Annotated in this window: 462 protein-coding genes, 1 tRNA gene, 1 pseudogene, 1 riboswitch and 5 other annotated features (2 of these 470 cut by a window edge); of the genes and pseudogenes, 61 read left to right on the top strand and 403 right to left on the bottom strand. The window is 27.9% G+C overall.

Annotated features, from left to right (window positions below; genetic code table 11):
* The 4 genes from ACFYH6_RS08645 to ACFYH6_RS08630 form a co-directional block, all read right to left on the bottom strand.
* Positions 1-30, bottom strand: the beginning of a protein-coding gene (locus ACFYH6_RS08645) for a hypothetical protein (protein ID WP_316343146.1). It extends 195 nt beyond the left edge of the window; the window shows 30 of its 225 coding nt (coding positions 1-30); its start codon is at positions 28-30; its stop codon lies beyond the left edge, outside the window.
* Positions 31-91: 61 nt separating this feature from the next.
* Positions 92-2,098: an amylo-alpha-1,6-glucosidase gene (locus tag ACFYH6_RS08640; RefSeq protein WP_416179463.1), complete on the bottom strand. Its 2,007-nt coding sequence runs from the start codon at positions 2,096-2,098 to the stop codon at positions 92-94.
* A gap of 207 nt (positions 2,099-2,305) precedes the next feature.
* Positions 2,306-2,722: a hypothetical protein gene (locus tag ACFYH6_RS08635; protein WP_316343144.1), complete on the bottom strand. Its 417-nt coding sequence runs from the start codon at positions 2,720-2,722 to the stop codon at positions 2,306-2,308.
* Positions 2,723-2,739: 17 nt separating this feature from the next.
* The gene (locus ACFYH6_RS08630; RefSeq protein ID WP_316343143.1) at positions 2,740-3,078 is read right to left on the bottom strand and encodes an arsenate reductase family protein; all 339 of its coding nucleotides are present in this window, start codon (positions 3,076-3,078) and stop codon (positions 2,740-2,742) included.
* A 143-nt stretch (positions 3,079-3,221) separates the two neighbouring features.
* On the opposite strand from ACFYH6_RS08630, the gene ACFYH6_RS08625 reads away from it, so the two are divergent.
* Entirely contained in the window at positions 3,222-4,238 is a 1,017-nt protein-coding gene (locus ACFYH6_RS08625) for a hypothetical protein (protein WP_416179464.1), read from the top strand.
* Positions 4,239-4,375: 137 nt separating this feature from the next.
* On the opposite strand, the gene ACFYH6_RS08620 is transcribed toward ACFYH6_RS08625, so the two are convergent.
* Positions 4,376-5,587: a DUF6398 domain-containing protein gene (locus tag ACFYH6_RS08620; RefSeq protein WP_416179465.1), complete on the bottom strand. Its 1,212-nt coding sequence runs from the start codon at positions 5,585-5,587 to the stop codon at positions 4,376-4,378.
* Positions 5,588-5,802: 215 nt separating this feature from the next.
* On the opposite strand from ACFYH6_RS08620, the gene ACFYH6_RS08615 reads away from it, so the two are divergent.
* Together ACFYH6_RS08615 and ACFYH6_RS08610 are read left to right on the top strand one after the other, a co-directional pair.
* Entirely contained in the window at positions 5,803-6,432 is a 630-nt protein-coding gene (locus tag ACFYH6_RS08615) for a GerMN domain-containing protein (protein WP_416179466.1), read from the top strand.
* 20 nt (positions 6,433-6,452) lie between these two features.
* Positions 6,453-6,632 carry a hypothetical protein gene (locus ACFYH6_RS08610; RefSeq protein WP_316345374.1) on the top strand — a complete coding sequence of 60 codons (180 nt, stop codon included), beginning with the start codon at positions 6,453-6,455 and terminating at the stop codon, positions 6,630-6,632.
* Positions 6,633-6,694: 62 nt separating this feature from the next.
* Here ACFYH6_RS08610 and ACFYH6_RS08605 read toward each other — a convergent pair whose 3' ends face one another.
* The 3 genes from ACFYH6_RS08605 to purB form a co-directional block, all read right to left on the bottom strand.
* Complete coding sequence (locus ACFYH6_RS08605; protein ID WP_416179467.1) at positions 6,695-7,942, bottom strand: hypothetical protein; 1,248 nt, start codon at positions 7,940-7,942, stop codon at positions 6,695-6,697.
* A 204-nt stretch (positions 7,943-8,146) separates the two neighbouring features.
* Complete coding sequence (locus ACFYH6_RS08600) at positions 8,147-8,314, bottom strand: hypothetical protein (RefSeq protein ID WP_316342917.1); 168 nt, start codon at positions 8,312-8,314, stop codon at positions 8,147-8,149.
* 137 nt (positions 8,315-8,451) lie between these two features.
* Positions 8,452-9,882 (bottom strand): adenylosuccinate lyase, encoded by a 1,431-nt coding sequence (gene purB / locus ACFYH6_RS08595; RefSeq protein WP_316342916.1) that lies wholly within the window; start codon positions 9,880-9,882, stop codon positions 8,452-8,454.
* 158 nt (positions 9,883-10,040) lie between these two features.
* On the opposite strand from purB, the gene ACFYH6_RS08590 reads away from it, so the two are divergent.
* Positions 10,041-10,259 carry a DUF378 domain-containing protein gene (locus ACFYH6_RS08590; protein ID WP_416179468.1) on the top strand — a complete coding sequence of 73 codons (219 nt, stop codon included), beginning with the start codon at positions 10,041-10,043 and terminating at the stop codon, positions 10,257-10,259.
* A gap of 90 nt (positions 10,260-10,349) precedes the next feature.
* Here ACFYH6_RS08590 and ACFYH6_RS08585 read toward each other — a convergent pair whose 3' ends face one another.
* The 37 genes from ACFYH6_RS08585 to ACFYH6_RS08405 all read right to left on the bottom strand — a co-directional run bounded on the left by ACFYH6_RS08585 (position 10,350) and on the right by ACFYH6_RS08405 (position 52,314).
* A complete protein-coding gene (locus ACFYH6_RS08585) occupies positions 10,350-10,610 on the bottom strand; it encodes an HPr family phosphocarrier protein (RefSeq protein WP_136004919.1) in 261 nt (86 codons plus the stop codon).
* A gap of 188 nt (positions 10,611-10,798) precedes the next feature.
* Positions 10,799-11,059: a stage V sporulation protein S gene (locus ACFYH6_RS08580; RefSeq protein ID WP_016206312.1), complete on the bottom strand. Its 261-nt coding sequence runs from the start codon at positions 11,057-11,059 to the stop codon at positions 10,799-10,801.
* A 159-nt stretch (positions 11,060-11,218) separates the two neighbouring features.
* Positions 11,219-12,763, bottom strand: coding sequence for a ribonuclease Y (rny, locus tag ACFYH6_RS08575; protein ID WP_316342914.1), 1,545 nt, complete (start codon positions 12,761-12,763; stop codon positions 11,219-11,221).
* Positions 12,764-13,068: 305 nt separating this feature from the next.
* On the bottom strand, positions 13,069-14,121 hold the full coding sequence (recA, locus tag ACFYH6_RS08570; RefSeq protein ID WP_316342913.1) for a recombinase RecA: 1,053 nt from the start codon (positions 14,119-14,121) through the stop codon (positions 13,069-13,071).
* Between the two features lie 165 nt (positions 14,122-14,286).
* The gene (pgsA, locus tag ACFYH6_RS08565) at positions 14,287-14,877 is read right to left on the bottom strand and encodes a CDP-diacylglycerol--glycerol-3-phosphate 3-phosphatidyltransferase (protein ID WP_316342918.1); all 591 of its coding nucleotides are present in this window, start codon (positions 14,875-14,877) and stop codon (positions 14,287-14,289) included.
* A complete protein-coding gene (gene rimO / locus ACFYH6_RS08560; RefSeq protein ID WP_316342912.1) occupies positions 14,861-16,198 on the bottom strand; it encodes a 30S ribosomal protein S12 methylthiotransferase RimO in 1,338 nt (445 codons plus the stop codon). The genes pgsA and rimO overlap by 17 nt, the downstream gene beginning before the upstream one ends.
* 83 nt (positions 16,199-16,281) lie before the next feature.
* A complete protein-coding gene (locus tag ACFYH6_RS08555) occupies positions 16,282-18,666 on the bottom strand; it encodes a DNA translocase FtsK 4TM domain-containing protein (protein WP_416179469.1) in 2,385 nt (794 codons plus the stop codon).
* Positions 18,667-18,800: 134 nt separating this feature from the next.
* Positions 18,801-19,529, bottom strand: coding sequence for a ClpP family protease (locus ACFYH6_RS08550; RefSeq protein WP_316342910.1), 729 nt, complete (start codon positions 19,527-19,529; stop codon positions 18,801-18,803).
* Positions 19,530-19,576: 47 nt separating this feature from the next.
* On the bottom strand, positions 19,577-20,776 hold the full coding sequence (gene dapG / locus ACFYH6_RS08545; RefSeq protein ID WP_416179470.1) for an aspartate kinase: 1,200 nt from the start codon (positions 20,774-20,776) through the stop codon (positions 19,577-19,579).
* Between the two features lie 18 nt (positions 20,777-20,794).
* Positions 20,795-21,121, bottom strand: coding sequence for a YlmC/YmxH family sporulation protein (locus ACFYH6_RS08540; RefSeq protein ID WP_316342908.1), 327 nt, complete (start codon positions 21,119-21,121; stop codon positions 20,795-20,797).
* Positions 21,122-21,186: 65 nt separating this feature from the next.
* Positions 21,187-22,494, bottom strand: coding sequence for a M16 family metallopeptidase (locus ACFYH6_RS08535; RefSeq protein WP_416179471.1), 1,308 nt, complete (start codon positions 22,492-22,494; stop codon positions 21,187-21,189).
* A 128-nt stretch (positions 22,495-22,622) separates the two neighbouring features.
* Entirely contained in the window at positions 22,623-24,731 is a 2,109-nt protein-coding gene (locus ACFYH6_RS08530; RefSeq protein WP_416179472.1) for a polyribonucleotide nucleotidyltransferase, read from the bottom strand.
* Between the two features lie 81 nt (positions 24,732-24,812).
* Positions 24,813-25,076, bottom strand: a complete 264-nt coding sequence (gene rpsO, locus ACFYH6_RS08525) for a 30S ribosomal protein S15 (protein ID WP_291708672.1) — start codon at positions 25,074-25,076, stop codon at positions 24,813-24,815.
* A 128-nt stretch (positions 25,077-25,204) separates the two neighbouring features.
* Entirely contained in the window at positions 25,205-26,128 is a 924-nt protein-coding gene (locus ACFYH6_RS08520) for a bifunctional riboflavin kinase/FAD synthetase (RefSeq protein ID WP_316342905.1), read from the bottom strand.
* 11 nt (positions 26,129-26,139) lie between these two features.
* Entirely contained in the window at positions 26,140-27,018 is an 879-nt protein-coding gene (gene truB, locus ACFYH6_RS08515; protein ID WP_316342904.1) for a tRNA pseudouridine(55) synthase TruB, read from the bottom strand.
* A complete protein-coding gene (locus ACFYH6_RS08510) occupies positions 27,018-27,995 on the bottom strand; it encodes a bifunctional oligoribonuclease/PAP phosphatase NrnA (RefSeq protein ID WP_316342903.1) in 978 nt (325 codons plus the stop codon). Before ACFYH6_RS08510 ends, truB begins: the two co-directional genes overlap by 1 nt.
* Positions 27,995-28,345 (bottom strand): 30S ribosome-binding factor RbfA, encoded by a 351-nt coding sequence (rbfA, locus tag ACFYH6_RS08505; RefSeq protein ID WP_316342902.1) that lies wholly within the window; start codon positions 28,343-28,345, stop codon positions 27,995-27,997. Before rbfA ends, ACFYH6_RS08510 begins: the two co-directional genes overlap by 1 nt.
* Before the next feature lie 18 nt (positions 28,346-28,363).
* Positions 28,364-30,409, bottom strand: coding sequence for a translation initiation factor IF-2 (infB, locus tag ACFYH6_RS08500; protein ID WP_416179473.1), 2,046 nt, complete (start codon positions 30,407-30,409; stop codon positions 28,364-28,366).
* A gap of 15 nt (positions 30,410-30,424) precedes the next feature.
* The gene (locus ACFYH6_RS08495) at positions 30,425-30,739 is read right to left on the bottom strand and encodes a ribosomal L7Ae/L30e/S12e/Gadd45 family protein (protein ID WP_316342900.1); all 315 of its coding nucleotides are present in this window, start codon (positions 30,737-30,739) and stop codon (positions 30,425-30,427) included.
* Entirely contained in the window at positions 30,732-30,995 is a 264-nt protein-coding gene (gene rnpM, locus ACFYH6_RS08490) for an RNase P modulator RnpM (protein ID WP_316342899.1), read from the bottom strand. Before rnpM ends, ACFYH6_RS08495 begins: the two co-directional genes overlap by 8 nt.
* Before the next feature lie 13 nt (positions 30,996-31,008).
* On the bottom strand, positions 31,009-32,109 hold the full coding sequence (gene nusA, locus ACFYH6_RS08485; RefSeq protein ID WP_316342898.1) for a transcription termination factor NusA: 1,101 nt from the start codon (positions 32,107-32,109) through the stop codon (positions 31,009-31,011).
* 16 nt (positions 32,110-32,125) lie between these two features.
* A complete protein-coding gene (rimP, locus tag ACFYH6_RS08480) occupies positions 32,126-32,590 on the bottom strand; it encodes a ribosome maturation factor RimP (protein ID WP_316342897.1) in 465 nt (154 codons plus the stop codon).
* A gap of 250 nt (positions 32,591-32,840) precedes the next feature.
* The gene (locus tag ACFYH6_RS08475; RefSeq protein ID WP_416179474.1) at positions 32,841-37,175 is read right to left on the bottom strand and encodes a PolC-type DNA polymerase III; all 4,335 of its coding nucleotides are present in this window, start codon (positions 37,173-37,175) and stop codon (positions 32,841-32,843) included.
* Between the two features lie 106 nt (positions 37,176-37,281).
* A complete protein-coding gene (gene ispG / locus ACFYH6_RS08470; protein ID WP_316342895.1) occupies positions 37,282-38,331 on the bottom strand; it encodes a flavodoxin-dependent (E)-4-hydroxy-3-methylbut-2-enyl-diphosphate synthase in 1,050 nt (349 codons plus the stop codon).
* A gap of 13 nt (positions 38,332-38,344) precedes the next feature.
* On the bottom strand, positions 38,345-39,364 hold the full coding sequence (locus tag ACFYH6_RS08465; RefSeq protein ID WP_316342894.1) for a M50 family metallopeptidase: 1,020 nt from the start codon (positions 39,362-39,364) through the stop codon (positions 38,345-38,347).
* A 12-nt stretch (positions 39,365-39,376) separates the two neighbouring features.
* Positions 39,377-40,537, bottom strand: coding sequence for a 1-deoxy-D-xylulose-5-phosphate reductoisomerase (gene dxr / locus ACFYH6_RS08460; protein WP_416179475.1), 1,161 nt, complete (start codon positions 40,535-40,537; stop codon positions 39,377-39,379).
* Positions 40,538-40,555: 18 nt separating this feature from the next.
* Complete coding sequence (locus tag ACFYH6_RS08455; protein WP_416179476.1) at positions 40,556-41,512, bottom strand: AI-2E family transporter; 957 nt, start codon at positions 41,510-41,512, stop codon at positions 40,556-40,558.
* A gap of 215 nt (positions 41,513-41,727) precedes the next feature.
* On the bottom strand, positions 41,728-42,522 hold the full coding sequence (locus ACFYH6_RS08450) for a phosphatidate cytidylyltransferase (protein ID WP_416179477.1): 795 nt from the start codon (positions 42,520-42,522) through the stop codon (positions 41,728-41,730).
* A 15-nt stretch (positions 42,523-42,537) separates the two neighbouring features.
* On the bottom strand, positions 42,538-43,299 hold the full coding sequence (locus ACFYH6_RS08445) for an isoprenyl transferase (RefSeq protein ID WP_416179478.1): 762 nt from the start codon (positions 43,297-43,299) through the stop codon (positions 42,538-42,540).
* 55 nt (positions 43,300-43,354) lie between these two features.
* Positions 43,355-43,912, bottom strand: a complete 558-nt coding sequence (frr, locus tag ACFYH6_RS08440; RefSeq protein ID WP_316344662.1) for a ribosome recycling factor — start codon at positions 43,910-43,912, stop codon at positions 43,355-43,357.
* Between the two features lie 9 nt (positions 43,913-43,921).
* A complete protein-coding gene (gene pyrH, locus ACFYH6_RS08435) occupies positions 43,922-44,638 on the bottom strand; it encodes a UMP kinase (RefSeq protein WP_316344661.1) in 717 nt (238 codons plus the stop codon).
* Between the two features lie 69 nt (positions 44,639-44,707).
* Positions 44,708-45,619, bottom strand: coding sequence for a translation elongation factor Ts (tsf, locus tag ACFYH6_RS08430; RefSeq protein ID WP_316344660.1), 912 nt, complete (start codon positions 45,617-45,619; stop codon positions 44,708-44,710).
* An 84-nt stretch (positions 45,620-45,703) separates the two neighbouring features.
* A complete protein-coding gene (gene rpsB, locus ACFYH6_RS08425; RefSeq protein WP_316344659.1) occupies positions 45,704-46,405 on the bottom strand; it encodes a 30S ribosomal protein S2 in 702 nt (233 codons plus the stop codon).
* A 221-nt stretch (positions 46,406-46,626) separates the two neighbouring features.
* Positions 46,627-47,403, bottom strand: coding sequence for a GTP-sensing pleiotropic transcriptional regulator CodY (codY, locus tag ACFYH6_RS08420; RefSeq protein WP_316344658.1), 777 nt, complete (start codon positions 47,401-47,403; stop codon positions 46,627-46,629).
* A 199-nt stretch (positions 47,404-47,602) separates the two neighbouring features.
* Positions 47,603-49,693, bottom strand: a complete 2,091-nt coding sequence (gene topA, locus ACFYH6_RS08415; protein WP_316344657.1) for a type I DNA topoisomerase — start codon at positions 49,691-49,693, stop codon at positions 47,603-47,605.
* A 44-nt stretch (positions 49,694-49,737) separates the two neighbouring features.
* A complete protein-coding gene (gene dprA, locus ACFYH6_RS08410; RefSeq protein ID WP_316344655.1) occupies positions 49,738-50,778 on the bottom strand; it encodes a DNA-processing protein DprA in 1,041 nt (346 codons plus the stop codon).
* 12 nt (positions 50,779-50,790) lie between these two features.
* Positions 50,791-52,314, bottom strand: coding sequence for a YifB family Mg chelatase-like AAA ATPase (locus tag ACFYH6_RS08405; protein WP_316344654.1), 1,524 nt, complete (start codon positions 52,312-52,314; stop codon positions 50,791-50,793).
* A 104-nt stretch (positions 52,315-52,418) separates the two neighbouring features.
* Between ACFYH6_RS08405 and ACFYH6_RS08400 the strand changes: the two genes are divergently transcribed.
* On the top strand, positions 52,419-52,790 hold the full coding sequence (locus tag ACFYH6_RS08400; protein WP_416179479.1) for a YraN family protein: 372 nt from the start codon (positions 52,419-52,421) through the stop codon (positions 52,788-52,790).
* A gap of 3 nt (positions 52,791-52,793) precedes the next feature.
* Here the strand turns inward: ACFYH6_RS08400 and ACFYH6_RS08395 are convergent, their stop codons facing one another.
* The 19 genes from ACFYH6_RS08395 to pta all read right to left on the bottom strand — a co-directional run bounded on the left by ACFYH6_RS08395 (position 52,794) and on the right by pta (position 69,904).
* On the bottom strand, positions 52,794-53,609 hold the full coding sequence (locus tag ACFYH6_RS08395) for a ribonuclease HII (protein ID WP_316345201.1): 816 nt from the start codon (positions 53,607-53,609) through the stop codon (positions 52,794-52,796).
* Between the two features lies 1 nt (position 53,610).
* A complete protein-coding gene (gene ylqF / locus ACFYH6_RS08390) occupies positions 53,611-54,474 on the bottom strand; it encodes a ribosome biogenesis GTPase YlqF (protein ID WP_316345200.1) in 864 nt (287 codons plus the stop codon).
* Between the two features lie 114 nt (positions 54,475-54,588).
* Positions 54,589-54,939 carry a 50S ribosomal protein L19 gene (gene rplS, locus ACFYH6_RS08385; protein ID WP_291625179.1) on the bottom strand — a complete coding sequence of 117 codons (351 nt, stop codon included), beginning with the start codon at positions 54,937-54,939 and terminating at the stop codon, positions 54,589-54,591.
* A gap of 113 nt (positions 54,940-55,052) precedes the next feature.
* Complete coding sequence (gene trmD, locus ACFYH6_RS08380; protein WP_316345199.1) at positions 55,053-55,766, bottom strand: tRNA (guanosine(37)-N1)-methyltransferase TrmD; 714 nt, start codon at positions 55,764-55,766, stop codon at positions 55,053-55,055.
* Positions 55,756-56,253, bottom strand: coding sequence for a ribosome maturation factor RimM (gene rimM / locus ACFYH6_RS08375; protein WP_316345198.1), 498 nt, complete (start codon positions 56,251-56,253; stop codon positions 55,756-55,758). Before rimM ends, trmD begins: the two co-directional genes overlap by 11 nt.
* 150 nt (positions 56,254-56,403) lie before the next feature.
* The gene (locus tag ACFYH6_RS08370; protein WP_316345197.1) at positions 56,404-56,643 is read right to left on the bottom strand and encodes a KH domain-containing protein; all 240 of its coding nucleotides are present in this window, start codon (positions 56,641-56,643) and stop codon (positions 56,404-56,406) included.
* Positions 56,644-56,689: 46 nt separating this feature from the next.
* A complete protein-coding gene (gene rpsP, locus ACFYH6_RS08365) occupies positions 56,690-56,935 on the bottom strand; it encodes a 30S ribosomal protein S16 (protein WP_291625183.1) in 246 nt (81 codons plus the stop codon).
* A gap of 34 nt (positions 56,936-56,969) precedes the next feature.
* Positions 56,970-58,322, bottom strand: coding sequence for a signal recognition particle protein (gene ffh, locus ACFYH6_RS08360; protein WP_316345195.1), 1,353 nt, complete (start codon positions 58,320-58,322; stop codon positions 56,970-56,972).
* A gap of 19 nt (positions 58,323-58,341) precedes the next feature.
* Positions 58,342-58,671: a putative DNA-binding protein gene (locus tag ACFYH6_RS08355; protein ID WP_416179480.1), complete on the bottom strand. Its 330-nt coding sequence runs from the start codon at positions 58,669-58,671 to the stop codon at positions 58,342-58,344.
* Positions 58,672-58,885: 214 nt separating this feature from the next.
* The gene (gene ftsY, locus ACFYH6_RS08350) at positions 58,886-59,800 is read right to left on the bottom strand and encodes a signal recognition particle-docking protein FtsY (protein WP_316342693.1); all 915 of its coding nucleotides are present in this window, start codon (positions 59,798-59,800) and stop codon (positions 58,886-58,888) included.
* 16 nt (positions 59,801-59,816) lie between these two features.
* Positions 59,817-63,380, bottom strand: a complete 3,564-nt coding sequence (gene smc, locus ACFYH6_RS08345; protein ID WP_316342691.1) for a chromosome segregation protein SMC — start codon at positions 63,378-63,380, stop codon at positions 59,817-59,819.
* Positions 63,381-63,561: 181 nt separating this feature from the next.
* Positions 63,562-64,599 (bottom strand): elongator complex protein 3, encoded by a 1,038-nt coding sequence (locus ACFYH6_RS08340; protein ID WP_316342690.1) that lies wholly within the window; start codon positions 64,597-64,599, stop codon positions 63,562-63,564.
* Between the two features lies 1 nt (position 64,600).
* Positions 64,601-65,290: a ribonuclease III gene (rnc, locus tag ACFYH6_RS08335; protein ID WP_316342689.1), complete on the bottom strand. Its 690-nt coding sequence runs from the start codon at positions 65,288-65,290 to the stop codon at positions 64,601-64,603.
* Between the two features lie 127 nt (positions 65,291-65,417).
* Positions 65,418-65,648 carry an acyl carrier protein gene (acpP, locus tag ACFYH6_RS08330; RefSeq protein WP_291709402.1) on the bottom strand — a complete coding sequence of 77 codons (231 nt, stop codon included), beginning with the start codon at positions 65,646-65,648 and terminating at the stop codon, positions 65,418-65,420.
* 76 nt (positions 65,649-65,724) lie between these two features.
* Positions 65,725-66,726 (bottom strand): phosphate acyltransferase PlsX, encoded by a 1,002-nt coding sequence (gene plsX, locus ACFYH6_RS08325; protein WP_316342688.1) that lies wholly within the window; start codon positions 66,724-66,726, stop codon positions 65,725-65,727.
* A 54-nt stretch (positions 66,727-66,780) separates the two neighbouring features.
* Complete coding sequence (gene rpmF / locus ACFYH6_RS08320) at positions 66,781-66,966, bottom strand: 50S ribosomal protein L32 (RefSeq protein WP_008678357.1); 186 nt, start codon at positions 66,964-66,966, stop codon at positions 66,781-66,783.
* 2 nt (positions 66,967-66,968) lie between these two features.
* The gene (locus tag ACFYH6_RS08315; protein ID WP_316342687.1) at positions 66,969-67,478 is read right to left on the bottom strand and encodes a DUF177 domain-containing protein; all 510 of its coding nucleotides are present in this window, start codon (positions 67,476-67,478) and stop codon (positions 66,969-66,971) included.
* Positions 67,479-67,678: 200 nt separating this feature from the next.
* Positions 67,679-68,875 carry an acetate kinase gene (locus ACFYH6_RS08310; RefSeq protein WP_316342686.1) on the bottom strand — a complete coding sequence of 399 codons (1,197 nt, stop codon included), beginning with the start codon at positions 68,873-68,875 and terminating at the stop codon, positions 67,679-67,681.
* Between the two features lie 27 nt (positions 68,876-68,902).
* Positions 68,903-69,904 (bottom strand): phosphate acetyltransferase, encoded by a 1,002-nt coding sequence (gene pta / locus ACFYH6_RS08305; protein WP_316342685.1) that lies wholly within the window; start codon positions 69,902-69,904, stop codon positions 68,903-68,905.
* 238 nt (positions 69,905-70,142) lie between these two features.
* Between pta and ACFYH6_RS08300 the strand changes: the two genes are divergently transcribed.
* Complete coding sequence (locus tag ACFYH6_RS08300; protein WP_316342684.1) at positions 70,143-71,345, top strand: nucleotidyltransferase; 1,203 nt, start codon at positions 70,143-70,145, stop codon at positions 71,343-71,345.
* 48 nt (positions 71,346-71,393) lie between these two features.
* Complete coding sequence (gene ylbJ / locus ACFYH6_RS08295; RefSeq protein ID WP_316342683.1) at positions 71,394-72,581, top strand: sporulation integral membrane protein YlbJ; 1,188 nt, start codon at positions 71,394-71,396, stop codon at positions 72,579-72,581.
* On the opposite strand, the gene ACFYH6_RS08290 is transcribed toward ylbJ, so the two are convergent.
* The 6 genes from ACFYH6_RS08290 to ACFYH6_RS08265 all read right to left on the bottom strand — a co-directional run bounded on the left by ACFYH6_RS08290 (position 72,567) and on the right by ACFYH6_RS08265 (position 78,413).
* Entirely contained in the window at positions 72,567-73,103 is a 537-nt protein-coding gene (locus ACFYH6_RS08290; RefSeq protein ID WP_316342682.1) for an ATPase, read from the bottom strand. The two genes, ylbJ and ACFYH6_RS08290, sit on opposite strands and share 15 nt — an antisense overlap.
* A gap of 29 nt (positions 73,104-73,132) precedes the next feature.
* Positions 73,133-73,606: a pantetheine-phosphate adenylyltransferase gene (gene coaD / locus ACFYH6_RS08285; RefSeq protein ID WP_316342692.1), complete on the bottom strand. Its 474-nt coding sequence runs from the start codon at positions 73,604-73,606 to the stop codon at positions 73,133-73,135.
* Positions 73,607-73,623: 17 nt separating this feature from the next.
* The gene (rsmD, locus tag ACFYH6_RS08280; RefSeq protein ID WP_316342681.1) at positions 73,624-74,178 is read right to left on the bottom strand and encodes a 16S rRNA (guanine(966)-N(2))-methyltransferase RsmD; all 555 of its coding nucleotides are present in this window, start codon (positions 74,176-74,178) and stop codon (positions 73,624-73,626) included.
* A gap of 64 nt (positions 74,179-74,242) precedes the next feature.
* Positions 74,243-76,273: an ATP-dependent DNA helicase RecG gene (gene recG / locus ACFYH6_RS08275; RefSeq protein ID WP_416179481.1), complete on the bottom strand. Its 2,031-nt coding sequence runs from the start codon at positions 76,271-76,273 to the stop codon at positions 74,243-74,245.
* 140 nt (positions 76,274-76,413) lie between these two features.
* Positions 76,414-78,054, bottom strand: a complete 1,641-nt coding sequence (locus tag ACFYH6_RS08270) for a DAK2 domain-containing protein (protein WP_416179482.1) — start codon at positions 78,052-78,054, stop codon at positions 76,414-76,416.
* Between the two features lie 11 nt (positions 78,055-78,065).
* Entirely contained in the window at positions 78,066-78,413 is a 348-nt protein-coding gene (locus ACFYH6_RS08265) for an Asp23/Gls24 family envelope stress response protein (protein ID WP_316342678.1), read from the bottom strand.
* Positions 78,414-78,650: 237 nt separating this feature from the next.
* Between ACFYH6_RS08265 and rpmB the strand changes: the two genes are divergently transcribed.
* Positions 78,651-78,842, top strand: coding sequence for a 50S ribosomal protein L28 (rpmB, locus tag ACFYH6_RS08260; protein WP_008678335.1), 192 nt, complete (start codon positions 78,651-78,653; stop codon positions 78,840-78,842).
* 226 nt (positions 78,843-79,068) lie between these two features.
* Here the strand turns inward: rpmB and ACFYH6_RS08255 are convergent, their stop codons facing one another.
* The 57 genes from ACFYH6_RS08255 to ACFYH6_RS07975 form a co-directional block, all read right to left on the bottom strand.
* Positions 79,069-79,704 (bottom strand): thiamine diphosphokinase, encoded by a 636-nt coding sequence (locus tag ACFYH6_RS08255; protein WP_416179483.1) that lies wholly within the window; start codon positions 79,702-79,704, stop codon positions 79,069-79,071.
* 4 nt (positions 79,705-79,708) lie between these two features.
* A complete protein-coding gene (gene rpe, locus ACFYH6_RS08250; protein WP_316342676.1) occupies positions 79,709-80,353 on the bottom strand; it encodes a ribulose-phosphate 3-epimerase in 645 nt (214 codons plus the stop codon).
* Positions 80,347-81,216: a ribosome small subunit-dependent GTPase A gene (rsgA, locus tag ACFYH6_RS08245; protein ID WP_416179484.1), complete on the bottom strand. Its 870-nt coding sequence runs from the start codon at positions 81,214-81,216 to the stop codon at positions 80,347-80,349. The genes rpe and rsgA overlap by 7 nt, the downstream gene beginning before the upstream one ends.
* A 123-nt stretch (positions 81,217-81,339) precedes the next feature.
* Positions 81,340-83,322: a Stk1 family PASTA domain-containing Ser/Thr kinase gene (gene pknB / locus ACFYH6_RS08240; protein WP_416179485.1), complete on the bottom strand. Its 1,983-nt coding sequence runs from the start codon at positions 83,320-83,322 to the stop codon at positions 81,340-81,342.
* 1 nt (position 83,323) lies between these two features.
* Entirely contained in the window at positions 83,324-84,043 is a 720-nt protein-coding gene (locus tag ACFYH6_RS08235) for a Stp1/IreP family PP2C-type Ser/Thr phosphatase (RefSeq protein ID WP_316342673.1), read from the bottom strand.
* 14 nt (positions 84,044-84,057) lie between these two features.
* On the bottom strand, positions 84,058-85,089 hold the full coding sequence (gene rlmN / locus ACFYH6_RS08230; protein ID WP_316342672.1) for a 23S rRNA (adenine(2503)-C(2))-methyltransferase RlmN: 1,032 nt from the start codon (positions 85,087-85,089) through the stop codon (positions 84,058-84,060).
* Positions 85,090-85,098: 9 nt separating this feature from the next.
* Positions 85,099-86,418 (bottom strand): 16S rRNA (cytosine(967)-C(5))-methyltransferase RsmB, encoded by a 1,320-nt coding sequence (gene rsmB, locus ACFYH6_RS08225; protein WP_316342671.1) that lies wholly within the window; start codon positions 86,416-86,418, stop codon positions 85,099-85,101.
* 12 nt (positions 86,419-86,430) lie between these two features.
* Complete coding sequence (locus ACFYH6_RS08220) at positions 86,431-87,129, bottom strand: zinc metallopeptidase (protein ID WP_316342670.1); 699 nt, start codon at positions 87,127-87,129, stop codon at positions 86,431-86,433.
* 25 nt (positions 87,130-87,154) lie between these two features.
* Positions 87,155-88,081, bottom strand: a complete 927-nt coding sequence (gene fmt / locus ACFYH6_RS08215) for a methionyl-tRNA formyltransferase (protein WP_316342669.1) — start codon at positions 88,079-88,081, stop codon at positions 87,155-87,157.
* 15 nt (positions 88,082-88,096) lie between these two features.
* On the bottom strand, positions 88,097-88,540 hold the full coding sequence (gene def / locus ACFYH6_RS08210; protein ID WP_316342668.1) for a peptide deformylase: 444 nt from the start codon (positions 88,538-88,540) through the stop codon (positions 88,097-88,099).
* Between the two features lie 16 nt (positions 88,541-88,556).
* Complete coding sequence (priA, locus tag ACFYH6_RS08205; protein WP_316342667.1) at positions 88,557-90,761, bottom strand: primosomal protein N'; 2,205 nt, start codon at positions 90,759-90,761, stop codon at positions 88,557-88,559.
* 48 nt (positions 90,762-90,809) lie between these two features.
* Positions 90,810-92,009, bottom strand: a complete 1,200-nt coding sequence (gene coaBC, locus ACFYH6_RS08200) for a bifunctional phosphopantothenoylcysteine decarboxylase/phosphopantothenate--cysteine ligase CoaBC (protein WP_316342666.1) — start codon at positions 92,007-92,009, stop codon at positions 90,810-90,812.
* Between the two features lies 1 nt (position 92,010).
* On the bottom strand, positions 92,011-92,235 hold the full coding sequence (gene rpoZ, locus ACFYH6_RS08195; protein WP_316342665.1) for a DNA-directed RNA polymerase subunit omega: 225 nt from the start codon (positions 92,233-92,235) through the stop codon (positions 92,011-92,013).
* Positions 92,216-92,854, bottom strand: coding sequence for a guanylate kinase (gmk, locus tag ACFYH6_RS08190; RefSeq protein WP_416179486.1), 639 nt, complete (start codon positions 92,852-92,854; stop codon positions 92,216-92,218). Before gmk ends, rpoZ begins: the two co-directional genes overlap by 20 nt.
* Entirely contained in the window at positions 92,854-93,123 is a 270-nt protein-coding gene (gene remA, locus ACFYH6_RS08185; protein WP_042396960.1) for an extracellular matrix/biofilm regulator RemA, read from the bottom strand. Before remA ends, gmk begins: the two co-directional genes overlap by 1 nt.
* A gap of 14 nt (positions 93,124-93,137) precedes the next feature.
* On the bottom strand, positions 93,138-94,019 hold the full coding sequence (locus tag ACFYH6_RS08180) for a YicC/YloC family endoribonuclease (RefSeq protein WP_316342663.1): 882 nt from the start codon (positions 94,017-94,019) through the stop codon (positions 93,138-93,140).
* A gap of 198 nt (positions 94,020-94,217) precedes the next feature.
* On the bottom strand, positions 94,218-95,585 hold the full coding sequence (locus ACFYH6_RS08175; protein ID WP_416179487.1) for an NCS2 family permease: 1,368 nt from the start codon (positions 95,583-95,585) through the stop codon (positions 94,218-94,220).
* Between the two features lie 226 nt (positions 95,586-95,811).
* Positions 95,812-96,795 (bottom strand): asparaginase, encoded by a 984-nt coding sequence (locus ACFYH6_RS08170; protein WP_316342661.1) that lies wholly within the window; start codon positions 96,793-96,795, stop codon positions 95,812-95,814.
* Positions 96,796-97,089: 294 nt separating this feature from the next.
* The gene (locus ACFYH6_RS08165; protein ID WP_316345573.1) at positions 97,090-97,485 is read right to left on the bottom strand and encodes a PBECR2 nuclease fold domain-containing protein; all 396 of its coding nucleotides are present in this window, start codon (positions 97,483-97,485) and stop codon (positions 97,090-97,092) included.
* Positions 97,486-97,613: 128 nt separating this feature from the next.
* Entirely contained in the window at positions 97,614-99,092 is a 1,479-nt protein-coding gene (spoIVA, locus tag ACFYH6_RS08160) for a stage IV sporulation protein A (RefSeq protein ID WP_316345572.1), read from the bottom strand.
* 196 nt (positions 99,093-99,288) lie between these two features.
* Positions 99,289-100,284: an NAD(P)H-dependent glycerol-3-phosphate dehydrogenase gene (locus tag ACFYH6_RS08155; protein ID WP_416179488.1), complete on the bottom strand. Its 996-nt coding sequence runs from the start codon at positions 100,282-100,284 to the stop codon at positions 99,289-99,291.
* Positions 100,285-100,287: 3 nt separating this feature from the next.
* Complete coding sequence (gene der / locus ACFYH6_RS08150; protein ID WP_416179489.1) at positions 100,288-101,604, bottom strand: ribosome biogenesis GTPase Der; 1,317 nt, start codon at positions 101,602-101,604, stop codon at positions 100,288-100,290.
* A 2-nt stretch (positions 101,605-101,606) separates the two neighbouring features.
* Positions 101,607-102,938, bottom strand: coding sequence for a DUF512 domain-containing protein (locus ACFYH6_RS08145; protein WP_316345397.1), 1,332 nt, complete (start codon positions 102,936-102,938; stop codon positions 101,607-101,609).
* A 336-nt stretch (positions 102,939-103,274) separates the two neighbouring features.
* The gene (gene phoU, locus ACFYH6_RS08140) at positions 103,275-103,931 is read right to left on the bottom strand and encodes a phosphate signaling complex protein PhoU (RefSeq protein WP_316342788.1); all 657 of its coding nucleotides are present in this window, start codon (positions 103,929-103,931) and stop codon (positions 103,275-103,277) included.
* Between the two features lie 22 nt (positions 103,932-103,953).
* Complete coding sequence (pstB, locus tag ACFYH6_RS08135) at positions 103,954-104,718, bottom strand: phosphate ABC transporter ATP-binding protein PstB (RefSeq protein ID WP_316342786.1); 765 nt, start codon at positions 104,716-104,718, stop codon at positions 103,954-103,956.
* A gap of 24 nt (positions 104,719-104,742) precedes the next feature.
* A complete protein-coding gene (pstA, locus tag ACFYH6_RS08130; RefSeq protein WP_416179490.1) occupies positions 104,743-105,567 on the bottom strand; it encodes a phosphate ABC transporter permease PstA in 825 nt (274 codons plus the stop codon).
* 2 nt (positions 105,568-105,569) lie between these two features.
* Positions 105,570-106,457 (bottom strand): phosphate ABC transporter permease subunit PstC, encoded by an 888-nt coding sequence (gene pstC / locus ACFYH6_RS08125; RefSeq protein ID WP_416179491.1) that lies wholly within the window; start codon positions 106,455-106,457, stop codon positions 105,570-105,572.
* A gap of 56 nt (positions 106,458-106,513) precedes the next feature.
* Entirely contained in the window at positions 106,514-107,371 is an 858-nt protein-coding gene (locus tag ACFYH6_RS08120; RefSeq protein ID WP_416179492.1) for a phosphate ABC transporter substrate-binding protein PstS family protein, read from the bottom strand.
* A 205-nt stretch (positions 107,372-107,576) separates the two neighbouring features.
* Positions 107,577-109,268 (bottom strand): ATP-binding protein, encoded by a 1,692-nt coding sequence (locus tag ACFYH6_RS08115; protein ID WP_416179493.1) that lies wholly within the window; start codon positions 109,266-109,268, stop codon positions 107,577-107,579.
* 2 nt (positions 109,269-109,270) lie between these two features.
* Positions 109,271-109,969 carry a response regulator transcription factor gene (locus ACFYH6_RS08110; RefSeq protein WP_316342780.1) on the bottom strand — a complete coding sequence of 233 codons (699 nt, stop codon included), beginning with the start codon at positions 109,967-109,969 and terminating at the stop codon, positions 109,271-109,273.
* Between the two features lie 12 nt (positions 109,970-109,981).
* Positions 109,982-110,719 carry a peptidoglycan editing factor PgeF gene (pgeF, locus tag ACFYH6_RS08105; RefSeq protein WP_416179494.1) on the bottom strand — a complete coding sequence of 246 codons (738 nt, stop codon included), beginning with the start codon at positions 110,717-110,719 and terminating at the stop codon, positions 109,982-109,984.
* Between the two features lie 146 nt (positions 110,720-110,865).
* Positions 110,866-111,321 carry a transcriptional regulator NrdR gene (gene nrdR / locus ACFYH6_RS08100; protein WP_316342777.1) on the bottom strand — a complete coding sequence of 152 codons (456 nt, stop codon included), beginning with the start codon at positions 111,319-111,321 and terminating at the stop codon, positions 110,866-110,868.
* 76 nt (positions 111,322-111,397) lie between these two features.
* Positions 111,398-111,709, bottom strand: coding sequence for a YlmC/YmxH family sporulation protein (locus tag ACFYH6_RS08095; protein ID WP_316342776.1), 312 nt, complete (start codon positions 111,707-111,709; stop codon positions 111,398-111,400).
* Between the two features lie 66 nt (positions 111,710-111,775).
* Positions 111,776-112,549: an RNA polymerase sporulation sigma factor SigG gene (sigG, locus tag ACFYH6_RS08090; RefSeq protein ID WP_291631424.1), complete on the bottom strand. Its 774-nt coding sequence runs from the start codon at positions 112,547-112,549 to the stop codon at positions 111,776-111,778.
* Between the two features lie 80 nt (positions 112,550-112,629).
* A complete protein-coding gene (sigE, locus tag ACFYH6_RS08085) occupies positions 112,630-113,337 on the bottom strand; it encodes an RNA polymerase sporulation sigma factor SigE (protein WP_316342775.1) in 708 nt (235 codons plus the stop codon).
* Positions 113,334-114,137 (bottom strand): sigma-E processing peptidase SpoIIGA, encoded by an 804-nt coding sequence (locus ACFYH6_RS08080; RefSeq protein WP_416179495.1) that lies wholly within the window; start codon positions 114,135-114,137, stop codon positions 113,334-113,336. The genes sigE and ACFYH6_RS08080 overlap by 4 nt, the downstream gene beginning before the upstream one ends.
* A 224-nt stretch (positions 114,138-114,361) precedes the next feature.
* Entirely contained in the window at positions 114,362-115,483 is a 1,122-nt protein-coding gene (ftsZ, locus tag ACFYH6_RS08075) for a cell division protein FtsZ (RefSeq protein ID WP_316342773.1), read from the bottom strand.
* 498 nt (positions 115,484-115,981) lie between these two features.
* Positions 115,982-117,037 carry a type IV pilus twitching motility protein PilT gene (locus tag ACFYH6_RS08070; RefSeq protein ID WP_416179506.1) on the bottom strand — a complete coding sequence of 352 codons (1,056 nt, stop codon included), beginning with the start codon at positions 117,035-117,037 and terminating at the stop codon, positions 115,982-115,984.
* A gap of 109 nt (positions 117,038-117,146) precedes the next feature.
* Positions 117,147-117,842, bottom strand: coding sequence for an RNA polymerase sporulation sigma factor SigK (sigK, locus tag ACFYH6_RS08065; RefSeq protein WP_291708114.1), 696 nt, complete (start codon positions 117,840-117,842; stop codon positions 117,147-117,149).
* A gap of 165 nt (positions 117,843-118,007) precedes the next feature.
* Positions 118,008-119,624 (bottom strand): penicillin-binding transpeptidase domain-containing protein, encoded by a 1,617-nt coding sequence (locus ACFYH6_RS08060; RefSeq protein ID WP_416179496.1) that lies wholly within the window; start codon positions 119,622-119,624, stop codon positions 118,008-118,010.
* Between the two features lie 61 nt (positions 119,625-119,685).
* Positions 119,686-120,303 (bottom strand): uridine kinase, encoded by a 618-nt coding sequence (gene udk, locus ACFYH6_RS08055; RefSeq protein WP_316342771.1) that lies wholly within the window; start codon positions 120,301-120,303, stop codon positions 119,686-119,688.
* A gap of 21 nt (positions 120,304-120,324) precedes the next feature.
* Complete coding sequence (locus tag ACFYH6_RS08050) at positions 120,325-121,560, bottom strand: peptidase U32 family protein (protein WP_416179497.1); 1,236 nt, start codon at positions 121,558-121,560, stop codon at positions 120,325-120,327.
* Positions 121,561-121,564: 4 nt separating this feature from the next.
* On the bottom strand, positions 121,565-122,209 hold the full coding sequence (locus ACFYH6_RS08045) for an O-methyltransferase (protein WP_316342769.1): 645 nt from the start codon (positions 122,207-122,209) through the stop codon (positions 121,565-121,567).
* 29 nt (positions 122,210-122,238) lie between these two features.
* Positions 122,239-123,246 carry an endolytic transglycosylase MltG gene (gene mltG, locus ACFYH6_RS08040; protein ID WP_416179498.1) on the bottom strand — a complete coding sequence of 336 codons (1,008 nt, stop codon included), beginning with the start codon at positions 123,244-123,246 and terminating at the stop codon, positions 122,239-122,241.
* An 87-nt stretch (positions 123,247-123,333) separates the two neighbouring features.
* Positions 123,334-125,160 carry a translational GTPase TypA gene (gene typA, locus ACFYH6_RS08035; protein ID WP_316342767.1) on the bottom strand — a complete coding sequence of 609 codons (1,827 nt, stop codon included), beginning with the start codon at positions 125,158-125,160 and terminating at the stop codon, positions 123,334-123,336.
* A gap of 150 nt (positions 125,161-125,310) precedes the next feature.
* Positions 125,311-126,978: a ribonuclease J gene (locus ACFYH6_RS08030; RefSeq protein ID WP_316342766.1), complete on the bottom strand. Its 1,668-nt coding sequence runs from the start codon at positions 126,976-126,978 to the stop codon at positions 125,311-125,313.
* A 68-nt stretch (positions 126,979-127,046) separates the two neighbouring features.
* Positions 127,047-127,517, bottom strand: coding sequence for a Fur family transcriptional regulator (locus ACFYH6_RS08025; RefSeq protein ID WP_316342765.1), 471 nt, complete (start codon positions 127,515-127,517; stop codon positions 127,047-127,049).
* 42 nt (positions 127,518-127,559) lie between these two features.
* Entirely contained in the window at positions 127,560-127,835 is a 276-nt protein-coding gene (locus tag ACFYH6_RS08020; RefSeq protein ID WP_316342764.1) for a DUF1292 domain-containing protein, read from the bottom strand.
* 76 nt (positions 127,836-127,911) lie between these two features.
* On the bottom strand, positions 127,912-128,328 hold the full coding sequence (gene ruvX / locus ACFYH6_RS08015; RefSeq protein WP_316342763.1) for a Holliday junction resolvase RuvX: 417 nt from the start codon (positions 128,326-128,328) through the stop codon (positions 127,912-127,914).
* 48 nt (positions 128,329-128,376) lie between these two features.
* On the bottom strand, positions 128,377-128,634 hold the full coding sequence (locus ACFYH6_RS08010) for an IreB family regulatory phosphoprotein (RefSeq protein ID WP_066893994.1): 258 nt from the start codon (positions 128,632-128,634) through the stop codon (positions 128,377-128,379).
* A gap of 140 nt (positions 128,635-128,774) precedes the next feature.
* Entirely contained in the window at positions 128,775-131,414 is a 2,640-nt protein-coding gene (alaS, locus tag ACFYH6_RS08005; RefSeq protein ID WP_416179499.1) for an alanine--tRNA ligase, read from the bottom strand.
* 57 nt (positions 131,415-131,471) lie between these two features.
* Positions 131,472-131,642: a binding site (T-box leader), on the bottom strand.
* A 64-nt stretch (positions 131,643-131,706) separates the two neighbouring features.
* Positions 131,707-132,738, bottom strand: coding sequence for an AI-2E family transporter (locus ACFYH6_RS08000; RefSeq protein ID WP_416179500.1), 1,032 nt, complete (start codon positions 132,736-132,738; stop codon positions 131,707-131,709).
* Positions 132,732-133,214 (bottom strand): PRC-barrel domain-containing protein, encoded by a 483-nt coding sequence (locus tag ACFYH6_RS07995; RefSeq protein WP_416179501.1) that lies wholly within the window; start codon positions 133,212-133,214, stop codon positions 132,732-132,734. The genes ACFYH6_RS08000 and ACFYH6_RS07995 overlap by 7 nt, the downstream gene beginning before the upstream one ends.
* 93 nt (positions 133,215-133,307) lie before the next feature.
* Positions 133,308-134,390: a tRNA 2-thiouridine(34) synthase MnmA gene (mnmA, locus tag ACFYH6_RS07990; protein WP_416179502.1), complete on the bottom strand. Its 1,083-nt coding sequence runs from the start codon at positions 134,388-134,390 to the stop codon at positions 133,308-133,310.
* A gap of 8 nt (positions 134,391-134,398) precedes the next feature.
* Entirely contained in the window at positions 134,399-134,830 is a 432-nt protein-coding gene (nifU, locus tag ACFYH6_RS07985; RefSeq protein WP_416179503.1) for a Fe-S cluster assembly scaffold protein NifU, read from the bottom strand.
* Positions 134,814-136,013, bottom strand: a complete 1,200-nt coding sequence (nifS, locus tag ACFYH6_RS07980; RefSeq protein ID WP_416179504.1) for a cysteine desulfurase NifS — start codon at positions 136,011-136,013, stop codon at positions 134,814-134,816. The genes nifU and nifS overlap by 17 nt, the downstream gene beginning before the upstream one ends.
* Before the next feature lie 2 nt (positions 136,014-136,015).
* Positions 136,016-136,468, bottom strand: a complete 453-nt coding sequence (locus ACFYH6_RS07975) for an Rrf2 family transcriptional regulator (RefSeq protein WP_316342757.1) — start codon at positions 136,466-136,468, stop codon at positions 136,016-136,018.
* 176 nt (positions 136,469-136,644) lie between these two features.
* Here ACFYH6_RS07975 and ACFYH6_RS07970 point away from each other — a divergent pair, with 176 nt between their 5' ends.
* On the top strand, positions 136,645-138,084 hold the full coding sequence (locus ACFYH6_RS07970; protein WP_416180558.1) for a DDE-type integrase/transposase/recombinase: 1,440 nt from the start codon (positions 136,645-136,647) through the stop codon (positions 138,082-138,084).
* 283 nt (positions 138,085-138,367) lie between these two features.
* Here ACFYH6_RS07970 and ACFYH6_RS07965 read toward each other — a convergent pair whose 3' ends face one another.
* The 10 genes from ACFYH6_RS07965 to ACFYH6_RS07920 form a co-directional block, all read right to left on the bottom strand.
* Complete coding sequence (locus tag ACFYH6_RS07965; RefSeq protein ID WP_416180328.1) at positions 138,368-139,612, bottom strand: replication-associated recombination protein A; 1,245 nt, start codon at positions 139,610-139,612, stop codon at positions 138,368-138,370.
* Positions 139,613-139,639: 27 nt separating this feature from the next.
* Entirely contained in the window at positions 139,640-140,149 is a 510-nt protein-coding gene (locus ACFYH6_RS07960) for a hypothetical protein (protein WP_416180329.1), read from the bottom strand.
* A gap of 130 nt (positions 140,150-140,279) precedes the next feature.
* A complete protein-coding gene (gene adhE / locus ACFYH6_RS07955; RefSeq protein WP_416180330.1) occupies positions 140,280-142,907 on the bottom strand; it encodes a bifunctional acetaldehyde-CoA/alcohol dehydrogenase in 2,628 nt (875 codons plus the stop codon).
* Between the two features lie 466 nt (positions 142,908-143,373).
* Complete coding sequence (locus ACFYH6_RS07950) at positions 143,374-144,168, bottom strand: ABC transporter ATP-binding protein (RefSeq protein WP_316345513.1); 795 nt, start codon at positions 144,166-144,168, stop codon at positions 143,374-143,376.
* Positions 144,134-145,054, bottom strand: coding sequence for an ABC transporter permease (locus ACFYH6_RS07945; protein WP_316345512.1), 921 nt, complete (start codon positions 145,052-145,054; stop codon positions 144,134-144,136). Before ACFYH6_RS07945 ends, ACFYH6_RS07950 begins: the two co-directional genes overlap by 35 nt.
* The gene (locus tag ACFYH6_RS07940) at positions 145,054-146,058 is read right to left on the bottom strand and encodes an ABC transporter substrate-binding protein (RefSeq protein WP_416180331.1); all 1,005 of its coding nucleotides are present in this window, start codon (positions 146,056-146,058) and stop codon (positions 145,054-145,056) included. The genes ACFYH6_RS07945 and ACFYH6_RS07940 overlap by 1 nt, the downstream gene beginning before the upstream one ends.
* Before the next feature lie 269 nt (positions 146,059-146,327).
* Positions 146,328-146,741: a HutP family protein gene (locus tag ACFYH6_RS07935; RefSeq protein WP_316344842.1), complete on the bottom strand. Its 414-nt coding sequence runs from the start codon at positions 146,739-146,741 to the stop codon at positions 146,328-146,330.
* 29 nt (positions 146,742-146,770) lie between these two features.
* Positions 146,771-147,223 carry a MarR family winged helix-turn-helix transcriptional regulator gene (locus ACFYH6_RS07930; protein WP_316344844.1) on the bottom strand — a complete coding sequence of 151 codons (453 nt, stop codon included), beginning with the start codon at positions 147,221-147,223 and terminating at the stop codon, positions 146,771-146,773.
* A 121-nt stretch (positions 147,224-147,344) separates the two neighbouring features.
* Complete coding sequence (locus ACFYH6_RS07925) at positions 147,345-148,043, bottom strand: MgtC/SapB family protein (protein ID WP_416180332.1); 699 nt, start codon at positions 148,041-148,043, stop codon at positions 147,345-147,347.
* Between the two features lie 218 nt (positions 148,044-148,261).
* Complete coding sequence (locus ACFYH6_RS07920; RefSeq protein ID WP_316344846.1) at positions 148,262-148,666, bottom strand: DUF3592 domain-containing protein; 405 nt, start codon at positions 148,664-148,666, stop codon at positions 148,262-148,264.
* A 282-nt stretch (positions 148,667-148,948) separates the two neighbouring features.
* Here ACFYH6_RS07920 and ACFYH6_RS07915 point away from each other — a divergent pair, with 282 nt between their 5' ends.
* Positions 148,949-149,269 (top strand): cytochrome C biogenesis protein, encoded by a 321-nt coding sequence (locus tag ACFYH6_RS07915; protein WP_316344847.1) that lies wholly within the window; start codon positions 148,949-148,951, stop codon positions 149,267-149,269.
* Positions 149,270-149,354: 85 nt separating this feature from the next.
* Complete coding sequence (locus tag ACFYH6_RS07910) at positions 149,355-150,623, top strand: FAD-dependent oxidoreductase (protein WP_416180333.1); 1,269 nt, start codon at positions 149,355-149,357, stop codon at positions 150,621-150,623.
* A 57-nt stretch (positions 150,624-150,680) separates the two neighbouring features.
* Here ACFYH6_RS07910 and ACFYH6_RS07905 read toward each other — a convergent pair whose 3' ends face one another.
* The 10 genes from ACFYH6_RS07905 to ACFYH6_RS07860 form a co-directional block, all read right to left on the bottom strand.
* Positions 150,681-151,475: an RnfABCDGE type electron transport complex subunit B gene (locus ACFYH6_RS07905; RefSeq protein WP_316344850.1), complete on the bottom strand. Its 795-nt coding sequence runs from the start codon at positions 151,473-151,475 to the stop codon at positions 150,681-150,683.
* A gap of 12 nt (positions 151,476-151,487) precedes the next feature.
* Complete coding sequence (gene rsxA, locus ACFYH6_RS07900) at positions 151,488-152,066, bottom strand: electron transport complex subunit RsxA (RefSeq protein WP_416180334.1); 579 nt, start codon at positions 152,064-152,066, stop codon at positions 151,488-151,490.
* Between the two features lie 14 nt (positions 152,067-152,080).
* Complete coding sequence (locus ACFYH6_RS07895) at positions 152,081-152,794, bottom strand: electron transport complex subunit E (RefSeq protein WP_316344852.1); 714 nt, start codon at positions 152,792-152,794, stop codon at positions 152,081-152,083.
* 21 nt (positions 152,795-152,815) lie between these two features.
* The gene (locus ACFYH6_RS07890; RefSeq protein ID WP_416180335.1) at positions 152,816-153,430 is read right to left on the bottom strand and encodes an RnfABCDGE type electron transport complex subunit G; all 615 of its coding nucleotides are present in this window, start codon (positions 153,428-153,430) and stop codon (positions 152,816-152,818) included.
* Positions 153,431-153,434: 4 nt separating this feature from the next.
* Positions 153,435-154,325, bottom strand: coding sequence for an RnfABCDGE type electron transport complex subunit D (locus ACFYH6_RS07885; RefSeq protein WP_416180336.1), 891 nt, complete (start codon positions 154,323-154,325; stop codon positions 153,435-153,437).
* Between the two features lie 28 nt (positions 154,326-154,353).
* Entirely contained in the window at positions 154,354-155,286 is a 933-nt protein-coding gene (locus tag ACFYH6_RS07880; protein ID WP_316344856.1) for a 4Fe-4S dicluster domain-containing protein, read from the bottom strand.
* Positions 155,287-155,560: 274 nt separating this feature from the next.
* On the bottom strand, positions 155,561-156,490 hold the full coding sequence (locus ACFYH6_RS07875; RefSeq protein WP_416180337.1) for a tetratricopeptide repeat protein: 930 nt from the start codon (positions 156,488-156,490) through the stop codon (positions 155,561-155,563).
* A 10-nt stretch (positions 156,491-156,500) separates the two neighbouring features.
* Complete coding sequence (locus ACFYH6_RS07870) at positions 156,501-156,839, bottom strand: hypothetical protein (RefSeq protein ID WP_416180338.1); 339 nt, start codon at positions 156,837-156,839, stop codon at positions 156,501-156,503.
* A gap of 128 nt (positions 156,840-156,967) precedes the next feature.
* A complete protein-coding gene (locus ACFYH6_RS07865; protein ID WP_416180339.1) occupies positions 156,968-159,199 on the bottom strand; it encodes an AAA family ATPase in 2,232 nt (743 codons plus the stop codon).
* A 1-nt stretch (position 159,200) separates the two neighbouring features.
* The gene (locus ACFYH6_RS07860) at positions 159,201-159,500 is read right to left on the bottom strand and encodes an ATP-dependent Clp protease adaptor ClpS (RefSeq protein WP_316344144.1); all 300 of its coding nucleotides are present in this window, start codon (positions 159,498-159,500) and stop codon (positions 159,201-159,203) included.
* A 176-nt stretch (positions 159,501-159,676) separates the two neighbouring features.
* On the opposite strand from ACFYH6_RS07860, the gene ACFYH6_RS07855 reads away from it, so the two are divergent.
* Positions 159,677-160,081, top strand: coding sequence for a hypothetical protein (locus ACFYH6_RS07855; RefSeq protein WP_316344143.1), 405 nt, complete (start codon positions 159,677-159,679; stop codon positions 160,079-160,081).
* Positions 160,082-160,172: 91 nt separating this feature from the next.
* On the opposite strand, the gene ACFYH6_RS07850 is transcribed toward ACFYH6_RS07855, so the two are convergent.
* The 13 genes from ACFYH6_RS07850 to ACFYH6_RS07790 form a co-directional block, all read right to left on the bottom strand.
* Entirely contained in the window at positions 160,173-160,751 is a 579-nt protein-coding gene (locus ACFYH6_RS07850; RefSeq protein WP_316344142.1) for a hypothetical protein, read from the bottom strand.
* 65 nt (positions 160,752-160,816) lie between these two features.
* A complete protein-coding gene (locus tag ACFYH6_RS07845) occupies positions 160,817-160,975 on the bottom strand; it encodes a hypothetical protein (protein ID WP_316344141.1) in 159 nt (52 codons plus the stop codon).
* 91 nt (positions 160,976-161,066) lie between these two features.
* Positions 161,067-162,410: a PTS sugar transporter subunit IIC gene (locus tag ACFYH6_RS07840; RefSeq protein ID WP_316344140.1), complete on the bottom strand. Its 1,344-nt coding sequence runs from the start codon at positions 162,408-162,410 to the stop codon at positions 161,067-161,069.
* A gap of 416 nt (positions 162,411-162,826) precedes the next feature.
* A complete protein-coding gene (locus ACFYH6_RS07835; protein ID WP_416180340.1) occupies positions 162,827-163,918 on the bottom strand; it encodes a DUF871 domain-containing protein in 1,092 nt (363 codons plus the stop codon).
* Positions 163,911-164,231 carry a PTS lactose/cellobiose transporter subunit IIA gene (locus tag ACFYH6_RS07830; protein WP_316344138.1) on the bottom strand — a complete coding sequence of 107 codons (321 nt, stop codon included), beginning with the start codon at positions 164,229-164,231 and terminating at the stop codon, positions 163,911-163,913. Before ACFYH6_RS07830 ends, ACFYH6_RS07835 begins: the two co-directional genes overlap by 8 nt.
* Positions 164,232-164,255: 24 nt before the next feature.
* Positions 164,256-164,564: a PTS sugar transporter subunit IIB gene (locus ACFYH6_RS07825; protein ID WP_316344137.1), complete on the bottom strand. Its 309-nt coding sequence runs from the start codon at positions 164,562-164,564 to the stop codon at positions 164,256-164,258.
* Positions 164,565-164,761: 197 nt separating this feature from the next.
* Positions 164,762-167,488 carry a sigma 54-interacting transcriptional regulator gene (locus ACFYH6_RS07820; RefSeq protein ID WP_416180341.1) on the bottom strand — a complete coding sequence of 909 codons (2,727 nt, stop codon included), beginning with the start codon at positions 167,486-167,488 and terminating at the stop codon, positions 164,762-164,764.
* A gap of 151 nt (positions 167,489-167,639) precedes the next feature.
* Positions 167,640-170,075, bottom strand: coding sequence for a heavy metal translocating P-type ATPase (locus tag ACFYH6_RS07815; RefSeq protein WP_416180342.1), 2,436 nt, complete (start codon positions 170,073-170,075; stop codon positions 167,640-167,642).
* Between the two features lie 264 nt (positions 170,076-170,339).
* Positions 170,340-171,212 carry a hypothetical protein gene (locus tag ACFYH6_RS07810; protein WP_316344134.1) on the bottom strand — a complete coding sequence of 291 codons (873 nt, stop codon included), beginning with the start codon at positions 171,210-171,212 and terminating at the stop codon, positions 170,340-170,342.
* A gap of 266 nt (positions 171,213-171,478) precedes the next feature.
* Positions 171,479-172,159, bottom strand: coding sequence for a response regulator transcription factor (locus ACFYH6_RS07805; protein ID WP_316344133.1), 681 nt, complete (start codon positions 172,157-172,159; stop codon positions 171,479-171,481).
* Positions 172,152-173,321, bottom strand: a complete 1,170-nt coding sequence (locus ACFYH6_RS07800; RefSeq protein WP_316344132.1) for a sensor histidine kinase — start codon at positions 173,319-173,321, stop codon at positions 172,152-172,154. The genes ACFYH6_RS07805 and ACFYH6_RS07800 overlap by 8 nt, the downstream gene beginning before the upstream one ends.
* Before the next feature lie 181 nt (positions 173,322-173,502).
* On the bottom strand, positions 173,503-174,309 hold the full coding sequence (locus tag ACFYH6_RS07795; protein ID WP_316345214.1) for a cation diffusion facilitator family transporter: 807 nt from the start codon (positions 174,307-174,309) through the stop codon (positions 173,503-173,505).
* A 271-nt stretch (positions 174,310-174,580) separates the two neighbouring features.
* Positions 174,581-176,293, bottom strand: coding sequence for a methyl-accepting chemotaxis protein (locus tag ACFYH6_RS07790; protein ID WP_416180343.1), 1,713 nt, complete (start codon positions 176,291-176,293; stop codon positions 174,581-174,583).
* A gap of 215 nt (positions 176,294-176,508) precedes the next feature.
* Here ACFYH6_RS07790 and ACFYH6_RS07785 point away from each other — a divergent pair, with 215 nt between their 5' ends.
* Positions 176,509-177,819: a VanW family protein gene (locus ACFYH6_RS07785; RefSeq protein WP_416180344.1), complete on the top strand. Its 1,311-nt coding sequence runs from the start codon at positions 176,509-176,511 to the stop codon at positions 177,817-177,819.
* A gap of 39 nt (positions 177,820-177,858) precedes the next feature.
* Here ACFYH6_RS07785 and ACFYH6_RS07780 read toward each other — a convergent pair whose 3' ends face one another.
* The 5 genes from ACFYH6_RS07780 to ACFYH6_RS07760 form a co-directional block, all read right to left on the bottom strand.
* Positions 177,859-179,064 carry an NAD(P)/FAD-dependent oxidoreductase gene (locus ACFYH6_RS07780; protein ID WP_316345211.1) on the bottom strand — a complete coding sequence of 402 codons (1,206 nt, stop codon included), beginning with the start codon at positions 179,062-179,064 and terminating at the stop codon, positions 177,859-177,861.
* A gap of 126 nt (positions 179,065-179,190) precedes the next feature.
* Entirely contained in the window at positions 179,191-180,840 is a 1,650-nt protein-coding gene (locus ACFYH6_RS07775; protein ID WP_416180345.1) for a hypothetical protein, read from the bottom strand.
* A 2-nt stretch (positions 180,841-180,842) separates the two neighbouring features.
* On the bottom strand, positions 180,843-181,625 hold the full coding sequence (locus ACFYH6_RS07770; RefSeq protein WP_416180346.1) for an ABC transporter ATP-binding protein: 783 nt from the start codon (positions 181,623-181,625) through the stop codon (positions 180,843-180,845).
* A 58-nt stretch (positions 181,626-181,683) separates the two neighbouring features.
* Positions 181,684-182,661, bottom strand: coding sequence for an aromatic acid exporter family protein (locus ACFYH6_RS07765; RefSeq protein ID WP_316342256.1), 978 nt, complete (start codon positions 182,659-182,661; stop codon positions 181,684-181,686).
* 11 nt (positions 182,662-182,672) lie between these two features.
* Positions 182,673-183,548, bottom strand: a complete 876-nt coding sequence (locus ACFYH6_RS07760) for a radical SAM/SPASM domain-containing protein (RefSeq protein ID WP_316342257.1) — start codon at positions 183,546-183,548, stop codon at positions 182,673-182,675.
* Positions 183,549-183,668: 120 nt separating this feature from the next.
* Between ACFYH6_RS07760 and ACFYH6_RS07755 the strand changes: the two genes are divergently transcribed.
* Positions 183,669-184,214 carry a J domain-containing protein gene (locus ACFYH6_RS07755; RefSeq protein WP_416180347.1) on the top strand — a complete coding sequence of 182 codons (546 nt, stop codon included), beginning with the start codon at positions 183,669-183,671 and terminating at the stop codon, positions 184,212-184,214.
* Between the two features lie 36 nt (positions 184,215-184,250).
* Here the strand turns inward: ACFYH6_RS07755 and ACFYH6_RS07750 are convergent, their stop codons facing one another.
* Both ACFYH6_RS07750 and ACFYH6_RS07745 read right to left on the bottom strand, forming a co-directional pair.
* Positions 184,251-184,664, bottom strand: coding sequence for a hypothetical protein (locus tag ACFYH6_RS07750; RefSeq protein WP_316342259.1), 414 nt, complete (start codon positions 184,662-184,664; stop codon positions 184,251-184,253).
* A gap of 12 nt (positions 184,665-184,676) precedes the next feature.
* On the bottom strand, positions 184,677-185,384 hold the full coding sequence (locus ACFYH6_RS07745) for a putative ABC transporter permease (protein WP_316342260.1): 708 nt from the start codon (positions 185,382-185,384) through the stop codon (positions 184,677-184,679).
* Positions 185,385-185,586: 202 nt separating this feature from the next.
* On the opposite strand from ACFYH6_RS07745, the gene ACFYH6_RS07740 reads away from it, so the two are divergent.
* Positions 185,587-186,009 (top strand): hypothetical protein, encoded by a 423-nt coding sequence (locus ACFYH6_RS07740; RefSeq protein ID WP_316342261.1) that lies wholly within the window; start codon positions 185,587-185,589, stop codon positions 186,007-186,009.
* Between the two features lie 424 nt (positions 186,010-186,433).
* Positions 186,434-187,930 carry a glutamate/gamma-aminobutyrate family transporter YjeM gene (gene yjeM, locus ACFYH6_RS07735; protein ID WP_416180348.1) on the top strand — a complete coding sequence of 499 codons (1,497 nt, stop codon included), beginning with the start codon at positions 186,434-186,436 and terminating at the stop codon, positions 187,928-187,930.
* A 62-nt stretch (positions 187,931-187,992) separates the two neighbouring features.
* Here yjeM and ACFYH6_RS07730 read toward each other — a convergent pair whose 3' ends face one another.
* The 7 genes from ACFYH6_RS07730 to ACFYH6_RS07700 all read right to left on the bottom strand — a co-directional run bounded on the left by ACFYH6_RS07730 (position 187,993) and on the right by ACFYH6_RS07700 (position 194,868).
* Positions 187,993-188,877 carry a ComEC/Rec2 family competence protein gene (locus ACFYH6_RS07730; protein ID WP_316342303.1) on the bottom strand — a complete coding sequence of 295 codons (885 nt, stop codon included), beginning with the start codon at positions 188,875-188,877 and terminating at the stop codon, positions 187,993-187,995.
* Between the two features lie 181 nt (positions 188,878-189,058).
* Entirely contained in the window at positions 189,059-189,517 is a 459-nt protein-coding gene (locus ACFYH6_RS07725; RefSeq protein WP_316342263.1) for a threonine/serine exporter family protein, read from the bottom strand.
* The gene (locus ACFYH6_RS07720; protein ID WP_316342265.1) at positions 189,518-190,282 is read right to left on the bottom strand and encodes a threonine/serine exporter family protein; all 765 of its coding nucleotides are present in this window, start codon (positions 190,280-190,282) and stop codon (positions 189,518-189,520) included.
* Positions 190,283-190,470: 188 nt separating this feature from the next.
* Positions 190,471-191,328, bottom strand: a complete 858-nt coding sequence (locus ACFYH6_RS07715) for an IS3 family transposase (RefSeq protein ID WP_416246479.1) — start codon at positions 191,326-191,328, stop codon at positions 190,471-190,473.
* An 11-nt stretch (positions 191,329-191,339) separates the two neighbouring features.
* Entirely contained in the window at positions 191,340-191,666 is a 327-nt protein-coding gene (locus ACFYH6_RS07710; RefSeq protein ID WP_316345662.1) for a transposase, read from the bottom strand.
* Between the two features lie 119 nt (positions 191,667-191,785).
* A complete protein-coding gene (locus ACFYH6_RS07705; protein ID WP_416180446.1) occupies positions 191,786-192,208 on the bottom strand; it encodes a UDP-N-acetylglucosamine pyrophosphorylase in 423 nt (140 codons plus the stop codon).
* 47 nt (positions 192,209-192,255) lie between these two features.
* Positions 192,256-194,868 (bottom strand): 3'-5' exonuclease, encoded by a 2,613-nt coding sequence (locus tag ACFYH6_RS07700; RefSeq protein ID WP_416180445.1) that lies wholly within the window; start codon positions 194,866-194,868, stop codon positions 192,256-192,258.
* Between the two features lie 346 nt (positions 194,869-195,214).
* On the opposite strand from ACFYH6_RS07700, the gene ACFYH6_RS07695 reads away from it, so the two are divergent.
* Positions 195,215-196,345: a metallophosphoesterase gene (locus ACFYH6_RS07695; RefSeq protein ID WP_416180444.1), complete on the top strand. Its 1,131-nt coding sequence runs from the start codon at positions 195,215-195,217 to the stop codon at positions 196,343-196,345.
* Between the two features lie 137 nt (positions 196,346-196,482).
* On the opposite strand, the gene ACFYH6_RS07690 is transcribed toward ACFYH6_RS07695, so the two are convergent.
* From ACFYH6_RS07690 to ACFYH6_RS07640, 11 genes are all read right to left on the bottom strand, one after another.
* Positions 196,483-198,252: a M3 family oligoendopeptidase gene (locus ACFYH6_RS07690; protein ID WP_416180443.1), complete on the bottom strand. Its 1,770-nt coding sequence runs from the start codon at positions 198,250-198,252 to the stop codon at positions 196,483-196,485.
* A 71-nt stretch (positions 198,253-198,323) separates the two neighbouring features.
* Positions 198,324-199,007 (bottom strand): AraC family transcriptional regulator, encoded by a 684-nt coding sequence (locus ACFYH6_RS07685; RefSeq protein ID WP_316342270.1) that lies wholly within the window; start codon positions 199,005-199,007, stop codon positions 198,324-198,326.
* Between the two features lie 224 nt (positions 199,008-199,231).
* Positions 199,232-199,576, bottom strand: coding sequence for an FMN-binding protein (locus ACFYH6_RS07680; protein ID WP_316342271.1), 345 nt, complete (start codon positions 199,574-199,576; stop codon positions 199,232-199,234).
* Positions 199,577-199,603: 27 nt separating this feature from the next.
* Complete coding sequence (locus ACFYH6_RS07675; RefSeq protein ID WP_316342272.1) at positions 199,604-201,025, bottom strand: flavocytochrome c; 1,422 nt, start codon at positions 201,023-201,025, stop codon at positions 199,604-199,606.
* Between the two features lie 110 nt (positions 201,026-201,135).
* A complete protein-coding gene (locus tag ACFYH6_RS07670; protein WP_316342273.1) occupies positions 201,136-201,816 on the bottom strand; it encodes a response regulator in 681 nt (226 codons plus the stop codon).
* On the bottom strand, positions 201,816-203,354 hold the full coding sequence (locus ACFYH6_RS07665; protein ID WP_416180442.1) for an ATP-binding protein: 1,539 nt from the start codon (positions 203,352-203,354) through the stop codon (positions 201,816-201,818). The genes ACFYH6_RS07670 and ACFYH6_RS07665 overlap by 1 nt, the downstream gene beginning before the upstream one ends.
* 99 nt (positions 203,355-203,453) lie before the next feature.
* On the bottom strand, positions 203,454-204,032 hold the full coding sequence (locus ACFYH6_RS07660; RefSeq protein WP_416180441.1) for a hypothetical protein: 579 nt from the start codon (positions 204,030-204,032) through the stop codon (positions 203,454-203,456).
* Positions 204,033-204,121: 89 nt separating this feature from the next.
* Positions 204,122-204,538 (bottom strand): rhodanese-like domain-containing protein, encoded by a 417-nt coding sequence (locus tag ACFYH6_RS07655; protein WP_416180440.1) that lies wholly within the window; start codon positions 204,536-204,538, stop codon positions 204,122-204,124.
* A gap of 63 nt (positions 204,539-204,601) precedes the next feature.
* Positions 204,602-205,756, bottom strand: a complete 1,155-nt coding sequence (locus ACFYH6_RS07650) for a helix-turn-helix domain-containing protein (protein WP_416180439.1) — start codon at positions 205,754-205,756, stop codon at positions 204,602-204,604.
* Positions 205,757-205,849: 93 nt separating this feature from the next.
* Positions 205,850-206,401, bottom strand: coding sequence for a TlpA family protein disulfide reductase (locus tag ACFYH6_RS07645; protein WP_416180438.1), 552 nt, complete (start codon positions 206,399-206,401; stop codon positions 205,850-205,852).
* A 12-nt stretch (positions 206,402-206,413) separates the two neighbouring features.
* Positions 206,414-207,094, bottom strand: coding sequence for a cytochrome c biogenesis CcdA family protein (locus tag ACFYH6_RS07640; RefSeq protein ID WP_416180437.1), 681 nt, complete (start codon positions 207,092-207,094; stop codon positions 206,414-206,416).
* A gap of 176 nt (positions 207,095-207,270) precedes the next feature.
* On the opposite strand from ACFYH6_RS07640, the gene ACFYH6_RS07635 reads away from it, so the two are divergent.
* A complete protein-coding gene (locus ACFYH6_RS07635; RefSeq protein WP_416180436.1) occupies positions 207,271-208,116 on the top strand; it encodes a DegV family protein in 846 nt (281 codons plus the stop codon).
* 153 nt (positions 208,117-208,269) lie between these two features.
* On the opposite strand, the gene ACFYH6_RS07630 is transcribed toward ACFYH6_RS07635, so the two are convergent.
* Together ACFYH6_RS07630 and ACFYH6_RS07625 are read right to left on the bottom strand one after the other, a co-directional pair.
* On the bottom strand, positions 208,270-208,695 hold the full coding sequence (locus tag ACFYH6_RS07630) for a DUF3783 domain-containing protein (RefSeq protein WP_316342282.1): 426 nt from the start codon (positions 208,693-208,695) through the stop codon (positions 208,270-208,272).
* A 49-nt stretch (positions 208,696-208,744) separates the two neighbouring features.
* Positions 208,745-209,308: a putative ABC transporter permease gene (locus ACFYH6_RS07625; protein WP_416180435.1), complete on the bottom strand. Its 564-nt coding sequence runs from the start codon at positions 209,306-209,308 to the stop codon at positions 208,745-208,747.
* A 97-nt stretch (positions 209,309-209,405) separates the two neighbouring features.
* On the opposite strand from ACFYH6_RS07625, the gene ACFYH6_RS07620 reads away from it, so the two are divergent.
* Complete coding sequence (locus tag ACFYH6_RS07620; protein WP_416180447.1) at positions 209,406-210,284, top strand: cation diffusion facilitator family transporter; 879 nt, start codon at positions 209,406-209,408, stop codon at positions 210,282-210,284.
* Between the two features lie 119 nt (positions 210,285-210,403).
* Here the strand turns inward: ACFYH6_RS07620 and ACFYH6_RS07615 are convergent, their stop codons facing one another.
* The 11 genes from ACFYH6_RS07615 to ACFYH6_RS07565 all read right to left on the bottom strand — a co-directional run bounded on the left by ACFYH6_RS07615 (position 210,404) and on the right by ACFYH6_RS07565 (position 220,981).
* On the bottom strand, positions 210,404-211,051 hold the full coding sequence (locus tag ACFYH6_RS07615) for a membrane-spanning protein (RefSeq protein WP_316342284.1): 648 nt from the start codon (positions 211,049-211,051) through the stop codon (positions 210,404-210,406).
* Positions 211,052-211,060: 9 nt separating this feature from the next.
* Positions 211,061-211,954 carry a permease gene (locus tag ACFYH6_RS07610; protein WP_316342285.1) on the bottom strand — a complete coding sequence of 298 codons (894 nt, stop codon included), beginning with the start codon at positions 211,952-211,954 and terminating at the stop codon, positions 211,061-211,063.
* Positions 211,951-212,580, bottom strand: coding sequence for a GTP-binding protein (locus ACFYH6_RS07605; protein WP_316342286.1), 630 nt, complete (start codon positions 212,578-212,580; stop codon positions 211,951-211,953). Before ACFYH6_RS07605 ends, ACFYH6_RS07610 begins: the two co-directional genes overlap by 4 nt.
* Positions 212,581-212,588: 8 nt before the next feature.
* Positions 212,589-213,524 (bottom strand): CobW family GTP-binding protein, encoded by a 936-nt coding sequence (locus tag ACFYH6_RS07600; RefSeq protein ID WP_416180434.1) that lies wholly within the window; start codon positions 213,522-213,524, stop codon positions 212,589-212,591.
* Positions 213,525-213,663: 139 nt separating this feature from the next.
* Positions 213,664-215,280 (bottom strand): cell shape-determining protein, encoded by a 1,617-nt coding sequence (locus tag ACFYH6_RS07595; protein ID WP_416180433.1) that lies wholly within the window; start codon positions 215,278-215,280, stop codon positions 213,664-213,666.
* Between the two features lie 399 nt (positions 215,281-215,679).
* Positions 215,680-216,633, bottom strand: a complete 954-nt coding sequence (locus ACFYH6_RS07590) for a sodium:calcium antiporter (protein WP_316342289.1) — start codon at positions 216,631-216,633, stop codon at positions 215,680-215,682.
* A gap of 183 nt (positions 216,634-216,816) precedes the next feature.
* Entirely contained in the window at positions 216,817-217,491 is a 675-nt protein-coding gene (gene deoC, locus ACFYH6_RS07585) for a deoxyribose-phosphate aldolase (RefSeq protein ID WP_316342290.1), read from the bottom strand.
* A 79-nt stretch (positions 217,492-217,570) separates the two neighbouring features.
* Entirely contained in the window at positions 217,571-218,617 is a 1,047-nt protein-coding gene (locus ACFYH6_RS07580) for a DNA polymerase IV (protein WP_416180432.1), read from the bottom strand.
* A gap of 10 nt (positions 218,618-218,627) precedes the next feature.
* Positions 218,628-219,578, bottom strand: coding sequence for a DUF4003 family protein (locus ACFYH6_RS07575; protein WP_416180431.1), 951 nt, complete (start codon positions 219,576-219,578; stop codon positions 218,628-218,630).
* 167 nt (positions 219,579-219,745) lie between these two features.
* Positions 219,746-220,459 carry a hypothetical protein gene (locus ACFYH6_RS07570; protein ID WP_416180430.1) on the bottom strand — a complete coding sequence of 238 codons (714 nt, stop codon included), beginning with the start codon at positions 220,457-220,459 and terminating at the stop codon, positions 219,746-219,748.
* Between the two features lie 246 nt (positions 220,460-220,705).
* Positions 220,706-220,981: a hypothetical protein gene (locus tag ACFYH6_RS07565; protein ID WP_316342294.1), complete on the bottom strand. Its 276-nt coding sequence runs from the start codon at positions 220,979-220,981 to the stop codon at positions 220,706-220,708.
* 101 nt (positions 220,982-221,082) lie between these two features.
* On the opposite strand from ACFYH6_RS07565, the gene ACFYH6_RS07560 reads away from it, so the two are divergent.
* On the top strand, positions 221,083-221,601 hold the full coding sequence (locus ACFYH6_RS07560; protein ID WP_416180429.1) for a ferritin family protein: 519 nt from the start codon (positions 221,083-221,085) through the stop codon (positions 221,599-221,601).
* A gap of 106 nt (positions 221,602-221,707) precedes the next feature.
* Positions 221,708-222,124 (top strand): hypothetical protein, encoded by a 417-nt coding sequence (locus tag ACFYH6_RS07555; RefSeq protein ID WP_291708925.1) that lies wholly within the window; start codon positions 221,708-221,710, stop codon positions 222,122-222,124.
* A gap of 61 nt (positions 222,125-222,185) precedes the next feature.
* Here the strand turns inward: ACFYH6_RS07555 and thiI are convergent, their stop codons facing one another.
* The 6 genes from thiI to ACFYH6_RS07525 all read right to left on the bottom strand — a co-directional run bounded on the left by thiI (position 222,186) and on the right by ACFYH6_RS07525 (position 230,246).
* Complete coding sequence (gene thiI / locus ACFYH6_RS07550; RefSeq protein WP_416180428.1) at positions 222,186-223,340, bottom strand: tRNA uracil 4-sulfurtransferase ThiI; 1,155 nt, start codon at positions 223,338-223,340, stop codon at positions 222,186-222,188.
* On the bottom strand, positions 223,337-224,482 hold the full coding sequence (locus ACFYH6_RS07545; protein ID WP_416180427.1) for a cysteine desulfurase family protein: 1,146 nt from the start codon (positions 224,480-224,482) through the stop codon (positions 223,337-223,339). Before ACFYH6_RS07545 ends, thiI begins: the two co-directional genes overlap by 4 nt.
* A gap of 280 nt (positions 224,483-224,762) precedes the next feature.
* The gene (locus tag ACFYH6_RS07540) at positions 224,763-225,200 is read right to left on the bottom strand and encodes an ACT domain-containing protein (protein WP_316342298.1); all 438 of its coding nucleotides are present in this window, start codon (positions 225,198-225,200) and stop codon (positions 224,763-224,765) included.
* Entirely contained in the window at positions 225,190-226,095 is a 906-nt protein-coding gene (gene thrB, locus ACFYH6_RS07535; RefSeq protein WP_416180426.1) for a homoserine kinase, read from the bottom strand. The genes ACFYH6_RS07540 and thrB overlap by 11 nt, the downstream gene beginning before the upstream one ends.
* The gene (thrC, locus tag ACFYH6_RS07530) at positions 226,088-227,554 is read right to left on the bottom strand and encodes a threonine synthase (RefSeq protein ID WP_416180425.1); all 1,467 of its coding nucleotides are present in this window, start codon (positions 227,552-227,554) and stop codon (positions 226,088-226,090) included. The genes thrB and thrC overlap by 8 nt, the downstream gene beginning before the upstream one ends.
* Before the next feature lie 145 nt (positions 227,555-227,699).
* A complete protein-coding gene (locus tag ACFYH6_RS07525) occupies positions 227,700-230,246 on the bottom strand; it encodes a calcium-translocating P-type ATPase, SERCA-type (protein WP_416180424.1) in 2,547 nt (848 codons plus the stop codon).
* Between the two features lie 215 nt (positions 230,247-230,461).
* On the opposite strand from ACFYH6_RS07525, the gene ACFYH6_RS07520 reads away from it, so the two are divergent.
* Entirely contained in the window at positions 230,462-232,099 is a 1,638-nt protein-coding gene (locus tag ACFYH6_RS07520; protein ID WP_416180423.1) for a putative manganese-dependent inorganic diphosphatase, read from the top strand.
* A 239-nt stretch (positions 232,100-232,338) separates the two neighbouring features.
* Positions 232,339-233,649: an IS30 family transposase gene (locus ACFYH6_RS07515; RefSeq protein ID WP_416180559.1), complete on the top strand. Its 1,311-nt coding sequence runs from the start codon at positions 232,339-232,341 to the stop codon at positions 233,647-233,649.
* Positions 233,650-234,074: 425 nt separating this feature from the next.
* Here ACFYH6_RS07515 and ACFYH6_RS07510 read toward each other — a convergent pair whose 3' ends face one another.
* The 63 genes from ACFYH6_RS07510 to ACFYH6_RS07200 form a co-directional block, all read right to left on the bottom strand.
* The gene (locus ACFYH6_RS07510; protein WP_416179609.1) at positions 234,075-234,848 is read right to left on the bottom strand and encodes a flagellar hook-basal body complex protein; all 774 of its coding nucleotides are present in this window, start codon (positions 234,846-234,848) and stop codon (positions 234,075-234,077) included.
* Between the two features lie 15 nt (positions 234,849-234,863).
* A complete protein-coding gene (locus ACFYH6_RS07505; RefSeq protein ID WP_416179608.1) occupies positions 234,864-235,646 on the bottom strand; it encodes a flagellar hook-basal body complex protein in 783 nt (260 codons plus the stop codon).
* On the bottom strand, positions 235,639-235,785 hold the full coding sequence (locus ACFYH6_RS07500) for a hypothetical protein (protein ID WP_316343350.1): 147 nt from the start codon (positions 235,783-235,785) through the stop codon (positions 235,639-235,641). The genes ACFYH6_RS07505 and ACFYH6_RS07500 overlap by 8 nt, the downstream gene beginning before the upstream one ends.
* A 56-nt stretch (positions 235,786-235,841) precedes the next feature.
* Entirely contained in the window at positions 235,842-236,327 is a 486-nt protein-coding gene (locus tag ACFYH6_RS07495; protein WP_316343351.1) for a hypothetical protein, read from the bottom strand.
* Positions 236,328-236,344: 17 nt separating this feature from the next.
* On the bottom strand, positions 236,345-237,070 hold the full coding sequence (locus tag ACFYH6_RS07490) for a FliA/WhiG family RNA polymerase sigma factor (RefSeq protein WP_316343352.1): 726 nt from the start codon (positions 237,068-237,070) through the stop codon (positions 236,345-236,347).
* 12 nt (positions 237,071-237,082) lie between these two features.
* On the bottom strand, positions 237,083-237,724 hold the full coding sequence (locus ACFYH6_RS07485; protein WP_416179607.1) for a flagellar brake protein: 642 nt from the start codon (positions 237,722-237,724) through the stop codon (positions 237,083-237,085).
* Between the two features lie 9 nt (positions 237,725-237,733).
* On the bottom strand, positions 237,734-238,597 hold the full coding sequence (locus ACFYH6_RS07480; protein WP_416179606.1) for a MinD/ParA family protein: 864 nt from the start codon (positions 238,595-238,597) through the stop codon (positions 237,734-237,736).
* Positions 238,591-239,709 carry a flagellar biosynthesis protein FlhF gene (flhF, locus tag ACFYH6_RS07475; RefSeq protein WP_316343355.1) on the bottom strand — a complete coding sequence of 373 codons (1,119 nt, stop codon included), beginning with the start codon at positions 239,707-239,709 and terminating at the stop codon, positions 238,591-238,593. Before flhF ends, ACFYH6_RS07480 begins: the two co-directional genes overlap by 7 nt.
* The gene (gene flhA, locus ACFYH6_RS07470; RefSeq protein ID WP_416179605.1) at positions 239,706-241,769 is read right to left on the bottom strand and encodes a flagellar biosynthesis protein FlhA; all 2,064 of its coding nucleotides are present in this window, start codon (positions 241,767-241,769) and stop codon (positions 239,706-239,708) included. The genes flhF and flhA overlap by 4 nt, the downstream gene beginning before the upstream one ends.
* Positions 241,770-241,783: 14 nt before the next feature.
* Positions 241,784-243,631 (bottom strand): fused FliR family export protein/FlhB family type III secretion system protein, encoded by a 1,848-nt coding sequence (locus tag ACFYH6_RS07465; protein ID WP_416179604.1) that lies wholly within the window; start codon positions 243,629-243,631, stop codon positions 241,784-241,786.
* 14 nt (positions 243,632-243,645) lie between these two features.
* Entirely contained in the window at positions 243,646-243,915 is a 270-nt protein-coding gene (gene fliQ / locus ACFYH6_RS07460; RefSeq protein ID WP_316343358.1) for a flagellar biosynthesis protein FliQ, read from the bottom strand.
* Positions 243,916-243,924: 9 nt separating this feature from the next.
* Positions 243,925-244,695 (bottom strand): flagellar type III secretion system pore protein FliP, encoded by a 771-nt coding sequence (gene fliP / locus ACFYH6_RS07455; RefSeq protein WP_316343359.1) that lies wholly within the window; start codon positions 244,693-244,695, stop codon positions 243,925-243,927.
* Between the two features lie 13 nt (positions 244,696-244,708).
* On the bottom strand, positions 244,709-245,077 hold the full coding sequence (gene fliO / locus ACFYH6_RS07450) for a flagellar biosynthetic protein FliO (protein ID WP_416179603.1): 369 nt from the start codon (positions 245,075-245,077) through the stop codon (positions 244,709-244,711).
* 18 nt (positions 245,078-245,095) lie between these two features.
* A complete protein-coding gene (locus tag ACFYH6_RS07445; RefSeq protein ID WP_316343361.1) occupies positions 245,096-245,536 on the bottom strand; it encodes a flagellar basal body-associated FliL family protein in 441 nt (146 codons plus the stop codon).
* A 2-nt stretch (positions 245,537-245,538) separates the two neighbouring features.
* Entirely contained in the window at positions 245,539-246,279 is a 741-nt protein-coding gene (locus ACFYH6_RS07440) for an OmpA family protein (protein ID WP_416179602.1), read from the bottom strand.
* On the bottom strand, positions 246,279-247,085 hold the full coding sequence (locus ACFYH6_RS07435; protein WP_316343363.1) for a motility protein A: 807 nt from the start codon (positions 247,083-247,085) through the stop codon (positions 246,279-246,281). Before ACFYH6_RS07435 ends, ACFYH6_RS07440 begins: the two co-directional genes overlap by 1 nt.
* Before the next feature lie 16 nt (positions 247,086-247,101).
* Positions 247,102-247,293 (bottom strand): flagellar FlbD family protein, encoded by a 192-nt coding sequence (locus ACFYH6_RS07430; RefSeq protein ID WP_291707896.1) that lies wholly within the window; start codon positions 247,291-247,293, stop codon positions 247,102-247,104.
* Between the two features lie 102 nt (positions 247,294-247,395).
* Positions 247,396-250,035, bottom strand: a complete 2,640-nt coding sequence (locus ACFYH6_RS07425) for a flagellar hook-basal body complex protein (RefSeq protein WP_416179601.1) — start codon at positions 250,033-250,035, stop codon at positions 247,396-247,398.
* Positions 250,036-250,111: 76 nt separating this feature from the next.
* On the bottom strand, positions 250,112-250,498 hold the full coding sequence (locus tag ACFYH6_RS07420) for a TIGR02530 family flagellar biosynthesis protein (RefSeq protein ID WP_416179600.1): 387 nt from the start codon (positions 250,496-250,498) through the stop codon (positions 250,112-250,114).
* Positions 250,499-250,518: 20 nt separating this feature from the next.
* The gene (locus tag ACFYH6_RS07415; RefSeq protein ID WP_416179599.1) at positions 250,519-251,217 is read right to left on the bottom strand and encodes a flagellar hook capping FlgD N-terminal domain-containing protein; all 699 of its coding nucleotides are present in this window, start codon (positions 251,215-251,217) and stop codon (positions 250,519-250,521) included.
* Between the two features lie 11 nt (positions 251,218-251,228).
* The gene (locus ACFYH6_RS07410; RefSeq protein WP_416179598.1) at positions 251,229-252,671 is read right to left on the bottom strand and encodes a flagellar hook-length control protein FliK; all 1,443 of its coding nucleotides are present in this window, start codon (positions 252,669-252,671) and stop codon (positions 251,229-251,231) included.
* A gap of 15 nt (positions 252,672-252,686) precedes the next feature.
* Entirely contained in the window at positions 252,687-253,118 is a 432-nt protein-coding gene (gene fliJ / locus ACFYH6_RS07405) for a flagellar export protein FliJ (protein ID WP_416179597.1), read from the bottom strand.
* A 14-nt stretch (positions 253,119-253,132) separates the two neighbouring features.
* The gene (gene fliI, locus ACFYH6_RS07400) at positions 253,133-254,443 is read right to left on the bottom strand and encodes a flagellar protein export ATPase FliI (RefSeq protein ID WP_416179596.1); all 1,311 of its coding nucleotides are present in this window, start codon (positions 254,441-254,443) and stop codon (positions 253,133-253,135) included.
* Between the two features lie 11 nt (positions 254,444-254,454).
* Complete coding sequence (locus ACFYH6_RS07395; RefSeq protein WP_416179595.1) at positions 254,455-255,219, bottom strand: FliH/SctL family protein; 765 nt, start codon at positions 255,217-255,219, stop codon at positions 254,455-254,457.
* On the bottom strand, positions 255,203-256,219 hold the full coding sequence (fliG, locus tag ACFYH6_RS07390; RefSeq protein WP_316343370.1) for a flagellar motor switch protein FliG: 1,017 nt from the start codon (positions 256,217-256,219) through the stop codon (positions 255,203-255,205). The genes ACFYH6_RS07395 and fliG overlap by 17 nt, the downstream gene beginning before the upstream one ends.
* Positions 256,220-256,223: 4 nt before the next feature.
* Positions 256,224-257,780: a flagellar basal-body MS-ring/collar protein FliF gene (gene fliF / locus ACFYH6_RS07385; RefSeq protein WP_416179594.1), complete on the bottom strand. Its 1,557-nt coding sequence runs from the start codon at positions 257,778-257,780 to the stop codon at positions 256,224-256,226.
* A gap of 21 nt (positions 257,781-257,801) precedes the next feature.
* The gene (gene fliE, locus ACFYH6_RS07380) at positions 257,802-258,104 is read right to left on the bottom strand and encodes a flagellar hook-basal body complex protein FliE (protein WP_416179593.1); all 303 of its coding nucleotides are present in this window, start codon (positions 258,102-258,104) and stop codon (positions 257,802-257,804) included.
* Positions 258,105-258,110: 6 nt separating this feature from the next.
* Positions 258,111-258,515 (bottom strand): flagellar basal body rod protein FlgC, encoded by a 405-nt coding sequence (gene flgC / locus ACFYH6_RS07375; protein ID WP_416179592.1) that lies wholly within the window; start codon positions 258,513-258,515, stop codon positions 258,111-258,113.
* 2 nt (positions 258,516-258,517) lie between these two features.
* Positions 258,518-258,913 carry a flagellar basal body rod protein FlgB gene (gene flgB, locus ACFYH6_RS07370; protein WP_416179591.1) on the bottom strand — a complete coding sequence of 132 codons (396 nt, stop codon included), beginning with the start codon at positions 258,911-258,913 and terminating at the stop codon, positions 258,518-258,520.
* A 330-nt stretch (positions 258,914-259,243) separates the two neighbouring features.
* Complete coding sequence (locus tag ACFYH6_RS07365) at positions 259,244-260,101, bottom strand: flagellin (protein WP_416179590.1); 858 nt, start codon at positions 260,099-260,101, stop codon at positions 259,244-259,246.
* A 173-nt stretch (positions 260,102-260,274) separates the two neighbouring features.
* Positions 260,275-260,562: a hypothetical protein gene (locus tag ACFYH6_RS07360; RefSeq protein ID WP_416179589.1), complete on the bottom strand. Its 288-nt coding sequence runs from the start codon at positions 260,560-260,562 to the stop codon at positions 260,275-260,277.
* 10 nt (positions 260,563-260,572) lie between these two features.
* Positions 260,573-262,303 (bottom strand): motility associated factor glycosyltransferase family protein, encoded by a 1,731-nt coding sequence (locus ACFYH6_RS07355; RefSeq protein ID WP_416179588.1) that lies wholly within the window; start codon positions 262,301-262,303, stop codon positions 260,573-260,575.
* Positions 262,304-262,415: 112 nt separating this feature from the next.
* Complete coding sequence (gene hag, locus ACFYH6_RS07350; protein ID WP_416179587.1) at positions 262,416-263,258, bottom strand: flagellin Hag; 843 nt, start codon at positions 263,256-263,258, stop codon at positions 262,416-262,418.
* 160 nt (positions 263,259-263,418) lie between these two features.
* Positions 263,419-263,742, bottom strand: coding sequence for a flagellar protein FliT (locus ACFYH6_RS07345; RefSeq protein ID WP_416179586.1), 324 nt, complete (start codon positions 263,740-263,742; stop codon positions 263,419-263,421).
* A gap of 5 nt (positions 263,743-263,747) precedes the next feature.
* A complete protein-coding gene (gene fliD / locus ACFYH6_RS07340; RefSeq protein ID WP_416179585.1) occupies positions 263,748-265,223 on the bottom strand; it encodes a flagellar filament capping protein FliD in 1,476 nt (491 codons plus the stop codon).
* A 150-nt stretch (positions 265,224-265,373) separates the two neighbouring features.
* The gene (gene fliS / locus ACFYH6_RS07335) at positions 265,374-265,757 is read right to left on the bottom strand and encodes a flagellar export chaperone FliS (RefSeq protein WP_416179584.1); all 384 of its coding nucleotides are present in this window, start codon (positions 265,755-265,757) and stop codon (positions 265,374-265,376) included.
* Between the two features lie 13 nt (positions 265,758-265,770).
* Entirely contained in the window at positions 265,771-266,061 is a 291-nt protein-coding gene (locus tag ACFYH6_RS07330) for a hypothetical protein (protein ID WP_416179583.1), read from the bottom strand.
* A 12-nt stretch (positions 266,062-266,073) separates the two neighbouring features.
* Positions 266,074-266,424: a flagellar protein FlaG gene (locus ACFYH6_RS07325; RefSeq protein WP_416179582.1), complete on the bottom strand. Its 351-nt coding sequence runs from the start codon at positions 266,422-266,424 to the stop codon at positions 266,074-266,076.
* A 96-nt stretch (positions 266,425-266,520) separates the two neighbouring features.
* Positions 266,521-266,751 (bottom strand): carbon storage regulator CsrA, encoded by a 231-nt coding sequence (gene csrA, locus ACFYH6_RS07320; RefSeq protein ID WP_416179581.1) that lies wholly within the window; start codon positions 266,749-266,751, stop codon positions 266,521-266,523.
* Between the two features lie 104 nt (positions 266,752-266,855).
* Complete coding sequence (gene fliW / locus ACFYH6_RS07315; protein ID WP_416179580.1) at positions 266,856-267,278, bottom strand: flagellar assembly protein FliW; 423 nt, start codon at positions 267,276-267,278, stop codon at positions 266,856-266,858.
* A gap of 12 nt (positions 267,279-267,290) precedes the next feature.
* Entirely contained in the window at positions 267,291-268,286 is a 996-nt protein-coding gene (gene flgL, locus ACFYH6_RS07310; RefSeq protein WP_416179579.1) for a flagellar hook-associated protein FlgL, read from the bottom strand.
* An 11-nt stretch (positions 268,287-268,297) separates the two neighbouring features.
* Positions 268,298-270,133: a flagellar hook-associated protein FlgK gene (gene flgK, locus ACFYH6_RS07305; RefSeq protein ID WP_416179578.1), complete on the bottom strand. Its 1,836-nt coding sequence runs from the start codon at positions 270,131-270,133 to the stop codon at positions 268,298-268,300.
* Positions 270,134-270,154: 21 nt separating this feature from the next.
* Complete coding sequence (gene flgN / locus ACFYH6_RS07300) at positions 270,155-270,565, bottom strand: flagellar export chaperone FlgN (protein WP_416179577.1); 411 nt, start codon at positions 270,563-270,565, stop codon at positions 270,155-270,157.
* Positions 270,566-270,567: 2 nt separating this feature from the next.
* On the bottom strand, positions 270,568-270,840 hold the full coding sequence (locus ACFYH6_RS07295) for a flagellar biosynthesis anti-sigma factor FlgM (protein ID WP_316342035.1): 273 nt from the start codon (positions 270,838-270,840) through the stop codon (positions 270,568-270,570).
* Between the two features lie 174 nt (positions 270,841-271,014).
* Complete coding sequence (fliY, locus tag ACFYH6_RS07290) at positions 271,015-272,151, bottom strand: flagellar motor switch phosphatase FliY (protein ID WP_416179576.1); 1,137 nt, start codon at positions 272,149-272,151, stop codon at positions 271,015-271,017.
* Positions 272,144-273,139, bottom strand: a complete 996-nt coding sequence (fliM, locus tag ACFYH6_RS07285; RefSeq protein WP_316342038.1) for a flagellar motor switch protein FliM — start codon at positions 273,137-273,139, stop codon at positions 272,144-272,146. Before fliM ends, fliY begins: the two co-directional genes overlap by 8 nt.
* Positions 273,140-273,155: 16 nt before the next feature.
* Positions 273,156-273,554 (bottom strand): chemotaxis protein CheW, encoded by a 399-nt coding sequence (locus ACFYH6_RS07280; protein ID WP_416179575.1) that lies wholly within the window; start codon positions 273,552-273,554, stop codon positions 273,156-273,158.
* Between the two features lie 22 nt (positions 273,555-273,576).
* Positions 273,577-273,936 (bottom strand): response regulator, encoded by a 360-nt coding sequence (locus ACFYH6_RS07275; protein ID WP_316342040.1) that lies wholly within the window; start codon positions 273,934-273,936, stop codon positions 273,577-273,579.
* A 15-nt stretch (positions 273,937-273,951) separates the two neighbouring features.
* Positions 273,952-274,551 carry a chemotaxis protein CheC gene (locus tag ACFYH6_RS07270; RefSeq protein WP_416179574.1) on the bottom strand — a complete coding sequence of 200 codons (600 nt, stop codon included), beginning with the start codon at positions 274,549-274,551 and terminating at the stop codon, positions 273,952-273,954.
* Positions 274,552-274,565: 14 nt separating this feature from the next.
* Positions 274,566-276,584: a chemotaxis protein CheA gene (locus ACFYH6_RS07265; protein WP_416179573.1), complete on the bottom strand. Its 2,019-nt coding sequence runs from the start codon at positions 276,582-276,584 to the stop codon at positions 274,566-274,568.
* Positions 276,585-276,597: 13 nt separating this feature from the next.
* Entirely contained in the window at positions 276,598-277,362 is a 765-nt protein-coding gene (locus ACFYH6_RS07260) for a protein-glutamate O-methyltransferase CheR (protein WP_316342043.1), read from the bottom strand.
* 8 nt (positions 277,363-277,370) lie between these two features.
* The gene (locus ACFYH6_RS07255; RefSeq protein ID WP_316342044.1) at positions 277,371-277,961 is read right to left on the bottom strand and encodes a CheB methylesterase domain-containing protein; all 591 of its coding nucleotides are present in this window, start codon (positions 277,959-277,961) and stop codon (positions 277,371-277,373) included.
* A 15-nt stretch (positions 277,962-277,976) separates the two neighbouring features.
* Complete coding sequence (locus tag ACFYH6_RS07250; protein WP_316342045.1) at positions 277,977-278,468, bottom strand: chemotaxis protein CheD; 492 nt, start codon at positions 278,466-278,468, stop codon at positions 277,977-277,979.
* Between the two features lie 5 nt (positions 278,469-278,473).
* Entirely contained in the window at positions 278,474-278,920 is a 447-nt protein-coding gene (locus ACFYH6_RS07245) for a chemotaxis protein CheW (RefSeq protein WP_416179572.1), read from the bottom strand.
* A gap of 13 nt (positions 278,921-278,933) precedes the next feature.
* A complete protein-coding gene (locus tag ACFYH6_RS07240; protein WP_416179571.1) occupies positions 278,934-280,694 on the bottom strand; it encodes a DUF342 domain-containing protein in 1,761 nt (586 codons plus the stop codon).
* 95 nt (positions 280,695-280,789) lie between these two features.
* Positions 280,790-281,605: an aminotransferase class IV gene (locus ACFYH6_RS07235; protein WP_416179570.1), complete on the bottom strand. Its 816-nt coding sequence runs from the start codon at positions 281,603-281,605 to the stop codon at positions 280,790-280,792.
* A 14-nt stretch (positions 281,606-281,619) separates the two neighbouring features.
* Entirely contained in the window at positions 281,620-282,258 is a 639-nt protein-coding gene (locus ACFYH6_RS07230) for an HAD-IB family hydrolase (protein WP_416179569.1), read from the bottom strand.
* Positions 282,259-282,377: 119 nt separating this feature from the next.
* A complete protein-coding gene (locus ACFYH6_RS07225; RefSeq protein ID WP_416179568.1) occupies positions 282,378-283,571 on the bottom strand; it encodes a pyridoxal phosphate-dependent aminotransferase in 1,194 nt (397 codons plus the stop codon).
* Positions 283,572-283,585: 14 nt separating this feature from the next.
* Positions 283,586-284,407 (bottom strand): PHP domain-containing protein, encoded by an 822-nt coding sequence (locus ACFYH6_RS07220; protein WP_316342051.1) that lies wholly within the window; start codon positions 284,405-284,407, stop codon positions 283,586-283,588.
* A 108-nt stretch (positions 284,408-284,515) separates the two neighbouring features.
* The gene (locus tag ACFYH6_RS07215; protein ID WP_316342052.1) at positions 284,516-284,824 is read right to left on the bottom strand and encodes a DUF1292 domain-containing protein; all 309 of its coding nucleotides are present in this window, start codon (positions 284,822-284,824) and stop codon (positions 284,516-284,518) included.
* Between the two features lie 201 nt (positions 284,825-285,025).
* Positions 285,026-288,538 (bottom strand): pyruvate:ferredoxin (flavodoxin) oxidoreductase, encoded by a 3,513-nt coding sequence (gene nifJ / locus ACFYH6_RS07210; protein WP_316342054.1) that lies wholly within the window; start codon positions 288,536-288,538, stop codon positions 285,026-285,028.
* 177 nt (positions 288,539-288,715) lie between these two features.
* Positions 288,716-289,141 (bottom strand): flavodoxin, encoded by a 426-nt coding sequence (locus ACFYH6_RS07205; protein ID WP_316342055.1) that lies wholly within the window; start codon positions 289,139-289,141, stop codon positions 288,716-288,718.
* Positions 289,142-289,301: 160 nt separating this feature from the next.
* On the bottom strand, positions 289,302-290,387 hold the full coding sequence (locus ACFYH6_RS07200) for an undecaprenyldiphospho-muramoylpentapeptide beta-N-acetylglucosaminyltransferase (protein WP_416179567.1): 1,086 nt from the start codon (positions 290,385-290,387) through the stop codon (positions 289,302-289,304).
* Positions 290,388-290,589: 202 nt separating this feature from the next.
* On the opposite strand from ACFYH6_RS07200, the gene ACFYH6_RS07195 reads away from it, so the two are divergent.
* Entirely contained in the window at positions 290,590-290,772 is a 183-nt protein-coding gene (locus ACFYH6_RS07195; RefSeq protein WP_316342057.1) for an alpha/beta-type small acid-soluble spore protein, read from the top strand.
* Between the two features lie 147 nt (positions 290,773-290,919).
* Here ACFYH6_RS07195 and recJ read toward each other — a convergent pair whose 3' ends face one another.
* The 10 genes from recJ to ACFYH6_RS07145 form a co-directional block, all read right to left on the bottom strand.
* Entirely contained in the window at positions 290,920-292,701 is a 1,782-nt protein-coding gene (gene recJ / locus ACFYH6_RS07190) for a single-stranded-DNA-specific exonuclease RecJ (protein WP_416179566.1), read from the bottom strand.
* A gap of 10 nt (positions 292,702-292,711) precedes the next feature.
* The gene (locus tag ACFYH6_RS07185; protein ID WP_416179565.1) at positions 292,712-293,251 is read right to left on the bottom strand and encodes a DJ-1 family glyoxalase III; all 540 of its coding nucleotides are present in this window, start codon (positions 293,249-293,251) and stop codon (positions 292,712-292,714) included.
* Between the two features lie 28 nt (positions 293,252-293,279).
* Entirely contained in the window at positions 293,280-296,186 is a 2,907-nt protein-coding gene (locus ACFYH6_RS07180; RefSeq protein WP_416179564.1) for a DNA topoisomerase IV subunit A, read from the bottom strand.
* 19 nt (positions 296,187-296,205) lie between these two features.
* Positions 296,206-298,155 carry a DNA gyrase/topoisomerase IV subunit B gene (locus ACFYH6_RS07175; RefSeq protein ID WP_416179563.1) on the bottom strand — a complete coding sequence of 650 codons (1,950 nt, stop codon included), beginning with the start codon at positions 298,153-298,155 and terminating at the stop codon, positions 296,206-296,208.
* Positions 298,156-298,384: 229 nt separating this feature from the next.
* Positions 298,385-299,773 (bottom strand): glycosyltransferase family 2 protein, encoded by a 1,389-nt coding sequence (locus tag ACFYH6_RS07170; RefSeq protein ID WP_416179562.1) that lies wholly within the window; start codon positions 299,771-299,773, stop codon positions 298,385-298,387.
* Positions 299,774-300,080: 307 nt separating this feature from the next.
* Entirely contained in the window at positions 300,081-301,427 is a 1,347-nt protein-coding gene (gene gdhA / locus ACFYH6_RS07165; RefSeq protein ID WP_416179612.1) for an NADP-specific glutamate dehydrogenase, read from the bottom strand.
* A gap of 196 nt (positions 301,428-301,623) precedes the next feature.
* Complete coding sequence (locus ACFYH6_RS07160; RefSeq protein WP_416179561.1) at positions 301,624-302,244, bottom strand: hypothetical protein; 621 nt, start codon at positions 302,242-302,244, stop codon at positions 301,624-301,626.
* 107 nt (positions 302,245-302,351) lie between these two features.
* On the bottom strand, positions 302,352-303,326 hold the full coding sequence (locus tag ACFYH6_RS07155) for a rhomboid family intramembrane serine protease (protein ID WP_416179560.1): 975 nt from the start codon (positions 303,324-303,326) through the stop codon (positions 302,352-302,354).
* Positions 303,327-303,399: 73 nt separating this feature from the next.
* A complete protein-coding gene (gene pepF, locus ACFYH6_RS07150; protein WP_416179559.1) occupies positions 303,400-305,202 on the bottom strand; it encodes an oligoendopeptidase F in 1,803 nt (600 codons plus the stop codon).
* 28 nt (positions 305,203-305,230) lie between these two features.
* Positions 305,231-305,629 carry a DUF6762 family protein gene (locus tag ACFYH6_RS07145; protein WP_416179558.1) on the bottom strand — a complete coding sequence of 133 codons (399 nt, stop codon included), beginning with the start codon at positions 305,627-305,629 and terminating at the stop codon, positions 305,231-305,233.
* Between the two features lie 208 nt (positions 305,630-305,837).
* Between ACFYH6_RS07145 and ACFYH6_RS07140 the strand changes: the two genes are divergently transcribed.
* Entirely contained in the window at positions 305,838-306,497 is a 660-nt protein-coding gene (locus ACFYH6_RS07140) for a metal ABC transporter ATP-binding protein (RefSeq protein ID WP_416179557.1), read from the top strand.
* A gap of 22 nt (positions 306,498-306,519) precedes the next feature.
* The gene (locus ACFYH6_RS07135) at positions 306,520-307,317 is read left to right on the top strand and encodes a metal ABC transporter permease (protein ID WP_316342069.1); all 798 of its coding nucleotides are present in this window, start codon (positions 306,520-306,522) and stop codon (positions 307,315-307,317) included.
* 52 nt (positions 307,318-307,369) lie between these two features.
* Here the strand turns inward: ACFYH6_RS07135 and ACFYH6_RS07130 are convergent, their stop codons facing one another.
* Together ACFYH6_RS07130 and ACFYH6_RS07125 are read right to left on the bottom strand one after the other, a co-directional pair.
* On the bottom strand, positions 307,370-307,780 hold the full coding sequence (locus ACFYH6_RS07130) for a Fur family transcriptional regulator (protein ID WP_316342070.1): 411 nt from the start codon (positions 307,778-307,780) through the stop codon (positions 307,370-307,372).
* A gap of 217 nt (positions 307,781-307,997) precedes the next feature.
* Positions 307,998-308,552 carry a manganese efflux pump gene (locus ACFYH6_RS07125; protein WP_416179556.1) on the bottom strand — a complete coding sequence of 185 codons (555 nt, stop codon included), beginning with the start codon at positions 308,550-308,552 and terminating at the stop codon, positions 307,998-308,000.
* Positions 308,553-308,731: 179 nt separating this feature from the next.
* Between ACFYH6_RS07125 and ACFYH6_RS07120 the strand changes: the two genes are divergently transcribed.
* The gene (locus ACFYH6_RS07120; RefSeq protein ID WP_416179555.1) at positions 308,732-309,949 is read left to right on the top strand and encodes a 6-phosphofructokinase; all 1,218 of its coding nucleotides are present in this window, start codon (positions 308,732-308,734) and stop codon (positions 309,947-309,949) included.
* Between the two features lie 171 nt (positions 309,950-310,120).
* Positions 310,121-312,037: a ribosomal protection-like ABC-F family protein gene (gene abc-f, locus ACFYH6_RS07115; protein WP_416179554.1), complete on the top strand. Its 1,917-nt coding sequence runs from the start codon at positions 310,121-310,123 to the stop codon at positions 312,035-312,037.
* Between the two features lie 13 nt (positions 312,038-312,050).
* On the opposite strand, the gene ACFYH6_RS07110 is transcribed toward abc-f, so the two are convergent.
* From ACFYH6_RS07110 to ACFYH6_RS07100, 3 genes are all read right to left on the bottom strand, one after another.
* Positions 312,051-312,497 (bottom strand): deoxyuridine 5'-triphosphate nucleotidohydrolase, encoded by a 447-nt coding sequence (locus ACFYH6_RS07110; protein WP_316342074.1) that lies wholly within the window; start codon positions 312,495-312,497, stop codon positions 312,051-312,053.
* Positions 312,498-312,740: 243 nt separating this feature from the next.
* Entirely contained in the window at positions 312,741-313,520 is a 780-nt protein-coding gene (locus ACFYH6_RS07105) for a calcium-binding protein (RefSeq protein ID WP_416179553.1), read from the bottom strand.
* A 92-nt stretch (positions 313,521-313,612) separates the two neighbouring features.
* Positions 313,613-315,856 (bottom strand): EAL and GGDEF domain-containing protein, encoded by a 2,244-nt coding sequence (locus tag ACFYH6_RS07100; protein WP_416179552.1) that lies wholly within the window; start codon positions 315,854-315,856, stop codon positions 313,613-313,615.
* Positions 315,857-316,068: 212 nt separating this feature from the next.
* Here ACFYH6_RS07100 and ACFYH6_RS07095 point away from each other — a divergent pair, with 212 nt between their 5' ends.
* On the top strand, positions 316,069-316,806 hold the full coding sequence (locus ACFYH6_RS07095; protein ID WP_416179611.1) for a polysaccharide deacetylase family protein: 738 nt from the start codon (positions 316,069-316,071) through the stop codon (positions 316,804-316,806).
* A gap of 73 nt (positions 316,807-316,879) precedes the next feature.
* On the opposite strand, the gene ACFYH6_RS07090 is transcribed toward ACFYH6_RS07095, so the two are convergent.
* From ACFYH6_RS07090 to ACFYH6_RS07060, 7 genes are all read right to left on the bottom strand, one after another.
* Positions 316,880-317,410 carry a tryptophan transporter gene (locus tag ACFYH6_RS07090; protein WP_316342078.1) on the bottom strand — a complete coding sequence of 177 codons (531 nt, stop codon included), beginning with the start codon at positions 317,408-317,410 and terminating at the stop codon, positions 316,880-316,882.
* Positions 317,411-317,520: 110 nt separating this feature from the next.
* Positions 317,521-317,752, bottom strand: a binding site (T-box leader).
* A 37-nt stretch (positions 317,753-317,789) separates the two neighbouring features.
* A complete protein-coding gene (locus tag ACFYH6_RS07085; RefSeq protein ID WP_416179551.1) occupies positions 317,790-319,160 on the bottom strand; it encodes an MATE family efflux transporter in 1,371 nt (456 codons plus the stop codon).
* A 134-nt stretch (positions 319,161-319,294) separates the two neighbouring features.
* Entirely contained in the window at positions 319,295-321,031 is a 1,737-nt protein-coding gene (locus ACFYH6_RS07080; RefSeq protein ID WP_416179550.1) for a putative bifunctional diguanylate cyclase/phosphodiesterase, read from the bottom strand.
* An 18-nt stretch (positions 321,032-321,049) separates the two neighbouring features.
* A complete protein-coding gene (locus ACFYH6_RS07075; RefSeq protein ID WP_316342081.1) occupies positions 321,050-321,181 on the bottom strand; it encodes a hypothetical protein in 132 nt (43 codons plus the stop codon).
* Positions 321,182-321,201: 20 nt separating this feature from the next.
* Positions 321,202-321,390, bottom strand: a complete 189-nt coding sequence (locus ACFYH6_RS07070; protein ID WP_316342082.1) for a DUF4250 domain-containing protein — start codon at positions 321,388-321,390, stop codon at positions 321,202-321,204.
* A gap of 371 nt (positions 321,391-321,761) precedes the next feature.
* Positions 321,762-322,628: a tRNA 2-thiocytidine biosynthesis TtcA family protein gene (locus tag ACFYH6_RS07065; RefSeq protein ID WP_316344572.1), complete on the bottom strand. Its 867-nt coding sequence runs from the start codon at positions 322,626-322,628 to the stop codon at positions 321,762-321,764.
* Between the two features lie 69 nt (positions 322,629-322,697).
* Positions 322,698-324,056, bottom strand: coding sequence for an FAD-dependent oxidoreductase (locus ACFYH6_RS07060; RefSeq protein WP_416179549.1), 1,359 nt, complete (start codon positions 324,054-324,056; stop codon positions 322,698-322,700).
* A gap of 195 nt (positions 324,057-324,251) precedes the next feature.
* Between ACFYH6_RS07060 and ACFYH6_RS07055 the strand changes: the two genes are divergently transcribed.
* From ACFYH6_RS07055 to ACFYH6_RS07045, 3 genes are read left to right on the top strand one after another with little or no spacing between them, the layout of a single operon-like run.
* The gene (locus tag ACFYH6_RS07055) at positions 324,252-324,530 is read left to right on the top strand and encodes a spore coat associated protein CotJA (RefSeq protein ID WP_316344574.1); all 279 of its coding nucleotides are present in this window, start codon (positions 324,252-324,254) and stop codon (positions 324,528-324,530) included.
* The gene (locus ACFYH6_RS07050) at positions 324,527-324,790 is read left to right on the top strand and encodes a spore coat protein CotJB (RefSeq protein ID WP_316344575.1); all 264 of its coding nucleotides are present in this window, start codon (positions 324,527-324,529) and stop codon (positions 324,788-324,790) included. The genes ACFYH6_RS07055 and ACFYH6_RS07050 overlap by 4 nt, the downstream gene beginning before the upstream one ends.
* The gene (locus tag ACFYH6_RS07045) at positions 324,790-325,365 is read left to right on the top strand and encodes a manganese catalase family protein (RefSeq protein ID WP_316344576.1); all 576 of its coding nucleotides are present in this window, start codon (positions 324,790-324,792) and stop codon (positions 325,363-325,365) included. Before ACFYH6_RS07050 ends, ACFYH6_RS07045 begins: the two co-directional genes overlap by 1 nt.
* 91 nt (positions 325,366-325,456) lie before the next feature.
* Here the strand turns inward: ACFYH6_RS07045 and ACFYH6_RS07040 are convergent, their stop codons facing one another.
* From ACFYH6_RS07040 to aspS, 3 genes are all read right to left on the bottom strand, one after another.
* Complete coding sequence (locus tag ACFYH6_RS07040; protein ID WP_416179548.1) at positions 325,457-326,755, bottom strand: VanW family protein; 1,299 nt, start codon at positions 326,753-326,755, stop codon at positions 325,457-325,459.
* A 149-nt stretch (positions 326,756-326,904) separates the two neighbouring features.
* On the bottom strand, positions 326,905-327,246 hold the full coding sequence (locus ACFYH6_RS07035; RefSeq protein WP_416179547.1) for a DUF3784 domain-containing protein: 342 nt from the start codon (positions 327,244-327,246) through the stop codon (positions 326,905-326,907).
* 230 nt (positions 327,247-327,476) lie between these two features.
* Positions 327,477-328,763, bottom strand: a complete 1,287-nt coding sequence (gene aspS, locus ACFYH6_RS07030; RefSeq protein WP_416179546.1) for an aspartate--tRNA(Asn) ligase — start codon at positions 328,761-328,763, stop codon at positions 327,477-327,479.
* Positions 328,764-328,927: 164 nt separating this feature from the next.
* Positions 328,928-329,149 (bottom strand) — a binding site (T-box leader).
* A 108-nt stretch (positions 329,150-329,257) separates the two neighbouring features.
* On the opposite strand from aspS, the gene ACFYH6_RS07025 reads away from it, so the two are divergent.
* Positions 329,258-329,431 carry a hypothetical protein gene (locus ACFYH6_RS07025; RefSeq protein ID WP_316344583.1) on the top strand — a complete coding sequence of 58 codons (174 nt, stop codon included), beginning with the start codon at positions 329,258-329,260 and terminating at the stop codon, positions 329,429-329,431.
* 13 nt (positions 329,432-329,444) lie between these two features.
* Entirely contained in the window at positions 329,445-329,690 is a 246-nt protein-coding gene (locus ACFYH6_RS07020) for a spore coat protein (protein ID WP_416179545.1), read from the top strand.
* Positions 329,691-329,779: 89 nt separating this feature from the next.
* On the opposite strand, the gene ACFYH6_RS07015 is transcribed toward ACFYH6_RS07020, so the two are convergent.
* From ACFYH6_RS07015 to ACFYH6_RS06995, 5 genes are read right to left on the bottom strand one after another with little or no spacing between them, the layout of a single operon-like run.
* Positions 329,780-330,154 carry a DUF2500 domain-containing protein gene (locus tag ACFYH6_RS07015; protein WP_316344585.1) on the bottom strand — a complete coding sequence of 125 codons (375 nt, stop codon included), beginning with the start codon at positions 330,152-330,154 and terminating at the stop codon, positions 329,780-329,782.
* An 18-nt stretch (positions 330,155-330,172) separates the two neighbouring features.
* On the bottom strand, positions 330,173-330,313 hold the full coding sequence (locus ACFYH6_RS07010; protein ID WP_316344586.1) for a hypothetical protein: 141 nt from the start codon (positions 330,311-330,313) through the stop codon (positions 330,173-330,175).
* Positions 330,310-331,608 (bottom strand): DUF2812 domain-containing protein, encoded by a 1,299-nt coding sequence (locus ACFYH6_RS07005; RefSeq protein WP_416179544.1) that lies wholly within the window; start codon positions 331,606-331,608, stop codon positions 330,310-330,312. The genes ACFYH6_RS07010 and ACFYH6_RS07005 overlap by 4 nt, the downstream gene beginning before the upstream one ends.
* A gap of 21 nt (positions 331,609-331,629) precedes the next feature.
* Positions 331,630-332,430 (bottom strand): ABC transporter permease subunit, encoded by an 801-nt coding sequence (locus ACFYH6_RS07000; RefSeq protein WP_416179543.1) that lies wholly within the window; start codon positions 332,428-332,430, stop codon positions 331,630-331,632.
* The gene (locus ACFYH6_RS06995; protein WP_416179542.1) at positions 332,423-333,313 is read right to left on the bottom strand and encodes an ABC transporter ATP-binding protein; all 891 of its coding nucleotides are present in this window, start codon (positions 333,311-333,313) and stop codon (positions 332,423-332,425) included. Before ACFYH6_RS06995 ends, ACFYH6_RS07000 begins: the two co-directional genes overlap by 8 nt.
* A 162-nt stretch (positions 333,314-333,475) precedes the next feature.
* Between ACFYH6_RS06995 and ACFYH6_RS06990 the strand changes: the two genes are divergently transcribed.
* Positions 333,476-333,955, top strand: coding sequence for a DUF6241 domain-containing protein (locus tag ACFYH6_RS06990; RefSeq protein WP_416179541.1), 480 nt, complete (start codon positions 333,476-333,478; stop codon positions 333,953-333,955).
* Positions 333,956-334,045: 90 nt separating this feature from the next.
* Here the strand turns inward: ACFYH6_RS06990 and ACFYH6_RS06985 are convergent, their stop codons facing one another.
* The 9 genes from ACFYH6_RS06985 to ACFYH6_RS06945 form a co-directional block, all read right to left on the bottom strand.
* A complete protein-coding gene (locus ACFYH6_RS06985) occupies positions 334,046-334,315 on the bottom strand; it encodes a helix-turn-helix domain-containing protein (protein WP_316345437.1) in 270 nt (89 codons plus the stop codon).
* Between the two features lie 15 nt (positions 334,316-334,330).
* Positions 334,331-335,320 carry a hypothetical protein gene (locus ACFYH6_RS06980; RefSeq protein WP_416179540.1) on the bottom strand — a complete coding sequence of 330 codons (990 nt, stop codon included), beginning with the start codon at positions 335,318-335,320 and terminating at the stop codon, positions 334,331-334,333.
* 178 nt (positions 335,321-335,498) lie between these two features.
* Entirely contained in the window at positions 335,499-336,113 is a 615-nt protein-coding gene (locus tag ACFYH6_RS06975) for a TraR/DksA C4-type zinc finger protein (RefSeq protein ID WP_316345441.1), read from the bottom strand.
* Between the two features lie 137 nt (positions 336,114-336,250).
* The gene (locus tag ACFYH6_RS06970) at positions 336,251-337,003 is read right to left on the bottom strand and encodes a GNAT family N-acetyltransferase (RefSeq protein WP_416179539.1); all 753 of its coding nucleotides are present in this window, start codon (positions 337,001-337,003) and stop codon (positions 336,251-336,253) included.
* Between the two features lie 91 nt (positions 337,004-337,094).
* Positions 337,095-338,360 carry a cytosine deaminase gene (codA, locus tag ACFYH6_RS06965; protein ID WP_416179538.1) on the bottom strand — a complete coding sequence of 422 codons (1,266 nt, stop codon included), beginning with the start codon at positions 338,358-338,360 and terminating at the stop codon, positions 337,095-337,097.
* Positions 338,361-338,372: 12 nt separating this feature from the next.
* Positions 338,373-339,626, bottom strand: a complete 1,254-nt coding sequence (codB, locus tag ACFYH6_RS06960) for a cytosine permease (protein WP_416179537.1) — start codon at positions 339,624-339,626, stop codon at positions 338,373-338,375.
* Positions 339,627-339,915: 289 nt separating this feature from the next.
* Positions 339,916-340,668 (bottom strand): molecular chaperone DnaJ, encoded by a 753-nt coding sequence (locus ACFYH6_RS06955; protein ID WP_416179536.1) that lies wholly within the window; start codon positions 340,666-340,668, stop codon positions 339,916-339,918.
* Positions 340,669-340,885: 217 nt separating this feature from the next.
* Positions 340,886-341,356: a GNAT family N-acetyltransferase gene (locus ACFYH6_RS06950; RefSeq protein ID WP_416179535.1), complete on the bottom strand. Its 471-nt coding sequence runs from the start codon at positions 341,354-341,356 to the stop codon at positions 340,886-340,888.
* A gap of 95 nt (positions 341,357-341,451) precedes the next feature.
* Entirely contained in the window at positions 341,452-342,441 is a 990-nt protein-coding gene (locus tag ACFYH6_RS06945; protein WP_416179534.1) for a questin oxidase family protein, read from the bottom strand.
* A 245-nt stretch (positions 342,442-342,686) separates the two neighbouring features.
* Between ACFYH6_RS06945 and ACFYH6_RS06940 the strand changes: the two genes are divergently transcribed.
* Positions 342,687-342,762: transfer RNA gene (locus ACFYH6_RS06940), tRNA-Met, on the top strand.
* Positions 342,763-342,796: 34 nt separating this feature from the next.
* Here ACFYH6_RS06940 and ACFYH6_RS06935 read toward each other — a convergent pair.
* Together ACFYH6_RS06935 and ACFYH6_RS06930 are read right to left on the bottom strand one after the other, a co-directional pair.
* Positions 342,797-344,044, bottom strand: coding sequence for an HD domain-containing phosphohydrolase (locus tag ACFYH6_RS06935; protein WP_416179533.1), 1,248 nt, complete (start codon positions 344,042-344,044; stop codon positions 342,797-342,799).
* A 288-nt stretch (positions 344,045-344,332) separates the two neighbouring features.
* Entirely contained in the window at positions 344,333-345,067 is a 735-nt protein-coding gene (locus ACFYH6_RS06930; protein WP_416179532.1) for a glucose 1-dehydrogenase, read from the bottom strand.
* 245 nt (positions 345,068-345,312) lie between these two features.
* Between ACFYH6_RS06930 and ACFYH6_RS06925 the strand changes: the two genes are divergently transcribed.
* Positions 345,313-345,552, top strand: a complete 240-nt coding sequence (locus ACFYH6_RS06925; protein WP_316343711.1) for a hypothetical protein — start codon at positions 345,313-345,315, stop codon at positions 345,550-345,552.
* Positions 345,553-345,779: 227 nt separating this feature from the next.
* On the opposite strand, the gene ACFYH6_RS06920 is transcribed toward ACFYH6_RS06925, so the two are convergent.
* From ACFYH6_RS06920 to ACFYH6_RS06910, 3 genes are all read right to left on the bottom strand, one after another.
* Positions 345,780-347,336 carry an ABC-F family ATP-binding cassette domain-containing protein gene (locus ACFYH6_RS06920; RefSeq protein ID WP_316343712.1) on the bottom strand — a complete coding sequence of 519 codons (1,557 nt, stop codon included), beginning with the start codon at positions 347,334-347,336 and terminating at the stop codon, positions 345,780-345,782.
* A 145-nt stretch (positions 347,337-347,481) separates the two neighbouring features.
* Positions 347,482-348,039, bottom strand: coding sequence for a DUF3867 domain-containing protein (locus ACFYH6_RS06915; RefSeq protein ID WP_316343713.1), 558 nt, complete (start codon positions 348,037-348,039; stop codon positions 347,482-347,484).
* 111 nt (positions 348,040-348,150) lie between these two features.
* Entirely contained in the window at positions 348,151-349,203 is a 1,053-nt protein-coding gene (locus ACFYH6_RS06910; RefSeq protein ID WP_416179531.1) for an ABC transporter substrate-binding protein, read from the bottom strand.
* A 318-nt stretch (positions 349,204-349,521) separates the two neighbouring features.
* On the opposite strand from ACFYH6_RS06910, the gene ACFYH6_RS06905 reads away from it, so the two are divergent.
* Entirely contained in the window at positions 349,522-350,871 is a 1,350-nt protein-coding gene (locus tag ACFYH6_RS06905) for a putative DNA modification/repair radical SAM protein (protein WP_416179530.1), read from the top strand.
* Positions 350,872-350,883: 12 nt separating this feature from the next.
* Complete coding sequence (locus ACFYH6_RS06900; RefSeq protein WP_416179529.1) at positions 350,884-351,627, top strand: TIGR03915 family putative DNA repair protein; 744 nt, start codon at positions 350,884-350,886, stop codon at positions 351,625-351,627.
* A 325-nt stretch (positions 351,628-351,952) separates the two neighbouring features.
* Here the strand turns inward: ACFYH6_RS06900 and ACFYH6_RS06895 are convergent, their stop codons facing one another.
* Complete coding sequence (locus tag ACFYH6_RS06895; RefSeq protein ID WP_416179528.1) at positions 351,953-352,330, bottom strand: RidA family protein; 378 nt, start codon at positions 352,328-352,330, stop codon at positions 351,953-351,955.
* 179 nt (positions 352,331-352,509) lie between these two features.
* On the opposite strand from ACFYH6_RS06895, the gene ACFYH6_RS06890 reads away from it, so the two are divergent.
* Entirely contained in the window at positions 352,510-353,532 is a 1,023-nt protein-coding gene (locus ACFYH6_RS06890) for a branched-chain amino acid aminotransferase (protein WP_316343718.1), read from the top strand.
* Positions 353,533-353,543: 11 nt separating this feature from the next.
* Here ACFYH6_RS06890 and ACFYH6_RS06885 read toward each other — a convergent pair whose 3' ends face one another.
* From ACFYH6_RS06885 to ACFYH6_RS06820, 14 genes are all read right to left on the bottom strand, one after another.
* Positions 353,544-354,335, bottom strand: coding sequence for a formate/nitrite transporter family protein (locus ACFYH6_RS06885; protein ID WP_416179527.1), 792 nt, complete (start codon positions 354,333-354,335; stop codon positions 353,544-353,546).
* 103 nt (positions 354,336-354,438) lie between these two features.
* Positions 354,439-355,218, bottom strand: coding sequence for a sirohydrochlorin cobaltochelatase (locus tag ACFYH6_RS06880; RefSeq protein ID WP_416179526.1), 780 nt, complete (start codon positions 355,216-355,218; stop codon positions 354,439-354,441).
* Positions 355,219-355,230: 12 nt separating this feature from the next.
* Positions 355,231-356,508, bottom strand: coding sequence for a glutamate-1-semialdehyde 2,1-aminomutase (hemL, locus tag ACFYH6_RS06875; RefSeq protein ID WP_416179525.1), 1,278 nt, complete (start codon positions 356,506-356,508; stop codon positions 355,231-355,233).
* 1 nt (position 356,509) lies between these two features.
* Entirely contained in the window at positions 356,510-357,478 is a 969-nt protein-coding gene (hemB, locus tag ACFYH6_RS06870; protein WP_416179524.1) for a porphobilinogen synthase, read from the bottom strand.
* A gap of 1 nt (position 357,479) precedes the next feature.
* Complete coding sequence (gene cobA / locus ACFYH6_RS06865) at positions 357,480-358,967, bottom strand: uroporphyrinogen-III C-methyltransferase (RefSeq protein WP_416179523.1); 1,488 nt, start codon at positions 358,965-358,967, stop codon at positions 357,480-357,482.
* Positions 358,968-358,971: 4 nt separating this feature from the next.
* Positions 358,972-359,847 (bottom strand): hydroxymethylbilane synthase, encoded by an 876-nt coding sequence (gene hemC / locus ACFYH6_RS06860; RefSeq protein WP_416179522.1) that lies wholly within the window; start codon positions 359,845-359,847, stop codon positions 358,972-358,974.
* Positions 359,848-359,856: 9 nt separating this feature from the next.
* Positions 359,857-360,525 carry an NAD(P)-dependent oxidoreductase gene (locus tag ACFYH6_RS06855; RefSeq protein WP_416179521.1) on the bottom strand — a complete coding sequence of 223 codons (669 nt, stop codon included), beginning with the start codon at positions 360,523-360,525 and terminating at the stop codon, positions 359,857-359,859.
* On the bottom strand, positions 360,483-361,688 hold the full coding sequence (gene hemA, locus ACFYH6_RS06850) for a glutamyl-tRNA reductase (protein ID WP_416179520.1): 1,206 nt from the start codon (positions 361,686-361,688) through the stop codon (positions 360,483-360,485). Before hemA ends, ACFYH6_RS06855 begins: the two co-directional genes overlap by 43 nt.
* Before the next feature lie 230 nt (positions 361,689-361,918).
* Positions 361,919-362,881: a sulfite reductase subunit C gene (gene asrC, locus ACFYH6_RS06845; protein WP_416179519.1), complete on the bottom strand. Its 963-nt coding sequence runs from the start codon at positions 362,879-362,881 to the stop codon at positions 361,919-361,921.
* 11 nt (positions 362,882-362,892) lie between these two features.
* Positions 362,893-363,687 carry an anaerobic sulfite reductase subunit AsrB gene (gene asrB, locus ACFYH6_RS06840; RefSeq protein ID WP_416179518.1) on the bottom strand — a complete coding sequence of 265 codons (795 nt, stop codon included), beginning with the start codon at positions 363,685-363,687 and terminating at the stop codon, positions 362,893-362,895.
* A gap of 1 nt (position 363,688) precedes the next feature.
* Positions 363,689-364,696, bottom strand: coding sequence for an anaerobic sulfite reductase subunit AsrA (asrA, locus tag ACFYH6_RS06835; protein WP_316343729.1), 1,008 nt, complete (start codon positions 364,694-364,696; stop codon positions 363,689-363,691).
* Between the two features lie 215 nt (positions 364,697-364,911).
* Complete coding sequence (locus tag ACFYH6_RS06830; protein WP_416179610.1) at positions 364,912-365,601, bottom strand: Crp/Fnr family transcriptional regulator; 690 nt, start codon at positions 365,599-365,601, stop codon at positions 364,912-364,914.
* 125 nt (positions 365,602-365,726) lie between these two features.
* The gene (locus tag ACFYH6_RS06825) at positions 365,727-366,125 is read right to left on the bottom strand and encodes a DUF2871 domain-containing protein (RefSeq protein WP_416179517.1); all 399 of its coding nucleotides are present in this window, start codon (positions 366,123-366,125) and stop codon (positions 365,727-365,729) included.
* 181 nt (positions 366,126-366,306) lie between these two features.
* Entirely contained in the window at positions 366,307-366,807 is a 501-nt protein-coding gene (locus ACFYH6_RS06820; RefSeq protein WP_416179516.1) for a hypothetical protein, read from the bottom strand.
* A 251-nt stretch (positions 366,808-367,058) separates the two neighbouring features.
* Positions 367,059-367,160, top strand: a riboswitch (purine riboswitch).
* A gap of 42 nt (positions 367,161-367,202) precedes the next feature.
* Between ACFYH6_RS06820 and ade the strand changes: the two genes are divergently transcribed.
* Positions 367,203-368,939, top strand: coding sequence for an adenine deaminase (gene ade, locus ACFYH6_RS06815; protein ID WP_416179515.1), 1,737 nt, complete (start codon positions 367,203-367,205; stop codon positions 368,937-368,939).
* An 88-nt stretch (positions 368,940-369,027) separates the two neighbouring features.
* Here ade and ACFYH6_RS06810 read toward each other — a convergent pair whose 3' ends face one another.
* From ACFYH6_RS06810 to ACFYH6_RS06740, 15 genes and pseudogenes are all read right to left on the bottom strand, one after another.
* Complete coding sequence (locus ACFYH6_RS06810; RefSeq protein WP_416179514.1) at positions 369,028-369,939, bottom strand: PucR family transcriptional regulator; 912 nt, start codon at positions 369,937-369,939, stop codon at positions 369,028-369,030.
* A gap of 75 nt (positions 369,940-370,014) precedes the next feature.
* On the bottom strand, positions 370,015-370,626 hold the full coding sequence (locus ACFYH6_RS06805) for a DUF4004 family protein (RefSeq protein ID WP_316344613.1): 612 nt from the start codon (positions 370,624-370,626) through the stop codon (positions 370,015-370,017).
* The gene (locus ACFYH6_RS06800; RefSeq protein ID WP_416179513.1) at positions 370,611-371,414 is read right to left on the bottom strand and encodes a polymer-forming cytoskeletal protein; all 804 of its coding nucleotides are present in this window, start codon (positions 371,412-371,414) and stop codon (positions 370,611-370,613) included. Before ACFYH6_RS06800 ends, ACFYH6_RS06805 begins: the two co-directional genes overlap by 16 nt.
* A 9-nt stretch (positions 371,415-371,423) precedes the next feature.
* Positions 371,424-372,140 (bottom strand): hypothetical protein, encoded by a 717-nt coding sequence (locus ACFYH6_RS06795; RefSeq protein ID WP_416179512.1) that lies wholly within the window; start codon positions 372,138-372,140, stop codon positions 371,424-371,426.
* A gap of 224 nt (positions 372,141-372,364) precedes the next feature.
* Positions 372,365-373,600, bottom strand: a complete 1,236-nt coding sequence (locus ACFYH6_RS06790) for an NAD(P)-dependent oxidoreductase (RefSeq protein WP_416179511.1) — start codon at positions 373,598-373,600, stop codon at positions 372,365-372,367.
* A 36-nt stretch (positions 373,601-373,636) separates the two neighbouring features.
* Positions 373,637-374,845 (bottom strand): [FeFe] hydrogenase H-cluster maturation GTPase HydF, encoded by a 1,209-nt coding sequence (gene hydF, locus ACFYH6_RS06785; RefSeq protein WP_416179510.1) that lies wholly within the window; start codon positions 374,843-374,845, stop codon positions 373,637-373,639.
* A 12-nt stretch (positions 374,846-374,857) separates the two neighbouring features.
* Positions 374,858-376,237 carry a [FeFe] hydrogenase H-cluster radical SAM maturase HydG gene (hydG, locus tag ACFYH6_RS06780; protein WP_416179509.1) on the bottom strand — a complete coding sequence of 460 codons (1,380 nt, stop codon included), beginning with the start codon at positions 376,235-376,237 and terminating at the stop codon, positions 374,858-374,860.
* Between the two features lie 23 nt (positions 376,238-376,260).
* Complete coding sequence (gene hydE, locus ACFYH6_RS06775; protein WP_416179508.1) at positions 376,261-377,370, bottom strand: [FeFe] hydrogenase H-cluster radical SAM maturase HydE; 1,110 nt, start codon at positions 377,368-377,370, stop codon at positions 376,261-376,263.
* 87 nt (positions 377,371-377,457) lie between these two features.
* A complete protein-coding gene (locus ACFYH6_RS06770; protein ID WP_416179507.1) occupies positions 377,458-377,724 on the bottom strand; it encodes a TM1266 family iron-only hydrogenase system putative regulator in 267 nt (88 codons plus the stop codon).
* A 488-nt stretch (positions 377,725-378,212) separates the two neighbouring features.
* A pseudogene (gene tnpA / locus ACFYH6_RS06765) lies at positions 378,213-378,668 on the bottom strand (IS200/IS605 family transposase).
* Positions 378,669-378,887: 219 nt separating this feature from the next.
* A complete protein-coding gene (locus ACFYH6_RS06760; protein WP_416180525.1) occupies positions 378,888-379,274 on the bottom strand; it encodes an NUDIX domain-containing protein in 387 nt (128 codons plus the stop codon).
* 112 nt (positions 379,275-379,386) lie between these two features.
* Entirely contained in the window at positions 379,387-380,124 is a 738-nt protein-coding gene (locus ACFYH6_RS06755) for a YdcF family protein (protein ID WP_416180524.1), read from the bottom strand.
* 185 nt (positions 380,125-380,309) lie between these two features.
* Positions 380,310-380,447: a clostri-philic family protein gene (locus ACFYH6_RS06750; protein ID WP_316345530.1), complete on the bottom strand. Its 138-nt coding sequence runs from the start codon at positions 380,445-380,447 to the stop codon at positions 380,310-380,312.
* Between the two features lie 61 nt (positions 380,448-380,508).
* Positions 380,509-380,925, bottom strand: a complete 417-nt coding sequence (locus ACFYH6_RS06745; protein WP_416180523.1) for a DUF3785 family protein — start codon at positions 380,923-380,925, stop codon at positions 380,509-380,511.
* Positions 380,926-380,971: 46 nt separating this feature from the next.
* Positions 380,972-382,729, bottom strand: a complete 1,758-nt coding sequence (locus ACFYH6_RS06740; RefSeq protein WP_416180522.1) for a helicase-related protein — start codon at positions 382,727-382,729, stop codon at positions 380,972-380,974.
* A gap of 246 nt (positions 382,730-382,975) precedes the next feature.
* On the opposite strand from ACFYH6_RS06740, the gene ACFYH6_RS06735 reads away from it, so the two are divergent.
* Positions 382,976-383,512 carry a hypothetical protein gene (locus ACFYH6_RS06735; RefSeq protein WP_416180521.1) on the top strand — a complete coding sequence of 179 codons (537 nt, stop codon included), beginning with the start codon at positions 382,976-382,978 and terminating at the stop codon, positions 383,510-383,512.
* A 43-nt stretch (positions 383,513-383,555) separates the two neighbouring features.
* On the opposite strand, the gene ACFYH6_RS06730 is transcribed toward ACFYH6_RS06735, so the two are convergent.
* From ACFYH6_RS06730 to ACFYH6_RS06680, 11 genes are all read right to left on the bottom strand, one after another.
* On the bottom strand, positions 383,556-384,470 hold the full coding sequence (locus ACFYH6_RS06730) for a patatin-like phospholipase family protein (RefSeq protein WP_316345238.1): 915 nt from the start codon (positions 384,468-384,470) through the stop codon (positions 383,556-383,558).
* 171 nt (positions 384,471-384,641) lie between these two features.
* A complete protein-coding gene (rplT, locus tag ACFYH6_RS06725; protein WP_316345236.1) occupies positions 384,642-384,998 on the bottom strand; it encodes a 50S ribosomal protein L20 in 357 nt (118 codons plus the stop codon).
* Between the two features lie 26 nt (positions 384,999-385,024).
* The gene (gene rpmI / locus ACFYH6_RS06720; protein ID WP_016206790.1) at positions 385,025-385,222 is read right to left on the bottom strand and encodes a 50S ribosomal protein L35; all 198 of its coding nucleotides are present in this window, start codon (positions 385,220-385,222) and stop codon (positions 385,025-385,027) included.
* A gap of 20 nt (positions 385,223-385,242) precedes the next feature.
* Positions 385,243-385,755, bottom strand: coding sequence for a translation initiation factor IF-3 (gene infC / locus ACFYH6_RS06715; protein ID WP_316345241.1), 513 nt, complete (start codon positions 385,753-385,755; stop codon positions 385,243-385,245).
* Between the two features lie 31 nt (positions 385,756-385,786).
* Positions 385,787-385,925: a sequence feature (ribosomal protein L20 leader region), on the bottom strand.
* Positions 385,926-386,026: 101 nt separating this feature from the next.
* Positions 386,027-386,338, bottom strand: a complete 312-nt coding sequence (locus tag ACFYH6_RS06710; protein ID WP_316345234.1) for a rhodanese-like domain-containing protein — start codon at positions 386,336-386,338, stop codon at positions 386,027-386,029.
* A 171-nt stretch (positions 386,339-386,509) separates the two neighbouring features.
* Positions 386,510-387,811, bottom strand: a complete 1,302-nt coding sequence (locus ACFYH6_RS06705) for a homoserine dehydrogenase (protein ID WP_416180520.1) — start codon at positions 387,809-387,811, stop codon at positions 386,510-386,512.
* Positions 387,812-387,978: 167 nt separating this feature from the next.
* On the bottom strand, positions 387,979-388,926 hold the full coding sequence (locus tag ACFYH6_RS06700) for an ABC transporter permease (protein ID WP_416180519.1): 948 nt from the start codon (positions 388,924-388,926) through the stop codon (positions 387,979-387,981).
* Positions 388,926-390,008 (bottom strand): ABC transporter permease, encoded by a 1,083-nt coding sequence (locus ACFYH6_RS06695; RefSeq protein ID WP_416180518.1) that lies wholly within the window; start codon positions 390,006-390,008, stop codon positions 388,926-388,928. The genes ACFYH6_RS06700 and ACFYH6_RS06695 overlap by 1 nt, the downstream gene beginning before the upstream one ends.
* Positions 390,008-391,528, bottom strand: coding sequence for an ABC transporter ATP-binding protein (locus ACFYH6_RS06690; protein ID WP_416180517.1), 1,521 nt, complete (start codon positions 391,526-391,528; stop codon positions 390,008-390,010). Before ACFYH6_RS06690 ends, ACFYH6_RS06695 begins: the two co-directional genes overlap by 1 nt.
* 134 nt (positions 391,529-391,662) lie before the next feature.
* A complete protein-coding gene (locus ACFYH6_RS06685) occupies positions 391,663-392,751 on the bottom strand; it encodes a BMP family lipoprotein (RefSeq protein ID WP_416180516.1) in 1,089 nt (362 codons plus the stop codon).
* A 130-nt stretch (positions 392,752-392,881) separates the two neighbouring features.
* Entirely contained in the window at positions 392,882-393,565 is a 684-nt protein-coding gene (locus ACFYH6_RS06680) for a DUF554 domain-containing protein (RefSeq protein ID WP_416180526.1), read from the bottom strand.
* Between the two features lie 157 nt (positions 393,566-393,722).
* Here ACFYH6_RS06680 and ACFYH6_RS06675 point away from each other — a divergent pair, with 157 nt between their 5' ends.
* Complete coding sequence (locus tag ACFYH6_RS06675) at positions 393,723-395,132, top strand: IS1182 family transposase (RefSeq protein ID WP_416180560.1); 1,410 nt, start codon at positions 393,723-393,725, stop codon at positions 395,130-395,132.
* Between the two features lie 74 nt (positions 395,133-395,206).
* Here the strand turns inward: ACFYH6_RS06675 and ACFYH6_RS06670 are convergent, their stop codons facing one another.
* Positions 395,207-396,295 carry a BMP family lipoprotein gene (locus ACFYH6_RS06670; protein ID WP_416180201.1) on the bottom strand — a complete coding sequence of 363 codons (1,089 nt, stop codon included), beginning with the start codon at positions 396,293-396,295 and terminating at the stop codon, positions 395,207-395,209.
* A gap of 176 nt (positions 396,296-396,471) precedes the next feature.
* Positions 396,472-397,362: a polysaccharide deacetylase family protein gene (locus ACFYH6_RS06665; RefSeq protein ID WP_416180200.1), complete on the bottom strand. Its 891-nt coding sequence runs from the start codon at positions 397,360-397,362 to the stop codon at positions 396,472-396,474.
* A gap of 172 nt (positions 397,363-397,534) precedes the next feature.
* Here ACFYH6_RS06665 and ACFYH6_RS06660 point away from each other — a divergent pair, with 172 nt between their 5' ends.
* The 3 genes from ACFYH6_RS06660 to ACFYH6_RS06650 are packed head-to-tail and all read left to right on the top strand — an operon-like array spanning position 397,535 to position 399,582.
* Entirely contained in the window at positions 397,535-398,431 is an 897-nt protein-coding gene (locus ACFYH6_RS06660) for a DUF5685 family protein (protein WP_416180199.1), read from the top strand.
* On the top strand, positions 398,431-399,063 hold the full coding sequence (locus ACFYH6_RS06655; protein ID WP_316343057.1) for a J domain-containing protein: 633 nt from the start codon (positions 398,431-398,433) through the stop codon (positions 399,061-399,063). The genes ACFYH6_RS06660 and ACFYH6_RS06655 overlap by 1 nt, the downstream gene beginning before the upstream one ends.
* A 24-nt stretch (positions 399,064-399,087) precedes the next feature.
* Positions 399,088-399,582 carry a hypothetical protein gene (locus tag ACFYH6_RS06650; RefSeq protein WP_416180198.1) on the top strand — a complete coding sequence of 165 codons (495 nt, stop codon included), beginning with the start codon at positions 399,088-399,090 and terminating at the stop codon, positions 399,580-399,582.
* A 60-nt stretch (positions 399,583-399,642) separates the two neighbouring features.
* On the opposite strand, the gene ACFYH6_RS06645 is transcribed toward ACFYH6_RS06650, so the two are convergent.
* From ACFYH6_RS06645 to ACFYH6_RS06630, 4 genes are all read right to left on the bottom strand, one after another.
* Positions 399,643-399,855: a hypothetical protein gene (locus ACFYH6_RS06645; protein WP_416180197.1), complete on the bottom strand. Its 213-nt coding sequence runs from the start codon at positions 399,853-399,855 to the stop codon at positions 399,643-399,645.
* Between the two features lie 30 nt (positions 399,856-399,885).
* On the bottom strand, positions 399,886-401,250 hold the full coding sequence (locus ACFYH6_RS06640; RefSeq protein ID WP_416180196.1) for an MATE family efflux transporter: 1,365 nt from the start codon (positions 401,248-401,250) through the stop codon (positions 399,886-399,888).
* A gap of 132 nt (positions 401,251-401,382) precedes the next feature.
* Positions 401,383-401,745, bottom strand: coding sequence for a YccF domain-containing protein (locus tag ACFYH6_RS06635; protein WP_316343053.1), 363 nt, complete (start codon positions 401,743-401,745; stop codon positions 401,383-401,385).
* Between the two features lie 38 nt (positions 401,746-401,783).
* Positions 401,784-402,146: a CoA-binding protein gene (locus ACFYH6_RS06630; RefSeq protein ID WP_316343052.1), complete on the bottom strand. Its 363-nt coding sequence runs from the start codon at positions 402,144-402,146 to the stop codon at positions 401,784-401,786.
* A gap of 116 nt (positions 402,147-402,262) precedes the next feature.
* Positions 402,263-402,467: a binding site (T-box leader), on the top strand.
* 62 nt (positions 402,468-402,529) lie between these two features.
* On the opposite strand from ACFYH6_RS06630, the gene leuS reads away from it, so the two are divergent.
* Positions 402,530-404,980, top strand: a complete 2,451-nt coding sequence (leuS, locus tag ACFYH6_RS06625; RefSeq protein WP_316343051.1) for a leucine--tRNA ligase — start codon at positions 402,530-402,532, stop codon at positions 404,978-404,980.
* Positions 404,981-405,003: 23 nt separating this feature from the next.
* Here leuS and ACFYH6_RS06620 read toward each other — a convergent pair whose 3' ends face one another.
* Both ACFYH6_RS06620 and ACFYH6_RS06615 read right to left on the bottom strand, forming a co-directional pair.
* Entirely contained in the window at positions 405,004-405,564 is a 561-nt protein-coding gene (locus ACFYH6_RS06620; protein WP_316343050.1) for a VTT domain-containing protein, read from the bottom strand.
* A gap of 9 nt (positions 405,565-405,573) precedes the next feature.
* Positions 405,574-406,317: a hypothetical protein gene (locus ACFYH6_RS06615; RefSeq protein ID WP_316343049.1), complete on the bottom strand. Its 744-nt coding sequence runs from the start codon at positions 406,315-406,317 to the stop codon at positions 405,574-405,576.
* Between the two features lie 184 nt (positions 406,318-406,501).
* Between ACFYH6_RS06615 and ACFYH6_RS06610 the strand changes: the two genes are divergently transcribed.
* Complete coding sequence (locus tag ACFYH6_RS06610; protein ID WP_316343048.1) at positions 406,502-406,831, top strand: HesB-like protein; 330 nt, start codon at positions 406,502-406,504, stop codon at positions 406,829-406,831.
* 95 nt (positions 406,832-406,926) lie between these two features.
* Here the strand turns inward: ACFYH6_RS06610 and ACFYH6_RS06605 are convergent, their stop codons facing one another.
* The 7 genes from ACFYH6_RS06605 to ACFYH6_RS06575 form a co-directional block, all read right to left on the bottom strand.
* The gene (locus tag ACFYH6_RS06605) at positions 406,927-407,796 is read right to left on the bottom strand and encodes a methionyl aminopeptidase (protein ID WP_316343047.1); all 870 of its coding nucleotides are present in this window, start codon (positions 407,794-407,796) and stop codon (positions 406,927-406,929) included.
* 137 nt (positions 407,797-407,933) lie between these two features.
* A complete protein-coding gene (locus ACFYH6_RS06600; protein ID WP_316343046.1) occupies positions 407,934-408,590 on the bottom strand; it encodes a hypothetical protein in 657 nt (218 codons plus the stop codon).
* A gap of 174 nt (positions 408,591-408,764) precedes the next feature.
* Positions 408,765-410,108 (bottom strand): VWA-like domain-containing protein, encoded by a 1,344-nt coding sequence (locus ACFYH6_RS06595; protein ID WP_316343045.1) that lies wholly within the window; start codon positions 410,106-410,108, stop codon positions 408,765-408,767.
* A gap of 11 nt (positions 410,109-410,119) precedes the next feature.
* Entirely contained in the window at positions 410,120-411,205 is a 1,086-nt protein-coding gene (locus ACFYH6_RS06590) for an AAA family ATPase (RefSeq protein ID WP_316343044.1), read from the bottom strand.
* Positions 411,206-411,219: 14 nt separating this feature from the next.
* The gene (locus ACFYH6_RS06585; RefSeq protein ID WP_416180195.1) at positions 411,220-411,993 is read right to left on the bottom strand and encodes a hypothetical protein; all 774 of its coding nucleotides are present in this window, start codon (positions 411,991-411,993) and stop codon (positions 411,220-411,222) included.
* 229 nt (positions 411,994-412,222) lie between these two features.
* Complete coding sequence (locus ACFYH6_RS06580; protein ID WP_416180194.1) at positions 412,223-413,014, bottom strand: rhomboid family intramembrane serine protease; 792 nt, start codon at positions 413,012-413,014, stop codon at positions 412,223-412,225.
* Positions 413,015-413,031: 17 nt separating this feature from the next.
* Positions 413,032-413,592, bottom strand: a complete 561-nt coding sequence (locus ACFYH6_RS06575; RefSeq protein WP_416180193.1) for a TetR/AcrR family transcriptional regulator — start codon at positions 413,590-413,592, stop codon at positions 413,032-413,034.
* A 150-nt stretch (positions 413,593-413,742) separates the two neighbouring features.
* On the opposite strand from ACFYH6_RS06575, the gene ACFYH6_RS06570 reads away from it, so the two are divergent.
* Entirely contained in the window at positions 413,743-414,543 is an 801-nt protein-coding gene (locus ACFYH6_RS06570) for an N-acetylmuramoyl-L-alanine amidase family protein (protein WP_416180192.1), read from the top strand.
* Positions 414,544-414,678: 135 nt separating this feature from the next.
* Here ACFYH6_RS06570 and surE read toward each other — a convergent pair whose 3' ends face one another.
* From surE to ACFYH6_RS06545, 5 genes are all read right to left on the bottom strand, one after another.
* Positions 414,679-415,434, bottom strand: coding sequence for a 5'/3'-nucleotidase SurE (surE, locus tag ACFYH6_RS06565; protein WP_416180191.1), 756 nt, complete (start codon positions 415,432-415,434; stop codon positions 414,679-414,681).
* Between the two features lie 90 nt (positions 415,435-415,524).
* On the bottom strand, positions 415,525-416,523 hold the full coding sequence (locus tag ACFYH6_RS06560; protein ID WP_416180190.1) for an LLM class flavin-dependent oxidoreductase: 999 nt from the start codon (positions 416,521-416,523) through the stop codon (positions 415,525-415,527).
* Between the two features lie 218 nt (positions 416,524-416,741).
* Entirely contained in the window at positions 416,742-417,242 is a 501-nt protein-coding gene (locus tag ACFYH6_RS06555; protein ID WP_416180189.1) for a hypothetical protein, read from the bottom strand.
* A gap of 176 nt (positions 417,243-417,418) precedes the next feature.
* Positions 417,419-419,413 (bottom strand): ABC transporter permease, encoded by a 1,995-nt coding sequence (locus ACFYH6_RS06550; protein WP_416180188.1) that lies wholly within the window; start codon positions 419,411-419,413, stop codon positions 417,419-417,421.
* On the bottom strand, positions 419,403-420,173 hold the full coding sequence (locus ACFYH6_RS06545; protein WP_416180187.1) for an ABC transporter ATP-binding protein: 771 nt from the start codon (positions 420,171-420,173) through the stop codon (positions 419,403-419,405). Before ACFYH6_RS06545 ends, ACFYH6_RS06550 begins: the two co-directional genes overlap by 11 nt.
* A gap of 194 nt (positions 420,174-420,367) precedes the next feature.
* Here ACFYH6_RS06545 and ACFYH6_RS06540 point away from each other — a divergent pair, with 194 nt between their 5' ends.
* Positions 420,368-421,108 (top strand): hypothetical protein, encoded by a 741-nt coding sequence (locus ACFYH6_RS06540; protein WP_416180186.1) that lies wholly within the window; start codon positions 420,368-420,370, stop codon positions 421,106-421,108.
* 60 nt (positions 421,109-421,168) lie between these two features.
* Here the strand turns inward: ACFYH6_RS06540 and ACFYH6_RS06535 are convergent, their stop codons facing one another.
* The 12 genes from ACFYH6_RS06535 to agaB form a co-directional block, all read right to left on the bottom strand.
* Positions 421,169-422,467: a VanW family protein gene (locus tag ACFYH6_RS06535; RefSeq protein WP_416180185.1), complete on the bottom strand. Its 1,299-nt coding sequence runs from the start codon at positions 422,465-422,467 to the stop codon at positions 421,169-421,171.
* A 152-nt stretch (positions 422,468-422,619) separates the two neighbouring features.
* Entirely contained in the window at positions 422,620-422,937 is a 318-nt protein-coding gene (locus ACFYH6_RS06530) for a hypothetical protein (protein ID WP_416180184.1), read from the bottom strand.
* An 18-nt stretch (positions 422,938-422,955) separates the two neighbouring features.
* Entirely contained in the window at positions 422,956-423,522 is a 567-nt protein-coding gene (locus tag ACFYH6_RS06525; RefSeq protein WP_416180183.1) for a GNAT family N-acetyltransferase, read from the bottom strand.
* Positions 423,523-423,533: 11 nt separating this feature from the next.
* Positions 423,534-424,553 carry a sensor histidine kinase gene (locus tag ACFYH6_RS06520; RefSeq protein WP_416180182.1) on the bottom strand — a complete coding sequence of 340 codons (1,020 nt, stop codon included), beginning with the start codon at positions 424,551-424,553 and terminating at the stop codon, positions 423,534-423,536.
* Positions 424,550-425,224: a response regulator transcription factor gene (locus tag ACFYH6_RS06515; RefSeq protein WP_416180181.1), complete on the bottom strand. Its 675-nt coding sequence runs from the start codon at positions 425,222-425,224 to the stop codon at positions 424,550-424,552. The genes ACFYH6_RS06520 and ACFYH6_RS06515 overlap by 4 nt, the downstream gene beginning before the upstream one ends.
* Before the next feature lie 231 nt (positions 425,225-425,455).
* Positions 425,456-426,223 (bottom strand): GntR family transcriptional regulator, encoded by a 768-nt coding sequence (locus tag ACFYH6_RS06510; RefSeq protein WP_416180180.1) that lies wholly within the window; start codon positions 426,221-426,223, stop codon positions 425,456-425,458.
* 53 nt (positions 426,224-426,276) lie between these two features.
* Positions 426,277-426,957 carry a deoxyribose-phosphate aldolase gene (gene deoC / locus ACFYH6_RS06505; protein ID WP_416180179.1) on the bottom strand — a complete coding sequence of 227 codons (681 nt, stop codon included), beginning with the start codon at positions 426,955-426,957 and terminating at the stop codon, positions 426,277-426,279.
* A gap of 93 nt (positions 426,958-427,050) precedes the next feature.
* A complete protein-coding gene (gene agaF, locus ACFYH6_RS06500) occupies positions 427,051-427,482 on the bottom strand; it encodes a PTS galactosamine/N-acetylgalactosamine transporter subunit IIA (protein WP_416180178.1) in 432 nt (143 codons plus the stop codon).
* Between the two features lies 1 nt (position 427,483).
* A complete protein-coding gene (locus ACFYH6_RS06495) occupies positions 427,484-428,161 on the bottom strand; it encodes an HAD family hydrolase (RefSeq protein WP_416180177.1) in 678 nt (225 codons plus the stop codon).
* 147 nt (positions 428,162-428,308) lie between these two features.
* Entirely contained in the window at positions 428,309-429,103 is a 795-nt protein-coding gene (locus tag ACFYH6_RS06490; protein WP_416180176.1) for a PTS system mannose/fructose/sorbose family transporter subunit IID, read from the bottom strand.
* Positions 429,093-429,887 (bottom strand): PTS mannose/fructose/sorbose/N-acetylgalactosamine transporter subunit IIC, encoded by a 795-nt coding sequence (locus tag ACFYH6_RS06485; RefSeq protein ID WP_416180175.1) that lies wholly within the window; start codon positions 429,885-429,887, stop codon positions 429,093-429,095. Before ACFYH6_RS06485 ends, ACFYH6_RS06490 begins: the two co-directional genes overlap by 11 nt.
* Positions 429,888-429,916: 29 nt before the next feature.
* On the bottom strand, positions 429,917-430,390 hold the full coding sequence (gene agaB / locus ACFYH6_RS06480; protein WP_416180174.1) for a PTS galactosamine transporter subunit IIB: 474 nt from the start codon (positions 430,388-430,390) through the stop codon (positions 429,917-429,919).
* 320 nt (positions 430,391-430,710) lie between these two features.
* Here agaB and ACFYH6_RS06475 point away from each other — a divergent pair, with 320 nt between their 5' ends.
* Genes ACFYH6_RS06475 through ACFYH6_RS06450 form a run of 6 tightly spaced genes read left to right on the top strand, consistent with a single transcriptional unit; the run spans position 430,711 to position 435,903 of the window.
* The gene (locus tag ACFYH6_RS06475; RefSeq protein ID WP_416180173.1) at positions 430,711-431,826 is read left to right on the top strand and encodes an SIS domain-containing protein; all 1,116 of its coding nucleotides are present in this window, start codon (positions 430,711-430,713) and stop codon (positions 431,824-431,826) included.
* On the top strand, positions 431,823-432,476 hold the full coding sequence (locus ACFYH6_RS06470; RefSeq protein WP_416180172.1) for an HAD family hydrolase: 654 nt from the start codon (positions 431,823-431,825) through the stop codon (positions 432,474-432,476). The genes ACFYH6_RS06475 and ACFYH6_RS06470 overlap by 4 nt, the downstream gene beginning before the upstream one ends.
* A complete protein-coding gene (locus ACFYH6_RS06465) occupies positions 432,473-433,126 on the top strand; it encodes a ribulose-phosphate 3-epimerase (protein WP_416180171.1) in 654 nt (217 codons plus the stop codon). Before ACFYH6_RS06470 ends, ACFYH6_RS06465 begins: the two co-directional genes overlap by 4 nt.
* 7 nt (positions 433,127-433,133) lie before the next feature.
* Positions 433,134-434,186: an SIS domain-containing protein gene (locus ACFYH6_RS06460; RefSeq protein WP_416180170.1), complete on the top strand. Its 1,053-nt coding sequence runs from the start codon at positions 433,134-433,136 to the stop codon at positions 434,184-434,186.
* Between the two features lie 10 nt (positions 434,187-434,196).
* Positions 434,197-435,300, top strand: coding sequence for an SIS domain-containing protein (locus ACFYH6_RS06455; protein ID WP_416180169.1), 1,104 nt, complete (start codon positions 434,197-434,199; stop codon positions 435,298-435,300).
* Between the two features lie 18 nt (positions 435,301-435,318).
* On the top strand, positions 435,319-435,903 hold the full coding sequence (locus ACFYH6_RS06450; RefSeq protein WP_416180168.1) for a hypothetical protein: 585 nt from the start codon (positions 435,319-435,321) through the stop codon (positions 435,901-435,903).
* Positions 435,904-435,951: 48 nt separating this feature from the next.
* On the opposite strand, the gene ACFYH6_RS06445 is transcribed toward ACFYH6_RS06450, so the two are convergent.
* Together ACFYH6_RS06445 and ACFYH6_RS06440 are read right to left on the bottom strand one after the other, a co-directional pair.
* Positions 435,952-436,716: a hypothetical protein gene (locus ACFYH6_RS06445; protein ID WP_416180167.1), complete on the bottom strand. Its 765-nt coding sequence runs from the start codon at positions 436,714-436,716 to the stop codon at positions 435,952-435,954.
* A 177-nt stretch (positions 436,717-436,893) separates the two neighbouring features.
* Positions 436,894-437,346 carry a metallophosphoesterase family protein gene (locus ACFYH6_RS06440; protein ID WP_416180166.1) on the bottom strand — a complete coding sequence of 151 codons (453 nt, stop codon included), beginning with the start codon at positions 437,344-437,346 and terminating at the stop codon, positions 436,894-436,896.
* A gap of 116 nt (positions 437,347-437,462) precedes the next feature.
* Here ACFYH6_RS06440 and ACFYH6_RS06435 point away from each other — a divergent pair, with 116 nt between their 5' ends.
* Positions 437,463-437,876: an EamA family transporter gene (locus ACFYH6_RS06435; RefSeq protein WP_416180202.1), complete on the top strand. Its 414-nt coding sequence runs from the start codon at positions 437,463-437,465 to the stop codon at positions 437,874-437,876.
* A gap of 67 nt (positions 437,877-437,943) precedes the next feature.
* On the opposite strand, the gene ACFYH6_RS06430 is transcribed toward ACFYH6_RS06435, so the two are convergent.
* The 3 genes from ACFYH6_RS06430 to ACFYH6_RS06420 form a co-directional block, all read right to left on the bottom strand.
* Positions 437,944-438,159 (bottom strand): hypothetical protein, encoded by a 216-nt coding sequence (locus tag ACFYH6_RS06430; protein ID WP_416180165.1) that lies wholly within the window; start codon positions 438,157-438,159, stop codon positions 437,944-437,946.
* Between the two features lie 131 nt (positions 438,160-438,290).
* Complete coding sequence (locus ACFYH6_RS06425) at positions 438,291-439,490, bottom strand: sensor histidine kinase (RefSeq protein ID WP_416180164.1); 1,200 nt, start codon at positions 439,488-439,490, stop codon at positions 438,291-438,293.
* A gap of 2 nt (positions 439,491-439,492) precedes the next feature.
* Positions 439,493-440,164 carry a response regulator transcription factor gene (locus ACFYH6_RS06420; RefSeq protein WP_316344442.1) on the bottom strand — a complete coding sequence of 224 codons (672 nt, stop codon included), beginning with the start codon at positions 440,162-440,164 and terminating at the stop codon, positions 439,493-439,495.
* Between the two features lie 154 nt (positions 440,165-440,318).
* Between ACFYH6_RS06420 and ACFYH6_RS06415 the strand changes: the two genes are divergently transcribed.
* The 4 genes from ACFYH6_RS06415 to ACFYH6_RS06400 all read left to right on the top strand — a co-directional run bounded on the left by ACFYH6_RS06415 (position 440,319) and on the right by ACFYH6_RS06400 (position 445,216).
* The gene (locus ACFYH6_RS06415; protein WP_416180163.1) at positions 440,319-441,002 is read left to right on the top strand and encodes a polyphosphate polymerase domain-containing protein; all 684 of its coding nucleotides are present in this window, start codon (positions 440,319-440,321) and stop codon (positions 441,000-441,002) included.
* Positions 441,003-441,025: 23 nt separating this feature from the next.
* Positions 441,026-441,700: a DUF4956 domain-containing protein gene (locus tag ACFYH6_RS06410; RefSeq protein ID WP_316344444.1), complete on the top strand. Its 675-nt coding sequence runs from the start codon at positions 441,026-441,028 to the stop codon at positions 441,698-441,700.
* 20 nt (positions 441,701-441,720) lie between these two features.
* Positions 441,721-443,838, top strand: coding sequence for a CotH kinase family protein (locus tag ACFYH6_RS06405; RefSeq protein WP_416180162.1), 2,118 nt, complete (start codon positions 441,721-441,723; stop codon positions 443,836-443,838).
* Between the two features lie 265 nt (positions 443,839-444,103).
* Positions 444,104-445,216: a DEAD/DEAH box helicase gene (locus tag ACFYH6_RS06400; RefSeq protein WP_416180161.1), complete on the top strand. Its 1,113-nt coding sequence runs from the start codon at positions 444,104-444,106 to the stop codon at positions 445,214-445,216.
* Between the two features lie 259 nt (positions 445,217-445,475).
* Here ACFYH6_RS06400 and ACFYH6_RS06395 read toward each other — a convergent pair whose 3' ends face one another.
* The 14 genes from ACFYH6_RS06395 to mgtA all read right to left on the bottom strand — a co-directional run.
* The gene (locus tag ACFYH6_RS06395; protein ID WP_416180160.1) at positions 445,476-446,147 is read right to left on the bottom strand and encodes a methyltransferase family protein; all 672 of its coding nucleotides are present in this window, start codon (positions 446,145-446,147) and stop codon (positions 445,476-445,478) included.
* A gap of 201 nt (positions 446,148-446,348) precedes the next feature.
* Positions 446,349-448,610 carry a glycogen/starch/alpha-glucan phosphorylase gene (locus ACFYH6_RS06390; RefSeq protein WP_416180159.1) on the bottom strand — a complete coding sequence of 754 codons (2,262 nt, stop codon included), beginning with the start codon at positions 448,608-448,610 and terminating at the stop codon, positions 446,349-446,351.
* Positions 448,611-448,888: 278 nt separating this feature from the next.
* On the bottom strand, positions 448,889-449,698 hold the full coding sequence (locus ACFYH6_RS06385) for a nitroreductase family protein (RefSeq protein ID WP_416180158.1): 810 nt from the start codon (positions 449,696-449,698) through the stop codon (positions 448,889-448,891).
* 122 nt (positions 449,699-449,820) lie between these two features.
* Entirely contained in the window at positions 449,821-450,534 is a 714-nt protein-coding gene (locus tag ACFYH6_RS06380; protein ID WP_416180157.1) for a Crp/Fnr family transcriptional regulator, read from the bottom strand.
* Between the two features lie 115 nt (positions 450,535-450,649).
* Positions 450,650-451,456, bottom strand: a complete 807-nt coding sequence (locus tag ACFYH6_RS06375; RefSeq protein ID WP_316344421.1) for a DUF438 domain-containing protein — start codon at positions 451,454-451,456, stop codon at positions 450,650-450,652.
* Between the two features lie 30 nt (positions 451,457-451,486).
* Positions 451,487-452,188, bottom strand: a complete 702-nt coding sequence (gene ric / locus ACFYH6_RS06370; protein ID WP_416180156.1) for an iron-sulfur cluster repair di-iron protein — start codon at positions 452,186-452,188, stop codon at positions 451,487-451,489.
* A 196-nt stretch (positions 452,189-452,384) separates the two neighbouring features.
* A complete protein-coding gene (gene hcp, locus ACFYH6_RS06365) occupies positions 452,385-454,037 on the bottom strand; it encodes a hydroxylamine reductase (protein WP_316344418.1) in 1,653 nt (550 codons plus the stop codon).
* Between the two features lie 126 nt (positions 454,038-454,163).
* On the bottom strand, positions 454,164-456,062 hold the full coding sequence (locus ACFYH6_RS06360) for an FtsX-like permease family protein (protein ID WP_416180155.1): 1,899 nt from the start codon (positions 456,060-456,062) through the stop codon (positions 454,164-454,166).
* A complete protein-coding gene (locus ACFYH6_RS06355; protein ID WP_416180154.1) occupies positions 456,062-456,814 on the bottom strand; it encodes an ABC transporter ATP-binding protein in 753 nt (250 codons plus the stop codon). Before ACFYH6_RS06355 ends, ACFYH6_RS06360 begins: the two co-directional genes overlap by 1 nt.
* A gap of 96 nt (positions 456,815-456,910) precedes the next feature.
* A complete protein-coding gene (locus tag ACFYH6_RS06350; protein ID WP_416180153.1) occupies positions 456,911-457,936 on the bottom strand; it encodes an ATP-binding protein in 1,026 nt (341 codons plus the stop codon).
* Positions 457,936-458,607, bottom strand: a complete 672-nt coding sequence (locus tag ACFYH6_RS06345) for a response regulator transcription factor (RefSeq protein WP_416180152.1) — start codon at positions 458,605-458,607, stop codon at positions 457,936-457,938. The genes ACFYH6_RS06350 and ACFYH6_RS06345 overlap by 1 nt, the downstream gene beginning before the upstream one ends.
* A 157-nt stretch (positions 458,608-458,764) precedes the next feature.
* Positions 458,765-459,592, bottom strand: coding sequence for an aldo/keto reductase (locus ACFYH6_RS06340; RefSeq protein ID WP_416180151.1), 828 nt, complete (start codon positions 459,590-459,592; stop codon positions 458,765-458,767).
* Positions 459,593-459,699: 107 nt separating this feature from the next.
* Positions 459,700-460,338: an HAD family hydrolase gene (locus ACFYH6_RS06335; RefSeq protein ID WP_416180150.1), complete on the bottom strand. Its 639-nt coding sequence runs from the start codon at positions 460,336-460,338 to the stop codon at positions 459,700-459,702.
* 138 nt (positions 460,339-460,476) lie between these two features.
* On the bottom strand, positions 460,477-461,373 hold the 3' portion of the coding sequence (gene mgtA, locus ACFYH6_RS06330) for a magnesium-translocating P-type ATPase (protein WP_416180149.1). 1,794 nt of this gene lie beyond the right edge of the window; the window shows 897 of its 2,691 coding nt (coding positions 1,795-2,691); the start codon falls outside the window, past its right edge; it ends in the stop codon at positions 460,477-460,479.

The raw sequence follows: 461,373 nt of genomic DNA, 5'->3' as shown, positions 1-461,373 counted from the left end.
AATATTAGAAAAACTAATTAACTTTTTCATTTGGTTATCCTTTCGTTTTATTATTTAGAAACATAATATCATAAAATAATAATTATTAATACTATTTTTCATATAATTCATTATAAACTCTTAAAACCTCACCTACTCCCCAGGCTTGTGAATAACAGCCTCTGCTAGTAGCTGGAAAATCCCCATCAAATATTTCTGCTATTCCGTTAATGCATCCATCCCTCATATGATCTTCAAATACAGAAAGCATTTTCCTTCCTCTAGTTTTTGATGCTTCATTATAGTTATTTACCTTTAAATAAGATGTAATGAAGGGTCCTATTAAAAAGCTCCAAGTTGTTCCCATATGATATGCTAAATCTCTATTTATAAGCTTTCCAATATACTTACCTTTGTATTCTTTATCCATAAATGATAATGATCTTAATCCATAGGTAGAATATAAGTGCTTATAAACTGTATTAACTATAAGCTTTTCTTTTTCTCTTGGCAATATAGAAAAAGGTAAAGATACAGCCCATATTTGATTTGGTCTAATTTTATCATCCTTCTCATCAATAACGTCATATAAACAATTTTTTTCATTATTCCAAAACTTTTTTTCAAAGTTTATTTTAACTTTTTCTTTTAATTTGTTATATCCTAAATCCTCTTTATTAAATTTAATTCTTAATTTATCAATTATACATAGTGCATTATACCAAAGGGCATTTATTTCAACTGGCTTTCCATGCCTTGGTGTTACTACTAAATCTCCAACTCTTACATCCATCCAAGTTACTTGATCAAATCCAGATCCTGCAAATATAAGTCCATCTTCATCCATGCCTATAGAAAATAATGTTTTAGTTGAATAAGCTTTAAATATTTCAACTAATTTATCATATATATTTTCCTCTATAAACCTATAATCTTCCTCTTCTCCTGTATACTTTAAATACTTATAAACAGCTTGAAAATACCAAAGGGATGCATCTACAGTATTATATAATGGTTCTGTATTTTCATCTGGAAATAAATTAGGGACTAGTCCATTTCTTATATACTTTGCAAAGGATGCTAATATTTCTCTAGCTTCCTCATATCTCTTTGTACATAACACTAAGCCTTCAAAGGCTATCATTGTATCCCTTCCCCAATCAGTAAACCAGGGATACCCAGCTAATATTGTTTTAAGGCCAGTACTATTTCTATTTACAATAAAATGATCTGCAGCCTTAACTAAATTACATCCAAAATTATCCTTATATCCTGCTTGTAAAATTAATTTATTTACTCTATCCTTATATTCTTTCTCTATTTGAAAGCCATCCTTATTTATTTCTTTTTCTATTGAACATATAATATACATTCTTTTAGTTTCCATAGCCTTTATACTTATATTTAATTCATATGGAGTATAATGATTATCTAAGCCTAAAAATCCAGTTCTATTTTCAATATTATAATAATTATTTTCTTCATATAAATAATTAGGAGTACTTATGTTCATAGGAATTAATCTTCTGTTATAAAATTCACCTTCTGAAGCTTCAAAAATAATTTGTATATTTTTATTTTCCTCTGGTATTAACATTAACTTATTATCTACTAGCTCTTCAGTAAATTTTAGTCTAGATTTTTCTATTGCTTCTCCTGATAATCTATAATTAAATACAGGTACTATCTTAAAATTAATATCCTCTATACCATTCTCTATTTCATAGCAAACAGCTACTGTATTATGACCATAATCCATAGATATAGTCTTTTTAACATTTACATCTTCAACTCTATAGCAGTATTCTGGAATAGAATCAAAAGTAAATCTTTCTAAATATTTGTGGCCATTCTTTGAAGTATTTATGTAATTTTGAGAAGTTAAATCATAATTTCTATTATTTATACTTATTTCCTCTTGAGTTCTTGTAAGAATTAAATATCTATTAACAGGTGGATTTAAGGCTGCTACTAAATATCCATGATGAAGTATTGCGCTCCCACCAGCAACTGTTGAATTAGAAAACCCTCCTATTCCATTTCCAATAAGAAAACTTAATTCATTACCTTCATCTATTGTTTTAAAGTTACTTCTACCATAATTATAAATTTTATCCATATCACTCTCTCCCTTTTCTCATATATAATAGATTAATTATACAATGGATTATTTATTATTTTAATTGTATAAAATCACAAAAATTAGTATCACCATTTATTTTTTTCTCATATACTATATTAGCTATTAGCTTTTTAGCTAATCCATATAAATTCATCTCCTTCATTAATTATAAAAAAGAATCAAAGTATTTACTTTGATTCTTTTTTATAGTATAGATTCAAATTTGATATTTACTTTTTTAAATGCTACTTCCTTAGTTAATTCTAAGGTTTTAGGGTCAATTTTAATCTTAAATATATTAGGACACTTTTCTTGTCTCCATAATTTCATAAACTTAGGTGTAGCAGTTAAACTAGAATAGTATTTTTCTTCAAACTCATCATAAAACTCTAAAAATTCTAATTTACTATATCTATCTATAGCTAAATTTTCTCTTCCTATATTATTTACTATTGGAACTAAAAACCTTAAAGGAATTTCATAATTGAAATTGCCTTTTATAGCTTTTCCCTCCATTAAGGCCCTTTTTAAAAACTTATATTTATTTAATTCATTATCTTTAATATTAATCTTAAAAGTTATATTATCATTTTTTTCTTTTTGTAGTTTAATTTTAATCATTAGTTCACCCTACTTTATTATTCCCAATTATCCCAAACTTCTTTTTTATATCCTAAAGTTGATAAATTTCCATTTCTAACAATTGGAGAGTTAAATAATTTAGGATTATTTAATAGAATTTCTTCCTTCATTTCAGAACTTCTAATTTTATCTAAGTTTAAACTTTTATATTCTTTAGATTTTGTATTAATAAGGTCATTAATTGAAATATTTTTTTTAACAGAATTAAGTTCTCCCTTACTTAAACCTTTTAAATCTATATCTATATATTGAAATTTTATATTTCTTTCTTTAAAATATCTTTCTGCTTTTTTAGTATCAAAGCACTTTTTTCTTCCAAATATCTGTATATTCATTTTCTTCTCCTTTATATTTAAAGTTGCTTATTTATTATATCATAAAAGCCATTTTATTAAGATAATATCTTTGCAAAAACAATCACTTTTTATAATAAAATAAGTATATTAATTAATAAGATTAATATATAGGAAAGATGCTTATGAGTTATTTAATTATAGGTTTAAAAATTTTTATTATTGAATATTCCCTTTTATTTATCCATGAACTTATTCATTATATAGCTTCTTTAATACTAAAATTTAAAACTACTAGTTTTTATATTATTCCTTTTAATATATATAAAGAAAATTCAAATTACAGATTTAAGATTGCTTTTCTTAATAATGATTTTATTACTAGTAGATTACATTTTAATTCAATTAATTTATCTTCAAAATTTGAATATAGTCTTTTATTAAAGAAGTTAAGAATATACTTTTGGCTAGGTCCAATTTTTGATTTTCTTATATTTGTTATATTATTTTCTATAGGAGTTAGTAATATATCTTATTCTTATTTAGCTTTAGTTTCTTTAATTCATTTTTCACTTTCTACCGTTAATTTCTTTAATAGTGATGGTAAATATGCCATTGGATTAAAAGAGGATAAGAGAATAGCTTTTGATATAATTAGAAATTATTCTATTTGTGGAAATGGAAATATTTCTTATGCAACAAAAGGAATACTAACTGATATGCATATGGAAGTTTCAAAGGATATATCTATATCTCCTTTTGATGTAAATGATTTGTGGAACTTTCTAAATAATATTTCCTTTTATACAAACTTATTAATTAGCTACTTAAATAAAGATATTTTTACTTTACATCCTTCAACCCTTGATTTTTTTAATAGGTTAGAGGAGGATTTTGATGACATAAAAAAATATGATTATAGACAAGTTGAAAAGACCTCTATTTCCTTACTTTACTATCTAATATATAAAAAAATATTAGATAGCTCTTTCATTCCTAATGAAGAACTATCTAATAAAATTATTAAGGGACTTACTCATAATTACTATAAAAATCTTTATCTTTTATTTTTTAAAAACAAAATTAAAAATATAGACTATTTGCTAAATAAAGAAAATATGCCTCCTTCTATTTATACAATAGAAGGACATAGCAAACTTCTCTTAAACTTAGTTAATATATATAATAATAATTTAAAATAACTATATGCCTAAAAGGTGCTTTGTCACAAGAAAATAAATTATAAAAAATGTAAAATTATTAAATAAATTATCTAAGTAATTTACTTTATTAATTTAAATTGTGATACAGCACCTAAGGTTTACTTCAAATACAGCTTTTAAAGTCTATTTTTAATTTCCTTTACCCAATTTCTAGCTCCATTTACTGCATCCCATGCAACTTCTGCATTTTTCACATAATAGATTGCATCTTCTTCTGATCCTAAGCTTTTCAATTCAGGTTGAACCTTAGGAAGTCTTTTTTGCTTAGTTAGATAATTAACTACAAACGGATTTGATGCATTTGCAATTCTTAAGGCTCTTTCCGCCTCTTCTAATTTACCTAATTTAAATAAGTAAAGGGCTTTTGAAAATTTAGTAGCTGAAAGATAATCATCTTTAAACATTGATAATACTTTTTGAGTTTCTTCATCTTTTCCTTCAGCAATTAGCCAAGAAAGTAATACTCCTCTTATTAATAGTCTATCTTCAGGACATAATCTTAATAAGTCAGTGAATTCTTGTATGGCTTCATTTCTTTCATTAATACTCCATAATAAATTACCTAGTCTATATTTTGCACTATAATATGGTTTAGCCATTTCTAAGTCTAAATATTTACCTATTAATTTATCAATATTTTCTTCACCTATAACTTCTTTAGCTATTTCTACGGCTTTATTAGATAAGTTTTTTTGCTCTTCTTTACTTATAGAATTATCATAAGATAAAATTATATAAGCTTCTGCACATTTATTACTTATATTTAATGCTTCCTTTGCTAACTTAACCTTTTTATTAAAGTTTTTTTGATTCCATGCATCATTTGCAATTCTATTAGCTTCAATTAAATTCTTGTCTTCTTTTATAACAACTTCATCTTGTATCTGTTCTTTATTTTCTATACCAACAGATGTAGCTTCTGAATTGGAAACACTCTCACACTTTTTACTTTCCATTTCATTATCTTCTTTTGAAGATATTAACCATTTTTCCTCATCTATATTTATCATACTTCTTACTTCTTTAGATTTAGAAAGGCCTGTACTACTACTTACATCAAATAATTTGTAGAAATCTGAAGCCTTAATATCTATATTAGATTTATTTGTAAATAACCCATTTATTATACCAATTGAGTGAACAATTCCGCAGGCCCAAGAATTGGCCTTACCCTTATTTAATTTAGAGTTGTCTAACTTAAATATTTCTTCACATAAGTTTTCTGCAAGAAACAAGTATTCTTCATTTAAATTGTTTATACATACCTCTTTAATAATACTTATTATTTCTGAACATCTTTCGTTCCCTATTTCTATTGTTTTTTGCATTACTTATTTCTCCTTTTTTATGGTATTTAGACTTTAATAAATCATGTGTAAGCCGATGTTTTATATTATATGATATTTACATGCATTTTTCAAACATTACTGAAAACATATTTAAAATTCCTTACATTAATGTAAATTGTAATAATTTCCTTATTATGTTATAATGCTTTTATTAAGAATACATTAATTTAATTTGCTTAAAAGGAGGAGTTTATATGAAAAAAAGTTTATTAGCAATATCATTATCACTACTTATACCATTTTCTTTAATATCTTGTTCAAAATCAACTGAGGCTGGACAAAATGAAGATAATAAAGTTAATAATTCTACTACAACAAATAATAGTACAAGCTCTCAAAAAGAAACTAATACTAATGATGAAAAAGATAATGAAACAGTTGATAACAAAGATACTGAAAAAAAAGAAGATGTTAAAATATATTACTATGATGCAGTATCTGATAAAATTGTATACATAAATACAACTATAAATATTAATGGTAATAATGCCTCAGAGCTTTTAGTTGATGAATTAAAAAAGTCACCAGGTACCGATATATCACCTTCAATTTCTAGTGAAATAACTTTAAATTCTTCAAATTTAGATAAAGATAAATCTACTATTACTTTAGATTTCTCTTCTAATTTTGTAAGTGCACAAAACTTAGGTGGTGGTGCTGAATCTAGTACTCTTACTGCAATAACTAATACTTTCGGTGACTATTTTGATGTTGAAAATGTAATAATAACTCTAGATGGTAGCCCTTATTCATCAGGTCATATTCTAATGAATGAAGGTGAAGCTTTTAAAGTAGATTTAGAAGATGCTATTGAATTAAAATAATAAACGGAGGATGAAATTACATGATTTACGATGAAAGCAAATGTCCTAATTGTGGTAATACTACAAAAGGCGACGTTGTTTACAAATGTACTCAATGTTATGATGTATATTGTGAAGAGTGTGCAGGTGATGGCCCATTGGATACTACTTGTCCACATTGCGGTGATTTATCTGCTGAAAGATTATTTGCTATTAAATAATCTATTATATTTAATGTAAAGTTAAAAAGGAGCTGAAATCCAATCAGCTCCTTTTCTATTTTCTAATATTCTATTCCTCTTTTATAAAATAAATCATCTGATATAACAGCAACTCCAACTACTTTAACACCACTTTGTAACTTTTCTTCATCTACTGGATTCATAGGATATGAATTACCATTATATTTTAATACTCTAAAATCTAGTTTATCTTTTTTAATCAATCTTACTATTAAATTATGATATCCACTATTTATATCATCAGATACTATTATTGGTGGAATAACATCTTTAATCTTAGAAGTTACTATATAATCATTGTTTTTTTCTTCTAGTATTACAATAGTACCTCCTCTTGAAGTACAAAATTTTGGGCCTTCTAAATATGCTATTATTTGATATTTATCTGAATTGTTAAGTTTTATTCTATTATATAGATAATTTAATTTATCAAAATTAGGATTTAATAGAAATTCTTTTTCTATTGCTCTTTCAATTCTTAAATTAGCATTATATTCTGCTTCAATAAAATCTACATTTGAAAAGTCATATTTTTTATCTATAAACTCTTCTCTTGTAGGATTTGTTATCTTTTTGCTACTTTTTATTGAGACCTCCCTATTTAATTCCATAAAATTATCGTCTTCAAATCTTAATATACTAACTATTACACCTATAATATCATTTATATCTTCCCCTATGATTTTCTGTTTTAACAATAAATCAAATTTTTCTCTATCATTACTTCTAACTTGCAAAATTTCATAAGGAGAAAGAACCTGCCCCTGACATTTATTTATTAACCTTCCATCAGATTTATATTTTTCATTTAAATACATATAATCTTTATTTTCTATATCAATAATATAATTTACATTTTTATTACTATCAATTAAGTTAACTTTATAATTATCATTATATATAACCTTATATCTATTATTTAATAAATATTTATTTGAATCAAAGATTGGTTCTATTTTTCCATTATTAAATCTATATATTATAGATTTAATTCCTTTCAATTCTAGTTCTTCTTCTACTATAAATAAAATATCATCTTTGTCATTTGAGCTGAATTTCCCCAATATAATTCTAGGATTATATCCCTTAATATCTTTTAAATCCATATATGTTAATTTTCCATTTGATCCTTCTGATATAACTATCTCCATTTCATAATATAAAGTATTTTTTCCTTCATTAGCTTTTCTTCCTATTAAGTAAATTATATCTTCATCACAATCACTAATTATATTTCCAACTTTACTTAATACTATTTCTTTTGAAGATTTCTCAATATTTCTAATCATGAAAACTCCTTAATTATTAATATACTATTATATTATTAATTTATATTCTTTTTGCTATAAAAAAGATGATAGATATTTATATTACTTTACTTATCTACAACCTAAATATCTATAAGTATAATTATCTTTCCTACTATAAATAAAATAATAATTATAAAGAGGCTGCAAAAGCAGCCTCTTTATTGCAACTAATCATTAATAGTATTATATCTTTCCTTCACCTTCACAAAAGGGACACTCAAAATCTCCCTTTCCCCCACAAGTTAAGCACTTTTCATTTGGATAATTTTCTTCACCACAATCACATTTTACTCTCCCAGTTCCATGACAACTAATACATTTACTAATATAATTGCTGTTATTAGTATCCATAACTTTCCTCCACATCTCATCTTATCTATTAATTATTTACAAGTTTTTTTATTTTATTCAAAAATAAAAAAATATAATGTTAGTAATTAACTCTAGGATTTAAAGTTAAGCTAACATTATATTTTTTATTTTATATTTTAAACATTTATTTCACTTTTTATATCTAATGCTTCTTTATTCTCTTCTATAACTGGCTTTATATAGTTATCTATAAATTCAACAACTTGACTAGGTGCTCTACCAACAAATTTACTAGGATCTATAATATCTATTATTTCTTCTCTAGTTAATTTAAAGCTATCATCCTTAATTATTCTTTCAATAAGATCGTTATTTAATCCTTCTCCTTTTACTCTTTCAGCAGCCGCCATTGAATGAACTCTTATCTTTTCATGAAGTTCTTGTCTATCTCCACCTCTTTTTACAGTTTCCATCATAATATTTTCTGTAGCCATAAATGGAAGTTCGTTATTTACATGAGCTTTTATAACTTTTTCATAAACAACCATGTTTTCTGCTATATTTATATATAAATTAAGTACTCCATCTAATGCTAAAAAGGCTTCTGCTACTGAAATTCTTTTGTTTGCTGAATCATCTAATGTTCTTTCAAACCATTGAGTGGCTGCAGTAATTGCAGGATTTAAAGAGTTTACTATAACATATCTTGCTAATGAACTCATTCTTTCACTTCTCATAGGATTTCTCTTATATGCCATTGCTGATGATCCTATTTGATTTTTCTCAAAAGGTTCTTCAATTTCCTTCATACTTTGTAGTAATCTTAAATCATTACTAAATTTATATGCACTTTGTGCAACTTCTGATAATCTATTTAAAACTATTGAATCTAATTTTCTTGGATAAGTTTGACCTGTCACACCATAACTACTTTCAAACCCCATTTTCTTAGCTACGATTTTATCTAAAGCCTTTACTTTTTCTTCATCGTTATCGAATAAAGTCATAAAACTAGCTTGAGTTCCTGTAGTTCCTTTAACTCCTCTTAATTTTAATGTTGATAATAAAAAGTCTATGTTTTCTATATCTAGTAATAAATCTTGCATCCAAAGAGTTGCCCTTTTACCTACAGTTGTTAATTGTGCTGGCTGAAAATGAGTAAATCCTAAGGTAGGCATATCTTTATACTTAATAGCAAAATTTGATAAATGATTTAGAACAGTTACTATTTTCTTTTTAATTAATAATAGTCCGTCTCTCATAATTATAATATCAGTATTATCACCTACATAGCAGCTTGTTGCCCCTAAATGTATTATTCCCTTAGCTTTAGGGCATTGAAGTCCATAAGCATATACATGACTCATTACATCATGTCTAACTTCTTTTTCCCTTTTAATAGCATCATCATAATTTATATTATATATGTTTGCTTTTAATTCATTTATTTGCTCCTCACTTATATTTAAACCTAATTCTCTTTCTCCTTCAGCTAAAGCTACCCATAGCTTTCTCCACGTTGAAAATTTCATATCATCAGAAAATATGTAACTCATTTCTTTTGATGCATATCTTGAGTTTAATGGTGAATTATATAAATCTCTCATCCTTTGAAAACCTCCGAATAAATATTTCACTTTTTACTTCATCATTCGTATTATAGCATAATTCTTTTTTATTTTCAGCTTTTTATAATAATTTTAGGTTATATTTTTTTCTTATTACAATATATTATATTGTATATTATATATAGGGGGAATAGTTAATGTGTAAAATACACTTATTAGACAAGATATCTTTTATTTTAGTTTTAATTGGGGCAATTAATTGGGGGCTTATTGGTATTTTTAGTGTAAATCTTGTTGCTATACTAGTTGCAGGTTCTGTAATTTTACAAAGATTAATTTATATTATTGTTTTTGCTGCTGCTATAGATTTAATAATATTATTATTTAAATGTAATCCTTTTGATATTAATAGCTAACTACATAAATACTATAATGCTCTAAAATTAATTTTATCGAATAAATTTTATAACAAAGAAATAAAAAAGTGCCCTAGGGCACTTTTTTTATTAATCTTCTAAATTTGCTATTAAGTTAGCTATTTCTTCAACTGCTAGAGCTTCATCATCACCACTAGCTAAAACTGTTATAGCTGCTCCTTTAGTTACTCCTAAAGAAAGAACTCCGATTAAGCTTTTAACATTTGCTTTCTTTCCATTAAATTCTATGCTTACATCTGATTTGAAAGATGAAGCTTTCTTAACTAATAAAGTTGCTGGTCTCGCATGTAAACCAGTTCCGTTGTTTACTACAACTTCTTTAGATACCATTATACACACCTCTTTACTAATTTTTTAAAATAGTTATCTATTTAACTATTTCATTATATATGTAATTTTAAAAAAATTCAAGGCTTATAATCACTAATTTCTATATATAATGAAAAAGAACTACTTATTTGTAGTCCTTTTCTTTTTCCCCTAAATTAATTTACTTTTTTATAATTCCTTACAAAATACTATCTTGGTTGCACGATTAGTTTTATTGCTGTTCTTTCTTCACCATCAATTTCTATATCAGTGAATGCTGGAACACAAACAATATCTTTTCCGCTAGGGGCAACGAAGCCTCTTGCTATAGCAATTGCTTTTACTGCTTGATTTATAGCACCTGCTCCTACTGCTTGGATTTCTACTATATTTTTTTCTTTAATAATGGCAGCTAAAGCACCTGCCACTGAATTAGGATTTGATTTTGTTGAAACTTTTAATACTTCCACTTATATTTACCTCCTAGATAAAAATCGTTTACAATTTTACAAGAAATTACTCTTGCTATTTATATATTCTATATATTCTTTTAAAATCCTTCTTTATTATGAAAAATTTTTTTAAATAAAAATAAAGTACATTTTGTTTAACACAAAATGTACTTTATATTACTTAGCATAATCTACTGCTCTTGTTTCTCTAATAACGTTAATTTTAATTTGACCTGGATATTCTAATTGTTCTTCTATATTTTTAGCTAAACTTCTAGCTAATTCTACAGATCCAGCATCATCTAAATGTTCTGGTTTAACCATAATTCTAATCTCTCTACCAGCTTGAATTGCATATGATTTTTCTACACCTTCATAAGAATTCGCAATTTCTTCGAGTTTTTCTAACCTCTTAATATATGCCTCTAATGTTTCTCTTCTAGCCCCTGGTCTAGCTGCTGATATTGCATCAGCTGCTTGAACTAAAACAGCTTCTAAAGTTAACATTTCCACATCTCCGTGATGAGCTGCGATGGCATTTGCCACTACTGGTGATTCTCCATATTTCTTAGCTAAGTCACCACCTATAACTGCATGACGACCTTCTTCTTCTTTAGTTGCTACTTTACCGATATCGTGTAATAATCCTGCCCTCTTAGCTAAACTTACATCTAAACCTAATTCTGCTGCCATAACACCTGCTAAATATGAAACTTCAATGGAATGCTTTAACACATTTTGTCCATAACTAGTTCTATACTTTAGCCTACCAAGTAGTTTTATGATTTCAGGATGAACACCATGAACTCCAGTTTCTAGAGTTGCTTGTTCTCCTTCTTCTTTTATATCATTTTCCACATCTTTAGTAGCTCTTTCTACCATTTCCTCGATTCTAGCTGGATGAATTCTACCATCCACAATTAACTTTTCTAATGCTATTTTAGCTATTTCTCTCCTTATAGGATCAAAACTTGATAAAATAACAGCTTCTGGAGTATCATCTATAATTAAATCAACTCCTGTTAATGTTTCAAGAGTTCTGATATTTCTACCTTCTCTACCTATAATTCTACCCTTCATTTCATCATTTGGAAGGGCTACAACATGTACTGTTGATTCTGATACATGATCAGCTGCGCATCTTTGAATTGCAGTTGTTATAATTTCTCTAGCTTTTTTCTCTGCTTCTTCTTTAGCTCTAGATTCTATATCTTTGATCATAATAGCAGTTTCATGAGTTATCTCTCTTCTAACTTCTTCTAATAGGATTTCTCTAGCTTCATCAGTAGATAAAGATGCAACTCTTTCAAGTTCCTCTCTCCTCTTAGAATGTAGTTCCTGTACATTTGCTTCCATTTCATCGATTTCTTGTAACTTTTTATTTAGAGCTTCATCTTTCTTTTCTAAAAGATCTGATTTTTTATCCAAAGCTTCTTCTCTTTGAATTATTCTTCTTTCAAGTCTCTGAATTTCATTTCTTCTTTCTCTTGAATCTCTGTCTAAATCGTTTCTAAGTTTATGAACTTCTTCTTTAGCCTCTAATATTGACTCTTTCTTAGTCGCTTCTGCTTCTCTTTTAGCATTTTCTAAAAGGATTTCAGCTTCTCTTTCCAAGCCTTCTATTTTCTTTTTAGAAGCACTTTGTATAGCTTTATATAGTAATAAACCTGATACAATTAATATTACAATATAAATTATTATACCTATAAGAATCTTCTCCATAAAAACACCTCCTCCATTCATATAAACAATTATGCTTAAATGAAAATGTAGAGGTATCATACTTAATCTAACTGATATATGAAATATGATAAAACCAGTATTTGTTATTATTTTATATTAAAATTAAAATTATGTCAAGTTACTTATATAATACAATATAACAGTTAATGCTTAAATAACAGATATTAATATTAATTTTTTAATTATTACAATAAATAATTAAAAAATCGATAGCATAATAAATTATACTATCGATTATATTATTATCATATTTATATAATTATATTCAAAATTAACTATATTTATTACTCTTTATCTTTTTCTTTATCTTTCTTTGCTTTAACAGTAGTTTCTTGCATTATAGGTAATTCATATTTACTTCTGATTTGATTTTCTATATCAAGTGCAGTCTCTGGATTATCCTTTAAATATTGCTTAGCATTTTCTCTTCCTTGTCCTAACCTTATATCTCCATAAGAGAACCAAGCTCCACTTTTTTGCACTATTCCTTCTTTTACACCAACATCAACTATATTACCTGTTCTTGATATTCCTTCATTATACATAATATCAAATTCAGCTTGTTTAAATGGTGGAGCAACTTTATTCTTCATTACCTTAACTCTTGTTCTGTTACCTACTATGCTTTCTCCTTGCTTAATAGAATCTATTCTTCTTACATCAAGTCTTACAGAAGCATAGAATTTTAATGCTCTACCTCCAGTTGTTGTTTCTGGATTACCAAACATAACTCCAACTTTTTCTCTTAATTGGTTAATAAATATAGCTACACATCCAGTCTTTTGGATAGTACCTGTTAATTTTCTTAAAGCTTGTGACATAAGTCTTGCTTGAAGACCAACGTGAGAATCTCCCATTTCACCATCTATTTCAGCTCTTGGAACTAATGCTGCAACAGAGTCAACTACTATAACGTCTATGGCTCCTGAACGAACTAAAGCTTCTGCAATTTCAAGACCTTGTTCTCCTGTATCTGGTTGTGAAACTATAAGATTTTCTGTATCAACGCCTAAATTTCTAGCATAACTTGGATCTAAAGCATGTTCAGCATCTATAAAGGCAACTGCTCCGCCTCTTTTTTGAGCTTCAGCTGCAATGTGCAATGCAACTGTTGTTTTACCTGAACTTTCAGGTCCGTATATTTCTACAATTCTTCCTTTAGGGACTCCCCCTACTCCTAAAGCTATGTCTAAATCAAGGCATCCAGTTGAAATAGCTTCAATATTTAAAGAACTATCTTCTCCTAGTTTCATAACTGATCCCTTACCAAATTGCTTTTCAATTTGACTCATTGCATTTTCTATAGCTTTTAGCTTATCCATATCTATATTTCCCATATAGCACCTTCCTCTCTATAAGAACACTTGTTCTGTATATAAATTATAAAACATATATTGACTATAGTCAATATAGTTTGTAATTTATTTATTTTTTAGTAGTAAGAGTTCCAACTCTGTGAGCAGGAACTCTTATAAATTATATCCTATTTTTAGCAATTTAAACTATTTATTAGAATTTATTATATTTAAATTCTTTTTGAAATAATCATAACCTGATATTAATGTCATTATTACAGCTAAAAGCAATAATAATTTAGGACCATAATTGAATATATCCTTAATTATTGTACTACTTTCTACTAAAGAGATTAAATGTTTTGATGCTCCTATATTAATTTGTATTAATAAGGCTATTATTGCAGCAATTTGCGTTACTGTCTTAACTTTTCCCCACATACTTGCAGCTATAACTTTTCCTTCTGATGCAGCTATGGTTCTAAGACCTGATACTGCAAATTCTCTAGCTATTATTACTACAGTTGCCCATGCTGGCACAACTTGAAGCTCTACTAATGATATTAGTGCAGCTGTAACTAAAAGCTTATCTGCAAGAGGATCCATAAACTTTCCAAAGTTTGTTACTTGATTTCTGCTTCTAGCAATATATCCATCTAATTGGTCAGTTAATGAAGCAATTATGAATATAAAGGTTGCTATAAAAGTTCCATAGGGAATATTTTTAACTGCAATAAAAATTAAAAATAAAGGAACTAAAAATATTCTTAACATAGTTAGCTTATTTGCTAAATTCATCATATATCTCTCCTACTAAATCATACTCTAAAGCTTCTGTAATTATTACTTTTACCATATCGCCTTTTTTTAATTTATCTTTACTTTTTATTAATATGGTTCCATCAATTTCAGGTGCCATTTCTGAACTTCTTCCAATGAAAAACTTACCTTTTTCTCTTTCTATTATAGTATCATAAACTTTTGATATTTTCAATTTGTTTAAATTCTCTACTACTTTTTTCTGAACTCTCATAAGCTTATCTTGTCTACGTTCTTTTGTATCTTCATCAATTTGATCTAACATATTTGCAGCAGGAGTACCTTCTTCCTTAGAGTATTTAAATACCCCAACATTTTCTAACTTGTGTTCTTCTAAAAATTCACATAGCTCATTAAAATCTTCTTCAGTTTCACCTGGAAAACCAACTATTAAAGAAGTTCTTAATGCTATTCCTGGCACTTCTCTTCTTAACTTTTCTATTTTAGCAATTATAGTTTCTTTATTTGTTCTTCTTGCCATCTTCTTTAGAATATTATTACTAATATGTTGAATTGGTAAATCTAAATATTTAACAACCTTTTTATTATTAGCCATTTCTTTTATTAGCTCATCAGTAATTTCTTCAGGATAGCAGTAAAGAAGTCTAATCCACTCTATTCCATTAACCTGTGAAATACTATTTATTAATTCATGCAGCTTATTTTCTTTATATAAATCTACTCCATAATAAGTTAAGTCTTGAGCTATTAAAATAATTTCCTTAACGCCATTCTTAGCAAGAGTATTTACTTCTTCTAATATAGATTCTTTAGATCTACTTCTAAATTTACCTCTTATTTTAGGAATTATACAATAAGTGCAATAATTGTCACAACCTTCTGCTATTCTAACATATGCTGTATGTTTATCAGTAGTAAGTACTCTTACTCCTTCGTTAATATTGTCATCACTATAATTTGCAGCAAATATTTTTCTTTCACCCTTTATAAAATCTAGGATTAACTTATGGATTTTCATATAATCATTAACTCCCATAAGTATATCTATTTCAGGCATTAGTTCTAATAATTCCTCACCATATCTTTGGGTTAAACATCCTGTTGCAATTAACATCTTACATTTATATTTATGCTTATATTCAGCCATTTCAAGTATAGTATCAATTGACTCTTGTTTTGCGCTTTCTATAAAACCACATGTATTTACAATTATTATTTCAGCCTCTTTAGGGTCATTTGTTATTTCATAAAATTTATTTATGGTTCCTAAAATAAGTTCAGAATCTACTCTATTCTTATCACAGCCTAAGCTTACCATACCTACTTTATATTTTTCCAAAGTCTTTCCTCCTAAGTTCTAAAATATACTCATTTTTTCCTAAATATTATTTTAATGTAGATAAATAATATTTACAAGTTTTTTTACTCTTCAATATTTAATTCTTCTTTAGTTACTAATATTTGCCTTGGTCTACTTCCATCCTTTTCCGATATTATTCCTCTTTCTTCAAGTTCATCCATTATTCTAGAAGCCCTATTAAATCCAATTCTAAGCTTTCTTTGAAGAAATGATGTTGATGCTTGATTATATTCTACAACTATTTTAATTGCTTCATTTATAAGTTCATCGCTATCACTATCTTCTGAAAGCTTTCCTCCATCTTTACTTTCACTTTCAATATGTTCTATAATTGATTCTTCATATTGGATTTCTTCTTCTTCATTCTTAATGAAATTTACTACCTTTTCTACCTCTTCTTCAGATATAAAGGCACCCTGAACTCTTATAGGTTTATTTTCTCCTATTGGATAATAAAGCATATCTCCTTTTCCAAGTAACTTTTCAGCACCTGTTTGATCTAGTATTGTTCTTGAATCTATACCTGAGGAAACAGCAAAAGAAATTCTTGATGGAATATTTGCTTTTATTACTCCTGTAATAACATCTACAGATGGTCTTTGAGTTGCTATTATTAAATGCATACCTGCTGCTCTTGCCATTTGTGCTAACCTACATATATAATCTTCTACATCATTTGGGCATGCCATCATTAAATCTGCAAGCTCATCTACAATAATTACTGTATATGGTAATTTTTCTTCTATTAATCCTTTATCAAATAATGAATTATAGCTTTCTATATTTCTTACAGATGCTTCTGCAAAAAGCTTATATCTCTTATTCATTTCATTAACTGCCCAATTTAATGCAGCTGCTGCCTTCTTAGGATCTGTTACAACTGGTATTAAAAGGTGAGGAATTCCATTATAGACACTAAGTTCTACAACTTTAGGATCCACCATTAATAATTTTACTTCTTTAGGACTATATTTATATAACAAGCTTACTATTAATGTATTTATACATACTGATTTACCAGAACCAGTAGCCCCTGCAATTAATGTATGCGGCATAGTTGCTAAATCTCCCACAACACATTTTCCTGATATATCTTTTCCTAAGGCAAAAGCTAGCTTCTTTTTACTAGTTTTAAATTCCTCTGAATCTAATACTTCTCTTAAAAAAACTGCTGTTTGCTTATTATTTGGAACTTCAATCCCTATTGCAGCTTTACCTGGAATAGGAGCTTCCATTCTTACACCACTTGCCGCTAATCCTAAAGCAATATCATCTTGTAAATTAACGATTTTAGAAACTTTAACCCCAGGACTAGGCTGTATTTCAAATCTTGTAACAGATGGTCCTTTAGTTACTTGAACAACATTAGCCTCTACTCCAAAATCATTTAATATTTCTTTTAATTTACCTGCATTCTCTATTAGCTCTTTTTTATCTTCACTTTTTAATTTTGTTTTACTATTAATATTTAATAATTCTATTGAAGGATGAATATAAATCTTCTCTTCTTTTTTTTCTGTAGTTAAGCTTTCTTCTATTTCTTTACTTACTACATCCTTTACAGAATTATCTAATTTTTCTTTTTTCTTATTTTTCTCTTCATATACAGGTTCTCTGCTATTTTCTTGTTTTTCTTCATTAAATACTTCTATATTAAAGGGATTATCTTCTTTTAAATTATTTTCATCAATAGAAGCTTCTAGCATACTATCTTCTAAAGAAGAATTTTTCATAAAATCTAAGATTTTTATTTTATTGTTTATACCCTTTATAAATTCTTCTCTTTCTTTTTCTTCTTCTTTAGGTACAACTTCAATTAAAGGTACCTTTTCCTTAATATTATTTTCTTTTGATTTTTTAGCTTTAACTTTTTCTTCTTTACTAAATTTACTCTTAAATATTAAAGCTATATCGTATAATGTAATATCAGACATAAGTATAATACCAATTGATATAATTGCTAAATATAAAATATAAGACCCTATAAAACCAATCAACATCCCTAAAGGATAAGTTATTGTGTGCCCTAAAAGCCCCCCATGAATACTTTGGGTTTCCAATATTAATTTCCAAGTATCATAAAAGCCTTTTTTTTCTTCTAATATATTTATACTAGCTGTAGCACAACCTAATGTAATTGAAAATATAATTAATGTAAGTCCAAAAACTCTCCTGGTTATTTTTATATTTCCATTTGAAACTATGGTGCAATAGCCAAAATATATTAAATACATTGGAAGAATAAAAGCACTAACTCCTATCATCTTATAAATTACTTCTCTAGATAATGTAGATAAAGCTCCTGCCCAAGTGGTATATATGGCTATAGATAATAAAATACCTAAAGCTATATATATTACACCTTTAATATCTCCATTTTCTTTTGTATTACTTTTTTTACTTGTGTTCTTTTTACTGCTACTCTTTTTCACCTTACTTCTAGACACAGAATCACCTCGCATTATCCCACTTTTTGTAAGTTAATTCTTTACATAATATTATTATAAACATTAATAAAAAAAAAGCAATTTAAATAAAATTTCTGTCATTTAAATTGCTTAATATATTTATAATAATATTTTTATAATTCCTTACTATTTTCTTTTTCCTTTATTAATTCTTTTAATTTACATAAAGCATCCTTTATTCCACCTTCTTCATCAATGAGTCCACATTCTACAGCTTGCTTCCCTATTAATATAGTTCCCATATCATTAAGTAACTCATCAGATCTTAACATCATCTCTTTTAAATCAGCTTTATTTATTTTTGAAGTTCTAACTATAAAATTATCAATTCTTTCTTGCATCTTTTGAAAATAATTGAAGGTTTGAGCAACTCCTATTACAAACCCATTCATTCTAATAGGATGAACTATCATTGTAGCTGATGGTGTAATAAATGAATAGCTAGAGGAGGTTGCAAGCGGCACTCCTATTGAATGTCCTCCACCAATAACAATAGAAACTGTAGGTTTAGATAAAGAATTTATCATTTCGGAAATTGCAAGTCCTGCTTCAACATCTCCACCTACGGTATTTAAAATTATTAAAACTCCCTTTACCTTATCATTTCTTTCCATTGCTATTAATTGTGGTATTACATGTTCATATTTAGTAGATTTAGTTTGAGCAGGTAAAACTTGATGTCCTTCAATTTGTCCTATGATTGGCAAAATTTGAATGCTTTCATCTTGAGCTGTTCCATTAGAAGTACCAAATTCTATAATTTCCTCTCTTTTTTCCTTTGCCTCTTTAAGCTTTTCCTCTTCTTTTTCTATATTATTATTAAGTTCTTTATATTCATACATAATAAAATCCTCCTATACATTAATATTTTGTACAAGAGGATTTTATTTTATTCACTTAGGTTAAAGGCTTTATGAAGTAAATTTAATGCACTATCAACATAATCTGATTTTATTAAGCACCATATTGTCATGTTAGAATCTGCTGTTTGAAGAATTTCTATGGAATTTTCAGTTAAGGTATTCATTATTTTAGCCATTATTCCAGGAACTCCTCTCATTCCAGTTCCAACCATCGCAATAGTACTACAGTTATCAGTAAAACTACATAGTATATTTACTTTATTTAATACCTGCTGAAGTTTTTCTTTTCTATTGGAATCAATAGTAAATATTTGTTCAGTAGGAAATATATTTATTAAATCTAAACTTATTTTTTCCTTTGCTAATATATCTAATAAATATCTATATTTTTCATTATTTCTATTATCCTTTAGTCTAACGGTAACTTGAGTTCTATTATTTAAATGAGTTATACCAGATATTATTTTATTGTTATTATTTCCATTGCTATTAATTAAAGTCCCATTACAGTTATTCATAGTATTTTTTATTAATATAGGTATATTAGCTTTTCTAGCACAATCAACCGCTTTAGGATGTATAACCTTTGCTCCTTGATCTGCTAGTTGAAAAATTTCATTGTAGCTTATAGAAGATATTAAAGTTGCATCTTTTACTATTCTTGGATCAGCAGTCATAATACCATCTACATCTGTATATATTTCTATTTTTTCTGCTTTTAAAGCCTCTCCTAATATACATGCAGATGTATCACTACCACCTCTGCCTAAAGTGGTAAAATGCCCCTCTTCTGTTATTCCTTGAAATCCAGTTACTACTGGAACCTTACCTAATTCTATTATTTTTAAAATATATTTTACATCTGTACAAATTAATTCTGCTTCTGAAAACTTTTCATTAGTTATGATACCTGCCTGCCCACCAGTAAGTGGAATTGCATCTATGCCAGCATTTATTAATGTATTACACGTTATAACTGAACTTATTAATTCTCCACAACACATAAGCATATCAACAGCCTGTAGGTTATTTCTTTTAAAATTATTATCTACTAAAGATAGTAAAGTATCAGTTGCATAAGGTTCTCCCTTTCTTCCCATAGCTGATACTACAACAACAGGGGAAAAGCCTTTTTCTAATGCATCATTTACTTTTGAAGCTACTTTACTTCTTCTCTCTTCTGTAGAAACCGAAGTTCCTCCAAACTTTTGTATAATTATTCTCAAGCAATAACCTCCCTAAGTTTATGCTCTTGCTCTTTTAATTTTGTTCTTATCAGCTGAAACTACAATTACGTTAGTCCCAATCTTTGTAATATAGTTCCATGGAATTTCAACATATTCCCTGCTACCAAAAAAACCGAATTTACTTCCAGCAACAGCAGCCACTATAAATTGTAAATTCCCATTTTCATCAATAATAAAATCTAATGCTTGTTGAGTATCATATTTTTCTGCTTCTTCTGTATTAAATATTTCATATCTTTCTAAATCACTTAAAAGCCTATATCTTGATTCTCGTTTAACTTCTTCTTCATAAAAACTATCCTTTTTTCTATCATCTTTAAACATAAGATCACCTCCATATCATCTTATGTAAATCTTATGATAGAAATTTATTAATTATTACATATAAATTAAAGTCTTACAGTTGCTTCATTTATAGAATTATCATAGGCTTTTATATTAGGCTCTAATATTTCATTTAATTTTTCATATTCTATATCTTGACCTACATAAGCTGAACTTATTATGCCTGGTTTAAAGCATGTATCTAATACATAATTTATGTCATCATTATTTATATTGTTAATTCTTTTTATAACTTCTTCTTGAGTTTTAATTTTATTCTGTAATAACATATTTTTAGCATTAGAAAACATTCTTGATGAGGTGCTTTCAAGACCTAATATATAATTTGCTTTAATTTTCTCTTTATTTATTTCTATTAAATCATTAGAAATACCTTCTTTAGCAAACTTTTTAAGTTCCTTATTTATAACATCTAAAGCCTTTTCCGCTGATTGTTTACTTACTCCAGTATAAATATTATTTATTCCAATTCCCAAGTATGGATGTCCATATGAATATACACTATAACAAAGACCCAATTCTTCCCTTACTTTTTGAAATAAAATTGATGATGCTCCACCACCAAAAACATTATTAAGTAATACTAAAGAATAAGCTTTTTCATGTGCGTAAGGTAATCCCTTTAAAGATAAGTTAATATGAAGTTGTTCAATTTGTTTATTAGTATATTTACTATCATTTAATAAGATTGGCGTTTCATAAGTTGGAATATAATCCTTATCTCCATCCCACTCTCCAAAGTTATCTTCTAATATTTTTATTAATTCCTTTTCATCAAATTTCCCACATACTGAAATTACTGAGTTATATGGCGTATAATGAGATTTCACAAAATTCTTTATCTTTTTGCTGTTAAATGACTTAATATTTTCTATGGTTCCTAATATAGGATAGGATAATGAGTTATTTCCAAATATAGCTTCAGCTTGATTATTATCTAATACATCTTCTGGAGAATCTTCGCTCATATTGATTTCTTCAATTACAACTCCTTGTTCCTTTGCTATTTCTTCATCATCGAACTTAGAATTTATAAGCATATCAGCTAAAATTTCTACAGACAAATTTAAGTGGGTATTTAAAGCTTTTATATAATAGCAAGTAGCTTCCTTGCTAGTATAAGCATTAATTTGACCACCTACATTTTCTATTTCCTGAACTATTTCCTTTGAACTTCTCTTTTCTGTTCCTTTAAAAAACATATGCTCTATAAAATGGGAAATTCCATTAACTGATAAATCTTCATTTCTAGAACCATTTTGTACCATAACACCAACGCTTATTGAATTAACATGATCTATATATTCGGTCACTACTCTCAGTCCATTTGTTAATTTATAAATATTATACATATGCTCTCCTTCTATTTTTAAAGTTATTATATTAGTATTATTCTAATTTAATAAATAGTTATGTAGTTATATTTAAAATTTTATCATATAAAGAAAAAAAGGCAATAAATTGCCCTTTACTAACATTATTATTCTGTTTTTTCTTCTTCTGAACTATCTACTAAAGCATCTTTTCTTGAAAGGTTAATTCTTCCTTGATTATCTATTTCAGTTACCTTAACTAATATTTCGTCACCAACTGAAACAACATCTTCTACTTTATTAACTCTTGCTTTATCTAGCTTAGATATATGGCATAATCCTTCTTTATTTGGAAGAATTTCTACAAATGCTCCAAAGGCAGCTATTTTAGTAACCTTTCCTAAGTAAACTTCTCCAGCCTTAACTTCTTTAGTTAATCCTTCAATAATTGCTATTGCTTTTTTAACTCCTTCATGTTCTGGTGAAGATACGAATACTGTTCCATCTTCTTTTATGTCTATTTTAACTCCAGTTTCTTCTATTATCTTATTAATAACCTTACCACCAGCACCAATTATGTCTCTTATCTTTTCTGTATCTACATTTATTATTGATGTCTTAGGTGCATACTCAGAAACTTCTTTTCTTGCTTCTGGAATACAAGCATTAATTTTATCTAAGATTTCTAATCTAGCTTTTCTTGCACCAGTTATAGCGTCTTCTATTACTTTAAAGCTTAATCCTTTAATTTTAGTATCTACTTGAATTGATGTAATACCTTCTACAGTTCCAGCTACTTTAAAGTCCATATCAGCAAAGAAATCTTCAATACCTTGAATATCTGTTAATACTTCTTCTCTTGATAAATCTTCTGATGTTATAAGTCCCATTGCTATTCCTGCTGCTGGTCTCTTTAATGGTACACCTGCATCTAATAATGCTAAAGTACTTCCACATACAGATGCTTGAGATGTTGATCCATTAGAGCTTAATACTTCTGAAACTAATCTTATTGTATATGGGAATTCCTCTTCTGAAGGTATTAGTGGTTCTAATGCCCTTTCAGCTAAAGCACCATGACCTATTTCTCTTCTTCCTGGCCCTCTTAAAGGTTTAACTTCACCAACTGAGTATCCTGGGAAATTGTAGTGATGCATATATCTCTTTGACTCTGCTTCTCCAATACCATCTATAATTTGAATATCACCAACAGCACCTAAAGTAGCTACAGTCATAACTTGAGTTAATCCTCTAGTAAATAATCCTGTTCCATGAGTTCTTGGTAAAATTCCAACTTCACATGATATAGGTCTAACTTCATCGAATGCTCTTTCATCTGGTCTTCTATGATGATTCAATAACATATCTCTTACAACTTCTTTTTGCAATCCATATATTATTTCTTTAACATCACCTAGATTATCAGGATACTTTTCCTCGAATTCTGCATAAACTTTTTCATTTACTGCATCCATAGCAGCATTTCTTTCGTCCTTATCAGTAATCCACATTGCCTCTTTTATCATAGCGCTAGCGAATTCTTTAATTTCTTCTTCTAACTCTTTATTAGGCTTATACAATTCTGGTGTTATTTTTTCTTTACCAAACTTAGCCATTGCTTCTTCTTGGAATTTAATTATATCTTGACAGCTATCAAATCCAAACTTAATAGCATTAAGCATTACATCTTCTGGTATTTCATTACCACCAGCTTCAATCATCATAACTCTTTCGCTTGTTGCACAAACAGTTAATTGAAGAATACTTTCTTCTCTTTCTTTAGATGTTGGATTTAAAATGAATTTTCCATCGATTAGTCCTACATGTACTGCTGCAACAGGTGTTGTAAAAGGTATGCTTGATAAACATAAAGATAATGACGCTGCATTAATTGCTAGAATTTCTGGTAAATTATCCTTTTCAACTGATACTACTGTACAAACTACTTGCACATCATTTCTATATCCTTTTGGGAATAAAGGTCTTAAAGGTCTATCTACTGCCCTCCCAAATAATATAGCATTTTCTGAAGGTCTTCCTTCTCTTTTTATAAATCCACCTGGGATTTTACCAACTGAATATAATCTTTCCTCATATTCTACACTTAATGGGAAAAAGTCTATTCCTTCTCTTGGTTTTTCTGAAGCATTCACGTTAGTTAAAATAACTGTGTCTCCATAGCTAATAAAAGCTGCTATATTTGATAACATTCCGATTTTACCAAATTCTAATTTAAGCTCTCTACCAGCTATATTTGTTTTCATTACATTGTTCATTTTGTAACCTCCCTTCAAGGTTCATCACTTATCATTTAAAAATGTTAAAATAATAGAGCGGCTTAAAAACCGCTCTAAAGACTATCTTCTTAAGCCTAATTTTTTGATTATAGCTCTGTATCTTTCGATATCTTGATCAGCTAAGTAGTTAAGAAGACCTCTTCTTCTACCAACCATCATTAAAAGACCTCTTCTTGAGTGGTGGTCTTTCTTGTGAGTCTTTAAGTGTCCAGTTAAAGAATTAATTCTTTCTGTTAATAAAGCTATTTGCACTTCTGGTGATCCAGTATCTCCTTCGTGTCTTCCATGTTCTTTAATAATTTCTTGCTTCTTTATTGCGTCCATAATCGCACCTCCGTATAATTATCCCCTAAATCCATGAAAAGAGATAGCACCCTCAAATCTTAGGTTTAGGTTCTTCCTTGATATTATAACAAATCATATTATTATTGTAAATTATAAATTTATAATAATTAAATTATTATCTCTTTAGCTCTTGCAAAATCTTCATCTCTTTTTATTTGTGCAACAAGTTCATCTAATGAATCGAACTTTATTTCTCCTCTAATCTTTTCAATAAAATATACTTTAAGTTCTTCGCCATAAATCATTTCATCGAAATCTAATATAAAGGTTTCTATAGTCAATTCTTTCCCATTTACAGTTGGATTATTCCCTACAGAAGTAATACCTTTAAAGACTCTACCATTATACTTAACATTAGTATAGTATACACCTTTGCCTGGAATAACCATTTTATCATTAAATTCTAAGTTGGCAGTAGGCACTCCTATTGTTCTTCCAAGCTGCTTTCCATGAATGACCTTACCTTTAATTAAATATGGTTTTGACAGCATATTAGTAGCTTCTTTTACTTCGCCTTCTAATATACATTCCCTTATTCTAGTACTGCTTATTGCATTGCCCTTATATGTATATGGCTCCATAATAAATAGTTCATATCCATATTTATTTTGAAGATTTTTTAATAAGTTTATATCTCCAAGATTTTTATGCCCAAATCTAAAATTAAATCCTACAACTATTCCTTTTACATTATAATCTTCACAAAGGAGTTTAATAAAATCTTCTGCTTCCATAGACATAAACTCTTTTGTAAAACTTCTTAGTATTACTATGTCAACATTTTCTTCTTCTAAATATTCAAGTTTTGTATCTAAATCCATAATTATCTTAGGTACACTGTCAGGCTTAATTATTGTTTTAGGATGATTTTTATAAGTGAAAACCATACTCTTTCCATTCTTCTCCCTAGCTAATTCAACTGTTTTTCTTACAAGGGATAAGTGTCCATAATGAAGGCCATCAAAGCTACCTAATGCAACATAGTTGTCACTTTTCTTATTATCCATAATAATATCATCTATTACTATCATATCCAGCTCCCCTAATTAATTAACAATTTTTCTATCTTAAAGCCTTGATGATTACCACTTCCAAGTCCTATAAACACTCCATCTTCATCATAGACTCTATATAGTTTTTCTAACTTAAAATCTTCTTTTGTAAATCTTCTATCAAAGACTCTAACTCCGTTAATCAAAAGTCTTGAATACTTATTTATAACAACCAATTTATCATAAGCATCTAACGCATCTTCTATACTAATAACATAATCATTAATATTTTCTGAATTAATATCTTTAATATTAATTGCTTCTTCTTCAGTAAATTTAGAAGTTTGAGTTCTTTTAAGTTTAGTCATAGCAGCTCCAACTTCTAAATAATTGCCTATATCATAACAAAGACTTCTAATATACGTTCCTTTTGAACAAGTTACCGTCATAGTTATATATGGATTATTTATTTTAATATTCTCTATATTAATTATTTTTACAGGTCTTCCTTCTCTTTCAACTTCAATTCCTTTTCTTGCAAGTTCGTATAGTCTCACTCCATTTTTCTTTAAAGCTGAATACATAGGAGGAACTTGATTATATTCCCCTATAAAAGAATTAATAGCACTTAGTATATTTTTATTAGTTAAATTAGATGGATCTATTTCTTCAATAATATCGCCTTCTAAATCGTATGTTGTAGTTTTAATTCCAAGTTTAAATTCAACTTCATAAACTTTATCTGAATTCATAATATAGTCTATAATTTTTGTTCCCTTTCCAATACATACTGGAAGAACTCCAGAAGCTTCTGGGTCTAGGGTACCTGTATGTCCAACCTTCTTAGTATTTGAAGCTTTTTTTACTATTCTAACTACATCAAAGGATGTCATACCAGTATTTTTAAATATATTAATTACTCCATCCATTATAGCAACTCTTTCTCGATTTCCTCTAAAATTTTATCCTTGGCTTCATCTAAAGTAACTCCATTTAATCTAATACCAGAAGCTTTAGCATGACCACCGCCGCCAAATTTTTCTGCAATTTTTCTAACATCGAAATTATTTTTAGATCTTAGACTTGCTTTAGCTCCGCCTTCAATTTCCTTAACTAAAACTGCAACTTCTACACCTTTAATTTGTAAACCAAAGGAGATTATATCTGATGTATCACCAATTTCTATACCTAGCTCTTCTCCATAGGACAATGGTATCTTAATTAAAGAAACCTTTCTATCAAATAAAAGTTCCATATTATTTATAGATTTTCCTATTAATCTTATCTTTTCAAAACTGTTATTATCAAAAAGACTTTGATATATATAAGTATTGTTTACATCAGCATCTTTTAATACTGCTGCAATTCTATGAGTTCTAGAAGTTACATTTGAATGTCTAAATCCACCAGTATCTGTCACCAGTGAAGTATAAAGACAAGTTCCTATTTCCTTTATTTCTTGGTTTTTAGATTTAAAGTTTAGTCCTAATATTTCTAATAATTCAAAAATAATTTCAGCAGTAGCTGCTGCATTTGTATCAACATAGTTATAATCACCATATTCATCGTTTGATAAATGGTGATCTATATTTATTATAGTCTTATCAAAATTTTGAAGTTCGGCAGATATACGTTCATAATTACCACAATCTACGACAACTACTGTATCAGTATCTTCAGTTGGTACTGTAATTAAGCCATTGCCTTCCTTAGAAGATTTTAAGAACTGTAAATTATCTGAAATAATGTCCTTTGAAATTAAATAAGCATTTTTATTTAGATATTTTAATCCATTTAATAGTGCAAGTGCACTACCTACTGCATCACCATCTGGTGATACATGATAGGTAATGCCTACTTTATTACTATTTGATATTATTTTACAAATATCAGATAATGTATTCATTATTTGTCCTTAGTTTTATCTATAAGTTCTTCTATTCTCATACTGTAACTTATAGAATCATCTAATTCAAATAGGATTTGAGGAGTATTTCTTAAATTCATTCTTTGACCTACTTCTCTTCTAACATATCCACTTGCACTCTTTAATGCAGCAAAGGTTTCATTTTTTTCTTCTTCATTTTTACCGAATATACTTACAAATACCTTTGCATATCTTAAATCCTTACTAACTTTAACTGATGTAATAGACACCATCGCAGTCATTCTTGGATCCTTTATTTCATCTCTAATAATTATACTTATTTCTCTTTTAACCTCTTCGTTAATTCTTCCGCCTCTGTAATTAGCCATTTAAAATCACCTCTTTAATTAAAGCTGCTTTCTTTCAGTTGCTTGCATAGTAAATGATTCTATTATATCGCCTTCTTTTAAATCATTAAATCTTTCTACACTTAAACCACATTCATATCCTGCATTGACTTCTTTTGCATCATCTTTAAATCTCTTTAATGATGCTAATGTTGATTCAAATATTACTATACCATCTCTAATAACTCTAACTTCAGAATTTCTTATAATTTTACCATCTAAAACATAACATCCTGCAATTGTTCCAACACTAGAAATTTTGTAAACCATTCTAACTTCAGCTTTACCATTAATAACTTCTTTATATTCTGGATCAAGCATTCCAATCATTGCTGATTTAACATCTTCAATTGCATCATATATAATTCTATAAGTTTTAATTGATACGCCTTCCTTATCAGCAATTATAGAAGCATTTGAGTCAGGTCTTACATTAAATCCAATTAATAATGCATTTGATGCTGCAGCAAGCGTAACATCAGTTTCAGTAATTGCACCAACTCCACCATGAATAACTCTAACTTTTACATCATCAGTAGATAATTTTTCTAAAGATTGCTTTATAGCTTGAACAGAACCCTGTACATCTGCTTTTACAATTATTCCAAGTTCCTTAACAGTTCCTTCTTGAATTTGGCTGTATAAATCTTCAAGTGAAACTCTATTTGCTGAGTGGAAGCTTTCATCTTTAAGTTTTTGTTTTCTTATTTCAGCCATATTTCTAGCTGTCTTTTCATCCTTAACCACAGCAAATCTATCTCCAGCTGATGGTACTTCTGAAAGTCCTAAAATTTCTACTGGTATTGAAGGACCAGCACTCTTAATTGTCTTACCTTTGTCATCAAACATAGCTCTTATTCTACCATAAGTAGAACCTACTAATATTGAATCTCCAACATTTAATGTACCATTTTGAATAAGTAAAGTTGCAACTGGGCCTCTTCCTTTATCAAGTTTAGCTTCTATTACTGTTCCCTTTGCTTTTCTCTTAGGATCAGCTTTAAGTTCTGCCATTTCAGCTGTTAATAGAACCATTTCTAATAATTGTTCTATATTTTCTCCTGTTTTAGCTGATACAGGAACACAAATGGTATCTCCACCCCAGTCTTCAGATACTAATCCATATTCAGTTAATTCTTGTTTAACTCTATCAATATTAGCTCCTGGTCTATCAATTTTATTAATTGCAACTATCATAGGAACTTCAGCTGCCTTACAGTGGCTTATAGCTTCTTTAGTTTGTGGCATTATTCCGTCATCTGCTGCAACAACTAATATAACTACATCTGTAACTTGAGCTCCTCTTGCTCTCATTGCTGTGAAAGCTTCATGTCCAGGAGTATCTAAGAATGTTAATTTTTCTCCATTTAAATTAACAGTATAAGCACCTATATGCTGAGTTATTCCACCAGCTTCATGTGCTGTAACATTTGCTTTTCTAATAGAATCTAAAAGTGATGTTTTACCATGGTCAACGTGGCCCATAACTGTTACTATAGGAGGTCTCTTAACAAGATTTTCTTCTACTATTTCTTCATCTTCTACTATTTCTAATTCTTCTTTTTCTTCTTTTTTAACTACTAAGCACTCATATTTTTCACATACTTTTTCAGCTGTTGCAAAATCTATCTCTTGATTTATTCCAGCCATTACTCCTGTAAAAATAAGTGTTTTGATAACATCTGCAGTAGGTCTTCCAATTTTTTCAGCTAACTCTTTTACAGTTATAGTTTCACCAATTTCAACTACTCCTGAGCCGCCTTCTCCTACAGCATCTACAGTGTCATCATTTTTCTTCTTTTTTCTTTTTTTAGCTTGATTATTAACTTCTTCAGCTAATATTTCTTCATATTCATCTACGATAGTCTTTTCAGTAGATTTATCTGTTTCTCCAAGTAATTCTTTAATTAATTCTGCATCTTCATCTTCTATTACGCTCATATGATTTTTTACATCAACGCTAAATTCATTCATTAATAATTCTATAAGCTCTTTTGAGCTTATGTTAAGTTCTTTTGCCAATTCATATACTCTGATTTTTGACAATAAAATCACCCCCGGTTAAATTTTGGTACTTTGATCTTCATAAAGGCTGTAAAGTTTATTAGCCATATTTTTATCTGTTATAGCTAATATTTTCACTTCTTCTCTTCCAATTGAAGATCCTAATTCTTCTTTCGAAAAATCTTCTATAAACACTATATTCTTTGTTAAACAATGATTCTTAAATTTCTTTTTTGTACTATTTGAAGCATCATTAGATATAATAAATAAGAAAATATTTTTTCTGTTTCTCTCTTCATCACATTTACTATAGCCTTCAATTACATTTCCTGATCTTTTTGCTAAACCAAGAAAATTAAAAAATTTATTCATTTATTTCTTTCCTTAATCTATCGTATATTTCGTTATCTATAGCTATGTCTAGGTTTCTTGAAAGTCTTTTAGCTTTAAATGCCTTTTCTAAGCATTCTATATCCTTGCATATATAAGCTCCTCTTCCAGACTTTTTCCCAGTTAAATCAACAGAAACTTCGCCTTCTGGACTTTTAACGATTCTTATAAGTTCTTTTTTAGGCTTCATCTCCATACATCCTGTACACATTCTTAAAGGAACTTTCTTTACTTTCATAAAAAATCCTCCCTTATTCTAAGATTTCAATTTCTTCATTTAAATCATCTAATTCTTCTTTTTTCAAAGCTTCTGCTTGTGATTTGCTTTTTATATCTATCTTCCAGTTAGTTAATTTTGCTGCAAGTCTTACGTTTTGACCTTCCTTACCTATAGCAAGAGATAATTGATTGTCATCTACAACAACTTTAGCTGATTTATTTTCTTCAGAAACTACAACTTCTAAAACTTTTGCAGGACTTAGAGCCGCAGCTATAAATTCTTCAGGATTTTTGCTCCATTTTATTATATCGATTTTTTCACCTTTAAGTTCATTTACGATATTTTGTACTCTAATTCCTTTAGGTCCTACACAAGCACCCATTGGATCAACATTCTCATCATTTGAGTAAACTGCTATTTTACTTCTTGAACCAGCTTCTCTTGAAATGCTCTTAATTTCAACTATTCCTTCATATATTTCAGGAACTTCTAATTCAAATAATCTTTTTACTAATCCAGGATGAGTTCTAGAAACTAATATTTGAGCTCCTTTAGATCCATTCTTAACTTCTACAACATATAGTTTTACTTTTTCATTAAATTTATATTCTTCTCTTGGAATTTGTTCATTTGGTCCAATAGATGTTTCTATTCTACCAAGATTTACAAAAACATTTCCTTTATCTTTTCTAAGCACTGTTCCTGTTATAATGTCATATTCTAATTCCTTGTATTCAGAATATACTATATTTCTTTCTGCTTCTCTTATTCTTTGTGTAACTACTCCCTTTGCTAGTTGTGCTGCCACTCTACCAAAGTTTTTAGGAGTAACTTCTAAATCCACTATATCATCAAGATCATATCTTGGGCTTATTTCCTTAGCTTCTTCTAAACTTATTTCAGTTACATAATCATATACATCCTCAACTACTACTTTTTGAGCATATACATGTATTTCTCCTGTTTCTCTATTTATACTTACTTTCACATTTTGTGCAGAAGTTGTTGGACTTGCATAGTTCTTCTTATATGCTGCCACCAATGCATCCTCTATAGTAGTAAAAATTAAATCTTCGCTAATCCCCTTATCTTTTACAATTTCTTTAAGAGCAACTATAAACTCTTGGTTCATTTTAATTTCCTCCTTATTATATTTCCCCTTCTAAATTTGCTGATTTTATTTTATCTTTAGGAATTGTAAGTAATTTTTCAGCTTCATATTCAACAACAACTGAATCTTCTGTTACTTCCTTTAATATACCTTTTGCATTTTTTCTACCCTCAAAAGATTTTGTGAATCTAATAAGAACTTCTTTGCCTATTTGCTTTTTATAATGCTCATCAGTAAATAATCCTCTATTTAAACCTGGTGACGATACTTCTAAATAATATGCAACTGGAATTGGATCCTCTACATCCATAATTTCACTTACTCTTCTTGATAACTTTTCACAGTCAGTTAAAGTTATGCCACCATCTTTATCAATATATATCCTTAAATAATATTCTCCATTTTCTTTTACATACTCAATGTGATAAATTTCATAATTTAATTCTTCTGCAACAGGTCTTACTAATTGATAAATTTTCTCTAATAATGCATCAACTTTCATATTAACCTCCTTTATATTCAATTTTAATAAAGTATTACTAGTTCACTCAATCTATAAAAAAAGCAACTAAATGGTAGTTGCAATTAAATAGAAAGAGCGGGCATTTTCACTCCCACTCCTAATTCTCAGCTATTAGTAAATTACTTCCTTTATATTCTAACACAATTTCCTAATAAATACAAGGGGTAGTAAGCAATTTATTAATCCCATTATACTTATTACTGCCCTTATATATAATTATTATACCAATTTAGAATAAAGATAATTGGTTTGTTTCTGACATTCCTTCAAGACATCCATGATTACTTAAGGTTTCTATAACTGTCTTTGAAACTTTAGATCTAAGCCTTAAATCTTCTTTAGATATAAACTCACCATTTTTTCTTGCTTCAACTATACTCTTTGCTGCATTTTCTCCTACACCTTGAAGAGCACTAATAGGTGGTCTTATTCCATCTTCTTCTATAGTAAATTTTGTAGCTTCAGAAATATATAAATCAACTTTTTTAAATTTAAGACCTCTTGCATAAAGTTCATAAGAAAGTTCTAATACTGTAATTAGACCTTTATCCTTTGCAGTAACTTTATTACCTAGTTCATAAAGTTCATCTAGTTTTGCTTTTATAGCACCAGCCCCCTTACATATTAAATCTGCATCAAAATCATCAGCTCTTACAGTAAAATATGTTGCATAATAAGCTTCTGGATAATAAACTTTGAAATAAGCTATTCTTACCGCCATCATTACATAGGCAACTGCATGGCCTTTAGGGAACATATATTTTATTCTTTTACAGGACTCAATATACCAATCGGGAACATTGTTTTCTTTCATGGTTTTTTCAAAATCTTCTGTTAGCCCTTTACCTTTTCTTACACTTTCCATTATTGTAAAAGCCATCTTAGGAGGTACTCCTGCATACATTAAATAAACCATAATATCATCTCTTGTAGAAATACAGTCTTTTAATGTTGTATATCCCTCTTTTATAAAATATTGGGCATTATTAAGCCACACATCTGTACCATGTGAAAGTCCAGAAATTCTTACTAAATCCGCAAAGCTTTTTGGTTGTGTATCTACTAGCATTCCTCTAACAAACTTTGTTCCAAACTCTGGAAGTCCATAACTACCAACTTCGCATCCAAGTTCTTCTTTAGTTACTCCTAGAGCATCTGGAGAAGTAAATAAAGAAATAACTTTTTTATCATTTAAAGGTATAGTTTTAGGATCTACACCAGTTAAATCTTGAAGCATCCTAATCATAGTAGGATCGTCGTGACCTAGTATATCAAGCTTAAGTAATCTACCAGATATTGAATGATAATCAAAGTGCGTAGTAGTTACATCTGAAGTTGGATCATCTGCTGGCCTTTGAATAGGTGTAAAATTAAAAATCTCGTTATCACTAGGAACTACCATAATTCCACCTGGATGCTGACCAGTAGTTCTTTTAATACCTGTACATCCAATAGTCAATCTTTCTATTTCAGCACTTGTAGCTCTTAATCCTCTTTCATCTAAGTACTTCCTTACATATCCATAAGCTGTCTTTTCTGCTATAGTACCTATAGTTCCAGCTTTAAATACATATCCCTTACCGAATAAAACTTCTGTATATTTATGTATTTCACCTTGGTTATCTCCAGAGAAATTAAGGTCGATATCTGGTTCCTTATCACCTTCAAAACCTAAGAAAGTTTCAAAGGGAATATCATGACCATCTTTAATATATTCAGTTCCACATTTTGGGCAGTTCTTATCCTCTAAATCTGCTCCTGAACTAACAGAACCATCTAAGAAGAATTCTGAATTCTTGCATTTAGGACAGACATAGTGTGGTGGAAGCCCATTAACTTCAGTTATATTTGACATAGTTGCAACGAAGGAAGATCCAACTGATCCTCTTGAACCAACTAAATATCCATCTGCTAGTGATTTAGCAACCAATTTTTGAGCAATCAAATATAGCACCGCATATCCATTATTAATAATAGAATTTAATTCTTTATCTAATCTTTTTTGTACTATTTCAGGTAATGGATCTCCATATATTGAATGAACTTTCTTCATAGTCATTTCTCTAATTTCATCATCTGCCCCTTCAATTTTAGGTGGATAAGTTTCATCTGGTATTGGTTTTAATACCTCAATAGAATCCGCTAAAATGGAAGGATTAGTTACAACAACTTCTTTTGCTATATTTTGCCCTAAATATGAAAATTCCTTAAGCATTTCTTCTGTAGTTTTTAAATAAAGAGGTGGCTGATTATCTGAATCTGAAAATCCTTGTCCTGCCATTATTATTCTTCTAAAAACCTCGTCTTGAGGGTCTAGGAAATGAACATCACCTGTTGCTACTACAATTTTATTTAATTCTTTTCCCAATTTATATATCTTTTCATTTAAGGATCTAAGTTCATTTTCATCTTTAACATTTCCCTTATCTATTAAATAACTATTGTTTGCAATAGGCTGAATTTCTAAATAATCATAAAAACTCATTATTTCCTTAATTTCTTCATCAGATTTACCATCTAGTACAGCTCTATAAACTTCACCAGCTTCACAAGCTGATCCTATAATAAGTCCTTCTCTCATTTCCATAAGCCTACTTTTTCTTGTTCTAGGATTTTTATGAAAATTATCTAAATGAGCTTCAGAAATTAATTTATATAAATTTTTCATTCCTTCTTGAGTTTTTGCAAAAATAATTATATGGAAGGTCTTTTCCTTTTTAATATCCATTTTTTGAAGGAATTCATTATTTAACTCTTTTATACTATTTATATTTAATTCTTCAATCATTTTCTTAATAGATATTAAAAAAATCTCCGCTGTAGCTTTAGCATCATCAACAGCTCTATGGTGATTTTCAAGAGATACTCCTAAATGTTTAGCAACTAAATTTAATTTTACTCTTTTTAAATCTGGATATAAAAATCTTGCTAAAGGCACAGTATCTACAATTGTTGATGTAAATTCTAATCCTAAATCATTGCAATTTTTCTTTATAAAACCAGTATCAAAAGCTGCATTATGTGCAACTACTGCACATCCATCAATAAACTTCATAAATTTAGGTAACACTACTTCAATTGGATCTGCATCCTTTACCATTTCATCAGTTATACTTGTTAATTCTGTTATTTTGTAAGGTATTCTGCACTTTGGATAAACAAATTCACTAAAAGTATCTATAATTTCTCTGTTTTTAATTTTTACAGCTCCAATTTCTATAATCTTATCATTATGTGGTGAAAATCCAGTAGTTTCTATATCAAATACTATAAATGTATCATTAAAATCTTCACCTTTATCGTTAATAGCTATAGGAATACCATCATTAACTAAGTATCCTTCAACTCCATATAAAACCTTTATTTTGTTTTTCTTTGCAGCTATTTGAGCATCTGGAAAGGCCTGAACTACACCATGGTCTGTAATAGCAATGGCTTTATGCCCCCATTTAGCAGCTCTTTCAATTAATTTAGTAGCAGATGCAACACCATCCATAGCACTCATTGTAGTATGGCAATGAAGTTCAATTCTTTTTTCTTCTGCTCCATCCATTCTTTCTATTTTACTCATTCTTAGTATATCTCTACCCATTATAACTACTTCTCTAGCATAAGTATCATATACTGCTTCCCCTCTTACTTTACAATACAATCCTTTTTTTACAGCATCTAATACCTCTTCTGTTTCCTGTGGTTTTAAGAAGCACTTTACTGTAATGGAACTAGTGTAATCTGTAATAAAGAAAGTAAGAATAGTTTTACCTGTCTTAGTCTCTATTATATCAGTTTTAAATACTTCACCAATTACTGCAACGATACCTGAAGTTTCATCAATTTCCTTAATTGATATAGCTTCTTGACTTATTGATCTTCCTAAAATACTATTTTCACTTTTTGCTTCTCTTTTAAATTCACGTTTTTCATACGGTTTTTTAGGTTTTTGTCCTTTATTATCATCAGCTTTATCATTTTTATTAGTATTTTCCTTAGAAATTGTTCTTCCACTAAATATTTCTTTTAGCACTTCTCTTTCTTGTTCTATTTTTTCTTCATAATTATTTTTAAGTTCTAAACTGCTATCATAGTCTAATTTAACTTTTGTCTTTAATCCAAAAACACTTTCTATATTAAGAGCAATTTGCTTTGGTATCCCTTTTGTATTTAAATGCTCATTAATCTTTTCATACCCACTAGTTATTGTAATAGAGTTTCCTTCTATGTTTTTTACTCCCTTAGTCAAAACTGCCTTTGATAAAGGAACTGTTTTTAAAATATTTCCTATCACTTCTAACCAATGTTTTTCAACAACTTCTTCTATACTTAAAGAAGAAATATCTCTATAGAAAAGCACCTCAATATTAACATCTATATTTAAGGCTTTCTTAATTGCTTTCTTTACTTTATCTTCTTCTTCATTATTTAATCCATCTTTACCCCTTAAAACAACTTTAAGAATATTACTTTTCTTAAAGAATTGAAATTTAATAATTTTAATTTCTTTATCCTCTAAAGTATCTTCTTTATTAATTTCCTTTTTTATAAGCTTTAAAGCATTTTCACTCAATGATGCACCCCCTCTTAAAGAGACATAATAAGAAATTGACAATGTAAAATGACTATTAAGTATTATATCACCTTAATTATTCATTATTCATTGTCAATTAATTCCACTACATATTTTCTATTTCTTTCATTAACTCTTCAACTAAATTTTCTTCTTTAACTTTTCTTACTATTAAGCCTTTTTTAAATATTAAGCCTTCGCCATTTCCTCCAGCAATTCCAATATCAGCTTCTCTTGCTTCTCCTGGTCCATTTACTGCACATCCCATAACTGCAACTTTAATATTTTTATTGATACTTTCTAATCTACTTTCCACTTCTTGTGCTATTTTTATTAAGTTTATTTGTGTTCTCCCACAAGTAGGGCAAGATACAAATTGTAAGCCGCTTTTTCTAAGTTTTAATGCCTTCAGTATTTCTTTTGCAACTTTTATTTCTTCTATTGGATCACTAGTTAAAGAAACTCTAACAGTATCACCTATACCTTCAGCTAAAAGTGTTCCAAGTCCAATGCTTGATTTAATAGTTCCTCTAAATGGAGTTCCTGATTCTGTTACTCCTAAGTGTAATGGATAATCACAGCTTTCACTCATTAATCTATATGCATCTATCATCATAGTAACATCTGAAGACTTAATAGATACAACTATATCATGAAAATCTAATTCCTCTAATATTCTAACATGCTTTAAAGCTGATTCAACTAATCCTTTAGCTGTTGGTTTTCCGTCTCTTTCTAGTATTTCCTTTTCAAGAGAGCCTGAATTAACACCAATTCTCATAGGAATATTTTTAGCTTTAGCTGCTTCAACAACTATTTTAACCTTTTCTACATTACCAATATTCCCTGGATTAATTCTTAGTGCTGAAACACCATTTTCAATGGCTGCTAAAGCAAGTTTATAATCAAAATGTATATCTGCCACTACTGGAATAGGTGACTTTTCACAAATTCCCTTTAAAGCTTCTGCAGCTATTTTATCTGGAACTGCACATCTTATTATTTCGCATCCAGCTTCATATAGTGTATTAATTTGTGCTAATGTAGCTTCTACATCTCTAGTATCTGTATTTGTCATTGATTGGATTGATACCGGCGCGTCTCCACCTACATAACAAGTTCCAACTTTAACTTTTCTTGTTTTTCTTCTTTCCATTTTATTTCCTCTCCTACAGTTGTATTGGGAATAATACATCCTTTATAGTTACTGCAATCATAAGTCCAAATAAAAGCATAATTCCAACATAATTCATAACTCCCACAACTTTATCTGGAACTTTTCTTCTAGTAATTAACTCTATAAGTAATAATACTGTCCAACCTCCATCTAAAGCTGGGAATGGTAACATATTAAATACTGCTAAATTTATACTAATGAAAGCTATAAAGTACATAAGATTCCATATACCATTTTTTGCGGCTTCTCCAGACATTCTAATAATAGAAACAGGACCACCAACATCTGTTTTAAAATTAACCTTTCCAGTAACCATCATTTTAAGACTTTTATAAGTTTGATTTATTACTGCTAATGTTTCTTTAAAACTTTGTTTAAAACTATCAACTATCCCTGGATTTTCTACTCTCTCGAATTTAAATCCAATCATATATCTTTCCCTTTGATTTTCCTCTACTAACTTAGGAGTAACAACAATTTCTTTTTGCTCCCCATTTCTTTCTATTAAGAAATTAATTGGATTATCCTTAGCTAAGTTAATTCCAATAGTCAAGTCATCTGCTGAAAATACCTTACTACCATTAACCTTTAAAAATTTATCTCCCTCTTGTAATCCAGCTTCTATAGCAGGCATACCTTCTACTAAGTTATCTACCTTTGGCAGACTATATCCAAAATTATTTAAAAACGCTGTAAATATAATTATAGCTAATACAAAATTCATAAATGCTCCTGCTATAATTACACTTATTCTTCGAAGAGGTGATTTTGAAGAAAAACTTCTTTCATCATAAACTGCTTCCTCTTCCCCCATCATTTTAACATATCCACCAATAGGAAACAAACCAATTGAGTATTTTGTTTCTTTTCCCTCAGTAGAAAATATTTTAGGCCCCATCCCTATTGAAAATTCTTCAACTTTTATTCCATTTACTTTTGCCATTACAAAATGACCAAGCTCATGTACTATTATAAGTAAACTAAATCCTAATATGGCATAAATTATATTCAATCCCTTTTCCTCCTAACTCCATCTAGCCCTTATATATCTTCTAACCCTATTATCTAAATCAATTATATTATCTATTGTTATTTCTTTTTTCTTGTCTTCTTTAAATTCCTCTAAGGCTTCTTCTATTATTTCAGGTATATCTAAGAATTTTATTTTTCTTTCTAATAATAAGGCAACTGCTTCTTCATTAGCACCATTTAATATACATGGAGCTAATCCGCCTTCCATACCAACTTTATAAGCAAGTTTTAGACATCTAAAGGTATCTAAATCTGGTTTTTCAAAGGTTAAAGCACCAATTTCATAAAAATTAAGTTTCTTTGCTACTGAATTTTTTCTTTCTTTTTTATTAATGGCATATTGTATTGGTAATTTCATATCTGTTGATCCTAATTGAGCTATAACACTTGCATCTTTGTACTCTACCATTGAATGTATTATGCTTTGTGGATGAACTACAACTTCTATATCTTCATAAGGACAATTAAATAAGAAATGTGCTTCTATAACTTCTAATCCCTTATTCATTAGAGTTGCAGAATCTATAGAAATTTTTTGACCCATATTCCATTTAGGGTGCTTTAATGCATCCTCTACAGAAACATCCTTTAAAAAGTCCATATTCTTACCTCTAAATGGTCCACCAGAAGCTGTTAAAATAATTTTACTAACATCATTTTCAGTATATCCATTCAAAGCTTGAAATATTGCGCTATGTTCTGAATCAACTGGTAATATGTCTACATTCATTTCTTTTGCCTTTTTCATAACTAATTCACCAGCAACAACTAATGTTTCTTTATTAGCCAAAGCTATATCTTTTTTTGCTTCTATAGCTTTAAGTGTAGGTCTTAATCCTATCATTCCAACAACAGAGGTAACCACCATCTCTATTTCTTCTAAAGAAGCTATTTTTTCTAACCCTTCAATTCCTGAGTACACTGTTATATTTAAATTATTAGATAAACAATATTCTTTAACTTCTTTAGCACTTTTCTCATCCATCATGGCAACATATTTAGGACTAAATTCATTTATAATATCTATTATTTTATTAACAGATGAATTAGCACTTACACCAATCAAATTTATCTCCTTATTAGAATTTCTAATTACTTCTAATGTTTGAGTACCTATTGAGCCAGTAGCTCCTAAAATTGAAATGTTCTTCATATTTTCCTCCTGATTAACTTAATCATTATAAATTAAGTCTTTTGCTATTATACTGTAAATTGGACCTGCAATTATACCAATAAGTCCAAACATATTTACCCCTACATAAATAGATATTATTACAATTATTGGATGAATTTCAAGTTTACTACTTAAAAATTTAGCTTCTAAAATTTCCCTAGTAAATCTTTCTAGTAAATACAAGAAAATTAATCCAATTACTAATAAGTATCTCTTCATTATAATATTGTATATTATAATTGGTATAAAAACAATTGTTGTTCCCACAAAAGGAAGTATATCTAAAATTGCACATAAACTTCCAAGAAATAAACTATTGGATATACCTAGAATCTTAAAGCCTATTGTAATTAATAAAGCACTTAAAAGTATAAGTTTTATTTCTATCTTAAGTACATCTTTTAGATTTTTACCCTTGCTAATGATATTTGTCACAAGATTTTCTGGAAACAATTTATTTATAATATCATACACTTTGTCGCTATCAATTAAAAGGAAAAAATTAATTATATTTGCTAAAAAATATGATATTACCCCTTCCCCTGTAAAGATAGCACTTTTCATTATCATATTACTATTTAAAAATCTGCCTACACTTTGCAAAGTTTTATTTATATCTAAATTTAATATTTGCTTAATACTATTAATAAATGAATCTAGTTCTGCCATATTATTTCTATAAAATTTATAAAATAGTTCAAGCAATCTATTTCCAAAATAAAATAATACAATAAATAATATTAAATTAACTAATATAATACTTATTAGAGCTGAAACTGATTTAGGAGTATTAAATTTTAATATTAATTTATATATTGGATTAGTTATAAATGCTAAAATTAACAATATAAAAAATGGTTTAAAATAATTATTAATTATTATTGTTATTATTGAAATAATTATAAAGGCTATAAATAAATTAATTATTTTTCCGTATGTATTATATAATTTCATAGCACTACTCCTTATTTTTTTCATACTATGATTATATTAACTAATATTATATTAAATGACTTTTATATTAATTATTAAAGTTCTATTAATATAAAAATTAATTATAAAGTAAAAAAAACTCCCAATAGGAGTTTCAAAGATAACTTTGATATATTAAATTTCACATTTTTTAATAAGGAGCTCTAATAAATCTGCTCCTTATTAAATTAAAAGTTTTAAATTCCTACAATAAATGTTATGTAATAAAACACTACTGCTGAATTAAATAATATAGAATCAAACCTATCTAATATACCACCATGACCTGGTATTAAATTACTATAATCTTTAATTCCTACATATCTTTTTATTGATGATGCAACTAAATCTCCAAATTGGCCCATAATTCCACATAAGGCTCCAATTAAGAAGAAATGTATTATTTGAATTTCTGGTAAATAAGGAGCTACCACAATTCCAAATATACCACATCCTATTGTACTTCCTAAGAATCCACCTATTGCTCCTGCTATAGTTTTTTTAGGACTTACTTCAGGGCATAATTTTTTCTTACCTAAATATTTGCCAGAATAATAAGCTAAAGTATCTGCTCCCCAAGATCCTATAAATATAAGCCATACTAAGAAATTTCCATAAACTTTACTATTAATAAGAGGAATAAAGCTAAATAGTATTCCTACATATAAGAATCCTAATAAAGTTATTGAAGCATCAATAAAAGTATATTTTAAGTTAACTACAGGCATTATTAATAAAATAATAGTGGCTAACACAACTATATATATCAAATAACTAAAATCATTTCCTATTAAGTAAAATACAGCTAAAATTATATATCCCACTATAGATATAGGATTAAATTCCTTTACCTTTAAAGCCTTATAAAACTCATATAATCCACATACTGAAAGAAGTATTGTAAATCCTTTAAGCCAAACTCCACCTAGTAAAATGAATACTATAAATGGAGCTATCATTGCTGCTCCTATATATCTACTATTTATTTTCATTTCTCCACCTCAATATTATACTCCACCATATCTTCTGTCTCTATTCTGATAATCGTAAATAGCTTCATGCAAGTGTTCTTCTTTAAAGTCAGGCCAACATACATTTGAATACCAAAACTCTGAATAAGCGCATTGCCATAATAAAAAATTACTTATTCTTTGTTCTCCTGATGGTCTAATAATTAAATCTGGATCTGGAGTACCATTTGTATATAAATATTTCTCGAATATATTTTCGTCAATATCTTCTATATCTAGATTCCCATTTTTAACTTCTTTTGCTACTAGCTTAGTTGCTCTAATTATTTCGTCTCTACCGCCATAATTAAAGGCAATATTTAAAACTATACCTTTATTATTTTTTGTAACTTCAATAGCTTCTAATATTTCTTTTTGGGCATCTTTTGGAAGCTTTTTTACATCTCCTAAAACTCTAATAACTACTTCATTCTTATTTAACTCAGCAAGCTCACTTCTTAAATAGTCTACTAGTAATTTCATTAATGCAGAAACTTCATCATCAGGTCTTTTCCAGTTTTCAGTTGAAAAAGCGTATAAAGTAAGATACTTTATCCCTAAAACATGTGATTCTTTTATTACTCTTCTTATTGTTTCTACTCCTGCTTTATGTCCCATAGTTCTTGGAAGTTTTCTTTGCTTAGCCCATCTACCATTGCCATCCATAATTATAGCTATATGTTTAGGAATATTATCTTTATCTATGCTTTTTTCTAATTTTTGTTTTTTTCTTTTATTAGTTTTAAAAACATCTAACATAATTTTATGTTCCCTCCACCATTTTATATGGAAAAAACCTGCTTAATGGCAGGTTTTAAATTGACATAATCTCTTTCTCTTTTGCCGTAACTAAAGAATCAACTTCTTTAACATAGCCATCTATTATTTTTTGAACTTTTTCTTCTGAACTTTTTAGTTCATCTTCAGTTATGTCACCATCTTTTTTTAATACTTTAATTTTATCATTAGCTTCTCTTCTAATAGATCTTAAAGCAACTTTTGCTTCTTCTCCAGTCTTTTTAACAACTTTAACTAAATTTTTTCTAGTTTCTTCTGTTAATTCTGGAACTACTAATCTAATTACACTTCCATCATTAGATGGGTTAATTCCTAAATCTGATACTAGTATAGCCTTTTCTATTTCTTTAATTAAACTTTTTTCCCAAGGAGATATAACTAATACTCTTGGTTCTGGAGCTGAAATATTAGCTACTTGACTTAATGGACATGGACTTCCATAATAATCAATTTTAATTCTATCTAACATTGTTGGGTTAGCTCTACCAGCTCTTAAAGTTGATAAATCTGATCTAAGTACAGAAATAGTTTTTTTCATTTTTTCTTCTGCTTTTACTATAATATCTTTAATCATAATAACCTCCTATTTTTTAGACGAAACTAAAGTTCCTATTTTTTCACCAGAAATAGCTCTTTTTATATTTCCTGGCTCCTCTAATCCAAATACTAAGATTGGAATATTGTTATCCATACATAAAGATGTAGCTGTAGAATCCATAACTTGTAATCCTTGCTCAAGTACTTCTATATAAGTAAGAGTTTCATACTTTTTAGCATCTTCATATTTATGTGGATCCTTGTCGTAAACTCCATCTACTTTTTTAGCTAAAAGTATAACATCAGCTTCTATTTCTGCTGCTCTTAAAGCTGCTGTGGTATCAGTTGAGAAATAAGGATTTCCTGTTCCAGCTGCAAATATAACTACTCTTCCCTTTTCTAAATGTCTTACAGCTCTTCTTCTTATAAATGGTTCTGCTATTTCTTTCATTTCTATAGCTGTTTGAACTCTAGTCATTACACCGTGTTGCTCAAGAGAATCTTGAAGTGCTAAGGCATTTATACAAGTTGCAAGCATACCCATATGATCTGCTTGTGATCTATCCATACCTTCTCCGCTTCTACCTCTCCAAATATTTCCGCCACCAACAACTAGACCTACTTCTACTCCCATATCAACTAAATCTTTTACTTCTAATGTTATTCTTTTTACTATATCAAAATCAAAACCGAATCCATTTAATCCTGCTAAAGCTTCACCAGAAACTTTAAGTATAACTCTCTTATATTTACTTTTTTCCATTCTTAGTACCTCCATTCATATTAAGCTGTTTCCTAAAAAAAGAGAACACAATATGTGTCCTCCTTTGTATTACTTGCTCATCTTTGCTACTTCTTCAGCGAAGTTATCTTCAGCCTTTTCGATACCTTCTCCTCTTTCGAATCTTACAAACTTATTGATAGTTATAGGAGAACCAACTTCCTTTGATTTTTCTTGAAGGTATTTGCTTATGCTCTTATCGCCATCTTTTACCCATGCTTGATCTAAAAGACATACTTCTTTATAGTACTTTTGAATTCTTCCCATTACCATTTTTTCTACAATGTTTTCTGGTTTTCCTTCATTTAAAGCTTGAACTCTATAAATTTCTTTTTCTTTTTCTAGAGCTTCTGTATCTACATCTTCTCTGCTTAAGAATGATGGGTTAGCAGCTGCAACTTGCATACAAACATCTTTAGCTACTTCCTTTAATACAGCAACATTATCAGCATCGCAGTTTAATTCAACAACAACACCAATTCTTCCACCACCGTGGATATAACTTTCAACAACACCATTTGCAACATTGAACTTGTCGAATCTTCTTACAGTCATATTTTCACCTAATTTAGCTATTAAAGCTGTAAGTGCTTCTGATACTGTATTTTCAGCATCAAACTTTTCAGCAACAAATTCTTCTACGCTTTTAGCAGAAGTAACTGATGCCATTTCTGCTAATCTAGTAGCAAAGTTAACAAATTCTTCGTTAGCTGCAACGAAATCTGTTTCACAGTTTAATTCAACTATACCAGCTGATTTACTATCTTCTGATATGTAAGTCTTTACAATACCTTCAGCAGCAATTCTTCCTGCTTTCTTAGCAGCAGCAGCAAGACCCTTTTCTCTTAATATTTCAATAGCTTTTTCCATATCTCCTTCAGATGCTGTTAAAGCTTTTTTGCAGTCCATCATTCCTGCACCAGTTTTTTCTCTTAATTCTTTAACTGATTGAGCAGTTATCATAATGTTATTCCTCCTAACTTATTGTAAACCTTATTATTTAGGTTAAAAGGTAAATGAGAAAACTCACCTACCCTTTTAATGTAATTACTCAGCTAATTGTTCGCCTTGTCTTCCTTCCATTATACCATCAGCCATTTTAGCAGTTATTAATTTAACAGCTCTTATAGCATCATCGTTACCTGGAATTACGTAATCAACTTCTTCTGGATCACAGTTAGTATCTACAATACCTACTACTGGAATTCCTAAAATTCTAGCTTCTGAGATAGCATTCTTTTCTTTTCTTGGATCTACTACGAATATAGCACCTATGTTAGTAGCATCTAAGTTCTTGATACCACCTAAGTTCTTTTCTAGCTTTTCCATTTCACCTTTTAATTTTATAACTTCTTTCTTAGGTAAAACTTCGAAAGTACCATCTTCTTCCATAGCCTTTAAAGCTTCTAATCTGTTAATTCTAGTTTTGATAGTTTTGAAGTTAGTTAACATACCACCTAACCATCTATTGTTAACGAAGTGCATGTTTGATCTTATTGCTTCTTCTTCTATAGCTTCTTGAGCTTGCTTTTTAGTTCCAACAAATAAGATATCTTTTCCTTCTGCAGCAACTTCTTTAATGAATTCATAAGCTTCATCTACTTTTTTAACAGTCTTTTGAAGATCTATTATATATATTCCATTTCTTTCTGTGAATATATATGGAGCCATCTTAGGGTTCCATCTTCTTGTTTGATGTCCAAAATGAACACCTGCTTCTAATAATTGTTTCATTGATATAACTGACATTTCCTTACCTCCTGGTTATTTCCTCCATTATCTTCTTATAAAGCTTCCTTTTAGGCACCGTCTCTACAAATTGGATAATGTGTGTATTTCTTACCTTTGTTAGTATATCATAAGCTTTTAACAGTATCAACATTTTTTTAATACAAATATTAATAAATTAAATTATTAACCTAAAATTAAAAAACGTTAAATTAATTGTAATTTAACGTTTTTAGTTTATGTTAATTTATTTTTTTTAATTCATCTAGTAACTTGTCATTTAAAATCTTAATATGTGTTCCCTTCATACCAAGAGATCTTGATTCTATAACTCCTGCACTTTCAAACTTTCTTAATGCATTAACAATTACGCTTCTAGTAATTCCAACTTTATCAGCAATTTTAGAAGCAACTAATAAACCTTCATTTCCTTCTAATTCACCAAATATATGTTCAACTGCTTCAAGTTCTGAATAAGATAATGTTCCAATAGCTAATTGAACAACAGCTTTTTTTCTAGCTTCTTCTTCAATTTCAACTTGCTTAGATCTTAATATCTCTAGTCCAACTATAGTTGCACTATACTCTGCAAGAACTAGATCTTCATCTGTAAAATGTTCTCCAAATCTTGCAAGAATTAAAGTTCCTAATCTTTCTCTATTTCCCATTATAGGTACAATAGTAGTTATCTTATCTTCCATAATGCAATTTCCTTCATCTTCGAAAACACATAAACCTTCATTAGATAAATTAGCAACAGTTTCATGTATATTTAGTAAATTTTCATTATATTCCTTTGGAAATCTCTTTTCATCTACAACTTGTTTCTTCATTACATCACATTCAAAACTCTTAGAAAATGTATATCCTAGTACTTTCCCTCTTCTACTAGTAACATATACATTACATGATAAAACATCACTTAATAATTCACATATATCTTCAAAAGCAACTGGATCAGTTCCTGACTTTTGTAATATTTTATTTAACATCCTAGTCTTATTTAATAATGCTGACATTCACTCTTCCTCCTACAAATAAGCCCTTAAATTTTTAGAAAATTTAAAATTATATAAATTTTCCAAAAATATATTTACTACTTATTTATACTATCATAGGATTTTTTTATTTTCAACAAATTTCTTAGTAATTTCGACATTTTCTCGAAAAAATTATTTAATGTTAATACTTTATTAACATGTAATCAATTTCTTTAAATTATTCTTCATCTTTTGCAGTTTTCATATTAACAACTTTATTACAATTAGAATTTGAACATTGAGCATAATTCCCCTTAGTTTTACTATATTTTAAAACCATATATTCACCACAATCAGGACATTTATCTTTTAATGGTTCATTCCAACTTACAAAGTCACAATTCGGATAATTAGAACATCCGAAGAATTTTTTACCTTTTTTGCTTTTCTTAGCAAGTATTTTCCCTCCACATTTAGGACAAGGTGCATCAATTTCTTCTACTATAGGCTTAGCATTTTTACAATCAGGATATCCAGGACAAGCCAAGAATTTTCCATATCTACCACGTTTAATTACCATCATCCTACCGCATTTATCACAAGGAACGTCACTTACTTCATCTTCTATTACAACTTTAGATATTTCTTTTTCTGCTTTTTCTAAAGCTACTTTTAAAGGAGTAAAGAATTCTTCTACAACTCTTTTCCACTCTTCCTTACCTTCTTCAATATAATCTAGATTTCTTTCCATTTCTGCAGTGAAATCTACATCAACTATTTGCTGAAAATATTCTTCCATTATATTGTTAACAATAAAGCCAAGTTCCGTTGGTACTAAATTTTTCTTTTCTCTATTTACATAATCTCTATTTAATAAAAGTGAAATTGTTGGAACATAGGTACTTGGTCTTCCTATTCCTTTTTCTTCTAGCAATTTAACAAATGATGCCTCAGTATATCTAGCTGGTGGCTGAGTATAATGTTGTTTTCCTTCTATATTAACTTTATTTAATTCATCATTTTCTTCTAATTTTGGTAATGAAACATCTTCATTATCCTCTTCTGTCATATATTCATAAAGCTTCATAAATCCATCAAATTTTACTGTTGAACCACTAGCTTTAAACTTATAATCTCCATTCATAATTTCAATACTATTAGTATTAAGTTCGCAAGATGCCATTTGGCTTGCCATAAATCTATTCCAAATTAATGAATATAATTTATATTGCTCCGAAGTTAATGAATTTTTTGCAACTTCTGGAGTAATTTCAATTACAGATGGTCTAATTGCTTCATGAGCGTCTTGTATATTTTTTTTACTCTTATATACTCTTGGTTTAGCTGGTATATATTCTTTTCCAAAGTTAGAATTAATAAAATCAAGGGCCTTTCCTTGAGCTTCATCTGATATTCTAACAGAATCTGTTCTCATATAAGTAATAAGACCTACAGTTCCATGACCTTTTACTTCTACACCTTCATATAAAGCTTGAGCTATAGACATTGTTCTCTTAGTCATAAAATTCAGCTTTTTTGACGCTTCTTGTTGAAGTGTACTAGTTGTAAATGGAGCTAATGGATTTTTTAGCTTAGTTCCTTTTTTAACTTTAGTGACTATAAATTTATTCTTTTTTAGTTCTTCTATTATTTTATTGCTTTCTTCTTCTGTGTTTATTTCAATTTTCTTACCTTTATATTGAGTCAATTTTATAGGGAATTTTTTTCTATCCTTTGTGGCTGTACAATCTACAGTCCAATATTCTCTAGGTTCAAAGGCTTTAATTTCTGTTTCTCTATCGCATATTAGTTTAAGGGCTGCTGATTGAACTCTCCCAGCACTTAATCCCCACTTAACGTTTTTCCATAAAATCGGACTAATTTCATAACCAACTAATCTATCTACAACTCTTCTAGCTTGCTGTGCATCAACTAAATTGTAATTAATTTGCCTCGCTTCTTTTATAGATGCTTTAACAGCATTTTTAGTTATTTCATTAAAAACAATTCTACATTTTTTATCTTCTGATATTTTTAATATATTGGCTAAATGCCAAGATATAGCTTCTCCTTCACGGTCAGGGTCAGTTGCAAGAAAAACTTTATCAGCTTTTTTAGCAGCCTTTTTTAATTTCGCTATTAAGTCACCTTTCCCTCTTATTGTTATATATTTTGGATTAAAATTATCTTCTATATCAACCCCTAATGTACTTTTAGGCAAATCTCTAACATGCCCCATAGATGCTTCTACTATATAATTTTTGCCAAGATATTTTCCTATTGTTTTAGCCTTTGCAGGTGACTCTACTATTACAAGATTTTGTCCCATATATTACAAACTCCATTTTTATTGGAGTTTTCACCCCCCTTAATTTATATTGATTTAGCGTAATAATTGCCTGGAAGGCAAATAATTTCATTTCTATTTTGCATTTCAAATAATAACTCAAATAATACCTTTCTGTCAACATTTACAGATTCTATAATATCATCTAAATGAATTGGCTCACTATTAATTATATTTAAAATAATAGATTTACAGGTATTTTTTTCTCTATTTTTATTTTTTTCTTTAATTATACTTAAAAAATCATATAAATCAACCATTTCTGTAAAAGGTTTTGCTCCATCTCTAATTAATTTATTACACCCTTCACTATTCCCATTAAAAACTGGTCCAGGTACTGCCATTACATCCATCCCTAACTCCAAAGCATAATTTACAGTAATTAAGCTTCCACTTTTATCAGTTGCTTCTATTATAATTAACTTTTTACTTATTCCACTAATTATTCTATTTCTCCTTGGAAAATTGTAAGCCATAGGAGGAGTGTTTGGTAAAAATTCTGAAATTATTAACCCATGATTTTTAAGTATATCTTCATACAATAGTTTATTACTCTTAGGATATATTATATCTATACCACAGCCTAAAACACCAATTGTTTTCCCAGGATAATCTATAGCACTTCTTTGTGCAATTGAATCTATTCCCGCAGCTAATCCACTAACTACAGTAAAATTATTTTCACTTAGTTCTTTTGATATTACCTTTGTAACTTGTGCTCCATAACCACTATATTTTCTTGCACCTATAACAGCTATTAATTCTCCCTTTAACAATTCTAGATTTCCTTTATAGAAAATCACATAAGGTGGATCACTTAAATGATTTAAGTTTTCTGGATATTCTTTTGAATTTATAGTTATATATCCTATATTATTTTTATTTATGTATTCTTGAAACTTTTTTATTTTTTCTTCTGTTACTTCATTTATATTTGCACCTTTTAATTCTTTTATTATACTACTATTTTTTCTAATATTCTCCTCATTAGAATATTTTCTTATTAGTTTAATTTTTTTATCATTAGATAATTGTAATAATATAAACCAAATTTCATTAGTATCCATGGTAATCTCCTTTTATACTATTTCACCCTCTATATTCTTTCTATATCCTAATGCTTCAATAATATGATAATCACATATATTGTGGCATCCATCTAAATCAGCTATAGTTCTTGATACTTTTAATAATTTATCATATCCTCTCATAGTTAAATCAAAATTCTTATAAAAGCTTTCAATTAAAAGCTTTGAAGAATTTGATATATTAAATAAATTATCCATATCCTTCCCTTTGACCTCAGAATTATAATTATATATTGTATTTTTGAATCTATAATTCTGTACTTCTCTTGCTTTAAGTACATTTTCTTTCATTTTTTCTGAACTTATATTATTATTTCTGTTATTTATTTCATCATATTTTATTTTAGGCACAAAATTTAGCAAATCAATTCTATCTAGTAACGCTCTAGATAGTTTTGCCATATATCTCTTTCTTTCTCCTTCACTACAAATACACTTATTATCATGATATCCACTTAAGTACATTCCACATTGACATGTGTTGCATGCAGCTATAAGCAAAAAATTCGATGGCAACTTATAACTACCATTTATTCTAGTTATATTTATAACTTTTTCTTCTAAAGGCTCTCTTAATACCTCTAATACTTCTCGCTTAAATTCTAATATCTCATCTAAAAATAAAACTCCATTATGAGCTAATGTTATTTCCCCAGCTTTTATTTCCTTTCCACCCCCTACTAAAGCTGTTCTAGTTATAGTATGATGTGGATTTCTAAAAGGTCTAATTACGTAATTATCTCCTGAAAATAATCCTGAAGCACTATATATCTTAGCTATTTCCATTTCTTCTTTATTTGATAAAGGTGGCATTATTGATGGAAGAGCCCTTGCTAGCATAGTTTTTCCTGCACCAGGAGTTCCATATAAAAGGACATTATGTCTTCCTGCTGCAGATATTTGCATAACTCTTTTTGATGTATTTTGCCCAATAATATCTGAATAGTTAAAGTCTTCTTTTTTAATGAAGTACTCTTCTTTATCAAATATATAAGGTAATAAATCTTTATTTTCAATAAAAGAAATTACTTCATTTAAATTCTTAAAGGGATAAAAATTCCCAATATTAAAATATCTTAATTCTTTAAGGTTATTTAAAGGAAATATAAAATTATTCTTCTTTTTACTATCACCTTCAAATATAATAGGTAAAATTCCTTTTATTTCTTTTAGTTGCCCTCCTAAAGATAATTCTCCAAAAATAATAAATTCTTTTAAATCCTTTGTTTTTATTTGATTTGACTTCATTAATATTCCTATTGCTATAGGTAAATCTAATAAAGATCCAATTTTTCTAATATCTGCTGGTGCTAAATTAATAGTTATTCTTCCAAGAGGAAATTCATATCCACTATTCACTATTGCAGATCTTACTCTTTCTTTAGATTCTTTTATAGCTGTATCAGGCAAACCAACTATATTAAAACTAGGCATCCCCTTATTAATATCTACCTCAACAGTAACCAACATTCCATCTAATCCATTATGTGTAGCACTTATTATTTCAATTGACAAACAAATCACCTCTTTAAGGATTATTGACAAAAAAAAATAATTATTAATCATATATTAAAGAATTATTTATATTATTTTAGTCAATATTTTAAAGAGGTGATTATATGAAAAGATATAACAAAGATATAGGCTCTTATGGTGAAGATTTAGCTATAGATTATTTGAAAAACAAAGGTTATACAATAGTAGCTAGAAATTTTAGAAATAGAAATGGTGAAATAGATCTGATTTGCAAATATTTAGATATAATTATTTTCATAGAAGTAAAAAGTAGGTACAGCTATCACTTTGGATTACCCCGTGAATCTGTTACCTACTTTAAACAAAAAAAGATTATTTATATTTCTAAATACTTTTTATATAAGTATAAATTATTAAATTATAATTGTAGATTTGATGTTATTGAAATTTATTTTAACAAAAATAACAATTCATATTTTATAGAACATATAAAAGATGCCTTTAGGCCCTATTAGCAATTATAATATATTCTTTAAAAATGACATTCTATGTATATCACAGGTTCCATATTCCTTAATACCTTCAATATGCTTAGTAGTACCATAACCTACATTTTCTTCAAAGCCATAGTATGGATACTTCTTAGAATAATTTTTCATTAAATTATCCCTATAAACCTTAGCTAGTATAGAAGCTGCCGCTATTGAAGCTGACTTGGAATCCCCTTTAATTACAGATTTATTTTCTATATTAATTCCTTTAACTAAATAACCATCTGATAAAACTAAATCTGGTTTTATTTTCATTGAAGTACATGCTTCTAGGAATATGTTATTATTACAATAAGCTATGCCTTTTTCATCAATTTCAGTATTACTTTTTTCTGCGATATAGTACGCCAATGCTTTATTTTTAATTTCATTAGCTAATTCTTCTCTTTTCTTTTCAGATAATTTTTTTGAATCATTTAACCAAAGTATAAGTTCATCATCTATTACATTTAAATCTAATATAACAGCACAGGCAACAATAGGGCCAGCTAAAGGCCCTCTTCCAACCTCATCTACACCTGCTATATAAGTATAATTTCCAAATCCCTTATCAAAATTATACATCCTTCTAACTCTTTCACATTCTGCTTTCAGCTTATTTCTTTCCTTTTGTATTTTATCGCTTAAGGCTTTTACATTTTTTCTTTTATCTAAAGCTAATTTATCAATTAAGTAAACAAGCTCTGCATTATTTTTTTCTTCAGATATATTTATTTCATCTACTAATACTTTTATTTCCTTATAACTTAAAGTTGCTATATCTTGATTTAATAATTCTAACATACTAACCCTCATTTTCTTCAACTGGATGCTCTAAAGAAATATTGCCTACTTTTCCGCCTCTAAATTCATCTAATAGTATAACGGCAATACGATTATAGTCTATTTCTCCACCTTTTATTAAACAACCTCTTTTTCTAGCAATGCTATTTAAAGTTTCTAAAGGATCTTCATTTATATCTTGTATTTTATATCTTTCAATAAGATTAGTTTTATAATGTTCTTGTAGTCTTTTTACTAAATTATAAGAAAGCTCTTCTATATCCATAATTTCATCTTTTATAGCTCCAGTAAAGGCAAGGTTTAATGCTGTTTCTTCATCCTCAAATTTAGGCCATAAAACTCCTGGTGTATCTAGCATTTCAATGTCCATTTTAGTTTTTATCCATTGCTTACTTTTAGTAACTCCAGGTCTATCCCCTGTTTTAGCTATATTGTTCTTTGCCATCTTATTTATAAATGTAGACTTTCCAACGTTAGGAATTCCAACCACCATAACTCTCATTTGAATTTTTACTAATCCTTTGGACTTTAGTCTATCATGTTTTTCTTTTAATAAAGCTTCTAAAGTAGGTTTAATTTGGTTTAATCCTTTACCACTTAGGCAATTTACTTCTAAAACCCTTACAGTTTCTGATGATAAATGATCTATCCACATTTTCGTAACTCTATTTTCAGATAAATCACTTTTGTTTAAAAGTATAATTCTAGGTTTTCCTTCACAAAGCTTATCTATATCAGGATTTGCAGAACTTCTTGGTATTCTAGCATCTCTTATTTCAATTACCGCATCTACTAATTTTAAATTTTCTTTTATTTCTCTTTGAGTTTTTTTCATATGCCCTGGAAACCAGTTTATTGTAGCCATTATTTATCTCCTCCGTAAAACTTATTCATTATTATTATATCAAATTTTAAGTTTCTAAATCTAAATTAAAAAGAAAAAGGGACTTAAACAAGTCCCTTACTTAGTAATTAGAAATTATCTAACGTTTAATTCTTTAACTTTAGCAGCTTTACCTACTCTATCTCTTAAGTAGAATAACTTAGCTCTTCTAACTTTACCTTTTCTTACAACTTCCATCTTATCAATGATTGGAGAGTTCATAGGGAAAGTTCTTTCTACTCCAGTACCATAAGCAACTCTTCTTACAGTGAAAGTTTCTCTTAATCCACCATTTTGCTTCTTGATAACTGTTCCTTCAAACATTTGGATTCTTTCTCTTGTTCCTTCTTTGATCTTAACGTAAACTTTAACAGTGTCTCCTACGTTGAAGTTTGGAAGATCATTTCTTAATTGTTCAGCTTCAATAGCTCTTATTATTTCGTTCATTGTGTAAGTCCCTCCTTAATAATTATTAGACGTTCTTAACAAATACTTGACAGAGGACCGCCCGTACTAACACAAAGGTAATTTTAACATAATTATTCTTATAGCACAATATTTTATTTATACTTTTCTAAAGTTTTTTTATCTTCCTTACTTAAGGTTATTTTATCGTATAAATCTTTTCTTCTTTCCTTTGTAATAAGTAAAGATTTTGCTCTTCTCCATTTTCTTATATTCTCATGATGACCTGAAAGCAGTATTTCTGGAACCTTATCTCCTTCAAATTCTTCTGGTCTTGTATATTGAGGATATTCTAATAATCCTTCAGAAAATGATTCGTCTTCATAGCTTTCTTCTTTTCCTAAGACTCCAGACTTTAATCTTAAAATTGAATCTATTACAGGAATTGCAGCCATTTCTCCCCCTGTTAAAATAAAATCTCCAAGGGAAATTTCTAAATCTATGTACTTATACACCCTTTCATCTATTCCTTCGTAATGTCCACATAGAAAAATAAGCTCTTCTTCTTTAGCTAATTCTTTAGCCATTTCTTGATTAAATGTCTTTCCCCTAGGCCCTAAAAAAACTACTTTTCCTTTATTACTCTTTTTACAATATCTAATAGAATCTACAATGGGCTGTGGAGTCATTACCATTCCAGCTCCACCACCATAAGGATAATCATCTACTTTTTTATGCTTATTTAAAGTAAAATCTCTTATATTTGTTGTAGTAATTTCTATAATTCCCTTATCCTTTGCTTTTCCAATTATACTGTGATTAAAAATATCAAACATTTCTGGAAATAATGTAAGAATATTAATCTTCATCTTGCCATTCTCCTACAGGTCTTATTGTTATTTTTCTATTTTCAACATCAATATCTGTAACTATGTCTAATAATACTGGTATTAAAAGTTCCTTTGGTTTTCTAATCCAATAAACATCATTATTCTTAGTTTGAATTACATCATATACTTCGCCTAAATCTTTTCCATTTGTATCGAAAACATTACACCCAATAATATCTGCAATATAATAAGTATCTTCTTCTAAAGGAACAGCATATTCTCTAGGTATTTCCATATACTTATTTTTGTATTTTTCTGCTTCTTCTATTGTATCTATACCTTCTACTTTAACTATTACCCTATCTTTTTGATATTTACATCCTTGAATTTTTTTTTCAATACCATCTATTAAAACAAATTCTAACTCATTATATCTTTTGGGATCATCTGTCAATGGTATAACCTTTACTTCTCCCTTTAAGCCATGAGTATTAACTATTTTTCCAACTCTTAAAATATCTTTCATATTACACCTCTTATTACAAATTAATAATTAATAATGCATAATGCATAATTTATATTAATATTTCTATTATACCTATCTATTAGCATATAGATACATTAGAAGTATTACACCTTTTAAAGATAATTATGTTTAAAAAGAGCTAGGAAAACCCTAACTCTTCTTATCAATAATTTCAACTACTACATTTTTATTTTCTCTCATGGCTGCTGCTTTTACAACAGTTCTAATAGCTTTTGCTATCCTTCCCTGCTTGCCTATTACTTTTCCCATGTCTGCAGGAGCAACCTTTAGTTCCAGAATAATTGATTGCTCTCCTTGTATTTCATTTACATGAACTTCATCCGGATTATCCACTAGGGATATAGCTATATTTTCAATTAATTCCTTCATAAACACCTGTAACTATTAATAATTACAGAGTTCACCTCCTAAAAAATTACTTATTTAATCCTGCTTGAGTAAATAGTCTCTTAACTACATCTGTAGGTTGAGCTCCGTTTTGAACCCATTTAGTAGCTTTTTCTTCGTTGATTTTGATTTCAGCTGGTTCAGTTAAAGGATTGTAGTATCCAATTTCTTCTATGAATCTACCATCTCTTGGTGATCTTGAATCAGCAACAACTATTCTGTAGAAAGGAGCCTTCTTAGCACCCATTCTTCTTAATCTGATTTTTACTGCCATGTTTTTTCACCTCCTTTAAAAATTATAATTTATCTTAACTCATAAAAGGTAATTTACCAAAGAATCCTTTTTTAGATTTCTTTGTCATAGATTTCATTTGTTTCATTTGTTTCCTCATTACATCAAATCCCTTAATGAGTTTATTAACATCTTGCAGAGATGTACCTGAGCCCTTTGCTATTCTCTTCTTTCTTGAAGATGAACCAGCAATTAGCTTTGGATTTCTTCTTTCCTTTGGAGTCATAGAATATATTATAGATTTTACTTTGTGTAATTCCTTTTCACCAGCTTCAAAATCTACATTTTTCATTTCCTTAGGTAATCCAGGTATCATTTCCATAATTTTGCTCAAAGAACCCAATTTTTTCATTTGCTCCATAGCTGCTAAATAATCATCATAAGTAAAATCATTTTCTAGCATTTTAGAACTTAATTCTTGAGCTTCTTTATCATCAAAAGCTTGTTGAGCCTTTTCTATTAAAGATAAGACATCTCCCATCCCTAATATTCTTGAAGACATTCTATCTGGATAGAAAACTTCAAGATCACTCATTTTTTCTCCTACACCAATAAATTTAATTGGTTTTTCTGTAATATGTCTAATTGATAATGCTGCACCACCTCTAGTATCACCATCAAGTTTTGTTAAAATAACACCAGAAATATCTAAAGTATTATTAAAACTTTCAGCAACATTTACTGCATCTTGACCTGTCATAGAATCTACTACAAGCAAGATTTCTTGAGGCTTAACTTCAGCTTTTATAGACTTTAATTCATCCATAAGATTATCATCTATATGTAGTCTACCAGCAGTATCTATTATTATTACATTATTTCCATTTTCTCTTGCATGAACTATTCCTGCCTTTGCTATATCTACAGGACTAACTTTATCACCCATTTGAAAAACTGGAATATCGATTTGTTTTCCAACTACCTCTAATTGCTTTATCGCAGCTGGCCTATATATATCACAGGCTACTAATAGAGGTTTTTTATTTTGCTTTCTAAGTTGTAGTGCAAGTTTTCCACTCATGGTAGTTTTACCTGCCCCTTGTAGACCAACCATCATTATTACAGTTGGACCAACGGAGTTAAAGTTTAACTTGCTTTCACTACCACCCATAAGTTCAGTAAGTTCTTCGTTAACAATTTTTATAACTTGTTGAGCTGGAGTTAAGCTTTCAAGCACATCATTCCCAACGCACTTTTCACTTACTCTTGAAATAAATTGTTTAACTACTTTAAAGTTAACATCTGCTTCAAGCAAAGCTAATTTTACTTCCCTCATGGCTTCTTTTATATCTTTTTCAGTTAGCTTTCCTTTACTTCTAAGTTTTTTAAAAGCTTCCTGCAATTTATCGGATAAACCTTCAAAAGCCATATTATCCCCTCCTATGATTTTATAACTCTTCTAATATACTTTTGTATTTTTCATAATCCTCTTTAGTAATAGAATATTTTTCTTTTAACTCATTAAGAAGATTATTAATTATTACTTCTTGCTTAAAACTTTTTTCAAGCAAATTAAGTTTCTCTTCATAGGATAGAAATTGTTTATAACATCTCTTTATTAAATCATGGATAGCTTGACGACTTGTGTTATTCAATTCAGCAATTTCAGCTAAGGATAAATCCTCATTATAATAAAGCTCCATAATTTTATACTGTTTTTCAGTTAATAATGGTCCGTATTGATCCATTAATAATGAAATCTCAACCCTATCTTCCATTTCATCACCTTACCCACAACTGAGATTTTAGCAAAACAATTCTATGCTGTCAAGTACTTTTACTTAACACCCCACAAAAAAAATTTAAAATTAAAAATGTAGAATGTAGAATGAAGGAAATAACTTAGCTTTGCTAAGTTATAGATTTTAATGTAATTCAGCCAAAGCTGAATTTACACCTTAATTTTACATTTTTCATTTTACATTCTTAATTCTAGAACAGTGCTTCTGCAAAGCTTTCTGCATCGAATTCTTGAAGGTCATCTATTCCTTCTCCTACTCCTATATATTTTACAGGAATATTTAAAGAATTCTTAATAGATATTACAACTCCACCTTTTGCAGTTCCATCTAATTTAGTTAATATTATTCCATCTATTGGACAAGCCTCCATAAATTGTTTTGCTTGTATTACTGCATTTTGCCCAGTAGTTGCATCTAAAACTAATAATGTTTCTTTTGCAGCTCCAGCAAACTCTCTATCTATTATTCTACCTATTTTTGATAATTCATCCATAAGATTTTTCTTATTGTGTAATCTACCTGCAGTATCGCATATTAATAAATCTATATTTCTTGCCTTTGCAGCATTTACAGCATCAAATACTACTGCTGCTGGATCTGAGCCTTCACTATGTTTAATTAAATCAACTCCAGCTCTTTCACTCCATACTTCTAACTGGTCTATAGCTGCTGCTCTAAAGGTATCAGCTGCTGCTAAAATTACTTTCTTTCCTTCATTTTTATTTTTTGCTGCTAGTTTACCTATAGATGTAGTTTTTCCTACTCCATTTACTCCTATAACTAATAATACTTTTTTTCCTGTTTCTTCTTTTGTGCTTTCTTCTGCTCCTTCAAGTAACATATCCTTAATAACCTCTTTTAATGCAGGATATACCTCATTTGGGTCATTTATTTTTTCTTTTCTAATTTTATCTTTTAATCTATTTATTATTTCTATAGTTGTATCCATTCCTATATCAGACATAACTAATATTTCTTCAAGCTCTTCATATAAATCTTCATCTATAGTTATAGCTAATTTTAATGTTTCATTTATTTTATCTGTTAAAGCATCCTTTGTCTTTGAAAGTCCATTTTTTAAATTATCAAATATTTTCCCGAATATTGCCATGATTTACCTCCTACTTTTCTTTACTTAAGTCAACTGATACTACTTTTGAAATTCCTTTTTCCTCCATTGTAACTCCATACATAACATCACTAGCTTCCATAGTTCCCTTTCTGTGAGTTATAACTATAAATTGTATATTCTCTGAAAACTCCCTTAAGAATTCAGCATATCTATATACATTAGCATCATCTAAAGCGGCCTCTATTTCGTCTAATATACAGAATGGAGTAGGTTTCATCTTTAATATAGCAAATAATAATGCTATTGCAGAAAGTACTTTTTCTCCACCAGACATTAAATTTATATTTTGAAGTTTCTTACCTGGTGGCTGAACATTAATTTCTATATCTGCTGTAAGTTCATCACCTTCACCTAAAATTAATTCAGCAGTACCACCCTTAAATAAATCTTTAAATGTCTCATTAAAGTTTTTATTTAATATTATAAAGTTTTCTCTAAATAACTCTTGCATTTTTATAGTCATTTCATTTATAACTGTCATTAATTCTTCTTTAGCTTTATTTAAATCTTCTTCTTGAGAAGACATAAACTTATACTTTTCACATACCTCTTCATATTCTGCAATAGCAGCCAAGTTTACCGTTCCCAATTCAGTAATTTGATTCTTTATTTTAAAAATCTCATCTTTCACCTTAGATACATTATCAATTTCTATTGCTATTTCTATTGCTTCAGCTAAAGTTAAGTTTAATTCTTCATTTAACTTAATATAGTAATTTTCTCTTTCGCTTTCTAATTTTGCAAGTGATATTTCTTTTCTATTTAACTCATTTTCTAATACTCTTATTTCTTCAGTTATTAAATTTGATTCCCCATCTTTTATTTTTAGCTTATCTTTTAAACTTATTCTACTTGCTTCATCAAACTTAAATACATCTTCTAATTCACTTAGCCTTTTATTAACCTTAGAAATAAATTCAGTTTTTTCTTCAATTAGTTTTCTTAAATAATTTATATTATTATTCTTTTCATCATTATCTTTTTTAAGAGAAACTATTCTATCTTCTTTTTCTTTTTCTTCCTTTTCTTTTCTCCTAACATCTGATTGTCTTGAATAAACTATTTCATCTAATTTCGCTTTTTCTATCTTTATTTGAATATTTTCATCCTTTATCTTATCAAAGGCTTCTTTCTTTTCTGCAAGATCTCTCTTTATATCTATAATTCTTTCATTATTTTTATCCTTAGTATCCTGTAATAATTTTAAATGGTTCTCTTTTTTAACTATTTCTTCTTTTAATTTTATTAAATTTTCATTATTTAAAGAGATCTCTTTCTTTGAAACTTCTAAAGCATTTTTCAGCTTTAAGCTTTCATTTTCTAAAGCTCTGATTTCACTTTCAAACCTTGTAATATCAATATTTTTACCGTGAATATCATCACTTTTATTTAGTATATCTTCGTCTATTTCTTTTATTTCATCTCGTATCTTATTTAAAAGTTCTAATTCAGAATTATAATTACTCTTATTAGTTTTTATAGATTCTTCTAACTCTTGAATTTCTCTTCTTCTACCTAAAATGCTAGAATTATTTTTCTTATATATACTACCACCAGTTAAAGCTCCTCCAGGGCTAATTACTTCCCCATCTAAAGTTACTATTCTTATTTTATAATTTCCTAATTTAGATATAATTAATGCTGCTTCCATATTTTCAGCTATAATAGTTTTCCCTAAGGAATAATCCATTACTTCTTTATATTTACTATCAAAAGTTAGTAAATCAGATGCTAGTCCTATATATCCCTTTACATTTTTTATATCATTAGAAACATTTATTCTGCTTCCTTTAATTATATTTAACGGTAAAAATGTTGCTCTTCCTAAAGAATTTTTCTTTAAATATTCTATTAAAAGTTTTGCAGTATTTTCATCTTCAGTAATTATATTTGATATTGCACCACCTAAGGATATTTCAATTGCTGTTTCATATTTTCTATCAACAGAAAAAATTTCTCCTAATACATTAGCACCTTTACCATAAGGTATTTGACCTTTTTCAATTCTCTCCATTAACTTCTTTATAGACAATTGATAGCCTTCATAACTTTTTTCTAAATCTTTAAGAGTAGCTAATTTACCATCTAATATATTTATTTTCTTTGATACTTCTCTAATAAATCCTTCTTTTTTAGTTACCTGACTATTTAATACACCTATTCTTTTTCTATTTTCTAAAATACTAGCTTGAACTTCTTCCTTAAATTTTCTTAATGTATTAATTTTCTCGTTTATACTTGATATAGTTGCAATATTAATGCTTATATTACCTTCAATAGACTTTAAATTATTTTCACCACTTGTACTAAGCTCTTCTTTATTTATTATTTCTTTATTTATAATTGCTATATCATTATTAATTTCTGAAGTCTTTCTTAAAAGTTCAAATTCTTCTTCTTTAATTTTTGTAGAATCATCTTCTAAATTTTTAATTTCATTACTTAATTTATAATTAGTTAACTCAAATTCCTTAATTAAGTTTTCCTTATGAATTTGATCTTTTATTTTTTCTTCAAGTTCTATTAATAATGAATCTTTTTCTTCTCTAGACTTTATTAGTGCTTCTTCTAAGTTTTTTATTTCTTCATTATCTTTTTTTATAATTTCTTCAAAATTTTTTATTCTTTCTTTGTAAATCTCAATATCATTTAAGCTTTGATTTACTTCTTCTTTTTTTCTATAATACTCTGTTTTCTCAGTATTATTTTTCTTTTCAATTTCTTCAATTTGTTCTTCTAAATTAATTAGTTCTTCTTTTAACTTATTTAATATTTCTCTTTTATCTTTAATCTTTTGGCTTCTGGTATTTATTTCACCATTTACTACTTCAATATCCTTATCTATACCATTAATATTCTTTACAAGTAAAGAAACTTCTCTTGTTCTTAAATCTTCTGAAAGAACATTATATTTTAAGGCTTTTTCTCTTTCCTCTTTTAAAGGTTCAATTCTTTCCTCATAGGTAGAAATTATGTCCCTAATTCTTGTTAAATTATTTTCAGTATTAGATAATTTTCTTTCTGCTTCTTCTTTTCTAGATTTAAATTTAACAATACCAGCTGCTTCTTCAAGCAGTGCTCTCCTATCATCAGCTTTTCCACTTAGTATAGCCTCAATTTTACCTTGTCCTATAAGAGAATATCCTTCCTTACCTATACCTGTATCCATAAAAAGACTATGAATATCTTTAAGTCTGCATTTTTGATTATTTATTAAATATTCTGTTTCTCCAGACCTAAATATTCTTCTAGTTACAGTTACTTCTGAGTAATCAGTATCTAAAGAATTATCAGAATTATCTAGTGTCAGCGAAACTTGTGCTAATCCTACAGGTTTTCTAAATTGTGTTCCAGCGAAAATTACATCTTCCATTTTTCCGCCTCTCAAAGTCTTAACACTTTGCTCACCAAGAACCCATCTTACAGAATCAGAAATATTACTCTTTCCACTACCGTTTGGGCCAACTACTGCTGTTACACCTTTTTTAAAGTTTAAATTGGTTTTATCTGCAAAAGATTTAAAACCTCTTATTTCTAGGGATTTTAAAAACATAGATACACTCCTTAACTAATCAATGATACTAGTAAACTAACTGAAAGCATAATAGCTAGAACTATAGTTATTACTTGCATGAGCTTTTGTCTTGTTTTCTTTTTCATAATCAACACTCCTGTCCTATTTTAGTTTATAGTAAAGATAATAAAATATCAATATAAGGTAGGCAAAATATTGCCTACCTTATACTTATCTCTCTAGTTCTCTTTACAACTATAATATTAAGATTACCTCTTTTTAATTTATCTTTAGTATTAACTAATATTTTGCCTTTATGGTTGTTTTTTAAATTATTGAAGTAAACTTTTTTGTTTGCATATAGTTTACTAAGATCTTTAGAATTTATTTCTATAATTATATCTTCATCTTCATTAATTTCACTTTTAATTTTATCACATATTAAGCTTCCTTCTACAAGTTCTCTAAAAGCTGGATGAAATGGTCCATCTACCAAATCTCCTCCCCATGTGATATTTTCTGTAGGTTGTAGGCCTATTCTAATTATATTAATTTTTGCCTGTGTATAAAGCTTATATAACTCTTTTGAAATATTTACTGCATCCTCTAATGAATAAGGTTTATACTCCCCTCTTTTATACATTAATTCCATAGGAGTATCCTTTATTACTAAAGCAGGATATATTCTGCATATATCTGGCTTCATGGCTATAGATTTTTTAGCAGTTTCAATATCTTTTTCATATGTATCCCCTGGAAGGCCTGGCATAATTTGATGTCCTAAAGTAAATTTATATTCTTTTATTAACTTAGAAGCCTCTTCAACATCCTTTGCTGTATGACCTCTCCCAGATAATTTTAGAATTTCATCATCTAAGGACTGTACTCCAAGTTCTATGATATCTACATTATATTCCTTCAAATAACTTAATATATAATTATTTATGGCATCAGGTCTAGTGGACATTCTTATTTTATCTATTATCCCTTTGTCCTTATATTCCTTTGCAACTTTTAGTAATTCCTTTTGTTTATTTACATTAATAGCAGTAAAGGTTCCTCCAAAAAATGAAACTTCAACAGTGGAATTACTATAATCAATAGTTTTTAAATACTCTTCTATAGTATTTCTAACATCCTGTGCTGTAACTTCCTTTTCTACTTCCATTGCTATTTTATCTTGATTACAAAAGACACATTGATGCGGACACCCTATATGAGATATAAATATAGGAATAATATAATGTCTCTTATTCATTTTATCCCTCCAAAGACTTTAATGCTTCCTTAGCTGCATTTTGTTCTGATTCTTTTTTACTATATCCTTCCCCTGCTCCTAGTTCTTTATCGTCAACTATAACAGAAGTATAGAATTTTCTTCTATGAGGAGGTCCCTCATATTTTAAAAGTTCATATACTATACTAACTTCTCCTGACTTTTGCATCTCTTCTTGAAGTTTAGTTTTATAATCTAAAATAATATCATTATTTATAGCTTTTTCAATTATTTCTCTAAAATGACCTAATATATAATCTTTAACAAATTCTAATCCCTTATCTAAATAAATTGCAGCAAGTAAAGCTTCAACTGAGTCAGCTATAATAGAAACTCTTTCTCTTCCTCCAGTTAATTCTTCTCCCTTACTCATTCTAATGAAATAACCTAAATTTAATTTCTTTCCTATTTCATACAGTGAATTTTCACAAACAATTAAACTTCTTATTTTAGTTAACTCACCTTCGCTTTTATTTTTATAATTTAAAAATAAATATTCAGTAATACATAATTGAAGTATTGAATCTCCTAAGAATTCAAATCTTTCGTTATATTCCTCATCTTTATGTTGATTTGCATATGAACTATGAGTTAATGCAGTTTTCAGAACTCTTGGTTCATTAAAATTAACTCCTATATACTCTTCAACTTCACTAATATTAAACTTTGCCATCCTTTACAACTCCTCAAAGTTTATTCTTCAATTTGCTTATTATATAAGCTTTTATAAAACAAATTCAAGAATAAACTAATTTAATTTTAATTTTAAATATAAAATCCCGCACTTTTGCGGGATTAAATTACTCTTCTACGTGATTTTTTAAATACTTAACTACATCTCCAACAGTTTTAAAGCCTTCTGCTTCTTCATCTGGAATTTCAGTATCTAATTCATCTTCTAAAGCCATCATAAGTTCAACTAAATCTAATGAATCTGCATTTAAATCATCAAGGAAAGAAGAGTCCATTGTAATTTCATCTTCATTAATACTTAACTTTTCTGCTATAATTTCTCTAACCTTTTCGAACATTTAAATCACCTCCTACATACATCATTTAGATAATATTATATATTATTTATCTAGTCAATATACATATTGGTATTTATTATATATTATTTTGTATCTCTTCTTTAATTTTTTCAAGAACACCGTTATCATAAAAAGTTTTTGTTTGTCTTATAGCATTTTTAAATGCCTTCCCATCTGAACTTCCATGAGCTTTAATACAAATACCATCTACGCCTAAAAATGGAGCTCCACCTACTTCTTTATAATCAAATTTAACCTTTAATTTATTAAAAACAGGCTTTAATAATACAGCTCCTATTTTACTTATTAATCCACTTGCTAAAATTTCTTCTTTTATCATTCCAAGTAATGTAGAGGCAACCCCTTCGTACATCTTTAATAGTGTATTACCTACGAAGCCATCACAAACTAAAACTTTTGTATTTCCTTTTGATGTCTCTCTCGGTTCTACATTACCAACAAAGTTTAAATCCTTTTCTTCTTTTAGAAGTTTATGAGCAGCCTTTGTTAATTCGTTTCCTTTTTCCTCTTCTGCTCCAATATTAACAAGACCAATTGAAGGATTTTCGTCTCCTAAAACCCCTTGATAATATATTTTCCCCATCTTTGCAAATTGAACTAAATAATTTGGTTTACAATCAACGTTTGCACCAGCATCAACAATCATAAAACTTCCGTTTTTCCCTGGCATTATAGGAGCAAGGGCTGGTCTTTCAATACCTTTAATTCTACCTACTACTAGTGTACAACCTGCTAAAAAAGCGCCTGTGCTACCACCTGATATTACAGCATCACATTCTTTATCCTTTACAAGCTTTAAAGCTTTATATAAACTTGAATCTTTTTTCTTCTTTAAAGCCATTACAGGATGTTCATTTGGTGAAATTACTTCTCTAGCATCTATTATCTTGACTAAAGATTTATCATAAGTATAATTCTTTAATTCATCTTCTATTTGTTCTTTTGGTCCTGTTATGTAGTACTCTATTCCTTGGTATTCATTAATAGACTTAATAACTCCTTCAACTACAGCCTTAGGTGCGTTATCTCCACCCATTCCATCTATAGCTATTTTCATAAACCTTCACCCCTTTTCCTTATATATAAAGAAAAGAAAGTCATTAGACTTTCTTTATTCTTCTACAGAAGCAACTACTTCTTTACCTTTATAGAATCCACAGTTCTTGCAAACTCTGTGAGCTAACTTCATTTCATGACATTGTGGACATTCAACTATTCCAGGTAAGCTCGCCTTAAAAGTTTGAGCTCTTCTTGAATTTCTCTTTGCTCTATATGTTTTTCTCGCAGGATTTCCCATTACTACACCTCCTTATTTCCAAATAGCTCTTGTAACTTCGCCAGTCTTAAGTCTACATCATTTGTTTCACAATGACAAGAACCTTCATTAAGATTTTTACCACATTGGTGACAAAGTCCTTTACAGCTATCTGCACAAAGTCTCTTAATAGGCAAGGTTGAAATAATAATATTTTCAACTGTTTTAGCAATATCAAAAGTATCGCTATCTACAAAAATAATTTCTTCATCATCTTGAAGTTCCTTATTATTTGTAAACCTTTCTTCTATATCAATATCTATTGGATAGATAAAGGCCTCTAGGCACCTTGAACAATGCAGTTTCAATTTCGTTTTTATTGAAGCTCTTAGAGTTAAAACATCTCCAACAGAGGTAACATCTCCAACTACATTTAAATCTTCTACAGCTTCTATTTTTTCTCCATCAAAATAAAGTGGAGCTAATTCATATGTTATATTAACTTCTTTTTTTCTATTTTTTGATGAAATAAGATCTGAAAATTGTATAATCATATGTACTTGCTCTAGACCCTGTCCTCATATCCTTCTGGATACATTATGTACGGTATGTACATAGCTTGAGCCAAGCTTTATTTCACTCCTTAGATAAATATTTGCCGAATAAACACAATTTATTATATAAAGTGCATGATTAAAAGTCAAGTGATTTTACATAAATAACTCAACTAATAATTATGCACTTAGTAAATTAATTATTTAATTAATTCAACTGTATCTCTTGCTATAACTAATTCTTCATTAGTTGGAATTACAAATGCTTTAACTTTGCATCCTTCTTTTGAAATTTCTCTAACTTTTCCTCTAACATTATTTCTTTCTTTATCTACTTCAACCCCAAGGAATTCTAAACCTGTAAGTATAGATTCTCTAGTTTCTGGTCCATTTTCACCTACACCAGCTGTAAATACTATTGCATCTACACCACCCATAATAGCAGCATAAGATCCAATTGTAGCTCTAACCTTATATTCAAATATAGCAAGAGCTAGTTTTGCTCTATGAACATTTTCTTTAAATGCAGCATCTTCTATATCTCTAAAATCTGAACTAATTCCTGATATTCCAAGAACACCTGACTTTTTGTTTAATAAGTCATTTACTTCATCAGCTGATAAGCCTTCTTCTTTCATTAAGAAAGTAACTATTGCAGGATCTATATTACCAGATCTTGTTCCCATAGCTACGCCTTCAAGTGGTGTGAATCCCATTGATGTATCAATAGAAACTCCATTTTTAATTGCAGCTAAGCTTGCACCATTACCTAAGTGACAAGTTATTATTTTTAAATCTTTTATATCTTTTCCCATAACTTCTGCTACTTTTTGAGAAACATATTTATGAGAAGTACCATGGAATCCATATTTTCTTATTCCATGTTTTGTGTATAAATCATATGGAAGCGCATAAAGATATGCTTCTTCTGGCATTGTTCCATGGAAGGCAGTATCGAAAACAGCTACCATTGGAGTGTTAGGCATTAGTTCTTCACAAGCTTCTATTCCTATCATATTTGCTGGATTATGTAAAGGTGCTAATTTAAAGCAGTCTCTAATATAATCTTTTACTTCATTATTTATAAGAACTGAAGATTTGTATTTTTCACCACCATGAACAACTCTATGTCCAACAGCTGTGATTTCATCCATTGAAGATATAACTCCATTTTCCTTATCTACTAGTGCATCTAAAACTAATTTTATAGCAACTTTATGGTCTGACATTGGTTGCTTAACTATATATTTTTCTCTACCTTCTACTTTTTGAGTTAATACTGAACCCTCAATTCCTATTCTTTCTACAAGTCCTTGTGCTAAAGACTCCTCCGTTGTCATATCAATTAATTGATACTTAAGCGATGAACTACCGCAATTGATAACTAAAACTTTCATTTGTATTATACTCCTTCCTAATGGATATTATTTTTGAGCTTGAGCTTGAACTGCTGTTAATGCAACAACATTAACTATATCTTCAGAACTACATCCTCTTGATAAATCATTTATTGGTTTTGCAAAACCTTGACACATAGGTCCAATAGCTTCTGCATTTGCAAATCTTTGAACTAATTTATATCCTATATTTCCACTTTGTAAATCTGGGAAAATTAAAACATTAGCTTTTCCAGCTACATTGCTATTTGGTGCCTTTTGAGCTGCTACTTTGTCTACTATAGCTGCATCTAATTGTAATTCACCATCTATTTGTAAATCTGGTCTTAATTCTTTAGCAAGTTCTGTTGCTCTTCTAACTTTGTCTACCATTTCGTGATCTGCACTTCCCATAGTTGAGAAAGATAGCATAGCTACTCTTGGCTCCATTTTGCAAAGATTTCTTGCAGTATCAGCTGTAGCAATAGCTATAGCTGCTAATTGTTCATATGTTGGGTTAGGATTAACTGCACAGTCTGAGAATAATAACATACCCTCTTCACCATATTTTGATCCTGGAACCATCATAATGAAGAAACTTGATACTACTGAAACACCTGGAGCAGTCTTTATAACTTGAAGACCTGGTCTTAGTAAATCTCCTGTAGTATGTACTGCACCTGAAACCATTCCATCTGCATCATTTAGTTTAACCATCATTGTCCCAAAATATAATGGATCTCTAACTATTTTTTGTGCTTTTTCTAAAGTCATACCTTTGTTTTTTCTTAATTCATAAAACTCGTTTACATATGCCTCAAGTCTATCTGATTTATTTGGGTCTATTATTTCTACACCGTCTAAATTAACAGTTAATTCTCTAGCTTTTTCCTCAATTTTGTCTTTATCACCAACTAAAATTACATAAGCTAAACCTAGCTCTTGTATCTTTTGAGCTGCAACTATAGTTCTTTCCTCATCACCTTCTGGAAGAACTATCTTTCTTTTATCAGCTTTTGCTGATTCCCATAATTTTTTCATCAGTTCCATAATAAACTTCTCCTTTCAAAAAAAGTATGAACTTCTTTCCATAATCTAATATACTCCTAAATAACTATATTTTTCAACCTTAAATAATCAAAAGTTTTAATTCTTTTTATTCAAAATTTTCTCAATATTCTAAAGTTAAGCTTAAGTTTATTAAATATTTAACAATGTAATATAAATGCTATATTAATAAAACTTATATGATATAATAATTTTATCTTTCCCATTAAGGAGTGTATTTATGAATATAACAGGAATAATTACTGAATATAACCCTTTTCACAACGGGCACTTATATCATCTTAGTACAGCAAAAAAAGTAACAAATTGTGATGCTATAGTTTGTATTATGAGTGGAAACTTTGTACAAAGGGGCGAACCAGCAATAATAGACAAGTGGAAAAGAGCTGAAATGGCTTTATTAAATGGAGTTGATTTAATTATTGAACTTCCTACTTTCTATGCAGTATCTTCAGCTGAATTTTTTGCTAAGGGTGCTATAAATATTCTAGACCGCCTTGGAGTTGTTAATAATATTTTTTTTGGAAGTGAATGTGGTGATATAGATTTACTATATAAGATAGCTAGAATATTAACCAATGAACCAAAGGATCTTAAACTAAAAATTAAAGAAAATTTAAAATCAGGCATTACATATGCAAAGGCTAGAGAAAAAGCTTTAATTGATATTTTAAATGAAGATTCTCTAAATGAGGTTCTTTCAAATTCAAACAATATACTTGGAATTGAATATATTAAGGCTATTATTAAATGTAATAGCAATATAAATCCTTTAACAATGAAGAGAGAGGGATCTAAGTACAACGACAAGAAGCTAAGCACTATATTTTCTTCTGCTACAAGTATTAGAGAAAATATTAAGAATGGATTTAACCTTAATTCACTAGAGCCTTATATGCCATCTCCTTCTTTAGAAATCCTTAAATCTTTAGCAAATAATAATTATCCTTTTATTTTTGAAGAAAATATGTATAGATATATTAAGTATAGATTACTAACAAATTGCATAAATTTTAACAATCTTTTTGAAGTAAAAGAAGGAATTGATAATAAATTTATTAAAGAAATTTATAATTCCTCCTCCTACGAAGATTTAATTTTAAAGGCAAAAAGTAAAAGATATACTTACACAAAAATTTCTAGATTATTATGTCAATTATTTTTTTCACTAGATAATTATAATTTTAATGAATTATTACAAGATGATAATCTTTATGCAAGAGTTCTTGGATTTAATGATAAAGGAAGGCAAATTTTAAAGGAAATGAAAAAGAAATCTACAATTCCTATTATCACAAAGGTTCCAAAAAATATTGATAATAAGCTTTTGCAATTGGATATTCAATGTACTAAGGCTTATTCAATTTTAAACCACAAAGTAAATCCACTAAGTGATTATTTACTTTCACCTATAATAAAATAATAATATTAAAAAGTCATAAGCATATAAATACTATAGGAGGTTAAATTCATGATTAGTATTTATATTTTATGGCTTTTAATTTTTATTCTTGTCACTATTTTACTTAAACTTTTAAATGTGAAAAAAAATTTTATTATATGTTTTTTAATTACTATTTTTATAATTATATTTGTAATTAATTTAAAAACTAGTATAAACGCTGCTATAAATGGCTTAAAACTTGTTATTAATGCCATATTACCTACTATTTTCCCTTTTAGTGTAATATGTAATTTACTAATATGTTATGATGGGATAACTCTTTATTCTAAAATACTTGGACCATTGATTTGTAAACCACTGGGGCTTTCTAAAAGTTCTTCTTTTCCAATAGCAGCTAGTTTTATTTGTGGGTATCCTTTAGGAGCAAAATATTCTTCTGATATTTATAACTTAGGATATATACATAAAGATGAATATGAAAGGCTTCTAAACATAGCCTCTAACGCTGGTCCCATATTTATTTTAGGAGCTGTTGCTGTTGCTATGCTAAATAACATTAAATATGGTTATATACTTCTTATTGCAAATTATTTATCTACTATTATAGTAGGAATCCTTACAAAAAAAACTTCTAAAAATATAAGTAACGAACTTACACATAACATAGTAAAAAAAGAATTTAATTTTGGAATTAATTTAAAGACTTCTATAGAAGGTGCTATTAATACTACATTAAATGTTGGTGCTTTTGTAATTATTTTCTCTGTAGTTATAAGCATAATTAAAAGCACCACTTCAATAAGTGCTGCTTTTACATTTTTAGAAAACTTATTTAAATTGCCTACTGGAATTATATATAATCTTTTTTTAGGTAGCATTGAATTTACTAATGGATGCAAAATGATATCTGATATAAACTTATCTATAAGCTTAAAATTAAGCTTAATAAGTTTTATATTATGTTTTTCTAGTTTATCTGTTATAGCTCAAGTATCTTCCATTATAAGTGGAGATAATCCAAACCTTAAAAAGTATATCCTACTTAAGCTTCTACAAGGAATACTAGGATTTATAATAACATTTATTTCTAGTAATATTGTATTAATTTCAATACCAACCTTTAGTATTGTACCAGTCTATAGCTATAAATTAGTTATATATAAATTATACATTCCAATAATATTAATATTAAGTATATCTCTTTTGGCTTCTATAACAATAAAATTTATTAAGAGAAAGCTACATTCCTCTTAATTCAGATATGTTATCTTTAATCCTTGAACCAGTTTCATTTAGATTTTCATCTATTTCTTTTGCAACCATTTCAAAGGATTTTTGCATATCTGCAATAAGTTTATTTTTCTTTTCTTCTATTTCTCTATCTAATTGAGATAGTATTTCAGTTGAATACTCCCTTGAACCTATTCTAATTGCCTTAGCATCTCTTTGTGCTAGGGCAATTATTTCATTTGCTCTAATTTTTGCTTCCTTAACTAAATCATGATTTTCTACATTTTGTTTCATCATTTCCATTATTTCACTTTTAGTAGTATCATATTGCTTTTGAGCGTCTTCAAGTATTCTATCCTTCTCATTCATAACCCATTGTGCTTTTCTAATTTGATCCGGTAAATAATTTATTACTTGATCTATTACTTCTAAAAATTCCTTTTTATCTACTATACTTTTACCTGTTATAGGTACCTTTGGTGCAGTTTCTATTAATTCTTCTAAATATTCTAAAAGCTCAATAATATTAACTTCAATTTTATCCATATGCCTACTCCCCCTAGAAAACTCAAATATTAAAACTTCTCCTTAAGCTCTGAAATCAACTCATCAGGCACTAATCCCTTAATGTTTCCTCCAAATTTAGCAACTTGCTTTACTGAAGAGGAACTTACATATGAAAATGCTGATGAAGTCATCATAAATACTGTTTCAATTTCTGAATCAAGTTTAGAATTCATAAGTGCCATTTGAAACTCATATTCAAAATCTGACATAGTTCTAAGACCTTTTAAAATTACTTTTGAATTATGTATCTTTGCAAAATCAACTAATAATCCATCAAAACTTAAAACTTCAACATTTTCTAAATTTTTAGTGACTTTTTTTATTAAATCTACTCTTTCCTCAATAGTAAATAAACAATTTTTATCCACATTAACTAAAACAGCCACAATTACTTTATCGTATATTTTTGCCCCTCTAGTTATTATATCTAAATGCCCATTTGTTATTGGATCAAAACTTCCTGGATAAATAGCAATATTCATTTCTCTCACCTTTTTATTTACTCCTCATTATTATATATACAAACTGTTGTATTTCCATATTTTTTACTTTTTAGTAATTGTATTTCTTTATATCCTTGGTAAATTTCTTCTATTGAATCAATTTTAGTTACTATTATACCACCTTTTTTTAATAGATTACTTTCCTTTATAATTTCAATTGCCTTAGGAATCATCTCCTTACAATAGGGTGGATCTATAAAAATAATATCAAAAACCTTTCCTTTTTTGCTTAACATTTTTAAAGCTTCATAAGAATCTAAATTAAGTGGAAAGCAAAAATCTTGAAATTTTAAATTCTCAACATTTTTCTTTAATATTGGAAAAGTTGTGTTACTTTTATCAACTAAATATACTTCTTTAGCACCTCTACTTGCTGCTTCAAGTCCAAGACTTCCAGTTCCCGCAAATACATCAACAACTACAGAGTCTGGGATATGGTTTTGTATTATACTAAACATAGACTCCTTAACTCTATCTAAAGTTGGTCTAGTTTCCATTGTATCGGGAGGTAATAACTTACGTCCTCTTGCTCTACCTGCTATTATTCTCATTTAATTTCCTCCTTAGGTACTAATAATATAATTCTATCACAAGATTTATTTATATACAATTTATTTAATTAAAACAAATATATCGACTGTATCTTTCAAGGGATTTGGATATTTCATTGCATAATTTTACATTTTCAGCTTCTTTAGAATTAAGTAAATTACTTGCTTCATATCTAGCACATTTTAAAATATCTATATCCTCATATATATCTGAAAGTACTAATCCTATATCTCCACTTTGCCTTAATCCAAACATTTCACCTGCTCCTCTTAACTTTAAGTCTTGTTCTGAAATATAAAATCCATCAGTGGAGCTTGTCATTATTTCCATTCTTTTTTTTGTTTTTTCATTTTTAGCATTTCCTATTAAAATACAATAGGATTCATACTCTCCTCTTCCTACTCTACCTCTTAATTGGTGAAGCTGTGCTAATCCAAATCTTTCTGAATTTTCTATTATCATAATAGAAGCATTAGGAACATTTACACCAACTTCTATAACTGTAGTAGAAATAATAACTTTAACTTCATTTGCTTTAAATAAACCAATAATTTCATCCTTTTCTTTTGGTTTCATCTTTCCATGTAATATCTCTACTCTAATATTTTTAAAGACCTCTTCTTTTAATTCTTCATATAACTTTTCTACAGAATTTAATTCTAACTTTTCATTTTCTTCGATTAAAGGACAAACTATATATACTTGCCTTCCCTTTTTTATTTCATCTAAAGCTAATGAATAAGCTTCCATTCTTTCATTTTCAGAATAAAATCTTGTATCTATCTTTTTTCTTCCAGGAGGAAGTTTATCTATTATTGACACATCTAAATCTGAATACATATATAATGCTAAAGTTCTAGGTATTGGAGTCGCTGTCATTACTAATACATCTGGTCTTCTCGCTTTATTTATCAGTTTATTTCTTTGTTCAACACCAAATCTATGTTGTTCATCTGTTATAACTAACCCCAAATTTTTGAAATCTACATCTTCTTGAATTAATGCATGAGTTCCAATAACAAGCATAGGATTACCTTCTGCTATCTTTTCTTTTATTCTTCTTTTTTCTTTTAAGCTAGTACTTCCTGTTAAAATTTCTACATCCAAATTAAAATCCTTATAAATTTTTAATGCTTCTAAATAATGTTGATTAGCTAAAATTTCAGTAGGTGCCATTAAAGCTCCTTGATAACCATTTTTCAAAACATTAAATATTGCTATTAATGCTACTATGGTTTTTCCACTACCTACATCTCCTTGCACCAACCTATTCATAGAATATTTACTTTTTTGATCCCTTAAAATATCCCTTACAACATTAGTTTGTGCATCTGTTAATTTAAAAGGTAAACTTTCCTTTAAATCCCTTAATTCATCATGCCAATAAAATGATATTCCATCATTACTTCTTAATTTATTTTTAAGTAACAATAACTTCATAGAGTAAGTAAAGAGCTCTTGAAATTTCAGTCTTGATATAGCATTGTTTAACTCCAACTTTCCCTTTGGGAAATGTATATCTCTAATTGCCGTATCTAAGTCAATCATTTTATATCTATCTAAAATATCCTTTGGTAAATTATCAGTAATAATAACACTATCTAATACTTGATTGATTATTTTTCCAATTACCTTATCATTTAAATCTCCCTTTAAAGGGTACTTAGGTATTATTTCACTTTTTTTAGCATCATTACAACCAACAATAGGATTAATTACCTCTAACGCTTTTCCATTTCTTTTAAATTTACCTACTAAATCATAAGTAGTATTAATATGAAAGTTATTTTTTATATATCTTTGATTAAACCATTTACCTAAAACAATATGACCTTTATAATCGAATTTTATTGTTGATATTATCTTACCAGTTTTTGTTTTTATATCTCTATCATAGCCTATAACCCTACAACTTAATATTTGCTTTTCTTCGCCATCAATTTCATCAAACTCTACGTCACCTTTTATAAACTCGTAATCTCTTGGAAAGTATAAAAGTAAATCATATATTGTAAAAATACCACATTTATTTAACTTTTCAGTAAGCTTAGGACCTACCCCCCTCAAAGTTGAGACTTCCATTGATATATTCATTTACTCACCTCAAAATTTATTTACTAAATATTTATTTTGTTATTATTATCATAAAATAAATACCATATAATTAAAGAAAAAACTCCTTTCGGAGTTTTAATTCTTTTTAATTTGGAGCTAATAAAGAAGCTCCCTTTATATTATTCTACTGACATTAAGAAATAGTAAAGAGGTTGTGCTCCCCTATAACATTGAACATCTAAATCTTCGTATTTTTCTTCTATTTTACTAGCAAATTCATTTGCTTCTTCTTCAGAAACATCTGCACCATATAATATAGTAATAAGTTCACTTTCATCATCTATCATTTCAGCTAAAACTTCCTCTGCTACATCAGAATAAGATGATCCAACTTTCTTAATTTTTCCTTCAATCAGTCCAAGCATATTGCCTTCTTTAATTTCTATGCCATCCATTTCTGTATCCCTTACTGCATAAGTTACAGAACCTGTTTTAACCATATCAATTGTTTCTTTTAAAGCTTCTTCATTTTCATCAACTTCCACTTCAGAATTAAACATTGTAACACAAGTAATTCCTTGTGGTATTGAAGTTGTTGGTATTACTCTTACATCTTTATCAGAAATTTCAGCAGCTTGATTTGCAGACATTATTATATTTTTATTATTTGGTAATACAAATATATGCTCTGCATTTAATTTAGCAATACATTCTATTATATCTTGTGTAGAAGGGTTCATAGTTTGACCACCTTCTATTACATAATCTACTCCTAAATCCTTAAATATGTTTGTAATTCCTTCTCCCATTGCCACTGCAACAAAAGCATATTTTTTCTTTTCAACTACTACTTCTTCTTTATTTTCTTCTTTAAGTTTATATTCTTCTTTTGATAAAAGAACTTCTCTATGCTCTTCTCTCATATTATCAATCTTAATTTTAGATAATTCTCCTAATTGAACTGCCTTAGCTAATACAGCTCCTGGATCATTAGTATGGATATGTACTTTTATAACATCTTCATATCCAACTACAACTTGTGAGTCGCCCATAGGTATTATATCATTTCTAAAATTATCTGCCTTGCTAGCATCTGCTAAAATAATAAATTCAGTACAGTAACCAAATTTAATATCTATATCTTCAGTGCCTTGAGCACCTTGCATCTTAGCTTCTGATGGTTTTATATCTTTAATTTCAGCTTTAATATCATCTCTTAATGCTTCAAGCATTCCCTTTAATATAATATATAATCCCATTCCACCTGAATCTACTACTTTTGCTTTCTTAAGAGCTGGTAAAAGTTCTGGTGTCTTATCAAGCATAACCTTTGCTTCTTTAACAACAACATCCATTAATCCAACTATATCTTTAACATCTGTATCTATTGCCGCTTCAGATGCTGCTCTTATTACTGAAAGTATAGTTCCTTCTGTAGGTCTCATAACAGCCTTATATGCAGCTTTACTACCTTCTTGGAATGCTATAGCAAGTTCAACTGAATCTACTGATGTTTTTCCTTCTAATCCCTTTGAAATTCCTCTAAGTATTTGTGAAAGAATAACTCCTGAATTTCCTCTTGCTCCCATTAAAGCTCCCTTAGCAAGCTTTTTTGATGCCTCTCCAATAGATTCTGTATTTAATCCTTCTATTTCTTTAACAGCTGCTTTAAATGTAGCAGACATATTAGTTCCTGTATCTCCATCTGGAACTGGGAATACATTCAATGAGTTAACATACTCACTTTCTTCTAACAATATATTGCTAGCATTAACAACCATGTTATAAAAATCATGGCCATTTATTGTCTGATATTTCATCTTTTTACCTCCTAGACTCTCACTGCTTGAACATTTACTGTAACAGATGAAACTTTTAATCCAGTAAAGTTTTCCACACTATAACGTACCTTTTGTATTATGTTATTTGCTATTTCAGAAATTTTAGTTCCATATTCAACCATAACAAATAATTCAACTACTAATTTATCATTATCAAATTTTAGCTTAACGCCTTTACTTAAATTTTCTATTCTCATTAATTCCCATAATCCTTCAGTTGCATTCTTGGAAACCATTCCTACCACGCCATAGCATTCCATAGTTGATAAACCAACTATTTTTGCAAGCACCTCTTCAGAGTAATGTATATTTCCAAGTTCATTTGAATATCCTACCATATAGAAACCTCCTTATCAATATCTATACACTATATTTTATATTACTTGTATTTATTATTCAAGTAAATATTACTAAGCTTAGTATATGAAGATATTATAAAATATATTAAAGCCTTGATTTTAAAAGTTTTTTTACTTTTTTCTTATTTCCCCTTGCTTTTATAAGGGGTACTATGTTAAAATTTAATCTGTCCTATTGAAGAGAAATTATCTTCAAAAACAAGGAGGTGTTTTCAAGTGGCAAGAAGATGCGAAGTTTGTAATAAAGGTGTAGTATCTGGAACTCAATACTCCCACTCACATCGTCAATCAAAGAGAACTTGGGCTCCTAACATAAAGAGAGTAAAGGCTTTAGTTAATGGAACACCAAAAACAGTTCATGTATGTACAAGATGCCTTAGATCTGGTAAGGTTCAAAGAGCAATATAAGTTCAAATAAAAAATGCAATTGTTTAACAATTGCATTTTTTATTTTTAATACATTATAATTTTGTTTTTCATATGTATTATCTTTTTCTTCTAAAAAATTTAATTAAATTAGATAAAAACTTAGGTAATTTTATAGCTATTATCTTCATATTTAAACCTCCATAAAAAAATCACTCATCTCTTATATACATTGTATGCAAATAAATAAAATGAGTGATTAATTTTTTTAGTCATTTGTATAAAGAATCATTACTATTCCACTATCAAAAGTTATTTTTATTTCTTCTTCTAAAAATTCATTAGATGTAGTTATGCTATCACCTAATTTCAAATTAAAGTTAGTCAAATTATACTTAGCTCCACTTATATTAAAGTTTTTGACTTCATCACAATAAGCTTGAAAAGAAATAGTATCACCTTTATTTCCTTTTAAAGTAATTGGTTTATCAGTTAGAAAAATATAATTATTATCATCAATAATTTTAACTTTTATAGCTTTCTTTAACCCTCTTAACATAAGGCCAAAGTTACTTAGTGAATGATCATATCTAGTTCCAGTTGCACCTAATAATATTATTTCATCTGCTCCCTTTTCCACAGCCAAATTATAGGAAATTTCAGTATCTGTATAATCTTTTTCTCTTTTAAACTTTATTTTTTTTAAAGCTTTTTCTTCTATTGAATTTATTATATCCTCATTTGCAGAATCAAAATCTCCTAAAATATAATCTGGTGTTATGTCATATTTATATAATACTTCACAGCCTTTATCTGCACCAATAATCATATCTGCATCTTTTAATTCTCTAAACAACAAAGACTTTGATGGTTCTTTTCCACCTGATATAATTAAAACTTTCATTAAACTATCCTCTTATTGCTTCTATATTTTCTTTAAGGTTTCCATCACCAAATATAGCAGATCCAGCAACTAATACATTTGCACCAGCTTCAATTAATTCTTTAGAGTTGTTCTTATCAACTCCTCCATCTACTTCTATAAGCAAGTCCTTATTTACATTAAGGCTCATTTCTTTTATTTCTCTCACTTTATTTAAAGAGTATGGAATAAACTTTTGCCCTCCAAAGCCTGGATTAACTGACATTATTAATACTAAGTCTAATTTTTCTATTATATCTTTTAATACATAAGTTGGTGTGCCTGGATTTAATGAAACTCCTGCTTTAACTCCTTTAGACTTAATATATTCAACCGCTCTATCTATATGTTTTTCTGCTTCATAATGGATAGTTATAATATCTGCTCCTGCATTAACAAAATCATCAATATATCTTGATGGATTTTCTACCATTAAATGAACATCAAATACCTTATTTGTTTTATTTCTAATAGATTTTATTACTGGTATCCCAATAGTAATATTAGGTACAAAATTTCCATCCATTACATCTATGTGAATGTAATCAGCTCCTGCTTCATCTACTTTTATAACTTCTTCACCTAACTTTGAAAAATCTGCTGATAATATTGATGGTGATATTTTTACCATTTGTACTTTTCCCCCTCTTGTAACTCTTCTAATATTCTAATATAAAATTCATACCTATATTCGTTGATTTTTCCTTCATTTAATGCTTTTTTCACTGCGCATTGTGGTTCTTTATTATGAAGGCATCCTCTAAATTTACAGCTATGATTATATTCTTCAAATTCTGGAAAACTATATCTAAGATTTTCTTTATCCATAAAGCTAATATCTATATTAGAAAATCCAGGACTATCTACTAAATATCCATTTTCTATTTCAATAAGCTCGCTATGTCTAGTTGTATGTTTTCCTCTACCAATTTTTTCAGAAACCACACCAGTTTCCATATGGCTTCTATTTATAAGAGTATTTATAAGTGTTGATTTACCTGCTCCAGAAGGTCCACATAATACTGTTTCTTCACCAGATAATTTTTCTTTAAGCAATTCTATTCCTATCCCTTTTTTTGCATTTATAAATAAAACCTCATATCCAATATCATTTATTTTTCTTTTTACTTCTTCTTTTTCTTCTTCTGAAGCTAAATCCATTTTATTTAAACATACTATAGAATTAATATTCTTATATTCACATAAAATTAAAAATCTATTTAAAAGGTCAAAGTTTATATCTGGATTTTTTATTGCAAATACTACAAAAGCTTGAGTAACATTTGCCACAGTAGGTCTTATTAACTCTGAGGTTCTATCAAGTATATCCTCAATTACCCCCTTGCCATTAGATACATTAATAAGCACATTATCTCCTACCATAGGCTTCATATCCTTGTGCCTAAATTTTCCTCTAGCCTTACACTCTATAACCTCATCTTTAGTTTTAACATAGTAAAACCCACCGATTCCTTTTATTATTTTTCCTTCCATAATTCCTCCAAATAATTTTATCTTCATATTTATAATAAACAGATTGTGATAAAAAATGCAAATTTTTTTTCATAAATATTATTATATAATAAAAAGAATCAGCTTTAGGGCTGATTCTTTTTATTAATTGTTATTACCGTTATTACCGTTATTACCATTATTACTTGTAGTATTACCATTATTATTTTCAGGTGCTGGTGGAGTAGCAGACTTTTTAGATTTTATTTCTACAGTTCCACTAGCTTTTATTTCTTTAGTAAAGCTTTCTACTATATCTCCACTCCCTATAACTTTATAATTAATTTTATTTCTATCAAGTATCTGCATAGCTTCACTTAATTCCATACCTTCATAAAGTCCATAAGATGAAACATCAATAGTTGGTTCTTCATATTTTCCAACTGTTATTGTTATAGGTGTTCCTTCTTTTATCTGTGTAGGAGCAATACTTTGTCTTAATACTATCCCATCTTTAGATTTATCATTGGTAACTTCCTCTTCAACAGTAACCTCAAGACCTTTTAAAGATGCTTTTGCATCTGATAAAGTTTTACCTGTTACATCCACAATTTCAACAAATTTAGTTTCTGGTCCCTTACTTACAACAATTTCTATATTTGTATCCTTAGTGATCTTTGTTCCTGCTTCTGGAGTTTGTTTAATTAAATAACCAACATTTACATCATCACTATATTCTTCTTTTATAGTATAATTAGTTAAATCTTTAGCTTTTAACCTTTTTTCAATATTTGTTCTTTCAAAATCTCTAAGATCTGGCATTTCAATCTGCTCTTCACCAGCTGAAACTATAACTTTTATTACAGCTCCTTTTTTAACCTTCATACCTGCTTTAGGATCTGTTTCTAATATAGTATTTTCAGGTTTATCACTTTTTTCTGTAGATTTAACTTCTAATTTTAATCCTAAATCCTCAACTTGCTTTCTAACATCATCAGTTAATTTACCTACAATATTAGGCACCTCAACTTCTTTGCTATCTCCTGATCCCATTGCTAAGAAATATCCAACAGAACCTAAAAGTAAAAGTACAATTATAATTCCAATTGTAATTAAAGTTTTCTTAAGCCCAGTATTATTCTTTTTCTTTCTTGGTTTTTCTTCTTCATCAAAATCATCATAATCATCATCATATTCGTCATCATAATAATCTTCTTCTAATTTAGATATATGAGATGTGTTTGCTGCACTAACTGGTGTAGTAATTGGGCTCATAATAATAGTACTATCATTATCAGAATTACTTATATCTTCTCCTATAATAACATCAGGATTTTCTTGTATCTTTTGTAAATCTTGAATTATCTCCTTAGCATTTTGATATCTTTTTATAGGTTCCTTTTGGATAGATTTAAGTATAAGTTTATTTAAACTATCAGGAATCGCAGAGTTCATATTTTTAGGCGGAACAGGTTCCTCTTGCAAATGCTTTAAGGCTACTGTAACTGGTGAATCCCCCTCGAAGGGTAATCTTCCTGTTACCATTTCATATAATACTATTCCAAAAGAATATATATCAGATCTAAAATCTATATAAGTACCTTTTGCTTGTTCAGGTGAAAGATAATGTGCTGAACCGATAATACTAGTAGTATTAGTTATGGTTTGTGAATCAGTAGATTTTGCTATTCCAAAGTCTGTAACTTTAACTTCACCTAATTCAGTAACCATAATATTTTGTGACTTAATATCTCTATGAATGATATTATTTCTATGGGCACAATCTAAAGCTTTCGCAATTTGCAAGGCTATTTTTATTGCAGTATTATAATTAAGTTTTCCACTATATTTAATAAGTTCCTTTAATGTTTTCCCACATACATACTCCATTACTATATAATCAATATCCTCTTGAGTTCCAACATCAAGAACATTAACTATATTAGCATCAGATAAATTCGCAATGGCAGTAGCTTCTCTTTTAAATTTTAATGATATATCTTCATTATCAGCAAATTGTTTTTTTAATATTTTAACTGCAACAAATCTATTTAATTTATTATCTTTGGCTTTATATACTTCAGCCATTCCGCCTTCACCAATTTTTTCAAGAAGCTCATATCTACCGCCTAGAATAATTCCCTTCATGTTACACCTCTCCTCCAAATAACATTACAGTTATATTGTCTCTTCCACCATTAAATTTTGCACTTTCAACTAGCTTTTCACAAATATTCTGTAATTCCTTTTCTTCTATATTAAAAGATTTAATATTATCTAAATCAACTTCATTGCTTAATCCATCACTACACATTAAAAAATAGTCATATTCATCTTTTCTTATTTCAAATATATCAACTTCCACATCTTCTTCTGTTCCTATTGCTCTCGTTATAACATTTTTTTGTGGATGATTAATTGCTTGTTCAAAAGAAATACTACCACAGTCCACAAGTTCTTGAACTAATGAATGGTCCTTAGTTATTTTTACTATTTTGTCATCTTTAATTCCATAACAAGAGCTATCTCCAATATTAGCTATTAAAGTTTTTTCTTTTGTGATTAAACATACTACTAAAGTAGTCCCCATCCCCGTATAAGTATCTGAGCAATGGGAAAGATTAAAAACTTTTATATTAGCATATTTTACTGCATTTTCTAATAATTCTTTAGTATTGTAAGTATCCACATTATCTTTTATATATTTTATTAAAGCCTTAGTAGCGGCCTTGCTAGCAATTTCGCCAGCATTATGGCCGCCCATTCCATCAGCTAATACACAAACTTTATAATTTTCATCTTCATAAAACTCAGCATAATCCTCATTTAAGTTTCTTATATTACCTAAATCACTTTTTATACCAATCACCAACACCCACTCCTCTAATTTTTAGCCTTTAAGAAGTTTCTCCTTAATTGGCCACAAGCAGCATTAATATCATTACCCATTTCTTTTCTAACAGTTACATCTAATCCATGGTTACTAACTATTTTTTCAAACTCTTCTATAGTCTTTTTAGAAGGTCTCTTTAATGTATTTTCTTTAATTTCATTTACTGGTATTAAATTAATATGACATTGTCTTCCCTTTAATAATTTTGATAATGCATTTGCATCTTCTTTACCGTCATTTATACCTGAAACTAAAGAGTATTCAAAAGAAATTCTTCTACCAGTTTTCTCAAAGTAGTAATCACATGCTTCTAAAATTTCCTTTATAGAATATTTATTGGCAATTGGCATTATTTCTCTTCTCTTTTCATCATTGAAAGCATGTAAAGATATTGCTAAAGTTATGCTATATCCCTTATCAGCTAATTCATAGATTTTAGGTACAAGCCCACAAGTAGAAAGGGTAATATGCCTTTGACCAATATTTAATCCATATTCAGCATTAACTAAATCTAAGAACTTAGTAACATTTTCATAATTATCTAATGGTTCTCCACTTCCCATTAATACTATATTAGAAATTCTTTCTCCTAAGACCTTTTGAGCTACAATAACTTCTGATAATATTTCACCAGCTGTTAAATTTCTAACTCTTCCTTCTAATGTTGAAGCACAGAATTTACATCCCATTCTACAACCTACTTGAGTAGAAATACAAATTGTATTCCCGTAATTATATTTCATTATTACACTTTCAATAATATTTTTATCCTTAAAAGCAAATAATATCTTTTTAGTTGCATCAGTAGTAGAATCATATTCTCCTACTATTTCAGGAACACCTATATAAAAATTTTCCTTAAGCTTTTCTATTAAGTTTTTAGGTAAATTTTTCATATCTTCAAATTCCCAAACATTATTATATATCCAAGAAAATACTTGTTTTGCTCTAAAAGCACTTTCTCCATTTTCTTTCATCCATACTGAAATCTCTTCCATACTGTAATCTAATAAATTTTCCATTCTCTTCACCTATTTCATTTTCTTTATTTTTCCTATAAAGAAACCATCCATAGAATCGTTTGGTAATATAGTTAAACTTTTATCGCTATTATATATAAAGTTATTATTGTTACCTAAATATATATTTTCAATTTCTGCATCATTATGTTTAGCTAAGAACCAATTTAAGTTATCTTCGTTTTCCTCTTTGTTTAGTGTACAAGTAGAATAAAGTAAAGTTCCACCTGGTTTTAAATATTGCCAAGCATTTTCCATTATTTTTCTTTGTACTTCTACTAGATCTCTTAAATCTTGTCTTGTTTTATTCCATTTTATTTCAGGTTTCTTTCTTATTATACCAAGACCTGAACAAGGGACATCAATTAATACTTTATCCCCATAAGATATATAATCTGGATTAAGTTTAGTAGCATCCATTGCTTTACAAACTATATTACTTAATCCAAGTCTTTTTGCGTTTTCTTCAATTAAAGATAACTTATTTTCATGTAAATCAAAGGCCACAACTTCCCCTGTGTTTCCTAATAATTCTGCTATATGAGTAGTTTTTCCACCTGGTGCTGCACATAGATCTAAAACTTTTTCTCCCTCTTTTAAATCTAATAATGGAGCTACTAGCATTGCACTTTCATCTTGAACTGTAATTAAACCTTCTTTGAAAAGTTCATTGCTTTCAATTCCTTTTCCCCCATGAATTGCAATAGCTTCTGGACAAGCATATCCTTCTTCTATGCTATATCCCATTTCTTCTAATTTATCGTATACTTCCTCAAATTCACTCCTAAACTCATTAACTCTTACTGTTACCTTAGGAGTTTCATTTAAGCCAGCCATTATTTTCATTGTTCTTTCTTCACCATATTGCTTTATAAAAAGTCTTATCATCCATGGTTGGAAAGAAAACTTATAAGCTAATTCATCTATTCTATTTCCAGGAACAATTATTTCTTTTTCATCTCTTATATAGTTTCTTAGGATTCCATTGACAAGCTTAGATGCTTCAAGAGAAACTTCCTTTGCTTCTTCAACTGCTTCATTACAAGCTGCATACTCAGGTATTTTATCTAAAAAATACATTTGATATATTGCTACTCTTAATATATTTAATACAGTTGTGTCTAATGTATTTATATCTTTCACAAAATTTCCTATTAGCACATCTAAAGTTCTTTTTCTTCTTAAAGTACCATAGACTATTTCAGTTATAAGTCCCTTATCCTTGTCATCTATATCTTCTCTATTTAATTCCTTAGAAAGAACTAAGTTAGAATAAGCTCCTTCTTCTAATACTCTTTGTACTATTTGTCTTGCAAGTTTTCTACTATTCATTTCACTACCTCATTAATTATCATTATATCTGTTATTTAAAGCTATTAATCTTATTAATTGAGAAATAGCCATTAAAGTTGCTGCCACATATGTCATTGCAGCTGCATTTAGAACCTTTTGTGCTCCTTTTAACTCATCGCCATAAAGAAAAGTTCTTGTTTTCAATATACTTAATGCTCTAGTTGATGCGTTAAATTCTACTGGAAGAGTAATAAGTTGATATATTACTGCTCCTCCAAAAAATATAATTCCTATTTTTGTAAATAGAGGAAATCCAAAAAATATTCCTATCATAAATAACCATATAGATAAATTACTACCTATATTAACAACTGGAGCAATTTTAGTTCTAAGAACTAAAGGAGAGTAATGTGTTTGATGTTGTATCGCATGCCCACACTCATGTGCTGCTATTCCAGCAGCTGCTACTGTTGCTCCATCATAAACTTCTGGTGAAAGCCTTATTACTCTTGAAGATGGATCATAATGATCCCCTAATTGCTTATTATACCTTTCAACACTAACATCAAAAAGTCCTGCGCCATCTAATATACTTCTTGCAACTTCACTACCAGTAACACCACTTGCTGTTCTAACATTTTTATACTTTTTATAAGCATTATCTATTTTGAATTGTGCCCAAAAAGCTATAATTATAGCTGGTAATAACAATAAATAAGTTGAGTCGAAATAAAATCCTGGATAAAACATATATCCATCTCCTTTATACTAGTTTTTAATAAAGCTTATTATTTACCTTAATTTCATGTCCATTAATATATTGTTCTACAGTTAAAGGCTTACCATTTGGAAATTGAATTTTCTTTATTAATAATACTCCATCTAAAGTTGCAACTTTTATTCCTTCTTTTGATACCCCAACTATAGTCCCAGGTTCTTTATTAGTAGTTTCATTTAATATCTTACTTTCAAAAACCTTCATATAATTATTTTCATAATTAGTATACGCAATTGGCCAAGGATTAAGTCCTCTAATTAAATTATGAATATCTTTTGTTTCATTATTCCAATTTATTAATGCCAATTCCTTATTTAACATTTTAGCATAAAAAGTTTCATCTGTTTGCTTTTCAGGAGTTATAGTTCCATTAGATAATCCATCTATAGTTTTTATTAATAAATCTGCTCCTCTTTCCATTAAAATATCATGAAGATCTCCAGCTGTCATTTCTTCTGTTATTTCAACTTCGTCCTTAAGAAGCATATCTCCAGTATCTAAACCAACATCCATAAGCATTGTAGTATTTCCTGATTTCTTTTCGCCTTTAATTATTGCCCAATTTAAAGGTGCTGCTCCTCTATACATAGGTAATAATGAAGCATGTAAATTAATACATCCAAACTTTGGAATATCAAGAACCTCTTTATTTAAAATTTGACCAAAGGCTACTACAATTATAAAATCTGGTTTTAATTCCTTTAAATAGTTTATAGCCTCTGTATCATCCTTTAGCTTAATTGGTTGTAACACTTTTATACCATGTTCTAATGCTACTTCTTTTATTGGTGAATATGCTATTTTTTTACCTCTCCCCTTTGGTTTATCTGGTTGAGTAAAAACTGCTTCTACTCCAAATACATCTATTATTTTTTTTAAAGATGGTACTGCAAAATCTGGAGTTCCCATAAATACTATCTTCATGTTAAGCCTCCTCTTTTATTTCAAATAATCTATGAATAACTTTCCATTCAAGTGATCATTTTCGTGTAATATTGCTCTTGCTAGAAGCTCTGTTGCTTCTAGTATAAACTCTTCACCTTTTTCATTTAAAGCTTTTACTTTTACATAATTTGGACGTTCAACTTCTGCAGCTTCCCCTGGAACACTTAAACATCCTTCTTCTCCTAATTGAGTGCCAGATACTTCAAGAATTTCTGGATTAATAAAAACTCTAAGGCCATAGTCATCAAATACATCTATTACAAATATTCTTTGAAGAATTCCTACTTGTGGTGCTGCCAGGCCAACACCATCAGCATCATACATAGTATCTGCCATATCTTTAATTAATTTTAAAGTTCTTGGTGTAATTTCAGTGACTACCTTACATTTTTTTCTTAAAACATCATCGCCATTTATTCTAATATTTCTAATTGCCATTTATTATTCTTTCCTCCTAAATTAAATTGTTTGGATTAATATCAATAGTTACTTTTATTTCATTATATACATTCTTATTCAGTTGATAAAGGTTATCTTTAATTTTTTTACAAAAATCTAAAGATAAATCACCCTTAAAAATTATCTGCCATCTATAATTATCCTTTATTTTGGAAACTATGCAAGGCACAGGCCCAAGCATTTCTATATTTATTTCAGACTCATATATTTTAGTTAATTCTTTTTTTAATAAATTCATAAAGGATTTTAAAGCATTTTCATTTTTAGATGAAGCATTTACTAATAGTATTCTACCAAAAGGAGGATAATACATCAAACCTCTAGTTGTAAATTCTTCATTATAGAAGCCTTCATAATCATAATTTTTAGCATAATTTAAACTATAGTGATCTGGAGTATATGTTTGAAGAATTACTTTTCCTTCTTTTTCTCCTCTACCTGCTCTTCCAGAAACCTGAGTTATAATTTGAAATGTTTTTTCTGCAGAACGATAATCTGGAAGGTTCAATGACATATCAGCAGCTAATATTCCTACTAATGTAACATTTTCAAAGTCTAAACCCTTTGATATCATTTGCGTACCTATTAAAATATCAGCTTCTCTATTTTTGAAAGAATTGTATATAGCCTCATGGGAATTTTTATTTCTAGTAGTATCCATATCCATTCTTAATATTTTGGCTTCTTTAAAATATTTTTTCACTTCTTCTTCAACTCTTTCAGTTCCAGCTCCAAAATGCTTAACATATTTACTTTTGCATTTTGGACAGATATTAGGTTGTTTTTCTCCATGTCCGCAATAATGACATACTAGATATCCGTTTTTATGAAATGTCATTGATATATCACACTTTGGACATTTAAATACATATCCACAACTTCTACAAGATACAAAAGTTGAAAAGCCTCTTCTATTTAAAAATAAAATAATCTGTTCTTTCCTACTTAAAGCTTCCCTAATTTCTAAAAATAGTTTATTACTAAACATAGAAATATTACCCTTGTTCAACTCTTCTCTCATATCTATAATTTCTATTTCAGGCATAGGCTTATTATCAATACGATTTTTTAGTTCAACAAGTTCTATTTCTCCAGAAATAGCTCTGTAATAAGTTTCTATAGATGGTGTAGCCGAACCAAGAATAACTTTACATCCCTTAAGCTCACTTATAAATTCTGCAACTTCTCTAGTAACATATTTAGGGTTTTGCTCTGATTTATATGTATTTTCATGTTCCTCATCTATAATAATTATTCCTAAGTTTCTTAAAGGCAAGAATAAGGCGCTTCTTGCGCCTATAACAACTTTAGCCTTACCTTCTTTAACTCTATACCATTCATCATATCTTTCTCCATCAGAAAGTTTACTATGAAAAACTGCTACTTCTTTTCCGAATCTGCCCTTAAAACGTTCAATCATTTGAGGTGTCAATGCTATTTCAGGAACTAATATTATAGCAGACTTATCATTGATAATAACATTCTTTACAATATTCATATAAACTTCAGTTTTTCCAGATCCAGTTACACCCTTTAACAAAATTGTGTTCTTGGAGGTTTTTTCAATTATATTTATTGCATTATATTGCTCTTTAGTTAATTCTCTTTCTTTATAATCAACATATTCTCTATAGTTATATCTATATATAATTTCTTCATCTACTTTTAAGTAGCCTTCTTTAATTAATTTATTAAGTTTATACATAGACAACCCATGCTCTTTACTTAATTCAGTTTTATTATATTTACCATTGTTTTCTCTTAAAAACAAAAAAATATCTTCATATTTTTTAAAAACTTCTTCTGGTACTTTTATATCATTAACTGAAACTACAAGCTTATGTTTATTATTAACTCCTTTTAACAATCCTTGTGGAATTAAAAGTCTAATACCATCAATATACTTACATAAATAATTTTCTTTTAAAAATTCTACTATTTTTATATCATCACTAGTTAATAATGGTTCATTTTTTACTATTGTCTTAATTTTTTTAGTTCTTATACCAATAAGTTCATCATTTTTTATAGATAATACAAAACCATCTGTAATAGAATTTTTAATACCAAAAGGTACCTTTACCCATTGACCTATCTTTATGTCCTCCTTCATTTCTTCAGGCACTTCATAAGTGAAAGGTTTATCTATATCTAACGCATCACTATTAATAACAATTTCTGCATATATTTTCAAATTCATCACCCTTTTATTAGGTTCTATTATACACCATATAAAAGAAAGCGCATTTTAGCGCTTTCTTAATATAGTTTCAAAGATTTCTGATGCAACTTTTCTTTTACTCATCTTATCTAAATGTTTTTCTTCTCCATCTCTACTAAGGATAATAACTTTATTATCATCACTTGCAAATCCTGTATCACTACTTGTTATATCATTTGCTACAATGAAATCCAAGTTTTTGTTAATAAGCTTTTTCTTTGCATTTTCAATAACATTATTACTTTCTGCTGCAAATCCAACTAGTATTTGGTGTTTCTTTCTTTCACCTAGCATTTTTAATATATCATTATCTCTTTCAAAGGTTAAAACTAAATCATTATCGCCTTTTTTGATTTTTTCATTACTATAATATTTTATTTTATAATCTGCAACTGCTGCAGACTTAATTACTATATCACTATTATGGTAATTATCTAAAATTGCATTCTTCATCTCTTCATTTGTAGTAATATTAATTACTTTAACTCCTTTTGGAGGAGTTAAATTGGTAGGTCCTGAAACTAAAACTACATTAGCTCCCCTATCTCTAGCTTCTTCTGCTAGAAAATATCCCATTTTTCCAGTAGATCTATTTGTAATAAATCTTACAGGGTCTATATTTGAATGTGTAGGTCCAGCACTTATTAATATATTTTTTCCAAGTAAATCCTTTGGAATATCTTTATTTTCAAGTGCATCTAAAACACTATCTATTATAGTATTTACATCTGCTAGTTTTCCTTTTCCTTCATCTCCACAAGCAAGTATTCCAGATGCAGGCTCTATGAATTCATACCCAAGTTTCTTTAATTTATTTATATTTTCTTGAACTATTGGATTTTCATACATATTTGTATTCATAGCTGGAGCAAAAATAACCTTAGCTCTAGTTGCCATAATAGTTGTAGATAACATATCATCTGCAATCCCATTTGCAACCTTACCAATAATATTTGCAGTTGCTGGTGCCACTAAGAAAACATCTGCTCTTTTTGCTAAAGAAATATGTTGAATCTCATAAGCTTTAGGTTCTGCAAACATATCTGTTACAACCATGTTTTGACTAAGAGATTGAAATGGTAAGGGAGTAACAAATTTCGTTGCAGATTCTGTCATAATTACTCTAACATCTATATCTTTTTTTCTTAGAGCACTAACAACATCTAATGCTTTATAAACAGCAATTCCACCACTAACTCCTATACATACACATTTTTTATTATCCATTTTATTTTAAACCTTCTTTTACAAAAGTAGGTTCATAACCCACTTCTCCTTCATTAACTTCATTAATAGCTATAGTAAGTGGTTTTTTAGATTTTGTTGCAACTAATGGTTCACTACCATTTATTATTTGTCTTGCTCTCTTTGAAGTTACTATTACTAATGAATATCTGTCATCTACCTTTTGAAGTAAATCAATAATTGATGGATTAATCATAGAGTTGTTCATGAATTAAGCCCTCCTTAGAATCTAATATTGTATTTTCCTTTATTCTATCAACTCTGCATTTTTCAGCTGCTATAATTGACTCTACCTTTGATACAGCTACTTCTAGCTCATCATTAACTACAGCGTAATTATATTTTGAAACATAATTAATTTCCTTATAGGCATTTTTAAACCTAGTCATTAAGGATTCTTCTGTTTCACTTCCTCTTTTAATTATTCTTTGTTTTAATTCTTCCATTGATGGAGGAAGTATAAAGATAAATACTCCTTCTTTGAAGTTATCTTTAACTTGTAATGCTCCTTGAATATCTATTTCTAAGATAACATCCTTTCCTTCATCTAACATTTTTTCTACATTTACCTTTGGGGTACCATAGAAGTTTCCATGCACATTTGCATATTCTAGGAAACCATTATCTTTAACTTTTTCTTCAAAGGATTCCCTAGTTAAAAAATAGTAATTTACCCCTTCAATTTCTCCTTGTCTAGGAGCTCTAGTAGTTGCAGAAACTGAAATAAAAATATTATCATGCTTTTCTAATAAAGCTTTACAAATAGTTCCTTTTCCCGCTCCTGATGGGCCTGAAATAACTATTAATATGCCTCTATTTCCTTGCATTATTCATCAACCTCATCTACAGCTTCGTCTTTAACTACTAATCTATGTGCAACTGTTTCTGGCTGAACTGCAGATAAAATAACATGATCACTATCTGTAATTATTACTGCTCTAGTTCTTCTTCCATATGTTGCATCTATAAGCATCCCTCTATCTCTAGCTTCTTGAATTATTCTTTTTATTGGAGCTGATTCTGGACTTACTATAGCTACAAGTCTATTTGCTGATACTATATTTCCAAATCCAATATTAATTAATTTTATTCCCATTGCTTTCCTCCTATTTATTCTATATTTTGTACTTGTTCTCTTATTTTTTCTATAAGGTTTTTTATGTTAATGACATAATTAGTCATATCCATATCACTTGATTTTGAAGCTATAGTATTTGCTTCCCTGTTCATTTCTTGAATTATAAAATCAAGTTTTCTTCCTATTTGGTCGCCTTCATTTAAAGTAATTCTAATTTGATTTAAGTGGCTTCTTAATCTTATAATTTCTTCATCTACTGAAGCTTTATCTGAAATAATTGCTACTTCTTGTGCAATTCTATTTTCATCAATTTCAACTGTTTCTAAAAGTTCCTTTAATCTAGCCTCTAACTTCTTCTTATATGTAGTAGGTATTAAATTTGCAATAGATTCAATATTATTAACTATATTCTCAATTTCTTTTAATTTTAATAATATATCTTCTTTAAGTTTTTCACCTTCTACTAATCTCATATTATCCATCATTTCTAAAGAAGATACTATAAGAGGCTTAATTGACATCCAGATTTCTTCAATGGAATCCTCTTTTTCTACTATTTCAATTACATCTGGAAACCTTGCAATTTGAGTAGCTGTAACATCATTTTTTACTCCAATTTCTTTTTCGATTTCCTTTAAGCAATTGTAATAACTTTGTGCTAAACTTAAATTAAGTTTTGCAAGCCCCTCTCCTTGAGAATAGCTTTTTTGATTTATAAAAATATCTACTTTTCCTCTAGAAAGCTTTGAATTAACTAACTTTCTTATTTCTTCTTCTAAAGAAATAATACTTTTAGGCAGTCTAACATTAACATCTAAATATCTACTGTTAACACTTTTCATTTCAACAGAAAATAAATGTTTATTTCCCTCTTCATTACTAGCCCTTCCAAAGCTAGTCATACTCTTAACCATATTCTCCTCCAAAACTTATTTTTTATATACTATTCTTTGGCTACATTAAATATAAATTATCTATATCATCTATGTCAATGTTTTGTTAACAAATTGTTAACAATTTTAAAAATAAAAAGTTACATTCTTCTATTACCATTTATTAATTAGGCAATTTAAAGAATGTAACATTTTATCTTAGTTATTTAGTAACCATTGTTATATATAAATTAACTTAAATATAAATACTATTGCTAAAATAATCATCACTAATGATACTTTAGTTTTCTTCTCTTTATCTTTGGCAAAAATATTATAAATAACGTTTATAATTACATATGATAATATACCTATAGTTAAACCATCACCAATACTATAAGTTAATGCCATAGCTGAAATAGTTAGAAAAGCTGGCACTCCTTCTGTTATATTATCAAAATCAATACTTTTTACAGCTCCAAGCATTAAGTATCCTACATATATTAATGCTGGTGCAGTTGCACATGATGGAATAGCTACAAATATTGGTGAGAAAAACATTGCTGCTAAAAATAAAACTCCAGTAGTAACTGCAGTATATCCAGTTCTTCCTCCAGCAGCTACACCTGTAGAACTTTCTACGTAAGTAGTTACAGTTGATACTCCTAATATTGATCCTAAAGTTGTTCCAATAGCATCTACTAATAAAGCTCTTCCTGCATTTGGAACATTACCACTTTCATCAAGCATATTTGCTCTTGATGCAACTCCTACTAAAGTTCCAACAGTGTCAAAAAAGTCAACAAATAAAAATGTACAAACAACAACTATTAACTTACTAGCAGTTTCTGGATTAAATAAATGTTTTAAGTCTAATTTACCAGCTATAGGCGCAATACTTTCAAATTTAAAAACTCCTTCTGGTAAATATATACCTAAATTAGTAGCTGCTTCTGGATTTATTAAAGCATATCCCCAAGCTAGTAATGTACTAATTAGTATTCCAACAAGAATAGACCCCTTTATATTCTTCTTATCTAAAACTGCAATTATAACTACTCCAATTAATGCAATTACTACTGTTGGAGAAAACTCCCCCATCATAACTAAAGTTGAATCATTATTTACCACCAATCCAGATCCTACCATTCCTATAAAAGCAATGAATATACCAATACCAGCTGTAACTGCATGCTTCATGGTCATTGGAATTGAATTAACCACAGCTTCTCTTACTTTAAATAATGATAGAAGAATAAAAATTATTCCCTCTATAAATACAGCTGTTAATGCAATTTCCCACGAAATACCCATACCAATTACAACTGAAAAGGCAAAAAATGCATTTAAACCCATTCCCGATGCTAAGGCAAAAGGTAAATTAGCATAAATCCCCATTAGTATAGTTGTGATACCTGCCGATAAACATGTTGCAGTTACTAAGGCCCCTGCTGGCATCCCTGTTTCTGATAATATATTAGGATTTACAGCAATTATATAGGCCATAGTTAAAAATGTGGTGAGACCTGCTACCATTTCCTTCTTTATGTCCACATTTTTATTGGACAGTATCGGTAGTAGTCCTTGTTTTTTTACTTCTCTTTCCATTTTTAATCCCCCCAGAAATTTTTTATTAAATAAAAAACCCTTAAGTTTACTAAATATAAACTCAAGGGTTTTTATAAAATACTATCTTAATATTAGTTTAAATCTTAGAATAAAACTCATAACGGATATAACCTAAATGATTTCAGGACAAATTTCTAAATCATGGCATCCTAATTATAAGTATAATTACGAATATTATTATATTTCCCCTAAATTAATATTATAATTATTCATTTCTTACTTTTGCAAAACTCTCTTTAATATCTATAGATTTATCACTTGATAATGCAACTATTAATTTAATTCTTGCTTTTTGACCTGGCATGCTCTCTTCAAAAAACACCCCTAAGTCTTTAAGCATTTTCCCCCCACCTTCATATCCATAAGACTCATGAACTCTTCCTTCAAAACATCTTGAAACTATTACTACTGGTATATTATTATTAAGTGCTCTTTTAATTCCTTCTACCATTTGAGGAGGTACATTTCCTCTTCCTAAAGCTTCAATAACTATTCCTTTATATCCTTTTTCTATAGCAAAATCTATAAAATCAGAATTCATTCCAGCTACGCATTTTATTAATGCAACTTCATCCTTTATATTTTCTACATTATATACTTTATGTTTAATTGTCTTCCTATAAAATAAAACTTTATTATTATCAACAATTCCTATAGGTCCAAAATTCGGAGTCTTAAAGGCATTAAGGGCCATTGAATTTACCTTTGTAACCTCAGCTGCTGAATTAAGTTCTCCATTAAAGCACACTAATACTCCTCTTCCTTTTGCATCTTCTGAAATAGCAGTACATATTGATGTAGCTAAATTAAAAGGTCCATCATAACCTAGTTCTGAACTACTTCTCATGGCTCCAGTAACTACTATAACTTTTTCAGTGTCTATTGTTAAGTCTAAAAAATATGCAGTTTCTTCTAAAGTGTCAGTTCCATGAGTAAGTACAACCCCATCTATGTCATCTCTATCAATTAACTTCTTTATAAACTTACTAAGTTCTAACATGTTATTTATATTCATATGTGGGGATGGTTTGCTAGAGAAACTATAAGACTCCACTTCAGCGTAGGTTTCAATACCTGTTACCATTGACATTATTTCTTCCCCCGTCAAACTTGGTACTGCAGCCTTAATTCTTTCATCTACCTTCATTGAAATAGTTCCACCATTAAATACTACTGCTACTTTTTTCATAATTTCCTCCTAAGTGTGTAATAAATATTATAATATATATTTAACATAATATCTATAAATTTCCAAATATTCTTTTTTTAAATAATATACTACATATTATATAATATGAATCCATATAAAATAAACTCTTGGATACCCAAAAGTTTATTTTGCATTTTGTTGGTAGGGCGGCGTATCCTACATCTCTTTTACTGATAAACAGCGCATGAGGAGCCATTTCTCACCTCAACAAATAAAAAATAACATTATACATAATATTATATATTTATAATATTATTCTTTCAACTTATTTAATTAGCTACAAGCAATTAATTTACCACTAAATAATCTTCTTTCTATTTTTCCATCTGTTATAGGATACATAGTTGAAACATATATATAATCTATTTTCTTATTTATATCTATACCTATCAAAATATTTGGTTCAGCTTTTTTTATAATTTCTATATAAACACCACTATTAGTTAGCTTATATACCCCTATATAATCAGGTTTATCTATTATTTCTTTCATATATTCTATAATATTATTGCTAATCCTTCTTCCTAAATGCTTACCATGTTTTTTCTTAATATGTCTAATTACTCCTTGAGATGCATAAATGGTTCCTGTAAATTTCACCCCTAAATCTTCTGCCATTTTCTCCTTAAAATATCCCACTCTTTTATAGGTATAAAATCTATCTTCCATAATATAACCCCTCAATTCTATAATATATATTAGAGCTAAGTCTTCTTTATGTATACTATTCACTATCTTTATGAATATTTACATTTTTTATATAAAAAGTAAAGGAGCTGTTTAAACAGCTCCAAGTTCTATAAGATAATGCAAATTAATCCGCCACTGCCTTCGTTTATTATCTTTTGCAATGTTTTTTGAATTTTAACTTGTACATCTTCTGGCATTTTGTATAACTTATTTTGTAATCCTTCTCTTATAAGTACTTCTAGAGGCTTTCCAAACATATTACTTTGCCATAAAGATGCAGGATCTTTATCAAATTGCTCCATTAGTGATTTTACAAGTTCTTCACTTTCCTTTTCTGAACCCATAATAGGACTAATTTCTGTTCTAATATCAGCTTTAATAAAATGTAATGATGGTGCTGATGCCTTTAATTTAACTCCAAACATATTTCCTTGCTTAACTCTCTCAGGCTCTTCAAATTTCATTTCTGAAAGTTGTGGTGGAACTAAGCCATATCCTGTTTCTCTAACATCATTTAAGGCATCTTTTATCTTATCATATTCCTTCTTAGCAAAATTTAAGTCTTTTATTAAACTTAATAAATCACTTTCGCATTTTACATCTAAGTCACAAATTTCACTTAATATATTATAGAAGATTCCATCCTTTGGTTTTAATTTTATATTAGCTTTCCCTTCTCCCAGTTTAACTGTATTCATTTCAATTGGAGCTATATTTTCTTCATTTTCCAATAAATTTACAAAGGATTTAATGTCTCTTACTCTATTGATACTTTCACACATTTTCTTAATAATATTAAAGAAATCCTTTTTAAGCCAATTGTCAGGCTCCAATTTTTCCACCCAAGATGGCATATCAATGTCTATTTCTTTAACAGGGAATTCTTTAAGTACATGCTTAAAAACATCTTCTACATCATCTTCATTCATATTAGCTACATCCATTACTTGAACTGTAACATCATATTTATCTTCAAGCTCTTTTTTCAAAGCTCTAGTTTCAGGAGAATTTATATGTTTTGTGTTAAGTACAACTATAAAAGGCTTTTTAATTGCCTTTAATTCATCTATTACTCTCTCCTCTGCTTCTAAGTACTCATCTCTTTCAATACCTGTTATACTTCCATCTGTAGTAACTACAAGACCTATGGTAGAATGATCAGTAATTACCTTCCTTGTTCCTATTTCTGCTGCATCTTCAAAAGGTATTTCATATTCATACCATGGAGTGTTTACCATCTTAGCTTCTTCTCCATCCATATATCCTATAGCACCTTTGACAATATAGCCCACACAATCTACCATTCTAACTTTAAATTTTATGTCTTCATCTATTGTAATTTCAACTGCCTCATTTGGTACAAACTTTGGCTCTGTTGTATGAATACTTTTTCCGGAACCACTTTGAGGTAACTCATCTTTTGCTCTTTCCTTTTTATAATTATTATCAATCTTTGGTATTACCATAAGGTCCATAAATTTTTTAATAAATGTTGATTTACCGGTTCTAACAGGCCCAACAACACCTACATAAATGTCCCCTTGTGTCCTTTCAGCTATATCTTTGTATATATTAAAGCTGTCCACAGTGTACCCTCCTACTTATTTTTAACACTATATATATATTCTTAAGGTAAAAAAAATATACAACTTTTTCTATATTAACCTAAATATTTAATATTATATTTAAGTTATATATATTATTATTACTATAAAAAAATACACCTTAATTGCTATATCTATTGATTTAACAATTAAGGCGTATTTAAATTACTTTATATTTTTAATATATTTCGTTTTTCTTTTCTCTTTCCATAAGCTCTACAACTGCATCTTTAGCATTTTTATTTTTAAATAAAACTTTATATAAAACATCTGTAATAGGCATTTCTATATCTAGTTTTTCTTTTAATTCATAAAAAGCTCTACAAGCCTTAATTCCTTCAACTACCATACCTACATCTTTTATTGCTTCATCAACAGTTTCTCCCTGGCCAATTAGGTATCCTGCTCTTCTATTTCTAGAGTGAAGACTAGTACATGTAACTATTAAGTCTCCCATTCCCGTAAGACCTAGAAAAGTTTCTGGCTTACCACCTAACTTAATACCAATCCTAACTATTTCTGCCATTCCTCTTGTCATAAGAGCAGCTTTAGAATTGTCTCCATAACCTATTCCATCACACACTCCTGCGGCCAGTGCAATTATATTTTTAACAGCTCCACCTATTTCAACACCTACTAAATCATCATTAGTATAAACTCTAAATTCCTTAGTCATAAATAAGTCTTGAACTTCATTTGAAGCTTTTTCATCTTTAGATGAAACAACAACAGTTGTTGGAATATCAAAGGCTACTTCTTCAGCATGACTTGGGCCAGATAAAATTACTACTTTATTATTTGGTAATTCTTCTTCTATAACCTCTGATAGCCTTAAATTAGTACCTTCTTCAATTCCCTTTGCTATACTAACAACTATTACATCTTTATCAATTTTACCCTTTAAAGATTTTGAAGCTGTTCTTATTACGTGTGAAGGTACGGCTAAAACTACATATTTAGCATCTTCTAATGCCTCATCTAAATTATTATAAGCAGTGACGCTTTTAGGAATTTTTAATTCCTTGATATATTTATCATTTTTTCTGTTAATATTTATATCATCAACTACAGACTTATCTCTATCATATATGCTAACTTTGTTTCCCTTGTTAGCTAACAATATTCCTAAGGCAGTGCCAAAGCTACCTCCTCCTAGAAAGGTCACATTACTCATAAATTATTCCTTCCTTTCTCTATACTCTATTTGAAGACCAGTACCACTAAAATCAAAACTATCTCTTAATTGATTCTCAAGGTATCTTTCATATGAAAAATGTCTTGCATTTGCATCATTAACAAAGAATATAAACTTAGGCGGTTTTGTGGCTACTTGAGTAGCGTAGTAAATCTTCATTCTCTTTAGACTTACAATTGGTGGCTCCTTCATTAATACAGCTTTATTAATAACTTCGTTTAGTATTCCAGTTGGAATTCTCTTTGAATAATTATCATAACATTCTTTTGCTACTTCTAATACTTTATGTGTTCTTTGACCAGTTTTAGCTGAAATAAATAAGTATTTAGCATATTTTAAGAACTTAAGCTTCATTTCTAAATCTTCTTTATATCTTTGCATAGTCTTATCATCTTTTTCTATTAAATCCCACTTATTAACTATAACCATTATAGCCTTATTCATTTCATGAGCATATCCTATTATTTTTTCATCTTGCTCAGTTACTCCTTCAGTTGCATCTATCATTAATATACATACATCTGCTCTTTCTATAGCTGTATAAGTTCTTATTACAGAGTATCTTTCTATTTCTTCTTTAACTTTACTCTTTCTTCTAAGGCCTGCAGTATCTACTAATACGAACTTTCCAATGTCAGTTTCTAAAGTACTATCTATAGAATCTCTAGTGGTTCCAGGTATATTGGAAACAATAAGTCTTTCTTCTCCTAATAATCTATTAATTAAAGAAGACTTACCAACATTAGGCTTACCTATCATAGCTATTCTTATATATTCGTCATCTTCCTCTTCTTCATTAAACTTATCAAAATTTTCTACTACTCTATCAAGCATATCTCCAAGCCCTAATCCTTGTGCTGCTGATATAGTTACTGGGTCCCCTATTCCTAGGTTATAAAATTCCCAAGCATTATCTTCTTCTTTTAATGAGTCAACTTTATTTACTACTAACACAACTTCTTTTTTACTTTTTCTAAGCATACTTGCTACTTCATGGTCAGCTGGAGTTAATCCTTCCTTTCCATCAACAACAAATATAATTATATCTGCTGTTTCTATAGCAATATTAGCCTGTCTTCTCATTTGCTTAACTATTATATCTTCTCTTTCTGGTTCAATACCACCTGTATCAATCATTGTAAAATTATGATTTAACCATTCAGCTTGAGCATATACTCTATCTCTCGTTACTCCTGGTGTATCTTGAACTATGGATATCCTTTGCCCTGCTAATTTATTAAATAATGTAGATTTCCCTACATTTGGTCTTCCAACTATTGCAACTATTGGTTTAGCCATTATTAGTCCTCCTTACAATTTGCATTTATTAAATCAATAAGGTCATCACCTGTATAATCACAGACTATAACCTTAACATTTAAAGCTTCTTCTATGTCGTGAATATTTAAGTCATCTAACATAACCATATCAGCTGGAGCTAGTTCATAGCCCTTTCTAAACATATTACTTGACATTATTAAATAATCTGTGTTTATTTTACCCTTTAGCTGATCTATTATATCAGTACCTGTTAAAAGCCCTGCTACTGTTATAGTATTTCCAAAGAAGTTATTTATAACCTTATATACATCTATATGAATGTTAGAATTATGCTTCATTATAAGGTCTGCTGATCTTTTTATTTCATTATAAGCTAATTCTCCAGTTACCATAGAAAAACTTCCCTTTAGATCTTTGTTTAAGAATTCAATAGATCTTTTTACAACTTCTCTATAGTATCTTATCATTCCAACTCCATCTTCAAGCTGATCGTATCCTGAATAAAATTCTTCATTTGGTACATCTATTCCTGCAGTTATATAAAACTCATCAGAAAGTCTTACAAATGGAGCTCCTGTTTCTTCAATATACTTCTTTTGTAAATCTTCAATCATTAATATTTCATTTTTTGCTGACTCATGATTAAAGGTATCTAGCTTAGGTAAATTTTCTCTAAATTGAGTAACACCTACTGGAACTACTGCTACATTTTTTACATAAGGATGTAATTCATATAAATCAGTTACAGTTTTTCTTAATTCCTCACCATTATTTATGTTAGGTATACATACAACTTGTGCATGCATTTGAATTTCTGCATCTCTTAATTTCTTAAGTCTTTCCATAATAGATCCTGCAAATCTATTTTTTAACATCTTAACTCTAAGTTCTGGATTTGTAGTATGTACTGAAATATTTATAGGACTTATTTTATATCTTATTATTCTATCAATATCTTCATCCTTCATATTGGTTAATGTAACAAAGTTTCCTTGTAAAAATGATAATCTTGAATCATCATCTTTAAAGTATAAAGTATCTCTCATTCCTTTTGGATTCTGATCAATAAAACAAAACATACAATTATTAGAACATCTTTTTGCCTTATCCATTATCCCACCCTGGAATTCAAGTCCTAAATTTTCACCGTATTCCTTTTCTATTTCATATTCCCAGATTTCTCCGTCTGGTTTTTCAATTTCAAGAACTACTTCTTCATCTACAGCCAAAAATTTATAATCTATAATGTCATCAATAGGAGTTCCATTAATTGATATTAAGACGTCGTTCACTTCAATACCAACTTCTTCAGCTATACTACCTACATCAACTTTTTTAATTAAATTTTTCACTTTTTTCACCTCTGTATCTGTCAATATTTATATTATTGACGAATATTTATCTTTATAAAATCTAGTTATATATTTTATAGTAATAATTTCAATTTTTGCTTTTCTTGTAAGCATAATTACCCTAATTTTAATATTCACTTGATGTTATATTACATTATTAATAAATTCTAGTCAATAAAAATGAGCTGTCTTAACAGCTCAAAATTTCAAATATAGAATGTAAAATGTATAAATATTGATGTAAATCTAATAAAACCTGGTTAATATTTCTTGTTTCCTATATTATTACATAATTTCTTATTTAATTTACTTTTTAAATATTTATATATAATAATGTTATTCATTTAAGTCTACATAATTACCTTTTTTAGAGAATATTATCCATTCGCAAATATTTGTTACATGATCACCAATTCTCTCTAAATATTTTGAAGCAAAGAGAATTTGAGTCCCTTGATTTATCATTTCAGATTCGTTTCCCATCTTTTTAAGAACTATACTAAACATGCCTTGATAAATTGCATCTACTCTATCATCCATACGACAAATTTCATAGGCTGCCTTTTCGTCACCATTAACATAAGCTTCAATTGATAATTTTATCATATTATTAACAATATCAACTAATTCCCAAATAGGAGCTATTTCATCTGAAAAACTTACTCCCTTAACTCTAGGAACTATTTTACATATATCAACAGCATAGTCCGCCATTCTTTCAAGATCAGTTACAATTTTAGTTGTTGTATATATACTCCTTAAATCTCTAGCTAAAGGAGATTCCGTAGCCATAAACTTTATACATTTTTCTTCTATAATTTTTTGTAAATTATCTACTTTATCATCATCTTTTATGACTTTTTTTGCTAAATCTACATCTTGATTTTTTAAAGAATTCATGCTTTCTAGTATTTGTTTTTCTACTAAACTTGCCATTTCAATTAATTCTGAATTAAGCAATTTAATTTTATTACTCATTACTTCTCTCATCATTTTTTCTCACCTCTTAATAATTTTAGCCAAATCTTCCAGTAATATAATCTTCTGTTCTTTTATCCCTAGGTTTATAGAAAATATCTTCTGTATCTCCATATTCAATTATTTCTCCATTTAAGAAAAATGCCGTTTTATCTGCAATTCTACCTGCTTGTTGCATATTATGAGTTACTATTATCACTGTATACTTCTTTTTTAAATCTTCCATTAATTCTTCCATTTTGTTAGTAGAAATTGGATCTAAAGCAGAAGTTGGTTCATCCATTAATATTATTTCTGGAGAAACAGCTATAGTTCTTGCTATACATAGTCTTTGTTGTTGTCCTCCTGATAAACCTAAAGCACTTTTCTTAAGCCTATCTTTAACTTCATCCCAAAGAGCTGCCCCTTTTAAGCTTTTTTCAACTATTTCATCTAATGATTTTTTATCTTTTATACCATGCAATCTTGGACCATAAGCTATATTATCATAAATTGACATTGGAAATGGATTAGGTTTTTGAAATACCATACCCACTTTTGTTCTTAATGCAATAACATCTTTACTTTTGTATATATCTTCTCCATCAACAAAGATTTCTCCTTCAATTTTAACATTATCTATTAAATCATTCATTCTGTTAATAGTTCTTAAAAATGTAGATTTACCACATCCAGAAGGTCCTATAAAAGCAGTAACTTTATTTTCTTCTAAATCTATATTTATATTTTTTAAAGCTTGATTATCTCCATAATATAAATTCAAGTTTCTTACTTGAATCTTTTTTAAATTTTCTTTTGACATACTTACACCTCTTAGTATATATAATTAATAATTTGCCTTATTAAATTTTTTACTTATTAACTTTGTTAGTATATTTAGTATGAGTATTATTACTATTAAAACTATTCCCACTGCCGTAGCTTGTCCTATATCTCCTGACTCTTGAGTTACTAAATAGGACTGTACCGTTAAAGTTCTTGCACTAGACATTATTCCTTTTGGCATCTTTGCAACGGTTCCTGCTGTTAGTAAAATAGCTGCTGATTCACCAACTACACGACCAACAGATAATATTACTCCCACTAATATTCCTGGTATTGCACTAGGTACTATTACCTTATAGAGTGTTTGAAACCTAGTTGCTCCAAGACCTAATGATGCTTCTTTATATGATGGTGGAACAGCCTTCAAAGCTTCTTCTGTAGTTCTAATAATTACAGGTAATATTATAATTGCAACAGTAAGAGATCCTGCAAGTATTGAATATCCTAATTTTAATGTTACAACAAAAAATATAGATCCAAATAATCCATAAACTATAGATGGAATACCTGATAAACTTTCTGTTGCAAACCTAATAATTTTTACAACCTTACCTTGTTTAGCATACTCTGTTAGGTAAATAGCTGCCAATATTCCTATAGGAGTTGCTACTACTATGGAAATAACAACAGTATATAATGTTGCTATTATCATAGGTAAAATACCACTATCTCCTGATGCTGAATAATTTTTTGTAATAAAATCTATATTTATTAATTTATATCCCCTTAAAAAAATAAATCCTAATATAAATATTAATATTCCAACTGTAATAGCTGCTGATATCCATAATAATGACTTTAATAATACTTCTTTAAATTTTCTCATAATTAGTTACCTTCCTTACTAGAAAGTTTAGTTAATACTAAGTTTAATAATAATATAAATAGGAATAATATAACTCCTGTGGCAAATAACATTTCTTGATGGGTTCCAAAGGAATATCCCATTTCCAGTGCTATATTAGTAGTAAGTGGTCTTACTGAATCCATAATCGAGCTTGGAATTATAGGTGAATTTCCTGCAACTAATATTATTGCCATTGTTTCACCAATTGCTCTCCCTATCCCTAATACTACCCCAGCTAAAATTCCTGATTTAGCTGCAGGAACAACAACTTTAAAGGTTGTTTCTATGTGTGATGCACCTAGAGCTAATGAACCCTCTTTATAGTTTTTAGGAACTGCTCTTATAGCAGTTTCAGAAACTGTTACTATTGTAGGTAGCATCATAATTGATAATACTATTATTATAGCTAAAAGACTTTGCCCTTTTGGTAAATCAAAAGTACCCATAATCCAAGGCACTATAACAGATAATCCAAAAATTCCATATAAAACTGATGGAATTCCTGCTAACAGTTCAACTGCTGCTGATATTATCTTTCCAACTTTTTTTGGTGCTACTTCTGCTATAAATATAGCTGTGAATATCCCTATAGGTACACCAACTATTAGTGAACCTAGTGTTCCAAGTATAGATGCAATTACCATTGGCATAATACCATAAATATCTGAACTAGGTATCCACTTACTTCCTGTAAAAAAATCTACAAAAGAGTAACCTTTACTTATAAATGGAGTTAAACCTTTATAAAATACAAAGCCTATAATTACTAATAAACTTATTACTGCAATAAGAGCACTGGCTAAAAATATTCCTTTTGATAAATTTTCTATTAAATACTTTCTATTATTTTTTTTGTTAACATTTATCATGCTTATCCTCTCCTATGGAAATTAAGAATTCTCCTATGAGAATTCTTAAAAATACGCTATTTCACTGGAATTGCTTTATTATCTTTAACCATAGCTTGTCCTTCTTCACTTAAAATAAAGTCAATGAATTTTTGTCCTTCTTCACTTAAAGTTCCTTCTTTACTTACTACAATAAATGGTCTTGATATTTTATATTTACCAGCTTGCACTTCTTCTGCCTTAGGTTCAACATTTTCTACATTTACAACATTTACTTCATCATCTAAGTATTCAAAAGATACAAATCCTATTGAATTTTCATTTCCTATTACAGTTTGCTTAACAGCTCCTGTAGCATTAGCTATCATTGTATTTGGCTCCAAATCCTCTGATTTATATCCAATTATTTCTTGAAAGGCATCTCTAGTTCCGGATCCCTCTTCTCTTGATACTACAACTATAGGCGCATCTTTACCGCCTTCTATTTCATTCCAATTTGTTATTTTACCTGTATATATATCTTTAATTTGTTCAATTGTTATATTTTTAATAGGATTATTTTTATTTGTTATTATAGCAATACCATCATAAGCAATAGTTGTTCCTTTAACTGAACTTTCTTCTTCTGATTTCAGTTCTCTTGAGGACATACCTATCTCTGAAACACCATTTATAGTATCTTTAATTCCTGCTGATGAACCTACCTCATTTATTTCTATAGAAATATTACTATTTTCATTTTCATATTTTTCTGCTAACTTTCCCATTAATGGTCCAACAGAGGTAGATCCAGAAATAGATATAGTTACTTTATCTTTAGAGTTTCCCCCTTCAGGATTGCTTTTAACTGAAGAATTCCCACATCCAGCAACCCCTGCTCCTACTATACTTACAAGTAATGCTGTACATATAAGTTTTAAACTCTTTCTTTTCATATTTTTCTCCTCCAAATTAACAATATTTTTTATTAATTTTTTTTACATCTTAATACTAATCTTTGAAGGTTAAGTGAATATTATTTAAATGTTAAGAAAGGTTACAATTATGTTAAATAATTTTAACAATTATTATAATAAAAAATTAAAGTTGCACTAAAAGCAAATTTATAATTACTTTTAGTACAACTTCTTAAAACTATAATTAAATTAATTTTCTAAGCTTTCTAAGCTTAATAGTAAATTTTGTTCCTTTATTAAGTTCAGAATCTACATAGACTTCTCCATTAAACATCTTCACAATATGCTTTACTATTGCTAAACCTAATCCTGTTCCACCTTTTGCACGTGACTTATCTACTCTATAAAATCTTTCAAAAATTCTTGGTAAGTCATCTGCTGGAATTCCTATACCATTATCCTCTACTTCTATATACTCATAATCATTATTTTCATAGGTTTTTATATTAATTATTGCTTTATTATTAGAGTATTTCACTGCATTTTCAACTAAATTTAACATCATTTGATAGAACTTATCTCTATCACCAAGAAGCTCTTTACTTCCTTTATCATGGAAATTTATTTCTACTTCTTTATTATTAACTTCATTACTAAACATATTGATTACGTCATATATAACTTCAGAAGGATTAAACTCTTCTTCCTTCATCTTATTATTTTCAATATTTGATAAAATTAATATATCATTAATTAAAGTTGTTAGTCTTTCAGCTTCTTTATCTATAATATCCAAAAACTTATTTCTAGTAGTATTATCTTCAACATATTTTAAGGTTTCTGCAAATCCCTTTATAGATGTTAAAGGAGTTTTAAGTTCATGAGATACATTAGCTACAAACTGACTTCTAACATTCTCTAACCTCTTTATATCTGTAATATCTAAAACTGTTATAACTACCCCAATAGGTATTTTCTTTGTATTTATTATAGGTGCTTTTTTTATTCTAAGCTCTCTTGGAATCGGATGAAGAAGTTTAATTTCCTTTGTTTCAATTTCATGTATACTTCTCATAAAGGAAATTATATCGTAATCAATTATATATTCTGATATATTTTTACCTATAATATCTCTATTAATTCCAAACAAATTCTTAGCATAAGGATTAATAAGCATTACATTTTGCTTATTATCCACAGCTATTACACCACTTTCCATACTTTCTAATATAGCCTCTAATTTATTTTGCTTATCTATAGAATCTATAATTTTAGAATTAAGCTGATCTGCCATATTGTTAAAGGTATTTGCTAAGGAACCTATTTCATCATTGGTATGTATATTAACTCTTCTGCTATAATCTCCATTTGCAATTTTATCAGTTACAATTTCTAATTCTTTTAAAGGATAAATAATAGCTCTAATTAATTTTAAAGAAAGTCCTAAAGATAATAAAACTACAAAAAATATTATTATAAAATAATATTTAAAATATCCTTCAGAAAAAAATTTAATGTTACTTATTGGTACTGAAGATCTTAACACTCTATTATCATCTATTTTTGTAGCATAATAAACTACATTAGTTCCTTCTGTTTTACTATATCTTGTTGAGGTAGCCTTCCCATTTTTAAAAGCATTTATTATTTCCTCTCTACTAGAGTGATTTTCAAGATTATCATTAGCAGAGTCCTTAATTACATTTCCCTCTTTATCCACAATTGTAAATCTAACCTTAGATTTATTAATTATAAAATCATCAAAATTATAATATCCTAAATCAATATATCTTATAATTATATCATTATAACTTGCTAAAGTATCTTTTGTTCTATTTATCTCTTTAACATTTAATAATGCTATAAAAGAAGATGTCACTATTATTAAAGCAAATATTACTGTTATTAATGATGATACTAATATTCTTTTCTTCATACTTAATTATTAGGATTAAATCTATATCCTACTCCTCTTATAGTTTCAATAAATTGTGGATTTTTATCATCTACTTCGATTTTTTTCCTTAAATATCTAATATGAACATCTATAGTTCTTGTTTCTCCAAGGTATTCATATCCCCATATTTTATCTAAAAGTGTTTCTCTAGTTAATATTTTACCTCTATTTTTAACTAATATCTCAAGTAATTCAAATTCCTTTAAAGTTAAATCTACCTTATTACCTAAGATAGAAACTTCTCTTCTTTCAAAATTTATATACATCCCCCTAGAGTTATATGTTTCTTCGTTGGTTTCTAAAGCCTTTGTTCGTCTTAATATAGCCTTAATTCTAGCTAAAAGTTCTCTTATAGAAAATGGCTTTGTAATATAATCATCTGCACCAAGTTCTAATCCTAATATTTTATCTAATTCCTCACCCTTAGCTGTTAACATTATTATAGATATGTTCTTAGTATTTACATCACTTCTAATGGCTTTACAGACATCATACCCATCTAACCCTGGAATCATTAAATCTAACAAAATTAAATTAGGATTCTCTTCCTTTGCTATTCTTACAGCATCTATTCCATTATTAGCTGTAATAACACTATAACCAGAATTTATTAAATTATAATTAATTAGTTCAACAATATGATCCTCATCATCTACTACTAGTATTTTTTCTGATGCCATAACTATCCCCCCTTATTTTATAAATGCAAATGAAAATAATCTTCCATAAGTTCCTATTGACTTTCTATATGAATATAACTTAATATCCTCTTCACAATGAGTACATAACTTTAAAGAATAAATATTACTCTCCTTTATTCCAAATTCTCTTATATCCTTTAAAATGCATTCTTCCATACTTAAATTTCTATCTTTAAATAATTTACTTTCTTCTATTTTTGTTTTTTCAATAAAAGATTCCTTCAACTCATAAGATACCTCATAACAACATTGTCTTATATGAGGTCCTATAAAAACTTTTGTTTCATTAATATCTATATTAAAGTCCTTTTGCATCTTATTTAAGGTTTTTAAAACTATAGAATTAAAGGTTCCTTTCCATCCACTATGTATAGATGCAATAATATTATTTTTAACATCTGCTATAATAATAGGAACACAATCAGCTGTAAAAACCCCTATTGCAGTATTCTCTTCTTTTGTTATTAAAGCATCTCCTTCTTTACTTCTTATATCTCCATTTATCTTATTATATACAAAAACATTATCACTATGAATTTGATTTAAATACTGTATATTATCTAAATTAAAATCCTTAACTATACTATTTAAATTATCTACTCCAAAATCCTTATGCCTATTAAAGCTCCTGTCATTTTCAGCTGTTGAAAAAACTATATTTATCTTTCCTAATTCATAAATAAGAAAGTCCTTTTCCTTTTTTAAATCTCTTGTGTATAAGCTAATCATTTAGTCACCTCATTTAATTGTTTGAATACATTTTACCATTTATTAAGTTTATTATCTATTTTTTTGAACTACTATTTAATTATTTAACTTACTTTTAACTTTAAAATAAAAAGCTGTTAAAATGATAAAAATCATTTTAACAGCTTTTACTTTTTTGAAACTAAATTTTTTATTTCTTCTAAAAAAGTATTTATATCTTTAAATTCTCTATATACAGAAGCAAATCTCACATATGATATTTCATCCACATTTTTTAATCTTTCCATTACCATTTCACCAATTAATTTAGAATTAACCTCTGTTATCATTTTATTTGAAATTGTCTTTTCAATATCCTCTGCTAAATCTTCAATTTGTTGTCTAGATACTGGTCTTTTTTGACAAGCTCTAATAAGTCCATTTATAATTTTTTCCTTATTAAAATTTTCTCTAGTTGAATCTCTTTTAACAACTAAAATTGGAATATCTTCTACTTTTTCATATGTAGTGTATCTTTTACCACATTTTAAACATTCTCTTCTTCTTCTTATTGTGGTACTATCCTCTGTTGATCTAGAATCTACCACCTTACTTTCCTCAAAAGAGCAAAATGGACATCTCATTGCCTTCACGCCTTTCCTAATTTTCTTTTGTCTAATATAAATTATACATTTTTTCTATAATTTTTTCTATAATTTTTTATAAGTTTAATTTTTCTATATCTGTACTATCTACTAGGATAACTTCAATTCCAGCTTTTTTAACTTTATTCCAAGGTATTTCTATATCTTCATCTTTACTAAACCAACCTTTTGCCATTCCAGGTAATAATATTGATATTACCTTACTCTCTTTAGTATCGATAACAAAATCCTTTATAAATCCAAGCTTTGTCCCAGTTTTAATATCTATTACTTCCATTGTTCTAAGTGCATTTAATGAATGTAATAAAAACTCATTTTCTTCTATTGTTTGCTCATCTTCAGTTTTAACATTATCAAAAAAACCCATATAAACCTCCTTAAATTATAAAGCATGTACACTTTGCTTTGATTTTATAGAGCTCTTTTAAGAGCTCTATACATACTTTCTCATATGCTTTAATGCAGTTTTTTCTAGTCTTGATACTTGTGCTTGAGATATTCCTATTTCATCAGCTACTTCCATTTGAGTTCTTCCATTAAAGAACCTTAGAGTCAATATAAGCTTTTCTCTATCGTTTAACTTTTTCATAGCTTCTTTTATAGATATATTTTCAAGCCAACTTTCATCTGTATTCTTAGAATCGCTTAATTGATCCATAACATATATAGCATCCCCACCATCATGATATATTGGTTCATATAAGGATACTGGATCTTGAATAGCATCTAAAGCAAAAACTACTTCTTCTCTAGGCAAATTCAATTCTTTTGCAATTTGTGAAACTGTTGGTTCTTTATTATTTTCTTTTATTAGCTTATCTCTAACTAATAAGGCTTTATAAGCTATATCTCTTAAAGATCTACTTACTCTTATGGAGTTATTATCTCTTAGATACCTTCTAATTTCACCAATTATCATAGGCACAGCATAGGTAGAAAACTTAACATTTTGACCTAAATCAAAATTATCTATTGACTTCATTAATCCTATACACCCTACTTGAAATAAATCATCAACATTTTCCCCTCTATTATTAAATCTTTGAATTACACTTAAAACTAATCTTAAATTTCCTTTAATGAAGATTTCCCTAGCACTTCTATCCCCATCTCTCATTCTTAATAGCAATTCTCTTTTTTCTTTTTCTTTTAAGATAGGTAGTTTTGAAGTATTAACACCACAGATTTCTACCTTATTAATAATCAAGTTATCATCCCCTTCGGAAGTAATATCATACTGCATTAAAAAGTATCCCCGAGAGTGATGTCTTTTATACTAAAGACAACCTAAATCATCTTATTGATTTCTTTTTTCAATCTATTAATAATTTTCTTTTCTAGTCTAGAAATATAAGATTGGGAGATACCAAGCATATCAGCCACTTCCTTTTGAGTCTTTTCTCTAGTACCATTTAATCCAAATCTCAATCTTACAATTTCTTTTTCTCTGTCATTTAAATGCTTGAGGGCTAAAAATAGTAATTCTTTATCTACTTCATCTTCTATTAAATTATAAACTATATCATTTTCAGTTCCTAAAATATCTGATAACAAAAGTTCATTACCATCCCAATCAATATTTAAAGGCTCATAAAATGATATTTCAGCTTTTACCTTACTGTTTCTTCTTAAATACATTAGTATTTCATTTTCTATACATCTAGATGCATACGTTGCAAGTTTTATTTTTTTTTCTGGATTAAAAGTATTTACAGCTTTTATTAATCCAATAGTACCAACTGAAATTAAATCTTCTACTCCAAAGCCAGTATTTTCAAATTTCCTAGCTATATATACTACTAATCTTAAGTTTCTCTCAATAAGAATATCTCTTATGGATTCATCACCTTGAATTAATTTATTTACTAATTCTTCTTCTTCATCCTTTTTTAATGGAGGAGGTAAGGCTTCGCTTCCTCCAACATAATGGAGTTCACCTTTTAAAAACTTTAATTTTTCTAAAATTCTATTTAACAATATTTTTATTTTTATCATAACCATACTACTCCTCTTGATAATAATGCATTAAACTCATTATTTTTACTTAATTTATTCTTACACTTACAAACTATTACCTCAATATTTTTCCACTCACTATCTTCTCTTCTAATTCTTACTGTCTTAGACTTGAAGCCTTTTAGACTTCCAAACTCTCCAATAGTACTATATGGAATTGAAAATTCTTCGTCACTTTTTATATCAAATTCTTTAAGAAAATCACTTTCAATTATTATACAAGGTAAATTGGTTACTGGCTCTCTAAGTCCATTTCCTGTATCTAATAAACCTTTAATAACAACAGACCTATCTTTATTGGATATTTCTACATCAAAGATAAAATTATTTACTAATGACCTATCTTTTAGATAATCACTTATCCTAACTATAGCTATATAGAATAACATAACTGATAATACTAAATACTTTATAGAATAATTATTAATTGAATAATTGCTTAAAAAATTATCGTAATTTTCAATCATAGAAAATGCAAAAGTAACTCCACATAATGTAAATGATAATATAATAAATGTAGCCCCTGATTTTATTAACTTCAATAAATTTATATTTTTAGTACTAATCATAATCATCAGTATAACTACAATAAACTTAAAGGGTAAAGTAACAAATATTTTATAATCCGTAAATAATACTAAAGTATAAAATGATCCAAGAGTTGCCGCTAAATAGATTGTCCTATAATATCTATATCTTAAAATTTTTAATGAAACTAACAACAAAAACAAGTTAATTATAAAATTCTCAGCTAAAAGTATATCTATATATATAACCATTTGCCTTCCCCCTTTGTACTTAAATTATAAACTGTTTCATTTCAAAATTTTGTCACAATAACTCACTGTTTTTTTTATTTTCATCTTTCATTTATTACATTTAATTACAGTTATTAAAGTTTTATAATAAAAAGTAACAAAGTTAAACCATATTTATTAATATGTTCAAAAACAAAAAAAAGACCAAGAATCTCTTTTCTTGGTCTTTTAAAAAATGTAATATACTATTTTCTTGATCTTAAAAAGCTTGGAATGTTTACACTATCAGTTTCAATGTCTAATAGTGGATCTACTTTTCTTGATTGCTCTGTTGTAGATGTTTCTACTGGGGTTTTTTCTTCTTTAACTATCTTCTTTTCAAAAATAGGTTCATGATTCAACAATTTATTATTATCTTCTTCAAATCCTGTTGCTATTACAGTTATTCTTATTTCATCTGTTAAAGTTTCATCTATAACAGCTCCAAATATAATATTAGCATCTGGATCCGCAGATTCTCTTACTATATCAGCAGCTTCATATACTTCTATTGCTCCTAAATCTACGCCACCAGTGAAGTTTATAATAACACCAGTAGCTCCATCGATTGATGTTTCTAAAAGCGGTGATGATATAGCTTGCTTAACTGCATCTTGTGCTTTATTATCTCCTGTTCCATGTCCAACTCCCATATGAGCTAGTCCCTTATTTAACATAACAGTTTCTATGTCCGCAAAGTCAGCATTAACGACACCTGGTATAGTAATTAAGTCTGAGATAGCTTGAACACCTTGTCTTAATACATCATCAGCTAATTTAAATGAATCTAAAAGTGTTGTTTTCTTATCTGCCATAGATAATAATCTTTCATTAGGAATGATAACTAAGGTATCTACAGCTTTCATAAGATTTTCTATACCCATTTCAGCATGTCTCATTCTTCTTTTACCTTCAAATGGGAATGGCTTAGTTACAACTCCAACTGTTAATATGTTCATAGCTTTAGCTATTTCAGCAACTATTGGGGCAGCACCAGTACCTGTTCCGCCTCCCATTCCAGCAGTTATAAATACCATGTTAGCTCCCTTAATAGCTTCAGCTATTTCTTCTCTACTTTCCTCTGCTGCCTTTTTACCTATTTCAGGATTTGCTCCTGCACCAAGCCCCTTTGTTAATTTTTCTCCAATTTGTATTTTCACATTAGCATGTGACAACATTAAAGCTTGCTTATCTGTATTAACAGCAATAAACTCAACATTTTTTAGCCCTTCAGCAATCATTCTATTTACGGCGTTACCACCACCGCCACCACAACCAATTACCTTAATATTGGTTAATTCTTGCATATCTACTTCGAAATCTAACAAAATAATTCCTCCTTTAGAAAATAACTACTAGTAATTTTTCTACTTTGTCTCTTTTCATAATTAAAACAATTTAAATAATTTCAATTTCACTAACTATATAACTACTTATACATTAATTTTACATCATATTATATCTTTTTAACAATACCTTAATAAACAAATAATAAAATTTTTGTTATTATAAGTAAACATTTGTATTATTTTGAATTATAATATTCTAGATAAAATATTTTTCATAACAGTTTAAAATTTATGTAATATTCCGTAATATATAATTTCTTAAATAAAATTTCCAAATTTTCTTTATTTAACTTTAATATAATTCAATTATAATTTTATCATCTCGAATAGAATAACTCAACCTTTTAATAAAATTATAATATTTTCTTAATTAACGAAAGTTTTAAAACAACACTTATTGATATATTCAACAAATAATTAAAATTTCCTTTCATTAATTAATGAATTTTTATTAAAAAAACAGAGTTACCTCTGTTTTTATAACATCATTATTCTTTTTATTGTTTCATTATCTACTGAATATGTTAACGCTGTTTCTTCAGTAATGCTACCTTTCTTAACTAAATCAGCTAAGGCCATATCCATTGTCTTCATTCCATATTTTCCACCAGTTTGAATTGCAGATTCAATTTGGTGAGTTTTTCCTTCTCTAATTAAATTCTGAATTCCAGGAGTTGTTGTCATTATTTCTAAGGCAGCTACTCTTCCATCATTATTTACTAAGGGTACTAATTGCTGTGAAATAACCCCTTGTAATACAGCAGCTAATTGGATTCTAATTTGTTGCTGTTGATGAGGTGGAAAAACATCAATTATTCTATCTATAGTTTTAGCAGCACCAATTGTATGTAGTGTGGAGAACACTAGATGTCCAGTTTCTGCTGCAGTAATTGCAATTGAAATTGTCTCTAAATCCCTCATCTCACCTACAAGTATTACATCTGGGTCTTCTCTTAAAATTGCTTTTAAAGCATTTTGATAGCTTTTACTGTCTTTTCCTATTTCTCTTTGATTAATAATGCATTTATTATGCTTATGCAAGTATTCTATTGGATCTTCTAAGGTAATGATGTGAGCTTCCCTATTATTATTTATTTCATTAATCATAGCTGCTAAGGTAGTGCTTTTCCCACTTCCAGTTGGTCCAGTTACTAGTACTAATCCTCTTTGTTTTTCAATTATGTTCTTTATTATCTTTGGATGTTTTAATTCATCTAATGTGGGTATTTTTAATGCTATTACTCTAATAGCTATAGCATCACTATTTCTTTGTTTAAATATATTCACCCTAAATCTTCCAGTACCTGCTACTGAATAAGATGTATCCATTTCACCATAATCATCGTACTCTTTATATTTATCTTCTAATATTTCTTCTGCAAAGTTTCTTAATGCTATAGGAGTTAATTTTTCTTCACCAATCTTTAATAGCTTTCCATTAACTCTAATTGTTGGTGGCAATCCCACAGTTAAATGTAAATCTGAGGCTCCTCTAGTTATTGTCTCTTTCAATAGTTCATTTAGCACATAAATCAATGTTTACCCCTCCACGTTGCTCTTTATCTCTTCTTAGTTATAATTCGATAAATTTCTTTACATTCCTTCTTTTAAATACACATTATTTTAATTTATTTTATAATATTCATTTATATGATAATTCTTTCTTCAATTTTTTAAGGGCTTTTTTTTCTATTCTTGATACATAAGATCTTGATATTCCTAGAAGTGCAGCAATTTCTCTTTGAGTTCTACATCTCCCATCTATAAGTCCATATCTCATCTTTAATATTGCCCCTTCTCTTTCTGTAAGTGAAATTCCTATTTTATTATATAACTGTTTGATTTGAATATTATTTTCTACTTTTTCTAATACTGAATCCTTATCGCTACTTAATACATCAATTAAGCAAATTTCATTTCCTTCTTTATCCACCCCTATAGGGTCCTGTAAAAACACTTCATTCTTTTGTTTCTTATTATTTCTAAAAAGCATTAAAATTTCGTTTTCTATGCATCTTGATGCATAAGTAGCAAGTCTAGTACCCTTACCCGCATCAAATGAATCTATAGCCTTTATCAGTCCAACTGTGCCTATAGATATTAATTCATCAATATCCTTATTAGGAAAATTATATTTCTTTACAATATGAGCCACTAATCTTAAATTTCTTTCTATTAATATGCTCTTAGCTTCCTTATCTCCATTTTTTAATAGTTTTAAATATCGTTCTTCCTCTTCTTCATCAAGTGGTTTTGGAAATGTATTATTGCCAGTAATATAACCTGTTAAAAATATTGAATTACATAGCAGTTCAATTATATTAGATAAAAAAAACACAGAACTTCCTCCTAGTAGTGCTTATTATATAATATGATAAAATTTAAAAATATTGCTTTAGTTTTTAAATTTATTATAATCATAAAATATTAACACTAATTCTAAGTATAATTCTGTGAATTATATTAATTTATTTTATAATACTATTGTATAGTATTAATAAGTTTATTCTTTAGTAAGCTCTGTAACTACATCTCTAAATATAGGTGCCCCAGTATTTCCTCCGCCTAACTCTCTTCCATCTGGATGTTTATTACCAATGTTAGGAGCAATAACAATTATAGTATATTTCTTATTATTTAATTCAAAATATCCAGCAAACCACCCATGATTAATACCACCATGACCAGTAGATGTACCTGTTTTTCCACCAATATTTATTCCATCTACTTTTGCTTCAAATCCTGACCCTTCCCATATTACTTTAGACATACTTTCTTGTGCCAATTTAGCTGCTGTTTCACTAAAAATTCTGTTTTCACTTTCATTAAAGACTTCTAATTCTTTGTCATTATCATCAACTATTGCTTCTACTATACTTGGCTTAATATATACACCATCATTTACAACTGTATTATAAAGTCCTGCCATTTGAACTGGTGTAACCATTATTGTCTGTCCTATAGATATATTATTCATTCCATTTTCTAAAGTTGGTTTTACACCTTTTGCTTCATTTCTATTTTCACCTTGGAGATTTATAACTGGTTTGAATAATCCCATTTTACTTAAGTAATCCATCATATCACTATATCCTATTTCCCCTCCAACCTTAGCAAAAACGTCATTACAAGAAACCTTCAAAGCATCCTCTACAGAAAGTAATCCATGGGAATAAGGTTTTCCATCTTTTGTGCATATTTCTCCAGTGCATAGGAATTTATCACTTAAGCTTATAAGTCCTTTATCAAGTGCTATAGTTTCTGTAATTACCTTAAAAATTGAACCTGGCTCATATCCTAATTGGCCTATACCTAAATTTACATTAGCTTCACTTTCATCTTTTTGAACCATAGCTCTTATTTTACCTGTATCAGCCTCTGAAACTACTATTCCTATATTTTTTAGAAAAGAATATTCATTTTTATTTAAAATATCCCTAATTTTATCTTCCCAAATTGAATTTATTGTTAATTTTATACTTTTATTATTTGAGGTGCTTAATTCACCATCACCATAAATTGATTTATCATTTAAATAAAATTTTGCAACAGGGTAAGTATTATCTTTTATATATGAATTTAAAGTATATTCTAATGAATTTTCAACAGTATTGTCATCTTTAATATTAGATAAAATATTATTAGTTTTCCATGCTTCTTTTCTATCTACCTCATCATAAATATAGGTGTATATTCCTTTTACATTATTTAATTTGTTTATCTTATTATAGGTGTCCTCACTAATAGCATAGTATATCTTTCCTTCTTTTTTCATAACATCTGAGTAATTAAAATTGGAATCTTCACTCTTCATTATAAAATTCAAAGCCATTAAATCTTCTAAGGTTTCTTCGTAATTATTAAGCATAAATGGCTTTGTATCTAAAACTAAAATATATTTTTTATTATATGTCATTAGATCTTTTCCATTTGTATCAAAAATCCTATACTTCATTTGGGATAAGTTTTCAGCTTGATAATTTTCTATTTCTCCTCCAACTACAAGAGATGGATGTACTTGTAAAAAATATAATCTTATAATTAATGCAAAAATAACTATAAAATATAAACTATGTATTATCCATATTCTATTTAATGATATATTATTTTTTACTTTCATAAAAAAAACACCTCCCTAGGCTAAATTCTAGCCTGAAAAGGTGTCTTTTATACAATAATTTCTATTTTAAAATATCTTTAATTTTTGATACAAGAATATCAATTGCTACTTTATTTTGTCCGCCTTCTGGAACTATAATATCTGCATATCTTTTTGTTGGTTCTGTAAACTGCAGATGCATTGGTCTTACAACTTCTAAATATTGATTAACTACTGAATCTACAGTTCTGCCTCTTTCATTGATATCTCTTACTAATCTTCTTAGTATTCTTATATCTGCATCTGTATCTACATAAACTTTAATATCTAATAAATCTCTGATTCTTTCATCTTCAAGAACTAGAATTCCTTCAACTATTATTATGCTTCTTGGTTCAACTTTTACTGTTTCCTTTGCTCTATTATGACATGAAAAATCATAAATAGGTTTATCAATTGAAACTCCATTAATTAAATCATTTAAATGTTTAATTAATAAATCATTATCAAAAGCTTTTGGATGATCGTAATTCGTTTTAATTCTTTCTTCCATAGATAAATGGCTTTGATCCTTATAGTACATATCCTGTTGTATCATGGCAATACACTCATTTGAAAAGCTTGAATATATCGCATCAGCTATACTACTTTTTCCTGATCCAGTACCACCAGTAATTCCAATTAGTATTGGCTTATCCATTATAGTTCCTCCCTCTTATGTTTAAAGCTCTAAAACTTTTTTACCTTTTATTAACATATCATTTTCTTTTAATGGAGTATCAACTTTTACTTTAAATATCATATGAGCTCTATTAGCTACATTTGTATTAGTTTTCTTCTCCACGTCAAACATTTCATTAAGCTTAACATTAAAGTATGGTGTATGTGCTCTTAATACTTCTACCTCATCACCTTCAAAAACTCTATTCTTTTGAAGAATAGTTGCTTCTTTTGTTTCTTCGTCATAGCTTTTAACTATTCCAACTATATCATAATCTCTTATATATGATGATGCATCATAAGTTTGTTCTCCCATTTTTCCGAAGAAGAAACCTGTATGATATTGTCTATGGCTTATTTTTAATACTGCATCTAACCATTCTTGTTTAAATTCAAAACCCTCAGGATTATCACAATATGCATCAAGAGCTTCTCTATAAGCTTTTACTGTTGAAGCTACATAGAATTCATTTTTCATTCTTCCTTCAATTTTTAATGAATGAACTCCACTTTTAACTATTTCAGGAATATGCTCAATCATACATAAGTCTTTTGAATTCATTATATATGTTCCATTATCATCTTCAATTACAGGATAATATTCATTAGGTCTTGTTTCTTCAACTATATAGTATTTATATCTACAAGCATTTGAACAAATACCTTTGTTTGCATCTCTACCTAACATATAATTAGATATTAAACATCTTCCAGAATAAGCAACACACATAGAACCATGGATAAATACTTCAAGTTCACAACCTTCTGGAGTATTTTCATTTATTTCAGTTATTTCTTTTAATGTAAGTTCTCTTGCTAATACAATTCTCTTAACACCTTGTTCATACCAGAACTTAGTTGCCATCCAGTTTGTTATATTTGCTTGGGTACTTAAATGTATTTCTAAGTTTGGTGCTGCAGTTTTTGCTGCTGCAACTATTGATGGATCTGCTACTATAATAGCATCTACACCTAAGTCATATAATCCCTTTATATATTCTTCTACACCTTTTAAGTCATGATTTCTAGGGAATACATTCATAGTTACATATAACTTTTTCCCTCTATCGTGGCAGTATTTAATACCTTCAGCCATTTCTTCGTTTGTAAAATTATCTGAAAAGGCTCTTAAATTTAATCTTCCTCCACCTATATATACAGCATCTGCTCCAAAATCTATTGCTATTTTTAATCTATCTAGACTTCCTGCTGGTGCTAAAATCTCTGGTTTTTTCATGTATTTACCTCCTTTTAGTCACTGCAATTCCATCCCCCATTGGTATTACAGAAGTAATTAAATTTTCATCCTTAGATACCAGTTCTAAGTATTTTCTCATTCTCTTTACTATAGTTATTTTTCTCCTCTTTACTAAATCATTTGATGCAACCATTCCTCTAAAAAGGACATTATCTGCAACAATAATACCATCTTCATTTAATAACCTAAGACAATTAGGCAAAAAGTGATTATAGTGACCCTTTCCTGCGTCCATAAAAATAAGATCATATTTATCATCTAAATTTTCAAGAACTTCTAGGCAGTCCCCTTCAACAATTTCTATTTTATCTTCTAAGTTATATTTTTTAAAGTTTTCCCTAGCATATTTTATCATATTTTCATCGCGCTCAACAGTAGTTATTTTTGTCTTATTTCCTGTTGCTTCACACATTAATATAGCTGAATAACCAATTGCTGTACCAAGCTCTAATATTTTTAATGGTTTTTTCATACTAACTATAAACTCTAAAAATTTTGCCGTTTCTTTTTGTGCAATAGGCACTTTATTTTCTTTTGCAAATTCTTCTAATTCTTTGAACTTTTCAGTGCCTTCTGGTATTAAACTTCTAATATATTCTTCCATATAATCATAAGTTATTCCACTCATGCTAATCCTCCAAATATTAAGTTAATTAATTAATATCCAAGTTCCTCTAATTTATTCATAAAATCAACATCGCTATTAGTAAAATAATGAGTTTTTTCATCTTGAAGTACATAAAATAAATAATCTGTTTTTTCTGGTTTTAATGCAGCTTTTATGGATTCTAAACCTGGATTAGATATAGGTCCTACAGGCAACCCATAGTTTATATATGTATTGTATGGAGAATCTACTTCTAAATGTTTTTCTAAAACTGTTTCTACATGTTCGCCCAAAGCATAAATAACTGTTGCATCAATTTGAAGCATCATACCATCATTTAACCTATTAACTATAACTGATGATATTAATGGTCTTTCACTGTCTACTCTTGCTTCCTTTTCTATAATAGAAGCTATAGTAACAATAGTTTCTATATCATCTGAATTGATTTCTATACTAGTTTCTTTACTAGCTTGCTCTAGCATTTCTTCAAATCTTGTAATCATTTTAGTTAATATTTCTTTAGGTTTTTCTCCAACTTTTAATAAATATGTATCTGGAAATAAATATCCTTCTAAATTATATTTTTTGCTGCTATCAATTTTAACATATCTAGGTAACTCATATTCTTCAATAGCTAAAAGAAAATCATTTTTGCTGCAAATTCCTTCAATTTCTAGTTTTTCTGCTATATCTTCTATTGTATACCCTTCCGGAATAGTAAACTTAACTATATTTATTGAAGATTCCTTAGTTAATGTGTCTATTAGCTCATCTAATGAAAAGTTATTTTCTATAACATATTCACCTTGCTTAATATCTATATTTTTACCTAAAACCTTAACATATAATTTTATAAATGGTACTCCTTTTATCTTTCCTTCTTTGGATAAAGAATTTATAATACTATAAAAACTATCTCCTTCATTAACTCTTATTACTATGTTTGAATCATTTTTTAAAGGCTTATTAATTATACTGACAAAAGTTAATAAAAAGCTTATAAATACAATTAAAATTATTGTTATGGGAATTATTTTTAAACCTAGTTTTTTCATAAAAACCCCCTACATAGAAAGTAAATAGCCTATTTAGGCTATTTACCCTATTATAATACTTTTTTTTTAACTTATAAAGAATTTTATCTATTTTTTACTTCTGCTTGTTATTCTTCTTCTTTCAGCAGCATCTAATACTCTTTTTCTCATTCTTATATTTTCTGGTGTAACTTCAACTAACTCATCTCCGTTAATAAATTCAAGACATTGTTCTAATGACATTTGTCTTGGTGGAGTTAATTTTAATGCATCATCAGAACCTGATGCTCTTGTATTAGTAAGTTTTTTACCTTTACATATATTTATATCTATATCTTCCGCTCTTGAACATTCTCCTACTATCATACCTTGATATACTGGAACTCCTGCTCCTATAAATAAAGTACCTCTTTCTTGAGCATTGAATAATCCATAAGTTATAGCATCGCCATCTTCAAATGAACATATTGACCCTCTACTTCTTCCTGGAATTTCTCCTTTGAATTTATCATATCCATGGAATACATGGTTCATAATACCATTACCTTTAGTATCTGTCATAAATTCATTTCTAAATCCAATTAAGCCTCTTGCAGGTACAATAAACTCAAGTCTAGTATATCCATTAACAGCAGAAGTCATATTTACCATTTCAGCTTTTCTTGGTCCTAATTTTTCCATAACAGGTCCCATAAATTCTTCTGGAACATCTATTGTTAAATATTCCATAGGTTCTAACTTCTTACCATTTTCTTCTTTAAATATAACATTTGCTTTTGAAACTTGGAATTCATATCCTTCTCTTCTCATAGTTTCAATTAATATAGATAAATGTAGTTCTCCTCTACCTGAAACTTCAAAGCAATCTGATGAAATTTCATTTACTCTTAAACTTACATTTGTTTCTAATTCTTTTAATAATCTATCTCTTAAATGTCTTGAAGTAACAAATTCACCTTCTTTTCCAGCAAAAGGAGAATCATTTACCATGAAATTCATGCTTAATGTTGGTTCATCAATTTCAACAAATGGTAATGCTTCTGGATTTGCTGCATCAGCAATAGTTTCTCCAATATTACAATCTGGAATACCACTTAAAGCTATTATTTCACCTAAAGATGCTTCTTGTACATCTTCTCTGTTTAAACCATTATATGTAAATATACTTGATACTCTATAATTACTTGTTGTTCCATCATTTCTTACTAAAGCAACTTGTTGATTCTTCTTTACAGTTCCTCTATGTATCTTACCAATTGCTATTCTTCCCACATACTCACTAGTATCTAATGTAGTTATAAGCATTTGTAATGGGCCTTCTATATCCCCTTTAGGTGGTTCAACATTTTCTAATATTGTTTCAAATAATGGTACCATATCATTATTTGTGTCTTCAACATTATATCTTGCAAATCCTTCTCTTGCTGAAGCATAAATTATTTTAAAATCTAATTGTTCATCATCTGCACCAAGTTCGATAAATAATTCAAAAACTTCATCTATTACTTCTTCTGGTCTTGCATTTGGCTTATCTATTTTATTAATAACCACTATTGGTTTTAATCCTAATTCTAAAGCTTTCTTTAAAACGAATTTTGTTTGTGGCATTGGACCTTCATAAGAGTCTACTACTAATAATACTGAGTCAACCATTTTAAGAACACGTTCAACTTCTCCACCGAAATCAGCATGTCCAGGAGTATCTACAACATTTATTTTCACTCCATTATATGTTATTGCTGTATTTTTAGAAAGAATTGTAATTCCTCTTTCTTTTTCTAAGTCATTTGAATCCATAACTCTTTCTTCAACTTTTTCATTGCTTCTAAATACGTGGCTTTCCTTAAATAAGGCATCTACTAAGGTTGTCTTACCATGGTCAACGTGAGCTATAATAGCAATATTTCTAATATCATCTCTACTAATTAAATTCATTTATTTTCCTCCACTATGTTTATTTATATGATGTAAACCTATAAATTATTTTTCCCAAAATAAAATTGGATACGTGAGTATCCAATTTAAAAAAATTATTTAAACTATACTTATTCTAAGGTTATTATTTAAAAATGTCAACCTATTAGATTATATTTCCATTATAATTGGTAATATCATAGGTTTTCTCTTAGTCTTTTCATAAAGATAAGATCTAAGTTCATCTCTAACCTTAGACTTTAAGCTAGCCCAATCTGTTATATTGCTTTCTTCACATTCTCTTAAAACATCTTTAACAATCTCTTTAGCCTCGTCCATTAATCCTTCAGATTCTCTTACATATACAAATCCTCTAGAAATAATATCTGGTCCAGCAATAATTGAGTTATTTTCTTTGGATAGTGTTACAACTACTGTTAATATACCATCTTGAGATAAATGTTTTCTGTCTCTTAATACTATATTTCCAACATCTCCCACACCTAATCCATCAACAAATACTTGCCCTGCACTTACTGTCCCATTTTTTCTAATGGAATTTCTATTAACTTCTATTACTCCACCATTTTCAGGTATTAATACATTCTCTTCTGGAAGTCCTAAAGATACTGCAAGCTCACCATGTTGCTTTAAGTGTCTATACTCTCCATGAACTGGAATAAAGAACTTAGGTTTTACTAAACTATGCATAAGTTTTAATTCTTCTTGACATGCATGCCCAGAAACGTGTATTTCTGCCAAGGACTTGTAAATTACTTCTGCTCCCTTTTGGAATAATTGATTTATAACTCTTGAAACCAACTTTTCATTTCCAGGTATTGGTGTTGCAGATATAATTACAGTATCTCCTTCAACTATATTAACCTTTCTATGTTCAGAGTTTGCCATTCTTGTAAGAGCTGACATAGGTTCTCCTTGGCTTCCTGTAGTTATAATAACCACCTTATTATTTGGATATTTATTAATTTGATCTATACTTACTAATATGTCTTTTTCAAATTCTAAATAGCCAAGTTCTGTAGCTACAGCAACTATATTTTCCATACTTCTTCCTGATACTGCGACTTTTCTATCATGTAATCGCGCTGCATCAATTATTTGCTGTATTCTGTGAACATTTGAAGCAAATGTTGCTATTATAATTCTTCCCTTTGCTTTAGAGAATAATCTAGCAAAACTTTCTCCTACAACTTTTTCTGACATAGTATATCCTGGCTTTTCAACATTAGTTGAATCTGCCAACATAGCTAACACTCCTCTTTTACCTATTTCTGCAAATCTGCCAAAATCCATAGGTTCTCCATCTATAGGAGTATAATCTATTTTAAAATCTCCTGTGTGTAATACAACTCCTAATGGAGTGTGTATTGCAATTGCAACTGAATCTGCTATAGAGTGATTAGTTTTAATAAACTCTACAGATACTGAATTCAATTTAATGACATCTCTTGGTTTTACTCTTATAAGTTCTGTTGAACTTAATAATCCGTGTTCCTTAAGTTTTGTTTCAACAATTCCAAGAGTTAATTTCGTTCCATATACAGGTACATTTAATTGTCTTAAAACATATGGTAATGCACCTATATGGTCTTCATGACCATGTGTTAAAAATATTCCTCTTATCTTATCTTTATTTTTTAATAAATAACTAATATCTGGTATTACTAAATCAATACCGAACATATCTTCATCTGGGAATTTAAGACCGCAATCTATAACTATAATATCTTCTTTATATTCAATTACAGTTATATTCTTACCTATTTCATTAATTCCGCCTAAAGGAATAATCCTAACTTTTGCCTTTTCGTTTTTCAATATGTCCCCTCCTTCTTCCTAAATTATGTAACTTAAAGATTCCTCTATACGAGATATCTCTTCATCCACTATTTTTTATTTTCTTCCATCTTACTTTGACACTTTCTACAAATACCAAAGAATTTAACACTATGGTCTATAATTTTAAACCCATAAGATCTTTCAACTTCTTCTTCAAGTTCATCTAAAAGATCATCTTGGACTTCAATTACGCCCTTGCATTCATTACATACTAAGTGATGATGTCTATGCCCTTCATTTCTACGAGCTAATTCATATCTACTACATCCATCATCTAAATCTAACTTGCATACAACTCCTAATTCTTCTAATAAAATTATAGTTCTATATACAGTTGCAAGACCTATTTCCGGACAATTTTTCTTTACTTCATCGTATATTTCCTCTGCTGTTAAGTGCTCGCCTTCCTTATCTATTATTGTATCAACGATAGCTCTTCTTTGCGGAGTTAATTTATACCCTTTTTGTTTTAAATCTTCCTTTAAAACATTAAAATCTATAGTGCTTGAATGTTCCACAGACAACACACCCCCTTCTACATTATTTTATTTATTTAAAAACTACTCTTCTTCTGAAAAAATAGTATCATATGCTTCTTGAACTGCAGCAAGTTCTACTTCATCATCAATAGGAATTAATAAATCATCCCCATCTTCATCTACTCCTACTTTTAAAGCAAATATATCATCTTCAGTGTAATTATCATCATATACTATAACATATTCACTTTTTTCTTCTGTATCTGGATTCACCATATCAAAAAATGCTACAACATTTAATTTCACTAAATTACCATCTTCATCATATAATTCTAATTGTTTTAAATCTTTATTCATAAAAATCTCCTTTTTTTATAATTGTAATTTTCCACTTGTCACTTGTCAATAATAATTTTCAATTGATACTAAAGTATTATTTCATACTTAATCTATCTAAGTACCCTTGAAGGATATAAATAGCAGCAATTTTATCCACTATTTTTTTCCTTTTATTCCTTGATAAATCTGCTTCTATCATAGCTTTATGAGCTGCCACTGTGGTTAATCTTTCATCCCACATTTCAACTTTTAAACCTGTGTAATCTTTTATTTGATTTGAAAATTCAAGAACTCTTTCTCCCGACTCTCCAATACTTCCATTCATATTTTTAGGCAATCCAATAACTATAGTTTCAACTGAATATTCTTTACATATTTTTTTAACTTCTTCAAGGTCATTTTCTTTCTTAGTTCTTCTAATAGTAGTTATTCCTTGAGCAGTCCATCCTAATGGATCACTTATTGCAACACCAATAGTTTTTGATCCTATATCTAAACCTAATATTCTCATCTATTACTCCTTAAAAATTAAAGAGTGCCCGAATAAAACGGGCACTCTTTATTTTATTTCTAAATAAGATTTTATAACTTCCTCAAGAATTTCATCTCTTTCAAGTTTTCTTAGTAAAGCTCTTGCTCCGTTGTAGCTTGTAATGTAAGAAGGGTCTCCTGAAATGAGATATCCAACTAGCTGATTAACTGGGTTATAACCTTTCTCTTGTAAGGCATTATAAACATCTGTTAATATTGATTTTGTTAAATCTCCTTTGTTGATGTTTAAATTAAATTGCATTGTTGCATCTAAGTTATTGTTCATATAACTGCTGCTAATTGCAGCCCACCCCCTTACTTATATTTAGTTAAATTCTTCTAATAATAGTATATCATTTATTTCGAATTTTATTCAATGTTTATATCTATTAATTATATTATAAACTAAAATTTTTTAAAAGTACACTATTTTACCAAAGTTTCTATTACAGAATAAGTTTTTTCCATTGCAGTTTTTATATTTTCAGGATTCTTACCACCGGCTTGAGCCATATCTGGTCTTCCTCCTCCACCACCACCAACTATAGCAGCTACTTCTTTAATTATCTTACCACAATGAATACCCTTATCTAATACATCTTTTGTTGCCATTGATATTAAATTTACTTTTCCAGAAACATTACTAAATAATACAACTACTCCACTTGAAAGTTTATTTCTAACCTTATCAGCAAGGTCTCTTAAGGAATTTCCATCTATATCTGCTACTTCAAATACAGCCACTTTAACTCCATTAACATCTTTAACTGAAGCTATAATTTCATCTTCAACTCCTGATGCTAATTTATTTTTAAGTTCTAGTATTTCTTTTTCTTTTTCTTTAATTTCTGTACCTTGAGAAGCTATTTTCTTAAGTACATCTTTTTCACTACACTTAAGAACGCTACATGCTTCTTTTAACAGTCTTTGTTTTTCTTCCATGTATTTTATTGCATTAATACCAGTTACAGCTTCTATTCTTCTAATTCCTGCTGCTACACCTGCTTCAGATATTATTTTAAATAATCCTATTTCTCCTGAATTATGAACGTGTGTACCTCCACAAAGTTCCTTTGAGAATTCTCCAACACTAACAACTCTCACTTTATCTCCATATTTATCATCAAATAAAGCCATAGCTCCTGAATTTCTAGCTTCATCTAAAGTCATTAAATCAGTATGGACATTAAATACTTCCATTATTTTAATATTAACTAGATCTTCTAATTTTTGAACTTCTTCTTCTGATAATGCTTTAAAATGTGCAAAGTCAAATCTTAATCTTTCATCATCTACATATGAACCAGCTTGATTTACGTGTTTACCAACTACTTGCTTTAATGCTTCATGTAACATATGTGTTGCCGTATGATTTTTTGCAATATTATTTCTTCTTAATAAGTCTATTTTTAGTGTTGCATCTTCATTTATTTTTATATTACCTTCAGTAACTTTAACATAATGTATAGTTTTTCCACCAACATTTTTCTTTGTGTCATAAACATATGCTTCTCCACTAGTAGTCTTAATAGTACCCTTATCTCCTACTTGACCACCCATTTCAGCATAGAATGGAGTTTCTTCAGTTACTATATAACCTTTATCTCCCTTTGATAATTCATTTACGAAATCAGTATCATTTGCTAAAACAAGAATTTTTGAATTAACTTCAATATTATTATATCCAATAAATTCAGTATTAATTGAAGCTTCTATCTTATTTATTGGGCTTTCATCACTTCCCATATAAGAGGATTCACCTCTAGCACTTCTAGCTCTTTGTCTTTGTTCTTCCATTTCCTTTTTGAAAGAATCATGATCAACCTTCATGCCTTTTTCTTCTAATATTTCTTCTGTTAATTCAATTGGGAATCCATAGGTATCATATAACTTAAATGCCTTTTCTCCCTTTAAGATATTTTCCTTTGAAGCTTCCATTTCTTCAATATAATCATTTAATATAATCATTCCTGAATCTATAGTTTCATTGAATCTTTCTTCTTCTAAAGAAACTATTTTTTCAATATATTCCTTGTTCTCTTTAAGACTTGGATATGCATCTCCATAATTATCAACTACAGATTCAACAATTTCAGTTAAGAATAATCCTTTAATTCCTAATAATCTTCCATGTCTTGCAGCTCTTCTTAAAAGCCTTCTTAAAACATATCCTCTTCCTTCGTTACTTGGTTGAACTCCATCTGAAATAAGCATAGTAACAGATTTAACATGATCTGTAATTATTCTTAAAGATATATCCTTTTGAGAATTTTCTCCATACTTAACTCCTGAAAGTTCAGCAACTTTGTTTAATATATTTTTAACTGTATCTATTTCAAATATATTATCTACACCTTGCATAATTGTAGCAATTCTTTCAAGGCCCATTCCTGTATCTATATTAGGATTTGCTAACTTATTGTAGTTTCCTTCTTCATCCTTATCAAATTGAGTAAATACTAAATTCCAAAATTCAACTACTCTATCTTCATCAGCTGCTTTTACAAAGTCATCTACGTTTGTAATAACACCTTCTCCTCTATCGAAATGTATTTCAGTACAAGGTCCACATGGTCCTACACCTATTTCCCAAAAGTTATCTTCTTTACCTAATCTAAAAATTCTTTTTGGATCTACATCAGTTTTTTTACACCATATATCAAAAGCTTCATCGTCTTCTAAATAAATAGTTACGTATAATTTCTCCTTTGGGATTTGTAAAGTTTCAGTAATAAATTCCCATGCCCAAGGTATTATTTCTTCTTTAAAGTAATCACCAAATGAAAAATTACCAAGCATTTCAAAGAAAGTACCATGTCTTGATGTTTTACCTACATTTTCAATATCACCAGTTCTAATACACTTTTGGCAAGTTGTAATTCTTTTTCTTGGTGGCTCTTGTAATCCTGTAAAATACGGCTTAAGAGGTGCCATACCTGCATTTATTAACAATAATGATTTATCATTTTTAGGCACTAAAGGGAAACTCTCTAATCTTAAGTGCTCTTTTGATTCAAAAAATCTTAAATAAGCTTCTCTAAGCTCATTAGTTCCTATGAATTTCATAATTTTACCTCCATTTATAGCTTTATATAATAAAAAAAGTTTCCATCCCTATATAGAATAAGGGACGAAAACATATATTCCGCGGTACCACCCTAATTATGCATAAATGCATCACTTAGATAAAAACAGCTCCAAGATAGCTTCAATATATTATGTAAGAAGTTTTCAGCCGCCACTTCCTCTCTGAATACATAGTGTATATTTACTCATTCTCTTCAACGCTAAATATTAATTTTTATTTTATTTCAATGAAATTATAGTTTATTTATTATAATATGTCAATTATTTTATTTTAGAACAAATAATCATTAATATCCTCATAAATAATCTTAATAATAACACCTATAGGTACTATAATTATCATTCCAATAAATCCACCTAATTTATCACCAATTAAGAGTAATATTATAATGATAATTGGATGCATATTAGTGCTGTCACCAGTTATTTTAGGGGATAATATATTTCCTTCTATTTGTTGAATAATAAATACAATCACTAAAGTCCATAATGCTTTATTAGGAGATTCCATAAGTGCTATAAAAACTGCTGGAATTCCTCCAATTATAGGACCAAAATAAGGAATAATATTTAAAACTCCATTAAAAACACCTAGTAATATAGAAAACTTAACCTTCAAAAAGAAAAGTGCTATTGTTGTTAAAACTCCAATAATTAAGGATAAAAGCAATTGACTTATTATGTACCTAGACAATACCTTATCAATATGAGTTATAACTTTCTTGGCTAAAACTCTTTTTTCTGTAGGTAAAATTAATAAAAGTTTATTAAAAATTAATTCACCATCTACAAGAAAATAATATGTTACTATGGGTATTATAGCTAAAGATATAATACTTTCTAAAGAAGATATTAAATTATCTACTAAAGAATTTGAAAAATTCCTAAAGAAGATATTAGTTTCATCACTTATTCTTCCATATACAACATCAAAAAATGAAATATTATTTATATTTAACTTTTTAGCTAGGTCCTCAACATAAATATCTATATTATCTAGTATATTACCCAAATTATAGCTTTCTCTTATAATAGAAGGAATCAATATATAAACAAATATTGAAATAGAAAAAATTATGCTAAGTATTATAATTATTGAAGATGTTCTTTTCTTAATCTTAATCTTATCACATAATATATTTCTTAAAGGCTTTAATGTATATGCTAATATAAAGCTTATAAAAATTATATTTATTATACTATTCAATGTCTTCAATTTTAAATATAAAATTATGATAAAAATTAATAATATTATTAATAAGCTGTAATAAATTCCTTTTTTCATTTTATTACTAATCAGCATGTTTTCCTCTTTCTTGGAATACTTTTAAACATTACTTTACTATCTCCGTAATATAAAATAAAGTCTTCTCCTAAGATACATTCCTTTAAAAGTAATATTTCCTTTCCTTTAATTATTCTGTCAAATATCCCTGAGCTTATAATCAATCCTTTTATAGATAAATCCTTTCTATCTATAATTAAATCCTCTAGTATTCCTTTAATAATATTATTTTTATCTTTTACATCTATATCTTTAATACTTCTAAAGGATATTCCTTCTTTTTTCTTTAATTCTTTAATAATCATCACATCTTCTATATAAACAATATCTTCTGCCTTAATAAAATTCCTTTTAGTAAAAATCAAATAATTAGAAATTAAAAAGCCTTTTATTTTCCCATTATAAAAATCTATATAAATATCATCTATAATCCCTAGATACTTCCCCCTAATATCAAAAACCTTAAGCAAATAAAAATCTTTTGTTTTTAACAAAATAGCATCACACCCTTCAAAGAAGCTTAGGATTATTTTTTCCTAAAAGGAAAAAAAAATTCCTATATATTAAAATATAGGAACTTTTATCTTTTATATTATTTTTTCTATTATTCCGCCACCAACTACTATATTGTCATCATAGAAAACAACGGATTGTCCTTTAGTTATAGCTCTTTGCTTATCCTTAAATGAAACCTTAATTTTACCATCCTCTAAAGGATATATTATAGCTTCACAAGGTTTTGCTGAATACCTAACCTTCGCTTGAACTGTCATTTCCTTTTCAAGTTTATCAAAAGGAATAAAATTAACATCCTTTGCAACTAAATCAGTCTTAAATATATCTTCTTCTGGTCCAAGAACAACTTCATTAGTATTAGGATTAATATCAGTAACAAAAACTGGTCTTCCTAAAGCTATGCCTAGTCCTTTTCTTTGACCTATAGTGTAATATACTATTCCCTTGTGCTTTCCTAATATATTACCATTTTTATCAACAAAATTACCTTGATTTACTTCATTAGGTCTAACTAGTGTAATAAATTTACCATGATTATTATCTGGTATAAAACATATTTCTTCACTATCTTTTTTATTGTGAACTGCTAAACCTATTTCTTTTGCTATTTCTCTTATTTTATCCTTTGTATAATCCCCACAAGGCATTAAAGTTTGGCTTAATTGCTCTTGAGTAAAATTATATAATGCATAAGTTTGATCTTTTCTATCATCATCAGCTCTAATTAGAAGATATCTACCATCTTCATTTTTTTGAATTTTAGCATAATGGCCTGTAGCAACATAATCTGCTCCAATTCCTTTAGATCTTCTTAAAAACTCATCAAACTTTATATGCTTATTACAAGCAATACACGGATTAGGTGTCTTACCTTCCATATATTCTTGAACAAAATAATCTATTACTTTTTCTTTAAAAGACTCTTTAAAATTAAGAACGTAGAAAGGAATTCCTAATTTATCAGCAACTCTTCTAGCATCCTCAACTGATGAAAGGGAACAGCATCCCCCTTCTCTTTCAACGTAGTCTTCAGATTCATCATCAAAATGTTTCATTGTTACGCCTATAACATCGTAACCTTGTTCTTTTAAAAGATAGGCAGCAACAGAGCTATCAACTCCGCCGCTCATACCTATTACTACTTTCTTTTTCATATTAATCTCTACTCATCTCCATGTACATGATCGTGAATGTCATCATGTTCTTCGAAATCCCATAGCTCTAATCCTGCATTTTTTCTATAGTCATTTATTGCTTTATGTATTGCTTCTTCTGCTAATACAGAACAGTGCATTTTTACAGGTGGAAGCCCATCTAGAGCTTCTGCAACGGCTTTATTGGATAGGTCCCAAGCCTCTTCAACTGTTTTCCCTATAATTAATTCTGTTGCCATTGATGAAGATGCAATAGCAGAGCCACATCCGAAGGTTTTAAATTTAGCATCTTTTATTATATTATCTTCTATTTGTAAATAAACCTTCATTATATCTCCGCATTTGGCATTTCCAACTTCTCCAACACCACTTGCATTTTCAATTTCCCCCACATTTCTTGGATTTCTAAAATGATCCATTACCTTATCGCTGTACATCATAGTATTTTTCTCCCTTCTTAATAAAGTCTTCCCATAATGGTGACATATTTCTTAATCTTTCAATAATAGGTGGAACTACTTCTAAGACGTAGTTAACATCTTCTTCTGTTGATCCATCACCTAATGTTAATCTTAAAGATCCATGTGCTAACTCATGAGGCAACCCAATAGCTAGTAAAACATGAGATGGATCTAAAGATCCAGAAGTACAAGCACTTCCACTTGAAGCACAAACTCCTTCAAAATCTAATGATAAAAGAATAGATTCACCTTCAATAAATTCAAAAGTAATATTTACATTACCAGGTAGCCTCTTATCCCCTCTAGGACCATTTAGCCTAGTATGAGGTACCTTTAATAATCCATCTATTAGTTTATCTCTAAGAACAATTAGTTTTTTATTATGTTCTTCTAAATTTTCTGTAGCAAGTTCAATTGCTTTTCCAAGGCCTACTACTGATGGTGTATTTTCAGTTCCAGCTCTTCTAGCTCTCTCTTGACCACCACCATGAATTAAATTGTCTATTTTTACTCCTTTTCTTATATAAAGAGCACCAATTCCTTTTGGTCCATATATTTTATGTCCTGCTAAAGATAATAAATCTATATTCATTTCTTTAACATCTATCGGTATATTTCCTACTGCTTGAACTGCATCTGTGTGGAAGAAAACCTTTCTTGCTCTACAAATTTCTCCTATTTCCTTTATAGGCTGAATAGTTCCAATTTCATTATTTGCAAACATAATTGAAACTAATATAGTCTTATCAGTTATGGCATTTTTAAGTTCTTCTAAATCTATAAAGCCTTCTTTATCTACATTTAAGTAAGTTACTTCAAATCCTTGTTTTTCTAAATATTCACAAGTGTGAAGAACTGCATGGTGTTCAATTTTAGTAGTTATTATATGATTTCCTTTTTTTCTATGAGCTGAAGCAATTCCTTTAATTGCCCAGTTATCTGCTTCTGAACCACCACCAGTAAAATAAACTTCACTTAAATCACAGTTTAAAGCTCTTGCAACTCTATTTCTAGCTTTGTCTATAGCCATTTTAGTTTCTCTTGAAATACCATAGAAAGATGATGGATTACCATACTTTTCTGTAAAAAAAGGCATCATTTCTTCTAAAACCTCTGGTTTAACATAAGTAGTTGCTGCATAGTCCATATACACGTTTTTCATCTTTACTCGCTCCTCTTTACAAACTTAATAGATTCACTTTCGTGCTTTAATCTATTATAATCATCAACTATATCCTGAAGTGTTATGCTTTCCATTACTTCATCAATGCTATTTTTAATTTTTTCCCATAACAATCTAGTAGCACAAAAATCTATATTGTCACATTCAGTACCTTCAATACATTCTGCTATTTCTACAGGACCTTCAAGAACATACATAATATCTGCTACTGTAATATCCTTTGGTGCACTATTTAAAACATATCCACCTTGTGCTCCTCTTATACTTTTTATAAGCTTCGCCCTTCTTAATGGTGAAAATAATTGTTCTAAATAATATTCAGATATACTTTGTCTTTGAGAGATTGTTTTTATTGAAACAGGGGTATCTCCATAGTGCATTGCAAGGTCTACCATAGCCTTGACCCCGTACCTTCCTTTAGTAGAAAGTTTCATTATTCTTCCCCCTTTTAATGTTGGTTAGTGTAAAGTTTTTTACACTATTTTTCTTTTAATTTCTTTATATATCAAGGTTTCGAAAGTTTTTTTGCATAAAAAAACAACGACCCCCTAATTTCATGTTAAAATTGAATCGCTAAACCACAAAATCAACACGAAAGGTTGTCGTTATTATGGATTCAATTATAACTTATTTACTTGCATATAATCAATATTTAATTAAAATTATTTATCAACTTCTTTTATTTATTTCAAAGCATATTCCACTTAAACAAATGGCCTTTGATGACTCAAATAGCCCGGAATATCAAAAATTTAAAGTAGACAAGCTGCCTAAAATTCTTAAATTCGAAAAAGTAGATTATAAATTACTTTTAGCTTATTACAAGCATAGATATAATAAAACTGTAAAACCAGTCCAAAGGCGAAACGGTAAGTCTATTCCCGAAAAAACTATATGTCCTAAATGTGGTGCCCCTCACGAATATATTTATGATAACAATGGTAGTAAAGGACAGTTTCAATGTAAAGTTTGTGGTCTTACATTTAAAGAAACTAATTATGCTACTAAGCCATTAGTATTTATCTGTCCATATTGTGGAGCTACGCTTACGGAACAAAAACAACGTAAGCACTTTAGGATACATAAATGCACTAATCCTAAATGTTCCTATTATCAAAAGAATCTTAAAAAGATTCCTAAAGATATTGATCCATCTGAAAAGTATAAATATAAGCTTCATTACATATATCGTGAGTTTACTATTAACTTTTTCAAAATGGATTTAAATCGAATATCTAAGTATGCTACAGGCTTTAGTTTTAAAAAGTTTAATCCGCATATAATGGGGCTTTGCTTAACTTATCATGTTAATTTAAAGCTTTCTACAAGACAAACTGCCAATGCACTAAAAGAAGTTCATGGAATAGATATTTCACATACAATGGTAGCTAAATACGCATTAACAGCAGCTACTGTTATTAAGCCATTTGTAGATACATTTAATTACAAACCATCTAAAATACTCTCTGCTGATGAAACCTATATTAAAGTTAAAGGTATCAAGCATTATGTTTGGTTTGTAATGGATGCTTGTAAAAAATCAATTCTTGGCTATCAAGTATCTGATACAAGATCTGTAGGCCCTTGTATTCTAGCTATGCGTATGGCTTTTTATAAGTTTAAAAACTTCCCTGGTAAAGCTCTAAAATTCATTGCTGATGGCTATACAGCCTATCCGTTAGCGAAGCAACAATTTGAACTTGAAGAAAATAAAGACTTTGATTTAATTCAAGTTATTGGGCTTACTAATGATGACGCTGTATCATCTGAACATCGTTGGATTAAACAAATAGTTGAACGTCTTAATAGAACCTTTAAATCCTCTTATCGCATAACCTGTGGTTATGGTAGCGAAGATGGAGCTCTTTATGGGGTTAGTCTTTGGGTTGCATATTATAACTTTCTAAGACCTCACCCATATAATTATTGGAAGCCATTAAACGAAATTCCTGCGCTAGATGGTATTGATAATATGCCAGCTAAATGGCAAATACTTATCTCACTTGGTCAACAAACTATTTTACATATGCAAGAATCTAAAACTTCTTGATAAATAACAAAATCGCATATCGATTAAATTTTTGCCTCCGCCATCGAAGGTCTTTTCGTCATACTTAAATTTGGTGTAAATTTTAAATTTTAAAGAATAAATTGAAATTTATTCCTCTAATTTAATTAACTCTACTTTTCATACGAAACTTTACACTATCTAATGTTGACCATTTTACTTGTATTTACTTCATATATATTATCAAACCACTTAATTCTTGTCAATAATATCACATCTTTATAAAAGCTATATTAAATATTATTATAGTAATTTTTATAAAGGATTACTTTTTTACATTCTCCCAATAATTTTTTATACTATTTTCATATTTATTATTTTGTGGATTGTAGTATTTTATTCCCTCTAGATTATCTGGTAAATACTGTTGACTCACATAATTATTTTCATAATCGTGAGGATATTTATATCCTCCAACCCCTAAGTTTTTTGCTCCAGAATAGTGAGCATCTTTTAAATGTTTTGGTACATCTCCAATATTTTTATTATCCAAATCTGCCATTGCTTTAGATATTGCTAAATAAGCACTATTTGACTTAGGTAGAGTTGCAAGATATATTACTAATTCAGATAATATTAATGAAGCTTCTGGTAAACCAACCTTTAGAGCTAACTCAACTCCTGAATTTATCACAGTAAGTGCATTAGGATGTGCAAGCCCTATATCTTCTGCTGCAATTACAGAAATTCTTCTTATTATAGCTTGAAGGTTTCCTGACTTAATTAATCTTGCTAAATAGTGAACTGCAGCATCTGCATCACTTCCTCTTATACTTTTTTGAAGGGCACTTAAAAAATTATAATATTCATCTCCACTGGCATCTGCCCTTATATGAGATTGACTTAAACTCTCTATATATTCAATATTTATATTTTTAACCTTATTTAATTGAGAATTAATAGCTAGCTCTAATATATTATAAGCTTTTCTATAATCTCCTTGAGAAATCTCTGAAATATATTTTAAAGCATCTATTGTATATTCTACTTCTATTCCATCATTTATTAATCTTTTTATTGCTTTCTCTAATCCTTCAATAGTTTCTTCTATAGTTAGGGATTGAAATTGAAATATATTACACCTACTTAGTATTGCTTTATGAATTGCAAAATAAGGATTTTCTGTAGTACTCGCTATTAGTGTTACTCTTCCATTCTCAATAAATTCTAAAAGAGCTTGCTGTTGCTTCTTACTAAAATGTTGTAATTCGTCTATATATATAACTACTCCATTATAATTAAGTAAGCTATCTAGACTTTCAGTGATTTCTTGAATATCCTTAACTGATGCAGTTGTTGCATTTAATTTATAAAATTTTCTATCACTATAATTAGCCATTATATTTGCCAAAGTTGTTTTTCCAGTACCAGGAGGTCCATAAAGAATACAATTAGGTATTTTTTTACTTACAATTAAGTTATATAAAGGTTTTCCTTTACCTAATATATTTTTTTGTCCTATAAAATCTTCTAATTTTTGAGGTCTCATTACTTCTGCTAATGGTTTCATTAAATCACCTCTTCCCCTTTACAAATTTTATTTAAATCCTTCATTTAATTCTTTAGCTTTTTCAAGATTTTCATACTCTGTAAATCCTTCTATATATAGTTCTCCATTTCTTTCTTTTAAAATAACCTCTACTGGCACATCTTCTCCAATGGCTTCATCACTACCTTCTTCATGAACACTTCCATCATCATGCTCATGTACTTCTAATGATACAGCTGTAACATTTAATGTCATACACACAACATATCTACCTTGATCTTCTCTTATACTAACAATCTCACTTTCATAATTCTTAATATTTACTTCCCCAATATATCTAGAATAAAATTCTGCATAATTGCATACATAGAAATTTTTCTCACTGATATGTTTTTTCATAGTATCATCATATCCCTTTTCATAGGACAATACTAAATCTATAGTATCTTTAATATTATCTTTCTCTTTGCCTTGCAAATCCTTTGATGTACTTTGGCAACCTGTTATAACCACACTTATAATTATAATTAACATAACCTTTAATATATTTTTTTTCATTTATTCCTCCATACAATAAATTTATATTTTTATAAATACATATATAAATAATATCATAAAAAAGTTATTTCTATGTTTTTTAATAAAAAAAATAGGATACTAAAGAGCATCCTATTTTTATATTCAAAAATTATTTATTCTTTTTTGTTGCTTTTTTAGTTTCTTTAGCCTTAGGCCCTTCATAAGCATTAATATACATTTCCTTTAATTCACTCATTAATGGATATCTTGGGTTAGCTCCTGTACATTGATCATCAAATGCTTGCTCAACCATTTCATCAAGACTTGCATAGAACTTACTTTCTGAAACTCCTGCTTCTTTTATTGTCTTAGGCATATTTAATTTAGCTTGTAATTCTTCAACAGCCTTTATTAATAATTCAACTTTTTCTTCTTCACTATTTCCACCTAATCCAAGATGATCAGCAATTCTTGCATATCTCCATGCTGCATTTGGATATTTGTATTGAGCAAATGCTGCTTGCTTAGTAGGTGCATCTGTTGCATTAAATCTTATTACTTCATTCATTAATAATGAATTAGCCATACCATGTGGTAAGTGATGGAATGCTCCTAACTTATGAGCCATTGAGTGAGTAATTCCTAAGAAAGCATTTGAGAATGCCATACCAGCCATACATGATGCATGAGCCATTTTTTCTCTTGCCTTTACATTAGTAGTTCCTTCATTATATGCATCTGGTAAATATTTGAATACTAATCTAATAGCTTCTAAAGCTAAGCCATTAGTATATTCTGAAGCCATTATTGATACATATGCTTCTATTGAGTGAACTAATACATCTAAACCTGCGCAAGCAGTTAATCCCTTAGGAGATGTCATCATAAGTTCAGCATCTACTATTGCCATATCTGGAGTTAATTCATAATCTGCAAGAGGATATTTAACTCCTGTAGTTTCATCTGTAATAACAGCAAATGGAGTTACTTCTGAACCTGTACCTGCTGATGTAGCTATTGAAACCATCATAGCTTTATTACCCATAGTAGGGAATTTATATATTCTCTTTCTTATATCCATAAATGTCATAGCTAAATCATGGAAGTTAACTTCTGGATGTTCATACATAACCCACATAATCTTAGCAGCATCCATAGCTGATCCACCACCTAATGCTATTATTACATCTGGATTGAAATCTAACATTTCCTTAGCACCAGCTTTTGCACATCTAAGTGTTGGGTCTGGTTCTACATCTGAGAATATCTTATATTGTATTCCATTGTTTTCTAAAACTTCTGTTACCTTATTAGTATATCCCATATCAAATAGAACTTTATCAGTTACTATAAATGCTTTCTTCTTATCCATGTCCTTTAACTCTCCAAGAGCTACAGGTAAACAACCATATTTAAAGTAAACTTTTTCTGGAACTCTAAACCAAAGCATATTTTCTCTCCTCTCAGCTATACTCTTAATGTTAATTAAATGCTTAGGACCAACATTTTCTGAAACTGAGTTTCCTCCCCATGATCCGCATCCAAGAGTTAGTGATGGTGCTAATCTAAAGTTAAATATATCTCCTATAGCTCCTTGTGATGCTGGCATATTTATTAGAGTTCTAGCAGTTTTCATTTTTTCTCCAAATTGTAATATTCTATCTCTACACTTAATTTGATCAGTATAAAGAATTGAAGTATGACCCATACCACCTAGTTCTATTAATCTAGCTGCTTTTTCTAAAGCTTCATCATAAGATTTTGCTTTATACATAGCTAAAATTGGTGATAATTTTTCATGTGAAAATGGCTCTTCTAATTCTACTGATTCTACTTCCCCTATTAAAACTTTAGCTGATTCTGGTACATTAACTCCTGCCATTTCTGCAATTTTATAAGCTGATTGACCAACTATATTAGCATTTAAGCCACCTTTTTCATTTAATATAACTTTTCTTACCTTATCTACTTCTTCGCCCTTTAAGATATAAGCTCCTCTTTCGCTTAATTCTTTTTTAACCTCATCATATACTTGTTCTAATACTACTAATGATTGTTCTGATGCACAAATAACTCCATTATCAAAAGTTTTAGAAAGAAGTATTGAGTTTACAGCCATTTTTATATGGGCAGTTTCATCTATTATAGCTGGTGTATTACCTGCTCCAACTCCTAATGCTGGTCTTCCTGATGAATAAGCTGCCTTAACCATAGCTGGACCACCTGTTGCTAATATTATATCTGATTCTCTCATAACGTTTTGAGATAATTCTACTGATGGTTCATCTATCCATCCTATAATTCCTTCTGGAGCTCCCGCTTTAACTGCAGCTTCTAAAACTATCTTAGCTGCTTCAATTGTAGCTTTTTTTGCTCTTGGATGTGGAGAAATTATAATTGCATTTCTAGTTTTTAAAGCTATTAATGTTTTAAATATTGCTGTTGATGTAGGATTTGTTGTTGGAACTATTGCTGCTATAACTCCTATTGGTTCAGCAACCTTAGTAATTCCGTAAGTTTTATCTTCTTCTAAAACTCCACAAGTCTTCATATCTTTATATTGATTATATATATATTCAGCTGCAAAATGGTTCTTTATAACTTTATCTTCTACTATACCCATTCCAGTTTCTGCAACTGCCATTTTGGCTAATTTGATTCTATTATCATTTGCTGCAATCGCTGCTTGTCTAAAAATTTCATCAACTTGTTCTTGCGTATAAGTTGCAAAAATTCTTTGAGCCTCTCTTAATTGATTAATTCTTTGAGTTAATTCTTGTGCATTTGTTACAACCATTTTATATCCTCCTAAATGATAAGATTTATATTTTAAAAATAATTAGTTATCTTGCTAAAATTTGTTTAACTTAACTACAATCATATTGTATTTCATTGTTTTTTTTTTGTCAATCTTTTTTGTTAAATTTTTATCATATTTTTTCTATTTTCTTCTTTTTTATAAAAAATCTAAAGTAATAGCTATATTTCAGTTATATTTTTGAATTATTTTAATGTATAATTTAAATTCTTTTAATTTTTTTCTTAGTTTTTTTAAATTTTCTTAATTTTTTTAATTGTTTTAATAATTTATACAATAGATGTTATAGTTTTAAGTTTTTATTTTCATCATTTATCGTTATTTAAATAACAAACTTTTAATATAATTATTTTTTATTTAATATTACTTTTCCATTAAAATTTATAAAATATACATATAAAAAGAAAAAGAGACTGCCTAAGCAATCTCTAATTAAATTTTAACTCTATGCTAATAAACTTCTATCACTTAAATCATCATTAATATTAGCATCTTTAAATAAATTCATTAATTTTTCTGTTGTTAATTCTTCTTTTTCTTTTCCTTTAACATCTATAAGAATTTTACCTCTGTGCATCATTATTAATCTATTTCCTGTTTTTATTGCTTGCTTCAGATTATGAGTTATCATCATAGTTGTAATGTTAGTTTCCTTTACAATCCTCTCAGTTATTTCCATTATTTTCAATGAAGTTTTTGGATCTAAAGCCGCTGTATGCTCATCTAATAGTAATAATTTAGGTTTAGACATAACTGCAATTAACATACTTAATGCTTGTCTTTGCCCTCCTGATAATAAATTTACTTTGTTATATAACTTATCTTCAAGACCTAAATCTAATTCTTTAAGAAGTTTTTCGTAATATGGAATTCTTTTTTTATTTATACCGAGCGTTAATCCAAATTTCTTTCCTTTATTATCTGCTAAGGATAAATTTTCTAATAATGTCATATTAGGAGCAACACCTAATGACGGATCTTGAAAGACTCTTCCTATCATTTTTGACCTTTTATATTCATCTTTATTAGAAACATCTTCTCCATTTATTTTAATTATCCCGTCATCACATTGAATATTTCCTGATATAATATTTAATAATGTAGATTTTCCAGCACCATTTGATCCTATTATACTAATAAAATCTCCCTTATTAACTTCTAAAGAAAAATTAGAGAATACTTTATTTTCATTAATAGTATTTTCATTAAAGACTTTGTGCAATGCTTGAATCTTTAGCATCAACATCACCGCCTTTTCTATTTTTTACATAACTCTCAACTTTTCTTCTTTTTCTTTTTAATTTAAATACTCCTGAATTTAAACTTAATGCAATTATCACTATAATTGCTGTCATAAGTTTTAAATAATTTGGATTTAATCCAAACTTCAATGCCATTGCTATAGCTAGTTTATATATAATAGCTCCAAATATTGAAACTGTAGTATATTTAATAAAATTAACTTTTTTAAAAATTGAAGCACCTATTATAACTGCAGCTAATCCCATAACAACTACTCCAGTGCCCATACTAGCATCTGAGAAGCCTTGATATTGAGCTGTTAAAGCACCACTTAAAGCAACCAATCCATTGCTTATCATTAATCCTAATATCTTTATATTATTTTTATTTATTCCAAGTGAAGTAACTAATTGCTCATTATCTCCAACTGCAATTAATAAATTACCAAGCTTTGTTTTTAAAAAGAAATCAAAAGCTATCTTTACTAATAAAGCAATTAATATAATAGTAATTATATTATATTTTCCAGTAAAAATGCTTTTAGTATTAAATAATGGAATATTTGACTGTCCCATAACCATTAAATTTATTGAATATAGTCCAATCATTACTAATATTCCAGACATTAAATTAGTGATTTTAAGTTTTACATGTAAAAGTGCAGTTGCTAATCCAGCTACAGCTCCTCCTATAGTGGCAACTAATACTGCTAACCAAGGATTCACATCTTTCACTAATAAAGCTGCGCATATTGCTGCACCTAATGGATAAGTTCCATCTACAGAAAGATCAGGAAAATCTAAAATTTTATAAGTAATATAGACTCCTATAGCAACTATTCCAAAAAGCAATCCTTGTTCTAGTACATTAATTACTAAATCCACTAGTTAACACCCCCAGTTACACTTTTAGAATTTTCTTTAATTTCACTTGGGATATTTATATTTAATTTATTAGCTACATCAGTATTTATTACAATACTCATATCACTTAATGTAGTAATTTCTATTTCCTCTGGTTTTTTACCTTCTAATATTTCAGCTGCTTTATAACCAGTTTCTTTTCCGAGTTTAAAGTAATCTATTCCAATTGAACATAACCCACCTTTAGATACAACTGCTTCTTCCGCTCCCAATATAGGTATATTATTATTGACAGCAATTTGTCCAACTAAATCATAAGCTGAGGCTACAGTATTGTCTGTAGGTGTATACAATGCATCAATATCTTTTATAACAGCACTTAAATTTTGATTTATTTCATTTACATTTGTAACTCCAATTTCCTTAATCTTTATATTTAATTTACTTGCTTCAGTTTTTAATGCTTCTACTTGTACTACTGAATTTGCTTCAGAAGTATTATATATAACTCCTAAAGTCTTAATGTCTGGTTTAAGTTTAAGCAATAAATCAAGCTGCTTATCAACAGGAACCATATCTGAAACTCCAGTTAAATTAGTTCCAGAGCTTTTCCAATCCTTTGCTATACCTGCTGCAACTGGGTCAGTAACAGCAGTAAAAACTGTTGGTATTTCTTTTGTTGAATTATATACTGCTTGTGCTGAAGTAGTTGCAATAGCTAAAATTAAATCCTTTTTCTCAGAAGTAAATTTTTGTGCTATTGTTTGAGAAGTAGGGTTGTCTCCTTGAGCATTTTGATAATCGAAAGTTATATTTTTACCTTCTTCATATCCCTTTTCTTTTAATCCTTCAATGAAACCTTCCCTTGCTGAATCTAATGCTGGATGCTGTACTAATTGACTGATTCCTATATTATATTTTTTTCCTTCACCTGAAGATTCTTTTGAATCTTCTTTGCATCCCACAAAGGTACCAGCTACAATTAAAGCTAATAACCCCATTGCAACTTTCTTTTTTCCTACCATCTTTACCATCCTCCTAATATACATAAGCACTTTTAGCTTTAACAAAATCTTAAATCCTACAATTCTACATTCCCAATTTACTATAAATATTATATAAATTATAATACTTTATTATTATTTTTAAGATTTTATTATCACTTTTATATTTATCATATAATATCACAATTAGTTTTTTTTGTAAATATATAAAATAACTTGATAAAATTTTCCTTAAATAAAAAAAGACACCAAAGTGCCTTCAAACATTATTTATTTACTTATTTGGGGTTCTAATTAGGAATTGCCCTATGGCCTAATCCTATTACAACTTCATCTAAATGTAAAAGTCCTACACTTAAAAATATACATACACTTAAATGTTCTCCATGTTTTGCAATGCCTATTTTTCCACCTACATTTTGACCACTAGCTCTATTCCATACTTGCATTAAAGCATCTCTAGTTGCTCCTATTACTCCACCTTCATGTAAATGCTCTTCTCTTATAAGACCATTTCTTTTAGATGCAACTAAAGCTCTTTCTAATATTTTAGAAGTGGACTCATTAATATTTCCACCTATATTAACTGCTGTAACAAATATACCTTTTTTCTTAAGTTCAATTTTTAGTTCTTCCTCTTCTTCCCTAGACGAAATAGCCATTCTTGTTGCATACTTTGCAACTTCTAAGCTTGTATTTGCCATAATATCCTCCCATACTACTAATATATTTCTTATTTTATAGATTCACACTTTTCTTTAAAATAATCATTTAATTTTCCTAGTGCCCCTATTAAGACTTCTTTTTCATCTTCAGAAAGAGCATCCAGCATAGTTGTTACCATTTCATTATGGAATCTTTCGTGTAGTCTATGGGCTACCTTTCCTTTTCTAGTTAACTCCACAAGAACTACCCTTCTATCTTCTTCTATTCTACTTCTCTCAACATATTCCTTTTTTATAAGTCTATTAATAGATGTAGTTAGTGTTCCTACTGTTATACCTAAGTCTTGTGCTACTTCACTCATCATTCTTTTTTCTTTTCTTCCGATTGCTTCGATAGTATGCATCTCTCTTACTGATAAATCTGAAAAATGCCCACTTTTTAAAGTTTTTTCTTCAATTTGAAGTATTTCATTAAATATTTTCACTAAAAGTTCATTAACTACACTTATGTCTTTTTTCATAATGAATTATCCCATCCTTTTTTCAATTGTTCCTTATTTAAATAATAATCTAAAGCACATAAAAATTCAATGAAATATGCTATTTATCTGCAAAATATTTTGATAATCAAACTTTTCCATTCTAATAATTATTATTGTTGACTTTAATTATTTGAAAATTTTCTTTTAATTCTCTTAATAATCCCTCTATTTTAATTTCTTTTGTTTTTATTATTGCATATACTGCATACACTTTATTGTCATAATAATTATACTCTATTTTCTTAATTATAATTTTCTTTTTCTCTAAGAATTCTTCTATCTCCTTTTCTATTTTATCTTCTTTAAAATACTCCACTTCAAATTTCTCAAATTTATTTTTAAAAATAAATTTATTTTCTATTCTTTTTAGAAATACTAAGGTTATAAAAATTATAATAGTAGAAAATATGCTTATATAATATCCACCCATACCTATTGCTAAGCCTAAACATGCTACAATCCATAAAGTTGCTGCAGTAGTTAATCCTTTTATATTTCCTCTATTATGAATTATAGCTCCTGCTCCAATAAATCCAACTCCAGTAATTACTTGTGCTCCAAGCCTACCATAATCTATATTTATAACTTGATATAGATTTTCATTTGATTTTAACATAGCTATAGCTTGATTTCCTATTTCTATCTGAAGTAATGAAACTATAGTAGCTCCTAAGCAAACTAAAATATGAGTTCTAAAACCTGCTGCCCTATTTTTTAATTCTCTTTCGTATCCTATTAAACCTCCTATTATTAATGCCATTAATATTCTTATTATTATATCCTTTATAGTAAGCTCCATATTATCTCCTTATTTTTCATCATTTTATTTTTACAATATGAATTATTGCTTAATAAATTGACAAAAAATATGTTATTATATTATTTGCTATTATATTATAAGTATCAAAGATATAGTATATACCTTTTAATAGTTCCTTTAAAATAATAATTAAAAGAGCTGTGAAAAACAGCTCTTTTAATTAAACAACAAATATAAAATACTTTCATTAATATAATTTAAATCATTCCAATTGATAATATTGTAATCAATAATCCCATTATTAAAGCTAAATAATAAAAATTATATATATCATCTCTACTATATATTTTTACTTTATCTGGCTTTCCTTTAGGATATATTACTTCTATTTCATCTCCACATTCTAAATTACATTTGTTACCAAAGATTGATATTGCAATCTTAACACTCTTATTTTCATCTTGTACTTCTATAATCGGATATATTTTTGCATTGTGCATTGTATTATACTCAACTCCAGGTGTTGAATAGGTGTACGCTTCAAATCCTATAACTTTAGCTTTTTTTACAACAAATGCCTTATTTAATATTATTCTTTTAACTAATGTAATACCAGCAATAAAACTTAATGTAATACCAATAATTGAAAATAACACTCCCATTTTCATCCCTCTAATCAAATTTATTTCTCTCAATAATATATTATGCTTAATGGCATTAAAAGATATATTCAGAGTAAACTTTCGTAATTTTACAGTAATATGCTTATTTTCGTAATATTATTTTTCATTTATTTTATCTTTTATAATAAATTATTAGTTTTTTTTAAGGAATTTTATTACTTTTTAAATTTGAATTTTTATTTTCTTTAGACATTTATTTGGTTTACTATTTTATTCCAATAGTCTAATATTAAATTATAGTCATTAATAGGAGGTAATTCTATGAATTATACTAAAGTTAAGTTTGAGATATATGTTCCATTTAGTCATGTAGATAAATTAAGAGAGGCAATTAATAATACAGGAGCATTAAGTATTGGTAAATATGACAATTGTATTTCAATAACTGAATTAACTGGTTATTTTAGGCCTTTAAAATCTTCTAACCCCTACTTAGGTAATGAAAATGAATTAAGTATTGAAAAAGAAGCAAAAATGGAATTTAGGTGTCATAAAGATTTAGCTATAGAAGTAATCAACGTAATAAAAGCTATCCATCCTTATGAAGAACCAGTATACGATATAATACCTATTATAAATTAGAAATTATAATTGTAATTTATGATGGTATCAAATCTAAAATATTAGAATATTTTATTTATAAATACTAATATTTGAGGTATTAATAATGAAAGTTATTGTAATTGGTGGCGGCTTTGCTGGATGTCAAGCTGCAATACAAGCAAAAAAAATGAAGGCAGAGGTTCACCTTATTGAAAGAACAGATATGCTACTTGGCGTTGGAAATGTAGGTGGAATAATGCGAAATAACGGAAGATTTACAGCAGCTGAAGAGTTGTCTTACTTAGGTGCAAATGAAATAATCGATATCATGGACAGCTTATCTCTTCATAAAAATGTAGATTTCACTGGCCATAAACATGCAAGTCTAACAGATATAGCTATGGTTGAACCAAAAATAAGAAACTATCTAATGGCCCTTGGCGTTAATATTCACTTTAAAAGTAGAGCTATAAATATATCTTTAGAAAATAACTCTATTACTAAAATTAAATTATCTAATGGAGATTATATTGAAGGAGATGTATTTATAGAAACTACTGGATCAACAGGTCCTATGACAAATTGTAATAGATATGGTAACGGATGTTCAATGTGTATATTAAGATGTCCTACTTTTGGCGGTAGAGAGAGCTTAAGTTCAAAAGCTGGAATAAATGACATTATAGGACAAAGAAGTAATGGTACCCCTGGTGCAATGAGTGGTTCCTGTGAATTACCTCGTGAGTCGTTATCTAAGGAGTTATTAGAAGAACTTACTACTAAAGGTGTAGTAAGTATTCCTGTACCTTCTGAAGATATTAACTTAGAAAAGCTAAGTCAAAAGGTATGTCAACAATATGCATTAAAAGAATTTGCTGAGAATGTAATTTTATTAGATACTGGTCATATAAAACTTATGACTTCTTACTACCCTATAGAAAAACTGCGTAAGATTCCAGGCCTTGAAAATGCTAGGTATATTGATCCTTTATCTGGTGGAGTATCTAACTCTATTAGATATTTAGCATCAAGCCCTAGAGACAATACAATGAAAATTAAAGGATTAGATAATATGTTTTGTGCTGGTGAAAAGTCAGGCTTTTTTGTAGGACATACAGAAGCTATGGCTACAGGAGCATTAGCAGGTTATAATTCTGTGAAATATGTATTGGGAGAACCTCTTTTAGAATTGCCTAGAGAACTTTCTATAGGAGATATTATTGCTTACTCAAATGAAGTTTTAGATATGGAAAATGGTAAAATGCAAAGACATACTTTTTCAGGTGGAGAATACTTTGAAAGAATGAAAGGTCTAAATCTTTACACCACAGACAAAAACTTAATAAAAAATAGAGTAAATTCCTTATCCTTATTAGGAATATTTAATAAATAAGTTAAAAGGAACTGTCGCAACTATTCATTTTACATTGTGCGACAGCTCCTTTTAATTTTATATCATTACGTTTTTAATTGCTCCAGTAGGACACTTTTTAGTACAAATTTGACAATTCACACATTTATCATAATCTACTTTAGCTAAATTCTTAATTACATGAACAGCATCCTTTGGACAATTTCTCTCACATAATTTACAGCCTATACAAGCAGATGTACAGTTTTCCTTAACATGTCTTCCTATTTCTGTATTATTACACTCTACTCTCACTTTTTTAGAAACAGGTACTGATTCAATAAGTCCCTTTGGACAAATATTTATACATGCTCCACAGTTTGTACATTTATGAATATTAACTTTAGCAATACCATTAACTATTTCAAGCGCACCAAATTCACAGACATTAACACAGCTTCCTAAGCCTAAACACCCATATGAACATGCTTTTGCACCACCATTTACCATAAGAGATGCTGTTAGACAGTCTGTAACACCTTCTAATTCATAATTATTTTTAGCTGAATCACAATTTCCATTACATTTAACAAATGCAGTCATCTTTTCAGAAGAATCTACCTTAATTCCTAAAACTTCTCCAATATCTTCTGCAGTTTTGGCTCCACCAACAGAGCATAAGTTAGGTTTTGCACCTTCCATTACTACTGCCTCTGCATAAGCATCACAACCAGCAAATCCACATCCCCCACAATTTGCACCTGGAAGACACTCTCTTAACTTAGGTATTCTAGGATCTACCTTTACTTCAAAAGCTTTTGACGCAAAGCCTAAAAGTATTCCAAAAACTAAACCTAAAATTCCTAAGCTTAAAGTTGCATATAAAATATTCATACTAAACCTCCCCTAGTGAATTAATCCTTGGAATCCTAAAAAGGCAATTGACATTAAAGCTGCTGTAAATAATGTAATTGGTAACCCTCTTAGAACAACTGGTATATTTTCATTATTATCTATTCTTTCTCTAATAAATGCTAATAGAACTATAGATAGCATATATCCTGATGCAGCACCTAAAGCATTTACTAAAGATTCTATAAAGTTATAATTTTCTTGTATATTTAATGTTGCCATCCCTAACACAGCACAATTTGTAGTAATAAGTGGTAAGTATATTCCTAAAGCCTTGTGAAGAGCTGGAGATAACTTTTTAATAGCCATTTCAACAAATTGAACTAATGCTGCTATAACTAATACATTAGCTATAGTTTTTAAGTATTCAAGATTAAATCTAACTAATATTTGATTATAAACAAGCCATGACATTACTGATGCTAAAATCATAACAAAGGTAACAGCAAATCCCATTCCTATAGCTGCATCTTTTTTCTTTGAAACTCCAAGGAATGAACAAATTCCTAGGAATTTAGAAAGTACAAAGTTATTTACAAGCATTGCTGCTATAAAAATCATAAATAATTCCATAAGTTCCACCCCTCTTAGTTTTTATTAATTTCTTTAATTTCACTTCCTGAAGAAGTACTGCAAGATCCAGTTCCACATCCTGAACAGCTTCCACAACTATGTTCTAAAGGCTTAACTTCTTCACCTGTTTTAGCTGCTTTTCTCATATTATAAGCATTTATAGCAACCATAAGTCCTCCTACAGTGAAAAAGGCACCTGGTGCTAATATCATAATAGAAGCAGGCTTAATAGTTTCAGGAATAATTTGAATTCCTAAAATTTGACCAGCACCTAATATTTCTCTAAATGTTCCAATTAAAAATAATGCTATAGTAAATCCTAATCCCATCCCAATTGCATCAAATATAGAAGGTAGTATTTGATTCTTTGATGCATAAGCTTCAGCTCTTCCTAAGATTATACAGTTAACAACTATTAATGGTATAAATATTCCAAGTGAAGAATAAAGACTTGGTAAATATCCTTGCATTAGCATATCAATTATTGTAACAAAAGATGCTATAACTACTATATACGCTGGTATTCTTATTTCATCTGGAATTAATTTTCTTATTGCTGAAATTATCATATTAGAAAATATTAATACAACAGTTGAAGCTAGTCCCATTCCCAAAGCATTTTCTGCACTTGTTGTAACAGCTAGAGTCGGACACATAGCTAAAACTTGTACAAAAATTGGATTTTCAGTAATTATTCCATTTTTTAATCTTTCAATTAATTTATTCATTGCTTTCCTCCTAATTTAATATTAATTTGAGCTAGCGCCTGTATCTGCATCAGTTTCTACCTTTGGTTCTACTGTTTCACCTTTTACCTTTTCTAAATAGAATGTAATAGCTTCATTTACAGCATTTACAGATGCTTTACTTGAAGTTGTAGCTCCTGATATAGCTTCTACTTCATTATCTTTATTAGGAGTAACTTTTACTATTTCTAAATAATCTGTTGCAGGTTTATCTTTAAATCTTTCAGTAAATTTATCCTCAGATATTTTTGCACCTAATCCAGGTGTTTCACTATGTGATAATACTTTCATACCTGTAACTTTATCTTCTTTAGAAATTCCAACAACAAAGTCAACTGCTCCATGGAATCCTTTGCTAGTTACTTTCATAACATAACCTACAATATCATTTCCATTAACAGCTTCATAAATTTCTTTAATTGCGCTTTCAGAATCTATTTCAATAGTGCTATCTTGAATTTTTTCTGCAGATGGCATTATATAGTTTAGATCTTCCTTGCTTATTTTAGAATTTTCTAAAATAGCTTCTTTAGTTAAATCATTAGCAAATCCAAGTAATAACCCTGAAATCATAGTTATTAATAGAAGGATTCCTCCTAGCTTAAAGTTTCTTTTCATATTATTAAGCCTCCTTCTTAACCTTAAATTTTTTGGTTGTTAAATATTCTATTAAAGGAGTAAATAAATTTATAATGATAATAGCGTAATATGGTCCCTCAGGATTAAATCCTTTAACTGCTATAATTGAAGCACATATACCTGCCATTATTCCAAATATGTATTGTCCTACTCTAGTCATTGGAGTTGTTCCATAATCAGTAGTCATAAAAATTGCAGCTACAAAAAATGCACCTGGTAATAATAATTCTTTATCAAATATGTTGTACATAGCCATTGCTGATAAAATGAAAGCTACTGGTCCTCTTAAACTAATTCTTCCTCTAATAGCTAAGTAAAGTCCACCTAAACATAAAGCTAAGATAGATACTTCTCCAATGCTTCCTGATGCTTGGCCTATAATTTTATCTATTAATGGAACTACTACATCTACAGTTTCTGATGCTGATGAAGTTGCATCTGCTACTGGTTTTGCCATAACCCCTGCCCATGCAGCAATTAAGAATGCTTTAGTAGCAGCTGCTGGATTCATAAAGTTTTGTCCATATCCACCAAAAAATTGCTTTACAACTATAGTTGCAAAAATTGATCCTATAATTGGTATCCATAATGGAACATAGGTTGGCATTATTAAACCTAAAATTATACCTAGTACTATAGGGCTTAAATCTGTTAAAAAGGATGTTTTCTTAACAAACTTATTCCAAAGTCCCTCAGCAATAATGCTAGCTAAAATTGTAGTAATTATTATTTTAGCAGCATCAAATTTATAAAAATAAATACCCGCAAATATAGATGGAATTAAAGCTATAATATAATCCATCATTATCTTATTAATCCCAAGACCTTTTTTCACATAAGGTGATGGTGATACTTTAAGATTTCTACTTTCCACACTTTTCACTCCTATTCAGATTATTTTGTTAGTTAAATACTTTTGAAGTTTTTATTATTTGTGCTACTTCAATATTTGAAGGACATACAAAACTACATAGCCCACAATCTATACATTTGTTTCCTCCAAATTTAATAAACTCTTCTTTTTCATTTCTTCTAGATAAATCCATAAGTTTTATAGGACTTAACCCTTCAGGACATACTCTTAAGCACTTAGAACAATTAATACAACTATATTTTTCACTTGATGGTAAATCTGTTTTACTTAAGAATAATAATCCTTTTGAATCCTTATTAATTTTTGAATCTATATTATATACAGGAGTACCATTTAAGCTTCCTCCATCTATAATTTTTTCGAGAATATCCTTATTTCCCTTCAACTCTTCAAAAACTTCTTTATATGTAGTATTACTATTAATAGCAATTACTTTATTCCCTTCAACTGCGCTACCATAAACAGTAATATATTTTTCTAATTCTTTTCCTAATAAGGATTGTCCTAGATTAATAATATCTAATATGTCGTATATAATAACATTCTTATTTTCGCCATACACTTTACTTATAAGCTTATCCTCATATAGATCTGTAATAGCAGGAACTTTGATAACTTCACCATACATTCCTAATTCTTTAAATAAGTTTTTATCTTTTTTATCAACTACAAACTTAACTTCATTTAAAGAATTAATTTTCTCTAATCCTTTCTTTAATTCTTCTTTTTTTTCATTTACTATAATTCCATATCCATTTAAATTGGGTTGAAAGCTAAAAGCCTTAACTATTACTTTTTTATCTTTATTATTTTCGTAATGTGAACTTAAACTTTCATCAATTTCCTTAGCAGATAATTCTTCTAAGTTCTCTTTCTTTACTAAAGTTTGTGATAATTTAGAATCAATTAATGTAAATAATTTATTTGAAACTTTTACATTATTAAATAGATTAATTAACACTCTAAAACCTCCTATATATAGTATTCGACATTAAGCCCACAAATTTAATTTGTAATTTGGCGAGCATTTTCATATTACCACAAATGGAGGCTTCTCACAACTTTTGTAATATTTTTAACAATACTTTTAACTAAAAATTTAAATTTATTTTAAAATTTATCTATAAATTCCAATTGTTTGTATATAAAAAATAACTATTATTTATTATAATTATAAAATTGTTATATTTTTAACAAAACAAAAAAAGAGCTATAAATAACAGCTCTTCTTATTCTTAAGAATTTTTTAAAGAAACATAGTCCTTATATTCTTGTAATTCTCTTAATTTACTTAACTCTTCATCCTTCTTCATATAATCAAAAAATATATCATTCATTTCTATACTCTTTAATAAATCTTTAAATCCTAATTTAAATTCATTTATATTAGTATAAAAGCAACATCTATTATAATATAAGAAACTTGCATTTGGATTATATTCTATACCTTTGCTTATAATTTCTATAGCAGTTCTAAAATCCCCTTTTTCTTTATATATTATAGCTAAATTTAAATAACTATATGGATATTTAGGATTTTCATTTATTGATTTAAGATAAAATTCCTTTGCTTCTTCTTCATTGTTTAAATTCTTAAGTAATACTCCCATATTAAATAAAACTCTAAAATTCCTAGGCTCTATACTTAAAGCTTCCCTCATATATATTAGGGCTTCTTCATAATCTCCCATTTCTTCATAAATACAACCTAAATTAGCATTTGCCCATAAATCTCTTGGCACTAATTCTATAACTTTTTTATAATACTCAATTGCATTATTCACATCCTTTAATTCATCATAAGCATTTGCTAAGAAAAAATATGCTCTATCATATTTGGGATCTAGTTCAATTGCCTTCTTATAAAATTCTATAGCTTCTTCTAAGAATCCATCTTCATCGTATAAAACTCCAAGTCCATAATAAGCCCTCGCATCAGTTTCATCCCTATCAATGGCAATCCTATATTTTTCTTCTGCTTCATTTTTATAACCAAGTTTATCATAAAGTAAAGCCATATCAAGAATAAGTTCTATATCATTCTTTCCTTCTTCAAATCTAAAAGCCTTATTATAAAATTTAAGAGCCTTAGAATATTCTTTTTCTTGCACAAAATTTCTTGCTATATTTAAATAATTTTCAAAAATATATTTTTTATCTGACATCCTTACCTCATTATTCCTTTAAAAAAATTTGTATTCCTTTCATAATAATATTAAAGAATACTACTTCAATTATACCAATAAGACCAATAACAATAATAAAATTCATATTGAAATATATTGCTGAGGAAGATAGAAAAACGTATAAAGCCCCTTCAACTAAAACAATTTCTCCAATCCATATTGAAAAACTTTTAATATCAGATATTTTTTCAATATCAAAATCTGCATTTATATAAGAAAAACTTTCTACTATTGGTTTTAAAATTGATAGCTTTTTCTTTGTAGTTACTAAGCCACCTATAATAAGTTCTGTAACTCCCCATACTAATATTAATATATTTAGAAACAAAATTAATCCCTCCATTTATAAGATTACTTTATATAATATATATTTTATATCTTTTTTTATCAAAGTAAAATAATATTATATAACAATATAAAATTAATTAGGAGCTGTATATGCAGCTCCTAAAATTATTACTTTGTAAGTTTAAAAGTATTATTTTCTATATCTACTATACAACTTCCACCCTTTGATAAATCTCCAAATAATAATTCATCAACTAACAGAGGTTTTATTTCTGAATTAATAACTCTTATTATTTCTCTGGCTCCAAATTCCTTAGATAATCCCTTTTCACTTATAAAAGCAATAGCTTTATCAGTAAATGTTAATTCTATACTTTTTTCCTTTAATTTATCTTTAAATTTATTTAATTCCTTATTAGTAATATCTCTTGCCATATCTTCATTTATTTGATTAAATACAACTATTTTATCTAATCTATTCCTAAATTCAGGAGTAAATGCCCTTTTAACTTCATCACTTATAGCTTCATTATTTACTGTCCCTCTTGCAAATCCAACTAAATTTTTACCTATATCTCTAGCTCCAGCATTTGAGGTCATAATTAATATAACATTTCTGAAATCTGCCTTTCTTCCTTTATTATCTGTTAGTGTTGCATAATCCATTACTTGTAATAAAACACTTAATATATCAGGATGAGCTTTTTCTATTTCATCTAACAATAATACACAATTTGGCTTCTTTCTAATTGTATCAGTTAAAAGACCACCTTCTTCATAACCTACATATCCTGGTGGAGATCCTATAAGTTTAGATGCTGCATGCCTTTCACCATATTCACTCATATCAAATCTTACTAGTTCTATACCTAAAGTCTTTGATAACACCTTAGCTATTTCAGTTTTACCAACACCAGTTGGTCCAACAAATAGCATTGATGCAACTGGCTTATCTTCATCATTTAATCCAGCTCTTGACATCTTAATACATCTTGAAACTTCTTCTATTGCTTGATTTTGACCAAATATTGCATTTTTTAATTCTTCTTCTAGTATTTTTAGTGATTTTATTTCTGTATTTTCTATGGTTTTCTTAGGGATATGACATATCTTAGATATTATTTCTTCAATTATAGATTCATCTACTAATCCACTAGAATATTTTTCTCTATTTATATCTACAAATGCTCCTGCTTCATCTATTATATCTATAGCTTTATCAGGTAAGAATTTATCATTAATATATTTAGAGCTTAAATTAACAGCTGATTTTAATGCTTCATCAGTATAACTTACTTTATGATACTCTTCAAATACATCCTTAACACCTTCTAATATATCTATGGTTTCTTCAATAGAAGTTTCCTTCACTTCTATTACTTGAAATCTTCTTACTAGTGCTTTATCCTTCTCAAAATACTTTTTGTAATCATCATAGGTAGTTGCTCCTATAAACCTTATTTTCCCTTCAAGTAAATATCCTTTTATCAGGCTTCCTCCATCTAAGGAACTACCATTTAAAGCACCAGCACCAACAATATTATGAATTTCATCTATATAAACTATTGGATTATCATAAGTCTTTATTTCATCTAATATTTGTTTAATTCTTTCTTCAAAATCTCCTCTATACTTTGTTCCTGCAAGTATAGTTCCTATATCTAATGAAAATATTTCAGCATCCTTTAATTTTTCTGGAACATTTCCTTCTTTAATTTGTTTAGCAAGTCCCATTGTTATTGCAGTTTTTCCAACCCCAGGTTCTCCAATATGAATTGGATTATTTTTAGTTCTTCTGCATAATATTTGTATTGTCCTATCAATTATGTCTTCTCTTCCTACTAAAGGATAGTTATCTTCTTCAATTAATTCTGTTAAATTAGTACAAAAAGTGCTAACTATACTTTTATCTTTCTTTTCTTCAGGTTTATTAACTCTAATTATTTTAATAGCATCTTTAGCTAAATCTTCTTCCTCTGATTTATTATGAGAAAGTTCAAATAATAAATCTTGTTTTGTTATTCCTTGCTTATCTAGATAATATACTGCATAGCTATCCTTTAATGCATAAATTGCTGAAATAACATGCTCTAAAGCTACGTAATTTCTTTCGCTAAAGGCTGCTTGTTGAGTAGCCACTATTAATACATTTTTAATTCCAAAGCTTTCTTCTGGTTCCCCATCTTCTTCAAATTTATCTAAGTTTTCATTAATATAGCTTATTAAATCATCTTTTAATTCTTCAACATTTCCATTTAATTTAACAATTACATTCTTAAATACATCATCCTCTAAAGCACTTAATAGTAAATGTTCAGGTGTAACATATTCATTTTTATTAGTTTTTGCTGTGCTATAAGCTCTAAGCAAAATATCTCGTACCACTTTACTTATATCCATTTTAATCCTCCTCTACTGTAAGCTTAAAGGGAAATCCCTCTTCTCTTGCCATTGACATAGCTTTATTTTTCTTAGTAACAGCTATATCATAACTATAAACTCCTGCTATACCTTTACCTACGTTATGAACTTCCATCATAATCTTATTAGCTTCTTCAAAACTCTTATTAAAAATAATATTTAAAATAGCAACTACAAATTCCATAGTTGTAAAATCATCGTTATACATAATAACCTTATATTTTTTGGGCTCTTTAGCTTTAATGTGGTTTTTTTCTATTATCTTTGAATTAGTTTCCAAAACAACTCCTCCATTTTTCCTTTTGATTCTATAATGAAGAAAAATATCCTTATTTGATATTCATTATATATTATATTGTATTTAGTTGCAAAATACTATCACTTGATATTTTCTATTATTATATTTTTATGTAACTAATAGTTTTAAAATCATATACTATAATGAGGTGATAAGTCATGGAAGAGCAAAATATAAATGGGAATAACGAAAGAGTTGAACCTAATAATAATTCTTATCTAACATTATATGAAACTAACGAAGTATTGAAACAATTACCTAAAATTCTTAATCAAATGAAAAACATAATTTTAAGCACTAATAATAGCTTAGCACTATTACAAACTGAAGTTACTATAATGAAATCAGAACAAGAAAAATTTAAAAAGGATGTTACTCGAGCTTTAAATATTGTTTCTAATAAATTTTCAAATATAGATAAAATAGAAGAAGATTTAAATATTTTAGATGAAATTCTAGGTAAAAGATTTAGTGATATAGAGGATGAAATAATTTTAACTCAGCAAATGGCAGCTAAAAACCTAAATGAAGTCTTAAAATTTAAAGAACATTGGAAAATCTAGTAGGGCTGCGATTTCAAATTCCAGTCCTTTTTTACTTTTTATAAAAATAAAATTAAAAAGAGTAAATGAATAACCACTTACTCTCATAGTACTATTTTATTTCCATAGTTCCTGTTATTTTTGAACCCTCATCTATATGAAATGAATTTTTTTCTTCTTCATTATTAAAATATACATTTCCTTCTATTGTAGTTCCTTCTATATTTACTTCTTTAGCTTCTATATAAAGATCTCCTTTAATAGTTCCACCTTCTATTTTAGCATTTTCATCTTTAATAATAAGTTTAGGTAAAGTTAAAGTGTAATCTGCTATTTTTTCTTTATTTTCATTTGTCTTATATAAAGCAACTACTCTTGAAGTATCATCCATTTTATTTGGGTTATCTTTATTAGGTTTTTTAAAACCTGAGTTTAAAACAATTTCTTTAGAAGTTTCTACATCATTTTCTAATATCACTATCCAACTTTCATTAACAGCCCTCATTAGCTTCTCTTCATCTGTTACTCTTGAAGGAGATGTTACCATATCAACGGTTCCATTATTTTTATTAGTTTCAGATTTATTACTATCTGTTGCATTAGGTGTTGTTTCATTTTTATTATTTCTACCACACCCCACAGACAATAAAGTAACCATAGCTAAAGGTATTACTAATGACTTAAATTTCATTTTAATGACCTCCTAAATTTTAATCATTAATAATTTCCCCATATTTATATAAAATATTTATATTTTTATTTAATTCCTTTTAGTAAATATACTAATAATATTAAGCTTATAATTGCACAAATATTAGTAACTGCTGAAGCCTTCCTTTTTCTTACTTTTTCATCATCCTTATTTTCAGTAGTGTAAGTAAATAAATGTGTAAATTTATATAAAATTTCTTTCATAATATCAACTCCTAATTATTATAGAAAAAGGATAGCATATAAACTATCCCTTTTCCATTTATTTAAATATTATTGTTTGTTAGGTAAATTATTAAACCATTGCAGCTGCTGCCTCAGATCTTTCAAGTTCTAAGTTCTTCTTATCAGCGTACATTACAAATGGTAAGTAAATAAATATAGAAACTGCAATGTTAATTAGTGCTACAACTGCTCCTTGCCATTGTCCAGTAGCCAAGAATGCTGATATTACTGGAGGAGTAGTCCATGGAACTACTGCTGATGCTGGAGCAACAAATCCAATTACACTAAAGAAGTAAGCTATACATGCTGATACCATTGGTGCTGCTATAAATGGAATTATATAAATCGGATTTAAAACTATTGGTAATCCAAAAATAACTGGCTCGTTTATATTAAAGAATGCTGGTCCAGTTGCAACATTTCTAATTGACTTATTAACAGCACTCTTTGAATTAATTATCATAGCTATCATTAATGCTGCAGTTATTCCTGATCCACCAAGGTTAACATATGAATCTAAGAATTGACTGTTTATAATATTAACTCCTTGAGTTTCTCCTGCTGCTATGGCAGCCATATTTTCAGCTGTTAAAGCAAGGAATATAGAATTTATAACAGGTGCTAATATATTTGATCCATGTAATCCAAAGAACCATAAAATTTGTTGTATTAATATTAATCCTAATAATACTGGTAAAGAATTTGCAAGTCCCATTAAAGGTTTTGATATTAAATTATATACATGTAAATAAACTTCTGCATATCCAAATGCATCACAAATTGCAAATACAATTCCCACTAAAGTTAATGTAATCATAGTTGGTAATAAAGCAGAGAATGATCTTGATACAGCTGGTGGTACTCCATCTGGTAACTTAATAACTAATTTTTTATTTTGAGCTAACTTAGCAAATATTGTACCTGTAATTAAGGTAACAATTAATATAGTAATTAATCCTGAAGGTCCAAGCCATTTTGTAAATAATCCTGGTTCCCATCCAAGTGTTCCTGCATCAAATCCACCCCAAGTAACTGGTGCTTTATATGCAAACATATTTGTTAATATTAAGCTTGATGCTAATGTAACTAATCCTGTTGCAAATCCATCGACATCATATGATTTACCTAATGCATATCCAATAGATATTGCGGCAAATAATCCCATTAAAAACATTGATCCGCCATAAACATTTAAAGCTATTACATCTAACCAATGTAATGGTTGTCCTGCAGCAAATAAATCTTTAACTGATTGAATCGGAAAATTGTGAATTAAAAGTCCGAAAGAACCAATTATCATAAGTGGCATTATTGTAGCAAAACCATCACGAATAGCTACTAAGTGTCTTTGAGCACCTATCTTTGATGCTACTGGAACAATGTATCGTTCCATAAAGTTCATGAATTTTTCCATTTAAAAATCCCCCTTAATTTTTGTTTTACTGATTACTCCTAAAGATTTGTATTAATGATTTCATTGGAAAGAGCTCTCAGTTAATAATTTAATAAATTTAAAATCCTTTACATTGAAAGTTGTAAAAGTTTTATTTATTTTTACAACTTTATATAAAGCAATTTGCATGCCAACTTTATTTTTTATTTTAAAATAGCTTAGCCCTTGATATATAAGGGTTTCAGAATTTGTTTTTTACACACTTATATTTTTAAAATTGTGTAATAAAATTACACAATCATTTCAAAAAAGAATTTGTGTAAAAATATTGCTTAACAATCTTTTTAAAAGCATTGAAGATGACTATTATTAATATTTCCTATAGAAAATAAAAAATTCTGGTTTTCACCAGAATTTTTAACACTAAATATTAACTATTACTCTTTAATTTTAAATGAAAACTTGCTCCATGGTTTAATGTAGTCTAATAAAAATATTTCATCATCTACAACTTTACCTACTACATTTGTTTTTCCTGTATTTTTCATATCCTTTAAAGCTAATTGTAATTCACCTGCATATCTAGTGTATAAATCTGTATCAATTAATATATCTCCTCTTTTTATATCAACCACATTATATGGTGGAAAGCTTTCTCCTTTATACTTTACCCTACTTTGAGTACTTCTTGCCATATATTCTGAAGAATCTCCTCTATTAAAATGAAATTCATCTAAGAGGATTTTTTTATCTAAATCCCTAATGTCATCAATTAGCTCAACGCTAAATTCTAACATTTCCATATTTATTTTGCTTAATGCTTTTAGTTCTTCTTCTGATGCGAAGGCATTTGCAATAATAACATCATCAATTAACCCAGTTGCAAATAAATGCTTTGCTTGTACTTCTATAGGTAAATCTCTATGCATCTCTAATGTACATAATCCCTCTGAAACTGGCCATGGGCCAAATTTTGCTGATGGAGAATTTACAAAAGCAGCTGTTCTTATGCCTAAATCCTTAAATTGCTTACTTGAAGATATAAAGTTATCATAAGATAATCCTGTATAAATATGAGGATAGAAATTATGACATCCGTATATATTATTTAAATTTGATTTATATGAAATTATATTATCAACATACTTAGTGCCATTGCTAATATTTAATTCTATTTTTAAGCCATATTCATTATAAGTCATAACTGATTCTTCATAACCACTAAACCCCATATCTAACCTTATACCTGAAAGCCCCATATCTTTAAATACTTTTAAATCAAATATTGATGCATTTAGCTTTTTGAACACTACTGGGTCTATATCTGCAATAACTTCCATATTGTTTTTATTAGCTACCTTCAATATTTCTTTAAATTCACTTAAAGTTTCTTCTATATTTTTATCTGTTGCTGATATTAAGCATGTAAATACTCTTTTAAACCCATATTTAGATGCTAAGTTAATATAGTCTTTAATTTCTTCTATAGTTGAATTATTAAGATATATTGAAATACCTAATCTATGCATTTTTGTATTCCACCTCACTTAATCTTTCATGTAAATCTATAATCTCTTCTGCTAAGTCTTTTACTACTATAGATGTCATTAAATGATCTTGAGCATGTACTAATAATAAAGATACTTCTGTCTTATTACCAGCTGCTTCTTCTTGGATTAAACTAGTTTGCGTCCCATGGGCATTCCCTAAAGTTTCCTTACACTTCTCTATTAAGTTTCTTGCTTCATCAATTTGTCCATTTTTAGCACATTGCATAGCCTCCATTGCATAACTTCTAGCTTCTCCACTAAAAATGATTAAATCCATTATAATTTTTTCCATCGGTTACACCCCTTTTTATTTCTGCTATTTGTTTATCATTGATAGTGCATGTTTTAAAACTTTTTCTCCATTCATTGTTCCATAATCAACTGTATTTATTACTTCTACAGGTATTCCCAAAGGTTCAAACTTAGTTTTCATTTTATTTAATAAAAATCTAACTTGAGGTCCTAATAATAATACATCTATTTCATTTTCATGTTTTTTTAATTCTGCTTCCCCTACAGCTTTAATACTACATTCTATTCCTTGTGCTTCTGCAGCTGATTGCATTTTTGATACTAATAATGATGTAGACATTCCAGCTGAACAAACTAATAATATTCTTTTCATTTCATTACCTCCTATTTATGTAACTAATTACACTATATTTAATAGCAATTTCCATGCCAACTTTTTATTCTATTAATCATATTAATAAAAACTCCTTAAAGCCCTGTATTTCTCTAATTATAATGGATTATTTTTTTATTTCCTGTGTGTAATAATAAATTACACACAATAATTATACTAGATTTTGACTCATATTTTTACACAGATATTTTATTATTAATTATCATCTTAACTATATGAGCTAATTCATTTTCACCAACATTGATATTATATCTTTCTTCTAGTAATTTTAAACATTGCTTAATTAGAATAAACTCCCTATTATTAGAATGTCTAAATTCATTTAACATAACAAATGGTGTCTCTTTGCCTCCTTTTTTTAATTTATCTATAAGGAAGCAAATATGAATTAATATCCCTATTTTTACATCATGAATTAATTTTATATTTAGATGTTCCTCAATTTTATATAGAGTTTCTCTTATATCAGAAACTAATTTATAAGAATCTATAGATTCAATTTGTTTTTCCATACTTTCAATTATTTTATAATATTCTTCTTCTTGCTTAATAAGATCTTCTAAATCTTCTATTCCATCTCCTGAAAGTATATCTGCTGCTGATATAAATGGAATATTAGGAAAATAAGTATTAAGTACACCTACAATAGCTAAAATATTATATTTTTTCTTTAGAGATTCAATATTCGTATAAAAATCATCCTTATCTAAAATATTTAAAGCATATATTTTTATATTATCATTGATATTGTTTTCTATTATTTCTTTAAGTCTTTGAGCTGAACCATCTCCAGTAAAACATGAAGTTACTATAATATTCTCTTTTCTCTCTATTTTTACACTTGCTCCTTGAATTCCATATTTCTTTATTCCTATGCAAGAATCATATATCTCATTTATAGATCTTCCATTTAAAGCTTTTCTCCCTGCTTCAATTACTAGTAATGTTGTAACCATATCAACAGTTTTTACATTTATATCTGTCTCATCTTTTATCATATCAGCAAAATTTGTTAATGACCCCATATCTACCAATAACATAACACCTTTACCATTATTAAGACTCTTAATTTTCTCAAGTGCAATTTTATACATATCTTCAGCCTTCATACTAAGAGGCATATCTAACGCTTTCACATAATCTTCACCAATTAATGAATTTGCAACCTCTACCATGGATGATGCTGTTGAATGTCCATGCATTATTACTAAAACTCCAACTTTCTCTTCTTTTCCATTATCTTTTTTGTATGGATTACTTGCTAGGAACATTGTGATATATCCAATTTCATCTAATGGAACTTCAATTCCAAATTTTTTATCTATTATACTTGCAACTTCCATAGAAACTATAAACTCTCTAGCATATTCACCTCTTATAAAATTCAATTTAGGATGGAAAATTTTAATTCCCTTTTTAATTCTCTCAATGCTTCCTTGAATATGAAGTGCTAATCCGAAATATACCTTTTCATCATAATCTCTATTTAGTTTTTTAGAAGCATATAATAATATTTCTTCAACAACATCTACTATGTCTACATCTACAATCTTAGAAATTTCTTCTTTTCTATACTTTTCTGGCAAATCCATAATGTATTTTCTAAAGTATTTTTCTATATCTATATTTAAAATTTCATCAATTTCTTTTTCTTCTATTCCATCACTTTTTAATTCTTCTATCTTTTGTTCTATCCTATCATAGAACATTACCCCTTCTTTAATTTCCTCTAAGCCCGCTTCATCTTCTAATATGTTTATCTTGTTTCTATTTGAAAATTTAAGAACATCTCCCATATTGCTTAGTATTTCATCTACTTCATCTCTATGATTTTGAAGCTTCATAAGTCCAATTTTGACTCTTTGAGGTAAGTCCTCTTGTTCTAAAAATATATAGTCCTTATTTTTAGCTTTATACCTTAAAAATGCCCTAGCACAAGACAATTGAATATCACTTTTTAATTGCCCTATATTATTAGGACAGTCATACAAAAGGAATGATGTTAAGGAACTTTTATTTATATAAATACTTTTTTGAACTCTTTGTGATTCATTTTCTATAAAATCTCTTAATAAATAATACCTTTCCTTAATTGTTTTTTCTTTTAAGGCTGGTAATGTAATTACCATGGGTATTCTCCTTGTAAAGGTTTTTAATAAAAATGATTTTGGATCTTCTGTAGTTGCTGCTATAATTTGTACTTCTGCATTCACTACTTTTTCTGTATCTCCTAAGGTTCTAAAATATCCCTTATCTATATATGTAAATAACATTTCTTGACCTTGAGGAGATAGTCTATGAATTTCATCTAAAAACAATATTCCACCATCAGCTTTTTTAAGTAATCCTTCTCTATCAGAATCCGCTCCTGTATAAGCACCTTTTTTAACTCCAAAAATTTGTGCCATAACTAATTGTGGATTATCTGCATAATCTGCACAATTAAATCTTATAAAGGGAGCTGTTTCATTAATAACCCTTGTCTCAATTGCAAAATTATACATAGCTTCTGCAAACATTGATTTACCTACTCCTGTTTCACCTAATATTAAAGTGTGTAAGCCTCTTGGAGGATATAATATTGCAGCTTTTGCTTGCTGAATTGGCATTTTCAGGCTATATTTTGAACCTACCAATGTATCAAGAGTATTTCTCTTTATCTCTTTTTGCTTTCTATAATTATCTGATTGTTTATTTTTTTTATTCTTATCTACACAACTATACTTAACAGGATGTCCTTCACTTTTATTAACCATACCATCTTTAAATAATTGATTTAGATATCTGCTTACATTAGCTCTGTCTAAGTTCATAAAGCTACTAAGTTCACCTGCAGTTACTCCTTCATTTTTTTCTAATTCTAATTCCTTTAAAGCACCATGAACCTCTTTTATTTTACTCATAGTATCCTCCTTATCCAATGTAAACTTATTCATTTATACATTTTAACATATATTATTTCTTAATACATCAATAAGATTTTTATAAATAAAAAATAAGGGCTGCCTAAGCAGCCTATAATTATTTTAAATGTGAAATTAAGAAATAATAATTTTAAATATTTGCTTTGAAATTTCTAAGTCTTAAAGCATTTAATAGCACTGAAACTGAACTTAAACTCATAGCTCCTGCTGCTATCATAGGGTTTAATAATGGCCCTCCAAATATATGAAGAACTCCCATTGCAACTGGTATGCCTAATACATTATAAGCAAATGCCCAGAATAAATTTTGTTTAATATTTCTTATAGTTGCTCTACTTAATTGTATTGCTTTTATTACATCTAATAAATCACTTCTCATAAGAACTATATCTGCAGATTCCATTGCAACATCAGTTCCTGAACCAATTGCTATTCCAACATCAGCTTGAACTAAAGCAGGTGCATCATTAATTCCATCACCAACCATTGCAACTTTTTTATGTTCAGATTGTAATTTTTTAACTTCATTTGCTTTATCTTCTGGCAATACTTCTGCTAATACTATATCTATACCTACTTCTTTTGCAATTGCTTTTGCTGTTTTTTCATTGTCTCCAGTTATCATAGCTACCTTAATTCCCATATTATGAATAGCTTCAATTGCTTTTTTACTATTTTCTTTAACGGTATCTGCAACAGCTACTATACCTTTTATTTCATTTCCGATAGATAAGAACATAGGAGTTTTACCTTCTTCTGCTAATTCATTAGATTTATTTTGTAAATCTCCTAACTCTATTTTTCTTTCAGACATTAATTTTTTATTTCCTAATAAAACAACTCTATTATCTATTGTTACTTCAATTCCTTGACCAGGGATAGCTCTAAAATCTTGTATTTCCTTAAGCTTAAGATTTTTTTCTTCTGCTGCTCTTACTATTGCTTCTCCTAATGGATGTTCAGATCCCTTTTCTGCACTAGCTGCTAAAGCTAAAATATCTGATTCACTTATATCTTTAGTTATAATATTAGTTACTTTTGGTTTTCCTTCTGTTATAGTACCAGTTTTATCAAATACTATAGTTTGAACTTTATAAGCAGTTTCTAATGCTTCTCCGCCTTTTATAAGGACTCCATTTTCAGCACCTTTCCCTGTTCCCACCATAATAGCTGTAGGTGTTGCAAGTCCTAAAGCACATGGGCATGCTATAACTAAAACAGCAATAAATATTGTTAGTGAAAATACTGCTGATTCACCTGCAAAATACCATCCTAAGGCTCCTATTATAGCTAATGCTATTACAGTTGGTACAAAATATGCTGATATTACATCTGCAAGCTTTGCAATTGGTGCTTTAGTTCCTTGAGCATCTTCAACTAATTTAATTATTTGGGCAAGTGCTGTATCATCCCCAACTTTAGTTGCTTTATATTTTATAAATCCTGTTTTATTAATACTTGCTCCAATTACTTTACTTCCAACAGTCTTTTCTACTGGAATACTTTCTCCAGTAAGCATAGATTCATCTATTGAAGTATTTCCTTCTACAACTTCTCCGTCAACAGGAAGCTTTTCACCTGGTTTAACAATTACAATATCAAATACTTTTACTTCTTCAATTGGAATAGTAAGTTCTTTTCCATCTCTAATTATATTTGCAGTTTTAGGTGCCAATCCCATAAGCTTCTTAATGGCATCTGAAGTTTTACCCTTTGATACCGCTTCTAAATACTTACCTAAAGTTATTAGTGTAAGTATTACAGCTGCTGATTCAAAGTATAAATGCATTGCATATTCATGGTCTCCAATATTTATTTTATATATAGCAAACAACCCATAAATAAATGCTGCTGATGTTCCTATTGCAATTAAAGAATCCATATTAGGACTTAGCTTAAATAAGTTTTTAAAGCCTACAATATAGAACTTATAACCAATTATCATAACTGGTAAAGTTAATATAAGTTGCACTATTGCAAAGTTAAGTGGATTCATCATTGGGTCTATAATATGTGGTAGATGCAGCCCCATCATATGGCCCATTGATATTATTAATAAAGGAACTGTAAAGATAATAGATAAAATAAATCTATACCAAAGTTTTTTATAAGCAGGAATTTTCTTTATAGAACTTTCTTTCTTTTCTTCTACAATTAGACTATAGCCTGCTTTTTCAACTATATTCTTTAACTCATTTACAGATATTTTATTTTCATCAAAGGCTATATTTAATTTTTCTGTAGCAAAGTTTACTGATGAGCTTTCTACACCACTTGCTTTCTTAGTTACTCTTTCAACTCTATTTGCACAAGCAGAACAAGTCATACCTTCAACTTTGAAACTATAACTTTTGATATTTTTTTCAACTCCATATCCTGCTTTTTCTATTGCACTTTCAATATGAGAACTATTTGTTTTATCATTATCATATTTAACGTTTAAAGTTTCTGTAGCAAAATTTACATTTGCACTATCTACTCCATCAAGTTTACCCACAACTTTTTCAACTCTATTTGCACAAGCTGAACAGGTCATACCTGTTATCTTAACTTTTTCTTCCTTCATAATACTGCCTCCCTTTACCCACCCCATGGGGGTGTCTTATAGTATAATTATATTACTATTATTACCTTTGTCAATAATAATTCCCATTAAATCATTATTGATATTATTTAACTTCCTGCGCTTTCATATACACTAATTACCTTTAACAATATATTATAAGATACTATTATTTATATTAAACTAACTATAATAGGTAAAAGAATTCTTATTGAAATTTAATTTTTCTAAAAGAAAAAGCTACCTAAAAATAGGTAGCTAATTTTATTATTTAACTGAATCTATAACATCTTGTACAGCTTTTACATAAGTTCCAACTTTAATTGAAACTCCTGATACTGCATCAGTATTTCCATCATCATTAATTAATTTTACTTTTGAAAGATCGAAATTATTATCAACTATGAACTTTTGTAATAAATCCATTTGTTCATGCCAATGCTTAGCTTCGCCTTCCTTCATTACGTATTTACCTTCTTCAGATGCTTTTCTCTTCATAGATCCATCTTCTTGCTTAACATCTATATTTACTGCAATTGCTTTTCCATGATTAAACACAACTTTAGTAACTACCATGTCCTTCTTTTTACCAGTTGGATCATAAGGGCTTTCAACTATTTTTGCTCCAGTAAATCCAGTTTCTAAATCTTTTCCTTCTTTAGTTGCGTCTATAACGTCTTGTATAGCTTTTACATAAGCTCCAACTTTAATTGAAACTCCTGATACAGCATCTGTATTTCCATCATCATTAGTTAATTTCACCTTAGATACATCAACTTTATTTTCATTTAAGAAAGCTTCTAACAACTCCATTTGTTCTCCCCAGTTTTTAGCTTCGCCTTCCTTCATTACATAGTTGCCTTTTTTAGCTTCTTCCTTTTTCATTGTTCCATTTTCTTGACGAACGTCTACGGAAACATTTACAGCTTCCCCATCTTTAAACTCAACATTTGTTACGATGACATCCCCTTTTTTCCCTGTTTCATCATAAAGCTTTTCATAAGTTTTAGTACCAGTAAATTTTTGACTTTGCTCAACATTTGATCCATTAGTACTTGTACCTTTTTCTTCTTTGCCTCCACAACCTACTAATAAAGCTGTTGATAATAAGCAAATAGCAATTAATTTTTTTGATTGCATATAATCTCCCCCTAATAATTAAAATCAAGGTAATTGTATACTTAAATTGAACATTTTTCAATAACTTTGTTAATAAAATATCTATCCCCTTATGATAATTTGATTATTTTATATGCAACTTTGTATTAATATATAATTATAATCAAGTTTTTATTAATACTTTTTCTTAAATCCCTTATTTTATTTACTAATATACCATTTTTTTACTTTAAAGTTTTTAATATTCATAACATTATATTACGTAATAAAAAACCTTATAAAATTCTTCACTTAATCTTATTTTTATAAAAATCATCAATATTATTCCTAATTGCGTATATAGTTGCTTGAACTCTATCTTCAACGCCAATTTTTTTAAACATACTTGTTATATAATTTTTTATAGTTTTCTCAGATAAAAATAGTTTGTCTGCTATTTCTTTATTCTTTAATCCTCTTGAAATTTCAAATAGAATGCTTAGTTCTCTATCTGTTAATAAGTTTAAAGCTTCATTTTTCTTATTTTCAGATGAGCCACCGTACTTAAAATCACTAAACATAACTTTTATTAAAGCTTTATCTATGTATTTATCTCCCAAATAAACGGTTCTTATAGCTGTAACAACTTCAATACCAGCAGATTCCTTTAATATATATGCATCTGCTCCTATATCTATTGCTTCCATTATAGTATTTTTATCATTTTCTACTGTTAGCATTACTACCTTTATGTCTTTGTATAATTTTTTTAAAGCCCTTAAAGTATCTAATCCATTTTTTAATGGCATATTTATATCTAAAAGTACTACATCAGGAATATTATTCTTTATATTTTTAATAAGTTCTTCTCCATTACTATATTGTCCAATCATTACTAAATCATCTTCAAAGCTAATTATTCTATTAAGTCCTTCTCTTATTAAATCATGATCATCTACTACAATAACATTAATTTTACTCTTACTCATCTTTTTTTACCTTTCTATTAATTGGAAGTTTTATTTTATATGCAGTTCCTTCATTAGGTGAAGATTTTATTTCTATTCTCCCTCCTAAAGACTTCACTCTTTCATATATTCCTAATAATCCATAACAATTTCCTTTTACTTTAGTATTTAATAAAGTTTCTTTTACATTAAACCCTATTCCATTATCTTGTACAAATATTGATATATAGTCTTCTATATAATTAATTCTTAAATCTACTATTTGGGCTTTAGAATGTTTTTTTACATTATTTAATATTTCTTGAATTATTCTGTATGCTGCTATTTGAATTATTTTATCAACTTCAATATGTAACTCTTCAATAAATGAATTAATTTCAATATTATTTTCCGTAGAAACTCTATTTAAATTTTCTTTTATAGCTTCAGTTAATCCTCTTTCTTCTAATGATAATGGTCTTAAATCATAAATAATTCCTCTTACTTCCTTTAAGGCCATTTTTACATTTCCCTTAACATCATCAAGCTCTTTTATCCCTTTTTCTAAATCTTTTTTTACTACAACCTTACAAAAATCTATTCTCATCATAGCATTTGCTATATATTGAGCAGGTCCGTCATGTATTTCTCTTGCTATTCTTCTTCTTTCTATTTCTTGATTTTCTAATAATTTTATTTCATTTATCATTTTAGAATTTTCATCATCTTCCTTTATTTCATCTAGTATATTTCCTTCAAGATAACCTAATGCAATGTTAATTTGATTTACTGCACTTTCTGCCTCTTCTATACTTGAATGATAACCCTTTAATGATCTTTCTAATGCATCTCTTCTTAAAATAAGTTCTTTTTCCTCATTTTGTTTAGTAATATACTTTACTCTTACTTCTAATGCTTCCTCATAAACATTGCCAAAACCTTCTTGAGTTGAGTTTATAATATTTTTAGATACTTCTACCAACCTAACTCTCATAGATTTATCTAACTTTTCTAAAGAGTCTACTTCTTCTATTACTTTATAAAGCTTAGTTTTTACTTCCATTAATTCAGATTTTTTTACTTCAAGTTCATCTCTCATTCTATCCGAGATATTAAAAATTTTACTTTTTCCTAAATTAATTTCTTCAATTACATCATTAACTATCTCTTTAATATTATTATCGGAATATTTTGTTTGTGCCATAGTTCCTCCATTCCATTTTATTCAAAAAATATTAATCCCTATAAAAGTATCATAATTTTCTATAATAGTAAAATTTTTATTATACAAAAAAAATGTACTTTATATTAAATATTATATAATATTTAATATAAAGTACATATTATTACTAATTATAATTACATATTTATTTTTATTAATAATTTTAAATTGCCCATTTTCTATTTTTAGTGAAGGATATACTTAACCATTTTTTTAAATCAAAATGATTTGTATTTTTATCAATAATTTCTCTAATCTTATCCATATCCTCTATTGATTTTATTTTAGATTCATTGGAAATTATAAAATCTATTTCAATTATAAGTTCTCTTCCAATCTTTACTACCCTAGATATTGAATCTTCTAATTTATATTCCTTTTCTATATCCTTTACTACCCTTAATATATCATAGTTTATTTCTTCATTGGCAGTTGAATAGATAAGTTCCTTAAAAGCAGCAATAATAGCTGTTATTGGCATCCTTAAAAATATTACAGATGATAATATTACCATTCCTGGATCCACATATATTGATATTCTACTTAATCCCATATACTTAAGTAATACTGAAAGTAAAAATCCTATTAAAACACCTACACTTAGCATAGCATCCATAAACCATTGATTACTTTCTACCTTTACTATTTCTGAATTAAGATTTTTAGATGTTCTTTTCATATAAAAATATATTAAAGTGCATCCAATAGAAGATATTAAAGCATAACCTAAAGCAAATCCTTCTTCTACATTATTCCCACCATTAAAAATTTGCTTAATGGCTGAAAGCATAGTTATTGAACACATTATTAACAAAACTAATGACTTAAGTATTACTATTATTGGTTCTAAGTTACATTTTCCAAAGGGATATTTATTAATATCAGTTTTATTAATAAAATTAGTAGCTATAATTGCAAATAATGCTAGGCCTAAACTTATTAATGAATACAAACCATCAAATTGAATCATTTCAGATTTTATCGCTCATCCCCAAGCAATACCTAATATAGCGAAGAACAATCCTCCACAAGCTGAAAATTTAAGCATTTTGTTTTCCGCTTCCATAATATCACTCCTTTAACACATAATCTCTTATTTATATTTTATACATCTTAACTATTATCCTCAACTCATTAATATAAGCAAATAATTCTATTAATGTGGGAATCTCAATTTTTATTTTTTAATAAAAAAGCATAAAAGTACATTATTATAAATATACTTTTATGCTTAGACTCTTTTACATTACAGTGAATTTTTTAATTTCTTCATTCATTTCATTAGTATTATTACTTAATTCTTCACCAACTTCAGCAATTCCTTGTGCCATTATGCTTAATTCTTCTGAGAAATTCTTAATTTCTTCAGATGAATGAGATATTTCATCTAATAACTGGCTAGATTTTTCTATAGATTTAAAAATAATTTCCTTTTCTCCTAGGACTTTATCCATTTCATCGTTAACATAAATTATTTTAGGAAATAATTCTACTATTCTATTAACTATTTCTTTAAAAGATATTATGGATGTATCTATAACTTGAAATTGATTAGATAGTTTACTATTAACTATTAACGATAAATCTTTAACATCATTTCCTTCAGATATTACACTTCCTAAAAGTTTATTTATATCTAATGATGAATTCTTAACTTCCTCTGCTAGTTTTCTAATTTCATTTGCTACTACAGCAAAACCTTTTCCACTTTCCCCTACTCTAGCTGCTTCAATTGCTGCGTTTAGGGCTAAAAGATTAGTTTGATCTGCTATGGAATCTATAAATGTAGTTATGTCCTTTATTCTTCCAAGTGAATGATGTAACCCTTCAAGCTTTTCATTCATATTAAAGGAGGATTCTTCTATACCACTCTTAGAAGCTTGGAGTTCTATTAGTGATTTATTATTAGTATCAAGTTGTTTATTCACTGATACTAATAAAGTATTTATTTCAGTTATTGATAATTTTACTTCTTCGATTAATTTACCAAACCCATCTAATAAACCATTAATTCTCTTTGTATCTTCATTTTGAATAAAAATATTAGAATCTATTTCTTGTATTGTTGCAGTTACTTCTTCTGATGAAGCTGCCATTTCCTTGCTTGAATTAGATAAAGCATCTATGTTACTAATTTCTTTTTCAGAAGAAAGCATTATTTTATTTATCATTACAGAAATTTTATCTTGTAAGGTATTTATATAATTTGCAATTAAATTAATTTCATCACTACCTTCAATAATAATTCTGTTAGTTAAATCTCCATTTGATATATTAACTAAACTATTAATAACCTTTTTAACTTTTTTATTGATTGATTTAGAAATAAATAAGGACATAATGGTATACATTAAAATTAGAAATATAGATAATATTCCAAGCTGAAGTAAAATTGTATTTTTTATATTAATAATATTTGTAACATCACTTTCTATTTCTAATATTGCTCTTACTTCATTATTTGATGACTTTATTGGATAATAAGCCTTAATACTTGTCTTCTTTTTATTAGTTACTTGATGAGAGACAACCTCTCCATTAAAGGCTTTATTTAGTTCATTAGTTAATTTTATTTTTTTTCCAAAACTAAGAAGATTGTTTTCTGTATCAATTAAAATTTCACCTTCTCCACTACTATCCTTAATTAATATTGCAGAATAGTTCACATCTTCATTACTTTTTCCATTTACTAAATCACTTTTTAGCTTCTTATAATCATAGCTTCCAGTAGTTTTATTTTTTAGCACCTCTTCTATATCAGAAGTTGATATAGATCCCTTTACATTTTTCCCCATTACTAAAATATCTTTTTCTATAGAATTTAATATATTTCTAAACATTAAAATGTTTATAGATAGTAATATAATCATAGCTATAATAGTAACTATGATAGTGGTGCTAAGTATTTTTCTTCCTATACTTTTCGACTTAATTTTATTAACTTTTCTTCTCATAATTGCCCCCTGTATGTATATAAAAGTAATATATTCTATTATTGTAAACATTTTGAAAGTTTTTGTAAATAAATATATATTTATTTTGCATATTTATCCGAATATTTTTTAAAATTAATTGAAATTTTTGCCATTATTTGTTGAAATAATTATTCTTTAGAGTTAAACTATATATGTATGTATAAAACAATAATTTAAGAAGAAAGTTGGTACTTATGGATAATAATAATCTTAACACAAACATGCCAAAGGAAGTGGTAGAAGGTAAAAAAAGTACAATTTTCAAATCAAAGGGTTTTAAGATTACAATTGTAACATTATTAATCTTACTTATTGGCATAGGCTATTGGTTATTTAGGAATATTAGTTTAATTAATAGTTATAGTGATAAAGTTTACCCAGGAGCCTATATACTAAGTAAAGATTTATCTGGATTAAATAGTGAAGATTTACATAATACTCTTGTTTCTTTACTAAATGATATAAGTAATAAAGAAGTATCTGTAACAGCAAATGAACAAAAGTTTAATATTTCTTATAAGGATTTAGAAGCTAATATAAATTATATTGAATTAGAAGAAGAAATCTTAAGCTTTGGAAAAAATGAAGGATTTTTTAATAAAATCAACCTAATCAAAAAACCTACTAATAGAGAATATGAATTCGAAGTTTTATTTAACGAAGAAAATTTAACTAATTTTGTAGCTAACATATCAAGTGCAGTAGATGTATCTCCTACTGATGCCTCTATTAATATTGCTGGAGGAATTAATATTACCAATGATACAACAGGACTTAAATTAAACTCATCACAACTACTTGATACAATTAAAAATCAAATTAAAAATATGAAAGCCCCAAATATTATAGAGGTTACTGGAAATGTTGATGTAGTAGAAGCAAATATTAAAGCTAGTGATTTAGCAACAGTTAATAGCAAAATTTCTTCTTTCTCAACTCGTTATTCAGTTGGTCCAAGTGGGACAAATCTTCAAATTGCAGCAAAAAACATTGATAATAGTATAGTTATGCCAGGTGAAACCTTCTCTACTGAAAAGGCTATTGGTCCAACCACTATAGAAAATGGTTTTGTTGAAGCTAACACTTATGTTGGTGGAGAAGTAGTTCCTGGAGTAGGGGGTGGCGTTTGCCAAGTTGCTTCTACTCTTTATAACACTATGTTAAGATCTGGCATAATACCTACTGAAAGACTTAATCATATGATGAAGGTTTCTTATGTTCCTATAGGACTTGATGCTACTTTAGCTGATAACCTTATAGATTTAAAATTCGTCAATGATTTTGATTTTCCAATAGTAATAAATTCTTATGCTAGTAATGGAACCTTAACTATAGAATTTTGGTCTAATAATAGCGTTAAAGATGGTATTACTTATGAACCAGTATCTGTTCCTTTAGGGCCATTAAGTGCAGATACATACCTATATGGTTATAATGCTAATGGGGAATTAGTAGTTAATAAATACTTAGATAGAAGTACCTATCAGCCACTTCCAAATAATTAAAAAAAAGATAATTTGCGTAATGCAAATTATCTTTTTTTATTAATTTCCTAACATTCCAGCTAAATATCCAGTAGAAAATGCCATTTGTAGATTAAAACCACCTGTTTCTGCATCTATGTCTATTACTTCTCCTGCAAAAAATAAATTTTTAATTTTTTTAGATTCCATAGTAGAGGAATTAATTTCTTTTACACTAACTCCTCCACTAGTAACCATAGCAGCTTTTATAGTAATAGTATCTTCTACTGTTAATTTCATTTCTTTTATATATTCTATTAACTTTAATTCATCTTCCTTTTTTAATTCTGCTACTTTAACTTCAGTTAAATTTAATATGTTTAGTATTTCCTTAATAAAATTTTGAGGTAAATATTCTTTTAAATTATTTAATATACTTTTATTACTACCTCTTATTATTTTTGACAGCTCCTCTTTGGATATGTCTGGTAAAAAATCAATTTTTATGTCAACCTCTCCGTCCTTTAACAACTTATTTATATAAGAAGAAAATTTAAGTACTCCTGGTCCTGATATTCCAAAATGTGTGAATATCATATCTCCTTGTCTTTGAATCTTTTTCTTTTTAATAGTAGTACTTATTACTACTTCTTTCATTGCTACCCCTTGAAGATTTTTAACAAATCCATCTTTAGTAACTAAAGGTATTAAGGCTGGATAAAAATTATTAATAGTATGACCATGATTTTTAAGTATTTCAAACATACTTCCATCAGATCCTGTTGTAGGATGACTCTTTCCACCTGTTGTAATTATTACCTTATCAGCTAATATTTCTTTTCCTTCTTCAGTTACTATTCCTTTAATAGTATCATCATTAATTATTAAGTCTTTAACTTTAGTATTATAATAAATTCTTACATCATTTTTCATAAGATCTCTTTTAAAAATATCAATTACTTCATCTGCTTTATCACTTTTCGTAAATACCTTTTGGTCATACTCAACCTTATACTCTAATCCCTTACTTGAAAAGTACTCTAAAAGATCTCTATTAGTAAATGTATAAAGGGCACTATATAAAAATTTCTTATTAGTAACAATTTTATCAAAAAACTCTTCTATATCTCTATTATTAGTAATATTACATCTTCCACCACCAGTAAGCTTTAACTTCTTACCTATTTCATCATTTCTTTCAATTAAAATAACCTCATTATTTTTAGAAGCTGAAAGTGCAGCCATAATTCCTGCTGGACCAGCTCCAATAACTATAACCTTTGACATATGTATCTCCTTAATTTATCTATATTCTTTGACATCTATTATATACTAAAAATAAAAAGTGTGAAATATAATATTAATTTTAGTATTTTTGTAAATACAATAAACAATATATTTCACACAATATTTTTAACTCTTTAACTTAATCTTAGAAATATTAAATGCAAAATTCCAAAGTATTAAATCTATTATAATTAAAATAATTAAGTATATAAAATTTAATAAAAGAATTTTACTAATTGCAAAATGGATTAAAAGCAATATTATAGAACAGCCTAAAGATGTAAATAATGTTAATAAACCTTCACCACTATTGGTAGCTTCAAATTTTTGTGAAAATGGAAATACCTTTTTTAAAACTGTAAAATTAATTATTATTAATAATATAAAGCTTAAAAATGAAATAATCAAATGTACAATTACTCCAGGTCCAAAGATTACAATAAATATTATAGATAAAATTATATAAGGTCCAAGCATTAACTTATATAAAGCTGCTTTAATTACGCCCTTAAATATGCTTGAAATCTTCATAATTGGTGCAACCTCATATATCCATGCCCCTAAATACTTTTCAGAATATCTAAGCATTATTAAAATATTAGGAATAACTATTGCAAAGGCATAGATAGATAAGTAAAATCTTGAATTCCTTATACTTTCAAATATCCCACCTATACTATTTCTCTCTATTGATGGTAAAATAAATATTAATGGAAATACTATTCCTAAAGCTAAATTTGGATAAATCTTAAGTTTAAATTCTCTTTCTGAATTCATAATACCAATAGAAAAATTAAAGAAGGCTCTTTCAGTATTATCTTTACAAAATAAATTATTAATCTTTATTAAAAGCTTATTCTTTTCTTTTATTTTATCTTCATTATTATTTAACTTTTGAAGATTATTTTCAAAAGAAGGTATTAATTTTATATAAATAATTATAGATACTATTGGAATAGCTATAGCTAGTACACACATTATTATCTTTATTAAAGTTATCCCTTCTCCTGAAATAATAGAAAGTGGAGCTGAAAACCACATAGGTGGTATTAATAAATGCCATATTTTTTCTTTATAAGTAATATTAGATACATCTATAACTCCAAAAAGTCTAGGAACTATTTGATAAAGTACTACCATAGCTATACTTAAAACAATTTGTACATAATTAATCATATCCTTAAGTTTTTCACCATCAAAAAACTTTAAAACAAATAAATACACCAATGCTGTTATAATTATCATAAATATATCTAACAATATAATTTCTAATATAAAGATTAAAGAATATAATCCCCCATATTTAAAGGATATTATAAAGGAAACACCCACTAAAGCTAGAGTTAAGTAAATCATATAAATAACCACATGAGTTATTTTGGCAGCGTTGATAGTCTTATTATCAACTCCTTTAGTAAATAGTATATTTTTATCTCTTACATCTAAAATTACATATGAAAAGTCAGAAATAAAAATAGTTAAAACCATAAACATAATTGCTGAAAAATAAATTGTCATCAAATACATTTTATTAACATCAAATATTAGCATAAGTCCTATAAATATTCCAAAAAAAGCATACATTATTAAAGCCTTATAAAATTGATTTGAATCTTCTTTATTTTTTCTATTATCATTAAAAACTGTTGCCTTTCTTCTACCATCCATAGTTAATTTTGTATTTAATATTAACCTAAATACATCATAATCTACACCAGCTTTTTTATATAGTCCTGATAACTTATCTATAACTTTTAAGACTCTAAACTCTTTCATGGCTATACCTCTTTAACTACTGAAATAAAACTTTCAGCAAGTTCTTTATACTCATGAAACCCAGTAACTTCATTAAATATATTTTCAAGAGAACTTTCTTTATAACTATTTTTCAATTCTTCAAAATTTCCATCAGCAACAATTTCACCATTATTAATTAAAATAATTCTATCACTTATTTTTTCTACTATCTCCATTATATGAGATGAATAAAATATAGTTTTTCCTTCCTTAGCAAGGTATGCTAATATTTCTTTTATAATCATTACACTATTGGCATCTAGTCCACTTAAAGGCTCATCTAAAAATAAAACTTCTGGATTATGAATCAAACTAGCTATAAGAATAAGCTTTTGCTTCATTCCTTTAGAATAAGAAGAAATTCTTTTCCCATAAGAATCTAATATTCCTAGTATATCCATTAATTTTTTTGCTTTTTCGTCAGCCCTACTATATTCAATTCCATAAAGTTGTCCAACAAAAGTTAAGTACTCTTTTCCAGTTAAACTATCATATATTTCTGGGACTTCTGGAACATATCCTATTCTTTTCTTGTAGCTTTCATTGCCTTTTGATATTTCTTCTCCAAAGACCTTAATTTCTCCTGTATAACCTTTAAGTAAGCCAAGTATTAATTTTACAGTTGTACTTTTTCCTGCTCCATTAGGTCCTATATATCCTATAATACTTCCCTTACTAACTTTTAAGTTAATACCCTTTAAAACTTCTTTATCTCCAAAGCTTTTCCTTAGATCAACTAATTCTAATACCATATTATTATCCATTTTATCACCTCTTATATAATTTTACCTAATTTTTACTTAAATGTAAATTTGTAAAATATCATTGTTTTTTACTATCTTGTAAATTATATCTGAGTATAAAATTCCTTTTCATTATTAATAAGTCTTCCATATCATTTAAAAATTGTAATAATTGAGCTCTATTTTCAAACTCTTCTCTAGTTTTAGGAAGTGCCATTTCCTTAAAGCCTAACTTTAATAAGTTTAATTCTTCTAAAAGTTCCTTACAATCATTTCTATCTTTAATTTGCTCTGAAACATTTTTTGTAAACTTTGATATCATGTGAGTTTGCTCAAAGGACATATAAAATTTTTCGAAATGTGATCTTAATTTTTTTATAATCTCAAATTGATTTTTCCTCATATTCATATAATCAACATAATAATAATTTGCTTCTGAAAAATTATTATTATAAATTTTATATGCTCTATCTAAACTTTCATTTAATCTATTTTCTATATCTCTAATAAGAATTTCCTCATCCCTATCTACTGTATAAGTTAATAAGGACTTAGACATTTTACTTAATATGATTTTATAACTTTTTTCTATATACTCTTTGTCTTTTTCAAATTCTTGATTTAATGAAGGCATATATAAATTTGCAATTGATGCTATTCCAACTCCTATTATCATTATTAGAAGCTCATTTACTATTAAATATAAAGATATTTCATCAGTTACTAATATATGAGTAGACAATACTACCGCTGGTACCATACCTTCAGATATATTAATTTTTGATGTAAAAGGAATAAATATAATAAGAAACAAAGCAAAAGTTATAGGATTTTGACCTATATATTTATATATTATAACTGATAAAAAAATTGCTACAGTGCAAGCTATAATTCTATTTTTGCCTACAATTAATGCTTTTTTCCTAGTATCTTGAATACTTAAAATAGCTATAACAGCAGCAACAGTTGAAAATTGCAAATTTAATTCATTGGCTATAGCTAAAGCTATAGTAGCTGATACAGTCATTTTAAAAGCTAAATTATATATATATTTCAAATAACTCCCCCCTATTTAAACTTTCTTTTTGCATACCCACATCTTTTACAAAGCTCCTCTACTGCTTTTCTTTGTGAAAATCCATCATATATATTTATAGCTCTTTTTGAATTAATAATATCTTCTAATTCCTCTTTAAATATGTTTCCTAAAGGTATTTTCCCTTCACTATCTAAACAACAAGGCACTACTGTCCCATCTAATAAAATTCCTATTTGATCTCTTAATCCATGACAAAATACTTCCTCACTAATTAGTGAAATAGTAGAATCTGGCCAGCTAAATTTTTCCGCCATATTTAAATATACTCTTTCTTTTAACTTAATACCTCTTTTATCTAATAATGCATCTTTTATTGAAAAATTTATTTTCAACTTATCTTCTATTAATTTCAGTATCTCTAAATTCAAATTATTATTTGCTTTTAACTCTTCAGTATCTATATTCCATAGTCTAAGGGAGCATATAATTTCAGTTTTTTCATTTGCCTCTTCAATAAATTGCAAAATATTATTTAAATAATCATAAAAATTAATATTGTTTTGATTTGCTTCAAAGCTATGAAGAGAAATATTTATTTGTCTAACTGAATTAGAATTAATTAATACATCTTTAACATTACTTATTAATGTTCCATTACTAGTTATATTAACATTTATATTTGCTTCCTTTGCAATTTGAAGAAAGTTTTCTAAATTCTTGTTTAAAAATGGTTCTCCCATTAAGTGTAGATAAATATGATTTGTATAACCTTTAACTTTATTTATTATTTCTTCAAAGGCATCAGTATCCATAAATCCTAATTCCCTACTAGTCTTAGGGCAAAAATTACAACTTAAATTACATATGTTAGTTGTTTCTATATATATTTTTTTAAATCTTGTCATAGGTAATCTCCTCTTTTCTTTTATAGAATTAATTTATCATATTATTGTTATTCTTCCAATATATTAAGTAATATGAGATAAATATTAAATGAAATAATATGTAAAGGATGTGAACTTAATTTGGATCCATACAAAGTTTTAGGGGTTTCTCCAAACGCTTCTGAAGATGAAATTAAAAGAGCTTATAAGAACATATTAGAAGAATATGCCTTAGGAAACTCAACAATAGATTCTAGGCCCTTAGCTGAAGGTGTTATAAAGGATGCTAATATGGCTTACGATGTTTTAGTTAATGGAAATTTGTATAAAGAAATAAGATCCTATATTGATAATAACAATATTACTATTGCTGAAAGTAAGTTAAACTTATTAGATTTAAAAAATTCTGCAGAATGGAATTATTTAATGGGATTTGTTTATTTTAAAAAAGGTTGGTTTGATATTGGAGTTCAACACATATTAAAATCTACTGAACTTGATCCTACAAATGAAGAGTACTCAACTACTTTAAAAACTATAAGAAATAGATCAAATGAAATCATTAATTATTACAAACAAAATAATAACCAAAATCCTATGCCAAATAATAATCAAGCTCCTCCACAAAATAATATGAATATGTGTGGTGGCGGTAATATGGGTGGCGGTGGTGGCGGTCTCTGCTAAATAAAAGGAGCTGCAAAAGCAGCTCCAAATATATATTTACTCTAGCTGAGTTATTAGTCTTCTCATTACATCCTTTAATTTTCCTTCGCCTATTTCTTCATTAACTCCTGCTATTATTACTCTTATATCATTATCAGATAAGTCCCATTTATATGCTTTTACATCTATAATAGAATCCTCTGGTAATAATTCTTCCATATCTGTAGCTAATTCTTCGCTTAAGCTCATGTATTCATCAAATAACTCATCTTCACTTAAGTCATTTATATCATAATCATCACTAATTATTTCATTTAAAATATCAATTGAAATACTTAAATTATAGGCAAAGGTATCTTCTCTTTTAGTTCCTTTGCTCATATCCTTTATAACCTTAAATTCAGAATTTTTTTCTATTTCATTTTTTATTTCTTCAGTATCAACTACTTTTCTTCCAAAAGCTATATACATATTTACCTCCAATTAAAATTTAATATTATTATCTATAGATTCCTTAATTACCAATTTAAGTCTATTAAATTCTTCTTTATATCTTTTATGCTCTAATTGAGGGAAAGCCTCAATAAGTCTTTTAAGCCTTTTAAGCTTCTTAAAGTTAAATTCCTTCTTATTAAATTCTTTCTTAAGTTGTTCTAAAATATTCATATTCTTAAGGGTTATATTTAAATTAACTACTTCACTAACAGTTAAAGTAAGATCTACTACAAATATTAATATTAATATATAGGATGTTATTATAATAGTAATATTTGAGAACCTACTTATAAAGGTTGAAATTAAAGGATGAATAAATTCCATTAATGCTAGAGATAATATTGAAAATAAAGTTGAATTTAATAAGCAAACTCTTCCCTTAATATTAAATTTTCTATTAGAATAATTCCAAAGTCTTGTATGAAATACAGATTCTAATAATATAGCTGCTAAAAATTCTATTATTGAAGCTATAACTCCACCAAATATGAATACTACTAATGGAGATGTAATATTTAATCTCATCATTATATAAATTACAAATACTGCCCCAAAACCATATACAGGGCAAACTGGTCCCTTTAAAAACCCTCTATTAATAAATTTTTTAGCTGGAATAGAACAATAAATAACTTCACAAATCCAGCCTAAGAAACTATAAATACTAAAATATAAAAACCAAGATAAAACCCACATAAAGCTCCCCCCAATAATTAATCTTAAACTACTTATTCAATAAAATTTTAGATATCATAATCATGTACTCTTTATGTATATTATTAATCCTGTCATCCATACTTTTATGTAAAGCACTTTATAAAAAAGTAAAAATTACATAATTGATAGCCTTATCTCTTTGTACTATAATATATCTATCATAATATATAGAGGTGTTAACATGAAATTTTTACAAGGAATATATGGTATTGACTTATTATCACTAATTTTATTACTAGTAGCTTCACTATTTAATCTTTCAAGATATACAAGCTTTATAGGCATGGCTTTAGTAATAATATCTTTATTAAGAATATTTTCAAGGAATCTTAATAAAAGACGAGCTGAAAATAATTCCCTAATTAACCTCCTTAATAAGCCTTTATCTAAGGTAGGTTTAAGAATTCCATATAATAGTCAACCAATTGATTTTACTAGTTTTTCTTACTTATATCAAGTAATTAAGAATAAAATTAATGAAAAGAAAAATTATAAAATCACAAAATGTCCACAGTGTGGTCAAAAACTAAGACTACCAAGAAAAAAAGGTAAAATAGTAGTAACTTGCAAACGTTGCTTACATAAATTTGATTTCAGAACTTAATATACATTGTGACTACAAATTTAGAATGTAAAATGTAGCATGTAGAATTAATGATGTAATTTGTTTTAAATTACTAAAAATATATTTATTTCAGAAACTCCTTAAGGAGTTTCTTCTTTAATTCTTCATTTTTCATTCTTAATTCTTCATTTCTATTAAGGTATATCTATTCCTCTTGAAGCTACATATATTTCAAACCATTGATCTCCAATAACATTGAACGATTCTAGAAAACTCTAACTTATCTCTTAACTTAACAGTATTCATATTTATTCCTCCTATTTTCATCAGTAAATAAGTTAATTATAGCATATCCATATATACATATTAACCTATGAAATATTAAAAATGGGTAAACTTTCCTTAATATATTTAACCATTTTTGAAGAAAATAAACTATATTTAATAAAGGAGGTTTAAATAAATGTCTAATAGCAATAAAGATAAACTCACCTTATCAGCTCTTATATTAATGATATTTACATCTGTATATGGCTTTAATAATATTCCAAGGGCATTTTATTTAATGGGCTATTCCGCAATTCCTTGGTACATATTTTCAGCGATATTTTTCTTTATTCCATATGCTTTTATGATGGCAGAATACGGAGCTGCTTTTAGAAAAGAAACTGGTGGAATATATACATGGATGGATAAATCTATTGGATCTAAATATGCCTTTGTAGGAACCTTTATGTGGTATAGTTCCTATTTAATATGGATGGTTAGTGTATCTTCTTCTATTTGGGTTCCATTTTCAAATTTACTATTTGGAAAAGATGCAACTTCAACTTGGTCCATATTTGGACTAAATGCACCACGAACTTTAGGTATATTAGGTTCCATTTTCGTAATTTTAATTACCTACATTTCATCAAAGGGATTAAATGGTATTGCAAAAGTTGCTTCTATTGGTGGAATCTTTGTTACTAGTGCTAACCTAGTCTTATTAATAGGCGGCTTAATAGTTTTAGTAGCAAATAACTTTAAGTTAGCTCAGCCCATAAATTCAACTGCTTTTATGATATCCCCTAATCCCTCTTACCAGTCCCCTCTTGGCATACTAGGATTCTTAGTTTTTGCCTTATTTGCATATGGTGGACTAGAAGTGGTTGGAGGATTAGTGGATTCTACAAAAAATCCAGAAACAACATTCCCTAAAGGAATTAAAATTGCAGCTATAGTTATAGCAATAGGTTATTCCCTAGCTATCCTATTTGAAGGATTCTTTATTAATTGGAATCAAGTATTAAATGGTGAAGAAGTTAATATGGCAAATGTATCTTATATTGTGATCAAGAATCTAGGAATTGAAATTGGAAAGGCACTTAATCTTTCTCAAAATTCCATAAACTTCTTAGGATCTTTATTTGCAAGATATATTGGTCTTGCAATGTTCTTAGCCTTATTAGGTGCTTTTTTTACATTAGCATTCTCTCCACTTAAACAATTACTTGAAGGAACCCCATCTAGAATTTGGCCTAAAGCTTGGACTAAAAAAGATGAAAATAATATGCATAAAAATGCTATGTGGGTTCAATGTTCAATTGTAGTAGTTATTATACTTATATCTTCATTTGGTGGTAAAAGTGCTAGTGTATTTCTAAATTACCTGGTATTAATGGGAAATGTTGCAATGACTATACCATACATGTTCTTATCCTTTGCTTTCATTAATTTTAAAAAGAAAAAAGATATTGAAAAACCATTTGAAATATATAAGAGCATAGCTTTTGCTAATGCAGCTTCCATAATAGTTACTTTAACTGTCGGCTTTGCAAATATATTTACAATTTTGCAACCGGCATTAGAGAATAAGGATTATACATCCACAATATTTCAAATTGCAGGACCAATTGTTTTTGGTACTATTGCACTCGTTTTATATTCTTCTTATGAAAAAAAGACTTCTAATAAATAACAAAAAAAATAGGAAGATAATCACAATTACTATCTTCCTATTATATTCATATATACATTAAATTATTTTTGTGTATTAATATTTATAGTATCTCCATCAGATGTAATTGTGATTTGTCCTTGCTTATCAGTTCTATATGCTTCAATTCCCATATTTTTAATAATATCTAAAATTTCTCTATGTGGATGTCCATATGAATTATCAACTCCACAGCTAATTATTCCATACTGTGGTGAAATTGCCTCTATAAATTCCTTTGTAGAAGATGTACTAGATCCATGATGACCAAACTTAATAACATCTGCCTTTAATTCATTTGAATAATTTTTTACAACTTCTGCTTCTACAGCTTTTTCTGCATCTCCTGTAAATATAAATGATTTATTACCATAAGTTAATTTCATAATAGGTGAATAATCATTAAGATTATCATAAGTGTCCTTATTAGGAGAATAAGCAATAAATTTAGCACCTTCTCCTATATCAATACTAGTTCCTTCTTTAATTACCTTTGCTTTAAGTCCCTCATTACTTACTGCCTTCATCATGTTCTCAAAGGTTTTTGTTGTAGTTGTTGCCTTAGGCATATAAAAGCTTTTTACATCATACTTTTCAAATACTTTTGTCATTCCTCCAATATGATCTTCATGAGGATGTGTTGCTATAACAATTTCAAAATCATCTATATTTTTTTCCTCTAACTGCTTCATTAGCTTGTCAGAATCACTTCTTGGACCTGCATCTATAAGTATATCTAAATCATTAACTCTTATATAAGCTGCATCACCTTGTCCAACATCTAAATAAGAAATTTCTATATTCCCCTTAGTATTTCCTAAGTTATTTTCTACAATATCTTTGCCAAAGAAAGCTGAAAATATTGCAATAATGGCAAATACAATAATAGTTATTAACTGTGCTTTCTTATTACCCTTATGCTTTTTCATAGTTTTCTCAAAAGCATTTTTTAAATCCTTCTCTTTTGCCAAAATTCTTTCCTCCTAATATATTTAAATCATAATTATTATATGTACTAATTCTTAAAATGTCAAAAGGCACTGCATTGTGTCCTGCAGTGCCCCATAGTCATAGTCAAATAAAAATAAATAACTTGCGACTACAAATATATTATTTGTGAATAGCAATTTTATTATTCATTTTAAAACTCTTGTTTTTCATGAAAGTTTTGGTAAGAGTTGAAACTAATATTATTCCTAAGGCTAATGCACCTGCTGAAGCTATAGTTTTTATTCCTATTTCTAATGATTTCATAATATCACCAGTTATGGCTTCAACCATTGTATAATACATTCCGCCTCCTGGAACTAATGGAATTAAGGCTGCAATTACAAATGTAGTTACAGGTGTCTTTAAAATTCTTGCAAATATTTCTGAATATATACTTAATGCAAGAGAGGCTAAAAATAAGGATGTTATATCAGAATAGCCAAACATTAAGGCTAGCTTATATACAAACCACCCTAAAGCTCCACATATAGCAGCAAAAATTAAATTTTTACCCTTTATATTAAATACTATTCCAAAAGCAAAGGCTGCTATAAAAGCAGATAAAACTTCTAATATCATTTATATACCTCCAAAAACACTTATCCAAAAGCTTAAAACTACTCCAGTTCCAACTGCAACTGCTATGGCTGTTAAAAAAGCTTCTGCACCTCTTACAAGTCCTGATACTAAATCTCCAGCAACAGTATCTCTAATGGCATTAGTAATTGCAAGTCCTGGAACTAAAAGCATTATAGAACCTATAATAACCTTGTCCATATCATTTGCTAAATTTATTCTTATAGAAATTATAGCTAATAAAGCTAGAATACCTGCAGATATGCTAGTATTAAAAAAGGAATTAATTCCAAAATTATCACTCTTAATAGATACATATTTTACTGCTAGTCCAATAAAAAATGCTGCTATTGCATCTCTAAAAGACCCTCCAAATAAAAATACGAATCCAAAGGCTCCTATTGCTGAAAATAAAATTGTTGTTTTATTTGAGTATCTTTTTTCATCTTCAATTTCTTTAAGAGCTTCTTTTAATTCTTCTAATGTGATATTATCTCTATTTATATTTCTTGCTAAATCATTTACCTTATGAATTTTCTGCAGGTCAACTGAACGATTTGAAATTCTTTCAACTAATGATTTTATTGCTCCATTATGTGATATAGAGGATATTATTACAGTTGGAGTTGCAAAGCTACTTGCAGATTCTACACCTAAAGATATACAAATTCTATTCATAGTTTCTTCTACTCTATAAGCTTCTGCACCACTTTGTAACATTATTTTACCTGCATAATTAGCTACTTCAAGTATTTCATTTATCTCCATATTTTGTCCCTTCTTCTTTAAATTAACCTCATATATTATACAATCCTAAATTTAACATGTCTATATAAATTTTTTCAATATAAAATAGTAAAAATAGATATTTTACAAAAAAATTTTACTCCTATTATTAAAGAAAAGGCCCCTATATAAACTTGGCCCTGTCAAGTAGACAATAGGAAAAAGACTCTTTATGCGGCATGAGACTTATATTGAATAGGACTCATGCCATATTTTAGTTGTATTCGTTCATTGTTATAAAACCAAATATATTCATTGATTTCATTTATTATATTTTCCGCTCCTTGTGTTTTACTTAAGTATATTAATTCTGATTTTAAATGACCGAAGAATATTTCAATAGGAGCATTATCCCAACAGTTTCCACGACGAGACATGGACTGAGTAATACAATGCCTTTTTAAATCATCGCAATAAGCTTTTCTTGTATATTGAAATCCTTGATCTGTATGCAATATACATCCTTCTTTCAATTGTAGATCATATAGCTGCTCTAATGTATCATTAACTAGTTTTACATCATTTCGAGTACTCATGTTATAAGCAATAATTTGATTATTATATAAATCTTTTACTGCACTTAAATATAAAAATCGACGACTAGATTTATCTAGAGGAATATATGTTATATCCATGCATAACTTCGTTAACGGTCTAATTGCTGCAAAGTCTCTATTCAATATATTCTTCGCTACTGATGCAGGTTTAAACTTATGCTTATATACTTTTTTACGTATAACAGCTTTTATATTCATTTCATTCATTAGTCTATATACACGCTTATGATTGATTTCAATTCCTAATATATTATTAAGATAAATGCATATTCTCTTTCTTCCATAAGTTCCTCTGTATTTATTATGTATATCTAGTATATGGCTCTTAATTATTCTATCTTGGATATCCTTTTCTGTAACTATATCCTTACGTTTAAGCCACTTATAATAGGAGCTACGCGCTACTTTTGCCAATAGGCAAAGGCGAGAAATACAATATCGCTCTGATAATAAAAATATAATTTTGTAGATATTAATTCGCTTTATTCTTTTATCAGAGCTTGCAATTTTTTTAGGAATTCATTCTCCATTCTTAAATACTCAACTTCTTCTTCTATTGATGAAAATTTAGTCTTTGGTCGCCCTTTCCGTGAGCCATTAGCTTGAATTTTAGATTTTTTACCTCTATTTTCAATATCGAAAGCTTTATCACCTTCAGCTTGATATTTTTTTACCCAATCATAAACCCTCTTTTTTTCACTTAAACCTAATTCCTTTGCAATTGTATTTGCTCCTATATGTTTATTTAAATACATATCAACTGCTTTTAATTTAGTTTCTTTTGTATATTTTTTTTGAACCTTACTCATAAACAATCCCCTCCATAGTAAACAAATATTTAACCTAATTATAAAGGTCTTTTTATATTTGTCTACCATAAGGGGATTATACTAATATGGCGCCTTCTTAATTAAGAAATTTAAAGTTATTAAATACCCTTAATAATTTCATCTATATTTTCTACTGATGCATTTCTAATTGTAAAAATTATATCTTCATCTATTCTTAGCTTAGTTTCATTATTATTAGTCTTTACCTTATTTAAGCTAAGACCTGAATTACCAAATTCTCTATATTTAGTTGGAGATAAATCTATATTAAATAATCCATTCTTTGCTCCAGTTATCTTTAATAAACTTCCCTCTAAGCCACTATCTTTTATCTTTAATGTAATAATATTATTACCTTTTAATACCACCTTATCTTCTGGTGCTGCTATAACTTCTACTTCACCAGTTATCGTTATCCACCCTCCACTAAGCTTTGACTTAGCTAATATGTTAACACTATATTCTTCTGTAATCTTAGTTAACAATTGTCCAAGATTATAAATATTTAAATCATACTTCATTATTTTTTTCCTCGCTGTTTAATAAAATTTCCTTCATTATACTACAATTAATAATCATTATCCATATATTCTTTATTTATATTATTAATTAAGTTACTTATTTTATTTTCTCTACCATAGTCCTCATATTGATGATATGTCAAATATAAATGCTTCTTTGCCCTTGTTAAAGCAACATAGAAGGTTCTCATTTCCTCTTCTATATTATTTGATTTTAAGGCCATATAGGAAGGGAAAACCCCCTCTTGAAGTCCGCATATAAATACTATATCAAATTCAAGTCCCTTAGCTTGATGAACTGTAATAATAGGTATTCTCTTTTTATTAGTTCTATTAACAATTAAACTTTCTAGTTCTCCATTAGATAAACCTGTTATCCTAATAATGTCTAATAAAGAATCTCTATTACTTTTTTCTTTATCCTCTAATTCCTTAACTAATACATAGAAATCTCTAAGTCTTTCTATTTTTTCATTAGCTTCTTTTTCAATTTCACTACTTCTACCACTATATAAGGTTTTTAAGCTAAAGCCTTTAATTATATCAACTATTATTTCATCTGGTCTTCTACTTTTAGCTCTTTCAAATAATTCATTTAATGCAGTATTAATTTTTGTAAAGGCTTTTAAATGATTATTAACTAAGCTAATTCTTTTAAAAGAAGTTGGTATTAAATCATAGGAGATAGCTCTTACTAATAAGTCTTTAGTTGCTAAGATATCATCCATAGCATCATGACTTGGTTTATTCTCTGTATTAAATACTTTACTTAAGGTTTCTAATTTATAGTTTTGTAATTTAGTATGAAATCTCCTATATATATCTAATGTGTCGTAAAAAGCTTTAAACTTTGGTCCTTCTAAATTATTTCTACTAAGCTCACTTGCTAAAATATTTATATCATATTGCACATTATGGCCAACTATAATCGAGTCCTTAGAAAACTCTACAAATTCCTTTAAAACTTTTTCCTTATCTTCTCCTTTTTCTCTTAAAAAATCATCACTAAACCCATGTACCTTATAGGATCCTTCTACAGATTTTTTGTTTTTCAAGAATTTTTCAAAGCTATCTATAACTTCACCTTTAGAATTAATCTTAACTGCAGCAATTTGAATTATTTCATCCTCTGTAACATCTGTTCCTGTACTTTCAACATCAAATACAATTACATTGTTTCTTTGAAACTCTTCTATTAATAGAGAATATTTTTCTCCATATACTTTTACATTTTCATCAATAAAGTCAGTAAGTGCTATTCCAACTTCCTTATATTCTTTAGATTCAATTGCCTTTAATGTAGATTCTCCAATGCCAGTTGGCAACCTTTTTACTATTCTTTTTAAACTAACATTGTCATATCTATTAGCAATAAGCTTTAAAAAGGCTATTACATCCTTTATTTCTTGCCTTCTAAAGAACTTAAATTGGTCAACTAATATAAATTCAAAATTGGCACCTTCATAACCAATTATATTTCCTAGTTCTCTACTTAAATTTATATTGTAATTATTATCTCTACTTAATATACAAGCTTTAGAAATATCCTCTCCACCCTTTTCTAAATTTCTAATTTCATCAAAGATAAATCTAGCTTCTTCTCTTAAATTCTTTGCTTTTCTTAGCTTGATTTTGTCTCCTTTTTCATTAGTAATTGATGTGATTCTATCTTTATAAATAGAAGAATACTTCTTGTTAAAGGCGTTTTCTAAAAAGCTTAAGGAGCCATCTGTAATATATTTTGTAGATCTATAATTTTTAGTAAATACAACTTCTGTTGGATTATAACCTTTTTTAAATAAATCTAATATTTTATCAGGTTCAGATCCTCTCCAACCATAAATGGTTTGAAACATATCTCCACAAAGTAATATATTATTATTGCCAAAAATTTTTTCAATTATTGAATACTCTAATGTGCTAGTATCTTGTACTTCATCAATATTAATATACTTAAATTGATTTTTTAAAACTTCAACTAATTTCTCATCTGTAAGCAATTCCTTTGCCTTTATAGTTAAATCTGCAAAGTCTAGTCCATGGTTACTGTAAAGCAGAGAATTATATAACGTTACTAATTCTCTACCTTTACTCTCTAAGAATTCCTTCATCTTTAAGTCTAGATTTCCCTTATTACTACAAATAGATTTAATTTTATCACCTTGATATTTAAATATATGTTCAATTACTTTATTATAATTTTTAAAAGAATCCTCTTCCTTAAAATTAAGTTTTGTATTTTCTATTTTAACTAACTCTATAAATTGTTGAAGTTTATTTACTGGGTAATTATAATAATTACATTCCTTTATTATTTCCTTACAATCTTCTTCGTCAAATACTAAGAAATCAGTAAATATATCTGTTCTCTTTTTAGCTTCACTCTTTATTAAATCAAAGCAAAAGCTATGAAAGGTTCTAATAGTGATGCCCTTAGCTTTTTCTCCTACAATATCTTCAATTCTACCCTTCATTTCTGCACAGGCTTTATTAGTAAAAGTAATACATAATATTTCTTCAGCTTTTGCTTTTTTAGAATTTATTATATTTGAAATTCTACTAGATAGTGTATTTGTTTTTCCTGTTCCTGCAGAAGCAAGAAGCAAAATATTCCTTTCTAGTTCATTTACAACTATTGATTGCTCTTTATTTAAAGACATTTTACCACCTCCTAGTTTATTTCTATTTACATTTTATCATACTATTTTTCTAGTATTAAAAAAAGTCGTAATAAAGGTATCATTATGACTTTTCATCTGTTCACTTTCTAATTCCATCTCTATTAAAGGTTCTCCATAAATGTATTTCATCCTCTACTATCATAATTATTGTAGCTAGTAACATTACTAATAATTGAAGGTTCTCACAATGAATATGCTTACAATTATTAAAAATACCATTTTATATCAATCTTCTATTAAATTTATCTTTTATTATTTTATATTATTACTTAGAATCTTACCAATATGCTATAATTATAAAAAAGAATTTCTGGGAGTTGATAAAATGAAAGATAAATATATAATATTTTACACTATATTTTTCAGTTTATATTCTATCTTAAATTTTTATATAGGAAAGGTAATATTAAAAGGGCTTAAGATTACTACTAATATATCTCCTTTACCCTTTTGGATAGCATTTTGTACCTTAGCATCATCTTATATAGCTTCTATGGTATTTACTAAGTATTTGCCTCATAGCCTAAACAATCTCTTTTCATTTATTGGTTCTTATTGGCTTGGGTTACTTATGTTTAGTTCATTAATATTTCCTATTTTAGGACTAATTAATTTAATATTAAAAAAAGCTTCTTTGTTAAACAATAAAATTTATATAATGGAAACAGTATTAATGACTATAGTATTTGTAATATTTATAATAATTGGTAGCTATAATGCTAATCACTCTTATGTTAAATCCTTTGATATTGATATTGAAAAGGATACCTTAAAAGAGCCATTAAATATAGTTATGGTTTCTGATTTACACTTAGGTAATGTTGTTAAAAATAATAGATTAAAAAGTATGGTAACTGAAATAAACGAATTAAATCCTGATTTAGTCATTATTGCTGGGGATATTATTGATAGTGATATTACTCCTTTTTTAAATCATAATATGGCTATAGAGTTTTCTAATATAAAATCTAAGTATGGAACTTTTGCTACCTTAGGAAATCATGATATATTAACTAAAGAAGAAGACACCATAGTAGATATCCTTAAAGAAAATTCCATTACTGTTTTAAGAGATGAATCAGTTTTAATTAATGATAATTTCTATATAATTGGAAGAGATGATATAACAGTAAATAGATATGGCAGTGAGGATAGAGCTACTCTGGAGGATTTAACCAAAAATTTGGATAGTTCTAAGCCTCTAATAGTTATTGATCATAATCCACAATATTTAAATGAAAGTTTAAATGCTCATATTGATTTACAACTATCTGGTCATACTCATAAGGGACAAATAATTCCTGGCAACTTAGTTACTAACAAAATCTTCGAAGTTCATTATGGATATTTAAAAAAGGATACTTTAAATGTTGTAGTTTCTTCAGGTTACGGTACATGGGGACCCCCTCTAAGATTAGGAAGCAGAAGTGAAATAGTTCAAATCAAACTAAGATAGAAATTAAAGAATTAAAAAATGAAAAAATTAAAAATGAGCTGTATTACAGACAGCTCATTTTATATAATCACATTTCAAAAACTCCCTTGGAGTTTTTTCCTTAACTCTTCACTATTAACTATTCTCTATTACTTTATTTAATAACTTAATTCTATAAACTTTTCTATATCTTCTTCAATAAGCTTAAGTGAATTTCTCCAGAAGTTAACATCATGAACATCTATATTCATTATCTTAGTTACATCTGCTACCATATTCTTACCTGTAACTGCTAGTAACTCTTCATATTCCTTACAGAAGCTATGGCCTCTCTTTAAATATTCTGCATATAATCCCTTAGCAAATAAGTTTCCAAAGGCATATGGGAAGTTATAGAAGTTTGCAGTTGCATAGTAGTAATGTGGTTTCCAAGTCCACATATATTTATGAAGATAATTGTTATCTAATCCATCTCCATAAGCTTCTTTTTGTGCATTAAGCATAGCATTATTTATTTCCTCTACTGATAAAGAACTTTCTTTTCTCTTTTCAAATACTTCACTTTCAAATAAGAATCTTGAGTATATGTCTACAATAACTTGATTGCAATCTGAAATTTCAGCTTCTAAAATAGCAAAAGCTTCTTCCTTACTAGCTTCTTTTACAGCACTCTTTTTAATAATTATTTCACAGAAATTAGAAGCTGTTTCCGCAAGAGTCATAGGATATTCTGAATTTAGCATAGTCTCGTTGTTTAAGCATTCTCCATGGAATCCATGTCCAAGTTCATGCGCCATAGTTACAACATCACTAAAACTATTTCCATAGTTTAATAATATTCTACTTTCCCCAATATCTTTAATACTTGCACAGAATGCTCCTCCTACTTTACCTTCCTTAGGATAAACATCTAGCCAATTATTTTCAAAAGCCTTTAAAACAAAGTCAGCTAAATTATCACTAAACTTTCTAAAATTCTTTTCTACAAAAGCTTTTCCTTCTTCAAAGGTAAATTTCATTTCTTTTTCTATTACAGGAGCATATAAATCATAAAATGGAAGCCCATTTTTATGTCCTAAAATTTCTGCTTTTCTTTTTAAATATTTTCTAAATGTTGGTAAACTTTCTTTAATAGCTGTAAGCATAGCATTTAAAATATCTTCATCCATTCTAGATTCTTCTAATGTCATATGAAGAGGTGATTTATAACCCTTAAGATTTGAAGTAGTTATTACTTCTCCCTTAATGCCATTTAACGCAGCAGCTACACCCTCTTCTATTTTTTCATAGGATTTTATTTCTGCTTCGTATGCCTTTTTCCTAACTTCTGGATCCTTGCTATATGCCATATTTAATACAACTGTTAGTGGAAGAGATTCTTCCTTTCCATCTACATTAATATCTACCTTATGTGTTGATATTAAATAATCTTTATAGTTTGACCAAGCATCTGAACCTGTGGTTCTCATCTTAGCTATTATAGCTTCTTCTTTATCACTTAACATATATTTATTCTTATTGATTATTTCTTTAATTATAAATTCATGATTTTTTAATAAAGTTGATTTATTAATTACTTCATCTATATTTTCTATACTAGCAATCCATTTATAAATCTTAGTTAAAGGTTCTGCTAAAAGACTATTTTTATTATTTATAACATCTAAATACTTTCTTCCTTCAACATTCTTTGAATCAGCACTAACAGTTAAACTAGCAAATGAAGCTACCTTACTAATAAGAAGATATATATTTTCAAGATTATTAATTATATCCTCTAAAACTCTTAGTGTATCCTCTTCTTTATTTAAGTTTTCTGAAAAAACTTTTAACTCATTAATATTTTTATCCACCTTATCTAAATCTTCAAGAAATTCTTTAGATGTAAATGAGGGATAAAGTTCTTTTAAACTCCAATTATCTGACATGTTTTTGCCCCCTTATATTTGTTTATATTAAATTATAGTATTTATTTAGCACTTTATCAATAAAATTACACTTATATTGAATAATTTTTATTCCTATATTTAAGTGGAGAAACTCCTACTAGCTTTTTAAAGGTATTGGTAAAGTGGCTTTGATCATGAAATCCTAACAAAATACTTATTTCCAAGATACTTTTTTCAGTACTTAATAATAAAATTTTGGCTCTTTCAATTTTTATTTCTCTTAAATATTTCATTATGGATATCCCTTTATATTTTTTAAAACATGTTGATGCATACCCAACTGAAATATTTAAAGTTTTACATATTTCTTCTAGGGATATGTGATTTTCAATATTTAAATGAAGGGCTTGCAGAAGCTTATTAACTGTGAAACTATCTGTAATTTCTGTATCATTAATTAGTAATTCCATATATTCGTTTATCATATCTAATTCTATTTCTTGCATTATATATATAGAACTTGCCTCTTTAATTCTTCTATAAAATTTATTATAAATTGGATGTAAATATTTCTTTGCAATTCCATTTCTTATTATTTCTCTTGTATAAATTGCATTCCATATAATAAGGTCGTCCATTTTATGTTCTTTATCCACCTCATCATAAATTTCTGAAGAATGCTTTGCCTTAATAACCTTTATTATTTCTTCTTTATTTCTGGAATCAATTAATAATGACATTTTATTGTTAAAAATATTAAAGTCAGACTCAAAGCTCTCATATCCATCATTCATAAATATACACTCCCTATATACACGATAATAATTATATACATATTATATTATATATACTAAAACGCCTTCAATATTTTACTAAAATTTTACATTGTATTAATTAAACCGTCTTTATATTGAAAATATTATAGTAATCATTATCAATTTTATTAATTTCTCATAAAAAATAGACAGATAGTTTATTTTATAAACTACCTGTCTTATTATATATTTACCCTTTGATATTATTTTGTTGCTGCTGTTAAAGCACTATTTACAGCATCTATTACTCCCTTTGAAGAGTTTGTTGCCCCTGATATTGCTTCAACTCCCTCAGTTCCTTGCTTTTCTATTATTTCTGGAACTAAATTATCTTGAACACCTTCAACTAATGTTTTAGTTTCATTATGCTCAACAAGTTTAACTTCAGAAATCTTACCTTTTGAAACTACTACTTCTACTTTAATTACACCTGATGCTCCTTGTCCTTCTCCTTGGTATGTTCCATCAGTATATTTTCCGCCACCACAGCCTACTAACAATGAAGCTGATATTGAAATAGCTCCTATAATTGCTATTAACTTTTTCATGATTATTCCTCCTACATATAAATTAAGTTATTTTATGAATGCTGCTGCATTTTTTCCAGCTGTTCTACCAAAAGTAACTATATCAGCTAAAGCATTACCACCTAATCTATTTCCTCCATGGATTCCACCAGTAACTTCTCCTGCAGCGAATAATCCTTGAATTATATTTCCATCTGTATTAACAACTTCAGCATTAGTATTAATTTTTAATCCACCCATAGTGTGGTGAACTGCTGGTGTTACAGGAATAGCATACACCTTACCTTCATTTAATTGTCTTGGAAGATCTTCTCTATTAAACTCTGAATCTTTATTTGCTGCTACTGCATCGTTATATTTATTTATACTTTCTACCATAGTATCTTTATCTATTGATAATTTTTCTGCTAATTCTTCTACTGAATCTGCTTCTGTTACTAATCCCATATTGAAGTATTCTTCAGTAGCCTTTAAGCTCTTTCTTAATCCTTCATCAAAGAAAAGATAAGCAACTCCATCCTTTTGTTCTAATATTGCTTTGGAAACTACATCTCTAGTTAATAATTCATTAGTAAATCTCTTACCATCTTTATTAATAAGGATAGCACCATTTCCTCTTACAGCTTCAGTAACCATTACAGCTTTTTCTGGAACAACTGTTGGATGAGTTTGAATTTCTTCAATATCAACTAAATCTGCTCCAAGTTTTTCTGCTAAAACTATTCCATCTCCAGTAGCTCCGCTGTGATTAGTAGTAGCAAATCCTTTTAATTCTTCTTTGTAGCTAACAACCATTTCTTGATTAGCTGAGAATCCTCCAGCAGCTATAACTACTGCTTTTGTGTTAATAGTATATTCTTTACCTTCTTTATTAGTTGCCTTTATTCCTGAAACATTACCATCTTTATCTAGTATTATTTCCTTAGCTTCGTTCCAAAGTCTTAAATCTACTTTTTCATTTTCAGCCGCTGTCTTTAAAGTATCAACTAAGTGAGCACCTACTGCTGCACCACCAGTAGGTCTATGTGTTCTGTAATTTGTTGATCCAGCCATCTTACCTACATCTGAAAGGTCAGCTCCAAGTTCAGTTAACCATGCTACTGAATCCTTTGCTTCATTTGTTAATTTTTCTACTAATTCAGGGTTATTTTTATTATATCCACCCTTCATAGTGTCATTATACATTGTTTCTATAGAATCTTCTATGTTCTTGTTTTTTTGTTGCTCTGTTTCTGCTGCATTTAACCCACCAGTAGCTCTATTAGTGTTACCACCTACCATAGGCATTTTTTCTAAAAGAATTACATTTTCTACGCCTTCTTGTTTAGCTTGTACAGCTGCTGATAGTCCTGCTCCACCTGCTCCTATAATAACTATATCAGCAGTTTCTTTCTTAGAACCACACCCAACTAATGCTGTAGGAACTAAAATTAAAGCTGACATTACTAATGCTAAAGCTTTCTTTTTCATTTAGTATTTCTCCCCTTGTTTTTTAGTTTTTTTACAGCTTTAGTATATTTGTTAATTAATAATCAATCAATATTGTGGTCTTATTGTTTATTTTGGTCTTTTTGGTCTTTTTATTTTACTTTATAATAATTAGTTGGCCTTCCTATTTTCCCATACTCCTGATACATTTCAACTTTGCTTTCTTCTACCATTTTTTCTAAGTATCTTCTTGCTGTAACTCTTGCAAGTCCACATCCATTAGCTATTTCTTCAGCTGTTAACTTATCATTTTTTTTTAATTTCATAAATTCTATTATCTTATTATAAGTTTTTATATTTAATCCCTTACAAAGTTCTTTTTCTTCTTGTTCTACATTTATATTTACTATATATTGATCTATATGTTCTTGATTTATATCTTCAACATTATTTAACTCTAAAAACCTATTCTTATAATTAATTAATGATTCTTTAAACCTTTCAAATTTGAATGGTTTTATTAAATAATCTATAGCTCCATATTTAAAAGCATCATCTACAGAGGCTTTACACTTATCTGCTGTAATTAATATTGTATCTAAATTTATTTCTTCTAATCTAATCCATTTCAACAACTCTATGCCTTTACCATCAGGTAAAAACACATCTAATAATACTAAATTAGCCTTACACTTTCTTAATTTAATTTTAGCTTCTTTTATAGAACTGGCATCATCTATCACCTTAAAACTACCTATTTTTTCTAAAAATCTTTTGTTAATTTCTTTAACCATTGGGTCATCTTCCACAATAAAAACATTAATTATATTCATTAAATCTTTACCTCCCATATTGTCAATTCATCTGATGTTAATTTCAAATCTCCATTTAATGAATTTATTATACTATTCACATTATACAATCCTAATCCTCTAAAACTTCCTTTTGTGCTAAATCCCCTTAAAAATATTTTTTCTTTTAGTTTATCATCAATTTTATTTCCATTATTTTTTACTATAATGTTTATTTTTTCCTCTTGGAAGATACCTATGTATATATATCCATCATCTCTTCCCTTCAATTCTTCTATAGAATTTTCTAACAAGTTTCCTACAATAGTCAACACATCTTGTATCACAATATTTTTAGGTATTTCTTTTAAATTTGAGTTTTCATCTACTTCAAACTTTATCTTAAGTTCATCGGCTTTATTATATTTTGAAAAGATTAAACCTTGTATTGATGCTTCTCTTATCTTCTTCAAAGAATCAGTTATTGCTCCTCTATTCTCGGTTGTTTCAAAAATATATTCTAAAGCCTTATCGCTTTCATCTAATTGAATTAAACCAGCAATTGTATGTAATTTATTCATAAACTCATGATTTTGAGCTCTTAAATTCCAAGTTAATTCCTTTACACCAGTTAACTCTGCAGCCATATTATGAACTTTTGTGAAATCCTGAAAACTAGCTATTGCTCCTACTATTTTCCCATATTCACCAATAATGCTGTAAAAATTTGCCATAATTATCACATTATTATTAAGTCTAATTTCTTCATTGAAAATTCTACTTCTTCTATACATAACTTCATTTAACAAGCTCTTTATCTTATCATCAATAATTTTATTAGAATGGAGCTTTAATATTTCATAAGCTTTACTATTAATTACAGTTATTTCCCCTAAATTATTTACAGCAATAAGTCCTTCTTCAATGTTATTAATAATAGACTCCTTTTCCCTAAGCTCATTTGCTATTTCTTCTGGTTCTAATCCATAAATATCTGATTTTATATTTTTTGCTAATTTCTTAGCTAAAAATATAATAATAATTAAAACTCCCATAAACACAGGTATTAAACCATTAAAAAATTCTACCACTTCGCTTCTTATATCTCTCTTTAAAACTCCTACTGCTACTGCTCCAACTTGTACACCATCTTTATAAACCGGTGTAAAGCCTCTCACAGATTTTCCTAAGTGACCTTCACCTTCCGAAACATAGGTTTCCCCTTCAGTCAATACTAGTTTTTCATCTCCTCCTAAAAATTTTCTACCTATATTATCTGGAATTGGATGTGAGTATCTTATTCCTTCATTATTCATAACTGTTATAAATAATAACCCTGTTTTAAGTCTTACTCTTTCTGTAAAGTTTTGTACCTTATAATGGGTTGGATCTGAGCCATCTGCTAGTTCTTTTTGTATCATAGGATTAGAAGAAACAACAAAAGCTATATCTATTAAGCTTTTTCCTACTGTTTCCGATACTTTAGACTTTATAATAGCTAATGAAAATATGCTAATTATCATTATAACAGTCATAAATATTCCAATAGTTAATCTAGTTAGTTTCTTTTCTAAACTCATTTTTACCTCTTTTTTTCTTAGATTTCTTAACCATTATATAATAAAGCATAAATATTAATAAAAAAAGAACCATCTTAAATGATTCTTTTTAACTTATCCTTATTTCTTTCTAATAATATCTAATACATAAGTCTTAAACTCTTCAAAAGTCCCTTTCGTTATAGATGCTCCCTTATTGATTTTTCCACTTGAGAAATTATATTCTGCTGAACCATAGTTAAAACTTGCACTGGAAACAATTATACTTGAATCAGTAACTCTATAATTTACATCTGTTAACATTACTTCTTTACAAAACTCTATAAATTCATTTGCTTTTTCTAAATCGCCTTTACTAACTTCATTCAAAGTAAATTTAAATAAACCATAACCTCCAATTAAAGGTACCATTTGACCACTCGCCATATAAAATACTTTCCCCATATTATAAAAATATTTCATATTCCCATAAGTCATTGTTCTATATTCATTATTTATTTCTAAATTCTTATTATCTAAGCCTTGAAATTTTTCAACTATATCATCCCAAGCTTTTGCTTCAGCTGATTTATTATTACTTATTACACTTTTAAATTGTTCATATGCTTTTTCTAAATCATTTTCCTTATTTATAATTGAATTATTTACTTTAACCACATACTCATTATTTTCGAATACTAATTCCACTTTACTATTCATAACTAAACTCCCTTACTTATATAATTATGTATTATTATTTAGTAATAATTATTATAACATAGTATAATTGATTTTCAACCAATTAATTATTACTTAACAATTTCATATGGCCAATCTTTTATGCCACCAAAATCATATATGTTATTATATCCCATTTTAGCTAATAAATTTGCTGCTGTACTACTTCTATTCCCGCTTCTACAATATACTAGTATTTTTTGTTCTTTATCCTTAAGTATATTTCCTGCTTCTGATTCTATTTCATCTAGTGGAATTAGTATACTATTTTCTATATGTCCATTTTCATATTCTTCTTTAGTTCTAACATCTAATATTATAACATTTCCTTTATCCATTTCTTTTTTTGCTTCTTCGGCAGTTATTTCAATAACACTACCTTTATCATTATTTACATTGGTATCCTTTACTGCTGTACCGCAACCAGAAATTATAAAAACGCTTAAAAATATAGTCAATATAACGTAAATTTTTTTCAATATTATCACCTCTTTATTATTATAAAGAAATAAACATACTAAGTTTGTGACTTTATCACAAACCTAGTATATTTACTTCTCAGAAAACTTTGTTCCTGGTAATACCACTTTAAAATAATCATCCTTAATAGAGTTAATAAATTTAACCTTTCGACTATTATTAAAAGATTTTTTAATTCTTAAAAAACCTTGGCCATTATTTAAAAATCGCTTATTATTATCTATTGTAATTAACTTTTCATATAGCCACATATTCCTCTTGCTTTGGTTTATGTTGTTAATTGATCTGTTATTTCCAGTTATGGCTCCTGGACTTGTTATAATAATTTCTTTGCTTCCTATATAAATATCTATGATCTTATCAAAGGCAGAATAATCTCTATATAGTACTGCATTATTTATTGCTTCACCTATTGCATTTATAGGATAATCCTTTGGTAAAATATCTAAAACTTCTCTAATAGCTTTATCAATCATATTTAATACATTACCTTGAACTATTATAACTTCATCCTTAGCAGGATTTAGCTTATTATTAATTCTTATAATATTATGCGGTAACCAAAGACTATTAACATTTGAAAATATTAATAATCCTCCTAAGGTACAATAAAATTCTCCACTTTCCTTATCCCTTGATATAATTCTTGAAGTTTCAAGTAAAAATTTTTTATTTTCTTCATTTATTTCAATACCTTTATTTTTAAAATAATTTTTATATATCGATTCATCTAAAAAGCTTATATTACTTTTTACTATTCTAGAAGTTTCTATAAAGAAATCTAAATTTTCTTCAAAGGATTCTAATAATTCTTGCTTTCTCATAGTGTCAGTAGTTGAACCTCTTCTAACATAAAAAGCTCCATTTTCTCTAACTTGGTATGGTTTTTGTTCTCCATCATATATTGTTATAACAGAAACTTTTTTATTCTCTATCAATAAATTATCTACAGAAATTGGAATTGGCGGCTCGCATCTTGAAGTAATTATTTGTTGAACTTGCTCTTCATTAATAACTTCATTATCTTCTAATCCCACTATCCTTTTTGACTTATCTTCAATTCCTATTATTATGTAACCTCTTCCCCCCCTTGAATTTGCTATTGCGCAAACATCCTTTGCTAACTCCTTTTTGCTACTCTCCTGCTCTAAGGATAGCTTTAATTTAAAATCTAATTTTACGCCTTCTTCTCTTTTTATTAAACTAAGAACTTTTTTGCTATCCATTCTCTCACCCCACTAATTTATTGCTATATAAATATTTTACTATAAAAATAGAGAGAGAAGCTATAATAGTAGCCTCAACCTCTCTTAATTTAATTATTTTATTATCTTTTTAATATTGTCAAAAAGTGTATTCTTATCTATTAAGCCTTCTCTATCATAAGTAATTTCCCCAGCTTTATTTATAAAAATAGTTCTAGGAATACCCATAATATTATAAGTATTGGCAGCACTAAGCTCTTTATCAAATACAACCTTCATCTCTAAATTATTATCCTCTAAAAACTTTAATGCCCTTTCTTTTGTCTCTCTTTTTCCATCAGTTAAATTAACCATTAGTATTTCTACATCATCTCCATATTCCTTTATTGCTTCTTCAAAATATGGCATTTCTTCTTGACAAGGTCCACACCAACTAGCCCAGATATTAACTACTACTGGCTTTTTATCCTTAAAATCAGATAATTTAACTATATTCCCATCTTCATCATATACAGTGAAATCTTTCGCTTCTTTTATTTCTGTTTGTAAGGAATCACCATCATTAGGCATATATGCACCAGATAAGTATCCATATCCAAATTTTACAATAACTATTAATAATATTAAAGAAACTATTAACACTACTATTTTCATTTTATCTTTCATAAATTTAACCTCCTAATTAAATGTTAACCAAGATAATAATAAGTTTAAATAACCAGTCATCATCATTAATCCTATTACTATAAGTAATATTCCTGACACAGTATTTATAATCTTATAATTTCTTTTAATAAATTTAAAAACGCCTTTAAGATTCTCAATTAATAGAGCTGAAATTATAAATGGTATACCAAGGCCTAAGCTATAAGATAAAAGCATGAAAATCCCTTTTAAGGTATCTTGTGAATTAGCTGCAATCATTAAAGCAGCCCCTAGAAAAGTTCCTACACAAGGAGTCCATCCTATTGCAAATATCATACCAAATAATATAGATGAGATTAAATTTAATTTATTTAAATTTGTTTTATTCTTTAATTTAAGACTCTTTTCTAAAAAAGCAATTTTGAATATACCAATGTAATTTAATCCAAAAACTATTAATAATATACCTGCTATTATATTAAATAGTTTCATATACTTTTGTATAAAAACTCCAAAGGTTCCAGCTGCTGCACCTAAAATTGTAAATATTACTGAAAACCCAATAACAAAACCTATAGAATTAAGTAAAGCTTTGTTATTATTTTTATTATCATTTCCTCCCATGAAATAAGATATATATATAGGTATCATAGGTAAAATACAAGGTGAAATAAAGGTGATTATACCTTCTAAGAAAAGTATAAAATAATTCACTAAACCACTCCTTTCCTTTTTTATTAATATATCACAATATTCAAATTAATTGAATAAGGTACTTTTTTGATACTATTATACAAATGAAATATCATATAGTTTTGGAAACTATATATTGTCTTTATATGTATTTTATGATATCTTATTAATATATTTAAAAAGAAAGGAATGTTATTATGAGTAAAATTGCTTTAATTACAGATAGTACTTGTGGATTACCTAAAGAATATGTAGAGAAATACAATGTTAAAATTGTTTCTTTAAAAATATTATACAAAACTAAAGAGTATATTGATGGAGTTACTATTACTCCTGAAGAGGTTTATTCTAAATTGCCTAAGGAACTGCCTACTACTTCAATGCCTTCCGTTGATGATGTTTCTATTTTATATGATGAATTAATTAGAGAAGGCTATACTCATGCAATTGTTTTACCTGTTTCTTCTGGTTTATCTGGAACTATAAACAGCTTCAGGCTTGCAAGTGAGAATTACAAAAGTATTGATACATTTATTTTTGATACAAAAATATTATCTATGGCTGTAGGCTTAATTGTAATAGAAGTTGGTAAAATGATTGAAGCCAATAAAAGCTTTGAATACATTTGTAATAAGATTCCGAAATTAAGAGAAAATTTATGGATGTACTTTACAGTAGATACATTAGAATACTTAATAAAGGGCGGAAGAATTGGAAAGGTATCTGGCGGAATTGGTGAAATGTTAAATTTAAAGCCTATAATCACTATGGATGAAAATGGAGCTTATACAACCTATACTAAGGTAAGGGGATCAAAACAAGCCTTTAATAAACTTACTTCTTTAGCTTCAGAAATATTAGATAAAGGAAAAAGTAAAGTAATTATAATGACTGGTACCATGCATGAAGAAGCAGAAAAGCTTAAAGAACTTCTACAAAAACATAAAAACACTACATTTATTTATAAAGGAACAATTACTCCTGCTGTTGGAATACATTCTGGTCCTAGATTATTAGCTGTAGCTGTTATGAATGAAATATAGGGGCTACTATTAGTAGCCCCTAATGTATAATGTAGAATGTAAAATGTAGAATTATTGAAGTAATTTGTTCCAAATTACTAAAAATATATCTTTTTATAAACTCCTAAAGGAGTTTATTCCTTTATTTTACATTCTACATTTTTAATTTTACATTTATTCTTCATGTTCGTATTCTTTACCTGATTGCATTGCCATCTTTTCAGCTACTAAATTCTTTAGTAAGACATCTACTGTCCACTCCTTAGATGTTTCTGTAACTGCAGCCTTTAAAACATTATTAAGTCTAAACTTCTTTAGATTATTTATAAGTAATCCAATTTTAGCCCCTGGAATATTATTAAAAATTATTGCTTTATTTTTTATTCCATCTTCAGCATCATTTAATATGTTTCCATTTATAACATCTTTCACTAAAGTATTTCCATTCTTATAACTTATTACAACCTTATCTCTTATTCCAAGCATAGCTGCTAAATTACTTAAAGTTTTAACTTCTTTTAAGTCAAAATTACATAATATTATGCAGCTTCTCCCATCATTAGCTTTTGTTTCTTTTGTATCTAATAATTCAAATGACATAGTATTCTCCTTTTATAAATTAATTTCTTAACTATATCATATAAAATTACTATGAATTAAGCAACCTTGTTTTTTTAATATTAATCTTAAGACTTATAGTATAAATAAAATCTATAATCATAATTAATAATATTATAATATTAGATACTCTAAATAAATTTTCTAAACTTACATAAAAATTATTAATAGTTGGCTGAAAAAATCTTATGCCAATATAGCAAAGAACAGCCCAATAAATTGTAAATTTCAAAGTTATTAAACCCATAAAATTAAATTTCAAATCTGAATAGTCCCAATATCTTTCATTAAATATTTTTAAAAGCAAATAACCACTAATAAATTCTATAGAGGTTGGTACAATTAAATATACTATAACTCTAGTTAAAATACTTAAGTTATAATAATAATCTAATAACACTAAAATAGTAAAAGCTATTCCATACATTGGCTTATAAGGTCCCTTTAAAAACCCTTCTTTTTTAAAGGTCCCATTAATAATATAGCTATAAACTCCTTCAATAAAGAAACCTACTGCAGAATAAAGTATAAAATTAAATAAAGTAAAATTCATTATTGTCAAAACTAAACACCAGCCTTTAATAAATTTCATCATTAGTTTATCCAATTGAATTTCATAAATACCTATAAATCTATATAGCAACTTTTAAGACTACTTAGAATATTATAAAATGTAGTATTTAAAAGGAGGAATTGAAATCGAAAGTAACTATATAAAAGTAAAAAAAATCCTAGCAATTCTTTTATTAGCTAATTTATTTGTTGCAATTTCTAAAATCATAGTGGGCTTTGCAATTAATAGCTCTAGTGTTATGGCTGACGGATTCCATTCTATTTCTGATAGTGCTTCAAATATAGTAGGAATCATAGGAATTACCCTAGCTTCAAAGCCTAAAGATACAGAGCATCCTTATGGACATAAAAAATTTGAAACTATAGCAAGCATTATTATTGGATTAATGTTACTTATATTAGGTTTCAATGTTATTAAAACTTCAATAATCAAGTTATTTGTTCCATCTGTTATGAATATTACCATTGAAAGTTTAATCATAATATTAATAACCTTAGTGATTAATATATTTGTTGCAATATATGAAAATAATCAAGGTCATAAACTTAATAGTAATCTTTTAATAGCAGATTCCCTTCATACTAAGAGTGATATTTTTGTTTCTATAGGAGTATTAATTGCACTTATTACAGTAAAACTTGGCCTTCCAACAATAATAGACGTATTAGCCTCATTTATAGTATCATTTTTCATTTTACATGCAGCCTATGAAATAATAAAAGATAATATTTCATCATTAACAGATAAAGTTATGATAGAAGAGGAGATAATAACTAATATTCTTAAAGAATTTAAAGCTATTGAAGATGTTCATAATATAAGATCTAGAGGTTATGATGATTATATTTTTTTAGATATGCATATAAAAGTAGATTCAAATTTAAATGTGGATGAAGCCCATACTCTTGTCCATGAAATTGAAAGTACATTAAATACTAAGCTTAATAAAAAAGTAGATTTAATTATTCATGTTGAGCCTAATTTAAATAAGAGATAAATATTATATTCTTCGCTACTTAATAGTCACTCTAAGTAGCTATGATATAATATTTATCTCTTTCTCTATAAAATGTAATAATTATTTAAAGGTTAACCTTTTTAATTTCCATAGAAAAATTAAAAATATATATTACTTGGTGGATTAATTTTTATATATTCATCTACTTCTAAGTAGTATTCACCATCAAAGGATATTTTACCTAATACCTTTATCCACTGCCCCTCTTTAAATTTATCTTTTGCCAAGGTTTTAACTCCTATAATATATGAATCTGCTGCACAGCAATTCATTTCCTCTCTACCTAAAATAAATTTTTCTCCTTCATACTTATAAACAAAGCCTGTAAAAATAATATATTTATTTAAGTATTCTTCTCCATCACCTTCTAAATCTTCTAAAATATGATGAGTTTCATGATTAATTTCTATAGCATCTTTAGCAAATATATTATTAAAACTTGTTAAGTTGTTATTACTGTCCTTATACATATACCCTCTTAATAAGAGTAAAACACCTATAATTAGAGTAAATATTATTGGCATAAATTTTAATGAAGTATCTACTCTTGAATTAAAGCTTACTACCTTCATAGCTTGAACAATAATAAGTATAGGTAAAATAACAATAACTATATATAAATTTTTTGCAGTTTTTACGCTTAAATAATTGTAAACTTCTCCAGATAACATTAAATAACCTATATAAGTTGTTAATAAAATTAATATCAGTAACCAAATAAATTCTTCTACATTAAATCTTCTCATACTAACCTCCTAAAATATAAAACTTAAGCTTATTGAGAAAGCTAGTACAATTAATACTATTAGAGTAATTATTTTTACTGTAAAGGACTTTTTAAAATATGATGATATAATAATAGCGTTTTTCAAATCTAACATAGGTCCTAATACTAAAAAGGCTGATACAGCAGGAATTCCAAAATATTCTAAAAACCCCTTAGCTATAAAAGCATCGGCTTCTGAACATAAGGATAGTAAAAAGGCTAATAGCATCATTATAACTATAGGTAAGATTATACCTTTTGAGTATTGTTCTATAAAATCTTCCTTAACTATTACAACAAACAAACTAGATAAAAATGATCCAAATATGTAGTATCTTAATATATTTAAAAATTCTTTATTAGCATGCTCTAAACATAATCTAAGCTTCGATTTATTATAAAAATAATCTATTGTTTCACATCCACAATCACATATATTTTCATATTCACTTGTACTTTTAATAACTTGTTCATTTCTATTAGTAAATATTTCAACTAATAGTCCTATTATTATGGCACAAGTAATTCCACCAAATACTCTTATTAATACTATATTTATATCCTTAAAAGCATAAAAAGTTGAAGCTATAACCACTGGATTCACTATTGGAACCGTAAGCATAAAAACAACAGCAACTGCAATAGGAATACCTTTTTTCATTAAGCTTCTAGTTATAGGAACTATAGCACATTCGCAAATTGGAATAAAAAGTCCCATAAAAGCTGCAAAAATTATTGATATAATTCTACTTTTAGGAAGAATTCTTTTTACTATATCTTCAGATACATATATTTGAATAACAGAAGAAGCTATAGATCCAATCAATATAAAAGGTAGTGCTTCTAATATCATACTTATAAATACATTGGCCCATTTTATCATTTCACTACCTCCCTTTTATAAATCATAGATTTTATTTTTTTTATTGAAGCTCCTTCTTTAAAATATTTAGATGATATTACTTCCTCTTCTAAAGTATCTAAGGATTTTGAAAATAATATAGGTGCAGTTTTATTTATCTCTCCAATATACTTAATTAATTCTTTTTGTTCCTTTGAAGGTATTACTGATAAATTATTTAAAATAATAAGTTTGCTAGATTGAATAAAAGGTATTATAATTTCTCCCAAATTTTTAAGATAAACCTTTAAATTTTTGCTGTTACCAATATAATAATTTCCATAGAAATTAAGCTTCTTTCTTATTTCTTTATCTTCAAAAACTTTACCTATTATACTTAAATTCATTGTTCCATTAAATTCTACTATTACTCTAGAATATTGTTTTTTTGCTATTTCTTTAAGTAATAGATCTTTTAAATACTCTATTTTTTCTAAGTATATAACTTGTATTTTTTTTGAATTACTATTAATACCTTTAATGCCTTCTTCTAAGAGAATTATTAATATATCTTTTTCTAAGCAAATTTCAGTATTTAGATAAGCATTAATAAAGGATGTTTTTCCTGAGCCTAAAAAACCACTTACAATTTCAAGTTTAGCCTTCATTTATTACCTCAAAGAAATAGCTTTTCTATTTCTTTTTTATTTAGATTTACACCTATAAATGAAATAACACTAGAGATGCTGTTATTTATTTTTCTAATTTCAAACTCATCCTTTACAAAATCAAATTGACCAAAAGTATCATCCTTTAACCTAATTATTCCCTTTGCCCTTATTACATCTCCAAAGCTCCTAGAACTAGAAATAAACTTAAACTTTGATATTAATTCTAGCTTTGAATAATTACAACTTGGATAAATTGCAAAGCTTTCAAAAACATCCTTAGCTTTAGAAGTTTCTATAGTTTTTAACCTTGGCTTTATGCCTTTATATTCATTTATATTTAAAGAATTAAATTCTATCTTATCTAAAATATCAATTCCTTTTATTTTTTGCCAGTCATAACTTATTATTACTGCCCTTTTATTAACCCTTTTAATTTTTGTAATTATATTATCTAAATCATTACTTTTTATATTTTGAGTTCTACTTAAAACTATTTTTTTTGTATTTAAAATTTGATCTTCATAGAAATCCTTAAAATTTTTAAAATACATATCAAATTTTTCAGGATCTATAACAGTAATTATATTATCTATTTCTACTTTATCTCTTAGCTTTGATTCTTTAAAAATTTTAATTATATCTGTAAGCTTTGCAACTCCAGATGGCTCTATAATTATTCTTGATGGATTATATTTATTAATAACTTCTAAAATAGCTTCCTTAAAATCTCCAGTAACTTCACAGCAAATACATCCTGAATTTATCTCCTTAACTTTTATGTTAGAATCTCTTAAAATCAATGCATCTATACTTACTTCTCCAAATTCATTTTCTATAATAGCAATATTTTCATTATAGGCACCCTCATTAATAAGTTTTTTAATAAGAAATGTTTTTCCCGCTCCTAAAAATCCTGAAAAAATATCTATTTTTGTTTTCATTTTTCACCTCTATATAAATCTTATTATGTTCTACACATTTTATGATTTATATAATAGATTTATTCCAAAAAAATAATGAGGAAATATACTATTGCACAATAGATATTTCCTCATTATTTTTTAATCCTAAAAGGCTCTACTATTTATTATTTATACTTAAGTTTTCAAAGGAATTTGTTAATATATATTTTCCATCTCCAACTTTTATATATTTTATCTTAATTTTATCACCTATAGAGCTTAATGCTACTTCTCTAGATGTTTCCGTTGAAACTGAAAATATATTATTATTTCCTTTTATTTTTATATCATATATACTAGTTCCATCTTTAACCACTAATCCAATTCTCTCAATTTCTCCTTCTAATATTTCTTCACTGTTACTACCTTCAAGAGAAATATTAGTATTAGTTAATCCCTCTAAATATTTATTTAAAGTTGATTGTAATGTATCTCCAACTCCAACTATATTGTAATTTTTAACATTTACCATAGCATATTGTTTAACTAGTCCATTAGAGTCCTTTAAGGTCATAAAATATGTTGGTTCATTTTGTATATTTATTAAATATGGTAAAGTTGCTTTATATCCATATTGTTGAACCTTACCTTCTGCTGATTTCATACTAGCTGTTTCTGTTGCACCTGATGTTTTATATAAGCTTGTTTCCCCAGTTCTTGTATTTGTTAACATAAAGCCTACTAAACCTTCATCATTTCCTACTGATGTTACTCCAGTATAATAATAACATTCATTGTTATTAAAAATTAAATTCATTCCATCTGTAGAGGTTAATTTATCCTTATCACTGAAATTAAATATTCCATGAACAAGCTCTCCCCATTTGTCTATATAATTTCTTATATATTTTTTAGGTTGTATTCTATCTATCCAGCTTGGTGCATCTTCTATATCATAAATTTCAGAATCACCAGTTTCAGCATTTAATACTAACACTCCTATAGCCTTTTCTTCTGTTATTCCAATAGCATTATCATACCTTGTAATAATCCAATATGGATTTCCTTCATCATCTAGTTCAAAGGTAAAATCAGTATGACCAGCTTTCATATCTCTAAAATAAGCTGCTCTTCTTAAATTACTAAAAAGATAAGCTGAATCTAAATATTTTATCTTAATATCTTTTCCATTTACTTCTGTAACTAACTGAACATCACTTTCATTTGTAGCACTTACCTTTATGTATCCTGTTGTTCCTTTTCTATTGGTAAACCACTTAAATAATGATGAATGTTCTAAAGGTGCAACATAATAAAGTTGTCCTTTTATACTTTGTAATGTTAAATCTCCAATAGTTACCTGACTACCTAAACTAGGTATCTCCCCTAATTTCTTATCTGCTAATTTATATGCAACTTCTTTATCTATAATAGGTAATTGCTTTAAATCTATATGCTGAATTTCATTACTAAATTCAACGCCTTGAACATTTCCAATTAATTCTCTATGAGCTTTATAATTAAATATAGGACTAAATGCTATTAAATAAATAATATATGCTCCAGCTACTAGTAATGCTACTAATCCATATTTTTTATTAAATGTTAAAAAAGCATATACTGCTGTTACTAAAACAAATACTCCTACAATATAAGATGAGCTTAATGTTAAGTCTAATATTAAGCTATTATTAATGACTAAAAATATTCCAACTAAAATATAAGCTGTCACTAGCCATCCTAAATATTTTAAAAAAGATCCTTTTCTCGGTGTAATATTTTTTATATTTTCCATGCTTTTCTCCCCTGAATAACTTTTACTGTATGATAGAGTATATATTACAATATAATATAATGTTTGTAAATACATTTCGAAAAAAATATTATACATAAAAAAGTAACTGGATAAAACTATCCAGTTACTTTTTTTGCTTTATAAATTTTAAAAAGTTAATTGACCATTATTTTCCCCATTGATTATTGGTAGCAGTTTTTTCAGCACCGTGGTGACAACTACAGCCAGAATCATATTTTTTACCTTCATTTTTCTTATTTTTATTTTCGCATCCACATTTACTCATTTCAAACACCTCCTACAACTTACACTATTATTATTTGTTTTTTAAAAGTTTTAATGTTATAAAAAATGTTGAATATATGGATTAATAATTAATGAAATCTTTTAATTTCCAAACTAATTTCTAAAAATTATATAAATAATATAGCTTATATATATTAAAACTAAGGTTAAACCTTTGCTTCTACCTATATATAATTTTTCAGCCTTTCCTTTAAACATAAAAATACCAAGTAATATAGATATTCCTATTAAGAAAACAATATCTACAAATAACGCTCTAGAAATTATAATAGGTGAAATACTTGAAGAAACTCCTAATATTAATAATATATTAAATATATTTGATCCAAGAACATTACCTATTGCTATATCATTTTCTCCCTTTGTTGCAGCTATCATAGAAGTTACCAATTCTGGAAGAGATGTTCCTATAGAAACTATAGTTAATCCTACTAATTTATCACTTAATCCAAAGGAATATGCTATATTGGAAGCCGAATTTACTACTAAATTCCCGCCTAAAATTATTCCTATAATTCCAAATAAAATTTTTAAAATAGACGGAATAAATTTTATTTTTTCATCTTTTTCACTATCTACACTTTCATCTTTAGAGACTTTAATTAAATAAATAGTAAATGCTATACATCCTATAAGCAATATTATCCCAGAAATTCTGCTTAAACCCGGCTCTCTATTAAATAATGTTCTCCCAAAGGTTAAAACCAATAAGGAAATAGTTACTAATATATTTACTATATAATCTTTAAAAACAGTTGTTTTTTTTATTACTATGGGCATTATGATTGATGTTAATCCAAGTACCATCAATGTATTAAATATATTAGAACCTAGTACATTACCAATAGTAATTCCATTACTACCTTGAAGGGATGAGATTAAGCTTACTGCAAGCTCTGGTGCACTAGTTCCAAGGGAAACAATAGTTAATCCAACTATTATAGATGGAATTCCGAACTCTTTTGCAATATCAGAAGCACCATCAACAAATATGTCTGCTCCCTTTATAAGTAAAATAAAGCCTATTATTAATATTATATAATTCATTTTGTCTCCTTTATCTTTAGTTCAATGAATAAAATAATTTACTTCGATATATGTAATATTAAAGAAGAGGCTGTAAAAGCAGCCTCTTCTTTTAAATTTTAAATGTATAATCAAAAATATATTTATTAATTAATTCTACATTTTCATTATTAATTTTATGTTCTGCTATAGCCTTTTATTTAATTAATAAGTAGAATTTGATTTTGTTCCTTCACAAATTGCAATTGATGCAGAAGCACCTATTCTAGTTGCTCCATTTTCAATCATAGCCATTGCATCTTCTAAACTTCTTACTCCACCAGAAGCTTTAACACCAAGTTCTGGACCTACTGTTTCTCTCATTAATTTAATATCACTTGCAGTAGCTCCACCTGTACTAAATCCTGTTGATGTCTTAACAAAATCTGCTCCTGCTTCTTTAGATAATTTACAAGCTGTTACTTTTTCTTCATCAGTTAGAAGACAAGTTTCTATAATAACCTTTGTTAAAGCTTTTCCCTTAGCAGCATTAACAACAGCTTCTATATCCTTCTTAACATATTCTAAATTTCCATCTTTAAGCTTTCCAACATTGATAACCATATCAACTTCAGTAGCACCTTTTTTAATAACATCTTCTGTTTCAAAAGCCTTAACTTCAGTTGTAGTTGCTCCTAAAGGAAATCCTATTACAGTACAAACCTTTACATCACTACCTTTTAATAATCCAGCTGCTTTCTCCACCATTGATGGATTAACACATACTGATGCAAAATTATATTCTAAAGCTTCTTTACATAAAATTTCAATTTCTTTTTCAGTAGCTTCAGCTTTTAAGATAGTATGATCAATCATTCTTGCTAAATCTTTCTTGTTCATAAAAGATATCCTCCTCTATAGATAATTGTGTACCAAACAATCTCATTATATAGTAAAATTAATAATAATTAAAGTAATTTTAGAATAAAGTTAACTGTTCTACAGTATTTTCCTTAAATGATGATACTGTTACTCCTATTAATCTAATATATTCATTTATTTTTTCATTATTTAGTATTTCCTCGCAAACCTTATATATTTCTTCAAAATTATTTGTATAAAAATTTAAGGTTTTACTTCTTGTATGACTTTGGAAATCTTCTGTTTTATATTTTACTGTTATAGTTTTACCTTCAAGATTTTGTCTTATTAATTGATTACTTATTTCCTTTGAAAAATCATATAAATATTCTAATAAATCTTCTTTTTCTTTTGTATCTATTTTTAGAGTTCGTTCTCTACCATAGGATTTTCTATCCCTTTGTGCTTCTACTTCTCTATTATCTATTCCTCTTATTCTATCATAGATTTCTAAACCATATTTACCTAAGTATTCAATATAGAATTCCTTTGGCATATCATAAAGGTCTTTAACTGTAAAAATACCCATATTATTCAACTTTTCAACTGATTTTTTTCCTAACCCATAAATTTTAGAGACTGGAAAAGGCAAAAGAATATTTGGAACCATATCCTTTGTTATTACCTTTATACCATTAGGTTTATTCCAATCAGAAGCTAATTTTGCTAAAAATTTGTTATAAGAAATTCCTATTGAAATTGTAAGTCCAATTTCTCTTAAAACTCTACTTTTTATATAATTAGCTGCTTCAATACCCGATTTAAACCTACTACTAGTAATATCTAAATAAGCTTCATCAATAGATAGTGGCTCTATAATATCAGTTACATCTTTTAATATATTAAATACTTGCTTAGAAACTTCCTTATATCTATACATCCTAGTTCTTAAATATACACCATGTGGGCATAATTTTCTTGCAATAAAAATAGGCATTGCAGAATGTATCCCATATTTTCTTGCTTCATATGAACATGTTGATACAACGCCTCTTTCACTTACTCCACCAACTATTACTGGCTTTCCTTTAAGACTTTTATTATCAAGTTGCTCTACTGATGCAAAGAAAGCATCCATATCTACATGTAATATCAACCTATTCATTATAACTCCCTTAGGCTAATGCTGCTTCAAACATTCCTTTATTTTTAGATTTTATTAAACTATATACTCCTTGTGCTAACAATTCGTCTATATAATTTCTTTCTTCATTTATTGTAGTAAAAGATATTATTGTAATAGCTATAATAGTCCTAAAACCTTTATCCATATAGTATTCATATTCACTTTCTTCCTCACATAGAGTATTAATTACTCCATCTATTAAATTGATAGTTTTTCTAACATCCCTATTAGATAATACTCCTAAAAGAGGTAAGAATTGTTGGGCAATTTTTATATCCTTCTTTTCTAGTTGTAATATAAATTCAATAGTTTTATACATATGTCCTGAAGAACCATTTAGCATTATTGCATTTGTTAAGCTTTGTATTCCATTTTTAGACTTTATATTTAAATTCGTCATATAATTATAAATGGTTTCTATAAATTCATCTATTGTTTTAATATCAATATCATTTAAAGCCCATAACGCACATACTAAATAATCATCTTCCCCAGTTATATTATAGTATTTCTCTTTTAGTAAGATAAATACAGACTTCATCTTTTCTGCAACACTATGTTTATCTTTCTTTGTTCCATACTTAGCTAAAACAAAGGAAGTTAAAACTAAATAATCACATTCATTAAACCCTTGTTCCTTTAATATTTCTTCAACTTCATATATATCAGTAATTAACTCTTTTTCATTTCCATCTTCTAATGCTATTAATAAGGATAAAATATAAAGTATATCTCCTCTAAAAGATGATACCCTAGAAGATGATGCCTTTATATATTTTCTAATTTCTTTTACTTTATCAAAAGGTATTTCCTTTTCATAATGAGCAAAAATTAACGATGCAAAATGATTAATTAAATCTCCATCATTTCTCAAATTTATCTTAGCATTCCTGTAGTTGTTAATGGTCTTATAAATTCTGTCTTCCAGAAGTTTCTCCATGTTAATACTCCCTCACTTTACTTAAGCATTTTATTTCCCCAATATTATTATACTATAAATATTGTGTCATTTTCATATCAAAATAAAAACATAAAAAAATATAAATAAATTAGCCAAGGTAAGAAGATCTTATCTTGGCAATAAAATTTATCCTTTGTAGTTTGTATCTAACAACAGAATAATAAAGCAAGTGCGGCTAAACCAAATAAGCCACCTCCAAAGCCACAGCCACAACCACAGCCTCCGCCGAATCCACAGCCACAATTACCACCGAATCCTAATCCGCAGCCGCAGCCGCCTCCAAAGCCACAGCCGCCTCCACAGCCTCCTCCAAATCCGCAATTTCCTCCGCAATTATTTATACATTGTGGTGTAAATACGCTACCATTTTTATCGAAGATAATTATTAATTTTATAGTGTTGTCACAATCATTTATAAACATTTGAGGAAATTCACATAAAAATTGTGATATCCTTGGATCAAATGACCTAATGATTATTGCAAACTCTTGTGTTTCAAATCTTTCTGATAAAAAATTCTTATCACTATTACAACTATCTTCAAAACTTTCCATATTAAAAATAGATCTCTCATTATCAAGTCCATCACAGCAATATTCAGACTCATTTTTACAACATGGATTTCTTCTTATAACTCTAATAGGGCTTGAAATAGCAATTAAATTGTTGCATGGTAATGCTGGTGCTTCTAAAATACCATCACATCCAGTGACTATTATATTTATTTTTATTCCATCACCGCATATACACTTTGGTAAATTTCTTCTAATTCTTCTTCCTATACATCCATCTGCACAAATAATTAAATTAAATTCTTTACAGGAAGACATATTATTTACTCTTTTTAAACATATTTTCATTTGTATCTTCTCCTTTTATCTAATTGTATAGATAATACATAATATGTTTAATAAAGCTATTGTTTCACTAAAATAAATTTTTATTGAATAATCTAAAGTAAATATGTCAAAAATATAAGAGGATACGATAATTAGTATCCTCTTAATATTATGAAAAGGAGCTGTGCGCACCACAGCTCCAAATTATTTTCTATCTATTTTATAATTTTCTCACATGATTCCTTATTTTATTTATATTGCTTATCTTTATAAGCTTCTTATATAAAATCCTTTATTATATACATCTTTATCATATTTTATTTCGATTCCATCACAAATTTTTTCGTCTTTCTTTGCAATTACAAAATTCACTTCATTTATTATAAGTTCAATATCATCTTCTGAAACATAATCTGCATAAATGTCATAGGCTGGTTTTCCACACCCAACTGCAACTACTTTTATTCTTATGCTATTATTTGTGCTTTTTTCTAATACTTCTAATAAAGCTGATTTTGTTATTTCGTTAAATATTATTTTCATTTTTGTCTTCCTTTCTAAATCAAATGTGATGTAACAAATTATATCACTATATAGTCTTCTTTCATATAATATAATACTTATTATTTAATGGAGATGATATATTGAAAAGAGATTATATAGATTTTAAAGAAAGTTGTTCTATAATGCTACCCTATCCTGAAATTGATATTAAAGAAAAAAATTTATACTATTCAAAATTAATAAAAAAATGTTATTGTGGAATATATTCAGAATTAACTTTAATAAATCAATATAACTATCAATATTTTTTAATGGAACCTCACTTAAAAGAAATATTTAAAAAAATTTCAAAGGTTGAAAAAGAACATTTAGATATCCTTGGTGATATAATTATTGCTTTAGGAGATGAGCCTTCCTTTGCTTTAGAAAAGAAAAATAAATATTTTTATTGGACTTCTAAATATATAAATACAGATACATCATTAAAAAATATGCTCATAAATAATATAAATTCTGAAAGAGAATTAATTAAAGAATATAGAAAAATTACTAATATTATTGAAAACGAAAGCATAATTGCTATTCTTAATAGAATAATTTTAGATGAAGAACTCCATATTAAAATATTTAACACCATTTATAAAAATGAAATTAAATAATATTAATTAATTTTTTTGTTTTACTAATTTACTAATTATGTTATAATGGGCTTGATATTATAATTGTTTATTTAACAATATTTCTTAAATAGAAGGAGTTTTAATTATGGGTTTCAAAGATAAAATGAGTAAATATTTCACAGATGCATACATGGAAAAATACGGTGATAGAATGACAAGCACAGCAGGTACTGTACTTTCTGTGAAAATCGAAGAAAAGAACATACTAGGAATTATAAGAAAGCTAACTGCTCATATTTTAATTAAGCCAGATATGGGAAAAGGTGTAGTTAAAACTCAATATAAAGTTAGAAAATGGTTTAAAAAGCCTACTTTTATTGATGTTAAACAAGGTCATAAGGTTATAATTATGGGAGTTGAAGGTGAAAAAGGAAAAGCTGATTCAGAAGTAATTACTATTTCAAATATAGCTAATTTAACTACTAAGAAAGACTTACAACCCTTCGATCATAGTCAATTAAAGAAAGCTAGACAACAAGCAACAAGAATGAGAACAAGATAAGATATAAATTTTATTTAAATAGAAAAAATAACTGCCTCATATTTATGAGACAGTTATTTTTTTAGTTAAATACTACAAGTTCAGTTTCATCAATTGCCTTTTTAACTAATTCTTCTATATTTAAAGTTTCTTCTGATTTTCTTATTAATTCTAATCTTGGCTTAGTCTTAGGATGCTTTGGAACAAATATTGTACAACAGTCTTCATATGGTAATATTGAAGTTTCATAAGTATCTATTTCTCTTGCTATGTCCATAATATCAGTTTTATCCATAGCTATTAATGGTCTGAATACTGGTCTATCAGCACAATCATTACTTACTATTAGCCCTTCCATAGTTTGGCTAGCAACTTGCCCTATACTTTCTCCTGTAGCTACTGATTGAATTCCATATTTTTCAGCTAATGAACATGCAACTCTCATCATAAATCTTCTCATGATTATAGTTAATTCATCTTCTCTACAACCATTTATAATAGCCATTTGTATTTCTGTAAAAGGTACTATATGTAAATTAACTCTTTCAGTATAATTTGATAGTATCTTAGCTAAATCTTTAACCTTATCCTTTGCTCTTTCAGAAGTATATGGATGACTATGATAATATACGCAATGTAATTCAACACCTCTTCTAGCCATTAAATAACCAGCAACTGGTGAATCTATACCACCTGATAACATAAGCATAGTACTTCCATTAATTCCGTATGGAAGCCCTCCAACACCTTTAATTTTATCTTTAGTTGTATAAATATATGCATTTTCTCTAATTTCAATATTTACTAGGCAGTCTGGATTTTTCACCTTAACTTCTAATCCATTCATATTGTAAACTACGAAAGCTCCTACTTCTTTAGAGGTTTCTAAAGAATTCTTAGGAAAAGCTTTATTAGCTCTATTAGTTTCTATTTTAAAACTCTTAGGATTAGCTTCTTGAACCTTTCTTAATGCTTCTTCTTTTATAGCTTGCATATCTCTAGGAACTTCAGTAACAATACAAACTTCAGCTACTCCAAATACTTTTCTTACTCTTTCAGTAGCTTCTTCAATATTATCTGCCTTAATGAAATATCTACCTTGATCAGAAATTAAAGAATACTCAAGACCTTTTAATTTTCTTTTTATATTATCTCTTAATTTCTTTTCAAATTTATTTCTATTTAATCCCTTTAGAAATATTTCTGATGCATATTTTACTAATATTAATTTATTCATCTTTTTACTCTCCTCAAAAATGTTAGTGAACTTTTTAGCACTTCTATAACCTTATCAATTTCTTCTTTTGTATTATTTTTAGAAAATGAAAATCTAATAGCACTTTCAACTTCTGCTTTATTTAAGCCTAATTCTTTAATAACATAACTTCCTTGGACTGCACTTGTTTTGGAAGTACAAGCTGAACCTGTAGCAACATAAATATCATTTTCCTCTAATAAATGTAATAATACCTCTGCTTTAACTCCTATGAAAGATACATTTAAAATATAGGGAGTAAAATCATCCTTTAAAGGACTATTTATTCTTACATCCTTTATCTCTCCTAATCTATCTATCATATACCCCTTAAGAGCTTTTACATATTCAAAACTAGAATTAATATTTTCCATAGTAATTTCTGCACCTTTATAAAGGCCAACTATTCCTGGAACATTATGAGTTCCTCCTCTTATTCCAGCTTCTTGGCTTCCACCATTTATTAATGGATTTAATACTATTCCCTTTTTTAAATATATAAATCCAACGCCCTTAGGTCCATGGATTTTATGTCCTGCTGCTGTTAACATATCAATATTCATCTTTTTAACATCTATGTTTAACTTTCCATAGGACTGAACAGCATCTACGTGAAATCTTGCTCTAGAGCTTTTTTCTTTTATTAGCTTTCCTATGTTTTCAATATCTTGAATTGCTCCCATTTCATTATTTACATGCATAATTGAAACTAAAACTGTATCCTTTGAAATAGAGTTTTCTAATTCTTCTAATGATATTTTTCCTTCTTTATCAACTTTTAAATATGTAACTCTTACACCACTCTTTTCTAATTCTTTATAAGTCATTAATACTGAATGATGCTCAAATGTAGTAGTTATAACATGATGCCCAGGCTTTACTAATCCCTTTATTATTAAATTATTCCCTTCACTTCCTCCTGATGTAAATAATATTTCATCCTTAGAAGCATTTAAACTTTTAGCAATAAATTCCCTTGCATCAGTTATTTTCTTTTCAGCTTTTATTCCTAATTTATGGAGAGATGATGGATTGCCGAAATACTCTTCCATGGCTTTTGCTGTTTCTTCTATAACTTCTCTATAAGGTTTTGTAGTTGCACTATTGTCAAAATAAATTTCCAAAGTTTATCCCTCCCTTTAGCATTTTACAATAGATTTACACTTAATATAACAAATTTCTAAAAATAAATAAAGGTAAAGATAAAAAAAAGAGGAGATAAATATCATATTCATTGCTCCGTCGTAAACTCCAAGTCGCCTTCATATGATATTTATCTCCTTCAAAACTGAATGAAGGAATTTATAAAAAGCTATTCCCATATAAGCTTTTTATAAATTCCCCCCAAAAAAGACTATTTCTCCATAGCCTTTTTGAGCGATATTAAAATTTTATTAAGGATATTTACTCCATTGCTATAAAATCAACTTTTTCAACATCTTTAATTTTTGATAAACCTTCCATTAAAGTAGTTAAATCCCCATTAATAGATGAAATATTAATAGTAAGACTTACATTAGCTTTTTTATTCATTGGTATACCTTGATTAATAGTTATTATATTACCACCTTCTTCAGAAATATAATTTAATATTTCTGATAAAACCCCTTTATTATCATTAATGATTAAATTTATAGTTACCTTCTGTCCTTGATCTGTTTCTGCTAAGTCAAAAACCATTTCTTTATACTTGTAATATACACTTCTACTAATATTAACAGTTTTAGCGGCTTCAGTAACATCCTTTACCTTGCCTTCTTTTAGTAATCTTTTAGCATCTATTACCTTTTCATAAACATCTGGCAATGCTCTTTTATCAACAATTAAAAAGTTACCCTTCATTAGTATCACCTTTATATACTATAGCCCCCAAATTATCTATAGCAAGTTCTTTAACTTTCCAAGAAATATTTTCACTTCTTAAAAAGTCTCTAATTTTATTAACTATTTCCTTTTCATCATTTTTTATAAGAACCATAATAGTTGGTCCTGCCCCACTTAAAAAACAACTTAAGGCTCCAAAGGATATACATTTATTATAAACTAAATCATAATTTTTAATTAATGGACTTCTATATTTTTCATGTATAGCATCCTTACACCCATATTTTAATAAATCATAATTACCATTTACAAAGGCAGAAATCATTAAAGATACCCTACTTATATTATATACTGCATCTTTAAGACTAACTTTCTTTGGTAATACCTTTCTTGCAGTAGATGTAGATAATTCAAAATCAGGAATTATTGCTACAAAAGTAATTCCCCTCTTTATATCAATTTTATTATATAATGCTTCTCCATCTTCTAATACTGATACAACCATTCCTCCAAAAAAAGCTGGAGCTATATTATCTGGATGCCCTTCTATTTCGACTCCAATTTTAAATAGTTCATTAACTGTTAATGGATTGCCCATTATATTGTTTGCACCTAAAAGTCCAGCTACTATACAGGTTGAACTTGATCCTAGTCCTCTAGATATAGGAATATCTTCTCTTAGTAAATTTATTTTTATCCCCTTAGGCTTATACTTACATTTTTCAAAACAAGTTATCATAGCCTTATAAACAATGTTTTCTTCATTACAGAATTCTTCTTTAAATCCATAGAATTTGTTTTCTGTACCCTCTTCCGATAATTCAAATTCATTATATAGATTAAAAGCTATACCTAAAGAATCAAAGCCTGGCCCCATATTTGCTGATGTAGCTGGAACTCTAATCTTAACCATTGCTATCTCCTAAAAAATCTAATAAAGAGGTTTTTAGCTCATTAACTTCTGAAGTAAAATTATGAATTATTTCTTTCTTATCTAAGTCTATTAAATTATTTGGTATAGTAATTTTAGAATAATCATACAACTTATTAATTACTTTGAAATCATTAGCTTTATCAAGGTCTAAATCTAATGCCTTTAAAATACTTCTTGGGAACTTATATGGACTTGCTGTGGAAGCAATTAGATACGGTGTATTATCTTTAGTATCACTTATGTATTTATTTAAAACTACATAAGCTACTGCTGTATGAGTATCAATTAAATAGCCCTCTTTATTATATAATTCCTTTATTGCTTTATAAACTTCCTCTTTTTCAGCATAGTTACCATAAAAGTCCTTTAAGTTATTTTTAATTTTTTCACTAACTTTATATATTCCCTTAGAATTTAATTCTTCCATTAAATTCTTTATTTCTTTGCAGTCCCTACCACTTGCTTCAAACAAAAGCCTCTCTAAATTGGATGAAACTAATATATCCATTGAAGGAGATTCTGTTAAAATAAGTTCTCTTCTTTTATCATATACTCCTTTATTAAAGAAATCAGAAAGTACATTATTTTCGTTAGATGCACATATAAGCTTTGCAATAGGAAGCCCCATTTCCCTTGCATAATATGCAGCAAGTATATTTCCGAAATTTCCAGTAGGAACTACTATATTTATTTTTTGCCCCTTTTCTATTTGTTGCTTATTGACTAATTGGAAATATCCATAAAAATAATAAATTATTTGTGGTATTAACCTTCCAATATTAATTGAGTTGGCAGAAGATAGTATGAAATTCTTTTCTCTTAAATCTTCCTTAAAAGTCTTATCTCCAAATAATTCTTTTACTCCTTTTTGAGCATCATCAAAATTCCCATTAATTCCAACTACTCTCACATTATTTCCTTCTTGTGTAACCATCTGCATTTCTTGTACAGGACTTACACCATCTTTAGGATAATATACCATAACCTTAAATCCCTCTACATCTTTAAAGCCTTCTAGTGCTGCTTTACCAGTATCCCCAGAAGTTGCTGCTAGAATTACTATTTCCTCATTAATATTAAGGTTATCTTTTGCAAGCTTCATAACCTGTGGTAGAAATAATAATGCTGCATCTTTAAAAGCTGAAGTTGGTCCATGATATAATTCTAGAAAATTATGATTTTCTACTACCTTAAAACGATTTGTGTATGCATTACTTATAGCAGTCTTAAGCTCTTCAATATTAAAATCTGTAAAATAAACTTTTAAGACTTCTAAAGCAAGCTCCTCATAAGTTGCCGTTGATTTAACTTTAAGTTTTTCAAATAAGTTTGGAAAACTTTCAGGAACATATAATCCCCCATCTTTAGAAATTCCATTAATAATTGCTTGGGAAGAGGATATATCTCTTTCTCCTCCTCTAGTACTAATAAACCTCATAAAACCACCCCAAATCTTGGTTTATTTCCCTTTATTTATATTAGCATGTTTTCTATTCAAGTACAAGTGTTTTTATTTGAAATACAAAAAGAGGCTACTTAAGTAACCTCTAATTAAATGTTTAAAATATTTATGTTATTTCAAACTATCTGGACTTAATAAATAGATATAAACTATTTATTAAGAATATTACGCCTGAATAAAATAATACTATAGCCCATTGACCTAGACTTAATGGTATTGTGTTAAATACATTGGCTAGGAAAGGTATATATAATATTGCAAGTACCATGGATATTGAAACTAATACTGCTCCTACTAAATATGGATTGCTGAAGACTTTAATTTCAAAAATTGAATGTCTTTCAGATCTACATTCGAATACATGTAGAAGTTGAGACATAACTAATGTAATTAAAGCAAGGGTTCTACAAGTAGCTAAATCCATTCCATATAATCTACCTGTCATAAAGGACAATAATGTACATATTCCAATTAAGCATCCTCTAATTACTATCTTTGACCATAATCCTCTTGCAAATATACTTTCTCCTTTTTGTCTTGGTTGTTGCATCATTATATCCTTATCTGGAGGATCAACTCCAAGAGCTATAGCTGGAAGCCCATCTGTAGCTAAATTTACAAATAGAATTTGAATAGGCGTTAGGGGATTAGGTAAATAAAAAATTGATGCTAAAAACATTGTAAGTACTTCCCCTAAATTGCAAGATAATAAGTATCTAATAAATTTTCTTATATTATCATATATTATTCTACCTTCTTCTACCGCTGAAACTATAGTTGCAAAATTATCATCCATTAATACCATAGATGCAGCTTCTTTTGTTACATCTGTGCCTGATATTCCCATAGCAATTCCTATATCAGCTTCTTTAATGGCAGGTGCATCATTAACACCATCTCCTGTCATAGCAACTATATTATTTTGTTTCTTAAATGCCTTAACAATTCTAAGTTTATGATGAGGAGATACCCTAGCAAAAACTCTAACATTTTTTACTTTTTTTATTAATTCCTCATCACTAATTTTTTCTATCTCTTCTCCTGTCATAGCTTGATCATCTGTATTACAAATATTTATTGACTTAGCAATGGCTAAAGCTGTATTTTTATGATCCCCAGTAATCATTACTGGTTGTATACCTGCAAGCTTACATTTTAAAACTGCATCTCTAACTTCTATTCTTGGAGGATCAATACTACCTGCAACTCCTAGAAAAATTAAATCTTTTTCTAAATCTTCTCCTCTTATTAATCCTGTTTCTTTGTAAGCAGATGCAATACATCTAAGAGCTCTATTAGACATAGCTTCTATATATGAAGCAACTTGTCTTTTCTTTTGATGTGTTAATGGCTTAACCACTCCATTTTCTAATATCTGTGTACATCTTTCTATTACTCTTTCTGGTGCACCCTTCATATAACAAACTTCTTTATTTCCTTCTTTAACTATAACACTCATCATCTTTCTATTAGAATCAAAAGGAATATCGAAGGTTCTACTAGCCTTGGACATAAAATCCTTTAAAATATTTACTTCATTAAAAAAAGCTTTTACTAAAGCAGTTTCTGTAGGATCTCCTAAAAGAGCCTTGTCTATGTTTTTACTATTAAAATCATAATTAAAATCATTACAGTATACAAAAGCCTTCATTAAAGTTAGATGATTTTTTAATTCTTCCTTATCTAAATCATAAATTCTTCCATTAATATAGACTTCTTTTACTGTCATTTTATTTTGTGTAAGGGTTCCTGTTTTATCAGAACATATTACAGATGTACATCCTAGTGTTTCTACTGCTGGAAGCTTCCTAACTAATGCATTTTTCTTTAGCATTCTAGATACACCTAAAGCAAGTGCTACTGTTACTATAGCTGCTAATCCCTCTGGTATAGCTGCTACTGCTAATGAAACTCCAAGTAAAAACATTTCTGTAATTTCATTTCCTCTAATTATTCCAAGAATAGTTACAACAGCACATATTACTAAACAAAGTGCTACAAGAATCTTCCCTAGTGAATCTAACCTCTCTCTAAGTGGAGATTTTTCTTCTTCTATATTATCTAAAAGATTTGCTATTCTCCCCATTTCAGTACTCATTCCAATACTATCAACAAGTAAAGCTCCTCTTCCTTTTAATATGGTGGTCCCCATAAATCCTTGGTTCTTTCCTTTTTTTGAGTCCTTTGAAACTCCTACTGACTCCCCTGTTAAAAGTGATTCATCTACCATTATTCCTGATGATTCAATAAAACTTCCATCAGCAGGTATTCTATCCCCAGCTTCTAAAATTACTAAATCTCCTAAAGTAACTTCTATAGAATTTATTACTTTTAAAATCCCATCTCTTATAACCTTACAAGTAGGTGCTGCAAGTTCCTTTAAGGCTTCTAATGACTTTTCTGTCCTATACTCTTGTACAAAACCCATAATTGCATTTACAACTACTATAATAAGTATTGTAATAGCATCCGCCATATCTCCCATTAATCCAGATATAATGGTTGCTGCTATTAATACCCAAACTATAAAATCATTAAATTGAGATAAAAATATTACTATAGGTGATGACTTCTTCTTATGAGATATTTCATTTAATCCATAGTTTTTTTGTCTTTTTTCTGCTTCCTTTGTAGTTAGTCCCATTGATATTTCTCGTTCCTGTATCACCGGTTGTCCTCCTTATAATAGTTTCTATATATTATATTTAGTAAATCTATAGATATGATTTTTTTATAAACTTTACTAAGATTTTATTTGTACTTTTAAAATCTCTCGTTTATCCATCTAAAATTCTACATATACTTCTATTAGGTATCTTTACAAAATTAAAATATAAATATAGAATATGTATAGACGATTTATAAACTAAGGAGGGTAATAAATTGAAAGATGTAATATACGTAACTGGGCATAAAAATCCAGATTCTGACTCAATATGTTCAGCATTTGCATATGCTGAATTTAAAAATAAGACAGGCAATATGCCTGCAATTCCTGTTAGACTTGGTAATGTAAATAGGGAAACTCAATATATTTTGGATTATTTTGGAGTTGAAGCTCCACAATTATTAAAAACTGTTAAATTAAAGGTAGGAGATCTTGATTTTGATAGAATCACTCCTGTATCACCTGAAATATCTTTAAAAACTGCTTGGAATATAATGAGAGAAAAAAATATAAAAACTCTTCCTGTAGCTGATGAAAATAATCATCTATTAGGAGTTTTAGCTATTTCAAACTTAACTTCTTGTTATATGGATATATGGGATAATAAGATTTTAGCAAAAAGTAACACAACTTTTAATAACATAGTTGATACTTTATCAGCAAAAGAAATTTATACAAATTCTAATACAAATAATTTTCCAGGTAAGATAGTAGTTACTGCAATGAAACCTGAAAGTATGAAGGATCATATTGAAAATGGAGATATAGCAATAGTTGGAGATAGAGAAGAAGTTCAAAGTGCATTATTAGACATGGGAATTTCTCTTATGATAATAACTGGTTCACACGTTCCAACTGCAGATGTGCTTGAAAAAGCTAAAGAAGCTAATATAAGTGTAATTAGCACTCCTCATGATTCCTTTACAGCATCAAGACTTATAGTTCAAAGTATCCCTGTTGGATATGTTATGATAAAGGATAAATTAGTAACTTTCTCAACTGAAGAGTTAGTTGAAGATATAAAGCCTGTAATGATTGAAACTAGATTTAGAAGCTATCCTGTAATAGATGAAAATGGAAAAGTTCTTGGTACTATGTCAAGATATCATTTAATTTCAAATTACAGAAAGAAAATAATTCAAATGGATCACAATGAAAGAAGCCAATCAGTTGATGGATTAGAAGATGCTGATATTTTAGAAATCATTGACCATCATAGAGTTGCTGATATACAAACTAGCGGCCCATTATACTTCAGAAGTGAACCTATTGGAAGTACTTCTACTATAGTTGGTAAATGCTTCTTTGAAAATGGAATAAGACCATCAAGAAAAGCAGCTGGACTTTTATGTGGAGCAATTATTTCAGATACACTATTATTTAGAAGTCCAACATGTACACCAATAGATAAGCAAATTTGCTTAAGACTTGCTGAAATTGCTGGAATAAATGTTGAAGAATTTGCAAAAGAAATGTTTAAAGCTGGTACTTCATTAAAGGGAAAGACAGTTGAAGAAATCTTTAATCAAGACTTTAAGCCATTTTCAATTGGAGATACTAAAGTTGGTATAGCTCAAGTTAACACTATGGATATAGAAGGATTTATGCCTTTAAAAGAAGAAATGTTAACATATATGAATAACAAAGCTAAAGAAGCTGGTTTAGATATGACTCTACTATTATTAACTGATATCCTTAATGAAGGATCTCAAATATTAGTAGCTGGAGATAAACCTGAAATAGCTGAAAAAGCTTTCAATGTTACTTTACAAGATAGCACTGCATTCTTAGATGGAGTACTTTCAAGAAAGAAACAAGTGGTACCACCAATAACTTCAGCCATAAATGGCTAAAAAGGAGCTGACACATCAGCTCCAAATGAAAAATGTAAAATGTAAAATGTAGAATTATTGATGTAATTTCTTAGAAATTACTAATATTGCATTTTTTAGAAACTCCTTTAGGGAGTTTCTTTTTTATATGTAAATTGAAAAAGTAACTTCCGTTTTTTTACTTAAACAGAAGTTAGTTTTGCAAAGTCTTTGATATAATTAATTTGATATTTGTCCTTAGCATATTGGGAGGATTAATTATGTCAAACAATAATTTATGCAAGGGAAAGCACCTTAGGATTGAAGATCGAATTATAATTGAATATGGATTAGATCAAAATTACCCATTAAAAGAAATTGCCGAAAGATTAAAAAAGGATCCAACTACTATATCTAAGGAAATTAAAAGAAATAGATTTCTTAAAGTAAGTAAGAAAAAGGAAAATGATATACAACCGTGCCAACATCGAAGAAGTTGCACTAAGACAAACTTATGTAATAGTAACTGCGGAAAGCAATGTAAGAAATGTAGATTCATAAACTGCTACAGAGCATGCACTGATTTTTCAGCTAAGAAATGTTTTAAACTTGATCGCTATCCATATGTTTGTAACGGCTGTAACACTGCTACTACGTGTACGGCAGAAAAGCAGTATTATAAATCTAAAATTGCAGATACAAAGTATAAAGAACTATTAATATCATCTAGGGAAGGCCTTAATATAACCTCAAAAGAATTGAAAAATATAGATGATGTTATCTCTCCATTAATTTTTAAAGGGCAATCTTTATTTCATATTTTTACTCATCATAGGAAAGAAATAAATTGTTGTGAAAGAACTTTATATAATTATTTTGATAAAAATGCTTTTACAGCTAGAAATATTGATTTACCTAGAAAAGTTAAGTATAAACCCCGAAAAAAATCTACACCTCCTGTCATTAAAGAATCTAATTATAGAATTGGAAGAACATTTGTTGATTTTGTTAAATTCACTGAAGAGAATCCAAATATACCTATAGTAGAAATGGACACCGTTCACGGCACACGAAGTGGCAAAGTTCTTATAACTTTTATTTTTAGAAATTGTGCCTTAATGCTAGCGTTTATAATTGATAGTTGTAGCGAGCTAGCTGTAAAAGAAGTTATAGATAAGTTATATGAAGTATTAGGGCATGAAGTATTTAAGAATCATTTCCCTATTATATTAACAGATAATGGTTCTGAATTTAAGAATCCTAAAGATTTAGAATTAGATGCTAAAGGAAATCAGAGGACCAAAATTTTCTACTGTAATCCCATGGCTTCTTATCAGAAGCCGCACGTAGAAAAGAATCACGAGTACATAAGGTACATAATACCTAAAGGAATATCATTAAACAATCGTACTCAAGAAGATATTACTTTGATGATGAATCATATTAATAGTACAGCAAGAGCTAGCTTAAACGGAAATACACCATTCAGACTAGCTCAAATGTTATTAGATAATTCATTGTTAGACAAGCTATCATTAAAACCTATACCAGCAGATGAAATACATCTAAAACCTGCACTTTTTAAAAAATAAGATATCAAAAATCTAGGGCAAGTATCAACGGAACTTAATCATGCAAAAATCAAGCAAACGGAACTTAGTTTTGCAAGCCGATTTCCGTAGGCTTAATAAGCATGCTTAAAAACCCTAAAAATTGATTATCTTATGAAAATTATATCTTATTTTAGAGCTTTTAGCCACTAAATTTAAGTGTAAAAACTGACCTTACTCTTGCAATATCAATAGCTTACTCTAAAACGGAAGTTAGTTTTGCATTCAACGTTTCTTTTTTATACCTTATTCTTTAATATATTGTAAGTCACTGATTAAATCTTATATTTACTAATTGATTTAAAAGATTCAATAATAGATACTTAAATGAAACATATCCAAATAAAAAAACTCCTTTCGGAGTTTTATCATTAATTTTTCATTCTTCATTTTACATTCTTAATTATTTATCTGCTTCTCATGTTGTTAATCATTCCCCACATTTCATCTGCAGTTGTTATTCCTCTAGAACTTAATTGAAATGCTCTTTGAGTAAGTATCATATCTGAAAATTCAGTGGCTATATCTACATTAGATCCTTCTAAAGAGCCTTGATAAACATCAAAATCATTAGTTCTTTGAACTTCTACCCCAGGGGAAGGAGTAAATAAATTCTCGCCTAAAGATGTGAAAGCTCTATCTCCTATTGCTGAATATACTGGTATTTCAGCTACTTGTGTAAAATTACCATTATCTTTTATATATACTTGTCCCTTTTTATCAACTAAAAAGTTATTCTTATTAAAAACAACATTATTCTCAGAATATCCATTTAAATAGTTTAGCTCTACCTTATTTCCTCTATTATCTACTAACTTTCCATTACCATCTATAGCAAAGGCTCCATCTCTTGTATATAATTCATTTCCATCTAAAGTTATAACTTTAAAATAACCTTTTCCATCTATTGACAAATCAGTAGTTAATAAGGTTTCTTGTAGATTCCCTTGAGTATTGTCTCTATACCATTCTGAAGTTTTTGTTCCTGTTCCTATTACAGAATCCTTATTATTTATAGGATTTCCTAATCTGTCTAAAGATTCAGATAAAAGATCCTTAAAGCCTACTTCTATTTTTTTATATCCCATAGTATTTGAATTAACTATATTATTGGATATAGCATCTAATTTATCCTGATTAGCATTCATTCCAGTTTTGGCTGTCCATAAAGTTCTTAACATAAACCCTTCCTCCTACTATCTAACTGATCCTATTTCATTTGCAGCTTTTCCTAAAGTTTCATCAATAGTTTGTACTATTTTTTGATTAGTTTCAAAGCTTCTCATTGTTGTAATCATATTTACCATTTCATTAGTAATGCTTACATTGGAGCCTTCTAAAGCTCCTTGAGTAACAAATACTTCTGCGTTAAAAATAGGATTTTCTCCACTATAGTAGTTATCTCCTACTTTTTCTAATGAATTATAATCTTGAAAATCAGCTGTTGCAAGGGTATATGTTGCAACATTTCCAACAAAAAGATTATTATTTTTATCTAAAAGAATATCATCAGCTCCTACAAATATAGCTTCTAAGTTTCCTGTATTTTTATTTATTCCCAATACTCTATCACCATTTGTAGTCATTAAATATCCATTGTTCCCTATTTTAAAATTACCTTCTCTGGTATAAAGAACTCCATTTCCATTATTATTTTGTTTTTCAATTGCAAAAAAGCCCCTACCTTCAATTGCAAAATCTGTTTTTTTATCTGTATTTTTTAATAATCCTTGAGTAAATGCAGTATCAACAGTATCTATTTTAGCACCTAAACTAATAGTTCCTAATTTTTGTTTTACATTTCTACCGTTAATAACTTTATCTCTATTTTGTATCATAACTTCATCAAAACTCTTTATTGATAAATTATCACCCTTAAACCCAGTAGTATTGGCATTAGTCATATTATTAGTTATGGTATCTTGTTTATTCTCTAAAGTTATTAAACCAGATACAGCAGTATATAAACTCCTAATCAACCTTCTCATCCCCTTTAAATAATACTTTACATTCATCACTATAATGCATTCCAAGTGCTCTTGCTTTTTCCTCAATCTCACTATCTGATAATTTGGTGTTATTATTAAACCCAAATAAAATAATCGAAGTAAAAATCATACCAATTCCTATTCCCATAAGTATTTTTCTATCAGTTAAGAATTGAAATAAACTAATTATTTTATTAATAAATTTTTTATTAATAATATCTCCCCCTTACCAATAGATAGTTTTTCACAAATTTCATCATCTGATAACCCTTTATCTAAAAGGACCTTTACCTTTTTTTGCTTTTCACTTCTAGGTGATCCTTCTTTTTTCTCTTCTATTTTATTTGAAAAATCTATACTTGATATAATATCTTCTCTTGAAACTATTCCATTAATATTTAAATTTTCTATATTATTTTTATTATCGTCTTCAATACGACTTTTCTTAATAGAACTTACTTCTAATTTTAAGTTTTCTATTTCCTTTTGAAGATCTAATACAGTTTCAGCCATATCTTTTCTTATTTTAATTATTTCAATATCATAATCTCTATTATTAGTATTTTCTTCTCTTTCTAATATTTTTTCAAAAGACTTATCTTCTTTTTTTATAATTCTATAGCTTAATAATATTAATACAATTCCTAATATAATAATAAATATAGGAAGCATAAACATCCCTCATTTAACTAAATGTAATTCTTTTTTTTCATTATTTCTCTTAAATTTCTAATAGCTCTACTATGTAATTGACAAACTCTAGATTCTGAAACCTCTATAACTTGTCCTATTTCCTTTAAAGTAAATTTTTCGTAATAATATAACTTTAATATAAGCTTATCTTTTTCCTTTAGATTTTCTATAGCCTGAGATAAGACCTCAAGTTTCTCTTTATATTCTAAAGATTCTTCTGGTGATATTGCATTTTTATCTTCTAAGGTTTCCATTATAGTTACATCATCATCATCAGAGTAAATTACTGATTCTAAAGAAAGTATAGACATATAATTAATATAATTTTCTACTTGTGATACTTCTGATTCTGTAATATTTAAATCTAATGCAATTTCCTTTATAGATGGCTCTCTCATATATATATTTTGTAATCTCTCCACAGACTCATTATATTTAGCTAATTTGTCCATTGCCCCCTTGGATATAGGTCTATTTTTTCTTATTTCATCTATCATAGCCCCTTTTATCCTTAATGTTGCATAAGATGAAAATTTCATTCCCTTAGATGAATCATATCTATTAATTGCATCTAAAAGCCCAACAATACCGTAGCTTACTAAATCTTCATATTCAATGTACTTAGTTTTACCTAGCATTATTCTTGAAGCCAAATATTTAACTAATGGTATGTACTTTTCAACTATTTTTTCTTTTTGAATTACAGGGCTTTCACATTCCATTATTATACCTCCCTAAATAAGTTCCCTTTGCCTACGCATAATTTTAAAAACAACTTTTATTATTTTTTCTCTTGTTGAATTATCTATATCTCTAAAATCTATTCCATAGATATATCTTTTATCTTCTGTTTTCTCTATTCTTACAACTCTACCCTTAACAACTATCTTTTCATTTTCATAATTTAAGTTAGAAATTATGCTTTCATTAAAAGATAACTTTTCCTTAACTTTAATTCTCATACCGCCTCCACTTAGATCCAAAAGCAAGGCACTTTCATAGTTTTCTTCTTTTCTAATATCCTTTTCTAAATCTATTTCCTTAATATAATTAATAATTTGAACTACATTTACTCTAAAATAATCTCTTCTTTGAATTTTCTTTATATCATAAGGTTTACTCACCCTATAAAATGGTATTTCCCTTTCTCTATATCTTCCTAATACCTTGGTTTTATATTTATAGAAATTACTCTTTTTATCGTAAAAAAATTGTTCAACTTCAACTCCATCATTTAGTGTTAAATAAGTGCCATCGCTAACAGGTATAGTAATTAAAATCTCATTTTCCCTAATATCTTGGATACTTGATTTATATGTTACTTCTTCCCACATAATAGTAACTATAGAGTTGATTTTTATATCTAAGTTTCCCATATTTACCCCCTAAGAAAATATACTAAATAGTCTTTTAAATAAGCCTTCAGCTCCACTACCAGCAACGTAATTGTTATTACCTAAAATTTTTATAGTTATTTCTTCTACACATTTTGATGCATCGCAGTATGGATATCCAATAATAAATGGCAACTGATTCCTAACTGACATAGTAATTTTCCTATCATCAAAAATATATCCTAAATAATTTATATCTAAAGCTAAAAATCTATTAACTGCAGTTTTTAATTTTAGAAAAGTTTTTTGCCCTTCTTTTTTTTCTAAAACCTTGTTAACTACTATGTTTACTTTAGTTTTTATTTTAAAATGATTTACTGCTTTTAGTAAGCTATATCCATCTGTTAGGGAAGTTGGCTCTGGCGTTGTTACTAAAATAGCTTCATCAGAGCATGAAATAAAAGCCAATACACTTCTACTTATTCCAGCGCCAGTGTCAATAAATATATAATCAAAACCTTCAAGCATTTCAATTTTCCTTAAAAATAGTTCTCTTTGAGTTTCTTCTAAATCTTCTATATTATTAAGCCCGCTTCCTCCAGGAAGTAATTTAATTCCTTCAGGTCCCTCTACAATAATATCTTCAATTGCTAGACTTCCATTTATTAAGTCTAATACACTATATTTAGGATATATCCCCATTAAAACATCATCATTTCCCATTCCTATATCAGCATCAAATATTAAAACTTTATTCCCCTTTTTAACTAAATTAATAGCTAAATTAACTACAAAATTACTTTTACCAACGCCTCCCTTACCAGAGGTTATAGTAATAATTTTTGTTTTATTTCTTTTAGATACTAGAGGTTCACCATTTGCTAATTTTCTTAAGCTTTCTGCTTGATCTAACATATAGCTTCCTCCCCTAAAATCAGCTTACATACTTCTTCCTTAGAAGGTGTTTTTATATCATCTGGTACATTTTGACCAGTTGCTATAAATGCTATTTCCTTCTTAGATTTCTTTATAATATTGTAAATACATCCATAGGAATTTGTTTCATCTAACTTTGTAATTATTATATTTTCATAATTAATCTTATTATATCCCTTTAATATAGTATCTATATCTTTATTCTTAGTGGTACCACTAATGACTAAGGATATATTATCTGCATTAACTTTTTGAATAAATGCTCTTAATTCTGATATTTGCATTGTATTTTTGCTGCTTCTTCCAGTAGTATCAATTAATATTACATCACAATCTTCTAATTCTTTTATTGCTTCTTCCATTTCTTTTAAAGTTATTACTACTTTAAAGGGGATATTCATAATTTCTGCATAGGTTTTTAATTGTTCTACTGCTCCAATTCTATAGGTATCAATAGTTATTAATCCAACCTTCTTTTTTTCAATTAAAGATAATCTTCCTGCAAGCTTTGCAATAGTTGTAGTCTTTCCTACTCCTGTTGGACCAATTAATGCAATTTTACCTACTAAATCTTTTTCAATAATTTTAATTTCATTATAAAGTAACTTTTTAAAGTCCTCTTTGAAATCTTCAATTTTATCATAGGAAGTTAAATCTAATTCATCTACTAAAGCTTTCTCTACATCTATTTCATCTAAATAACTTTCTACTATATTATCCTTTACTTCTTTATTTGTATTTTTAATAACTTTATTTAATAAGTCCTTTATTTCTCTTACTTCTTCTTTTAAGTTTTCTTCTGTTGGCTCTTTAGATTTATTATTTTCTTTTTCTATAATATCTCTAATGCTATTTAAAGAAGTTTTAAAGCTATCTACTTCATTGTTTTTATTAATTCTATTGTTTTGTTTTTCTAGCTTACTATTTTCTAAAGCAGCAGTTACTTCAATTAATTTAGGTTTAAAAAATCCCTTAACTCCTGAATCTCTTATTTTTCTCTGACTAATTATAATAGCTTCCTTCCCTAGTTCATATCTCATCCTAGTTAAGGCTTCATTCATATTCTTAACTATATACTTCTTTATTATCATTGTAGTGATATAACCCCTTCTGTTCTTATTTCTACGTCGTTAGGAATTTCATTTAATGATATTATCATAACATGTGGAAATACCATTTCTATAAGCTTTCTAAATACTGGTCTTATATTAGGAGATACTAATATAATTGGTTGATTATTATAGAAATAAACTCTATCTAAAGTATCTCTAATACAATTAAATATCCTAGTTGTTGTGTCTGGATCTACTGCTGGGAAAGAACCTTGTATTGATTTTTGAGTATTAGCAGAAATTATTTCTTCAATTTGTGATGATAATGTTACTACAGTTATTGCTCTATCTTCATCTATGATTTGATTGCATATAGTCCTAGCTAAAGAAAATCTAACATATTCTGTTAATAATTCTAAGTCTTTAGTTAGCCTTGAATTATCAGCTAAGGATTCCATTATAGTAACCATATCCTTTATTGGCACCTTTTCTCTTAATAAATTTTGTAATATCTTTTGAAGCTCTCCTATTGTCATAAGATCTGGAATAAGTTCATCTACTACTGCACTATACTTTTCTTTAGTATTTTCTACTATTAACTGAACTTCTTGTCTTCCTAATAATTCATAGGAATGAGCTTTAATTGTTTCTGTTAAATGAGTTACCATAACAGTAGTTGGGTCTACAACTGTTAATCCTTTAATTTCTGCTTCCTCTCTTTGATCTTTATTTATCCAAACTGCTGGGAGATTAAAGGTTGGTTCTATTGTTCTTATACCTGCAATTTGTGAATTATCACCAGATGGATCCATACAAAGCAACATATTAGCCATAAGTTCTGCAGAAGCAATTACTGTACCTCTGATTTTTATTACATACTCATTTGTTTTTAATTGTAGATTATCTCTAATTCTTATTGGTTGTACTACAATTCCCATTTCTATTGCACATTGTCTTCTAACTGACGCAATTCTTTGTAATAAATCTCCTCCAGTAGATTCATCAGCTAATGGTATAAGACCATATCCTATTTCTACTTCCATTGGTTCTACAGAAATTAAACTCATAACATTTTCTGGCTCTTTTCTTTCCATTTCTGTATATTCTTCTTCAACTCTTGCAAGTTCTATTTCTTCAGTTTTTTGCTCTTCCTTTATAAGCATAAATGTTGAAACTCCACCTGTAACTGCTGCTAATAAAAATGGTATCATAGGCATACCAGGTATTAATGATAAGAAGAACATTACAGCTGATACTATCCCTAGTGCCACTGGAAAAGCAGTAAGTTGTTTACTAAAGGTTTTACCGAAGTTATCTGAACTTCCTGATCTAGTAACTAATATACCTGAAGCTGTAGAAATTAACAGTGCTGGTATTTGGCTAACTAATCCATCACCTATTGTAAGTTTTGTATATAACTCACCAGCTTGCAAAAAGCTCTTCCCACTCATTACTCCAATTACCATCCCAGCTATTATATTTATAATAGTAATTATAATACCTGCTATGGCATCTCCTTTTACAAACTTAGAAGCCCCATCCATGGAACCATAAAAGTCTGCTTCTGATTGTAAATCTTCTCTTCTCTTTCTTGCAGTAGTTTCATCTATTAAACCTGCATTTAAATCTGCATCTATACTCATTTGTTTACCTGGCATTGCATCTAATGTGAATCTTGCTGAAACTTCTGATACTCTACCAGCACCATTTGTAATTACAACAAATTGAATTATTATTATAATTAAAAATATAATAATACCAACTACGTAATTCCCACCAATAACAAATTCACCGAAGGCTTCTATTATTTTTCCTGCACTTCCTTCACTTAATATAAGTCTTGTTGATGAAATATTTAAACCAAGTCTTAAAAGTGTAGTAACAAGTAATAGTGTTGGGAAAACTGATAATTGTAAAACATTAGTGGTAAACATTGTAATCATTATAATTAATGCAGATAATGTAATATTAAAGGCTAATAAAACATCTAAAAGGGCTGATGGAAGTGGTATAATTATCATAAGTACTATACCTAATACTCCAAAGGCCACCAAAACATCTGAATTTTTCTTTAAATTTATTTTATTATTAACAAGCAACCTTATCCCATCCTTTATTTTCTAGTACCTTTTTTCTTTTTATCTAATTTATATACCATTGCTAATACCTCTGCTACAGCTTGATACATATCTTGAGGAATATCCTTATCTATATCAACTGTTTCATATATTAATCTTGCTAAAGGTTTATTTTCTATTATTGGTACTTTAGATTCCATAGCTTTTTCCTTTATCTTAATGGCTATATTATCAGCACCTTTTGCTACAACTTTTGGTGCTTCCATTTGACCTTCAGTATACTTAATGGCAATTGCTAAATGAGTAGGATTTGTAATTACTACTGTAGCTTCTCCCACTGATTGCATCATTCTTCTTTGTGATATTTCTCTTTGTTTTTGTTTTATCTTTGATTTAAGTTGTGGATCCCCTTCCATCTGCTTATATTCCTCTTTAATTTCTTGCTTTGTCATTCTTATATCCTTTTGAAATAATATATACTGAACTACATAGTCAATTACAGCAACAACAACAAGCAATATACATATTTTCACAAAAATCCCTACTAATAAAGATTTGATTTCAATTCCTAATGTAGGTAAATAAAGATTACCAGTTTGCATTATTTTTTCAAAATTATCCCTTATATAATTGTAAGCTATAAATATAATAATAGATATTAAAATTATATTTTTTATAAGTTCTACCAATGATTTTTTTGAAAACATGTTTTTAAAGCCATTTAAAGGATTTAGTTTTCCAAAGGAAGGTTTAATAGCATCCTTAACTACTAAGAACCCAGATTGAAGTAAACTAGCAGCTACTCCTGCTATCATAATAGGTAATATTATAGGCATAATAGCAATAGCAGCCTTACTTAATACTAATAGGTTTATTGATTTTAAGCTATTTTCTGTTACTTCCATAGTTCCCATATCACCTAGGAAATATATTACGCCATCCCTTAATACTGAAACAACAGTTCCACTTAAGGCTACTATTACTAATGTAGTAGCTATTAAAGTAATAGCAAGTCCTATATCTTTACTCCTTGGAATTTGTCCTTTTTTTCTTGAATCACTTTTCTTCTTTGGTGTAGCTTCTTCAGTTTTTTCATCTGCCCCAATCAAAAATACTAGTGGTACTGTGGTGATAATTTTTCTAAATATATCTGGCAGATAACTAATATTACTAACAAATATTTTTATTATAATTGGTAATGAAACTACTATTGCTATAATTCCAATTAGCATTTTTACAGGCATTCCTAAAATCATTACATTTATTTGTGGTACTGCCCTTGATATTAATCCCATACAAACATCTGCTAATAATATTATTAATACTATTGGTATTGCTATTTTCAATCCTATTACGAAATAATTTGCTATAATTTCAATCATAGTCATCATGGTATCTCCATAAAATAATCCTTTACCAATAGGTAGCAATATAAAGCTTTCTATAAGAGATTTAATTAGCATATGATGACCATTTATTATAAAGAAAATAACTAATGCTACATAGTGAAGTAAATTTCCTGTTATGGTAGTGCTTGTCTCACTATTTGGATCTATAGTATTTAGCATACTAAGTCCTATATGTACATCTATTAAACTTCCAGCCATAAGTAATACTCCAAAGGCTATATTAGAAATTAACCCAAGTATCAATCCATTTGTAACTTCGAAGAAGATATAAATAATTAAATAATAATTGCTTGTAATTCCTTCAATACTTGAATAATTTATTCCTCCTAATAAAGCAAAGGAAAATATAAGTGAAAATATAGCCTTTAATGCCATTGGAGTTCCTTTAGGAAAGAAAACATTTGTTATAATAAAAAATGAAGTTATTCTTAAAAATATTAAAAATAGTGCCAAAAAGTAGGCTGTATTTATCATACTTACCTACCTCCCTATGTAGAAATTCTAATTATTAATTCGAATATTCTTTGTGTAAAACTTACTAAGCTATGAAGCATAAAACTCCCTAAAAACAATCCCACTGCTGCAATTCCGATAAGTTTTGGAACAAAGGTTAATGTTTGTTCTTGAATTTGAGTAGTTGCTTGAAATATACTTATTATCAATCCTATTAATATAGATACTAATAGAATTGGACCTGCTACTTTTAAAGCTGTCATTAGTGCATCTTTTACTATTCCTATTACTAAACTTTCACTCATTTCCTTTACTTACCCTCCAAAGCTCATTATTAAGGATTTAACCATTAAGTACCAACCATCTACCATAACGAATAAAAGAAGTTTAAATGGTAAAGCTACCATAACAGGTGGCACCATAAACATACCCATTGACATAAGCACACTTGCCACTACCATATCTATAATTAAGAATGGTAAGAAAAGTAAGAAACCTATTTGAAAGGCTGTCTTTAATTCGCTTATTGCAAAGGCTGGAATAACAACAGTTAATGGAATATTTTCTCTAGTTATTTCATCCATATTAAGTTTTGAAGCTTCAGCAAATAGCTCTAAATCCTTTTGTCTAGTTTGCTTTAGCATAAAATCTCTTAATGGTTTGCTTCCAATTTCCATTGCTTCTTCTTGTGTTATTTCATTTTTCATAAAAGGTTCAAAAGCATTATTGTTTATTTCCGTATATACTGGTCTCATTATAAAAATAGTTAAAAATAATGCTAGTCCAATAAGAATTTGATTAGGTATTGATTGTTGTGCTCCTAGCGCATTCTTTAAAAAAGAAAATACTACTATTATTCTTGTAAAAGAAGTCATCATAATTATTATTGATGGTAATAGTGTTAATATAGTTAATATTATTAACAATTTTATATTATCCACATAATTTTCAGGTGATGTATTCTCTCCTCCAACAGATATATTAAGGTCTGGTATATTTATAGGCTCTGCTTTAACATTTTTATTAAAAGTAAATATTAAAGCCATTACTACAAATATCATAAATATATATTTTTTCTTCTTCATACAAATCTTCCTTTTAGTTATTTTTCCTTTTAAAGCTATTAATTTTAGATTTAAGTCCTAATAATGCTACATTGTATTGTTCATTAATTTTTTCTCTTTCTCGTATTTTATCTTCTTCTATAACAAGTATTTCTTCATTAGATAATTCATCTAATTTTTCAATTTTATTATTAGATATACTTAATATATAGCCCTTATCTCCAACCTTAACAACTGCTATAGAGGTCTCTCTTGATATTTGACTTCTTTCTAATACTTTTATATATTTATTATTATTAATTTTACTAAGCTTATCTCCACTTAGCTTAAAAGTAAGATACATTAAGCCTAATACAACAGCTAAAGCAAATATTAACTTTAAAAATAGAAATGCTAAATCCATATCTTATCTCATCTTTCTCTACTGTACAATTATTTCACTAATATATAAATCCTTTAATACTCCACTAGTAAGCTTTTGATTTATTCTAGAAATTAAATCACCTTTTAAAATAACCTCATTAGCTGGTTCAAAGTCCTTAGCATCGCAAGATTTTATATAAAAATTAGCTACATCTCTAATTATTACTTTTTTATCCTCTAATTCTTGTGATAAATCTTTATTAGCTTTATCATAACTAACAGACATATTTAGCTTTACATATCTTTTAGAATTCTCATCACTTAGATTTACAAATATTTCTCCAATTTCAACAAAGCCTTCCTTTACAAATACAGGCTTAGAGGCACTATTTTTACTCATATAAAAATATGTACCTCCAAAGGTACCCCCACCTACCAATATCAAGATAATTACTACAATTAAAATTGTTTTTTTATTATTTTTATTTCCACCAGCCATTTTTAATTTTCCCCCTCGTCAGACGTAACTATTAATATATCTACTCTTCTATTCTTGGCCATCCCTTCATAGCTATCATTTGGTGCTACTGGCTTAAATTCTCCATATCCTATAGCTGAAAATCTCTTTGGATCTTGCCCTTTACTTTCTACAAAATATCTAACTACATTAACAGCTCTATCTGCAGATAATTCCCAATTTGAAGGAAATTTAGATGTATTTATTGCTCTATTATCTGTATGTCCTTCTATTAATATAGGATTGTCCATTGGTGCAATAATAGTTAATAATTTATCTAGTATTGCTTTACTTTCTTCTTTTAAATCAGAACTTGAAGTTTCAAATAAGATATTGTCTCTTAGTTGCATTGCAACTCCTCTTTCATCATCAATAATTTCTACTACACCTTGTAAATTATTATCAGAAACAAACTTTTTAAGGTTATTATATAATTTTTTTTGTTCTGTTAATGCCTCTCCACCTTCAATAGGATCTTCAGTTTCTCCGCCTATTAAAGGTACTTCTCCATTATACAAATTATATTCAAGTATACTATTTCCACCTTCTCCACTCATCATGGATGTAAATGCATTTGATATACTTTTAGTTTTCTCAGAATCTACTGAAGACATAGAATATAACAATACAAAAAATGTAAGTAGTAGAGTTACGGTATCAGCATAGGTTGCCATCCATTCGTCTCCTCTTAACCCTCCACCTTTGTTTTTCTTATTTCTAGCCATTAAATAACAACTCCTTCACCATTTTCAATGCTGTTATTTAAATACTCTAATTTTTCTTTAGGAGGTAAGTATGTTATAAGCTTTTCTTCTACAATTCTAGGATTAACACCTGATTGTATAGCAAGTATTCCTTCTAACATCATTTCTCTTTCTCCAACTTCCTTAGAGCTTTTTTGTTTTAGGTTAGTTGCTATAGGATTACACAAAAGGTTTGCTAATATTGATCCGTAAAAAGTAGTAATTAAGGCCTTTCCCATTCCTGATGCTATATTAGCTACATCAGTTAAATTAGCTAGCATTTGTATTAATCCTATTAATGTTCCAAGCATACCAAAGGCTGGTGCATAAGCTCCCCAAGATAAAAATATTCCTGCTCCTTTATCATGTCTGCTTTCCATTTCACCAATTTCAAGTTCTAATATTTCTCTTATTGTTTCTGGTTCTATACCATCAACAACCATTTGTAATCCCTTTTTTAAGAAAGGGTCTTCCATTTCTGAAATATCATCTTCTAAGGATAATAGCCCTTCTCTTCTTGCTTTTTTTGAAAGTATACTAAACTTTTCAATTATATCTTTACCTGATGAACTTTTTTCTTTAAAAGCTTCAACAAATAATTTTCCCATGTTCATTACTTCTTCTAAAGAATATGTAATTAAAAGTGCTGCTACTGATCCCCCTACAGTTATAATTACAGATGATAAATCCCAAAATATTTTAAGACTACTTCCAAGAAGCATTCCATAAAGCATCAAAACTACGCCCAAAACTAAACCTACTGAGGTTAATACGTCTGATTTTTTCATATATCATTTCCCCCCATTACAATCTATAAGTAACTATTTTATTTTTATATTTAATTACTTTTTCAACTACTTCTTCTACTCTTTCAAGTACTATGTACTTTTTACCATTAGTTAAAGTTATTAGAGTTTCGGGAACCTCTTCTATTTTTTCTATGTGATCTGCATTTAAGATAAAAGCTCTATTATTCATAGCAGTTAAATCTATCATTATCTATCTACCCTCTTTATCTTATATTTTATAAATTCTAAAAATCATTTACTATTAAGAGCTATAACAGAAGCCCTTAATAGTAAAAATATAGAATTAAAATTATCTCTTTAAGTTTATAATATCTTGTAGTATTTCATCTCCAGTTGTAATCATCTTTCCTGCCGCTTGGAAGGCTCTACTTGAAGTTATCATATCAGTAAATTGCTCTGCTAAATCTACATTTGACATTTCAAGCATACCCTGAAGGTTATCACCATATCCCTTTGAATTATCATCACCTAATGTTCCAACACCACTTTTAATTGTTGCTTCTCCAGAGTTAACTGAAGATCCATAAAGATTACCACCTAATTTAGTTAATCCTTCTGGATTTTTGAAACTAGCCATAGCAATTTGACCAAGTGCTGCTACTCTACCATCTTCTAAAACTCCATTTATTATTCCATTTTTATCTATGGTATATGTCTTAATTCTAAGTTCTGTGTCTGTTCCAGGTATTCTAACCTTATCTGGAATCTTTAAAGTTTTAAGTTGTCCATCATAAGATTTTAAATCTTTTGTACCATCTACGAAGTTAATACTTCCATCAGCATTCATACTTTCTACAGGAGTTCCACCAAAGGTTTCCTCTGAAGTAACACCACCAATTTCCATTGGTTTTCCTGTAGCTATTATACCTTGATCAATACCTTGTGCTTCTAAAGCTCTTGTTAATGCATCTTGAATATTCTTTGCTGTAATAGCATTAGCAGTTACGAAATCTCCATTTATAGTTATTGTTTTGCTTTTTGAATCAATAACAGCTGAAGTTCTAGTTCCTTGTGTTATTGTTCCAACTTGGAATTTGTATCCATTAAGTGCTGAACCTGCATCAAAGGTTAATTCAACTCCTCCTACTATTACTTTTGATGGTGACTTATCTGTTTCTCCGCCTTCAATATTATCAGAAGTTAAACCTGTATATGGCTTAGATGTTCCTGACACTTTAACTTCAGGTGAATTATTAGTATGAACCTTAGCTAAAGCAGCATTTATTTTATCTTCTAAATCCTTTGCTGAAACCTTTTTAGTAAAATCACCTGTTATAACTAATTTAGGTGAAGCATTTGCTGCACCTTGTGTATATGTTACATTTAAACCTGGTTCGTTAATATCAGTGATTTTAAATTCTACATTATTTAATAATGTTCCCTTTGGAAGTTCTACATTTAATCCTGCTATATTTAAAGCCTTTGGAGAAGATTCTGTAATACCCTCTTGAAATTTAATCTTATTTGATATTTCTTTTAAATCTATACTTCCTGTTACTTTTAATTCCGTTTTGATTCCATTTGATTTTAATGCACTACTTAATTTAGTTTGTAATTCCGTATAAGTAAATTTAACTGGTGTAGTATTAAAATCGCCGTTAATTACTATGTTCCCATTTTCAACCACTACCGTTAATGGAGTTCCAACTGCACTCTCACCTATTGAAATAGTATAATCATTAAGCTCCCCATTAGTTTGACCAGTAAATTCAAATCCGCCAACTTTTTTTGCTGCACTTCCATCCTTTGCATCTACTATTTTAGAAGGAACATTTATTTTCCCTGAATCATCTGATGCTCCGCTTATATTACTTAATGTTGCTGGTGATCCTGTTATCTTAGCTTCTTGAGAAATTCCAGCATCTTTAAGCTTTTTATTTAAATCATTTTCTAAATCTGAAGCATTAAAACCTTTAGTTAAATAATCTGCATTTATAACAATTTTTTTTCTACCCTTTTCTACTATTACATCTAACTTTTGAGGAGATATTTCACCAATTTCAAAACTATATCCATTTAGCTCACTACCTTCACTAAGTTGAATATTAAAGCCTCCAATTGATACTACTTTAGGTGCTAAGGCATCTGTACCACCAGCTACTGAATCAGAACCTAGTCCTTCAAAGCTAATTGGCTTACCTGATACAAATACTTGCTGAGATATACCATTTGATGACAATCCTTTATTTATTGCTGATTCTACTTGTGCAGGAGTTAAAGCACCTGTACTTGAAAAATCTCCATTAACTACTATAAGTTTTTCAGCTTTATTTATATCTGCTGAAGTAACTGTTCCTGGTCCAATAGCTCCTAGAACAACTTTAAATCCATTTAATTGAGATCCTGGTCCAAATCTAAAATCCAATCCAGCAGTATTTACTGTATTAGGGGATAATCCTGTTGCAAGTTGTGCACTATCATCATTAGTTAATGAATATCCCATAATTCTGAATCCATCACCCGTTAGTAAATTTCCTTGTTCATCTAATATAAAAGAACCGTCTCTTGAATACATAATTTCTGATCCTGAGTTACTTAATGATTGTTCAGTTATATTATGTGCCCCCGCTCTATGATTTACTTCTAATGTAGAACCATATATTGCAGGCCCTTTACTTACCATAAAGAATCCATCACCGTCTATAGCAACATCTAACTGTCTCCCTGTTGGTTGCATCATACCTTGAGTCATTACTGAATCTATACTTGCAAGTTGTACACCTAATCCAACTTGACTAGCATTTACTCCCCCTTGGTTATTAGATGGTGCCATAGCATCAGAAACATTTTGACTAAGCATATCACTAAATCTTGCTCTTGATGATTTAAAGGAAGTTGTACCTACATTTGATATATTATTACCTATAACATCTAATTTTGTTTGATTAACTTTCATACCGCTTATACCAGAATACATTGATCTTAACATTATTTGACCTCCAACCAATTATTTTTTCTTGTATCTGTCATTCAACAAGAATTAAGCCTCCTAATTTAGGTCCAGCTTATAAAATTACAACGCTATCAATATTTGTATAAATATTATCTTTTGCTCTCTCTTTCTCTATAGCTGTAATTACAGTTTTATTTTCTATGCTAGCAATTAAAGCTACATCCTTATATATCATAACTGAATTTTTAGAACCCTTTTCTTCAGCTATTTTAAAACCTTTTCCAATTGCCTTCATGTCTGCTTCTGTAAACTTTATTTCTTTAAGTCTATCAGCAGCATGTTTTGATAAAGTATAAGAAGATTCATTTCTCTTAATTTCATCTTGTAATATTTCATTAAAATTATTTTTACTATTAACTGATCTTTCACTTAAATTTTCATTTGGTAATTTAAAATTTCCTATGGGATAAGCTTGTCCGTTTATTACTCTAAATCCCAAAATATCACCTACTTTTATTATTAGCTTTCAGTTTCTTCTGGCTTAATATCTTCCTTTTTATTAGAAGCTTTTATAACTTTATCGTAAGTAAATTCTTGTATTTCATCAGTATCATGTAGTTTTACTCTTACTTTAACTACTCCCTGATCTTTTACTATTCCTAAAACTTCACCAGTTTTATTATTATTGTTTTCTCCCTTTTCATTTAATTCAATATGCTTCCCAATAAATGATGATGCAACTAAGAATGACATATTACCATTAATATTATTTATAGATGGCAATGAATAATCTGGTACATCTAAAACAGTAAGAATATCACTTACATCAAAATCCTTATATGTATTAGTTCCATTTTCATTAACTTCTACTGAAATAGTAGTTTTGGATGAATTAGTAGTTATTGATTTAACTATACCTGTATAATTAACACCTTCACTATTAACAGTTTTTAATGTTACTCCCTTACCTGCTAATGAATTATTTGCATAACCAGTCATAGTTGTATTTAAGTTAGTCATTTGCTCCATAGATGCAAATTGAGCCATTTGAGTTATATATTGAGTTGAATCATTGTTCCCCATTGGATCCATATTAGATAATTCTGCTGCCAATATTGTTAAAAAAGCATTTTTATCCATTTCTTGTCCTTGCTTCACAATTTTAGTTCCTCTATCTGTGGCTCTTGCTCCAGTATAACTATTTATTACATTAGACATTTATACACCTCCTAAGCTAATAAATTTACATTTCCTTCATTAAGTAAATCTTCAATTATTTCTTCTTCCTCAAAGGATATATTATTTACTTTGCTTACCCTTTGATTTTCAAATTCTTCCTTTGAATTTTCTCTGCCACTAAAGAAAGTAGTATCTTCATTATAGATTCCTATATTAACTTCTTGGATTCTAATATTTTGATTCTCTAATGTTTTCTTTATATCATTTAAATTAGAATTTAATAAGTTATAAGTTTCTTTAGATGTTGCTTTTATTTCAGCTTTCATTATCCCTTCTTGAGAAATTAGTTTAATTGTCATTTCCCCAAGCTCTTTTGGATAAATTTTAACATTTAACTCTTCTAAGGAATTTTTAACCATATACTTTATATTTTTAATGAAATCTATATTTATATTATCTTTATTAATAACTACTGGTTCTTTTATTACTTCTATAACAGAATTAGTTTTATTTAATTTATCATAGTAATTTAAAACCTTAGAAAAACTTTGATTGTTATCATCATCTAAAATTTTCATTAGAACCTTTTCTTCTTTATTAACAGCCTTATTATTTAAAGATGAATTGTCATTAAAATTATCTTCTTTTAAATCATCACTTAAAGTAGAATTAAACTCATTTTTATTTATATTAGTATCCACTTGAACTACTGTGCTTTTATCAACATTAGCTTTTTCTTTATTACTAAAATCATTTTTTGATTTTAAAATTAAAGCGTTAAATATTTCTTTACTAATATCAGTATTTAAATTTTTTTCTACTTCTTTTACAGTCTCTTCTGGAAGGCTGTTTAATAAGTTCTTAAATTCCTTTAATAAGCCAGCTTCTATAGTATCAATAGATACATCTTCACTTACTTTATAGGAATTTACATTATCTAATAATTCATCTACTAAGTTATTAATATTCTTTAATACTTCTTTAGTAGAGTCTGCTTCACTAGAGTTTAAAGTTAAATCACTTCCATCTTTAAATATTTCATAATCAGAATTATTTATAAAACTTAGATTTGATAATTCTTCTATGGATTGTGATTTATAATTCATTTCCTCTGGAGTGTTAATATTTAATTCCTTCAAATTAACTTCTATTAAATTTAATAATAAAATAATTACTTCATTTAAATTTTCATCTAAAGAATCTACATCTAAATTTTCATTATCAAGTATCTTTTCTAACTTTTCTGAAATTTTAGAAACTAACTCTTTATTTGAAATTTCATTTCCCTCTAAATCCATTGATTTTTCATCAATATTTTCATTTACATTGCTCTTATCATTTAATTTTTTATCAGATATATTATTGCTTACTTCATTAGATAAATAACTTTTAAAGTCTGCTTTATCATCTATCTTGCTATTATCTGATTTCTGATATGACTTTAAATTTTGAAGCTTATTACTTAAGTTAACTACTACAGAACTATCTACCACTTATATCACCTCCTTTCAATGACTCCTAATATAAGCATATAAAGAAAGTTCATCAATTAAAATTTGTTCCTTCCTCGCTTCTTCTTTTGTATAATCTATGTATTTTCTTTCTTTTAATATATCTACTGTCTTCCTATCTACTTGCTTTTTTATAAGTTCTTCTCTTCGTATTTCTAATTCTTTATTTTTAATTGCTAAACTTTTCTCTGTTTCAGAAATTCCTTTATCTAAAGCAAATAAATAATTACGCTTAATTTTTTGATAAACTACGGACTCTCCATCTTTAATACCACTATACTTTTCATAGTTTTCTTTAAGTCCTGTAAGTTTCGTTTCAGTATCCTGCTTTTCTCTTTGAGTCTTAGTAAAATTTCTCTTACTTTCTTCCTCTTTTTCTATCCTTATTTCTAGAAGCTTTTCTAAATTAAATTTAAATTTATTTGACATCCCCATACATCCTTTTAACTTCTAAACATTGATACTAATGCATTTAAAGAAGTATTAAAATTTGATTTTTCATTAATTGTCTGCTTTAAGTATTTATTTAACCTATCATTAAATTGAATAGATAAATCTATTTTTTTATTACTACCTTTAACATATGCGCCTAAGTTAATTAAATCTTCTGCATCCTTATATGTAGCAAGTAAATCTCTTCCAAAGGAAGCTGCTTCCTTATGATTATCTGATGCAATATTAGGCATAAGTCTACTTATACTATTTAAAATATCTATGGCTGGATAATGATTTTTATGGGCTAATTGTCTTGATAAAACAATATGTCCATCTAGGATACCCCTAACAGCATCAGCTATAGGTTCATTAAAATCATCTCCATCTACTAATACAGTATAAAAAGCCGTAATAGATCCCTTATCTGAGGTTCCTGACCTTTCCATAAGTTTAGGTAATTTTGCAAAAACTGATGGTGTATAGCCTTTTTGAGCTGGAGGTTCACCAATTGCTAGTCCAACTTCTCTTTGAGCCATGGCAAATCTAGTTACAGAGTCCATCATCAATATAACCTTCTTACCCTTGTCTCTAAAATATTCTGCTATAGCTGTAGCAGTTAAAGCTCCCTTTATTCTTATTAATGCAGGCTTGTCAGAAGTTGCACATACAACTACTGATCTTTTCATACCTTCTGGTCCTAAGTCTTTTTCAATAAATTCTAAAACTTCTCTTCCTCTTTCCCCAATAAGAGATATAACATTAATATCTGCCTCTGCTTCTCTTGCTATCATACCTAAAGTAGTACTTTTCCCTACTCCTGAACCAGCAAAAATTCCAATTCTTTGTCCTTCACCAACTGTTAAGAATCCATCTATAGCTCTTACTCCAGTAGGTAATATTTCAGTAATTCTTTTTCTTTTTAATGGATCTGGAGGTTGATTTTCTATTGGATATGTTTCTCCTTTAAGTAAAGTTTCATCATCTAATGGATTTCCAAGGCCATCTAAAACCATTCCTAATAATTCTTCTGAACATCTAACTTCTAGTGGCCTTCTCTCTGGAACAACTCTACATCCTGGTGCAATACCAATAAGTTCTCCTAAAGGCATTAATAATACAGCATCTTTTCTAAATCCAACTACTTCACACTTAATTGGATGTCCATCTTGGTTATAAATAGTACATAACTCCCCAACAAAGGCCTTTACTCCTTGTACTTCTATAGTTAACCCTATTACTTCCTTTACAGTTCCTTCTAAATAGTGAGTATTAACTTCTTTCATTTTTTTGTTTATAGCATTAAAGTCTACATTTATCATATTTACACCTACTATTTAAATAATGCATTTTCAAGCTTTTCTAAAGCTATATCTAAGCCAATGGTGGCTTTACCAGTACCCTTATCAATTACTGCATTTCCAGGTTCCATAATCTCATCCTCTAATATAAATATCTCCCCTTTAATTGCATATGCTTGCTTATAATAATTAACTTTTTCTTTTATGGATTTTACATGAATATTATTGCATCTAATAATTATATTTTCTTCACCTTTAGCTTCTTCTAAAATATCTTCTATTAAAGGTAGCATAGCTTCTGAAAGCTTTAATTCATTTTTAGCAATAATACTTGCCATATCAAAGGCAAGCTTTAATATTTCCTCTTCCTTATTAAGTAAGTATTCCTTATATTCCTTATTAGCCTTTTCTAAAATATTTTCAGCTCTATCTATTTTTTCTTTTACTTCTTTTTCTGTTTCTAATCTAACCTTTTCAATAGCTTCTCTATAACCATTTTCATAACCATCTTCATAGCCATTTGATTTTCCTTGATTATATCCCTCTTCATAGGCTTTTTTTTCTATTTCATTTGCAATTATTTGAGATTTTCTTTTTATATCTTCAGCTTCTTGCTTAGCCTTTTTAATTATATTAGCACCTAAAAGCTCATAATTTTTTCTAAATTCATCTTCTATTGAATAGCTATTATTTTCTTCAGTATTTTCTACGTTTTGTACTGTATAATTGGTTTCAATAACCTTTTTTGAAGCATCTAAAGCTGAAGCACTTTTGATTAAATTATATGATGATTGCATCTTCTCCACCTCTTGAAATTATAATTTCTTGAGCATCGTCTAACCTTCTAATAATAGCAACAATTTTTTGTTGAGATTTTTCAACATCCATAAGTCTTACTGGTCCTAAGAATTCCATATCTTCCTTTAATGAAGCAGCAGCTCTCTTAGATTGATTTCTGTAAATCGTATTAGCCACTTCATCAGAACTTCCCTTAAGAGCAAGAGCAAGTTCTTTTCCATCAACTTCTCTAAGAATTCTTTGAATAGAAATGTCATCAAGAGTAAGGATATCTTCAAATACAAACATTGAACTCTTAACAAGATCAGCAAGTTCTGCATCTTCTCTTTCTAAGCTTTCTGTAATGTTCTTTTCTGTAGTTCTATCTACTTGATTTAAGATATCAACTAAGGATTCCACTCCACCTAAAGCTGTCATTTCGCTTCTTACAACAGTACTTAATTTACTTTCTAAAACCTTCTCTATTTCCTTAATTACCATAGGAGATGTATTGCTCATAGTAGCTATTCTATAAGCCACATCACTTTGTGTATCTTCAGGAAGTTCAGCAAGAACCTGTGCTGCCTTATCTGGTTGTAAATAACAAAGAATTAAGGCAATAGTTTGTGGATGCTCATAACTAATTACATTTAATAATTGATGAGCATCAGCTTTTCTGGCAATTGAAAATGGTCTATATTGTTGAGTTGCTTCTGTTACTTTACTTAAAATTTCATTTGCTCTTTGAGTTCCTAAAGCTTTAGATAATAAAGTTCTAGCATAATCAATACCGCCTTCAATAATATAATCTCTGGCCTTATTCATTTCTAAAAATTCATCTAAAATAACTTCCCTTTGTTCTGCTGATACTGTAGAAATATTTGCTATTTCATAGGTGATTTTTTGTATTTCAGATTCTGGTAATTTTTTTAAAATTCCAGAAGATGCTTCAGGGCCAAGAGTTATAAATAATATAGCTGCCTTTTTAACTCCATTTAATTTAACTGATTCTCTTGCCATATTATCACCTCTCACTTTCAGCTAACCAAGCTTTTATTATATCTACAACTTGATCTGGTTTATCTGTTGCATATTTCTTTATTTCATTTTCAATATGTGCTTTTGGATTAACAGTTTCAAAGTCAATGCTTGGAATTTCTTCATTTATTTTATTAGCAGTTCTGTCGTCAATTACAACGTCTAATAAACTTTCCTTTTCTTCATTATTCTTTTTCCTTCTTCTAAGGATTATTAAAGTTACTATAACTAGAATTAATCCTAAAATCCCTAGTATAGAATATAAAATAATTCTATTTCTATTTTGTAGAGCTAAATCTCCATTTGCTTCTGTTCCTTCTCCTAATTCTGACTTATTAGCTGGATCAAAGGTCATTCCTACCACTGAAATACTATCTCCTCTATCAGTTTTTATACCAATAGCATTAGCTACAGATTGTTCTATGGCACTTTGTACATTTCCTTCAATATTTCCATCAATGAAAACTGAAGCTGTTAATCTTTTAACTTCACCTGGTGCACTTATTGTCTTTGTTTCTGTCTTTCCACTTTCATAATTTGTATTTACTTCTTCTCTAGAAGATCCATTATTGTTATTTTCTTCATCTATAGTATTTCCCATATTGTTATCTACGGGACTAGCTGTAGATTCTCCAGCATTTTCTCCATTTATTTCTTTTATTACTTGTTGGCTTACTATAACTTTATTAGGATCTATTACTGTTTCCGTTTTTTGTCTTGAATCAAAATCCAAGTCTACATTTATAGAAGTTTTAACCTTACCTTTTCCTACTACAGGCTCTAATAACTGAATAATAGATTTTTGTAGTTCCTCTTCATATTTCTTTTCTAATGAAAATTGTTGACTTATTGCATCAGAACTTACAGCTACATTATTTTCATCAAATAAACCCTCTGTTAATAAATTCATGTTATCATCTACAACTTCAATATTTTCTTCTGGAACATTTTCTGTACTTTTAGAAACAAGTGCTACTATTGACTTAACTTGCTCCTTAGTTAATTTATTTCCTGAAGATATTTTTAAATAAACAGCTGCTTTACCAGGCTCCTTATCTTCTACAAATACTGAATCCTTTGATGGTGTTATATGTACTCTTGCAGTTTCTACTTGAGGGAAGCTTTTAATAGTTTTTTCTAATTCCCCTTGCTGCATTCTTAATTTTTTAAGTTTAAATTCTTCATCAGTCATTCCAAAAGAACTAGCTGAATCCATAAGTTCATAACCAGCACTTCCATCTGATAGCTCTGGTGCCAATTCTAATCTTAATTGGTCTACTTCAGATTTTGGTACTAGTATTGTATCTCCTTCTATTTTCATATCTACTTTTTTCTCATTTAGCTTATTAATTACAACTTGTGCATCAGTTGCTTCTAAGCTAGAGAATAAAACTTTATACTTAGTTGATGAGTTATAAAAAAACATTGATATAATTGCGATAATAAAAGTAATTATTGTAACAATTATGGCTATTCTTATACCCTTATTAAATGTCTTAAATCTTCCCCATAGCTTACTAAGAACCTCTTTAAGCTTATCCATTAATAATAGCACTCCTTCGTATTACAATTGCATTCTATTTAATTCTTGAACCGCCTCTACAACCTTATTCCTTACTTGAATAGCTAGTTGAAGTGACATCTTTGCTTCCTCCATACTAAGAATCATTTCATGAATATCTACATCTTTTCCTGCAATGAAATCATTAGTTATGTTATCTGCCTCTATCTGCTCTTGATTTACCTTATCTAAATTTTCCTTTAGAATGTCCTGAAATTTATTTGAAGGATTATTATTACTAATACCAGAAGCTGTATTAGTGTTTTCGAAAATCTTTTCTACTGGAACAAAATTATTAATTATCACTATAAGCTACCTCCCTAACTCTAATGTTTTTGTAAACATACTTTTTGTTGCATTTAGTGTATCTATATTAGCCTCATAAGACCTAGATGCTGCAATCATGTCTGCCATTTCATTTAATAAATTTACATTTGGCATAGTAACATATCCATTTTCATCCGAATCTGGATGTGTAGGATCATATACACTTTTTAAAGGGGATTTATCATCTACTATATCAACAGCCTTAACTCCATTTAGCCCCTTCTCCTTATCCAAATTTTCTTGAAAAACAGCTATTTTCCTTATATAGGGCTTTCCATCTTCACCTCTAGTAGTTGTTGCATTTGTCATATTAGATGTTATAGTATCCATTCTAAGTCTCTCAGCAGATAAACCACTGGCACTTATTCTCATAGTATTAAATAACCCCATAATTAAACATTACCTCCTGATATTACAGCTTTAGTCATATTAAGCTTTGAATTTGCTTGAGTTATTAGAGCATTATACATTAAAGTATTGGCAGCTTGATTCACTTTTTCTAAATCCATATCTACATTATTACCATCTGTTCTCATACTTGTACTAGTATCTTCTTTAACAGATATTAATGAATCATTTAATTCTCCATTCAAATGCACTTTTTTAGTTCTTTTTAATATAAAGTCATTCTTTACATCATTTAAGTTTTCTTCAAAAGAAACATAGGATTTTTTAAAATTATCAGTATTAATATTAGCCATATTGTTAGCTATAACCTTACCCCTTAATGCAGAAGCATCTAATCCTAATTTAATAAATTGCATTGAAACATCATTACTAATATTCATAAACTTCTCCCCCAACAAATATTATATTTTTACATTTTAAATCTTTATTTTTATTAATTCTTTTATTTTAATTAAAAAGTATAATTATTCAACTAATAGTATGCAAAAATTACCTGTATTTACATTATAATTTAATATAAATTATTTTTCTATAATATTTTCATATAAAATGGATATTATTTTTCTACATTTTTCGTATTTTTATTAATATTTTTAAATGTTTTATTTAATTTTATATTTTAATACATTTTTTACCTGTCAATATTAAATTATTAAAATTTAATTAAAATTCATTAAAAAAGAGAAGTTCCAAGAACTTCTCTTTATTATTTACTTCATATTTTCAAGTACTCTTAAAATTTCTTGTGGAAATCTATTAGTTTGTTGCATTAATGCAATTGAAGTTTCATGTAGGACTGATGTCCTTGCATATTCAGCCATTTCTAAAGCTATGTCAGTATCTCTAATTCTACTTTCTGCATTTTGTAAATTATATGAGCTGCCACCTAGGTTTTCTGAAGATGTTTCCATCCTATTTTGAATAGCTCCATATCTACTTCTTACAGAATTAACAGTGCTAATAGCTGCATCAACTATACTAATATTTTTATCTAAATTTTCTTTTTTAGTAACATCTAATGTGTTTAAAGTATTTCCTATTTTATCACCTAGACCATCTGTAGTTAAATTATATATTGGAATTTCTATTTCTTCCTGTGCATTGGCTCCTACTACATGCTTTAAATACTTTGGATAATCATTAGTAGTTACTTTATCTGAATTTAATAATTTTACTCCATTAAATTCAGAATTATTAACTGTATAATCTATACCTTGTTTAATTTGCTCTATTTCATTTTGAATTATAGCTAAGTCACTTTCAGAATTAACTCCACCAGCTTGTACAGTTAATTCTTTTATTCTAATTAATGATTCACTAACATTAGATAATGCTCCATCTGTTGCTTGCATCATAGATACACCATCTTGAATATTTCTTTCTGCCATTTGAAGACTTCTTATTTGTAATCTAAGACCTTCACTTACTCCAAGCTTATTAGGATTATCCTTTGCAGAATTAATTTTTGTTCCAGTACTAACTCTATCTAAAGCTACTGATTGAGAAACCAAGTTTTTCTTGTAATTTCTATATACATTTAAAGATTGCATATTTTGATTTAATCTCATAATATCTCTCCCATTCATACAAATAATATTTATTTATAATTTAAATTTAGGACTACTTCTATAATCTATTAATGCTTTCATAATTCTATTAAAGCATTATTGAATTATATATATTCCTTTATTTTCAAATACTATAACCTATATAAGTTTAATATCATAAAGAAATTAATAGATTAAAAAATACTATTTATTAGATCTAACAATTCATACTCCAATAAATCAGTTACTAATATTAAATCATTATTATTAAAAGCCTCTAATATTTCACTTAAAATATTGTTACTCTTAATATTATCATAATTATATTTAGAATCTACAGAAATATTACTAATAAATTTATCTAGCAAATCTATTATTACAATAAATTTATTATAATCAATTATATTAGAATTATTTCTAATTTCATTGTTAAATTCATAAACTTCTTTATTGATTATTTTTAATTGATTTTCTATATCCATAATATATACCTCATATACTTATTTTTTTATTTTTTATATAATTTACTGCATAAATGGCTTCCTTTAATATATTTTCATATAATATTTTACTTTTTTCATATATCTTTTTTGCTTTTGTAAGTTCAGAATCATTATATTTTATTTTATATTTAGGATCATATAAAACTATATTTATTGTTTCTGAAAATAAATACTCTATAAATTTGACTTCACTTGGTATTTCTTTTACCATTCTATCAGTTTCATCTAATATTTTTAATGCACTTTTTAATATTTTATTGTTTCCAATATAGTGATTATAATATTTTTCATTTTGTTTAATTGCTTCCTGTAATTTTGAAATAATTTTCTCTAAATACTCTATACTCTTATTAAATATATTTTCTATATCCTCTTTATTTAAAGCTATATCTATTCTTGTGTCATTAATATTAATACTTTCTTTTTTCTTTAAATTATTCAGTAATGAAGTATTATCTATTAATTTCTTAACTGTCGTTCCCTTAATATCTGCTCCACCTTCAGTAGAATTTATAAATTCAATATCCTTATTTTCTTCAATTATTTCTTCAAACTGTTGCCTAAACAAATCCAAAGTGGTACTTGTCCTCACATAATTCCCATTAATATCCTTTACATATATGTCAGAATTACTTTTCACCTTATCTATATCTTCTTTATCCTTATTTCTTTCTTGAATAAACTTTGCATTATCAGCATGAACCTTATCATCTGTATATGCCAAATCTTGTCCTACAAATATAATTGGATTACATCCCATATACATGGCAATTTTTGTACAAGTATGAGCTACTGAACTATAGCAAAATTGATAATCCGGTCCATTAACTAAATCTTTAATCCATCCTCTATAAGGGAAAAAAATTTTCTCTCCCTTATGCTTATCCATAATATTATTAGGTAAAATCTCTGAATGTACTAACGTTGTATTATTACTTTCTATTATATCTTCAACTAATTCGTAGGATAGATCATGTGCATCTACAATCGATAAGAAGTCTGGGTTTATATCTTCATTAATTAGTGCTCTTAAAGTCCTGCCTCCTGTAAAAATGACAGATTTATCTTGGAATTTTTTAATTTCTTTAATATTCTTGGATAAGGATGGCCCTGCTGAAACTATAATAGCTGGTCTATCCTTATATATATCTTTAAAATAATTTATTTTCTTACTTTCATATAAATACCTTAGAGTAGATACAGTACTTTCAAACCAAATTTTCGAAAAGAATATTTCAGTATTTCTAAAAATTATAATTTTTCTAGTAATATTTCTTATAAGCTTGTATATCTCCGATACCTCATCCTGAAAAATATTTTTATAATTTGTATTCTCATAAACTTGAAATCCTTCTAAGGCTATTTTTTTTATATATAAACTAATTAAATCTATGTATTCATTTAATAAAGGTAATATAATTATATTTTCTTCTTTTCTTTCTTTTAGTAAATATAAATCATATATTTCTTTGCAAGGCTCTATTATTATAATTTTGTTATCTTTTATGAGATCTTTAATTTCATCAATATACTCTCCTGTTGATAAGCCTATAATTATAATGTTACTATCATTATGCTCATTTGTAAATTTTTTTAAATTACTAATATCTCTATTAACAGAATATTTGCTTCCTAAATATATAGATTTATTTGATGTTATAACTTTTATTATATCTTTATTATCTTTACTTTTTTCAACACTAATCTTATAGTTAGACATACTAGATACTTTTCTCCTTTTCAATCTTTTTATATTATTAATTTCGAAATAATTAACAATAACTTAACACATAAAAAAAAGATACTGTAAAAACAGTATCCTATAAATTTTATTATCTCAATAATTGTAATACGTTTTGAGGTTGTTGATTAGCTTGAGCAAGCATAGCTTGAGCTGCTTGTTGAAGAATGTTATTCTTAGAGAATGTCATCATTTCCTTAGCCATATCAACATCTCTAACTCTACTTTCAGCTGCTGTTAAATTTTCTGAAGTATTATTAACATTAGCAATTGTGTGCTCTAATCTATTTTGCATTGCACCTAACTTAGATCTTTCTGTTGAAACTGTGTCTATTGCAGTATTAATAGTATCAATCATTGCAGATATTGCTGATGCTGCAGTACCAGTAGCTATAGTAATTCCATCTGCACTTGCAACTCCTAATGCAGAAGCTGTCATTGTTGCAATCTTTAATGCTACTGTTTGTCCTGAATTAGCACCAACTTGTAGTAAAATAGATGCAGTTCCTGATGCTAAAGATCCAGTTAATAAATTCTTTTTATTGAATTGTGTTTGACTAGCGATTCTATTAATTTCACTTTGTAACTCCTTAATTTCCTTGTTAATTTGTACTCTATCATCTCCAATATTAGTATCATTAGTAGCTTGCACTGCTAATTCTCTCATTCTTTGAAGAATATTATGAGTTTCATTTAAAGCACCTTCTGCAGTTTGAATTAATGAAATACCATCTTGTGCATTTCTTGAAGCTTGATCCAGCCCTCTTATTTGTCCCCTCATCTTTTCTGAAATAGCAAGTCCAGCGGCATCATCTCCAGCTCTGTTTATTCTTAAACCTGAGCTTAATTTTTCCATTGACTTTCCTGAAGAAGTGTTGTTAATCCCCATATTTCTGTGTGCGTTTAATGCATTCATGTTGTGATTAATAATCATAATAAAATTCCTCCTTGATTTTTAAATTGACATCCTTGTCATAAATTTATATGTAACAGATAAATCTGTTAATACCATCTCTATATAGAGTTTATTTGCTTAAGCTTATATTATATATATCGTATATACATTTTATACTTTATAGCTTTTTTGAACTTTTTTAAATTTTTGTGTTAAAATAATTATTTTTTACTTTATTATTTTCATAAGCATTTTTTGCATTTTTTTGTTTATGAATTATTTCAATTTCTTCTTTTACTTTTATCTTTTCATTTTCTATAGTTATTTCCAACTTTTTATCTAGCTGTAACAATCCTTTATTTAAATATAGCCTTCTTATCTCTTCTATATTTTCTATATTTCTAAAGAGATTTTTTATTAATTTTTGTCTTTCTTCCATAAGTTTAATTACTTCTTCATCATTATCTATAAATTGAATTATTTTTTCTGTTATACTTTTATATTCATCTAGTATATGTTCCATCAATTCTATCCTAATCCTAATTGTTGTGATAAATAACTTTGTTGAGAATTATATTTATTCATTATAGTTTCTAAATTTGCATACTTTGTATATAAAGCTTGCTCTCTTCGAGTAAAATCCTTCTCCATATCAGCCATTTTTTGTTCATATCTTTCTATAGATTTTCTTATTTCATTATTATAAGCAGTTGATGATCCTTCATAACCAGCTTTTTTCAATAATGATGAAGTTACTGTAATCGTTTCTTTATATAAAGCATCTTTAATTCTATTCATTATACCTATTTTAGAGTATTTTTTTGATTCAGATAAAGTTTCATCCTTAGGTGCTGATTTAATAAACATATCCATAACTTCTTGTATATTTTCCTCTAAGGCTTTAGTTAACTTTGTTTCATCAATAACAAAAGTACCATTTTTCGTTCCTTGATAATCAGCAACTGGAGAAATACCTATCTTTTCTAAATTTAACCCTGTGCCATCAACAAAAGTCCTCATAGCTTGTTTTAAACTATTTGATATTCTTGATAAATCAGTATCTCTTGAAAGTTGTCCTTTTTCTACCTTTTCATTCCAAAGTTTTATTTCATCTTCAGACATTTCTTTCTTTTGATCTGCTGTTAAAGGTGAAAAATTTCTATTTCTCTTTTCAGTAGTTAATTTATTTAACTTTTCTGTTAAAGTATTATAATCATTTATAAACTTAACTAACTTATCCTTAATTTCTGTAACATCTTGCTTACCATTTATAGTTATACCACCAATTGGAATTTCCCCTGTAAATTTAAAGCTTACTCCATCTAAGGTTATAGTATTGGATATTCCTTCATAAGTATGCACTCCACCTTTACTATCTGTAAATACTATCCTTCCATCTTCTCCAGGAGTTGTGGGAGCCAATTTTCCATCTATTAATTCTACATTAAAAGTATTATCTTTTCCTAATAATGTAGATTCAAAGATAAATCCTTCTGCATTAGCAGTACTATCTCCTGCAAATTCACTATATCTAACAGAAACATTTATTCCTGAAGTCTTTAACTGATTAAATAAATCATTAGCTTTTTCTTTTTCATTATCACCCTTTAATATAAATTCTGTTCCATTTACAACAACCTTATTATCCTTAACTTCACTTAGTTTTAGTACTGCTGTTGCTGCTTTTGCTATATTCCCTGTAATTGTATAATTTTCTGCCTTTGCATCTCCAGAGCCTGTTACAGTTAATACATTTTTATCTGAAGATTCAAATTTTACTGAAGACCAGTTTTTACTTAATAATAAACTATCACTTTTTGTTACATCAAAATACTTATTATAAAGTTCTCTTGAATCCTTTATTACTTCTCTATAAAGTTTTTGCTTTATTTCAAGAATTTCTTTATCTTGACCTTTTTTATCAATTTTTATTCTATAAGGCTTCATGGAACTTTTTACAATTTCATCCATATCTAAGCCCGTTGCTAAGCCTGTAATTCTCATGTAAACACCCCCGGTTTTAAATTAAGAATGTAAAATGTAGAATGTAGAATTATTAAAAAAATTCATCCAATATGAATTTTTTAATTAAATTCCTTTATACTTCAGTTAACTGAATTATATCCTTAATTCTTTCATTTTTTCATTCTTTAATTATTTCATTCTTTTAGAGATTTCGTATGCTTCATGCCATGTATCTCTTATGCTTTCTATTACTGGCATAAGTTCGTCCATCATAGTTACATCTTTTTTTAGATTTATTTCAAATAATCTAGTTTTTATAAAATCATATACTTGATAAATTTGTTTTGCCCAGTCTCCTGCATTTTGATCTAGGCTAACCATTAGTTCGGTAAATATATCTTGGACTTTAACTAAATTTTCATGGCTTTTTCTTATATCTTTTTCTGCCAAAGCTTCTCTTGCTACCTTTGCAAATTTTACTGCTCCATCTACTAACATTAATAATAATTGTTCCTTTGATGCGTAGTTTACGCTATTGTTTTTATATACATTAAAAGCATTATTGCCATACATTTATTATTTCCTCCTACTTTTTAACATCTAAAAAGGTTCCATAACTTGTGGTATTTAAATCTTCTTCCTTTTCACCATTAAGACTTATAGTTGGCTTTTGAATTTTTGTAGCTTTGACAGTAATTTTTCCTTTTACCTTTTTACTTTTTTCTTCTTTAACATACTCATTAAAGAACTTTTTCTTTTGTTTTTCACTGTCCTTATTAATTATTATGTCTGACTTTCTATGAACCTTACCATCCTTAGTTTTTTCATACACTTTTTTTCTCATATCTGTATCAATTTTATTAAGTAAGAAATTCATAGTATCCTCCCATTATGCTTTTTTATCTATAGCTATACCTGCAAGCTCACACATCTTAGCTATTAAATCAAGAATTTTTTTAGGTGGATATTCTGCAATAACTTCTTTTGTATCTTGGTCTATAATTTTAATCATTATGTCTCCAAGATCCTTATGAACAGAATACTCAGCATAAGTATGTTCATCCTTTAATAATTTATTTAATTCATTTACTGCCTTAGCCACATCTTCTTTACTATAACTCTTATCTTTAGCACCTACAGCATTAACTACATCCTTGTTAGCTGGAACTTGCCTTACTTCATCTACTAGTTTTGTGTTTAGGTTAGTTTGTCCTCCTTGACTTGTAACCTTTAAATCCATTTTCAACCCCCCCTTTTTTAATGTAAAATTAAGAATGTAGAATGTATAATTGTTGATGTAATTTGTTCCAAATTACTAAATATTCATTACTACATCTTATTTATTTTTATTATTCAATTTTAGATTTTTTAGTATATCTATATTTATATTACTTGCTTCTTTATTTTGATTTTCAACTTCTTCAAATAATTCTTTTCTAAGAATTGTCATTTCTTTAGGCGCATTAATTGCTAATTTAACACTTCCATCTTCTACTTTAGATACTGTTATTTCTATATTATCACCTATTAAAATTGACTCTCCTTTTTTTCTTGTTATAACTAACAAACTTACACCCCTTTTTTTAATGCATAATGGATAATGCATAATGCATAATTTTTGTGGAAACTCTTATAGAGTTTCTTATATTTAAATTATAGCTAAAATGTTTATTAACTGAATATTTTTTCTTTAATTTTGTAAGTATCTTTATCTATTATATATTGTTCTGCATTTTTGGTATTTAAGTTTATAACTATTGGGGCCTTTAGATTTGCTGTTATTTCCTTCATATTTGAACTCAATGTAACTATTGAATATAATAACACTTCGTCAGGTGACTTTATTTTTAAGTTATTGATTATTTCCTTACTTAGATTTATTTCATATTTATCATTAACTAAAAATGGAGAAATTAAAATAAAACCAATTTCTTTATCTTCTATTGATTGTAGTATGCTAAAAGGACTATCTTCTCCCACTTCTTTAATAACAAAGTTCTTTAAATCTTGAAATCCAGGAACTCCTTTTTCAAATGTAATTATTTCATCTTCTTCATATACTATTGTTCCATGTATTGGTGATAATATTTCCATATTCCTCTTCTCCTATCTTAGGAAATCTAAAAGTGATGGCTGTATAATCTTTGCACTTACTTGAAGTGATGCCATATACACACTTTGTGCAACTGTTGCTTGTATATTTTTTTCTGCAAAATCTATATCTTCTGTTTGTGATAAAATATCTGTTAAATTAAAGTTTTGCTCATCATTTTGATCTCCTGCTGCTTCCATTCTGTTTTGTTTTGCACCCACTTCTGCTCTAATCTTTAAAAGATTTGTTATAGTTTCATCCATAGATTTTAAATATTCATTTGTTACCTTACTACTATTATCAGGATTTCCAGAATCTATATCATCAGTAATTCCCTTCAAAAGTTCCATTACATTTACAGAACCACCCTTTTTATCTTTAAACATCAGTATATCAGTAGCTGATACACTATATTCCATAGTTACTCCTTGAGAAATTTCTACATTTAACTTTTTACCAATCATATTAATTTGATTTTGTACACTTTCATCTAAATTATCTAATGAAAGAACTTCTCCATCATTACCTGATAAATTAATATAATTATTTTTAGTTTCTATATTTCTACTACTTGCTACAGGCTTAGAATTGACTTTAGTTCCTCCGAATATATACTTTCCATCAAAACTTGAATTAAGTATTTGGGCTATTTCATTTACTTTTTCATTCATTTCATCCTTTATGGCTTTCTTTTCATCACTACCATAGGCTGCATTACCTGCTGATATCATAAGTTCTCTAAACCTCTGGAAACTATTTCCTAATTGCTCTAAAGCTGTATCTGTTGTATCTAACCAATTTGTAGTATCTTTAATATTTTCATTATATTGAGTGTTAGCTCCAATATCTCTATTTAATTGCATACTTCTTGCAACTTTAAAAGGATTATCTGAAGGTCTCCTTATTTCTTTACCAGAAGTAAGCTGATCATTTATTTTTTTCATATAATTTTGATTTCTACCAAGATCCCTTAAGAAACTTTTAGACATCATTTGATTTGTAATTCTCATTTACCTTCCTCCTACCTCTTTAAGCTATTTATTATTACATCAAGTAATTCATCTACAGTTGATATTATTTTTGCATTAGCATTATATGCATGTTGAAATTGCACTAAATTTGCCATTTCTTCATCTAAGTTTACACCAGAAACTGAAGCTCTAGTTTCTTCTATGCTATATAGTAAATCTTCTTGATTAGTTACCATTCTTTGAGCTTCCTGTGCTTGAACTCCAAGTCTATCTATAGTATCTTTAAAATACGCATCCATTTTCATTCCTGATGTACTGTTTTCTACTTTTAATCCATTATTAGAAAGTGTATTTCCCCCCTTAGATTTATCGAACATATCTTTTCTAGATACTACAGTTTCATTTATATCTTGAATTCTTATTAATGAGTCTCTAAGCTGAGCAATTGATAATGCTCTTGCTCCATCTCCATCCCCATCTATATTATTTTCATGGGTATATGCAAATAAATCATCATGAGTTCTGGTTTTTATCTTCATTACATCTTGAAGAATTTCTGTATTCATAGAAATATTTTTTGCAGTTATTTCCTCTTCACCCTTTAAGGTTTCATCTAAATTTGAAAGTAATCCATTTATTCTATATTTAGCAACATCCTTATTAACAAAGTAAGGTAAGTAATCTTTATCTGCTCCTCCAGTATTATTTAATGGATCTTCTATTCCACTATGAATAGCATTAACTGAGAAAGCTAAGGATTTAGCTAATTTATTTAATTGATTCATATAATCTTCAATATCTCTTTGTACAGATACTAATCCACTTGTACTTCCTGTTTCAGGTTTAAATACCATAAGTTCTGAATAGCTTATGGTATCACCATTTCTAATTGGATATCCATCGCCTCTAGCTGCTTGTCCTGTCTTGTCTGCCCATATTATTCTATTGTCTTTAATTTCTTTAGCTTGTTCTGGTGTTATTCCGGATATTTTTAATGTTTGCCTATTATTTTCACTATCCATGTTACCATTTTTATAGTAAGTAACTATATAAGTTCTTCCTGACAAATCATTTCTATCTTGCTCTACATTTGTTACATAAGAAAATCTTGATACATCTCCATTTGGACTTGAATTTACTAATAATGCAGCCTTCATACTCCCTGCTTCAGTAGGCTTTAAATCTATTCCATTAAACTCTCTTTTATCTACTTGAATACCGAATTTGTAGCTTAAGTCATCTAATAATAAATCTCTTTTATCCATTAAGTCGTTAGGAGCATTTCCAGATACAGTAACACTTATAATTTCTTGATTTACTCTATCTAATTGTTCTAAAATACTATTTACTTCTGTAACTGTACTCTTTAGCATGTCTTGAGTATTACTTTGCAGATTTTCAAGCTTAGTATAAGTAGCATTTAATCCATCTGCTAAGGCTGCAGATTGTTGTGCAACTACTGTTCTAGAATTTGAACTATTAGGTTGCTTTGAAAGTTCTTGAAAAGCATCAAAAAACTTACCCATTAATGTTGATAATCCTGTATCTGATGGTTCATTAAATACACTTTCAACTTCATATAAGTAATTATTCCTCATATCATACTTTCCAAGTATTGCATTTTCTCCTCTAACTTGATAATCCAAAAAGCTATCTCTTACTCTTTCAATTGCTTGAATTTGAGCACCTGTACCAAGTTGTCCTGCTTGAACTGATGATCCCATAGAAGTGCCACCAAAGGGCCTACTAGTTTCTATTTTTGCTCTTTGTCTTGAATATCCAACTGTATTAGAGTTAGCAATATTATGTGAAGTTACATCTATACTTTTTTGTTGTACATTCATTCCCCTTTTAGCTATATTAAATGTGGAAAATAATCCTGACATAATCTTTCCTCCAATTTCTCATTACCTTCTTACACTTCCATAAGAATTATAAGTAGTTACATCCTTTTTGGGATTTATTAAATTAAGCAGCTTATTTGTAAAGCTTAATTGCTGCTTTATTAATAATTCATTTGTATCCTTTTGCAATATCATTTCATTTAATAATTTTTGAATTTTTCTATATAAATTATCTAAGTCATTACTATTTGAGTTACTTATATAATCCTTTATTGAAGTATTACCTAAAAATCTTCTCCTATTTACTTCAACTTCTGCTACTTCTTTGTTTTTTAATCTTATTTCTTCCGCTACTGCTTCCATTCCAAAAATATCTTTATCTAAGATAAGTTTATATTGTTTATCTAGTAAGGCTAATAATTCCCTTAAATTTTCTTCTTCTAAAGTAAGAACTGCTTTTAAATTACTTTCCATTGTTACTTCTTACCTTTCATTTCTTCTAAAATTCCTTTTGCGATAAGTCTAGCATCATAAGAATATGTCCCATTAGAAATTTCATTTTTTACTTCCATAACTCTTTTTGTATTATTATAATTATTATCTATTGAATAATCCTTTAAAGCCTTAGAAGCTTCTGATATTTCTATTCTGTCATAACTTTTCTCTTTTTCTATCTTATCTATTTTATTAGAAGTAACTTTATTATAATAATTAATTACATTAGTTCCATTAACTCCTTTTATATTCATAATCCCCTCCAACAATATCTTATATAATATTTATCGTTATTCTAAAGTAAAAGTTTAGTTTTTAAATTAAAAAACACTCCATAAAAATAGGAGCCGTCGCCAGCTCCTTAATTAAAAATGTATATTTTTAATTATTTATTTTACATTGTGCCATAGCACACAAACTATGTATTATTATCTTAAAGATTTTATTCTTTCTGCTCCACTAACAATACTTGTTATTCTAACTCCAAAATTCTCATCTACTACTACTACTTCACCATAGGCTATTTTTTTACCATTTACAAGTACTTCTACTGGTTCTTCTGCTAATTTGTCTAATTCTATTAAGGAACCTGTACTTAAATTTAAAATATCCTTTATACTTTTTTTAGTTCTTCCAAGGACTACTGAAACATCTAAAGGAACATCTAATATTAAGTCTATATTCCTATGAGATTCTCCTACTCTACCTTGATTTAAGGATTCAAAGCTAGCATCATGTACTTCAATAGATTTTTCTTTTATAGAATTATCTATATTTCCCTTTTGTGATGATGTTATTGCTGCTTCATTATATGCAGAATTAATATAATCTGAAGCAACTTCATTTTCTGTGAATATATTATTATTTTCTACTTTAACATCCACTATAGCGTCCTCCTTTTCATATGATTCTTCTCCCATCATAATAGAAACTATTTTTTTAGCTGTTTCTATAGGTAATATTTGCATCATATTAGATTGAAGTAATCCTTCTATTGTTAAATCAAAGCAAATTTCAACTATTTCTTCTTCTTCTGGAATTGTTTCAGATATTTTTTCATTCATTTCTTTCCATATTATTGATTTAGGTGGAGAAATATTTACTTCTCTTTCAAACATTGTTGCCATTGAAGTAGCTGCAGATCCTATCATTTGATTCATTGCTTCTTGAACTGCACTAACTTCTATTTCAGATAATTCTGTTGTAGATACTTTCCCCTCTCCCCCCATCATAAGATTTGCAATTACAGCAGCATCTGTAGTTTGCATAATTAAAATATTTCTTCCTGTTATGCCAGAAGTATATTCTACATCTAATATTATGTTAGGATATTCAAATCCTTCTTTTATATTTTTTAAAGTATTTACTCTAACCTTAGGTGTTGTAATATTTACTTGTTTATTTATAAGTTGATATAATGCTGTAGATGCTGAACCCATAGAAATATTGCCTATTTCTCCCAACAAATCCTTTTCTATTTCTGTTATTGTTTCTGGTCTAGTATCTTCTCCTGTTCCCTTTAATAATGAATCTATTTCTTCCTGAGATAAAAAACTACTACTCATTCTCAATCACATCCTTATATAAAATATCTAAAATTTCAACTCCCATATTCTTTCCTATAGATCCTGGTTTTCCTATAAAACACTCATTTCCTTCTACAAATACTTTAACTGGATTACTACATTGAGAATCTAATATTAAAACATCTCCATTAACAAGCTTTAAAAAATCATCTATTGTTATTTCTGTTTTACCTAGCTCTACATGCATGTTCACTTCTACAGGTTCAATTCCCTTTTTAAGCTTTTCTTGTGATTCGTCATTTAGCTCGTCATCATCATTTTTAAACCAATATTGTACAACTAACTTATCTAATACTTTCTCAACACTTAAATAAGGAATGCACAAATTCATGTATGTAGTACTTTTCCCTAGTTCTACTAAAAAACTAAGTAATGCAACTGGTTCATTAGGAGCTAAGGTTTGGTTTGCTGATGGATTAGTTTCTAAAAGCTCAAATTCTGGTTTTACATCTAATATTCCATCCCAGGCCATTACCATAGACTTTATCATCTCAGTTGTTATATTTGATAATATATTTTTTTCTATTTCTGAAAATTCTTTAACTTTCTCATATCTTTGTCCTGTGCCACCTAAAAGTATATCTAATATTTGAAATGAAAACTGCGGATTCATTTCAAGCAATAAATTTCCTTGTAGTGGATTCATTTTAAATATTGTTATTATAGTAGGATTAGGAATAGAGTGAACAAATTCTTCATAGGTAATTTGCTCTACACTTTGAATTTCAATTTTTACATGCTTTCTAAGTTGTCCTGAAAGATAGTTACTTACTATCCTTGCAAAGGAATCATGGACCATTTCTAGTGTTCTTATATGGTCCTTAGAAAACTTTTGTGGACTTCTAAAGTCATATTTTTTAATCTTATGCTTTTCTTCTTTATCCTTTAACTGCTCTGGCTCAACATCTCCTGTAGATAAGGCAGAAAGAAGAGCATCTATTTCACTTTGACTAAGTACCTCTGCCATTTCTATCCCTCACTTTTCATTGATTAAGTAATCTTTCTATATTTATTATAGTTAACAATTTATCTTCTAAATTTATTATTCCTTTTATATTTGCTTCAGTACTATGTGTTTCTAGCTTTTGAAGCTTATTTTCTTCAATATCTATAACCTCTTCTACTTCGTCTACAGTTACACCTAGCTCTTCTTCATCAACTTTAAGTATAATAATATTATTTTGCTTTTTATCTGACTTAATATTAAGTAATAAATTTAAATCTACTAATGATTTTATACTTCCTCTTAAATTAATTAACCCCTTTATATAATTAGGAGCTTTAGGAACCTTAGTAATAGTCATCATATCATTAATACTTAAAACTTTATCAGTTTCCACAGCAAAATGTTCTTCCCCTAATTTAAATATTACAAATTGCATCCAATATGCCTCCTACCTTTATTTAACCTACAACCTTTCTAATAGCTTCTAATACTCTATCTGCTTGGAAAGGCTTTACGATAAAGTCCTTTGCTCCTGATTTAATAGCATCCATAACCATAGATTGTTGTCCCATAGCAGAACACATAATAATTTTTGCACTTGCATCAAAAGATCTTATTTCTTTTACAGCTTCTATTCCATCCATATCTGGCATAGTTATATCCATAGTTACAACGTCAGGTCTTTCCTTTTTATATAAATTTATTGCTTCTATTCCATTGCTAGCTTCACCTATTACTTCAAAACCATTCTTTTGTAATATGTCCTTTATCATCATTCTCATAAACGCAGCATCATCAACTATTAAAACTCTTTTCATTTTAAAACCTCCAACCTATTTTATTCCTAGTGACTCTAATATTTTTTCTAATGATCCTGGAGAAGGAACAAAATAAAAATGTCCTTCAATATTATTTTCTTCTTCTCCCATAAATAAAGTTTCTATATCTAAAACATATTCTTGATATTGTCCTGTTTCTACAAATGTAGATACAAGTATAGCACTCATCATATCATTTACTACTGCTGGTACTGAAGCTGTTACCTTTAAGCCAGTAAAATCAGCAATAGAATTCATAAATGAAGATGATATAATATTACCTATCTCTCCTATTACGGAAAATCCCATTTCAGATAAAGTATCTTCTTGTACTAGTGTCATCTTTGATATTATATTAAGAGCAACTTTTTCATCAAAGATATATAAGACGCTACCTGCTATATCATCTAAAATTTTTACTAGTACGGCTACTACTTCATTTTCTTTATAACTATTAAATAGTTCATCAAAAGCAATTAAATTCATATTTGGAACTGACATATCTATCTTTGTTCCAAGAAGAATTGATAATGAAGTGGCTGCATTTCCTGCTCCTATATTAGATACTTCTTTTAATGCATCTAATTGAAATGAACTTAAATTTTGGTAGTCCATAAAACCCTTCCCTTCTATATTAACGCTGCAACATCAAGAATTAATGTTACTAATCCATTACCTAAAATAGTAGCTCCAATATATTCTTTTAAGAATTTTAATGACTTACCCAAAGGTTTAATTACTATTTCTTGTTGTCCAAACAAGGAATCTACTAGTAATCCTACTGTTCTTTCTCCTACCTTGACTATAATAATAAATTTTTTATTACTATCTTTACTTTCTATATTTAATCTTTCATTAAGCCTAATTAGCGGTATAACGTTATCTCTATAAATAATAACTTCTTCACCATTAGTCTTTTTCACTCTTTCTTCCTTGTAATCTATAACCCTATCTATAAATCCTAATGAAATTGCTAAGGTTTCATCTCCTATCTTAACAAGTAAGGCTTGAATTATTTGAAGAGTAAGTGGTAATTTAATAATAAAACTTGTCCCTTTACCATCCTCACTAACTACATCAACGGTGCCTCCAAGGGATGAAATTTTGCTTTTTACTACATCCATTCCAACTCCTCTTCCTGAAATGTCTGTAACTATTTTATTAGTACTAAATCCTTGAGCAAATATAAGGTTTCTTATGTCACTATCACTAAGTCCATCTGTACTTATTCCAATTTCTTCTGCCTTTTCCTTAACTCTAGTAATATTTATACCAGCGCCATCATCACTTACTTTAATTAATGCTTTAGTGCCCTCCTGATATGCTACTAGCTTAATTGTCCCAATAGGATCTTTACCATTTTTTATTCTTTCTTCTTTACTTTCTATTCCATGGTCTGCTGCATTTCTTAAAAGATGAATTAATGGTTCTCCTATTTCATCAATAACAGTTCTATCTAGCTCAGTTTCTGAACCTTCTATTACAAAATTGATTTCCTTTTTAAGCTCTAAAGATAAATCTCTAATCATTCTAGGGAATCTATTAAATACTACTTCTAATGGAAGCATTCTAATTTTCATAACTAAATCTTGCAAATCAGAAGTTGTTCTTTCTACTTGCTCTAAGGTTTCAATTAATTCTTGTGATTTATCATCAATTACTATTTGTTCTAATCTAGTCCTATATATTACTAATTCAGATACCATATTCATAAGCTTATCAATTCTTTGTAAATCTACTCTTACTGATTGATGAGCTCTTTTTGAGGTATTATTGTCATTTTTAATTTCTTTAGGTTCAATTATTTTGCTTTCTATTTGAACATTTTTTGATAAATTTTTAACTTCATTTATAACATCTTTATCGCTTAATGTAGCTTCATGATAATCATCTATTTCAACATAAGAGGTTTCTACTTTATACACCTCAGAAATATTAGTTATTAATCTCTGTATATCTTCTTTAGAGGTTTTTGTTAATAACACAAAAATTAATTCTGTTTCAAACTGTTCATTTTCAATATCTTCTGTAGATGGAAAAGATTTAATTATTTCCCCTTGAGCTTCTAACTCTTGTACTATTAAAAATGCTCTAGCAGATTTTAGTAAAGTATCTTCTCTTAAATATACTTTTATACTTATTCCATTGTATTCATTTTTTCTAGCTTGCTTAATAACTGATATATCATATTCATTTAAAGATACATTAATTGGATTATCAGTTTCATCTGTATTATTAATTTCTATATCTTCTGCTTCATTTACATCCTCTAATTTTGCTACTTTCTCTAATTCTTTAATGATATTTAAATACTCTACTTCCTTATGATTTCCCTCTTCTATATTACTTACCATTCTCTCTAGTGTATCTAGACAATCAAATAATATAGTAACAACATTTCTAGTTACCTTTAGCTTCCCCTCTCTAAATTCCGATAAGATATCTTCCATCTTATGAGTAAGCTCTGCTATATTATTAAATCCCATAGTTGCAGCCATTCCCTTAATAGTATGTGCTACTCTAAATATTTCATTTAACTTGTCTCTATTATTTGGTTCTTGTTCTAAATCTAATAATGATTCATTTAATGTTTGTAAATTTTCCATTGATTCTTCCAAAAACATATTCATATATTGAGATACATCCATATTATTCACCCCTTTATACTTTCTTATAAACGAAAGTAGATACCTTTTCTAAACTAAAGTCTTTATAATTATATATACTTTCTGTGGCCCCCACAAATAACATTCCACCTTTTTTCAATGAATCAGAAAACTTTTTAAATATTTTTATCTTAACATCATTCTTAAAATAAATTATTACATTTCTACATACTATTAAATCAAAATTGTTATCATATTTATCTAATATTAAATCATGACTTTTAAATGTAACCATAGACTTAATTTTTTCATTAATAACATACTTATTATTTATAAAATTAAAATATTTCCTTTTAAAAGCTTCATTTATATTTTTCATTTCTATTGATTGATACTCTCCAAGTCTAGCCTTCTTTAAAATATTTTTATCAATATCCGTTGCTAATATATCTACCTTGAGGTTTGGGTTTATATTATCAATTATCATGGCTATGCTATAAGGTTCGCAGCCCATAGAACATGCAGCACTCCAAACTTTTAATCTTGAAATATCTTTACTATAATCTCTTATAATTCCTTGCAATTCGAAAAATAACTCTGGATTTCTAAAGAATTCAGTAACATTTATAGTTATAAAATCTAAAAATTTTTCTCTTTGTTCTTTATTGGATAAAAGAATTTTTTTATATTCATTTAAAGTTTCTATGCCATTCCTTGCCATTAAGCTTCCTATTCTTCTATTTAATTGTTCTGGTTTGTAAGCATTTAAATCAATTTTAAATTCTTTATAAATCCAATTATGAAAATCTATAAATTCCATATATACTCCTAATTTTTCTTAATTAAGTCTTTTATTTTGGAAGCTATATCATGTAATGGAAGTACATAATCAACGCATCCAGTTTCATATGCACATTTTGGCATTCCATAAATTACTGAACTTCTTTCATCTTGAGCAATAGTTAGCCCTTTGTTCATCTTTACAACAATTGTTCCCTCTGCCCCATCTTTTCCCATACCTGTAAGTACAACAGATATAATTCTATTTCCATAAACTGATGACGCAGATATAAATAGTTTATCTACTGCTGGTCTAACACCCCATATTGGTTCTTCCATATTCAATCTTATAATTCCTTTTTCCTTAACTGTCATATGATATCCCCCTGGAGCTATATATACCTTATTTTTTTCTATCCTTATACCGTCACTAGCTTCTAAAACATGTAAAGAACATTTCTTATTTAACCTTTCAGCAAAGGATTTAGTAAAACCACTAGGCATATGTTGCACAATTAATACTGTAGCATTTAATTCTCTAGTAAATTTAGTTATTATACTTTCTATAGCATTTGGACCACCAGTAGAGGCTCCTATTAATATTATGTCTTTGTTTTCTATTACTGAATCACTCCTCAATACTGAAAACCCCCTTTAGAGATTCTTTAAAGCACTACCAATACTTCTAACCATTACTAATCCATCTTCACTTTCTACAATCATTGTCCTCCCCTTATTACCTCCAATATCTTCTCCTATAATAGGAATTGATAATTTCTTTATAGCATTAATAGTTGCTTCTCCATTTCTTTTCCCTATATCACTAATAACTTTTTTATCTGAAAAATTAAACATAGATGCTCCGCCTGCTATTTTAGCTATAATATTCTCTTTTTTACATCCATAAGTTAGCATTTCATTAAATAAGGTTTCAACACCTAAATCTGCATATTTTAACGGATTTACTATATTTTTAAATTGTTTACTATCTGGTAGCATAATATGTACTAATCCTGCAATTTTTTTCTCTTTATCATATAAAGCTATTCCAATGCAGGATCCTAAACCCATTGTAATTAGTTTATCTGGGGAGGCTACTATTGCACTATCTGCTATTCCAACTCTAACCTCTTTTTTGTCATTCAAGAATTTCACCTCTGAAAAATAATTTCTTCTTCTTCAATTGTCAAAACTTTTTCTAAGTCAAGCATTATTATTATATTTTCTTTGTTCTTTATAAATCCATTTATATATCTTTTTGAAATTAAAGTTGCAATACTTTCTGGGTTTTTAATTTCTTCATCTAAAATACTTACTACTTCGCTAACACTATCAACTAAAATTCCAAATTTTCCATCATTCCTTTTTACAACAATTATCTTCTTATCTGATGAATTTTCTATATTTAATTTAAATTTGTCTACAAGATTAATAATAGGTAAAACACTATTTTCATAGTTTATTACTCCATCTAAAAAGCTTGGAGAATCTGGAAGGGTTGTGGGCTCTTCATATCCTAAAATTCTCTCTACCTCCATAATATCAGTTGCATAAAATTCATTTCCTAATTTAAAAACTAATATTTTTATTTCTCTCATTTCTCATATCCTCCTATAGAAGTAGCTTATCAACTGCTAAGTTACCATCCTTTTCAATATATACATGAATATTTTTTGATGACTTGTCCAAAATATACTTTTTATTTTCAATTACAAAAGTAGTATTACGATAAGCAACATCAACATAAATCTCTCCATGCTTACCTACTTCTAAAATTGTAAAAACTCCTGAATCACTACCAACTATAGAGGCCTTTATTAACTCATCTGCTTTTAAATATCCACCTCTGCAAACCGCCTTATCTGTTGTAAATATAATACTTTTGGTTGCATATAATTCACTTGTAAATAATCCTCTTCCAGATATATTAATATTCCCTACTACATTAATTTTTGATTCTTGAGCATACTCAATATTTAAATTAGCTTCAATAATAACGTCTCTTTCTAACTCTATAAGTTCTTCCTGGATGCTATAAAGTATCTTTTCCAATTCAGAGATATCCCTAATACTACTTGGTGCAGCTCCTAAAAGCTTGGATTTTACTAATTTAACTACCTCCGACTCCTTAGCTTCATCTTTAGCTGCATTAGCTATAATCTTAATCAGTATTTTAGATAAACTTTTAAATTTCTTCTCTATTATTGACTTAGCTAATAGACCAATAGATAAATTATTCTTTATTAAATTATTATTCTTTAAATACTCTAAATTTGCTACTAGAGAAATTAATATTTCTTTTAGTTCTTTTAAGGTACTAATTCTATCATATTTTATTAAATTAGTTCCTCCAATTTTTATATTAGAGTTAACTACATTTCCTAAGATATCACTAGAATTTTTTGCTTCTATTTCAGCACTAAAAACTCCACCTCGTATTAAAAGGCTCCCTCCAGAAATTACCTTCATACCTTCAGTGACTTTGCCATTAATTTCTACGTTAGCTGGAAAATTAATATTCCCGGTAGAAATAGTAACATCTTTATTTAAAATATATTGCGGTTCTACCCAAACTTTATTTTTGCTAAAATTAGGTTTTCCATCTATGGTAGCTATAATTAAATTATCATTTAATCTTGTTCCATTTCCTGCTGAAAAGCTACTTTTTTTCTTAGGTTTTCCTGGAATAACTTCATTGAATATATTTATTCCGTCTTTTCCCTTTTCTCCTTTTATAATTTCGGCCAATATGTCATTAGCTTTAACACTAGTTATAGTATTAAATGATCTATAGTCTATTTTTTCATTTTCTTCATAATCTCTACTATTACTATTAAAAAATATTTTAATTTTATCTTCTATTGGTGCTGTAGGAAGTTTTCCCTTTGCTATTAATACTTTTTTTGCTTCTTGCATATTAATTATATTATTTATAGCCTCTTCATCAATACCATAAAAAATTTTCATTTTCTTTAACTCAAAAATTATATCCTCTTTAGTAATATTAGGAGGAGCTTCCCCCTCCTCTTCTATTACTTCTAAGGATAAACTATATCCTTGATCCATATCTTTTAAAATGTATTTTTTTGCTTTTTTACATTCTATTGAAATGTAAGCTTCCATCTTATCTTTACTGTAGTTTATTTCAATGCTTCTCTCATATTGTGTTTTTATTTCTTTAAATTCAATTAAATCTTCTTCTTTAACCATAGAAGGCCTAGTTACCACTTCTCTATTTATGTAAAGGCACTCTTGCAATGGTGGAACAATTATTGGAAAGTTACCGTTTCCAATGGGATTTTTCACTATTATTTTATTTTCTTTTACACAAACACTTCCGTTTTCATTTGTTTTTATTTCACTTTCATGCATTTATAATAGTTCCTCCCCTTATTTATTAATAATACTATAATAAATAATATCACAAATTTATATTATTTTGAATAATATAAAATTTATGGTAATTATTATTTTTTAAATTTTTTTATATATTTTGTTATTTCTTCATTAAACTCTTTTATAAGTAATTGCATTATTTTATTATCAATTTTTAAATTAATATTATCTACAGTTGATATTGGAAGTATTTTTGGTGATGTTCCAGATATAAACATGGCATCAAAATTTTCAATATCCTTATAATTAATATTTTTTTCTTCAACCTTTATTCCTAGTGACTTTGCAAGAGATATTATTCTTCCTCTAGTTACTCCTGGTAATACATCTTCTAATGGTGAGGTATAAAGTACATCTTCTTTAATCATAAAAATATTAGATTTACTTCCTTCTGTTATATATCCAGAATTATTTACAAGTATAGCTTCAAAAGCAAAAGCTTTATTAATTTCTTCAGTAACTTTTGCTCTAAAACTGCTATCTACTACTTTTGCGTTAGGATTAGTTCTTTCACCATGAAATAATATAGTCTTTACCCCAGTTTTATATAAATCCTCATTAGGATAATTATGTTTTATACTAAAGACTTTCATAGTGTCTGTCTTAATATCAAAAGTAAGCTTTATATTTCCATTTTCTATTCCATTTGCTTCAATTAATCTAGTTAAATATTCTCTTATCTTATCATAATTATAAGAAAAAGTTTTTTCCATTAATCTAAAAGATGATTCTAATCTTTTTAGATGATCTTCATAAAATAAAGGGACTTTATTAATTACCCTTATTACTTCATAAATTATCCTTCCACTTTCTGATGTATCATTTGTATAGTTCTTAACAGATTCTAAATGACCATCTTCTAAGTAGTAATTTAAAATTGCCTCCATATCTTTCCTCCTGCTTATTTCCACTTCAATATTTCAAAATTACTTTTCTTTTTATAATTAATTAAATATGCATTACCAACTAAATCTAAAAGAGGTTTATCAGATAATGAATCTGAAAACATATATGAATTTTTATAATCAATATCAATATTCTTCTCTTTTAAAACTTCCTTTAATCTCTTTACCTTTTCTTCTCCTTTACAATTCTCCCCATGCATTTTTCTAATGAATTTTCCACCTTCCATAGAAAATCTAGTTCCAATTACCATGTCTACTTCTTTTATTGCATAAAACTCATTTAAATAGAATTCTGGAGATGCAGATATTAAATATATCTTGTATCCTTGTCCTTTTAATTTCTTTATCATTTCTATTGCATCTTTATATAAAATTTTCTCTAGTACATCACTATAAAAACTTTTAACTAAAATAGCCAAATCCTTTTCATCTATGTTATCTATGAATTTAAGAAAACATTCCTTTACCCTTCTTTCATCATATAATCCTATTTTATACATAACTCCAGAATAAATAGCTCTAGGTAAAAATCTAATATTTTTAAAGTCCTTAAATATTACATATTTATACAATTGCATCAATGTTTCTTTTCGCGTTATAGTATAGTCTACATCAAATAATGCCAATTTCTCCATTTCATTTTTCCTCCTAAGATTATCCCAATTAAATTATATACTAAAAATTACTCTTATTAAACAAAAAATATACTATTGTATGTACAAAAAATATGCTGTCCTAAGACAGCATATCTAAGTTATTTTAATCTTTGTAAATATTTTCCTAATCTATTTAATCCTTCTTCAATGGCTTCTTTGGAAGTAGCATAAGATAATCTTATATACTCATCTAAACCAAATGCTATTCCTGGTATAACTGCTACCATTTCTTCTTCTAATAAACTCTTTGAAAATTCTAATGAAGAATTAATCAATTTATTTGATATAGATTTACCAAAGTATCCTCCTACATTAACCATAATATAAAATGCTCCCTTAGGCATAATATAAGAAATACCTTCTATCTCATTAAGTCTTTCTACCATATAATTTCTTCTAGCTTTAAACTCTTTAACCATTTCATTAAGACTTTCTTGGGGTCCAGTTAAGGCCTCTATTGCTGCATATTGAGAAATTGAGTTAATATTAGATGTTACATGACTTTGAATATTACTCATTAGCTTTGCTATTTCTTCACTAGCAGCAGAATATCCTATTCTCCAACCTGTCATGGCATAAGCTTTAGATAATCCATTAATTACAATAGTTCTCTTATATGCATCTTCTGATATAGAGGCTATACTAATATGCTTATTTTCATCATAAATTAATTTTTCATATATCTCATCTGATATTATTATTAAATCATTTTCTTTTGCAAATTCTGCAATTTCAATAAGTTCCTCTTTTGAATATACACTTCCTGTAGGGTTGTTAGGACTATTTAATAGTATTGCTTTAGTTTTTTCTGTAACTACCTTTCTTAAATCCTCAATTTTATATTTATAATCATTTTCCTTTAAATTATCAACAAAAATCGGCACTCCATCTGCAAGCTTTATAAGTTCTGGATAACTAACCCAATATGGAATTGGAATAATTACTTCATCACCCTTATTTAATATAGATAAAAAAGTATTTGCTAAACTTTGTTTTGCTCCTGTAGATACTACTATTTGACTTGGTTTATATAATAATTCATTATCATCTTTTAACTTTGTACAAATAGCCTTTCTTAATTCTAAAACACCACTAGTTGGCGTATATTTTGTTTTACCATCCTTCATTGCATTTATTGCTGCATTTATTATATTTTCAGGCGTATTGAAATCAGGCTCCCCTGCACTAAAGCTTATTACATTTATGCCCGATTCTTTTAAAGCCTTTGCCGCAGCTGTAATCTCTAATGTTATAGATGGACTAATTTCTTTTGCCTTATTAGATAAATCCATTTATATTCCCCCATTTATTTACTTAAGTTAATTAATTTATTTAATAAATCTTCATTAATTCCATAGCTTCCTATTGAATTTTCTTTTATACTTTCTTTTCCATGATAATCACTACCACCTGTAATTAATAACTTATGTTTTTTTGCTAAATTATAAAAATTATTAGTCTGTTCTTTGGAATGACTTGGATGATATACCTCTATGCCCCTTAATCCAAAAAACTTCAAATTTTTAATTATATTTTCTACTTCTAAGGATTTATATATTTGTCCAGGATGAGCCAATACAGCTATTCCCCCTGAATTATTTATTACTTGAATAGCCTCTTTATAATTTAATTTATATCCCTTTACATAAGAGTCTTTTCCCTTAACTAAGTGATTAGTAAAAGCTATTTTATAGCTATCATAATATCCTCTTCTAACCATTGCGTTAGCAACATGACTTCTTCCTACGGTAGAATTTAAATCTACTTCTAAATCTTCAATATTTAAATTAATGCCTTCTTTTTTTAGCTTAAAAAGTATTTCATTAATTCTTTCTGTTCTTTCCTTATTTAGTTTATTTACAGTATTTATTAATTCTATATTATTTATATCTATGAAATAACCTAATATATGTAATTCCATTTCTTCAAATTCAGAACTCAATTCTATACCTGTTATAATTTCAATATCAGGATAACTTCTATTAGTAATATATTGAGAAGAAATGCAATCATGATCAGTTATAGAAATACTTTTAACTCCTAATTTAATAGCATTATCAATTATTTCTTCTGGTGACATGCTACCATCTGAATAGTTAGAATGAATATGTAAATCTGCATACTTCATATTAACACCCTATTTCTTAAGTTTATATTAAGAATATATCACTATTAATATAAAATGACAATAAAAAGGAGGTAAATAAAAAAAAGACACTTTCGTGCCTTTTTTATCTTATTCGTCCCCTAATTCTTCGCTATAGAATTTTGATACTCTATCAAATTCATCTTCTTCTGGAATTATTAATTCTCCATCTTCTAATGATCTAAATAAGTATACTGAATCTTCGTTAGGATCTTGAGCTAAGATATATTCATTTTCTTCAAATTCAAATGCATCTATTATTGGACAAGATATTACATTACCGTTATCATCTTCTAAATCTACTACAAAGTGTTCATGATGTTCTTCTCCACATCCACATCCATCATTATGTTCATGTTCGTGGTCATGACCACATCCACATTTCTTTTCATTATCCATTTTAATAATCCTCCTTTAATGAGATTAATGTTCTATTTAATTTTAACCTTATTTACTAAAAAATAAAAGTAAAACCTTTAAATTTATTATATTATTTTTAATAAATAGTAAGGAATATGTTTTTAACTGAAAATTTAAATTATATTCCTTATATATATTAAATAAAAAAAATAAGGAGCTAAATAGCTCCTTATTTATAAACTATTGTTGTTCAGCTAATCTCTTGTAGCCTGCTAATCTATCCATAGCATCTTTTTCTGTCTTAGCAAATAAAGCTTCTGCTTGTTCTGGGAATGCTTTTGCAAGTGAAGCATATCTTACTTCTCCCATTAAGAATTCTCTGAAGCTTGATTTTGGTTCCTTAGAATCTAATGAGAATGGATTCTTAGTTCCAATTAAGCTTGGGTTATATCTATATAATCCCCAATATCCGCATTCAACAGCTTTTTTAGCTTCTTCTTGGCTGTTAGCCATACCAGTCTTAATACCATGGCTTATACATGGAGCATAAGCAATGATTAATGATGGACCGTCATATGCTTCTGCTTCAGCTATTGCTTTAAGAGTTTGGTTCTTATCAGCTCCCATAGAAATTTGTGCTACATATACATAACCATATGTCATAGCCATCATTCCAAGGTCTTTCTTCTTAGTCTTCTTACCTGATGCAGCAAATTTAGCTATTGCAGCAGTTGGAGTTGATTTAGAAGATTGTCCACCAGTGTTTGAGTAAATTTCTGTATCAAATACAAGTACATTTACGTCTTCACCAGAAGCTAGAACGTGGTCTAATCCACCGTATCCGATGTCATATGCCCATCCGTCTCCTCCGAATATCCATTGAGATCTCTTAACTAAGAAGTCTTTATCCTTTAAGATTTCTCTTGCATAATCAGCATCAACATTTTGTAATACAGCTATAACTCTATTAGCTCTATCTCTAGTTCCTTCTCCACTGTTCATATGATCTAACCAGTCTTGAAGTACTACTTTAACATCTTCAGAAACTTCTGTTTCTAAAGCCTTAGTCATGTTATCAGCTATTCTTTCTCTTATAGCCTTAACTCCTAAGAACATGCCTAATCCAAATTCAGCATTATCTTCAAATAATGAATTTGCCCAAGCTGGACCATGTCCTTCATGGTTTACTGTATATGGAGTTGCAGGTACTGATCCTCCCCAAATTGAAGAACATCCAGTAGCATTAGCTATCATCATTCTATCTCCAAATAATTGAGTTACAAGCTTAGCATATGGAGTTTCTCCACAACCAGCACATGCTCCTGAGAATTCGAATAATGGTTGTTCAAATTGGCTACCCTTAACTGTATTCTTATTCATTGGGTTCTTCTTAGGTGCAACTTCATTAACTGCATAATCCCAAGCTTCAATTTGTTCTTCTTGAGTTTCAATTGGTTTCATTATTAAAGCCTTACCTGGTGCTGGACATACTTGAGCACAGTTTCCACATCCTGTACAGTCTAATGGAGTAACACTAATACTATAGAATGTTGGTTCTTCTGTTCTTAATGCCTTAGCAGGTACAACCTTAAATGATTCTGGTGCATTTGTCTTTTCATCTTCATTTAATAAGAATGGTCTTATAACTGCGTGTGGACAAACATATGCACATTGGTTACATTGAATACATTTATCTTGTTGCCATTCTGGAACATTAATTGCGATACCTCTCTTTTCATAAGCAGCAGTACCTGGTATAAATGTACCATCTTCCATTCCATTAAATGCTGATACAGGAAGATCAAATCCCTTTTGAGCATTTATAGGTTCAACTATATTCTTAATAAATGCTGGTATATTAGCCTTGTCTTCTTTTACTTCATCAGCAGCATTCATCCAATCAGTTGGAACATTAACTCTTACTATTGATTCAACACCCTTATCTATAGCAGCAAAGTTCATGTTAACAACTTTTTCACCTTTTTTACCATATGAAGTTACAACAGCATCTTTTAAGTACTTAACAGCATCTTCAACTGGTATAATGTTAGCAATCTTAAAGAATGCAGCTTGCATTATCATGTTGATTCTTCCGCCAAGTCCGATTTCTTGTGCTATTTTAACAGCGTTTAATGTATAGAATTCAATATTGTTTTCAGCAATATATCTCTTCATTGAAGCTGGTAATTTTTCATTAACTTCTTCTGGAGTCCAGATTGTATTTAATAAGAATTTACCATTCTTCTTTAATCCTTCTAATACATCATATTTGTATACATATGCTTGGTTATGACATGCAATAAAATCAGCCTTATCTACTAAATATGGTGATTTAATTGGCTTCTTACCAAATCTTAAGTGTGATACAGTTATACCACCTGATTTCTTTGAGTCATATGCAAAATATCCTTGAGCATACATGTCTGTGTGGTCTCCGATAATCTTAATAGCACTCTTGTTAGCACCAACAGTACCATCTGATCCTAGTCCCCAGAACTTACATGCTTTTGTTCCTTCTGTAGATGCATCAATATCTTCTAGTTTTTCTAATGAAGTATTAGTTACATCATCAACTATAGAAATTGTAAATCCATCCTTTGGAGTTTCCTTATTAAGGTTAGCAAATACTGCTCCTATATCTGATGGGTTTGGATCCTTAGAACCTAATCCATATCTTCCTCCAACTATAACTGGAGCGTTTTCTCTTCCATAGAATGCACTCTTAACATCTAGGTATAATGGTTCTCCTATTGAACCTGGTTCTTTAGTTCTATCTAAAACAGCTATAGATTTAACTGTAGCTGGTATAACCTTTAATAATCTTTCTGCAGAGAATGGTCTAAATAGTCTTACTTTAACTAAACCAACTTTTTCTCCTCTTCCATTTAAATAATCTACTGTTTCTTCAATAACATCAGTTGATGATCCCATAGAAACGATTATTCTGTCAGCATCTGGTGCTCCATAGTAATCGAAGCAGTGATATTCTCTTCCTGTTAATTTAGTTATTTCAGCCATGTAGCTTTCTACTACTTCTGGAATATCATCATAGAATCTATTTACAGATTCTCTAGTTTGGAAATAAATATCTGGGTTTTGAGCTGTACCTCTAGTAACTGGGCTATTTGGATTTAATGCTCTATTTCTAAATCCATTTAAAGCTTCATAATCAACTAGCTTAGCTAACTCATCATATTCTAAAACTTCTATTTTTTGAATTTCGTGTGATGTTCTAAATCCATCAAAGAAATTCATGAAAGGAATTCTAGTCTTTATTGAAGTTAAATGTGCTACTGGAGATAAATCCATAACTTCTTGTACTGATCCTTCTGCAAGCATTGCAAAACCAGTTTGTCTTGCAGCCATAACGTCTTGATGGTCTCCAAATATACTTAATGAAGATGTTGCTAAGGCTCTTGCTGATACATGGAATACTGTTGGAAGCATTTCACCTGCAATCTTGTACATATTTGGTATCATTAATAGTAAACCTTGAGATGCAGTGTATGTTGTAGTTAAAGCACCAGCTTGTAAAGATCCGTGAACGGCACCTGCTGCTCCAGCTTCTGATTGCATTTCCATAACCTTAACAGGTTGACCAAATATGTTCTTTCTTCCTTGTGCTGCCCACTCATCTACGTGTTCAGCCATTGGTGAAGATGGTGTAATCGGGAATATAGCTGCTACTTCTGTAAAAGCATAAGATATATGAGCGGCAGCTGTATTACCATCCATAGTTTTCATTTTTCTCATTATGTTTGACCTCTCTTCCTTATATATAAATATAATACTCAAATACAGAATTTTAAAACTGTATTCAAAATTTAAGAATGAATTATTTAGTAATAAAAATTTATCTTCTTCAATCGAAGTCTTAGTGCTTAACCCCTTTGTAAACACTTCTATAAAGTCATTATCCTCTTAAAGAATTTATTTAGTTAATTCCTCTCCAAGCTTTCTTGCTTCTTTTAAATCTTCTTCACTTGGTGATTCTTTAACGGCGATGCTTCCTATAACATTAAAGTCATAGTCTTTCATTCGTTGAACCCAATCAACCATGAATTTTCCATCATCCCATCCATATGATCCAAATAATACTATCTTTTTTTGTTTATTAGGTAGTAATTTAAATTGATTTATGAAAGGTTCCATTTCCTGTTGTTCAATTCTATTGTTGTCCATTGAAGGGCTTCCAAAAGCAACTGCATCAGCTTCATTTACATCTTCAATTGTTGCATCATACACATGTTTGATGCTTACTTCTGAATTTTGACTTTTAGCACCTTCAGCAATTGAATTTGCAAGAACTTCAACATTTCCTCCATTACTCCAATAGATAATAGAAATTTTTTTCATTAATACATCACCTCATCCTCTGACTAAAAAGTCACTACTTGGATACATATTACCTATTTTTACACTTACTATTTTATTATATAACACTATTTTTTTTTTGCAAGTTTTCTGTGCCTAATATTAGCACAATATTATCCTTTGAAGTAAAAAAAATCTTATTTTACTTAGATAACTTTATACTATTAACTATTACTGCTAAAATTGGGTCAACTCCATTACTTATACCACTTTTTTTCATATTTTCAATTAACATATTCTTCTTATTTTTAAGTTCTTTAAGCTTTAAAATTATTTTTTTATCATTTTCTATCATTTCATCTTCATCTAAAATAATAGAATATCCTTCTTTTTCAAAAGATTTTGCATTTAAAATTTGATCTCCTCTACTTATCTTCTTTGATAAAGGAATTAATAAAGTTGGTTTATTTAATGCTAATAATTCAAAAATAACATTTGCACCTGCTCTAGAAATTACATAGTCAGCAGCCTTTAATAAATGTGGTAATTCTTCTTTAACATATTCAAACTGAAGATATCCATCTTTTCCATTTAAATTTTTATCTAAATTATTTTTTCCACATATATGAATTATATTGTAGTTTTTAAGTAATTCTTCTAAGTTATTTCTAACAGCTTCATTTATACTTTTAGCTCCTAAGCTTCCTCCAATTACAAGTAAAATTTCTTTATTATCTTTAAATCTGCAAATTTCTTTTCCCTTTTCCTTACTTCCATTTAATATTTCTTCTCTAATAGGAGTTCCAGTTAATACTCCCTTATTATCTTTTATATAATTCAAGCTTTCTCTAAAGGTTACACAAAGCTTATTACAGAAAGGAGCGGATAATTTATTTGCAAGTCCTGGAGTTAAATCTGATTCATGAGAAATAACAGGTATCTTCTTCATAGATGCTGCAATAACTACTGGTACTGCAACAAATCCACCCTTAGAAAATATCACATCTGGTTTTTCTTTTTTTAATATTTTATTAGCTTCTATTACACCCTTCATTACTTTAAAAGGATCAGAAAAGTTTTTAAAATCAAAATATCTTCTTAACTTTCCAGATGATATTTCATAATATGGTATATTTGCATCTCTTATAATTTCTTTTTCTATACCATCTTTACTTCCAATGTATTTTATTTCAAAACCTCTTTTCTTCAGTCCAGGAACTAAAGCTAAGTTTGGAGTTACATGTCCTGCTGTTCCTCCTCCGGTCATAATTATTTTATATTTACTCATAGAAACACTCCTTTAAAATATAAATCCTATTTCAATATATCATATAATCATTTTTTATTTAATGTTATCTTTAAATTTTATAAAAAAATAATTATAATTTCCTACTGCCACTATTATGTCCAATTTCCTTTAGTTACATATAATATTTCTCTAAAATTTACACAAGCTATAATTACAAAGATGAAAAGGAGGTGAAAATATTATGGCAACAAAGTTAGTACCAGAAGCTAAAAATGGATTAGCTAAATTCAAAAATGAAGTAGCTAGTGAAATGGGCGTTCCTTTCAGCGACTACAATGGAGACCTTACTTCAAAACAATGCGGAAGTGTTGGTGGAGAAATGGTTAAAAGAATGGTTGAACAATATGAAAATACTATAAAATAGTCTTTGATTATATAGACCATTAAATATTTAAAATAGGAACTGTCCAATAATTTAAATTAATAATGATAATACATTGCTAATTTAAAGTTATTTAGACAGTTCCTTATTTCTATTCTGTAGAAGTTTTTATATTTTTTTAATTTAATTTTATTTAATTCTTATGTTTTTAATATTCAGTTGAATACTTCTATTTCCATTGAACTCATTTATATTTGGATAATAAATTAAATCTGCTTTTATATTTAAAAAACTAGTATTACAAGCTTCAATAAATTTTGCATTTCCATATTTATATATAAAATCCTCTTTAAAGCTTTCAAATTTATCAAAACTTATCCCATCTATATAAAGATAATTCCCATTTTGCTCAAATCTAAATCTAAGCTTTAAAAAGTTTTTTTCTTTTCCTAACAACCACATTCTCTCTATTAAAAGATCCTTTACAGCGAATAAAGGGCTAGGATTACCCTTTCCAAAAGGTCTTAAAGCTTCAATTGTAGCTATTAACTCTTCATCTAAATAATTTAGACTTAATGGTAAATCTATTTTTACAATTGGAACTAAATCTTCATCAGTTAATATACAATTTTCATTTAACTTTTTTCTTAACTCTTCTATATTTTCCTCTTTTATAGATAATCCCGCAGCCATAGGATGACCACCAAATTTTTCTATTAGATAAGAGCATTTGTTAAGTTCTTTTGTTATATTATAACCTTCTATAGATCTTGCTGATCCCTTTGGCATCTCTTTACCTTTAGTTAAAACTATACAAGGCATATTATATTTTTCTTTAACTCTTCCTGCTACTATTCCAGCTATGCTTTCATGAACATTTTCATCATACACAACTATAACTTTATCAGATTTATTTTTTTCTACTTCAATCTTATTAATTATTCTTTCAGTACTTTCTTTAGTTAAATCTTGTCTTATTGTATTTAGTTCACTTAATTGATTTGCTAAGATTCTCGCTCTTTCTCTATCTTCTGTAATTAATAATTCTACTGATAAATCTGCTGTTTCTAGTCTTCCAGTAGCATTAATACAAGGTCCTATAACAAAGCCTAAATGATATTCTTCTATTTTTTTATTATCTAATAAAGTAGCCTTTTTTAACTCTTGGATCCCATAATTTTCACTGTTATTTAAAAGCTCTAATCCTTTTTTAACTATTATTCTATTTTCATCTACTAAATCTACAACATCACATACTGTAGCAATAGCTGCAAATTGAAACAAATCTAAGTATTTTTCATTATCTATTCCGAACCCATCAAATAAACACTTAGAAAATTTTAATGCTATTCCAGCTCCACATAACATTTTAAAGGGGTAGTCACAATCCTTTTGTTTAGGATTTATTACTGCATCAGCCTTAGGCGCTTGTTCTTTTAATATTCCATTTTCATCTTCTTTTAGAGGAATATCATGATGATCAGTAATTACAACTTCCATACCAAGAGCTTTAGCAAGCTCTACTTGTTCAAAGGCAGAAATACCGTTGTCACAGGTTAATACAACCTCATAACCTTCTTCACTTAGTTTTTTTATTCTTCCACTATGCATTCCATAGCCTTCTTCTTCTCTATTTGGAATGTAATAACTATAATTAGCTCCAACTGCCTTTAATGCTTTATATAAAATAGTAGTACTATTTACTCCATCACAATCGTAATCTCCATAAATAATAATTTTTTTATTATTTAAAATTGCTTCTTTTATAATGCTTACGCCCTTTTTCATATCCTTCATAAGATATCCATCATAAAGATCTTCTACTTTGCCTTTTAAAAATCTTTTAGCTAAATTTATATCATCAATTCCTCTATTAGCTAATAATCTTAAAACTAATGGGTTTTCATCTAAAAATTCAGAGAGCTTTGTAAAGCTCTCCTTTTTATTTACTAATATCCAATTTTCTTTCATATTTCACCTATTATTTAAATAGCATTGCTTTTTTAACTTTATCAGCTTTTTCCTCTGAAATCTTAGACAATATTTCAAATGCAAAAGGTATAGCTGCAGCAGGTCCTTTTCCTGTAATAATATTACCATCTACAACTACTAAGTCATTTTTATAATTACAATTGCCTAATTCTTCTTCAAAACCAGGATAACAAGTTACATTTTTACCTTCTGTTATTCCTGCTTTTCCTAAAACAATTGGTCCAGCACATATAGCACAAAGGTATTTATTATCTTTATTAAATTCTTTAACTAACTCAATAACTCTTTCATCGTCTCTTAAGTTTTTAGCTCCTGGCATTCCACCTGGTAAAACTAAAAAGTCATAAGACTTAATTTCTTCATCCATGATATTCTTATCTGCTTTAAGAGTTATATTATGAGATGTAGTAACTTCATTTCTTTCTAAAGAAAAGGTATTACATTCTACTTCTCCTCTTCTTAATATATCAACTACTGTTAATCCTTCTAAGGTTTCAAAACCATTAGCTAATAAAACTGCAACTTTCATTTAAATTACCTCCCAAAAATTATTTTTATTATACTATATCTTTGATTTCGTCATCTAAGACTATTGTCATTATACTGCTACCCTTACCTGCTCTATTTTGAAGCTTAATTTCTTGTAGAGAAATTTCTTTTTTATCTTTATTTTTACTAGTTAAAGTTATTGTATCATTAGAAGTAATAGCTAATTCAGGTATGGAATTATCCTTAGTATAACCAATTAATTTTCCATAAATTACTTCATCGCCTTCTTTTAAACTAATTCCAGTTACACCTGAAGCAATTTTTCCCATTGGATTTATATTATTTGATAAAAATTTAATTCCCATTCCTTTTTTAGTTATTATTATCATTTCAACATCATTTTCATTATACTTCTCTATAGAAATTAATTCATCATTATCATATTTAAATTTATAAGAAAGTTGTAATAAATAACTTCCCTCAAATTCTTTAAGAGCTGTCTTCTTTACCATACCTCTCTTAGTAAAGAAATATATAAATTCATTTTCATTATAAGATTTAATTGACATTAATTTTATAATCTTTTCACCTTTTTCTAAACTATCAATTATTTTATTTAAAGGAATTTCTCCCTTATCTACTCCTGATAATATAAATGCAGGTACTTTAAAGACCTTAGCCATATTAGTGAATAATAATATATCACTTAAAGAATCTGTGTTCACTTTTAAGTCGTCATTCTTTTTTATTGTATTCAAAGCTTTTATATTACCTTTTGAAGTTATACCAATATTAAATTCTACATATTCCATTGTGTCTATATATTCTACTTTTTCAACTTCATCTCTTGAAGATAAGTTAAACATTGATGTAGGTAATATATTTCTTGGAGAATCTTCAATATTAGGAATTTGAAGATTAAAGCTTAATCCTTCTTTAGTTTCAAATTTAATAAACTCTTTTCTTTCTTCCTCCTCTAATATAACCACATCTATAACTTCATCATTATCTTTTAACTTTAATGCCTGAAGCTTAGAGTAATTAGTTTGGAATTTATCTAAAGAGCTTCTCTTAATTCCTCCCTTTGAAGTTATAAATTGAATATATTTATTAGGCATAAAGCTAGCTATTGATGTTGCATATATTATATTTTCTTCATCTAAGCTAAGTGCCTTTATAATACTATCTATTTTTTCTCCTTTGTCTTTCCACTTTGATTCTATAATATTTATACCTTTTGTTTGGTACATATTACCTTTATTTGTGAATAATACTACATTTTCTGTAGTATTAGAATTAAATAAGAACTTTAATTCATCGCCTTCTCTATATTCTATATCTTCAGGATTAGCATTTAGCCTATTATATGTCTTTAATGGAACTCTCTTAATAAAGCCATCCTTTGATAAAGTTACCATTACATCTTCAACAATGATAAGCTCTTCAACATCTATCTTTGCTTCATTATCATCGCTTATTATTTTTGTTTTTCTTTTTGAACCATACTTTTCTACAACTTCATTTAATTCGCTTTTAACTACCTTTAATAATTCCTTTTCTTCAGATAGAATTTTCTTAAGCTTTTTAATTGTTTTTTCAAGTTCAGCATATTCCTTTTGGAACACCTTTATTTCAAGTCCTGTTAATCTATATAACATTAATTCTAATATTGCTTCTGCTTGCAATTCTGTAAACCCAAAATTATTAATAAGATTATTTCCTGCATCTTTTTTAGATTTAGATTCTCTTATAGTCTTAATAATTTCATCTAATACATCAATAGCCTTAATAAATCCTTCAACTATATGGAATCTTTTTTCTGCAATTTCTAATTCACGTCTAGTTCTTCTAGTAACTATTTCCTTTTGGTGATTAACATAGTGCATTATTATAGTTTTCAAACTCATAGTTTGTGGTTTACCATTTGCTAAAGCTACCATATTAAAACTTAAGTTACACTGAAGGTCAGTTCTTTTATATAAATATTTTAATACTTTATCAACAGATTCTTCATCTGCTGATTTTCTAAATTCTATAACAGATCTTACTCCACTTCTATCAGATTCATCTCTTATATCTGTTATTGCCTCTAAGGCTTTAGCATGCTTTTTATCCCCAGTCATCTCTGATATAGTTTGCAGAAGTCTTGCTTTATTTCTTCTAAAAGGGAATTCTGTGATTACTATTCCAAGTCTTCCATTATCAAGCTTTTCAATTGATGTTTTTGCTCTTAGAGTTACCTTTCCTTCACCAGTTTCATAAGCTGATAAAAGAGATTTTTCACCAATAAGTATTCCACCTGTAGGTAAATCTGGTCCCTTTATATGATTCATTAACTCTTTTGTAGTTATATCATTATTATCTATATATGCTAGTACCCCTTCAGCTACCTCTTTTAAATTATGAGGTGGAATATTAGTTGCAAGTCCTACTGCTATACCAAAAGTTCCATTAACTAAAAGATTAGGATATCTACTTGGTAATACCTTTGGCTCTAATTCACTATCAGAATAGTTTGGTACCATATCTACAGTATTTTTGTCTATATCTCTTAACATTTCCATAGCAATTGGTGCAAGTCTTGCTTCTGTATATCTCATAGCAGCAGCTCCATCACCATCCATAGATCCCCAGTTACCATGACCATCTATTAAAGTTTCCTTGGTTGAAAAATCCTGTGCCATAATAACCATAGCATCATAAACTGATGTATCTCCATGAGGATGATATTTACCTAATATATCCCCAACTATTCTTGCAGATTTATAGTAAGGCTTATCTGGAAAAGCTTTTAATTGATAAGCTCCATATAATATCCTTCTATGAACTGGTTTAAGTCCATCTCTAACATCTGGTAAAGCTCTATCCTTTGCAACTTCAATAGCATAAGGCAAAAAGTTATCAGGCATTGCTTCTTCTAAAAGCACTGGAATTATATTATTATCCTTTGGTATTTCATTAACTTTCTTCGCCATATTCTTTCTCCAATTCTAACTAAAATTCTCCATATTTATACATATAAGCTTTTCTAGGTTCAACTATATCTCCCATTAATAATGAAACCATCTTCTCTGCTTTTGCTGCATCTTCAATAGTAACCTGAAGAAGTGTTCTAGTTTCTGGATTTAATGTAGTTTCCCATAATTGATCAGGATTCATTTCTCCAAGTCCTTTATATCTTTGAATAAGTGCACCTTTTCCAACTTCCTTTTTAACACGTTCAAGTTCTTCATCACTATATGCGTACTTGTGAACTTCTTTTCCCTTAACTGTTTTATAAACCTTATATAAAGGTGGTTGAGCTAAATAAAGATGTCCATTAGCAATTAGTGGTCTCATATATCTATAAACATAAGTCATCCATAAAGTTCTAATATGATATCCATCAACATCAGCATCACTCATAATTATAATTTTATCGTATTTTAAATCTTCTTCTTTATAATTATCTAAAGTACCTGTCCCTAAAGCAGTATTGAATATCTTTAATTCTTCAGAAGCTAATACATTTTCAAGCTTTTGCTTTTCTGTATTCATTATCTTACCCTTTGAAGGCATAATAGTTTGGAATCTTCTATCTCTTGCTTGCTTTGCAGAGCCACCAGCTGAATCTCCCTCAACTACTATAAATTCATTAACAGTATTATCTTTTAATGTGCAAACTGCTACTTTACCTGCAAGAGGTGCTGCTCCTTTTCCTATCTTTTTCTTTTCTGCTTCATTGATTTTTTTAATTTTTTCTCTTCTTTGAGCAGCCTGAAGAGCATTATTTATTATCATGCTAGCTACTTCTTTATTATCTTCTATCCATTCAATAAACTTAGTATAAGTTAAGTCATTCATCATAGTGTATGCTTCAGCAGATCCAAGTTTAGTTTTTGTTTGTCCTTCGAAGATTGGATTAGTTATTTTAATTCTTACTATAGCAGTCATACCTTCTCTTAAATCATCGCCTTCAAACTCTTTATCCTTTTCTTTTAAAAGTCCAAGTTTCTTAGCCCCTTCTTTAAAGGCTCTTGTCATTCCAGTTTTAAAACCTGTTTCGTGAGTTCCTGCTTCAGTTGTAGGAATATTATTAACATAACTTGCTATATTTTCTGTTGTTGAATCAGTAAACTGAATACATACTTCTCCAAACATTTGAATATTATTTACTGTTTTTTCTCCTTCAAAGTAAATTGGAACTTGATGAAGAGCAGTTTTACTTTCATTTAAGTATTCTATAAAATCTAAAAGTCCTCTTTCGGAATAGTATTCTTTTCTAAATTCTTCATCTTTTCTTAAATCTATTAATTCTAAATGAATACCTTTATTTTGAAAGGCTAATTCTTGTAATCTTTCGTCAATTAAATCAACTTTAAAATCAATAGTAGAAAAAATTTCTTTATCTGGCATAAAGGTTACCTTAGTACCAGTTTCCTTACTCTTCCCTATTATATCTAGTTTGGTAACTGGAGTACCTGGCATTTCTTTCTTTAGTTCCTTATCATAAGCATATTCAAATCTTTGTTTATATATATTACCATTTTGATATACTTCTACTTCAAGCCAAGAAGATAAAGCATTAACTACTGCCGCACCTACACCATGTAATCCACCAGAGGTTTTATAATTCTTATTATTGAACTTTCCACCTGTATGAAGTTCAGTAAAGACCATTTCTACTCCAGATTTCTTCTTAACTGGATGAATTCCCGTTGGAATACCTCTACCATTATCTAATATTGTTATACTTTTATCTTTATTTATTATAATAGTGGCCTTGTTACCATAGCCATTAGAAATTTCATCTATAGAGTTATCTAAAATCTCCCATATACAATGATGTAAGCCCTTTGTTCCTGTTGAACCAATATACATCCCTGGTCTTACTCTAACTGGTTCTAATTTTTCTAAGGAAGTTAAATCTGTAACATCATATCCCTTCACTAAATCTGTACTCATACAAACCTCCAAAATTTTTATTGCTAACTAATATAAGATTCTTTTTGCTTAGTTTAACCATCAATGCTTATTATAATCTTTTTAATTTTATCATAATTAAACTATAAATAAAAATATAAATCTTTCTTCATCAAAAGTCAAACTAATGTTCGATGTTTATGTAAAATTAAATTAAAAACTATTTATTTTATAAAAAAAAGACATAGCTTTCGCTATGCCTCACATACTATTAAACATCACATATTTCGATGTTTCTTACATGTTTAGTTGGATTCCATTCCTTATTATTCTTTCTAAGCATACCTTCTACAGTTATTGGTATCCAAGTTAATGTATATAGTCCATATAATAAGAATCTAAAGAACATAATAAGTTTCTTTTTCCCTAAGAATAATGCTGCTGCTAATAAAAATGCTAAATTATAAACTAAATCTATAATTAACACTTGTATATAATTATCTGCTTGTGTTGCAAATATAGGCAATACAAAAACATTAGATGTATAGAATAACACCATCCAGAATAGTCCAGCTGATATCTTTTTATCAAGTTTTAGCATTAAAGGCGTAACTATGAATTGTATAACACCTATTAATTTAAATGTAAAATCACCTGTTAAATAACTCATAATAAATATATGACTTGGAATCATACTTTGTATAAAGCTTAAAATAGTTGAAATACCAATCATCAATGTAAAGAACGGTTGTATTACATATAAAGCACAATCTAAAACAAACCATTTTCTCTCCTTAAGACCTTTCTTTAATAACTTAAAGAAATATCTTGATGCTACATCTGTAAAACCTTGCATCCATCTTCTTCTTTGAACCCAAGATTGTTTTAAAGTTAATGGTTTTTCATCATAAATAATTGCATCATGGGCCCAGCCAACTTTTTCACCATTTAATATTAACTTACAACTAAACTCTAAGTCTTCAGTTAAACAAGTTGCTCCCCAACCAAATTCTTTTAATATATCTATATCTATTGCAAATCCTGTTCCACCTATTTGGTTAGATAGCCCAACATTTGATCTAGCTAGTTGATACATTCTGTTTTGAGTCCAAAAGGCTATAGAATAAGAAGCTGATATCCATGAGTCATTAGGATTTTTACTATCTATGTATCCTTGTACCACTTTATATCCTTCTAGCATTTTTGAATTTATTTCCTTGCACCAATTTTTTGAAACTAAATTATCAGCATCAAAAATTGCTACTGCATCATATTTCTTTTTCATTTTAAAAATTTTATCGAACATCCACTCTAGAGCATATCCTTTACCTCTTTGTTCTTTATTGAACCTTTCGTAAACATATACTCCATACTTTCTTGCTATTTTTGCAGTATTATCAGTACAATTGTCTGCAATAACAAAAATATCAAAAAGTTCTCTTGGGTAATTTTGATTAAGCATACTTTCAATTAATTTACCAATTACTACTTCTTCATTATGTGCTGCAACTATCATTGCAAATTTCTTTGTTGGTGTATAATTTTTCTTTTCACTCTTTCTTTTAAATCCAAAGAAAGCTAATATAAAATAATACATCATTAATGCAAATACAACTAATTGAAATATAGCCGTTGTAGCAAAAATAATTTTTTCTCCCATTTAATTCACTCCTTTAAATAAAGGGTCTTACTAAAAATATTACTACATTATAATTTCCCTCTAACATCAAATTAAATATTATTCTAATAATAACAAAAAATCAAGTACACAAATCTTAAAATTTAATTAATATTATTTATGCTAAATTTATACCTATTTTTATTTTAATCTACCTATCTAAAATTATTATAACTATAACAGCCATAAAACTTAATAAAAGGCAAAAATTAAGAAGTTCTTAATATAAATATAAAGAACTTCTTATATAAACTCAAAATAGGGGTTGCTATTTTTGAGATTTAAACTATTATACTATTCCTTGAGCCATCATTGCTTCTGCAACTTTTAAAAATCCTGAAATATTGGCTCCCATTAATATATTTCCTGGATCACCATATTCTTCAGCAGATTTTTTAGAATTATTATAAATATTAACCATAATTTCTTTAAGCTTTTCATCAACTTCTTCAAATGTCCAAGATAATCTCATACTATTTTGAGACATTTCTAAAGCTGAACAAGCAACGCCTCCTGCATTAGCTGCTTTAGCTGGTCCAAACATTACTCCAGCCTTTTGTAATTCTTCTATAGCATCTAAATTTGTTGGCATATTAGCTCCCTCTGAAACTACTTGAACTCCATTTTTTATTAAAATCTTAGCAGCTTCAATATCTATTTCTCCTTGTGTTGCACAAGGAAGTGCTATATCACACTTTTCTTTCCAAATATTCTTAAATCCTTCTACATATTTGGCATTAGGAGCCTTATCTAAATATTCTTTAATCCTTCCTCTTTTTAATTCTTTTATTTCCTTAACTATATCTAAATTAATTCCATTTTCATCATATATATATCCATCAGAATCACTTAATGCTACCACTTTTGCGCCTAGCTCTTGAGCCTTTTGACATGCATAGATTGCAACATTACCTGATCCAGAAATAATAACTTTTTTATCTTTAAAACTAGAATTGTTATCCTTTAACATTTCTTCTGTAAAGTATACTAACCCATAGCCAGTAGCCTCTGTTCTTACTAAGCTTCCACCATAAGTTAATCCCTTGCCAGTTAGAACTCCTTGATGGTTGGCATTTCTAATCTTTTTATAATAGCCATACATATAGCCAATTTCTCTTCCGCCAACACCAATATCTCCAGCTGGAACATCAGTATCTAAACCTATGTGCTTACATAATTCGACCATAAAACTTTGACAAAATCTCATTACTTCTCTATCTGATTTGCCCTTTGGGTCAAAGTCAGATCCACCTTTTCCCCCACCAATTGGTAGTCCAGTTAATGAATTTTTGAAAATTTGTTCAAAGCCTAAAAACTTTATTATACTTTGATTTACTGAGGGGTGAAATCTTAGCCCACCTTTATATGGTCCAATTGCACTATTAAATTGTACTCTAAACCCTCTATTAACTTGTACTTTTCCTGAATCATCTATCCATGGAACTCTAAAAAATATTTGCCTTTCAGGCTCTACTAATCTTTCTAGTATCCCTTCTTCTATATATTCGGGATGTTTGTCAAATACAGGTATAAGAGAATATAGTACCTCCTTTACTGCATCTAAAAATTCACTTTCTCCACTATTCCTTTTTTCTACTTCATAAATTACTTTGTTAATATACTCTTTTCCTGACACCATTGCCACCTCTTTTTCAACTAATATATATATAATACAATAACATATTATTTTTTACTATATCTTTTTAAAATATTCTGAATTTTTATTAATTTATTAAAATAATATAACATTTTATGAAATTTTGCAAATATTAAATATTAGTATGGATTTAAAAAAGGTAGAATTCATATATTTCTACCTTTTCATATATTTACTATTTGTTATCTTCAATTTCATTTATGATTTTATTAATTATCTTTATATCTCTCCCTTTACTATGGATATAAATAGGAATAGCTGTAATAATTCCAACAACTGTTCCACATATAATATCCCACATTGTATCATTCAAACTATTATTTTGAGCTGATAGTCCAAATAATGAATCAGTTGTAAATTCCCAAATCTCCCATACTCCCGCAGCTGCTGTTGCAAAAAGAATTACAAATATTGCTGGAGTTAAAGGGTTCATTTCCTTCCTAGAAACATAGTTAGTTAAATATATAAATAGAATATAACCAATAATGGCTATTATGGCTCCTGATAAAAGATGCAGAAATTTATCATAATTAGTAATAGAATAAAAATTCCATACACTTGCTAAATACATTGATAAAAAGACAAAAAACATATTTATATAATAAATAGTTGTTGCACCCTTAAGAAAAGTTTTTATAAATGATAAATAAACTAATACTACAGTGATAAAAGTTAAACCTATTCTAAATAGTTTTTCTCCATCCCTAGCTAAAAAATCATAAATTGCAGTTACAATTAGTATTACTGTAAATATTATTGCAACCATGAGTTCTCTTTTACTTCGTTTTTCTTTCATAATAATCACTCCTCCTATACTATTAAAATTACTATTATTATATTATAAGCCAAAATCTAATATATTTCTTTTTTACTTCTCTATATTTATTTAATATTAACTTAATATTAATTTTTTAAAGGTTTTTTATTAAATAAAATAAATGATATTAAAGCTCCAATTAATAGTCCTCCCATATGAGCAAAATTATCTATATTGGGTATTGTTATTCCTATTATTACATTTAAACCTATAGTTTCTAATATATTTTTCACATATCCCTTGCCTATCTTTTTTCTTTCCTTAATTCCAAATACAAGCATTGCACCTAAAAGTCCAAAAATAGCACCTGAAGCACCTACAGACATACTATTAGGCTTAAATAAATAGCTAAAAATATTTCCTCCTAAGGCTGCCATAAAATATATTATTAAAAACTTTTTACCACCGTAAACTCCTTCAACTTCTCTTCCAATAATATTAAGGGCACTTATGTTAAAAAATATATGAAGTATTCCTCCATGTAAAAAGGCAGCAGTAATAAGCCTATAATACTCTCCTTCATTTATAAAGGCATTAATCTTAGCTCCCATATATGCTAAGGTGTAAATATCTATATCAATAAAATTACCAGACATAAGTATTTCAACTAAGAAAATAAGTATATTTATTAGAATTATACTATAAGTAAATTTATATTCTTTTATTCCTTTACTTTTCTTACTATCAATTTTTACTATATAATCTATTACTGGTATAAAAGCTTTTGAGCCTTCACTACAATAAATAACTTTTCTTTCTTTTAAGGAAAAAACCAATTTATTGTAATTACTATCCCCATAGTTTATGTAATCTCCTGATGCCAGTACTATTAAATTAATAATAAAAGGTTTATTTAATGTGCTAGATAGATACTCCTTAGCCTCGTTATATATAATATCCTCTTCAGAATCTCTGACAACTATAACAGCAACATAAGCTTTATCAATATCTAATAGAGCTAACCATTTGTTTTTATTATTATAGTTACTATAATAATCCTTCATAAAAAACTTCATTTCTTTAGTTAAAACATTAAAAAATATTTTTTCAAACTTCTCCAAATAACATCCCACCCTTCACCAATATATAAATGGGGTGTTGTATAATTATAACTTATGCAACACCCCAAATTAATTAGTTTATCTCTTTATCTAACATATCTAATAATTCATTAAATCTTTCTATAGTTGCTTCTAAAGGCTTAGAAGTAGTCATATCAACTCCAGCATTCTTTAGAATTTCTATTGGGTAATCACTTCCACCGCTCTTTAAGAAATTAATATACTTTGGAACTGCATCCTTCTTTCCTTCAAGAATGGCCTTTGCAAAAGCTGAAGCAGCTGCATAACCAGTTGCATATTGATAAACATAAAAGTCTGAATAAAAATGTGGTATTCTTGCCCATTCTATATCTATTTCATCATCAACTATCATATCTGGTCCAAAATACTTAACATTTAGATCATGCCAAGCCTTATTATAATCTTCAGCTGTTAAAGGAATTCCCTTTTCTAAAGACTCATGAGTATAAAGTTCAAATTCAGCAAACATTAATTGTCTAAATACTGTAGTTCTTATTTGCTCTAATTCTTGATTTATTAGATATAACTTTTTATTCTTATCCTCTTCTTTATTTATTAAATAATGAATTAATAATGCTTCATTAGTTGTTGATGCTACTTCAGCACAAAATAATGTATAACCTGCATAAATATATGGTTGCTCTTTTCTTGAATAATAAGAATGTATTGAGTGACCCATTTCATGTGCTAATGTTGATACATCATTTAATTTATAATTATAATTTAAAAGCACATATGGCATGGTTTTGTATCCACCCCAAGAATAAGCTCCACCTCTTTTACCTTTATTTTGGTAAATATCTATCCAGCCTTCTTCTACTCCAGATTTAAATATATCTAAGTATTCATTACCTAAAGGATTTAACCCTTCAATAACCATATCTACAGCAGTATTAAAATCTATATGTTCCTTAGGTATTTCAATAACTGGAACATATAAGTCATACATATGCATTTCATCAAGACCTAATAATTTTTTCTTTAAAGAAACATATCTATGAAGAGATTTTAAATTGTTATCGATTGTATTAACAGCATTTTTATATACTTCTACTGGTATATCATTTGGTTTTAAAGAAGATTCAAGAGCAGAATTATATTTTCTTATTTTTGCACCAAAATTAAAGTTTTTAATTGAACTACTTAAAGTTGTTGCAAAAGTATTTTCTAATTCCTTGTATCTACTAAATAAAGTTTCGAAGGCTTCTTTTCTAACCTTTCTATCATTACTCTTTATAAATGCAGAATAGTTTCCTTCTGTAAGTTCAACCTTTTCTCCATCTTCATCTATAATATCACCAAATTTCATGTCTGCATTAGTCAACATATTATGAATAGATGATGGGGCATCTAAACAATCAGAAACTGAAGCTAAAAGTTCTTCTTCTGATTTACTTAATATATGTGGTTTTTCCTTTAAAATATCTTCAAACATAAATTTATAAGTCTTAAGTTCTTCATTATTATTTATTATATCTCTTATGATACTTTCATCTTGACTAAGAACTTCTGGAACAAAATATGCTGTAAATGATGCAAATTCAGCCATATATGCATCTACTTTATTCATCATAGCTTGATATTTAGAATTCGAAGTATCCTCATCACATTTTAAATGTGCATAAATATATATAGTTTCAGCCTTAATTCCTAAATCTACATATTTATCTAAGAAAGCTTTTATGTTTTCTTTATTATTTAATTTCCCTTCAAAATCCTTAAGGGATGGAGCTTCTTCTTTTAACTTTTTAAAAGCTTCCTCCCACTCACTGTCGCTATTAAATATCTTATCTAATTTCCATTTATACTTATCTTCTATTTCTTCTCTTTTTTTCAATACCTTTAAATCACTCATAATCTACGCCTAAAAAAGGCTCTCCTTTCTAAATATATTCTTCTTCTTTTCCTTCAATAGCCTTAAATACATCCTCCATAGATGATTCTATTAAGTTTACACATTTAGTTATTCTTTCCTTCATGAACTCATAATCATCTACATAATTAAATTTAATTAAAAAGGTTGGATTGTATTCATCTAATACGTCTTCTATTTCAAATTCAGCCTTAACAAAGGCTTCATAATTAAATAAATCGTATATAGCTGAGTATTCCCATTCTTCAACATCTTTATTTGTATCAAATAATAAATTAACTTCCCCATTTATAACAAATAATTTTTTTACAAATAAAGCTCCTTCAGAAACTTGAAAGCTGCCTAATTCTTTTGTCACAAATCCTGTCTCTTTATCTTTTTCCATTAAAACTAAGCTCGAAAAATCCATTTATATGTCCTCCAAATCTTCACTTTTGTATTTATATATATTATATGATTTATTCATATTATATAGCAATATATGTATTTATTCTATGTGTCAAAATATATTATTTTGATAATAATACTTAATATATTATTATCATATAAAAAGTATTTATTGCAAATCATTTGCATTATCATATATAATTAATCTAGAATACTTAGGAGATGATTAAATGATCGATATTAAAAACTTATGTTTTTCATATACAAATAAACCACCATACATACTTAATAATATTAGTTTAACCCTACCTAAAGGGGTGTATTTATCTATAGTAGGTGAAAATGGGAGTTGTAAAACTACCTTAATAAAATTAATTTTAGGCTTGTTAAAACCCACCTCTGGAAATATAGAAATTGATTCTGATTCTATAGGATATGTTCCTCAAAGATTAGATTCATTTAACTCTCAATTTCCAATTACAGTTAAAGAGGTTTTATCCTGCCACAAAAAAACATTAAAAAATAATTCAATTGATATAGATTCAATTCTTAAAGATGTTAATATGTTAGACTTTAAAAATAGACTTTTAGGAATGCTATCTGGCGGCCAACAACAAAGAGTTTTAATTGCTCGTGCTTTAATGGGAAATCCTGATATAATAATATTAGATGAACCTTCAACAGGTGTTGATGAAAGTAATCAAAAAGAAATATACAGTCTTTTAAAAAAATTAAACAAAGAAGATAAAAAAACAATAATATCAATAGAACATAATTTAGATATAGCAATAAATAATTCAACTCATATTCTTAAAATTGAAAATGCTAGTATAAACTTATTTACTGTTGATGAATTTAGAGAATATAAAAGCAATAATTATAATGATTAATTATTAAGAAAGGTTAGATTATATGTTTCAATTACCATTTATGCAAAATGCTTTTATGGCAGGCTTAATGATATCTATTCTTTGTCCTTTCATAGGACTTTTTTTAGTACTTAGGCGATATTCAATGATAGGCGATACCCTATCTCACTCTTCATTTGCAGGCGTTGCCATTGGATTAGTTATAGGGGTTAATCCTTTAATAACAGCCTTCTTATTTACAACTTTATGTGCAATAATTATAGAATTATTAAGAGAATACTATAAAAAATATGCTGAATTAGTTATGTCTTTAGTATTAACCTTTAGTTTAGGTATAGCCATTGTATTAATTAGTAGTGGAAAAGCATCTGCTAAAGTTAATTCATTTTTATTTGGTAGTATTCTAACAGTTTCTTCTGAAGATATACTTTTAATACTAATAGTAGGTATAATTTGCTTATTAACTTTAGTATTTTTATATAACAAGCTTATATATATAACTTTTGATGAAGAAGGAGCTAAAACCTCTGGAATAAAGGTTAAGCTTATAAATTATATTTTCACAATATTAGTTGGTGCAACTATTTCAATGTCCATTAGAGTTATGGGGATCTTAGTAATATCATCTATAATGATAGTACCAGTTGCTACAGCTATGCAATTGAAAAAAGGATTTAAAGCTACTCTTTTATCTGCTATAGGCTTTGGAATATTTGATATTATGGTAGGTTTAGGCTTATCTTATTATATAAATAGTGCTCCAGGTGGAACAATAGCTTTAACTTCAGTATTTACTTTAATATTAGTAATAATTTTAGAAAAATTTATTAGTTTAAAATAAAAACAAGGTGTATATTCTATCTTTGTAGAAAATACACCTTGTTTTTTGAATTCTATTTGAATTTCTTACAATCATCACATATACCATTTAACTCCAATTTATGCTTTGTCAAACTAAATCCTACCTTTGCTTTTATAGCTTCTTCTATTTCTTCCATAGGGCAAGGAATTTCAACACACTTATGACAAACATCACATTGTAAAATATGCTTATGATTTTCCTTTTTTAGTACATATATTGCAGGCCCATCTATATTAATTTTCTTTATTACATCTTTTTCTTCTAAGGTTTCTAGTGTTCTATATATAGTGCTTAAATTTAAGTTATTTTTTTGTTTTTTACATTCAGTATATATGTTTTCTGCAGAAAGCCCCTTATCTGAAGTACTGATTATATTTAAAATTGCAATTCTTCCAGCAGTAATTCTAATTCCTTTTTCCTTTAAATAATTTTCCCAGATCATTTTCTTCTCCTAACGCTATAATCTTTATATAATTATAGCACTATTATTCAACTTATTAAACAAGAAAGAAGCTAAATATTATATTCCTTGTGACTTCACTAAGTTCCAAATCACCATCATAAAATATTTAGTTCTTTATATACTTAATGTAATAATTCCTCATTTCATTCAGAATTATAAATCCATAATATTATTAAAGATTCTTGAAAATTAATATTTAAAATAATATCATTTCAATACCAAGACCTAATAGAATTAATCCCCCTAATATATCTGCATATTTACATATAAAATCAATTCTTCTAGCATATCTACATAGGAAAAATCCTGTAGTGCATAAAAACAATGTAATTAAGCCAACTAACATAGCATCAAAGAATGTTAAAATTGGATTTACTTCATGAAAAGCTGTAAATCCTACTACTAAAGCATCTACGCTAACAGACATACCTAAAATAATGTACATGGATTTTTTTATTAATAATGAATCATCTTTATCGCTATTTTTAAATGCTGAAATTATCATTATAAGACCTATGAATGAAATTATAATTCCACCTATCATATTAGGTATGGAAACTATATATGTATCAAAGAATCTTCCAGTTATTCCACCTGAAAACAAAAAAACAAATTGAAAAAAAGCAAAGGATAATATAAATCTTATTTTATTTCTTTTTACCAAATATGGGTTTATCCCAAGACTAATAGTCAGTCCTAAAGCATCCATTGACATAGCTATACCTATTAATATTACATCTTTTAATTCCATTTTATTATAATACCTCCAAATATTATATTCTATACCAAATTATAAAGTATAGTATTTATGTATATTTTTTTAAATAAGTACTTTTATTACAAACTAAAATGTTGTATATTATTAAATAGAGTATGTTATATTTTAATTAGTATATATTATTAAGTTTTTTAATAAAGGAGAGTAACTTAATGGCAAATTGTATAATAGCACAATCTGGTGGTCCAACATCTGTAATTAATTCTAGTGTTGTAGGTTTATTACAAGCAAATAAAGATATTAAAGCCTTTAATAAAGTATATGCAGGTTTAAATGGTATAGAAGGAATTTTAAATGGAAACATTATAGACTTATCTTCTTTTTCTGACAGTGAAATTAATACTTTTAGATACACCCCTTCCTCTGGACTTGGTTCTTGTAGATATAAGATGAAAAAAATAGAAGAATCTACTGAGGAATATGATAAACTTTTAGATATCTTAAAATCACATGAAATTAAAGCATTTTTCTATGTTGGTGGAAATGATTCTATGGATACCATTGCAAAGCTTGGAAAATATGCAAAGGAAAATAATATAGACATTAAATTTATAGGAATTCCTAAAACCATTGACAATGATTTAATGTATACGGATCATACCCCTGGCTTTGGAAGTGCAGCAAAATTTATTGCAACTACAGCTCTTGAAACATATTTAGATTCATCTGTTTACATAAATAACGGTATATTCATCCTTGAAACAATGGGAAGAGACACTGGATGGTTAGCTGCTTCTGCTTGTACTGCTAGACTTAATGGTAAAGCAATTGCAGATTTTATATATTTACCAGAAGTTGCTTTTAATATAGAAGAATTTCTTTTTGATGTAAGAAAAAAATTCGAAGAAAATAATAAAGTTTTTATAGTAGTTTCTGAAGGAATTAGAAATTCTGAAGGTAAATTTATCACAGAAATTGAAAGTCATGCTCACGATAAATTTGGTCATGCTCAATTAGGTGGTGTTGGAGCTTACCTTAAAAACTTAATTATATCTTCTGGAATAACAAATAGAGTTAAGTCTTTAGAACTTGGGGTACTACAAAGATGTGCAATTCACTGTGCTTCAGATACGGATTTGCAAGAAGCCTTTGATGTAGGATATTCAGCTTTAAAATTTGCCTTAGAAGGATATAGTGGATATATGGTTGCTATTCAAAGAGATTCCTCTTCTCCTTATAAGACTTCTCACACAGTAGTGGAAGCTGATAAAGTTGCTAATAATGTTAAATACTTTTCTAAAGAATTAATAAACGAAAGAGGCAATCATATTAAGGAAGAAGCTTTAGAATATTTCTTGCCACTAATTTCTGGAGCTCCATCTCTAGTAATGGAAAATCATTTACCAAAATTCAAAACTATAGAAAAATAAACTCCTTAGGGAGTTTTTTTCTTCCCTAATTTTTTCATTCTTTCATTTTTTCATTTTTTAATTTTCATTATTGAATATTTGCCTAGATAAAAGCCATAGAGTATAATGAAATTATTATTTTTGAAATTATGTAAATAAGTTTATATACCTTATTTTAATATAGGAGGACAAATGGTAGTTTTAAGTTGTAAAGATATATCGAAAAGCTATGGAATACAAGAAGTATTGAAAAATGTAACTTTTTCTATAAATGAAGGAGATAAGGTTGGTATTATCGGTGGAAATGGTGAAGGAAAATCTACTTTGTTTAAAATAATATCTAAAGAAATCTCTCAAGATGATGGAGAAATATTTATAGATAAAAATAAAACTATAGGTTATTTATCTCAACATGTAGACTTAAATTTAGAAAACACAATTTATTCTGAACTTAACTTAGTATTTAAAGAGCTTTTAGATATTGAGAATAGACTTCATACTTTAGAAATAAAAATGGCAGAGCCCTATGATGAAAATAATGATAGTTATCATCAAAAAATAATTAAGGATTATACTACTCTTCAAGATCTTTACTCTAATAAAGGTGGATATACCTATAAAGGTGAAATATCAAGAGTATTAAAAGGGCTTGGATTCTTAGAAGAAGACTTTAATAAAATCATTTCTACATTAAGTGGTGGTCAAAAAACTAGAGTTTCACTTTGTAAGTTATTATTAAGAAATCCTGATATTCTTCTACTAGATGAGCCTACTAACCATTTAGATTTAGAAGCAATTGAATGGCTTGAAGAATATTTAAAAAACTATAAAGGAACTGTTTTAGTAATCTCCCATGATAGATTTTTCTTAGATACTGTAACTAATAATACTTTTGAGGTAATTAATGGTCATGTTAATTGTTACAATGTTTCTTATACTAAATTCTTTGAACTAAGACAAAAAAACTATGAAAATCAATTAAAAGCATATAATTTGCAACAGGCTGAAATTAAAAGACAGGAAGCCATAATTGAAAAATTTAGAAGCTTTAATAGAGAGAAAAGTATTCGTGCAGCTGAAAGTAGAGAAAAAGCTTTAGAAAAAATGGAAAAGATAGATGCACCTGATAGAGAAAAAGAAGCTTCTAAAATCAAATTTGAAACTTCTGTAAAGAGTGGATATGATGTTCTTCATATCGAAAATTTATCAAAAAGCTATGGTGAAAACCAATTATTTTCAAATCTTAACTTAGATCTTAAAAGAGGAGAAAAGGTTGCATTAATAGGTGAAAATGGACGTGGTAAAACTACATTACTAAAGATAATATTAGGTTTAGTTGAACCTGATAGTGGTAAAACTGTTTTAGGTACAAATGTTAATTTAGGATATTATGATCAAGAACAATCAGACTTAAATTTAGATAAAAGTATAATAGATGAAGTGTGGGATGAGTTTCCTAACTTAACTACCTCTAAATTAAGAGGAGTTCTTGCATCCTTTCTATTTACTGGAGATGATGTTTTTAAAATAATAAATACCTTAAGTGGTGGAGAAAAGTGTAGAATAAATTTATTAAAGCTAATGCTTTCAAGATCTAATTTATTACTACTTGATGAACCTACTAACCATTTAGATATAATGTCTAGAGAGGCCTTAGAAGATGCTTTATTAACTTATGATGGTACTTTACTAGTTATATCTCATGATAGATATTTCTTAAATAAAGTAATTAATAGAATCCTTGAGTTAAATGAAGATGGAGTAAAAGAATTCTTAGGTAACTACAGCTACTATCAAGAAAAAAAGATTAATCCAAATAGATTTGAAATTCTTGAAGAATTAGCAAATGGTAAAACTAAAACTCAACTTAAGGAAGAAAAAAAGAAAAAGAAAGAACTAGAAAAAGAAGAAAAAGCTTTAAAGCTTAAACTAAAAAATATTGAAGAGGACATAGCTAAAAGTGAAGATAATTTACTATCTCTTCAAGAACAACTTTGCCTTGAAGAAGTTTATTCAAATCCAATGGAAAGCGAACGTGTTAGCAAAGAAATTAAAACTTTAGAAGAAAAAATTTCATTATTATATGAAGAATGGGAAAGCTTAGCTTAAGCTTCCCCATTTTTTATCTTTTACCAGTAGTTCCAAATCCGCCTCTATCAGCATTTCCAAAAGATTCTACTTCTTCAAATTCTATTTCAGGCATAACTTCCATTATTCTAAATTGTCCTATTTTGTCCCCTTTTCTTATCCATGTACCCTTTTCTTTTGAATCCATTCCCTTTAAACAAAACACAGGCATATGCCATTGGTCATTATCACCTATATATGTATCATCCACCACTCCTAATGAATTAGTTTGAATTATTCCCCAAGTCTTAAAGGTTGAGCTTCTTGGAGCTAAATGTCCTTCCCATCCACTTGGTAGCTCTAAAGCAAATCCTAGTGGTATCATTGCTCTTTCCCCTTCCTTAACAAATATATCTGCATTTGCATATACATCAATCCAATTCCCTTTAGATATCTTTTTTAATTTACTTGCACCTTCAAAATATTTTATTCTAAGCTTCATATGTATCTTCCCTTCCGCTATCTTCTATAGTTATGATTACAAATACTATTTTAAGTTAATTAAAGATAAAAATAAAGCTTATAGATAATTATTATTTATATCTATAAAAACACTTAATACGAATAATTCACAATGAATAATGCATAATTAAGGAAGAAACTCCTTGCGGAGTTTCTAACCTAAATATTTTTATAGTAATTCTTTCAAATTACCACTTCTATACTTCTTATTTTATAAATATTATTATTTCTTATAATAACCTGGTTTTATTCTATTAACTACTAAAATATTAGTTTTCTTATTATTAGCATCTATTGTAACTTCGTTCCAATTATAATATAGTGGTTTTTCAAAAAATCTTCTATCTACAATTGCTATTACTCTATAACATCCATTTGATAAGTTGTTAAATTCTACTTTTCCAACTTCATCAGAAAATTTAGAGTCATAAAGTTTAGGAGATACTCCATTTAATAGGTATAGATTTATTCTTGCCCCTTTAATTTCTACTCCTTCTTTACTACCAAGCTTAGATACTACTGTTATAGTCCCCTTTTCTTCAATAACCTTCTTTTCTTCATATCTAGCATATATAGATTGGTCCTCAAATTTTTCTGTAGTTATTCTTTCATTTTCACCTGCATATTTTTTTTCTAAATTATTTTCTATTTCTGCATAAATATTATTATAATTTCTTGAGAACTCTTCATCTTCCCATGGGTATTTACTATTAATTGTATTCCTTAATTTAGATTCCTTTGCCTCTTCAATTATTACTCCTGTTTCTATAATATCTTCCTCTTCATGTTCTTCTACGTTATTAGCATTTTCTTCAAATTCAGCAAAATCACTTTCTATTACATTTTTGCCTTCATTAAAATTTATGTTATTATCTTCACCTAAAACTATAGAATCTCCTATTTCAGCTCCAATATTGATAAGTAAATCAATATTACCATTTTCATCCGTTGTATATCTTTTATCTTCATCACTATGATATTGGTCATCAATAACAATTTTCATTTTAACCTCCAAAGTGCAATATAGTTACATAATACGATTCTCATATCTACTTTGTGATTAAATTTATTTAAAGTTATTAGAAAATTATTATATTAGTTATTTATATCACCTATAATCATTTTACTAATATGATGAAATTCTATAGGCTTACTAAAATAATATCCTTGTATAACATCACAGTTACTTTTCTCTAAAAAGCTTAATTGCTCTTTAGTTTCTACTCCTTCAGCTACAACTAAAAGATTTAAATAATGTGAAAGTTCTATTATACTATTTATAATATACTCACTTTTCTCTTCTATTAATATTCCATCTATGAAACTCTTATCAATTTTTAAAACATCTATTGGCAAAGTTCTTAAATAACTTAATGAAGAATATCCTGTACCAAAGTCATCTAAAGCTAATGTAACACCTAAACTCTTTAACTTCTCTAAAGTTTTTATATTTTTTTCTGCTGACTTCATTATAATACTTTCAGTAATTTCTAATTCTACATAGTTAGCATCTAAATCATATTTTTGTAATGAATTTGATATATAATCAACGATATCATCATCTCTAATTTGAACTTCTGATAAATTTATAGCCATTTTAAATTTTTTATCAGTTAATAAGGAAAGTTCTTTACATTTTTTGAAACTTTCATCTATAATGTATTTTCCAATAGGAATTATAAGCCCTGAATTTTCAGCTATAGGTATAAATTCTTTTGGTGAAACTAACCCTAGATTTTTACTATGCCATCTTATTAATAATTCAAATCCTATTACTTCTCCAGTATGGATTTTAACCTTAGGTTGATAAAGAAATTTTATTTCTTCATTATCAATAGCCATTCTTAATCCCTTTTCTATTTCAAACTCTCTATCTAAAACCTCTAATAATTTCAAATCAAAAAACTCATATCTATTTTTTCCATTAATTTTAGCTAAGTACATTGCCATATCAGACCTTTTTAATAAAATTCCAATATCCTTACCATCAAAAGGATAAATACTAACACCTATACTTAGAGTGGAATAAATTTCTCTCTCTTTTATAATAAGTGGTTTGCTAAGTTTCTTTATTATATCATCTAATATGACTTTTATTTCATTTTTGCCATTAATATTACTTTTTACAAGTACAAATTCATCTCCACCATATCTAGCTAAAAAAGAATTCTCTATATTCATTTCTAAAATTATTTTAGAGAACTCACATAATAATGAATCCCCATAATCATGACCATATGTATCATTTACATATTTAAAGTTATCTAAATCTACAAATATAAAAGCTATATTTTCATTATGTTTTTCTCTTATTAGCCTATTAGCTTCATTCATAAAATATCTTCTATTAGGAATTCCCGTTACTTCATCATAATAGCTTAAATAATTTATTTCTAACTCTTTTTCCTTCCTATTAGTTATTTCTGAAATTGCACCATGAATAAGTATACTTCCGTTTCTTTGAACAGTCTTCTTTCCTTTAATTTCAATCCAATACTTTTTATTATCTTTTCCTAAAATTCTATATTCCATAGTATAAAATTGATTTTTACCTGAATTAATAATTTTATTTATTTCATTTCTATACTCTTCTCTATCTTCCTCTACTATATAGTTTTCCCAAACTGATGTTGGAATAAGTAAGTCTCCATCACCAGATAGATTTATGTATTTTTTTATATCTCTTCCTACAGAAATAATATTTTCATTTATATTCCACCAAAATACAATATCTTTAGACCCCTCTAAAGCAAGTTTATTTTTATATTCATTTACTTTATTAATATTCTCTAATTTTCTTTTTTCAGTAATATCAGTCATAACACCTGATAAATAAAAAATATCATTTTTCAAATTCCCTTTTCCTTGAACATTAATAATTAATCTGTTACCTTTATTATCTATTATCTTATGTTCTAAAATAAAATCATCTAATATCCTTTTTTCTATTGTATTTTCAATAAAAATTCTTATGTCTTCCCTTTCTTCTTCTACTACAAAGGATAACCATTCTTCAAGATTACTTATATATCTATCTACTTTAAGTATAGTCTTAATTTTTTTAGATATAAACAGTTTATTATTTTCACTATTCCATTCCCAAATTACTCCTTCTAAAGCATCTATTGCTATTCTATATCGTCTTTTGTTAGTCTCAGATAAATTATATAACTTTTTATACTTTTTATTTTGATATATTAAAGTTATAGCTAATATAAAAATTATAAATGCCATCAAAACTGACACTATAGTAATAATATTTAATCTATATGAAAATAATAATATTCCTAACAAAATAAAAATAAATAATAAGTTTTTTCTTAGATGCTTTTTATACACAATAATCACCAATACCTTCTAAAATGTCATATAACATAATTATTTTATCATATTCTTCCACATATTAACATATTTTTTATTAAAATATGTCTAAAAATACAAAGCAAATTATTTTGTCTATAAATATAGAAATTCCTAATTTTCCAAATAATATATACTTTATTTTTTTTATATTTAGCAATACTAATAGTGATAAATGAAATTTGGAGGTGATTAACATTAAATCTAATAAAATATCTATATTTATTTTTTCTATAATTTTTATACTATTTTTATCATCAACGCAAGCTTATGCTACAGATATAAACGAAGATAATTCATCAGATGTAACTAAAGAAAAGGTTGTTTATCTTACCTTTGATGATGGTCCAGGTGGAAAAGTTACAAAGGATATTTTAGATACTTTAAAGAAAGAAGAAGTTAAAGCTACATTTTTTGTAATAGGCTCAGAAATTAAAGGCCAAGAATCAATTTTATTAAGAATGAAGGATGAAGGTCATAGTATAGGCTTGCACAGCTTTACTCATGATAGAGATAAACTTTATTGTAGTAATCAAAACTTTTTAAATGAAATGGTAAAATCTCAAGAAGCTATCTATAATGTAACTGGAGAAAAATATTATATTTTAAGATTTCCTTTTGGATGTAATAACAAAAGTTATAGACTAACACAAAGATTAGTGGATACTCTACATGAAAATAATTTTAAAATATATGACTGGAATGCAGATAGTGGAGATGGAGCAAATTATAAATCTTCACCAGAAAGTATTGCAAAAAAAGCTTGTAAAAACGAAGACAATGTAGTTGTTTTAATGCATTGTGGTTTTATTAATAAAACTTCTGCTAAAGCTCTTCCTTCTATAATTAAATACTATAAAGATAATGGTTATATCTTTAAAACTATTGATGAAACTACACCTGAAATATATAAGGTTACAAAGCACTAAAAAAGATGCTGTCCTTTAATTTAATTTTAAATTCTTGGACAGCATCCTATAAAAATATATTAATGGGCAATTTTTATTTACTAACTAATGTTCCTGTAGCCTTTAAAGCTATTCCTATAGATTTATATAATATTGTACCTAAAAAGATATTCATTAGTGTAGCCGGTAATACAACTATAGTAACTAAAGTAAGAAAATCCCCTGGAAGTCCAACAATTATGCTAGCTGAGGATAAAAATGTTAATCCACTAACTACTGTTCCAATGCTTAATGCAAATAATATCTTTATATTATTACTTACCTTACCTCCCATAGCCTTAAACATAAAATATATAACATGTCCAGTTATTAATTTATCTATAATATTAGGTAATTGTCCCCCCGGAAATTTTGTTGTTAATGCAGTTATAACTCCCATTATAATACTTGATATTAAAGTACTCTTATAATCTTTATTCATTAATATAATAATAAATAACATAGCAATTGCAAAATCTGGTTGCATTGGTAATCCTAAAGCTGGTGTAATTTGATGTAATAAAGCTCCTATAGCTATTAATATTGCATTTAATATCATTTTTTTAACATTCATATTTTTTTCCATAATAATTCTCCTTTTTATTATTTTTTAAACTTTATTATCCCCTGTCTTTCATACCATAATTACCAGCTCCTCTATATTTATTTATAAAAAAAAACGCCCTATACAAAAATGTATAGGACGGTATTATCCGCGTTGCCACCTAAATTGCTTAAATAAGCCTCTCTTATCAGGTACTATCATACCCTATTCCCTATATCGTGGGAATTACGGATCAACTACTTTAATTAATTTCGTATCACTCCTCAAAGGCCCATTCACTATTTGCTGCAGTACTGAAATTCCACCATCTTCAGCTCTCTAAAACCTTACAATATAGTTACTATCCCTTATCAATGGATTTGTCTTTCTTTTATTTATTAATATAATATTCCTATGAAATTTATTTGTCAATAGTTTCTAAAACTTTTTTTCTATTAGGTATTATAATCATAAAAATAAATAAACTTAATAAAAGTATTCCTTTAATTATACTAGTTCCACTAATACTCCACCAAACGCCATTTAATCCAAAGAAAGCAAAACTACTTAAAAATATAGCAATAGGTATTCTTAGTCCAGTGAATATTATACTTACCAGTGAAGGAGTCACTGTATTCCCTAAACCATTAAAGGCTCCTGCTGTGGTAATTTCAATGCACATAAAAAGCTGTGATAATCCTAAAATTTTAAGATAAATTCCTCCTGCCTTTATAGCTTCTGCTTCTGGAATAAATATTGAAAATATACTTTCTCCTGCAAAAATTAAAAGTATTGTAGCAAATATTCCTATACAGCTTGAAAGTATCATTGTAACTTTATATCCTTTTAATATTCTATCCCATTTATCAGCCCCATAGTTTTGCCCAACAAAGGCAGTTAACGCAGCTCCAAAGCCTTCTGCTGTCATCCATGATATTGCTTCTATTTGAGAACCTACTTTTTGCACAGCTATAGCTACTGGTCCCCAAGAGGCAATTAATCTACCTATTATCATAGCAAAAAATGCAAAGCAACAATTTTGAAGTGCTGTTGGTACTCCTAATTTGCATATTTTTAAAATAGTTTCTTTATCTATATATTTTATATTTTTTAATCCTAAACTATAACCATTCTTAATAAAAGAAATAATAAAGATAAAGGTTACTATAACTTGTGCTCCAACAGTAGCTAAAGCTGCCCCTACAACACCAAGGGCTGGAAATCCAAATAGTCCGAAAATAAGTATTGGATCAAATACAATATTGACTATTAATCCTATTGTATTAATAAGAAAAGGAATTTTACTACTTCCTGCTGCATTAAAAATACCAGTAAATAAAGGATTTAAAAAACTAAATATCATTCCAATAGAAACCACTACTAAATAACTAATAGCCATATTATTAATTTCAGTATCTCCTAATTTAAAAAATCCTATTAATTCCTTTCTAAATGCTATTAAAAACACTGTATAAATTAAAGCTACTAATACATTAATTAGTAAACTATTATAAATAGCTCTATTTCTTTCCTTAAAATCTTTTTTACCGATAGCTTGAGATACTCCTATTTGTGCTCCTATTTTAGATATTAAGACCAAAGAACTTCCAAACCAAGTAAAAAATCCAGCTGTTCCAACAGCTGCAACTGCATTACTTCCAATTCGTCCAACCCACATCATATCTATCATATTATAAGCCATTTGTATAAAAGAAGTGCCTAAAATTGGTAATGATAACTTAATTAAAGTGTTAATTATATTTCCTGATACTAAATCAACTGATTTCTTCATGTGTCCCCCTTAAGAACTATAAAAAACTTCATAAAATTTGAAAATAAAATTTATATTACATATTTTTATATTAGTAACTATAAACTTTACTTTTAAATTATGAAGTTTCTTTTTATTTTTCTATTATTAATAATCTATTTATTTAACATAGTTATTACATTTTCAAAATTTTGCGGTTTACTATAGTAATAGCCTTGAACAGTATCACATTCCATCTTTTTCAAATACTCTACTTGTTCTTTTTCTTCAACACCTTCTGCAACTACAGTAATTCCTAACTTATGTGATAATTGAATAATTTTTTCTACTATGTACCTACTCTTATCATTTTCAATCATATCAATTACAAAGCTCCTATCTATTTTCAAAACATCAATAGGAAGTTTTGTCAAATGATTCAAGGAAGAATATCCAGTGCCAAAATCATCTAAAGCAATAGATGAACCTAAATTTTTTATCTGCATTAAATAATTTATATTTCTATCTACAGATTTCATTATCATACTCTCTGTAATTTCAAATTCAATATATTTAGGAGAAAATTTAAATTCTTCAATTAATAATTTGAAATACTCTAATAAGTCTCCCTCTCTTAGTTGAATTTCTGATAAATTAACTGCAATTTTAAAATCATCATAGCCTTGGGATAATAAATACTTTATTTTAATAAATACTTCTCTTAAAACAAATTTACCTATTGGTATAATTAATCTTGTGCTTTCTGCAATTGGAATAAACTCAGATGGGCTCACTAAACCGATCTCTGAACTATTCCATCTAAGTAATGCCTCAAAACCATCAATTTCATTATCTGATAGTCTAACCTTTGGTTGAAAAACAACAAACATTTCAGCATTATCCAATGCTGTCCTTAAGCCTCTTTGAATAGAATAAATCCTATTTATCTCCCTTGAGATATTACTATTAAACATTTCCCATTTATTTTTTCCGTTACTCTTAGCTAAATACATGGCAGCATCAGCATTTTTAAGTAGTAATTCAAACTCTTCACCATCATCTGGGTAAACAGCAACTCCTATACTTGCAGATGCAAAAATTTCATTATTATTTATATTATATGGTACTTTTAAAATATCAGTAATCTTCATTACAACTTTTTTAACATCATGAAAATCAGATATATAGGGAATAAAAATCAGAAATTCATCCCCACCAAATCTGCACAATAATTCACTTAAATTCAACTGTTTCTTTAAGTCCTCTGAAAATTTTTTAAGAAATTTATCTCCACAATTGTGACCATAAGAATCATTTATAAATTTAAAGTTATCTATATCAACTATTACTAAGGCGCCTCTACTTTCTTTCAAAGTATTGTCCTTTAATTGATTTTCCATTATAGCTTTAAAGCTCTTTCTATTATTTAATCCAGTAAGCTCATCATATGCATTAATATATTCTAGCTTTAGCTTTGAATCTTTTTCATTACTGATGTTATGTACATATCCTTCAAATGTCAAAAAATTCCCATATATATCTTTCTTAGTAAATCCACTTATTCTAACCCAAAGTTCTTGTCCTAAAATGTTTATAACTTTTATTTCTATATCTTCTGTACAATTATTTAATTCATAAAGTAAAATATCAATATAATCATTATGTATAAATTCTTTTACTTCATTAAAATTAAATACAATAAACTTATCTTCATAGCCAATAATTTCCTTATTGTTCCCGTAAAATATTACTATATCTTCCTCTTTATTCGCATAAATAAAAAGACCTTTTATAGAACTTATAAAGGAATCCTTAAATTTCAATAAGAATTCCTCCTTATTTTCATCCAAAAATTTTTTATCTTTAATCCTAAGGGAATCAACTTTCTTGTTATAATCATTTTCCCTAATCATACCAAAATCCTCTTATATCTAATTTTGTTTTTCTTCAATTATATCTTCGTTCTTTCTTTCTTTTTCTTTATTATCTTTTATTAAAGTTGCTACTAACGCTGCCCCTGCCGCTACTGCAACTGCTAATTTTCCCATCTTTTTAAGTTTCATTTTTACTCCTCCTAACATATTTATCTAAACTGATTAATAGTTTCGTCGTAGTTGTATCCTATTTTATTAAATTTTTCTTTTAAATCCTCTTTATTTACTTCCATATCTTCACATAAAGAATCTAAATTAGAATAAAAATCTCTAAGTTTCATATTTACAATGCTTAATAAAATATTAGTATCCATAGATATATAATTTGATTTATCCATGTTATTTCTCCTTTTGTATAAATATAACTTATATTATATAAAATATACCATATTTTGTTTAATAAAAAAAGTATATTTTAAACATCTATAAATTTCTATATTAAATTATTTAGTTAAAGAAAAAACTCCTAAAGGAGTTTTAGTTTTTTAAATTAATATATCAATTATAATTTAAAATATATAATATTTTTAAATTTAGAGCTACTAAAAAGTAGCTCATTAATAAAACATTATTATTTAACTTCTGGTACTTTAGAAGCTTCGCTTTTTTTAGGAGACTTATATCTCTTATTTTCCCAAGTAGCTTCTTGACCTTTTTTAGCCATAAAATCACCTCCGCTATACCATTAGTATAAATAATATAGCTTTATTTATTCTTCATCATAGACTTCTAAATATTTAGTTTTTATTCCATCCTTTTCCCAACCTAAAATAGAATCTAAATTAACATTTTCAGCAGCCTTAAATATAGATTTCTCAACTCCATCAAAGTTCTTCTTAAGTTCCTTAATAAGCTCTTTAATTTCATATCTCTTATTACCTATTTTTTCTGCTGCTACCATACAAGCACAATTTAAAGGCCAAATACCTGCGTTATTAGTAAATCTCTTAATATAATCCTCTTCTACGTAATATAATGGTCTTATAAGTTCCATATCAGTAAAGTTTGCTGATTTAAACTTAGGTAACATAGTTTTAAAATTACCAGCATAAAGAACATTTAAAAGAGTTGTTTCAATAACATCATTATAATGATGTCCTAATGCTAATTTATTACATCCAAGTTCCTTTGCTTTATTATATAAAGAACCTCTTCTCATTCTTGCACAAAGATAGCATGGATAATCTCTTGCCATCTTATCTACAACTTCAAATACTTTACCTTCATATATATGTACTGGTATTCCTAAGTGTTCACAGTTTTCAATAAGTAACTCTTTTATTTGTGGGTGATATCCTGGATCCATTGCAATAAATTCTAATTCAAAATTCATTTGTCCATGCTTCTTTAATTCTTGGAAGCACTTAGCCATTAATAATGAATCTTTTCCTCCTGAAATAGCTACAGCTATTTTATCTCCCTCTTCTACAAGATTATAATCCTTAACTGCTCTTACAAATTTTGTCCATATATGTTTTCTATATTTTTTAACAAGGCTACGTTCTATTTCCTCTAAAGGCTTTTTTTCTTCAGTAGGAACTAGTCTTTCACAGCCTTTACCTGCTATATTAATCAATTTATCACCTCATTCAATAATCTTTATCAATTATAACACCTTTTATAATATATGTCTTTAGTTTAATCTTTAACTTTCACCTCTAATAGCTTGAGGATAATCAAAAACATTAAAAGGATCATACTTAGCTTTTATTTTTCTTAGTTTATTTATATTTTCACCATAATACTCTTTTTCAAAATTATCTAATTCATCCATTGGGAAATTAACAAAAGAGCCTTCAGTTATATCTTTAATCATTATAAAATTTTCTTTTACCCAATTTTTATTAATATCAGCATATATATCATCTTCCCATACTGACTGTATTCCTAGAATAAATTTTGCACCTCTATAATAATAAGCTGTAGATAGTTTGTCTACATCAGCTATTGCACCACCTGCTCCATAAAGAGATATTGCAGTATAATTAAACCCTTTTGCTGGATTACTAATAATTTTTATAATTTCTTCAATTTCTTCTTTGCTTAAATCTCTATTTATAAATCTTCCAGTGGATTTATATTTTTCATATTCTGGATGGGTATCTTGAATCCATCTATTACATTCTAAAATACTTTTATCTTCAATAATTACTTCGATATTTTTTGAAATATTTATTATTGGTTTTAATATTTCTTTTGCTTTTACAGAGCTACCATAAAACAATCCTGTAAATTTAACTCCTATACCTATACCATATGAATTATATATAGCTGTTTTTAAATTCATTTTTCTATCTAATACCTTAAATAATTTTTGAATTTCTATAATAGCCTTTAATATAATATCAGGTGTTGCATTATGATATTTTATATATATTAAACTTCCCATTTCTTCTTTTTTTTCTATCTTTAATGTCATAGATGTTATTACTCCAAAATTACATCCACCACTTCCCATAATAGCCCAAAATAAATCTTTATTTTCATTTTTATTTACAATTAACTTTTGGCCCTTATAGTTTATTATTTCTGCTTCAAGTAAACTATCAGAAGCTAACCCTAGGTATCTAGCTGAATAGCCCCATCCACCACCTAATATTAATCCAGGAACCCCAACAGTTGGACATCCACCCCCTGGAAATGGATATTTTCTTTCTCCTAAAGCTTCATAGGCTTCTCTATTTCTTACACCTCCACCTATCTTAACATATCCTTTTTCTTCATTGATATCGATATAATTAATATTACTTACATCTATTACAACTACATCATCGCCAGTAGAATATCCTTCATAACTATGTGCACCGGATCTTACTCTAATTTCCTTTGAGTTTTCTCTAGCCCACTTTATTGCATTTATAACATCTTCTTCAGTATAACAATATACTATAATAAAGGGATGCTTATTTATGGCTCTATTCCAAGCCTTAATGCTTTCATTATAATCTCCATCTTCTCTGGTAATTATTTTTCCAGTTAATCCTACACAATTACCATCATTCATTAAATCACCTTCTGTTAAATTTATTCTATATAAGATAATATCACATAGATATTTAAAATTAAATATAAAGAGAGAGAAATATAATATTTCTCTCTATATTTACAATTTAATTATTTTTCATTTATTTTCTTATCACAAATGCCTAATTTTGACATAGTTTATTATTAGAATTTATTAATTGAAAGGATGTTTTTTATGTACTATCGTAAAGATGATGATTGCGATAAATGTAAGGACTGTATAAACAATCCTGGTAAAGATTACTGCAATACTGTATGTGAGGATAAAGATAAAAACTGCTATGAATCCTATAAAGTTTTTACTCCACATGTTTATGGAAAAGCTTTTGTTAATTTACAACCATACGAAAATTTATTTAATATAAGTGATTCTTTTGCTGCTGGGACTATTTTCAAGGATCTATATAGCCCTTATTGTGCTGTAAAATTTGTAGGAGGTTATGAAAAAGAATGAAAAGGCATGAATATTTAGAAATAATACAAAAGCTTCAGTTCTTTTTAATAGATCTTAATTTATATTTAGATATAAATCCATGCTGTGAACAAGCTGTAGCTGATTATGATAAAGTATCTAGTGAGCTAAAGAAGACTATTTGGAATTATGAAAAAGAATATGGTCCATTAACAAACTTTGGAACTGCATATTTTAATAATCCCGATGAATGGGTTAATTCTCCTTGGCCTTGGGAAAATACTAAAGGAGGTAAAAAATAATGTGGTATTATGTTAAAACACTTGAACATCCGGTTAACTTAAAATCTACTGACATAAGAATGGCTAAACTTCTAGTAACTCAATATGGTGGTCCAGATGGAGAGTTAGCAGCTGCTCTTAGATATTTAAATCAAAGATATTCAATGCCTACAAATAAAGCAAAGGCTTTACTAACTGATATAGGTACTGAAGAACTTGCCCATGTGGAAATTATGGCAACAATGGTACATCAAATAATGGAAAATGCTTCAATTGATGAAATTACAGCTGCTGGATTAGATGGACATTATGCTGATCATGGAAAAGGATTATTCTATACTGATGCTACTGGAAATCCATTTACTTCAACTTACATTCAATGTAAAGGAGATATAATAACAGATTTAACAGAAGACATGGCTGCAGAACAAAAGGCTAGAACTACTTATGAATGGTTAATGAATTTAACTGATGATGTTGAAATAAAAAAAATATTAGGCTTCTTAAGAGAAAGAGAAGTTGTACACTTCCAAAGATTTGGTGAAGCATTAGTAGATGTACAAGATAATACAAAGCTAACTGATTTTTGCAAGTAATTAAAAGCATATACTATATATTATTTCTTTTATTTTAAGAAATTTATATATGCTAAAAGAGATGCCTAAATGACATCTCTTTTAGTATATTTTAATTAAATGGCTTATAAACGCTACTATCTAAATATCTCTCTGATATACACTCTCCTGCAGCATTATATCCATAAAGATACGCATCTGCAGATAATGCTCCTGTTTGATAAGCCTTTGCTACATATGATATGCCTCCAGTAGCTTGACTATTAGACCAAAACTCAGCAGTAACTGAATTTCCAGTAGAATATACATTAACTACTATAGGATACTCATAAGGATTTGTGAATATTAAATCTGGCCATTCATCACCTATAGTTGCATCTAATCCTTGTGGTACATACTTAACTATCATTTCATGATATGTTCTAAAATCTGGCAATATACCTGCTTTTAATTCAGCATTATATATTGTACTAGATATTTGACATACTCCTCCACCAAGGCCTGGTACAACTTTACCATTAAGATAAGTGTTAGCTTCAACAAATCCATTTGCTTTTGTTGTAGGACCTATAGCATTTACAGTGGAAAATGTATCTCCAGGCATAAGTAGTACATTTCCAATCATAGCTGATCCTCTTTGGATGTTATGCCCACTAGGGCCAGCATCAAAATAAGTTGTATAAGTAGATATCATTTTATCTACTGATTGTAATGCTTCTGTAGTTATTGCTGGCTTTACTTCACTTAACTCTCCTTTTATTGAAACATTATTTTCACTCTTAACATTCTCTAATGTAGCTTTTATATTAGATGCTAATGCATCTTTACTCAATTCATATCCTAATTCTCCAGGCGTTACATTTACAGCTCCCCATTTTACACTTATACTTGCATCTTGTGGGCTTATATTAACTTCATTTGCTATTGTATCTAAAAACTCAGATAATTTATCTTCACTATATTTTATTTCAAACTCATAAGTTCTATTTTGTGGTTCTTTAATTAAATTAAGTTGTTCTTTAAAACTTTTATCTTTACCAAAACTTAAAACTTCATTTTCAAAAGCTTCATAATCTATTGTTGTATCAAGATCTACATAGCTTTTTTCAAAGCTACTTTCTCCCACAGCTACAGTTATTTTTTTTCCTGAAATATCAGCTACCATATCCTCTACAACTTTATGCAATTCACTTTTTGTCATATCTGAAACATCTTTATCAAAAATAAAGGTTCCTGGATATATCTTATTCTCATAACTGTTTACAAGCTTTCTATTTTGAATATTAACATAAATAAATATAGATGTTGCTAATAAGACTAAAGCTAATCCTATAAAAAATACTATCTTTTTTATTTTACTCTTAGGTTCTGAAACTATTTCATTAGTTTTTGGTGTAACATTATTATCCATTCATTTATCTCCTTAACCCCTAATATTATTCCGATTAATCTACAATTCCCTCCCTTTTTTGCTTAACCTTTTTATAATAATTTAAATTATTGTCATATAAAAATAATAACAATGCTTATCTTATATGTAAATATATTCCATAAAATATTTTATATTTTTTTATTACTTTTTCTCTTACATTTCTTTTCCATATCATACATAATCTTTATAATGCCAATTATCACAATACTAATTTGTATAAAAGTTATATAATTATATAATTTACTACTTAAAAAAATACCAAAACCACCTAATAAAATAACTAACAATCCAGTATTAAATATATCTGAACCTATTATTCTAGACACTTTATTCTTATCATATTTTTTTCTATCAAATCCATTTAACATATCTCCTGCATTTTGACTTTTAATTACCCAACCTAAAAACAAGGGAAATCCCCCCATAAATAATGTAATTATAACTAGCCCATAAATATCTACATTTCTCATTTTAAGTTCACCTTTAATTAGATATATTTACACAATGTTTTCAACCTAAATATATTTTTATTATAACATATTTTCCCATTATAGTAATTATTATAATTATAATTTCTTAATTACTATAATATTTATATCATTGATTTTCTATCTATAAACTGTTAGATATAAAAAAGAATATCTATTTTTTAAAATAAAAGCTATATCCTAAAAACAAAATAGATATTCTTTATAAATTTTTATGGAGTTATTCTTGTTCTATCTCTTGGGATTAAAGTTGCTTCTCTTACATTACTTAAATTTAATAACTGTGCTGTAATTCTTTCAAGTCCTATTCCTAATCCTCCATGTTTTGGCATTCCATATTTAAATATTTCTGTATATCCTTCATAGTCATTAGGGTTTAGTCCTTTTTCCTTCATACTGTTTATTAGCATATTATAATTATGAATTCTTTGTCCACCTGATGTAATTTCAACTCCTCTAAACAATAAATCGAAGCTTCTAGTTCCTTCTTCTCCTAAAGGCATTGTATACATAGGTCTCTTTTCCCTTGGATAATTAGTTATAAATATAAACTCACAACCTAATTCTTCCTTAGCATATTTACAAATAAGTTTTTCTGCTTCAGGATCTAAATCACCTTCCAATCCTTTTTTATTATACTTAGCTTCTATTATTTTTATAGCTTCTTTTAATTCTATTTTAGGTATACTACCATGAATTCTAGGAAGCTTTGCATTTAATAATTCTAAATATTTCTTACCTTTTTCTTCTACAGAATTTAGAATATATTTTATAAGCTCTTCTTCTAAATTCATTATTTCATATTCATCTTCTATAAAGCCAAATTCTAAATCCATACTAACATACTCATTTAAATGTCTACTTGTATTATGCTCTTCAGCTCTATAAACATGAGCTACTTCAAAAACTCTCTCAAAGCCTGCTCCTACCATCATTTGCTTATAAAACTGAGGACTTTGAGCAAGATAAGCTATTTTCTCAAAGTAATTAACCTTAAAGAGTTCTGTTCCACCTTCTGCTCCTTCTGCCACTATTTTAGGAGTAAAAATTTCTGTAAAGCCTTTTTCTATTAAAAATTCTCTAAAGCTTTGAACTATAATATTTTGTATTTTAAAAATTGAATTTATTTTTTCATGCCTTAAACTTATGGCTCTATTATTCAAAGTAGTTTCTAAGCTAGCATTATACTCCTTTTTATTTATTTCAATTGGAAGTTCTTCTGCTTCACTAACAACATTTATTTCTTCTATTAGTATTTCAAAGGGATTTAAGGCGTTTTTACTTTCTTTTACTTTTCCAAATACACTTATTACTGATTCAAGACTAATATTATCTATATTTATAGATTTATTTTCAACTACGCATTGAACTAATCCGCTTCTATCCCTAAGAATTAAAAATGTTATTTCTTTAAGCTTCCTTATTCTATAAACCCATCCTTCAACTTTTATTTTTTTCTCTATAAATTTATTAATTTCACTAACTATAATTCTTTCCATTATAAATCTCCTTTTCTAAATAATAAAAAAATCCCCTTAAGCACGTCTGCTTAAGGGGCAAATAATTCGCGGTACCACCCTTATTAATTTTAATAAATTATAACTGCTTATAGAATATACCTAATTAAAAATAATATCTAAAACAAAAAATCCTTCACTCCAAAAATAGGAGTGAAGGTTTAGTTCACGGTACCATCCTAATTTAGCTTAATATAATAATATTAAAACTATCTCTAATCCATTAACGCTAGAACACGTCTTATCCTACTTCATTTCAGATAAGCTTCTCCAGGATGTCTTTCGATATTACTTCATCGTGAAGCTTTCACCTTCCTTCACTCGCTAAGGATTACGTATATATCTACTCTTCCCTTCTTAGAATTTATTTAATATATAATATTCCTTTTTATAATTTCTGTCAATAGTTTTTAGATAATATTCCTTAGAATATATAATTTATAATTAAAACATACTATAGTTGGAGGTGATATATTATGACTTCAAAAGAATTACTTTATATAGCTGATGGTTTAGGACATGAAAAATTTATGGAAACTCTATGTAAGGAAACAGCAACTAAACTACAAGATGATGAACTAAAAACATTAGTTACTCAATATGAGGCTAAGCATAAAGAGTTATTTGGCAAACTATTTTCACTATTATAAGGAGGACTATAAAATGGATGATAAATGCTTATATGAAAACATACTTCAGTTAACCAAAGGCGCAACTGATATGTATTTACATGCTACCACTGAAGCTTCTACTGAAAATATTCATCAAGTGTTTCATGATTTACTACATGAAACTTTAAAAATACAGCATGAAGTATATAAAAAGATGGAAGCTAAAGGATGGTATCCATCAGAGCAAGTTGAACAACAAAAAATTCAACAAACTAAACAAAAATTTACTATGCAATAAAAAAAAGGATATAAATAATATATTCCTCACGACTTCGCAAACTCTAAGTCGCAGTTATATAATATTTATATCCTTCATACTAAAAGTAATCACTTTCTTTCAAAACTTATAAACCTAGTACCTTGAAATGATAATACTCCTTTATCACCTTCTGAAATAAGTCCATATTCTTTTCCTGATACATTGAATTCTAACCTTTCCCCATTTTCAAATTCAAATGTTACATAATAGGTAGTTGAAGTTGAAGTATGCATCATATTATCTCCTGTATTATGATTATGATGGCTAACTGAAGTTCTCTTTGATGAAACCTTTGAATTTACTGGTATTATAGGTTGCTTATTGTTATTGGACCATTCACTAATTCCTCTTATTATTGAAAATATAATCACACCAATTATTAAAATAAAGACTATACTAAACATAGCTGAAAAAGAATCAAAGGAATTAAACTCATTATACATAATAACCTCCCCAATTAATTACCCCATTGTATTTTCTTTATGTCCACACTGACTACATTTATAATATTTCTTTCCATATTGATTATTATCATAGGCATATTTATATTCTTCCATTATTTCGCCACAAATAGGGCAAATTTTTTCTTCTGCTACTTTCAAATTTTTTCCTCCATTTCATCTTTAAAAACTTTATTATAAACTATATCTAAAATATCTTCCTTATTACTTTCTTCTTCTAACCCTATTATCTCTATTAATTTATTTTTTGAAGTAATAATATAGTTATTTGCTTTTTCATTTACATAAACATTAACTTCAACTGGTAAGTTAGTTTTTATTTCATAATAAAAAACATCTTGCTTTTTAAACCAATCCATCATTTTATTGAAATTCCATTTTACCATAAATTCGTAATCACTTTCAAAAAGCTCATAGGATAACTTCATCTTCTTTCCATTAGCTGTATAAAAGATTTTATTAGCAATAAAGCTACTTTCTTCATCAATATATATATCCTCTTCAGTAATAGCTTCATCATTAAAATCTTTTAATCCTAGTGCATATTGTTTACTCTTTGCTGCCATACTTTTATTTTTAAATATATTATCAATAAAAAAATTATTGATAATAAAAATAGTTGTAATAAGTATAATAAATATTGATGATATTGTTACTTTTTTCTTTGCATTATCTTTTTTATTCTGTAATAGATATGAAAATAATAAAACACTAATTATTATTGACAAAATAGATATGGCAATATTAGAATCTTCTGTACTACTTGTTAAAAGTAAAGCCATAAAAAATAATGCTGCCAATAATAGTATAATGAAGATACCTATTCCCTTAAATCTTATCCAATAGATATTTTTATTTTCATCTTTATAAGTAATTCTTAGCCTAAATTTTATTAGTCTAAGTAAATCTATAATACACACTATAAATGCACTAATAAAAATAAAGTTCATCACTAAATTTTCATTATTAGCTAAAAATTCTAAGTTCCTTCCCTTAGCTATTGTTAAATAATTTGTATATACATAAAGCCCCATTAAAGCTAATTTACAAATTATATTCTTAAGAGAATCTTTAAATAACACTCTTTTTTCTGTAATACCTTTATTACTTATAGAATTTTTCTCAATGGCATTTTCCTTATAAAAAATTTGAAGGTTATTATACTCACAGCAAAAATTCCATTCTGTGCTTCCTAGCTTTTCTCTATATTCTAATACAACAGCACTATCTGCTTCCCCATAGGATGTAATTCCATCAACAATATCTATTGTATACTTTATACTCTTTGGCTGAGTCCTCCTAAACTTAATATATAAGTTTGATAGTTTTTCTAGCTTCCATCCTTCTAGAGCCATTTTTTCTAGGTAAGTTTCTATAGAACTTATTTCAAAAGAATAAAAATCTATTAAAACTATTTTTATATCCCCAAATCTCAATTAAATATCCCCCTTTATATTTTACAAAGGTAAATCCCTTTTATTAAATCGCATTATACCAATTATATACAATACTAATCCTAATATTAGTAAAACGATCACCATCCATATTCCAGATGCTTCACCTTTTATTAACTTATCTGTATTAAATAAAGAAAAAATTGTAAAGTATTTAAAGTTATCTAATCTTCCACCCATATTAGCTAAAAGTTGAATTATAAAAAATCCAATAGGAATACCAGCACTTATGGAATAAGATAACTTTGTATCATTGCTAATACAAGATGCAAAAAATCCTAAGCCACTTATTGCTATATGAAGGCAATATAGGCCTACATTAAGTAAAATATACTTTTTAATATTAAGCTCTCCTGGAAAATACACTTCACTAGAAATTATTCCAACTAAAGTAATAAATGCTATTAAAATTCCTATAGATATTAATAAAAATATTCCTTGAGTTATTGCAATTTTTCCTCTTTTATTTGGTGTTGCTAAAAGATATGCCATAGAGCCACTATCAACATATTTTGCAATAAGTTTATTAGCTATTATTATTTCAAATATCATTGGAAATACAATAAATAAAAATCCAAATAAATAAGTATTTATAAATTCTATTAGTGTAGTTCCTGAGTTAGTCATTCCAAAGGCTGCCATCATCTCTGGCATAGCTTTTTCAAATTCAGCTAGTGCCTCACCTATTTCTGGATCAAACATTGGAATAATTACAGATATATACATAGTTAATACAGCTGCAAAAATTATAAAAAGTTTATAATTTGATTTAATTTCTCTTTTTAATAGTGGAATGCTAATCATTATTTTCACCTCCATAAAAATGCATAAATAAGTCTTCTAAACTTTGAGTATATGATTCTAAATTTAGAACTTTATACTTTGATAATGCTTTAATAAAAGGCATAATATCTCCTTTTATAGCTATAGTTACATTATTATCTGAGGTTTCCTTTACTTTAAAGCCTTCTTTTATAAATTCCTTTGCCATATTTACATTTTCAAAGGTTATATTATAAATCTTTTGCTTAGATTCCTTTAAAGTAGCTATATTTTCAACCGCTACTATTTTTCCTTCTTTTATAATAGCAGCTCTATCACAAGTTTTTTCTATTTCTTCAAAGCTATGGGAAGACATTAATATAGTTTTACCCTTTTCTTTTTCTTCTGCAATTAATTTAATAAATTCATTTTGCATTAATGGATCTAATCCACTAGTTGGTTCATCTAATATTAAAATATCAGGATCCTGCATAAATGCACATATAATTCCTATTTTTTGTTTCATCCCCTTAGACATCTTTTTTATCTTTCCATTAGCATTTAAGTCAAATCTTTTTATCAATTCATTTGCCCTTGATAAATCTTTAATCCCCTTCATTTCAGCAACAAATTTTATAAATTTTATTCCTGTCATGTCATCTAAAAAAGCAATTTCTCCTGGTAAATATCCAAGGAATTTTTGTATTTCACTAGAATTATCAAAACAATCTAATCCATTAATGCTAGAGCTTCCTTTATCAGCTTTTGAAAAACCCATTAAATGACGAATTGTAGTGGTTTTCCCTGCCCCATTTGGTCCAAGAAACCCAAGCACTTCTCCTTTTTTCACTGAAAAATTTATGTTAAATATTCCTTTTTTATCTCCATAATCCTTAGTAAGATTTTTAATTTCTATTACATTCATTATAATCCCTCCAAGCATTTAAATTAGTACCATTTAATAAGTTATATTATACTATATATTTATTATATACTCAATTATATTTGTTAATTTTTGTATATGTATTTTAATAATAGTGTATTTGGAATATAATGTATTTATAGAAAAATATTTAGAGGTGATTCAATGAAAAATATATTTAAAAGTAAAGTATTTATTACTATCTTAGTTATTATTTTTATTATAGCTATTGGTGCTTTTTCATTTATTATTTATAAACAAATTGATTCTGGTAATTTTGATGCTAAGTCTAATATATCTGAAATCAAAAAAATTGATAAAGAACTTTCTAGCGAAGAATTAAATGAAGTTAAAGATAGTGATTATTATCCTATTGAAAACATATATGATATCCTTCATAGGATGAGTAATACTAAAATTATAGCTGAAGATAATCAAATTTGGGGAAAAATCGAAATGGATCCTGAATATATTGCCTCTTTAAAAAGCTTAATAGAAAAAGTTGATTATAAGGACAGGGATTATATGTTAGAAGTCCTTACTAGATGGGAAAATAATGATTTTTCTCAAGCTGTAGAAGAACATAATTACTTTTGGAAGAAACTTGGTGGAACTGTAGGTAAAGCTACCACTTTAAAAGAGTAAAAAATAGGATAAATATTATATTTACTTAGATTTTTAACTTATTAAGAATATAATATTTATCCCAAATACCCATTATAATATAATTTAAAGTTATTTTTTATTAACTTCTATTAATAACTCTTTTATTTCATCTACCCTATATCCTTGTTTTTTTAATTCTTTTATTTCTTCAATTCTCTTTATTGAAGCCTCCCTTTTAAATCTTCTTGTTAAGCCTTCATCTTCTTGTTCAAAAGGTAAAATTGCCTCTTCAGTATAAAATTTAAGAGTACTATATCTAGAATTCGTAATTCTAACAAGTTCTCCAATTGTAATGTATTCTGATTTTAAAATTTTTTCTATAGATCGTTGTCTAGACATTACCTTCTAACTCCTTTAAATTGGATATCTTCTAAGGCGTATTCCATGTATTGGAATTCTTCCTCCAATTGCTTCTGGTATTGCCTCATATAATATATTATCTATTTTTATTAGAGGTACATCTCCACCACGCACAATAGTATATGAGTGTCCAGATTCTTCTAATCTTTTCTTAACATCTTCTAATCTTTCTTTTGAATTAGGTAACCATTCTTCAGCATCAATAAATATAGATTGGGAACGATCAATCATTGGAAATATAAAATTTATTCCTGTTCCTTCTGGAGTTTTTACTGCATTTCTCTTCATATTTAAAAATCCCTTAACTGCTAGTTCTACCCCATGATGAATATGAATGTTATAAAGCTCCTTTAAAAATTTATTTCTTGTAAATAAACTATTCATTTTATTATGAACTAATTCCATATCTCCTTTAGAAAATATATCATACATAGAGCCACTTTCTCTAAGAAGCCATAAAAAAATTGCACTTTCGTCACTTATTTCTCCATCTTCAAGTACCTCAGCTTTGATTCCTTCAACAATTCTAGAATAATAATTTGAATTACTTCTATATTCTTTAAGAGACAATCCAGAAGTTTTATAAAATAAATCGCAGCCTAATAAACTTGGGATTTCTTCAATATAATTATTACCTTTTAAAGAATCAGTTATTTTTTTCTCAAGTGCTTTTAAATTTTTACTAGACAAATTAGAAGCTTTTGTTAACCACCAATTTAAATCTTCCTCTAGTTTTTCACTTTTATTAAAAAGTGGTTTTAAAACAGCTTCCTGATATAAGGTTATATTAGACTTAGATAAAGTTGATCTTTTTAAACACAGCTTATCCTTTGAATTAATAAACTCACCTTCTAAATAGGTTTCAAGAATAACTGCTGCAGCAATACATCGAATTGAAAGCTTTTTTATAGTGGTCATATTAATGCTATCTTGTGCATTTAATATAATCATAGAAAAGCATTGTGATAATTTTAATTCTCTCATAAATAAACACTCCCATAAATTAATATTTTAATTTACTTACTACTTACTACTTATTACTTAATCATACTACTACAGGATTATTTTGTAAATATATTCCAAAATTAAATTGTTTTATTTTTTATAAATAAAAAAATAGCTAATTAACAAATTAGCTACTTCTATATTATTTTTATAAATTTTATTCTGGCAATTGATTTTTATAATGCTCATTACTTATTTTTTCAATTTCTTCAACATAACTACTATCATCATGATGATAGTCATATTCTGGTGTATTTCTAACATCATTAAATCTTCCTACAGATTGATAACTATCTTCTTCATCAAAACCTACTTCATCTTTATTTCCATGCTGATAACTATGTGCAAGGGTTTTACCAATTACACTTTCTTCTACTACCCTTTGATTTGAATTATAAGTTTTAACAGCGCTAATACTATCTTGACACTTAATACAATTTACTGCATAAGGTAAAAATTCTAGCCTTCCTCTATCAATATCCTTACCACAGGATTTACATTTGCCATATGTACCATCTTCTATAGCTCTTAATGCATCATCTATCTTGTCTAGTAGTGACATTTCGTTTGCTTCTAATGCTCTTCCCTTTTCAACTTCAAAGGTTTCACTACCTATATCTGCTGGATGATTATCATAAAATGATAATTCACTTGCAGTTTCAGCATTATATTTAGTCACTCCATTTTCATCTAATTGGTCAATAAGTTCTGTAACTCTCTTTTTTTCTTTATTAAGTTTATCCTTAAAATATTGAAGTTCTTCTCTATTCATACAAATCATCCTTTCAAAATAATATCTAATTATATTCTTCCTAAAAGATTTTTTTTTAATAAACTTATTTATAGAAGTTATTTATAATTATACCATAAATAAACAATAAAGGAGAAAAATTAAGAACTTCTTCATTTTTACTTACACATTTTTCTTATTTTCACTTCTGCAAATACTGGATAAAGCCCCGATTTTAAAGCAACTTTCTGTGATATTATATGAGATTCAACTGTACCATAAAAAGGTATCTTTCCTCTATTAAATATTTCATTTTTTAAAGCTTTTACTATTGTGGTTGCAACTCCTTTACCTTTTGCCTCAGGTAAAACATTAACTCCTATTTGCCACATTATATCAGAGTCCTCACTTGCTCCCGCCATTCCTAAAATATTTCCTTCATCATCTAAAGCTGCAACTGCAAGTACGTCTGGATAATTTTCATTAAAAGCAAAGGCTTCATCAAATCGACTATCCTCTTTGAATTGTAATATCTCATCCTTTTCATAAAATTTTAAATTAAAATTTTTACTTCCTACATCATTATTATCTATAGGTAAATAATAATGATGGGTATCTTCTATTTCATAACAAAATTCATTTAATTTTTTATCTATTCTTCTTAATACAGAATACAAAAATAGCCACTCTCCTGGAAACTTTAATAGATTCTCTGTACACCATCTTTTAATAGCTTCATCTGCTGATACTACTAACTTACCATTAAATATTAAAATTTTTAATATTTCTTTATCATTATTATATTTTCTTGCGCCAAGTATTTCCTTTAAATCCGTAATTAAATTTTCACTATTATTAAAGTCATCAATTGTACAATTATAATCCTTTGATAATTGTTCTTTAACTTTAATTAAAACATCACCATTTTCCATATATTCTCAACTCCTTTTTTTAAATTATATATTTCTAAATTATAAACATCAATAAAAAAGAGTTAGCTTTACACTAACTCTTTAACATATATTATTTTTTAAAGTTTACTTCTTTTTCTTCATTAATATTTACAAAAGTCTTACTTGGAATAGTTTTAGCTATTACTTTTCCTTCTCTTATAGAATATAATACTTCTGCTCTTCTTCTAATAGCATCATAACCACTTTCAGCATTTAATAAAATTAAATTCCCTGGCTTACCTATTCCTATTCCATATTTATCTTCAATATTTAAAGTCCTTGCACTATTAGTTGAAATAAATTTAAGTGATTCATTTATATCATCATAGCCCATCATTTGGCATACATGTAATCCAAAATGAACTACTTCAAGCATATTTCCTGTTCCCATTGGATACCATGGATCAAAGATATCATCATGCCCAAAGCATACATTTATACCTGCTTCATTAAGCTCCTTAACTCTTGTAATTCCTCTTCTTTTAGGATATGTATCAAATCTTCCTTGAAGATGAGTGTTTACTAATGGATTAGATACAAAATTTATTCCAGACATTTTTAGTAATCTAAATAATTTATATGTATATGCATTATTATATGATCCCATTGCTGTAGTATGACTAGCTGTTACCTTATTCTTAAGTCCAGTTTCTAAAGCTCTTGTTGCCACTACTTCTAAAAATCTTGATTGTTCATCATCTATTTCATCACAATGAACATCTACTAATACATCATATTTTTTAGCTAATTCAAAAATCTTATTTATAGATTCTACACCATATTCTCTTGTAAATTCAAAGTGAGGTATTGCCCCTATTACATCTGCCCCTAATTTTATAGCTTCTTCAACTAACTCTAATCCATTAGGATATGATAGTATTCCTTCTTGTGGGAAAGCTACTATTTGTAGTGTAACAAAGTCCTTCATTTCTTCTCTTACTTCTACCATTGCTTTCAATGCAACTAAGCTTTCATCAGTAACATCTACATGAGTTCTTATAAATTGAATTCCATTTGCTACTTGCCATTCTATAGCTTTCTTTGCTCTAGTTTTAACATCTTCCTTAGTTAAAAACTCTTTTCTTTCTGACCATCTTTCTATTCCTTCAAAAAGAGTTCCACTTTTATTCCATTTAGGCTCTCCTGCTGTAAGAGTTGTATCTAAGTGAACATGAGGTTCTATAAAAGGAGCTGAAGCTAAGGCTCCATTTCCTTCTATTATTTCTTCATTTTCTAAGGCTTCTATTTTTTCATTTATCTCTGTAAATTTTCCATCTACTATTCTTATATCAAATAATCCTTCTCTATCTAAAAGTCTTACTTTTTTAATTAACATTATATCATCACCTTATTTTTTAGTTATTTTCATTCCTATTATATATACTAGCATTGTTGTTATTATTGCATTTAATGCTATAACTCCTACTTGTACAACATTTGCAACTATAAATCCTGCTAAGAAAGCTATTATAGCAATCCAATTTACTTTTTCAAATTTTGCTTTTTCAATTCTTTCATATTTTCTTTTCTTTACAAAGAAGAAATCTGCCATAATTATTCCACCTACTGGAGGTAACATTGAGTTTAAGAATGTAAGGAATTCAGTAAAATTATTATTTAACCAAATTGCTCCTATTGTTCCTATTAAGCCCCCAATTATTACTAGTCTCTTCTTAGGTAACTTTGTAATATTCGAAAGCCCTAATCCTGATGTATATATAGCATTATCATTAGTTGTCCAAATATTTAATCCTAGTACTAATATTGCAGGTAATATTAAACCTTGTGAAAACATAACATCTGCTATATCTGAATTACCTGTAACCATTGCACCTATAGCACCAAATAAGAACATTAATGAATTTCCTATAAAGAAAGCTATTACTGTAGTTGATACTGCTACCTTTTTATTTTTTGAGAATCTTGTAAAATCTGGTGTAGCTGTTCCCCCACTTATAAATGATCCAACACATAAAGTTACTGCTGTTACTAATGCCATTTTATTTTCTGGCTGAATATTCATTAAGCCTTGAACTCCACCTACTGAATTTGCTGCCATAACTGCCGATGTACTACCTAATACTGCTATTGCTGGTACTGCTATTGCACTTAATATTGTTAAAGATTTAATTCCAAAATAAGCTGTAGCTGTCATTAGTATTCCTGTTATTGCAACTAATAAATATAAATTTATATTAAATCTATTTGCTACAGGTATTGCAAACATGGCTATTCCAACACCAAACCAACCTATTTGTGTAATACTAGTTATAAAGGATGCTAAATATGAACCTTTTTCACCAAAGGAATATCTAGCAAGTAAATGCATTGAAAGTCCAGAATCTGCTCCTATATATGCTAATGCTCCTGTGTAACAGGCTAATATTAAATTTCCTATAAGTACTGCTATAAAGAAATCCTTTAATGGTAATCCAGTTCCTAAATTTCCACCTGTTAACATACTTGCTGAGAAAAATGTAAATCCAAGCATAACAACAAACATTGAAAGGAATCCTTTTTTATCTCTTTTATCTACATGTGATAACTCATAATCATGATCATTGTTCTTAATATTTTCTTCTACTATTATTGTTTGTTCCATTTTGAAATCCCCCTAAATATATATTTAAGGAAAACCAGTACTTATTTTCATAAAAAAACGACCTTTCTATTATTTAGAAAGGTCGTAATACTTAAAATTAGATATATAAATAAAGCTTATACTATCTAATTACTTTATCTGCCGTATTATCTCCGACCTTGTTAGTCTCTCTGGACTAAATTTAAAGGACTAGTTTTCTTGAAACAATTATATATTTAATCTTTAAGGGATGTCAACAAATTTCTTATGGTAATTAATTCTTATTCCACTTAAATTTATGCAAATTAAATTAAAAAGCAAAATCTTTTAATTTATTATTTATTTTCTCTAATAATGATGGAACTATTTTTAATATACTTGGTAATAATAAAGCAACTAAAAATGCTATAGCACAACCTATAAATATCTCATAATACATAGGTTGTCCAATATAGACTTGATATCCATGTATAGATGCAGCTGCAATTGATCCTATTATTATAATCTTAGTTACAATCCAAGAAATTAAATTTATTACTTTACATAAAAATATTAATATTGTTAAAATTACTATTATTGGTAATGCTAATACTTTTAATATAAATTGAATTAATGTGCCTATAGATGAATTATCTTCTTTTTTTAATTCTCTTTTCTTATTATTGTTTCTTCTCTTTAAGTTATCTTTTTTATCCTTATTACCACTTTTTATAGATTTATTATAATTGTTTCTTGATGATTTAATTGAAGAAGGCTTTTTCTTTATCTTATTATTTTTAAAGTTTTCTTCATCTTCTTCACACTTATTAGTAATTATATCATTTTTAGATTTTTGTTCTGAATTAATTTTTTTAATATTTATAACTGTAGTTTCCTGACTTTGAATTTTTTCTTTTTCTACTTTTATCTCTTCATAGGCATTATCAAATACCTCTATAAAAGCTTTAGCTCTTTTTTCATTAATTATTTCTTTTTTTATTTCATTTACCTTATTTTCATAGGCTTGTCTTACTTCTTCCATTGAAGCATTTTCATCAATGCCTAAAATCTTATAACTTTCCATTTTTCATCTCCATATTATATAAAAATAATATATCCCCTATCTTTTGATTAACATTTATTATATCAATATTTATAAATGAATAAAAAGGTAATTTTGTCCTATTTCTTTTGTTATATAATCAAAAAGCTTAGGAAAGCTAAACAACCTCTCTTAGACTTTTATTCTTAACCTTATATTTTATTAATCTAATACTTTTTCAAAAATAATGCTATCACTCTTAATTATATATTAACTTTTCATATAATTTAATTGCAGGCTCATTTTTTTCATAAACATCTAATCTTATTGATTTCATATTTTTTTCTTTTGAAAAGCTATATGCAAAATCCATTAATTTTCCCCCAATTCCTAATCGTAAATAGTTTGGATTTATAGCAAAGGTACGAAGGACTAATATTTCGTTGTAGTTATCATCGCTTTTCCATTTTGCATTATAGTATGCCTCTTCTGGTTCATGATTTAAAATTACAGTTCCTACAATTTTATCTTCATACTTTGCTATATATAAATTTCCTTCACTAATACCCTTTATAGCATCTTCTCTAATTGGATAAGTGCCCTTTTTCCAACCAGGATAATTTACTCCTTTTGCTAGGAAATCATTTATCTCATTATAAAGTAATTCTATCTCATCTATATCTTCTTCTTCCCCCAGTAATATAGTAACCTCAACATTTTCTTTATTCATATCAATTCACCTTTTAACATATTTTACTATTATTTATTAATATAATTATACTAATAAAAAAGAAACCTTCCAAGTTATCTCAGAAGGCTTCTTCGTTAATTATAAGCTCTTAAATAAGCTATATATTTATATACTTCATCTCCCGATCTTTCAAACTCAATTCTACAGCTATTAGCAATCTTAATTGAATGATCATTCTTTGATTCAATATTAGCTCTTATTATTTCTCTAAAGTCAGGTAAATCCTCTGGTATATCAATGTTTAAGTCTTTAATTTTAGGACTATCTATTGATATATAAGCTGATAAAATTGCTATCCAATAATTTTGTAATAAATATTCCTTATCCTTAACTAAAGGTAATAAAGTTTTAATTGCTTCCTTAGAAGTTACTGCATGCAAAATTGTAAAATTCTTTGTTTCCACAAATAATTTATTTATAATTTTATCTAATTGTGATAATACTTCTTTATAATCTCCTTTTAAAGTAAAGGCATTTTTCTTAAAGCCTTGAAGGTTATATATTTTCTCTATCCTATCAGCAATTAAATTTCCACTAAAACTTTCATTCTTAACTGATTCTGCTAATACTTTTAAATCATATAATGGATTTTCTGTTATAGATGGTAATGTATCAAATTTATGTGGTACAAAGGTTGAAGCAAAATAGCTTAATGATTTTATAACCTCTTCCTTATTTTCACTTCTTACAGCAAAGGATAGCCTAATTAATGGATGAAAAGCACGAGCTGCAACTCCCTTAATTAAGATAGGTAAAATCTCTCCTATTACCTCTAAATAATTAGATTTATTTATTTTTTTAGAAAAATAATCATAATATGAACCAAAGGAATCTTTAAGTCCTAAATATTTTTCAAAATTATCATTATCTATATTATATAGTTTAGTGAAATCTTCTTTTGATATTTTTATTCTTTCAACTGTAGTATTTAAATATTTATCTATCTCATTAAAGGGAACTCCTAATTCATATAGTGAATAACTTACCATTGGTATATGATTAGACAATCCTCCATTATAATCACTAGCATAATCTTTATATTTATCAAAAAAATCTATAAACATATTAACCTCCCATTGAAAATTATTCTCAACTTCATTTTACTACTATGGTAATGATTGTCAATATAAATGAATATATAGATTTTAATTTAATTTTTTCTTATTTCATAGTATTTAACATCATCTGCTCTTCTAAAGCACCTCTTGTCATCCTATGCCTTAATATGATGCTATATGATTTTGACATTAATATCTTCTAAGCATATACTAAGGATACAAGTTAGCAAAGCTACTATGTAATTTAATATCGCGGGATGGAGCAGTTGGTAGCTCGTTGGGCTCATAACCCAAAGGTCGTAGGTTCAAGTCCTGCTCCCGCAACCAAAAAAAACCTTACTATTACTGTAAGGTTTTTTTATTATCTAAAGTAATTCAAAATACCTTTATATTCTTTCATTAAATCCTTATATATAGTCAACATTCTTTTTGTATTTTGCCTTACATTATTCATAATATAGTCATAGTTATCTATTACTATATTACAAATTTCATTATCAATTTTATTATTTAATGCCATATCCAATAATATTGATATTACATCTTGCTTAGAAAACTCATCTTTATAACTTCTTTTATTAACAAGAGCACTAACTACATCTGCTATTGCCACTATTCTTGCCTCAAAAGGAATCTCCTCTCCTTTTAGCCCAAAAGGATATCCTGTCCCATCTAATTTTTCATGATGCAATGTAGCTATATCTCTTAAATCATCTAATCCTAACTCACTTAATATTTTATATCCAATTATAGCATGTTCCTTTATCTTTTCATATTCTTCATCTGTTAACTTACTTTTCTTTTCTAAAATTTCCACAGGTATTGCTATTTTACCAATATCATGTATCATTGAAGCAATTCTTATTCTTCTAGCCTCATTTTCATCTATATTAAGTATTTTGGCTATTTGAAAACTCACTTCTTCAACAGTTATCGTATGTATAACAGTGGATTCACTTCTAAAGTCAATAGCATATGTTAACATTCTTATATAACTTATTACTTCTTCTCTAGTTAATAATACATTGTCAAATACTTTGTATAGTTCTTCTAAATATCTATTATCTTGAATATTCTCTAACAAATTATATTTAGTGCATGCAATCTCAAAATAGTTCTTATGCTCTGGAAGTGCTTTTTCTCCTAAAATATCTACTATCCAACTTTTCTCCATTCTTTTGTTCCTAATATTTAAAATAGAAATTAAATCAGCTAAATGTAATAATAAGGCTTCTTTAGGAATTATTTTTTTCTTTTCATAATCTAAATCTTCAGGATTCATAGAATGACCTAAAACTACTGGTGCTAAATCAGATAATGGTGAAAAGTATTTAATGAATAGTGATCCATAAACAGCATGATTAATAGGGTTACTTAAATGAATATCTAAAATTTCATTTCTTTCTTCAACCTTATATGCACCTATATCATGGAAAATTGCAATTTCCATAAGTCTTAATATTTCATCTTCAGTATAGCTGTTAGAAGCCTTTAATAATTTATACATTATATAGGATACTTCTTCACCATGACCTACCATTCTTTCATCCATAATATTTAAGCATCTTTGTATTACCATTAATATCTTTTTTAAACTTACTTTTTGCATTTTCCACCCCGGAATAATTTCATTATTTTTTTATACTAATATTTTACTATTTTTCAACGTAATTTTAAACATAAGATATTTAGATAGAATTTTAATATAAAAAATAGTATAAGAATATATTAATATCACTTTTTAACTATAGAATATTTATTTCTAAAATAAGTTTAGTTTTTTGCAAAAATAAAAGCAGACACAAGTCTGCTTTTATTATCTAAAAAAATTAAATATTCAATTGATATGCATATATTAGAGTAAATAACTGCATATCTATCATTTATAAACAACTAACTACATTGCAGTTAATCCACCATCTATAACGAATTCAGCTCCTGTTGAATATATTGATTCATCTGAAGCAAGGTAAAGAACTAAATTTGAAACTTCTTCAGGTTTAGCCATTCTTCTCATTGGAATTTGTTTAGCAAACTTCTTAATTGTTTCATAGGCTTCTCCTTCAGTAACCATTGGTGTTTCTATTACACCTGGATGTACTGAGTTAACTCTTATTCCATATGGTGATAATTGAAGTGCTGCTGCCTTTGTCATTCCACGAACTGCGAACTTAGTATCTGTATAACCAATTGCACCCCCTACCATTCCATTCATAGATGAAATATTAACTATTGAAGCTGTTTCTGTTTTCTTCATAGATGGAGCTACTGCCTTAATTCCAAGAAAAACAGATACTTGATTTATATCTACAATTTTTCTATACTCCATTTCTGTAATTTCTAAAATAGATTTATTCATAGATATTCCAGCATTATTTACTAAAATATTAACTGGTCCAAATATTTTTTCAGTTTCTTCTACAACTTTATTCCAACCTGAAGCATCAGTAACATCATGTTTAATAAACTTTGCATTACTACCTAGTTCTTCTTCTAATAATTTACCTTCTTCTTCATTTAAATCTGTAAATACAACTTTTGCTCCTTCACTTACAAATAGTCTTACATGAGATGCACCCATTCCACGTGCTCCTCCTGTAATAATAGCAACTTTATCTTTTAAACGTTCCATTAATATATCCTCCTAAGTTAATCTGTTATCATTAGCTAATTATTATTAATTAATTTTCATTATTATATTAACAGTTATAGAATATATTAGCAAGATAAAAAGTTTATATACAATCCATATTTAAAGTTATACGTAATAAAATATGCTAAAGGCTATATTGGTAACTATTGTTACATACTAAATTAATAGTTTATGTATAATGGATAATGTGATAATATTAAGTAAAAACTCTAGGAGGTACAATTATGAGTTGTGGTTGTGGAACTAATAAAGAAGATGGAAAAGCTATTGTTGATAGACTTAGATTAAAGGAAAAAGCAAATTTAAAATTAACTACTCCTTATGAACTAAAGTGTTCATGTGGAGAAAATGTTATAATGGAAACCTTTGTTACTGTATGTCCAAATTGTAAAATGACTTTTGCAGTTACTCCATGTTCTCAAGGTGATATTAATAATATAAAAGAAGCTGGTATTAATTATTAATTAAATGGTATGAGATTTCTTCTCATACCTTTTTATTTTCCATAATTATTATTCCTACTATCAAATCACATATTTATAATTTAGTATTCCCAATATATAATTTTTAGTATATAAAAAGAGTTAGCATTTACACTAACTCTTCAATAATTAAAAGAAATTCAGAATGAATTTTCTCCACAACTATTCACTTTTACCTCTTAGTTCTTCACTAAAATTATTTAACTATGTTACACTATTTTAGTAGTCCACTCCTCACAGTTCCAGATTTCAGTTACTACATCTCTATAGAATTCTGGTTCGTGGGATACTAGTAAGATCGAGCCCTTATATTCCTTTAAGGCTCTCTTTAATTCTTCTTTTGCATCTACATCTAAGTGATTTGTAGGTTCGTCTAGGATTAATATGTTTGTTTCTGTATTTAATATCTTACATAGTCTTACCTTTGCAGCTTCTCCACCTGATAATACCATTATCTTTGATTCTAATTGCTTAGTTGTTAATCCACATTTAGCAAGCGCTGCTCTTATTTCGTATTGTGTTTTACTTGGGAACTCTTGCCACACTTCTTCTATACAAGTATTTGTATTCTTTTCTCTATCTTCTTGTTCGAAGTATCCTATATGTTGATAGTCTCCTAAGTGAACTTCTCCACTTAAAGGCTGTATTTTTCCAAGTAAGCTTTTTAATAATGTAGATTTACCAAGTCCATTTGCTCCAACTAAGGCTATTTTTTGTCCTCTTTCCATATAAAGATTTAATGGCTTTGTAAGAGGTGAATCATATCCTATAACTAAATCTTTAGTTTCAAATATAGTCTTTCCTGAAGTTCTTGCTATTTTAAAGTTAAACTCTGGTTTTGGTTTTTCCTTTGAAAGTTCTATAACTTCCATTTTATCAAGTTTCTTTTGTCTTGATTTAGCCATATTAGCAGTTGCAACATTTGCTTTATTTCTAGCTACGAAATCTTCAAGTCTAGCTATTTCCTTTTGTTGTTTTTCATAAGCTGCTTCTAATCTCTTTTTATTTTCATCATATAATCTCTTAAATTCATAATAGTCACCAACATATCTAGTTAGTTTTCTTTCTTCAACATGATATATTAAGTTAACTACTGAATTTAAAAATGGAATATCGTGAGATATTAAAATAAATGCATTTTCATAGTTTATTAAATATCTCTTAAGCCATTCTATATGCTCTTCATCTAAATAGTTAGTAGGCTCATCTAAAAGTAATATATCAGGGTTTTGAAGTAATAATTTACCTAAAAGTATCTTAGTTCTTTGTCCTCCTGATAAATCATCTACATCTCTTTCTAATCCTAAATCTAAAAGTCCAAGGCCCTTTGCAACTTCTTCTACTTTTGCATCTATAACATAGAATCCATTATGATCTAAAAGATCTTGTATAACTGCTGTTCTGTCTAGCATCTTTTCTAATTCTTCTGGTGTGCAATCTCCCATTTTTTCATAAAGGGAATTCATTTCTATTTCTAAATCAAAAAGATACTTAAAAGCATCCCTTAATGCATCTCTAATACTTTGTCCCTTTTCTAAGGCTGCATGTTGATCCATATATCCAACTCTAACATTATTTGACCAAATAACTTTTCCTTCATCTGGCATAAGCTTATCAGTTACTATGTTCATAAATGTTGATTTACCTTCACCATTAGCTCCAATTAAACCAACATGTTCTCCCTTTAATAATCTAAAGGACACATCTTCAAAAATTGCTCTATCTCCAAAGCCATGACTCATATCTTTAACTGTTAAAACACTCATTTATTATCCTCCTGCATTTGTATCTATTTAATAATTTATTTCTAAATTTAATTAATTTAATCATAAAAATAAGGTATGATTAATTTCATACCTTACTTATTATAAACTATAATCTAAGAAAATAAATATATTTTTTTTAGCAATTTTAGTATTCATATTCTTTAACATTTTCACAGATAGTAATAATTAAATTTTTATCATCAACTACCTTCTTATAAGAACATAAAAATTCATTTAATTCTAAATCACTTAAGTCTATTTTACCTTCACTTGTTAATATTACTTTTTCATCTTCTGTTAGAACTTTCAAGTTATTTTTTTCATTAGAAATATAATAATTATTAACAGTTGAAACCCTTAACCTATCCTTATATTTTTCTTGAAAACTCATATTCTTTCTTATTTTTTCAACATCTTCAGCACCTGGAATAACATTATTTAATCCTAAGGACTTAAGCTGCTCCTCTATGCCAGAAGCATCAAATCCATATCTTTCCATAAGCTTAGTTTGCATCTTTAGGAACTTATCTTGAGATATGTTGTTTTCTTCCATATATTCCATCATCTTTTTAGTGAAGTCTGCCATATTCAGCTTTCCAGAAGACATATCATAATACAAGTTATAAATATATGACTCAAATTTATCTATATCTTTATCATTTACTCTATTTTTTATCTCATTAAAATCTATAATTCTATCCATAGTATCAATCAGCTCCTATATTCTTAATAGATGTTAATAATATTATACTATTATTGACTTTTATATTCTATTCACTTAACTCAATATTAATAAATTTTTACAAAATTTTAATTAATCTGCTGTCTTTACTGCATTCCATACTTCTTCATATAATTTAAGCTTATCCTGTGGAAGATACTGATAAATTTCACATCTATCCATAACATCCTTAGGCATATAGGCTCCTTCATTATTTTTCACTTCTATAGGTTGTTCTTCCATAGCTAATTTATTTGGAGTAGTATAGCCAATTTCTTCAGCTATTTTATAAGCATTATCTTTACCACTTACGAAATTTATAAACTCTTCAGCTGTTGCCTTATCATTTGCATTTGTTGGTATTGCCCAAGAATCTAACCAATAGTTAGCTCCTTCCTTTGGAATAACATACTCTAAATTTTCATTTTCATCAGCTAAAGTTAAACCTTCACCTGACCATATCATAGCTATAGCTGCTTCACCTGAAGTCATTAAATCTTTTACTTCATCAGCACCATATTTTAAAACTAATGGCTTTTGTTCAATTAATATTTTTTTTGCTTCTTCTAATTCCTTTTCATTAGTTGAATTTAATGAATATCCTAATTTCTTAAGTGCCATTCCTATTGCATCTCTTTGTGCATCTAATACAAAAATTTGCTTTTTATATTTTTCATTCCACATTATATTCCAACTATCCACGGGCTCATCAACTAAATCTTTATTATATATAATACCTACTGTTCCATTCATATATGGTACTGTATATTCGTTATTTGGGTCATAAGGTTTACCCATATCACTTTCATTCATCTCTGCTAAATTAGGGATTTTATCCTTATCTATTTTTTGAAGTAACCCTTCTTGTATCATTCTATCAGCCATATAATCAGCAACTAGAACTGCATCCCAATTAGTTTTTCCTGATGATACCTCTATGTACATTGTTTCCATTTCATCAAAGGTTTTATAATTAACTTTTACATTATACTTTTCTTCAAATTCTTTTATAATACCATCTGCTATGTTTTCACCATAATTTAAAACATTTATAGTTTTTTTATCACTTTTTTGACATCCTGCAAAAAGTCCAAAAGCTAGTATTAAGCTAAAAACTAAAGCAGAAATCTTAATAGATTTTTTCATCAATTATCTTCCTTCCATCTGTAATAGTTACTTAGCAATAATTATAAAGTGTATTAGATTTATTGCAAGTATAATTTTATATTAAAATATAAATCTATGCAAAAGTTTTATCTACTTAAAATAGTTAATACTAAAAATATATTGTACTTCTATTAATTTTATTATACTTACTTTAAATTATCTAATGCCCTTAATATTATATGTATAATTTTTCAACATTAACCTTTAATTTATTATAATAACCTTTAATATTTTTATTGCACTAAGAACATATGTTCTGTATAATAATTATAATAAGTTCTTTAAGTAGGTGGTTTTATGAATGTAAAAGAAAAACTTAATATCCTTTCATCAGCTGCTAAATATGATGTTTCCTGTTCTTCTTCAGGTTCTAATAGAAAAAATACTAATAATGGTTTAGGAAATGCAGCTAATAGTGGTATATGTCATAGCTTTACTGCAGATGGACGTTGTATCTCTCTTTTGAAGATATTACTTACTAACTACTGCATTTATAACTGTAAATATTGCATTAATGCTTCTTCTAAAGATGTTCCTAGAGCTGCTTTTACTCCTGAAGAAGTTGTAGATTTAACTATTAATTTTTATAAGAGGAATTATATTGAAGGCCTTTTTTTAAGCTCTGCAATTTTTAAAAGTCCTAATTATACAATGGAACTTTTACTTTCTGTAGTTAAAAAACTTCGTGTAGATGAAAAATTTAATGGCTACATACATTTAAAAGCTATACCTGGTGCAGATGAAGCCTTAATAAAAGAAGCTGGCAAGTATGTAGATAGAATGAGTGTAAATATAGAACTTCCTTCTGCTTCAAGCTTAAAGCTCCTTGCTCCTCAAAAAACTAAGGAAAATATATTAGCTCCTATGGGTGTTATTAAAAATTCTATAATTGAAAATAAAGATTTAAAGAAAAATATACCCTCTACTCCATTATTTGTTCCTGGTGGGCAAAGTACCCAGCTTATTGTAGGTGCTACTCCAGAAAGCGATTATAAAATATTACATTTATCAGAAAACCTATATAAGAAATTCCAATTAAAAAGAGTCTATTATTCTGCCTATGTTCCTGTTGTAAAAAATGAAAAGGCATTACCAGACATAATACATCCACCATTAGTTAGAGAGCATAGACTTTATCAAGCAGATTGGCTACTTAGATTCTATGGCTTTAAAGCTCAAGAACTATTAAAGGATGAGAATGAAAACTTTGATTTAAATTTTGATCCTAAGACATCATGGGCATTAAATAATATTTCTAATTTCCCAATGGAAATAAATAAAGTATCCTACGATGAATTACTAAGAATTCCAGGCATAGGAGTTCGTTCAGCAAGAAAAATTATGATTTCTAGAAAAGTTCACTCTCTTTCCTTTGAGGATTTAAAGAAAATTGGTGTAGTTTTAAAAAGAGCCAAGTACTTTATTACCTGTAAGGGAAAATATTATGGAGATGTATCCTTCAATGATGAAAATATAAGAACAAGATTGCTTTATATGGATAAGCCAAAGATAGATGATGAAAATTCAGAGCAGATGTCTTTCTTTGATAATATCTACACTAAATCTAAAAGCAATATATTTCTTCCTGAAAGTAATCCAATAGTTTTACCTAAGGATAAACATACTTCTATAACTGGTGAAATATAAGGTGGTGAAGAAATGTTAAAGTTAGTATATGAAGATTCCTTCGAAGGATTTTTAACTGCAATTTATTATGCTTTTTATTCAAAAGAAGACATAATCTCAATAGACACAAATTCTTATGATGATATAGATATGTTAACTACTGTTAAACATTTAGAAACTGATTTAGAAAAATACAAAAAAGTTAAAACTGCTATTGTCACTAAAATTGATCCATTAGCGCTAAGTAAAATATATTCTCTTTACTTATCAAATTATAAAAATAAAGGTATTATATGCTATAAGTATTTAAAAACTGCTTTTAAAATTGGAAGTGATATTCATAAGCATCTATACTTAGATGTAGTGCGAGAAATAGATTTAATAGAACGGAGAGTTTCCCTTGAAGCTCATAGATTTACTGGCTTTGTTAGATTCTCTTTAATTAATAATAAATTCCTTTATTCACCTATAGAACCTGATAATAATATACTAGAGCTTATTTCTCCTCACTTTCAAAGAAGGTTTTCTAATGAATATTGGATTATTCATGACATTAAAAGAAATATAGCTTCAGTTTATAATAAAGTTTCCTGGGAAATAACAGAAATGAATGATGATATCTATAATTCCTTAAAGAACTATAATGATGAATTTGAAGACCTTTGGAAAAATTACTTTGTATCTATTACAATTAAAGAAAGAGCTAATCCAAAACTTCAAAAAAGAATGATGCCCAAAAGATATTGGAAAAACTTGACTGAAATAGACAATAAGTAAGAAATTATAGGTAAAAAGTAAGAAAGCATAAGTAATAGCTTTAGGTGTTTTGCTACGCAAAACTTAAATATATAAAATAAACAGATTATCAATAAAAATTAACTATTATTAATATTCACTTACATTTCCAACTTTCGTTGTAGTTAATGATTCCCTTATAATAAATAGAGATAATAGCTAATTACTCAATATTACCTATTATCTCATTTATATATTTTTGCTTAATTATAAGTATATAATTCTGTAACACTTGAATGCTTTAATTCTTCATTTTTGCGTAAGCAAAAAAGAGTTTTCATTCTTTCATTTTTTCATTTTTTAATTCCTAAACAGTTGCTATTGCTTCTATTTCTACTACGCAATGCTTTGGTAATCTAGCAACTTCTACACAACTTCTTGCTGGTGGATTTTCTGTGAAATATTGTCCGTAAACTTCATTTACTTGAGCAAAATCATTCATATCTTTTATAAATACTACTACCTTAACTACCTTTTCTAAGCTACTACCAGCTGCTTCTAAAACTGCTTTAACATTTTCTAATGATTGTTTTGTAGCTGCTTTAATTTCAGTAACAACTTCTCCTGTAGCTGGATTTACTGGTATTTGTCCTGATGTAAATACCATATCACCTATCTTAATTCCTTGAGAATAAGGGCCAATTGCTGATGGAGCATTACTTGTTGAAATAATTTCTTTTTGCATAATAATGCACTTCCTTTCTATACCACATAATTTAAAATACAATATTTTCCTCTATTCCACTATACATTCTTTTATAAAAAACTGCAATATGAAATAATTTGCATATTTTACTTATAATCATTTATTATTATTCCAACAAATGATAAAATAATATCAAAACCATGAGGGAGGTTTTATATATGAAAAATGATGTTAATATTGATTGGAGTAACCTTGGTTTTAACTACATTAAAACTGATTATAGATATATATCAGTTTGGAAAAATGGAAAATGGGATGAAGGTAAGCTTACAGAAGATAATATGCTAAGAATAAGTGAAGCATCTACTGCTTTACATTATGGTCAACAATGTTTTGAGGGGCTAAAAGCATATAGAAGAAAAGATGGTAAAATTCAATTATTTAGAGTTGATAGAAATGCTAATAGAATGAATGAAAGCACAAGAAAACTCCTTATGCCAGAAATTCCAGTTGAAAAATTTATAGATGCTTGTAAACAAGTTGTAAAAGCTAATGAACATTTTGTTCCACCTTATGGCTCTGGAGCAACACTTTATTTAAGACCATTTATGATAGGAGTTGGCGATAATATTGGTGTTAAACCTGCCCCTGAATATATATTTTCTATATTTGCAGTTCCAGTAGGTCCTTATTTTAAAGAAGGCTTATCACCCTGTAACTTTATGATTGCTGATTATGATAGAGCTGCTCCATATGGAACAGGAGGTCAAAAAGTTGGTGGTAACTATGCTGCTTCTCTACATCCACATTTAATAGCTGCTGAAAGAGGTTTTGCAGATTGTATATATCTTGATCCAGCTACTCATACTAAAATTGAAGAAGTTGGTGCTGCTAATTTCTTTGGTATAACTAAAAACAATGAATTTATTACACCAAAATCCCCTTCAATTTTGCCAAGTATAACTAAATACTCTCTAATGGATATAGCTAGGGACTATTTAAATATGCCTGTTTATGAAAGAGATGTTTATGTAGATAATTTAGATGAATTTAAAGAAGCTGGTGCTTGTGGTACAGCTGCTGTTATAACTCCAATTGGAGGAATAGAATATAAGGATAAATTACATGTTTTCTATAGTGAAAAAGAAGTAGGTCCAGTTATAAAAGAACTTTATAGAATTCTTTGTGGAATTCAACTTGGTGATATTGAAGCCCCAGAAGGATGGATTTTTGAAGTATAAAAAGGAGTTGTCTATGACAACTCCTTTTTCTCCTCTCCGCTTGTAATAAAGTAATATGGCAATGCTAAGAATAATACCCCACCAATAAAGTTACCAATGGAAACTAAAATTATGTTATAGGCATATCCTCCTAAAGTTATTGTAGATGGATCTATTAAATAACCCATAGCTAAGAAACTCATATTTGCTACACTATGTTCAAATCCTGCTGTGATAAAAGTGAATAAGCACCAAAATATCATTAATATCTTAGCTGTTTCTTCTTTTAATTTATAGCACATCCAAACTGCTAAACAAACTAATATGTTACAAAGTATTCCTTTTATTATTAATTGATATGCTGGAGTATTTATCTTAGCTAATGCATTGCTAACAATAAATTCTCCTATGTACTCACTTTTTCCACCTGCTAAACCTGCACTAATAAATAATATTGCTCCAACTATCCCGCCAAGAATATTACCAATCCAACTTGCAAACCAAATTTTCATTGCATCTATCCAAGTTACAGTTTTTTCTAGGGCACCCATAGTCATAATCATGGCATTACTAGTAAATAAATCTCCTCCTGCCATTAAAACTAAACTAAGAGCAACTCCAAAGGATACTCCCATAAGGATTTTATATGTATTCACATCATTATGATGCATTATTCCACCAATAGTATAAATAAGCATTATGCCTAAGCTTACAAATAAACTTCCAAGCATTGCACTTATAATATACTTGGCTTTACTTCTTTTTAATAAATTACTTTTAACCTCAGCTGAATGGGCTAAACTACGAATTTCTTTACTGTACATGATACACCCCACTTCATCATACAAATATTATTTTATAGACAATTAATTTTTTGACTAAAACATTCTACAATAAAAAACAAATTTTTGCAATTAAAACTTTATTTTACCTAATATTACTACTTATTAAATTTAAATAAAACTCTTTTATAATAGAATACTCTAATAATGATTTCTTTACGGGGCTTACTTTTATATTATTTTCTATAAATAAACTTTGCCATGAATCACTTTCCCCAAAAATATCTCTAACTATATGATTTCCTGGAAGCATAAGTATTGGTACTATTGAAACCTCTTCTACTTCATTGTATAAAAGTTCCTTTAGTATATTATCCTTTTTATTTTCACCTTCTAAAGTTCCTACGAAAACTCTTTTAAATCCTTTTTCTATAAAAGTATGTTTTAAATAATTATAGCTTGCTACATCTATAGTTCTTGAACCATGACCTACTAAAACTATGTTTCCATCTTTATTTAATTCTTTTTCCATAGAATCAACTATTAAATTACAACCCCTTATAAGTTCTTCTTTATTATTACCCATAATAACCTTCCCCAAGGTTAATTTTGAAAATGAATAATTATATTCTTTTATAATTTTTAATATAGACATGTATTCACTACCTTCAATTATATGAAGAGGTTGTATATATACTTCAGTATACCCTTCATTACTTAAATTAAATAATGCCTCTTCTAATCTAGGCACTATTTTCCCATGTTTATTAAATAAAATATTTGATATACTGCTAGAAGTAAAGGCTTTACAGACCTTATATCTTTCATTTAAATACTCTCTTATTTCATTTTCAAAATCTTCTATTACCTTTAAGCCTTCTAAATTAGATGTTCCAAAAGAAACTATTATAATTGCTTTTGACATAAAATCATCACCTTATATATTAAAACTTCTAAAAGCTTCTAAAAATTTATTTATATGCTCTTCTGTATGAACAACACTTAAGAATAATGCTTCATATTGAGATGGTGGTATATTAATTCCATTTTTAATCATATGCTTAAAATATTTTTTAAATATTTCTTCATTACAAGTTTTAACATCATCATAACTTTTTACTTCTTTTAAATCTGTAAAGAAAATAGTAAACATTCCACCTTCTCTATTTATAGTTAGTGGTATTTTCTTTTCCTTTGATATTTCTCTTAGTCCATCTTCTAATAGCTTCCCTAAATAATTTATCTTTTCATAATACTCTTCTTTATTATCTTTTATCTTATTTAAGGTTGCTATTCCAGCAGCCATAACTATTGGATTACCTGACATAGTTCCAGCTTGATAAACTTCTCCTAGAGGAGCTAAAGATTCCACTATTTCCTTTTTACCACCATAAGCACCGCAAGGAAGTCCTCCTCCAATTATCTTAGCATAGGTAACTAAATCTGGCTTAACATTAAATAACTTCTGTGCACCTTCAAAGGAAACTCTAAATCCACTCATTACTTCATCAAAAATTAATAAGGCTCCATAATTATCACAAAGCTCTCTTAAAAGCTTCATAAAATCTTCTTCAGCTTTAATTACTCCCATATTTCCTGCCACTGGTTCTATAATAACTCCTGCTATGTCATCTCCATATTTATCAAATAAAGTTTTTATACTTTCTTTATCGTTATAAATTGCTATCAAAGTATTTTTTATGCTATCTTCTGGTACTCCTAAAGAACCTGGTATACCATTAGTTAATACTCCTGATCCTGCTTCTACTAAGAATCCATCAAAATGACCATGATAACATCCAGCAAATTTAATTATTTTATTTTTTTTAGTATAACCTCTAGCAAGCTTTATAGCACTCATTGTTGCTTCTGTTCCTGAGTTAACCATTCTTACCATTTCAATATTCTCTAGATTCTTACATAAGAATTTAGCCATAATAAGTTCTAATTCTGTAGGTGCTCCAAAGGCTATTGCCGATTCAGAAGTACTTTTTATAGCATTTACAACATCATTATCAGAATGCCCAAGTATCATAGGACCCCAAGCTAATACAAAATCAATGTATTCCTTACCTTCTTCGTCTACTATTATTGCACCTTTCCCACTTTTAATAATTGGTGGTGTCATTCCAATATTTTTATATGACCTAACTGGAGAATTAACTCCACCAGGCATATATTTTTTAGATTCATAGAATATTACTTCATTTTCCATATTACTTCTCCTTTAGCCATCTTACTGCATCTAATGCAAAGTATGTAATTATCATATCTGCTCCTGCTCTTTTCATAGAAAGTAACATTTCTAAGGCTACTGCTTTTTCATTTATAAGTCCTGCTTCTGCTGCAGATTTAACCATAGCAAATTCACCACTAACATTATAAGCACAAATAGGTACATTTACTTTTTCTTTTGCCCTTCTTATAATGTCTAAATAGGACATTGCTGGCTTAACCATAATTATATCTGCACCTTCTTTAATATCCCATTCTATTTCCTTTATAGCTTCTTCTGAATTAGCTGGATCCATTTGATAGGTTTTTCTATCTCCAAATTGAGGTGCTGAATGAGCTGCTTCCCTAAAAGGTCCATAAAAGGCAGAAGAATATTTAGCTGCATAGCTCATAATTGCAACATTTTCATAATTATTTATATCTAATAATTCTCTTATATATCCAATTCTTCCGTCCATCATATCAGAAGGTGCTACCATATTAGCACCAGCCTTTGCGTAGGATAAGGCTATCTTTCCTAATACTTCTAGAGTTTTATCATTATCAACTTCATTTCCATTTAATATTCCACAATGCCCATGACTAGTATATTGACACATACAAACATCAGCAATTATATATAAGTCTTTAGAAATTTCTCTTACTTTTCTTATTGCTTGTTGAACAATTCCATTATCATTATAGCTTTCTGATCCACAATCATCCTTGTGATTTGGTATACCAAATAAAATTATACCTTTTATATTATTTTCTTCCACTTCCTTAATTATTTCCGGAAGTCTATCAATAGACCAATGGTAATTTCCTTTCATAGATGATATTTCTTCTTTTTTATTATCACCTTCAACAACAAAAATAGGAAAAATGAAATCATTTGAACTTAATGTGTTTTCTCTCACTAAATCTCTAATAGCAGTTGTTGCTCTTAATCTTCTTCCCCTATTAATCATTTTATTCACCTTTACTTTCTTTTTTTGCTTTATATATTTCTACTATTTCTTCTAAGAATCCATCTTCAGAATGTTTTCTGCAAGTATATCCATTAAGCCCATTTTCTTTTAAAGCCTTAAAAGTTTGTGGTCCTATAGCTATATTATATTTTTCTTCAAGTTTATGAACTCCAAATAAGCTTATCATATTATTTACCGTACTTGGACTAGTATATAAAATAAAGTCAACCTCTTCAAAGGCTTTCTCATTTTTTACATTTCCACAAACAGTGTTATAGGTATGAATTCTATCAACAGTTAGACCTAATTTTTCAATTTCATCTTTTAAATAGCTTCTACTTTCTGAAGAACATGGTAGTAAAACTTTCTCATCCTTTACTAAATGTGGTTTTAATTCCTTAAATAATCCTTCTCCAACAAACTCTCTTCCCATAATAAAGGCTTGAATTCCTCTTTCATTAAGAGCTTTCTTCGTAGCTTTTCCAACTACAGAAAACTTTGCTTTTATTTCTCTTAAATCTATTTTATTTTCTATTATATAATCAAAAAAGATATTTACTCCATTAACAGAGGTTAATATAATATGATCATAACTAGAAAGTTTATTTCTTACTTCATTTAAATTTTCCTTAGTTGCCTTAATTTTTATTGAATTAATTTCTGTAACTTCTGCTCCTAATTCTCTCAACTTTCTTTTTAAATTAGATGCTTGTTCTCTTGACCTTGTTACGCAAACATTTAACCCAAATAAAGGTTTCTTCTCATACCAATTAAGTTTATCATTTAAGCTAATTACCTCTCCCACAGCTATTATACATGGAGATTTCAATTTAGCTTCTTTAACCTTTTCTTCTATGTCTAGTAATGTTCCTACTACCTTCTTTTGCTTTGAAGAAGTACCTCTCATTACTACAGCTACACTTGTATTTTTATCTTTACCTTTATTTATTAAGTTCTTTATTATTTCATTAAGGTTACTAAGACCCATCATAAAAACTAGGGTTCCTTTTTCCTTTGCAACTGCTTCCCAATTAATATTTTGTACTCCAGCAGTCATCCCTGTAATTATATGAAAGCTTTGTGCCATTCCTCTTTGAGTAATTGGAATACCTGCATAATTTAAAACAGCTATAGGAGATGTTACACCTGGAATAACTTCAAAATCTATATTTTCATCTATTAAAGCTAATACTTCCTCTCCACCTCTTCCAAAAACATAAGGATCTCCACCTTTTATTCTTCCAACTACATGACTTTTTTTAGCTAATTCAATTAAAGATTCATTAATTTCCTCTTGAGTTTTATAATGAGCACCTGGTTCTTTTCCGCAATAATATATTTCACAATTATCATTTAAGTAATTTAATATGTTATTGGAAACTAATCTATCATATAAAACTGCTGTACATTTTTTTAAAGCTTCTACTGCCTTTAAAGTTAATAATTCTTCATCTCCTGGTCCTGTACCAATAATATAAACCTTACTCATTTTATTATCCTTTCATTATTTCCTTTGCTAACTTATAGCCAACTTCAATGTTATTTTCTTTATGTCCTAATATATCTTTCTTAATTATTTTTCCCCCACCTATATCAAAGGTACCTATCATATATAAATCATTATCTTTAATTTCAGAATAAACACCTATTACACTATGACAACCGCCATTTAATTCCTTCATAAAGCTTCTTTCAGCTTCCACAGCAATTCTTACTTCTTTATTATCTAATTTTTTTAAATATGAATTATATTCTCCATCTTTTAAGGCTTCTACTCCTAAAGCTCCTTGCCCTATAGCAGGTAAAAATATTTTAGGATCAAAATAATCAGTAATATAACTTTCCATATTTAATCTTTTTAATCCAGCTGCTGCTAAAATAATTCCATCCATATTTTCATTTTCCATCTTTTGAAGTCTAGTTTGTACATTACCTCTTATAGGAACTATTTTTAAGTCTTTTCTTAAATTACTTAGCATTGCAGCCCTTCTAATACTACTAGTACCTATAACCGCTCCTTCTTTTAATTCTTCAAAATGAATATTGTTTCTAGATACAAATACATCTCTAATATCTTCTCTTTCTGGAATTGCAATAAGTTCAAAGCCCTGTGGCAATTGAAAAGGAACATCCTTCATACTATGAACTGCAGCATGAGCTTCTTTATTTAAAAGAGCATATTCAATTTCTTTAACAAATAAGCCTTTACCGCCTATTTTATCTAAAGTTACATCTAATCTTTTATCTCCTTCTGTAACAATTAATAATTTTTTAGAGTCTATGTTATTTTTCTCTTTAATAAGCTCTATTACTCTATCAGCCTGAACTTGAGCTAATTTGCTTTTTCTAGTTGCAATTATTATCTCCATATATATCTCCTACAAATTACTATATATTTTATTTATAATTTCTTTTCCAAAAAACATTTCTAAGACTAGTTTATCTTTTTTCTTTTCATAAATATATTTAAAATCTTCACTACATACAAAATTTATTATATCACTTTTTTTCCCAGACATTTCTTTTGCTGATTTTCTAATTAATGAGGATACTCCTATAAATTCGTCATATTCTTTTAAAACTCCCATAATTTTTTCTGCTAATATTAATGATCCCCTAGGGTTTCCATAATTAGTGTTTATAGCAAAACTTATATTGTTTAAACTTCTTTGTGCTGGTGCTATTGCTATACCTTCTAAGTAATCTTCTGCATATATGTATATTTTATAAGCTTTATCACAATCTTTTTTTATTCTTTCATTTAAATCCTTATCATTAGTTGCAATTATAACTATATGCTTATTATTTATAAAATCCTTATAATAGCTATTTTTAATAAGATTAACATTTTCTAGGTTTTCAAAGTTATTTATAAAATCTAAGGATAAGACTTCTACATTACAATTTTTAGCTAAAAAGTTTTTAGCTTTAATATATCCAACTTTACCTCCACCTATTACACCTACATTAATTTTTGTAGATATTAATGATAGGTATGCATAGTTTATACTTTCTTTAAAAATATCTTCTCTAATATCTTTACACATTCTTTCCCTTGCCCCTTTAATTGCTCCTCCTTTAAAACTTCTATAGCTCTATTTACATAATAATCAGAAGTGCTTTTTATAAGAGTTTCTGCAATTTCTCTATGTTTTTCATTATTACATTTATTTTGTAATGTATTTTTTCTTTCCTCAATTACCTTTGAACTATCCCTTTTCATATCCTTGATTATGTTAGATACTTCTCTTAAATCCTTCCACTTAAGATAATTATCTATATGTTCTTTAATTATACTTTTAAATTCTAACATTTTTTCTTTTCTTAAATTCTTATTTTCATCATCTATTGAACTAATTTCATCTATATCATAAAGCTTCACTCTACTATATTCCTTAATTCCTTCATCTATATCCCTAGGCATAGCTAAATCAAATATAATAATTTCTTTACCAACTTCATTTATATGCTTTTTTTCTATAATTACGTGCGGAGCAGATGTACATGATATAACACAATCCATATTATTTATTATTTCCCTTGCATCTTCATATTTCATAACCTTTACCCTATTGTCTGATATATCTGTAACCTTATCTACATTTCTAACTACAAGCTTTAATTCTTCTATATCATTTGATAGGGCATATTTTAATACAAGCTTTCCAACTTCTCCATACCCAATAACCATTATTTTTTTAGCATTATTTTTCATTGCTTCACTTACAGAAATAGAAGCAGATGAAACTGGAATTTCATATAACTTCCCTTCAGTTCTAAATTTTTTACCACAGGTAATAGCTTCTTGGAAAAGCCTCTGCAATTCATTATTTACAGCTTCAGCTTCTATTGATGAAAAATATGCTTCTTTTATTTGACCTAAGATTTGATCTTCTCCTAATATTTTAGAATGAAAACCACAAACTACTTCCATTAGATGTTTTACTGTATCTATTTCTTCTAAATAAAAGCAATTTTCATTAAGTTTTATATCCCATTCTAATACTTCAAAAATCTTGCACACACTTTCCTTACCCTTTAATGAGCCTTTATAATATATTTCTGTTCTATTGCATGTACTTAAAATAACTACTTCATCAAAGTACTGAAGTAATTTTTTGGTATATTCTTTTTTCTTTTTTGGAGATAAAGATAGCTTCTCTCTTATTTCTACTCCAGTATTTTTCTTAATTCCTAAAAGCTGAATCATAATTTTGCTCCTAATTAATATACTTACGTCTTTTTATTATATTACCCTTATTATACTCCTATTAATTATATTTTTCATTTTTCGTATTTTGACAATTTTTTGTCATTCTAAATTAATATAAGACCGCTACTTAATTATAGCGGTCTTAAACTTCATATACTTATTTTACATATCTACTATCCTATTTGTCTAATAGGTAATTATTATTTTATTTATAGGAATTACTTATATTAATATCTTATGCCACTCCAATAGATATTATCTTTAAGCACTGCTTTATCAGAAAGCTTTACCCCTTCAAGAGCCCATTTTTTATATTCCATAAATCCAGTTCTATCTACTATATATCCAATATGCTCTTTTCCACCTGGTGCATTTTTATCTATATATTCTGTAACATATTTATAAGTATTTAAAATTATTTTAATTATACTTTCTTCATCAACCCATACTATAAAATCTTCTGCTAATCTCGGATTTTTCTTTCCTGTTCTTCCCATTATAGCTAATCTATAATATTTTTCCTTACTTCTAGTCCATGCTCCAGTTGGGCAATTAATTACACATTCTCCACAGCCTATACATTTACTATGATTTCTAACTGGCCTATAGTTTTCTGGATGTAAAGCACCTGTTGATTTTTTATTACAAGCCTTAACACAAGCTCCACAAGATACACATTTGTCCTTATCAAATTGAGGTTCAGTCATTCCTATTATACCAAAGTCATGCATTCTTGCTTTAATACAATCATTTGAACAACCTGTTAATGCTATTTTAAAATGTAAGTCATTTGGGAAAATTGCTTTTTCAATTTTCTTTGCAAAGTTAGTAGTATTATAATTTGCAAATGGGCAAACTTTATTTCCTATACAAGCAGATACATTTCTTGTTCCTGCTGCTGTATATCCCTTTCCTGGAACTTCTTGATTGATTTCTAATCCTTCTATTATTGGTTGAAGAAGTACATTAACTTCTTCTATATCATCCATATCTATTCCTGGAATTTCAAAACCTTGTCTTGTAGTTATGTGAACTGTTCCGTCCCCATATTTATCAGCAATTTCTTGAATTAATCCTAAATATTCTGCCTTTAAGAATCCACCTGGAACTCTTATTCTTGAAGCTGTTATCCCTCTTCTTTTAGTAACTCTAAAGGCATTCTTTTTCAGCTTTTTAGTATTGATATCCATAGTGTCTCCTCCTAATCTATTAATTCTTTTCCTTTTGAATAGTTAAATACTGGTCCATCTAAGCAAATATAAGTATCATCTATTTTACAGTGACCACATTTACCAATTCCACAACACATTTTTCTTTCTTGTGAAATCCATATATTTTCTTCTTTAATTCCAAGCTTTAAGAATTCTAAAACTGTAAATTTCATCATCATAGGAGGTCCTACAACAACTACTTGTACATTTTCTATATCTTTAATTTCAAGTTCTGGTACATATTTAGTTACAAGTCCAACTTTTCCTTCATATCCTTCTTCTGCACCATCAACTGTTAATATAAGATTTATGTTCTTTTCCCATTCTTTTATATCATCTTTAAATAGAATATCCTTAGGAGATTTAAATCCTGATATTAAAGTAAAGCTTTTGCAATCTTCAGTGTTATTTGAGAAATAATCTACTATTCCCTTAACTGGTGAAAGTCCAGTTCCTCCAGCTACAACTATAACTTCTTTATCTTTATAATTATTTATATCAAAGCCATTTCCATATGGTCCTCTTAAAAATAACTTATCACCAACATAATTATTGAATATTTCATCTGTTACCTTACCAACTCTTCTTATTGTTAAGTCAACATAATTTTCACCTATTCCACTTACTGATATAGGTGCTTCCCCATACTTTGGTAATGATACTTCAAAGAATTGACCTGGCTTAACATCACCTTTAAATTCCATTCTGAAAGTATATTCAATTTCTGTATGCTTAATAACTTCTAATATTTCTGAAATAAATGGTATATATTCATTTTTAGTCATATTACTTCACCTCATCCATAGCTTTTTCTAATTTATTTACACAATTTGAGAATGAAATATATTCTGGACATGCGTCATCACATCTACCACATCCTACGCACATATGATATCCCCATCTCTTTTTATAATCATAAACCTTATGAAGAACCTTAAATCTCATTCTTTGTCCTTTTTCTCTTCTAAAGCTATGACCTCCAGCCATATCTGTATAACCATCTACTTGACAAGATGCCCAAACTCTTCTTCTTTCTCCAACTTTTCCATTATCCTTATAGAAAATATCTTGCATAGTAAAGCATGTACATGTAGGACATACAAAATTACATCTTCCACAAGCTATACATCTCTCTGAATATTCATCCCATACTTTTGAATTTATTATCTTTAAATCTAAATTATTTGGGATATTTACCTTAACTTCATTATTTTCAACAAAGTCTGGAGATACTTCTAATTCTTCGTTATCAATATTCTTAAATAATTCTTCAAATTCTTCATCCTTAATATCTAAATAAACCTCATTACCTTCTTGCTTAACATAGGCATTATACTCATCAGTTTTATTAGTCCCCATACTTACGCAAAAACAGTTATCAAAGCTTTTTTCACATCCTATAAGAATAAATTTAGCTTTTTCTCTAAGCTTCTTATAGTAAGGATCTTCAAATCCATTTCTTAAATAAATATCATCAATTCTTTTTAAAGAATTCATATCGCAACTTCTTAAAAATATTAATAGTGATTTTTCATCTACATTAGGTTCTTTAACCTGATCTTCTGTGAAGAAAAATAAGGTTTGAGTTATTGGAAGAAGTACTTCTTTATAAGAAAAATTAGATTTTTGATTAAATTCCACTTCTTCTATTCTTGCTACTTCACCATATCTTACGATATCTGTATCTGAAAATTTCCCTTGTCCTTCAAAAACCTTTGGTGCATATATCTTATACTTTTTTGAAAGCTCTTCTAAAGCCTTGTTGAATTCCTCTACTTTAAGTTTATATCCCATTACAAACACCTCTTAGTTTACTTTTTTCTTTCTTAACATAATAAAAAATGGTATTGCTAAAAATAGACTACACCATATTACTAAATTAGATATCAACTTTTCCTTGTTAGGATTGTTATTATAATAACAATTCTTGAGATTATTATAATCTGAAACAAAAAGAAAAACTGTGATGATTATCACAGTTAATTATATTTTCTATTATTTTTTTGATTTTATATGCCCTTAAAAAATTTTGAAAGTTTATCTCTATCCTTTATTATTATTTTCTTTTTTTCAAATATTATTAAATCTTTTTCTTGGAGAAGCTTTAATGCTCTTGATATAGTTTCTCTAGGTGCTCCAAACATATCTGACAAATAAGTTATGCTAACATTTAAATCTATTAATGTACCATTTTCAACCTTTATTCCATAATCCTTAGCTAACTTCCATAGCTTTGCTGCCACTCTCTTTTCAACTTTAATAGGTGTTGAATTCTTTAATTGTCTATATAACCTTCTAACCTTTAAAGTAAGAGAAGAAATAACTATTTTAGTTAATTGAAAATCACTTTTCATTAATTCTTCAAATCTTCCTTTTTCAAAAGCTAATATTTCTGCCTTTTCAAATACTTCGCAATTTATAGAGGCAGGTAAGTCATCTAAAACTACAGCATTTATAATAGAATCCTTACCTAAAATAAAAACTATTTTCTTTTGAGCAGACTCGTTTAATTTATATAATGCTACCTTACCACTATAAATTATGTATATCTTATTAACCTTTTCTTTATCTCTAAATATATGGCTACCTTTTATATAGCATTTGGTTTCACCAAAATCAGCTAAAGCTTCCTTTGTATCTTCACATATATTATTAAACAACTCCATATTATCTAATTGAATTTTTATTAAATCTTTCATATTCATATACCAACCCTTTAATATATTCACATATATTATAACTATATTTTTAAAATGTAAACACATAAAATAAAAATAATAAAGGCTGCCTAAGCAACCTCTATGAAAAATTTAGAATTTAGTTTTTATTCTTTTATAGATTTATTTACAATAACTACAAACCAAACTAAGGCTATAGAAAGAAGCACATGTCCAAGTCCTGCTATATGGCTAAGGCCTGCAAAATCATTGCCTAATATTTGTAACATTCCTCTAGCTGTTAAAGTAGAAAGTAAATAAATTAACGAAACATTGTAGAAAATACTCCATGCTTTAAAACCTTTAATTTGTGATATATTAAAATTCTTAATTAAAAGTAATACTAAAATAAAGAACATAAAACCTAATGTTAATGCATGTGTATGTACAGCTGCTAAAACAGTTCTCCCTTGGAATTCATGTATTTTTGTAAATTCTCTATAAAACACTCCCATAGCTAGTCCTAAAATCAAATAAAAAGTTGCTAAATTAAAATATTTCTTCATTATTTCCTCCACACCATAATAAAAGTTATTATATAATATTAATTTATTCTAATAATATACCAAATTTACTATATTTTCAATTGAAAAATTAAGTGGATAAATTATCCTAATAAAATCTATAGTAAACTTTAGATTAATTAAGACCTATCCACTTTCATATCTCTATTTAATATATAGTATATTATACTTTTACTCTTTCTTCATACTCATCTCTATAAGTTATACTTGTTTGAATTTTATAGAAATCTCTATAGAACTTATTAACCTTATTTAAGGAATCTACAATAGCAGTATATATACTTAAAGGATTTCCCTTTTCATCACTCTCTGTTCTTTCTATTACATTAATTAATATTGAATTATTTGATTCTTTTAATTCTTCTAACAAGAGTATGTTTTTTAAAAAGACTCTTTCTATTAATTCTTTTAAGTCATTTTTATTAGTCACTCCATATAAATTATATATAATTTGAGGTTCAATTGATTTTAGTATAAATTTTATTTCATCTACTTCATCATTATATTTTATTAAAGAAATTTTACCTTCTATTTCTTTCAAATTAGAAAGTTCCTGATTTTTTCTTAAAGCTACAAAGACTTCTAACTTTTTTGAAATCAAGAGCTTACAAAACTCTATTAAAAATTCACTTATTTCTCCTAAAACTACTATTCTTTCTTCCATAATTCCTCCAAAATATATGGTTTTCTTATTATTATACTATTTTAGAGTTAAAAAAGTTCTATTCTGAAATATAGGGTGAATAGGAAGAAATATAATTAATCCAGTTACCAAAACTATATTGGCACTTCCCCCTCCTTCGCACCTATTAAAGCATATAATTAAATATTTTAACAGTTGCTAGTTATTTATTTATATACAAATAATAATATATTAATATAACTTTACCTTTGACAGCTTGTCTTTAATTGAATATAATATATAAAAATAACCTTCCTATAAGCTTGATAATATGGTTCAGGCGTCTCTACTATACTACCGTAAATAGTATAACTAAGAAGTTTTAATCCAGGTGAGGTTTTTTATTATTATATTTAAATATACTCAGAGGTGGATTTATGAATAAAAATGATTTTATATCTCAAATTAAGGCTTCAAGTAAAGCTGAAATATGCGACTTAGTTATTAATAATATAACTATTGTTGATGTATTTCAAAACAGTTCTTTTACAGATAATGTAGCTATTAAAAACGGAGTAATCATAGGTTTTGGCAATTATAATGGACTAGTTGAAATTGATGGTACTGGTAAATTTTTATGCCCTGGTCTTATAGATGCTCATGCTCACATCGAATCCTCACTAGTAACTCCAAAGGAATACTATAAAGCTGCATTATTACATGGAATCACTTCTATTGTTATTGACCCACATGAAATTGCTAATGTACTAGGAGAAAAAGGTATAAGGCTTATTATGGATCTTGCTAAAGACACACCCTTTGATTATTACTTTATGCTTCCTTCTTGTGTTCCAGCTACTTCTTTTGAAACTTCTGGTGCCATATTAGGAAGTTCTGATTTACATCCATTATATAATGAACCTAATGTATTAGGACTTGCAGAGGTTATGAACTATCCTGAAGTTGTAAATTGTTCTGAGGACATGATAAATAAGCTTTGGGATGCAAAATTAAAGGGTCTTATTATTGATGGGCATTGTGCTGGGTTTACTAATGATATGCTAAACATTTATTCTACAGCTAATATTTCTACTGACCATGAATCACATTTAGCTGAAGAAGTTATTGAAAAACTTAGAAGAGGTATGTATGTTCACCTAAGAGAAGGCTCTGTAGCTAAAAACCTAAAGGAATTAATAAAAGCTGCTTCTATTTCTAATAGCAGAAGAATTTGTTTTTGCACAGACGATAAACATATTGATGATTTAATAACAAATGGAAGTATGGATAGTTCTATAAGAACAGCTATTTCTTATGGCTTAGCACCTGAAACTGCAATACAAATGTGTACGCTTAATCCTTCAGAATGCTATAATCTAAAAAATAAAGGAGCAATAGCCCCAGGCTTTATTGCTGACTTTATAATATTAGATGACCTATCTAATTTTAAAATTAATTCAGTTTATAAAAATGGTAACTTAGTAGTAAAAGAAGATAAATTAGTATGTAAAATACCTGGAACAAAATATGATTTACCAAAATTGAATAATATTAATATTAAAGATATTAATTCAAAGGACTTAGAAATAGATTTAAAAGGAAAAACAAAACTAAATGTAATTGAAATTAATCCAAATAAACTGGAAAGTAATCATGTAAAAGTTAATATAAATACTTTAAAAGATACTAATAGCTTTAAATCAGATGTAGATTTAGATTTGCTAAAAACAGCAGTAATTGAAAGACATAAAAACACAGGTAATATTGGCCTTGGGGTAATAAAAGGTCTTAATTTAAAATTTGGAGCCATAGCTACAACCATTGCTCATGATTCTCATAACTTAATAGCCTGTGGAACATCAGATGAAGATATATTATTTGCAATAGAAGAGCTAAAAAAGATAAATGGTGGAATTATAGTTGTTAAAAATGGAAAAGTACTAGCATCAATTCAATTAGAAATTGCAGGACTTATAACTTCTAGAGACTCATCAGAAGTTATTTCTGACTTAGAAAAACTTCACTTTGCTATAAAAGAAGTTGCTCCTGATATAAATTTTAATCCTTTTTTAACTTTATCCTTCTTATCACTGCCAGTTATTCCAGATTTAAAAATAACAGATAAAGGCTTATTTGATGTAAATAAATTTGAATTTATTGAAAATGCTTATTAGTCTAAGCTAAGATAAAAATATAATGGAGATGTACCAAATCTATTTTGCACATCTCCATTTTTTATTCGTTGTTTTATTATACTATTTTTTAATAATTTACTTTACTATTCATATAAAGTATATATAAAAATGTTGCTTCCTTAAAATTACGTATATCGAATCCTGTTTCCTTCTTTATTTTTTCAATTCTATACATCAAAGTATTTCTATGAATGTATAAATTTTTAGCAGCTTTAGTTAAGGATAAATCACATCTCAATATTTCTTCTAAGGTGTGTATTAATTCATAATTAAATCCTTTAAATACATCCTTATACTCTTCTTTAAGATTTTTTGAATATTCACTTGATAAGTTATAAATAGCTCTTTCTAAATACATATCTTTTAAATAGTATATTTCAGGCTTAATTTTAAATCTTCGACCTATATCTAAAGCTTGTACAGCTCCTTTGTAAGATTCTTTAAATCCCTCAAAGGTACCATCTAAATCACTTATGCTTATCTTTGCATTTACTCCTAAAGTTTGTATAATAGTATCTTTTAGGGAAAAAGCATGCTCCTTTTCATCCTCTAAGTTACCAATAACTATTATTCTATCGTATATCTCACCTACATAAAAAACACTATCTGAATATGTATCTCTTACTATTTCTAAAACTTCATCTTCTTTATTGCTTTCAATTAATAACATTTTATTAGATCTAGTAATTGCACAGTCCTTTAAAACATCCCATTGTTTTCTTCCCTCTAATAATTCTTGTACCACATTTTCTTTTTCAATATATTTATTTAATAAGTATTCAATTATTGGTATTATTTTTATATCTTCTTGCTCTAGTACAATTTTATAGGATTTATTATTTATAGATATCTTTCTCATAATTTTAGATTCTGTTGAAGGTAAATTATCAAATATTTCATTATTGTTAGAATCTACTAATCTAATCTTTATATTAGTATCTTCACATAGTTCATTCAGTAATTCTACTATTGCTCCCATATAATCCCCCGCTTCATATATAATCCTTTTAATAATTATATTATATATGAATTTTCAGAGAATTAAATAATTTCTTTATAGGCTTTTTATTTCTTCAATAACTTTATTTATATTTATCCTTGCAAGTTCAATAGAAGAGTCATCATTAAACATATTAACATTATCTAAAATTATATAATAATAACAAACTCCATATTTTCTTTTAATAACTAATTCATAATCTCTATTATCTATTTTTTTATAGTCTCTATTAGCTAATAATGTTATTTCTTTTATTTCTGAAAGACTTAAACTGCCTAAACTAATAAGCTTATTATAAATAAACAAGGAAAATATATTATTCTCTTCATATATATCCTTAATTTCAATAATATCTTCATACATTGAAATCATTTCACTTGAAAAAACATTAATTAAATAGTCTCTAGTAATTTTTATATCCTTAATATTATTTGAAAAGATATATGCAAGATCATCTAAAGATGCTTCATCCTTCAATTCAATAATCTTATTTATTCTTTCAATTATTTTTTCTTTTGGGAAAAATGTCTCTTGCCCTGTGGATACACTCTTTTTAATAAACCATTCTTCTGGTATTAATTCTTTCCTTTTCCATCTATATAATTGCCCATATGATATTCCCATAACTTCTAAAAGTTCCTTCTTAGATATTAATTCCTCAAGCATATTTGCTCCCCTACCTTACTTTTTTTATCTATAGTTAATTTTCCTGTATACTCGATTTTATCAATAGAGCATCCTGATAATATAGTAATATCATGACCTCTTACTATATTGCAAATAGTATTTTCTAAAATAATATTATCTCCTTCTATTAATTTTGAAATAACTTTTCCATTAAAAAAATCTATATATCCTGATTTTCTAATTATTATCTCACTTCCACCAATTTCCTCAATATTACTTTCTCCCTTTGGAAATATTTCTATTTTATCTGCAGAAAGTAATCCGCATATTTCAACTTCTCCTTTATTGTAAAAATAATTTCCCTCACAATTTCTCTTAACTTCAGCACTACCTAATACCTTTAAGGTATCAAAATATATATTCTTACTTGCCTTCATCTCTCCTAAAATTTCAATATAATTTCCTCTAAAATCTTCTTTTATTTCTGCATCTCCCATAATCTTAGCTTCATCTTTAACCTCCAATTGAGACTCACTTTTAAAATCCCCCTTAAGACTTAATATATCTATAGTTCCTTTTTCTTTTAAAGTTGCATCTCCATAAATCTTAAATTTTCTAGCCTTAATAGTACCCTTAAAAATTGAATCTCCCATAACCTTTATATCTCTTGCTGTAACAGCTCCATTAAATTCTCCATCACCCATTATCACTACATCTATGCATTCTATGTCACCCATCACAGTGCCATCACCCATTATTTTTATATTATTATATTTTCCTGCTCCTATTGTTGCATCCCCTAAAATCTTTGTGTTATTTTCACTCATAATAGCCTCCTATAAAAACACTTTATTTTTTATTTTAGAATTTCCATTTTCCTTTAAATCACCAGTATATTCAATTGTCTCAATAATACAGCCCTCACCTATTTCTATATTTCTTCCCCTAACTATATTACATTCAGTATGCTCTAAGTAAATTTCGTCTGCTTCTATTTCATTACAAATTAATTTCCCTTTTCTTTCCATATTGAAAAATAAAACTTTATAATAACTTTTACTTCTTCTTACTGATAATTTTTCTCCTCCAATTTCTTTAATTTCATTTATTTTTGAAATATTTAGTTCTAAATTATCACCAGATAAAAGACCTGATATATTAACTTTTCCATCTAAATAAAATTCTTCGCACTTACAATCTCCTAATGTAATAAATTCACCATTTACTTGAACTTTATCAAAACTAACTTCTTTTTCAGCTGACAATCTTCCATTCACTTCAAGGTACTTTCCTTTTATACTGCCTTTCACCTCTTGATATCCATTAACTTCACAATTTGTATTAATATTAATATCATCATAAGAAGTAAAATATCCATCAACCTTTAATTCATCACATTTAATTTTACCTAAGCTCTTAGCTTTTCCATCAATTTTAATATATTCTGCTTCTGTTTCTCCTTGAATAGTTCCCATTCCATCTATCTTTATATTTTTATATTTACCTTCACTTATAGTACCAATCCCATCAATTTTAATATCATATTTTTCCATAGCACCCTCCACCATAACAATGTTTTATTTATTTTTCATCAAAATATAAACTTTACTCTTTATATTTATATATTATCGTAACATTGTTTCGCTGTAAATAACATTTGGAATATTAGTTTAATATTATATAATATTTTTTATATTATACTTTTTTAATAAAAAAGAAGACCAAGGTAATTACTATTACATTTGGTCTCTTTTTCAATTATTAACTTATTAATTACTTATTTATTTTTTAAGATATACTTTTCAATTTCTTCCGCTACTACCTTAGCGTGAGATGCTGCTCTTACTACAGTTTTAGCTCCTGTAACTACATCACCTGAAGCAAAAACTCCTTCTCTTGTTGTATGTCCATACTCATCAGTTAATAATAATCCCCATTTATTAGTTTCAAGACCTGAAGTATTTGAGACAATATTATTTTTAGGTGATTGACTTACAGCAATTATTATTGAATCACATGGAAATAATCCTTCTTTTCCTTCTATAGCAACCGTATTTATTCTGCCATCGTCGCTAGTCACATTTTCTGTTTCTATATATTTTACACCCTCTTCAGTTAACTCTAAAGGAGATTTAAATAATTCAAACTTAACTCCATCTGAAATTGCTCCCTCTAATTCAGCCTTTGTGGCAGGTATGTTTTCCATACCTTTTCTATATAGAATATATACTTCTTTTGCTCCATTTCTCTTAGCTGTTCTTGCTGCATCCATTGCTACATCTCCAGCCCCTATTACACAAACCCTATTTCCCAATTTATGGACCCCTGGGGATTTTAAATAGTCAATTGCATAATGAACATGTCCTAGGCTTTCACCTTTTATATCTAAGGTTTTAGGATTCCATACCCCAGTTCCTATAAATATTGCTTTATATCCATCATAAAAAAGCTTATCTAATGTAAGTACTGGTCCCACTAATGTGTTTGGTCTTATTTTAACACCTAATTCAATTAGTCTTTCTTCATAGTGATCTATAATACTTTTTGGCAATCTAAATTCTGGAATACCATATCTTAATACTCCACCAATTTTATCATGAGAGTCAAACAAGGTAACCTTATATCCCTTTTGTGCTAATATAAAGGCAATTGTTATACCAGCAGGTCCTCCCCCTATTATAGCAACTCTTTCATCTAATTCTGCTTCTTTTTCTAATCTAACATTTTCTAAATAATATTTTGATATATGTGTTTCTATATCACAAAATCTTACTGCTTCATCCTTAATCCCTCTAATACAATTACCTGTGCATTGATCTTCATGAGGGCAAACTATAGAGCAAACTAAAGAAAGTGGATTATTCTTAAATAATATTTCTCCTGCCTTTGCTATTTGTCCATCTTTAAATAAATCTATTATTTCTGGAATAGGAGTATCTATTGGACAATTTGCCTTACATTTTGGATTTTTACAAAGATAACATCTATTTGATTCTAAAACTAAGTCTTTCATTATAACTCCCCTTTTTCCTTAGTAAAACTTTAGCTTTTAAATTATATCATCTATTGTTATATTGAACAAAGATAAACTTCTTTCTAATATTCCATTTAAATATGCTAAAACTATACCATAATTAGTTATAGGTACATTTTTTTCCTTACATTCATTAACTCTATTAATAACAGTTTTTCTGTTAATCATACATGCTCCACAATGGATAATTAAATCATATTTATCTATATCCTCTGGGAAATCATGAAAAATACTATATTCATAGTTTAATTCTTCACCAACAAATTTATTTATTAACTTAGGTATTTTCACTCTTCCAATATCTTCATGAGATACATTATGAGTACAACTTTCAGCTATTAGGATTTTTGAATTTTTATTTAAGCCTTTAATCTTAAAAGCTCCTTTTATAAATTCTTCAAAATCTCCCTTTTGTCTTGCAAATAACATAGAAAAACTAGTTAACTTTATATCACTTGGAACTATTTTATCTACTTCTTTAAAAGCTTGTGAATCAGTTATTACTAAATCAACATCCTTTATATCCTTTAAAGCAGATTCTAATTCAGTATCCCTAACTACATAACTCTTTATTCCATGATCTAAGCAATCTCTTATACATTGAACTTGTGGCAATATTATTCTTCCCTTTGGAGCTTCAGAATCTATAGGTACTACCATTATTACCTTACTATCATAAGGAAGTAAATCTCCTACTATTGGAAGTTCATCCTCTTCTTCCTTTAAGATATTAATAAGTTTTTCCTTTAATTCTTCTATTCCTTCTCCTGTTACTGAAGATATAAATACATAATCCTTATTACTTTCTTTTAATAAATCTAATTCTTCTTTTCTCAATTTATCTATTTGATTAATAGCCACTATATAAGGTATATTATACTTTTTAAAAGTCCTCTTTATTTTATTAAACTCTTCTAAATCTATATCCATAGCATCAAAAATATAAATTGCAATATCAGTTCTTTTTAATATATCTAAGGTTCTCTTAGTTCTTATTTCTCCAAGACTGCTATCATCTTTAAAGCCTGCTGTATCTATAAATAGTACTGGCCCTACAGGTATTAATTCCATTGCCTTTTGAACTGGATCTGTTGTAGTACCTGACTTTTCAGAAACTAAAGATACTTCTTGACCTAAAAGCTTATTAATTAATGATGATTTACCTGCATTGGTCTTTCCATAAATAGCAATATGTTTTCTATTTGCATTGGGCGTTGAATTCATAATGTAACCCTCCTATAAATATAGATCTCTTTCTCCTACTCTTAATCTTTCTAAGTTTTTCTCTAGTAATTCCTTAATATCTTTTCTCTTTATATTTTCCTTTTCTCTATTAATAACAGCTTCTGCTTTTTCTAATATTTCTTTATCACCATAATCTATAGCAAATTCTAAAAGAGTAGTTATTGCATTTGGTTCACAAACATTTTGGATTTCTCCACTCTTTGCAAGCTTCATAAATCTTTCTCCAGTTCTTCCTCTTCTATAACACGCTGTGCAATAACTTGGAATATATCCATCATCTAATACTGATTTTATTACTTCTAAAGGTGTTCTATCATCTGATGTTTTAAATTGAATGCTATCATCTTTGCCTTCTTCTCTTTCTTTATAGCCGCCTACACCAGTGCTTGACCCAGCACTAATTTGAGATACACCATATTTTAATAATTCTCTTCTCATTTCTGCTGTTTCTCTAGTGGACATTATTATACCTGTAAATGGAACTGCTATTCTAATAATAGCTACTAATTTTTTAAACATCTCATCATCTACTAAATTAGGAAACTCTTGTAATGTTACTCCTGCTGCTGGCTTTAATCTTGGCATTGATATTGTATGGAAGCCAACTCCATATTTTTCTTCTAAATGTCTATTATTCATCATAAGTCCTAAAACTTCGAATTTAGGATCTGCTAGTCCAAATAATACTCCAGCACCAACATCATCTATTCCTGCTTCCATGGCTCTATCAAAGGAAGTTAAGTGGTAATTATAATCTCCCTTTAAAGACTTTGGATGCATTTTATCGTAAGTTGGCTTATGATATGTTTCTTGGAATAATATATATGTTCCAATTTTAGCTTCTTTAAGTTTTCTATAATTTTCTACAGTTGTAGCAGCAATATTAACGTTAACTCTTCTTATTTCACCATTATCATTTTGAGTTGAATAAATAGTTTTTAAGCACTCTAAAACATACTCTATTGGTGCATTTACAGGGTCTTCTCCTAGTTCTAGAGCTAATCTTTTATGTCCCATTTTTTCTAGTATCTTAACTTCCTCTGCTACTTCTTCCATAGTTAATTTTCTTCTAGAAAAATTATTAGTTCTCTTATAACCACAATAAACGCAATTATTTACGCAATAATCACTAACATATAAAGGAGCAAAAATTACTATTCTTTTTCCATATATAGAATCTTTAATTTCTCCTGCTAACTTAAATATTTCTTCCATGTCTTCTTTATCTTCAACTTGTAATAATATTGCTATATCTTCATAAGATAATCCATCTCTTTTCTTAGCCTTTTCTAAAACCGCCTTAATATCTTCCCTAGTAGCTCCTTTAGCTTCTTCCAAAATTCTTTCAATATAATTATGATCAATAAACATTTAATACACCCCTATACTATAACTTATATTAATTTTATATTTTCAAGTTGAATATTGCCCTTATTAACTTTATAATAGCCATTATCTTTTGCCCAAGCTACATTGTCACCTCTTGTAATTTCAACTCTAAAACCAGCTTTATTTATTCTTCCTTCTATACACTTTCTACATTCTGCTGCTTCATCCCCTGTACATATCTTTCCATCATATAAAGAATATTTTTCTCTAACACTAGTAGGCGAAAGATTTGGCATTACTACATTTCCTCCTGCTTTAATACCCTTTTCTCTTCCTATTGGATCTATACTTCCCAGGGCAGTAGTTGAAGGTAATAAAACATTTGGTAGTAATAGTCTTACTAGTGCTAATATTGTTGTAGTCATCTCAACAGTTCCACCTTTTTTATCTCTTAGTGGAGTATCCTTATGAGGTATAAATGGTCCTATTCCACACATATGAGGCTCAAATTCTTTTACAAATAATAGATCATTAACTAAATCATTATTGCTTTGATTAGGTAACCCTACCATAAAGCCTGCACCAACTTGATATCCAATTTCTTTTAAATCCCTTAGGCATTTTCTTCTTTCTTCAAAACTTGCTCCTGGATGAAGAGATTCATATAGCTCTTTTGTAGCTGTTTCATGTCTTAAAAGATATCTATCTGCTCCAGCATCAAACATCCTTTTATAAGATTCATAGCTTCTCTCCCCTATTGACAAAGTAATTGCATTGTTAGGATATTTACTTTTTATAGCCTTAATTATTTCTATCATTCTTTCGTCGGTAAAATAATCATCTTCTCCACCTTGAAGTACATATGTTTTATATCCTAATCTATCACCAATTTCAACACACTCTAAAATATCATCTAATGACAATCTATATCTGTCTGCATTTTTGTTTTCTCTTCTTATTCCACAATAGACACAATTTTTCTTACATATATTAGTAAACTCTATAAGTCCTCTCATATAAACTGTATTTCCATAGGTTCTCATTCTAGTTTCATGTGCCTTTTCAACTAAGTAATCCTTATCTTTTTCTGTTAAATTATCTAATAAAAATACAAGTTCTTCCCTACTAGCATTATTGTTTTCATATAATTTATCAATTATATTCTTTATATTCATAGTATCCCTCCTAGAGTACTGTTAATGAAGCTAAAATTAGCTAGCTTCAAATTAAAATGTATAATTAACTATGTAATTTGAGATTACTCAATTCACATTATTGGATAGCATTGTTTCTTTTTTACTAATAGCAGTTTTTACTGTTACTCCTTCTATATTCCCAAGCCTTCCTGTTAAACTATTAATTTCATTTAAACTTCCAACTACAACTATGGATATAACAGAAGTTTCATCATCTAAAGGAATTCCCATCCTTCCCTTTATACTTCCTCTAAAGGTTGATACTATCTGGTTAAAATCAGAATTACATTTACTAGGTTTCTCAAGTATTGCACTAATAACAGCAATTTTCATATTTCTCCCCCAAAAATTTCTATAATTTATAATATTTTTATTTTAAAAACAAAAAAAATCCTGCTTTCCTAAAAGAAAACAGGAATTATATTAATAATAAAAGTTACCAAAAAACTTAAACTATAAATAGTTTAATTAATAACCTTTATTATTAATATACCGTATCTATTTTCTTTCAAATCAGATTTCTCTTTTTTGTCAGACAAAAATTATAATATTTTTTTATAATAAATATACAAATGAGTATGAATAAAATTCACAAAACAAATGAGTATTTATTATCTCTAATTCCATCATAAGTATAATATTTCCTTGTGTCAATAGTTAATAGTTATTTTTTTGTCAATCCTATATATAAATATAATAAATTTACATAATAATATAATAAAAATCCACCGGCCTAGCCGGTGGTTTTGCATTTTCGGGCATAGCCCTTTTTTACTAGCCACGCCTAAAGGCGTATGTTCGATCTGGCACATGCTATTAGTTTACTTGGCACCCGTAAACGGGTCGGCATATTCTATCGTTAATTGCTCTGACAATTTATCTTCTTCCAATTGATGTGCTATATATTCTTTTATCTTTTTTGTATTTTTTCCAACTGTATCAACGTAATATCCTCTACACCAAAACTCCCTATTTCTATATTTATATTTCATATTTCCCCACTTTTCAAATATCATCAAACTACTTTTTCCCTTTAAATATCCCATAAAGCTTTATACACTCATTTTAGGTGGTATTTCTACAAGCATATGTACATGATCGATACATACTTCTGCTTCTATTATATTTACCCCTTTCCAATTGCACAATTGTCTTAATATTGCTCCTACCTCTAATCTTTTTTCTTCATAAAATACTTTTCTTCTATACTTCGGTGCAAATACTATATGATATTTGCAGTTCCACTTCGTATGTGATAAACTATGTACATCATTCATTTGAATGTCCTCCTTCTGATATTAATGCAGTTGCCAGACCGCATTTTTATTATATCAGAAGGAGTTTTTTTATTGTGCCCAAAGCTATAAGCTCTTTTGAACCCCACGTCTAACGCGGGGTATTCTAAATACAAAAACTAATTAGAGGTTGCTTTACACAACCTCCAATTAATTCAATAGACTTAATATTTAAATCTTACAAAATATATTAATTATTCTTTATTTATTTACATATAATAAAATCTTTTCTTTTTCATATTCTGCTAAATCATAATTTTCTAATTCTTTTATGCTAACCCATTTACCTTCAACTATATCATTCCCATATACCACTTTTTCCTTTAACTGACCTAGATAAACAGCGCAAACTTCCTCATTTTCTTCATCAATCTTAGTTTCACCTAGTTTTTCTAAGTTAAAAATTATTGACTTTAAATCATCTTTAATAGCTCTTGTTATGCACTTTTCTTCTGTTTCTTTTCCTCTTATTTTCTTTCCTACTATATACCATAACTTTGGCTCATTTCTTTTTGTTTTTCTCCTAACAATAAATATATTATTGAAATCATCTTTAATAATTACAGAGCACTCTGCAATTCTTGCCATTATGTTCCCCTCCTGAAGTTGATATAATATTAGTTTTATCATTATAATAATTTATAGTTTCTCTATCTATATTCTACAAAAAACTAAAATTACCTTTAATAAATTTCATATTTTATCTTAGAAGTAAATATTTTATAATTGCAAAGAATTCTCTTGAATACATAACTGGCATTAAAATAGGTAAAGTTCTATTTGTTAAAAAACTTTTTTCTTCATATCCTAAATTTGTAGCAATTAAATTACTTCTTAATGCATGAAAATCAGAAGTAATTATTTTTACCCCTATGTCTTCTATTTTTTTATTGGAGTCCTTCTCTATTATTTCTTTTGAAAAAATTAAGTTTTCTTTTGTGGTTCTAGATTTATCTTCCATAATTATTTCTTGTTTTATTCCATTTTTAATTAAATATCTTCTCATAGCTTCTGCTTCAGATATATCTTCTCCCTTACCTTTTCCACCTGAAACTATTATTTTAAATTCATCACTTTCATTATTAATGTATTCTATAGCTTTATCAAGCCTTTGAGATAAGGTTATACTTGGTGTTTCTCCCTTTATACCTGCGCCTAAAATAACTACATACTTTGAATATCCAGTATTATTTTTAGGGAATATAATAATAGCAATTTGCACAATAGTGAACACTAATAATCCAATTGATACTAGAAATTTAAATACATTGAGTAAATTTTTATTTTTAACTTTTACTTTTATAAAGTGATATATTATTGGTACTATACCTATAAATAAAAAAGCTTCACTAAAGGTTATCTTACCGAATGTAAAATTAATTACTATTACATATAAGATCATTATAAATCCAATTAACAAATCTATATTCTTTTTCAAAGTTTCACCTCTCTATTTTTATATTAATCAATATATCATAATTTTATTTCTTTATTATATATTTTATATCTTTTTAATTTTTTCTTAACAATTTTTAGTAATTTATACTTAAATATTTTTATTTAAAATAAATAAAGAGACTGTCGTAACAGTCTCTAACTAATAATGTAAAACTTAAAATATATTTATTCTATTGGATTTCCTTGAAAATCTGTATATTCTGGTTTGTTCTTATCATTACCTACATTATTTTGATTCTTATGTAGTCTTTGTCTTCTTTGTCCTTTTTGTTTAGGGGTTTCAGTTTTAGTATTCTTTGGCATAACAACACATCCTTTCAAATGTATTTTATACCCTAAAACATTTTTAATACATCAATATTATTTATAGTTCAAATTCTTCTATTTCTATAGAATACGTACCACAATGTTTACAAACTATAACAGTTACTATATAGCTTTTATCAACTATTCCTTCTCTATTAAGTCTAGTAAAAGATTTTCCATCATAATCATTATCTATACTACTAGTTACAAAATTATTATTTTTACCATAAGCATAAAAATAAAATTCTAAGAAGTCAAAAGCCTTTTTCTTTTCTTCTTTTCCTTCTTTGCAGTTACTACAACAAGTTTCATAGTAAGCTTTTTGAAAATCTACCTTATCACTATTTGATAGTAATTCTAATACTTTTGCTTCGTCTATACCTTTAAGTTCTTCATTTTCATCATTAGCAAAGTATTCTAAATTATCTTCTCCTAAAATGTATTCTTTTCCATCAAATTTAAATTTGTATTCCATATTATCTTCCTTTCAGAGATTTAATAAGTATATTATACCATATTAATTATAATCTAATTAATATATCATTTATATCTTCACTTACCTTAATTCTTTCTTCATATATCCATTTAAAATCAAACTCTAGTTTAAATAATTTACAGAAAGAATAATACATATTAATTCTTTGATAATATACTTCAAGTTCATCTAAGTTTCCTTTAAAGCATTGAGGTTTGCTTATTACCTTATTCTTTAAAATAAATAGTTCCTCCACATATCCTAAGAAGGTATCCATAAGTTCATCTTTAGAAATATCAAAAGGTATCTTTAATAAATCCCATTGAATTTCCTCTTTTAATTTATATTTCTTTATTCTATCTAAAATTATTAAATACTCATTTATATCCATTTTTCTATAATAATCTAAAGCCTCTTCCCTAGTAGACCATAAAGCTAATTTTTCATTTAAAGGCAAGCTCTTAATATTTAATATTGCTTCTGATGGACCTAAGACTGCTTTTCTTATTATAGTATCTTCTTCTTCTAATTTTTCTTTAATAAACTTTTGATTATCACGAACTGTAGCTACATATCCTATTTCATAAATTCCTTTTCTTCCAGCTCTACCAGCTACTTGCTTAACTTCCTGTGATGTTAAGCTTCTTATTTCTTCTCCATCAAACTTTTGAGTGTCTAAGAAAATTATACGCTTTATAGGTAAATTTACTCCCATTCCTATAGCATCAGTAGTTACTAAAATCTTGTTTTCTTTATTTATAAACATATCATATTGTTTTCTTCTTACTTCAGGTGGTAGATCTCCATATATAATACTAGTCCTTATTCCTTTTTCTGAATATTGCTCTGCTATTTGTAATACTTTTTTCTTAGAAAATACAACTATAGCATCTCCTTCTTCTGCATTGTCATAAGAAAAGTTTTTATCTTCTACTTCTAAAGGAATGCTTCTTTTATATTCTTTAAATTCATAATCATCTTTACAATCCTTTAATATTTCTTCTACTATTTTTTTAGCGTTTAAAGCACCGCATATATGAATTTCTTTACATCTAAGTCCAAGTAAAGCTCTAGTCCAAGCAGCTCCTCTTTGGGAATCACTTATCATTTGTATTTCATCAATAATTGCTATATCATATTCCTTTTTTAAATCTACTTTTTCAATAGTACATGAGGTATGAGTAGCTCCCTCTTTTAATATTTCTTCTTCACCAGTTAAAAGATTGCATATTATATTACTATTATTTAGCTTTTCATAATTTTCTAAAGCTAATATTCTTAAAGGAGATAAATATACACCATTTTTTGCTTCTTTAAGCCTTTCCATAGCTGTATATGTTTTTCCAGTATTAGTTTCTCCCAGGTGAATAAATACTTTTCTTTCTATATTTCTTGCTAATTTATATTCATCCTTAGGATTTTCAGGGAAGTTTTCTTCAAATTCCTTAGATATTATTTTAGGTATATGTTGTTTAGTTAGGACTGTCATAAATCCTGAATTAATAAAGCTATTATAATTACCTCTTATAACTTGATAAAAATCAAAATCAGAATTATGCTTTTTATTATAATCATCTAATAATCTTTTAGAAATATATTCCAATAATTCTTCATATCTTTCTCTAACATCCTTATAATCCTTAAAGCCTTGATTTTCCATATCAATAAGCTGTCTTATTTTCTTTCTAAGAGAAGACTCCTGCTCTATTAATGCACCTACTTTTGAATTATGTGCTATTTCTTCAATATGATTAATTTGAGATTTCAACTTTTTAAAGTCTCTTTGCATTGCATTTTTATTCAAATCCTCACCTCTTAATTATCATTACTATAATTGTACTTAATAAATTATAACATTTTTTCTTTATTTGTTTCTATTTTTAGTTAAAAGCCTTGATTTTATTATAATAAACTAATAATTAACTTACTCTTAACATATTTATATAATAATTTTAATGTTTTTTTAATTTTCTTAAGGATATATTAAGAATTATATTATATAATGCTTATATATTTATCTTTAACTATTTATCGGGGGATGATTTTAAAAATGAGTAAGAAAAATATTTATTTAGTATTTTCCAATACTGGAACAGTACTATCAAAATGTATTAATTATTATACAAAAGATAAATATGTACATGTTTCCTTAAGCTTTGATAATACTTTTGAAAAAATGTATTCCTTTGGAAGAATATTTCCTAGTAATCCATTTATAGGGGGATTAGTTGAAGAAAACTTAAGAGATGGGGTATATAAAAAGTTTCAAAATAGCCAATGTATTATATATAAAATTGAAGTTAGTAATAAGCAATACTTTTCATTAAGAAATGAACTTGGGCTATTTTTACAAGATCAAAATAAATATAGGTATAGTCTTCTAGGATTAATAGGTGTGGTAATTAATAAACCAATTAAAAGGAATAATAGATATTTTTGTTCAGAATTTGTTTCACATCTATTAATAAAAAGTGAAATTTATGACTCAGATAAACTTCCTAGCTTAATTAAGCCTAGTGATTTATTGAGTATTAGTGATAAAGAATTTGTATATGAAGGTTTAACTTATAATTATAGGGCAATTTAAAATGAGCTGTTGTAAGACAGCTCATTTTAATTAAATTAATTCATTAATTTTCTTTCTTCTTATTTCTACTTAATAAAGTTCTTAAATATTTATATGTCTTAAATAACCTTGGAAAATTCTCTTCTTCTTCTAAAATAATCTTATATTCAGCCATTTTTAAAATAGGTTCTATGTTCCTCATAGTATCTTCATATCCTTCTTTTATCCTATTTTTCTTAGCTTCTTCATTTAAATTTAAAGTTCCATTAATAACACTTTCATTTAAATTTCTAGGACAAATCTCTATAATATAGGAATTAGGATATAATGATCTATCTATTCTTGCTTCCTTTGAAAGTAATACTACTATAATTATGTCACATCCCTCTCCATATACAGGTTGAATTGGTGTATTATCAGCAATTCCTCCATCTATGTATTTACCTCCCATAATATTAGTAGCATCATATATTAATGGTAATGATGCTGATGCAATTATCATTTCTTTTCCTAAATTTACATCATAATCATTAATTTTAAAATATTTAACATTAAAATCTGGTAGCTGTGTACAGGCAGCATAACATATTTTATTATTTTCCTTAACAGCTTCTATATCTAAATACTTATCTATTATTTCTTTAGCTCCATCTTTAGAAACTGCACCTTCATATATTTTTTGATTTAAGTATTTTTTAGCAAAATTTATATTTTTCGCTCCAATAAATAAACCTATTCCTTTTTTAAACAACTCAAATTTGCTTATTGGAATAATTTTATCCATTGTTACTTCTTCCCATAATGCTTCTGCTTTTTCTATACTATCTTGGGCAAATAAAATTGCATTAAAGGCACCTATTGATGTTCCAGAAAACACCTCAATATATTTATCTATCTTTAGTTCCTTTAAGGCCTTCCAAACACCAAGTTCATAAGCACCTTTTCCTCCCCCTCCAGATAAAACTAAGCCTATCTTCATATTACTCTCCTCTTTTTATACCACTGTTAATTATCATTTATTATATTATAATTATACATCTTTTGTTCTAGTTGTCTTTGTAAATTTTGTATTAAATTTACTTTAATAAAATTTTGTAAAAATAAATAAGCCTACAGTGTAGATTTTTCTACCTGTAGGCTTATTTATATGCTACTTTAAAGAATTTTTTGCTAATTCTACTAAGTCAGCAAATGCTTTTGGATCATTTATAGCAATTTCAGATAACATTTTTCTGTTCATGTCAATTCCAGCTAATTTGATTCCATTCATAAATTTTGAATATGAAAGTCCGTTCATTCTTGTAGCTGCATTGATTCTAGCTATCCAAAGTCTTCTAAAATCTCTCTTCTTTAATCTTCTTCCAACATAAGCATTTCTTAAAGCTCTAATTACTGATTCATTAGCAGTTTTAAATAATCTGCTCTTTCCACCGTAGTAACCTTTTGCAAGCTTTAATACTTTTTTATGATTCTTACGAGCGTTTGTTGCTCTCTTAACTCTAGCCATGTTTAATCCTCCTAAAAACCTCTATATTATAGGTATGGTAATAATTTCTTCATTGCTTTTTCTTGAGTAGTTGAAACATAAGCAGCTTTTCTTAAGTTTCTCTTTCTCTTTGAACTTTTCTTAGTTAATATATGACTCTTAAAAGCCTTAGCTCTTTTTAATTTTCCAGTTCCAGTCTTCTTGAATCTCTTTGCTGCACCTCTGTGGGTTTTCATTTTTGGCATTATACTAATCTCCTCTCAAGTTATGCTTTTTTTGGGCCTAAAACCATTGTCATGTTTCTGCCTTCATGTTTTGCTGGTTTTTCAACTATGCAAACATCTTCTAACTTCGAAACAAAATTATCTAAAATTTTCTGTCCTATATGTCCTAATTGTGCTTCTCTTCCTTTAAATCTAACAGTGATTTTAACTTTATCCCCGTCTAATAAAAACTTTCTAGCATTCTTTGCTTTAATTGCAATATCATTTTCTTCAATAGTTAAACTACATCTTATTTCTTTAAGTGTAGTAACCTTTTGTTTTTTCTTTGCTTCTTTTTCCTTCTTAGATTGCTCATAAATATATTTGCCTAAATCCATCACTTTACATACTGGTGGATTAGCATTTGGAGAAATCATTACTAAATCTAATTCCTTCTCTTCTGCAATCTTTTGAGCTTCCTTTGTAGGAACAACTCCTAATTGAGCACCATCTGCATCAATTAATCTAACCTCTTTAACTCTTATAGCTTCATTACAAGTAAAATCCTTACTTATATCAAGTCACCTCCAAAAATATTATCTAAAAACACACAAAAAATAGAGGACATATTATGCCGCCCTCTAGTACTTATAAAAATCTAGTAATATAACTAGTAATTATTACAAAACTATTACCTCACTAAGCTATGCCGTAAGGTGAGAAACGGCTGTTTCTACTTAACACTATGTTATTCTAACATGTTTTTTTAGACCTGTCAAATATTTTACTTTTTTATTTTAACCTATACTTGTGTATTTTATACAAGTTATTATGTAAAACTATTGTTTATTCAATTTCTCCATTGAAATCTAGTATTCCCCCTCTTAAATTATATAAGTTATTAAAACCTTCTATTTCAAGAAAATTACAAGCAATACTACTTCTAACTCCTACTTTACAATATACTAAAATTGGTTTGTCTTTAAACTCCTGAAGTTCATCTAATTCCCATTCTATTTCTTCTACTGGTATATTTATTGAATTTACAATTCTAGATTCTTTAAACTCACTAGGTCTTCTAACATCTAAAATTACTAAATCCTCTATATTTTTAATAAGCTTTTCAGCTTGACTACTATTTATTGATTTAATACTCATTTTATTGTCTCCTATTGTTTTTTTATTATTATATTACTTTATTCTAATATTCTCAACAATAATTAAAAATGAATTTCTCTTTCATTTGAAATATTTACTTATAATATAAGCTGTATTAATGTGAATTACTAATTTAATAATCTTCATATTAATACAGCTCTCTTAATTCTTCTAATTAAAGTCTTCAATCCTTATTAAGTTATTTAATTTGTATACTGCTTCTAGCTTACAAACACTATTTATTGCATTTCTAAGATTTCCTTCCTTGCAGTCATGTGTTATTAAAACAAGTGTTACTCTATTTTCATTTACTGAATCTACACCCTTTTGTATAACTGATCTTAAACTTACATTTTCTTTTCCAAAAACAGAAGTGATTTCTCCTAGTACTCCTGTTCTATCTTCCACCGATAATCTAATATAATATTTACTATTTATTTCATTTATATCTTTAATTTCTTTTTTCCATAGGTTATTTTTAACTACTGGATTTATATTATCTATATCAATATTACTTCTTAATATATCTACTAAATCAGAAACCACAGCACTCCCTGTTGGTAAATCACCAGCACCTCTACCATAGAACATCAAATCACCAACAGCATTTCCACGAATTAATACTGCATTAAATGAATCATTAACATTAGCCAATGGATGATTTTCTGGTATCATAGTTGGATGAACCCTTAGCTCTAGTGCTCCTTCATTATCTTTAACTATAGCTAATAATTTTATTACTTTCTTAAATTCCTTAGCATATTCTATATCTATAGATTCAATATTAGTAATACCTTCTCTATAAACATCTTCTACTTTAATTTTAGTTCCAAAAGCTAAAGAAGATAATATTGCTAATTTATATTGTGAATCATAGCCTTCGATATCTGATGTAGGATCTGCTTCAGCATAACCTTTTTCTTGGGCTTCTTTTAAAGCTCTATTAAAATCTAAATTCTCATAATCCATTTTAGTTAAAATATAATTTGTAGTTCCATTTACTATTCCATATAATCTTTCTACCTTATTAGCTGTTAAGCTTTCATTTATACCTTTAATTATTGGAATACCACCAGCTACACTTGCTTCATAATTAAACATTACACCTTCTTTATCAGCTTTTTCAAAAAGTTCATCACCACCTGTGGCAAGCAACATTTTATTTGCTGTAATTATGTGTTTTTTCCTATTCATAGCTAATAACATATATTCTCTTGCTGGTTCAATACCACCCATAACTTCCACTACAATTTTAATTGAATCATCTTCAATAATATCATTAATACTTGTAGTTAAAAGATTTTTAGGAACTTCAAATCCTCTGTTCTTATTAATATCCTTAACTAATATTTTAGCTACCTCTACTTCATAGCCTGATCTTTTCATAATTTCTTCTTTGTTTGAATTTAAAATCATCCAAACGCCACGTCCAACATTGCCTAGCCCCATTAAAGCAATTCTGACTTTTTTCATTTTGTTTCCCCCTTAAAATTTTTAATTTTTTATTTACTTATTGCTAATATATTTATTATACTCACTTAATCTATAATTTACCATTATTATTCTAATCTAATAAATAAAAAAAGAGATAGACATAACATTATATCTATCTCTTACTTTTCTCTATCACTTATTATTTATTATCTCTTTCCAGCATCAAATGGTTCTCCAGCTGCCTTTGGAGCTTGTGATGATTTTGAGAATATAACTAAAGCTATTAAAGTTACTATATATGGGAATATCTTTAATATTACTCCAGGAATTTGAGCTAATGATGGTATTACTTGGGACACATTTGCAATAGTTGAAGCAAATCCAAAGAAGAAAGTTGCTCCTAATATTCCAAGTGGTCTCCACTGTCCAAATATTAATGCTGCTAATGCAAGGAATCCAAGTCCTGCTACACTACCATTAAATTCTCCTGAATATGTTACTAAAATTATAGCTCCACCTAGAGCTGACATTCCTCCTGAAATCATAACACCTATGTATCTCATTTTAGACACATTTATTCCTGCTGCTTGTGATGCTTGAGGATGTTCTCCACAATATCTTAGTCTTAATCCAAAACTAGTTTTATAAAGTATAAATATACTTAAAATTAAAATTAATAAAACTAACCAAGTAGTAGCATATGTCTTTGTAAAGAAAAGAGGTCCAATTACAGGTATATCTGAAAGTACTGGGATATCCTTTGGAATAAATCCATTTGTCACTCTTATATTTCCACTTCCAGTGATATTTCTAGCTAAGAATACTGTTAAAGCACCAGCGATCATATTTATAGCAGTACCACTTATAACTTGATCTGCATTTAAATTAATACTTGCAAAGGCATGAAGTAATGAGAATAATACTCCTACTACTACTGCCACTAATAAACCAATCCATAAAGCTCCTGCCACTCCATTTGCTTGTAATTTAGATACTGTAAGTGCTCCAGCAAAAGACCCTACTATCATAAGTCCATCTAAACCTATATTTACAATTCCGCTTCTTTCACAATAAAGTGCTCCTAGAGCTGTTATTAATAAAGGAATTGTATAAGAAATTGCATATGGAAAAACTTGCTCAATTATACTCCACATTATTTTTCCACCACCCTTTCTGAGGAATTATCTTTTTTCCCTTTGTTTCTATTCTTTTTAAACCATTTTATTATTTTATCCATTACCATACTAGTTGCTGCAAAATAAATTATTGTAGCCATTATAGTATCTGCAAGTTCTGGTGGTACTTTTACAGCTGCATTCATAAAGCCTTTTCCCACATATAGGATTCCAAAGAATAATGATGAGAAAATAACTCCAATAGGACTACTAGCTCCAAGTAAAGCTACTGCAATTCCATCAAATCCTTGGCTTGGCATTACTCCTATTTGCATTATGTTTGCATTACCTGTATATTGTATTACTCCTGCAAGTCCTGATAAAGCTCCAGCTATCATCATTGATATAACTATGTTTCTATTAACAGGCATACCTGCATATTCTGCACCAAATCTATTAAATCCAACAGCCTTTAATTCATAACCTAACACTGTCTTATTTAAAAGGAACCATATTATTAAAACTGCTATTAAAGCTAAGAAAATACCTAAATTTATATATGAGCCCTTAAATATTTCTGATAACCAATTCACTCTTAGGGTAGCTGATTCTGGTAACATTTTAGATTCAGTTTCTAAAAATTCACCTTTAAAGTATTGTGGTACCATATAATAAACTATCCAATATGCTGTCCAGTTCATCATTATAGATGATACAACTTCATGTACGTTAAATTTAGCTTTTAAAATTCCTGGAACTGTTGCCCATAAAGCTCCGCCTAAGATACCTACTAGAACAACTATTGGAACTAATAAGATGCTAGGTAAATCTAAAGACAACCCAACAGCTATTGAACAAAAGCCTCCAAATAACATTTGTCCAGGAGTACCTATATTAAATAATCCTGTTTTAAAAGCAAAGGCAACTGAAAGTCCTGTAAGCATTAAAGGTGTAGCTGTAGCAATAGTATTTCCTATTCTCTCAAGATTCATTAAGCCACCTTTAAATAAATATCTATATCCTTCAACAGGGTTAAATCCCATAACAAGCATTAATAAAGCACCAGCTATAAGTCCAAGTATTACAGCCATTATGGATTTTATACCTTGATCTTTTTCCATTAATTTTCACCTCTCTTTATTCCAGCCATCATTAAGCCCACTTCATTTTCATCTGTTTCAGAAGCATTAACTACTCCAATAAGTTCACCATTATTTACTATAGCAATTCTATCTGAAACATTTAATATTTCATCTAATTCAAGAGATACTAAAAGTACAGCTTTTCCATTATCTCTTTGTTCAACAAGTCTTTTGTGTATGTATTCTATTGATCCAACATCCAGACCTCTTGTTGGTTGAACAGCAATTAATAAATCAGGATTTGATAGAATTTCACGTCCAATTATTCCCTTTTGTTGATTACCTCCTGATAGAGATCTAGCAATTGACTTTCCACCTTCTCCAGATCTTACATCAAAAGTTTCGATTATATGGTTAGAATACTTTTCTACTTCTTCTCTATTTATAAGACCATTTTTAGAGAAAGGTTTATTTTTATATACTTTAAGAACCATATTATCTTCCATAGTATAATCTAATATAAGACCTCTTTTATGTCTGTCTTCTGGAATATGAGCTATTCCTTCATCTATTCTTTTTCTTATAGAATCCTTTGTAATATCTTTTCCATTGAAAGTTATACTTCCTTCTTCAATAGATCTCATACCTGTAATAGCTTCAACTAACTCTGTTTGGCCATTTCCTTCTACTCCAGCTATACCTACTATTTCACCTTTTCTTACTTCTAAATTAAAATTCTTTAATCCTAGAACTTTTTTATTATTTTTAACTGATACATTTTCTAATCTTAATACTTCTTCACCTGGATTAGCTTCCTTCTTTTCTACTTTAAAGGATACTTGTCTTCCAACCATCATTTTAGCCATATCAGCTTCTGAAGTTTCTTTAACATCCACAGTTCCAATGTACTTACCTCTTCTAATTACAGTACATCTATCAGCTGCCTCTTTAATTTCCTTTAATTTATGAGTTATTAAAATTATTGATTTACCTTCATTAATAAGATTTTTCATAATTTTTAATAAATCTTCAATTTCTTGAGGTGTTAATACTGCTGTTGGTTCGTCAAATATTAATACTTCTGCATTTCTATAAAGCATCTTTAATATTTCAACACGTTGTTGCATACCAACAGATATATCTTCAATTTTTGCATATGGATCAACATTTAGACCATAAGCTTTAGATAATTCTTCTATTTTTTTGGCAGCACTTTTTATATCTACTGATAAAAATTTCTTTGGCTCCATACCTAAAATAATATTTTCAGTTACAGTAAAGTTTTCAACTAATTTAAAATGCTGATGAACCATACCTATTCCTAAGTCATTAGCTACATTAGGACTTGAAATTTTAACTTCTTTTCCATTTACTTTAATTACTCCTGCTTCTGGACTATACATTCCAAATAGCATTCCCATTAATGTAGATTTCCCTGCTCCATTTTCTCCCAAAAGAGCATGGATTTCTCCTTTTTTAAGCTGCAATGTAATATTATCATTTGCCACAATACCTGGAAATTCTTTACGGATATTAAGCATTTCTACTACATAACTCATGAGCATCCTCCCTACGTCTTTTTTTAAATATGTTATAGTTAGATTATCCTATTATGTAAAATTAATCTAATTTTCTCTTAATATGAGAAAAAGACGGTATTCCGCCTTTTTCTTTTTATATCTAGCCGCAAAAATTATTTAATTAAATTGCCTTGTTCAGCTTTAATTTCAATTTCACCATTTTTAATTTTGTTATATACTTCATTTACTTTTGTAGTAGTATCCGCACTTAAGTTTGGATTATTTTCTGGAAGACCTACACCATCATTTTTAATATCAAATGTTAATGTCTCTCCACCTGGGAAACTTCCATCTAGATCAGCTTTAATCATATCATAAGCTGCTGTGTCTAATTTCTTCATTGCAGAAGTTAATATTACAGATTTATCTCCATCGTACTTACCATCTTCATATTGGTCAACATCACACCCGATTACCCAAGCTTCTTTTCCAGATGCAATTCTTGCCTTTGCTTCATTTATTACCCCAATTCCTACATTACCAGCTGCTACAAATATAGCTTTAACTCCATTATCATACATAGTAGCTGCTAATTGTTGGCCTGCTGCAACATCATCAAAGGTACCTTGGTAAACAACATTTTCTGATTTAATGCTCATATTAGTTCCTAAGTTTTCATTAGCGTAATTAACACCTTGTTGGAATCCCCAGTTAAACTTTTGAACTGAAGGTATTTCCATACCACCTATAAATCCTAAGTCACCTTCTTTTAATTCAAGAGCTGCTGCTACACCTGCCATAAATCCTGCTTCTTGCTCTGCAAAGAAGATAGAAACACTATTTTCTCCAACTTTTTCTACTCTGTCATCTCCAGTTTTACCGTTATTAGGAGAACCATCAATAATTACAAATTTTGCGTCTGAATATTTGTCTTGTGCATTAAATATTGCAGTCTCAAATTTGAATCCAGGTGCTAATATAAATTTGTATCCTGTATCATAAAGGTTACCTATCTCCTTCATGTAATCTGCTTCTGTAGTTCCAGATGGTCTTAAATAGTTACTATCTATTCCCAACTCATCCTTAGCTTTTAAAATACCTTCCCAAGTACCTTGGTTAAAAGACTTATCGTCTATTGTTCCAGAATTAGTAACCATACCTACTTTAAGATGTGATTCAGCTGATTCTGCACTATTACCACATCCTACTAATCCAGTAAGCATAAAAGCAGATAATACTAACGCTATTGCTTTTTTCTTCATAAAAATCCTCCTAATCTTTAGTAAATTATTATTTTATCCTTCGAATTTTCAAAGAAATTATACAATATATAGTACATAATTTCAATAAATAATATATCACTTTAACACAAATATAACACTTATTTCATGTTTATATTCTAAAAAAACTTAATAAAACAGCTATTATAATTGAAGGCAATAAATTAGATACCTTAATTTTAGTTACTCCTAACATATTTAATCCTAGTCCAATTATTAATAAACTTCCCACAGCAGTCATATTATTTATAGCAATATCACTTAAAAAAGTTGATAAAAAGCTTGCTGCTAAAGTAATACTTCCTTGATATATAAATACAACTATTGCTGATAAAGCTACTCCTATTCCTAAAGTGGATGCAAATATAATTGAGCTTATTCCGTCTAAAATAGATTTAGCGTAAAGAGTACTATGGTTATTATTTAATCCACTTTCTAATGACCCTACTATAGCCATTGCCCCTATACAAAATAAAAGTGTAGCTGTAACAAATCCCTGAGCTATAGATATATTTCCATTATTTTTATTAAAGCTTTTTTCAATAATTTTGCCTAAATTTTCAAGTTTATTATCTATATCTATAATTCCCCCAATAAATGCACCTACTGCCACAGATATTATCATTACTATTGTATTATTTCCTTTAAGAGTTCCAGATATACCTATATAGATAACACATAAGGCCAATCCATTCATTATTGTATTACTTACTTTTTCATTTACGTTTTCCTTTAGAAACAATCCTATAACGGACCCTATAACGATAACTAAACTATTTACTATTGTACCTAAAATATTAATCACCTCCATTTATATATTTCAGTTTAAATTCAAAGAAAAAACTCCTTTCGGAGTTTTTCAGACTGCTGACAAAGTGTCAGCAGTCTTTAATTTTATACAAATATGTAATATAATTTTAAATATATTAATTTATTACATAGAGGTTTTACTAATGATAAACAAAAGAAAAGAATCACAAAATCAAATGGAAGTGGTTATGCTAGAGCAATTAGTTCCGCAAGACCATTTATTAAGAAAAATTGACAAATACATAGATTTTTCATTTATTAGAGAATTAACTAATGATTTGTATTGTCATACAAATGGTCGACCAGCAGTTGATCCAGTAGTACTATTTAAGATGTTATTTATAGGATATCTTTACGGCATACGCTCCGAAAGGCAACTAGTTAAAGACATAGAAGTTAATTTAGCTTATAGATGGTTTTTAGGATATTCAATTACTGAGAAAATTCCAGATGCATCAACAATAAGTCAAAATAGAATTAGAAGATTTAAAGGTACTGATATTCCACAAAAAATATTTGATAATATAGTTCTTCAAGCTATGGGAAAAGGGCTAGTTGGTGGTAAGATTCTTTACTCTGACTCAACACATATAAAAGCTAATGCTAATAAGCGTAAGTTTGAAAAAGTTGAAGTACAAATAACGCCTAAAGAGTACATAGAACAACTAGATATTGATGTAAATTTAGATAGAGAAAATCATAATAAAAAACCTTTAAAACCAAGAAAAGAAAAACAAGAAACAAAGCAAATTAAGAAAAGTACCACAGATCCTGATAGTGGATATATGATGAGAGATAATAAACCAGAAGGATTCTTTTATTTAGATCATAGAACCGTAGATAGTAAAAATAATATTATTATGGATGTACATGTTACCCCTGGTAACGTCAGCGATAGCGACCCAATATTAAATAGAATAGATAGAATTGAAGAAGTATTTAGTATAAAGCCAAAATATCTTGGTTTAGATGCAGGATATTCAACTAACCCTATTTTCAAGGGGATTGTAGATAGAGATATAACACCAGTAGTTGCATATAGACGTTCTCCTCATAAAAAAGGAATGTACACCAAAAATAAATATATTTATAACTATGATAAAGATATCTATATTTGCCCTAATAATGTTGCACTAATATATAAAACTACGACTCGCGAAGGCTATAGAGAATATCGATGTTTTGAAGAAATATGTATGTGTTGTCCTCATAAAGATAGATGTCTTGGAGAAAAAGCTAAATATAAAATAATTAGACGACATGTTTGGGAAAATCATAAAGATGATAATAAGAACTTTCTTAGAACTGAGAAGGGAAAGGCAATTTACGATAGAAGAAAAGAAACAGTTGAGCGAAGCTTCGCAGATTCAAAAAATCTGCATGGGCTTCGCTATGCTCGCTTCCGCGGATGCGAAAAAGTGTCCGAGCAATGCCTACTAACTGCAGCAGTGCAGAATATGAAAAAGATAGCAACAAGACTATCTTTGCTATTTTTAGATTATATTCATATTATTTTTGATGATATTTTATATATAAGTTTTATCCACAATTAATAATATAAAAACCCTCTGTTTTTTAACAGGGGGTTTTTCAACAAGCTGAAAAACTCCTTTCGGAGTTTTTTAACTTATTTAATTAAATTACCTTGCTCAGCTTTAATTTCAATTTCACCATTCTTAACTTTATTGTAAACTTCATCTACCTTTGTAGTAGTTTCAGAACTTAAGTTTGGATTATTTTCTGGAAGACCTACACCATCATTTTTAATATCAAATGTTAATGTCTCTCCACCTGGGAAGTTTCCTTCTAATTCATCCTTAATTATATCGTAAGTTGCTATATCAATCTTCTTCATTGCAGAAGTTAAAATTATTGATTTATCTCCATCGTATTTACCATCTTCATATTGGTCAGTATCAACACCAATTATCCAAGCTTCTTTACCTGCTGCTGCTCTAGCTTTTGCTTCATTAATAGCACCTACACCTACACCACCAGCTGCTGTAAATATTGCTTTAACACCATTATCAAACATAGTAGCTGCTAATTGTTGTCCCGCTGCTACATTATCAAATGTACCTTGGTAAACTACATTTTCTGCTTTTATAACCATTTTAGTGCCTAAGTTTTCATTAGCATAGTTAACACCTTGTTGGAATCCCCAGTTGAATTTTTGAACTGAAGGTATTTCCATACCACCAATAAATCCTAAACTTCCTTCTTTTAATTCAAGAGAAGCCGCTACACCCGCCATAAAACCTGCTTCTTGTTCTGCAAAGAAAACTGCAACTGCATTATCTCCTACTTTTTCTACTCTCTCATCTCCAGATTTTCCATTGTTAGGAGAACCATCAATTATTATAAATTTAGCATCTGCATATTTATCTTGAGCATTAAATATTGCAGTTTCAAACTTAAATCCAGGAGCTACTATAAATTTATATCCAGTATCATAAAGATTACCAATTTCCTTCATGTAATCTGCTTCTGTAGTTCCTGCTGGTTTTAAATAATTACTATCAATTCCAAGTTCATCTTTAGCTTTTAATATTCCTTCCCAAGTTCCTTGGTTAAAAGATTTATCGTCTATTGTTCCTGCATCTGTTACCATACCAACTTTAAGTTGTCCCTCTGCTGATCCTGATTTGCTTCCACAACCTATTAAACCAGTTACCATTAAAGCTGATAAAACCATTGCTATTGCTTTCTTCTTCATGTAAAATCCTCCTAAGTATGTATCTAATTATTATTTTTCGAATCTTCAAATTGATTATACAGCATATAATTCGTTATTTCAATTATTTTTTCTATAAATCCATTATTATTTTTCCAAAATATTCGTGTACTCTTTTTGTATAAAGTGTATACTATTCATTTTTTGTTTTCAGATATTTACATAAATTCTTTAAATGTTTCTTTAAAGGAATCTATATTCATTGGAAATATTCTAATTCTTTTTAATGAATGCAAGCCATCACTAGCATTTGATATTCCATATTCAGTTGTCACTGCTGCTTTAATTCCTATCTCCTTTTCAACTTCTATAGTTTCTTCATCATATTTACCTACAGGATAGCAAAGAAAATTACTATCTACTCCAACTTTTTCTTTTAATGCTTTTCTACCTTCTTCAATAATCGCAATTTTATCCTCTCTAGATATATTTGTGAATTCTATATGTCTTGAAGTATGATTTTCAATTCCCATACCATTCTTACTCATTTCTTTAAGCATAGAAGAATTCATGTAATAACTATCTACATCTGTAATATTTGTTATTATAAAGAATGTACCCTTCATATTATTTTCTTTTAGTATTCTATAGGCATCTGAGTAATTATCTGCATATCCATCATCAAAAGTTATAGCAACTGGCTTTTTAGGAACATAGCCCGTTTCATAAGCCTTTACTACATCCTCTAATAACATTGGTGTAAATCCATTTTCCTTTAACCATTTAACTTCTTCTTCAAATTGTTTTACTGGAACTAGTAAGCTATTATTTGGATCAGAATCAGAAATTGAATGATACATAAGTATTGGAATTCTTACTGAACTTTTATCTATATTTATATAATTCTCCTTTTCCTTTTCTTCTATCTTCTCCTTTTCATGGATTATTTCTTCATTCTTCTTATCATCGCTATTATCATTCTTTAAATTCTCATTCCTATATATAGCTTGAATTTTCATTATATATTTATTCTCATAAATATATTTCCCAACAAAGACTATTAATATAATTAATATTATTGCTGATATTATCTTTGTAAATTTCACCATTTTATTTACCCCTTTTTATTAATATAAACAAAATATACCTTTACATATTTTGTTTGTCAATCCATTATAATCCATAAATTCTTTATGATTTCTTTATTTTTTCTTAAATCATTGTTTAAAATGTTTTATTTTTGTATAATTAATCTAAAATATTATTTAAGGAGTGTTTTTATTGTTTGGATACGTAACTCCTCTAAAAGCAGAACTTAAAGTAAAGGATTTTACAAGGTTCAGAAGTTACTACTGTGGCTTATGCCTTCATATAAAAAAGGGAGCAGGAAATCTACCCAGAATGGTTTTGAACTATGATATGACATTTTTAGCTGTACTTTTAGATTCATTATCCATAAAAGAACCTGATTTTGAACTTAAACGTTGTATTGTTCATCCAATAGAAAAAAAACCTGTTGTTATGAACAATGATGCTCTTGAATATTCAGCTGCAATGAATTTGACACTATATTATCATAAAATTAAAGATGATATAGAAGATGATAATGATATAAAAAGTAAGGTGCTAGAAAAAATTCTTTATCCTTATCAAAAGAAAATTAATAAGTCTATAGATGATATAAATATTATTATCAAAAATAATCTTAAAGAATTAAGAGAACTTGAAAATAATAAGAACTTTTATTCTATAGATGAAATATGCCATCCCTTTAGTGATATAGTAGGAAATATTCTTAAAGGTTATCCTAATGAATTAATTAATGATAGTGAAGAATTAAGAAATTATTTATATAGTCTAGGCTATACATTAGGTAAATGGATATATTTAATTGATGCCTTTGATGATTTAAAAAAAGATATTAAAGATAAAAAATTTAACCCTATAAATTTTTTATATAACAATAATAATTCATCCTTTGAAGAGCTATTGCCTTTAATTAAAGATAGAATTGAATTTACTATACTTAATTGTAGTTATAATTGTAAGGATATATTAGAAAGGTTACCTTTAAAAAGGAATGAAGACATACTAAAAAACATTTTAGAACTGGGAATGATGGAAAAATACTTAGGAGTTTTAAATAATACTAGTGAAGATAAAAGGAGTGACAAATAATGAACCCATATGAAGTTCTTGGATTAAAACCTGGTGCAAGTCAAGAGGAAATAAAAAAAGCATATAGAAATTTAATTAAACAATATCACCCTGATCAATATGGTGATAACCCATTAAAAGAATTAGCAGAAGAAAAGGTAAGAGAAATTAATACAGCTTATGATATGTTAACTAAAAATTCTAACGGAGCTTATGACAATTCTTACAATAGCTCTTATAATAGTTCTTACAATAGTTCAAGTTATACAAATAATAATTCTAATGATGCATATGCTTTATCAGAAATCAGAAGGTTAATTCAATCAAGAAACTTTGCTGAAGCAGAAAGAAGATTAAACTCTATTCAAACTAGAAATGCTGAATGGAATTTCTTATATGGAGTAATATTAACTAATAAGGGTTGGTTTGACGCTGGTCTAAACCATATTCAAACTGCTGTTAATATGGATCCAAATAACTTTGAATATAGGCAAACATTAAATTCACTACATCAAAGAACTTCAGCCTATAGTGGAAACTACTATAGAACTACTGGTAACTCTTCAGCAAATGCATGTGATTGTTGTATTAATCTTTGGTGTTTAGACTCACTATGCGAATGTATGGGTGGAGACCTTATAGGATGCTGTTAATAGGAAATAGGTGGTGTTTAATCTATGAAAACTAAAGAAATTACTTTAAGTGGAATTTTAACTGGGTTAACAATAGTTATTTTATACTTAAATCTACTATTACCTATAAGTACAATAAGTATACTTACTTTAGCCTCTCTTTTAGTTCCAATTGCTTTAATTAGAGGCTCCATGAAAAGCGCTATTTTGGTTTATGTATCTTCATCTATTATAGGTTTATTTATACTTCCATTAAATATTATGATTTTATACATACTATTTTTTGGAATTTACGGAATAGTAAAGTTTTATATAGAAAAGATAAACAAGCTACCCTTAGAGATTTTTATAAAAATAATATTTTTTAATATAATATTATTTTTATCATTTTTTGTATTTAAAACTTTTATACCAATTGAAATAACTAAACTTCCTATAGGGATATTCTTAATAATAGCAGAGATAGTTTTTTTAGTTTATGATTATGCATTAACATTATTAATATCTTTTTACTTACAAAGAATTCATCCAAAACTATAAAGGGGCTGTAATACAGCCCCTAATTAAAAATTTTTCATTTTACATTGTGCCACAGCACATTTAGTCTAAGAAAGAAAATAAAATTTCTAATCCACCTTCAATAATTATCCCAATAGTTCCTAAAATTTTTTCAAAAATTTTATATTTCTTCTTTTCTACTTTATTTTGTATTTTATTAGATTTTATTCTATCACTTGGATCAGTTGTATAATAATAAGCATCTTCATAACTCTTTATTTCGTTGAAAATAATTTTATTTTCATCACTACTCAAAACTCTCTCCCCTAACCATTACTTTTAAATTTATACTTCTATTTTATTAAAGGTCTTTTTGTAAAATACTGCAAATACAGTTATTGTCGTTAAAGCCGCTATAATATCAGAAATAGGTTCTGCTGCTAGTACAGCTGCTAACTTATTGCCTTCACTAACAAAGGTTGGCAATATAAATATTAAAGGCACTAATAAAACTACCTTTCTAAGTAAAGCCATAATAAGTGATATCTTCGCTTGCCCTAAAGCAAGAAAAGTTTGTTGACATGCTATTTGAGCTCCAAAAATTATTATTCCACCAAAGAATATTCTAATACTCCAAGCTGTTATTTCCACAAGTTCAGGCTTATTATTAAATATGCCAACAAAGAACCTTGGAAATATCATTAAAGCACTCCACATTAAAACTGTGTAAACTAAGCAACTAGATAATAATAATTTAAATGTTTTTTTAACTCTTTCTATTTTTTTCGCGCCAAAATTATAACTTATTATAGGCTGTGCTCCTTGTGATAACCCTAAAAGAGGTAAAGTTACAATTTGCATAATGCTACTCATAATAGTCATTGCACCTACTGCTAAATCTCCTCCATAAATCTGAAGCTTATTGTTAAGACTTACTAACACTAAGCTTTCTGTAGCTTGCATAATAAAAGGAGATACTCCTAAAGCAGTTATAGGTAATAAAACCTTAAGCTTTGGAACTAAATACTCTTTTCTTATCTTTAATATACTCTTTCTTCCAAAAAGGAAAATTAATACCCAAACTGCTGATACAAATTGAGAAAATATAGTTGCAAGTGCTGCACCTTTTACTCCTAAATTAAAAGTAAAAATTAAAATAGGATCTAAAATTATATTTATAATAGCACCTATAACAACTGTCATCATTCCAATTTTAGCAAAGCCTTGAGTATTAATAAAAGAATTCATACCAAGAGCAATTTGAACAAAGATTGTTCCAATTAAATAAATACTTAAATAATCAACTGCATATTTAATAGTTGATTCACTAGCACCAAAAGCCCATAATAGCTTTTCTTTAAAAATGAAAAATCCAACTGTACAAATTATTCCTATTATCACTAGTGTAGAAAAACTATTACTTATAATTTTTTCTGCACCATCGTTATCTTTTTCTCCCATTTTTATTGCAGCTAGAGGTGCTCCTCCCATGCCAATAAGAGCTGAAAAAGCAGAAATTATCATTATTATGGGAAAAGCTACCCCTACTCCTGCCATTGCAATTTCTCCACTTGTCATTCTTCCAATAAATATTCTATCAACTATGTTATACAGAACATTAACAAGCTGAGCAATAATTGCTGGAAAAGCTAAACTTACTAATAACCTTCCTACTGAACCTTCTCCAAGATTCTTCTTAACTTTAGTCATATATTAATCTCTCCTTCTGAAAAGTATTTTCGCTTTTAATCTACGATTATTAATTTATACTTATTTCAACAAATAATACTACTATTAAAAGAAAAATCTTTAAAGAATTTCCGAGAAAAATTCAAATATATTTTACACTATTTCCTTACCAAAGGGCATTAAAGATAGTTTAGCCAACTTTAAAGATTGTGCAGCAAATGGTATTCCAACAATTGTTATGCATAAGAACAATGCACTTATTAAATTAGCTACACAAAGCTCAAAGCCACCAAATACTATCCATAACAAATTAGCTATTAAACTTACCCCACTATCATTAGTAGTGACTACTTTTTTTCCAAAGGGTGCTAATTGTAATGTTGCCATTTTAAAGCATTGTTTTCCCACTGGTATTCCAATTATTGTTATAGACCACAAACAACCTAAAACAAACCATCCTAAAGCATTAAAAAAGCCACCAAAAATAAACCAAATAATATTTCCCAAACAAGACAAAAAAATCTCCCCCTTTTTTATTACTAATTATAAACTACTTATCTTAATTGAACTAAAGCACAATTTTCTATTACATTTATTCCATTTTCCTTGCAGTAAGTTAATATTTCTTCACTTTCTGCACCTGGTTGTACTAACACATTTTTAATTCCTAATGAATTAGCTTCTTTTATATATTCAATTCCTAATTTAGAATTAATACATAAATCTATTGCATCAATCTTATAAGGCACTTCCTTAATAGTTTTATAAACTCCTTCTCCCCCCTTAGGATGAACTCCACTTACTGTATATCCCTTATCTTTAAATTTATTCAAAATCCTATATGCATACTTTGAACTGTTAGTTACATCACCTATGACAATCCAATTTTTTTCTTTAATTAATTCTTTTATATCCATAATAAACCTCCTCAATTACTCTTTAGTTATACTATATACAAATACTCTATATTCATCAACTATAAATGTTGACTTATAATATAATAAAATATATAATTGTGTATATTAAAATTATATATTTGGCTATGAGTAGGAGTAGTATTATAAGTTTTATGCTTTAGAGAGCTGTTGGTTGCTGAAAAACAGTGCATAGAATATAAGAACTTGCCTATGAGCTTACTTGTTAAAAGCAAGTACGGGTGACCCCCGTTATATTTTTGAGTGAGAAAATTTATATTTTCTAATAAGAGTGGTACCGCGAATATATCCTTCGTCTCTTAATTGAGATGAGGGATTTTTTTATTCTTTTTACAATCAAGAGTTATTTTAGAGGAGGATTAATAATGGCTAAATACGGAACTTCCATTGATAAGAAGTGGCAAGATAAGTGGGAAGAAACTAATCTTTATAAGTTCGACCCAAATAAGGATGGAGAAAAATTATATGTACTAGAAATGTTCTCCTATCCATCAGGTAGCCAATTACATGCAGGTCATTGGTTTAACTATGGACCAGTTGATTCATGGGCTAGAATGAAGAGAATGCAAGGATATAATGTATTCCAACCAATGGGCTTTGATGCTTTTGGACTTCCAGCTGAAAACTATGCAATAAAAACTGGAATTCATCCGAAGGATTCAACTGATAAGAATATTGAAACTATGGAAAAACAATTAAAAGCTATGGGAGCTATGTTTAACTGGGAAAATGAAGTTATAACATGTCATCCTGATTATTATAAATGGACTCAATGGGTATTCTTAAAATTATATGAAAAAGGCTTAGCATATAGAAAGAAAGCTCCTGTAAATTGGTGTCCATCTTGTAACACAGTTTTAGCAAATGAGCAAGTTGTTGAAGGTCTTTGTGAAAGATGTTCTACAGAAGTAACAAAGAAAGACTTAACTCAATGGTTCTTAAAAATTACTGATTATGCTGATGAATTACTAGAAAAATTAGATACTTTAGATTGGCCTGAAAAAACTGTAGCAATGCAAAAACACTGGATTGGAAAATCTACTGGTGCAGAAGTTACATTTAAAGTTAAAGATTCAGATTTAAAATTTGATGTATTTACAACTAGAGTTGATACTTTAAATGGTGTAACTTATGTAGTATTAGCTCCAGAAAATCCATTAGTTGATGCCCTTACTAAAGCAGAATATAAAGATTCGGTTGAAAACTATAAAGAAGAAGCTAAAAAGCAATCTGATATAGAAAGACAATCCTTATCTAGAGAAAAAACTGGTGTATTTACAGGATCTTATGCAATAAATCCTATAAATAATAAAGAAGTACCTATTTGGGTTGGGGATTATGTATTATCAACTTATGGTACTGGTGCTGTTATGGCTGTTCCAGCTCATGATGAAAGAGATTTTGCTTTTGCAACTAAATTCAATTTACCAATTGAAAGAGTTATTACTAGTAAAAATGGTGAAAATGAAGAATTACCTTATTGTGAATATGGCAAATTAGTTAATTCAGGTGAATTTGATGGACTTACAACTGAAGAAGCAAAAGAAAAAATCGTTGAAAAATTAGCTTCTATGAATCTTGGATCAGCAAAAGTTAATTATAGATTAAGAGATTGGCTTGTATCTAGACAAAGATATTGGGGTGCACCAATTCCAATAATACATTGTGATGATTGTGGAACAGTTGCAGTTCCAGAAAATCAATTACCAGTTGAACTTCCATACGATGTTGAGTTTGCTCCAGATGGAAAATCACCTCTTGCAAAATGTGATTCTTTTGTAAATACAACTTGTCCAAAGTGTGGAAAGCCTGCTAAAAGAGAAGTAGATACTTTAGATACTTTCGTTTGCTCATCTTGGTATCAATTAAGATATCCAGATAGTAAAAATACAGAAAAAGCCTTTGATAAAGATATAGTAAATAAAATGCTTCCTGTTGATAAGTATGTTGGCGGTCCAGAACATGCTTGCATGCACTTATTATATGCTAGATTTATAACTAAGGCTTTAAGAGATATGGGATACCTAGACTTTGATGAGCCATTTAAATCATTAACACATCAGGGTTTAATACTTGGACCAGATGGATTAAAGATGAGTAAATCAAAAGGAAATACTATTTCTCCAAATGATTATATCTCTGAATATGGTTCAGATGTATTTAGAATGTATTTAATGTTTGGATTTGCATATGTGGAAGGTGGAGCTTGGAGTGATGATGGTCTTAAATCTGTTGCAAGATTTGTAGATAGAATTGAAAGATACCTTGAAACTGCAAGAGAAGCAATAGAAAAAGGTGAAAATAACAAAACTACTATGGATAAATCAGAAAAAGAATTAAACTTCTGGTTACACAATGCAATTAAAGGTGTAACTGAAGATGCTGATAAAATGCAATTCAATACTGCTATAGCAAGAATGATGGAATTTGTAAATGCTTTATCTAAATATCTACAAGAAGATGTTAAGAACTTAGAATTCTTAAAGAATACTTGTATTGACTTCTTAAAGATATTAGCACCATTTGCTCCTCACTTTGCTGAAGAACAATGGAGTTTACTTGGATTAGAGTATTCAATCTTTAATCAAGCATGGCCAACATTTGATGCTAAAGCTTTAGTTAAAGATGAAGTTGAAATTGCAATTCAAGTTAATGGAAAGATAAAAGCTAAGATTAACGTTCCTACAGATTTAGATGAAGAAGGAATTAAGGCTGCTTCATTAGCTAATGAAAATATAATAGCTGCAACTAAAGGCAAAAATATAGTTAAAGTTATTGTTATTAAAGGAAGATTAGTAAATATAGTAGTTAAATAGAAAAAGGCACACACGTGCCTTTTTTATTTATTAAATTTTGATTTTTTCAAAGTAAAGTACAATAATACTATTGCAATTAATGTTATAGCTAATCTTATATAATTTTGCTGGATATTAATTAAGTCATAACTAACTAATGCTTCTAAAGCTATAGAAGGAATTTTTCCAAAGAAAGTTGATATATTAAAAATACTTCCATTAACATTACTAATTGAAGCAGCTAATGTTACTAGACCTGATGGGATAAATGGAATTAATCTCCCCTCAAAAATCAACAAGCCTACTTTTCTTCCTTCCCCTTCTACTATTGCATTTATTAGTCTATGTTTATTTTTTATACTTTCTGCACTCTTTTTAAATCCTAATCTATATACTATAAAAGTTATGTATCCACCTATGACTTCACCTAATAAAGATATTATAAAGCCTAAGATTGGTCCAAAAAACACTATATTTGCTCCAGTAATAAATATAGATGGAATAACTCCTAATAAAGCAATTATAATGCTTATAAGTAAAGATATAGGAATTGAATACATACTATACTGTTGAAATAAATCAACTAAATCATTTAAATTAAACATATCTATAATTTAATAATCTAACACTTCTTTAAAATCAGCTAACACTTTACTTACTAATCTTTCATCAAGTTGCTTATAATATTTTAATAAATTAGCTTCTTGAAGTGCTCCGAATATATTCTTGCTAATTTCCATCCATAATTCAGGTATGTATACCCATACTATTTCTTCATATTTACAACTTAAAAGAAAATGCTCCAGTCCCCAAAATAAGTACTCTTCTATTTTATGTATTTCATTGAATTTTATATAATCATCTACTACTCTAGGATGTAATTTATATTCATAAATATCTACGTAAAAATAATTAAATTCTTCACTACTAGCTTCAAAAGCATCTTTATTTATTATTTTTATCTTTTCATTATCTTCAAAATTTGAATAATATAAATCTATAACATCCTTTTCTTGCTCATAAACTATAATTTCATCTACATTTGACTTTTTTGCTAATTCTTGAGCTACGTATCCAAGACCTAAACCAACTATTCCAACTTTTCCTTTAGCATATTTTATAAACATATAGGAGCTTTCTATTTCAATAGGTGATATTCTCATCCAAATATTATCAGGTCCTTGTAGTTCTATAATATCTGTATTTATTCTACCTTTTCTTCTACACATGTATCCATCTATAAAATCACTATTGTTACTTTTTTTTATTATTTCAAAGTTTCCAATCCTTCCTTCGGATATGGAATCATTATACTCTTTAACTTTATCATATATATAATTATTATCGTACGGTTTCAAAATAAAACACTCCTTCTAATTAAATGTCAAGTACTTATAAATATAATTATATTTATGATGTAATATAATGACAATAACTATTTATAAAATTTTACTATGTTTTGCATAAAAAAACACTTGATATTTAAACTTACTATGTTATACTAGTGATATAAATTATCATTTAGAAATAGAAGGTGAAAATATGGATAAGATTTTAATAAGTGAAGAAGCTTACCAAGAATTCAAAGGATTCTTAGACGAAAATGAAGTAGATAATTACAGCATTAGAATTAACTTAGCTGGATTTGGTTGTAGTGGTCCTGCTTTTAATATATCTGTTGATGACGCGAAAGACGGAGATTTAACTCAAAAAGTTAATGATATAGTTTTCGTTGTTGAAGAAAAATTAGTAGATGAATTCGGCGGATTTAGATTACTTTCAACTGATGAAAATGAAGGAAGAGGATTATCTCTTAAACCCTTAATAGAAGTTGAAGGCGGATGTGGATCTTGCGGTGGCGGATGTCATTAATTATCAATAATAATTTGATAACATAAATTAAACTCAAGCTTATTGCTTGAGTTTTTTTGTATTAAAAAAGGCACCTAAGTGCCTTTATCTAAACATTACCATGCAATAATTTCTGCTCCATCTTCTGTAACTAAAACTGTATATTCCCATTGTGCTGAATATCCACCATCTGCTGTAAATACAGTCCAATCATCATCTTCATCTACAAAAACTTCATAGTCCCCTTGATTAAGCATTGGCTCAATAGTAAATACCATTCCAGGAACTAAAACCATACCTTCTCCTCTTTCCCCAACATGTGCAACAAAAGGTTCTTCATGAAACTCTATTCCAACTCCATGACCACCAAAGGCTCTTACTACTGAAAATCCATTTGCTTCTGCATGCTCTTGAATAACAGCCCCAATATCACCTAAGAATCCCCATGGCTTTACTGCTGCTAAGCCCTTATCTAAACATTCCTTAGTGACTCTTACTAGTTTCTCATCTTCTTCAGATACATTTCCAATCATAAACATTCTTGAAGCATCTGAATAATATCCATTATATATAGTTGATACATCAACATTAACTATATCGCCATCCATTAGTACTGTATCTTCGCTTGGTATTCCATGACATACTATATCATTAATTGATACACATACGCTCTTTGGATAACCATCATAATTTAATGGCGCAGGTATAGCTCCACTATTAACAGTAAAATCATGGACTAACTTATCAATTTCCTCTGTGCTCATTCCTAATTTTATCTTTTCTTGAACTAGATCTAGTACTGCATTATTTATTTTTGCACTTTCTCTTATTCCTTGAATTTGTTCTTCATTCTTTATCATATCTCTTGTTGGAACTTCATATCCTTTATGCTTTAATGCCTCTAACTTTTCATCAAATTCTAAATGGCACTTTTTATACTTTTTACCACTATTACACCAACATTGATCATTTCTATTTAAATTCATAACCTACCTCCTTAATACTATATTGCTTATTAAGATTTTATCAAATAGTATTATTTATCATCTATATATTAATATATCACAAATAGCATAAAAAAGGAGATGATTAACTAGAAAAAATAGTTTTCATCTCCTAAATATTATTCTTTAAATGTGAATTCATAATCTGAATACGGTTCAATAACAGAATTCATACCTTCTAAAATATCTATCCAATAGGATTTTTTAATATAGGTAATTTCTCTATCATCAACATCTATATTTTTTAATTTAGTTTCGTTAAAATCTTTATAAAAGTCATTAATTTCATGAGTCAAATTATACATTTCAGTAAAATTATCTAATACGTCGCCCTCTAAAATTACCTTATCATTATTAGTTCTCATTTCATAATTTAACTGCTCAAATAGCAGACATTCCACTCTTGAATACACTTCAGTCGGTACTTGATTTGGAATTTTAGATTTTTTATTTATTGAAATTAATTCTTCTTTCCCATACTCTTTATAACTTATCCATAAGGAATTAAATTCCTTTGATATAGAGCTATAGTTCTTATATAAAGCTAATAACTCTTCATTACTAACACTTTTAGCTTTTATACACTTGTCTAAAGTAGCTAATGAACTTTCATTTCTATTTCGAATTTCTTCAATACTCTTATAGGTTTCTCTACCTATTATTATTTTATATCTAGAGTTCATTATTGAAGTGTAAACGTTTATGAGTAAACTAACAAACAAAACAAAAATAATTAATAACACACTAGCATTCTTGCTTATTTTAAAAGATTTCATAAAACACCCCCACATGAAATGTATTATATCATAAATTATTTTCTTTTTCCAGTATTCATACACCTATTAGTATTAGACAGCTTAAATAGATAAAAATACCTAATTTATAAATAAAAAAAGGACTCCCTAAGGAGCCTTCATAATATTTTTAAATCTTTACTTCTTATCTATTTATTAGTAATACCTTCCGTGTTCTTGTTGATATTCTTTTATCATTTCAAGTCCAGCAGTTCCACCTTCACCTTTTTCAACCTTTACAGAAATTCTCTTTATTTCTCCATAGGGTTCTTCTAAAGATAGTTCTTCATCTCCAGTTATTACCCATATAGTATTAGCTTTATAAGGTTTCACTTCTAATTCCTTTTCTCCAACTCCATCTGTAAAATATATTAGCACAGAATTTCTTAAGTTGTTTTCTTTTATATATCTAAATACTGGTGAGAATTTTGTAGATCCATTCTTAGAAGATCTCTTTTTAATATCATTTTTTGATTTTATCTCATATATACGTCTTATTTCATTATCACACTCTATTACAGTTATTTTATTTGTTCTAGTTCTAGTAATTTCTAAGACTTCAATTAAAATCTTATTAAACTCCTCTTCACTCATAGAAGCACTGATATCTAAAGCAACTATAACTTCAGGAACATTATTTGGAAGAGTTCCTCTTAAATCTAACCTTTCAGGTTGCCTTCTATTTCTTCTCATTATGGTTTTCTTTTCTCCTGCTCTTAATGAAGGTATTACCTTTTTAAGAGCATCTTGCCAAGATATCTCTGCTTTTTCAGTATAAGAGTCAATAATTCCTACTATGTCCTTTGGGGCTTTTCCTTTATAAGAACCAATGGCAGTTTTTTTAGTTAAGTCCTTTATAGAATCTTGAGTAAGAGTACTTTCTTCCCACACATCATGAGCTTTAGAAATATCTATCATTTCGCCTATATCATTATTTTTATCATCCTTCATAGTATCTGTTAATTTAGATTTAATTGCTTTTTCAATTTGTTCAGCATATATTTCAATTGGCTTATCTTCTGTTAAGTTAGAACCATATTCTTTATTAACTCTTTCAATCTTATAACTATACATAGGAAGACTTTTTATAAATTGATTAATAGATATATCTACTGCTAAATTTACTGCAAGATTAGTATATTTTTGTTTAAGAATTCTCTCTCTTTCATGATGTCCATACATAATGTGATAAATCTCATGTTTAAATAATGCTTGCATTTCTCTTTTATCACAAGCTAAAAACAATAATGGATTGAAATACATTCTAAAACCTTGTATTTTAGGTATTGTTGCTAAAGGCCAAGTAATGTTAAACCTTATACTTCTTTCTATTCTAACCATAAATTGCCCAAAGAAGACATCTTCTCCTTCAAGCATATCAATGATTACAGTTTCAACTAATGAAAAAAATTCTCTTTCAAATCCGCTATAAACTTCTCCATTTTCTTTTATCTCTAAAGCTTGCTTTAATAAGCTATCTCTTCTTTCTTCAAAACTCATAAGGCCTCATCCTATTCATAAATACTAAAGAAGGAATCTAGGAACATATCTTCATATAATAAATCCATGTAGGTTTCTTCTTTTAAATCGCCCTTTATCTCTTTCATAATACCAAGCCTTAAATCCTTTGGATAACAAGTCAATAAATCTGCAAATAACTTTCTATTTACTTCACTGTTATTTTCATTTAGATATCTTATTGAATTCTTAGCTAGTATATATAATCTTGAATGGCTTTCTCCTCTTATTTGTTCTTTTACTTCTACAGGTAAAATTAAATAAGAGAATAAGTCTTCTGGCTTAATTAACGGATTTTTTATATTTTTAATATAATTAATAAAATCAGTTGCAATACTTACTCCAACATTTCCTTTAACTACATTATAGAAAGTATCTATTGAATAATTTTCAGTATTTCTTAAATAAACATTATATGATTTAGCAACTCTTTCCCAACTTCTTGGAGTTGCTTTAATTGATTCACTTGAATTTGTAACATTCAAAAATTCAGGGAAATTTGATAAAAATTCTATAATATGATCATGTACATTTACTTCACCATTCATAGCCCATTTCAACCATTCCTTAATATCTGAGCTTAGTTCTACCCAAACGAATCTATCTTCTTGTGCATTATCCATATCTACTACTTGATAATCAGTATCTTCAAATCCATCATATTTGTTAGAAGGATTCATAGCTGCCATTATTTTTACATTTTCATTTAATTTATATCCATTAATTTCTCTATTTAATATTAAATTCATTAGTTCTTGTTGAACTGCATGCTCACATCTATTAAGTTCATCTATAAATAGCATTACTCCATTATATTTACTGTCTGATATAGCATTATCAATTTCTATTAATTTATAATGGGTTGCATATCTTGTCCTCCCATTATCTACAATTGGAAGTCCACCGATTTCTCCTTCCTTTAATAGGTTAGCATCTATGTTTACTAAATAATAATTTTCTTCATTACATATTCTCTTTACCAATGAAGTCTTTCCTATACCTGCTTCACCAATTATTAAGGGAACACTACCTGATTCTAATACTAATTCAACGGTATTTATAGCTTCTGAAAATTTCATCTTCTCACCTCTTTTTATCTTGAAAGTTTATAATCAACTAAAAACACTTTAGCTTTCTTACTTCCATACGCTTTTATAAAATTAATTTTATTCATCTCTAGTATTTCTAATTCTAAAAAGTCCTTTATATACTTTTCATCAATTGATTCTTCTTTTACTTTTTCAATAACAACATTAACTACAAAATCTACATCAATAGAATCATATACATATTTAACGATTTTTATATTATCTCCAATTAATATTTTTAATTCATCTAAATTGAAGTTAATGTAATTAATAGCTTCTTCATTTTCTTTAATAGCTTCTCTTCTAACTTCCAAAGTAGGATTATCAATAAATTTAATAGCTGCCCAATATTTTTTAACCGCAGCTAATTGGACCTTTTCTGATGGTTCCTTTATATACTTTATTGAATCATAATCCTTAGATACCGCTTTTAATTGAATTTCTTCAGTAGGATTTTCTATAAATTGTATAGCCCATCCCTTAGCCTTTACTGCTTCAAATTTAACCCTATCTGTAGGATTTTTAATATACTTTAATGAATTCCAAAGTAATCTAACTGCTAAAATAGCATTTTCTTCCTCTAAATCTTCAATATACTCAACTGCTAACGGATTATTTTTAATTGCTATTTCCTTAACATTATTGCTTGGATTTTTTATATACTTTATTGCCAATCCATTTTTCTTAACTGCTTCTAATACTAAATCTTCACTTGGATTATCTATATATCTTATATGCAGTGGATTATCATATATCTTTTTTAACTCGTTATTTTCCATGTTTCTTCCCTTCTTAGTTATGAATTTACTCTATATTTTTCAATTAATAGTCAATTTTTATTCCATTACATTATACATCATGGAATCAATAATTACTATCATTATTATTTAATAGTTATTATTAAGAATTTACAATAAAAACAATTACATCTCCTTTAAAATCAAAAAAGGTAAAAGTATCTTAAAATACCTTTACCTTAATACATATCTAATAATTTACACTTTATTATTACTTATGCTCATGATTTCTTATATGATTCTCACAATAACACTTTTTACCTGAACATTTTGAACAATATCTAAAGTCCATTTTAGGATCTTCTTTTTCTGTAATTCCACAAACTTCACATTTATGAATAACTTCTCTTTCTTTTACCTGTGCTCTAAATTTTTGTTGTCTTCTATAATTTACTGCACCAGTAGTTGTTCCTGTAAATATATCTTTTCCAAAGAATAGGAAAAAGTTAAGTAATGGAACTAGAGTTAGTATTTTATCTCCTATTGATCCTGCTGATAAGAAGCTATATCCTATCATAAGCCAGTTAAATATAGCTAAGTATTTAACCTTAATTGGTATTATATAAAATAATAACACTTGGAAGTTTGGATATACTTTTGCAAATGCCAAAAATAATGAAAGGTTAATAAATGTTCCAGTAGCTTCTGCTCCAGTTATCATTGAAACAATAATAGTTGTAATCATTCCAACAAGGTAATAAAAGTTAAACTTAAACTCTCCCCACTCATGCTCTAATCCAGTACCAGCTAAATAATAAAAATACATTGAAAATATAAAAGAAATTATAGAATAACTTGATGGAACAAATATAAAAGTTACAAGTCTCCAAATTTCTCCATGCATTACCTTAGATGGTACTAAAGTTATATTATTAACTAAAGTAAAATCATTGCTTAATATAGTAAATCCATAAATAAGAATAGTTCCACTTATAACAATTAACATTAGATTTTTTATATAAAACTTTCCTATCTTTCTTTCTAGTTTATTTAACCAATTCATACAAATAGCTATCTCCTTTATAAATTATTTCTCACTATATATAATAAGTCTTCTATAGAAAAGTCTGTATTCTTCATAGATAGAGTTATCATATTATTTATTAAAAAAGAAGTTAATTTTCTAGTTTCAATATTCATAGTTATATCTTTATTTTCTTTATGTAATTCTATTATTTCATCAACAATTACATATAATTCATCTAATACATCATATTTAGTACAAGAATGAGATTTTTTATCACTATCTAACTTTTCTTCCTTAGTTAGTTCAAAGAAGACTTCTTTATGGTATATTAAAAATTTCTCTAATCCTAAATATATTAATTTTATTTTTTCTTCAAATGATATATTTTTCTCTTTAACAGTTCTTAAATCCTCTATTATCTGTATCCAGGTGTCATTAAATATTTCTCTAACTAAAGACATCTTATTTTCAAAATAATTATATACTGTCCCTAGTCCAATTTCACATCTATTAGCAAGTTCTCTCATGCTAAAATTTTTATAACCTTTATCTTCTAATAATTTATAACCTTCTTTTAGCATTGTTTCCCTTGGATTTTGTAAAATTTTAGGCATGGCACTTCACTCCTTTATTATAGTTTATATCAATATTTATATATTATCAACCAATGATATGCCATTTATTCTCTTCCATTTATTTACATATAGTTATATTATTAGTATACTTATATTATGTAAATTATTATGAAATAAGAGGAAAATTCTATGGAAAAACCTAAATTTGATATTGCATACAGAAGAAAACTTCTCTATAAACGTAAAAGAAGAAGACAATTAATATTTAGACTTGTCCTTTTATTTATTTGCATTATAGTATTTTCACTTTTTTTATTATTTAATAAAAAATCATCCATTAATAAAAATATTACAGCTTCAACTACTAGTAATAACAATACAGATAATAAAATAGTAGTTTGTATAGATCCAGGTCATGGAGATTGGGATATTGGTGCAAAAGGCTTATCTGGCTCTCTTGAAAAAGATATAGTCCTAGATATTTCACTAAAACTTGGTAAACTATTAGAGGAAAATGGGATAAAGGTTATTTACACAAGAACAAATGATTCATTGTCTTGGCTTGATACTGCTAATGATAGCCTAAAGGAAAGAATTAAGATACCAGAAGTTTTAAAATCTGATTTATTTGTCTCTATTCATTGCAATAGTGACTACACAAATCAAGAATCAAAAGGTGTTGAGACCTGGTATAAATCACAGGATGATAATAGTGAGAATTTAGCTATGACAATACAAAATGCATTAATCAATGCAAACTATACAGATAATAGAAATATAAAAACTTATAAAAATACCGAAGATGCTCTAGCCGTACTAGAGTTAAATTCAAGCATCCCCGTATTATTAGAATTAGGATTTTTAAGTAATACATCTGATGAAAGATATTTAAAATCTGATAAGGGGCAAGATGTAATTGCACTCGCTATTAAAAATGCTTTATTAACTTATATTGAAGAAAATAAAACTACAATTCTAAAGAAAAGATAGCTAGTATAGTGCATAATTTTTAATTAATAATGGATAATTAATAAAAAAACTCATTTTTAAGTTTTCAAATCTTTAAATTTGTTGTCGCACTAAAAATTAGTGCGACAACAACATCTTTTTTCAAAACTAATTTATCTAATCTTGAAATGTATTTCTTACCTCATCTAAAATTTTGAAATTAGTAAAGTCAAAATGTAAAGGCGTTAAAGTTACATATCCTTGTGATAAGTAATAAAGATCAGAATCTCCTTCTGATATTTCATTTCTAGTTCCTTTTGTTTTATAAACCTTATCTTCATTTTCTTCTACTAAAACATAATCTGTTTTGTAAGTTGATTTACCAAGCTTACAAACCTTAAGACCCTTTATTTCATCTTCTGGTATATTGGGAACATTGACATTTAACACTACATCTTTTCTTAAATAACTCTTTTCAGCTATATCTACTATCTTACTTATCCATTTAGCTGCTTTACTATAATCTTCATCATACTTTTCCCAATTAACTTCCATAGAAATAGCAATTGATGGAACATTATATATAGCCCCTTCTATTGCTGCTGAAACTGTTCCAGAATATAGTATATCCGTCCCACAATTTAGACCTCTATTTATACCTGATATAACTAAGTCTATATTTTCACATAATAATGATAATCCAGCTTGAGTACAGTCAGCAGGAGTTCCAACTAAACTATATGCCTTAAAGTCTGTATCTATTTTTTCTTCTCTTATTTTTATTGGATTATGAATTGAAATTGAATGACTAGCTGCACTTTTCTGCTCCCTAGGAGCTACAACTATAACTTCATGCTTTTTAGAAATTTCTTTAGCTAAAGTTAATATTCCCCTTGCATAAATTCCATCATCATTGGTAATTAAAACTTTCATATAACTCCTCCTAAAATACTTTTGTTACTTATTATATATTACCATAAAACTTTATATTATAAAGAAGGAATGAGTCTACCTAAGTAACCTCTAATTAAAGGAATCTGAAATTAATTTATAAGACTTTATCTTTTCTTCTAAATTTGTATTTAAATTAATTATCATAAATTCATCCGTATTATAAAACTTACTCATATTTATTATTTGTTCTTTCACCTTATCTGGTGTTCCAACTATCATCCTTTTTCTATTTCTTGTAACTATTTGCATTTCTGCCTCAGAATATTTATAAGCTAATGCTCTTTCTACTGAAGGCATTCCATAGGATTTCCCAGTTTCAACTAAAAGTAAAGTTAAATCCATCATTGCAGCTTGATTATTAACTTCTTCTTCTGTTTCACAACAAATTACAAAGCTACAAATTATAGTACTTGGTGATGATGAAACAATTGACTTTTTAAATTTATCTCTATACCAATTTACTGAGCTTACTCCCATACCTCCAGTTATAAATTGAGCATATGCATAAGATGCCCCAATGTTAGCTGCAAGTCCTGCACTTCCACCACTAGAACCAAGTATATGAATTTCTGGATATGTATTTACCAATGGAGTGGCTTTAAGACCACTATATTCATGGTTTTCTGGTACTATATCATAAATATATCTTACTAAGTCTAATACCTTTTCTTCATAATTATCACTAAATATACTTCTTCCTTGCATTAGAGCCTTACTTGCTAAAGGCATTCCACCTGGTGCTCTACCTATTCCTAAATCTATTCTATTTGGATATAAAGCCTCTAATACTTTAAAATTCTCTGCCACCTTATAGGGACTATAATTAGGTAACATTACTCCACCTGAACCAACTCTGATTTTATTTGTTTTTGCTGCAATACTAGAAATAAGTATCTCTGGACTTGATCCAGCTAAACTTCTTGTATCATGGTGTTCTGATACCCAAAATCTATAGTATCCTAGCTTTTCTAACTCTTGTGCTAGAGTAATTGTATTTCTTAATGCCTCAGTAGAAGTTGAACCTTCTCCTATTGGAGACTGATCTAAGGCACTTAATTTAATACTCATATAAATACCTCCTTTAATATGTATTTTCTATTCTTATTATAAACTATAGTCTATTGAGAAATATTTTCAAGTATTAATTATTTTTACTTAAATAAAAATACCACATACTCATATAATGATAATGTGATATTTTAATCTTAAATTTATTTAATTCTAATACACCCTTTTAAGTTAAAATTTACCTAACTTATTAAATAATAAACTCTGAAAAAGCTCAATTATAATTCATATAATTTATTTTCTATTTTATTTATAAACTTCACAATAATACTATTAGGAAATTTTTTTTCTAGTTTTCCTATAATATTTAAAATAATATTTGTAGGGAACAAATTCTTTTTAAACAATATAATAATAGATAAAATTGCTTGTATTAAACCTATAATAAAAAATATAACATGTAAATGTACAACCATTCTTAGCATTATACATTGAACTATTATCCATGTTACTAGGGCTAAGCTAAAAACACTACTTATATAACCTTGATATTTTGATTTAAAAATAATTGCTGCAGCACTAAATATATTCCCAAGTCCAATTACTGTAAATAATATAATTCCAGGTATAAGGAAATTACTAAATGGTGAATTTTTCAAAGCATCGGTAGCCATACCTCCTGGGTTATAAGGATTAAGAATAGCCATACTTCCTCCTGCAATAGCTCCTATACCAACAAATAAATGTAAAATCAATAATACTCTATAAACTTTTTTCATATATTTCATCTCCCCAATTTAACTAAAAATAACACATAGTTCTAGTTATCTATATAAAATATATAGTCAATTCACAAGATTATTATAACATATTTTACAGTTTAACCCTATTCATCTAGCAGATATTATTGGATAATAAAATTTGGAGTTGTTTAAAAACAACTCCAAATTAAAGTCTAAACTACATTATTTATATTTTTCTTAGCTCCTAGATAAGTTGCGATAAAATATCCTCCATAAATTATAACTAAGGTTGCTAATGCAATTAAAATATTTTTCATAATACTAATGCTACCAAAAAGAGTTATAACTCTTTTTGAAAATTCTAAGCCTGCTATTGAGTGAATCAATGCTAATGATAGTGGCATTAAGAAATATATTGCTATTTGAGTTAATAAAGATTTATTAATAATCTTATCATCTACTCCAATCTTTCTAAGTAAAGTATATCTTGAAATGTTATCAGTGGATTCAGATAATTGTTGCAGAGCTAATACTGCAGCAGAAACAATTAAGAAAATTCCTCCAATATATATTCCTAAGTAAGATACTATAGCTCCAAAGGTAGATGATTCTGCAATTAACTCTTCTTTAGTAATAGAAAAAACTAAACTATCCCTATCTTTTTTAATTTCTTTAACAACTTCATTTAGCTTTTCATTAACAATATTTCCATCATCTTCATTGAAATTAAAATTCAAATATGATGTCCATGGAGTAAGACCATTAACAATATTATCCTTTACTATTATAGTACAAAGATTACTTTTCATCATTTGGTTATAAGCTACTACTTCTATTGTTTTTTTAGTGCCTGGCTTTAAAGTATTACCATTAATATTAATTTCTCTGTTATCCTCTAATGCATTACTTAATGGATTTATTAAAGTATCTATATCTGAAAATAAAGCATATTCTCCATCATTTAATGTTATAGGATTCTTATTTAACATTTTCATTATTTCATTAAATTTTGTTAATGAAATAATTTGAACTTCATTATCTGTTGCAATAGGATATAAATCCTTTGACTTATTCATGTCTTCAGCTGATAATAAATCGCTATAATTAATGCCACCTTTATAATTTATATAGCTAACATAATCTTTTGCATAATCTCTTATTTCAAAATTTCTTTCCCTTAAATATTCCTCAATATTTACACCTTCATAATTCCAAATAGTCTCATCATATTGAGTTAAGTCCCTTAAGTCAGCATTTAATGCACTATTAATTCCAAGTCCACCTGCAAGCATACATATACCTACAAATAATGATATACATATAAAAGACATTGATATAAATACGCTATTTATCTTGCTGTTAATTTGCCTTAAGACAAACATATTTAAATCTTTTAAATAGAATCTTTTATTTGACTGAACAAGTTTTAATAAAAATCCTGATAGTGAAAAGAAGAATAAAAACGTACCAACAATCCCAAGTAAAATACTTGTGCCATTTACATTTATACCCACAGTTGAAGTTCCTCTATGAAGCACCATATAATAAGCTGATCCTATCATTACACAACTTATAATAAATACAAATACAGAAACCCAAACATTCCTTACCTTAATACTTTCATTTTTCTTTGATGAATTAATTAAATCTATTAATTGAATCTTTCTAATTGATATTGAGTTGAACATAAGTACTAATATATAAATAATCCCAAAGGACATTAAAGTTTTTATCATTGCATTATAAGAAAAAACAAATTTAAACTTAAGTAAGTTAACTTGAAATAATTTAGCAGTTAAAACTGATAATCCTTGAGATAAAACCACACCAATTCCTAATCCCACTATTAAAGATATTATCCCAACTAATAGTGTTTCAAAAAATATTATTGTAGATAAGTTACCTTTGTCCATACCTAAAGTCATATATATACCAAATTCCTTTTTTCTTCTCTTTATTAAATAGTTATTTGCATAAATAATTAAAAATGCTAAGACAAAGGCTACAAATACTGAAGCATATCCCATTATTGATTCCACTTGCTCAAAGGCAGAAGCTTGAACTTCACTTAACTCAAGCATAATACTTTGGGATTGTATTGAATTAAAGGTATAAAATATACAAACTCCAAACACTAATGTTAAAAAGTATATTGCATAATCTTTAAAACTTCTCTTTAAATTCCTAAAGGCTAACTTAGAATACATTATTTTCATCACCTCCAAGAAGTGTAATAACTTCAATTATCTTATCGAAGAATTCCTTTCTTGAATCATTTCCTCTAATTAATTCATTAAATATCTTACCATCCTTGATAAATAAAATTCTTCTTGCATAACTAGCTGAAAATGCATCATGAGTAACCATCATAATAGTAGCATTAAGACTTTCATTTAAATCCTCCATACTTTCAAGTAACATCTTAGCAGACTTAGAATCTAAAGCTCCTGTTGGTTCATCTGCTAAAATAAGTGAAGGTTTTGTTATGATAGCTCTAGCTGATGCAACTCTTTGTTTTTGCCCACCTGACATCTCATAAGGATACTTATTTAAAACCTCTTCTATATTTAACTTTTTAGCCACATCTTTTACTCTCTTATCTATTTCTTTATGATTAACCTTCATTATAGTTAAGGCAAGAGCTATATTTTCATAAGCTGTTAAAGTATCTAGTAAATTAAAATCTTGAAATATAAATCCTAGTTCTTCTCTTCTAAACTTAGAAATTTTCTTAGAATTTAGCTTGGTAATATCATTTCCTGAAATATATATATGTCCACTACTTACCTTATCAATAGTTGATATGCAATTTAATAATGTAGTTTTACCACTACCAGAGGCTCCCATTACGCCGATGAATTCTCCCTCTTCTACAGTAAAGTTTATATTATTTATAGCCTTAGTAACATTACCTTTTCTTCCATAATACTTTTCTATATTATCTACTCTTAATATTTCCTTTCCCATAACTTAATCCCTCCTGTTTCTTACTATAGGAATATTGTATTTCATTTCTAATCTTCTATCCATTGAAGTATATAACATTAAACTTACAGTTTTGTAATATTAATATTTATAATTATACCATTCTCTTATTAAATAAAGATTGGACTAAAAATTAATAGTATTATAGAATCTATTTAAGGAAAGAAGGTTACTTTATGAAAATTGAAAATATATTATTAAAGACACTAATAGATTTATCCTGGTTTATTGGAATTATAGTTATAGCTGGATTAATACTAGGCTTTTTAAGAAACACATCTATGGGTAACTATCAAAAAAGCTTTGGTAGAAAAGCTATTTATATTACAGGTATTGTAGGCGTTCCACTTCATGAACTTAGCCATCTTGTAATAGCTTTATTATTTGGACATAAAATTAAAGAAGTGAAATTTTTTCAAGTTAACGATGAAAATAGAACTTTAGGATATGTAAATCATTCCTATAACCCTAGGAATATTTATCATCAAATAGGCAATTTCTTTATAGGTGTAGCTCCTATTATATGTGGAAGCTTAATTATTATTTTGCTACTTAAAATATTTATACCATCTTCTTTAGAAACTACTAATAATTTGCTAAGTACTAATGGCATATTTTTATTTTTAAAGAGCATCTTCTCATTAAGCAATTTTAAGAGACCAGAATTTTATTTATTTTTATACTTAGTCTTTAGCATCTGCTCTCACATCTCTTTAAGTACAGCAGATATTAAAGGAGCATTTACAGGTGTTATATTTATTTTCATGGTATTATTTATCTTTAATGTATTTAATTTAGATTTATTGTCACATATAAATATAATTAAATATAACTTACTTTTAACTAATGTATTAATAATTTCAATAATATTCTCATCAATAAATCTATTAATTAGCTTTATAGTAAGTAGATTATAAATAAAAAAACCGTATATACTTTTTAGGCAATACGGTTTTTCATAATATTTTTAATATACATTAATTAAATGGTTTATAAACACTACTATCTAAATATACCTCTGATATACATTCTCCTGCAGAGTTATATCCATATAAGTAAGCATCTGCAGATAATGCCCCTGTTTGATAAGCTTTTGGTACATATGTTATTCCTCCAGTAGCTTGGCTATTAGACCAAAACTCAGCAGTCACTGAGCTTCCACTAGAATAAACATTAACTACTATAGGATAATCAAATGGATTTGTAAATATTAAATCAGGCCATTCATCACCTATAGTTGCATCTAAACCTTGTGGAACATACTTAACCACCATTTCGTGATATGTTCTAAAGTCTGGAAGTATACCTGCTTTCAATTCAGCATTATATATTGTACTAGATATTTGACATACTCCTCCACCAAGACCTGGTACAACTTTACCGTTAAGATAAGTGTTAGCTTCTACAAATCCATTTGCTTTAGTTGTAGGGCCTATAGCATCTACGGTTGAAAATGAATCTCCAGGCATAAGCAGTACATTTCCAATCATACTTGCTCCTACTTGAATATTATGACCACTAGGACCTGGGTCAAAATAAGTTGTATAATTAGATATCATTTTATCTACTGATTGTAAAGCTTCTGTAGTTATTGAAGGATTAACCTCACTTAATTGTCCATCTATTGAAGCAACATCCGCACTATTAATATCTTCTAATACAGCTTTTATATTAGAGACTAATGTCTCTTTATTTAACTCATATCCTACTTGTCCAGGTGTTACATTTACTGCTCCACTATTTACACTTATACTTGCATTTTGTGCACTTATATTAACTTGCTCTGATATTGTATCTAAAAATTCCACTAATTTATCTTCGCTATATTTAATTTTAAACTCATAAGTTCTACTTTCAGGTTCTTTTATTAAATTAAGTTGTTCTCTAAAAGTCTTATCTTTTCCAAAACTTAAAACTTCATTTTCAAAAGCTTCATAATCTATTGTTGTATCAAGATCTATATAGTTTTTTTCAAAGCTATTCTCTCCAACTGCAATATTTATCTTCTTTTCTGAAATACCGCTTACCATTTCCTCTATAACTGTATGCAATTCACTTTTGGTCATATCTGAAACATCTTTATCAAAAACAAAAGTTCCTGGATATATCTTATCCTCATAACTATTTACCAGTTTTCTATTTTGTAAATTAACATAAATAAATATAGATGCTGTTAATATTACTAAAGCTAATCCTATTAAAATTATTATCTTTTTTCTTCTGCTCTTAGATTCTGAAATTACTTCATTTGTTTTTGGTGTAACATTATTATTCATATATATTTCTCCTTAACCCCTAAAATTAAGCCAATTAGCCTATGACTTCCCTCCTTATAATCTTAATACTTTTACAAAATCAACAATTGGTATCATATCAAATAATAACAATTACAGATTCAAATGTAAATATATTCCACAATATTTTATATTTATTTTTTCTTTACATACATTCCTACAAGCATACCACACAACATTCCAAAGCAGATTCCATAAGTAAGGGCACTTTCTCCAAATCTCGGTATAAGTGATGAACCTATTGCTACTCCAAAGCCCATTCCTAAACTTAATCCAGTTGACATATAATCTTCTGTATTTTCTTCTTTATTCATTGTATTTATATTTTCCAAATCATCTTGATTTTCAGTAACATTTCTTTTTTTCTTTTTATTGTTAATATTAGTTAATACTATTGCAACTGTAATTCCCAAAACCACCCATGGCAAAGCTGAAAAAATAAAATCACTCATAATTTTACCTTCTACAACTTAAAACCTCTTTATAACCTCTTGAATCTTTTCATTATGTATTTTGTTAATTGGCGTAAAGGGTTCTGGCTTTATACTATATGGCATAATTTGCTTTTCAAACCATTCTACATCAAGCCACTTACCATCCTTGTATCCAGTATTATGATAAATGCCAATACTTTTAAATCCTAGTCTCAAGTGAAGTTTTTCACTTTTTTTATTTGGAACAGTAACCCCACCATATACAGTTTTTATCCCTTGTAATTTCAATATTTCAATCAATATAGAATACAATTTCTTTCCTATTCCTTTTGATGTGAAATTTTTATCTAAATAGATTGACAATTCTGCATTCCACTGATATGCCTCTCGTTCCATATGTCTATGTGCATAAGCATATCCAAAAATTTCTCCATTTTCCTCACAGACTAAATAAGGATAATCTTTAATAATGTCAGCAATCCTCTCTTCAAATTGCTTTTCTGTTGGAAGTACACATTCAAATGTAATTGCAGTATCTATATATTGAGAATATATTTTTAACAATGCATTGCTATCTTTTATAGTTGCTAATCTAATTATCATATTTTATCCCTCTATTCAAATTTCATCATCTTATTTATAGGAAAAATAATAGAAATTTTAGTTCCTTTTTTTATTTCTGATTCTATATTAATTCCTAATCCAAGCTTTTGTGTTAACTTTTTACAAAGATATAAACCCATGCCAGTGGATTTACCAAATTTTCTTCCATTTTCACCTGTATATCCTTTTTCAAAAACTTTAATAACATCTTTTTCATTCATTCCGATTCCAGTATCTTCAATATATAAAACTACATTTTCCCCAATATTTTTTGTATAGAATTTTATTCTATTTTCTTTTTTAGAATCATCAATATACTTAATAGAATTTGATAAAACTTGATTTATAATAAATTCTAGCCATTTGCTATCAGTGTAAACTATTTTTTCTAATTCTGAAATTTCAATTTTTATTTTTTTCTCAATTAAAACTTTTGAATTTCTTCTTATTACTTTATTTACACTAGATTTTAAATCCAGTTCCTTAATAATATAATCTTTTTCTAAGGCATTACTCCTTGCATAAAATAATACCTGCTCAATGTAATTTTCAACCTTTGTGATTTCTTCACCGATACTTTTAGTTAATTCTGATTTATTATTTTCTATAATAAGCTTACTACTAGCTATTGGTGTTTTTACTTCGTGGACCCAAAGCTCAATATATTCCCTATATTCATTACTATTTATTTTTAGTTCTGAAATATCATCCTTCATTGATTTAGTTGCTTCACATATAACATTGTATAAAATTTTACTTTCTAAAAAGTTTCCTTCATCTATAACATCAGAAATTAAGTATTTTTTATCTAAAGCTTCTAAATTCATAAGTAACTCATCATAGTACTTTTTTTTATTAAAATAATCATAGATATGGTAAAGTAAAATGCCTATAAAATTTATTGAAAATATAAATATTACTGCATAAAAATCTACTTTTAAAGCTAATAGTAAAATTGAAGTAAATATTAATATTATTACACTAAAAAATATAAATAATATTCTTTCTTTAAAAAAATCTAATAAACTCATTTTATTATATAACCTTGACCCCTCTTAGTTTTTAGAAAGTCTACTGCTCCTATTTCATCTAGCTTTTTTCTAAGTCTATTAATATTTACTGTTAATGTATTATCATCAACAAATTCATCAGACTCCCATAACGCTTCAATAATCTCATTTCTAGATACTATCTTCCCTTTATTTTTCATAAGTACATATAAAATTTTACTTTCATTTTTACTTAGTTCTATTTTTTCCTTCTTATATTCCACTTCACTTGTGGATAAGTTATGCTTTAGATCATTATATTCTAATATTTCTGACTCTTGATTACTATAAGTTCTTCTTAATAATGAAGATATCCTTGCTAAAAGAATTTCTGTATTATAAGGTTTAGTTATAAAATCATCTGCTCCTAAATTCATACTCATTAACTCATCAACTTCGCTGTCTCTGCTAGTTACTACTATTATTGGAACTGAGCTTTTCTTTCTTATTTCTCTACAAATATAATATCCATCAAAATAAGGCAAGTTTATATCCAATAAAACTAAATGATATTTACCTTCTAAAACTTCATCTACTACATGTTCAAAATCTAGTGAATATGTAGTTTCATAGCCATATTTATTTAAAAATGCACATAATTCATTTCTAATTTTCCCATCATCTTCTATAATGAAAATCTTCTTTGAATCCATTTTCTTCACCTTCTTTTAATACTATTTATTCAAATATATAATACTTTTATATATCTTAATTTAAATTTTTCAATTATACTCTATTATTTTTTATTATAATTTACTATTTATAAACAAGCAAAAAAATATTACCAGAAACCAAACTTCTGGTAATAAAAAGTAAATACATTTACTTACTATAGTTCTAAAAGAAAATACTGTTAATATCTTCTCTTTACCTTTACTATCTTTTTATTCTCTATTAATTTCCACTACAAATTGATTTTTACTTATCAAACTTGTAACATATTCTAATATAACTACTCTATTAGAAGTATCTAAATATTTTGTTTCTATTTCATATGCTAACTCACCTAAATTGCCTTGTAAAAACTTTACTTTTTCTTCAGAGATTTGTACTGCAGTCAAATTTCTAATGGCCTTTTGTATATAAATTCCGTACATTGTTTCTACAGTCTCGATAATTGTTTTTGCAAATGGAAATTGGATATAATTATCAATATTTAAAAAATAATGACAGGGTAAATAGGATTCAATTATAGATATTGGATACCCATTATTATATATAATTCTACTTAAGTTCAAAAGTTCACTATCTTCAGGTATATTCATTCTTGAACTTATATTAGAATTAACTATTGTATTCCTTTTTATAATCTTAGAATTCTTTTCTATCTCAATAATATTCTTCTCAAAAGAAAAATCAATAAACTCCTCGAAAAGTGAACTTTTATATGATTGTTGTTTAACAAAAGTTCCACTTCCCTTTCTACGGCCAATTAAACCTTCTTTGGTTAATTCTTCATAAGCATGACGCACCACTGGCCTAGATATAGAAAATTGTTTACATAATTCTTCTTCAGTTGGTAATCTATCGTTGGGCTTATATTGTCCTTTTAATATTGCATCTTTAATATGTTCTTTTAATTGATAATATAACGGTAATGCTGAGTTTCTATTTAAATAAACATACCGCTTGTCATTAGGAAAACTCCCCATTATCTCACTCCTTAATTTGAACACAAGTGCATCATAAAGGAACTTTTTTATTTTTACTTACTAGCCCTTTCAAACCCCCTTAGAATTTCAAAAGAACTACTTGTTCCGATTCTTTCTGCCCCTGCTTCAATCATTTTTTCACAGGTATCCCAATCTCTTATTCCCCCAGCTGCCTTAACCTTCACATCATTTCCCACAATACTTTTCATAAGTTTAACATCTTCAATCACTGCACCACCAGTTCCAAAGCCAGTACTTGTTTTTATAAAATCTGGCTTAACCACCTTAGCAATCTCTGATAATTTTTTAATTTCATCTTTCTCCAAATAGCAATTTTCAAAAATAACTTTTGAAACTACATTTTTTTCTTTACATACAGATACTATTCTTTCCATTTCATGTTGAATATACTCCCAATCATGCATTTTAACTTTCCCTATATTTACAACATAATCAATTTCATCGGCACCGTCTTCAATAGCCTTCATAGTTTCTGCCACCTTTATTTCTAAAGAAGTTTGTCCTAAAGGAAAAGATATTGCAGCTCCTACATGGACATTAGTTCCTTTCAACTGTTCCTTACAAAATTTAACAGGGGCACTGTTAATTGCTACCATTGCAGCTCCTATTTCCTTTGCTTCTTGACAAAGCTTTATAAAGTCTTCATCAGTTGCATAGGCTTTTAATAAAGTATGATCAAACAAGTTTGCTAATTCACTTTTTGTAAGTTTCATTACTCTTTTCCTCCTTAAATTATATCATACTGAATGAATATTTCTATATATTATTTACTCTAAATGCTTATTTTTCTTAAATTAGTATTTTGATTAAATCCCCTCATCTGGTTCCTCTTCTACATAAGCCTCATAAACATATTTACTAATCATTGACTTTCCTGCTTCAATTGCCTGATCTGTTAATGATTTTAAATCACTTTGAAATTGACGAAGCATATTCACTTCTATAAGCATAGGCAAGTTTGTTCCTGCAACAATTTCTACATTATCATTTTTTCCCCCTATAATTGTTGCCGATTTAAAAGGTGATCCTCCAATCAAATCACATAAAACTAAAATACCATCACAATCCTTTAAAGAATCAAAAGCTTTATTCAATTTCTCTTCTAATACTTCAACAGAATCTGTTACTTCAAAGTCAACAAACTCATAATTATTTAAATTATTTCCTTCAATTAACTTCAATGAAGAAGTCAATCCACTTGCAAAATTTCCATGTCCAGTTACAATTAAACCAATCATTTTATTCCTCCTTAAAAATAATCTTTTTCATAAACTTTAATATTTCATCATGTGAATTAAACTTTAACATAGCTTCATTTAAATCAAAATTATAATATGGATTCCTTAATGCCAAAACATCTAAGTTTGCTTCAGTAGCAGCCTTAACTCCATATTGTGAATCTTCAATAACAAAAATATTTTCTCTTGGTATACCTAATAGTTCAACAGAATAATTATAAATTTGTGGATTAGGTTTGGATTCTTCTACCATCTCGCCACTTACAATATAATCAAACACTCCATTAAATCCGCATTCATTAACCATTCTATTAATATTTTGTAATTCACTTGATGATGCAATGACTAATTTCATATCTTTTGATTTTAAATAGGAAATTAAATTTTTAACTCCAGGCATAAGATGTTTCTTATAATAAATAGGATTCATACTACTATAATCTTTTTTCAATCTAGAAATCTCTTCATAAGACATATCTAAATACCTTGATAAAATTTCATTTTCCATTTCCAATGAACAACCATAAAATTCTTTTTTGTCTGTATCACTTAATCTTTTTCCATATTCTAATAAAAATCCTTCAAATATATCCAACCAATATGATTCACTATCGACAATTACACCATCCATATCAAAAATAACAGCTTTTAGAATTTTATCCATGCTAAAATTTCTCATATTTTTATTTTCCCCCTATTTTTTTGAATATGGTGATCTTGAATAATATAAAATATATAATAAAATTAAAGAAAAACCCCTTTAGGAATTTAAGTCTATATTTTGAATATGGAGCTACCTTAAGGTAGCTCCATAAATTAAATATAATTACATCCATCCAAGGAATGACATTAATATACCAAACACTATGATTCCTAAGATAAGTACAAGTACATTAGCATTCTTTTTCTTGAATAACCAATAAATTAGGAATACAAAACTTAATGGTAATATATTTGGTAAAATATTATCAAAGACACTTTGAACAGTTGTTCCTTCACCCATACCAAATTTTAAAGCTTCGCTAAATGAAAAGCTAATATAAGAAGGAATTAAACCACCAACAACCATTACGCCTAAGATTCCTGCAGCCTTTGTTAAATACTTAGTATTTTCTGAAATTGTAGTAACAGCTTTTACCCCTAAGTTATAACCAAATCTTGCAAACCATATACGAGATATAGCAGCTACTAACCAAATTGCAATATATAGCAAAGGTCCTAATATTGAACCTTCTTGTGCTAATGAACAAGAAATAGCAGCTGAAATCGGAAGTAAAGTGAACCAAAATATAGCGTCTCCAAGACCAGCAAAAGGACCAAATAAACCATTACGAATACCTTCAATTAACTTTCTATCTTCACCATGTTCTTCCATGGAAAGTATAAGTCCCATTAAGAATGTTGCCATATGAGGTTCGGTATTAATAAACTCCATATTATATGTCATAAATTCAGATAAATCTTTTTTAGAATCACCATAGATTTTCTTAAAAGCAGGTAACATTGATAGAGTAAAACCTGGTGCTTGCATACGTTCAAAACTGAATGAAGATTGTTCAATAATTGAATATAAACCCATCTTTGTAATATCTTTTTTTGTTAATTTACCTTTAGATGCCATCTTCGTCACCTCCATTATTATTCACTGTATTCACTGCGGCACTACTATCAATTTTCTTTTCATACATATAATTAATAAATGCTAATGCTACACCAACAATTGCGATAGGAACTACATTTGGCATATCTAAGAATGTTGCCATAATGAATCCTAAGAATAAATATGGTGCATTTTCTTTCTTTAATGTTACCATTAGTAGTAAACCTAATCCAACGGCTGGTAATAAACCACCTGCAATTTCAAAACCATGAACTAGCCATTCTGGGAATGCATTAACAAATGATTGTATTGGTCCTTGTAAAGCATATGAGCATAAGAATACTAAAACAGCTACTGCTACAGCTTTGATAACCACTCCTAAGTAAACAATTCTTTTAAATCCTTCAGTATCAGCTTCTTTAGCATACTCATCACATTTATGTGCTATACCTACATAAACAGTATTAAAGAAAATTCCAACCCATTGAGCTAGTAAAGCAAAAGGTAATGATAATCCAATTGCAGTCTCAGCAGATTGTCCAGTTGTATATGCTATAACAACTGTCATCATACCTGCCATCAAAGGATCTGGAGGAACTGTTCCTCCAACAGTTAATAAACCTAGATATGATAGTTCTGCTACGGCTCCACAGGCAATACCTAAAGATACATCTCCTAATGCTATCCCTGCAAAGAAAGAAACTACCATTGGCCTAAACCAATAAAAAGCTTCCCAAATTTGGTCTACTGCACATATAAATCCTACTAGCATAAGTAACAAACCTTGTACTAATGTTATTTCCATAAATAATACCTCCCTTTAAAATGTACATATTAAATTTTGTACTTTTTATCTCCTGGTGCTATTTGAATATATACTTCTGCTCCCATACTCTTCATAGCTTCAAAATCTTGCATATCTTTTTCATCTACATAAACATGTTGTTCATGTAAAACTTTTTTACCAGGTTTAACGTGCATATTTCCAATATTAACACTTCTAATAGGTACCCCACCTTCCATTAACTTTCTCATGTTTTCAGGTGTCTTACAAACAATAAAGATGTGTTGCTTTGGACTTGCTTTATGAATAATATCAATGGTTTTTTGTAATGAAAAGAATCGTATTCCTACTCCAGCAGAATCTGCAGTCATCTTCATTACAGATTTTTGAATATCATCATTTGCACATTCATCATCTGCAACAAGAATTAAATTTGCTTGACTTGCACCAACCCAGGAATTTCCAACTTGTCCATGTACTAGACGATTATCTATTCTAGCAAGTACGATATTTGGTTCACTCATATTATTTACCTCCTTTCACTTGATTATCTGTATAATTTTTCTATAAATTCTATATATTTTATGTTAAAACTATCCATTATATTTGTCAATATATTATCTCAAATTTCTGAACAACTTATATATTTTCTTATTTAAACCTTATAAATTATTATGTTTATATGCTATTAATATTAAGCTATATCTCATTTATCAGAAAATTCTCTTTATTTTCTCTGAATAATTTGTTATTATATATTTGTAATGTTGTTATTACAAATTTTATTGAATTGTAATAATAAATAGTACAACACTTATTTTTTTATAAAAAGGGGGATTTTAAAATGGAAAAAGAAAACGTGCCTACTATGCTGACCTATATTAAAGAAACACCTGAACAATTATCAATCAATACTGCTCGTTCTAAGGAGTTAACTAAATCTTTAGTAAATCTTTATTTAAAGAAAGATTATGAAACTATATGGATTATAGCTTGTGGCTCAAGTTCTAATGCTTCTCAATGCGCTAAACCATTTATGATGAAGTATTTGAATTGTGATATTAAAATCGTTACTCCTAGTACTTTTGTTTATACAGAAAATAAACTAAAAGAAAATGATCTAGCTTTTGTAATTTCGCAAAGTGGATGTTCTACAAACTCTATTGCTGCTTTGAATAAACTAAAGGAGTTAGGATATCCACCTATTGGAATAACAGGAAATATAAATTCTGATTTCAAAGATTATTCAGATCCTATTATAGATTATGGAGTAGGAATAGAAACAGTGGGATATGTTACAAAAGGAGTTACTACCCTTGCTCAATTCTTAATGTTATTTGCTTTAGAAGCTGCTTTAGCAAAGGGAACAATATCTCAAGATATCTATAACGAAGTATTAAATGAACTCAAAGATGTTCCTAGAAGACACGAAGTGGTTCAAAATGAAACATGGGATTTTTATGAAAGAAATAAAGCTATATTAACTTCTATGAATGTATCTTATACTTGTGGTTTTCTACAAGGCTATGGTATAGCAACCGAAGGAGCTCTTAAGCTTGGTGAAACTATTAAGATTCCTAGTTTTGCTTATGAGGCTGAAGAATTTATCCACGGACCAAATCTTCAATTAACTCCTAACTACACATTATTTTTTATTGATGATTTCTCTGTAGGTAGCGACAGATTAATTCAAATTTATAAAGCTGCTCATAGCGTAAGTGATAAAGTATTTGCAATTACAAATAATACAGCTATTGACGATAAATATTCAGTACGTTTACCTTTTGATATTAAGGAACCACTATTATCACCATTATATGTATTACCTTTCTTCCAAATCATCGCGCATCAAGCAACTACTGATTTAAATAGATGGAATAAGCATCCAATGTTTGCGCATTTTAAAGAATATGCTGATTCAAAAACTGAAAGCATTAAAGACATTATGCCAGAATTATGATAAAAGCTATTATTTTTGATATGGATGGTGTTCTTATCGACAGTGAACCTTATTATCAAAGTGAACTTATAAAATGTTTTCAACACTTTAACATAAAAGTTACTTTTGCTGACTTAATCCCACTTGCTGGAGGTTCAACTAATCATTATGACCAAGTTGTTAATCCTCTTCTTGAAAAGGGACATGTACCACGAGATGCATTTGACAATTATTGCAACCTTAATTATGAAAGAAATCCTGTTCCTTATCCAAAGCTTCTCTTCCCTAATGTAAGAGAAGTTTTGGATTGGATAACAAATCATAATTATCCTATTGCTCTCGCATCAAGTTCAAAAGAATATGAAATAAGAAATGTTTTAAAAGCCTGTGATATTGAATCATATTTTGAATTCATTATAAGTGGAGAGAATTTTAAGGAATCTAAACCTAACCCTGAAATATATCTAGCCTGTGTGAAAAAATTAGGGTTATCTCCTCAGGAATGTATGGCTATTGAAGATAGTGAATATGGTATTACAGCAGCTAAAAAAGCAGGATTAACTTGTATAGCAAAAGAAGATTTACGATTTGGTTATAACCAAACAAAAGCTGACTTCATAGTTAAAGATTTGTTTGAGATTATTAATATATTAAAGGAGGAAGCGAAATGAAAAAAATTCTATGTCCTTCTATGATGTGTGCAAATTATGCTAATTTAGGGCAAGAGATTCGATTATTGGAAGAAGCTAAAATCGATATATTCCATTTAGATGTAATGGATGGGAATTTTGTTCCAAATTTCGGTATGGGGCTTCAAGATATTGAATTTATTTGCAAAAATTCTCATAAGCCTTGTGATGTACATTTAATGATAAATCACCCTGAACATTATATAGAAAAATTCATTGATTTAGGATGTGAAATTGTTTATATTCACCCTGAAGCTGATATTCAGGCTTGCAGAACACTACAAAAAATTAAAGACTTAGGTGCACATCCTGGCATAGCAGTTAATCCAGGAACATCTTTTGAGTCTATTAAAAACTTACTATACTTATGTGATTATGTTATTGTTATGACTGTAAATCCAGGGTTTTCTGGCCAACATTATTTAGACTTTATTACTCCTAAATTTCAAGAGTTTGTTGAACATGCTCCATTATATGGTGGTTATCATGTAATGATTGATGGTGCATGTTCTCCTGAAAAAATAAAGGAATTATCACTAATTGGTGTAGAGGGCTTCATCTTAGGAACAAGTGCATTATTTCATAAAAATAAGCCTTATTCAACAATTATTGATAATCTAAGAAAGGAATGATATTTAAATGAATTTAAATGAATCAATATTTTGGAAAGAAATACACCAACAATCTGATTGCATAAAGGAATGTTTAAAATGCAATCTAAGTATAATACAAGAAATCGCAAACGATGTAGAAAAAAGAAAGATTAAAAATATTGTTTTTGCAGCAAGAGGAAGTAGCGAACATGCAGCACAGGTTGCAAAATATGTCTTTGAAATTTATACAGACATCCACACAAGTATTTCTTCACCTTCAGTCGTAACTTGCTATGAAGGCAATATCAACTATTCAGATACTATGGTAATTGGTATTAGTCAATCTGGTGGTGCCAAAGATATTTATCAAGTTATGCAGAAATGTGTTAATGATGGTGGTCTTTGTATTTCTATTACAAATGAACCTAATTGCTTAATGTCTACTATTGGAGATTATAAAATTAATAATTGTTGTGGAATAGAAAAAAGTATTACAGCTGGTAAATCATATATTACTCAATTAACAATATTAATATCATTAGCTGCATATATTTCAAAAAATCAAGATTTACTTCATTTAATTAATGAACTTCCTGAGATAGTTCAGGAATCTTATGCTCTTGAAAATCAAGTGAATGATATTATTCCTCTATTTAGAAACAGTGAACATCTATTAATTTTCGGAAGAGGTTTATTATATGCTTTAGCCTTAGAAAGTGAATTAAAAATACAAGAAACAAGTTATTTAGATGCTCGTTGTTATGCTGCAAGTGATTATCAACATGGTCCTATCGCAACAGCATTACCTTTTGTTCCAACAATATTTTTTATTGCTGATAAAAAAACAAATGAAAGTATTATTCAATTACATCAAAGATTAAAAAAAGAAAAAAATATATATTCTCTTATCATAACAAACAACCATGAAATTGCAAACTTAGGTGATGCCTCCATCTTAATACCTGAAAAATATGATGGATTAAAGGCTGTCTTTGTATGTGCAGTAATTTCTCAAATGTTTGCTTGCTTATTATCAATCTCTAGAGGCTATAATCCTGATAAACCTACTGGTGTATCTAAACATACAGTAACAATTTAAGGAGGCAAATATGAAATTAGTTACAATGAAAGATTATATTTATTCCACACCAGAAAAAGTTCTAGCTAATGTTTCTAGAGCTAAAACTTTAACAGAAGAGATAGTTAATCTATATACAAGAAAACAATATAAACAAATAACCTTTGTTGCATCTGGTTCAAGTTATACTGCAATTCAATGTGCAAGGGGATTCTTATGCGAAATGCTGGATACTGATATTAAAATTATTAACCCATACACCTTTGCAGAATATGATTATCGCTATGTAAAAGAAGACCACTTTGTAGTAATTGTAAGTCAGAGTGGTGCTAGTACTAATTGTATCTCTGCTTTAAAAAAGCTACATGAGATCAATCATGAAAAAATTGTATTAACAGCTAATGTAAATGGTGATTGCTCTAAATATGCTGATTATATATTAGATTGGGGTTGTGGTATTGAAACCATGGGCTATGTAACTTTAGGTGTTGTTACTTTAATTGCATATTTACAATTATTTTCAGTTTATGCAAAGAAAAAAATAACTTCTATTGATTATATTGAATATTGTGAATCTCAGATTATAAAGGCTATGGAAAATCATAAAATTCTTTGCAAGGATACTGAGCTATTTATTCATAATCACTATCAAAACCTTATGCAAATGGATCGTGTTTATGTTTTAGGATGTGGATCTAACTATGGAACAGCATTAGAAGGTGCACTTAAAATTGGTGAAACAGTTAAAGTTCTCGCTGTTGGCTATGAACAAGATGAATTTTTACATGGACCAGCTTTACAATTATCACCTCATTATACAGTTTTCTTAATAGATAATGGTGATGATACAAAGGACCATGCATTACAAACTTTTACTGCACTTTTAAAAGCTGTTCCAAATACCTACATAATTACACCTGAAAATATAAATCATAATAATGTTTTGCACATTGAAAATTCATGTGACGAGCCATTTACATGCCTATATTACTTAGCATTCTTTCAATTAATAGCTGAAGTGATTTCTACTGATCTTAATTCCAAGAAATCACATCCACTTTATTATGAAATGAATAAAATAATGGATTTCAGAACACCAGAATTTAGAAAAAAACATGATGCAAGTGATGACTAATAGGAAGGAGCGATTTTTGTGTTTCTTGCAATTCAAAAAAGAATTAACTATATTTTAATTATTTTATTTTTACTTACAGCACTTCTTCTGTATGGAATGTATAATATAATTATCCTTTATACTAATTGGGGCTTTATAGGTATATTAATATGCTTTATTCTTACTGTTACTATTGTTTATTTGTTATTAAGCTTTATAAAAAATAATATAGAAACAATTATTATTTATAGAATGCTTTCAAAAAAACAAATCGCTTTAGCTAAAATAAAAAAAGCAACATTCTATAAGGCAAGTCGTGATCTTTATTTTTCAAATCACAATATATATAAATTTGACATTGAAATTTATACACAAAATCACGAAAAACTAAGTATGACGATTTATGAAGATGTGGAAGATACTAATTTTTCTTCATTACCTGGTTACGCCTACGTTACATACGACAGTAATTCTGAAAAGGTTAGCCTTGTTCCAACTTTTCTTCTTTTTATGTCACCTAGTTTAAAGGATATTGTAAAGGACTTTGAGGAAACTTATAAACCAAAATATTTAGAAATAGTAAAAAAACATGGATTAACAATAAAAAAGTTTTCAAACAAATAAAGCTCAAAAAAATACCGTTTATAATATAAGCGGTATTTTTTAATATTATTAATCTAAAAGTCTGCTTACTATATCATTTGTGCCTTGTGCAATTGGTATTATATTTTTAACAAAGGAAATAGTTGTATTAATACTTGTAAGTAAGCTCAATACCTTTTTTATGCTTTCTTTAAAACTTTTATTATTAGAAGCTTCTTCACAAATATTTTTATTTAACATTATGCTTCCTAATCCTTGTTCTATAGATATCTTTAGTCCATCTATTCCATATATCTTATATTCTTCTATCTTATCATATAAATCACTAAGCACGCTATTTATGAAGGACTTTAGTTCACTATTTACTTCTAATTCTTCTAGCTCTTTTATTAATACTTGTATTTTTTCTTTAAATTTAATCAAATTTTCTTCTTCAATATTTCTATATTGATTACATACATCTAAAGCTACTGCTAACCCATTTATAGATATCAATATTTCCTTTGTGATTATACTGTCTAACTTGTGTATATCATCATCTAATCCTACTGCCATAATCCTTTTTTCAAAATTAGTAAGTGATTTTACTAATTCATCTTTTGAGTGACTTTCAATTTTATTAGTAAGTTTTTTTATACTTTCTATCATTTCAATAACTTGTATGATAGATTTAAATATTTTTTCATCATCGTTTATATCTAAATCGAAAACTTGAGCAAGAACTGATTCCACTGTCCTAAATCTACTTTGTTTGTTAGCATTATTACTACAAAACTCTTTTGATTTACTTAAAATTTCATATAGTCTAACTGCCGGATTAGTTGATAATAGCATACTACCCCCTCCATATAATTATATACAGTTACTATTTCTATATTGTCATGCTGTTCTCCTCTTTTTTTCTTTAATATTAATAGTTTTTTAAGCATTAAATATTATTAAATTATAATTAAAATTTAAATTTATCTCTTACTATATATAATGTTTCAAATGTATATTATATGTATGTTTTTAACTATTAATATTGATTTTTTTAATATCTATTTTCTCATTATCAATATTCATAATTGCCATAGTTAGTGGCAAAGAAAATCTCCTTTTACCACAGCTTCCTGGATTAACATATAGGATATTATCCTTGATTTCTAAGTTATATTTATGAGAATGACCATATATTATTATGTCTACTTCTTCTAAATTAGCATTAATATTATTTTTTTCATGAACTATATAAATCCTCTTACCTTCTACCTCAATAAACTCTTCTTCTTTTAATATACCTTCAAGTTCACCTTTTTCATTATTTCCCTTTACAGCTATAGTCCTAGTTATTCTACTAAGTCTTTCTAATATATCATTATTACATATATCTCCTGCATGTATAATTAAATCGCATTGATTTAAATTATCTATTACCTCTTCTCTTAATAAATCATGTGTATCGGAAATAATCCCTACTTTCATAATTTATCATCACCTTTCTTTATCTTTATTGATATTATATAATAAAATTATAATTACATTATAGATGGAGGAAATTTATATTGTTAAAAAAAATTAATTTTAAAGGAGCTATTCATATGTGGGTTATTTATGCTTTATTATCTGCTCTTTTTGCAGCACTTACTTCAATATTAGCTAAAATAGGAATTGAAAACATAAACTCCAATCTAGCTACTGCCATCCGTACAGTTGTTGTATTAATAATGGCTTGGGGAATAGTATTAATTAATGGTAGTATAAGTCAAATTAGTAACATAACTCAAAAAAGCTGGATATTCTTAATTTTATCTGGTATTGCAACAGGGCTTTCTTGGTTATTTTACTACAAGGCTTTACAAATAGGTGAAGCCTCTAAAGTAGTACCAATAGATAAATTTAGTGTTGTAATAACTATGATTTTAGCCTTTGTAATACTAAAAGAAGCTGCTAGCTTTAAAACTGTTATAGGTGGAATATTTATTACAATAGGTACCTTTATCATGATATTATAACCATAACAAAGAAGAAACCAAGCATTTGCTTAGTTTCTTCTTTGTTATAACTATTAAGTATATTATTTTAATAACTTTCTATTACATCTTTAATGATGTCTTTTATTTCATTTACTGATAAATCTAGTGTTTCAAGTCCACCTATATCACATTTGGATGTATACTTTATATTATTAAATATTCTTGCATATAGTTGTTTTTTGTTATCAAACTTCTCATTATCTTCTAATATATACTTGTAAAGTATTCTTGTTTCTTTTTCTATATAATCTCTATCATTCATAATAAACTCCCAATATCTAATATATATGTTGGTACTTAATATACCAAACATATTCTAATAAATACAATTTTAACTCTTTGCCATAATAAATTCAACCAAAGTTAATCTGATTTACATACTACTAAGTTATATTAAAGATTAAATTCTATTATAAATGTTGTATCCTTTCCTATATTACTTTCAGCATATATTTTACCTTTATGACTTTCAACTATTGATTTAGCTATAGATAATCCCAAACCATATCCTCCTGTTTCTCTGGCTCTTGATGTATCTACCCTATAAAATCTTTCAAATATTTTGTCTAAATCTTCTTTTTTTATGCCTTCCCCCGTATTTCTCACTTTAAGCTTTACTTTATTTTTATCTTGCCTTAATTCTACATCTATTTTCCCACTCTTATTAGTATATTTTATTGCATTATCTAGCAATATTATAAATACTTTCTTTATATTTTCTTTATCTCCTTTTAAGATCACATCATCTTCTATATTAGATGATAGTTCAATATTATTTTCAAAGAATACTGCTTCAAAAGTAAGCAATACATTATTAATTAATTTACTAATATCAAAGTCTACGAATTCTTCTAATTCCTTACCTGTATCTAGCTTCGCTAAGGATAGCATTTCATCTATTAATTTAGACATTCTTTCTATTTGATTGTTAATATAATTAAGCCATTTACTTTGACTTTCTACTGTTTCACTCCCATTAGATAAAATTAATGATGTATTTGTCCTAATAATAGTTAATGGTGTTTTTAATTCATGTGAAGCATTTGCAATAAATTGCTTTTGCTTTTCAAAACTTTCTTTAATAGGCTTAATAGTTCTATTAGTTAAATAGATACTTATAAATAATAATAAAATAAGACTTATACCACCAATGCCTATAAATACTTTTAATAAATTATTTAATACGTTAATTTGTTGTTCTCTACTCATAAGAACTATTTTTAGTCCCTTAGGAGTATATTCCTTTAAATACCCGTAACTGCTTCCCTCTATTTTTATCTTATCCAAATTATTTTCACTTTTAATTATTGTATATATAGTATTTTCAAGTATATCTTCATCAATTTCAGTATAACTAGTAACCTTTGCTATATTATTATCAGCATCTAATTCTATAATTACACTACTGCTCATCATAGGAAAATTTGGACCTAGCTTTCTAGGATTAGACATAGTGTTCCTTAATTCATGCTCTAAATCCTTTTCCATACTTATAGCTGTTGATATATAAATTGTACCAAAGATTAATACAAACACCATTGTCAATAAAGACATATTAATTAATATAAATTTTTTCTTTAATTTATCAAACAAGATTAATCCTCCAATCTATATCCAACACCTCTTATTGTTACTATGTTTACTTTAGATTTTAAATAAGCTAATTTCTTTCTAATAAATGAAATATAAACTTCTATGTTGTTATACTCAACTTCTGAATCAAATCCCCAAAGCTTAGTTATTAAATCATCTTTACTAACAACACATCTTGGCCTTTCCATAAAATATTTAATAATTTCAAATTCTTTTAGAGTTAATCTTATACTTTCATCATTTGCATCTAAATCATAAGTATTTATATTTAATCTTATATCCCCATAAGTTAATATATTTTCATTGATTACATTGCCCTTTCTTCTAGTTATAGACCTAAGTCTAGCTAATAATTCTTCTGCAGCAAAGGGCTTTGATAAATAATCATCTGCTCCTAAATCTAATCCTAAGACTCTATCTTCTATTTGAGTCTTTGCAGTTAACATAATGATTGGAGTAAGAATCCCTTCTTTTCTTAATTTTTTTAATATGCTTAATCCATCTAACTTAGGTAACATTATATCTAATACTATTACATCATATATATCTGTTAGTGCAAAATTCAGCCCATCTTCCCCATCATAAACTGCATCTACAGTGTATTTATTATTAGTTAATATTTGAACTAAAGCTTCTGATAATTCTCTTTCATCTTCAATTAAAAGTAGTTTCATTTTATTACCTCCATAATTAAAGTGTTTTATACTATTTTTCTTCTTATTTTATTACATAACAAAATTTTACCACAGAAACCTTAAAATAAAATTAAATTTAAGACTATATTAAGGTTCCTATAATAGTATTATTTTGACAGGAGGTGAAAATTTTATGACAAAGCCAAGACATGAAATTAAAGTTTTTATTAATTACTCTGACTATATTTCTATAAAAAATAGGCTTAAATACTTTGCAACATTAGATAGCAATGCAGGAAAGGATGGTATTTATCATATAAGAAGTTTATATTTTGATAATTATTCTGATAAAGCTTTAATGGAAAAAATTAATGGATTTAACAATAGAGAAAAATTTAGAATTAGATTTTATAATCATGACCATTCTTTTATTAAACTTGAAAAGAAAAGTAAAACTAATGGGTTATGTTATAAATCTTCTGCTCCATTAACAAAGGAAGAATGTGAAAAAGTATTAAATGGAGATATTGAATTTTTAAAGGATTCTAATATTGATGTATTAAAAGAGTTTTATTGTAAATTAAAATATCAATGTCTTAAGCCTAAGACATTAGTTGATTATACTAGAGAAGCTTATATTTTCAGTTCTGGAAATGTAAGAATAACTATAGATAGCAATTTAAAGAGTGGATTATATTCTACAAATATCTTTGATGCTAATCTTCCGACCTTAGGTTTAATAAATGAAAATCCAATAATTTTAGAAATTAAATATGATAATTTTCTTCCTGACATAATAAGAGATCTTATTCAAACTAATATCCGTAGTCAAACTGCTGTATCAAAATATGCAGCTTGTCGATTATTTACAGTATAATTTATATTTTGGAGGTAACAAAAATGACTTTTAATGATATTTTTAAATCTAGCTTTTTAGAAAAAGCTTCTTCATTCTCAATTCTTGATATGGTTATAGCACTTGTTCTTGCATTTGTAATAGGATTATTTATTTTCTTAGTTTACAAAAAGACTTTTAGAGGTGTTATGTACTCTGAAAACTTTGGTGTATCCCTTGTTGCTATGACTTTAATAACAACACTTATTATCCTAGCAGTTACATCAAATGTTGTATTATCCCTTGGTATGGTTGGTGCTTTATCAATTGTAAGATTTAGATCAGCAATTAAAGAACCCTTAGACATAGCTTTTGTTTTTTGGTCAATAAGTATTGGTATAGTTCTTGGAGCTGGTCTTATTCCTCTAGCAGTATTTGGATCTGTTTTCATAGGAATAATATTACTTTTATTTGTAAATAAAAAGAGTTCAGATAATCCTTATATACTAATAGTAAATTGTAATGATGAAGATAGTGAAACTTTAGCAATGACTCATATTAATAAATCTGTAAAGAAACATGTTATAAAATCTAAAACTGTATCTGCTAGCAATGGTATTGAAATTACTGTTGAAATCAGATTAAAGGAAATGTCAACTAAATTTGTTAATGAAATCAACAATTTAGAAGGAGTTAATAACGTAGTTTTAGTAAGCTATAATGGAGACTATATGAATTAGCCCGTAAGGTGGTGTTAAAAATGATTTCAAAAAAACATATAAATGCTATTATAGCTACACTAACTGCTATTGCTGTAGTTTTCACTACTTTAATTTATGTTAATTCTAAAAACATTACTAATAAAGATTCAAGTTCTTCTGGTAATTTTGCTTATATAGATACTGTATTTAACAAGGAAAAAGTAACAGAAATTGATTTGGAAATTAATGAAGATATTTGGAATTCCCTATTAGAAAATGCTATAGATGAAGAATATGTAAATGCAAATATTACTGTTAATGGCACTAAATATAATAATGTTGGTATTAGAGCAAAAGGAAATTCTAGTTTATCTATGGTTGCTAGTGATGACACTACTGATAGATATAGCTTTAAAGTAAAATTTGATGAATATGTAGATGGACAAACTTTAGATGGCTTAAGTAAAATCGCCTTAAACAATATAATGTCTGATGCAACTTATATGAAAGAATATCTTTCCTACGATTTACTTCAGAAAATGGGGGTTCCTACTCCAGCCTTTGCCTTCACAAATATAAAAGTAAATGGTGAAGAATGGGGATTATACTTTGCTGTAGAATCTATTGAAGAAGAGTTTATTGAAAGAAACTACGGTTCTTTATCTGGAAACCTATATAAACCCGAAGGTAATGAAATTGGTGCTATGGGTAATAAAGAAAATATGAAAGGTTTAAATGTTCCTGCTATGGCTAACACGGAAATTCCTGAAGGATTTACACCTCCTAATATGGATGATGCTCAAAACAGTGGCAATGTTGTTCCACCTAATATGAATAATATTGAAGCTCCTGAAGGTTTCACTCCTCCTAATATGGGAAATGGAGAAGTTACTGCTCCTCCTAATATGAATAATGAGCAAACTGATGGAAATTCTGCAGCTAGTACTGATAGTAATATAGAAAACTCCGACTCTCAATTAAATGATAGATCTAATAAAAATGGATTTAGAGGTGGAATGATGGGTGGTGGCGGAATGGGATCTTCTAAGGGTGCAAACCTAGTATATACTGATGATAATAAGGAATCCTATTCTGATATATTTGATAATATAGTATTTAAAACAACCACTGACACTGATGAAGATAAGGTTATTGAAATGATAAAAAATCTAAATGAAGGAACTAATTTAGAAGAATACCTTAACGTAGATGAAATCCTTAGATATTTTGCAGTAAATACCTTCCTTGTTAATTTGGACAGCTATGCTTCTAATATGAAACATAATTATTATCTTTATGAAAAGGATGGAGTATTTGAAATAATTCCTTGGGATTATAACCTTTCCTTTGGTGCCTTTAATATAGGAAGTGCTAGTAATGCTATTAATTTCCCAATAGATAGTCCTGTTACAGATACTCTTGAAAACAGTCCTTTAATAGGTAAGTTATTAGAAGTTGATAAGTATAAAGAATCTTATCATAAATATCTTCAAGAAATAGTTGATTATGTTAATAATGGGACCTATGAAAATACAATAGATCAAGTAAATTCACTTATATCAGATTATGTTAAAAATGATGCTACTGCCTTTTATACTTATGAAGAATATACATCCTCTCTTCCTGAATTAAAAAACTTTGGAATAGATAGAGTAAAAAGTATATCTGCACAACTTGATGGAAGTCAGCCATCTACTAGCTATGGTAATATAGAAACCTCTGTTAATTTAGCTGCTTTAGGTACCCAGGGTATGAATAATAAAAATATGGATATGCAACGACCTAATAATAATATAGGAAATCCGAATATTGGTACTGATTCAGATAATTATAATAAAGGAAATGAAATGAATCCACCTAATATGGATAATAATTTAGATTCAACTACTAGTGCTAGCTTAGAAAATAACGCTGCTAGCAGAGGTGAAATGCAAAGACCTTCTGGAAATAATAATATGAATCCAGAAAATAAGGATACTTTAGCAAATAGTAGTTCTAAAGAAGATCAAATTCCAAATATAAACAATAAAAATAATATGTTTGAAAATATACCAAATAATCAGGCAAATTCTTTTAATATTAAAAGTAACTTGTTAATATTAGGTGGATACCTATTGCTTTTAATTGCCGCTATAATATTCGTAGCTATGTTTAAAAGAAGAAAATTTAAAATATAAATATAGGCTATCTTTATTATATTATTTCCATAGACATATTTTATTTTCTAATAAATCTATTACCTTAAAAATTATTAATGACATTATACTAAGAGATATTACTCAAAGAGATATTTTTAAAAAAGTTGTTGCTATTTATTTAATTTAATGTTATTCTATTTAAGCAGTTGGTACGTAAGTGCTAATTACTTGAGGAGCTTGGGTTGTCTTTCGCCGGATACCAAGCTCCTCTCTATTTATAAAGATTTATGGAAAGGATAAATATATGAATTTTAAAAATTTAAATATAAATTCGTTATTAATTGACTTGTTAAAGAAAAATGGAATAATAAATCCTACTAAGGTTCAAGAAAAGGTTATTCCTAAAATTATTAATAAAAATGATTTAATAGTAAAGTCTAAAACTGGTTCTGGTAAAACACTCTCTTTCTTACTACCTGTCCTTCAAAGAGTAAACACTAATTCTAAAAATACAGAAGTATTAATTTTATCTCCTACTAGAGAACTAGCTATTCAAATTACTGAAGAAGCTAATAAATTTAATATAAATAATTTAAGAATATTAGCTGCTTATGGTGGTAAAGACGTTGGTTCCCAATTAAAGAAACTAGATAAAGGAATAAATATTATAATCGCTACACCTGGAAGACTAATAGATCATTTAGAGAGAAAAAGCATAAACTTAGATAAGTTAAATACAGTTGTTATTGATGAAGCAGATCAAATGCTTTTAATGGGCTTTAGAAATGAAATAGAAAAAATAATGACCTATGCTCCTAAAAAGCTTCAAACTCTTTGTTTTTCTGCAACTATAGATGCTAAAGTTAAAAAGCTTGCTTATAGATATATGAATAATCCAGATATTATAGATATTACAGAAAATGAAAAATCTGAAATTCCTAATATCAAACAAGAAGTTGTTAAGACTACCGATAGATGGAAGCTTGATGCATTAGTTAAAATTATGGAAGAAGATAATCCATTTATGGCTATAATTTTCTGTAGAACTAAAAGACGTGCAGATGAGTTAGAAATAAAACTAGCTGCCAAAGGTATAAAAGCTGCCAAAATACATAGCGATGTTCCTCAAAACAAAAGAGAAAAAATAATGAAAGATTTTAGAAATTGTGAAATACAATATCTAATAGCAACTGATGTTGCCTCAAGAGGAATAGACGTTACTGGAGTAACCCATATATATAACTATGATGCACCTGAAAGTGTTGAAAGCTATATTCACAGAATAGGAAGAACAGCTCGTGCTGGAGATACTGGGTACACTTGCCTTATTACAGATCCTAAAAATTATAATATTTTAGAAGAAATTGAAGAATATTTGAAATTTACTATTCCCGAAAGAGAAGTTAAATTTAGATAAAAAGAGTAGATAAATGTTATATTCCTTGCTCCGTCGCGAGCTCCAAGTCGCCGTCATATAACATTTATCTACTTCAATACTGAATGTAATAATTCCTCATTTTATTCGGAATTATGAAAATGAGGAATTATATAAATTATTTGCTGCCTCATAACTTCCAAGTCAACCTCATATAACATTTAGTCAATTCTATACTAAAGAAAAAAACCTATTGTGAATATAAAAAATATTTATCCGCTCTATAAATTTGAATTTACCTTTACCAAATGAATGGAATCACTTTATATTTTACCTTGTTTTTATATTCCGAATATCCTGCCAATCTTTCTTCTAACACTTGCTCCTCATTTCTAATTCTTTTCGCCATAATAAATGGATATATAAGAAAAATTAAAAATGCAAATATGGAACCAAGTACTAATGGCATAGACAAAAATAGTAAAATTGTTGATGAATACATTGGATGCCTTACAATTCCATACAACCCTGTATCTATTACCTTTTGATCTTCTTGTATTTCTACAGTTCTTGATAAATACATATTTTCTCGCAAAACTTCTGCATATAACACATAAGCCAATAAAAATATAATTGTTGCAACAACAACAAGCCCTTTAGGTAATATAATCCATTGAAACCTATAGTTTAATCCAGAAACTACAAAACCACAGATAAACGTTATCCCTCCAAGCAGAAGTACCGCTTTCTGTTCTGATTCCTTCTCTTTTGCATTTAGCCTTTTACGTAATAAATCAGGATTCTTAATCATCAAAATAATTCCTACAATAAACATAGGTACAAAAAGAATATCTATAAACAACCAAGCATTCCAATAATTTAATGTACCTGCTGGAATGAATAATAATAATGCTATTATTGTAAAGCCAAAAACAAATTTTGTGATTGCTTGTATAAACAATTTTTTATCCATTCAACTCTCTCCCACTTCCTATTTATCTTTCACTCTTCTTTAATTATACCATATTTTTCAAGTATACTCTCACTTATGATTCTGTTTAATTATCTATATCATAAATAAAAAGGAAGTGATTCAGTCCAAATCACTTCCCTTTTCTCTTATTTCATTATTTCATTCTTTAATTCCTAACTCTTTCCTCTTACCTATTACCTACTATCTTAACTTCCATATGTCCCTATTATACTCTTCAATAGTTCTATCTGATGAGAAGAATCCAGCTTTACTAATATTAATTAGTACCTTCTTATTCCAAGTAGTTCTATCTTCGTAATCCTTAAATACCTTTTCCTTAGTCTTAATATATTCTTCTAAATCTAATAGAGTCATAAACCAATCTTTATTAATTAATTCATTTTTGAGTCTAGTTAGATTTTCTTTATCTCCAACAGCTAACATTTCATCGCTAACTATAAAATCAACTAATTCCTTAATTGCTGGTTTTTCATAGTATTTCTTTGAAACATAATCTGCATTTTTATAATGTTCAATAACTTCTTGACTTGATTCCCCAAAAATATAAATATTGTCATCACCAACTAATTCATGGATTTCAACATTTGCTCCATCTTCAGTTCCTAAAGTTAATGCACCATTAAGCATAAACTTCATATTACCAGTTCCTGAAGCTTCCTTTGAAGCTAATGAAATTTGTTCTGAAACATCACAAGCTGGTATTAATTTTTCTGCCTTTGTTACATTATAGTTTTCTACCATAACGACCTTTAAATACTTATTTACTTCTGGATCATTATTTATGATTTCTTGTAAACATAATATTGTATGAATTATATCTTGAGCAATTACATATGCTGGTGCTGCTTTTGCTCCAAATATCATTGTAATTGGTCTTTCTGGAAGATTTCCCTTCTTAATTTCTAGATATTTATGAATAATATAAAGTACATTCATTTGTTGTCTCTTATATTCATGAAGTCTCTTTATTTGAATATCAAATATAGAATTTTCATCAATCTCTATATTTTGTGTATCCTTTAAATATTTCTTTAATTCTAATTTATTATCCTTTTTAATTTCTTCTAACCTTTTTAGTACTTCATTATTATCTACATATTTTAATAAGTCTTCTAATTTTTTTGCATCAGTTTTAAATTCATCACCAATTAAGCTACTAATGTACTCTGAAAGTTCATTATTACAGTGAATTAGCCATCTTCTAAATGTTATACCATTTGTTTTATTATTAAACTTTTCAGGATATATATCATAAAATGGTTTAAGTTCTTCATATTCTAAAATGTCAGTATGAAGAGCAGCAACTCCATTTACGCTAAATCCATAATGGATATCCATATGAGCCATATGAACTCTATTATCTTTATCTATTATTTGTACTCTTTCATCAGAATACTTAGCTTTTATTTTATTATCTAATTCTCTTATTATTGGCATTAATTGAGGTGCAACTCTATCTAAATATTCCATTGGCCATTTTTCTAATGCTTCAGCTAAAATAGTATGGTTTGTATATGCACAAGTCCTAGAAACTATTTCTATTGCTTCTCCCATTGCTATTCCCTTATGACCTAAAAGTCTAATTAATTCAGGAATTATCATTGATGGATGTGTATCATTTATTTGTATTACAACATGTTCATGTAACTTATGGATGTCATATCCATTTTCTTCAAATTCTTTTAATATAAGTTGTGCTGCATTACTTACCATAAAGTATTGTTGATAAATTCTAAGTAGGTTTCCAGCCTTATCACTATCATCTGGATATAAGAATAAAGTTAAATTTTTCTTTATTTCTTCCTTATTAAAATCAATACCTTCTCCTACTAATGATTCATCTATAGTATCTATATCAAATAAATGAAGTTTATTGCATGGCTTGTTATATCCAGTAACATCTATATCATATAGAGTTGATGTAACATTAAATCCACCAAATGGAACTTCAAATTTTATATCTGTCTTATTTAACCAACCTTCACTAGTTATCCATGGATTTTTAACAGCTTTTTGTTTATTATTTTCAAATACTTGCTTAAATAAACCAAAATGATAGTTTAATCCTATCCCATCTCCATTAAGACCTAATGTGGCAATTGAATCTAAGAAACAAGCTGCAAGTCTTCCAAGTCCACCATTCCCTAAAGAAGGTTCTAATTCAACTTCTTCAATTTCAGTAAGTTCTTTACCATTCTCATGTAAAACCTTTTTAACTTCCTCATATAACCCTAAATTAATTAAGTTATTAGATAAAAGCTTTCCAATTAAAAATTCTGCAGAAATATAATATAATTTCTTTTCACCTTTGTTGATTCCTTGTTTTTTAATTGAGTTCTTTGTTAACTCCAATAATGCTAAATAAATTTCTTCATTGCTTGCTTCTTTTATTGTCTTTTTAAATCTTTCATTTAAAACTTTTGATAAATTTTCGTTTACCATTTTTATCCCACCCTTATATTAATTACTTCAATTATTATTATTTATTAATCCTATAGCTATTGGACTAATCAAACCCTTTACAAGTATTATAATATCAATAATAAATAATAGAATTTGCAAATTAATTCTTTTATTTGTATATTCTTCACATTAAATTAAAAAAACATATATTATCTTTTATCCTTACTTCTCTATAAGTGGATATAAGATAATATATGCTTCTTAATATTAACTATAATAATTCCATATACTTTATAAACATTTATATTATATATAACTTAAGCTTTTTTTATCCAACTAATTACATACTTATACTTAGTATTTAGGTTAGGATTTTCTAATTTAAATTCTCCATCAATGCCCTTTTCCTGTAAGAATAAATCCAGATGACAAAGAGCTATTCCTATATCTATTCTATTCATCTTGGTTTTTCCTGTGTTATATATATGAAAATCCTCTTCATTTGCTACTATTCTCCAAGGTTGACTATTTAAAGATGATGGTGATAATCTTACCATTTCTAAAGCAATACTAGTTATGTCATCTTTTTGAATAAGGTTTTTATGGAAGTCTTTTTCAAAAAATAGTTCTGAAAAATCTAATCTATTATTTCTATGATCTTTTATAAAAGATGAAATAAATGATCTTTTTCCTCCTTTATAACCAATTGGAGATATTACTGGCAATATTTCATTTTCTTTTAAATTGATTGTTTTTTCAAAAGCACTTTTACTAAAACTAGCTCCTAACCATACCGAATCAATTCCTAAAGAAGTACAATATAAAATAGCTTTCTCAAAGGTATATCCTAATGCCTCTAAAGCAAAGTCATCTTTTTCACATACCCCAACTAAATAATAGTTTGCGCCACTAATTACTCCATAGGTGCCTAATCTAACTACTCCATCATATTTTTCTTTTTTTACTAATCTTACTCTAACCTTTACACCAAAAGGGTTATCCAATGTATTAACATATTCCTCTATATTTTCAATTATTTCTTCTGATAGCTGTTCCCCACTATAGCTTCTAACAGAATATCTATTTCTAATAGAATCCTCTATTGACCTTATGCATAAATTATTCACCCTATTTACCCTCCTAAATTATGAAGTTACAATTATTCTTATTTAATTTTACCATTTTATTCTATTAATATCTATTATATATAGTTATAAAAATTGTTATTAAAATTTATGCATTATATATATTAATAAATTTCTTTCTCTAATAATTCTAAACTTCCTATCCTTATTTTCTTTGTTCCTATAATATCTATTATATTTTTATCTTCTAAATAACTTAGTTTTCTACTTAACGTTTCCCTTGCTAAACCACAGTAATTTGCCATACCTTCTCTATTTAAAGGTAGCTCAATTTCTATACTATCATTTATAATCTTTCCATATTTCTCTGAAAACTCAATTAACATATAACATATTCTTGATTCAGGATTGTTATTTGATAAATTCTTACTTAAGTTTTCTACCTCTGATAGTCTCTTATTTAATTCAGACAAAAGTTTTAATGCTATTTCAGGATTAGAATATAATATTTCTTTTAAATCTTCTCTTGAAATAGTACATAATTCAGTATTTTTAACTGCTGTTGCAGATACATTAGTTTCATGTATATCTCCTAGTATATTACTTTCTCCAAGAAAATCTCCAACTGTCAATATATTTATAATCTGCTCCTTTCCAGTTACAGTAGTTTTACTTATTTTTATCATTCCTTCACTTATTATAAAAAGTTTAGAAACTTTATCGCCTTCTAAAAATAAACTTTCTCCTTTTTTTAAAAACATATGCTTTCTTATAGATATTATTCTATCTAATTCCTCTTCAGAAAGTGATTCAAATATAGGTACTTCTCGTGCATATAATCTACTTGCACATTTTTCACAACAACAATCACAATTCAAAATAAAATACCTCCTAACCTAAATCATATAAATTAATTTAATTATACTATAAAACTCACATTTATAATTAAATTATATAATTTAGAAGGAGGCATTCTTTTTAAGTTTATATTTATTACTTACAATCCTCAGGTGTAAATGTACAATAACCTATATTGTCACATTCTTTTTTCATATTAACCCACTTAGCATTGCTTTCTATACTTTCTAATGCTGTAGGATATAATATATAGTTTTCCTTAAATATATGGTCTTTTAATTCAAAACAAATAGAATTTGAAAGTTTTTTCAACTCATCTTTATAATCATTAAACTCTAAATTTTCAACAGACTCACTTAATTCCTTTAGTGCTCTTTTCTTCTTTCTTAAATCTTCATGTTCAAGTCTCATTATTCTAGTAGGTCCTGTTATCCCCCTTGTTTCAAGTTCTGGAAATAAAACATCTTCCTCCCTTTTATGATGTGGCTCAGCATCTAATATACTTATAATTAATTCAGTTACTATTGTAAATTCTTTTCTGTCCTTATCATAGCTTTCCATATCTAGTATTAGATTTGTCACTTCTTCTAATTCCTTTAAAAATTTTAATATTAATTCATGTTCTTCTATTAACGTATATAAAACATGTCCTTTAGATATATTACTTTGTAATTTTTCAAGTTCACCTTTTAAAATCATCATATGAATTTCACATAAATGTCTTAATTCACTTGGGTTCATTCCTTCTTCTACTAAGCTTTGTTCTGCCATAGAGAGTTCCAATGGACTTATTGATTTAACAAGCTTTAATCCCTTTTCCTTTAAGTCATCTGTTAACCCTTTTTCATTTAAATTCCTTAAAAGTACTGTTAATTCCTTTATCTTATCTTCATTGACTGCTCTATTTACACCATTATCTAAAATAAATCTTTTCTTTTCCAAATCAATCACCTCTATATTTTTATAAATTTTCTATTTATATCTCTTAAATAAAATATTATTCTCTTTATGAATATGAACAAATAAGTCTTTTTCAAGTTCATGCATCTTCATATATACTAATTTAAAGCTTGTACATGCCCATTCTGGAGCATTATAATCATCTGTAATTTTTGCTAATTCTTTAAGTATATCTCCTACTGCTTCATGTTCTGCTATAAAACTTTCAATTTCTAATTTTAACCTATCCTTCTTTTCTATGTTATTAGTATTTTCAAATTCAATTATCTTTGGAAATAATATTTTTTCTTCTTTTATTAAATGTTCTTCTAACTCACATTTTAGCACTCCAAAAAGCTTGTGAACTTTAGTTAAAACTTCTGGTAAATGATTATAATGAACTTTAAATACCTTAACTAGTAATGGATCTATATCCTTTAATAATTCAAAAGTTTTAGCATGATGAGTATTTACTATGTGATTAATTAATTCCTCTGAACTGCTTTCATTCCAATTTATATATGATGAATTATCAAATGCAAACTCTTCAAGCTCCTTATTTATATCTTTAATAAATTTATCTACATCAATATCTTTTTCTATTAATGCAACTTCTAAATTTCTATTTCCTCCACAACAATAATCTAACCCCATCTCATTAAATCTTTCAACAATTGGTGGATAAATAATAACAATTTCTCCTAAACTTAAATCTCTATTTATCATATCTTGCATACCAATCCCTCCAACTTCGTATATCTTATTTATGAGTAAATTATATGCCTATTATTTTTTTAAAAATGTGATTATAATCAAATTTTATAATTTATTTCTATTTTTCAAGAAAAAAATAAAGTACTATCCTAGATAGCACTTTATTGTAAAATTTAAAATTGTTATATCATTTCATGTTGAAATATTTAACTTTATATTATACTAATTGTTGAAGACATGTTTTTAAATCATCTTCTGGATTACTAATAGCTCTAAGATCAAATGTGTCTATTAGATATTGCAAAACATTTGGTGATATAAAAGCTGGTAATGATGGACCTAGGAACATTCCTTTTATTCCAAGTGATAATAATGCTAATAAATCTGCAACTGCTTTTTGTTCATACCATGATAAAATTATTGATAATGGTAATGCATTTACATCTGTACCAAAAGCATCTGCTAAAGATGTAGCAATCTTTACAGCAGAATAAACATCATTACATTGACCTACATCTAGAAGTCTAGGTAATCCATTTACTTCTCCAAATTCTAATTTGTTAAATCTATATTTTCCACAGGCAAGAGTTAAAATTATACAGTCCTCTGGAACTTGTTCAGCAAATTCTGTATAATAATTTCTTCCTGGTCTTGCTCCATCACATCCTCCAATTACAAAGAAGTGTCTTAGTTTACCTTCTTTAACTGAATCTACTATCTTATCTGCATAACTTAATGTGGATTTATGCGCAAAACCAACTAATATTTCATGTTCTTCTTCATCCTCTTCAAATCCACCTAATTCTAAAGCCTTATTAATTATTTCAGAAAAATCCTTATATCCATTTTCATCTCTTCCTATGTGTACTATTCCATCCCAACCAACTACTCCAGTACTATAAATTCTATCTTTATAGCTTTCCCTTGGTTTCATTAGACAATTAGTTGTCATAAGTATGCATCCTGGTATATTATCAAATTCCTTTTGCTGATTTTGCCATGCAGATCCGAAATTTCCAACTAAATGCTTATATTTTTTAAGTCCATCATATCCATGAGATGGTAACATTTCTCCATGAGTATATATATTTATTCCTTTGCCTTCAGTTTGCTCTAATAGCATTTCTAAATCTCTTAAATCATGACCAGAAACAATTATAAATGGTCCTTTCTTAGTCCTAACATTTACTTTATGAGGTGTAGGATTCTTATATCTACTTGTATTAGCATCATCTAATACTCTCATAACTTCTATAGCTATTTCTCCTGTTCTCATAACCCAACGTATTAATTCTTCTACTTCAACATTATCATTTGTTATAATTTCTAATGCTCTAAAATAAAATTGATCAACTTGATCGCTATGAAAATCTATAAATCTTGCTTGATGTCCATAAGCAGATATTCCTTTTAATCCATAAAGAATAGTTGATCTTAATGATCTTACATCTGCATCTAATTCTTGATTGTACATTATTCCTGCTTTAACTGCATCTTTTAACATTTTCTGCTTAGTATCACTTAAATTATATGTGGCAGGCTCAGGGTAATCTCCCTTTGGTGCCTTTTTACGTAATAACTCTTTTATTTTTTGAGAATCTTTAAGCATTTGTATATGTATTTCTACATCAAAGTTAACATTTGTTAATGTTGTAAAAAGTCCATTTTCTACAAATTCAACTATTGTTTTATCTATAAGTTCCCCCTTATCAATTAATGGTTTAGCATAGCATGATATCCCCTTTAACTGATAAATTAATAAGTCTTGAAGATTTGCTACTTCTGGCGTTTTTCCACAGACACCCAGCTTAGTACAACCCTTTCCCCCTACAGTTTGCTCACATTGATAACAAAACATTGAATTATCCATATTACGCTCTCCTTTCTATATATAAATCTATTATCAGTTATATAAAATATTTTTATTCATATATAATATGCTTTTTAAAAGCAAAAAAATTCACCATTGCCTAAAACAATGGTGAATTTAATATTATTAATTTTTCTGTATCCCTATTATCTTTTTAAATCCAATAATTGATATAATGCAGTTAACTATAAATATAACTGTACAAATTATTATACTTAATAAATATACATTATTTAGATTTTCACTTAAAAAATCACCTAAAGCACTAATGGCAAAATAACTATGAACAGAGCCAACTGCTAATGGAATAAAATAAAATAATTCTACTTCTCTTCTTATTGATTTACTTATATCCTTTTTAGATGCTCCTATTTTTAAAAGTGTTTTATATTTTTGCTTATCTTCATTTGCATCACTATAAACTTTTATATAAATAATACTAGCTTCTGCTAATGCCATTACTAAGAATAAGAATCCTCCAATTGCATAAATAAACTTTACCCATTCTACTTTTTTTAATTCATATTGTCCATAGTATCCCTTTGTAGTTTCTAAATTAATATTTTCTCCTACTTTATCTATTACATTAATTATATCTTCTTCATTTTCTATTTTAATTCCATAAAACTTTATTTCGGTTCCTGTTTCTTTAAGTCTTTCATATTCATCATTATTTACAACTATTGTTGCATAATTTAATGCTTCACCAAAAACTCTAGTTCTAGTACTTTTACTTATATTAAACTTAATATCATTTAATTTAATATCTTTTTTATTAGTTAAAAAGCTTATAATAGTACCTGGTCTTTCAATGTATATAACATTATTATCCTTTACCATTTCCTCATTAAACTTATCTAATTCTTTTTCATCACCATTAGCTTTTAATATATTAGATAAGTTTTCATATGGTATTACTATATAATCCTCTTTTGGGTTACCTTCTACTTCTTTTAATGTATTATTAACCTTTAAAACTTTAGTTTTTAAAGAATATTTTTCTTTTCCTACATTTTTTAAGTCCTCTTCTATTTCTTCTGTACTAAAATCATCTGTAGATGAAATTGCTAAGGAATATACCTCAATATTTCTTTGAATATTTTCATATCTTGTCTTCATTGAAAATGCTGTTCCTAGAACTGTAGTTGTTGTTGCTGTTAATATGGCTATAGTTGCATAAACCGTATAGTTTTTTCTAAATCTATAAGCTAAATTATTTATAGTAATAATATTTTCTCCATTATATAATATAGATTTTTTATTAATTAAGAAATTAAATACAATTGGAAAAACAGCTCCAAATAGTCCATATGTACCTATGCAGACTAATATTAAAGTTTTAAGAGCATTTAAAGCTTGTTTACTTATTAAATAATATCCACATCCTATTAAAATCAATGAAATTATAGCAATTATATATATTAGAAAACTAACCTTAGGCATCTTTTCTTGTTTTTTACTTGCATTTAAAAGATCTACAATTTTACTTCTAACTATACTTATGAAACCTTTTATACTCATAAATAGAAATATAGCCATAAAAATTACTATAGTATAAATTATTGAGTTTAGCTTTACAGTAAAGGTTACATCTATATTAAAATCTGCAATTTTAAAGACTATTATTTGGAAAAACTTTGATAAAACAACTCCAATAGTTATTCCAATTATTAATGCACTTATTCCAATTAACATCATTTCAATAAAATATATCTTTCCTATTACAACGGAATCAAGCCCCATAAATGCATAAATACCAATTTCTTTTTTTCTATTTTTTAAGAAGATATTAGATGCATACCAAATAAAGAAAAACATAAATATAACTAAAATAATAGTTATAAGTTGTAAAATAAGCTTACTATATCTTTCATTCATTTCACCAAGGACCTTCATTGCATCTCCATCTAGCATAATTCGGAAATTACTTAGAACAACTACTGAAAAAATCATTGATATAAAAAACATAGTATATATCTTTATATTATTTTTAAAATTATTATAAGCTATACTAAATATGCTCATTATTTAGCACCTCCTAAAGATGCTAACATATCGATTATCTTACCATAAAACTCTTTTCTACTTTCTCCTTTATTTAATTGACACTTTATTTCTCCATCACTTAATATATAAACTTTATTAGAATAACTTGCAGTAATAGCATCATGAGTAACCATAACAATAGTAGCCTTTTCTTCTTTATTTGCTCTACTTAATGATTCCAATAAATCTGATGATGATCTTGAATCTAAGGCTCCAGTAGGTTCATCTGCAAAGATTACTTTTGGATCAGTTATTAAAGCTCTAGCTGCTGCCCCTCTTTGCTTTTGTCCTCCAGATAGTTCATAGGGATATTTCTTTAAATGCTCCTTTAGTCCAAATATTTCTGAAATCTCCATAACCTTATCTTCTATAGCTTTTGTTCTCTTTTTACCTAAAGCTAATGGTAATGCTATATTGTCCATTAAATTCATATTATCTAATAAGTTGTAATCTTGAAATATAAATCCTATTTTATCTCTTCTTAAATTGGATAATTCTTTATTTTTAATCTTTGTTATATCCTTTCCATCAAAGATTATTTCACCCTTTGTTGGTTTGTCTAAAGTTGAAATTAAATTAAGCAATGTAGTTTTTCCTGCTCCTGATGGTCCCATTATAGAAATAAAATCGCCTTCATTTACAGAAAGATTTATGTTATTTAAAACCCTTGTTCTAAATCCCCTAAGTCCATATTCCTTAGATACATCCTTTAATTTTAAAATTTCCTTCATAATTCATTCCTCCCAAATTAACTTTAACCTTAATTATATTTTAATAGTCTTTTAATTTGGATTCCTTCACTTAACCTTACCTTTTTTATTCTAATGTTACATTTTAGTAACATTTAAATAATCTGATATTTTATAAAAATAAATATTAAACAAGGTGTATTCCCCCTTAATCGATTCCACAGTAATTTCATGTTCCAATTTATTCAAAACCTTCTTAGTGAAATAAAGCCCCATTCCAGTAGATTTATATACTTTATTTCTACCATTACTTCCTGTAAAACCTTTATTAAAAATCCTATCTATATCTTCTTTTGCTATTCCTATGCCATTATCCTTAATACATAGCTTTATATAATCTTTATTATCTTCTGCATAAAATTCTATCTTACCATTTTCTTTTGAATATTTAATAGCATTATTAATTAATTGATCTATGACATAAATAATCCATTTCCCATCGCTGTAAATATTATAATTTAAATTTCTTGTAACTACTTCCATTCTACTCTTTATTAAGAAAAATGAATTGTTTTTTATGGACCTCTTTACTATATCTTCTAAATTCTCTTCTTTAATAAATATATCCTCTGAAGCTACTGTAGCTCTACTTCCATAGATAATTGAATTAACTAAAAAGTTAATTTTTTCAGTTTCATTTTTCACGCTACTTTCTAAAGCATAATCATCTATACCCTCTGAAATTATATTTAATGCTGTTATTGGTAATTTGATTTCATGAACCCATTTAGAAATGTATTCTTCCATATCTCTTAATTTTTCTTCATATTCTTTATTTTGTATGTCACATTTCTTGTCTTTATATTCTATAATCTTTAACATTATTTCTTCTTCTAATGAATTTCCCTTAATATATTGAAATGAAATATCTTCTTTCTTTACTATAGAGTAATATATGTCATTATACTTACTTTTCCATTTTGTAAAACTGATATATATCCATATAAAACAAATTATTATAACAATAAAATCTAAATAAACTAAATCTCCTAATTTATTCTTAAATGAGTTAATTGAAATTAAATATATATTTATAATTAAAATCAAAGATATTAAAAATATAATATTAAAATTTTTTTCTTTTATAAATCTTCTTAAATTCATTAAACCATATACCCTATTCCCTTTTTAGTTTTTATAAATTCATCTAAACCTAGTTCTTCCTTAAGTCTTCCCCTTAATCTAGTTATATTTACTGTTAATGTATTATCACTTACAAATTCATCATCATTCCATAAACTCATCATAATCTTATCTCTTGATACTACTTTCCCTTTGTTTTTTATAAGTATTGATAATATCTTCATTTCATTCTTTGTTAATTCAATAATGTTATTTTCATATTTAAATGTACATTTCTCCATATCTAAAATAGTATCTTTATAATAAAGAACAGAATCTGAAAAAACATAATCATAACTTCTTCTTAGTAGTGCATTTATCTTAGTTATTAAAACTTCTATAGAAAAGGGCTTTGTAATATAATCATCTCCACCATTATTTATTCCCATAATTAAATCCATATTTGAATCTCTAGAGGATAAAAATATTATTGGCACCTTAGATATTTCCCTAATTTTTTCGCACCAATAAAAGCCATCATAATATGGTAAATTAACATCCATTATTATTAAACTTGGTTCTTTTTCAATAGATTCTTTAACTATATTATTAAAATCATCTATTAACTCAACACTAAATCCCCATTTATTTAAAGAAAGAGAAAGTTGATTAGATAGATCAATATCATCCTCAATTAACAATATCTTTTTCATTTTATTACCTCTTTACACTTTTTACTAAATTATAACATTATGATACAAATAAAGAGCTGTCGCAACAGCTCCTAAATTAAAAATGTAGAATGTAAAATGTAGAATTATTCATTTTACATTGTGCGACAGCCACCTTCTTAACAACTTCTTATATTATTTAGTATTTTAGATAATTTGAATCATCTGGTACTCCTGATACATTTTCACCTCTATTTAAGGAATCTATTTTTAATATATCTTCTTTTTCTATTTCAAAATCAAAGATATCAATATTTTCTTTAATCCTATCCTTATTAGATGACTTTGGTATTGGAATAATATGATTTTGTATATGCCATCTTAAAATTATTTGTGTAATAGTCTTATTATATTTTTCAGACAACGCAATCATTAATGGTTCAGCAAATAATTTTCCCCTCATTATTGGACTCCAAGCTACAACTTGAATATTATTTCCTTGGCAATACTTAACCATTTCTTTTTGAGTAAATCCTGGATGGATTTCAATTTGATTAATCATTGGCATTATTCTAGCGGTTTTCTTTAATTCTTCTAAATGTCCTATCTTAAAATTGCAAACTCCTATAGCCTTCACTTTTCCAGAATAATAAAGGTCCTCTAAAGCTCTCCATGTATCATGATTTAATTCAGTTGGCCAATGAATATAATATAAATCTAAATAATCTACTCCTAACTTCTTTATAGAGTTATTAAAAGCATTCATAGCATTTTCATATCCATGACAATCATTCCAAAGCTTAGTTGCTAAAAAAATATCCTCTCTTTGTACATTACTTTCTTTAAGAGCTTTTCCTATAGCTTCTTCATTTCCATAAAAAGTAGCAGTATCTATATGCCTATACCCAACTTCCAAAGCATATTTTATAGATTTTATTACTTCTTCATCTTCGCCTAATTTGTATGTTCCAAAGCCTATAATTGGTACTTGTAATCCATTTGATAGTTCTCTATACCTCTTTTCCAAATTAAAACTCCTCCTTATACTAACCTTTTATTCTCATAGCATTTATTTAAATTATTATATTTTATAACTATATTATATAATTAGTGTTGTTTTTCTTCAAACTTCTATTACTTTTCAATCTCTAGCGTCTTTAATATATCTATAGGTTCTTTAAAATAGACGTCAGCATTTATTCCTTCCAAATCATCTGTTCCCCACATAGCCATACCAAAGTCCATTCCTGCTGCCTTAGTAGCTTTAAAATCAAAAATTGTATCTCCTATATACATACAATCCCTTGGTTCAACTCCTACTCTTTCAGTAAATTTTAATAATGGCTCAGGGCTTGGCTTATGTCTTTCAGTATCATCTGCTAATACTTCACATTCTATATATTTATCTAAACCTTTGCTTACAAAATCTATTTCATATTGCTCTCTAGTTTTTGAACTTACTATTCCACATATAATATTATTATCTGTTAATTCTTTAAATACTTCATTAAATCCATCATAAAGAATTGCTCCTTCTTCAAATTCATTTACGTATTTAACCCATTTGCTATAGGATTTTTCAATGTCTTTAAACCCTAACTCTTCAAGAGTTTTTTTTCCAGCATAGGCTTTATATTTTAATAAATTATTGTATTCTATTGTTACACCAAGCTCCTCCTTTACCAATCTTTGTAAAGGCACAAAATTCATTCTTTCAGTATTTAATACTGTTCCGTCTAAATCAAAAATTATACATTTATACTTACATATCATTTATCAAACACCCCTTTTATCTTACACTTATGAAAGTTTATTTTAAAAGTATTGTTACATATATATAGATACTATTCAATAGTAACTAATTTATAACTAAAAAAATCCTAACTTAATTGGTTAGGATTTTTTTAAGATTTATAATAATTCACCATATCTATTGATAAATTTCTTCTTTAAAACTGCTATTAAAACCATATATAAAACTATAATTATACTTAAGCATATAAAATAAATTAAAGGCATTGCTACCATTTCTAATGTTTTCCCAAAGGTGGTATAAGGTATAGCTGTTCCTACTATTATGCCTAATGTAGTTAATGAAGTTAATTGCCATGATGCCCTACTATTAATAAATGGAATTTCTTTAGTTCTAATCATATGAATTACAAGAGTTTGAGACCATAATGATTCAACAAACCAACCTGCATGGAATAGTCCTATAAATCCAAGTTGTTGTAATTCATTTAAGCTATGATATTGTCCTCCAAATACAAATGGACAAATAAAGAAATACATTAATACAAATGTTACAATATCAAATAATGAACTAGTAGGTCCCATCCAAAACATAAATTTACTAATAGAACTTGCATCCCATTTGCGAGGTACTATTAAATATTCTTCATCAACATTATCCCATGGTATTGTAATACATGAAATATCATAAATTAAATTTAGCATTAATAGCTGAATTGGTAGCATTGGTATAAATGGTAGGAATATGCTTGCTATTAATACAGACAATATATTTCCAAAATTTGAACTGGCTGTCATCTTAATATATTTAATTATATTTCCATAAATTTTTCTTCCTTCAATTACACCCTCTTCTAATACCATTAAATCTTTTTCTAGTAGTATTATATTTGCTGATTCTTTTGCAATATCAACAGCAGTATCTACAGATATTCCAACATCTGCTTCATTCATTGCTGCTGCATCATTTATTCCATCTCCCATAAAGCCTACAGTATGTCCATTATCTTTAAGAGCTTCAACAACTTTAGTTTTTTGATTAGGTGAAAGCTTAGC

Origin of the sequence: Clostridium sp. HCS.1 (assembly GCF_047900555.1) — a bacterium.
Taxonomy (GTDB): Bacteria; Bacillota; Clostridia; order Clostridiales; family Clostridiaceae; genus Clostridium.
The sequence above is the reverse complement of the archived record's forward strand: the minus strand, read 5'-3'. Positions and strand labels throughout refer to the sequence as shown.

What these genes read in the sequence shown, in the direction of transcription:
- ACFYH6_RS08530 (WP_416179472.1), bottom strand. Translation starts at nt 24,731, where the DNA reads ATGAACAATGTAATGAAAACAAATATAGCTGGTAGAGAGCTTAAATTA.
- smc (WP_316342691.1), bottom strand. Translation starts at nt 63,380, where the DNA reads ATGTTTTTAAAATCCCTAGAAATAAGAGGTTTTAAATCTTTTGCAGAT.
- ACFYH6_RS07130 (WP_316342070.1), bottom strand. Translation starts at nt 307,780, where the DNA reads ATGATCTGGGAAAATTATTTAAAGGAAAAAGGAATTAGAATTACTGCT.
- ACFYH6_RS08310 (WP_316342686.1), bottom strand. Translation starts at nt 68,875, where the DNA reads ATGAAAGTTTTAGTTATCAATTGCGGTAGTTCATCGCTTAAGTATCAA.
- asrC (WP_416179519.1), bottom strand. Translation starts at nt 362,881, where the DNA reads ATGGATATCAATACTAAAAAGCTGAAAAAGAATGCCTTTAGAGTTACT.
- asrB (WP_416179518.1), bottom strand. Translation starts at nt 363,687, where the DNA reads ATGACTAAAAATGAATATATACCATTTATTTCAGAAATATTAGAAGTT.
- ACFYH6_RS07730 (WP_316342303.1), bottom strand. Translation starts at nt 188,877, where the DNA reads ATGAAAAAGCATAAGGGTAATAAGAAAGCACAGTTAATAACTATTATT.
- ACFYH6_RS06690 (WP_416180517.1), bottom strand. Translation starts at nt 391,528, where the DNA reads ATGAGTTATGTAGTAGAAATGCTTAATATCCGTAAAGAATTTCCAGGT.
- ACFYH6_RS06685 (WP_416180516.1), bottom strand. Translation starts at nt 392,751, where the DNA reads ATGAAGAAAAAAGCAATAGCGTTAGTATTATCTGCTTTTATGCTTACT.
- fliQ (WP_316343358.1), bottom strand. Translation starts at nt 243,915, where the DNA reads ATGAGTGAAAGTTTAGTAATAGGAATAGTAAAAGATGCACTAATGACA.
- coaBC (WP_316342666.1), bottom strand. Translation starts at nt 92,009, where the DNA reads ATGGATAATAAAAAATGTGTATGTATAGGAGTTAGTGGTGGAATTGCT.
- ACFYH6_RS06335 (WP_416180150.1), bottom strand. Translation starts at nt 460,338, where the DNA reads ATGATATGTAAGTATAAATGTATAATTTTTGATTTAGACGGAACAGTA.
- fliY (WP_416179576.1), bottom strand. Translation starts at nt 272,151, where the DNA reads ATGAGTAGTAGTTTTTTATCTCAGGAAGAAATAGATTCATTATTAAAG.
- ACFYH6_RS07895 (WP_316344852.1), bottom strand. Translation starts at nt 152,794, where the DNA reads ATGAATAAATTAATTGAAAGATTAAAAAATGGAATAATTACTGAAAAT.
- ACFYH6_RS06915 (WP_316343713.1), bottom strand. Translation starts at nt 348,039, where the DNA reads ATGGATAGAATTATAGATTTTAATGAGATAAAAAATAGAGTAAATGAT.
- ACFYH6_RS07325 (WP_416179582.1), bottom strand. Translation starts at nt 266,424, where the DNA reads ATGGATTTAAAGGTTACAAGTCAAGGAGGACAAACTAACCTAAACACA.
- ACFYH6_RS07280 (WP_416179575.1), bottom strand. Translation starts at nt 273,554, where the DNA reads ATGCAATTTGTAATATTTAAATTAGGGGAAGAACATTTTGCTGTGGAA.
- ACFYH6_RS07725 (WP_316342263.1), bottom strand. Translation starts at nt 189,517, where the DNA reads ATGATATTAGAAGTTTTATCTGCTTTTATAGCAGCCTTTGCTTTTGGA.
- pstA (WP_416179490.1), bottom strand. Translation starts at nt 105,567, where the DNA reads ATGAGAAAATTTAAAGAAGTATTATTAAAGTCATTATTATGGATATCA.
- pepF (WP_416179559.1), bottom strand. Translation starts at nt 305,202, where the DNA reads ATGAGTGATTTAAAGGTATTGAAAAAAAGAGAAGAAATAGAAGATAAG.
- dprA (WP_316344655.1), bottom strand. Translation starts at nt 50,778, where the DNA reads ATGGATACTAATGAAATTTGGTTTATATTATTACAATTATCTAATGAT.
- ACFYH6_RS06995 (WP_416179542.1), bottom strand. Translation starts at nt 333,313, where the DNA reads ATGAATGTAATAGAAATTAAAAATCTTACTAAGGATTATGGAGATAAA.
- agaB (WP_416180174.1), bottom strand. Translation starts at nt 430,390, where the DNA reads ATGAGTGAACCAAATATCGTACTTGCTAGAATAGATAATCGTCTAGTA.
- ACFYH6_RS07915 (WP_316344847.1), top strand. Translation starts at nt 148,949, where the DNA reads ATGAATTATACTAAAGTTAAGTTTGAGATATATGTTCCATTTAGTCAT.
- ACFYH6_RS06510 (WP_416180180.1), bottom strand. Translation starts at nt 426,223, where the DNA reads ATGGGGAGTTTTCCTAATGACAAGCGGTATGTTTATTTAAATAGAAAC.
- ACFYH6_RS06855 (WP_416179521.1), bottom strand. Translation starts at nt 360,525, where the DNA reads ATGTGTAAAGATATTAGAGAAGATATTTTTAAAGAAAGTATAAACTAT.
- pgeF (WP_416179494.1), bottom strand. Translation starts at nt 110,719, where the DNA reads ATGATTAGCTTATACACAAGAGATTTAAAAAAGGAAAAGGACTTTCTT.
- remA (WP_042396960.1), bottom strand. Translation starts at nt 93,123, where the DNA reads ATGGGAATAAAATTAATTAATATTGGATTTGGAAATATAGTATCAGCA.
- ACFYH6_RS07920 (WP_316344846.1), bottom strand. Translation starts at nt 148,666, where the DNA reads ATGGGAGTGTTATTTTCAATTATTGGTATTACATTAAGTTTTATTGCT.
- hemL (WP_416179525.1), bottom strand. Translation starts at nt 356,508, where the DNA reads ATGGAAAATGAAGTAATATTCTATGAATCTAAAAAATATATGCCTGGT.
- ACFYH6_RS06440 (WP_416180166.1), bottom strand. Translation starts at nt 437,346, where the DNA reads ATGAAAGTAGGGATTATTTCCGATACACATGATTTATTAAGAGAAGAG.
- sigE (WP_316342775.1), bottom strand. Translation starts at nt 113,337, where the DNA reads ATGATAAAAATAAAAATATTGTTAAATAGAATTTTAGAAAAATTAAAG.
- ACFYH6_RS06745 (WP_416180523.1), bottom strand. Translation starts at nt 380,925, where the DNA reads ATGGAATACAAATTTAAATTTGATGGAAAAGAATACATTTTAGGAGAA.
- ACFYH6_RS07700 (WP_416180445.1), bottom strand. Translation starts at nt 194,868, where the DNA reads ATGTCTTTAAATAAAGAGCAATCAATAGTTGTAAATGAACTAGAAAGG.
- ACFYH6_RS06495 (WP_416180177.1), bottom strand. Translation starts at nt 428,161, where the DNA reads ATGAGAAATTTTAGCATGGATAAAATTCTAAAAGCTGTTATTTTTGAT.
- tsf (WP_316344660.1), bottom strand. Translation starts at nt 45,619, where the DNA reads ATGATAACTGCTCAATCAGTTAAAGAATTAAGAGAAAAAACTGGTGCA.
- rpmI (WP_016206790.1), bottom strand. Translation starts at nt 385,222, where the DNA reads ATGCCAAAAATGAAAACCCACAGAGGTGCAGCAAAGAGATTCAAGAAG.
- ACFYH6_RS07690 (WP_416180443.1), bottom strand. Translation starts at nt 198,252, where the DNA reads ATGTCAGATAATTGGAGTTTAAAAGAACTTTATCCCTCATTTACATCT.
- nusA (WP_316342898.1), bottom strand. Translation starts at nt 32,109, where the DNA reads ATGAACCAAGAGTTTATAGTTGCTCTTAAAGAAATTGTAAAAGATAAG.
- ACFYH6_RS06525 (WP_416180183.1), bottom strand. Translation starts at nt 423,522, where the DNA reads ATGATAATTAGATTAGCAACTATAAAAGATAGCAATGCATTGTTAAAA.
- ACFYH6_RS06925 (WP_316343711.1), top strand. Translation starts at nt 345,313, where the DNA reads ATGAGTTGTGGTTGTGGAACTAATAAAGAAGATGGAAAAGCTATTGTT.
- ACFYH6_RS06535 (WP_416180185.1), bottom strand. Translation starts at nt 422,467, where the DNA reads ATGAATAATAATGTTACACCAAAAACAAATGAAGTAATTTCAGAATCT.
- rpsP (WP_291625183.1), bottom strand. Translation starts at nt 56,935, where the DNA reads ATGGCAGTAAAAATCAGATTAAGAAGAATGGGTGCTAAGAAGGCTCCT.
- hcp (WP_316344418.1), bottom strand. Translation starts at nt 454,037, where the DNA reads ATGGATAATTCAATGTTTTGTTATCAATGTGAGCAAACTGTAGGGGGA.
- ACFYH6_RS06700 (WP_416180519.1), bottom strand. Translation starts at nt 388,926, where the DNA reads ATGTGGAGTATAATTGAGCAAGTTTTTCCATATGCAATTTCTTATACA.
- typA (WP_316342767.1), bottom strand. Translation starts at nt 125,160, where the DNA reads ATGAATTTAATTAGTAGAGATGATATTAGAAATATTGCTATTATAGCT.
- ACFYH6_RS07435 (WP_316343363.1), bottom strand. Translation starts at nt 247,085, where the DNA reads ATGAAAAAATCAGACGTATTAACCTCAGTAGGTTTAGTTTTGGGCGTA.
- ACFYH6_RS06620 (WP_316343050.1), bottom strand. Translation starts at nt 405,564, where the DNA reads ATGTTTAATTTAAATGATTTAGTTGATTTATTTCAACAGTATAGTATG.
- ACFYH6_RS07220 (WP_316342051.1), bottom strand. Translation starts at nt 284,407, where the DNA reads ATGAAGTATGCAGATTTACATATTCATTCTAACTATTCAGATGGTAGC.
- ACFYH6_RS07905 (WP_316344850.1), bottom strand. Translation starts at nt 151,475, where the DNA reads ATGAATATTTTATATGCAACTTTAAGCTTAGGAATTTTAGGTTTAGTT.
- ACFYH6_RS06810 (WP_416179514.1), bottom strand. Translation starts at nt 369,939, where the DNA reads ATGGGAGCAATAGTAGAATTACTGAATGAACTATGTGAAGATACTAAT.
- ACFYH6_RS07415 (WP_416179599.1), bottom strand. Translation starts at nt 251,217, where the DNA reads ATGTCTAATGTAATAAATAGTTATACTGGAGCAAGAGCCACAGATAGA.
- ACFYH6_RS08535 (WP_416179471.1), bottom strand. Translation starts at nt 22,494, where the DNA reads ATGTATAATATTTATAAATTAACAAATGGACTGAGAGTAGTGACCGAA.
- rpmF (WP_008678357.1), bottom strand. Translation starts at nt 66,966, where the DNA reads ATGGGAAATCCTGCGAGAAAAACATATAGAGCAAAGAGAAATTCAAGA.
- ACFYH6_RS06420 (WP_316344442.1), bottom strand. Translation starts at nt 440,164, where the DNA reads ATGAAACTACTTTTAATTGAAGATGAAAGAGAATTATCAGAAGCTTTA.
- ACFYH6_RS07840 (WP_316344140.1), bottom strand. Translation starts at nt 162,410, where the DNA reads ATGGAAAAATTCATGAACTTTATGGAACGATACATTGTTCCAGTAGCA.
- ACFYH6_RS08620 (WP_416179465.1), bottom strand. Translation starts at nt 5,587, where the DNA reads ATGCAAAAAACAATAGAAATAGGGAACGAAAGATGTTCAGAAATAATA.
- ACFYH6_RS06475 (WP_416180173.1), top strand. Translation starts at nt 430,711, where the DNA reads ATGGAAAAAGAAAACGTGCCTACTATGCTGACCTATATTAAAGAAACA.
- ACFYH6_RS07110 (WP_316342074.1), bottom strand. Translation starts at nt 312,497, where the DNA reads ATGAAGCTTAGAATAAAATATTTTGAAGGTGCAAGTAAATTAAAAAAG.
- ACFYH6_RS07615 (WP_316342284.1), bottom strand. Translation starts at nt 211,051, where the DNA reads ATGAGAAGATTTAATGTAGAAGAATTTATTTGGTTACTGATATTAATT.
- phoU (WP_316342788.1), bottom strand. Translation starts at nt 103,931, where the DNA reads ATGATGAGAGAAGTAATGAGTAATAAAATTAAATTGCTTAATTCAGAA.
- ACFYH6_RS08270 (WP_416179482.1), bottom strand. Translation starts at nt 78,054, where the DNA reads ATGAAATATCAGACAATAAATGGCCATGATTTTTATAACATGGTTGTT.
- def (WP_316342668.1), bottom strand. Translation starts at nt 88,540, where the DNA reads ATGGCAATTAGAAATATTAGAATAAATGGCGATGATGTTTTAAGAAAA.
- pknB (WP_416179485.1), bottom strand. Translation starts at nt 83,322, where the DNA reads ATGAAGGGAATTATTCTAGGCGGTAGATATGAGCTTCTTGAAAAAATT.
- hydG (WP_416179509.1), bottom strand. Translation starts at nt 376,237, where the DNA reads ATGTTTATTGATCATAATTATATTGAAAGAATTTTGGAAGAAGCTAAA.
- topA (WP_316344657.1), bottom strand. Translation starts at nt 49,693, where the DNA reads ATGGGACAAAATCTTGTAATAGTAGAGTCACCTGCAAAGGCTAAAACA.
- ACFYH6_RS07780 (WP_316345211.1), bottom strand. Translation starts at nt 179,064, where the DNA reads ATGTCAAAGGTTATAGTTATTGGAGCTGGTCCAGCAGGAATTATGGCT.
- ACFYH6_RS07785 (WP_416180344.1), top strand. Translation starts at nt 176,509, where the DNA reads ATGGATAATAATAATCTTAACACAAACATGCCAAAGGAAGTGGTAGAA.
- ACFYH6_RS07510 (WP_416179609.1), bottom strand. Translation starts at nt 234,848, where the DNA reads ATGTTAAGAACTTTATGGACAGCCAAAACTGGAATGAATGCTAATCAG.
- ACFYH6_RS06405 (WP_416180162.1), top strand. Translation starts at nt 441,721, where the DNA reads ATGATTTCAAAAAAACATATAAATGCTATTATAGCTACACTAACTGCT.
- ACFYH6_RS07645 (WP_416180438.1), bottom strand. Translation starts at nt 206,401, where the DNA reads ATGAAAGATAAAATGAAAATAGTAGTGTTAATAGTTTCTTTAATATTA.
- ACFYH6_RS06600 (WP_316343046.1), bottom strand. Translation starts at nt 408,590, where the DNA reads ATGAAATCTTTTAAAATAAGCAAGAATGCTAGTGTGTTATTAATTATT.
- ACFYH6_RS08520 (WP_316342905.1), bottom strand. Translation starts at nt 26,128, where the DNA reads ATGATAGTAATAGATGATATTATTATGGATAATAAGAAAAGTGACAAC.
- ACFYH6_RS07020 (WP_416179545.1), top strand. Translation starts at nt 329,445, where the DNA reads ATGGATGATAAATGCTTATATGAAAACATACTTCAGTTAACCAAAGGC.
- nifJ (WP_316342054.1), bottom strand. Translation starts at nt 288,538, where the DNA reads ATGAGAAAAATGAAAACTATGGATGGTAATACAGCTGCCGCTCATATA.
- ACFYH6_RS07465 (WP_416179604.1), bottom strand. Translation starts at nt 243,631, where the DNA reads ATGATAAATACAGCCTACTTTTTGGCACTATTTTTAATATTTTTAAGA.
- ACFYH6_RS07395 (WP_416179595.1), bottom strand. Translation starts at nt 255,219, where the DNA reads ATGCAATCATCATATAATTTAATCAAAAGTGCTTCAGCTTTAGATGCT.
- ACFYH6_RS08340 (WP_316342690.1), bottom strand. Translation starts at nt 64,599, where the DNA reads ATGAATAAGAGACATTATATTATTCCTATATTTATATCTCATATAGGG.
- ACFYH6_RS07970 (WP_416180558.1), top strand. Translation starts at nt 136,645, where the DNA reads ATGGATTCAATTATAACTTATTTACTTGCATATAATCAATATTTAATT.
- ACFYH6_RS07260 (WP_316342043.1), bottom strand. Translation starts at nt 277,362, where the DNA reads ATGGAATTTATAGATTTTCATAATTGGATTTATAAAGAATTTAAAATT.
- ACFYH6_RS07430 (WP_291707896.1), bottom strand. Translation starts at nt 247,293, where the DNA reads ATGATAGATTTAACTGCTATGAATAATAGAGCTTTTATCTTAAATGCA.
- ric (WP_416180156.1), bottom strand. Translation starts at nt 452,188, where the DNA reads ATGCAAGATATGATAAATAGAGATTTAAGTTTAGGAGAAATTGTTATT.
- ACFYH6_RS07720 (WP_316342265.1), bottom strand. Translation starts at nt 190,282, where the DNA reads ATGGAGATAAATGAAATACTTGAAGTAGCTAATTATGCAGGTAAAATA.
- fliJ (WP_416179597.1), bottom strand. Translation starts at nt 253,118, where the DNA reads ATGTCAAATAAATTTAAATTTAATTTAGAAAAGCTTCTAGAAATAAGG.
- ACFYH6_RS08155 (WP_416179488.1), bottom strand. Translation starts at nt 100,284, where the DNA reads ATGAGTAATGTGACCTTTCTAGGAGGAGGTAGCTTTGGCACTGCCTTA.
- hemB (WP_416179524.1), bottom strand. Translation starts at nt 357,478, where the DNA reads ATGATTAATAGGGGAAGAAGATTAAGAGCAACAACTGCTATTAGAGAT.
- flhF (WP_316343355.1), bottom strand. Translation starts at nt 239,709, where the DNA reads ATGATAATAAAGAAGTATATAGTTAAGAATATGAATGAAGCCTTAACT.
- ACFYH6_RS08495 (WP_316342900.1), bottom strand. Translation starts at nt 30,739, where the DNA reads ATGAATAAATTTTTTAATTTTCTTGGTTTAGCAAAAAGATCAGGAAAT.
- ACFYH6_RS06395 (WP_416180160.1), bottom strand. Translation starts at nt 446,147, where the DNA reads ATGGATAAAAAATTGTTTATACAAGCAATCACAAAATTTGTTTTTGGC.
- ACFYH6_RS07490 (WP_316343352.1), bottom strand. Translation starts at nt 237,070, where the DNA reads ATGGAATGTGAAAGCCCTGTAATTCAAAAAGAAAAAATAGTTGAAAAG.
- flgB (WP_416179591.1), bottom strand. Translation starts at nt 258,913, where the DNA reads ATGAATATTAGTAATGATGTTTCAATGCAATTTATTAAATTAGGATTA.
- ade (WP_416179515.1), top strand. Translation starts at nt 367,203, where the DNA reads ATGAATAAAAATGATTTTATATCTCAAATTAAGGCTTCAAGTAAAGCT.
- ACFYH6_RS06460 (WP_416180170.1), top strand. Translation starts at nt 433,134, where the DNA reads ATGAATTTAAATGAATCAATATTTTGGAAAGAAATACACCAACAATCT.
- thrC (WP_416180425.1), bottom strand. Translation starts at nt 227,554, where the DNA reads ATGAGGTTTATTAGTACTAGAGGAGGAGAAAGAGATATATCCTCTTCC.
- ACFYH6_RS08265 (WP_316342678.1), bottom strand. Translation starts at nt 78,413, where the DNA reads ATGGTAGGATATTCAAATGAACTTGGAAATATACATTACTCTGAAGAG.
- ACFYH6_RS07685 (WP_316342270.1), bottom strand. Translation starts at nt 199,007, where the DNA reads ATGAATGATGGATATGAGAGCTTTGAGTCTGACTTTAATATTTTTAAC.
- fmt (WP_316342669.1), bottom strand. Translation starts at nt 88,081, where the DNA reads ATGAAGATAGTATTTATGGGAACTCCAGATTTTGCAGTACCATCTTTA.
- ACFYH6_RS06630 (WP_316343052.1), bottom strand. Translation starts at nt 402,146, where the DNA reads ATGGATATAAAAGAATTAATTAAAGAAAAAAATTGGATTGTCATAGGT.
- ACFYH6_RS06980 (WP_416179540.1), bottom strand. Translation starts at nt 335,320, where the DNA reads ATGAGAGAATTAAAATTATCACAATGCTTTTCTATGATTATATTAAAT.
- ACFYH6_RS07805 (WP_316344133.1), bottom strand. Translation starts at nt 172,159, where the DNA reads ATGAGTAAGAGTAAAATTAATGTTATTGTAGTAGATGATCATGATTTA.
- ACFYH6_RS06890 (WP_316343718.1), top strand. Translation starts at nt 352,510, where the DNA reads ATGAAAAATGATGTTAATATTGATTGGAGTAACCTTGGTTTTAACTAC.
- ACFYH6_RS06695 (WP_416180518.1), bottom strand. Translation starts at nt 390,008, where the DNA reads ATGGAAAAAGATCAAGGTATAAAATCCATAATGGCTGTAATACTTGGA.
- rpoZ (WP_316342665.1), bottom strand. Translation starts at nt 92,235, where the DNA reads ATGAACAACTCTATGATTAATCCATCAATTATTGATTTACTTCAAAAG.
- nrdR (WP_316342777.1), bottom strand. Translation starts at nt 111,321, where the DNA reads ATGAGATGTCCATTTTGCTCTTTTGAGGAAAGTAAGGTGGTAGATTCT.
- ACFYH6_RS06465 (WP_416180171.1), top strand. Translation starts at nt 432,473, where the DNA reads ATGAAAAAAATTCTATGTCCTTCTATGATGTGTGCAAATTATGCTAAT.
- rpe (WP_316342676.1), bottom strand. Translation starts at nt 80,353, where the DNA reads ATGGTAAAAATATCACCATCAATATTATCAGCAGATTTTTCAAAGTTA.
- ACFYH6_RS08220 (WP_316342670.1), bottom strand. Translation starts at nt 87,129, where the DNA reads ATGTTTTATCCAGGATTTTATTTCGACTCAACTTATTTATTGTTATTA.
- fliP (WP_316343359.1), bottom strand. Translation starts at nt 244,695, where the DNA reads ATGAAGAAGAAAAAATATATATTTATGATATTTGTAGTAATGGCTTTA.
- ACFYH6_RS07495 (WP_316343351.1), bottom strand. Translation starts at nt 236,327, where the DNA reads ATGCTTCCTATATTTATTATTATATTAGGAATTGTATTAATATTATTA.
- rbfA (WP_316342902.1), bottom strand. Translation starts at nt 28,345, where the DNA reads ATGGCTAATTACAGAGGCGGAAGAATTAACGAAGAGGTTAAAAGAGAA.
- ACFYH6_RS08315 (WP_316342687.1), bottom strand. Translation starts at nt 67,478, where the DNA reads ATGATTATACAATTTTCAGATCTTATTTCATCAAAAAATAGAAAAAAA.
- ACFYH6_RS07175 (WP_416179563.1), bottom strand. Translation starts at nt 298,155, where the DNA reads ATGAGTACAGATTTAGTGAAGGGATATGATGTTACAGATTTAACTTCC.
- ACFYH6_RS07480 (WP_416179606.1), bottom strand. Translation starts at nt 238,597, where the DNA reads ATGTTAGATCAAGCAGAAAGCTTAAGAAAATTAGCAAATGGTGAACCT.
- cobA (WP_416179523.1), bottom strand. Translation starts at nt 358,967, where the DNA reads ATGAGTAAGGTTTATATTATTGGTACAGGACCAGGAGATGAAGAATTA.
- ACFYH6_RS08610 (WP_316345374.1), top strand. Translation starts at nt 6,453, where the DNA reads ATGATTTACGATGAAAGCAAATGTCCTAATTGTGGTAATACTACAAAA.
- rsmB (WP_316342671.1), bottom strand. Translation starts at nt 86,418, where the DNA reads ATGAATAGTAGAAAACTTGCAAGACAAATAGTACAAAGAGTATTAGAA.
- ACFYH6_RS06470 (WP_416180172.1), top strand. Translation starts at nt 431,823, where the DNA reads ATGATAAAAGCTATTATTTTTGATATGGATGGTGTTCTTATCGACAGT.
- rnpM (WP_316342899.1), bottom strand. Translation starts at nt 30,995, where the DNA reads ATGAAAGTAAAGAAAGTTCCTTTAAGAATGTGTACAGGATGTATGGAG.
- ACFYH6_RS06790 (WP_416179511.1), bottom strand. Translation starts at nt 373,600, where the DNA reads ATGAAAGACTTAGTTTTAGAATCAAATAGATGTTATCTTTGTAAAAAT.
- ACFYH6_RS07835 (WP_416180340.1), bottom strand. Translation starts at nt 163,918, where the DNA reads ATGCATAGATTAGGTATTTCAATATATCTTAATAATTCAACTATAGAA.
- ACFYH6_RS07195 (WP_316342057.1), top strand. Translation starts at nt 290,590, where the DNA reads ATGGCAACAAAGTTAGTACCAGAAGCTAAAAATGGATTAGCTAAATTC.
- ACFYH6_RS08585 (WP_136004919.1), bottom strand. Translation starts at nt 10,610, where the DNA reads ATGGTATCTAAAGAAGTTGTAGTAAACAACGGAACTGGTTTACATGCG.
- ACFYH6_RS07830 (WP_316344138.1), bottom strand. Translation starts at nt 164,231, where the DNA reads ATGGAAAAAATTATAATGGATTTAATCATTTTTAGTGGAGAAGCTAGA.
- fliG (WP_316343370.1), bottom strand. Translation starts at nt 256,219, where the DNA reads ATGGCAAGAGAATCAGTTAAATTAAATGGAGTTAAAAAGGCAGCTATA.
- fliO (WP_416179603.1), bottom strand. Translation starts at nt 245,077, where the DNA reads ATGGATTTAGCATTTCTATTTTTAAAGTTAATATTTGCTTTAGCTGTT.
- rimP (WP_316342897.1), bottom strand. Translation starts at nt 32,590, where the DNA reads ATGAAAGTTGATGCATTATTAGAGAAAATTTATCAATTAGTAAGACCT.
- pgsA (WP_316342918.1), bottom strand. Translation starts at nt 14,877, where the DNA reads ATGAATTTAGCAAATAAGCTAACTATGTTAAGAATATTTTTAGTTCCT.
- ACFYH6_RS07025 (WP_316344583.1), top strand. Translation starts at nt 329,258, where the DNA reads ATGACTTCAAAAGAATTACTTTATATAGCTGATGGTTTAGGACATGAA.
- recG (WP_416179481.1), bottom strand. Translation starts at nt 76,273, where the DNA reads ATGAATATATCAATGGAAGTCTCAACTTTGAGGGGGGTAGGTCCTAAG.
- ACFYH6_RS06990 (WP_416179541.1), top strand. Translation starts at nt 333,476, where the DNA reads ATGAAAAATATATTTAAAAGTAAAGTATTTATTACTATCTTAGTTATT.
- ACFYH6_RS08180 (WP_316342663.1), bottom strand. Translation starts at nt 94,019, where the DNA reads ATGGTTAAGAGTATGACTAGCTTTGGAAGGGCTAGTAATGAAGAGGGA.
- ACFYH6_RS07230 (WP_416179569.1), bottom strand. Translation starts at nt 282,258, where the DNA reads ATGGAGAAATTGGCATTATTTGATGTAGACTATACTATAACGCGAAAA.
- ACFYH6_RS06355 (WP_416180154.1), bottom strand. Translation starts at nt 456,814, where the DNA reads ATGAAGGAAATTTTAAAATTAAAGGATGTATCTAAGGAATATGGACTT.
- ruvX (WP_316342763.1), bottom strand. Translation starts at nt 128,328, where the DNA reads ATGAGAATATTAGGTTTAGATATAGGATCAAAAACTATTGGTGTTGCA.
- ACFYH6_RS08255 (WP_416179483.1), bottom strand. Translation starts at nt 79,704, where the DNA reads ATGAAAGTTTTAATTATATCAGGTGGAAAAGAACCATCAAAGTCTTTG.
- fliF (WP_416179594.1), bottom strand. Translation starts at nt 257,780, where the DNA reads ATGGATAAGCTTAAAGAGGTTCTTAGTAAGCTATGGGGAAGATTTAAG.
- ACFYH6_RS07630 (WP_316342282.1), bottom strand. Translation starts at nt 208,695, where the DNA reads ATGTCATTTGAATTATTAGATACAAAAGAAACAAAAGCTAATGATGGG.
- ACFYH6_RS08045 (WP_316342769.1), bottom strand. Translation starts at nt 122,209, where the DNA reads ATGAGTGGAATAACTTATGATTATATGGAAGAATATATTAGAAGTTTA.
- dxr (WP_416179475.1), bottom strand. Translation starts at nt 40,537, where the DNA reads ATGAAGAACATTTCAATTTTAGGAGCTACTGGCTCAATAGGTACTCAA.
- ACFYH6_RS07910 (WP_416180333.1), top strand. Translation starts at nt 149,355, where the DNA reads ATGAAAGTTATTGTAATTGGTGGCGGCTTTGCTGGATGTCAAGCTGCA.
- ACFYH6_RS07125 (WP_416179556.1), bottom strand. Translation starts at nt 308,552, where the DNA reads ATGGAATTAAAAGATGTAATATTAATAGGTATAGCTATGTCAATGGAT.
- ACFYH6_RS07950 (WP_316345513.1), bottom strand. Translation starts at nt 144,168, where the DNA reads ATGCTAAAGATTCAAGCATTGCACAAAGTCTTTAATGAAAATACTATT.
- ACFYH6_RS06410 (WP_316344444.1), top strand. Translation starts at nt 441,026, where the DNA reads ATGACTTTTAATGATATTTTTAAATCTAGCTTTTTAGAAAAAGCTTCT.
- ACFYH6_RS06805 (WP_316344613.1), bottom strand. Translation starts at nt 370,626, where the DNA reads ATGCTTGAGGAATTAATATCTAAGAAGGAACTTTTAGAAGTTATGGGA.
- ACFYH6_RS07855 (WP_316344143.1), top strand. Translation starts at nt 159,677, where the DNA reads ATGGAAGAGCAAAATATAAATGGGAATAACGAAAGAGTTGAACCTAAT.
- hydE (WP_416179508.1), bottom strand. Translation starts at nt 377,370, where the DNA reads ATGAATATAAAGAATATAATTGATAAATTATATGAAAACAATAATGCT.
- ACFYH6_RS07035 (WP_416179547.1), bottom strand. Translation starts at nt 327,246, where the DNA reads ATGAGAAATGTAGATATTTATGGGCTAGTTATAATTACATTATTTATG.
- ACFYH6_RS07145 (WP_416179558.1), bottom strand. Translation starts at nt 305,629, where the DNA reads ATGGATTTTTCGAGCTTAGTTTTAATGGAAAAAGATAAAGAGACAGGA.
- ACFYH6_RS06795 (WP_416179512.1), bottom strand. Translation starts at nt 372,140, where the DNA reads ATGGAAAAATATGATATTAAAATTGATGGGATTGGTACTATAAGTGAA.
- fliM (WP_316342038.1), bottom strand. Translation starts at nt 273,139, where the DNA reads ATGGCAGAGGTACTTAGTCAAAGTGAAATAGATGCTCTTCTTTCTGCC.
- ACFYH6_RS07565 (WP_316342294.1), bottom strand. Translation starts at nt 220,981, where the DNA reads ATGAAAATAATATTTAACGAAATAACAAAATCAGCTTTATTAGAAGTA.
- ACFYH6_RS07050 (WP_316344575.1), top strand. Translation starts at nt 324,527, where the DNA reads ATGAAAAGGCATGAATATTTAGAAATAATACAAAAGCTTCAGTTCTTT.
- ACFYH6_RS06540 (WP_416180186.1), top strand. Translation starts at nt 420,368, where the DNA reads ATGAAAATTGAAAATATATTATTAAAGACACTAATAGATTTATCCTGG.
- ffh (WP_316345195.1), bottom strand. Translation starts at nt 58,322, where the DNA reads ATGGCTTTTGAAGGTTTATCCGATAAATTGCAGGAAGCTTTTAAAAAA.
- ACFYH6_RS07555 (WP_291708925.1), top strand. Translation starts at nt 221,708, where the DNA reads ATGGGTTTCAAAGATAAAATGAGTAAATATTTCACAGATGCATACATG.
- ACFYH6_RS06705 (WP_416180520.1), bottom strand. Translation starts at nt 387,811, where the DNA reads ATGAAAAAAGTCAGAATTGCTTTAATGGGGCTAGGCAATGTTGGACGT.
- ACFYH6_RS06950 (WP_416179535.1), bottom strand. Translation starts at nt 341,356, where the DNA reads ATGAATAAAGAAAATGTTGAGGTTACTATATTACTGGGGGAAGAAGAA.
- rlmN (WP_316342672.1), bottom strand. Translation starts at nt 85,089, where the DNA reads ATGGAAAATTTATTAGATTACAGTATGGAAGAGATTTCAGTATGGATG.
- ACFYH6_RS06400 (WP_416180161.1), top strand. Translation starts at nt 444,104, where the DNA reads ATGAATTTTAAAAATTTAAATATAAATTCGTTATTAATTGACTTGTTA.
- ACFYH6_RS07865 (WP_416180339.1), bottom strand. Translation starts at nt 159,199, where the DNA reads ATGGATATAAGTAAAGTGGTACGAGATATTTTGCTTAGAGCTTATAGC.
- ACFYH6_RS07205 (WP_316342055.1), bottom strand. Translation starts at nt 289,141, where the DNA reads ATGAAAAAAATTTCTATTATCTATTGGAGTAATGGAGGAAATGTTGAA.
- ACFYH6_RS07605 (WP_316342286.1), bottom strand. Translation starts at nt 212,580, where the DNA reads ATGAAGGCTAAACTTGAAATTGTAAGTGGTTTTTTAGGCTCAGGAAAA.
- ACFYH6_RS07345 (WP_416179586.1), bottom strand. Translation starts at nt 263,742, where the DNA reads ATGGAACATATACTAGATGAATATAAAAGTATAACAGAAAAAATAATT.
- ACFYH6_RS07275 (WP_316342040.1), bottom strand. Translation starts at nt 273,936, where the DNA reads ATGAAAAGAGTTTTAATAGTTGATGATGCTGCGTTTATGAGAATGATG.
- ACFYH6_RS07650 (WP_416180439.1), bottom strand. Translation starts at nt 205,756, where the DNA reads ATGGATAGCAAAAAAGTTCTTAGTTTAATAAAAAGAGAAGAAGGCGTA.
- ACFYH6_RS07665 (WP_416180442.1), bottom strand. Translation starts at nt 203,354, where the DNA reads ATGAGTTTAGAAAAGAAACTAACTAGATTAACTATTGGAATATTTATG.
- gmk (WP_416179486.1), bottom strand. Translation starts at nt 92,854, where the DNA reads ATGCAAGGAAATAGAGGCATATTAATAGTTATTTCAGGCCCATCAGGA.
- ACFYH6_RS07160 (WP_416179561.1), bottom strand. Translation starts at nt 302,244, where the DNA reads ATGAAAGAAAAACGAAGTAAAAGAGAACTCATGGTTGCAATAATATTT.
- agaF (WP_416180178.1), bottom strand. Translation starts at nt 427,482, where the DNA reads ATGATTGGTTTAATTGTAACTGGACATGGAAATTTTGCAAGTGGATTG.
- ACFYH6_RS07935 (WP_316344842.1), bottom strand. Translation starts at nt 146,741, where the DNA reads ATGGCAAATACAAGCTTAGAAGTTGCAAAGTATGCAACAAGAATGGCT.
- ACFYH6_RS08540 (WP_316342908.1), bottom strand. Translation starts at nt 21,121, where the DNA reads ATGTTTAAAGATGATAGAAAAAAGGATAGTTTTTATGAAGAAGAAGTT.
- fliD (WP_416179585.1), bottom strand. Translation starts at nt 265,223, where the DNA reads ATGAGAATTACAGGCTTAGCAACGGGCTTAGATATGGATGAAATTGTA.
- nifU (WP_416179503.1), bottom strand. Translation starts at nt 134,830, where the DNA reads ATGATGTACAGCGATAAGGTAATGGATCATTTTAGAAATCCAAGAAAT.
- ACFYH6_RS06750 (WP_316345530.1), bottom strand. Translation starts at nt 380,447, where the DNA reads ATGCCAAAGAATACTAAAACTGAAACCCCTAAACAAAAAGGACAAAGA.
- ACFYH6_RS06545 (WP_416180187.1), bottom strand. Translation starts at nt 420,173, where the DNA reads ATGGGAAAGGAAATATTAAGAGTAGATAATATAGAAAAGTATTATGGA.
- ACFYH6_RS07590 (WP_316342289.1), bottom strand. Translation starts at nt 216,633, where the DNA reads ATGAATTATATAATATTAATAATAGGCTTTATTTTACTTATAAAGGGA.
- ACFYH6_RS06985 (WP_316345437.1), bottom strand. Translation starts at nt 334,315, where the DNA reads ATGTCTAGACAACGATCTATAGAAAAAATTTTAAAATCAGAATACATT.
- recJ (WP_416179566.1), bottom strand. Translation starts at nt 292,701, where the DNA reads ATGAAAGAAAATTGGATATTAGTAAATAAAAAGGAGAGCTTTACAAAG.
- asrA (WP_316343729.1), bottom strand. Translation starts at nt 364,696, where the DNA reads ATGGGATATAAACTTAAAGTAGAGGAATTCAACAAGGCTTTAGAAGAG.
- acpP (WP_291709402.1), bottom strand. Translation starts at nt 65,648, where the DNA reads ATGTTCGAAAAGGTTAGAGAAATTATAGCAGAAAAGTTAAGTATTAAT.
- ACFYH6_RS08060 (WP_416179496.1), bottom strand. Translation starts at nt 119,624, where the DNA reads ATGAAAGTAAAAAATAATATATCATTAAATAGAATATGGATAATACAT.
- ACFYH6_RS07515 (WP_416180559.1), top strand. Translation starts at nt 232,339, where the DNA reads ATGTCAAACAATAATTTATGCAAGGGAAAGCACCTTAGGATTGAAGAT.
- ACFYH6_RS06825 (WP_416179517.1), bottom strand. Translation starts at nt 366,125, where the DNA reads ATGAAGAAATATTTTAATTTAGCAACTTTTTATTTGATTTTAGGACTA.
- ACFYH6_RS07890 (WP_416180335.1), bottom strand. Translation starts at nt 153,430, where the DNA reads ATGAAAAGAAACTTTAAGCTAGGAGGAATCCTTCTATTAATAACTATG.
- ACFYH6_RS06605 (WP_316343047.1), bottom strand. Translation starts at nt 407,796, where the DNA reads ATGAATTTAAATAGAAATGATCAATGTTGGTGTAATAGTGGTAAAAAG.
- pstB (WP_316342786.1), bottom strand. Translation starts at nt 104,718, where the DNA reads ATGTCAAAAGAAAATTTAAAAAAGATTCAAGTAAGAAACTTGAATTTA.
- ACFYH6_RS07875 (WP_416180337.1), bottom strand. Translation starts at nt 156,490, where the DNA reads ATGTCAGATAAAAAATATATTTTTGAAAATTATTTAAATATAGCAAGA.
- ACFYH6_RS06730 (WP_316345238.1), bottom strand. Translation starts at nt 384,470, where the DNA reads ATGAAGATAGGCTTAGTTTTATCTGGAGGGGGAGGAAAAGGTGCTTAT.
- ACFYH6_RS07425 (WP_416179601.1), bottom strand. Translation starts at nt 250,035, where the DNA reads ATGTTAAGATCAATGTATTCTGGTATAAGCGGTATGAAAGTTAATCAA.
- thiI (WP_416180428.1), bottom strand. Translation starts at nt 223,340, where the DNA reads ATGAATAAATTAATATTAGTAAAATATGCATCAGAAATATTTCTAAAG.
- ACFYH6_RS06655 (WP_316343057.1), top strand. Translation starts at nt 398,431, where the DNA reads ATGAACCCATATGAAGTTCTTGGATTAAAACCTGGTGCAAGTCAAGAG.
- hemC (WP_416179522.1), bottom strand. Translation starts at nt 359,847, where the DNA reads ATGGAGATAATAATTGCAACTAGAAAAAGCAAATTAGCTCAAGTTCAG.
- ACFYH6_RS06580 (WP_416180194.1), bottom strand. Translation starts at nt 413,014, where the DNA reads ATGAATTGGTTAAATAAACTAGAAAGAAAGATAGGAAAGTTTTATATA.
- mnmA (WP_416179502.1), bottom strand. Translation starts at nt 134,390, where the DNA reads ATGAAAAAGAAAGTAGTAATAGGTATGAGCGGCGGAGTTGATAGCTCT.
- rplT (WP_316345236.1), bottom strand. Translation starts at nt 384,998, where the DNA reads ATGGCTAGAGTTAAGAGAGCAACAAACGCTCGTAAGAATCATAAAAAA.
- der (WP_416179489.1), bottom strand. Translation starts at nt 101,604, where the DNA reads ATGGCTAAACCAATAGTTGCAATAGTTGGAAGACCAAATGTAGGGAAA.
- ACFYH6_RS07085 (WP_416179551.1), bottom strand. Translation starts at nt 319,160, where the DNA reads ATGAAGAAATCAGTTGATTTAGTATCAGGAAATATAATTAACACTTTA.
- ACFYH6_RS08400 (WP_416179479.1), top strand. Translation starts at nt 52,419, where the DNA reads ATGAAAAGATATAACAAAGATATAGGCTCTTATGGTGAAGATTTAGCT.
- ACFYH6_RS06760 (WP_416180525.1), bottom strand. Translation starts at nt 379,274, where the DNA reads ATGGCAAGAATTGCAGAGTGCTCTGTAATTATTAAAGATGATTTCAAT.
- ACFYH6_RS06360 (WP_416180155.1), bottom strand. Translation starts at nt 456,062, where the DNA reads ATGAGCATATTTAGTATAGCTTATAATAATTTTAAAAATAATATAAAG.
- mltG (WP_416179498.1), bottom strand. Translation starts at nt 123,246, where the DNA reads ATGAAAAAACTAGGTTTAAAAATAATTCCCATAACAATAATTTTAATT.
- codA (WP_416179538.1), bottom strand. Translation starts at nt 338,360, where the DNA reads ATGTTAATTAAAAAAGTAAGACTTTTAGATAGAGAAGGATTATTTGAT.
- ACFYH6_RS07930 (WP_316344844.1), bottom strand. Translation starts at nt 147,223, where the DNA reads ATGAAAAAAGACATAAGTGTAGTTAATGAACTTTTAGTGAAAATATTT.
- ACFYH6_RS08590 (WP_416179468.1), top strand. Translation starts at nt 10,041, where the DNA reads ATGTGTAAAATACACTTATTAGACAAGATATCTTTTATTTTAGTTTTA.
- coaD (WP_316342692.1), bottom strand. Translation starts at nt 73,606, where the DNA reads ATGAATATTGCTATTTATCCAGGAAGTTTTGATCCAATAACAAATGGG.
- surE (WP_416180191.1), bottom strand. Translation starts at nt 415,434, where the DNA reads ATGAAAGTTTTAATTACCAATGATGATGGAATTTATGCAAGGGGAATA.
- ACFYH6_RS07140 (WP_416179557.1), top strand. Translation starts at nt 305,838, where the DNA reads ATGATCGATATTAAAAACTTATGTTTTTCATATACAAATAAACCACCA.
- abc-f (WP_416179554.1), top strand. Translation starts at nt 310,121, where the DNA reads ATGGTAGTTTTAAGTTGTAAAGATATATCGAAAAGCTATGGAATACAA.
- ACFYH6_RS06515 (WP_416180181.1), bottom strand. Translation starts at nt 425,224, where the DNA reads ATGGATTCAAAGAAGATTTTCATTATAGAAGATGATGGGAAAATTAGA.
- ACFYH6_RS07675 (WP_316342272.1), bottom strand. Translation starts at nt 201,025, where the DNA reads ATGAAAAAGAAAGCTTTAGCATTAGTAATGTCAGCTTTAATTTTAGTT.
- ACFYH6_RS07825 (WP_316344137.1), bottom strand. Translation starts at nt 164,564, where the DNA reads ATGAAAAGAATATTATTAGTTTGTTCAGCTGGAATGTCTACATCATTA.
- ACFYH6_RS07775 (WP_416180345.1), bottom strand. Translation starts at nt 180,840, where the DNA reads ATGAAAGAGTTTAGAGTCTTAAAAGTTATAGATAAGTTATCAGGACTA.
- ACFYH6_RS08050 (WP_416179497.1), bottom strand. Translation starts at nt 121,560, where the DNA reads ATGAAAAAACCAGAGATTTTAGCACCAGCAGGAAGTCTAGATAGATTA.
- rsxA (WP_416180334.1), bottom strand. Translation starts at nt 152,066, where the DNA reads ATGGAATTATTTATGATTTTTATAGCAGCAATGCTTGTAAATAACTTT.
- ACFYH6_RS07710 (WP_316345662.1), bottom strand. Translation starts at nt 191,666, where the DNA reads ATGAGTAAGGTTCAAAAAAAATATACAAAAGAAACTAAATTAAAAGCA.
- ACFYH6_RS06945 (WP_416179534.1), bottom strand. Translation starts at nt 342,441, where the DNA reads ATGTTTATAGATTTTTTTGATAAATATAAAGATTATGCTAGTGATTAT.
- ACFYH6_RS07245 (WP_416179572.1), bottom strand. Translation starts at nt 278,920, where the DNA reads ATGAGAGAAATAAAAATATTAGTTTTTAAATTAGGAAATGAATTTTAT.
- ACFYH6_RS06665 (WP_416180200.1), bottom strand. Translation starts at nt 397,362, where the DNA reads ATGGTGAAATTTACAAAGATAATATCAGCAATAATATTAATTATATTA.
- ACFYH6_RS07445 (WP_316343361.1), bottom strand. Translation starts at nt 245,536, where the DNA reads ATGGCTGGTGGAAATAAAAATAATAAAAAAACAATTTTAATTGTAGTA.
- ACFYH6_RS07015 (WP_316344585.1), bottom strand. Translation starts at nt 330,154, where the DNA reads ATGTATAATGAGTTTAATTCCTTTGATTCTTTTTCAGCTATGTTTAGT.
- ACFYH6_RS08020 (WP_316342764.1), bottom strand. Translation starts at nt 127,835, where the DNA reads ATGAATAAAGATTTAAAACAATTAGAATTATATGATGAAGATGGTAAT.
- rplS (WP_291625179.1), bottom strand. Translation starts at nt 54,939, where the DNA reads ATGAACGAAATAATAAGAGCTATTGAAGCTGAACAATTAAGAAATGAT.
- ACFYH6_RS08550 (WP_316342910.1), bottom strand. Translation starts at nt 19,529, where the DNA reads ATGTATGAATATAAAGAACTTAATAATAATATAGAAAAAGAAGAGGAA.
- ACFYH6_RS06970 (WP_416179539.1), bottom strand. Translation starts at nt 337,003, where the DNA reads ATGGAAAATGGTGATGTTTTAATTAAAGTTAAAGAACAATTATCAAAG.
- deoC (WP_416180179.1), bottom strand. Translation starts at nt 426,957, where the DNA reads ATGAAACTTACAAAAAGTGAATTAGCAAACTTGTTTGATCATACTTTA.
- ACFYH6_RS07610 (WP_316342285.1), bottom strand. Translation starts at nt 211,954, where the DNA reads ATGATAAAATGGGCCAATGTATTTATAAGTATGATATTAGAAGCACTA.
- ACFYH6_RS07670 (WP_316342273.1), bottom strand. Translation starts at nt 201,816, where the DNA reads ATGAATATAATTAATGTTTTTATTGTGGAAGATGACCCAATGGTTAAA.
- nifS (WP_416179504.1), bottom strand. Translation starts at nt 136,013, where the DNA reads ATGAAAAACGTGTATATGGACTATGCAGCAACTACTTATGTTAAACCA.
- ACFYH6_RS07960 (WP_416180329.1), bottom strand. Translation starts at nt 140,149, where the DNA reads ATGAAAAAAAATATATTAAAGGTTATGTTAATTATAATTATAAGTGTG.
- ACFYH6_RS07705 (WP_416180446.1), bottom strand. Translation starts at nt 192,208, where the DNA reads ATGAAGTATGATTTAAATATTTATAATCTTGGACAATTGTTAACTAAG.
- ACFYH6_RS07800 (WP_316344132.1), bottom strand. Translation starts at nt 173,321, where the DNA reads ATGGCACAAACAAAATATTCCGATAATAATATTAAAGAGATAGTTAAT.
- ACFYH6_RS07000 (WP_416179543.1), bottom strand. Translation starts at nt 332,430, where the DNA reads ATGATTAGCATTCCACTATTAAAAAGAGAAATTAAATCAAATTATAAA.
- ACFYH6_RS06520 (WP_416180182.1), bottom strand. Translation starts at nt 424,553, where the DNA reads ATGAGTTTATTAGATTTTTTTAAAGAAAGAATATTATTTATATTTTTT.
- ACFYH6_RS06710 (WP_316345234.1), bottom strand. Translation starts at nt 386,338, where the DNA reads ATGAGTATTAAATCAATAAATAGTAGTCAAGCTGAAAAGCTTATTAAA.
- ACFYH6_RS08370 (WP_316345197.1), bottom strand. Translation starts at nt 56,643, where the DNA reads ATGAAGGAATTAATTGAAAATATAGCTATATCCCTAGTGGATAATCCG.
- yjeM (WP_416180348.1), top strand. Translation starts at nt 186,434, where the DNA reads ATGTCTAATAGCAATAAAGATAAACTCACCTTATCAGCTCTTATATTA.
- fliI (WP_416179596.1), bottom strand. Translation starts at nt 254,443, where the DNA reads ATGATAAATGTAGACTTTAATGCTATAAACAAAAAAATGAAAGAAGTT.
- rnc (WP_316342689.1), bottom strand. Translation starts at nt 65,290, where the DNA reads ATGGCAAAGTTTAATATTAGTGAAGTTGAAGAGTATATAGGAGTTAAT.
- rimM (WP_316345198.1), bottom strand. Translation starts at nt 56,253, where the DNA reads ATGAAAGATATTTTAAGAGTTGGAAAAATAGTTAATACTCATGGCTTA.
- ACFYH6_RS08615 (WP_416179466.1), top strand. Translation starts at nt 5,803, where the DNA reads ATGAAAAAAAGTTTATTAGCAATATCATTATCACTACTTATACCATTT.
- ACFYH6_RS08605 (WP_416179467.1), bottom strand. Translation starts at nt 7,942, where the DNA reads ATGATTAGAAATATTGAGAAATCTTCAAAAGAAATAGTATTAAGTAAA.
- ACFYH6_RS07215 (WP_316342052.1), bottom strand. Translation starts at nt 284,824, where the DNA reads ATGGATAATGAAAAGAAATGTGGATGTGGTCATGACCACGAACATGAA.
- ACFYH6_RS06345 (WP_416180152.1), bottom strand. Translation starts at nt 458,607, where the DNA reads ATGAAAAAGATATTGTTAATTGAGGATGATATTGATCTATCTAATCAA.
- ACFYH6_RS07790 (WP_416180343.1), bottom strand. Translation starts at nt 176,293, where the DNA reads ATGAGAAGAAAAGTTAATAAAATTAAGTCGAAAAGTATAGGAAGAAAA.
- ACFYH6_RS06905 (WP_416179530.1), top strand. Translation starts at nt 349,522, where the DNA reads ATGAATGTAAAAGAAAAACTTAATATCCTTTCATCAGCTGCTAAATAT.
- ACFYH6_RS07815 (WP_416180342.1), bottom strand. Translation starts at nt 170,075, where the DNA reads ATGAAGGAAGAAAAAGTTAAGATAACAGGTATGACCTGTTCAGCTTGT.
- ispG (WP_316342895.1), bottom strand. Translation starts at nt 38,331, where the DNA reads ATGGAAAGAAGAAAAACAAGAAAAGTTAAAGTTGGAACTTGTTATGTA.
- ACFYH6_RS06800 (WP_416179513.1), bottom strand. Translation starts at nt 371,414, where the DNA reads ATGAGTGAAAATAACACAAAGATTTTAGGGGATGCAACAATAGGAGCA.
- hag (WP_416179587.1), bottom strand. Translation starts at nt 263,258, where the DNA reads ATGATTATTAATCACAACATGAATGCATTAAACGCACACAGAAATATG.
- ACFYH6_RS07635 (WP_416180436.1), top strand. Translation starts at nt 207,271, where the DNA reads ATGAGTAAAATTGCTTTAATTACAGATAGTACTTGTGGATTACCTAAA.
- ACFYH6_RS08165 (WP_316345573.1), bottom strand. Translation starts at nt 97,485, where the DNA reads ATGGAAGATAGATTTTATACCTATAAAAGAGTGGGATATTTTAAGGAG.
- rny (WP_316342914.1), bottom strand. Translation starts at nt 12,763, where the DNA reads ATGGAGAAGATTCTTATAGGTATAATAATTTATATTGTAATATTAATT.
- ACFYH6_RS07135 (WP_316342069.1), top strand. Translation starts at nt 306,520, where the DNA reads ATGTTTCAATTACCATTTATGCAAAATGCTTTTATGGCAGGCTTAATG.
- ACFYH6_RS07965 (WP_416180328.1), bottom strand. Translation starts at nt 139,612, where the DNA reads ATGAAACCATTAGCAGAAGTAATGAGACCTCAAAAATTAGAAGATTTT.
- ACFYH6_RS06555 (WP_416180189.1), bottom strand. Translation starts at nt 417,242, where the DNA reads ATGAAAAAAGTTTATAGAGTATTATTGATTTTACATTTATTTGTTGGT.
- ACFYH6_RS07595 (WP_416180433.1), bottom strand. Translation starts at nt 215,280, where the DNA reads ATGGAAAATATAAAAAATATTACACCGAGAAAAGGATCTTTTTTAAAA.
- ACFYH6_RS06975 (WP_316345441.1), bottom strand. Translation starts at nt 336,113, where the DNA reads ATGAATAGAGAAGAACTTCAATATTTTAAGGATAAACTTAATAAAGAA.
- ACFYH6_RS07845 (WP_316344141.1), bottom strand. Translation starts at nt 160,975, where the DNA reads ATGAAAGAAATTTTATATAAATTTACACATTTATTTACTTACACTACT.
- ACFYH6_RS06445 (WP_416180167.1), bottom strand. Translation starts at nt 436,716, where the DNA reads ATGCTATTATCAACTAATCCGGCAGTTAGACTATATGAAATTTTAAGT.
- pstC (WP_416179491.1), bottom strand. Translation starts at nt 106,457, where the DNA reads ATGATAAATGTTAACAAAAAAAATAATAGAAAGTATTTAATAGAAAAT.
- fliW (WP_416179580.1), bottom strand. Translation starts at nt 267,278, where the DNA reads ATGGAAATATTATCACCAATACATGGAACAATAGTATATGAAGAAGAT.
- ACFYH6_RS06880 (WP_416179526.1), bottom strand. Translation starts at nt 355,218, where the DNA reads ATGTCAAAAGCAATTATAATAGTTTCTTTTGGAACATCTAATTTAGAA.
- ACFYH6_RS07070 (WP_316342082.1), bottom strand. Translation starts at nt 321,390, where the DNA reads ATGGATAAATCAAATTATATATCTATGGATACTAATATTTTATTAAGC.
- trmD (WP_316345199.1), bottom strand. Translation starts at nt 55,766, where the DNA reads ATGAAGATTAATATTCTTACATTATTTCCAGAAATGTTTGATATTTTT.
- ACFYH6_RS08630 (WP_316343143.1), bottom strand. Translation starts at nt 3,078, where the DNA reads ATGAATATACAGATATTTGGAAGAAAAAAGTGCTTTGATACTAAAAAA.
- ACFYH6_RS06590 (WP_316343044.1), bottom strand. Translation starts at nt 411,205, where the DNA reads ATGAAATTTTCAGAAGCTATAAATACCGTTGAATTAGTATTAGAATCA.
- ACFYH6_RS07440 (WP_416179602.1), bottom strand. Translation starts at nt 246,279, where the DNA reads ATGGCTAGAAATAAGAAAAACAAAGGTGGAGGGTTAAGAGGAGACGAA.
- ACFYH6_RS08355 (WP_416179480.1), bottom strand. Translation starts at nt 58,671, where the DNA reads ATGGAAGATAGGGTTGAGATTTCATTATTAATGGATCAATACGGACCA.
- ACFYH6_RS08115 (WP_416179493.1), bottom strand. Translation starts at nt 109,268, where the DNA reads ATGAAGAAAAGAATATTAGTATCATCATTAATAACAGTAATATTTGCT.
- truB (WP_316342904.1), bottom strand. Translation starts at nt 27,018, where the DNA reads ATGGATGGAGTAATTAATATATTTAAAAATACTGGTATGACATCCTTT.
- ACFYH6_RS06350 (WP_416180153.1), bottom strand. Translation starts at nt 457,936, where the DNA reads ATGAATTTAAGAAGATTTATAAAAGAAAAAAATTTTAATATTATATTT.
- ACFYH6_RS07295 (WP_316342035.1), bottom strand. Translation starts at nt 270,840, where the DNA reads ATGAATATAAAAGGAGTTAATGGAACTAATGTAATTAATTATTATAAT.
- ACFYH6_RS07925 (WP_416180332.1), bottom strand. Translation starts at nt 148,043, where the DNA reads ATGGAGCTTACTATAAAGGATATAATAATAAGAATATTAATGGCATTA.
- ACFYH6_RS06830 (WP_416179610.1), bottom strand. Translation starts at nt 365,601, where the DNA reads ATGAAAGATTTAATAAAAATTCAATTAGATAATATGGAGTTGTTTAAT.
- ACFYH6_RS07270 (WP_416179574.1), bottom strand. Translation starts at nt 274,551, where the DNA reads ATGGACTACCAAAATTTAAGTTCATTTCAATTAGATGCATTAAAAGAA.
- ACFYH6_RS07240 (WP_416179571.1), bottom strand. Translation starts at nt 280,694, where the DNA reads ATGCATGAAAGTGAAATAAAAACAAATGAAAACGGAAGTGTTTGTGTA.
- ACFYH6_RS07265 (WP_416179573.1), bottom strand. Translation starts at nt 276,584, where the DNA reads ATGGATGTATCTCAATATATGAATATGTTTTTGGAAGAATCAATGGAA.
- ACFYH6_RS06935 (WP_416179533.1), bottom strand. Translation starts at nt 344,044, where the DNA reads ATGCAAAAAGTAAGTTTAAAAAAGATATTAATGGTAATACAAAGATGC.
- ACFYH6_RS07820 (WP_416180341.1), bottom strand. Translation starts at nt 167,488, where the DNA reads ATGAGTAAAATAAAAGAGGTTCATGGTGCTTTAAAGGAATTAGAATTA.
- ACFYH6_RS08445 (WP_416179478.1), bottom strand. Translation starts at nt 43,299, where the DNA reads ATGTTAGATGTTTTTAAAACTAATAAAAGAAAAAAACAAAAATTAGAA.
- ACFYH6_RS07185 (WP_416179565.1), bottom strand. Translation starts at nt 293,251, where the DNA reads ATGAAAGTTGCAGTTTTATTAGCTAATGGTTTTGAAACCTTAGAAGGA.
- ACFYH6_RS07200 (WP_416179567.1), bottom strand. Translation starts at nt 290,387, where the DNA reads ATGAGTAAATATAAAATAATTATGACCGGAGGAGGAACAGCAGGACAT.
- ACFYH6_RS07180 (WP_416179564.1), bottom strand. Translation starts at nt 296,186, where the DNA reads ATGGCGAAGAAAGTTAATGAAATACCAAAGGATAATAATATAATTCCA.
- ACFYH6_RS07570 (WP_416180430.1), bottom strand. Translation starts at nt 220,459, where the DNA reads ATGAAAATATGTTTAAAAAGAGTAAATAATATGTCTTCCTGTAAAGAA.
- pta (WP_316342685.1), bottom strand. Translation starts at nt 69,904, where the DNA reads ATGGAACTGATGAAAAAATTATGGGAATCAGCAAAAGCTGATAAAAGA.
- ACFYH6_RS06735 (WP_416180521.1), top strand. Translation starts at nt 382,976, where the DNA reads ATGAGTAAGAAAAATATTTATTTAGTATTTTCCAATACTGGAACAGTA.
- ACFYH6_RS06415 (WP_416180163.1), top strand. Translation starts at nt 440,319, where the DNA reads ATGACAAAGCCAAGACATGAAATTAAAGTTTTTATTAATTACTCTGAC.
- ACFYH6_RS07680 (WP_316342271.1), bottom strand. Translation starts at nt 199,576, where the DNA reads ATGAAAAAGTTAATAGCAATTATAGGAGCTATTTCAATATCAGCTTCA.
- ACFYH6_RS08510 (WP_316342903.1), bottom strand. Translation starts at nt 27,995, where the DNA reads ATGAATACATTATCTGATATTTGTAAAATAATATCAAATAGTAATAAA.
- hydF (WP_416179510.1), bottom strand. Translation starts at nt 374,845, where the DNA reads ATGAATTCAACGCCCAATGCAAATAGAAAACATATTGCTATTTATGGA.
- ACFYH6_RS07760 (WP_316342257.1), bottom strand. Translation starts at nt 183,548, where the DNA reads ATGACAAGATTTAAAAAAATATATATAGAAACAACTAACATATGTAAT.
- ACFYH6_RS08290 (WP_316342682.1), bottom strand. Translation starts at nt 73,103, where the DNA reads ATGGATAAAATTGAAGTTAATATTATTGAGCTTTTAGAATATTTAGAA.
- ACFYH6_RS08455 (WP_416179476.1), bottom strand. Translation starts at nt 41,512, where the DNA reads ATGAAATTATATAATACATACGGAAAAATAATTAATTTATTTATAGCC.
- ACFYH6_RS06595 (WP_316343045.1), bottom strand. Translation starts at nt 410,108, where the DNA reads ATGAGTTTTGAAGAAAGAAGAGATAGCTTATTAAAGCAAGCTTTAGAG.
- frr (WP_316344662.1), bottom strand. Translation starts at nt 43,912, where the DNA reads ATGATTAAAGATATTATAGTAAAAGCAGAAGAAAAAATGAAAAAAACT.
- ACFYH6_RS07810 (WP_316344134.1), bottom strand. Translation starts at nt 171,212, where the DNA reads ATGCAATCAAAAAAATTAATTGCTATTTGCTTATTATCAACAGCTTTA.
- ACFYH6_RS06670 (WP_416180201.1), bottom strand. Translation starts at nt 396,295, where the DNA reads ATGAAGAAGAAAGCAATAGCAATGGTTTTATCAGCTTTAATGGTAACT.
- ACFYH6_RS07580 (WP_416180432.1), bottom strand. Translation starts at nt 218,617, where the DNA reads ATGAATAGGTTGATATTACATGTAGATATGGATGCTTTCTTTGCATCA.
- ylbJ (WP_316342683.1), top strand. Translation starts at nt 71,394, where the DNA reads ATGATTAGTATTTATATTTTATGGCTTTTAATTTTTATTCTTGTCACT.
- ACFYH6_RS08635 (WP_316343144.1), bottom strand. Translation starts at nt 2,722, where the DNA reads ATGATTAAAATTAAACTACAAAAAGAAAAAAATGATAATATAACTTTT.
- ACFYH6_RS08080 (WP_416179495.1), bottom strand. Translation starts at nt 114,137, where the DNA reads ATGGTTATATATATAGATATACTTTTAGCTGAGAATTTTATAATTAAC.
- flgL (WP_416179579.1), bottom strand. Translation starts at nt 268,286, where the DNA reads ATGAGAATTACAAATCAAATGATGTCTAAAAGTTTCTTAAGGGATCTT.
- ACFYH6_RS06570 (WP_416180192.1), top strand. Translation starts at nt 413,743, where the DNA reads ATGGAAAAACCTAAATTTGATATTGCATACAGAAGAAAACTTCTCTAT.
- ACFYH6_RS06675 (WP_416180560.1), top strand. Translation starts at nt 393,723, where the DNA reads ATGATAAACAAAAGAAAAGAATCACAAAATCAAATGGAAGTGGTTATG.
- ACFYH6_RS08175 (WP_416179487.1), bottom strand. Translation starts at nt 95,585, where the DNA reads ATGGAAAGAGAAGTAAAAAAACAAGGACTACTACCGATACTGTCCAAT.
- ACFYH6_RS06585 (WP_416180195.1), bottom strand. Translation starts at nt 411,993, where the DNA reads ATGGAAAATAACGAGTTAAAAAAGATATATGATAATCCACTGCATATA.
- ACFYH6_RS07660 (WP_416180441.1), bottom strand. Translation starts at nt 204,032, where the DNA reads ATGAATAGTAAAGTGGAATTAGTATTCGAAAATAATGAGTATGTGGTT.
- udk (WP_316342771.1), bottom strand. Translation starts at nt 120,303, where the DNA reads ATGGATAAGCCAATACTAATTGGAATTACTGGTGGTACTGGATCAGGA.
- ACFYH6_RS08110 (WP_316342780.1), bottom strand. Translation starts at nt 109,969, where the DNA reads ATGGCATCAGAAAAAATACTAGTAGTAGATGATGAGGATCATATTGTT.
- ACFYH6_RS07090 (WP_316342078.1), bottom strand. Translation starts at nt 317,410, where the DNA reads ATGGAAAAAAATATGAATGTTAAAAAAATGATATTAAATGCAATATTA.
- ACFYH6_RS07355 (WP_416179588.1), bottom strand. Translation starts at nt 262,303, where the DNA reads ATGTCTAACTATAAGATTAGTGTTGAAAAAAGTAAAGATAATAAAGAT.
- ACFYH6_RS08010 (WP_066893994.1), bottom strand. Translation starts at nt 128,634, where the DNA reads ATGAACAATAACTTAGATGCAACAATGCAATTTAATTTAAACATCAAC.
- pyrH (WP_316344661.1), bottom strand. Translation starts at nt 44,638, where the DNA reads ATGGAAAAAAGTAAATATAAGAGAGTTATACTTAAAGTTTCTGGTGAA.
- ACFYH6_RS07575 (WP_416180431.1), bottom strand. Translation starts at nt 219,578, where the DNA reads ATGGAGAAACTTCTGGAAGACAGAATTTATAAGACCATTAACAACTAC.
- ACFYH6_RS08450 (WP_416179477.1), bottom strand. Translation starts at nt 42,522, where the DNA reads ATGAAAATAAATAGTAGATATATAGGAGCAGCAATGATAGCTCCATTT.
- ACFYH6_RS08625 (WP_416179464.1), top strand. Translation starts at nt 3,222, where the DNA reads ATGAGTTATTTAATTATAGGTTTAAAAATTTTTATTATTGAATATTCC.
- ACFYH6_RS07060 (WP_416179549.1), bottom strand. Translation starts at nt 324,056, where the DNA reads ATGAATGATGGTAATTGTGTAGGATTAACTGGAAAAATAATTACCAGA.
- ACFYH6_RS07040 (WP_416179548.1), bottom strand. Translation starts at nt 326,755, where the DNA reads ATGGATAATAATGTTACACCAAAAACTAATGAAATAGTTTCAGAACCT.
- ACFYH6_RS06610 (WP_316343048.1), top strand. Translation starts at nt 406,502, where the DNA reads ATGGATAAGATTTTAATAAGTGAAGAAGCTTACCAAGAATTCAAAGGA.
- ACFYH6_RS07745 (WP_316342260.1), bottom strand. Translation starts at nt 185,384, where the DNA reads ATGTGGGTTTTATCTTGGTTTTTATATTTTAGTATTTATAGTTTCTTA.
- ACFYH6_RS06430 (WP_416180165.1), bottom strand. Translation starts at nt 438,159, where the DNA reads ATGAATGATAGAGATTATATAGAAAAAGAAACAAGAATACTTTACAAG.
- ylqF (WP_316345200.1), bottom strand. Translation starts at nt 54,474, where the DNA reads ATGGCTACAATAAACTGGTTTCCAGGGCATATGAAAAAAACTCAAAGA.
- ACFYH6_RS07055 (WP_316344574.1), top strand. Translation starts at nt 324,252, where the DNA reads ATGTACTATCGTAAAGATGATGATTGCGATAAATGTAAGGACTGTATA.
- ACFYH6_RS06900 (WP_416179529.1), top strand. Translation starts at nt 350,884, where the DNA reads ATGTTAAAGTTAGTATATGAAGATTCCTTCGAAGGATTTTTAACTGCA.
- codY (WP_316344658.1), bottom strand. Translation starts at nt 47,403, where the DNA reads ATGTCAGCATTATTAAATAAGACTAGGATGTTAAATAAAATATTACAA.
- ACFYH6_RS06930 (WP_416179532.1), bottom strand. Translation starts at nt 345,067, where the DNA reads ATGGAACGTTTAAAAGATAAAGTTGCTATTATTACAGGAGGAGCACGT.
- ACFYH6_RS06770 (WP_416179507.1), bottom strand. Translation starts at nt 377,724, where the DNA reads ATGAAAATTGCTGTTATTAGTGCAATACTTGAGAAACCTAGTAAATGT.
- ACFYH6_RS06550 (WP_416180188.1), bottom strand. Translation starts at nt 419,413, where the DNA reads ATGTATTCTAAGTTAGCCTTTAGGAATTTAAAGAGAAGTTTTAAAGAT.
- ACFYH6_RS06575 (WP_416180193.1), bottom strand. Translation starts at nt 413,592, where the DNA reads ATGCCTAAAATTTTACAAAATCCAAGGGAAACAATGCTAAAAGAAGGT.
- priA (WP_316342667.1), bottom strand. Translation starts at nt 90,761, where the DNA reads ATGAATTTGAAAATATATGCAGAAATTGTTATTAATAGTGATGCGTTA.
- ACFYH6_RS06955 (WP_416179536.1), bottom strand. Translation starts at nt 340,668, where the DNA reads ATGGAAAGTTATAAGATTTTAGGCATTGATGAAAATGCTTCAATGGAA.
- ACFYH6_RS08300 (WP_316342684.1), top strand. Translation starts at nt 70,143, where the DNA reads ATGAATATAACAGGAATAATTACTGAATATAACCCTTTTCACAACGGG.
- ACFYH6_RS07695 (WP_416180444.1), top strand. Translation starts at nt 195,215, where the DNA reads ATGAAAGATAAATATATAATATTTTACACTATATTTTTCAGTTTATAT.
- alaS (WP_416179499.1), bottom strand. Translation starts at nt 131,414, where the DNA reads ATGAAATTCATAGGAACTAATGAGCTTAGAGAAGCTTATTTAAGATTT.
- ACFYH6_RS07770 (WP_416180346.1), bottom strand. Translation starts at nt 181,625, where the DNA reads ATGGATAATAATATGGTATTAGAATTAGTTGATCTAAGGAAAAGCTTT.
- ACFYH6_RS06885 (WP_416179527.1), bottom strand. Translation starts at nt 354,335, where the DNA reads ATGTACAGTAAAGAAATTCGTAGTTTAGCCCATTCAGCTGAGGTTAAA.
- deoC (WP_316342290.1), bottom strand. Translation starts at nt 217,491, where the DNA reads ATGAACAAGAAAGATTTAGCAAGAATGATTGATCATACTATCTTAAAA.
- ACFYH6_RS07080 (WP_416179550.1), bottom strand. Translation starts at nt 321,031, where the DNA reads ATGATTAGGGAAAATGATTATAACAAGAAAGTTGATTCCCTTAGGATT.
- ACFYH6_RS08600 (WP_316342917.1), bottom strand. Translation starts at nt 8,314, where the DNA reads ATGGATACTAATAACAGCAATTATATTAGTAAATGTATTAGTTGTCAT.
- ACFYH6_RS06920 (WP_316343712.1), bottom strand. Translation starts at nt 347,336, where the DNA reads ATGAGTGTTTTAACAGTTAAAGATATGAGTCATGGCTTTGGAGATAGA.
- ACFYH6_RS06560 (WP_416180190.1), bottom strand. Translation starts at nt 416,523, where the DNA reads ATGAGTATTAAATTAAGTGCCTTAGATCAGTCTCCAATAGGAGAAGGT.
- ACFYH6_RS07045 (WP_316344576.1), top strand. Translation starts at nt 324,790, where the DNA reads ATGTGGTATTATGTTAAAACACTTGAACATCCGGTTAACTTAAAATCT.
- flgK (WP_416179578.1), bottom strand. Translation starts at nt 270,133, where the DNA reads ATGTCAGGATTATTTTCCACATTTAATATAGCTAAAAGGGGAATGAAT.
- codB (WP_416179537.1), bottom strand. Translation starts at nt 339,626, where the DNA reads ATGGAACAAACAATAATAGTAGAAGAAAATATTAAGAACAATGATCAT.
- ACFYH6_RS08000 (WP_416179500.1), bottom strand. Translation starts at nt 132,738, where the DNA reads ATGCTGATTAGTAATAAAATGAAAAAAGGAATTTATTACAGCTTATTA.
- flgN (WP_416179577.1), bottom strand. Translation starts at nt 270,565, where the DNA reads ATGGAAAGTAATTTAAAAGCAGTTCTTACTTTAGAAGAAGAAAATTTA.
- rpsB (WP_316344659.1), bottom strand. Translation starts at nt 46,405, where the DNA reads ATGTCAGTTATATCAATGAAACAATTATTAGAAGCAGGTGTTCATTTT.
- rsmD (WP_316342681.1), bottom strand. Translation starts at nt 74,178, where the DNA reads ATGAGAATAATAGCAGGTAGAGCAAGAGGACGTAAGTTATTACCTCCC.
- ACFYH6_RS07740 (WP_316342261.1), top strand. Translation starts at nt 185,587, where the DNA reads ATGAAATTTTTACAAGGAATATATGGTATTGACTTATTATCACTAATT.
- ACFYH6_RS06650 (WP_416180198.1), top strand. Translation starts at nt 399,088, where the DNA reads ATGAAAACTAAAGAAATTACTTTAAGTGGAATTTTAACTGGGTTAACA.
- ACFYH6_RS06530 (WP_416180184.1), bottom strand. Translation starts at nt 422,937, where the DNA reads ATGAGTGATTTTATTTTTTCAGCTTTGCCATGGGTGGTTTTGGGAATT.
- ACFYH6_RS06435 (WP_416180202.1), top strand. Translation starts at nt 437,463, where the DNA reads ATGTGGGTTATTTATGCTTTATTATCTGCTCTTTTTGCAGCACTTACT.
- ACFYH6_RS07105 (WP_416179553.1), bottom strand. Translation starts at nt 313,520, where the DNA reads ATGAAAATTGTTATTGATGACCAATATCATAGTGATGAAGATAAAAGA.
- adhE (WP_416180330.1), bottom strand. Translation starts at nt 142,907, where the DNA reads ATGGTTGTAACAAATGCACAAGAATTAACTCAAAGAATTAATCAATTA.
- ACFYH6_RS06390 (WP_416180159.1), bottom strand. Translation starts at nt 448,610, where the DNA reads ATGGTAAACGAAAATTTATCAAAAGTTTTAAATGAAAGATTTAAAAAG.
- ACFYH6_RS07975 (WP_316342757.1), bottom strand. Translation starts at nt 136,468, where the DNA reads ATGAAACTTTCTACTAAAGGAAGGTACGGGGTCAAGGCTATGGTAGAC.
- ACFYH6_RS07225 (WP_416179568.1), bottom strand. Translation starts at nt 283,571, where the DNA reads ATGGATTTATCTAATAAGGCAAAAGAAATTAGTCCATCTATAACATTA.
- ACFYH6_RS07750 (WP_316342259.1), bottom strand. Translation starts at nt 184,664, where the DNA reads ATGTATATAGCTTTTGGAAGAAAAGTAGTTGATACTGAAGAAATAAAA.
- ACFYH6_RS07600 (WP_416180434.1), bottom strand. Translation starts at nt 213,524, where the DNA reads ATGAAAACAAAAATAGATATTTTTTCAGGATTTTTAGGAGCGGGAAAA.
- ACFYH6_RS06640 (WP_416180196.1), bottom strand. Translation starts at nt 401,250, where the DNA reads ATGACTAAAGTTAAGAAGAATCTTGGAGAAGGTTCAGTAGGAAGGTTA.
- ACFYH6_RS07625 (WP_416180435.1), bottom strand. Translation starts at nt 209,308, where the DNA reads ATGATGAAATTTATTAAAGGCTGGTGTTTAGTTTTGACAATAATGAAT.
- ACFYH6_RS07540 (WP_316342298.1), bottom strand. Translation starts at nt 225,200, where the DNA reads ATGAAGGGTAACTTTTTAATTGTTGATAAAAGAGCATTGCCAGATGTT.
- ACFYH6_RS06895 (WP_416179528.1), bottom strand. Translation starts at nt 352,330, where the DNA reads ATGCAAAAAGAAATTATTTCAACAAGTAATGCTCCATCAGCAATTGGC.
- ACFYH6_RS07850 (WP_316344142.1), bottom strand. Translation starts at nt 160,751, where the DNA reads ATGAAATTTAAGTCATTAGTAATACCTTTAGCTATGGTTACTTTATTG.
- ACFYH6_RS06455 (WP_416180169.1), top strand. Translation starts at nt 434,197, where the DNA reads ATGAAATTAGTTACAATGAAAGATTATATTTATTCCACACCAGAAAAA.
- rpsO (WP_291708672.1), bottom strand. Translation starts at nt 25,076, where the DNA reads ATGGACGCAATAAAGAAGCAAGAAATTATTAAAGAACATGGAAGACAC.
- rsgA (WP_416179484.1), bottom strand. Translation starts at nt 81,216, where the DNA reads ATGGAAGGAAAAATAATAAAAGGAATCGGTGGGTTTTACTATGTTAAA.
- ACFYH6_RS08095 (WP_316342776.1), bottom strand. Translation starts at nt 111,709, where the DNA reads ATGGGTTTTTTTGATAATGTTAAAACTGAAGATGAGCAAACAATAGAA.
- ACFYH6_RS06490 (WP_416180176.1), bottom strand. Translation starts at nt 429,103, where the DNA reads ATGGCATCTAAAGGTAAATTAACAAAAAAAGATATTACAAAGATGGGT.
- flgC (WP_416179592.1), bottom strand. Translation starts at nt 258,515, where the DNA reads ATGGGGTTATTTAATACTATGAGAATAAGTGCCAGTGGTTTATCTGCT.
- ACFYH6_RS07500 (WP_316343350.1), bottom strand. Translation starts at nt 235,785, where the DNA reads ATGATTTTTACTTCGATTATTTTATTTGGGTTTAATAATAACACCAAA.
- plsX (WP_316342688.1), bottom strand. Translation starts at nt 66,726, where the DNA reads ATGAAAATAGCTATAGATGGAATGGGTGGAGATAACGCACCTAAGGCT.
- ACFYH6_RS07330 (WP_416179583.1), bottom strand. Translation starts at nt 266,061, where the DNA reads ATGAATTTCTTACTTAATAAAATTGATACAGATATGAGAAAAAAAGTG.
- ACFYH6_RS06485 (WP_416180175.1), bottom strand. Translation starts at nt 429,887, where the DNA reads ATGGAAATAACATTAGTACAAGGTTTGTTACTTATGCTAGTAGGATTT.
- ACFYH6_RS08170 (WP_316342661.1), bottom strand. Translation starts at nt 96,795, where the DNA reads ATGAAAAAAGTAGCAGTAGTATTTAATGGTGGAACTATTTCAATGAAG.
- ACFYH6_RS07485 (WP_416179607.1), bottom strand. Translation starts at nt 237,724, where the DNA reads ATGGGAAACTTAGATATAAAAATCAACTCTATAGTTACTATTATGTGG.
- ACFYH6_RS08120 (WP_416179492.1), bottom strand. Translation starts at nt 107,371, where the DNA reads ATGAAAAGAAAGAGTTTAAAACTTATATGTACAGCATTACTTGTAAGT.
- ACFYH6_RS08640 (WP_416179463.1), bottom strand. Translation starts at nt 2,098, where the DNA reads ATGGATAAAATTTATAATTATGGTAGAAGTAACTTTAAAACAATAGAT.
- purB (WP_316342916.1), bottom strand. Translation starts at nt 9,882, where the DNA reads ATGAGAGATTTATATAATTCACCATTAAACTCAAGATATGCATCAAAA.
- aspS (WP_416179546.1), bottom strand. Translation starts at nt 328,763, where the DNA reads ATGGAAAGAATTATAGTTAGTGAAATTAATAAATTTATAGAGAAAAAA.
- ACFYH6_RS08395 (WP_316345201.1), bottom strand. Translation starts at nt 53,609, where the DNA reads ATGTTAGAATTATTAAATCAAGATATAGCAACTTTAAGTTATAAGGAA.
- hemA (WP_416179520.1), bottom strand. Translation starts at nt 361,688, where the DNA reads ATGATTCAGCTTTTAGGAATTAAGAAAAATACTGGAGTAGAAATAAGA.
- ACFYH6_RS07235 (WP_416179570.1), bottom strand. Translation starts at nt 281,605, where the DNA reads ATGGAGGCAATTTTAAATTACTACTTAGAAGATGGTCATTTAGAATCT.
- ACFYH6_RS07075 (WP_316342081.1), bottom strand. Translation starts at nt 321,181, where the DNA reads ATGAAACTTAAAAAGATGGGAAAATTAGCAGTTGCAGTAGCGGCAGGG.
- ACFYH6_RS06910 (WP_416179531.1), bottom strand. Translation starts at nt 349,203, where the DNA reads ATGAAAAAATCTATTAAGATTTCTGCTTTAGTTTTTAGCTTAATACTA.
- leuS (WP_316343051.1), top strand. Translation starts at nt 402,530, where the DNA reads ATGGCTAAATACGGAACTTCCATTGATAAGAAGTGGCAAGATAAGTGG.
- thrB (WP_416180426.1), bottom strand. Translation starts at nt 226,095, where the DNA reads ATGGTTAAGATTAGAGTTCCAGCTACATCAGCAAATATGGGGCCAGGC.
- ACFYH6_RS07795 (WP_316345214.1), bottom strand. Translation starts at nt 174,309, where the DNA reads ATGATTCAATTTGATGGTTTGTATTCATTAATAAGTTTAGGCCTAGCA.
- ACFYH6_RS07120 (WP_416179555.1), top strand. Translation starts at nt 308,732, where the DNA reads ATGGCAAATTGTATAATAGCACAATCTGGTGGTCCAACATCTGTAATT.
- recA (WP_316342913.1), bottom strand. Translation starts at nt 14,121, where the DNA reads ATGGGAAATATAGATATGGATAAGCTAAAAGCTATAGAAAATGCAATG.
- ACFYH6_RS07360 (WP_416179589.1), bottom strand. Translation starts at nt 260,562, where the DNA reads ATGGATATAGAAAATCAATTAAAAATAATCAATAAAGAAGTTTATGAA.
- ACFYH6_RS07170 (WP_416179562.1), bottom strand. Translation starts at nt 299,773, where the DNA reads ATGGGAGAAAAAATTATTTTTGCTACAACGGCTATATTTCAATTAGTT.
- ACFYH6_RS07940 (WP_416180331.1), bottom strand. Translation starts at nt 146,058, where the DNA reads ATGGTAGGAAAAAAGAAAGTTGCAATGGGGTTATTAGCTTTAATTGTA.
- fliS (WP_416179584.1), bottom strand. Translation starts at nt 265,757, where the DNA reads ATGTATGGCAATAATGCTTTTAATGTATATAAAAACAATAGCGTAAAC.
- ACFYH6_RS07365 (WP_416179590.1), bottom strand. Translation starts at nt 260,101, where the DNA reads ATGAGATTAAATCAAAATATGCAATCTTTAAATGTATATAGAAATTAC.
- ACFYH6_RS06820 (WP_416179516.1), bottom strand. Translation starts at nt 366,807, where the DNA reads ATGGAAGAAAGAATAGTAGTTTTAGGAGAAATAAGTGAATTTTTAATA.